The organism is Streptomyces sp. NBC_00287 (assembly GCF_036173105.1).
In the GTDB taxonomy this organism is placed as follows: Bacteria; Actinomycetota; Actinomycetes; order Streptomycetales; family Streptomycetaceae; genus Streptomyces.
On the sequence record NZ_CP108053.1, the window covers coordinates 8499504 to 8959301 of the forward strand.

391 protein-coding genes, 12 pseudogenes and 1 riboswitch (2 of these 404 running past the window's edge) are annotated in these 459798 nt (G+C 71.1%); of the genes and pseudogenes, 222 read left to right on the top strand and 181 right to left on the bottom strand.

Features of this window, described 5'->3' with window-relative positions; translation table 11 throughout:
- Positions 1–179 (top strand): annotated as a pseudogene (locus OHT76_RS38645) (sensor histidine kinase); its annotated part reaches 622 nt to the left of the window's first position; the annotation flags it as partial.
- Positions 167–811 carry a response regulator transcription factor gene (locus OHT76_RS38650; RefSeq protein ID WP_328875531.1) on the top strand — a complete coding sequence of 215 codons (645 nt, stop codon included), beginning with the start codon at positions 167–169 and terminating at the stop codon, positions 809–811. The pseudogene OHT76_RS38645 and the gene OHT76_RS38650, both read left to right, overlap by 13 nt.
- Positions 812–841: 30 nt before the next feature.
- On the opposite strand, the gene OHT76_RS38655 is transcribed toward OHT76_RS38650, so the two are convergent.
- Complete coding sequence (locus tag OHT76_RS38655) at positions 842–1249, bottom strand: MerR family transcriptional regulator (RefSeq protein WP_328875532.1); 408 nt, start codon at positions 1247–1249, stop codon at positions 842–844.
- 50 nt (positions 1250–1299) lie between these two features.
- Between OHT76_RS38655 and OHT76_RS38660 the strand changes: the two genes are divergently transcribed.
- Positions 1300–2187 carry an NAD(P)-dependent oxidoreductase gene (locus OHT76_RS38660; protein ID WP_328875533.1) on the top strand — a complete coding sequence of 296 codons (888 nt, stop codon included), beginning with the start codon at positions 1300–1302 and terminating at the stop codon, positions 2185–2187.
- A 21-nt stretch (positions 2188–2208) separates the two neighbouring features.
- Here OHT76_RS38660 and OHT76_RS38665 read toward each other — a convergent pair whose 3' ends face one another.
- Together OHT76_RS38665 and OHT76_RS38670 are read right to left on the bottom strand one after the other, a co-directional pair.
- The gene (locus OHT76_RS38665) at positions 2209–2685 is read right to left on the bottom strand and encodes a (2Fe-2S)-binding protein (protein ID WP_328875534.1); all 477 of its coding nucleotides are present in this window, start codon (positions 2683–2685) and stop codon (positions 2209–2211) included.
- Between the two features lie 36 nt (positions 2686–2721).
- Positions 2722–5028: a molybdopterin cofactor-binding domain-containing protein gene (locus tag OHT76_RS38670; protein ID WP_328876727.1), complete on the bottom strand. Its 2307-nt coding sequence runs from the start codon at positions 5026–5028 to the stop codon at positions 2722–2724.
- Positions 5029–5240: 212 nt separating this feature from the next.
- Here OHT76_RS38670 and OHT76_RS38675 point away from each other — a divergent pair, with 212 nt between their 5' ends.
- From OHT76_RS38675 to OHT76_RS38685, 3 genes are all read left to right on the top strand, one after another.
- Positions 5241–6311 (top strand): hypothetical protein, encoded by a 1071-nt coding sequence (locus OHT76_RS38675; protein WP_328875535.1) that lies wholly within the window; start codon positions 5241–5243, stop codon positions 6309–6311.
- A 118-nt stretch (positions 6312–6429) separates the two neighbouring features.
- On the top strand, positions 6430–7332 hold the full coding sequence (locus OHT76_RS38680) for a universal stress protein (protein WP_328875536.1): 903 nt from the start codon (positions 6430–6432) through the stop codon (positions 7330–7332).
- A complete protein-coding gene (locus OHT76_RS38685) occupies positions 7329–7976 on the top strand; it encodes an HAD-IA family hydrolase (protein WP_328875537.1) in 648 nt (215 codons plus the stop codon). The genes OHT76_RS38680 and OHT76_RS38685 overlap by 4 nt, the downstream gene beginning before the upstream one ends.
- A 13-nt stretch (positions 7977–7989) precedes the next feature.
- Here OHT76_RS38685 and OHT76_RS38690 read toward each other — a convergent pair whose 3' ends face one another.
- Positions 7990–8355: a hypothetical protein gene (locus tag OHT76_RS38690; protein ID WP_328875538.1), complete on the bottom strand. Its 366-nt coding sequence runs from the start codon at positions 8353–8355 to the stop codon at positions 7990–7992.
- Between the two features lie 330 nt (positions 8356–8685).
- Between OHT76_RS38690 and OHT76_RS38695 the strand changes: the two genes are divergently transcribed.
- The 4 genes from OHT76_RS38695 to OHT76_RS38710 all read left to right on the top strand — a co-directional run bounded on the left by OHT76_RS38695 (position 8686) and on the right by OHT76_RS38710 (position 12017).
- Complete coding sequence (locus OHT76_RS38695; RefSeq protein WP_328875539.1) at positions 8686–9939, top strand: serine/threonine-protein kinase; 1254 nt, start codon at positions 8686–8688, stop codon at positions 9937–9939.
- Complete coding sequence (locus OHT76_RS38700; protein WP_328875540.1) at positions 9939–10496, top strand: RNA polymerase sigma factor; 558 nt, start codon at positions 9939–9941, stop codon at positions 10494–10496. The genes OHT76_RS38695 and OHT76_RS38700 overlap by 1 nt, the downstream gene beginning before the upstream one ends.
- A gap of 146 nt (positions 10497–10642) precedes the next feature.
- Positions 10643–11116 (top strand): Hsp20/alpha crystallin family protein, encoded by a 474-nt coding sequence (locus OHT76_RS38705; RefSeq protein ID WP_328875541.1) that lies wholly within the window; start codon positions 10643–10645, stop codon positions 11114–11116.
- A 34-nt stretch (positions 11117–11150) separates the two neighbouring features.
- Entirely contained in the window at positions 11151–12017 is an 867-nt protein-coding gene (locus OHT76_RS38710; protein WP_328875542.1) for a universal stress protein, read from the top strand.
- A 236-nt stretch (positions 12018–12253) separates the two neighbouring features.
- Here OHT76_RS38710 and nhaA (OHT76_RS38715) read toward each other — a convergent pair whose 3' ends face one another.
- From nhaA (OHT76_RS38715) to OHT76_RS38735, 5 genes are all read right to left on the bottom strand, one after another.
- Positions 12254–13552 carry a Na+/H+ antiporter NhaA gene (nhaA, locus tag OHT76_RS38715; RefSeq protein ID WP_328876728.1) on the bottom strand — a complete coding sequence of 433 codons (1299 nt, stop codon included), beginning with the start codon at positions 13550–13552 and terminating at the stop codon, positions 12254–12256.
- Positions 13553–13809: 257 nt separating this feature from the next.
- Positions 13810–15342, bottom strand: coding sequence for an alanine/glycine:cation symporter family protein (locus OHT76_RS38720; protein WP_328875543.1), 1533 nt, complete (start codon positions 15340–15342; stop codon positions 13810–13812).
- 316 nt (positions 15343–15658) lie between these two features.
- Complete coding sequence (locus OHT76_RS38725; protein ID WP_328875544.1) at positions 15659–15811, bottom strand: hypothetical protein; 153 nt, start codon at positions 15809–15811, stop codon at positions 15659–15661.
- 49 nt (positions 15812–15860) lie between these two features.
- Positions 15861–16580: a potassium channel family protein gene (locus OHT76_RS38730; protein ID WP_328875545.1), complete on the bottom strand. Its 720-nt coding sequence runs from the start codon at positions 16578–16580 to the stop codon at positions 15861–15863.
- Positions 16573–17952 carry a TrkH family potassium uptake protein gene (locus OHT76_RS38735; protein ID WP_328875546.1) on the bottom strand — a complete coding sequence of 460 codons (1380 nt, stop codon included), beginning with the start codon at positions 17950–17952 and terminating at the stop codon, positions 16573–16575. Before OHT76_RS38735 ends, OHT76_RS38730 begins: the two co-directional genes overlap by 8 nt.
- A 194-nt stretch (positions 17953–18146) precedes the next feature.
- Here OHT76_RS38735 and OHT76_RS38740 point away from each other — a divergent pair, with 194 nt between their 5' ends.
- Positions 18147–20087: a potassium channel family protein gene (locus tag OHT76_RS38740; RefSeq protein WP_328875547.1), complete on the top strand. Its 1941-nt coding sequence runs from the start codon at positions 18147–18149 to the stop codon at positions 20085–20087.
- A 17-nt stretch (positions 20088–20104) separates the two neighbouring features.
- On the opposite strand, the gene OHT76_RS38745 is transcribed toward OHT76_RS38740, so the two are convergent.
- From OHT76_RS38745 to OHT76_RS38755, 3 genes are all read right to left on the bottom strand, one after another.
- Positions 20105–24964, bottom strand: coding sequence for a DNA repair ATPase (locus OHT76_RS38745; RefSeq protein WP_328875548.1), 4860 nt, complete (start codon positions 24962–24964; stop codon positions 20105–20107).
- A gap of 8 nt (positions 24965–24972) precedes the next feature.
- On the bottom strand, positions 24973–26991 hold the full coding sequence (locus tag OHT76_RS38750; protein WP_328875549.1) for a flotillin family protein: 2019 nt from the start codon (positions 26989–26991) through the stop codon (positions 24973–24975).
- 77 nt (positions 26992–27068) lie between these two features.
- Positions 27069–27518 (bottom strand): hypothetical protein, encoded by a 450-nt coding sequence (locus OHT76_RS38755; RefSeq protein WP_328875550.1) that lies wholly within the window; start codon positions 27516–27518, stop codon positions 27069–27071.
- A 357-nt stretch (positions 27519–27875) separates the two neighbouring features.
- Here OHT76_RS38755 and OHT76_RS38760 point away from each other — a divergent pair, with 357 nt between their 5' ends.
- Complete coding sequence (locus OHT76_RS38760) at positions 27876–28937, top strand: PucR family transcriptional regulator (RefSeq protein WP_328875551.1); 1062 nt, start codon at positions 27876–27878, stop codon at positions 28935–28937.
- 114 nt (positions 28938–29051) lie between these two features.
- Here OHT76_RS38760 and OHT76_RS38765 read toward each other — a convergent pair whose 3' ends face one another.
- From OHT76_RS38765 to OHT76_RS38785, 5 genes are all read right to left on the bottom strand, one after another.
- Positions 29052–30287, bottom strand: a complete 1236-nt coding sequence (locus OHT76_RS38765; protein ID WP_328875552.1) for a cation:proton antiporter — start codon at positions 30285–30287, stop codon at positions 29052–29054.
- A 168-nt stretch (positions 30288–30455) separates the two neighbouring features.
- Entirely contained in the window at positions 30456–30641 is a 186-nt protein-coding gene (locus OHT76_RS44225) for a hypothetical protein (RefSeq protein WP_443049885.1), read from the bottom strand.
- Positions 30642–31160: 519 nt separating this feature from the next.
- Positions 31161–32459 carry a Na+/H+ antiporter NhaA gene (nhaA, locus tag OHT76_RS38775; protein WP_328875553.1) on the bottom strand — a complete coding sequence of 433 codons (1299 nt, stop codon included), beginning with the start codon at positions 32457–32459 and terminating at the stop codon, positions 31161–31163.
- Between the two features lie 36 nt (positions 32460–32495).
- Entirely contained in the window at positions 32496–32822 is a 327-nt protein-coding gene (locus OHT76_RS38780) for a DUF3040 domain-containing protein (RefSeq protein ID WP_328875554.1), read from the bottom strand.
- Between the two features lie 17 nt (positions 32823–32839).
- Entirely contained in the window at positions 32840–33739 is a 900-nt protein-coding gene (locus OHT76_RS38785) for an SPFH domain-containing protein (RefSeq protein ID WP_328875555.1), read from the bottom strand.
- Positions 33740–34140: 401 nt separating this feature from the next.
- Here OHT76_RS38785 and OHT76_RS38790 point away from each other — a divergent pair, with 401 nt between their 5' ends.
- Complete coding sequence (locus OHT76_RS38790) at positions 34141–35256, top strand: PucR family transcriptional regulator (RefSeq protein ID WP_328875556.1); 1116 nt, start codon at positions 34141–34143, stop codon at positions 35254–35256.
- A gap of 24 nt (positions 35257–35280) precedes the next feature.
- On the opposite strand, the gene OHT76_RS38795 is transcribed toward OHT76_RS38790, so the two are convergent.
- Positions 35281–36804, bottom strand: coding sequence for a metallophosphoesterase family protein (locus OHT76_RS38795; RefSeq protein ID WP_328876729.1), 1524 nt, complete (start codon positions 36802–36804; stop codon positions 35281–35283).
- 172 nt (positions 36805–36976) lie between these two features.
- On the opposite strand from OHT76_RS38795, the gene OHT76_RS38800 reads away from it, so the two are divergent.
- Genes OHT76_RS38800 through OHT76_RS38810 form a run of 3 tightly spaced genes read left to right on the top strand, consistent with a single transcriptional unit; the run spans position 36977 to position 46906 of the window.
- Complete coding sequence (locus tag OHT76_RS38800) at positions 36977–44743, top strand: type I polyketide synthase (protein WP_328875557.1); 7767 nt, start codon at positions 36977–36979, stop codon at positions 44741–44743.
- A complete protein-coding gene (locus OHT76_RS38805; RefSeq protein WP_328875558.1) occupies positions 44707–46212 on the top strand; it encodes a tryptophan 7-halogenase in 1506 nt (501 codons plus the stop codon). Before OHT76_RS38800 ends, OHT76_RS38805 begins: the two co-directional genes overlap by 37 nt.
- Before the next feature lie 10 nt (positions 46213–46222).
- A complete protein-coding gene (locus tag OHT76_RS38810) occupies positions 46223–46906 on the top strand; it encodes a 2-phosphosulfolactate phosphatase (protein ID WP_328875559.1) in 684 nt (227 codons plus the stop codon).
- Between the two features lie 18 nt (positions 46907–46924).
- Here the strand turns inward: OHT76_RS38810 and OHT76_RS38815 are convergent, their stop codons facing one another.
- A complete protein-coding gene (locus OHT76_RS38815; protein ID WP_328875560.1) occupies positions 46925–47845 on the bottom strand; it encodes a LysR family transcriptional regulator in 921 nt (306 codons plus the stop codon).
- Positions 47846–47962: 117 nt separating this feature from the next.
- On the opposite strand from OHT76_RS38815, the gene OHT76_RS38820 reads away from it, so the two are divergent.
- The gene (locus tag OHT76_RS38820; protein WP_328875561.1) at positions 47963–49069 is read left to right on the top strand and encodes a diaminopropionate ammonia-lyase; all 1107 of its coding nucleotides are present in this window, start codon (positions 47963–47965) and stop codon (positions 49067–49069) included.
- Between the two features lie 133 nt (positions 49070–49202).
- Entirely contained in the window at positions 49203–49382 is a 180-nt protein-coding gene (locus OHT76_RS38825) for a hypothetical protein (RefSeq protein WP_328875562.1), read from the top strand.
- Between the two features lie 37 nt (positions 49383–49419).
- On the opposite strand, the gene OHT76_RS38830 is transcribed toward OHT76_RS38825, so the two are convergent.
- The 3 genes from OHT76_RS38830 to OHT76_RS38840 are packed head-to-tail and all read right to left on the bottom strand — an operon-like array spanning position 49420 to position 52339.
- Positions 49420–50526, bottom strand: coding sequence for an endonuclease/exonuclease/phosphatase family protein (locus OHT76_RS38830; protein ID WP_328876730.1), 1107 nt, complete (start codon positions 50524–50526; stop codon positions 49420–49422).
- Between the two features lie 15 nt (positions 50527–50541).
- Entirely contained in the window at positions 50542–51663 is a 1122-nt protein-coding gene (locus OHT76_RS38835) for a sensor histidine kinase (protein WP_328875563.1), read from the bottom strand.
- Positions 51656–52339 (bottom strand): response regulator transcription factor, encoded by a 684-nt coding sequence (locus tag OHT76_RS38840; RefSeq protein ID WP_328875564.1) that lies wholly within the window; start codon positions 52337–52339, stop codon positions 51656–51658. The genes OHT76_RS38835 and OHT76_RS38840 overlap by 8 nt, the downstream gene beginning before the upstream one ends.
- Positions 52340–52425: 86 nt before the next feature.
- Between OHT76_RS38840 and OHT76_RS38845 the strand changes: the two genes are divergently transcribed.
- Positions 52426–53070 (top strand): M15 family metallopeptidase, encoded by a 645-nt coding sequence (locus OHT76_RS38845; protein WP_328875565.1) that lies wholly within the window; start codon positions 52426–52428, stop codon positions 53068–53070.
- Between the two features lie 148 nt (positions 53071–53218).
- Positions 53219–56593, top strand: coding sequence for a pyruvate carboxylase (locus OHT76_RS38850; protein WP_328875566.1), 3375 nt, complete (start codon positions 53219–53221; stop codon positions 56591–56593).
- Positions 56594–56595: 2 nt separating this feature from the next.
- Here OHT76_RS38850 and OHT76_RS38855 read toward each other — a convergent pair whose 3' ends face one another.
- The gene (locus OHT76_RS38855) at positions 56596–57261 is read right to left on the bottom strand and encodes a class I SAM-dependent methyltransferase (RefSeq protein WP_443049886.1); all 666 of its coding nucleotides are present in this window, start codon (positions 57259–57261) and stop codon (positions 56596–56598) included.
- Positions 57262–57374: 113 nt separating this feature from the next.
- Between OHT76_RS38855 and pgm the strand changes: the two genes are divergently transcribed.
- A complete protein-coding gene (gene pgm, locus OHT76_RS38860) occupies positions 57375–59015 on the top strand; it encodes a phosphoglucomutase (alpha-D-glucose-1,6-bisphosphate-dependent) (RefSeq protein ID WP_328875568.1) in 1641 nt (546 codons plus the stop codon).
- Positions 59016–59037: 22 nt separating this feature from the next.
- Positions 59038–59601 (top strand): hypothetical protein, encoded by a 564-nt coding sequence (locus OHT76_RS38865; RefSeq protein WP_328875569.1) that lies wholly within the window; start codon positions 59038–59040, stop codon positions 59599–59601.
- A 9-nt stretch (positions 59602–59610) separates the two neighbouring features.
- On the opposite strand, the gene OHT76_RS38870 is transcribed toward OHT76_RS38865, so the two are convergent.
- Positions 59611–60159, bottom strand: a complete 549-nt coding sequence (locus OHT76_RS38870; protein WP_328875570.1) for a GNAT family N-acetyltransferase — start codon at positions 60157–60159, stop codon at positions 59611–59613.
- Between the two features lie 105 nt (positions 60160–60264).
- Here OHT76_RS38870 and OHT76_RS38875 point away from each other — a divergent pair, with 105 nt between their 5' ends.
- Entirely contained in the window at positions 60265–60762 is a 498-nt protein-coding gene (locus OHT76_RS38875) for an STAS domain-containing protein (protein ID WP_443049887.1), read from the top strand.
- Positions 60755–63241 carry a hypothetical protein gene (locus OHT76_RS38880; RefSeq protein ID WP_328875571.1) on the top strand — a complete coding sequence of 829 codons (2487 nt, stop codon included), beginning with the start codon at positions 60755–60757 and terminating at the stop codon, positions 63239–63241. The genes OHT76_RS38875 and OHT76_RS38880 overlap by 8 nt, the downstream gene beginning before the upstream one ends.
- A gap of 361 nt (positions 63242–63602) precedes the next feature.
- Here the strand turns inward: OHT76_RS38880 and OHT76_RS38885 are convergent, their stop codons facing one another.
- Together OHT76_RS38885 and OHT76_RS38890 are read right to left on the bottom strand one after the other, a co-directional pair.
- The gene (locus OHT76_RS38885; protein ID WP_328875572.1) at positions 63603–64136 is read right to left on the bottom strand and encodes a DoxX family protein; all 534 of its coding nucleotides are present in this window, start codon (positions 64134–64136) and stop codon (positions 63603–63605) included.
- Between the two features lie 78 nt (positions 64137–64214).
- Entirely contained in the window at positions 64215–64742 is a 528-nt protein-coding gene (locus OHT76_RS38890) for a GNAT family N-acetyltransferase (protein WP_328875573.1), read from the bottom strand.
- Between the two features lie 7 nt (positions 64743–64749).
- Between OHT76_RS38890 and OHT76_RS38895 the strand changes: the two genes are divergently transcribed.
- The 6 genes and pseudogenes from OHT76_RS38895 (at position 64750) to OHT76_RS38920 (ending at position 70450) form a co-directional block, all read left to right on the top strand.
- Positions 64750–65325 carry a helix-turn-helix domain-containing protein gene (locus OHT76_RS38895; RefSeq protein WP_328876732.1) on the top strand — a complete coding sequence of 192 codons (576 nt, stop codon included), beginning with the start codon at positions 64750–64752 and terminating at the stop codon, positions 65323–65325.
- Positions 65322–66494 carry an MFS transporter gene (locus tag OHT76_RS38900; protein ID WP_328875574.1) on the top strand — a complete coding sequence of 391 codons (1173 nt, stop codon included), beginning with the start codon at positions 65322–65324 and terminating at the stop codon, positions 66492–66494. The genes OHT76_RS38895 and OHT76_RS38900 overlap by 4 nt, the downstream gene beginning before the upstream one ends.
- Before the next feature lie 85 nt (positions 66495–66579).
- Positions 66580–68253: a tetratricopeptide repeat protein gene (locus OHT76_RS38905; protein ID WP_328875575.1), complete on the top strand. Its 1674-nt coding sequence runs from the start codon at positions 66580–66582 to the stop codon at positions 68251–68253.
- Between the two features lie 16 nt (positions 68254–68269).
- Positions 68270–68611, top strand: a pseudogene (locus OHT76_RS38910) (hypothetical protein); the annotation flags it as partial.
- A 62-nt stretch (positions 68612–68673) separates the two neighbouring features.
- The gene (locus tag OHT76_RS38915; protein WP_328875576.1) at positions 68674–69555 is read left to right on the top strand and encodes a trypsin-like serine protease; all 882 of its coding nucleotides are present in this window, start codon (positions 68674–68676) and stop codon (positions 69553–69555) included.
- Positions 69556–69580: 25 nt separating this feature from the next.
- On the top strand, positions 69581–70450 hold the full coding sequence (locus OHT76_RS38920) for a fructosamine kinase family protein (RefSeq protein WP_328875577.1): 870 nt from the start codon (positions 69581–69583) through the stop codon (positions 70448–70450).
- Positions 70451–70478: 28 nt separating this feature from the next.
- On the opposite strand, the gene OHT76_RS38925 is transcribed toward OHT76_RS38920, so the two are convergent.
- On the bottom strand, positions 70479–70937 hold the full coding sequence (locus OHT76_RS38925) for a MarR family winged helix-turn-helix transcriptional regulator (protein WP_328875578.1): 459 nt from the start codon (positions 70935–70937) through the stop codon (positions 70479–70481).
- 194 nt (positions 70938–71131) lie between these two features.
- Between OHT76_RS38925 and OHT76_RS38930 the strand changes: the two genes are divergently transcribed.
- Entirely contained in the window at positions 71132–71491 is a 360-nt protein-coding gene (locus OHT76_RS38930; protein ID WP_328875579.1) for a hypothetical protein, read from the top strand.
- On the opposite strand, the gene OHT76_RS38935 is transcribed toward OHT76_RS38930, so the two are convergent.
- Both OHT76_RS38935 and OHT76_RS38940 read right to left on the bottom strand, forming a co-directional pair.
- Positions 71488–72477, bottom strand: coding sequence for a helix-turn-helix domain-containing protein (locus tag OHT76_RS38935; RefSeq protein ID WP_328875580.1), 990 nt, complete (start codon positions 72475–72477; stop codon positions 71488–71490). The genes OHT76_RS38930 and OHT76_RS38935 overlap by 4 nt on opposite strands.
- A 44-nt stretch (positions 72478–72521) precedes the next feature.
- Entirely contained in the window at positions 72522–73541 is a 1020-nt protein-coding gene (locus OHT76_RS38940; RefSeq protein ID WP_328875581.1) for a saccharopine dehydrogenase family protein, read from the bottom strand.
- Between the two features lie 100 nt (positions 73542–73641).
- Between OHT76_RS38940 and OHT76_RS38945 the strand changes: the two genes are divergently transcribed.
- Complete coding sequence (locus OHT76_RS38945; RefSeq protein WP_328875582.1) at positions 73642–74589, top strand: helix-turn-helix domain-containing protein; 948 nt, start codon at positions 73642–73644, stop codon at positions 74587–74589.
- Positions 74590–74592: 3 nt separating this feature from the next.
- Here OHT76_RS38945 and OHT76_RS38950 read toward each other — a convergent pair whose 3' ends face one another.
- Positions 74593–75564, bottom strand: a complete 972-nt coding sequence (locus tag OHT76_RS38950; RefSeq protein ID WP_328875583.1) for an alpha/beta hydrolase — start codon at positions 75562–75564, stop codon at positions 74593–74595.
- Positions 75565–75712: 148 nt separating this feature from the next.
- On the opposite strand from OHT76_RS38950, the gene OHT76_RS38955 reads away from it, so the two are divergent.
- The gene (locus tag OHT76_RS38955; protein WP_328875584.1) at positions 75713–76075 is read left to right on the top strand and encodes a hypothetical protein; all 363 of its coding nucleotides are present in this window, start codon (positions 75713–75715) and stop codon (positions 76073–76075) included.
- On the opposite strand, the gene OHT76_RS38960 is transcribed toward OHT76_RS38955, so the two are convergent.
- A complete protein-coding gene (locus OHT76_RS38960; protein WP_328875585.1) occupies positions 76072–77001 on the bottom strand; it encodes an FkbM family methyltransferase in 930 nt (309 codons plus the stop codon). The two genes, OHT76_RS38955 and OHT76_RS38960, sit on opposite strands and share 4 nt — an antisense overlap.
- Positions 77002–77154: 153 nt before the next feature.
- On the opposite strand from OHT76_RS38960, the gene OHT76_RS38965 reads away from it, so the two are divergent.
- Positions 77155–78024, top strand: a complete 870-nt coding sequence (locus OHT76_RS38965; protein WP_328875586.1) for an LLM class F420-dependent oxidoreductase — start codon at positions 77155–77157, stop codon at positions 78022–78024.
- On the opposite strand, the gene OHT76_RS38970 is transcribed toward OHT76_RS38965, so the two are convergent.
- Positions 78000–78221, bottom strand: coding sequence for a hypothetical protein (locus OHT76_RS38970; RefSeq protein WP_328875587.1), 222 nt, complete (start codon positions 78219–78221; stop codon positions 78000–78002). The two genes, OHT76_RS38965 and OHT76_RS38970, sit on opposite strands and share 25 nt — an antisense overlap.
- 103 nt (positions 78222–78324) lie before the next feature.
- Between OHT76_RS38970 and OHT76_RS38975 the strand changes: the two genes are divergently transcribed.
- Positions 78325–79230, top strand: coding sequence for a LysR family transcriptional regulator (locus tag OHT76_RS38975; protein ID WP_328876733.1), 906 nt, complete (start codon positions 78325–78327; stop codon positions 79228–79230).
- Between the two features lie 56 nt (positions 79231–79286).
- On the opposite strand, the gene OHT76_RS38980 is transcribed toward OHT76_RS38975, so the two are convergent.
- Entirely contained in the window at positions 79287–79850 is a 564-nt protein-coding gene (locus OHT76_RS38980; RefSeq protein ID WP_328875588.1) for an NAD(P)H-dependent oxidoreductase, read from the bottom strand.
- A gap of 117 nt (positions 79851–79967) precedes the next feature.
- On the opposite strand from OHT76_RS38980, the gene OHT76_RS38985 reads away from it, so the two are divergent.
- From OHT76_RS38985 to OHT76_RS39000, 4 genes are read left to right on the top strand one after another with little or no spacing between them, the layout of a single operon-like run.
- The gene (locus OHT76_RS38985) at positions 79968–80630 is read left to right on the top strand and encodes a TetR/AcrR family transcriptional regulator (protein WP_328875589.1); all 663 of its coding nucleotides are present in this window, start codon (positions 79968–79970) and stop codon (positions 80628–80630) included.
- Positions 80631–80676: 46 nt separating this feature from the next.
- Positions 80677–81723: a LacI family DNA-binding transcriptional regulator gene (locus OHT76_RS38990; protein ID WP_328875590.1), complete on the top strand. Its 1047-nt coding sequence runs from the start codon at positions 80677–80679 to the stop codon at positions 81721–81723.
- Between the two features lie 17 nt (positions 81724–81740).
- Positions 81741–82919, top strand: coding sequence for a 4-hydroxybenzoate 3-monooxygenase (locus OHT76_RS38995; protein ID WP_328875591.1), 1179 nt, complete (start codon positions 81741–81743; stop codon positions 82917–82919).
- Positions 82920–82948: 29 nt separating this feature from the next.
- Positions 82949–84385: an aldehyde dehydrogenase family protein gene (locus OHT76_RS39000; RefSeq protein ID WP_328875592.1), complete on the top strand. Its 1437-nt coding sequence runs from the start codon at positions 82949–82951 to the stop codon at positions 84383–84385.
- Between the two features lie 3 nt (positions 84386–84388).
- Here OHT76_RS39000 and trxA read toward each other — a convergent pair whose 3' ends face one another.
- A complete protein-coding gene (gene trxA / locus OHT76_RS39005) occupies positions 84389–84775 on the bottom strand; it encodes a thioredoxin (RefSeq protein WP_315885380.1) in 387 nt (128 codons plus the stop codon).
- A gap of 140 nt (positions 84776–84915) precedes the next feature.
- Here trxA and OHT76_RS39010 point away from each other — a divergent pair, with 140 nt between their 5' ends.
- Positions 84916–86346, top strand: a complete 1431-nt coding sequence (locus OHT76_RS39010) for a dihydrolipoyl dehydrogenase family protein (protein WP_328875593.1) — start codon at positions 84916–84918, stop codon at positions 86344–86346.
- Positions 86347–86352: 6 nt separating this feature from the next.
- Here OHT76_RS39010 and OHT76_RS39015 read toward each other — a convergent pair whose 3' ends face one another.
- Positions 86353–90675: a WD40 repeat domain-containing protein gene (locus OHT76_RS39015; RefSeq protein WP_328875594.1), complete on the bottom strand. Its 4323-nt coding sequence runs from the start codon at positions 90673–90675 to the stop codon at positions 86353–86355.
- A gap of 108 nt (positions 90676–90783) precedes the next feature.
- Between OHT76_RS39015 and OHT76_RS39020 the strand changes: the two genes are divergently transcribed.
- Positions 90784–92136, top strand: a complete 1353-nt coding sequence (locus tag OHT76_RS39020; RefSeq protein WP_328875595.1) for a lipase/acyltransferase domain-containing protein — start codon at positions 90784–90786, stop codon at positions 92134–92136.
- A gap of 12 nt (positions 92137–92148) precedes the next feature.
- On the opposite strand, the gene OHT76_RS39025 is transcribed toward OHT76_RS39020, so the two are convergent.
- On the bottom strand, positions 92149–92796 hold the full coding sequence (locus OHT76_RS39025; protein ID WP_328875596.1) for a peptide deformylase: 648 nt from the start codon (positions 92794–92796) through the stop codon (positions 92149–92151).
- 131 nt (positions 92797–92927) lie between these two features.
- Between OHT76_RS39025 and OHT76_RS39030 the strand changes: the two genes are divergently transcribed.
- A complete protein-coding gene (locus OHT76_RS39030) occupies positions 92928–94319 on the top strand; it encodes a PepSY-associated TM helix domain-containing protein (protein ID WP_328875597.1) in 1392 nt (463 codons plus the stop codon).
- A 6-nt stretch (positions 94320–94325) separates the two neighbouring features.
- Here OHT76_RS39030 and OHT76_RS39035 read toward each other — a convergent pair whose 3' ends face one another.
- Both OHT76_RS39035 and OHT76_RS39040 read right to left on the bottom strand, forming a co-directional pair.
- Positions 94326–94748 carry a MarR family transcriptional regulator gene (locus tag OHT76_RS39035; protein ID WP_328875598.1) on the bottom strand — a complete coding sequence of 141 codons (423 nt, stop codon included), beginning with the start codon at positions 94746–94748 and terminating at the stop codon, positions 94326–94328.
- On the bottom strand, positions 94745–95245 hold the full coding sequence (locus OHT76_RS39040) for a MarR family winged helix-turn-helix transcriptional regulator (RefSeq protein WP_328875599.1): 501 nt from the start codon (positions 95243–95245) through the stop codon (positions 94745–94747). The genes OHT76_RS39035 and OHT76_RS39040 overlap by 4 nt, the downstream gene beginning before the upstream one ends.
- A gap of 112 nt (positions 95246–95357) precedes the next feature.
- Here OHT76_RS39040 and OHT76_RS39045 point away from each other — a divergent pair, with 112 nt between their 5' ends.
- A complete protein-coding gene (locus tag OHT76_RS39045; RefSeq protein ID WP_328875600.1) occupies positions 95358–96323 on the top strand; it encodes a pirin family protein in 966 nt (321 codons plus the stop codon).
- 273 nt (positions 96324–96596) lie between these two features.
- On the opposite strand, the gene OHT76_RS39050 is transcribed toward OHT76_RS39045, so the two are convergent.
- Positions 96597–97145 carry a hypothetical protein gene (locus tag OHT76_RS39050; protein WP_328875601.1) on the bottom strand — a complete coding sequence of 183 codons (549 nt, stop codon included), beginning with the start codon at positions 97143–97145 and terminating at the stop codon, positions 96597–96599.
- 145 nt (positions 97146–97290) lie between these two features.
- Here OHT76_RS39050 and OHT76_RS39055 point away from each other — a divergent pair, with 145 nt between their 5' ends.
- From OHT76_RS39055 to OHT76_RS39070, 4 genes are all read left to right on the top strand, one after another.
- A complete protein-coding gene (locus OHT76_RS39055) occupies positions 97291–98733 on the top strand; it encodes an MFS transporter (protein WP_328875602.1) in 1443 nt (480 codons plus the stop codon).
- A gap of 596 nt (positions 98734–99329) precedes the next feature.
- On the top strand, positions 99330–99467 hold the full coding sequence (locus tag OHT76_RS39060; RefSeq protein WP_328875603.1) for a hypothetical protein: 138 nt from the start codon (positions 99330–99332) through the stop codon (positions 99465–99467).
- A gap of 890 nt (positions 99468–100357) precedes the next feature.
- Positions 100358–101488, top strand: a complete 1131-nt coding sequence (locus tag OHT76_RS39065; protein WP_328875604.1) for a PLP-dependent cysteine synthase family protein — start codon at positions 100358–100360, stop codon at positions 101486–101488.
- Complete coding sequence (locus OHT76_RS39070; protein WP_328875605.1) at positions 101485–102786, top strand: MFS transporter; 1302 nt, start codon at positions 101485–101487, stop codon at positions 102784–102786. The genes OHT76_RS39065 and OHT76_RS39070 overlap by 4 nt, the downstream gene beginning before the upstream one ends.
- Before the next feature lie 123 nt (positions 102787–102909).
- Here OHT76_RS39070 and OHT76_RS39075 read toward each other — a convergent pair whose 3' ends face one another.
- Together OHT76_RS39075 and OHT76_RS39080 are read right to left on the bottom strand one after the other, a co-directional pair.
- Positions 102910–103239, bottom strand: a complete 330-nt coding sequence (locus OHT76_RS39075; RefSeq protein WP_328875606.1) for an RICIN domain-containing protein — start codon at positions 103237–103239, stop codon at positions 102910–102912.
- A gap of 8 nt (positions 103240–103247) precedes the next feature.
- Entirely contained in the window at positions 103248–104066 is an 819-nt protein-coding gene (locus tag OHT76_RS39080; protein WP_328875607.1) for an AraC family transcriptional regulator, read from the bottom strand.
- A 73-nt stretch (positions 104067–104139) separates the two neighbouring features.
- Between OHT76_RS39080 and OHT76_RS39085 the strand changes: the two genes are divergently transcribed.
- Positions 104140–104958, top strand: a complete 819-nt coding sequence (locus OHT76_RS39085) for a phytanoyl-CoA dioxygenase family protein (RefSeq protein ID WP_328875608.1) — start codon at positions 104140–104142, stop codon at positions 104956–104958.
- Positions 104955–105218 carry a hypothetical protein gene (locus tag OHT76_RS39090; RefSeq protein WP_328875609.1) on the top strand — a complete coding sequence of 88 codons (264 nt, stop codon included), beginning with the start codon at positions 104955–104957 and terminating at the stop codon, positions 105216–105218. The genes OHT76_RS39085 and OHT76_RS39090 overlap by 4 nt, the downstream gene beginning before the upstream one ends.
- Here the strand turns inward: OHT76_RS39090 and OHT76_RS39095 are convergent.
- Both OHT76_RS39095 and OHT76_RS39100 read right to left on the bottom strand, forming a co-directional pair.
- Positions 105212–105832, bottom strand: a pseudogene (locus tag OHT76_RS39095) (glycoside hydrolase family 6 protein); the annotation flags it as partial. The gene OHT76_RS39090 and the pseudogene OHT76_RS39095 sit on opposite strands and share 7 nt — an antisense overlap.
- A gap of 113 nt (positions 105833–105945) precedes the next feature.
- On the bottom strand, positions 105946–107559 hold the full coding sequence (locus OHT76_RS39100) for a glycoside hydrolase family 43 protein (protein WP_328875610.1): 1614 nt from the start codon (positions 107557–107559) through the stop codon (positions 105946–105948).
- 302 nt (positions 107560–107861) lie between these two features.
- Between OHT76_RS39100 and OHT76_RS39105 the strand changes: the two genes are divergently transcribed.
- The gene (locus OHT76_RS39105) at positions 107862–109505 is read left to right on the top strand and encodes a glycoside hydrolase family 27 protein (RefSeq protein WP_328875611.1); all 1644 of its coding nucleotides are present in this window, start codon (positions 107862–107864) and stop codon (positions 109503–109505) included.
- 27 nt (positions 109506–109532) lie between these two features.
- Positions 109533–110120, top strand: a pseudogene (locus OHT76_RS39110) (carbohydrate ABC transporter permease); the annotation flags it as partial.
- Positions 110121–110205: 85 nt separating this feature from the next.
- Here the strand turns inward: OHT76_RS39110 and OHT76_RS39115 are convergent.
- From OHT76_RS39115 to OHT76_RS39140, 6 genes and pseudogenes are all read right to left on the bottom strand, one after another.
- On the bottom strand, positions 110206–111960 hold the full coding sequence (locus tag OHT76_RS39115) for a cellulase family glycosylhydrolase (protein WP_328875612.1): 1755 nt from the start codon (positions 111958–111960) through the stop codon (positions 110206–110208).
- A gap of 57 nt (positions 111961–112017) precedes the next feature.
- Positions 112018–113529, bottom strand: coding sequence for a glycoside hydrolase family 43 protein (locus OHT76_RS39120; protein WP_328875613.1), 1512 nt, complete (start codon positions 113527–113529; stop codon positions 112018–112020).
- A 172-nt stretch (positions 113530–113701) separates the two neighbouring features.
- On the bottom strand, positions 113702–115399 hold the full coding sequence (locus OHT76_RS39125) for an alpha-galactosidase (RefSeq protein ID WP_328875614.1): 1698 nt from the start codon (positions 115397–115399) through the stop codon (positions 113702–113704).
- A gap of 162 nt (positions 115400–115561) precedes the next feature.
- Complete coding sequence (locus OHT76_RS39130; protein ID WP_328875615.1) at positions 115562–117547, bottom strand: beta-galactosidase; 1986 nt, start codon at positions 117545–117547, stop codon at positions 115562–115564.
- Positions 117548–117777: 230 nt separating this feature from the next.
- A pseudogene (locus OHT76_RS39135) lies at positions 117778–120230 on the bottom strand (SpoIIE family protein phosphatase).
- Between the two features lie 284 nt (positions 120231–120514).
- On the bottom strand, positions 120515–121849 hold the full coding sequence (locus OHT76_RS39140; RefSeq protein ID WP_328875616.1) for an acyltransferase family protein: 1335 nt from the start codon (positions 121847–121849) through the stop codon (positions 120515–120517).
- A 94-nt stretch (positions 121850–121943) separates the two neighbouring features.
- On the opposite strand from OHT76_RS39140, the gene OHT76_RS39145 reads away from it, so the two are divergent.
- Genes OHT76_RS39145 through OHT76_RS39155 form a run of 3 tightly spaced genes read left to right on the top strand, consistent with a single transcriptional unit; the run spans position 121944 to position 125111 of the window.
- Positions 121944–122552 (top strand): DUF998 domain-containing protein, encoded by a 609-nt coding sequence (locus OHT76_RS39145; protein ID WP_328875617.1) that lies wholly within the window; start codon positions 121944–121946, stop codon positions 122550–122552.
- A gap of 58 nt (positions 122553–122610) precedes the next feature.
- The gene (locus OHT76_RS39150) at positions 122611–123840 is read left to right on the top strand and encodes a MalY/PatB family protein (protein ID WP_328875618.1); all 1230 of its coding nucleotides are present in this window, start codon (positions 122611–122613) and stop codon (positions 123838–123840) included.
- A complete protein-coding gene (locus OHT76_RS39155; RefSeq protein ID WP_328875619.1) occupies positions 123837–125111 on the top strand; it encodes an MFS transporter in 1275 nt (424 codons plus the stop codon). The genes OHT76_RS39150 and OHT76_RS39155 overlap by 4 nt, the downstream gene beginning before the upstream one ends.
- An 11-nt stretch (positions 125112–125122) precedes the next feature.
- Here OHT76_RS39155 and OHT76_RS39160 read toward each other — a convergent pair whose 3' ends face one another.
- The 5 genes from OHT76_RS39160 to OHT76_RS39180 all read right to left on the bottom strand — a co-directional run bounded on the left by OHT76_RS39160 (position 125123) and on the right by OHT76_RS39180 (position 132443).
- A complete protein-coding gene (locus tag OHT76_RS39160; RefSeq protein WP_328875620.1) occupies positions 125123–126202 on the bottom strand; it encodes a ComEC/Rec2 family competence protein in 1080 nt (359 codons plus the stop codon).
- 27 nt (positions 126203–126229) lie between these two features.
- Entirely contained in the window at positions 126230–128029 is a 1800-nt protein-coding gene (locus tag OHT76_RS39165; RefSeq protein WP_328875621.1) for a S8 family serine peptidase, read from the bottom strand.
- 7 nt (positions 128030–128036) lie between these two features.
- Positions 128037–129935: a M6 family metalloprotease domain-containing protein gene (locus OHT76_RS39170; protein WP_328875622.1), complete on the bottom strand. Its 1899-nt coding sequence runs from the start codon at positions 129933–129935 to the stop codon at positions 128037–128039.
- Between the two features lie 105 nt (positions 129936–130040).
- A complete protein-coding gene (locus tag OHT76_RS39175; RefSeq protein ID WP_328875623.1) occupies positions 130041–130664 on the bottom strand; it encodes a response regulator transcription factor in 624 nt (207 codons plus the stop codon).
- Positions 130665–130772: 108 nt separating this feature from the next.
- Entirely contained in the window at positions 130773–132443 is a 1671-nt protein-coding gene (locus OHT76_RS39180; RefSeq protein ID WP_328875624.1) for a purine-cytosine permease family protein, read from the bottom strand.
- Between the two features lie 368 nt (positions 132444–132811).
- Between OHT76_RS39180 and OHT76_RS39185 the strand changes: the two genes are divergently transcribed.
- The 4 genes from OHT76_RS39185 to OHT76_RS39200 are packed head-to-tail and all read left to right on the top strand — an operon-like array spanning position 132812 to position 139436.
- Positions 132812–134518 (top strand): pyranose oxidase, encoded by a 1707-nt coding sequence (locus tag OHT76_RS39185; RefSeq protein ID WP_328875625.1) that lies wholly within the window; start codon positions 132812–132814, stop codon positions 134516–134518.
- Positions 134519–134528: 10 nt separating this feature from the next.
- Positions 134529–135470 carry a myo-inosose-2 dehydratase gene (gene iolE, locus OHT76_RS39190; protein ID WP_328875626.1) on the top strand — a complete coding sequence of 314 codons (942 nt, stop codon included), beginning with the start codon at positions 134529–134531 and terminating at the stop codon, positions 135468–135470.
- A gap of 37 nt (positions 135471–135507) precedes the next feature.
- The gene (locus OHT76_RS39195; RefSeq protein WP_328875627.1) at positions 135508–136758 is read left to right on the top strand and encodes an FG-GAP repeat domain-containing protein; all 1251 of its coding nucleotides are present in this window, start codon (positions 135508–135510) and stop codon (positions 136756–136758) included.
- 2 nt (positions 136759–136760) lie between these two features.
- Positions 136761–139436, top strand: a complete 2676-nt coding sequence (locus OHT76_RS39200; RefSeq protein WP_328875628.1) for an NACHT domain-containing protein — start codon at positions 136761–136763, stop codon at positions 139434–139436.
- A gap of 4 nt (positions 139437–139440) precedes the next feature.
- Here the strand turns inward: OHT76_RS39200 and OHT76_RS39205 are convergent, their stop codons facing one another.
- Positions 139441–139737, bottom strand: a complete 297-nt coding sequence (locus tag OHT76_RS39205) for a hypothetical protein (protein ID WP_328875629.1) — start codon at positions 139735–139737, stop codon at positions 139441–139443.
- 102 nt (positions 139738–139839) lie between these two features.
- A complete protein-coding gene (locus OHT76_RS39210) occupies positions 139840–141630 on the bottom strand; it encodes an SIR2 family protein (protein ID WP_328875630.1) in 1791 nt (596 codons plus the stop codon).
- A 121-nt stretch (positions 141631–141751) separates the two neighbouring features.
- Between OHT76_RS39210 and OHT76_RS39215 the strand changes: the two genes are divergently transcribed.
- Positions 141752–142285 (top strand): SRPBCC family protein, encoded by a 534-nt coding sequence (locus OHT76_RS39215; RefSeq protein ID WP_328875631.1) that lies wholly within the window; start codon positions 141752–141754, stop codon positions 142283–142285.
- Positions 142275–143477: an MFS transporter gene (locus OHT76_RS39220; protein WP_328875632.1), complete on the top strand. Its 1203-nt coding sequence runs from the start codon at positions 142275–142277 to the stop codon at positions 143475–143477. The genes OHT76_RS39215 and OHT76_RS39220 overlap by 11 nt, the downstream gene beginning before the upstream one ends.
- A 13-nt stretch (positions 143478–143490) precedes the next feature.
- Here the strand turns inward: OHT76_RS39220 and OHT76_RS44230 are convergent.
- The 7 genes and pseudogenes from OHT76_RS44230 to OHT76_RS39260 all read right to left on the bottom strand — a co-directional run bounded on the left by OHT76_RS44230 (position 143491) and on the right by OHT76_RS39260 (position 152894).
- Positions 143491–143894 (bottom strand): annotated as a pseudogene (locus tag OHT76_RS44230) (DUF5959 family protein).
- 69 nt (positions 143895–143963) lie between these two features.
- Complete coding sequence (locus OHT76_RS39235; RefSeq protein ID WP_328875634.1) at positions 143964–145397, bottom strand: Gfo/Idh/MocA family protein; 1434 nt, start codon at positions 145395–145397, stop codon at positions 143964–143966.
- A gap of 221 nt (positions 145398–145618) precedes the next feature.
- Positions 145619–146332 (bottom strand): FAD binding domain-containing protein, encoded by a 714-nt coding sequence (locus OHT76_RS39240; RefSeq protein WP_328875635.1) that lies wholly within the window; start codon positions 146330–146332, stop codon positions 145619–145621.
- 87 nt (positions 146333–146419) lie between these two features.
- Positions 146420–147496: a LacI family DNA-binding transcriptional regulator gene (locus OHT76_RS39245; RefSeq protein WP_328875636.1), complete on the bottom strand. Its 1077-nt coding sequence runs from the start codon at positions 147494–147496 to the stop codon at positions 146420–146422.
- Between the two features lie 84 nt (positions 147497–147580).
- Positions 147581–149926 (bottom strand): beta-galactosidase, encoded by a 2346-nt coding sequence (locus OHT76_RS39250; protein ID WP_328875637.1) that lies wholly within the window; start codon positions 149924–149926, stop codon positions 147581–147583.
- Positions 149923–151683 (bottom strand): glycoside hydrolase family 35 protein, encoded by a 1761-nt coding sequence (locus tag OHT76_RS39255; protein ID WP_328875638.1) that lies wholly within the window; start codon positions 151681–151683, stop codon positions 149923–149925. The genes OHT76_RS39250 and OHT76_RS39255 overlap by 4 nt, the downstream gene beginning before the upstream one ends.
- 59 nt (positions 151684–151742) lie before the next feature.
- A complete protein-coding gene (locus OHT76_RS39260; protein ID WP_328875639.1) occupies positions 151743–152894 on the bottom strand; it encodes an MFS transporter in 1152 nt (383 codons plus the stop codon).
- Between the two features lie 252 nt (positions 152895–153146).
- Between OHT76_RS39260 and OHT76_RS39265 the strand changes: the two genes are divergently transcribed.
- The 8 genes from OHT76_RS39265 to OHT76_RS39300 all read left to right on the top strand — a co-directional run bounded on the left by OHT76_RS39265 (position 153147) and on the right by OHT76_RS39300 (position 162611).
- The gene (locus OHT76_RS39265) at positions 153147–154724 is read left to right on the top strand and encodes an NAD(P)-binding domain-containing protein (RefSeq protein ID WP_328875640.1); all 1578 of its coding nucleotides are present in this window, start codon (positions 153147–153149) and stop codon (positions 154722–154724) included.
- Positions 154725–154734: 10 nt separating this feature from the next.
- Complete coding sequence (locus OHT76_RS39270; RefSeq protein ID WP_328876734.1) at positions 154735–155835, top strand: alpha-hydroxy acid oxidase; 1101 nt, start codon at positions 154735–154737, stop codon at positions 155833–155835.
- Positions 155832–157220 (top strand): cytochrome P450, encoded by a 1389-nt coding sequence (locus tag OHT76_RS39275; protein ID WP_328875641.1) that lies wholly within the window; start codon positions 155832–155834, stop codon positions 157218–157220. Before OHT76_RS39270 ends, OHT76_RS39275 begins: the two co-directional genes overlap by 4 nt.
- 145 nt (positions 157221–157365) lie before the next feature.
- Positions 157366–158637: a cation:proton antiporter gene (locus tag OHT76_RS39280; RefSeq protein ID WP_328875642.1), complete on the top strand. Its 1272-nt coding sequence runs from the start codon at positions 157366–157368 to the stop codon at positions 158635–158637.
- Positions 158634–160328, top strand: a complete 1695-nt coding sequence (locus OHT76_RS39285; protein WP_328875643.1) for a thiamine pyrophosphate-dependent enzyme — start codon at positions 158634–158636, stop codon at positions 160326–160328. Before OHT76_RS39280 ends, OHT76_RS39285 begins: the two co-directional genes overlap by 4 nt.
- A gap of 102 nt (positions 160329–160430) precedes the next feature.
- A complete protein-coding gene (locus OHT76_RS39290; RefSeq protein WP_328875644.1) occupies positions 160431–161135 on the top strand; it encodes a helix-turn-helix transcriptional regulator in 705 nt (234 codons plus the stop codon).
- Positions 161132–162109, top strand: a complete 978-nt coding sequence (locus OHT76_RS39295) for a threo-3-hydroxy-L-aspartate ammonia-lyase (protein WP_328875645.1) — start codon at positions 161132–161134, stop codon at positions 162107–162109. Before OHT76_RS39290 ends, OHT76_RS39295 begins: the two co-directional genes overlap by 4 nt.
- Before the next feature lie 139 nt (positions 162110–162248).
- A complete protein-coding gene (locus OHT76_RS39300) occupies positions 162249–162611 on the top strand; it encodes a cupin domain-containing protein (RefSeq protein WP_328875646.1) in 363 nt (120 codons plus the stop codon).
- Positions 162612–162635: 24 nt separating this feature from the next.
- Here OHT76_RS39300 and OHT76_RS39305 read toward each other — a convergent pair whose 3' ends face one another.
- Positions 162636–163610 (bottom strand): NAD(P)-dependent alcohol dehydrogenase, encoded by a 975-nt coding sequence (locus OHT76_RS39305; RefSeq protein ID WP_328875647.1) that lies wholly within the window; start codon positions 163608–163610, stop codon positions 162636–162638.
- 191 nt (positions 163611–163801) lie between these two features.
- On the opposite strand from OHT76_RS39305, the gene OHT76_RS39310 reads away from it, so the two are divergent.
- On the top strand, positions 163802–164503 hold the full coding sequence (locus OHT76_RS39310; RefSeq protein ID WP_328875648.1) for an SDR family oxidoreductase: 702 nt from the start codon (positions 163802–163804) through the stop codon (positions 164501–164503).
- Here the strand turns inward: OHT76_RS39310 and OHT76_RS39315 are convergent, their stop codons facing one another.
- Positions 164504–165862, bottom strand: a complete 1359-nt coding sequence (locus OHT76_RS39315; protein WP_328875649.1) for a vWA domain-containing protein — start codon at positions 165860–165862, stop codon at positions 164504–164506. It abuts the gene before it with no gap.
- A complete protein-coding gene (locus tag OHT76_RS39320) occupies positions 165859–166716 on the bottom strand; it encodes an AAA family ATPase (protein ID WP_328875650.1) in 858 nt (285 codons plus the stop codon). The genes OHT76_RS39315 and OHT76_RS39320 overlap by 4 nt, the downstream gene beginning before the upstream one ends.
- A gap of 121 nt (positions 166717–166837) precedes the next feature.
- Here OHT76_RS39320 and OHT76_RS39325 point away from each other — a divergent pair, with 121 nt between their 5' ends.
- Positions 166838–167404, top strand: a complete 567-nt coding sequence (locus OHT76_RS39325; RefSeq protein ID WP_328875651.1) for a TetR/AcrR family transcriptional regulator — start codon at positions 166838–166840, stop codon at positions 167402–167404.
- A gap of 57 nt (positions 167405–167461) precedes the next feature.
- Here the strand turns inward: OHT76_RS39325 and OHT76_RS39330 are convergent, their stop codons facing one another.
- Positions 167462–168772 carry an ABC transporter permease gene (locus OHT76_RS39330; RefSeq protein ID WP_328875652.1) on the bottom strand — a complete coding sequence of 437 codons (1311 nt, stop codon included), beginning with the start codon at positions 168770–168772 and terminating at the stop codon, positions 167462–167464.
- A gap of 3 nt (positions 168773–168775) precedes the next feature.
- Positions 168776–169558, bottom strand: a complete 783-nt coding sequence (locus tag OHT76_RS39335; RefSeq protein ID WP_328875653.1) for an ABC transporter ATP-binding protein — start codon at positions 169556–169558, stop codon at positions 168776–168778.
- Positions 169559–169726: 168 nt separating this feature from the next.
- Between OHT76_RS39335 and OHT76_RS39340 the strand changes: the two genes are divergently transcribed.
- From OHT76_RS39340 to OHT76_RS39355, 4 genes are all read left to right on the top strand, one after another.
- On the top strand, positions 169727–170407 hold the full coding sequence (locus OHT76_RS39340; RefSeq protein WP_328875654.1) for an ABC transporter permease: 681 nt from the start codon (positions 169727–169729) through the stop codon (positions 170405–170407).
- Positions 170404–171075 (top strand): ABC transporter permease, encoded by a 672-nt coding sequence (locus OHT76_RS39345; protein ID WP_328875655.1) that lies wholly within the window; start codon positions 170404–170406, stop codon positions 171073–171075. The genes OHT76_RS39340 and OHT76_RS39345 overlap by 4 nt, the downstream gene beginning before the upstream one ends.
- On the top strand, positions 171072–172007 hold the full coding sequence (locus tag OHT76_RS39350) for an ABC transporter substrate-binding protein (RefSeq protein ID WP_328875656.1): 936 nt from the start codon (positions 171072–171074) through the stop codon (positions 172005–172007). The genes OHT76_RS39345 and OHT76_RS39350 overlap by 4 nt, the downstream gene beginning before the upstream one ends.
- 78 nt (positions 172008–172085) lie before the next feature.
- The gene (locus OHT76_RS39355) at positions 172086–173012 is read left to right on the top strand and encodes a hypothetical protein (RefSeq protein WP_328875657.1); all 927 of its coding nucleotides are present in this window, start codon (positions 172086–172088) and stop codon (positions 173010–173012) included.
- A gap of 3 nt (positions 173013–173015) precedes the next feature.
- Here OHT76_RS39355 and OHT76_RS39360 read toward each other — a convergent pair whose 3' ends face one another.
- On the bottom strand, positions 173016–174170 hold the full coding sequence (locus tag OHT76_RS39360; RefSeq protein WP_328875658.1) for an ABC transporter ATP-binding protein: 1155 nt from the start codon (positions 174168–174170) through the stop codon (positions 173016–173018).
- Positions 174171–174396: 226 nt separating this feature from the next.
- Here OHT76_RS39360 and OHT76_RS39365 point away from each other — a divergent pair, with 226 nt between their 5' ends.
- A complete protein-coding gene (locus OHT76_RS39365; protein ID WP_328875659.1) occupies positions 174397–177480 on the top strand; it encodes a family 78 glycoside hydrolase catalytic domain in 3084 nt (1027 codons plus the stop codon).
- Here the strand turns inward: OHT76_RS39365 and OHT76_RS39370 are convergent.
- The 6 genes from OHT76_RS39370 to rhaI all read right to left on the bottom strand — a co-directional run bounded on the left by OHT76_RS39370 (position 177453) and on the right by rhaI (position 185183).
- Positions 177453–178109 carry a LutC/YkgG family protein gene (locus OHT76_RS39370; protein WP_328875660.1) on the bottom strand — a complete coding sequence of 219 codons (657 nt, stop codon included), beginning with the start codon at positions 178107–178109 and terminating at the stop codon, positions 177453–177455. The two genes, OHT76_RS39365 and OHT76_RS39370, sit on opposite strands and share 28 nt — an antisense overlap.
- Positions 178106–179584 carry a LutB/LldF family L-lactate oxidation iron-sulfur protein gene (locus OHT76_RS39375; protein ID WP_328875661.1) on the bottom strand — a complete coding sequence of 493 codons (1479 nt, stop codon included), beginning with the start codon at positions 179582–179584 and terminating at the stop codon, positions 178106–178108. The genes OHT76_RS39370 and OHT76_RS39375 overlap by 4 nt, the downstream gene beginning before the upstream one ends.
- The gene (locus OHT76_RS39380) at positions 179581–180336 is read right to left on the bottom strand and encodes a (Fe-S)-binding protein (protein WP_328875662.1); all 756 of its coding nucleotides are present in this window, start codon (positions 180334–180336) and stop codon (positions 179581–179583) included. Before OHT76_RS39380 ends, OHT76_RS39375 begins: the two co-directional genes overlap by 4 nt.
- 71 nt (positions 180337–180407) lie before the next feature.
- Entirely contained in the window at positions 180408–181835 is a 1428-nt protein-coding gene (locus tag OHT76_RS39385; RefSeq protein ID WP_328875663.1) for a rhamnulokinase, read from the bottom strand.
- Between the two features lie 8 nt (positions 181836–181843).
- Positions 181844–183883, bottom strand: a complete 2040-nt coding sequence (locus tag OHT76_RS39390) for a bifunctional aldolase/short-chain dehydrogenase (RefSeq protein ID WP_328875664.1) — start codon at positions 183881–183883, stop codon at positions 181844–181846.
- 139 nt (positions 183884–184022) lie between these two features.
- A complete protein-coding gene (gene rhaI, locus OHT76_RS39395; protein ID WP_328875665.1) occupies positions 184023–185183 on the bottom strand; it encodes an L-rhamnose isomerase in 1161 nt (386 codons plus the stop codon).
- A gap of 272 nt (positions 185184–185455) precedes the next feature.
- Here rhaI and OHT76_RS39400 point away from each other — a divergent pair, with 272 nt between their 5' ends.
- The 11 genes and pseudogenes from OHT76_RS39400 to OHT76_RS39450 all read left to right on the top strand — a co-directional run bounded on the left by OHT76_RS39400 (position 185456) and on the right by OHT76_RS39450 (position 197022).
- The gene (locus OHT76_RS39400; RefSeq protein WP_328875666.1) at positions 185456–186973 is read left to right on the top strand and encodes a sugar ABC transporter ATP-binding protein; all 1518 of its coding nucleotides are present in this window, start codon (positions 185456–185458) and stop codon (positions 186971–186973) included.
- Positions 186970–188010: an ABC transporter permease gene (locus OHT76_RS39405; protein ID WP_328875667.1), complete on the top strand. Its 1041-nt coding sequence runs from the start codon at positions 186970–186972 to the stop codon at positions 188008–188010. Before OHT76_RS39400 ends, OHT76_RS39405 begins: the two co-directional genes overlap by 4 nt.
- On the top strand, positions 188003–189016 hold the full coding sequence (locus OHT76_RS39410; protein WP_328875668.1) for an ABC transporter permease: 1014 nt from the start codon (positions 188003–188005) through the stop codon (positions 189014–189016). The genes OHT76_RS39405 and OHT76_RS39410 overlap by 8 nt, the downstream gene beginning before the upstream one ends.
- Positions 189017–189056: 40 nt before the next feature.
- The gene (rhaS, locus tag OHT76_RS39415; RefSeq protein ID WP_328875669.1) at positions 189057–190139 is read left to right on the top strand and encodes a rhamnose ABC transporter substrate-binding protein; all 1083 of its coding nucleotides are present in this window, start codon (positions 189057–189059) and stop codon (positions 190137–190139) included.
- Between the two features lie 17 nt (positions 190140–190156).
- Positions 190157–190477 (top strand): L-rhamnose mutarotase, encoded by a 321-nt coding sequence (locus OHT76_RS39420; RefSeq protein ID WP_235472834.1) that lies wholly within the window; start codon positions 190157–190159, stop codon positions 190475–190477.
- Between the two features lie 49 nt (positions 190478–190526).
- Positions 190527–191957 carry a BNR repeat-containing protein gene (locus OHT76_RS39425; RefSeq protein WP_328875670.1) on the top strand — a complete coding sequence of 477 codons (1431 nt, stop codon included), beginning with the start codon at positions 190527–190529 and terminating at the stop codon, positions 191955–191957.
- A gap of 84 nt (positions 191958–192041) precedes the next feature.
- A complete protein-coding gene (locus OHT76_RS39430; protein ID WP_328875671.1) occupies positions 192042–193067 on the top strand; it encodes a LacI family DNA-binding transcriptional regulator in 1026 nt (341 codons plus the stop codon).
- Positions 193068–193168: 101 nt separating this feature from the next.
- Entirely contained in the window at positions 193169–194470 is a 1302-nt protein-coding gene (locus tag OHT76_RS39435) for an alpha/beta fold hydrolase (protein WP_328875672.1), read from the top strand.
- 21 nt (positions 194471–194491) lie between these two features.
- Positions 194492–195235, top strand: coding sequence for a PIG-L deacetylase family protein (locus OHT76_RS39440; RefSeq protein WP_328875673.1), 744 nt, complete (start codon positions 194492–194494; stop codon positions 195233–195235).
- A pseudogene (locus OHT76_RS39445) lies at positions 195232–196160 on the top strand (sigma-70 family RNA polymerase sigma factor). The gene OHT76_RS39440 and the pseudogene OHT76_RS39445 overlap by 4 nt, the downstream one beginning before the upstream one ends.
- 31 nt (positions 196161–196191) lie before the next feature.
- Positions 196192–197022: a pentapeptide repeat-containing protein gene (locus tag OHT76_RS39450; RefSeq protein ID WP_328875674.1), complete on the top strand. Its 831-nt coding sequence runs from the start codon at positions 196192–196194 to the stop codon at positions 197020–197022.
- Here the strand turns inward: OHT76_RS39450 and OHT76_RS39455 are convergent.
- Positions 196984–198465: a cytochrome P450 gene (locus OHT76_RS39455; protein ID WP_328875675.1), complete on the bottom strand. Its 1482-nt coding sequence runs from the start codon at positions 198463–198465 to the stop codon at positions 196984–196986. The two genes, OHT76_RS39450 and OHT76_RS39455, sit on opposite strands and share 39 nt — an antisense overlap.
- A gap of 108 nt (positions 198466–198573) precedes the next feature.
- On the opposite strand from OHT76_RS39455, the gene OHT76_RS39460 reads away from it, so the two are divergent.
- Positions 198574–199185, top strand: a complete 612-nt coding sequence (locus OHT76_RS39460) for a TetR/AcrR family transcriptional regulator (RefSeq protein WP_328875676.1) — start codon at positions 198574–198576, stop codon at positions 199183–199185.
- Between the two features lie 97 nt (positions 199186–199282).
- Positions 199283–200008: a DUF2470 domain-containing protein gene (locus tag OHT76_RS39465; RefSeq protein WP_328875677.1), complete on the top strand. Its 726-nt coding sequence runs from the start codon at positions 199283–199285 to the stop codon at positions 200006–200008.
- Here the strand turns inward: OHT76_RS39465 and OHT76_RS39470 are convergent.
- The 4 genes from OHT76_RS39470 to OHT76_RS39485 form a co-directional block, all read right to left on the bottom strand.
- Positions 199976–201160 carry a lactonase family protein gene (locus OHT76_RS39470; RefSeq protein ID WP_328875678.1) on the bottom strand — a complete coding sequence of 395 codons (1185 nt, stop codon included), beginning with the start codon at positions 201158–201160 and terminating at the stop codon, positions 199976–199978. The genes OHT76_RS39465 and OHT76_RS39470 overlap by 33 nt on opposite strands.
- Before the next feature lie 74 nt (positions 201161–201234).
- Entirely contained in the window at positions 201235–202269 is a 1035-nt protein-coding gene (locus tag OHT76_RS39475) for a hypothetical protein (RefSeq protein ID WP_328875679.1), read from the bottom strand.
- Between the two features lie 25 nt (positions 202270–202294).
- Positions 202295–203539, bottom strand: coding sequence for an FUSC family protein (locus tag OHT76_RS39480; RefSeq protein WP_328875680.1), 1245 nt, complete (start codon positions 203537–203539; stop codon positions 202295–202297).
- A gap of 60 nt (positions 203540–203599) precedes the next feature.
- On the bottom strand, positions 203600–204094 hold the full coding sequence (locus OHT76_RS39485) for an FBP domain-containing protein (protein ID WP_328875681.1): 495 nt from the start codon (positions 204092–204094) through the stop codon (positions 203600–203602).
- 161 nt (positions 204095–204255) lie between these two features.
- Here OHT76_RS39485 and OHT76_RS39490 point away from each other — a divergent pair, with 161 nt between their 5' ends.
- The 3 genes from OHT76_RS39490 (at position 204256) to OHT76_RS39500 (ending at position 206807) form a co-directional block, all read left to right on the top strand.
- Positions 204256–205221, top strand: coding sequence for a phosphotransferase family protein (locus OHT76_RS39490; RefSeq protein WP_328875682.1), 966 nt, complete (start codon positions 204256–204258; stop codon positions 205219–205221).
- Between the two features lie 44 nt (positions 205222–205265).
- A complete protein-coding gene (locus OHT76_RS39495) occupies positions 205266–206525 on the top strand; it encodes an ROK family protein (RefSeq protein WP_328875683.1) in 1260 nt (419 codons plus the stop codon).
- 66 nt (positions 206526–206591) lie between these two features.
- The gene (locus OHT76_RS39500; protein WP_328875684.1) at positions 206592–206807 is read left to right on the top strand and encodes a hypothetical protein; all 216 of its coding nucleotides are present in this window, start codon (positions 206592–206594) and stop codon (positions 206805–206807) included.
- 32 nt (positions 206808–206839) lie between these two features.
- On the opposite strand, the gene OHT76_RS39505 is transcribed toward OHT76_RS39500, so the two are convergent.
- Together OHT76_RS39505 and OHT76_RS39510 are read right to left on the bottom strand one after the other, a co-directional pair.
- Entirely contained in the window at positions 206840–207868 is a 1029-nt protein-coding gene (locus OHT76_RS39505) for an SDR family oxidoreductase (protein WP_328875685.1), read from the bottom strand.
- A 307-nt stretch (positions 207869–208175) separates the two neighbouring features.
- Complete coding sequence (locus tag OHT76_RS39510) at positions 208176–209216, bottom strand: PHP domain-containing protein (RefSeq protein ID WP_328875686.1); 1041 nt, start codon at positions 209214–209216, stop codon at positions 208176–208178.
- A gap of 102 nt (positions 209217–209318) precedes the next feature.
- On the opposite strand from OHT76_RS39510, the gene OHT76_RS39515 reads away from it, so the two are divergent.
- Positions 209319–209555, top strand: coding sequence for a hypothetical protein (locus OHT76_RS39515; RefSeq protein ID WP_315883063.1), 237 nt, complete (start codon positions 209319–209321; stop codon positions 209553–209555).
- A gap of 3 nt (positions 209556–209558) precedes the next feature.
- Here the strand turns inward: OHT76_RS39515 and OHT76_RS39520 are convergent, their stop codons facing one another.
- On the bottom strand, positions 209559–210791 hold the full coding sequence (locus OHT76_RS39520; RefSeq protein WP_328875687.1) for a ricin-type beta-trefoil lectin domain protein: 1233 nt from the start codon (positions 210789–210791) through the stop codon (positions 209559–209561).
- 127 nt (positions 210792–210918) lie between these two features.
- Positions 210919–211461: a VanZ family protein gene (locus OHT76_RS39525; protein ID WP_328875688.1), complete on the bottom strand. Its 543-nt coding sequence runs from the start codon at positions 211459–211461 to the stop codon at positions 210919–210921.
- A gap of 201 nt (positions 211462–211662) precedes the next feature.
- Between OHT76_RS39525 and OHT76_RS39530 the strand changes: the two genes are divergently transcribed.
- The 6 genes from OHT76_RS39530 to OHT76_RS39555 are packed head-to-tail and all read left to right on the top strand — an operon-like array spanning position 211663 to position 215364.
- On the top strand, positions 211663–211827 hold the full coding sequence (locus tag OHT76_RS39530; RefSeq protein ID WP_328875689.1) for a hypothetical protein: 165 nt from the start codon (positions 211663–211665) through the stop codon (positions 211825–211827).
- On the top strand, positions 211824–212276 hold the full coding sequence (locus tag OHT76_RS39535; protein ID WP_328875690.1) for an MrpF/PhaF family protein: 453 nt from the start codon (positions 211824–211826) through the stop codon (positions 212274–212276). Before OHT76_RS39530 ends, OHT76_RS39535 begins: the two co-directional genes overlap by 4 nt.
- Positions 212269–212517 carry a Na(+)/H(+) antiporter subunit B gene (locus OHT76_RS39540; protein ID WP_328875691.1) on the top strand — a complete coding sequence of 83 codons (249 nt, stop codon included), beginning with the start codon at positions 212269–212271 and terminating at the stop codon, positions 212515–212517. Before OHT76_RS39535 ends, OHT76_RS39540 begins: the two co-directional genes overlap by 8 nt.
- On the top strand, positions 212514–213254 hold the full coding sequence (gene mbhE, locus OHT76_RS39545; protein WP_328875692.1) for a hydrogen gas-evolving membrane-bound hydrogenase subunit E: 741 nt from the start codon (positions 212514–212516) through the stop codon (positions 213252–213254). The genes OHT76_RS39540 and mbhE overlap by 4 nt, the downstream gene beginning before the upstream one ends.
- Entirely contained in the window at positions 213254–213601 is a 348-nt protein-coding gene (locus tag OHT76_RS39550) for a sodium:proton antiporter (RefSeq protein ID WP_328875693.1), read from the top strand. The genes mbhE and OHT76_RS39550 overlap by 1 nt, the downstream gene beginning before the upstream one ends.
- Positions 213601–215364: a complex I subunit 5 family protein gene (locus tag OHT76_RS39555; protein ID WP_328875694.1), complete on the top strand. Its 1764-nt coding sequence runs from the start codon at positions 213601–213603 to the stop codon at positions 215362–215364. Before OHT76_RS39550 ends, OHT76_RS39555 begins: the two co-directional genes overlap by 1 nt.
- Here OHT76_RS39555 and OHT76_RS39560 read toward each other — a convergent pair whose 3' ends face one another.
- Complete coding sequence (locus OHT76_RS39560) at positions 215365–216030, bottom strand: DUF4230 domain-containing protein (RefSeq protein ID WP_328875695.1); 666 nt, start codon at positions 216028–216030, stop codon at positions 215365–215367. It lies immediately after the preceding gene.
- Between the two features lie 167 nt (positions 216031–216197).
- On the opposite strand from OHT76_RS39560, the gene OHT76_RS39565 reads away from it, so the two are divergent.
- The 3 genes from OHT76_RS39565 to tuf are packed head-to-tail and all read left to right on the top strand — an operon-like array spanning position 216198 to position 219616.
- Positions 216198–217352 carry a cytochrome P450 gene (locus OHT76_RS39565; RefSeq protein ID WP_328875696.1) on the top strand — a complete coding sequence of 385 codons (1155 nt, stop codon included), beginning with the start codon at positions 216198–216200 and terminating at the stop codon, positions 217350–217352.
- Between the two features lie 60 nt (positions 217353–217412).
- Positions 217413–218366, top strand: coding sequence for a ribose-phosphate diphosphokinase (locus OHT76_RS39570; protein ID WP_328875697.1), 954 nt, complete (start codon positions 217413–217415; stop codon positions 218364–218366).
- Positions 218367–218422: 56 nt separating this feature from the next.
- Positions 218423–219616 carry an elongation factor Tu gene (tuf, locus tag OHT76_RS39575; protein WP_328875698.1) on the top strand — a complete coding sequence of 398 codons (1194 nt, stop codon included), beginning with the start codon at positions 218423–218425 and terminating at the stop codon, positions 219614–219616.
- Between the two features lie 29 nt (positions 219617–219645).
- Here tuf and OHT76_RS39580 read toward each other — a convergent pair whose 3' ends face one another.
- Both OHT76_RS39580 and OHT76_RS39585 read right to left on the bottom strand, forming a co-directional pair.
- Positions 219646–220026: an anti-sigma factor antagonist gene (locus OHT76_RS39580; protein WP_328875699.1), complete on the bottom strand. Its 381-nt coding sequence runs from the start codon at positions 220024–220026 to the stop codon at positions 219646–219648.
- Between the two features lie 220 nt (positions 220027–220246).
- A complete protein-coding gene (locus OHT76_RS39585) occupies positions 220247–220684 on the bottom strand; it encodes a MarR family winged helix-turn-helix transcriptional regulator (protein WP_328875700.1) in 438 nt (145 codons plus the stop codon).
- A 116-nt stretch (positions 220685–220800) separates the two neighbouring features.
- On the opposite strand from OHT76_RS39585, the gene OHT76_RS39590 reads away from it, so the two are divergent.
- Both OHT76_RS39590 and OHT76_RS39595 read left to right on the top strand, forming a co-directional pair.
- Entirely contained in the window at positions 220801–222255 is a 1455-nt protein-coding gene (locus OHT76_RS39590; RefSeq protein WP_328875701.1) for an aldehyde dehydrogenase family protein, read from the top strand.
- Positions 222256–222268: 13 nt separating this feature from the next.
- Positions 222269–223375: an NAD(P)-dependent alcohol dehydrogenase gene (locus OHT76_RS39595; RefSeq protein ID WP_328875702.1), complete on the top strand. Its 1107-nt coding sequence runs from the start codon at positions 222269–222271 to the stop codon at positions 223373–223375.
- Between the two features lie 7 nt (positions 223376–223382).
- On the opposite strand, the gene OHT76_RS39600 is transcribed toward OHT76_RS39595, so the two are convergent.
- Complete coding sequence (locus OHT76_RS39600; protein ID WP_328875703.1) at positions 223383–224333, bottom strand: NADP-dependent oxidoreductase; 951 nt, start codon at positions 224331–224333, stop codon at positions 223383–223385.
- A 71-nt stretch (positions 224334–224404) separates the two neighbouring features.
- On the opposite strand from OHT76_RS39600, the gene OHT76_RS39605 reads away from it, so the two are divergent.
- Both OHT76_RS39605 and OHT76_RS39610 read left to right on the top strand, forming a co-directional pair.
- Positions 224405–225364 carry a GlxA family transcriptional regulator gene (locus OHT76_RS39605; protein ID WP_328875704.1) on the top strand — a complete coding sequence of 320 codons (960 nt, stop codon included), beginning with the start codon at positions 224405–224407 and terminating at the stop codon, positions 225362–225364.
- 61 nt (positions 225365–225425) lie between these two features.
- Positions 225426–226281, top strand: a pseudogene (locus OHT76_RS39610) (hypothetical protein).
- Positions 226282–226284: 3 nt separating this feature from the next.
- On the opposite strand, the gene OHT76_RS39615 reads toward OHT76_RS39610, so the two are convergent.
- Both OHT76_RS39615 and OHT76_RS39620 read right to left on the bottom strand, forming a co-directional pair.
- Complete coding sequence (locus tag OHT76_RS39615; protein ID WP_328875705.1) at positions 226285–226848, bottom strand: TetR/AcrR family transcriptional regulator; 564 nt, start codon at positions 226846–226848, stop codon at positions 226285–226287.
- On the bottom strand, positions 226845–227207 hold the full coding sequence (locus tag OHT76_RS39620) for a DUF1304 domain-containing protein (RefSeq protein ID WP_328875706.1): 363 nt from the start codon (positions 227205–227207) through the stop codon (positions 226845–226847). Before OHT76_RS39620 ends, OHT76_RS39615 begins: the two co-directional genes overlap by 4 nt.
- 279 nt (positions 227208–227486) lie before the next feature.
- Here OHT76_RS39620 and OHT76_RS39625 point away from each other — a divergent pair, with 279 nt between their 5' ends.
- From OHT76_RS39625 to OHT76_RS39645, 5 genes are read left to right on the top strand one after another with little or no spacing between them, the layout of a single operon-like run.
- Complete coding sequence (locus OHT76_RS39625) at positions 227487–229220, top strand: ATP-binding protein (protein WP_328875707.1); 1734 nt, start codon at positions 227487–227489, stop codon at positions 229218–229220.
- Positions 229217–229627 carry a roadblock/LC7 domain-containing protein gene (locus OHT76_RS39630; protein WP_015655861.1) on the top strand — a complete coding sequence of 137 codons (411 nt, stop codon included), beginning with the start codon at positions 229217–229219 and terminating at the stop codon, positions 229625–229627. Before OHT76_RS39625 ends, OHT76_RS39630 begins: the two co-directional genes overlap by 4 nt.
- Positions 229624–229995: a DUF742 domain-containing protein gene (locus OHT76_RS39635; RefSeq protein WP_328875708.1), complete on the top strand. Its 372-nt coding sequence runs from the start codon at positions 229624–229626 to the stop codon at positions 229993–229995. Before OHT76_RS39630 ends, OHT76_RS39635 begins: the two co-directional genes overlap by 4 nt.
- Positions 229976–230584, top strand: coding sequence for a GTP-binding protein (locus OHT76_RS39640; RefSeq protein WP_328875709.1), 609 nt, complete (start codon positions 229976–229978; stop codon positions 230582–230584). Before OHT76_RS39635 ends, OHT76_RS39640 begins: the two co-directional genes overlap by 20 nt.
- Positions 230581–231828: a cytochrome P450 gene (locus tag OHT76_RS39645; protein ID WP_328875710.1), complete on the top strand. Its 1248-nt coding sequence runs from the start codon at positions 230581–230583 to the stop codon at positions 231826–231828. The genes OHT76_RS39640 and OHT76_RS39645 overlap by 4 nt, the downstream gene beginning before the upstream one ends.
- Before the next feature lie 48 nt (positions 231829–231876).
- Here OHT76_RS39645 and OHT76_RS39650 read toward each other — a convergent pair whose 3' ends face one another.
- The 3 genes from OHT76_RS39650 to OHT76_RS39660 all read right to left on the bottom strand — a co-directional run bounded on the left by OHT76_RS39650 (position 231877) and on the right by OHT76_RS39660 (position 236852).
- Positions 231877–233595, bottom strand: a complete 1719-nt coding sequence (locus tag OHT76_RS39650; RefSeq protein WP_328875711.1) for a hypothetical protein — start codon at positions 233593–233595, stop codon at positions 231877–231879.
- Positions 233596–233716: 121 nt separating this feature from the next.
- Positions 233717–235348 (bottom strand): amidohydrolase, encoded by a 1632-nt coding sequence (locus tag OHT76_RS39655; RefSeq protein ID WP_328875712.1) that lies wholly within the window; start codon positions 235346–235348, stop codon positions 233717–233719.
- Positions 235349–235358: 10 nt separating this feature from the next.
- Positions 235359–236852, bottom strand: coding sequence for an APC family permease (locus OHT76_RS39660; protein ID WP_328875713.1), 1494 nt, complete (start codon positions 236850–236852; stop codon positions 235359–235361).
- Between the two features lie 126 nt (positions 236853–236978).
- Between OHT76_RS39660 and OHT76_RS39665 the strand changes: the two genes are divergently transcribed.
- The 3 genes from OHT76_RS39665 to OHT76_RS39675 all read left to right on the top strand — a co-directional run bounded on the left by OHT76_RS39665 (position 236979) and on the right by OHT76_RS39675 (position 238686).
- The gene (locus OHT76_RS39665) at positions 236979–237692 is read left to right on the top strand and encodes a TetR/AcrR family transcriptional regulator (RefSeq protein ID WP_328875714.1); all 714 of its coding nucleotides are present in this window, start codon (positions 236979–236981) and stop codon (positions 237690–237692) included.
- A gap of 57 nt (positions 237693–237749) precedes the next feature.
- On the top strand, positions 237750–238214 hold the full coding sequence (locus OHT76_RS39670; RefSeq protein WP_328875715.1) for a pyridoxamine 5'-phosphate oxidase family protein: 465 nt from the start codon (positions 237750–237752) through the stop codon (positions 238212–238214).
- A gap of 79 nt (positions 238215–238293) precedes the next feature.
- On the top strand, positions 238294–238686 hold the full coding sequence (locus OHT76_RS39675) for a VOC family protein (RefSeq protein WP_328875716.1): 393 nt from the start codon (positions 238294–238296) through the stop codon (positions 238684–238686).
- A 10-nt stretch (positions 238687–238696) separates the two neighbouring features.
- On the opposite strand, the gene OHT76_RS39680 is transcribed toward OHT76_RS39675, so the two are convergent.
- Both OHT76_RS39680 and OHT76_RS39685 read right to left on the bottom strand, forming a co-directional pair.
- Entirely contained in the window at positions 238697–239026 is a 330-nt protein-coding gene (locus OHT76_RS39680; RefSeq protein ID WP_328875717.1) for a DUF4235 domain-containing protein, read from the bottom strand.
- A gap of 25 nt (positions 239027–239051) precedes the next feature.
- Positions 239052–240047, bottom strand: coding sequence for a glutathione S-transferase family protein (locus tag OHT76_RS39685; RefSeq protein WP_328875718.1), 996 nt, complete (start codon positions 240045–240047; stop codon positions 239052–239054).
- A 146-nt stretch (positions 240048–240193) separates the two neighbouring features.
- Here OHT76_RS39685 and OHT76_RS39690 point away from each other — a divergent pair, with 146 nt between their 5' ends.
- Positions 240194–241117, top strand: a complete 924-nt coding sequence (locus OHT76_RS39690; protein ID WP_443049950.1) for a cation diffusion facilitator family transporter — start codon at positions 240194–240196, stop codon at positions 241115–241117.
- Positions 241118–241181: 64 nt separating this feature from the next.
- On the opposite strand, the gene OHT76_RS39695 is transcribed toward OHT76_RS39690, so the two are convergent.
- On the bottom strand, positions 241182–241631 hold the full coding sequence (locus tag OHT76_RS39695; protein WP_328875720.1) for a nitroreductase family deazaflavin-dependent oxidoreductase: 450 nt from the start codon (positions 241629–241631) through the stop codon (positions 241182–241184).
- A 170-nt stretch (positions 241632–241801) separates the two neighbouring features.
- Here OHT76_RS39695 and OHT76_RS39700 point away from each other — a divergent pair, with 170 nt between their 5' ends.
- Positions 241802–241993, top strand: a complete 192-nt coding sequence (locus OHT76_RS39700; RefSeq protein ID WP_328875721.1) for a ferredoxin — start codon at positions 241802–241804, stop codon at positions 241991–241993.
- On the opposite strand, the gene OHT76_RS39705 is transcribed toward OHT76_RS39700, so the two are convergent.
- The gene (locus OHT76_RS39705) at positions 241990–242541 is read right to left on the bottom strand and encodes a TetR/AcrR family transcriptional regulator (RefSeq protein ID WP_328875722.1); all 552 of its coding nucleotides are present in this window, start codon (positions 242539–242541) and stop codon (positions 241990–241992) included. The two genes, OHT76_RS39700 and OHT76_RS39705, sit on opposite strands and share 4 nt — an antisense overlap.
- A 111-nt stretch (positions 242542–242652) precedes the next feature.
- On the opposite strand from OHT76_RS39705, the gene OHT76_RS39710 reads away from it, so the two are divergent.
- The 20 genes from OHT76_RS39710 to OHT76_RS39805 all read left to right on the top strand — a co-directional run bounded on the left by OHT76_RS39710 (position 242653) and on the right by OHT76_RS39805 (position 264818).
- Positions 242653–243099 (top strand): nuclear transport factor 2 family protein, encoded by a 447-nt coding sequence (locus OHT76_RS39710; RefSeq protein ID WP_328875723.1) that lies wholly within the window; start codon positions 242653–242655, stop codon positions 243097–243099.
- 9 nt (positions 243100–243108) lie between these two features.
- On the top strand, positions 243109–243636 hold the full coding sequence (locus OHT76_RS39715; protein ID WP_328875724.1) for a flavoprotein: 528 nt from the start codon (positions 243109–243111) through the stop codon (positions 243634–243636).
- A gap of 172 nt (positions 243637–243808) precedes the next feature.
- Complete coding sequence (locus OHT76_RS39720; RefSeq protein ID WP_328875725.1) at positions 243809–245035, top strand: sedoheptulose 7-phosphate cyclase; 1227 nt, start codon at positions 243809–243811, stop codon at positions 245033–245035.
- A 213-nt stretch (positions 245036–245248) separates the two neighbouring features.
- Positions 245249–245647 carry a cupin domain-containing protein gene (locus OHT76_RS39725; RefSeq protein WP_328875726.1) on the top strand — a complete coding sequence of 133 codons (399 nt, stop codon included), beginning with the start codon at positions 245249–245251 and terminating at the stop codon, positions 245645–245647.
- A complete protein-coding gene (locus OHT76_RS39730; protein WP_328875727.1) occupies positions 245644–246945 on the top strand; it encodes an aspartate aminotransferase family protein in 1302 nt (433 codons plus the stop codon). Before OHT76_RS39725 ends, OHT76_RS39730 begins: the two co-directional genes overlap by 4 nt.
- Positions 246942–247937 carry an ABC transporter ATP-binding protein gene (locus tag OHT76_RS39735; protein WP_328875728.1) on the top strand — a complete coding sequence of 332 codons (996 nt, stop codon included), beginning with the start codon at positions 246942–246944 and terminating at the stop codon, positions 247935–247937. The genes OHT76_RS39730 and OHT76_RS39735 overlap by 4 nt, the downstream gene beginning before the upstream one ends.
- Positions 247934–248731 (top strand): ABC transporter permease, encoded by a 798-nt coding sequence (locus OHT76_RS39740; RefSeq protein WP_328875729.1) that lies wholly within the window; start codon positions 247934–247936, stop codon positions 248729–248731. Before OHT76_RS39735 ends, OHT76_RS39740 begins: the two co-directional genes overlap by 4 nt.
- Positions 248728–249534, top strand: a complete 807-nt coding sequence (locus OHT76_RS39745) for an ABC transporter permease (protein WP_328875730.1) — start codon at positions 248728–248730, stop codon at positions 249532–249534. Before OHT76_RS39740 ends, OHT76_RS39745 begins: the two co-directional genes overlap by 4 nt.
- Before the next feature lie 4 nt (positions 249535–249538).
- A complete protein-coding gene (locus tag OHT76_RS39750; protein ID WP_328875731.1) occupies positions 249539–250981 on the top strand; it encodes a phosphotransferase in 1443 nt (480 codons plus the stop codon).
- A gap of 14 nt (positions 250982–250995) precedes the next feature.
- Positions 250996–252969 (top strand): glycosyltransferase, encoded by a 1974-nt coding sequence (locus OHT76_RS39755; protein WP_328875732.1) that lies wholly within the window; start codon positions 250996–250998, stop codon positions 252967–252969.
- Positions 252962–254041, top strand: a complete 1080-nt coding sequence (locus tag OHT76_RS39760; RefSeq protein ID WP_328875733.1) for a sugar phosphate nucleotidyltransferase — start codon at positions 252962–252964, stop codon at positions 254039–254041. Before OHT76_RS39755 ends, OHT76_RS39760 begins: the two co-directional genes overlap by 8 nt.
- Positions 254034–255062: an ROK family protein gene (locus OHT76_RS39765; RefSeq protein ID WP_328875734.1), complete on the top strand. Its 1029-nt coding sequence runs from the start codon at positions 254034–254036 to the stop codon at positions 255060–255062. Before OHT76_RS39760 ends, OHT76_RS39765 begins: the two co-directional genes overlap by 8 nt.
- Entirely contained in the window at positions 255059–255946 is an 888-nt protein-coding gene (locus tag OHT76_RS39770; protein ID WP_328875735.1) for an SDR family oxidoreductase, read from the top strand. Before OHT76_RS39765 ends, OHT76_RS39770 begins: the two co-directional genes overlap by 4 nt.
- Complete coding sequence (locus tag OHT76_RS39775; RefSeq protein ID WP_328875736.1) at positions 255943–256488, top strand: NUDIX hydrolase; 546 nt, start codon at positions 255943–255945, stop codon at positions 256486–256488. The genes OHT76_RS39770 and OHT76_RS39775 overlap by 4 nt, the downstream gene beginning before the upstream one ends.
- The gene (locus OHT76_RS39780; RefSeq protein ID WP_328875737.1) at positions 256485–257282 is read left to right on the top strand and encodes an HAD family hydrolase; all 798 of its coding nucleotides are present in this window, start codon (positions 256485–256487) and stop codon (positions 257280–257282) included. Before OHT76_RS39775 ends, OHT76_RS39780 begins: the two co-directional genes overlap by 4 nt.
- A 22-nt stretch (positions 257283–257304) precedes the next feature.
- Positions 257305–259368 carry a 4-alpha-glucanotransferase gene (gene malQ, locus OHT76_RS39785; RefSeq protein WP_328875738.1) on the top strand — a complete coding sequence of 688 codons (2064 nt, stop codon included), beginning with the start codon at positions 257305–257307 and terminating at the stop codon, positions 259366–259368.
- 87 nt (positions 259369–259455) lie between these two features.
- Positions 259456–260373, top strand: a complete 918-nt coding sequence (locus OHT76_RS39790; RefSeq protein ID WP_328875739.1) for an adenosine kinase — start codon at positions 259456–259458, stop codon at positions 260371–260373.
- A complete protein-coding gene (locus OHT76_RS39795) occupies positions 260370–261839 on the top strand; it encodes a GMC family oxidoreductase (RefSeq protein WP_328875740.1) in 1470 nt (489 codons plus the stop codon). Before OHT76_RS39790 ends, OHT76_RS39795 begins: the two co-directional genes overlap by 4 nt.
- The gene (locus tag OHT76_RS39800) at positions 261836–262756 is read left to right on the top strand and encodes an aldo/keto reductase (protein WP_328875741.1); all 921 of its coding nucleotides are present in this window, start codon (positions 261836–261838) and stop codon (positions 262754–262756) included. Before OHT76_RS39795 ends, OHT76_RS39800 begins: the two co-directional genes overlap by 4 nt.
- A gap of 46 nt (positions 262757–262802) precedes the next feature.
- Positions 262803–264818 carry a radical SAM protein gene (locus OHT76_RS39805; protein WP_328875742.1) on the top strand — a complete coding sequence of 672 codons (2016 nt, stop codon included), beginning with the start codon at positions 262803–262805 and terminating at the stop codon, positions 264816–264818.
- Here OHT76_RS39805 and OHT76_RS39810 read toward each other — a convergent pair.
- Positions 264773–265633 (bottom strand): hypothetical protein, encoded by an 861-nt coding sequence (locus OHT76_RS39810; protein ID WP_328875743.1) that lies wholly within the window; start codon positions 265631–265633, stop codon positions 264773–264775. The two genes, OHT76_RS39805 and OHT76_RS39810, sit on opposite strands and share 46 nt — an antisense overlap.
- 178 nt (positions 265634–265811) lie before the next feature.
- On the opposite strand from OHT76_RS39810, the gene OHT76_RS39815 reads away from it, so the two are divergent.
- Positions 265812–266780, top strand: a complete 969-nt coding sequence (locus OHT76_RS39815) for an aldo/keto reductase (RefSeq protein ID WP_328875744.1) — start codon at positions 265812–265814, stop codon at positions 266778–266780.
- 1 nt (position 266781) lies between these two features.
- On the opposite strand, the gene OHT76_RS39820 is transcribed toward OHT76_RS39815, so the two are convergent.
- Complete coding sequence (locus tag OHT76_RS39820) at positions 266782–267579, bottom strand: phytanoyl-CoA dioxygenase family protein (RefSeq protein WP_328875745.1); 798 nt, start codon at positions 267577–267579, stop codon at positions 266782–266784.
- 64 nt (positions 267580–267643) lie between these two features.
- Between OHT76_RS39820 and OHT76_RS39825 the strand changes: the two genes are divergently transcribed.
- Together OHT76_RS39825 and OHT76_RS39830 are read left to right on the top strand one after the other, a co-directional pair.
- Positions 267644–268579: a helix-turn-helix domain-containing protein gene (locus OHT76_RS39825; RefSeq protein WP_328875746.1), complete on the top strand. Its 936-nt coding sequence runs from the start codon at positions 267644–267646 to the stop codon at positions 268577–268579.
- Positions 268580–268870: 291 nt separating this feature from the next.
- Positions 268871–270643, top strand: coding sequence for an RICIN domain-containing protein (locus tag OHT76_RS39830; RefSeq protein WP_328875747.1), 1773 nt, complete (start codon positions 268871–268873; stop codon positions 270641–270643).
- A gap of 3 nt (positions 270644–270646) precedes the next feature.
- On the opposite strand, the gene OHT76_RS39835 is transcribed toward OHT76_RS39830, so the two are convergent.
- Together OHT76_RS39835 and OHT76_RS39840 are read right to left on the bottom strand one after the other, a co-directional pair.
- A complete protein-coding gene (locus OHT76_RS39835) occupies positions 270647–271297 on the bottom strand; it encodes a DUF4232 domain-containing protein (RefSeq protein WP_328875748.1) in 651 nt (216 codons plus the stop codon).
- A 79-nt stretch (positions 271298–271376) separates the two neighbouring features.
- Complete coding sequence (locus OHT76_RS39840) at positions 271377–273752, bottom strand: SpoIIE family protein phosphatase (protein ID WP_328875749.1); 2376 nt, start codon at positions 273750–273752, stop codon at positions 271377–271379.
- A 254-nt stretch (positions 273753–274006) separates the two neighbouring features.
- Between OHT76_RS39840 and OHT76_RS39845 the strand changes: the two genes are divergently transcribed.
- The 5 genes from OHT76_RS39845 (at position 274007) to OHT76_RS39865 (ending at position 282850) form a co-directional block, all read left to right on the top strand.
- Positions 274007–277099: a glycoside hydrolase family 2 TIM barrel-domain containing protein gene (locus OHT76_RS39845; RefSeq protein ID WP_328875750.1), complete on the top strand. Its 3093-nt coding sequence runs from the start codon at positions 274007–274009 to the stop codon at positions 277097–277099.
- Between the two features lie 145 nt (positions 277100–277244).
- A complete protein-coding gene (locus tag OHT76_RS39850; protein ID WP_328875751.1) occupies positions 277245–279488 on the top strand; it encodes a glycoside hydrolase family 9 protein in 2244 nt (747 codons plus the stop codon).
- A gap of 37 nt (positions 279489–279525) precedes the next feature.
- The gene (locus OHT76_RS39855; RefSeq protein WP_328875752.1) at positions 279526–280659 is read left to right on the top strand and encodes an effector-associated domain 2-containing protein; all 1134 of its coding nucleotides are present in this window, start codon (positions 279526–279528) and stop codon (positions 280657–280659) included.
- A 30-nt stretch (positions 280660–280689) separates the two neighbouring features.
- A complete protein-coding gene (locus tag OHT76_RS39860) occupies positions 280690–280872 on the top strand; it encodes a hypothetical protein (RefSeq protein WP_328875753.1) in 183 nt (60 codons plus the stop codon).
- 76 nt (positions 280873–280948) lie between these two features.
- Positions 280949–282850, top strand: coding sequence for an HEXXH motif domain-containing protein (locus OHT76_RS39865; RefSeq protein ID WP_328875754.1), 1902 nt, complete (start codon positions 280949–280951; stop codon positions 282848–282850).
- Here OHT76_RS39865 and fxsT read toward each other — a convergent pair.
- The 6 genes from fxsT to OHT76_RS39895 form a co-directional block, all read right to left on the bottom strand.
- Entirely contained in the window at positions 282793–286590 is a 3798-nt protein-coding gene (fxsT, locus tag OHT76_RS39870) for an FxSxx-COOH system tetratricopeptide repeat protein (protein WP_328875755.1), read from the bottom strand. The genes OHT76_RS39865 and fxsT overlap by 58 nt on opposite strands.
- Positions 286587–287522: a MoxR family ATPase gene (locus OHT76_RS39875; protein WP_328875756.1), complete on the bottom strand. Its 936-nt coding sequence runs from the start codon at positions 287520–287522 to the stop codon at positions 286587–286589. Before OHT76_RS39875 ends, fxsT begins: the two co-directional genes overlap by 4 nt.
- A 26-nt stretch (positions 287523–287548) precedes the next feature.
- A complete protein-coding gene (locus tag OHT76_RS39880) occupies positions 287549–289015 on the bottom strand; it encodes a VMAP-C domain-containing protein (RefSeq protein ID WP_328875757.1) in 1467 nt (488 codons plus the stop codon).
- Between the two features lie 136 nt (positions 289016–289151).
- Positions 289152–290642, bottom strand: a complete 1491-nt coding sequence (gene qcrB, locus OHT76_RS39885) for a cytochrome bc1 complex cytochrome b subunit (protein WP_328875758.1) — start codon at positions 290640–290642, stop codon at positions 289152–289154.
- Positions 290639–291607: an RNA polymerase sigma factor SigJ gene (gene sigJ, locus OHT76_RS39890; RefSeq protein WP_328875759.1), complete on the bottom strand. Its 969-nt coding sequence runs from the start codon at positions 291605–291607 to the stop codon at positions 290639–290641. Before sigJ ends, qcrB begins: the two co-directional genes overlap by 4 nt.
- Before the next feature lie 89 nt (positions 291608–291696).
- Positions 291697–292419 (bottom strand): 2OG-Fe(II) oxygenase, encoded by a 723-nt coding sequence (locus OHT76_RS39895; protein WP_328875760.1) that lies wholly within the window; start codon positions 292417–292419, stop codon positions 291697–291699.
- Between the two features lie 149 nt (positions 292420–292568).
- Between OHT76_RS39895 and OHT76_RS39900 the strand changes: the two genes are divergently transcribed.
- The 3 genes from OHT76_RS39900 to OHT76_RS39910 all read left to right on the top strand — a co-directional run bounded on the left by OHT76_RS39900 (position 292569) and on the right by OHT76_RS39910 (position 295244).
- Positions 292569–292814, top strand: coding sequence for a hypothetical protein (locus OHT76_RS39900; RefSeq protein ID WP_315883113.1), 246 nt, complete (start codon positions 292569–292571; stop codon positions 292812–292814).
- Positions 292815–292817: 3 nt separating this feature from the next.
- A complete protein-coding gene (locus OHT76_RS39905; protein ID WP_328875761.1) occupies positions 292818–293195 on the top strand; it encodes a toxin Doc in 378 nt (125 codons plus the stop codon).
- Between the two features lie 465 nt (positions 293196–293660).
- Positions 293661–295244, top strand: coding sequence for an RICIN domain-containing protein (locus OHT76_RS39910; RefSeq protein WP_328875762.1), 1584 nt, complete (start codon positions 293661–293663; stop codon positions 295242–295244).
- Here the strand turns inward: OHT76_RS39910 and OHT76_RS39915 are convergent.
- The 5 genes from OHT76_RS39915 to OHT76_RS39935 form a co-directional block, all read right to left on the bottom strand.
- Entirely contained in the window at positions 295138–296202 is a 1065-nt protein-coding gene (locus OHT76_RS39915; RefSeq protein ID WP_328875763.1) for a 2-hydroxyacid dehydrogenase, read from the bottom strand. The two genes, OHT76_RS39910 and OHT76_RS39915, sit on opposite strands and share 107 nt — an antisense overlap.
- The gene (locus OHT76_RS39920; RefSeq protein WP_328875764.1) at positions 296199–297368 is read right to left on the bottom strand and encodes a lactate 2-monooxygenase; all 1170 of its coding nucleotides are present in this window, start codon (positions 297366–297368) and stop codon (positions 296199–296201) included. Before OHT76_RS39920 ends, OHT76_RS39915 begins: the two co-directional genes overlap by 4 nt.
- A 71-nt stretch (positions 297369–297439) precedes the next feature.
- The gene (locus tag OHT76_RS39925) at positions 297440–298129 is read right to left on the bottom strand and encodes an alpha/beta fold hydrolase (RefSeq protein ID WP_328875765.1); all 690 of its coding nucleotides are present in this window, start codon (positions 298127–298129) and stop codon (positions 297440–297442) included.
- Positions 298126–299691, bottom strand: a complete 1566-nt coding sequence (locus OHT76_RS39930; RefSeq protein ID WP_328875766.1) for a purine-cytosine permease family protein — start codon at positions 299689–299691, stop codon at positions 298126–298128. Before OHT76_RS39930 ends, OHT76_RS39925 begins: the two co-directional genes overlap by 4 nt.
- A gap of 164 nt (positions 299692–299855) precedes the next feature.
- Positions 299856–300419 carry a hypothetical protein gene (locus tag OHT76_RS39935; protein ID WP_328875767.1) on the bottom strand — a complete coding sequence of 188 codons (564 nt, stop codon included), beginning with the start codon at positions 300417–300419 and terminating at the stop codon, positions 299856–299858.
- Between the two features lie 324 nt (positions 300420–300743).
- Here OHT76_RS39935 and OHT76_RS39940 point away from each other — a divergent pair, with 324 nt between their 5' ends.
- A complete protein-coding gene (locus OHT76_RS39940) occupies positions 300744–301178 on the top strand; it encodes a protease inhibitor (RefSeq protein WP_328875768.1) in 435 nt (144 codons plus the stop codon).
- A gap of 149 nt (positions 301179–301327) precedes the next feature.
- On the opposite strand, the gene OHT76_RS39945 is transcribed toward OHT76_RS39940, so the two are convergent.
- From OHT76_RS39945 to OHT76_RS39955, 3 genes are all read right to left on the bottom strand, one after another.
- A complete protein-coding gene (locus OHT76_RS39945; protein WP_328875769.1) occupies positions 301328–302128 on the bottom strand; it encodes a VOC family protein in 801 nt (266 codons plus the stop codon).
- Positions 302129–302284: 156 nt separating this feature from the next.
- Positions 302285–303292, bottom strand: a complete 1008-nt coding sequence (locus OHT76_RS39950) for a Ppx/GppA phosphatase family protein (protein ID WP_328875770.1) — start codon at positions 303290–303292, stop codon at positions 302285–302287.
- A 93-nt stretch (positions 303293–303385) separates the two neighbouring features.
- The gene (locus OHT76_RS39955; protein ID WP_328875771.1) at positions 303386–304888 is read right to left on the bottom strand and encodes an MFS transporter; all 1503 of its coding nucleotides are present in this window, start codon (positions 304886–304888) and stop codon (positions 303386–303388) included.
- 125 nt (positions 304889–305013) lie between these two features.
- On the opposite strand from OHT76_RS39955, the gene OHT76_RS39960 reads away from it, so the two are divergent.
- Positions 305014–305868, top strand: a complete 855-nt coding sequence (locus OHT76_RS39960; protein ID WP_328875772.1) for an alpha/beta fold hydrolase — start codon at positions 305014–305016, stop codon at positions 305866–305868.
- Here OHT76_RS39960 and OHT76_RS39965 read toward each other — a convergent pair.
- From OHT76_RS39965 to OHT76_RS39985, 5 genes are all read right to left on the bottom strand, one after another.
- Positions 305856–308672: an NHLP bacteriocin export ABC transporter permease/ATPase subunit gene (locus OHT76_RS39965; RefSeq protein WP_328875773.1), complete on the bottom strand. Its 2817-nt coding sequence runs from the start codon at positions 308670–308672 to the stop codon at positions 305856–305858. The genes OHT76_RS39960 and OHT76_RS39965 overlap by 13 nt on opposite strands.
- 1 nt (position 308673) lies before the next feature.
- Positions 308674–310896: an NHLP family bacteriocin export ABC transporter peptidase/permease/ATPase subunit gene (locus OHT76_RS39970; RefSeq protein ID WP_328875774.1), complete on the bottom strand. Its 2223-nt coding sequence runs from the start codon at positions 310894–310896 to the stop codon at positions 308674–308676.
- Complete coding sequence (locus OHT76_RS39975; protein WP_328875775.1) at positions 310893–311699, bottom strand: HlyD family efflux transporter periplasmic adaptor subunit; 807 nt, start codon at positions 311697–311699, stop codon at positions 310893–310895. The genes OHT76_RS39970 and OHT76_RS39975 overlap by 4 nt, the downstream gene beginning before the upstream one ends.
- A gap of 114 nt (positions 311700–311813) precedes the next feature.
- The gene (locus tag OHT76_RS39980) at positions 311814–312029 is read right to left on the bottom strand and encodes a type A2 lantipeptide (RefSeq protein WP_328875776.1); all 216 of its coding nucleotides are present in this window, start codon (positions 312027–312029) and stop codon (positions 311814–311816) included.
- A 478-nt stretch (positions 312030–312507) separates the two neighbouring features.
- Positions 312508–312921 carry a PaaI family thioesterase gene (locus OHT76_RS39985; RefSeq protein ID WP_328875777.1) on the bottom strand — a complete coding sequence of 138 codons (414 nt, stop codon included), beginning with the start codon at positions 312919–312921 and terminating at the stop codon, positions 312508–312510.
- Positions 312922–313125: 204 nt separating this feature from the next.
- On the opposite strand from OHT76_RS39985, the gene OHT76_RS39990 reads away from it, so the two are divergent.
- Both OHT76_RS39990 and OHT76_RS39995 read left to right on the top strand, forming a co-directional pair.
- The gene (locus tag OHT76_RS39990; protein WP_328875778.1) at positions 313126–314454 is read left to right on the top strand and encodes a S1 family peptidase; all 1329 of its coding nucleotides are present in this window, start codon (positions 313126–313128) and stop codon (positions 314452–314454) included.
- 162 nt (positions 314455–314616) lie between these two features.
- Entirely contained in the window at positions 314617–315477 is an 861-nt protein-coding gene (locus tag OHT76_RS39995) for an RICIN domain-containing protein (RefSeq protein WP_328875779.1), read from the top strand.
- A 34-nt stretch (positions 315478–315511) separates the two neighbouring features.
- On the opposite strand, the gene OHT76_RS40000 is transcribed toward OHT76_RS39995, so the two are convergent.
- A complete protein-coding gene (locus OHT76_RS40000) occupies positions 315512–317665 on the bottom strand; it encodes a SpoIIE family protein phosphatase (RefSeq protein ID WP_328875780.1) in 2154 nt (717 codons plus the stop codon).
- 606 nt (positions 317666–318271) lie between these two features.
- Here OHT76_RS40000 and OHT76_RS40005 point away from each other — a divergent pair.
- Positions 318272–318475, top strand: a pseudogene (locus OHT76_RS40005) (helix-turn-helix domain-containing protein); the annotation flags it as partial.
- On the opposite strand, the gene OHT76_RS40010 reads toward OHT76_RS40005, so the two are convergent.
- The 4 genes from OHT76_RS40010 to lanKC all read right to left on the bottom strand — a co-directional run bounded on the left by OHT76_RS40010 (position 318398) and on the right by lanKC (position 324762).
- Positions 318398–320287 (bottom strand): ATP-binding cassette domain-containing protein, encoded by a 1890-nt coding sequence (locus tag OHT76_RS40010; RefSeq protein WP_443049888.1) that lies wholly within the window; start codon positions 320285–320287, stop codon positions 318398–318400. The pseudogene OHT76_RS40005 and the gene OHT76_RS40010 sit on opposite strands and share 78 nt — an antisense overlap.
- Complete coding sequence (locus tag OHT76_RS40015) at positions 320236–321912, bottom strand: ABC transporter ATP-binding protein (RefSeq protein WP_328875782.1); 1677 nt, start codon at positions 321910–321912, stop codon at positions 320236–320238. Before OHT76_RS40015 ends, OHT76_RS40010 begins: the two co-directional genes overlap by 52 nt.
- An 83-nt stretch (positions 321913–321995) precedes the next feature.
- Positions 321996–322112, bottom strand: coding sequence for a SapB/AmfS family lanthipeptide (locus tag OHT76_RS40020; RefSeq protein ID WP_315883136.1), 117 nt, complete (start codon positions 322110–322112; stop codon positions 321996–321998).
- Positions 322113–322170: 58 nt separating this feature from the next.
- Positions 322171–324762: a class III lanthionine synthetase LanKC gene (lanKC, locus tag OHT76_RS40025; protein ID WP_328875783.1), complete on the bottom strand. Its 2592-nt coding sequence runs from the start codon at positions 324760–324762 to the stop codon at positions 322171–322173.
- Between the two features lie 187 nt (positions 324763–324949).
- Between lanKC and OHT76_RS40030 the strand changes: the two genes are divergently transcribed.
- Genes OHT76_RS40030 through OHT76_RS40055 form a run of 6 tightly spaced genes read left to right on the top strand, consistent with a single transcriptional unit; the run spans position 324950 to position 331602 of the window.
- Complete coding sequence (locus OHT76_RS40030; protein ID WP_328875784.1) at positions 324950–327403, top strand: SpoIIE family protein phosphatase; 2454 nt, start codon at positions 324950–324952, stop codon at positions 327401–327403.
- Positions 327404–327448: 45 nt separating this feature from the next.
- Positions 327449–327871 carry a CBS domain-containing protein gene (locus tag OHT76_RS40035; RefSeq protein ID WP_328875785.1) on the top strand — a complete coding sequence of 141 codons (423 nt, stop codon included), beginning with the start codon at positions 327449–327451 and terminating at the stop codon, positions 327869–327871.
- A 38-nt stretch (positions 327872–327909) separates the two neighbouring features.
- Positions 327910–328977 carry a glucose-1-phosphate thymidylyltransferase gene (locus tag OHT76_RS40040; RefSeq protein ID WP_328875786.1) on the top strand — a complete coding sequence of 356 codons (1068 nt, stop codon included), beginning with the start codon at positions 327910–327912 and terminating at the stop codon, positions 328975–328977.
- Positions 328974–329945: a dTDP-glucose 4,6-dehydratase gene (gene rfbB, locus OHT76_RS40045; protein WP_328875787.1), complete on the top strand. Its 972-nt coding sequence runs from the start codon at positions 328974–328976 to the stop codon at positions 329943–329945. The genes OHT76_RS40040 and rfbB overlap by 4 nt, the downstream gene beginning before the upstream one ends.
- Positions 329942–330805, top strand: coding sequence for a dTDP-4-dehydrorhamnose reductase (gene rfbD / locus OHT76_RS40050; protein WP_328875788.1), 864 nt, complete (start codon positions 329942–329944; stop codon positions 330803–330805). Before rfbB ends, rfbD begins: the two co-directional genes overlap by 4 nt.
- On the top strand, positions 330802–331602 hold the full coding sequence (locus tag OHT76_RS40055) for a class I SAM-dependent methyltransferase (RefSeq protein WP_328875789.1): 801 nt from the start codon (positions 330802–330804) through the stop codon (positions 331600–331602). Before rfbD ends, OHT76_RS40055 begins: the two co-directional genes overlap by 4 nt.
- Here the strand turns inward: OHT76_RS40055 and OHT76_RS40060 are convergent, their stop codons facing one another.
- The 4 genes from OHT76_RS40060 to OHT76_RS40075 form a co-directional block, all read right to left on the bottom strand.
- Positions 331603–332679, bottom strand: a complete 1077-nt coding sequence (locus OHT76_RS40060) for a methyltransferase (RefSeq protein ID WP_328875790.1) — start codon at positions 332677–332679, stop codon at positions 331603–331605.
- A 29-nt stretch (positions 332680–332708) separates the two neighbouring features.
- The gene (locus tag OHT76_RS40065; protein ID WP_328875791.1) at positions 332709–333932 is read right to left on the bottom strand and encodes a cytochrome P450; all 1224 of its coding nucleotides are present in this window, start codon (positions 333930–333932) and stop codon (positions 332709–332711) included.
- Positions 333933–334029: 97 nt separating this feature from the next.
- The gene (rfbC, locus tag OHT76_RS40070) at positions 334030–334626 is read right to left on the bottom strand and encodes a dTDP-4-dehydrorhamnose 3,5-epimerase (RefSeq protein ID WP_328875792.1); all 597 of its coding nucleotides are present in this window, start codon (positions 334624–334626) and stop codon (positions 334030–334032) included.
- Positions 334627–334630: 4 nt separating this feature from the next.
- Positions 334631–336553 (bottom strand): glycosyltransferase family 2 protein, encoded by a 1923-nt coding sequence (locus OHT76_RS40075; protein WP_328875793.1) that lies wholly within the window; start codon positions 336551–336553, stop codon positions 334631–334633.
- 113 nt (positions 336554–336666) lie between these two features.
- On the opposite strand from OHT76_RS40075, the gene OHT76_RS40080 reads away from it, so the two are divergent.
- A complete protein-coding gene (locus OHT76_RS40080) occupies positions 336667–337167 on the top strand; it encodes a metallophosphoesterase family protein (protein ID WP_328875794.1) in 501 nt (166 codons plus the stop codon).
- Here OHT76_RS40080 and OHT76_RS40085 read toward each other — a convergent pair.
- The 9 genes from OHT76_RS40085 to OHT76_RS40125 are packed head-to-tail and all read right to left on the bottom strand — an operon-like array spanning position 337164 to position 344826.
- Entirely contained in the window at positions 337164–337772 is a 609-nt protein-coding gene (locus OHT76_RS40085) for an SRPBCC family protein (protein WP_328875795.1), read from the bottom strand. The two genes, OHT76_RS40080 and OHT76_RS40085, sit on opposite strands and share 4 nt — an antisense overlap.
- Positions 337773–337782: 10 nt before the next feature.
- Positions 337783–338886, bottom strand: coding sequence for an XdhC family protein (locus tag OHT76_RS40090; RefSeq protein WP_328875796.1), 1104 nt, complete (start codon positions 338884–338886; stop codon positions 337783–337785).
- On the bottom strand, positions 338879–339025 hold the full coding sequence (locus tag OHT76_RS40095) for a hypothetical protein (RefSeq protein ID WP_328875797.1): 147 nt from the start codon (positions 339023–339025) through the stop codon (positions 338879–338881). Before OHT76_RS40095 ends, OHT76_RS40090 begins: the two co-directional genes overlap by 8 nt.
- Positions 339018–339164 (bottom strand): hypothetical protein, encoded by a 147-nt coding sequence (locus OHT76_RS40100; RefSeq protein ID WP_328875798.1) that lies wholly within the window; start codon positions 339162–339164, stop codon positions 339018–339020. Before OHT76_RS40100 ends, OHT76_RS40095 begins: the two co-directional genes overlap by 8 nt.
- Positions 339157–340254 (bottom strand): vWA domain-containing protein, encoded by a 1098-nt coding sequence (locus OHT76_RS40105; RefSeq protein ID WP_328875799.1) that lies wholly within the window; start codon positions 340252–340254, stop codon positions 339157–339159. Before OHT76_RS40105 ends, OHT76_RS40100 begins: the two co-directional genes overlap by 8 nt.
- A gap of 2 nt (positions 340255–340256) precedes the next feature.
- A complete protein-coding gene (locus OHT76_RS40110; protein WP_328876735.1) occupies positions 340257–341141 on the bottom strand; it encodes an AAA family ATPase in 885 nt (294 codons plus the stop codon).
- A 6-nt stretch (positions 341142–341147) separates the two neighbouring features.
- Positions 341148–342002, bottom strand: a complete 855-nt coding sequence (locus tag OHT76_RS40115; protein WP_328875800.1) for an FAD binding domain-containing protein — start codon at positions 342000–342002, stop codon at positions 341148–341150.
- The gene (locus tag OHT76_RS40120; RefSeq protein ID WP_328875801.1) at positions 341999–344359 is read right to left on the bottom strand and encodes a xanthine dehydrogenase family protein molybdopterin-binding subunit; all 2361 of its coding nucleotides are present in this window, start codon (positions 344357–344359) and stop codon (positions 341999–342001) included. Before OHT76_RS40120 ends, OHT76_RS40115 begins: the two co-directional genes overlap by 4 nt.
- On the bottom strand, positions 344356–344826 hold the full coding sequence (locus tag OHT76_RS40125; RefSeq protein ID WP_328875802.1) for a (2Fe-2S)-binding protein: 471 nt from the start codon (positions 344824–344826) through the stop codon (positions 344356–344358). Before OHT76_RS40125 ends, OHT76_RS40120 begins: the two co-directional genes overlap by 4 nt.
- Positions 344827–345062: 236 nt before the next feature.
- Here OHT76_RS40125 and OHT76_RS40130 point away from each other — a divergent pair, with 236 nt between their 5' ends.
- The 5 genes from OHT76_RS40130 to OHT76_RS40150 are packed head-to-tail and all read left to right on the top strand — an operon-like array spanning position 345063 to position 351167.
- The gene (locus tag OHT76_RS40130) at positions 345063–347033 is read left to right on the top strand and encodes a translation factor GTPase family protein (protein WP_328875803.1); all 1971 of its coding nucleotides are present in this window, start codon (positions 345063–345065) and stop codon (positions 347031–347033) included.
- Positions 347030–347281, top strand: a complete 252-nt coding sequence (locus OHT76_RS40135; protein WP_328875804.1) for a hypothetical protein — start codon at positions 347030–347032, stop codon at positions 347279–347281. The genes OHT76_RS40130 and OHT76_RS40135 overlap by 4 nt, the downstream gene beginning before the upstream one ends.
- A 21-nt stretch (positions 347282–347302) precedes the next feature.
- Complete coding sequence (locus OHT76_RS40140; protein ID WP_328875805.1) at positions 347303–349144, top strand: cellulase family glycosylhydrolase; 1842 nt, start codon at positions 347303–347305, stop codon at positions 349142–349144.
- A gap of 59 nt (positions 349145–349203) precedes the next feature.
- Positions 349204–349983: a MerR family transcriptional regulator gene (locus OHT76_RS40145; RefSeq protein WP_328875806.1), complete on the top strand. Its 780-nt coding sequence runs from the start codon at positions 349204–349206 to the stop codon at positions 349981–349983.
- On the top strand, positions 349980–351167 hold the full coding sequence (locus OHT76_RS40150) for a nucleotide disphospho-sugar-binding domain-containing protein (RefSeq protein WP_328875807.1): 1188 nt from the start codon (positions 349980–349982) through the stop codon (positions 351165–351167). The genes OHT76_RS40145 and OHT76_RS40150 overlap by 4 nt, the downstream gene beginning before the upstream one ends.
- On the opposite strand, the gene OHT76_RS40155 is transcribed toward OHT76_RS40150, so the two are convergent.
- On the bottom strand, positions 351168–352418 hold the full coding sequence (locus OHT76_RS40155; protein WP_328875808.1) for a YncE family protein: 1251 nt from the start codon (positions 352416–352418) through the stop codon (positions 351168–351170).
- Positions 352419–352587: 169 nt separating this feature from the next.
- Between OHT76_RS40155 and OHT76_RS40160 the strand changes: the two genes are divergently transcribed.
- Entirely contained in the window at positions 352588–353250 is a 663-nt protein-coding gene (locus tag OHT76_RS40160) for a TetR/AcrR family transcriptional regulator (RefSeq protein WP_328875809.1), read from the top strand.
- 24 nt (positions 353251–353274) lie between these two features.
- Here OHT76_RS40160 and OHT76_RS40165 read toward each other — a convergent pair whose 3' ends face one another.
- The 4 genes and pseudogenes from OHT76_RS40165 to ctaD form a co-directional block, all read right to left on the bottom strand.
- Entirely contained in the window at positions 353275–353607 is a 333-nt protein-coding gene (locus tag OHT76_RS40165; protein ID WP_328875810.1) for a PepSY domain-containing protein, read from the bottom strand.
- 111 nt (positions 353608–353718) lie between these two features.
- A complete protein-coding gene (locus OHT76_RS40170; RefSeq protein WP_328876736.1) occupies positions 353719–354924 on the bottom strand; it encodes a glycosyltransferase in 1206 nt (401 codons plus the stop codon).
- 46 nt (positions 354925–354970) lie between these two features.
- The gene (locus tag OHT76_RS40175) at positions 354971–355300 is read right to left on the bottom strand and encodes a hypothetical protein (RefSeq protein WP_328876737.1); all 330 of its coding nucleotides are present in this window, start codon (positions 355298–355300) and stop codon (positions 354971–354973) included.
- A 5-nt stretch (positions 355301–355305) separates the two neighbouring features.
- Positions 355306–356904, bottom strand: a pseudogene (gene ctaD / locus OHT76_RS40180) (aa3-type cytochrome oxidase subunit I); the annotation flags it as partial.
- Between the two features lie 130 nt (positions 356905–357034).
- Here ctaD and OHT76_RS40185 point away from each other — a divergent pair.
- Together OHT76_RS40185 and OHT76_RS40190 are read left to right on the top strand one after the other, a co-directional pair.
- Complete coding sequence (locus tag OHT76_RS40185) at positions 357035–357568, top strand: RNA polymerase sigma factor (protein WP_328875811.1); 534 nt, start codon at positions 357035–357037, stop codon at positions 357566–357568.
- Positions 357561–358460 carry a CU044_5270 family protein gene (locus OHT76_RS40190; RefSeq protein WP_328875812.1) on the top strand — a complete coding sequence of 300 codons (900 nt, stop codon included), beginning with the start codon at positions 357561–357563 and terminating at the stop codon, positions 358458–358460. The genes OHT76_RS40185 and OHT76_RS40190 overlap by 8 nt, the downstream gene beginning before the upstream one ends.
- Here OHT76_RS40190 and OHT76_RS40195 read toward each other — a convergent pair whose 3' ends face one another.
- Positions 358461–359309 carry a bifunctional 5,10-methylenetetrahydrofolate dehydrogenase/5,10-methenyltetrahydrofolate cyclohydrolase gene (locus OHT76_RS40195; RefSeq protein ID WP_328875813.1) on the bottom strand — a complete coding sequence of 283 codons (849 nt, stop codon included), beginning with the start codon at positions 359307–359309 and terminating at the stop codon, positions 358461–358463.
- 22 nt (positions 359310–359331) lie between these two features.
- Positions 359332–359416: riboswitch (ZMP/ZTP riboswitch) on the bottom strand.
- A gap of 24 nt (positions 359417–359440) precedes the next feature.
- The gene (locus tag OHT76_RS40200) at positions 359441–359806 is read right to left on the bottom strand and encodes a nuclear transport factor 2 family protein (RefSeq protein WP_328875814.1); all 366 of its coding nucleotides are present in this window, start codon (positions 359804–359806) and stop codon (positions 359441–359443) included.
- 169 nt (positions 359807–359975) lie between these two features.
- On the opposite strand from OHT76_RS40200, the gene OHT76_RS40205 reads away from it, so the two are divergent.
- The 6 genes from OHT76_RS40205 (at position 359976) to OHT76_RS40230 (ending at position 365050) form a co-directional block, all read left to right on the top strand.
- The gene (locus tag OHT76_RS40205; RefSeq protein ID WP_328875815.1) at positions 359976–360269 is read left to right on the top strand and encodes a hypothetical protein; all 294 of its coding nucleotides are present in this window, start codon (positions 359976–359978) and stop codon (positions 360267–360269) included.
- A gap of 73 nt (positions 360270–360342) precedes the next feature.
- Entirely contained in the window at positions 360343–361257 is a 915-nt protein-coding gene (locus tag OHT76_RS40210; protein WP_328875816.1) for a DNA-3-methyladenine glycosylase family protein, read from the top strand.
- A 137-nt stretch (positions 361258–361394) separates the two neighbouring features.
- Positions 361395–362240 carry an SDR family oxidoreductase gene (locus tag OHT76_RS40215; protein WP_328875817.1) on the top strand — a complete coding sequence of 282 codons (846 nt, stop codon included), beginning with the start codon at positions 361395–361397 and terminating at the stop codon, positions 362238–362240.
- Positions 362241–362329: 89 nt separating this feature from the next.
- Positions 362330–363415, top strand: coding sequence for an S-(hydroxymethyl)mycothiol dehydrogenase (locus OHT76_RS40220; protein ID WP_328875818.1), 1086 nt, complete (start codon positions 362330–362332; stop codon positions 363413–363415).
- A complete protein-coding gene (locus tag OHT76_RS40225) occupies positions 363415–364044 on the top strand; it encodes an MBL fold metallo-hydrolase (RefSeq protein ID WP_328875819.1) in 630 nt (209 codons plus the stop codon). The genes OHT76_RS40220 and OHT76_RS40225 overlap by 1 nt, the downstream gene beginning before the upstream one ends.
- 91 nt (positions 364045–364135) lie before the next feature.
- Positions 364136–365050 (top strand): SDR family oxidoreductase, encoded by a 915-nt coding sequence (locus OHT76_RS40230; protein WP_328875820.1) that lies wholly within the window; start codon positions 364136–364138, stop codon positions 365048–365050.
- On the opposite strand, the gene OHT76_RS40235 is transcribed toward OHT76_RS40230, so the two are convergent.
- Positions 365041–365589: a hypothetical protein gene (locus OHT76_RS40235; protein WP_328875821.1), complete on the bottom strand. Its 549-nt coding sequence runs from the start codon at positions 365587–365589 to the stop codon at positions 365041–365043. The genes OHT76_RS40230 and OHT76_RS40235 overlap by 10 nt on opposite strands.
- 51 nt (positions 365590–365640) lie before the next feature.
- Here OHT76_RS40235 and OHT76_RS40240 point away from each other — a divergent pair, with 51 nt between their 5' ends.
- On the top strand, positions 365641–366438 hold the full coding sequence (locus OHT76_RS40240) for an SDR family NAD(P)-dependent oxidoreductase (protein ID WP_328875822.1): 798 nt from the start codon (positions 365641–365643) through the stop codon (positions 366436–366438).
- 123 nt (positions 366439–366561) lie between these two features.
- A pseudogene (locus tag OHT76_RS40245) lies at positions 366562–367256 on the top strand (L,D-transpeptidase).
- A 33-nt stretch (positions 367257–367289) separates the two neighbouring features.
- Here OHT76_RS40245 and OHT76_RS40250 read toward each other — a convergent pair.
- From OHT76_RS40250 to OHT76_RS40265, 4 genes are read right to left on the bottom strand one after another with little or no spacing between them, the layout of a single operon-like run.
- Entirely contained in the window at positions 367290–368492 is a 1203-nt protein-coding gene (locus tag OHT76_RS40250; RefSeq protein WP_328875823.1) for a Gfo/Idh/MocA family protein, read from the bottom strand.
- Between the two features lie 14 nt (positions 368493–368506).
- Positions 368507–369850 (bottom strand): ABC transporter substrate-binding protein, encoded by a 1344-nt coding sequence (locus OHT76_RS40255; protein WP_328875824.1) that lies wholly within the window; start codon positions 369848–369850, stop codon positions 368507–368509.
- Between the two features lie 10 nt (positions 369851–369860).
- The gene (locus tag OHT76_RS40260) at positions 369861–370793 is read right to left on the bottom strand and encodes a carbohydrate ABC transporter permease (protein ID WP_328875825.1); all 933 of its coding nucleotides are present in this window, start codon (positions 370791–370793) and stop codon (positions 369861–369863) included.
- An 18-nt stretch (positions 370794–370811) separates the two neighbouring features.
- The gene (locus OHT76_RS40265; RefSeq protein ID WP_328875826.1) at positions 370812–371780 is read right to left on the bottom strand and encodes a carbohydrate ABC transporter permease; all 969 of its coding nucleotides are present in this window, start codon (positions 371778–371780) and stop codon (positions 370812–370814) included.
- A 175-nt stretch (positions 371781–371955) separates the two neighbouring features.
- Between OHT76_RS40265 and OHT76_RS40270 the strand changes: the two genes are divergently transcribed.
- Positions 371956–373116 carry an ROK family transcriptional regulator gene (locus OHT76_RS40270; protein ID WP_328875827.1) on the top strand — a complete coding sequence of 387 codons (1161 nt, stop codon included), beginning with the start codon at positions 371956–371958 and terminating at the stop codon, positions 373114–373116.
- A 110-nt stretch (positions 373117–373226) separates the two neighbouring features.
- A complete protein-coding gene (locus tag OHT76_RS40275) occupies positions 373227–373412 on the top strand; it encodes a hypothetical protein (RefSeq protein ID WP_328875828.1) in 186 nt (61 codons plus the stop codon).
- Positions 373413–373527: 115 nt separating this feature from the next.
- Here OHT76_RS40275 and OHT76_RS40280 read toward each other — a convergent pair whose 3' ends face one another.
- The 3 genes from OHT76_RS40280 to OHT76_RS40290 form a co-directional block, all read right to left on the bottom strand.
- Positions 373528–374907: a S1 family peptidase gene (locus OHT76_RS40280; RefSeq protein WP_328875829.1), complete on the bottom strand. Its 1380-nt coding sequence runs from the start codon at positions 374905–374907 to the stop codon at positions 373528–373530.
- Positions 374908–375003: 96 nt separating this feature from the next.
- Complete coding sequence (locus OHT76_RS40285) at positions 375004–375819, bottom strand: SAM-dependent methyltransferase (RefSeq protein ID WP_328875830.1); 816 nt, start codon at positions 375817–375819, stop codon at positions 375004–375006.
- A gap of 46 nt (positions 375820–375865) precedes the next feature.
- Positions 375866–376879 (bottom strand): hypothetical protein, encoded by a 1014-nt coding sequence (locus OHT76_RS40290; RefSeq protein WP_328875831.1) that lies wholly within the window; start codon positions 376877–376879, stop codon positions 375866–375868.
- Between the two features lie 78 nt (positions 376880–376957).
- On the opposite strand from OHT76_RS40290, the gene OHT76_RS40295 reads away from it, so the two are divergent.
- Together OHT76_RS40295 and OHT76_RS40300 are read left to right on the top strand one after the other, a co-directional pair.
- Entirely contained in the window at positions 376958–377344 is a 387-nt protein-coding gene (locus tag OHT76_RS40295; protein ID WP_328875832.1) for a PPOX class F420-dependent oxidoreductase, read from the top strand.
- A gap of 93 nt (positions 377345–377437) precedes the next feature.
- A complete protein-coding gene (locus OHT76_RS40300) occupies positions 377438–377842 on the top strand; it encodes a hypothetical protein (protein ID WP_328875833.1) in 405 nt (134 codons plus the stop codon).
- 37 nt (positions 377843–377879) lie between these two features.
- Here the strand turns inward: OHT76_RS40300 and OHT76_RS40305 are convergent, their stop codons facing one another.
- Together OHT76_RS40305 and OHT76_RS40310 are read right to left on the bottom strand one after the other, a co-directional pair.
- Positions 377880–378299, bottom strand: coding sequence for a Zn-ribbon domain-containing OB-fold protein (locus OHT76_RS40305; RefSeq protein WP_328875834.1), 420 nt, complete (start codon positions 378297–378299; stop codon positions 377880–377882).
- A gap of 137 nt (positions 378300–378436) precedes the next feature.
- Complete coding sequence (locus OHT76_RS40310) at positions 378437–379111, bottom strand: TetR family transcriptional regulator (protein WP_328876738.1); 675 nt, start codon at positions 379109–379111, stop codon at positions 378437–378439.
- A 166-nt stretch (positions 379112–379277) separates the two neighbouring features.
- On the opposite strand from OHT76_RS40310, the gene OHT76_RS40315 reads away from it, so the two are divergent.
- Positions 379278–379886, top strand: coding sequence for a DUF6629 family protein (locus tag OHT76_RS40315; RefSeq protein WP_328876739.1), 609 nt, complete (start codon positions 379278–379280; stop codon positions 379884–379886).
- Here the strand turns inward: OHT76_RS40315 and OHT76_RS40320 are convergent.
- Complete coding sequence (locus OHT76_RS40320; RefSeq protein WP_328875835.1) at positions 379876–380754, bottom strand: SDR family NAD(P)-dependent oxidoreductase; 879 nt, start codon at positions 380752–380754, stop codon at positions 379876–379878. The genes OHT76_RS40315 and OHT76_RS40320 overlap by 11 nt on opposite strands.
- A 71-nt stretch (positions 380755–380825) precedes the next feature.
- Between OHT76_RS40320 and OHT76_RS40325 the strand changes: the two genes are divergently transcribed.
- Complete coding sequence (locus OHT76_RS40325) at positions 380826–381737, top strand: LysR family transcriptional regulator (RefSeq protein ID WP_328875836.1); 912 nt, start codon at positions 380826–380828, stop codon at positions 381735–381737.
- Positions 381738–381784: 47 nt separating this feature from the next.
- Here the strand turns inward: OHT76_RS40325 and OHT76_RS40330 are convergent, their stop codons facing one another.
- Positions 381785–382348 (bottom strand): hemerythrin domain-containing protein, encoded by a 564-nt coding sequence (locus tag OHT76_RS40330; protein WP_328875837.1) that lies wholly within the window; start codon positions 382346–382348, stop codon positions 381785–381787.
- Between the two features lie 241 nt (positions 382349–382589).
- On the opposite strand from OHT76_RS40330, the gene OHT76_RS40335 reads away from it, so the two are divergent.
- The 9 genes from OHT76_RS40335 (at position 382590) to OHT76_RS40375 (ending at position 393642) form a co-directional block, all read left to right on the top strand.
- Complete coding sequence (locus tag OHT76_RS40335) at positions 382590–383786, top strand: polysaccharide pyruvyl transferase family protein (RefSeq protein ID WP_328875838.1); 1197 nt, start codon at positions 382590–382592, stop codon at positions 383784–383786.
- 42 nt (positions 383787–383828) lie between these two features.
- Complete coding sequence (locus OHT76_RS40340) at positions 383829–385283, top strand: FAD-dependent oxidoreductase (RefSeq protein ID WP_328875839.1); 1455 nt, start codon at positions 383829–383831, stop codon at positions 385281–385283.
- 101 nt (positions 385284–385384) lie between these two features.
- Positions 385385–386476, top strand: coding sequence for a substrate-binding domain-containing protein (locus tag OHT76_RS40345; RefSeq protein ID WP_328875840.1), 1092 nt, complete (start codon positions 385385–385387; stop codon positions 386474–386476).
- Between the two features lie 124 nt (positions 386477–386600).
- Positions 386601–387908 carry an ABC transporter substrate-binding protein gene (locus OHT76_RS40350; protein ID WP_328875841.1) on the top strand — a complete coding sequence of 436 codons (1308 nt, stop codon included), beginning with the start codon at positions 386601–386603 and terminating at the stop codon, positions 387906–387908.
- 417 nt (positions 387909–388325) lie between these two features.
- On the top strand, positions 388326–389294 hold the full coding sequence (locus OHT76_RS40355) for a carbohydrate ABC transporter permease (protein WP_328875842.1): 969 nt from the start codon (positions 388326–388328) through the stop codon (positions 389292–389294).
- Entirely contained in the window at positions 389291–390211 is a 921-nt protein-coding gene (locus OHT76_RS40360; protein WP_328875843.1) for a carbohydrate ABC transporter permease, read from the top strand. The genes OHT76_RS40355 and OHT76_RS40360 overlap by 4 nt, the downstream gene beginning before the upstream one ends.
- A 2-nt stretch (positions 390212–390213) precedes the next feature.
- Positions 390214–391251, top strand: coding sequence for a hydroxyacid dehydrogenase (locus tag OHT76_RS40365; protein ID WP_328875844.1), 1038 nt, complete (start codon positions 390214–390216; stop codon positions 391249–391251).
- A 25-nt stretch (positions 391252–391276) separates the two neighbouring features.
- Positions 391277–392737, top strand: coding sequence for an HAD-IA family hydrolase (locus OHT76_RS40370; RefSeq protein WP_328875845.1), 1461 nt, complete (start codon positions 391277–391279; stop codon positions 392735–392737).
- A 74-nt stretch (positions 392738–392811) separates the two neighbouring features.
- On the top strand, positions 392812–393642 hold the full coding sequence (locus OHT76_RS40375) for a hypothetical protein (protein WP_328875846.1): 831 nt from the start codon (positions 392812–392814) through the stop codon (positions 393640–393642).
- On the opposite strand, the gene OHT76_RS40380 is transcribed toward OHT76_RS40375, so the two are convergent.
- Positions 393629–396052 carry a polysaccharide lyase 8 family protein gene (locus tag OHT76_RS40380; protein ID WP_328875847.1) on the bottom strand — a complete coding sequence of 808 codons (2424 nt, stop codon included), beginning with the start codon at positions 396050–396052 and terminating at the stop codon, positions 393629–393631. The two genes, OHT76_RS40375 and OHT76_RS40380, sit on opposite strands and share 14 nt — an antisense overlap.
- A gap of 166 nt (positions 396053–396218) precedes the next feature.
- On the opposite strand from OHT76_RS40380, the gene OHT76_RS40385 reads away from it, so the two are divergent.
- On the top strand, positions 396219–396836 hold the full coding sequence (locus OHT76_RS40385; RefSeq protein ID WP_328875848.1) for a peptidoglycan-binding domain-containing protein: 618 nt from the start codon (positions 396219–396221) through the stop codon (positions 396834–396836).
- Positions 396837–397081: 245 nt separating this feature from the next.
- Here the strand turns inward: OHT76_RS40385 and OHT76_RS40390 are convergent, their stop codons facing one another.
- The 5 genes from OHT76_RS40390 to OHT76_RS40410 all read right to left on the bottom strand — a co-directional run bounded on the left by OHT76_RS40390 (position 397082) and on the right by OHT76_RS40410 (position 403683).
- Positions 397082–397447, bottom strand: coding sequence for a hypothetical protein (locus tag OHT76_RS40390; protein WP_328875849.1), 366 nt, complete (start codon positions 397445–397447; stop codon positions 397082–397084).
- A gap of 376 nt (positions 397448–397823) precedes the next feature.
- Entirely contained in the window at positions 397824–398741 is a 918-nt protein-coding gene (locus tag OHT76_RS40395; RefSeq protein WP_328875850.1) for a MurR/RpiR family transcriptional regulator, read from the bottom strand.
- A gap of 142 nt (positions 398742–398883) precedes the next feature.
- The gene (locus OHT76_RS40400; RefSeq protein ID WP_328875851.1) at positions 398884–400548 is read right to left on the bottom strand and encodes a phospholipid carrier-dependent glycosyltransferase; all 1665 of its coding nucleotides are present in this window, start codon (positions 400546–400548) and stop codon (positions 398884–398886) included.
- Positions 400549–400643: 95 nt separating this feature from the next.
- On the bottom strand, positions 400644–402581 hold the full coding sequence (locus OHT76_RS40405; RefSeq protein ID WP_328875852.1) for a phosphatase PAP2 family protein: 1938 nt from the start codon (positions 402579–402581) through the stop codon (positions 400644–400646).
- 193 nt (positions 402582–402774) lie between these two features.
- A complete protein-coding gene (locus OHT76_RS40410) occupies positions 402775–403683 on the bottom strand; it encodes an N-acetylglucosamine kinase (protein WP_328875853.1) in 909 nt (302 codons plus the stop codon).
- Between the two features lie 269 nt (positions 403684–403952).
- Here OHT76_RS40410 and OHT76_RS40415 point away from each other — a divergent pair, with 269 nt between their 5' ends.
- From OHT76_RS40415 to OHT76_RS40435, 5 genes are all read left to right on the top strand, one after another.
- Positions 403953–405074 (top strand): ROK family transcriptional regulator, encoded by a 1122-nt coding sequence (locus OHT76_RS40415; protein ID WP_328875854.1) that lies wholly within the window; start codon positions 403953–403955, stop codon positions 405072–405074.
- A gap of 271 nt (positions 405075–405345) precedes the next feature.
- Complete coding sequence (locus OHT76_RS40420; RefSeq protein WP_328875855.1) at positions 405346–406677, top strand: ABC transporter substrate-binding protein; 1332 nt, start codon at positions 405346–405348, stop codon at positions 406675–406677.
- A gap of 141 nt (positions 406678–406818) precedes the next feature.
- A complete protein-coding gene (locus tag OHT76_RS40425; RefSeq protein ID WP_328875856.1) occupies positions 406819–407796 on the top strand; it encodes a carbohydrate ABC transporter permease in 978 nt (325 codons plus the stop codon).
- A 36-nt stretch (positions 407797–407832) separates the two neighbouring features.
- Positions 407833–408711 (top strand): carbohydrate ABC transporter permease, encoded by an 879-nt coding sequence (locus OHT76_RS40430; protein ID WP_328875857.1) that lies wholly within the window; start codon positions 407833–407835, stop codon positions 408709–408711.
- A 6-nt stretch (positions 408712–408717) separates the two neighbouring features.
- Positions 408718–410547: a hypothetical protein gene (locus OHT76_RS40435; RefSeq protein WP_328875858.1), complete on the top strand. Its 1830-nt coding sequence runs from the start codon at positions 408718–408720 to the stop codon at positions 410545–410547.
- Between the two features lies 1 nt (position 410548).
- Here the strand turns inward: OHT76_RS40435 and OHT76_RS40440 are convergent, their stop codons facing one another.
- The 6 genes from OHT76_RS40440 to OHT76_RS40465 form a co-directional block, all read right to left on the bottom strand.
- Positions 410549–411169, bottom strand: a complete 621-nt coding sequence (locus OHT76_RS40440) for a hypothetical protein (protein ID WP_328875859.1) — start codon at positions 411167–411169, stop codon at positions 410549–410551.
- A 9-nt stretch (positions 411170–411178) separates the two neighbouring features.
- Positions 411179–411403 carry a cold-shock protein gene (locus OHT76_RS40445; RefSeq protein WP_328875860.1) on the bottom strand — a complete coding sequence of 75 codons (225 nt, stop codon included), beginning with the start codon at positions 411401–411403 and terminating at the stop codon, positions 411179–411181.
- 596 nt (positions 411404–411999) lie between these two features.
- Positions 412000–412221, bottom strand: a complete 222-nt coding sequence (locus OHT76_RS40450; RefSeq protein ID WP_315884025.1) for a hypothetical protein — start codon at positions 412219–412221, stop codon at positions 412000–412002.
- A gap of 153 nt (positions 412222–412374) precedes the next feature.
- Positions 412375–412665 carry an SHOCT domain-containing protein gene (locus OHT76_RS40455; protein WP_328875861.1) on the bottom strand — a complete coding sequence of 97 codons (291 nt, stop codon included), beginning with the start codon at positions 412663–412665 and terminating at the stop codon, positions 412375–412377.
- 11 nt (positions 412666–412676) lie between these two features.
- Positions 412677–413120 (bottom strand): DUF6325 family protein, encoded by a 444-nt coding sequence (locus OHT76_RS40460; protein WP_328875862.1) that lies wholly within the window; start codon positions 413118–413120, stop codon positions 412677–412679.
- An 81-nt stretch (positions 413121–413201) separates the two neighbouring features.
- Positions 413202–413864 carry a nucleoside/nucleotide kinase family protein gene (locus tag OHT76_RS40465; protein WP_328875863.1) on the bottom strand — a complete coding sequence of 221 codons (663 nt, stop codon included), beginning with the start codon at positions 413862–413864 and terminating at the stop codon, positions 413202–413204.
- Between the two features lie 100 nt (positions 413865–413964).
- Between OHT76_RS40465 and OHT76_RS40470 the strand changes: the two genes are divergently transcribed.
- The 4 genes from OHT76_RS40470 to prcB all read left to right on the top strand — a co-directional run bounded on the left by OHT76_RS40470 (position 413965) and on the right by prcB (position 418016).
- Complete coding sequence (locus OHT76_RS40470) at positions 413965–414360, top strand: YybH family protein (protein WP_328875864.1); 396 nt, start codon at positions 413965–413967, stop codon at positions 414358–414360.
- A 152-nt stretch (positions 414361–414512) separates the two neighbouring features.
- On the top strand, positions 414513–416147 hold the full coding sequence (locus OHT76_RS40475) for a hypothetical protein (RefSeq protein WP_328875865.1): 1635 nt from the start codon (positions 414513–414515) through the stop codon (positions 416145–416147).
- On the top strand, positions 416144–417088 hold the full coding sequence (locus tag OHT76_RS40480; RefSeq protein WP_328875866.1) for a lysylphosphatidylglycerol synthase domain-containing protein: 945 nt from the start codon (positions 416144–416146) through the stop codon (positions 417086–417088). Before OHT76_RS40475 ends, OHT76_RS40480 begins: the two co-directional genes overlap by 4 nt.
- A gap of 73 nt (positions 417089–417161) precedes the next feature.
- On the top strand, positions 417162–418016 hold the full coding sequence (gene prcB / locus OHT76_RS40485) for a proteasome subunit beta (RefSeq protein ID WP_328875867.1): 855 nt from the start codon (positions 417162–417164) through the stop codon (positions 418014–418016).
- 2 nt (positions 418017–418018) lie between these two features.
- Here the strand turns inward: prcB and OHT76_RS40490 are convergent, their stop codons facing one another.
- The 3 genes from OHT76_RS40490 to sthA form a co-directional block, all read right to left on the bottom strand.
- Positions 418019–418978, bottom strand: coding sequence for a hypothetical protein (locus OHT76_RS40490; protein ID WP_328875868.1), 960 nt, complete (start codon positions 418976–418978; stop codon positions 418019–418021).
- An 11-nt stretch (positions 418979–418989) separates the two neighbouring features.
- On the bottom strand, positions 418990–420462 hold the full coding sequence (locus tag OHT76_RS40495; RefSeq protein ID WP_328875869.1) for an APC family permease: 1473 nt from the start codon (positions 420460–420462) through the stop codon (positions 418990–418992).
- Positions 420463–420749: 287 nt separating this feature from the next.
- Positions 420750–422153, bottom strand: coding sequence for a Si-specific NAD(P)(+) transhydrogenase (gene sthA / locus OHT76_RS40500; RefSeq protein WP_328875870.1), 1404 nt, complete (start codon positions 422151–422153; stop codon positions 420750–420752).
- Positions 422154–422273: 120 nt separating this feature from the next.
- Between sthA and OHT76_RS40505 the strand changes: the two genes are divergently transcribed.
- Positions 422274–423404, top strand: a complete 1131-nt coding sequence (locus tag OHT76_RS40505) for a sulfite oxidase (RefSeq protein ID WP_328875871.1) — start codon at positions 422274–422276, stop codon at positions 423402–423404.
- Positions 423405–423412: 8 nt separating this feature from the next.
- Here the strand turns inward: OHT76_RS40505 and OHT76_RS40510 are convergent, their stop codons facing one another.
- Entirely contained in the window at positions 423413–423616 is a 204-nt protein-coding gene (locus tag OHT76_RS40510; protein ID WP_328875872.1) for a hypothetical protein, read from the bottom strand.
- A 193-nt stretch (positions 423617–423809) separates the two neighbouring features.
- Here OHT76_RS40510 and OHT76_RS40515 point away from each other — a divergent pair, with 193 nt between their 5' ends.
- Entirely contained in the window at positions 423810–426050 is a 2241-nt protein-coding gene (locus OHT76_RS40515; RefSeq protein ID WP_328875873.1) for an MMPL family transporter, read from the top strand.
- Positions 426051–426053: 3 nt separating this feature from the next.
- On the opposite strand, the gene OHT76_RS40520 is transcribed toward OHT76_RS40515, so the two are convergent.
- A complete protein-coding gene (locus OHT76_RS40520) occupies positions 426054–427235 on the bottom strand; it encodes a glycoside hydrolase family 64 protein (RefSeq protein WP_328875874.1) in 1182 nt (393 codons plus the stop codon).
- Positions 427236–427441: 206 nt separating this feature from the next.
- Between OHT76_RS40520 and OHT76_RS40525 the strand changes: the two genes are divergently transcribed.
- Entirely contained in the window at positions 427442–428200 is a 759-nt protein-coding gene (locus OHT76_RS40525) for a hypothetical protein (RefSeq protein WP_328875875.1), read from the top strand.
- A gap of 7 nt (positions 428201–428207) precedes the next feature.
- On the opposite strand, the gene OHT76_RS40530 is transcribed toward OHT76_RS40525, so the two are convergent.
- The gene (locus OHT76_RS40530; RefSeq protein ID WP_328875876.1) at positions 428208–429134 is read right to left on the bottom strand and encodes a GNAT family N-acetyltransferase; all 927 of its coding nucleotides are present in this window, start codon (positions 429132–429134) and stop codon (positions 428208–428210) included.
- Between the two features lie 47 nt (positions 429135–429181).
- The gene (locus OHT76_RS40535; RefSeq protein ID WP_328875877.1) at positions 429182–429607 is read right to left on the bottom strand and encodes an OsmC family protein; all 426 of its coding nucleotides are present in this window, start codon (positions 429605–429607) and stop codon (positions 429182–429184) included.
- Between the two features lie 212 nt (positions 429608–429819).
- Here OHT76_RS40535 and OHT76_RS40540 point away from each other — a divergent pair, with 212 nt between their 5' ends.
- Both OHT76_RS40540 and OHT76_RS40545 read left to right on the top strand, forming a co-directional pair.
- Entirely contained in the window at positions 429820–430719 is a 900-nt protein-coding gene (locus tag OHT76_RS40540; protein WP_328875878.1) for a GNAT family N-acetyltransferase, read from the top strand.
- A 68-nt stretch (positions 430720–430787) separates the two neighbouring features.
- Positions 430788–431111: a hypothetical protein gene (locus tag OHT76_RS40545; RefSeq protein ID WP_328876740.1), complete on the top strand. Its 324-nt coding sequence runs from the start codon at positions 430788–430790 to the stop codon at positions 431109–431111.
- Positions 431112–431121: 10 nt separating this feature from the next.
- On the opposite strand, the gene OHT76_RS40550 is transcribed toward OHT76_RS40545, so the two are convergent.
- Positions 431122–432003, bottom strand: coding sequence for a Gfo/Idh/MocA family protein (locus OHT76_RS40550; RefSeq protein ID WP_328875879.1), 882 nt, complete (start codon positions 432001–432003; stop codon positions 431122–431124).
- 238 nt (positions 432004–432241) lie between these two features.
- On the opposite strand from OHT76_RS40550, the gene bdeA reads away from it, so the two are divergent.
- The 9 genes and pseudogenes from bdeA to OHT76_RS40595 all read left to right on the top strand — a co-directional run bounded on the left by bdeA (position 432242) and on the right by OHT76_RS40595 (position 442318).
- The gene (gene bdeA, locus OHT76_RS40555) at positions 432242–433144 is read left to right on the top strand and encodes a bis(hydroxyethyl) terephthalate hydrolase (protein ID WP_328875880.1); all 903 of its coding nucleotides are present in this window, start codon (positions 432242–432244) and stop codon (positions 433142–433144) included.
- Positions 433145–433285: 141 nt separating this feature from the next.
- A pseudogene (locus OHT76_RS40560) lies at positions 433286–434731 on the top strand (helix-turn-helix transcriptional regulator); the annotation flags it as partial.
- A 202-nt stretch (positions 434732–434933) separates the two neighbouring features.
- Positions 434934–436211: a helix-turn-helix domain-containing protein gene (locus OHT76_RS40565; protein ID WP_328875881.1), complete on the top strand. Its 1278-nt coding sequence runs from the start codon at positions 434934–434936 to the stop codon at positions 436209–436211.
- Positions 436212–436406: 195 nt separating this feature from the next.
- Positions 436407–437189: an ABC transporter ATP-binding protein gene (locus tag OHT76_RS40570; protein ID WP_328875882.1), complete on the top strand. Its 783-nt coding sequence runs from the start codon at positions 436407–436409 to the stop codon at positions 437187–437189.
- A complete protein-coding gene (locus tag OHT76_RS40575; RefSeq protein ID WP_328875883.1) occupies positions 437186–437986 on the top strand; it encodes an ABC transporter ATP-binding protein in 801 nt (266 codons plus the stop codon). Before OHT76_RS40570 ends, OHT76_RS40575 begins: the two co-directional genes overlap by 4 nt.
- Positions 437983–438879: a branched-chain amino acid ABC transporter permease gene (locus OHT76_RS40580; RefSeq protein WP_328875884.1), complete on the top strand. Its 897-nt coding sequence runs from the start codon at positions 437983–437985 to the stop codon at positions 438877–438879. Before OHT76_RS40575 ends, OHT76_RS40580 begins: the two co-directional genes overlap by 4 nt.
- Positions 438872–440002, top strand: coding sequence for a branched-chain amino acid ABC transporter permease (locus tag OHT76_RS40585; RefSeq protein WP_328875885.1), 1131 nt, complete (start codon positions 438872–438874; stop codon positions 440000–440002). Before OHT76_RS40580 ends, OHT76_RS40585 begins: the two co-directional genes overlap by 8 nt.
- Complete coding sequence (locus OHT76_RS40590) at positions 439999–441270, top strand: ABC transporter substrate-binding protein (protein ID WP_328875886.1); 1272 nt, start codon at positions 439999–440001, stop codon at positions 441268–441270. The genes OHT76_RS40585 and OHT76_RS40590 overlap by 4 nt, the downstream gene beginning before the upstream one ends.
- Positions 441271–441457: 187 nt before the next feature.
- The gene (locus OHT76_RS40595; RefSeq protein ID WP_328875887.1) at positions 441458–442318 is read left to right on the top strand and encodes a nuclease; all 861 of its coding nucleotides are present in this window, start codon (positions 441458–441460) and stop codon (positions 442316–442318) included.
- Between the two features lie 65 nt (positions 442319–442383).
- On the opposite strand, the gene OHT76_RS40600 is transcribed toward OHT76_RS40595, so the two are convergent.
- Together OHT76_RS40600 and OHT76_RS40605 are read right to left on the bottom strand one after the other, a co-directional pair.
- Positions 442384–443052: a M23 family metallopeptidase gene (locus OHT76_RS40600; RefSeq protein WP_328875888.1), complete on the bottom strand. Its 669-nt coding sequence runs from the start codon at positions 443050–443052 to the stop codon at positions 442384–442386.
- Between the two features lie 9 nt (positions 443053–443061).
- Positions 443062–443796: a peptidoglycan-binding protein gene (locus OHT76_RS40605; protein WP_328875889.1), complete on the bottom strand. Its 735-nt coding sequence runs from the start codon at positions 443794–443796 to the stop codon at positions 443062–443064.
- A 280-nt stretch (positions 443797–444076) separates the two neighbouring features.
- On the opposite strand from OHT76_RS40605, the gene OHT76_RS40610 reads away from it, so the two are divergent.
- The 3 genes from OHT76_RS40610 to OHT76_RS40620 are packed head-to-tail and all read left to right on the top strand — an operon-like array spanning position 444077 to position 446444.
- Positions 444077–444853: an AfsR/SARP family transcriptional regulator gene (locus OHT76_RS40610; protein WP_328875890.1), complete on the top strand. Its 777-nt coding sequence runs from the start codon at positions 444077–444079 to the stop codon at positions 444851–444853.
- The gene (locus OHT76_RS40615) at positions 444772–445650 is read left to right on the top strand and encodes a peptidoglycan-binding domain-containing protein (RefSeq protein ID WP_328875891.1); all 879 of its coding nucleotides are present in this window, start codon (positions 444772–444774) and stop codon (positions 445648–445650) included. The genes OHT76_RS40610 and OHT76_RS40615 overlap by 82 nt, the downstream gene beginning before the upstream one ends.
- Before the next feature lie 29 nt (positions 445651–445679).
- Entirely contained in the window at positions 445680–446444 is a 765-nt protein-coding gene (locus OHT76_RS40620) for a peptidoglycan-binding protein (protein WP_328875892.1), read from the top strand.
- Here the strand turns inward: OHT76_RS40620 and OHT76_RS40625 are convergent, their stop codons facing one another.
- Both OHT76_RS40625 and OHT76_RS40630 read right to left on the bottom strand, forming a co-directional pair.
- Complete coding sequence (locus tag OHT76_RS40625; RefSeq protein WP_328875893.1) at positions 446445–448391, bottom strand: phospholipase D family protein; 1947 nt, start codon at positions 448389–448391, stop codon at positions 446445–446447. It lies immediately after the preceding gene.
- A 34-nt stretch (positions 448392–448425) separates the two neighbouring features.
- Positions 448426–449637: a DUF2235 domain-containing protein gene (locus OHT76_RS40630; protein ID WP_328875894.1), complete on the bottom strand. Its 1212-nt coding sequence runs from the start codon at positions 449635–449637 to the stop codon at positions 448426–448428.
- A gap of 186 nt (positions 449638–449823) precedes the next feature.
- Here OHT76_RS40630 and OHT76_RS40635 point away from each other — a divergent pair, with 186 nt between their 5' ends.
- The 6 genes in view from OHT76_RS40635 to OHT76_RS40660 are tightly spaced (at most 40 nt apart) and all read left to right on the top strand, a layout consistent with a single transcriptional unit that may run on beyond the window.
- Positions 449824–451047 carry a hemopexin repeat-containing protein gene (locus OHT76_RS40635; RefSeq protein ID WP_328875895.1) on the top strand — a complete coding sequence of 408 codons (1224 nt, stop codon included), beginning with the start codon at positions 449824–449826 and terminating at the stop codon, positions 451045–451047.
- 8 nt (positions 451048–451055) lie between these two features.
- Positions 451056–451394 (top strand): hypothetical protein, encoded by a 339-nt coding sequence (locus tag OHT76_RS40640; RefSeq protein WP_328875896.1) that lies wholly within the window; start codon positions 451056–451058, stop codon positions 451392–451394.
- Between the two features lie 29 nt (positions 451395–451423).
- Positions 451424–452491: an outer membrane protein assembly factor BamB family protein gene (locus OHT76_RS40645; RefSeq protein WP_328875897.1), complete on the top strand. Its 1068-nt coding sequence runs from the start codon at positions 451424–451426 to the stop codon at positions 452489–452491.
- A 5-nt stretch (positions 452492–452496) separates the two neighbouring features.
- Positions 452497–455394 (top strand): DUF6603 domain-containing protein, encoded by a 2898-nt coding sequence (locus tag OHT76_RS40650; protein ID WP_328875898.1) that lies wholly within the window; start codon positions 452497–452499, stop codon positions 455392–455394.
- Between the two features lie 40 nt (positions 455395–455434).
- Positions 455435–457957: a hypothetical protein gene (locus OHT76_RS40655; RefSeq protein ID WP_328875899.1), complete on the top strand. Its 2523-nt coding sequence runs from the start codon at positions 455435–455437 to the stop codon at positions 457955–457957.
- 31 nt (positions 457958–457988) lie between these two features.
- Positions 457989–459798, top strand: partial view of a hypothetical protein gene (locus OHT76_RS40660; RefSeq protein WP_328875900.1) — the 5' portion only. It continues 4160 nt past the right edge of the window; the window shows 1810 of its 5970 coding nt (coding positions 1–1810); the start codon lies at positions 457989–457991; its stop codon lies beyond the right edge, outside the window.

A 459798-nucleotide genomic window follows, 5' to 3' on the forward strand; every position in this document is an offset into this window, starting at 1 on the left:
TGCGCACCGGGCTGCGGACCGTCGTCCGGGACTACGGCGCGGGCGGCGCCGACGAGAGCGTCGGCTCGGGTCTGATGGGCATCCGCCGCCGTGTCGCCGCGCTGGACGGGACGGTGACCGTGACCAGTCCCGTCGGGGGACCGACCGTGATCGAAGTGGAGCTGCCGTGCGTGTGGTGATCGCCGAGGACAACGCCCTGCTGCGGGAGGGCCTCGTCCTCCTGCTCACTTCGGCCGGGCACGAGGTCGCAGCCGTCGCAGGCACCGGCCCCGAGATCCTGCCCGCGCTCCTCGAACACCGCCCGGACGCTGCCGTGTTGGACGTACGGATGCCCCCGCACTTCCGTGACGAGGGCTTGCGTGCGGCACTTGAGGCCCGGAAGGAGATTCCCGGCCTGCCCGTCCTCGTCCTCTCGCAGTACGTGGAGGAGTCGTACGCCGCCGAGCTGCTGGGCGGCGGTGCGAGCGGGGTCGGCTATCTGCTCAAGGACCGGGTGGGCAGGGTGGACGAGTTCCTCGACGCCCTGGAACGGGTCGCCGGCGGCGGCACCGCCCTCGACCCCGAGGTCGTCGGCGAACTCCTCACCCGCCGCCGCGACTCACCCCTCGACTCCCTCACTCCACGCGAACGCGAGGTGTTGAAACTGATGGCCGAGGGCCACGACAACACCACCATCGCCCAGACCCTCGTCGTCACCGAGCGCGCCGTCAGCAAGCACATCGGCAACGTGTTTCGCAAACTCGGTCTCCCACCGAGCGACAGCGGCCATCGCCGGGTCCTGGCCGTGCTCGCCTATCTGAACAACCAGTAGGAGCGGCAGCCCGGCTTCTTCGTCGGCTGCTCAGGCGGGGACGGGCTCCAACTCGGCGTCGTCAAAGGGTGGATAGCTCTCGCTGCCCATGCGCTCGGCCGCGTCGATGTAGTCGGCGAGAGCGTCACGGGACTGAGCGAGTCTGGCCATCCGGTCGTCCAGTCGTCGCAGCCGTGACCGCATCGCCGCCAACAGCTCGGGACATCCGGGGAGTTCCGGGGCCTCACCGACCGCGCAGGGCAGCAGGTACGCGATGTCCTCCGACGATAAACCGGCGCCCAACAGGTGCCGGATCTGCTTCACCCGCAGCACGGCGCTCTCGTCGTACTCGCGGTAGCCGTTCGCGCCGCGGTCCGCCTCCAGCAGGCCCTGGGCCTCGTAGTAACGCAACTGATGGGCGTTGACGCCCGTACGACGACTCAGTTCGCCGATCCGCATCGAAAACCTCACTTGACCTTCAGACCGGTATCAACGTTGACGATGCTGCCATGAACAACAAATCCGAAACACCCGTGACTGTCATCGGACTTGGACTGATGGGTCAGGCGCTCGCCGGCGCCTTCTTGAACGCCGGGCATCCCACCACCGTGTGGAACCGTACGGCTTCCAAGGCCGACCCGTTGGTGGCCAAGGGGGCGCGGCTGGCGCCCACGGTGGGCGACGCGCTCAAGGCAGGTTCCCTGACGATCATCTGCGTCACCGACTACCCGGCCATGCACAAGCTGCTCGGCGACGCGAGCGATGTCGAGCTGGACGGCACGACGTTGATCAACCTGACCTCGGGCGACTCGGCCCAGGCCCGGGAGGCCGCCCGATGGGCCGACCAGCGGGGCGCCCGCTACCTGGACGGCGCCATCATGGCCGTCCCGCCGGCGATCGGGACCGCCGAGGCCGTGATCCTGCACAGCGGGCAGCAGTCGGACTTCGAGGCGCACAAGTCCACGCTCGACGCGCTCGGCACCGTCACCTACCTCGGTGCGGACCATGGGCTGGCGTCCCTCTACGACGTGGCAGGCCTCGCCATGATGTGGAGCATCCTCAACGCCTGGCTCCAGGGCACCGCCCTGCTCAGGACCGCCGGTGTCGACGCCGCCACGTATGCGCCGTTCGCGCGGCAGATCGCTGTCGGTGTGGCCGAGTGGCTGCCCGGCTACGCCCAGCAGATCGACAGCGGCTCCTTCCCGGCCGAGGTATCGGCCCTGGAGACCGACGCGCGGGCGATGACACACCTGATCGAGGAGAGCGAGGCGGCGGGCGTCAACGCCGAACTGCCCAGGCTGCTCAAGGCGATGGCCGACCGCTCGATCGCCGCTGGACACGGGGGAGAGCAGTATCCCGTGCTGATCGAAGAGTTCAGCAAGCCCAGCGACGCGTGACCGACGGCGGTCTGTTCGTGATCACATCCTCTCGGCCCCCGCCCTGATCGCCTCCCGGATGCGGAAGTACGTCCCGCACCGGCACACGTTGCGGATCCCGTCGAGGTCCGCGTCGGTGATCTCGCGGCCCTCCTCCGCGGCTCGGCGCACCAGCGCTACGGCGGCCATGATCTGGCCCGGTTGGCAGTAGCCGCACTGGGCCACGTCCTGGTCGAGCCACGCCTGTTGCATGGGGTGGAGGTCCGCGCCGACCGTGGCAGGGAGGCCCTCGATGGTGGTGACCTCGTCCGTCGGATCCAGGTCCCCCACCGGGATCGCGCACGGGTTCACGGCCTTGCCGTTGAGGTGACTGGTGCAGGCCTTGCAGACGTTGATGCCGCAGCCGTACTTGGGCCCTGTGACGCCCAGGATGTCGCGCAGGACCCACAACAGCCGTACGTCGTCGGCGACTTCGACGGTGACCTGCTCGCCGTTGAGGCGGAAAGTGTGCTCGGGCACGGGGCTCCTCGGAAGTCAGCGGTCAGCAGTCAGCGTTCACCGGGCGTGGTCAAGGCCGTCGGTGGGGGAGGGCGGGATCGGCGGGACGGTCGGTTTGGGAGTGAAGGACAGGGTGCCGTGGTTGATCGGGAAGCGGGTGGGCATCGTGCCGGTGGCACGGCCGTACGCGCAGGCGACCGCGGCCATGGAGGCCGCCACGCCCAACTCGCCTGCCCCGCCGGGCTCCCCGGTGGTCGTCGGCATGACGATGATCTCCAGCTCGGGCGGCGTGTTCCACTGCCGGGTGTAGAAGTAGTTGTCCCAACTGGCTTCCAGGAAGTGGCCGTCACGCAGGTGCAGGCTGGACGTCAGGGCCAGCGCGATGCCGTCCATGACGCAGCCCATCATCTGCGCTTCCAGACCACGCGGGTTGACGGCGAGACCGACGTCCACGGCGAACACGGCTTTGGTGACACGAGGCCCGGCAACCCCGTCCCGGATGGGACGGTCGACGGTCTCCGGGCGGCAGTCGAGCTCTACCAGTGCGGCGCTGACGGAGTGGTACTCGGAGTGGAAGGCGATGCCCTGCGCCGTCCCGCCCGGCATGGTCCGGCCCCAGTTCCCGACCTCGGCGACCTTCTCCAGAACGGCCCGGGCGCGGTCGTCGCGCAGGAAATCGCGCCGGAACCGGAACGGGTCCTTGCCCATCTTCGCCGCGAGCTGATCGACGATGAGCTCGCGGGCGCAGGTGGCGTCGGGGGAGTAGACGTTGCGCATGCTGCCCGTGTTGAAGCTCTTGTTCGTCTCGTTCAGCAGCCGGGTGCCGGCGCCGAAGTCGTAAGGCATCGACTGGGAGAGCTGGAAGAACGTCTCGGAGAATCCGATGTCGCCCACAGGCAGCCTCGCCGCCAGCGCGGTGAAGACCTCGCCGAGCCCATGGCCGAAGTCGGTGGAGACACCGGTGTGCCGCTGCTGGTAACTGAGCACGGTGCCGCCGAGGTAGGCGACTCGCACCCGCGAGGTGGCCATGGGGTGGGTGCGCCCCTGGCGGCAGTCGTCGGCGCGATGCCACATGAGCTTGACCGGTTTGTGGAGCTTCTGGGAGATCTCCGCGGCTTCCAGCGCGGCGTCGAAGAAGAGCTTGCGCCCGAAGGAGCCGCCGCCCTGGGTGACATGCACCTTGACCGCGTGGGGCGGTAGCCCGAGCTTGGCGGCGATCGTCTGCTGGGCGACGATCGGTGACTTCAGGGACGCCCAGATCTCCGCACGGTCGGAACGCACGTCGGCTATCGCGCAGTTGGGCTCCAGCGCGCTGTTGCCACGGAAGTGGAAAGTGAACTTCCCTTCCACGCTCGGCGTCAACGGCGGTAGGCCCAGCGGCAGTTCGGCGCGTCTCAGGTCCTCCAGCACCGACTCATCGGACTGCCCCTCCGCGGTACCGGCCCGCCACGCCACACGCAGGGCACGCACGGCGTCGATGCACTGACCGAAGGTCTCCGCCCGTACGGCCACCCCGGTGGAGATCGCGACGGCATCGGTGACGCCGGGCATCGCGCGGACCTCATCGAGGTTGGAGACAGACCCGACCCTGCCGTTGATGGTCGGGGGACGGCACACCATGGTCGGCTTGGCGTCCGGGACATCGAGGTCCATCGTGAACTGCTTGCGCCCGGTCACCGCGGCGAGCGCGTCGATACGGCCGCGCGGGGTGCCGATGACGGTGAACTCCTCGCGCGGCTTGAGCTCCACGGACACCCGCTCGGTCCGTACGCTCGCGGCCTTCTCGGCGAGTTCACCGATCCCGATACTCCGGCCCACGAGATCGGTGACGACCCCGGCCTTGAGGGTCAGATCGGTGACCACCGCGCCGAGTTCGAGCGCCGCGGCCTGAAGCAGCCGGCCCCGGGCGACCGCGGCGGCGACCCGGATCGGCACGTAGGTCGAGACGGTCGTGTTCGAGGCGCCGGTGAGCTGGTTGAACAGCAACTCGGGGCGGGCATCGGCCAGCGTGACCCGCACCCGGTCCAGCGGTACGTCCATCTCCTCGGCGATCAGCATGGCCGTGGACGTGGTGATGCCCTGCCCGACCTCGGCCCGCGGCAAGGCGAATGAGACGGTTCCGTCCGGGTGGACCTCGACCGTGATGAGGTTCGCGGTCGGTAGTGCTGCCGCGGTCAACACGTCGTTGAGGTCGAGCAGTTCCGTGATGTCGGGCGAGGGGACGGCGGCTTCGGCCTCCGGTACGGGACCACCGAGCTCGGCGGCGGCGACGAGGGTCGGCGCCGCGAGCACGTATCCGAGGAACCGCCGCCGCCCGACGGCCTGGGCGTCTGATCCCTGGGGAGTCGTTCGGTCGCTGCGCAATGTGGTCACCAGCCAACTCGGTGCTCTGGTCACGGACTCGGGAAGATCAGGGGCGAACATAGGGGGTGCTTCCCGGGACGTCCAGACCGCCGCAGCGAGCCGCCCAACGGAGAGTGCGAGGATCAGCAGGCGCGTCGGGAACCGCCAAGGCGCCAGTCACACTCTGTGTGTGCGGGGATGCCCCGTCGAACCGCGTAAGCATGGGGGTTGTGGTGAGCCAGTTGCTCTATGGCGAGCGGTCGTGGAACCCGCTGGCGCGTACCGTCGAGCTGACCGAGTACGGGCTGCGCAGGGGCGGCAGGACCACGCCGCTCAGCGAGCTGAACCTCGGTGCCATGGCCGACGCGTTCCTGCGCGGGTACTGGCTCGGAGGCGGCGGCGCGGAACGTCCGCTCGGGCGGCTGACGGACGGGCCCGGGGCCGTCCCGGTGACCCGCGCCACCGGCACCACCAAGCCCGTGAAGGTGCGACAGGTCGCCGAATTCGCCCGCACCCTGGGGGAGTTGGCGGTCCGGCACTGCGGCGGGCCGGAGCAGGTGACCGCGCTGGCGGCGAGGGCCCACGCCGAGGGCGTACCGCTGTGGATCGCGCGCCGGTTCGCGCCGGGACCGGTCGGGCCGATCGCCGTCGCCGTGGACCGGAGCCTGGTGCGGGTGGACGTATGGGGGCCGCACGCTCCCGTCGTACGGATTCGGGCGCCGTACGGCTTCCAGGGCGAGGCCGGCACCGATCCGTCCCAGGGGCTGCACCTGACCATCGGCAACGATCCGGCGCAGCTCCTCATCAAGCGGAAGGTGCGCAAGTCCAAGAGCCGCGTGGAGGTTCGACTGCGCGGACAGCACTGGGAGTTGCGGCGCGAGAACGCGAAGAGTTCGTGGCTGCTGCGCAACGAAGCGCGGGTCGCCCTGCTCACCCGCCCCCGAGGCCGACCGGAACCCGAGCCCGGCACGATCCTGCTGCCCCTGACCCCCATACACCACGAGAGCCCCGACCCCCTGGACGCGGTCATGGCACACCTCTTCGCGGTCGCCTTCGGATTCGGCGACACGACGGGCGCTGCGCGATTTCGCCGAGAGCGCCGCCGCCGGCACGGCATCGAGCCGATTGCCCTGGACGAGTGGTGGGACCGGGCCTGGTACAGCAACCTCGGGCAGGGGCGGGACGACAACGAACCCGGTGGCTCCGACGGCTGGGGCGCGGACGGCGGCGACGGCGGGGACTCCGGTGGGAGCGACGGCGGAGGCGGGGGCGGGGACGGCGGTGGTGGTGGGGGCGGCGACTAGGCCGCTTTCGCCGCCGGCCCGCCACCTTCACGGTGACCCGACCCACGGATCGCGAGTGCTCGGAGAGCCTCTGTAGGACAATGAAAGAAGTGTCCCGGCGCTGAAGGCGGTGGGAAGCATGGTGTTGCCCTTGGTCGTGGGAGTCGACGGCTCGGAGCCCAGCCTCCATGCCGTCGATTGGGCCGTGGACGCGGCGGTGCGTCACGGACTGCCGCTGCGGATCGTCCACGCCTCGCTGTGGGAGCGGTACGAGGGGGCGGCCCTGGAAGACACCCCGGGTGCCGTCTCGGACGTAGTGACCGAGCACGATCTCGCCGAGAGTGTCGTGGGGCTCGCCGACCAGCGTGCCCGGCAGCGCGCGTCGACGCTGGAGATCAGCACCGGCGTACTGCCGGAGGATCCCGTGTCGGCGCTGCTGCGCGAGGCGCGCCTCGCCAGTGGCGTCGTGACCGGGGTACGGGGCAGGGGCCCGATCAGGGACCTCCTGCTGGGCTCGGTCGGCCTCTCGCTCGCGGCCCGGGCCCCCTGCCCGGTCGCCGTCGTACGCGGCAGGGCGGAGAACCGGCAGACGGCCAACGGTCGCGTCGTCCTGGGCGTCGGCGAAGCCACGGCCGCCGCCGCGGTCCGGTACGCCTTCCGGGAGGCCGCGGTGCGTGGGTGCGAGATCGAGGCCGTACGGGCCTGGCGGCGCCCGGCACACCGGACGGCACCGCATCCGCTGCTGACCGGGGAGCCCGCCCACGCCGAGGAGGAGCATGCCGCGGAGCTGCTCGACAAGGCGTTGGACAGCGTTGCCGAGGAGTACTCCGACGTGATCGTGCACCGCGCGCTGGTCGAGGGCTCCACACGCCATGCGCTGGTGGCCCGGTCGTCGGCGGCCGACCTCCTGGTCATCGGGGCCCATCGGCGCCATGGCCACCTCGGACTGCAGCTCGGCCTGGTGGGACACACGGTGCTGCACCATGCCGCGTGTCCGGTGGCGGTGGTTCCGTGCGGGCCTCCTGGCATGATCACGACGTGACGAGTGAGCTTGTGCAGCCCAGCCCCAGGAAGTACGTCCTCTTCGATGTCGACGGTACGTTGATCGACGCCGTGGCCAATCAACGGCGGGTCTGGGAGACGTGGGCGGGGCGATACCGGCTGGACGCGGACGAGGTGTACCGGGTGGCGCTGCGGACGCGGCCGATGGAGACCTTCGCGCAGGTAGCTCCGGACCAGGATCCGGTGGAGTGCCTGGCCGCGCTGCACGAACTGGAGGACGACGACGTCCGGTCCGGCGTCTACGCGGCCTTCGACGGTGCGTCGGAGCTGCTGGCCACCCTTCCGACCGCGTCCTGGGCGCTGGTGACCTCGAACTACGAGCACCGGGTACGTGGGCGTTTTGCCCGGACGGGCCTGCCCCTCCCGCGCGTCATCGTCGACGCCGCCACTGTGGAGGAGGGCAAGCCGTCTCCCGTGCCCTACCTGCTGGCCGCCGAGCAGCTCGGTGCCGAACCCGAGGACTGCTTGGTCATCGAGGACGCGCCGTCCGGCATCGAGGCAGGGCTGCGGGCCGGTATGACGGTGTGGGGGGTCAACACCGCCGCTGCGGTGGCCGGTGTGCACCGTCACTTCGGAAGCCTGCGTGAAGCGGTCCCTGGCATCCTCGCTTTCGCCCGGGCGTGAGGCGGGCCGGTGATCAGGCGTCGTCGGCCCAGCGGGCGTAACTGCGTTGGTCGGGCAGGGCGATGAGCGACAGGTCCATTCCGTCGCGCTGCTTGCCGGGCTGCAGCAGCGGCTCGATCACATACCGGGTGGGCCAGCCCGGCCGGCGTTCGATCGCCAGGAGCCGGCCGACGCTGTCAGGGTCGAAGTCGCCGGTGGTGAACGGCGCGAACTCCATGACAAGGTCGCCGGGTTGGGGGTGGTCCATGCGGTCACGGAGCTGGGCCACCACCGGGGCCGGGCTGCCGAGATGGGTGGCTGCCCATAACGCGCGGCCCACCTGGGCGATGTGTTCCACCAGCTGCTGCGTGGTGGGCCTGTTCGGCGGCGTCGTGCTCACGCCCCTCCTCCTGTACGGGTTTATCCCGACGACGCGGACAGCCGGGCTGGGCAGACCGGCTGGTGGGGGAGGGCGGCGGGTCGCTCGCAGCCTATACAGCCCGTGCGCGGTTGTGTGCGGGGTGTCCACGTGATGTGATCTTCCCGCAACTCTGGGCGCGGCCGGTGGCCCGGCGGCCGGGTGTGACATCTGCACCGGCCGGTGCGCTGTAGTGGATGGGTGCACCCGAGGCCTTCGGCATGCTTCTGTACGCTGGGCACACATCGGCGTGAGTGTGTTCAAAGCGCATGATTTTCGGCCGCGTTGAGCCATGCTGTTCTCGGGGGAAAAGTGAGTGTGCACGTGCTCGTGGCGGATCGGTACCGGCTCGACGAACCGTTGGGCCGCGGTGCGATGGGCGAGGTATGGCGTGCCGCCGACGAGGTCCTCGGTCGGCCGGTCGCGGTGAAGCTTCTGCACACGGACGGACTGGAGCAGGTCTCGGCCACCGATGCCGAGCGCTTCCGCTTGGAGGCCCAGACCGCCGCCCGCCTCAACCACCCCCACGTGGTGGGTGTTTACGACTTCGGCTCTCAAGACGGCCGGCTCTACCTCGTCATGGAACTCGTCGACGGCTGGACCCTGGCCCAGGAGAAATCCCTGCGCGGCACCCTGCCCCCGCAAGAGGCGGCGGGGATGGTGGCGCAGATGGCGGCCGGCCTGGGCGCCGCCCACCGCCAGGGCGTGATCCACCGGGACATCAAGCCCGCCAACGTGATGCTGGCCGCCGACCGTTCGGTGAAGATCACCGACTTCGGGATCGCCCGCTTCGCCGACGAGGCCGCCGGCACGCTCACCGCCACCGGCCAGATCGTCGGCTCCGCCGCCTATCTGGCCCCCGAGCGGGCCCTGGGCCGCCCCGCCCAACCCGCATCGGACGTGTACTCCCTCGGCTGCGTACTGTACGAACTGCTCACCGGCCGACCGCCGTTCACCGGGGCGACCTCTCTGGCCGTGGTCCATCAGCACGTCGACGCCACCCCGGTTCCGCCCACCCGGCTGCGCCCGGAAGTACCCGGCCCGCTCGCCGACTACGCCATACGTCTGCTGGCCAAGGACCCCACCCAGCGCCCCACCGCCGACGAGGCCGCCGCCTGGCTGTCCAGCCTGCCGGTACCGCCCGGCCCGCAGCAGCAAGCGTCGTCCCCGGCTGGGCCGCCGCCGGCTGCGCCGCTACCCCGGACGGAAGGTCTCGCGGCGGTACGTCGGTCACGTGCCGCCCGGCGGTCCGGCCCGTCTCCGAGGGCCCTGCTCGCTGTCGGTGGGGTCATCGTGTTCGCGGTCTCGGCGGCCGTTGGCGCGGCGCTCACATCGGACGACGGCGACGGCGCCGCACCGAATCCCGTGAACACGCCCCCGGCCGCCACCTCCTCGCCGGAGGTGGAGAGTCCCACGACCGCGCCGCCGACGTCGGCGTCCTCCGGACCAGTGATCGACGACGACTACGACCAGGAAGAGCGCAAGGAGGAACGGGAGGAACAGAAGCGGCAGGAAGAGGAACAGAGGGAAGCCGCTGAGGAAGCGCGCGAGGACGAAGACGACTGATGTCGAGTGGCAGCGACGTGGGAGAGCGGCACGGCGTGCCGTACGACACAGGCGGTCTCGCTGCCGCCGTGGCGGACGCGCGTCGCGGGAGCGAGGATGCCTTCAGGACCCTCTATCGCGCCCTGTATTCCCCGCTGTTGGGCTACCTGACCGCCCGGCTGGGACGTGACGAAGCGACAGCGGCGGCTACGGCCGTGTGGCAAGAGATCGCCCAAGGCGTGTTCTCCTTTCATGGCGACGGCACCGACTTCCGCGTCTGGGTCATGTCCCTCGCCCGACGTCAGGTCGAGGACCATCCGCAGCAGGTCCGCCCGGCCGGGACCGACACCGATGACCTCCGGCGCGCCCTGACGGCGCTGCCGTCCGATCTATCGGAGGCCCTGCTGCTGCGCGAAGTCGTCCGGCTCGACGACGCGGCAGCCGCCCGCGTGCTCGGCACCACCGCCGTGTCCGCGCGGGCCGCGGCAGACCGCGCAGCATGGCTGGTCGCCGACTGCCTCGCCTCCCGGCCGGAGCCCGGCGGGCCACGTACGGAGCTGGCCTGCGCCTGGTGCTGAGGCGGCAGGTGGGCGCACGGCACGATGTGGCGCATTACTCCGGGTAACGTCCCCTGGCCTGTTCTTCACCCGCCGGAGAAGGTGTGGCACGGCCCGCTGCGGATACTCGTAGCAGGTTGGGACGAGAGCGAGCATGGAGGTGCGTCGTGAATCAGCCGATGCGCCGAGGCGGCGGTCCTCCGGAGCAGCGTCGCCGCCCGCCCTGGGGGCTGGGGGAGTGGAATCCGTTCACTGAGTTCGAGAACCTGTGGCGGGACATGACGCACGCCTTCGAAGGCGGGGCGGCCCCGGTATGGGGGAGCGGGTGGGTGCCCGCGGTCGAGGAGGACGAGACCGACGACGCCTACGTCGTCCGGGCGGAACTGCCCGGCATACCGCGCGAGAACATCTCCGTGGACGTAGACGATCACGAACTGCAGATCTCCGGCGAACTGACCGAGGAGCAGCAGGGCCGGGTGCTCTCGCGGCGGGCCGGACGGTTCTTCTACCGCACGAGTCTGCCCAGCGGGGTGGACGCGGAGAAGGTCGAGGCCGAGCTCACCGACGGCATCCTGACGGTCCGGCTGCCGAAGTCCGGCGCGCCCAAGCGGCGCAGGATCTCCATCGGAGGCAAGGGGTAACGCGAGACCCTGGAGAAGGACGGAGCGAAGACTCATGGTGACTGGAGGCGATCCGGCCGAGGCCGTCCTCGTCGGGATCGACGACACGTCGTACTCGTGGCTCGCCGCGGACTGGGCGGCCGAGGAAGCGGAGCTGCGCGGCTGCGCGTTGAAGGTCGTCCACGCGGTCGGCCGGGGTGTGGATGGGGAGGGCCCGACGGAGCGAGTGCTGGAGGCCGCCGCCGGTGTGCTGGACGATGCCCGGGCCAGGCTCGGTGACGCCCGTCCCGGGGTGCCGATCGAGACCGAGCTCGTCCGGGACGATCCCGCGGAGGCACTGCTGAACGCGTCCGGGGGTGCCGGCATGGTGGTCGTCGGCACGCGTGGGCGCGGTGGTTTCGCCGGACTGCTGCTGGGCTCGGTGAGCCGGAAAGTCGCCGCCCATGCCGACCGGCCGGTCGTGGTGGTGCGCGGGGACACGGGGAAGGCCGACGGCATCGTGGTCGGCGTACGCGATTACCGGGACGAGGAAGCCGTACGATTCGCGCTCGCCGAGGCGGAGCTGCGCGCTGGGGGTCCCCCCTCTGGGGGAGTGCGTCTGGTCCATGCCTGGACGCCACTCGTCCATGCCGGCCTCGCGGTACCGCAGGTCACCAATCTGGACGAGGAGCGGCAGGCCCACGCGCAGTTGCTGAACCATGCCGCACGCCCTGTCGCCGAGTATCCGAAGGTGCAAGTGGACACCGAGCTGATCGCCGACTCGCCCGCCGCCGCCCTGGTGGACGCATCGACCCGGGCCGGCCTCGTGGTGCTGCCACGTCACCCCGCCGAGGGCCGGCTCGGTCTGCATCTGGGCAGCGTGGTCCACGCCGTACTGCACCACGCGAGCTGCCCCGTGGCCGTCGTGCCCGTGGGCCGGTGAACGGCGTCCGGCGGGGCCGTGCCCGTCGACGTGGGCGTGGGTCGGCGCACCCGCCCACTCGGCTCGGCTCGTGGTGCAGGACTTCCATACACCCTCAACGTCAAACAGTCGATGAAGTGCTGCGTGGAGTCGGCTACCGCGAGCAGGTCTGCGCACACATTTCACCGCGCACGGCTCCAAGACCCTCCGCACGAGGCCTGTCGACGAGGGCGGCACGTCGCCCGCCTCCGTCCGTCTCAGCCTTCGGTGGCGGTGGTTCGCTGGTAGATGTCGGGGATGCCGTCGTGGTCCTCGTCGCGGGTCTCCTCCTCGTACAGGCGGCGGTAGATCCCGTTGCGGCGCTTGATCAATATCGCGGCGAGCCCTGCCGCGGTCAGCGAACCGACAAGGACCGCGGCCTTGACGGGCTGGGCGGCGGCCGGGTCGGGGAAGGCGAGTTCGCCGATCAGCAGGGCGACGGTGAAGCCGATGCCGGCCAGCGCCGACAGGGCGAAGACGTCCGCCCAAGCCAGCTCGGGGTTGAGCCGGGCGCGGGTGAAGCGTGCGGCCAGGTAGGTTCCGACGAAGATGCCGAGGGCTTTGCCGACGACGAGGCCCAGGACCACGCCGAGCGGTTCCGGCCGGGTGAACACGTCGCCCAGTGAGGCCGCCGAGACGCCGACACCGGCGGCGAACAGGGCGAAGAGGGGTACGGCGACGCCTGCCGAGACCGGGTGCAGGAGGTGCGAGGTGCGTTCGCCGGGGGAGAGGTCCTCGTCCTTGTCGCGGACGGTGCGCAGGATGAGACCCATCGCCACACCGGCGACGGTGGCGTGGATGCCGCCGTTGTACATCAGCGCCCAGATCGCGATCCCGAGCGGGGCGTACCACCACCAGCCGCGGACGCGGAGCCGCTGGAGCAGGTAGAAGACGACAAGGCCCGCGAACGCTCCCGCGAGAGCTGCGAGGTTCAGGTCGCTGGTGAAGAAGACGGCGATGACGAGGATGCCGCCGAGGTCGTCGACGACGGCGAGGGTGAGCAGGAAGGCGCGGAGCGCTGCGGGCAGGTGGGTGCTGAGTACCGCGAGCACGGCCAGGGCGAAGGCGATGTCAGTGGCCATGGGAACGGCCCAGCCGTCGAGGCTGCCGCCTCCTGCCGAGGCGGTGACGGCGTAGCACACGGCGGGGACGATCATGCCCGAGAAGGCGGCGATGACCGGCAGGGCAGCGGTGGCGGGGGTACGGAGTTCGCCGACGGTCAGTTCACGCTTGAGCTCGATGCCGGCGATCAGGAAGAAGAGGGTGAGCAGGCCGTCGGCGGTCCAGTGCCCGAGGGAGAGGTCAAGACCGAGCGCCGGTATGCCGAAGTGGACATCGCGTATGCGCTCGTAGGTGCCGGACCAGGGACTGTTCGCCCACACCAGCGCGACCACGGTTGCCGCCAGCAGAACCAGCCCGCCGACCGTTTCCGTCCTCAACGCCTGGGCCACGGCCGTGCGTTCGGGCAGCGGCAGTAGACCGAGGAAGGGGGAACGCTCGCGCGGGGCGGCAGCCATCGGGAAGACCTCCGGGATCGGGATGAGGGCATACGGGCCCCTGACGCCGACCAGACTTCCCGGCACACCGCGCGTCCGCCGCAGCCCCTCAAGGGCTGACCCTGACGCGTTCCTAACACCCTAACTGGCCACCTCTGTATACCGCCAGATGCCCTTTCACCTGCTGAAATGCGAGGAGAAGGTACGACGAGCGGGCCCGTGCACACCAAGGCGCGAGGTGTGCACGGGCCCGCTCAGAAGCCGGGCCGCGGGGGCGGTCAGACGGTGGTCTTCACCGGCTCCTGGTCATCGTCCTCCTCGATCTCGCCGGCCTTGCGGGCGCGGACGAACTCCAGGAAGGAGTTGAGTTCGCGCTTGACGACCGGGGCGAGCAGGTACAGGCCGATGATGTTGAAGACGGACAGCAGGAAGAGCGCCGAGTCCGCGAGGCTGATCAGCGAGTCGAGGGACATCAGGGCGCCCACGACCACGAACAGGCTCCAGACGACCTTGAAGACGGTCTCGCTGGTCCTGCTCTTGCCGAACAGGTACGACCAGGCCTTGAGGCCGTAGTAGCCCCAGGTCAGGATCGTGGAGAAGGCGAACAGCAGCACCGCGACGGTGAGCACGGTCGGGAACCAGGGCAGCACGGTCTCGAAGGCGTCGGAGGTGATGGTGACGCCGCCGATGCTCTCGCCGGCGCGGGCCTCGCCCCAGCTGGCCGGGTTGGCGATGACGATGGTCAGCGCGGTCATGGTGCAGATGACGACCGTGTCGATGAACGGCTCCAGCAGGGCGACCAGACCCTCGCTCGCGGGGTGGTTGGTCTTGACCGCGGAGTGGGCGATCGGGGCGGAGCCCAGACCGGCCTCGTTGGAGAACGCGGCGCGCTGGAAACCGATGATCAGGGCACCGATCACACCGCCCGCGACGCCGTCGGCCTCGAAGGCGCCCTGCAGGATGGTCTGGAAGGCGTCCGGCACGTGGGTGACGTTGACCAGAATGACGACCAGGCAGGCCACGATGTAGATACCGGCCATCGCGGGGACCAGCCGGCTGGTGACCGAGGCGATGGAGCGGATGCCGCCGAGCAGCACGACACCGACCAGCGCGGCGACGACCAGGCCGAAGAGGACGGCACCTGCGGAGGAGGCCAGGAAGCCGTCCTCGCCGCCGAAGGTCGAGGCGACCTGCGCGTAGCTCTGGTTGGTCTGGAACAGGTTGCCGCCGAACAGGCCGAAGAAGAGGACCATGATCGAGGCGAGGACGGCGAGCACCTTGCCGAGCTTGGCGCCGTTCTTGCCGAAACGCTCGGCGAGGCCCTTGGGCAGGTAGTGCATCGGCCCGCCGGAGACCGTGCCGTCGGCGTGCACCTCGCGGTACTTCACGCCGAGGGTGACCTCGACGAACTTGGTGGCCATGCCGAGCAGGCCGCACAGGATCATCCAGAACGTGGCACCCGGGCCACCGATGGAGACGGCGACGGCCACACCGGCGATGTTGCCGAGCCCGACCGTGCCGGAGACAGCGGCGGTCAGCGCCTGGAAGTGGTTGACCTCGCCGGCCGACCCCTTCTCGTCGTACTTCCCGCGCACTACGTCGAAGGCGAGTCTGAACTTGCGGACCTGCACGAATCCGAACCAGCCGGTGAAGACCAGACCGGCGACGACGAGCCAGGCGACGATGAGGGGAAGGTCCGTGCCTCCGACAGGGACGGAGTAGAAGACGACTTCCCCGAGCCAGGTGGCGATGGGCTCGAAGAATCCGCTGACTGCTTCGTCGACGGATGTGGTGATGGAGTCGAGTGACACTGTGGCTACCTCGGTGGCGCGGGACCGGCGCATGGGCCTGCGCCGGTAAGAAGTGCGGTGTGTGAGCGAACGCCGTTGTCCGATCGGCGACCCGGGTGTGACGTGTCCGCGGATTTCGGAACGTGATCACCCTGGTCGTGCAGCCGGCTTGTGCGCCGACGCTCCACGCGGCGGCGAGGGGTGGGGCCACCTGCGGAGTTGGGTTGTTCTACCACGCCTTTACGGATCCTTTAGTGATCTGTTTCACATTGCTCTCAGTAATCTCTGAAAGTGCCAGCAAGCGAGATCGGACCGTTATCCAGGAACGGGAGTCCGTTCATCGGACACCTATCTCGGCTGTTGCGGGGGGCGGGGGCACGGTGATGGTCGTGAAGCGGGCGGGCAGGCCCAGCAGTACTGCGAACACGCACAGGGCCGTCAGGGCGACGGTCGGCCCCGACCGTCCGTCGGCATCGCTCAGTGCGGCCATGAGAAGGAACGCACCGGCGAAACAACGGCCCACGCAACGTCCCGCAGGCTCAGCTGAGCTCGGCGAAGGCCTCCACCGCGTGGGTCTTGCCGGTGACGACGATGACGTCGCCCTTGCGGACGACGGTTTCGGCGGTGGCGTAGGTGAAGTCCTCGCCGGGGCGTTTGATGCCGACGACCGTGATCCCGTACTTGCTGCGGACCCGGCTCTGGCCGAGTGGGATGCCGGTGGCGATGTCCGGGGCGACGGTCTTCACCAGGGCGTAGTCGTCGTCGAACTCGATGAAGTCGAGCATGCGGCCGGTGACGAGGTGGGCGACGCGTTCGCCCATCTCGTGCTCGGGAAGGACGACGTGCGTAACGCCGAGGCGTTCGAGGATCTGGCCGTGCTGGCGGCTGATGGCCTTGGCCCAGATGTTGGGCACCTTGGCGTCCAGCAGGTTGGTGCTGACCAGGATGCTGGCCTCGACGTCCGTGCCGATGGCGACGACGGTGCTGGTGAACTCGTGGACGCCGAGTTGGCGCAGGGCTTCGGGGTCGGTGCAGTCGGCGACGGCGGCGTGGGTGAGGTCGTCGCTGTACTTCTGCACCAGGCGGGGATCGGTGTCGATGCCCAGGACGTCCCAGCCGCGCCGCATCAGCTCGTTGGCGAGGGAGTAGCCGAAACGGCCGAGGCCGATGACGGCGACCCGCTGGTCCCCGCCGGGGGCATGGGACTCCGTGCCGCGCTTGCGGCGCCGTTGGCGCAGGGAGTGCAGATAGTCAACCAATGACGGGTCGCTCCTCGGGCAGTTCGTAGCGGCGGGTGCGCTCGCGCAGAGCGAGGGCCGAGACCAGTGTGATGGGGCCGAGGCGGCCGACGAACATCAGCCCGATCAGCAGCAGTTGGCCGGCTGCCGGAACATCCGCGGTGATGCCGGTGGACAGGCCCACTGTGGCGAACGCGGACACCACCTCGAACAGCACCGCCTCCAACCGCTCCTCCATGAGCGTGAGCAGGAGGAGCGTCGAGGCGATGACCAGGCCGATGGCGAGCAGGGCCACGGTCAGCGCCTGGCGCAGCACATGCGGGGCGAGGCGGCGGCCCAGGATCGCGGAGTTGGGCTCGCCGCGCACCTCGGCGATGATCGCGGCGAGCAGGACCGCGAAGGTGGTCACCTTGATGCCGCCCGCGGTTCCGGCGCTCCCGCCGCCGATGAACATCAGCACGCAGGTCATCAGCAGCGTGGAGGCGTGCATCGCACCGACGTCGACGGCATTGAAGCCGGCCGTGCGTGACATCGCGGAGTGGAAGAAGCCATTGAGGATCTTGCCCGCCGTCGAGTGCGGGCCGAGGGTGCCGGCGTTGTTCCACTCCAGCAGGCAGGTCAGCAGGGTGCCGGTGACCAGCAGTACGGCGGTGGTGATCAGGGTGAGCTTGCTGTGCAGGGTCCAGTTGCGCCGTCCGGTCGTGCGCCGCCGGTTGCGGTGGCGCAACAGCTCCAGCAGGACGGGGAAGCCGATACCGCCCAGGATCACGGCGACGGCGACCGGCAGTATGACCCATGCGTCCGAGGCGTAGCGGGTGACGTTGTCGGCGCGCAGCCCGAATCCGGCGTTGTTGAAGGCCGACACGGCGTGGAAGTAGCCCAGGTACGCCGAGTCTCCGATGCTCTCGCCGTACCCGTACCGAAAGCGCAGGGCGAGCATCGCGCTCACCCCGAGCTCGACGATCAGCGTGGTGCCCGCGACCCCGAGCAGCACCCGGCGCACGTCCCCGATGCCGAGGCTCTTCGTCTCCGCCTGCGCCGTCAGCTGCATCCGCAGCCGCAGGCGCCCTGACACCAGCAGCGCCAGCAGCGACGCCATCGTCATGATGCCGAAGCCGCCGACCTGGATCAGGGCGAGAATGACGCCCTCACCGAAGCCGCTCCAGTACGTCCCCGTGTCCACGACGGCCAGACCGGTGACACACACAGCGGAGGTTGACGTGAACAGCGCGGTCAGGAATCCGGACGCCGCCCGTTCCTCGGATGCGAGCGGGAGTGCCAGCAACACCGCACCGGCGAGAACGACGGCGGCGAAGGCGACGACGACCGCGCGAGCGGGATGCGTCGCCAATTTCGACGGCATCGACCGCGCCCGCGTCATCAGTCCCGCCACCCGCTGCTCCCTTCCCCGTCTGCCCTGACGGCCGTAGTCCTCGTCCGTTTACGTCAAGATCCCGGCCGCACCATACCTGCGAGCACGGCGAGACAGCCCCCAAGACCGTCCCGGCACACCGGCCGGATACCGGTTCCAGCGCCGGGGGCACCGAAAGATGGAATCAACCGCCGGTCTACGGCAGGGTGATCTTCATGTCTTCCCTGCCGCGCCAGCTGCCGCCCGACTTCCGCAACGGGCACATGATCGTCTGTGGTGATGACGGCCTGGGCCATCGGCTGGCCGACGAGTTGCGCGAGGTCTACCGCGAGCGGGTGACACTCGTCGCCCCCAGCCGGGCCGGGGCGACGCCGACGCCGACCGGGCGGGCGCGGGCATCGGCGCTGCTCGACCGGGTGTCATCGGCGATGACGCGTACCGCGGACACCGCCCCGGATGTCGTCGACAACTGGCACGTGGTGGAGGCGCAGGAGGTTACCGGCGAGGTGCTGGCCGCCGCCGGGGTGGCGCGGGCCGCAGCGGTCGCGCTCGTGCACGGGGACGACGAGGTGAACATCCGTACGGCGTTGACCGCCCGGCGTCTCAATCCGCAGGTGCGGCTGGTCATCCGGCTGTACAACCGCAAGCTCGGCCAGCACCTGGAGGAACTCCTGGACCAGGCCGCAGCCGTGGCAGGGCTGGACCCCGTGGCCCTGGACACCTCCACGACCGTCCTCTCCGATGCGGACACGGCCGCCCCGGCGCTGGCCGCCACCGCGGTCGCGGGTACCAGCAAGGTCGTCCAGGCGGACGGGCTGCTGCTGCGGGCCGTGGAGCGCACCCCGCCCGGACGTGGCGGCGTCACCGACCCAGGCCTGTGCACACTGGCTCTGCTGTCGGCCACCGACAACGACCCTGCGGGGACGGAGGGTTCGGACCGCAGTGGCGCCGAAGGGCCCCAACTGCTACCGGACGGGGACGCGGTGACTGCCGCCGCCGGGCGCGGGACGGTGGTGCTGGAAGCCGTCTCCTACACCGGGCCCGTACTGCCGCCGGGACGGCTGGCCAACCGGGGTGCCTCTCTCGGTCAGTTGTTCTCACGGCGGCTGCGCTGGTCGCTGTTCGGCCTGATCGCCTGCGTCCTGGGCCTTGCTGTCGCTTCCTGGCTGACCACAGGGGAAGACCCCGTGCCCGCCGCATACCTCACGCTGCTCGACCTGTTCGCCATCGACGATCCGGCGATCGGTGAACCCCTCAGCCGTCAGATCATCCAACTCCTCTCCGGTTTGGCCGGGTTGTTGCTGCTGCCGGTGATGACCGCTGCCGTACTGGAGGGGCTGGGCACCTTCCGTAGCGCCTCCGCCCTGCGCCGCCCACCGCGTGGCCTGTCCGGCCACGTCGTCCTGCTCGGCCTCGGCAAGGTCGGGACGCGCGTGCTGGGCCGGTTGAAGGAGCTCGACATCCCGGTCGTCTGTGTGGAGCTGGATCCCGAGGCGCGCGGTGTTCCGGTCGCCCGACGCCTCGGTATCCCTACCGTCATCGGAGACGTCACCGAGGAGGGCGTCCTGGAGTCCGCGAAGATCCATCGCGCGCATGCCCTGCTCGCCCTCACCAGCAACGACACCATCAATCTCGAAGCCGCCCTGTACGCCCGCTCGGTCGAGCCGGATCTGCGTGTCGCCCTGCGCCTGTACGACGACGACTTCGCCACCGCGGTCTACCGCACCCTGCGTGCCGCCCACCCGCACGCTCTCACCCGCAGCCGCAGCGTCTCCAGCCTCGCGGCCCCCGCATTCGCCGGCGCGATGATGGGCCGTCAGATCCTCGGCGCCATCCCCGTCGAGCGCAAGGTTCTCCTTTTCGCCGCTGTTGTGGTCGCGGGGCACCCACAGCTGGAGGGCCGTACCGTGGCCGAAGCCTTCCGTCCCGGGGCCTGGCGCATCCTGGCCCTGGACGCCGCAGCCCCCGCCGACCGCCGCCCCGACCTCGCGGCGGCCCATCCGGCCGACGGTGACGAACAGCCTCCTGCTCTGGTCTGGGAGCTGCATCCCGGATACGTCCTGCGGCCCGAGGACCGGGTCGTGTTGGCCGCCACCCGTCAGGGCCTCGCCGAACTCCTCGGCCGCCATCCACGTCCGCACCATGCCGCGCCGTAGGGCTGCTGGGGGATGATTCATGGCGCTCGGTGGCGAGCGGCGGGGTTGGCCATCAGGTGGCGCGGATCGGCGGCCCGGGTGATCGCCGACTCGACGGCGGAGACCCGGTCCGCGAGGAGACCGAGGGCGGCGACGGCGCGGGTGAGGGGGTCACTCTCTGGGCCGCCGAGGGTTTGCGTGCGCACGTAGGCCGCTTTCAACTCGGACCAGCGCGCCGCCTGTTCCGTGGTGAGCGTGCCGCACAGTTCGGCCAGTTTCAGGAGGTTGGCTTCGGCACCGGTGGTGAGGGTCTGGGCCTCGGCCGAGTAGTGGTCGTCGATCAGGGCCGCCAGCTCGGCGTCGTTCATGACCGGCTGGACGCGCTGGACGATCTTGTTCATGTTGCGGTAGGAGCCCTGGAGTTGGAAGGGCGGTTCCGTCCGAGCGGCGTCGGACTGGGCTGCCGAGGCGATGTACGCGGCGTTCACCGCCAGGACCGTCTCGCGGGTCGTCAGCAGGTGGCGCAGGACGGCAAGGATCCGCTCCAGTTCAGCGGTGGAAAAGGGGTGGCTCAGCCGGTCACCGCGGGCCGTCGAGTCGCCCTGTGCGAGACGGATCAGCAGGTCCAGGTCGGCGCGGTCGCGGCCGGCGAGCGGCGCGAGGACCGGGCTTGCCGTGAGGGCGTTCTCGATGAAGCTGAGGGCGAAGGAGTCCTCCTTGCCGGTCAGGACGTCGCCGAGGTTCCACACGTCGGCGCGGTTGGCGAGCATGTCGGGTACGCGGAAGCGGGTGCCGGACTCGGTGTAGGGGTTGCCGGCCATGCAGACCGCGAACCGTTTGCCGCGCAGGTCGTAGGTGCGCGGTTCGCCGTTCCACACGCCTTCGATACGGCGGGTGGCGTCGCACAGCGGGATGAACTTCTGCAGCAGCTCGGGGGAGGTGTGCTGAATGTCGTCCAGGTGGAGGAGGGTGTTGTTGCCTGCCTCCAGCGCGAAATTGATCTTCTCGATCTCCCGGCGGGCAGTGGCGTTCGGAGCCTCGGCCGGGTCGAGCGAGGTGACGGTGTGACCCAGCGCCGGGCCGTTGACCTTGACCAGGAGCAGGCCGAGTCGGTCGGCGACGTACTCCATGAGCGTCGTCTTGCCGTAGCCCGGCGGTGAGATGAGCAGGAGCAGGCCGCCGGTGTCGGTGCGCTTCGACTCGCCGGTGGTGCCGAGCTGCTTGGCGAGGCTGTCACCGACCAGCGGGAGGTACACCTCGTCGATGAGCCTGCTGCGCACGAACGCGGACATCACCCGCGGCCGGTACTCGTCCAGGCGGATCCGGGCGCGCTCGGCGGCCACCAGCGCGGTGCGGCGGCGCTGATAGGCGCGGTGCTCGGGCACGTGGTGGGCACGGAAGGCCCGTGTTCGTTCGAGGAGTTCATCGATGCGGATCGTGAGCGTACTGTCGTTGATGCGCGGGTGGGTGCCGAGCAGTCCCTGCACGGTTTGGGTGAGCGGTGCCTCGGACTCGTAGCGGGCCAGGTCCGGGCAGAGCTCGGCGGCCACCGCCTCGGCCAGGTCGCCGGGGGCGATGTCCAGGCCGGTGGCGGAGGTGTACGAGGACAGCCACGCTTCGACGAGCTGCTTGCGGGCGGGCAGGCCACTGAGGGCGGCGAGATCGTCGTCGTAGGCCGAAGTTCCGACGGTACGCCGGAACTTGTCGAGCAGTGTGCGCGCGTGGGTGCTGATGAGGAAGCCCTCTGGGCCGCTGGTCAGCTCCTCGAAGAGGTAGGCGGGGGCGCGCGCTTCGGCCTGGTCGCCCATCGCCTCCGCCAGTTCCCTCTGGAAGTCGGTGATCGCCGGGGCGAGCCCGAACGTCTCCCGGGCGCGGGCGAGAGACACCGCACGGCGGGTCCACGAGGCGCGCTCGTCGGCGGTCGTTCCGTGCGCCCAGAAGAGCTGAGCCATGGCCCGGGCCGCCGGCTCGTGGCGCAGGAGGGCCGCGCCCTCGTGCAGGCGCAGGAGAGCCGTGAGGATCAGTACCGCGTCGTGGTCGTGGACCCCGCGCTCGTATCCCTCGTCATGCGCCGCCTCCGCTGCCTGGCGGACCAGGGCGGGCAGGTCGGCCTCGGCCAGTGGCGCCGGGCCGTGCTCGTCCAGGAGGCGGGCCGCGAGGTGCTCGGCGCGGTAGACCTCGGGCGACTCCGACGGCAGGGGGCGATCCCAGTACGGGCGGGTGGCGGCGAAGTCGGGATCGGCGACGGGTGAACGGTAGTCCGTGCCGGTCAGCGCGAAGGCGAGGCCGTCGCCGTGCGGGACCAGGGTGAGGTCGAGGGGCTGGGAATTGACGGCGAAACGATGGTTGCCGAGGCGGATCGTGCGGCCGTCGTCGGTGTACAGGTCATTACGGTCGCGCAGGGAGCGAAGAGCCTCTTGACGGGCGGACTTCAGCCGGCCCTCCAGCTCCTCCGCCCTCACCTGGTCACCGAGCTCACGGAGCTCGTCCGCGACACGGCGGACCTTGGAGGTCATCGGGTCGGAGGTGAAGTACGTGGCAACGGCGTCCGCGTCGGCGAGCGTGGCCGCACGCCGGGCCACTGTCCGAAGGACACGGGCTGCCGAATCAGCGAGTCGTTCGGCCCGCCGGGCGCGGGTGTCGGCGAGGGTCTGCTTGCGAGCGGAGAACGCCTCGTGGACCTCGTCACGCTTGTCCGCGAGTCCGTCGAGGAAGTCGTCGAACTCGGCGAACCGGGACTCCAGATTCTCCAACTGCAGGAGTACGCGGGCGAGTTGTTCGTCGCATGTCTCCGGAGTGTCGGCGGCTGCGAGCGCGCCGGTCACCGCCTGGCCGAGCAGCGTGAACTCGGCGGCGAACTCGGCGCGTCCCTCGCGGTCGAGCAGGGCGCGGCTGCGACTGTCGAGCGTGGCGCGAGCGCGGTTGACGCCGCCCAGGACCTCTGCAATCCGCTCCAGGATGGACGTACGGACGGTGGCATCGCCGATGTCGAGTCCGGCGACGACCTCGGTGACGGTGTGCAGTCCGCCGGCGAGTTCGTCGAGACGAGCGGCGACGGGCGCGGCCTCGGCGACCGTGGAGATCGCTTCGGCGTCGCCGACGAGCCGCTCGACATCGGCCTGATGGTCGGCGAAGGCGTCCTCACGGGCGAGGTGGGTGACGGCCCGCTGCCCGAGGGTGGCGAGGTCGGCATCGACGCCTGTGGCGAGTTCGTCGACACGGTCGGTGTCCGCATACCGCAGGTCCTTGAGAGTCAGCAAGTGTCCCTGGGCGTGGCGGAGTTCGGTCAGCCCGGCGACCCAGGCCGCGGCGTCCCGAGGGGCCTCGCCGCGCAACCGTCGTACGATCGTCGCGACGCGCGCGGCGGCCTCGGCGAGCGCGTCGGCGGCTTGCCGGGTGAGGGCCTGGACGGTCTCGAACTCGGCCAGCACCTGCTCGGCCGTGGCCCGGACCTGCTCCAACGGCGTGTGCAGATCACCGAGTTCGGACTCGGCCAGCCAGTGATAGGAGTCCGCCGTCCGGACGCATGCGGCGACCAGTGCCGCGTACACCTCGGTCGTCGGGGTCGTCTCGGCAACAGCCCGGGTGAGGGACAGGCAGTCGGAGATGCCGCGGACGAGGTCGGCGTTGCCGACACGGGCGAGCGGGCCGCTGCCGACGGGCTGGGCGGCGGCCTGGGTGTCGGAGACGTACGGGGATTTCCACCGCTGCACGGGATGCACACGCTGCGGCTCGTCGCTGTCGGCGCGGAGCACGACGAGCGAGCCGTCGCCGAAGAGCGCCCAGCCGTGGCAGGACAGCGGGGTGCTGACCTCTTTGCGGATCATGTTGTACGGCAGCAGCAGGCTGCGGCCTTCCGCACGCGCGTGGAAGGCGAACAGCACGTCCTCGCCGTTCGGGGAGCGGACCACGCGCTCGAACTCCAGGTCCCCGGTGTCGACGGCATCGAAGGTCTTGTGCGTCCCCGTGGCCAGGCAGTAGCCACCGGGAAACACGATGCCCTGGTCTTCGGGCAGGCGTCGGCACGCTTGCCCGATGCCGTCGAGGCGGACGACGGTCCTGGTGAGGGTGTTGAAGACCAGGTAGCGGTGAGCGTCCTCCTTGTAGGGGCGGATCCGCATCAGGATCAGGGCGCCCACGCGCGCGTGCGCGATATCGGCGTCGGCGAGGGACTGCAGCGGCTCGTCCACCGGCTCGGCGTAGATGCCCTCGCCCGTCTCGGTGTTGTCCTCCACCTTGACGGTGAGCGTGCCACCCACCGTTTCGACGAAGATCTCGCCCTCGACGGACACGTGCGGGTACCGGCCGAGGACGTGGTCCTCGCGGGTCGTCGCACGCCACTCGAAATCGTGGGAGGGCGGGAAGACGTGGTCGCGTTCGCCGCGGGCGTCGAGGAAGCGGGCTTGCCCGTCGTCGGACAGGGTCCAGCGCAGGACGCGGATGTCCTCGGCCTTCTCGCCGATCTGGAAGACGGCCAACAGCTTTCCGTCGACGCGGCGGAGTTGCAGCAGGTGGGCCTGGCGGTAATAGCGGTAGAGCGCGGTGAACTCCCGCCGAAAGGCCGGGTCGTCGAGCAGCCCGGGTACAGCGTCGTCGGGCAGTCGGTTCAGGTCGCGGTCGTGCAGTGCGAAGACGTCGCCGATGGTCGTCTCCGGCTTCAGACCGAGGAAGACGTTGTGGCCGAAGAGCAGCACGTCACCGACGGCGACGATATCGCGGGGCACGCAGTTGTGCTCGGTGCGCAGCCGCTCGGTGCCGGCGAGTTCGAGCCGCGTCGAGCCGAACTCCTCGGTGCGGCGGACGTTGAGCGCCTCGGCACGGCGGGCGAGTTCGGCGCCCTGCGCGGTGAGCCGGTCGCGCAGCACCTCGTACGTGCTTGTGTCCAGGCCGGTGGTCATGGGTCCTCTCACGAGGTCGGAGTGAGGGAGGTGTCGGCGAGACCCAGCTCGCCCGCCTTGTCCAGCAGTTGCTGGAGCTGTCCGGAGTTCGCGCCGCCCGTCTTCATGAGCTTCATCAGCAGCGCGGAGGCGGTCAGGTTCTGCACGTCGGTGGTCGACACCGAGCCGAGGATGCGGCTCAGATCGTCGGTGAAGTTCGAAGTGCCGTCCAGCCACGGCCCCGCGAGTGCCTGGGCGGTCTCGGAGTGCTGGACGAAGGCGTCGACACTCTTGCCCAGCGCGATCGAGGAGACGAGGCGGTCGAAGAAGACCGACTCGCCGCCGACGATGTTGATGTCGGCGTTCTCCAGCCCCGTCGCGAGCACCGTGGCTTGGGCCTCGGCGACCTGCCGCTGTACCTCAAGACCCGCAAGCCGGATGTCCTTCTCGGCCTCCAACCGCAGCCGGTACTCCTCGTGACCGCGGGACGCCTCGTCGAGCGCGGCCATCGCCGCCGCCTTCTCCGTGAGACCGGCGGCCTCCGCCTTGAGCTTCTCGCCGATGGCGTCGGCCTCGGCCAGCGCCTTCGCCTTCGCGCCCTCGGCCTCCGCCAGCATGCGCGCCTGCGTCGCCTCGGCCTCCGCGCGGCCGGCCTTCTCGATGACCTCGGCCTCCTTGTCGCGTACCTGGACGGCGGCCAGGCCCTCGGCGGCCGCCTCCGCCTGAATGCCCTCGGCGAGCCGCAGCTTGGCCTGCGCGTCCAGGTCGGCGCTCTTCAACCGGGCCTCGGCCAAGGTGAGTTCCTCGGCGGCGCGGTGTACAGCGGCCTGTTCGGCGGCCTCCGCGGCCTTGATGTCCTTGACCAGTTGCTCCTGCGCCTCGGCCTCGGCGGCGATGATCACGGCCTGCCGCTTCCGCTCCGCCTCCTCCACGGCGCGCAGCTTCTTGATGGACTCCTCCTGTTCGGCGACCGTACGGTCCACCGCGACCCGTTCCCGGATGACCTCGGCGATTTCCCGCTTCTCCGCCTCGACCTCCTTCGAGGCGGCGATCCGGGTCAGTTCCGTCTCCCGGTCCCGGGCGATGACTTCGAGAAGACGGTCCTTCTCGATGCGCTCGTTCTCGACGGCGATGACCCGCTCGCGGTTCTTCGCCGCGACGGCCACCTCGCGGGCCTGATTCTCGCGCTGGATACCGAGCTGCTCCTCGGTCCTCAGGAACGCGCCCTGAGCCCGCAGCCGCTCCTCCTCCACGACGCGTGCGGTCTCGGCCTCCTCGCGGGCCCGTACGGTCTCGATCTCCCGCCGCTGCTTGATCTCGGCATCCGTCTGGCGTCGCTCCAGCTCCAGGATGGCCTCACGGGCGTCGACGTTCTGCCGGGTGATCTCCTTCTCCTCGGTGCGCTGGGCCTCGTTGGTGCGCACGTGTTCCACGGCCGTCAACTCGGTGATCTTGCGGATGCCCTGGGCGTCCAGAACGTTGGCCGGGTCGAGCTGGGTCAGCGGCGTCTGCTCCAGGTAGTCGATCGCCGCGTCCTCCAGGTGGTAGCCGTTGAGGTCGACGCCGATGACCTCGATGATCCGGTACCTCAGCTCCTCGCGCTTGGTGTACAGGTCGGTGAAGTCCAGCTGCTTGCCGACGGTCTTCAGCGCCTCGGAGAACTTCGCGTGGAACAGTTCCTGCAGGGTGTTCCGGTCACTGGCCCGCGCGGTGCCGACGGCCTGGGCGACCTTGATGACGTCCTCGACGGTCTTGTTGACCTTGACGAAGAACGTGATCCGGATGTCGGCGCGAATATTGTCCCGGCAGATCAGCCCCTCTTTGCCGGCACGGGTGATCTCGATGGTCTTCACCGAGATGTCCATCACCTCGGCCCTGTGCAGCACAGGCAGAACGACCTGCCCGGTGAAGGTCACATCGACCTTCCGCATCTTGGACACGATCAGCGCCTTGCCCTGCTCCACCTTGCGGAACAACCGGGCGACGACGAGTACGAGGAGCAGGCAGACGGCGACGAGCACACCGACGCCCAGAATCATGGCAGTCATGGGTACGTCCTTGAGGCGTAAAGGAGTTGAGGCGTAAGGGAGGAAGGCCGCAGGTGGGATCGGGGAGCGTTTGCGGCTCAGGCCGCGTGATGCCACGAAGGGAGCATGGTGTCGTGCGAGGCGCTCCAGCGAGGATCGTTGCCCTCGATATCCAGCGGCCCGGGTTCGTCCGGGAAGGGGCGGTGCAACGGCCGTACGATCAGGCTTGTCGTGGGCCAGGCCACGAACAGTGCACCCACTGGAACGGCCAAGCGCAGCAGCCCGGTGGCCGGCCCCGGTGGCGCGACCGTGGTCAGCGCGACAGTCGCCCCGACGCTCAAGGCCCAGCCGATCACCGTCAACAGTGAGAACGCGACCGCGACAGGCACCCCGCCCATGCGCCACGCCTGAAGATCCACGTCCGTGTCGAAGCTGTCGGGGGCGGCGACGCGCACGGCGACCAACAACCAGAACACGGCGACCACGACGAGTGCCGCGGTCAGCAGGATCGTGGGCAGTCCCGTGGCGGCAACAAGAAGGGTCCGCATGTCCCCGATCCCCCTCTCCGCCCGCCCCGCGCATGAGTCTTGTGCGGTGGTGCACAGCTCTTCCGGGTTCCGGTGCCGAACACAGACGGGTGGTGGGTGTCCGGCACCGGGGCTCCCCTCGACCCATGCTGTACGACCGGCCCACGGCCATGCATTGCCGGTTTCCGGCAGTGTTCATCAGGCTTTGCATGCCGGTGCCTGTTAAGAGCGCGTCAACGCCCCATCAGGCGGCGAAGGCAGCGGATCGCACCAGGGGTTGTACGGTCGTGCAGCTCTCCCATCAGCCGATGGTCTGCCACTCTTGTCCATCGTGCGTGAGCAATACGCCACGAGTACGTCAAGATCAGAGGAGGACGGGTGACCGGGCGCGAGATACCCGACGAATATCTGGAGGGGTATGCCCGGATACTGGCCGAGGCGAGCGGGACGGGCCGCCGACTCACCCGGGACGAACTGGAGTCCCTGCGGTCCAGGGGAGAACGCGCCGCCGAGGCCGGCCTTGGGCTACGGGCCCTCGTCCGCCGCTATCTGACCGCGACACGCCAGAGCTGGCCCACCCTCTCCGCCACGCAGGCCGACCGCGCGCTCGCCGTCGTCGAGCAGGCGATCGACGCGTTCGCCGAAGGCCACGAGCGGGCGCAGAGGCTCGCCGTACGGCAGGAGGAAGCCATGCGCCGGGAGTTCATCGACGACCTCCTCTACGGCCGCAGCGACCTGGGCCGCCTCGCCGAACGTGCGGAGCGCTTCGGGCTGCTTCTCTCCCGGGCGCACGCGGTCGCCGTCGCCCAGGGCAGCAAACCGGTGGAGGACACGCATCAGGCGACCCGGCAGGTGGAGAGCGCCCTGGTCAGCAGGTTCGGCGAGCGGCGCATCCTGCTCACCACCAAGGACGGACGGCTGATCTGCGTAGCCCCCGGAGAACAGGACGAGGTTCTGGCGTTCTTCGCCAAGCAGGCGCACGCGGCCACAGACGGCGGGCAGGTCGCCATCGGGCGCGCCCACCCCGGTGCCGGCGGTGTCGTCCACTCCTACGAAGAAGCCCTCAACGCCCTGGATCTGGCCGATCGGCTGCACCTCCACGACCCGGTGCTCCACACTGCCGATCTCCTCGTTTATCCCGTCCTGACCCGTGACCGGCAGGCCATGGCCGACCTCGTACGCAACACTCTGGGTCCGCTGCAAAGCGCCCGCGGCGGAGCACAGCTGTTCGTCGACACGCTGACCACGTACTTCGACTCCGGCTGCATCGCGGCCGAAGCGGCCCGACGGCTGAACCTGAGCGTGCGCGCCTTCACCTATCGCTTGGAGCGTATCCACAAACTCACCGGCGCCGACCCTGCGGATTCAGTCCACCGTTACACCCTGCAGACAGCGGTGATCGGTGCCCGGTTCCTGGGATGGCCGGGCAACGAGATCTGACGGTGAGCCCGGCGAGCTTCTCCGGTACCTCTGCGAGGTCCCGGTCATCGATCACTGCCGCGCGAAGCGGGTCTTCCGTCGTCGGTGCACACGGGCGGGTAGGGCTCGGCGAGTTCACGCGCCGACATGGCTGTTCTCCTTGGTGGTGCGGGGCGCCGGGGTACCGCCGTCCACGCCGGCGAGGTCGTCGACGTGGAAGAGCCGGGCGATCGGTACGTCGGTGGAGCTGTGCGCGATGATCGAGAAGGCGATGCACACGGCGATCAGCGTGAACGCCTCCTCGCCCTGCGGGATCCCCGCCTGGAGCACCAGCAGCCCGTAGACCACGGACGCGAAGCCCTTCGGGCCGAACCAGGCCGCGACCAACTTCTCCTGACGGGTGAACCGGGTCCCGATCAGGGACATCAGCAGCGAGGCCGGACGGATCAGCACGATGGCCAGGACCACCGCGACATACCCGCCGAAGGACAGGTCCCCGAACAGCGACGGCGTCAGCAGCGCGCCGAACACCAGCAGGGCCGCGAACTTCGCCAGCTCGGCCAACGCCTCCCCGAGCGGCTCGAACGCCTCTTTGGACTCCAGCGAGCGCGCGGTGAGCACCGCGCCCGCGGAGAATGCGGCGAGATAGGGGTTGGCGTGGGTGAGGTGGCAGAGCGCGTAAAGGATCACGCCGATCGCCAGCGGCAGCAGCGGCTGGAGTTTGGGCTCGGCGCCCAGCAGCCGGAACCGTACGAGCTCGATCACGACAAAGGGGAGTACGACGCCGAAGGCCAGTCCGAGGACCAGCTCCAGCGCGATCTTCCCGAGGCCGGCCTCGGCGTGCCCGGAGGTCGGTCCGGCCGCGGCGATCAGGATGAGCACGACCGGCAGGGCGAGCCCGTCGTTGATGCCGCTCTCCACGTTCAGCAACTGCCCCAGTTTCGCCGGTACTTCCTTGCGGCCGACGATCGCCGAGGCGAACACCGGGTCGGTGGGCGCGAGTACGGCGCCGACCAGGAAGGACGTCGTCCAGTCCAGGCCCACCAGGAAGTGCGTGATAAGCGCCATGCCGACGAACGCGAGAGGCATGCCAAGCCCGAGCGCGCGGGCCGGGTTCTTCCAGTTCTCGCGCAGCTTGGGGAAGGAGACGTGCATGCCGTCGGTGAACAGCACCGCGAACAGCGCCAGATCGGCCGTCACGGACACCATCTCGCTGTCCGGCGTGATGTGGATCAGCCCGAGGAAGCCGTCACTGACAAGTGCGCCACCGATGAGGAAGAGAAAGGACGTGGACAGTACGGTCCGGGCGGCAAGCCCCGACAACAGTACGGCGACGAGCAGCGCCACCCCGAAAACCACGACAAGTACCATGACCCGGACCCCCGATCGGCAAAGACACCTCTGTCAAAGACCGCCGACCAGACTTCCCGGCACACCGAAGGGAACCCTACACGTTCTTTACGCGGCTTTGACAGATCCATGATCTGCAGCCTGGAGGCGTGCACACTGCCGGGTCCCGGCAGTTGGACTGGGCTCGGTTCAAGGCAGGCGTTGCCCGACGGCGGCGCCCAGCCGCACGAGCGGAACGGCTCGTCCCACCTCGCGGTACGACCTCTCGGCGCCTTCGTCGGGTGTGAGGAAGTGGGCGGTGACGGCGTACGGGCGATTGCCGGACTGGATGAGGGTCTTCGACCGGGTCCAGCTCCCGACTTCGAGTACCACCATGCGGTCGAGGCCGCTCACTCGGCCGGTGAGGCGCAGCAGAAGCAGCCGTTTGCAGAAGAGGGGGGCCGAGCCCCGCGCGGAAGAGCAGGATCGGCAGCCGCATGGCCAGGCGTCGCCAGCCGATGGGGAGTTGCGGCCTCGATTGGGTAAAGGACCGGGGCCGCGAGCGGCCTCGCGGATGCCACCTTTGCATAGTCTAAAGATGAAGGAGGGGCGCCTGCGGGGACGAAAGACGGCTCTCATCGAGGCCGCCTCACCGGCGTATCCGGGCAGTCCGGTCCCCGGAGAAAATATGGGGGTTACACCGTGCACGGACCTCGCGGATCGTGCGGGCTCAGCGGCTCGTCGCAGCCGAAGAGCCTCGCGCCAGATCATGAAGCGTGGTTGGGCGGACTCGTGTGGGTCGGGACCGGCTGTGAGCGCAGAGCAGAGGGACCGAGCGGGCTGCCGGTGGCGGCCTTACGGTTCGGTGACGTCAGCCCGCGGTGACCTTGAGACGTTCGGCGTCGAGGACGGCGGTCACTCCTCGGGTCGGCGCCGTTGGCCGGGGCCGGGGGTGCCGTCGGCGTCTTCGTCGGCCGTCTCCGCCTCGTGCAGCCGCCGGTACCTGTTGTTCCGCAGCCTCAGCAGGACACATGCCACAAGCGCGGCGGTGAGGGAGCCCAGCAGAACGGCGGCCTTGATGCGCTCCTGCTCCGCCGGGTCCGAGTAGGCCAGTTCGCCGATCAGCAGCGAGATGGTGAAGCCGATACCGGCGAGCACGGCCAGCGCGAACACGTCGGCCAGAGCGATGCCTGGACCGAGCCGGGCGCGGGTGAACCGGATGGCCAGGTACGTGCCGCCGAAGACACCCAGGACCTTGCCCGCCGAAAGTCCCAGTGCGACGCCCAGTGGTTCCGCACTGGTGACCACGCTCCCCAGCGTGTCGCCGGACACGCTCACCCCGGCCGCGAACAGGGCGAAGAGCGGAACGGCGACTCCCGCGGAGAACGGTCGGGCGAGGTGGGCGATGTGCTCGGCCGGACGGTGACCCGTCTCTTCGTCCCTGGCCACGCGCAGCAGCATCCCCATGGCGACTCCGGCCACGGTGGCGTGGACACCGCTGGCCTGCGTCAGGCCCCAGATCAGCACGGCCAGAGGGACGTACCAGTACCAGCCATGCGCCTGTTTGCGCGCATGCAGGTAGAAGAAGAGGCCGAGCGCGAGGACGGCGCCGATCAAGGCCGGAAAGTGAAGGGTGGACGTGTAGAACAGGGCGATCACGATGATCGCGCCGACGTCGTCGACGATGGCCAGGGTGAGCAGGAAGGCACGCAGCGCGGACGGCAGGTGGGTGTCGATCACGGCGAGCACGCCGAGGGCGAAGGCGATGTCGGTGGCCATGGGGACCGCCCAGCCGTTCCAGGTTCCTCCTCGGGACGTGGCGACTATTCCGTAGAGGAGGGCGGGTACGGCCATGCCGCTGAGTGCCGCGGCCACCGGCAGGGTCGCGGTCCTGGCCTCGCGCAGTTCGCCGACGACGAGTTCGCGTTTGAGTTCGGCGCCGGCGACGAAGAAGAAGACGGTCAGCAGCCCGTTCGCCGTCCAGTGGGCCACGGAGAGGTCCAGGCCCAGCGCCCCGATACCGAAGTGGAAGTCCCGCACCGCCTCGTAGGTGTGAACCAACGGCGTGTTCACCCACAGCAGCGCCGCCGCTGCCGCGGTGAGCAGCACGACGCCACCGACGGTCTCCGTGCGCAGGGCGTCTGCCACGAAGGCGCGCTCCGGCAGCGGGAGTCGGCCGAGGACAGTGCGTGGCGTGCGGTTGCGGCGGGGCATGCGGCCCAGTTGCCTTTCGCGGGGAGAGTGTGCAGGTCAACGGGGCGCGGACACGGCCGGAGCAAAGCCCTTGTGAGGTACCGGATCCTTGTCGGCCGGCTCCGGGTTGCTGTTGAGTATCGCGGTGATGAAGAGGCCCAGGAAGGCGATGACGACGAACACCGTGGTAGCGATCAGCCATCGGTTCCGCTGCTTCTCCTCTTCCGCAGCCACCTCCTCGTCGCCGTCGCCCGACTGTGCCTTCGGCTCGTCGGGGAACTGCTGGTTGAGCGCGGTCATGGTCGCGGCCAGGGCGGGATCGTCCTCGGCAAGGCGTCGTTCGAGCTGTGCGAGGATGCGTCGCTCGTCCATCTCGGGGTTCATGCCAACCACCTCGGGCGCTAGGTCTTCTCCGCAGTGATGGGGGACCGGGGCTGTCGGAGCATGTCGACGAGGCGGAAGATCTCCATCGGCAACGGGACGATGAGGGTGGAGTTCCGTTCGGCGGAGATCTCGGCCATGGTGGACAGGATCCGCAGGTGAAGGGCGGCGGGATGTCCTTCGAGGCGGTCCGCGGCGTCGGCCGGCGTCTCGGCGGCCTCGTACTCGCCCTTGGCGTGGATGACCTTCGCGCGCCGGTCGCGTTCGGCCTCGGCCTGGCGGGCCATGGCGCGCCGCATGGGCTCCGGCAACTCGACGTCCTTGACCTCGACGAGGGTGACCTTGACACCCCAGGGGTTGGTGACGTCGACCCCGCGCTCCGAGTCCTGCGGTCCTACGGCGACCCGGCGGCCGTCCAGTTCGGTGAGCAGGGCTTCGCGTGACGGCGCCACCGGGTCGACGACGTCGGTGCGTACCGCCTCCCGGTCGGACACCGACGTACCTTCACGAACCATGTCCCGGGCGAAGTCCGTGTTGCGGCCCCGCTGTTCGGCGATGGACACGGCGAATGCCGCAGCATCAGCGACCACCGTGTCACCGGCTTCCTCGCCCTGGCCGGTCACCGGCGTGCCGGCCCCGATGTGTGTGCCGGGAGCCATGGCGGCGACATGCGCGGACATCGCGATGTAAGCGCTTGCCGACACCGCGCGAGCACGGGAGGGGGTGACGTACAGGATGACCGGAGCATCGGATTCGAGAAATTCCTGCACGATCTCCCGGGTCGACTGCAGCAGCCCTCCGGGGGTGTCCATCTCGATCAGACAGGCCGCGTGGTGTTCGCGCTCGGCCGTGCGCAGGCCGTCTTCGAGATGCTCGGCGATGACGGGGGTGACGGTGCCGTCGAGCCGTGTGACGAGCACGCTCGGCGTCCGGGCTCTCACGGCAGGGGCGGCGAGCAGACAGGCGAGCATCCCCAGGAGGACTGGGGTGAGCCTTCGGATGACAGCTGGGCGGTGGCTTCGGGGCACGGCACGCCACCCCCTGGTCCCTGCCGCGATCTCAAGTGGTCGTGTGATCCACGGGGTACCCCTGCCGTTCGGCACAACCCTTGCCCTGGACGCTCGGAGGCGGCCGTCTCAGCGGGTGAAATGTTGCCGAGCACCGGCAATGTGGCGGCTTACGAGCTCAGAACCCACGTGTCCGCACGGATACGGGTCGTCGAGGTCCGTCACGCAGGAGCGAGCGTGCGCCATCTTGCCGAGCGACGGCAAAATGTAGGTGTACTCGCAGCTCGCTCAGCGGACAAAAGGGGTGCCGCGCGATGGCCGGCAGCAGCGATCTTCCAAGGGACGGGGCGCGCATCGGACAGCCCCATGAGGAGATGCTGGCCCGGTCCCTTGCGCAGACCGGTGACCTCGGTGCCGATGACCGCGCCCGTCTGCGCGAGGAGGCAGCTCATGCCGCGGCCCACGGCACCCCCCTGCGCGAACTGATCGACAGGTATCTGGGTGCTCTGTGCGGTACCTGCCCCTCGTCGGCGGCCGAGGCTGCACGACGTCCCCTGTCGCCGGTCGTCGCGGCGGATGCGTTGCATGCGATACGAGATATCGCGGTCACACTCACCGAGGGGTACGAGGCCGCTCACCGTGCGGCGATCCGGCGGGAGGAGGAGATCCGCCACTCCTTCGTCGACGAGCTGCTGCACGGCGCAGGCGATCTCGGCCGGATGGCGGCGCAGGCGCACCGCATCGGCTTCCGGCTCGCCGGACCTCACCGCGTGGCCGTGGCACGGTCCGAGGCCGCCTTCACGGCCGCTGACCCGGCCACCCGGTATGTCGAGGAGGCCATGTCCACGGGGCATGACGCCTGGGAGAGCCTGGTCGTGGCGAAGGACGGACAGTTGATCTGCATCTGTGCCGGAAGCGTCACGACCGCCCCCGAACGCTTTGCCGACCACGTCGAGCGTTCAGTGGCCCGACACCCCCAGACTGCTGTCAGCCGTCCCCGGCCAGGGGCTAACGGTGTCGTCCGCTCCTACCGTGAAGCACGCGAGACATTCGACCTCGCCGACCGTCTGGGCGACTCCCGACCCGTGATCCACGCCTCCGACCTGTTGGTGTTTCAGGTGCTGGGGCGGGACAGAGCGGCGATCACCGACCTCGTGGCCACGGTGCTGGGCGGCCTGGAGCAGGCCCGCGGCGGGCCGGGGCCCCTGCTTGAGACTCTGACCATGTACTTCGACAGCGGCTGCGCCAAAACAGTCACCGCCCGACGACTCGGTCTCAGCGTCCGTGCGGTGACCTACCGAATGGCCCGCGTCCGCATCCTGACCGGCTACGACCCCACCATTCCCGACCAGCGTTACGCTCTCCAGACCGCCACCCTCGGAGCGCGCCTGCTCAACTGGCCCACGATCCCTTTGCAGCCTTCCGATTGAGTGGTGAAGGTCAGGGCAGTGGGCTCAGGCGTAGAGGTGTCGTCCGGGTTTCTCGTGCACCGCGCGGGCGACGCCGCACAGGTCATGGGTCCGTACGCTGTTGCGGTCGGTGACCGAGCGGCCGAGGGCGTGGTGTGGCCACAGACCGCCGGCCACCCGGCGGCTGCGCTCGCTCCACTCGCGGGCCGCGGCGCCGCCCGCCTTGTAGTGGTTGAGGGCGTAGCCGCCGGAGTGGATACGCAGCAGGCAGAAGCCGCCGGGATAGTCCTTGACCGCGCTGACCTCCTGCATCGTGACGTGCGGGGCCCGCGGCAGGACCGTGCGTTTGTTGCGGTGGGTGTGGCCGGCGTGGTGGAGGAAGACGCCCGGCGCCCCGGCGTACGCGTCGAGCACGGCACGCGCCTCCCGCCGCTCGATGCGCTGCCCGCCCGTCACCGGGAAGACCGAGCCCCGCACGGTCAGCGGATGATGTCCGAACACCACCGTGGGCTGCTCCCGCTCCTCCCTCAACCGCGCCCGGAACCACGCCAGTTGCTCAGCACCGAGCCCACCGGAGTCGGCCCCGCCGCCGTCCTTCGCATACGTGTCGAGCCCGATGATCCGCAGCCCGCCCAGATCCCGGGCGAAATACGAGGGTTGTCCGGAGGCGGCAGCGAACCGGGCTCGGAAGCCGTCCTCGCAGCCTCCCGAGCAGGCATCGCCCGCCCGCGACCGGCAGTCCGCGTGCCGGGCCCGGTCGTGGTTTCCGCGTACGACGAAGTAGTCCCGCCCATGGGTGCCGAAACCGTCCAGGATCCGCCCCGCCTCGGCCAGCTGCCACGGATGGCCCTCGGCCGAAATGTCACCCGCGGCCAGCAGCACGTCCGCCCCGCGCCGCCGGGCCTCCTCCACCACCGCCCGGCTCATGATCTCCGGGTACGGGGCGCGTCCGCGCTCCTGCGACACGCCGCGCAGCAGCGGCAGGCCGGCTATCAGGCCGGCGGTGGTCTCTCCGAGGTGCAGGTCGTTGCAGAGCGCGATCGACAACAGGTGCCGGCCCGACGGTGGCTGCGGGGTGGTGAAGGAGTACGGGCCGTCCGAGCCGAGCCCAAAGGCGTTGGTCCCGACGGCGTTGCCGCGCACCAGGTGCAGCGGTGTGGGCGTGGCGGCCACGCCTCGTGAACGGGCCTGGTAGTAGTACGTCTGCCCGGGCTCCAGGTCGGTGAGTTCCACGAGGTGGTGGGCGGTGGGGGCGTCCTCGGACGCGGTGCGGAGCAGGCGTGACGGGTGGGTGCCGTAGACGACCTCGCCCTCGGTGACCGCGGGAAGTAGGTGGCCCAGACCGTCGTCGGTGCCGGGAACTCCGGTGTACCAGGTGATGATCGCGCGGTCCTCGGTCAGCGTGACCAGCTCCAGATGGACCGCGGCCACGAGGCCGGTGTGACGGTGCTCGCTCCGGCGTGCCGCTCGCAGCAGGGCCGGGGCCAGGAGCGCGCCGGAGCGCACGACTTCGCAGGGGGAGGGAAGAGCGGACAAGGCTCTGAGCGGAGCGGAGAGACAGCAGCGCATGACCCATACGTGCCCGACGGACATGAACGGGTGCGGTGGCGCCGACGGCCGCACCGGGTACGGAGCGCGACGACTCCCTCGGCAATGGAAACGGAGGGTTACCAGGCGGGTCGGCCGTCCCGCCACGTACGCTCAACATCGTTGCACCGCGAGGGACTTGGAAGGCGGGACCATGAGGCGTGACGAGCTGATCCGGCCGGTGCCGGAGCTGTTGAGGGAGCACGCCGGGTCGGCGCCGGAACGGGTCGCCTACTCCGACTCCTCCCGCGCCGTCACCTACGGCGAGCTGGAACAGCGCACCCGCGCGCTGGCCGCGTACCTCGTCCGCACCGGAATCAGCCGCGGTGACCGTGTCGCCATCTGCCTCGGCAACTGCGTGGAAATGGTGGAGAGTTGCCTCGCCGTCCTGCGAGCCGGTGCGGTCGGCGTCCCGGTCAATCCGCGGTCCTCCGACGCCGAGCTGGCCCACTTCCTCACGGACAGCGGCGCCGCCTTCGTCATCACCGACGCCGCGCACCTGGCGCGACTGCGGCACCTGGGACGGCCGTACGACCGCCTGGGCGCGATGGTCACCGGACCGGGCCCGGCCCCGGACGGCGCCGAGCTGTTCGAGCGGGCGGCGGCCGGGAGCGAGCAGGCCGCGGAGATCGATCTGCTCGGGCTCGACGATCCCGCCTGGATGCTCTACACCTCCGGCACCACCCACCGCCCCAAGGGCGTGCTCTCCACGCAGCGGGCCGCGCTATGGTCGGTGGCCGCCTGCTACGCCCCGATCTTCGGCCTGTCGTCCGACGACCGGCTGCTGTGGCCGCTTCCGCTGTTCCACAGCTTCAGCCACTCTCTCGCCCTGCTGGGAGTCACGGCGGTCGGCGCGAGCGCGCGGATCGCCGGTGACCTGTTGCCGCCGGGCGGTCTGCGACAGGAACTGCTCACGGGGTACGAGGGGCTCGGCGGGCCGTTCACCATGCTGGCCGGCGTGCCCACGACGTATCACCGGCTGGTCGACTCGGCCGGTGCGGCCCCGCCCGCGCTGCGGATGTGTGTCGTGGCCGGTGCGCCGAGCGGTCCCGCGCTGCGCGCGGCCGTGGAGGAGACGCTGGGGGCGCCGCTGCTCGACGCCTACGGCAGTACCGAGACCTGCGGCATGATCGCGGTGAACCGTCCGGACGGGCCCAGGGTCGACGGTTCCTGCGGGCCGCCCGTGCCCGGCATGGACGTACGCGTCGTCGATCCGGGCAGCGGCGCGGACCTCCCGGACGGGGCCGAGGGCGAGGTGTGGGTGCGCGGGCCGAGCCTGATGACCGGGTACCACGACCAGCCCGAGGCAACGGAAGCCGCGCTGCGGGACGGCTGGTACCGCACCGGTGACCTCGGCCGGCGCGTCGAACACGGGTATCTCGAACTCACAGGCCGGGTCAGCGAGTTGATCATTCGCGGCGGCGAGAACATCCACCCGACGGAGATCGAGCAGGTCCTGTCGCAGTGTCCGGGCGTGGCCGACGCCGTGGTCGTGGGCGTGCCGCACGACGTACTCGGCGAGGTGCCGGTCGCCTGCGTCGTAGCGGGTCCGGACGGTATCGACGCGCGGCGGGTGCTCGCCGAGTGCCGTGGTCGGCTGGCCGACTACAAGGTGCCCGTCGAGATCCGCGAGATCGCCGCCGTGCCGCGTACGGCATCCGGCAAGATCGCCCGGCACACGCTGGTCGTGCCCGCTCGGTCGACGGATACCGCGCTGCGCGAGCGGCTCGGGCCGCTCTCGAGAGAAGAGCAGGAGCGCGCTCTGCGCGAGACGGTGCTCACCGAGACGGCCGGGCTGTGCGGGCGCACGTCGGGTGATCTGGCCGACACTCCCTTTGCCGACCTCGGTATGACGTCCGTGGGCGCGGTCGAGCTGGTCGACCGGCTGGGTGCGCTGACCGGCGTGAGCCTGCCGACGACGCTGGTCTTTGACCATCCGACGCCGGCCGGCGTGGCCAGGTATCTGCGGACGGCGATGTTCGAGGCCGAGCCCGAAGGCCGCCCGCGGTCGCACAGCGGTCGGTCCCAGGAGGACGATCCCGTCGTCATCGTTGCCATGGGCTGCCGGTATCCGGGTGACGTCAACTCACCAGAAGAACTGTGGGAGTTGGTGTCGCAAGGCCGGGACGCCATCACGGAGTTCCCGGCCGACCGCGGCTGGGACCTGGACGCCCTGTACGACCCCGATCCCGACCGCATCGGCACGTCGTACACGTGCCACGGCGGATTCCTGCACCGGGCCGCGGAGTTCGACGCCGGAATGTTCGGGATCTCGCCGCGCGAGGCGCTCGCGACGGATCCGCAGCAGCGCCTGCTCCTGGAGACGTCCTGGGAGGTGTGGGAGCGGGCCGGGATCGACCCGGCGTCGCTGCGCGAGAGCGACACCGGCGTGTTCGTCGGCGTGATGCACGGCGACTACGCCGCCCGCTTCACCCGCTACCACGAGCTGGAGGCCCATCTGGGCCTGGGCTCCGCGGGCAGCCTCGCCTCCGGGCGGATCTCGTACGTGTACGGACTGCGCGGTCCCGCCATCACGGTCGACACCGCCTGCTCGTCCTCGCTGGTGGCGCTGCACTGGGCGGCGCGGGCGCTGCGCTCGGGCGAGTGCTCGCTGGCGCTGGCAGGCGGTGTCACGGTGATGTCGACGCCCAAGCCCTTCCTCGCCTTCAGCCGGCAGCGCGGTCTTTCGCCGGACGGGCGCTGCAAGTCGTTCTCGGCGGCGGCCGACGGCACGGCCTGGGGCGAGGGCGTAGGACTCGTGCTGCTGGAGCGGCTGTCCGACGCGCGCCGCAACGGGCATCCGGTGCTGGCCGTGCTCCGTGGCTCCGCCGTCAACTCCGACGGCCCGTCCAACGGGCTCACCGCGCCCCATGGCCCGGCCCAGCAACTGCTGATCACCCAGGCGCTGGCGGACGCGGGACTGCGCCCCGGCGACGTGGACGCGGTGGAGGCCCACGGCACCGGCACCAAGCTCGGCGACCCCATCGAGGCGCAGGCTCTGCTGGCCACATACGGCCAAGGCCGCGAACGGCCGCTGTGGTTGGGGTCCGTCAAGTCCAACCTGGGACACACGCAGGCCGCCGCCGGAGTCGCCGGAGTCATCAAAATGGTGCAGGCCATGCACCACGGCGAACTGCCCAGAACCCTGCACGCCGAGCCACCCACACCGCATGTGGACTGGTCCTCGAGCCGGGTGGAACTGCTGACCGCCGCGCGGCCGTGGCCGGGCTCGGACCGGCCGCGCCGTGCCGGGGTCTCGGCCTTCGGCATCGGCGGGACCAACGCGCATGTGATCCTGGAGGAGGCCGCCCCGGAAGCCCCCTCCCGGGAGTCGGCGACTACGTTGCCCGTGCCGTGGCTGCTCTCCGCCGCCGATGAAACCGCCCTGCGCGCCCAGGCCCGACGACTCCTGTCCGCGGTGGCGGACCGCTCGCCCGTGGACGTCGGCTACTCCCTGGCCGTCTCGCGCGCCGCGCTCACGCACCGGGCGATGGTGCCCCCCGGGGAGCGGACCCGGATGCTGGACACGCTCAGCGCCGTCGCGGAGGGCCGGGGCCACCGGCAGCTGGCGGACCCGGAGATCCGCACGGCGTTCCTGTTCACCGGACAAGGAGCCCAGCGCCCCGGGATGGGCGGCGAACTCCGCGCCGCCTTCCCCGTCTTCGCCGCAGCCCTGGACGAGGTCTGCCGCCACCTGGACGACCGCCTTCCGCTGAGCGCGGTGCTGTCCGCCGGGCCCGGCTCACCGGAAGCGGCGCTCCTGGACCGTACGGACGTCACGCAGGCCGCCCTGTTCGCCTTCGAAGTGGCGCTGTTCCGGTTGCTGGAGTCGTGGGGTGTGCGGGCCGACCACCTGGTGGGCCACTCCGTCGGCGAACTGGCCGCGGCCCATGTCGCCGGCGTACTCGATCTGCCCGACGCGGCGACGCTCGTCGCCGCTCGCGGCCGGTTGATGCAGGCGTTGCCCGAAGGCGGCGCGATGATGGCGCTGGACGCGACCGAGGACGAACTCCTCCCGGCCCTGGCGGAGTTCGGGGAGCGGCTGGCCATCGCCTCCGTCAATGGGCCGCGTTCCGTGGTGATCTCGGGTGACCGGGACGCCGTCCTCGCGGTGGCCGCCGACTTCCAGGTGCGCGGCCGCATAACCGTACGGCTGCGGGTGAGCCATGCCTTCCACTCACCCCTGGTCGAGCCGGTGCTCGCCGAATTCCAGGACATCGCCGGGGAGTTGACCTTCCGTCCGCCGCGCATCCCGATCGTCTCCACCGTCACCGGTCGACCCGCCGAGGCTGCCGAACTGTGCTCGCCCGAGTACTGGGTGCGGCACGCCCGGCAGACCGTGCGCTTCGCCGATGCCGTACGCCATCTCGCGGACGACGGGGTCTCGGCGTACCTCGAACTCGGTCCCGGGCCCGCGCTCACCGCGGCCGCCGCCGACTGTCTGACCGACGGCCCTGTGCTCGCGGTGGCGACACGAGGCGGTGAGCCGGAACCGTCGACGCTCCTGACGGCGGTGGCCCAACTGCATGTGGCGGGGGCCTCCGTCGACTGGTCCGCGGTGTACGCGGGTTCCGGCGCGCGACGCGTGGACCTGCCGACGTACGCCTTCCAGCGGCAGCGCTACTGGCTGGACGCGCCACCCACGGCTCCCGCCGATGCTCCGGCGCTGCTGGGCCCGGCCTTCCCGGTGCCGGACACCGAACGGGCCGTGTTGAGCGGGCTGTTGTCGACCGCGACCCAGCCGTGGCTGGCGGACCATGTCGTCGCCGGGAACGTGGTCGTGCCGGGCACGGTGTTCGTGGAGATGGCCGTGCAGGCGGGCGACGAGACCGGCTGCGGCACGGTCGACGAACTCGTGATGCGGGCGCCGCTGGTCCTGTCCGGCTCCGCCGGAGCACGCGTCCAGGTCGTGGTGGGCGCACCGGACGACTCCGGGCGGCGCCCGCTCGACATCTACTCCCGGCCCGAGGAATCCGTCGACGACACACCGTGGACCCGGAACGTCTCCGGGCAACTGGGCCGGGGACGCGCGGCGGAGGGCGAGCCGACCCCGTGGCCGCCCGAGGATGCCGAGGCGCTGGACCTCACCGGCGCCTACGACACCCTCGCCGACGTCGGGCTTGCGTACGGGCCCGCCTTCCAGGGGGTCGGCGCGGTGTGGCGGCGCGGTGACGACATCTTCGCGGAGGTCCGGCTGCCGGAGGCCTCGGACGCCGGGCGCTATGGACTGCACCCGGCGCTGTTCGACGCGGCACTGCACGCCCCGCTGCTGGCCGGGCCCGCCGCATCGGGTGCTGTCCGGGTGCCGTTCGCGTGGAGCGGGGTGAGCCTGCATGCCTCGGGCGCAACGGAGTTGCGGGTCCGGGTGACCCGTACGGCCGCGGACACGGTCTCGCTCACCCTCACCGACCCGACCGGCCGACTCGTGGCGCGCGTGGACTCCCTGACCACCAGGGAACTCCCGGCCGACCGGACCGGCACCACCGACGACCTCGTACGAAGGGCTCTGCTGCGCCCCGAATGGTCCGCGCTCGAACCGCCCGCCGACACCGGAGCGTGTGCCTGGGCGGTGCACGGGCCGGACGAGCTGAACCTCGCCGAGTTCCTGAACGGCGGTACCAACCCCGAGTTCGTCGCGGTCACCGCCGTCTCCCGGGAGACCGACCCGCTCGCCGCCGTGCATGAGACGACCGGCCGCGTACTGAAGACATTGCAGGACTGGCAGGACGATCCGGGGACCGTCGGTGCGCGGCTGGTGGTGGTGACCCGGGACGCCACCGCGCCCGTCCCGGACCTGGCAGGTGCGGCCGTGTGGGGACTCGTGCGTACGGCGCAGTCGGAGCTGCCCGGTCGGGTCGTGCTGGTGGATGTGGACGGGCGGCCCGAGTCGCTGCGGCTGCTGCCCGCGGCCGTCGCCACGGGCGAGCCGCAACTCCGCGTGCACAGCGGGAAGTTGACGGTCCCACGACTGGCCCCGGCCACCTACCTCTCGGACGCGTCCTTCGATGCGGAAGGCACGGTGCTCATCACGGGAGGCACCGGCGCACTCGGCGCGGAACTGGCCCGGCACCTGGTCACCGCCCACGGCGTACGGCATCTGCTGCTGACCGGACGCCGGGGACCGCAGGCGCCCGGAGCCGGGGAACTGCTCCGGGAGTTGGAGGAGTGGGGAGCCGAGGTCCGTATCGTCGCCTGCGACGCGGCCGATCGGGGTGCGCTGGCCGAGGTGATCAAGGGCTGTGAACCGCCCCTGGCCGCCGTAGTGCATGCCGCCGGGGTCCTCGACGACGGCGTGCTGGACGCCCTGACTCCGGAGCGGATGGCGGCCGTGCTGCGGCCCAAGGCCGACGCGGCCTGGCATCTGCACGAACTGACCCGGGACTTGGGGCTGTCGGCGTTCGTCATGTTCTCCTCCGCCTCCGGACTGCTGGGCCGGGCGGGTCAGGGCAACTACGCGGCCGCGAACGCGTTCCTCGACGCCCTCGCCCACCGCCGCGCCGCAGAAGGACTGCCGGCGCTCTCCCTGGCGTGGGGCCCGTGGGAGCACACCGGCGGCATGGCGGCGCCGCCGTCCCGGTCCCGGGAAGTCCTCGTGCCGGTCTCCACACAGCAGGGTCTGGCCCTGTTCGACGCCGCGCTGCGCTCCACCGAGCCGGTGCTGGCGCCGATCCCGCTGGACCGGGCCGCGCTGCGGGACGGCGCACGGCAGCTGCCGGCGCCGCTGCGCGGACTGGTCCGTGAGGACCGGCCGACAGCCGCGGCCTCCGGCGCCGAGCAGATGCTGGAGCCGGGGGCCTGGCAGAAGCGGCTGGTCTCGCTGCCTGTCGGCGAACGGGAGGCGGCGCTCATCGAGTTGTTGCGGGCCGATGTGGCCGCGGTGCTCGGATATCCGCACGCCGACGCGCTCCCGGCCGGAAAGTCCCTCGCCGACCTGGGCTTCGACTCCCTCACCGCCGTCCAGATCCGCAACCGGCTGAGCATGGCGCTGAGGCTACGGGTGTCGGCGGCGGTGGTGTTCGAGCACCGTACGGCCGAGGAACTGGCCCGGCATCTGCTCGGCCTGCTGGACGGCGAACCGGCCGAGGCCACGCCTGCGGCCGAGCCGCCCGCGTACACCCTCTCCGCACTCTTCCGGAAGGTCAGCGCCTGCGGACAACCGGCGGCGGCCATGCACCTCCTGGTCACCGCGTCCTGGGCGCTGCCCACCTTCACCGAGTCCCAGGGCCGCGAGCACGCGCTGCCCCCGATCCGCCGCTCCACCGGCCTCCGTGGCTCCGGACGGCCGACGCTCGTCCACTTCCCGGCCTACCATCCGTCGCTCCCGTCGGATGCCTTGAACGCCTTCGACGTGCTGGAGTTCCCGCACCCGGGCATCGGCGCCGGTGCCGCCGTACCGCAGGACCGTGCCGCGCTCGCGCGGACGCACGCCGAGAGCGTGCTGCGGCATGTCGGGGACGGGCCCTTCGTCGTCGTAGGACAGTCGGCGGGCGGCAATGTGGCGCACCTGGTGACCCAGCGGCTGGAGAGCATGGGCCGGGCACCGAGCGGCCTGGTGCTGCTGGACACCTACCACATCACCGAGGACAACAGCGGCAAGGACTGGCTGCTGTCCCTGGGCGCGCCCGCCTTCTCCGCGGATCACGACGGCGCGCTGGCCGCGATCGGGGCCTACAACCGGATCTTCCTCGGCTGGGATCCCGAACCGGTCGACACACCCACGCTCCTGGTGCGGGCGCAGCGTCCGACGCCCGGCATGGCGGCGATGGCGGACCCGGACGAGTGGCGCACCTCGTGGCCGTTGCCGCACGACGTCGTGGACGTCCCCGGCGACCATCTGACGATGATGCAGGAACACGCGGAGACAACCGCGTCGGCGATCCGCACATGGATCGACGCGCGAACGGCGAAGGGAGAACGGTGAGTTCGGTGGGGACCCAGCAGGATTTCGATGTCGTCGTGGTCGGCGGCGGCCCGGCCGGGGCGACCGTCGCGGCCGCCGTCGCCCTGCGCGGCCACCGCGTCCTCCTCGTCGAGAAGGAGACCTTCCCCCGGTACCAGATCGGCGAGTCGCTGCTGCCGTCCACCGTGCACGGCGTGTGCCGGATCCTCGGCGTCGAGGGCGAGTTGGCCAAGGCGGGCTTCAAGACCAAGCGCGGCGGTACGTTCCGCTGGGGCCGCAACCGGGACCCCTGGCAGTTCTCCTTCGCGCTGTCGCCTCGGCTGGCCGACCCGACCTCGTTCGCCTACCAGGTCGAGCGGTCCCGGTTCGACGCGATCCTGCTGGACAACGCCCGCCGGGTCGGCGTCGATGTACGGGAGGGCTGCCGGGTGACCGACGTGATCGCCGACGAGGAACGGGTCCGCGGGGTGCGCTGGGCCGGGCCCGACGGCGAGATTCAAGAGGCCCGCGCCCGGTACGTCGTTGACGCCTCCGGCAATGGCAGCCGCATCCACCCGCACGTCGGCGGGAAGCGGACGTACTCCGCCTTCTTCCGCAATATCGCGGTGTTCGGCTACTTCGCCGGCGGCGCACGGCTCCCGGCGCCGAACGACGGCAACATCTTCTGTGCCGCCTTCGACGAGGGCTGGATCTGGTACATCCCGCTCCGGGACGACCTGACGAGCGTGGGAGCCGTGGTCGCCCGCGAGCACGCCGAGAAGATCCAGGGCGACCCGGCAACCGCCTGGCGCCGTCTGATCGACGCCTGCCCCGAGATACGCGGCCTCCTCGACGGCGTCCCCCAGGCCACCGAGCCGCCGTACGACCAAGTCCGCGTCCGCAAGGACTGGTCGTACGGCAAGGCACGGCTGTGGCGGCCCGGCATGGCGCTCGTCGGCGACGCGGCGTGCTTCGTCGACCCGGTGCTCTCCAGCGGAGTCCACCTCGCGACCTACGGTGCGCTGCTCGCCGCCCGCTCCATCAACAGCGGCCTCGCCGGGACCCTGGACGAGGACCGCCTCTTCGCCGAGTTCGAGACCCGCTACCGGCACGAGTACGGCCTGTTCCACGACTTCCTGGTCTCCTTCTACGACCTCCACCAGGACGAACGGTCGTACTTCTGGAAGGCGCGCAACGTCACCAACGTCGGTACGACGGACCGCGAGGCCTTCGTCGACCTGGTCGGCGGTCTGGCCTCCGGCGACGCCTCGCTCACCGCCGTCGCCGACGACTTCGAGCGCGCCGTACGCCGCCTCCCCGACGCCGACGACCTCCGCAATCCGCTCTACGAGTCCCAGAGCTTCCGGCAGGTCTTCCAGGAGGGAGCCGTCCTGCAGGAACGCGGGCTGTTCGGCGGGCCGTTGGAGGAGGAGGCACCGCTGCGTCCCGGGGGTCTGGTGGCGTCGGAGGACGGGTTGGGGTGGGTGGAGGCCGCAGGGCGGCATGCGTGATCATGACCGGATGGACACTCCTTTCCTTGGTATCGCCGAGTTGGTCGAAGTCCCCTCCGTGGCGGTGGTAGTTGACGTCATGCGTGCTTTTACGGTGGCTGCCTGGGCCTTTGGTCAGGGGGCGGAAAAGATCGTTCTCGCTGAGTCGCTGGACGAAGCCCTGGCGCTCAAGGCTCGCCACCCGGATTGGGTGGCGCTCAAGGACGGTCCGCCGGCGCCCGGGTTCGACATGGTCAACTCGCCGGGCCTGCTGCGGTCAATTGACCTTGCCGGACGGACCGTTGTGCAGAAGACCACGGCAGGGACGGTCGGCGCCCTCGCGGTCAAGGAGGCGTCGCTGGTGCTGTGCGCCGGATTCGTGGTGGCGGAGGCAACGGCTCGGGTCTTGCGGACGCGCGAGTGCGACAGCGTCACGTTCGTGGTCACTGGCGAGGATGGACAGGCCGATGAAGATCTGGCGTGTGCTCAGTACATCGCTCGGAGGGTCAGCGAGGCTGAGACGGATGCCGCTGAGTTCCTCCGGCGCGCCGCCGAGTCGCGCGCCGCTGTCGAGCTGACGGAGGGTGTGCGTCTAGGAGTCCATCCTGATGACGTCGCACTCTGTGTCGAGCTCGACCGGTTCCCCTTTGCCATGGTGGCGACCTTGGAGGACTCGCTCATGGTCCTCCGTCCGTGTGCCGTGCCTTCGCTCTGATCGCCTGGTCAGCCGGGCTTATGCCTGGCGGGAGTTGAGGGTGACCGCGTGCAGGAGGGCGTCTCGGCAGGCCTGGACGGCGGGGTGCCGGCTGCGGCCGCGGCGGGCGACGGTGAAGATGCGGCGGGTGCGCTGGCCGCGGGGGAGCCGGTGCAGGGTGATGGTCGGGGGCTGTCCGCTCCAGACAAGGCCGGGCAAGAAGGCCGCGGCGTGCTTCTGCTCCACGAGGCGCTGGTGGAGCAGGAGGTCGGTGGTCTCGAACCGTACGTCGGGTTCGAAGCCGACGCTGCGGCACAGGGTCATGGCCCAGTGCCGGGCGGCCGTGTCCTCGGGTTCCATCACCCAGGGGTGATCGGCGAGTGAGCGCAGCGCCGCCGTCGGGCCGTCGGCGTCCCCTGTGTCGGTCGGCTGAGGCAGGGCGAGGTACAGGGGGTCGTCGAGCAGGTCCTTCTGTTCGAGTTCGGCGGGCCGCGGATTGGGGTTGCCCGGGTATTCCTCGGCGAGGACGAGGTCGAAGTCGCGGGCCTGGAGCGCGGGCAGGGCCTTTTCCGGTTCCATGTGCGTGACGTGGACGCGCAGTTGGGGGTGCTGGTCACGCAGCAGGCCGAGCGCGGTCGGGACGAGGGCCAGGGCGGCCGTCTGGAACGAGGCGATGCGCAGGGTGCCGGTGAGGTCGGTCAGGGACGCGGCGATGTCCGCCTCCGCGCGCTCCAGACGCTCGAGGACCGCTTCGGTGTGGGCGACGAGGATCTCGGCCTGCGCGGTCAGCCTCACCCGCCGTCCGACCGGCTCCAGGAGCGGGACGCCGACCTCGGCTTCGAGTTGGGAGAGCTGCTGGGAGACGGAGGAGGGGGCGTAGGAGAGGGCGGTGGCGACGGCCGCCAGGGTGCCGCGGTGCTTGAGTTCACGGAGCAGACGCAGCCGATGCAGATCGAACATGGGCAGCCCGCTCTCCTCGCCCTCGCGGACGGAGAGCTCAATGGTCGGTTTTTCCGACGAGTATAGATAGGAAAGATTCGCTGGACCGATCGTAGGTGCGCATCGGACGCTGATCGTGTGTCCGACAACGCTTCCTCGCTGCCCTGGTTCGCGCGACCCGATGCCCGTGCCTGGCGGTGTGAATCCGCGCCCGCAGAGGTGCGGGTCTTCCACTCCTCGCTGCCCGACTACGCGCCCACGCCGCTGACCGAACTGCCGGTGCTGTCCGCCGAGTTGGGGGTCGGCCGGGTCTTCGTCAAGGACGAGTCATGCCGTCTGGGGCTGCCCGCGTTCAAGGCGCTGGGCGCGTCCTGGGCGGTCCACCGCACTCTTGCGGAGCGGGCGGCGAGCGGCGCAGAACACGGCCCGGTCACCCTGGTGACCGCGACCGACGGCAACCACGGACGTGCGGTGGCCCGTATGGCACACCGCCTTGGTCAGCGCGCCCACGTGTTCGTTCCCCAGGGCGTACATCCGCAGGCCGTGGCGGCCATCGTCGCCGAACGGGCGAAGGTGACCGAGGTCTTGGGGCCGTACGACGAGGCCGTACGTCTGGCTGCCGAGGCGGCTGCCGCGCCGGACGCGGTCCTGGTCCAGGACACCGCATGGCCGGGCTATGAGCGGATCCCGGGGTGGATCGTCGAGGGTTACTCCACGCTCTGCGCCGAGATCGATGAGCAGTTGGAGGCGGCGGGGGTTCTTGAAGGCCCCGATCTCGTCTCCGTACCTGTGGGCGTGGGGTCGTTGGCCCAGGCCGTGGTCACCCACTACCGCAGCCGACCCCTCGGGCATGCTCCGGCGCTGCTGTCGGTGGAGCCGGAGGCCGCGGCCTGCGTCCTGGAAAGCCTCACCCTCGGCGCACCCGTCAGTGTCACCACGACGGAGACCACCATGGCCGGGCTGAACTGCGGCACCCCGTCCAGCATCGCCTGGCCCCACCTGCGCGGCGGTCTTGACGCCGCGGTCGCCGTCGCGGACGCCGACAGTGCCCGCGCGGCCGGTGATCTGGCCGCTGCCGGTGTCTCTTCGGGTCCCTGCGGCGCCGCGGCGCTGGCCGGTCTGCGCGCGGCGCTCACCGGCGCGGGAGCCGAGGAACGCCGTACGGCCCTGGGGCTGGGGCCGACTTCGGTGGTCGTGCTGCTGAGCACCGAGGGCACGGCTGCCAATCCGCACTCCAGTCACTGAACGCGCAACCTCGAAAGGAGGTCGGCAGCATGGTGACCCACTTCGTGGCCGCGATCGGTGTCCTTGGGCTGCTGACCCTCGCACCGGGCTGCTGCCCACGCTGGCACCGCCCGGGCTACCGACCGCCTGGGCCATGACGCTCCTCGTCCTCCTCCATACCGCCCTCACCCTCGCCTGGCTGGGCGGCTACGCGCTCCTGCTGTCCAAGGCCGGGCCGGTTCTCCACAAGCCGCGGATCCACCGTGCGCTCGGGCGGACCACGGGCGTCGCGCTGATCGCCTTCGGCCTCGTGGTCGCCACCGGTGCGGGCTGACCAGTACCCACAAGGAATCGAAGCCCCTTCGCGGTGTTCACCAGCTGATCCCGGCCGCCACCGGCAGATGATCGCTCCCGGTTGCCGGCAGCACCCACGAACTCCGCGGCTCCACGCCGCGGACGAGGATCTGGTCGATCCGCGCCACGGGGAAGGACGCCGGCCAGCTGAAGCCGAAGCCGTCCCCGGCCTCCTCCTGGACCGAGCGCAGCTGCGAGGTGATGCCGTCGAGTGCGCGGTCGTCCATGGTGCCGTTCAGGTCGCCGAGCAGCACCACCCGCTCGTTCCGCTCGGCGGCGACGGCCTCGGCGAGCGCCTGTGCGTTACGGTCCCGGCTGTCCGTCCAGAAGCCGGTCCTGGGCATCAGGCGTACGGACCCCAGGTGGGCCACATACACCGCCAGCGGACCCTGGTCCGAGGCCACCGTGGTGCGCAGCGCCCGGTTGTAGGTCATCTTGACGTCGGCCGGCTTGGTGTCCCCCAGCCGCCCGACGTCCTGCTGGATGTCGACCGGCCGGATGTCCGACAGCGGCAGCCTGCTCCACAGCCCGACCGTGCCCTGCACCGTGTGGTGCGGGTACGCCTCCGCCAGCGCCTTCTCGTACGTGCCCCGGGCCTGCGGGGTCAGCTCCACCAGCGCCAGCAGGTCTGCACCGGAGGCGGTCAGGTCGCGGGCGGTGCCGACCGGGTCCGAATTGTCGGCGCCGACGTTGTGGCTCACCAAGGTGAGGTCGCTGCCCGCATGGGACTTGTCGCCGAGCAGCCCGCCGAAGAGGCTCACCCACGCCACGACCGGCAGCAGCAGGGCGACCACCGCGGAGGCGGAACGGCGCCAGAGCGCCCCGGCGAGCAGCACCGGGATGAACACGCCGAACCACGGCAGGGAGGTCTCCACCAGGCTGCCGAGCCCTCCGTTCCCGTTCGGGATGTGCGCGTGCAGCAGCATGAGCAGGCCAAGGAGCAGCGCCAGCGCCGCGAGTACCAGGCCGCGCTTCCATGGCCCCGGCCGGGAGAGGAGGCGGATCGCCCGGTGGATGATCGCGCGCCCCCTACCGGAGCCGCCCTCTCCGGTCTCCGCCTTCTTCGCCGTCTCGGCGCGCTCCTCTGCGTCGACCTGCTGGCGCGCATCAGCCACGTCCGACATTGCTTCACTCACTGATCAAATCCCTGAACTCTTGGCTGAATGCGATGGTGGGGCGGGCAGTTGAACGACGATGCGGAGTCCGCCCGCAGGTCGCGGGCTGATGGTGAGGGATCCGTCGTGCACCTGGACGATCCTCTTGACGATGGCCAGGCCGAGGCCGACCCCCGCATGGTCGTCGTGGATGCGTTCGGTGCCGCGCTGAAAGGGCTCGGTGAAAGTCGAGACCAAATCTGGGGAGAGCTTCTCGCCGCTGTTGTCGACGGTGAGCACCGCGCTCCCGGGGCGGACGCCGGTATGCACCGACACGGAGCCCTGTGCGGGCAGGTTGTGCACGATCGCGTTGTGCACAAGGTTCGTCGTCATCTGCAGCAGGAGCGCCGGCGACCCGAATGCCGGGGCGATGTCACCGGAGGCGTCGATGGTGACACCGCGCTTCTCGGCGAGCGGGAGGAGTGTCTCGGTGGCCTCTTCCATGAGCAGGGACAGGTCGACGGGCTCGCGGGTGAGGGACCGCTGGTCGGCGCGGCTGAGCACGAGCAGTGCCTCGGTGAGGTCGATCGCTCGGGCGTTGACGGCGTGCAGGCGGTCGAAGAGTGCGCGGGGGTCCCGTGTCGGATCGCTTCGGGCCACGTCGAGAAGGGCCTGCATGGTCGCCAGCGGGGTGCGCAGTTCGTGCGAGGCGTTGGCGGCGAATCTCTGCTGTTCGGCGACGTGTGCTTCGAGCTGCGTGAGCATGGTGTCGAAGGCGTCGGCGAGCTCGCGGAACTCGTCCCTGCGGCCCGGCAGCCGGATGCGATGGGAGAGCGATCCGTTCGTGGCCATGCGGGTGGCGTGGGTGATGCGGGTCAGTGGGGCGAGCATGCGGCCGGCGAGGATCCACCCGCCCACGAGGCCGAAAACCAGCAGGAACGCCATGACCGCGGCTGCCCTCGGAGCGAAGACGCGCAGGAGCTCGGACCGGACGGGAAAAACACCCTCGGGGTTGTCATCGGGGTTGATGAGCATCGCGCGGTCGGGGACGTAACGCAGGAGGAACACCCACACCGCCGCCATCAGCAGCGCGCCGGCCAGCATCAGGAACCCGGCGTAGCTGAGGGTGAGTTTGACGCGGACGCTCACACCGGGCTGTCTATCCACGCTCGCGCCTCTCACGTCCGGTGTCGATGCGGTAGCCGACGCCCGGCACGGTGGCGATGATCCCGGGTTCGCCGAGGCGCTTGCGCAGGGCCGAGACGGTGATCCGCACGGCGTTGGTGAAGGGATCGGCGTTCTCGTCCCACGCGCGCTCCAGGAGTTCCTCGGCGCTGACGACACCGCCTTCGGCGGCGACGAGGACTTCGAGCACGGCGAACTGTTTCCTGGTCAGGGCGACATAGCGGCCGTCGCGGTGGACCTCCCGGCGGAACGGATCAAGGCGCAGACCCGCGATCTCCCGCACGGGAGGCCTACTTTGCGCACGCCTGCGGTCGAGGGCTCTGAGCCTGAGCACGAGCTCTTGCAGTTCGAACGGCTTCGTGAGGTAGTCGTCGGCGCCGAGCTCGAACCCGGTGGCCTTGTCGTCGAGCCGGTCGGCAGCGGTGAGCATGAGGATCGGCATACCGCTGCCGGAGGCGACGATGCTCTTGGCCACCTCGTCACCGCTGGGCCCGGGAATGTCCCGGTCCAGGACGGCGATGTCGTAGGCGTTGACGCTCAGCAGCTCCAGAGCGGTGTCGCCGTCACCCGCGATGTCCGCCGCGATCGCTTCCAGGCGCAGGCCATCGCGAATGGCCTCTGCCATATAGGGCTCGTCCTCGACGATCAACACACGCATGATTCGAGGCTACGAGTCGCTACATATCGTCGGCATATCGAAAACCACATACGTGCCGGCAACACCGCACTGCCTTGACTGCGGGCATGTCCTACCGCGAACCAGCACGAACAGCAGCCCGCCGTACCCGATGGACAGTCCTCGCGGCCCTGGTGATCGTCAGCGCGACAATCACCGGCGTCCTGATGTGGCCGCGCGCGTCCTCCCCGACCGCATCACTTGCCCCGGCCGCATCACCACCCGTCGAGACGCCCCAGCGAGACCACAAACGTGATTTCGGCGAAGCCGACGGCGCCCTCCCCGACGGCGTGACCGTGTTCGATGACGGGTATCCCGGCATAACCAACCTTGACCCCGATCTGCTCGAGGCCCTGCGCGAAGCGGCGAAGGATGCCGCTGCCAACGGCGTCAAGCTCTACGTCAACAGCGGCTGGCGTTCCCCGGAGCGCCAGGAGCAGCTTCTTCGTGAGGCGATCTCGAAGTACGGCTCGGAGGAGGAAGCCGCCCGATGGGTGGCCACGGCGGACACGTCCCCTCATGTGTCGGGGGACGCGGTCGACATCGGCCAGTCCAATGCCACCACGTGGCTGTCCGAGCACGGCGCGGAGTACGGACTGTGCCAGATCTACGGCAACGAGCCCTGGCACTACGAACTGCGCCCCGAAGCGATCGATGACGGCTGCCCGCGCATGTATGCCGACCCGTCCCAGGACCCGAAGATGCGCCAGTGACCGGCACGCCCGGCGACAGACCCGCCGGATCCCGGCCCGGGAGAGTGAAGCGAGGTGTGTTAGGCCTGTCCGTGGCCAGGTTCACATGGCGTACGCGAGGTGTGGCCGACACCATGGTGGCTCTCACCGGCAGGCGAAGGGATCACGAATGTTCCGCAAGGTGCTGGTCGCCAACCGTGGCGAGATCGCGATTCGGGCCTTTCGTGCGGGCTACGAGTTGGGCGCGCGGACCGTCGCCGTCTTCCCGCACGAGGATCGCAACTCGCTGCACCGCCTGAAGGCCGACGAGGCCTACGAGATCGGCGAGCAGGGACACCCGGTGCGCGCCTATCTCTCCGTCGACGAGATCGTCGGTGCCGCGCAGCGCGCGGGCGCGGACGCCGTCTACCCCGGCTATGGATTCCTCTCGGAGAACCCCGAGTTGGCCCGCGCGTGCGAGGCGGCGGGCATCACGTTCGTCGGACCGGGCGCCGACATCCTGGAGCTGACCGGCAACAAGGCCCGCGCGGTGGCCGCGGCCCGCGAGGCCGGTGTGCCGGTGCTCGGCTCCTCCGCGCCCTCCAACGACATCGACGAACTCGTCCGCGCCGCCGAGGACATCGGCTTCCCGGTGTTCGTCAAGGCCGTCGCGGGCGGCGGCGGGCGCGGAATGCGCCGCGTCGAGGACCCCGCCCAGCTCAGGGAGTCCATCGAGGCGGCCTCCCGCGAGGCGGCGTCCGCGTTCGGCGACCCCACGGTCTTCCTGGAGAAGGCCGTCGTCGAACCCCGCCACATCGAGGTGCAGATCCTCGCCGACGGGCAGGGCAACGTCATCCACCTCTTCGAGCGGGACTGCTCGGTGCAGCGCCGCCACCAGAAGGTCATCGAGCTCGCGCCCGCCCCCAACCTCGACCCGGCCCTGCGCGACCGCATCTGCGCCGACGCCGTCCGGTTCGCCCGGCAGATCGGCTACCGCAACGCGGGCACCGTGGAGTTCCTCCTCGACCGCGAGGGCAACCACGTCTTCATCGAGATGAACCCGCGCATCCAGGTCGAGCACACGGTGACCGAGGAGGTCACCGACGTCGACCTGGTCCAGTCCCAGCTCCGCATCGCCGCCGGGGAGACCCTCGCCGACCTCGGCCTCGCCCAGGAGACCATCACCCTGCGCGGCGCGGCCCTGCAGTGCCGTATCACCACCGAGGACCCCGCCAACGGCTTCCGCCCCGACACCGGCCGGATCAGCGCCTACCGCTCACCGGGCGGCTCCGGCATCCGGCTCGACGGCGGCACCACCCACGCCGGCACCGAGATCAGCGCCCACTTCGACTCCATGCTGGTCAAACTGACCTGCCGGGGACGGGACTTCGCCGCCGCGGTGGGCCGCGCCCGGCGTGCCGTGGCCGAGTTCCGCATCCGCGGCGTGGCCACCAACATCCCCTTCCTCCAGGCGGTGCTGGACGACCCGGACTTCCAGGCGGGCCGGGTCACCACCTCGTTCATCGAGCAGCGCCCGCATCTGCTCACCGCCCGCCACTCCGCCGACCGCGGCACCAAGCTGCTGACCTACCTGGCCGACGTCACCGTGAACCGGCCGCACGGCGAACGGCCCGACCTCGCCGACCCGATGGCCAAGCTGCCCCCGGTGCCGGAGGGCCGGCCGCCCGCGGGCTCCCGGCAGCGGCTCATCGAGCTCGGCCCCGAGGGCTTCGCCCGGAGCCTGCGCGAGGCACCCACCCTCGGCGTCACCGACACCACGTTCCGCGACGCCCACCAGTCGCTGCTCGCCACCCGGGTCCGTACGAAGGACATGCTCGCCGTCGCCCCGGTCGTCGCCCGCACCCTGCCCGAACTGCTCTCCCTGGAGTGCTGGGGCGGCGCCACCTACGACGTCGCCCTGCGCTTCCTCGCCGAGGACCCCTGGGAACGGCTCGCCGCCCTGCGCGACGCCGTGCCCAACATCTGCCTCCAGATGCTGCTGCGCGGCCGCAACACCGTGGGCTACACCCCGTACCCGACCGAGGTCACCGACGCCTTCGTGCAGGAGGCCGCCGCCACCGGCATCGACATCTTCCGCATCTTCGACGCCCTCAACGACGTCGACCAGATGCGCCCCGCCATCGACGCCGTACGCCAGACCGGGACCGCCGTCGCCGAGGTGGCCCTGTGCTACACCGCCGACCTGTCCGACCCGTCCGAGCGGCTCTACACCCTCGACTATTACCTGCGCCTCGCCGAGAGGATCGTCGACGCGGGCGCCCATGTGCTGGCCGTCAAGGACATGGCGGGGCTGCTGCGGGCCCCGGCCGCCGCCACCCTCGTATCGGCGCTGCGCCGCGAGTTCGACCTGCCGGTGCACCTGCACACCCACGACACGGCAGGCGGCCAGCTCGCCACCTACCTCGCCGCCATCCAGGCAGGCGCGGACGCCGTGGACGGGGCGGTGGCGTCGATGGCGGGCAGCACCTCGCAGCCGTCCCTGTCGGCGATCGTGGCCGCGACCGACCACTCCGGGCGCCCGACCGGCCTCGACATCCAGGCCATCGGCGACCTGGAGCCGTACTGGGAGAGCGTCCGCAAGGTCTACGCCCCCTTCGAGGCGGGCCTGCCCGCGCCGACCGGACGGGTCTACCACCACGAGATCCCAGGCGGGCAGCTCTCCAACCTGCGCACCCAGGCCATCGCGCTCGGCCTCGGTGACCGCTTCGAGGACATCGAGGCCATGTACGCCGCCGCCGACCGGATGCTGGGCCGGCTGGTGAAGGTCACCCCGTCGTCGAAGGTCGTCGGGGACCTGGCGCTGCACCTGGTGGGCGCGGGCGTCGACCCCAAGGACTTCGAGACGGAGCCCGACCGGTACGACATCCCCGACTCCGTCATCGGCTTCCTCCGCGGTGAACTGGGCACCCCGCCCGGCGGCTGGCCCGAGCCCTTCCGCAGCAAGGCGCTGCGCGGCCGCGCCGAGGCCAAGCCGCCCGCGGAACTCACCGCCGATGACCGCGCGGCCCTGGTCAAGGACCGCGGCGCGACCCTCAACCGGCTGCTGTTCCCCGGCCCCACCCGCGAGTTCGAGACCCAGCGCCACACCTACGGCGACACCAGCGTGCTGGACAGCAAGACCTTCTTCTACGGGCTGCGCCCCGCCAAGGAGTACGCCATCGATCTCGAGCCCGGGGTGCGGCTGCTGATCGAGCTGCAGGCGGTCGGCGAGGCCGATGAGCGCGGTATGCGTACGGTGATGTCCTCCCTGAACGGGCAGTTGCGGCCCATCCAGGTCCGTGACCGGGCGGTGGCCTCGGACGTCCCGGTCACCGAGAAGGCCGACCGCTCCAACTCCGGCCATGTCGCGGCGCCGTTCGCGGGCGTGGTGACCCTCGCCGTCGCCGAGGGCGACCAGGTGACGGCCGGGGCGACGGTCGCCACCATCGAGGCGATGAAGATGGAGGCCTCCATCACCGCCGGCAAGGACGGTACGGTCTCCCGGCTCGCCGTGGGCCGGATCCAGCAGGTCGAGGGCGGTGACCTGCTGGTCGAGATCGCCTGAGGTCAGCGGCGGCAGTGCAGGTACAGGTGGGGCTCGGGACCCGCTCCGGGGTGGTCCGGGGTGAAGACGGTGCTGTTGTGCGACAGCACCGTCAGCCCCGCCGCCTCCACCATGGCGGTGAGGTCCTCCTCGGCGAAGCTCGTCGCCCGGACCGGGCGGCCCATGAACACCACCTCGATGTCCTCCACGTCCGCGGGCACGGTGGCCAGCACCAGATGGCCGCCGGGCTTCAGGGCCAGGGCGAGTTTGTTCAGCACTGCTGTCTGCTCCGCACGGGTCATCTGGAGCAGCGAGAAGAACACGCACACTCCGTCGAACGACTCCTCTTCGAGGGGAAGATCGCGGATGTCGGCGCGGCGGAACTCGGCCTCGGGGACCTGTCGGGCGGCGAGTTCGACCATGACGGGAGAGACGTCGACGCCCAGCACCGAGTGGCCCGCCGCGGTGAGTGAGGCAGCCGTGGGTCGTCCGGTGCCGCTGCCCACGTCCAGCGTCCGGGCGCCGGGCGGGAGTCGTTCGAGGAGCCACTCCAGTGCGTACAGATGCGCGGGGGCGTGGGCGAAGGCCTTCTCGTAGTCGGCGCCCAGCGCGTCGAACAGTACGGCGGCGGGCGGTAGTTGGTCCTCGTGCGGCACGTCGGTTCCCCTTCGCTCGTCGGCCGCCCGCATCGTCGCACTCGGCCAAGGCGTGCCACAACCGCGGCCCGGTGCGCGTCCCCGCGCGTCGAGCAGGGGAGAATGAGGCCCGTACACGACGGTCGACCGTGTGGAGGAGCGGGGAGATGCAGGACGAGCGAGCGGGGCAGGTCGCCGGGCCCGAGGACCTCATCGATGTGGCCCGTCTGGTCACGGCGTACTACGCGCTGCACCCCGACCCGGCCGAACCGGGCCAGCGGGTGGCGTTCGGTACCTCCGGACACCGCGGCTCGGCCCTCGCGGCGGCGTTCAACGAGGACCACATCGCCGCCACCAGCCAGGCCATCTGCGAGTACCGCAGCGCCCAGGGCACCGACGGCCCCCTCTTCCTCGGCGCCGACACCCACGCCCTGTCCGAGCCCGCCCGGATCACGGCGCTGGAGGTGTTCGCCGCCAACGACGTCACGGTCCTCATCGACCAGACCGACGGCTACACGCCCACCCCGGCGGTCTCCCTCGCCATCCTCACCCACAACCGCAACCGCACCTCCGGCCTCGCCGACGGCGTGGTCGTCACCCCCTCGCACAACCCGCCCGCCGACGGCGGCTTCAAGTACAACCCGCCGAGCGGCGGCCCCGCCGGCTCCGAGGCGACCTCCTGGATCCAGGACCGCGCCAACGAGATCATCACCGGCGGCCTGAAGGACGTACGGCGCACCCCCTACGCCCGCGCCCTGGCCGCACCCGGCACCGGCCGCTACGACTTCCTCGGCACGTACGTCGACGACCTCCCGAACGTGCTCGACCTGGACGCGATCCGGACCGCCGGAGTGCGCATCGGCGCCGATCCGCTGGGCGGTGCCTCGGTCGCCTACTGGGGCCGTATCGCCGAACAGCACCGGCTCGATCTGACCGTGGTCAATCCGCTCACCGATCCCACCTGGCGCTTCATGACGCTGGACTGGGACGGCAAGATCCGCATGGACTGCTCCTCGCCGTACGCCATGGCCTCGCTCATCGCACAGCGCGACCGGTACGACATCGCCACCGGCAACGACGCCGACGCCGACCGGCACGGCATCGTCACCCCGGACGGCGGCCTGATGAACCCCAACCACTATCTGGCCGTGGCGATCTCGTACCTCTTCTCCCACCGGGAGCAGTGGCCCGCGGGCGCCGGGATCGGCAAGACCCTTGTGTCGTCCAGCATGATCGACCGGGTCGCGGCGGACGTCGGCCGGCCGTTGGTCGAAGTCCCCGTCGGATTCAAGTGGTTCGTGGACGGCCTGTCCGACGGCAGCCTCGGCTTCGGCGGCGAGGAGTCGGCGGGCGCGTCCTTCCTGCGCCGCGACGGCTCGGTGTGGACCACCGACAAGGACGGCATCATCCTGGCGCTGCTCGCCTCGGAGATCGCGGCGGTGACGGGCAAGACCCCCTCGGAGCACTACGCCGGACTCACCGACCGCTTCGGCGCCCCCGCCTACGCGCGTGTCGACGCCCCGGCCTCCCGCGAGGAGAAGGCCCTGCTCGCCAAGCTGTCCCCGCAGCAGGTCACCGCCGACACCCTCGCCGGGGACCCGGTCACCACGGTCCTCACCGAGGCCCCCGGAAACGGCGCCGCCCTCGGCGGCATCAAGGTCGCCACCGCCAACGCCTGGTTCGCGGCGCGGCCTTCGGGTACGGAGGATGTCTACAAGATCTACGGCGAGTCCTTCCTGGGGCAGGATCATCTGCGGCAGGTCCAGGAGGAGGCCCGGTCGGTGGTGCTGGCGGCGCTGGGCGCCTGACGTGTCTTGAAGGGGGGCTGGGGTGGACGAGGCCGTGCTGACGGCGCTGATCGCCGCCGGTGCCGCGCTCGCCGGCGGCGCGCTGACGGGCGTGTTCACCTTCACCGCCGCCAAGCGCCAGGCGGCGGCCGCCTGGGCGGCGGGGGAGCGGCAGGCCGCGGCCGCCTGGGAAGCCGGACGGCAACAGGCGGCCGCCGCCTGGGACGCGGGTCAACTCCAGGCGACGGCCCAGCTCGACGTCGCCCGCCGCACCCTCACCGAACAGACGCTGGCGAACCAGCGGGCCGTGCGGCGAGCGGCGTACGTCACGTACCTGAGCCGGACCGACAGCGCCCAACAGGCGCTCGTGGCCTGGCAGAACGCCATCGGCACGGTGGACGAGGCGCCGCGGCGCAGGGAGTACGACGCCGCGATGGGGGCGGTCGGGGAGGCGCTGAATATCGTACGGCTGGAAGGGCCGGACCCGGTGACGGCGGCGGCCGAGACCCTGCGCGGTTCCCTCGCCGCCACAGCTCCCGGAAGCCAACACTCCGTCGCGCAGGGGGAGTTCCTGGACGCGGCCCGTGCGGCACTCACGCTTGCTTAGCGGTTCATCTCAGTCGGTGACCTGCGAATCCTGCTTCCAGTCCTGGGCGAGGAGGCCGAGCAGCACCTCGTCCAGGAACTCGCCCATCACCCAGGCCGAGGAGCGCAGCACGCCCTCGCGGACGAAGCCGTTGCGCTCGGCGGAGCGCAGCATCGCGGTGTTGTCCGCGAGCGTCTCGATCTGCAGCCGGTGCAGGCCGCGCACGACGAAGCCGTAGTGGCACAGCACCGCGACCACGTCGGTGCCGTAGCCCTTGCCGCGGGAGGACGGCAGCAGTCCAAGGCCTATGTGCGCGTACCGGTTGTGGGTGTCGATGCCCCACAGGTTCGCGCTGCCGACCAGGGTGCCGCCCTCCAGCTCCACCACGGAGAATGGGACGTGGCCCTGCTCCTTGTCGTCCACCACGAGCCTCGGATCCTTCGATCCGGGCCCGACCGGCCGCCACGGCCCGGCTTCGGCCCGCGAGGCGTTGACCACGTCGTTGAAGAGCTCGGCCCGCAGGATCGGGATGTCGTCCTCGTGCCGGGCCCTGAGCCCGACCTTGCTGCCTGTAAGCATGCAAGCTTCCTATCCGGCCGGACCGGGCGGCGGCAAACCAATAAGTGGTCGGGCCGATAAGATCCCGTGAGCCCGAGGTTGAGGGGGGCTGGTGCAACTGAAGGCGTGCTGGTCGTCACGAGCGAGTGGGTGAGCGGCGTTTTGTCCGAGAACCGACTGACGAATGACTTCCGTATCCACGACACCGTGCCGAGCGCGGTCGCGAATGCTGGCGGCGCGGAGACCCGCGTTGTCGTGTCGGACGGTTGCTCGTACGAGCACCTGACGGACAGCATCAGTGTGGCGAAGGTGACGGTCGAACTGGACGTCTCTACCGCGGGGGCCATGCGCAAGATGCTGGTCGACCTGGTGAAGCAGGGCAGGTTCTTTCTCGTCGTCGATCTGACCGGTGTCGACCACGTCGATTCGACCGGCGTGGGTGTGTTCATCGGTGTGCTGAAGCGGATCCGTGCCCACGACGGGGCGCTGGCGCTGGTCCTGACGTCCGACGGAGTGCTGAGGTACTTCCGGTGGGCCGGGCTGACCAAGGTGTTTCCGATCTTCGGCACAGTGGACACCGCAGTCGAGTTTCTTGGCCGAGAGGTGCCCAACGCGCATGCCTGACGGCGAGGCCCGCCTGCGCACCGCCACCCAATGGGACCCCGTACGCCTGGGAGTTCACCCCGCCCCCGGCCCGGACGGCACCGTCGACCTGCCGCTGCCGGAGTACCTCCCCCGCCCCCACGACGAGACGCTGCGCCGGCGGCTGGCCCGTACGGCGGCCACGAATGACGCCGTGTTCGTCCTGCTCGTGGGCCGGTCCGCGAGCGGCAAGACCCGTGCCGTCTACGAAGCTGTGGCGGCCGTCCTGCCCGACTGGCCCGTGGTGAACCCGGCGGACACGGACGAACTGATCGCGACGGACATCGGCCCCCGCACCGTGCTCTGGCTCGACGAGACGCAGCGCTATCTGAGCGGCGCTTCCGGCGAGCGGGCAGCCCGGGCGCTGGGCCGTCTGCTCGACCAGGTGGCGCCGCTCGCCATCGTGGGCACCATGTGGCCGGAGCACCTGAGGCGACTGACGGAGAACAGCCGGGGCAGCGAGGACGAAACCCCGCACACCCGCGCCTTGTTGACGGGCCGTCATGCAAGGATCACGGTGCCGGACACGCTGTCCGCAGACGCCCCCGACGTAGCCGCGGCGGCGGCCCGTGACCCGCGTCTGGCCGCCGCCGTACGCGCCGCCGGACCCGGCAGCCGCGTGCTGCAACACCTCACCGGCGGACCGGAGTTGGTCCGCCTCTGGGAGATGGGCCCCGATCAGTGGTTCACCGCACCCGAGCACGCCGTGCTCACGGCGGCCGTCGAGGCACGCAGGCTCGGCCACGCCAGCGCCGTACCCGCGCGTCTCCTGATGGAGGCCGCAGCCGGGTTCATGGACGCCAACTCCCGTGCCACCGCGGGCAAGGAGTGGTTCCCGGCGGCCATCAGCGCCCTGACGGCCGTGGGGCGCGGCCCGGCGCCGCTGATCGCGGAACGGTACGCACGGGATGTCGGCGACCCCGACAGCTACCGTCCGGACGACTACCTGGAGCAGCACATCCGCCGGGTCAGGGCGCATCGGGCGCCACCGGCCGTGTTCTGGACCGCGGCGGCCTACGCCAGGACCCCCGACGACCTCTATGCCTTCGGACGGGCCGCCGAGCAGCGGCGCCGCTACGGCTGTGCCGCCGACCTGTACAGAAAGGTCGTCGAACAGGGCCACAGCCGGGCCCGGGCTGCCTGGGCGGTATTGCGGGAGACCACCGACGGCCGGGCCGCCGCCGAGGAGGCAGCCGCGACCGACCCGGCTGCCTGGGCGGCCCTTGCCGTGTCGAGGGAGACCGGCGGAGACAGGTCTGCTGCGTACGACGCCTACCGCTGTGCCGCCGAGGCGGGTGACGCATGGGCCTGGTCGGCCATGGCCCGGATCCGTGAGGAGGAGGGTGACCCGGCGGCCGCGGACGCCGTCGCGGCCCTGGCAGCGGCGGCGGGGCAGCCGCTCGCCTGGCGGACGCTCGGCCGGATGCGGTCGGCCCACGGCCCGTCGGCGGCGAAGGCGTTCGAGCAGGCGGTGTGCGCCGGCGACGGGTGGGGGCACGTCGGGCTCGCGCAGGTCGCCGAACGCGCCGGTGCCCTGCCCGAGGCGGTGGAACACGCCACCCGGGCGGCCGAGGCGGGGGTCACCGCGGCCTGGGCACGACTGGTACGGCTGCACTGGGCGCTCGGCGACCACACAGCAGCCGTGGCAGCGGCCACCCGCGGCGCGGACGCCGGAAACCCCGAAGGCTGGACCCTGCTGGCCCAACTGCGCAATCAGGCAGGCGACTTGACGGGAGCGGCCGCCGCCCATCGCGAGGCGGTCGCCCTGGGGGTCGGCGCGGCCTGGCGCGAACTCGCCCTGCTCGCCGAGTCGGAGGGTGACAGCGTCACCGCAGAGGAGGCCGCCGCGCAGGCGGTTCGCACCGGTGACCCGGAGGCCTGGACCGCTCTGGCCGAGGTCCGCGCGGAAGAGGGCGACGACACAGGCGCCGCTCACGCCGCGGCTGAGGCGGCACGTGCCGGTGACGTGGAGGCATGGATCACGCTGACGCGCGGCCGGGAACGCGCCGGGGACACGGACGGCGCCGAGCTCGCCGCCGACCTGGCCGCCGACCGAGGGTCCCCGGCGGCGTGGGCCGCGTTGTCCCGGATGCGGGAGCGGGCGGGTGACCGGGACGGATCCCGGCGAGCGGTGGAGACAGCGGCGGCTCTCGGCGCGTCCGACGCCTGGACCGCACTGGGCCGCGTACGGGAGGAGCGGGGCGACAACGCCGCCGCCGAACGCGCCTACCTCCGCGGCTGCGAAGCCGGCGACACCGAGGCGTACGCCGCGCTCGGCGCCCTGCACCTGGAACAGGGACGAACGACCGAGTCCTGCGCCGCCTACCGCTCGGCCGTGGACGCGGGCCTCCCCGACGCCTGGGAGGGACTGCTGGCGGCGCTGGCGACACAGACGCCACGCGCGACGTGGGCGCAGGCGGTGCGGAGGCTACGGACGACGGGACTGCCGGGCGAGGGTTGAGCACGGCGCCGACTGGGCGGGCGCGTGGTCAACGGGGCAGCCGCGCCCGGCCGCCGCTGCCCGCGTGCGGTCAGTCGGGCCCCGGAGGCCGCTGGATGGGCTTGCCGTCAAAGGGATGGCTTCGCCCGGCTGCCGGGCGTGCGGATCCCCGGATCCCCGGATCCCCGGATCCCCGGATCCCCGGATCCCCGGAGGTCAGTGGGCGGGCGTGCCGTCCCCAAGACAGCCAGGCCGGACCCCGCCGGCCGTAGCGCCGGGCGTGCGATCACTGGGCGAGCCTGGCCCGGGCCCCCGCCGACCGTCGCGCCGGGCCGCGGTCAGCCGGACAGTCCAGCCCGGCCCCCGTCGCGCGCCCGTGCCGTCACCGTGACAGCTTCGCCCGGACCTCGCCCGCCGTCGCCGCCGGGCGAGCAGTCGCGCGTACCGAGCGGCTCACCAGGTGGGCGTCCCGGCGCAAGTCCTTCGCGGCGTGTCGGCTGCGCCAGGACAGGGACGGGGATGCGCCGGTGTCGTCGGCGGTGATCAGTAGGCCGCCGAGCATGGAGAGGTTCTTGAGGAAGTGGATGCGCTGCTGGGTGCGCTGATCCGGGTCGTCCTCCTCCCAGAAGCGGTGTGCGGCCAGAGTGGTGGGTACGAGGGTCGCCGCTATGGCGAGTGCGGCGATGCGGGGCATCCGGCCGATGCCGAGCAGGACGCCCGCGGCGACCTGGACGGCGCCGTTGAGCCGGACCGCCTGCTCCGTGCGGTCCGGGAGGATCTCCACCCGTTCGGTGATCGGCTGGACGACGGGCTCCGCGATCGGGGTCACGTCCTTGGGGCTGCTCAGGGAGTCCAGACCCCCGGCGACGAACATCGAGGCGAGCATCGGACGTCCGGCTACACGCAGCAGACTCATGGCACTCTCCGGGATTCGTGGCGGAATGCGGCGATCACCGGGTTCCCGGCCGGAGCGGGCCCATGCGAGGGCGGGCTGTCACACCGGCGTGACGAGGCGCAGTTGCATCAGGGTCAGGTCGTACCAGCGGCCGAACTTCGTCCCGGCCTCCCGGACCGTGCCGACGTGCTCGAAGCCCCGGCGCTCGTGCAGCCGTATCGACGCGGTGTTCCCCGACTCGATACCGGCGATCATGCTGTGCCGGCCGGTGGCACGGGCCGTCTCGATGAGCGCCGTGAGCAGGGCGCCGCCGATGCCCAGACCGTGGTGGTCGTCGCGGACGTAGACGGAGTCCTCCACCGTGTGGCGGTAGCCCTCGAGGGCCCGCCAAGGGGCGTAGGCCGCGAACCCGGCGATCTCGCCGGCCACCTCCGCCACCAGGGCCGAGCGGCGGTCGAGGTGGTCGGCGAACCACGCCTGCCCCTCGGCGGGGGAGTGCGGTACCTGCGTCCACAGGGCCGTCGAGTGCTCGACGGCGTGGTTGCGGATCGCGACGACGGCCTCGGTGTCCTCCGGCCGGGCCGCGCGGACCGTCACGCCCCCTCGCTTCTCGTATATTGGAATCATGTCCAATATGATAGATCCTCTGGTGGAGCGGATCGCCACCCGGATTCGGGCCGAGCGGGAGCGCCGCCGGTGGACGCTGGCGCAGCTCGCGGACGCCTCCGGGGTCTCCCGGGCGATGATCAACCGGATCGAGCGCGGCGAGAGCAACCCCACGGCCGTCGTCCTCGGCAAGCTCTCCGCCGCCTTCCAGCTCAGCGTGGCCTCGCTGCTCGCGCAGGCAGAGGAGACCCCGGCCGAGGCGCCTGCGGGCGTGCGGCGGCGCGCCGACGACGTCGAGTGGGCAGACCCGGACACCGGGTACCGGCGCCGCCAGATCACCTCTCCCCGCTTCCCCGCCGAGATCGCGGAGATCCATCTGCCGCCCGGCGCCCGCGTCCCCTATCCGGCCGCCGCCTTCGCCTTCCTCCACCAGCTCGTCTGGGTCCTGGAGGGGCACCTCACCTTCCACGACGGCGACACGGTCCATGAACTCGGCGCGGGGGACATCATCGAACTCGGTGATCCCGCACCCCGCGTCTTCGCCAACACCGGTACCGACGAGTGCCGTTACGCCGTCGTCCTCAGCCGCACCGACCGGCCGTGACCCGCCCCTCGCGCCGGGGCGGCACCGCCCTGCTCGCCGCCATGGCCGGCACGGCGATAGCCGACAACTACACCCTCCAGCCCGCACTCACCGTCGTCGCCGCCGACCTGGACGTCCCGCTCTCCGCGATCAGCCTCGTCCCCTCCGCCGCCCTCGCCGGCTCGATGACCGGCTTCGCCCTGCTGCTGCCCCTCGCCGACCGCATCGCCCCGAGCCGGCTGGTCGCCGCCCACTTCACCGCCCTCACCGTGGGCCTGGTCCTGGCCGCCACCGCCTCCGACGCCGCCGTGCTCGTGGCCGCCCACCTGATCATCGGCGCCGCCGCCTCGGTCGCCGCCCAGGCGAGCGTCATCGCCGGACGCCTGGCAGCACCGGGCCGCCGCGGAGCCGCCGTCGCACTCGTGGCGACCGGCCTGTCCGCCGGAATCCTGCTCAGCCGGCTCATCGGAGGCGCCCTCACCGACCTGATCGGCTGGCGCGCGATGCTCCTGGTCTGCGCCGCCCTCGCCCTGCTCTGCGCCGGTACTGCCGCAGCCCTCCTGCCCGCAGAACGACCCCGGGCCCGCGACTCCTACCGCACCGCGCTGGCCACACTGCCCCGGCTCCCGCTGCGCGAGGCGCGGCTGCGACGCGCGGTCGCCACCGGAGGGCTCTGGTACTTCGCCTTCACCCTGCTGTGGGTCGGCCTCGCGCTCTCCCTGGCCCGGCCACCGCACTCCCTGGACCCCACCGCCATCGGCCTGTTCGGCCTGGCCGGACTGCTCGGCTTCGCCGTACTGCCGTTCACCGGGCGGCTCGTCGACCGCCGTACACCCCACACCGTGATGACCGCCGCCGTGGCGGTCGCGGCGAGCGGCACCCTGCTCATCGCCCTCGCGCCGGACTCCGTCCCGGCCATCGCCATCGGCCTCGCGGTGTTCGACGCGGGCTGCTTCGTCGCCCAGGCCGCCAACCAGAGCCTCGTCATCGGCATCGACCCCACAAACTCCGGCAGCCTCAGCGGCGCCTACCTGATGCTGTACTTCGCCGTCGGCGCCCTCGGCACCGCCCTCGCCGGACCGCTGCTGGACGCCATCGGCATGCAGGGCACGACGCTCGTCGCGCTGAGCGCGTTGGCCGGAGCGGGCCTGCTCGCACGGGTACGGGCGCCCAGCCCCTCGTACGAGTGAGACAAACTGGTGAGAGCCGGGGCAGACCAGTTGCCCTCCGGAAGAATTGCTGTCTCCGATTCGGCGGCACCGTCAGGAGAGACACGTGGAGTACTACGACCTCGGCCCGCACGGCCGGACCGTCACCACCGCATCGCCCGAGGCCCAGCTCTGGTTCGACCGCGGGCTGACCTGGACGTACGCCTTCCACCACGAGGAGGCCGCCGAGTGCTTCCAGAAGGCGGCCGAGGCCGACCCCGACTGCGCCATGGCCCACTGGGGCCTCGCCTACGCCCTCGGACCGAACTACAACAAGCCCTGGGAGTTCTTCGACGAGCGTGACCTGATGCGGACCGTCGAACGCACCCACAGCGCCGTCGAGTTGGCCCACGCCAAGGCGGCCGGCTGCACCCCCGTCGAACAGGCCCTGATCAGCGCCCTGCGCGCCCGCTACCCGCAGGCGAAGGCCGTCGAGGACTGCTCGGTGTGGAACGCGCCCTACGCCGACGCCATGCGCGCCGTCCACCAACTCGCCCCGGACGACCCGGACATCGCCACGCTGTACGCGGACGCGCTGATGAACCTCACGCCGTGGCAACTGTGGGACCTGCACACCGGACAGCCCGCCGAAGGCGCCCGCACCACCGAGGCCAGGGAGGTGCTGGAGCGGGTCGTGGAGTCCCCCGGCGGGCGACTCCACCCGGGCGTGCTGCATCTGTACATCCACCTGATGGAGATGTCCCCCACCCCCGAAGTCGCCCTGACGGCCGCCGACCGGCTGCGCGGACTCGTGCCCGACGCCGGACACCTCCACCACATGCCCTCCCACCTGGAGGTGCTCTGCGGGGACTACCGGCGGGTCGTCTCGGACAACACCACCGCGATCCTCGCGGACGAGAAGGTCCTGCGGCGCTCCGGGGCGATGAACTTCTACACCCTGTACCGCGCGCACAACTACCACTTCAGGATCTACGGCGCGATGTTCCTCGGCCAGTCGCAGATCGCGCTGGAGACCGCCGACCAGCTGGAGGCGGCCGTACCGGAGGATCTGCTGCGGGTGCAGAGCCCGCCCATGGCCGACTGGCTGGAGGCCTTCCTCGCCATGCGGGTGCACGTCCTGATCCGCTTCGGCAAGTGGTCCGAGATCCTGGAGCTGCCGCCGCCCGCCGATCCCGAGCTGTACTCCATGACGACGGCGATGCTCCACTACGCCCGCGGTGTCGCCCTCTCCGCCACCGGCCACGTCCCCGCGGCCGAGACGGAACAGCGCCTGTTCCAGGAGGCGGCTGCCAAGGTCCCCGAGACCCGCATGCTGTTCAACAACACCTGCGCCGACATCCTCGCCATCGCCGAAGCGATGCTGGAGGGCGAACTGGAGTACCGCAAGGGCCGGTTCGAAGCCGCCTTCGCCGCCCTGGAACGCTCGATCGAGCTCGACGACAACCTCCCCTACGACGAACCCTGGGGCTGGATGCAGCCCACCCGGCACGCCTACGGCGCCCTGCTCCTGGAACAGGGCCGGATCGCCGAGGCCGAGGCGGTCTACCGGGCCGACCTGGGCCTGGACGGCACCCTGCCGCGCGCCTGCCAGCACCCCGGCAACGTCTGGTCCCTGCACGGACTCCACGAATGCCTGATGCGCCAGGGCAAGGACGGCGAGGCCCGCATCATCGCCCAACAGCTGCGTATCGCCGCCGCGCTGGCGGACGTACCGATCGAGTCGTCCTGCTTCTGCCGCCTCGACACGGGCGCCGGTACGGGGGAGTGCTGCGGTTCGTAGATGGGTGCTGTCCCCGATGGTCGCGGCCCCCTCGGTAGTGGTGACGTCGTACCGGCGAAACCGCCGCCACCCCGGACGAAGGAGGGCCGCTCATCCACCCCCGCACGGTCGCCCGCATCCCGAAGGTCCACCGGTCCGAGGGGGTGAAGCATGGGACACGCGCTCGTCCGTTCCCCAGCAGCAGATCATCCGGGACTTCGGCCGCGCCCGCGCCAAGGCGCACAAGGACATCACAGGGCGCCTGCCTACGGCACGCCGGGCCGGGATGCCGAAGTGGAAGACCAAGCGTGAGGCGCTACCGACTCTCAACTACACCCGGCGCGGATTCCGGTTGAAGGACGATCGGCTCCATCGCGCGCACTGCGATGCGAGAGCCAAGCATCGCCTGCCGCTGGGTGAGCGCACCTACACCTGTACCGCATGCGGAACGGTGACCCCACGGGACAAGAACTCCGCAGGCGTGATGCTCGTCCGGGCTGGTCTCAACCCGGCTGGTACCGATGGCGCAAGACCTCCTGGAGCGCCTACAACGCGACGCCCGCACCCGAACGCACCGAGGTCGGCGCGCTCGTCGCGACCTGGGACCACGACGACGACCCCGCCACCCCCGACCGGGTCGACTGGGTCTGCTCCGGAACCATGATCGACACGAACACCTTCCTGACGGCCGCCCACTGCACCACGGACTGGCCGGACAACGTGCGCTTCTACGTGTCCCTGGACCAGGACGTGCAGTCCGGACTCGACGCCGCCGCCGTGAAGTACCCGGGCAACCCGTCCGCGCAGGCGAACGCCGTCGCCGTCGAGGGCGCCGCCCACAGCCACCCCGGCTACCCGGGCCCCGCGTCCGACACCCACGACATCTCCGTGATCGAGCTGCCCGCGGCGAAGGTGGCGGCCCGGTGGAGCTTCACCCCCGCCACCCTGCCCACCGCGAACCAACTCGGCACGCGGCAGCTGAACTCGACCGACTGGTTCGTCGCCGGATACGGCACCCAGGAGGCCGTACGCGGACCCGGCGGCCACACCCACCCCGGCGGTGGCGTCCGTATGAAGGCACCCGTCACCTTCAACGCGCTCAACAACTCCTGGGTCCGCCTCGCCATGACCGCGCCCCAGGGCAACGGCGGTGCCTGTTACGGCGATTCGGGCGGCCCCAACTTCGCGGTGCTCGGCGGGAAGACCGTGCTGGCGGCCACCACGATCACCGGGGACTCCCCGTGCTACGCGACGAACGTGACCTACCGCCTGGACACCCCCGGCGCCCGGGCCTTCCTGTCCCCGTTCGTGAAACTGCCCTAGACGGACACGGCTCTACGCTGCCGTCATGACGGAAACAGAGGAGGGGCCGGCGGCAGCGGCGGCCCGCTTCACGGGCAGCGCCGTGCTCGACGCGCGGCGCCTGTCCGGCACACTGACCGAAGTCACCCTCGACGGGGGGAGGGTGGTGATGGTCAAGCGAGGGGACGGCGGGCCCGGGGCGACCTGGGCCGAGGCGGCCGGACTGCGGTGGCTGGGGGCCGCCGGGACGGTCCGCGTGCCCGCCGTGCACGGGCACGACGAGGAGTGGCTGGTCACCGACCGCGTCCCGGCCGGCCGCCCGAGCCCCGAGGCGGCGGAGCGACTCGGCCGGGAGCTGGCAGCGCTGCACGCGGCGGGCGCCCCGGCGTTCGGCGCGCCACCGCCCGACGGCCCGCGGGAGGCGTACATCGGACTGGCACCCATGCGGAACGTCGACGGCCACGACTGGCCGCGCTGGTACGCCGAGCACCGGGTGCTGCCGTACGTGCGCCGGGCGGTCGACGGCGGCACGCTCGGCGCCGCCGAGGCCGCGGACTTCGAGCGCGTCTGCGACCGGCTGCCCGAACTGGCGGGCCCCGCCGAGCCTCCGGCCCGACTGCACGGCGACCTGTGGAACGGGAACGTCCTGTGGGCCGCGGACGGGCACGCCTGGCTGATCGACCCGGCCGCGCACGGCGGCCACCGCGAGACGGACCTGGCGATGCTCCACCTCTTCGGCTGCCCTCACCTGGACCGCCTGCTGGACGGCTACCAGCACACGGCCCCGCTGGCCGACGGCTGGCCCGCTCGCATCGCCCTCCACCAGCTCTTCCCGCTCCTCGTCCACGCGGTCCTCTTCGGCCGGGGGTACGCGGAACAGGCACTGGCGGCGGCGAGGTCGGCCTTGGCGCGCTGACGCGGCCAAAGGCGGCCTCTGCACGCGGTCAGACGGGAACCCGGAGCGTCTCCACGGCCCGTACCAGCGGGGCGAGTTCGGGGTTCAGGGCCGCCTCGTCGAGGGCCTCGCGCAGGGCGGACTCGTTGGTGGGGCGGGCCTCTTCGAGGAGCTTCAGGCCGGCTTCCGTCACGTCCGTGTAGATGCCGCGGCGGTCGGTGGGGCAGAGGTAGCGGGAGAGCAGGCCTCGGTCCTCCAGGCGGGTCACCAGGCGGGTGGTGGCGCTCTGGCTCAGGACCACGGCGTCGGCGACCTGCTTCATCTGGAGGTGGCCGCCCTCGCCGCTGTGCTGTCGGCTCAACACGTCGAGCAGCGAGTACTCCCGCACGCTGAGGTCGTGTCCGGACTGCAGCGCGCGCTCGATATGGGCCTCGATCCGCCCGTGCAGCAGGGAGAGCGCGCACCAGCCCTGGGCGAGGGCGGTGAGTGCGGGATCTGTGGCGGTCATGGGCCTGTCTCCTCCGTCCCGGTGTGACTCCCACCAGGATATGCCATCCGCGAAATTGTCGTCGTACGCAATTATTGATCGCTTGCAAGTGTTTGGTGCAACTCGCTGGCGCCGCCCCTTGTTCCCCCGCTAGCGTCAAGATCCCTGCCCGGCCGACACCGACGACCGGCGACCCGTACGGAGTGCGACCCGCGATGACCAGCCGCCCGCCCGCCACGACAACCCTCTGGCGCCCCACCGGCCCCGAGGAGCTGGCCCTGGTCCGTGAGCTGGAGTGGCGGGCCTGGCCGCCGCGTCTGTCGGAGCAGCCGATTTTCTACCCGGTCCTCAACGAGGACTACGCGGTGCGGATCGCCCGGGACTGGAACGTCAAGCACAGCGGCGCCGGCTTCGTGACCCGCTTCGAGGTCGAGTCCGACTTCCTGCGCCGCTACCCGGTCCAGCAGGCGGGCGGCGAGACGATCCTGGAGCTGTGGGTGCCGGCCGAGGAGCTCGACGAGTTCAACGCGCACATCGTCGGAACGATCGAGGTCGTGCACGAGTTCCGGGCTTAACTCCGGGCCAAGTGGCGCATCGCCAGCGCCAGTTGGAGCCGGAAGCGGCCCTGTGGTGTGCGTACCGGCCAGCCCAGCAGGTGCTCGGCGTGGGTCAGGCGGTCCTGGAGCGTGGAGTGGTGGACGCTGATGTCTACGGCCGCCGCCCGCAGGCTCGTCGTGGAGGCGACCGCGTGCAGTGTGGTGAGCAGCCAGGGGGTGGTCGATGCCGCGCGCTCCAGGGCCTGGACATCCGCCGGCGGCTCGGCGCCCAGCACCACCAGCTCGGCGATCCGGGCGACGTCCCCGAGATCGTCGGCGTACACCACCCGTGATCCGGGGTCCCGGGCCGTGCCCTCCGCGGTGAAGCGCAGCGCGGTACGGGCGTCGGCCCACGACCGTGGCAGGTCGAGCACGGGTACGGCGGGGCCGACCCCGACCCGGCCGACGGGCAGATCGCCCTCCGTCTCCGCCGCGACGATCAGGGGCGGCCCCCCGGACACGGCCAGCGCACGCGCCCGGCCCGCGGGATCCAGGCCGAGGCGGCGGGCCGCGTGCAGTCGGGTCGGCTGCGGTGCCGTGGCGTCGAGGAGCGTCTCCATCAGGGCCGGATCGTCGGCCGGGGCCCTGCCGCGGGTGCGGTCCAGCACCAGCCGTACGGCACCGGCGGCCCGCTCCAGGATCACCGCGTCGACCACGCTGGGCGCCGCCCCGGACCGCTCCAGCCACAGCGCCGCCGAGCCGCCCGGCGTCAGAGCGGCGGACGGCCAGGCCGGGTCCGGCGGCAGCTCGGTGTCGCTGCGGGTGCCGTCGGCCTCGACCCGTACCCGCACCCGCCGCTCCGCGTCGACCAGCCGCGCCGGCACCCCGGCCAGCACGGCGGCTCCCCTTACCAGCGCCTCCACACCGGCCCGTGACTCGGCCAGTCGATCGAAGTAGGCGATGACCCGCACGGCGGCGCCGGCGTCCGGGTCCAGCGCGGTGAGGCGCCCGGCCAGCTCTTTCATACGTTCATAGTGCGTCGGCCGGGCACCTTTCGAGGAGCCCCTGGCTAGCGGCGGATGTCGACCGTTACATGCGCCGACAGCGCGCCGAGGAAGTCGGCCGCGTCGAAGGCCGCCCCTGCGGACGCGACACCCACCGTCCTGGTTCGCCCGGTGAGGACACGGGCCACCGCCTCCACCGCGAGGGGCGCGCTGACCGCGTAGATGTCCCGGCCCCGCGCCACCGCACGGCGTTCCCGGCCGGCCGAGCGTACGACGACGTCGACGAGGAAGGTCTGATCGGAGCGTCCGCGCTCGTCGGCCGCCGTCGGCTCCGGTGTGTCCGGGGTCGCGATGTCCCTGGCCGCCTCGGTCGTCATGTACGTACGCACGTCGGGCACGGTCAGATGGCTGGGTACGGTGACGACGTCGGCCATCGTGAACTCGGCGACGACCGGCCGGGTGCCCAGCGGCTCGGGGAACGGCCAGTCCACGACGGCCGGCGCGTCGTCGTGGTACTCCAGGCGGCCCTTGGCATAGCGGACCCGTCGGCCCCCGCGCCGCTCCCGGGAGACGTCGCCCGCGATCCGCGTCCCGGCGGTGGGGTGCCAGCCGTTCAGGCCGTAGGCGATGTGCACCTCGTCCGCGCTCGTCCAGTCGCCCATCGCGGACGTGACGAGCAGATCGCCGAGTCCGCCGTAGAAGGCCATCGCGGGCACGATCAGCGTGCCCGCCGCCCGGGCGCGGTCGGTGAACTGCGTGAACGTGTCGTCGTTCGCCTCGATCTCGGCCGCCACGTCCACGTACGGGATCCCGGCGCGCAGCGCCGCCTCGATCACCGGCGCGGCGGTCGTCGCGAACGGCCCGGCAGTGTTGATCACGGCCGCCGTACCCGCCAGCGCGCGGTCCAGCGAGGCCGGGTCATCGACGGACGCCGGACGGACGTCGAGGCCCGGTGCGGCCGCCGCCCGCAGCTTCTCGGCGTCACGGCCGGACAGCACCGGGACGAACCCCCGCGCCAGCAGTTCCGCCACCACGAACCGCCCGGTGTGCCCGTACGCGCCGAACACCGCCACCTGCTGCCCCATGACTTCTCCCCGTTCTCGTGCGTTCCGTTGTGATCATCCTGGCAAGGACGGGCACCCCACCGTGAGTGTCTGGAACGACACTGCCCATACAATTCCGGACATGGCCTCAGTCGCGTTCGCCGTCACCAACGGGATGCTGCACTTCGAACTGTCCATCGCCCAGGAGGTGTTCGGCGCCGCCCCGGACGGGGTGCCCGGGCCCTGGTACGACATGGCCCTGTGCGGAACGGGCGCGGTGCGGGTCGGCGGGTTCCGGGTGGAGCCCGACCACGGGCTCGACCATCTGCCGCGCGCCGACACCGTGATCGTCCCCGGCTGGGCGGACATCGACGTCGACCCGCCCGCCGAGCTGGTCGACGCGGTGCGGGCGGCGCACGAGGCGGGCAGCCGGGTGGCCTCGCTGTGCACGGGCGCGTTCGTGCTGGCCGCCGCGGGCCTGCTGGACAGCAGACGCGCGACCACGCACTGGGCGCACACCGAGACGCTGGCCGCCCGCCATCCCCGGGTCGAGGTCGACCCGGACGTGCTCTACGTCGACAACGGCACCGTGCTCACCTCGGCGGGCAAGGCCGCCGCCATGGACCTGTGCCTGCACCTGGTCCGCCTGGACCGCGGCTCGTCCGTCGCCAACGCCGTCGCCCGGCGACTGGTCGTACCCCCGCACCGGCCCGGCGGCCAGGCCCAGTTCGTCACCACGCCGGTGCCCGCCCGGGACGACCACCCGCTCGCCGCGCTGCTGCCCTGGGTGATGGAACGCCTCGACCAGCCGCTGACCGTGGAGGACCTGGCACGCCGCACCCGGACCAGCTCGCGCACCCTCGGCCGCCACTTCCGCGCGGCGACCGGCACCACCCCGCTGCAGTGGCTGCTCACCCAGCGCATCCGCCGCGCCCAGGAGCTGCTGGAGACCACCGACGACAGCGTGGACACCATCGCGACCACCACCGGCATGGGCACCGCCACGACGCTGCGCCGCCACTTCAACCGCACGCTGGGGGTGCCGCCGGACACCTACCGGCGGACCTTCCGCGCGTCCCGGGACAGCTGAGCCTCAGCCCGCCAACAGCCGCCGCAGCCACTCCAGTTGTGCCGCCCGCGCCGTCTGTGACAGCGCCGCCTGCGGGGCGAAGCCGTCGAAGCCGTGGAAGCCGCCCGGCCAGACGTGGAGTTCGGCGATTCCGCCCGCCTGCCAGATCCGGGACGCGTACGTGACGACCTCGTCCCGGAAGGTCTCCGCGGAACCCACGTCCAGGAAGGCCGGGGGCAGTCCGGTCAGGTCCGTGGCGCGGGCCGGGGCCGCGTACTCGGGGACGTCCGGGCCGCCGCGCCGGGCGCCGAGCAGCGCGGTCCAGCCGGTCTCGTTGGCCGTACGGTCCCAAACACCGACCCCGGCCATCTGGTGCGCGGACGGGGTGTCGTTACGGTCGTCCAGCATCGGGCACATCAGCAGCTGGCCCAGCGGTCGGGGGCCCTTGCGGTCCCGGGTCAGCAAGGTCAGCGCCGCGCACAGGCCGCCGCCCGCGCTGGCCCCGGCGAGGACGATCCGCTCCGGGTCGGCACCCAGCTCCCGCGCATGCTCAGCCGTCCACACCAGACCGGCGTACACGTCCTCGATCTGCGCCGGGTAGGGGTCCTCCGGCGCCAGCCGGTACTCCACCGACACCACCACCGCGTCCAGCTCCCGCGCCCAGGCGAGCGGCGCGTCCACCCCGGCCCGGTTGTTCCCGAGGACCAGGCCGCCGCCGTGGACGTGGTAGACGACGGGCCGCGGACCGGCCGCCGCCGCGCGGGGCCGGCAGATCAGCAACGACACCTCCGGCGCGCCCTCGGGACCCGGCACCGTCCGTTCCTCGGCCTCGAAGAAGCCGTCCATGGTGACATCCAGCTCGGACAGCAGCTGGATCGCCGGGCCCTGGCGCACCTCGTCGAGCTGGTCCAGCGTCAGGCTCGGCGACAGCACGTCTTTGATGAGCTCCAGCGCGGCGGCGAGCTCGGGGTCGAACGGGGGCGGGACCTGGGACATGGCGGCTCCTCACGACGGCGTCTGATGCGGCCATGTTCCGCGCACCGGACCCCGCCCGGGGGCCGCCGTACGGCGGAACCTGCCCGCCGGACGGCGGGTGGCACCCAGGTGACGTCGCCCGGGCAGGACGCCGACTGGTCTCCGGGCCATGCACAGCACCCTGACGGAGCACGCCCGGTGCCTCTACGGAGACGAGTACCGACCCACGCCGGAGTGCGGGCTCGAACACCGGGAGCACCACTTCGTCGAGGAGCTGACCTTCGCCGACGCGGACGCCATCCTCGCCATGCTGCGTGAACTGTGCCCGCACGTGGTCGACGGCCACCTTCCGGTCTGGATCCGGAACCTGGCCTATCGACTGGTGCTCCTGCAGCGGCCGGACGAGCCGGCACTGATGCGAGAGGCGGCCGAGAACCTCTGGCTGCACGGGCCCGACTGGGACGGCATCGCGGCTGACCTGGTGCGGCGAGCCGACGTCCTCGAAGCAGGCGCGGTGGGCCAGGGAAGCTAAGCCGCGTCCGGTGCCGCCTTCGCGCGCATCATTACGCAGTCGAACTCCACCACCCGACCGGTGGCCCGTTCCCGTGTCACCGGGTACATGCCGGTGATCTCGAAGCCGCCGTCCTCGTACGCGGCGACGGCCTCGTTCATCGGTGGGCTGCCCTCGTACAGGCGCAGCACGGCGACCTCCGACTGCAGGCCCACGAAGTCGGCGATGCGTTCCCCGGCGCCGGCGTACACCTCCAGGTCGTAGCCCTGGGTGTCCATCTTCAGGAAGGGGCGCGGGTCGTCGATGCCGTCGAGGGCTTCGTCCAGTACGGCGTCCAGGCGGCGGATGCGGATCTGCTCGGTGCGGGTGGTGTGGAAGCGTTTGTAGCGGTCGCGGCCGTAGTCGCTGGCCGGGAGCAGGGAGTTCATGGTGTTCCAGCCGACGTGGATCTCGGCCGTGGTGTTCTCGCGGCCCAGGCCGCAGTGGTGCACCTGCCAGTTCGGATCGCCTTCGGCGGCCTTGCTGAGGCGGGCGAAGGCCTCCTCGGTCGGTTCGAAGGAGACGATCCGGCCCCGGTAGCCGTGCTTGCGCAGCCTCTTGGCGTACTGGCCGTTGTTCGCGCCCACGTCCAGCACGCAGTTCACGCCGTACAGCTCGAGCATCGCGGTGACGTGCTGCATGCACAGGTACTCGGCCGCCGCCATCTGCAGCTTGCGCTCGTCCGCCGCCGACGTCTCACCGAGGACCAGCCGGGCCCCGCTCTCGCCCAGCGGGACGGTCGTCCAGGCGCTCGGGGCGCCGCGGAGGACCATCCAGGCGTCCTTGCCTGCGGCTTTCACCGTGTACCGGCCACGACGGGAGACCAGCGAGGTTCCCGGGGCCAGGTCCGTCACCCGCACGCCGAAACGGGGCATCAGCTGGAGCAGTCTGCGGTAAAGGGTCTGCATCCGCCCACCCTGGCAGAGTTGACCGGAATCGGTCCCCTGTTTGAATGCATTTCAACGAGCGGATGACGTACCGGAGTTACCGCTTGACTTCGAGAGCGCTCGAAGAACTAGCGTCACCGGCGACGGTGGCAGGTGGGGTGGACGGAGACGGACATGCAGGTGGGCGTGCACATCAACCGGTTCGAGCACTCCGGGGGCGGCCCCGCGCTGGGCGCCGAGCTCGCGGCGGCGGGCCGGGCCGCCGAGGCGGCCGGGGTGAGCTGGCTGTCGGTGATGGACCACTATTTCCAGATGGAGTTCAACGGCGGCGCCGAGGCTCCCATGCTGGAGGCGTACACGACCCTCGGTTTTCTCGCGGGCCACACCTCCACGGTCCGGCTCGGCGCGCTGGTCACCGGCGTGACGTACCGCCATCCCGGACTGCTCGCCAAGATCGCGACCTCGCTCGACGTGCTCTCCGGCGGCCGGGCCACCCTCGGGATCGGGGCGGCCTGGTACGACCGTGAACACCGGGGCCTGGGCGTCGAGTTCCCGCCCGTCGCCGAGCGCTTCGAGCGGCTCGACGAGACCCTGCGGATCTGCCGCCAGATGTGGGACCCGGCGAACAACGGCCCCTTCGAGGGCCGCCACTACCGGCTCGCCGAGACCCTGTGCGTCCCGGCCCCGGTCAGCAGCCCGCACCCGGAGATCATGATCGGCGGCGGGGGAGAGAAGAAGACCCTCCGTCTGGTCGCCCGCCACGCCGATGCGTGCAATCTGTTCGCGAGCAGCCCGGAGGAGGTCGCGCACAAGCTGGACGTGCTGCGCGGTCACTGCGACACCGAGGGCCGGGACTACGACGAGATCCGCCGGACCGTCCTCTACGCGGGCGAGGGCGACCTCGACGCCTTCACCCGCGACATCACCGGCTACGCCAAGCTCGGCATCGACACGGTGATCCTCGCCCCGCGCACCGGCGAGGCGGCCGCGTTCATCGAGGACTTCGCGGCCCCGGCCGTTCAGCGGCTGGCCGGGCTGGACTGAGCGGTCACCGGCGGCCTGCTGCGGGAGACGACGCGCACGCCGTTCGCGTCCACGACCCGGACCTGGAGCGAACCGCAGCCGCACCGGGTCCACACCGTGCGGCCCGCGGCGGTTTCGTGCCGGGACACCACCTGGAAGGGCTCGGTGCCGTCGGGCCAGCCGCAGTGCGGGCAGACGGTACCGGTGGTGCTGGTCATGGCAACTCCTCCTGTGCGGTGATCGGTTCACTGTCCAGGGTGCGGCCGGTGTTCATGTACGTCCAGGTTGACTTTCTGCATCCCACCTTGAAGCGTGGACTTCATGATTGACCTGCGCCGACTGCACGTCCTGAGGGCCGTCGCCCACTACGGCACGGTCACCGCGGCCGCCCACGCCCTGCACTTCACTCCGTCCGCGGCCTCCCAGCAGATCCGCCAGCTCGCCCGCGATCTGGGCGTCGACCTGCTGGAACCGCAGGGGCGCGGGGTACGGCTCACCCCCGCCGCACAGAGCCTGCTCGCCCACGCCGACGCCATCCAGGCCCGCTGGGAGGAGGCCGAGCTCGATCTGCGCGCCGAGCACGGGGCTCCCGCCGGACAGCTGCGTGTCTGCGGCTTCACCACGGCCGTGTCCGTGCTGCTGGCGCCGATGGCGGTACGGCTGCGGGAGCGGTATCCGCGGATGACCGTACGGATCCAGGAGACGGCGGTGCCGGAGAGCTTCGACCTGCTCTTCGAGGGTGAGACGGATCTGGCCGTGGTGGATGTGACCCCGCGCAACCCGCCGCTGAGCGACGCGCGCTTCGATCAGCAGCCGCTGCTGGACGATCCGTACGACCTCGTGGTCCCCGAGGACCATCCGCTGGCCGGACGCGGGTACGTTGATCTCGCGGAGGCGGCCCACGAGGACTGGATCGCTCCGGTGCCGGAGAGTCCCTGCCGCCCGCATGTGATGTCGGCGTGCGGGGCGGCGGGGTTCACGCCCGGAGTGGTCCATCACGCGCTGGACTGGAACGTCACCGCGCATCTGGTCGCCCACCGGCTCGGCGTGGCGCTGATCCCACGCCTGGCCCAGCTGACTCCGCACCTGCCGATCACGCGGGTGCCCTGCGCCGGGAACCCGCACCGCAAGCTGCTGAGCTGTACCCGCCGGGGTTGCCGAACCCGCCCGGCGGTGGCCGCGGCGCTGACGGAGCTACGGGAGCTGGCGCCGACGGCGGTGGCCTGACACGACGAAACGGGGCGGGAACCGTATGGTCCCCGCCCCGTTCACGAACAGCTGCCTCAGGCGGCGGCCGTCTCGCCGGCGTAGCCGTGCACCCGGGCGATGACCTCGGTCAGCTGGGCGGCGACCTCGGCGTCGTCGGCCGGGTGGGTCTCGGCGAAGCGGGTCACCGAGCCGGGGATGGAGAGCTTGACGTCCTCCAGCACCTTGCCGCCGGCGATGCCTACGGCCTTGCGGGCCTCGTCCTGCGCCCACACGCCGCCGTACTGGCCGAAGGCGGTGCCGACCACGGCGACCGGCTTGCCGCCGAAGGCGCCGGCGCCGTACGGGCGGGACAGCCAGTCGATGGCGTTCTTCAGCACGGCCGGGATGGTGCCGTTGTACTCGGGCGAGAACAGCAGGAACGCGTCGGCGGACTGGGCGGCCTCGCGGAGCTTGGCGGCCGGGGCGGGGACGCTGCCCTCGACGTCGATGTCCTCGTTGTAGAAGGGGATCTCCGCGAGGCCCTCGAAGAGCTCGACCTCGGCGCCCTCGGGTGCGAGCTTCACGGCCGTCTCGGCGAGCTGGCGGTTGTGCGAACCGGTGCGAAGGCTGCCGACGAGCGCGAGGATGCGAACAGACATACGGACTCCAGATGTGAAACAAGCGGGCGGGGAGCAACCGGACCGAGGTCCGTTTAGTTTCTAGCACTCTAAGCGGACCGCGGTCCAGTTTCATTCCCGATGCTTTACGCTGGCTTCATGTCCGCGTCCCTGCCGCCCTTTCCGCTGCCCCAGGAGCCCGTCGACGAGCCCGAACTGCTCCAGCTGGGTTCCCCGGAGGACGATCCCTGCCTGCGTGCCGACGCCGCCCGCAACCGGGCCCGGCTGCTGGAGGCCGCCGGGCAACTGGTGGCGGAGCGCGGCGCGGCCGGGGTCACGATGGAGGCGGTGGCCGTGGCGGCCCAGGTCGGCAAGGGCACGGTCTTCCGCCGCTTCGGCGATCGCACAGGGCTGCTCACGGCCCTGCTCGACCATGCTGAGAAGAACTTCCAGTCCGCGATCATCACCGGGCCCCCGCCGCTGGGCCCCGGGGCGCCGCCACTGGAACGGCTGAAAGCGTTCGGCTGCGCCCTGCTGCGCCGCTCGGCCGACGAACTGGAGCTCCAACTCGCCGCCGAGCCCGTCGCCGAGCGCCGCCACTCCAACGCGCCCCGCCGCTTCCTGCGCGGCCACGTGCTGATCCTGCTGCGTGAGATCGTCCCGGACGCGGACTGTGAACTGCTCTCCCTGACGCTGATGGCGTACCTCGACCCGCCGATGATCCACTACCGCAGCAAGGTCTGCGGGATGTCGCAGCAGCGGGTGGAGGCGGGCTGGCTGGATCTCGTCGACCGCATCACCAGGACCGCACCGCCCTGTTAGCGGCGTAACAGCCCCGCCCGGACGGCCGTTCACAGGCTCTGCAAAGATGCCGTACGTCATGGTGCAGATACCGAAAACGCCCGCGTCCGCGTCTCCCGCACCGCGCTCCGTGCCGACGAGCGCCGATGTGGCCCGCCTGGCCGGCGTCTCGCGCGCGACCGTCTCCTACGTCCTCAACAACACCAGCGCCGTACGGATCAGCGAGCCCACCCGCCGCCGGGTGCACGAGGCCGCGAAGGAGCTGGGGTACGTCCCGCACGCGGCCGCCCGCAGCCTGCGCGCCGGGCACAGCCGGATGGTCCTGATGCCCGCCCCGGCCTTCCCGGTCGGTCCCCTCTACAGCCAGTTCATCAGCGACCTCCAGTCCGCCCTCGGCCGCCTCGACTACACGGTCGTGCAGTACGGCAGCGTCGGCCTGCACGGCGACGAGGCCGCCCGCGCCTGGGCGGAGCTGCGGCCGGTCGCCGTCCTGGTGCCGGGCTCCGGACTCGGCCCGCAGGGCGTGACGGTCCTCAAGCGCTCCGGCGCCCGGGCCGTGGTCACCGTCGGCCCCGAGTGCGTCGAGGGCGCCCATGCCCTCCAGATGGACCACTCGGCGGTCGGCCACAGCGCGGGGCGCCACCTCTACGAGCGCGGCAGGCGCCGTATCGGCGTCGTGGTCCCCGCGGAGCCCGGCCTCGAGGCCTTCTCCGGGCCCCGCCTCGACGGCGTGCGCCGGGCCCTGACCGGCACCGACGCCACGGTGACGGAGCTGCCCCTCGGCTACGACGAGGAGGCCGCCGCCCGGCTCGCCGCGCGCTGGCGCGAGCTGGATCTGGACGCCGTGTTCGCCTACAACGACGAGTACGCGATGCTGCTGATGAGGGCCCTGCAGGACGAGGGCGTCGCCGTACCCGAGGACACGGCCGTCATCGGCGCCGACGACCTGATGCTCGGCAGGCTGCTGCGGCCGAGACTGAGTACCGTCCATATCGAGCTGCCGTCCGGCCGTGACCTCGCCGAACTGGTCGACCGAGCGGTGCGCGACCCCGCCGCCGCGCCCGAGACGCACAAGGTACTGGGAGCATCGGTGGTGCACCGCGACTCCAGCTGACGTACGGGAGGCACTCCATGCGTACGACCGTCGGCATCATCGGTGGCGGCCCCGCCGGGCTCCTCCTCGCCCGTCTGCTGCACCGCGCCGGGGTCGACTGCGTCGTCCTGGAGAGCTACACCCGCCAGTACGTCGAGCACCGTCAGCGCGCGGGCATGCTGGAGCAGGGCACCGTCGACACGCTGCGGGAGGCCGGTGCCGCCGACCGTCTGCGGGCCGAGGGCATGGTCCACAACGGCATCGAGTTGCGCTTCGAGGGGGAACGGCATCACATCGACTTCCCGGCCCTCACCGGCGGCCGTACCGTAACCATCTACGCCCAGACCGAGATCGTGCGGGATCTCATCGCCCTCCAACTGGCCGACGGGCCACCGCTGTTGTTCGAGGCCCAGGCCCTGGCCGTCGAGGGCGTGGAGGGCGAGCGGCCGGTCGTGCGGTACCTGCACCAGGGCCGGGAGGCGACGCTGACCTGCGACTGGGTCGTGGGCTGCGACGGTTTCCACGGCGTGGCGCGCGAGGCGGTTCCGGCGGCGGTCGGCAGGGTGTACGCCCACGACCACCCGTATGCCTGGCTCGGGATCCTCGCCGAAGTGCCGCCGTCCTGCGAGGAGTTGGTCTACGCCCGCGGTGAGCGCGGCTTCGCCCTGCACAGCATGCGCTCGCCCTTCGTGTCCCGGCTGTATCTCCAAGTCCCGGTCGGCACCGTTCCGGAGGACTGGCCCGACGACCGGATCTGGGACGAACTCACCGCCCGCTTCGCCATCGACGCCGACTGGACCCTGGAGCGCGGGCCCATCACCGCCAAGTCCGTGACGCCGATGCGCAGTTACGTCCATGAGCCGATGCGCCACGGCCGGCTCCTGCTCGCCGGGGACGCCGCCCACATCGTCCCGCCGACCGGCGCCAAGGGCCTCAACCTCGCCGTGTCCGACGTCCGCTTCTTAAGCCGTGCGCTCGCCGCATGGCGTTCCACAGGCGAGACACAACTGATCGACAGATACTCGGAAGTGTGTCTCGCACGCGTGTGGCAGGCCACGCGTTTCTCCTACGACATGACTAAGATGTTGCACGCTCAACCAGACGGGGATGCGTTCGATCAGCGGATGCAGCTCGCACGTCTGCGCCGGATCACCGCATCCCGCCACGCGGCCGCCGAACTGGCGGCGAACTACACGGGACTTCCGCTCCCCGAGTGAGTCCCGCGGTGACCGAACGGAGAGCCGTCATGTCGTTGCTCGACCCCAAGTCCTGGCAGCCCCGCCCCCTCGCGGGCCCCGAGCACACCGTCACCGAGCCCGCCACCGGCGACGCGCTCGGCACGGTCACCCTCGCCGCCGCCGAGGACGTCGCACCGGCCGCCGAGGCCGCCCGCGCGGCACAGGCCGAATGGGCGCGGCTGCCGCACTTCGTGCGCGCCGGGGTCCTGCGCAAGGCCGGGGACCTGTTCACCGCGCACGCCGACGAGCTGCGCGAATGGCTGGTGCGCGAGTCGGGCTCCATCCCGGGCAAGGCCGACTTCGAACTGCACGTCGCCGCCCAGGAGTGCTACGAGGCCGCCGCCCTCGCCTCCCGCCCCGCCGGACAGGTCCTGCCCACCGAGGCGCCCCGCCTTTCCTACACCCGCCGGGTCCCGGTCGGGGTGGTCGGCGTGATCGCCCCCTTCAACGCCCCGCTGATCCTCTCCATCCGCTCCGTGGCCCCCGCCCTCGCCCTCGGCAACGCGGTCGTCCTCAAGCCCGACCCGCGCACCGCGGTCTGCGGCGGCCTGGCCCTCGCCGCGGTCTTCGCCGAGGCGGGCCTGCCCGAGGGCCTGCTGCACATCCTGCCCGGCGGCGCGGAGACCGGAGCGGCCCTGGTCGCCGACCCGAGGGTGCCGGTGATCTCCTTCACCGGCTCCACCGCGGCCGGCCGCGCCGTCGGCGAGTCCGCCGGACGCCATCTCAAGCGCGCACACCTGGAGCTGGGCGGCAACTCCGCCCTGATCGTCATGGAGGACGCAGACATCGACGCGGTGATCTCCACCGCCGCCTGGGGCTCCTTCTTCCACCAGGGCCAGATCTGCATGACGACCGGCCGCCACCTCGTCCACCGCTCGCTGTACGCGGAGTACGTCGAGCGGCTGGCCGCCAAGGCCGACTCGCTCGCCGTCGGCGACCCGCACCGCGACCAGGTCCACCTCGGTCCGCTCATCGACGGCACCCAGCTCGCCAAGGTGCACGGCCTGGTCGAGGCCAGCGCCGCGCGCGGCGCCAAGCTGGCCGCGGGCGGCACCCACGAGCTGCTGTTCTACCGGCCCACGGTCCTCGCCGACGTCGCCGACGACACCCCCGCCTACGCGGAGGAGGTCTTCGGCCCGGTCGCGCCCGTACGGTCCTTCACCACCGCCGACGAGGCCGCCGCCCTCGCGGCCGACGGGCCCTACGGACTCTCCCTGGGCATCGTCACCCGCGACGCCGCCCGCGGCCTCGACCTCGCCGAGCGCATCCCCACCGGCATCGTGCACATCAACGACCAGACCGTGAACGACGAGGCAGTCGCGCCCTTCGGCGGTACGGCGGCCTCCGGCACCGGCGCCCGGTTCGGCGGCGAGGCCAATCTGGAGGCCTTCACCGACGTGCGCTGGACGACGGTGCGCGGGGACGTGGCGCCGTACCCCTTCTAGGGGTTACTGGCCGTTCGCCTCGGCCTGGGCCTGCTGCTCGGCCACGGCCTTGCGGACCTCGTCCATGTCGAGCTTGCGGGCCTGCCCGATGACGTCCGTGAGGGCGGCCTCGGGCAGGGCGCCCGGCTGCGCGAACACGGCGACCTGGTCACGGACGATCATCAGCGTCGGGATGGACTGGATACCGAAGGCCGCGGCCAGCTCCGGCTGCGCCTCGGTGTCCACCTTGCCGAACACGAGGTCGGGGTTCTCCTCCGCCGCCTTCTCGTAGACCGGGGCGAACTGCCGGCAGGGGCCGCACCAGGCCGCCCAGAAGTCGATCAGGACGAACTCGTTGTCCGTGACCGTCTGGTCGAAGTTCTCCTTGGTGAGCTCCACGGTGCTGCTCATGGCGTGTTCCCTCTTCCTGTGTCGGGGCGAAGCCGTCGGCACAACACGGCCGGACGGGCAGGTATTCCGTGCGCGGACAGTCACGCATCGGCGCACGTACCCGTGTGGCCACGGCGCACACCACCCACCAGACTGACCCCATGACGGAATCGGAATCCATCGCTTACGACGTCGTGGTGCTCGGAGCCGGACCCGTGGGGGAGAACGTGGCCGACCGCACCCGCGCGGCCGGTCTGTCCACCGCGGTCGTGGAGAGCGAACTGATCGGCGGCGAGTGCTCGTACTGGGCCTGTATGCCCAGCAAGGCCTTGCTGCGCCCGGTCATCGCCCAGGCGGACGCCCGCCGCCTGCCCGGCCTGAGCGCCTCGGTACAGGGCCCGCTCGACACGGCGAAGGTGCTCGCCCGCCGGGACGAATTCACCTCCCACTGGAAGGACGACGGACAGGTCGGCTGGCTGGAGGGCATCGGCGCCGACATCTACCGCGGCCACGGCCGCCTCACCGGCGCCCGCACGGTCACCGTGACCGGCCCCGACGGCGCCGAGCACGTCCTGACCGCCCGGCACGCCGTCGCCGTCTGCACCGGCACCCGCGCCGTCCTGCCCGACCTGCCCGGCCTCGACCACGTGAAGCCCTGGACCAGCCGGGAGGCCACCAGCGCCAAGGAGGCGCCCGGACGCCTGGTCGTGGTGGGCGGCGGAGTGGTCGCCACGGAGATGGCCTGCGCCTGGCAGGCCCTCGGCTCGCAGGTCACGCTGCTGGTCCGGGGCAAGGGCCTGCTGTCCCGGATGGAACCCTTCGCCGGCGAACTGGTCGCCGAGGCGCTCACCGAGGCGGGCGCCGACGTCCGCACCGGCACCTCGGTGGAGTCGGTGACCCGCGAGAACGCCACGGTCGTCGTCACCACCAACACCGGTGACCGGATCGAGGCCGACGAGATCCTCTTCGCCACCGGCCGCGCCCCGCACACCGACGACATCGGCCTGGAGACGATCGGCCTGGACCCCGGCTCCTGGCTCCCGGTCGACGACAGCCTGCGCGTCACCGGCAGCACCTGGCTCTACGCCGTCGGCGACGTCAACCACCGCGCCCTCCTCACCCACCAGGGCAAGTACCAGGCCCGCATCGCGGGCGCCGCGATCGCCGCCCGCGCCTCGGGCGTGCCGCTGCTGGAGTCGGACCCGTGGGGCGCCCACGCCGCCACCGCCGACCACGCCGCCGTCCCCCAGGTCGTCTTCACCGACCCCGAGGCAGCGGCGGTGGGCCTGTCCCTGGCGGAGGCCGAACAGGCGGGCCACCGAGTCCGCGCGGTGGACTACGACATGGCCAACGTCTCCGGCGCCTCCCTCTACGGCGACGGCTACCGAGGCCGCGCCCGCATGATCGTCGACCTGGAACGCGAAATCCTCCTCGGCGCCACCTTCGTCGGCCCCGGCGTCGGCGAACTCATCCACTCGGCGACGATCGCGGTCGCGGGGGAGGTCCCGATCAGCAGGCTGTGGCACGCGGTTCCGTCGTATCCGACGGTCAGTGAGGTGTGGCTCAGGTTGCTGGAGACGTACCGGGGCTGACCCGTCTCAGGCGGAGAGCAGGGGCCCGAGGGCCCTCAACCGCAAGGCCAGCCAGTGCTCGTCGACGAGGACGTACACGAGGTCGGGCGCGACCGCGGAGACATCGGTGGCCGCGCCCGGCAGCGGGACGGTCAGGGGTTCGCGGTCGGGGCGCGTGGGGTTCCAGACGCGGAGGGTGTCGTCTTCGCAAGCGGCCACGATCAGGTCCTGGTCGGGGCGCTCCAGCCGGGTCCAGTGCGTGATCGGGACGCCGGAATGACGCAGGGAACGCGGGTCCGTGGTGACGCCGACGGGTCCCAGATCCATGATCTTGATTGCGTCCTGCTGCTTGGTGCGGACGAGGAACGCGAACTGCCCGTCACCGGTCGGCGTGCGCACGGTCACCGGTGGCAATGGGCTGCGCTTCCGGCGGCTTTGGGCCACGACGCGGACGTCGTCGACGGAGTCGCCGTGCACCTCGATCAGCCCTTCGCTGTTCATCACGACCGTCTGCCCCTCGAACGGCACGGCGATGCGCGCCGAGTCGTCGTGCCTCCTGACCCGCGGCCTGCTGCCCGGCAGCCACACCACGCTACGAGGCCCGGCGACCTCGTAATGCACCACCAGAGCCGCGACCCGGCCGGCAGCACTGTAGACGTGCAGGGAACTCACACGGTCCACGGACAGCACGGGCGGGATCAGCCCCTCGGGCGCCCCGAACTCCCGTCCCGTCCCCACGTCGACGAAACGGACCTGTTTGTGCTCCTCCTCGACCAGGGCCACGATCGGATGCCCGTCCGGCGGCGTCACCGCGGTAAGCATCCGGACTTTGCGGTGTGCGGGCCACAGCTCGGTCCGCCTCTCTCCCCGCGCGTCGGTCAGCCACACACCACCGTCGCGCCCCGCCACGGCCAGCGCCCAGGGCACCCCGTCCGCGGGATGCGGCAGCGCCGCGATACAACGCGCGCGCAGGCCGTCGTAGTCGGGCTGGTCGGGACGTCCACCGAGTTGCGCGTCCCACAGCCGTACGGTCCCGTCCCAGCCCGCCGAGGCGAACAGCCCGGCACGGCTGCCCGTCGCGAGCGGGGCGAGCGCGTACGACCCGCCCTCCGCGAGCGGCTGCGTGTCTCTGGGCAGGGACGAGGCGACGACTTGACGGCTTGTGACCCCTCGGGAAACGAACTGGTCGGCCGTGGCGGCGACGCGGTTCTTGAGCGAGTGCTTCAGGGAACCGGTCGACGGCTCGACGACGGTGATGCGGGAGCCCGTTCCGGCAGCCGCGACGAAGGTGCGGCCGACCGCCCGGAAAGGCGCCAGCGAGCGAACTCCCCGTACCCTCCCGGGAATTACCCGCACGAGAGCCGACCGCCCCACGTCCCAGACCCGTACAGTCCCGTCGTCCCCGCCCGACACGGCGAGGGTCTGGTCGTCCGCCGGCTCGAGACAGGCGAGGGCGTAGACCGTTCCGGTGTGCCCGTGCATTACTCCGGCCGCCTCGGGACCGTCCACGTGCCAGCGGCGTACGGTGCAGTCCGCACCCGTGGACAGCAGGACGTGCCGCCCGTCGGGCAGCCGTCCCGAGGTCACCGCGGTCACCGGACTCAGGTGGCCCGTCAGCACCGTCACGCTCCAGTCGTGCGGACGCCAGAGCCGCAGCGTGCGGTCCTCACCCGCGGAGACGAGCAGAGGTGACGTCGCGTCATGGACCGCGGTCAGGCTCAGCACCGTGTCCGTGTGCCCGCGCAGCACGCGGACCTGGGCGCCGGTGCCGAGGTCCCACACGTACAGGTCACGTCCGGCGGCGGCGACCAGCAGCCGGTGGCCCTCGGCGTCGGTGAGCCGTGTCAGCGCCGTAACCGTCGTGTCGGGGCCGGTCAGCACCATCCGCGTCTCACCGGTGTCGGGCTCCCACAGCCGTACCGTCGCATCCCCACCGGCCGAGGCCAGCAACTCCCGTCCGTCACCGGTGTCCACGGCCTCCAGGGCCACCACCGGACCCGCGTGCCCGCGCAGTACGACGCTGAAGTCGTCCGAAGGGGCGGAAGCTGCCTCCAGTGTCGCGGGTACGACGGCATGGCCCCGGAACAGCGCGGACAGGGAGGGTTCCTCGAAGGTGGCGGTCATTTGTAGCGTGCGCAGTCGCTCATGAGGGGTGAGCGGCGGCAACCGGTGCGCGGTGCGGAGGTACAGACGGGCCACCGGCAGGGCGAACCGATCGGGCAGGGAGCGCACCGCGGCGGCCGTACGAGCGGGGTCGGCGCAGGTGAGGAAGCCGAGGTCACGCATCATCTCGGGCAGCAGACCCGCCGCCAGCGCGTGCGCCGCGAGATGGCGCCGTAAGTACGGGTGGGCGGTCTCCCAGGCGGCCGGGCCGCGGCCGGGGAGGGTGGCGCGCAGGGCGCGGGTGATCCGGGCGTGCGCGTCCTGCGGCGAGGTGTCGCGGAAGTGGTCGATGAGCGCCTGGTGGTAGAGCCGGTACACGGTCTGGCCGGACTCGCCCGACTCGACGACGTGGAATCCGGCGTGCTCCAGCACCCAGGCCACATCCTCGTCGCGGTAACGGCGCCCGTCGGCGGAGAGCGCGCCTGCCAGCACCGGCCACAGGTCGCGGCGCGGCAGCCCCGCCCCCTCGGCCCAGGCCAGCGGCCGCAGCAGATCGCGCAGGCGCTCGGGGTCGGGGGAGCGGCCGAACTCCTCGTCCAGTACGGCGGGAAGACCGCTGGACAGCAGCCGCTCCAGCTGGAGGTCCCGGCCCATGACACCGGAGCGGGCGAATTCGTCCAGGACGGCACGGGTGGCGATCCGGGCATACAGGAAGATCCCGCCGCTCGCGTCGGCGACCCGCTCGGCCCACCGGCGGGCGAGCGTCTCCCGGCCCCGCAGCGGCGAGTGCTCGGCACCGAGCAGGCGGCGCAGCGCGTACGCGGTGAGGTCGGCCTCGGTCTCCGGCTCCTCGTCGAGTACGGCCGTCTCGTCGGCGGCCAGGGCTTGGAGCAGCGGGCCCGCGTCGGGGCTCACCGAGGTGCCTCCGGCCCGGTGCGGGCGCGTCCCGACCAGGACCCGTACCCCGGGCAACTCGGCGAGCGGGCGCAGCAGATCGGCGGCGATGGGCACGGCCTCGGCGGGTTTGGCCTCGTCCAGACCGTCGATCACGACGGTGACCCGACGGCCCAGTTCCCCGACCTGCCGCACTACCTCTGCCGCGCGGAGCCAGCCGGTTCCGCCGGGCAGGCCGAGGGCGACGGCGACCGCGCGCAGACAGTCGTCCAGCGTCTTGTTCCGGCAGGACAGGGCGAGATCGACCGAACCCAGCGGCGGCAGCTCGGAGTTGGGCGTGTCGTTCAACGCCCCCTCCGCCTCCGCCACGGCCCGCAGACCGGGCACCGAGAGGGTGGCGATCCGGCCGAGCAGGGCGGACTTCCCCGTGCCCGGCGACCCGGTGACCACGAACAGCCCGCGATCCGCCTCCGCCAGCCACCCGATGAGGCGCCGCATCAGCCGCTGGCGACCGCAGAAGTACCAGCCGGTCTCGCCGACCTCGATCCCACGGGCGGAGAGCACCAGATGCTGGTCCACCTCCGCCGCCCGCAGCCGGCGCAGCCGCTTGGTCTCCACGTCCTCGTCCGGCACGGTGGCCGAGGGATGCAGGGGATTGCGCAGCGCGGGAACGGGCGCGCCGAGCGCGACGTAGGCGGTTGCGCCGTCGCGGTCCGCCATGATCCGGCCCATCACGTCGGCCAGTTCGTCGGAGCGGATCGTCTCGTCGTGCTCCGTCCACCGGCGGTCCTCGGGGCCATGCCGTACGACCTGCTCCAGGGCCTCGGCGAACACGCCCTCCTCCGCGCTGTCATAGCCGCGGGTCGAGGCGATCACCGCGTACCGCCGCTCCGGCCCCGCGGTGCTGGTGTGGTTCAGGACCTGGCAGATCTGGGTGGCGACACGGGAGGCCGCGACCCCGCTCGCACAGCAGTCGAGGAGGACCAGGACCTCGCTGAACTCCCGGTGGGCGAGGAAGCGGGCGAGATTCCTGGCGGTGATCGCGCGCAGGTCGTCCAGGCGGGTGCCGGGGGAGTCGGACGCGATCAGGAAGTGTTCGCCCGCGTCGACACAGCCGTGGCCGGTCCAGTACAGCACCAGCCGTGAGCCGTCGCCCTGCCAGGCCCGCAGCCGCTCCGTGATCCAGGCCCAGTCGCCGCCCGCGGCCAGCTCCGGCAGGTCGTGGCCGAGCCCCAGGGAACGGAACAGCTTGTACAACCGGTCCACGCTGGCCGGAACGTGGCGCAGCCGCGGCCAGCTCGCGTCCTGGTAGTCGCCGACCCCGACCAGGACGAAGCGACCGTCATCCGTCATTCGCGCCACCGCACTGTGGTGTGCTCCCCGTTGTTGTAGGCGGCCGTAGCATGAGGCCGACCGTCAACCAGGCGCATAATACGGCGAATTGAACAACAGGGGGGACTCGTGCGCGGCACTCCCGTGACGGATCTGGTCGTCGTGCTGCCTGGCATCATGGGCAGCGTCCTGGCGCGTGACGGACACGAGGTGTGGAACCACACCCTCGCCGTCGCCGGACGGCACGCGCTCGGAGGTCTCGACGGGGTACGGCGGCTCGCGCTGCCGCCGGACGTCGGAGATGCCGACCCGGGCGACGGCGTCGAGGCGGTGGGTCTGATCAAGGGCCTGCACATCCTGCCCGGGGTCTCGGCGATCGACGGCTACGAGACTCTGCTGACGTTCCTGGAACGGCGGTTGGGCCTGTCCGCGCGGTCCGGCAACCTCCTGCCGTTCCCGTACGACTGGCGGCTCTCGGTGCGGCTGACGGCCCGTCGGCTGGCCGCCCGGGTGGAACCGGCGCTCGCCGCCTGGCGCCTGCGGAGCGGTAACCCGGAGGCGAGGGTCGTGTTCGTGGCCCACTCCATGGGAGGACTCGTGGCCCGCTACTACCTGGACGTCCTGGGCGGAAGCGCGTACGCCCGGAGCCTGGTCACGATCGGGACGCCCTATCGGGGATCGGTCAACGCCCTCGTCTCGCTGCACGCGGGGGTGGCGCCGCGCCTGGGGCGTATGTCCGAGCCGTTCACCCAGCTGGCCCGGTCGATGCCCTCGCTGTACCAACTCCTGCCGACGTGGCGCTGTGTCGTCGACGGGGGCGGTGCCCGGTCGGATCTGGGCCGTACCCGGGTGCCGGGTGTGGACGCGGGGCCGGCGGCCGACGCCCTTGGCTTCCACGAGGAACTGGACCGCGCCGACGGCGACGGATACGCCTTGCACGTCTTCGGCGGCTGCCGACAGCCCACCCGCCAGTCCGCCCTACTCGCGGCCGACGGCCTCGGCAGCCGCCGGGATCTCGACGGCACGGATCACCTCGGGGACGGCACGGTGCCCCGGTTCTCCTGTTTTCCGGCTCAGTTGACGGACGACTCGACCGTGCGCTTCTTCGCCCAGAAGCACGGAGCGCTCCAGAACGAGCGGACTTTGCTCAACCAGCTGGAAGCCCTGCTGACCGCCCGTGATCCGCGGCAGTTCCTCGACGGCGGACAGGAGCTGGGCGTCGACCTGCCCGAGGTCGCCGACGGCGGTGACTGCCCCGTGGAAGTCGTGGCCGACGACGACCGGCTGACCTTGTCCGCCACCGCCGTGGACGTCGAGACGGGCCACGTGGGCGCAAGCCGATCCCTGCGTAACCGCGGCGAGGGCATCTACAGCACCCGGCTCACCCTCCCCGGCCCGGGCGCCTGGCGCGTCACGGTAGGGGACCCGGTGAACCCCGGAAGGGTGCATGAGGTGAGCGGCATCGTGCTGGTGGGGGAGTAGGCCGTACCGGGTTCAGCGGGGAAGGTCGAACCCGAGCGCCGCCGCCGCCTCCTGCGGGGTCGCCTGTGTCCAGCGCTCGGCCATCGCCTGGTTCGACGACAGCGAGCGCAGCTCTGCCCGGTCGAGATAGAGCATCCCGTTCAAGTGGTCCGTCTCGTGCTGCACGATGCGGGCGGGCCAGCCGGTGAACACCTCGTCGATCGCACGGCCTTGCTCGTCCTCGCCCGTCAGGCGTACCTCGGCGGGTCGGGTCACCACCGCCTGCCAGCCCGGCACGCTCAGGCAGCCCTCGAAGAAGGTGGCTCGGGCGGGTCCGACGGGTTTGTACGACGGGTTCACCAGCACCCGGAACGGTTGGGGGACCCGGCCACGGGCCCGGCGTACTTCCTCCGTCACCGGTGCCGGGTCCTCGAGCACGGCGATCCGCAGCGGGACGCCCACCTGCGGTGCCGCCAGGCCCACGCCCGGGGCCGTGTGCATGGTGAGGCGCAGGGCCTCGATGAAGCGGGAGAGCAGGGCTGGGGGCAACTGGCCGTCGTAGCGCTCGGATTCGCGTCGCAGTACCGGCTCGCCTGCGGCGACGATCGGCAACGGGCCGTCCGTGGCGAGGAGTTGTTCGACCAGTTCGGCCAGTGGCGCGTGATCACTCGGGGATGCCATCGCGTCAGGATGCCATGAGCCCGCCGCCTGTGACGCAGGTCACTTCAAATGCCGGGAACTCCAGGGCGCCTCGGTCCGACTACTGGACCGCTACAGCAGAACCAGCGTCCCCAGCCCGGAGAGGCCCGCCGATGTCCACCGCTCCCTCGACCACCAAGGACGAGGCCCAACAGCCCGACGCCGCCCCAGCGCCGGCCCGCCGCACCTGGGCGCCCCTGCGCCCGCTGATCCTGCGGCTGCACTTCTACGCCGGAGTGCTCGTCGCCCCGTTCCTGCTCGTCGCCGCCGCGACCGGCTTTCTGTACGCCGCCTCGTTCCAGGCCGAGAAGATCGTGTACGCGCACGAGCTGACCGTCCCCGTCGGCGACGAGAAGCTGCCGATCTCCGAGCAGGTCGCCGCCGCCCGCAAGGCCCACCCCGAGGGCGCGGTCACGGCCGTACGGCCCTCGCCCGAGGACGACGCGACCACCAGGGTGCTGCTGTCCGGGGTCAAGGGCGTCGACGAGACCCACTCCCTCGCCGTCTTCGTCGACCCGTACACCGCCGAGGTGCGCGGCTCTCTCGAACAGTACGGCTCCACCGGCGCCCTTCCGCTGCGCACGTGGATCGACGAGTTCCACCGCGATCTGCGCCTCGGTGAGAGCGGCCGGCTGTACAGCGAACTCGCCGCCAGCTGGTTGTGGGTGATCGCCCTCGGCGGTCTGGTGCTGTGGTTCTCGCGTCGGCGGGCCCTGCGCAAGGTGCGCGGCACCAACGGGCGCCGCCGCACCTTGGGCCTGCACGGCACGGTCGGCGCCTGGGCCGCCGCCGGGTTCCTCTTCCTGTCGGCGACCGGTCTGACCTGGTCGCAGTACTCCGGCGCCAACATCGACGAACTGCGCACCTCGCTCGGCGGGGCGACCCCGTCGATCTCGGCGAGCGCGGGCGGCGAGCACTCCGGTCACGGCTCCTCTGCCGCCGCCGGGGACGCGGCGCACGGCGTCGGCCTCGACAAGGTGCTCGCGGCGGCCCGCGCCAAGGGGCTCGGCGACCCGGTCGAGATCGTGCCGCCCGCGGACGCGGAGTCGGCGTACGTGGTGAAGCAGGTCCAGCGCAGCTGGCCGACGAAGCAGGACTCCGTCGCCGTCGACCCCGCTACCGGCCAGGTCACCGACGAACTGCGGTTCGCCGACTACCCGGTGCTCGCCAAGCTGACCCGCTGGGGCATCGATCTGCACACCGGCGTGCTGTTCGGTCTGGTCAGCCAGATCGCCCTGATGCTGCTCGCGCTCTCGCTGATCGTGCTGATCGTCTGGGGCTACCGCATGTGGTGGCAGCGCGGACGGGGCTCCGCATTCGGTCGGCCGATCCCGCGCGGCGCCTGGCAGCAGGTGCCGCCGCAGATCCTGGTGCCGCTGGCGGTCGTGGTCGCGGTCATCGGCTACTTCGTCCCGCTGCTCGGGATCACCCTGGTGGCCTTCCTCGCCGTCGACATCGTGCTCGGCGAGATCGCCCACAGGCGGGGGACGGTGAGCACCGAGTAGGCGTGACTACTTGAGCTCGGCGTTCGCCCGCTCGGTGATGAGCGTCAGCACCCGTCCGGCGACTGCGAGGTCCTCCTTGGGGATGTCGGCGTAGATCCGGGCGCTGATGGGGGCCGTCTCGGCCGACGTCGTCCCGAACAGGTCGCGTCCGGCGTCCGTGATCCCCACCTGAGGGGTCAGCAGCTCCTTCGCGATCAGCTCATCGACCACGGAGTGGGCCTCCGCTGTGTCGATCTTCAGCGCGCCGACGACACCGTCGACGAGCCGGTCCCGCTCGACCGGTCCGTCGGCCGTGGCGACGAGGCGGAGGGTGACGGACTGCTGGAACGTCACCCCGTGGCGGGCCAGCACGCTCTCCAGAACCGCGCGGCCCGCGTAATGGGCCAGGGCGATGACACGGGGGTCGAGCAGGGGAGTGGTGGTGGTCATGACTGCTCCTCAGTGTTCGCTGCGTTCTCGGTGTTCTCGCTGAACGGATCGAGCGGTGCGTCGAGCAGGGTGGCCAGGTCGGCGGTGAACTCCCGGGCCCGGCGGCTGTCGAGCCCCCCGAGCGGCTCCAGCAGTTGCTGGAGAAGACCCTGGACGACCTTGATGGCCTGGCCCGTCACCTCGCGGCCCCGCTCGGTGAGCGCCAGTTGGACAGCGCGTGGGTCCTTGGGGTCACGGGTGCGCTCCAGGAGCCCGGCGGACTCCAGGGCGCGGGCCAGCTTGGAGACGTAGAGCGGTTCGAGTCCGGTGTGGTCGGCCAGGCGCCGCTGGCTGGGGCGCAGTCCGGAGCGGTACATGCCGTACAGCGACGCCACCAGGGCGTACTGCGCGTGCGTCAGCCCCAGCGGGGCCACCGCGCGGTCGACCGCGACCCGCCACTTCATCGACAGACGCCAGACCAGGAAGCCGGGCGTCGCGCCCTCGGATGCCGTACTCATGACCAATAGAGTACATAGCTACTATGTACATGGCTACTATTTTGGGGTGAGGGCGTGAAGTCCGCCGGAGTTGGCCTGACGGAAAGGCCCCGACGGGGCTACTTTGGGCGGCATGAGCAATCTTGATCGCGAGCCCGTGCCCGCGGTGTGCGGCGGCCGTGGCTTCGTCGTGGCGGAGCCCGTACGGGAACTCCTCAGCCCGCGCCGGGTCAAGCTCGGCGAGTCCTCCGAAGTGCGCCGACTCCTGCCCAACCTGGGCCGCCGCATGGTGGGCGCCTGGTGCTTCGTCGATCACTACGGTCCCGACGACATCGCCGACGAGCCCGGTATGCAGGTGCCCCCGCACCCGCACATGGGTCTGCAGACGGTGAGCTGGCTGCACGAGGGCGAGGTGCTGCACCGGGACTCCACCGGCAGCCTGCAGACGATCCGCCCGCGTGAGCTGGGCCTGATGACCTCGGGTCGGGCGATCAGCCACTCCGAGGAGAGCCCGAAGCCGCACGCCCGCTTCCTGCACGGCGCGCAGCTCTGGGTCGCCCTGCCCGACAGCGACCGCCACACCGAGCCGCACTTCGAGCACCACTCCGAGCTGCCCGTCGTCACGGCGCCCGGCCTCACCGCCACGCTGATCCTCGGCGCCCTCGACGGCGCCCGCTCACCCGGAACGACGTACACGCCCCTCGTCGGCGCCGACCTGGCGCTCGCCCGCGGCGCGGACGTACGCCTGCCACTGGAGCCGGACTTCGAGTACGCCGTGCTGTCCATGTCCGGCGAGGCCCACGTGGACGGCGTACCTGTCCTCCCCGGTTCGATGCTCTACCTCGGCTGCGGCCGCACCGAACTCCCGCTGCGCGCCGAGTCGGAGGCGGGCCTGATGCTCCTGGGCGGCGAGCCGTTCGAGGAGGAGCTGATCATGTTCTGGAACTGGATCGGACGGTCCCAGCAAGAGATCGAACAGGCGCGTCAGGACTGGATGTCCGGCACCCGCTTCGGCGAGGTGAAGGGGTACGACGGTGCTCCGCTGCCCGCCCCCGAGTTGCCGGCGGGGCAGTTGAAACCCCGGGGGCGGGTGCGTTGACCTGCAGGAATGCCTGAGCTCCTGTGGTTGACGGGTGGGAAGTGGCCGGGTGCTGCCTCTCGCCACTCGGTCGCTCATGGAAGGCTGGCAGATCTCTTGCTGACCTAATGCAGACTCTGCTGATGCCTTGCCAGGTGGGGTTGAGCTGCTCTTTACGCAGCTCCGTGGTGCATGGCGGTCTTGCAGATTCGGTGGCGGCCAGACAAGTGCACGGCGGCGAAAGGCCCGGAGCATGCGGGCGAGGGCAGCCACTGCATGTCACAGCGCCCACCGCTACCTGCCCGTCGAGGCGTTATCGACGCGGACGAGTCGATAGCTGTGTTCGTACGTCGATTCGCCGCGGCCGCGTGCCGCGAGGATGAGTGCGTTCACTCGGGGGTGATGTCGGCGCAGCCTGTTCAGGGCGTCTATGGGGACTCCTGGAAGTGCAGCCGCCGGCTGGATGCGGGCGCCCGCGCGAAGCTCTTTGAGTAGTACCCGCAATGCGATGGGCGTCATCGGGGCAGGCGTGCCGTTGGTGGCGAGCGCGTGCGACTGCGCGAGCGTGCTCGCACTCGCCATGGCTGCGGCGAACGCGGGTTCCTGGATCTGCCAGGTCCAGAGCTGGCGCTGCGGCACCCCCGCGGCCGCGGCGCAGCCGGCCGGCCCCAGACCGGGCGTCGCCGCCCAAAGGGCCTTCGCCATGTGGGCCGGTGTCTCCTCGCGAAGGCTGGGACTTCTTCCCAAGGCTGCGAGGAACTCGTTATCGAGCTCGTCTTGTGCGGCGACGCGTGCCACGACGCCGTCAGCCCAGGCCGCCAGGCGGCGGTCGGAATCATCCATTGCATCCACCAGGGCCCTCAGCCAGAAAGTGCACGGGCCCCCGGCTGCAGTCGGGCGGCTCCACCTCACCTGTATACCCCCTAGGGGTATGTTACGTTTGCGGCCGCCAGGTACCCCCCAGGGGTATATAGAGAAAGGTGGAGCCATGTCAGCCGTCAATCCCCGGCGCTGGTGGGCGCTCGTCGTGCTCGCCGCTGCCCAGTTCATGGTGATCATGGACACGTCCATAATCGGGGTGGCGCTCCCCGAGATGCAGAAGGACCTCGGCTTCTCGCAGGGCGAGTTGCAATGGGTCTTCAACGCCTACGTCATCGCCTTCGGCGGGCTGCTACTGCTCGGCGGCCGTCTCTCCGACCTACTCGGCGCACGCAAGATCTTCAGCACCGGTTGGGTCGTGCTGATCGCCGGTTCGATCGTCGCGGCCGCCGCGCAGACGGCCTGGGTGGAAGTCATCGGCCGCGCTGTGCAGGGCGTTGGCGGTGCGCTCATCGCGCCTTCGGCCATGACCCTGCTGATGATGCTCTTCGCGCACGACCCGAAGGAGCTCGGCAAGGCCATGGCGCTCTACGGCGCCGCCGCCCCCGCGGGCGGTACAGCCGGTGTCTTCCTCGGTGGCGTGTTCACCGAGTGGCTCAGCTGGCCGTGGATCTTCATCATCTACGTCCCGATCGGCGTCGCCACCCTCGCGGCCACCAAGCTGCTGCCCGCCGTCGGCAGCCGACGCGGCGCCGTCGACGTGCTCGGAGCAGCCGCGGTCACCGCCGGCCTGGCGCTCGCCGTCTTTGCCATCGTCCGTGCGCCCGAAGTCGGGTGGGTTTCGGGTGGCACGGTGCTTCAACTGGTCGGTGCCGCCGCCCTGCTCGTGCTCTTCTTCGTGATCCAGAAGACGGTGCGCGAGCCGCTGATGCCGCTCGGCATCTGGCGTGTCCTGCGGCTCGGCTCGGCCAACCTGGCGATGACCCTGCTCGGTGCCGCGTGGATCCCGATGTGGTACTTCCTCAACCTGTACCTCCAACAGGTGCTCGGCTATGGGGCCTTCGCGTCCGGTGCCGCGCTGCTGCCGATGACCGGCCTGTTGATGATCTTCATGACGGCCATCACGGCGAGGCTGATGGCCAGGTTCGGTGCCAAGCCGCTGATTGGCGGGGGCCTGCTTGTCCTCGCGGCTGGACTGCTGTGGCTGTCCGCCGTCGAGCCCACCGGAACCTTCGTGGTCGACGTCCTGCCCGCCTCGCTGGTTGCGGCTCTGGGTATGTCGCTCGCCTACATCCCGGCGATGATGGCCGCCATGTCCGCCGCGCCGCAGGAGCAGGCGGGCCTGGCTTCCGGCATCGTCAACACCACGTACCAGGTGGGCTCGGCGCTCGGTCTCGCGGCGCTGACCGCGGTGGCAACCTCGCAGGGCGCCGGCCAGTTGGGCAACTTGCCCGCACTGACGGACGGCTTCAGCGCGGCGTTCATCTGGGCCGCCGCGATCGCCGCGGCCGGTGGACTGATCACCCTGCTGGTGATGCGAAGCGACAAGGCGACTGCCACGCAGGCCGACGCCGCTCCGACGGCACAGGAGGAGCGGGTCGGCGTCCGGTAGCACTGTCAACGCCCGGTGGGCCGGTGGAGCCAGTCGGCACCTGGCCCCTCGCTCACCGGACGAGGGCTTTCTTGTTGCTGGTGGTCTGCTGCTCCGGCTCGTCGCCCACTGCCAAGCTGAGCTCGGCACTCAGCTGGAAGACCTGGTCCAGTACAGCCAGCGGGCGGCGTAGTGGACGAGCTCTCGAAGACTGAGCCGGCTGAGGAAAAGCCAGGGCGCGCACACTGAGGCGAGTGGCTCCCGCCGGACGCCGGCGGGGGCCGCGTCCGAACGTGGCGCTCAAACGAGGCGGCGCAGGCGTCAGGGGGAGGCGCGTGCACACTCGCCGCAGCAAACCGGCCATTTGCCTGGCGAGTTAACCCGACGTTTCCGGGATGGTGGTCGATCAACGCCGGCAAGCCGCTAGGATCACGGCATGATTACGGCTTGGTCGACCTGGCGCACAGCAAGGACCCGCTCCGGTGCGGGTCCGTTGTTGCGCGTGCTGGCCCTGGCCGTGCTCCTGTTCGGTGTCCTCGTGACACACGGCGTGCACGTCGAGAGTGTCCAGGGGCATCTCTCCACCAGCGCAATGACCTCTGCCGCAGCGCCGTTCGATGGCATTCACCTCGCTGTCGTCGAGCCTGCACCGCAACTCGCCGCAGGAGCGGACGATCACCATGGTGGTCACGAGTCGTCGCATCCTGGCGAGCAGTGCGCATCCGGGCAGCCTCAGCAGGGTCCTGTCCTGGTAACACCCTGCTTTGCAGCGTCGGTTCGCGAATCAGCCAGTGCCGAAGATGCCTCGGCCGTGCGATTGCCTGCTGCTCGTGACTCAATGAGCGGGGCGTCATCCGGGACGCTGAGAGCAGCATCCGTGGTGCAGCAGGTCTAGAAGTACGGAGTCCTCCAACTGGCCTGCCGGTTGTCACCGGTTCGGCTGATCACGCGCGACGAGCTCCCGATTCCATGCCCATGATGGGCCGATCACGTTCGTCGATGCCGTCCTGCCCCCCACCCATGTCTGCGCCTCCCTCCGTCCTCGTCGGAGTGGCGGCAGCAGCGCGGAGGACCTGTGCCGACACATTTCCGTACGCCCGCGCGGGGCCCATGGGGCCCATGCGGCTCACCCCGATGGCGCCGACTCGTCTCGGCGATCCGCGGCACTCTGGTGATGGCGCTCATGCTGTGCGCCGTCATCCATGGAGTGCCTGAGGACACACACGGGTCGGTACCCGTCCCCACCGCTTCCTCGGCGACGACTGCGGACGGAGAGCCTCACGGGCCCCACGCTCCCCACGGGGCCGAGGACTGCGTGATGGACGTGGCCATCCGTACCGTGGCCCAGTCGACCGAGGATCTTCCCCTCGCAGCGCTGGCTGTCGTCGTACTCGTCGGCGTGTCCTTGTCGGTGGGAAGACCCCTCGTACGGCATGAATCCCGCAGACGTCGCAGCGCACGCACTGGCCGCGTGGCGCTCGTGCGCACGTCGCGGTGGCGGATCTAGACCACTCGCTCGCAGCCCGACTTCACCGGCTGCCGCGCACCCATGGCCTGAACGTGGACCCACGGTCTGCGCTTGTCGCCCTGGGCCGCGAGATGAACCCGCATCGTGCCTTCATCGAGCGAGAGCGAACACACAGACATGCCTTCATTGACCAAGACCACGGCCGTCTCCGGCCAGTCGGCCCTTTCCCGGCTGGTGGGCAACACCCCGCTGCTGCGGGTATCGGAGCCGCTGACCCCGGCCGGGCGCGGCTTCTGGGCGAAGCTTGAGGGGTTCAACCCCGGCGGCATCAAGGACCGTCCGGGTCTGCACATGGTGGAGCGGGCCCGAGCCCGTGGCGACCTGCGGCCCGGCGGGCGGATCATCGAGTCCACGAGCGGCACCCTGGGCCTGGGGCTGGCCCTGGCCGGGATGGTGTACGGCCACCCGGTCACCCTGGTTACCGACCCGGGACTGGAGTTGTCCATGACCCGGCTGCTGACCGCGTACGGCGCCCAGGTCAACGTCGTCTCCGAGCCGCATCCGACGGGCGGCTGGCAGCAGGCCCGCCGCGAACGCGTACAGCGGCTGCTGGAGCAGCACCCCGACTCGTGGTGCCCGGACCAGTACAACAACCCCGACAACGTCGCCGCATACACTCCGTTGGCTCTTGAACTCGCCTCCGAAATGGGCCACATCGATGTGCTGGTGTGCAGCGTGGGTACCGGAGGCCACTCGGCCGGCATCTCACGGGTGCTGCGCCAGCTCTACCCGGATCTGACCGTTGTCGGTGTGGACACCACCGGCTCGACGATCTTCGGCCAGCCCGCCCGGCCCCGACTGATGCGCGGGCTCGGCTCCAGCATCTATCCCCGCAACGTCGCCTACGAGAATTTCTCCGAGGTGCACTGGGTCTCTCCGGCCGAGGCGGTGTGGACGTGCCGCCAACTGGCCGCCTCCCACTACGCCACCGGCGGCTGGAGCGTGGGCGCGGTCGCACTGGTCGCAGGTTGGCTGGCCCGGACGAAGCCCGCGGACGCGCGGATCGTCGCGATCTTCCCCGATGGTCCGCAGCGGTACCTGGGGACGGTCTACGACGACGACTACTGCGCCGCCCACGGTCTTCTGGACTCGCCACCGGCGCCCGAGCCGGAGTTGATCGGCCGCCTGGACGAGAAGGAGGTCGCTCGCTGGACCCGGTGCACCACCGTCGTCGATCCCCTCACCCTCGCCGAGGACGCCGCCGACAGCCTGGACGCCGTTTCGGACGTGCCGGAGGAGGGCCGGTGAAGGGGCTGTTCACTCAGGTTCGGTCGTACGAACGCAGCGTCCAACTGTTGATGGTGAACCAGTTCACCATCAACCTCGGCTTCTACATGCTGATGCCCTACCTGGCCGCCCACCTCTCCGGCACCCTCGGGCTGGCAGGTTGGATCGTCGGACTCGTCCTCGGTGTACGCAACTTCAGCCAGCAGGGCATGTTCCTGGTCGGCGGCACCCTCGCCGACCGGCTCGGCTACAAGCCGATGATCGTCGCGGGGTGCGTGCTGCGGACCCTCGGTTTCGCGACGCTCGGGCTGGTGGACTCGCTGCCCGCGCTGCTGGCCGCGTCCGCGGCCACCGGGCTGGCCGGGGCGCTGTTCAACCCGGCCGTGCGGGCGTACCTCGCGGCCGACGCGGGGGAGCGCAGGGTGGAGGCGTTCGCCTTGTTCAACGTGTTCTACCAGGCCGGCATCCTGCTGGGTCCGCTGGTCGGCATGGTGTTGACCGGCGTGGACTTCCGCATCACCTGCTTGGTCGCGGCCGGAATCTTCGCGCTGCTGAGCGTCGTACAGATCCGCGCGCTGCCCGCCCGGCGGGCCAAGGACACCAAGCGGCAGACGAGCGACGACGGTCAGGGTGTGCTCGCCCAGTGGCGCGGCATCCTCGCCAACCGGCCGTTCCTGCTCTTCTCCGTCGCCATGATCGGCTCGTACGTGCTGTCCTTCCAGGTCTATCTGGCGCTGCCGCTGGAGGTGCGTCGGCTCGGCGGCGAAGGGGAGTTCGGCACGGCGGCTGTGGCGATGCTCTTCGCTGTGTCCGGGCTGAGTACGATCCTCGGCCAGACGCGAGTGACGGCGTGGTGCAAAGCGCGGTACGAGCCAGGGCAGGCGCTCGTGCGAGGGCTGGCGGCGATGGGGCTGGCCTTCGTTCCCTTGCTGCTGGCCACCGCCGTGCCCGTACCGGATTCCGGTGTCGGACTGTGGCTGCTCGCGGCGGTTCCGCCGACGCTCGCCGCGCTGCTGCTGGCCGTGGGCACGATGATCGCCTACCCGTTCGAGATGGACACCATCGTCCGCCTCAGCGGTGACCGCCTCGTCGCCACCCACTACGGGCTCTACAACACCATCTGCGGCATCGGCATCACCGTCGGAAACCTGGGCACGGGCGCCGCACTCGACGCCGCCCGCGCGGCCGGGATGCCCGCGTTGCCGTGGATCACGCTGTGCGCGCTCGGCCTGGCGTGCGCGGCTGCCTTGCACGGCCTGCACCGCACCGGCCGACTGGCGGCGCCGCCAGTCGCCCAGCCGCTGCCCGCCACCGTCTGACCCACGGCCCTCTGGTCAAGGGGCGGGGCACCGCGTGGTGCCCCGCCCCTGCGGCCCGCGCCCCGCAGCCCGCACGCCTCGACATCCCTGGCGCGCTGCTGGTCACCGCGGGCACCGCAGCCCTCACGGCCACCACCCGCCCGGCATCGAGGTCGCTCCACTGCACGATGGCCGCCCCGTCGGCGGTGGCGTAGTTGTAGAAACCAGCGCCTTGCCCGAGTGCTGTGCCTTGAGCCGGTAGTAGCCGCCGCCCGAATCGATGAACTGGAACCGCTGGTTGGCGCTGTCGATGCGGGTCCACTGCTGTAGGGACGCGCCGTTGCCGGTGTCCGCGCCGGAGACGTCGAGTGCCTTGCCGCTGCACCGGTGGACCAGCACGTACCAGGCGTTCGGGTCCACGGTGGCCGCTTGCGTCGGCCCGGCGGCGCCCATCGCGGACAAGAATGCTGCCATGAGGGCGATCACCGCGGTGAGCACCGCTGGTCGTCGGCCGCGCCTCCACCCGGAAGTGGCTTCTCAGCCCCACGCACGTCACGCGGACTCGCGCCGAGCTCGCGGCGGCAGGCCTTGTTGAAGGCCTGGAGATCGGCGATGCCCACGGCCGCGGCGATGGCGGTGATGGACAGGGTGGACGACAACAGGAGGTGGCGGGCGCGCTGCAGCCGTCGGTGCCGGATGTACGACACCACCGTGAAGCCGGTCTCGGCACGGAACACGCGCGTCAGGTGCGTATGGGAGATGCCCACCGCGCGAGCGATGTCCGGTACGGACAGCGGGTCGGCCAGATGCTCCTCGACATAGGCCTGTGCGGCGGCCACGAAGGGGTGGCGGCGCCCGGCACCGTCGTCCCTCGGCAACTCGGCGATGCGCCACAGAGCGGCCCAGACCTCGGCGGTGGCTCGTGAGGGCGAGGTCGGCATGGCCGTCACGGCGTGCCGGAGCAGCTCGGCGAGGCGTGTGCTCTCGGCCGCGGCGTCCTGCATCACCGGGACCACACGCGCGGTGCCGCCGTCGTACAGCCGCAGATGGACGTAGAAATGTTCCGACCTGCCCCGGTAGTGAAAGTGCACCTCCGTGTTCGGCGGCACGAGGCTGACGTGGCCGGGGCGGATGGGGTGGACCGCCTGTCCGAGGGACAGGGTGCCCTCGTAGTTGTAGAGATGCAGCTGCCACAAGTCGGGCAGCCGGAAGACGTCGTGGGTGGTGGAGACGCCATGTATCCCGATGCCGGCATTGACCACGGTGGGCGGCTCGTCGAGCCAGAGAGTCGCGTGCTTCACGAGGACGGAAAATTACCAGCAGTGGGCGATTTCAGCCCACGACTCAGTGGGATGGGCCACGTACGTTCGTCGCATGCCAACCAGCAAACGACTCCTGACATCGGTTCAGGTGGCGCGCTTCGTGGCGCAGGGATTTCTGCGCCTGGACGGGGTGGCGCCGCACGAGATCAACGAACGGGCCATCGCGACCCTGACCGAGGGCATACCGGACGTGCCCTACGGCACTCCGCTGGGCAAGGCGTTCGCCCAGGACACCTTCGTCCACGAGTTGCTTGCCCTGCCGGTCGTCGCAGGCGCCGTCGAGAGCCTGGTCGGCCCCGAGCCGACCGTCGACCACCATGCGGTGCATGTGCGCGAGCCGCAGGAGGGACAGGCGCAGCCCCTCCACGGGGACGCGATCATTGATGTACGGCCGGACGCGTTCGACATTCAGCTCATGTACTACCCGCACGAGGTGACCGCCGAGATGGGCGGCACGCTCAGTGTGCCGGGAAGCCATCTGCGCAGGATCAACGAGACGGACATCGGCCGCGTCCAGAACCTCAGGGGACAGACACGGCTGACCTGTCCGGCGGGCACGGTCGTCCTCGTGCACCACGGCATCTGGCACGGCGGCCGCCGCAACGACACCGAGCGCCGCCGCTACATGTACAAACTCCGCCTCAACCCGACCGTGCCGCAGGTGCGCCTGTGGGACACCTCCGACCTGCACGACCCGGCCGTGACCACGGAACTCAACACCTACTTCCCCTGGTACGAGCAGGCCACCGCCCGACTGGAGATCTACAACCGGGTCCTGTTGTGGCGGGCCCTGACCGGCGACGACTCGTTCGACGTCGAGTACTGGGTCACTCGCGTCAGCAACCGGCCGGCCCTGAGGAGTCACGTATGAGACAGCAGGTTCTCGTCCTCTACCTCTCGACGTCGGCGCTCGACTCCGACGTCGTGGGCTGGTCCCGATACGACGGAACCGGCCGGACCCGCCCGACGACCGGTGACAGCGACGAGCCGCCCTACCCGACCGGGCTTGCCGCGCTGCACGACGGGTGGCGCCTGTTCCAGGCCTCCCAACTGCTGCCGCCGCAGCCCGGCCACGAGTACGACGTCTCCTTCCTCAAGCACGAGTTCTTCTTCGAGAAGCTGGATCAGTAGCCGTAGATCATCTTGTAGGCGACTTCGGGGAGGAAATCTCCGGCCGAGGAGCCGGAGCCGACGCCGCAGTTGCCGTCGGACTCACCCGGGACCTTGATCCACAGGAGCATCTCGGCGCCTCCGCCCAGCCGGGTGGGGGTGCCGATACGGCGGCCCGAGGGGTTGCACCACTGGCCGTTGGAGCCGTTGCCGTTGCGGCTGGTGTCCACGACGAACGGCTTGGTGTAGCCGTACCGGGCGGCCAGTTCACTGTTGACGGCGTTGCCGTACGCGGTGTTCTCGGCCGTGGTCAGGTAGTTGGAGACGTTGAGCGAGAAGCCGTGGGCCTGTCCGAGGCCGGCTTCGTGGAGGCGCCGGGCCATGGTCGCCGCGCTCACCCAGGCCGGATTGCCGGCGTCGAGATAGACCCAGGTGTTGGGAGCCTGGCGGTTGAACTCGGCGAGCGCGCCGGTGAGCATGCCCTCGCGTTCGTCGATCTGGGCCTGGGTCATGCAGCCGTAGTCGCCGAGGGAGTCCGGTTCGAGGACGACGACGGCCGGGCGGCCCGCGATCCCGCCCGCGAACTGGGCGATCCAGTTCCGGTAGGCGGACGGGGAGGAGGCTCCGCCCGCAGCGGCCACGAGTGCGAGCAGTCTGCGGCGCATGACGGTACCTCGGTTTTCTGACAGGGATGAGTCCGACGGTCGGCGGTGAGCGTGGGGGAAGGGTGGTGCGCTCCTCCCTTCGTTCAGGGCGTCGACAGCTCGAACCGCGTGACGTGGACCGCGCCGCCGAGTGCCTGCGTGGCGTGGTTGAAGAGGGCGAACCGGTAGCCCATGAAGAACCGCCAGTCGTTGCCCATGGAGAAGGCGGGCCCGAGGCGGGTGAAGGTGATGCCGTCGGTGCTGTAGGAGAAAGTTCCGGGGCGTGGCGCACCGGGGCGGATGTCCGCGCTCGCGCGCAGCCAGACACGGCCGCCCGATGCGGCCACGCTCGCGACCTCGGTGCCGGTGCCTGTGGTGTTCCAGTTGCTGTCCATGGTCAGCCCGTTGACCATCACCACCCGCGTCATGCCGCCGTCGCGCTTGACGCCGATCCAGGCGGATGAGTCACGCAGCAGAGCGAGTCCGGCGCGGTCGCCGTCCCGCATCGCGGAGTGATCCAGGTGGACGGTGGCGGCGGAGGTGGGCCCCTGGATGCGGTGTGTGAGGGTGTTGCGGGCCCAGTACAGGTCGTTGGTGACGGTCGCGGTCCGCAGGGTCAGGCCGTTGTTGACCGACCACTTGGAGTTGTCCGGGTTGTGGTTCCACTCCCACCTCGGTTTGAGGGTGGTGCCGTCGAAGGTGTCGACGCCGGTCATGGGGGTGACCTGGCGGGGTGGGGTGGGCACGGCCGGGCTGGGATATGTGGTGCCCCATGCGCCGTTGACGAGTTGCACGACGGGCCAGCCGTCCGAGGTCCAGGTGACCGGCGCCAGGGCGGGCATCCGGCCGCCGGGGTACGCGTCGACAAAGGCCAGGTAGTACCAGGCACCGCTCTGCGTCCGCACCAGCCCGCCCTGGTGCGGGACACCGCCGCCGGGGATCGGCCCGCGCAGATCGAGGAGGACCTGGCGCATCGTGTACGGACCGAAGGGGCCGCTCGACGACTTCAGGATGTACTGGCCGTTCGCGGGGCGGGTCAAAAAGATGTAGTACTGCCCGTTGATCTTGTAGAAGCGGGCGCCCTCAAGGGTGCCTACGCTCGACGGAGTCGTGAACACCTGCTGCGTGCGGACCTCGCTGCGGCCGTCGGGCGAGAGCTGGGCCACGCTGATCGTGGTGTTGCCGTACGCCACGTACACGGTGTCGTCGCTGTCGACGAGCAGCCCCGCGTCGTAGTACGGCGTGCTGATCGTCGTCAGCCTGCTCCACGGCCCCTCGACGGTGGTGGCGGTGTAGATGTACGTCCGGGCGAAGTCGATCTGGCCCAGCCAGTAGAACGTCCTATTGCTCGGACGGTAGGCCAGTGACGACGCCCAGATGCCTCTGACATAGCCGCGGGCACCGTTCAGGTCGTACTTGGCGCCGAAGTCGAGGACGGGCACCGAGTGACCGGCGATCTCCCAGTTCACCAAGTCGTACGAGCGCAGGACGGGCGCACCCGGGGAGTAGTGCATCGTCGAGGCCGAGGCGTAGTAGGTGTCGCCGACGCGGATGACGTCGATGTCCGCGAAGTCCTGCCAGATCACCGGGTTCGTGTACTGCGCGGCGGCTGCGTCGGAGGGGCCGGCCGCGGGAAGGACCGCGCCGGCGGCCAGACCAGTGGCGGCAGTCAGGGCGCGACGACGGGACAGGTAATGATGAGGGCATGACAGATCCATGTGGGGGTACTTCGGTGGGGAGGCCAGTGCGTTCGGGGTATCGAACGTGGATCGATTTGCCGAGCAATCTGGATGATAGGGAGGCGCGGAACCGCGTCAATACTTCTCGCAGGATTCGCCAGCTGCTTCGAAAGTTTCGACACCTGGAGGCGCGAATCGCCGCATTTCAAGGGGGTGTTCGGCGATCGGTGTTGACATGTCCATCCGCCTCCCTAGTATCCGTGGGCACCTGAGTTTCCGAATGGCATCCGAAATTTCGGACCCCTCTTTCATGTGGCGCCCTCCCAGAAAAGGAGCCCCTGGTGCCCAGACGATCAGGCGGACTGCTCCGCCTCCTTGCCGCCGCCGCGCTGACGGCCACCGCGTGCGTGACGGCCCCCGTCCACTCCACCGCCTCGGCCGCCCCGGGCAGCCCGGCGCTCACCCCACCGCTCGGGTGGAACAGCTGGAACAGCTTCGGGTGCGGGATCACCGAGGCCCAGGTGCGCCAGGCCGCAGACGCGATGGTGTCCTCGGGCATGCGGGACGCCGGCTACCGCTATGTCGTGGTCGACGACTGCTGGTTCGACCCGCAGCGCGATGCGGCAGGCAACCTGCGGGCCAATCCGGCCAAGTTCCCGAGCGGGATGAAGGCCCTCGGGGACTACATCCACAGCAAGGGCCTGAAGTTCGGCATCTACCAGGTGCCGGGCGAACGCACCTGCGCGCAGACGACCGGCGCCTATCCCGGGTCGACGGGCAGCAGGGGGCACGAGGTCCAGGATGCCAACATGTTCGCCTCGTGGGGCGTCGACTACCTCAAGTACGACTGGTGTTCCTCCGAGGGCACCCGTGACGAGCAGGTCGCGCGGTTCTCGCTCATGCGTGACGCCCTGCGGGCCACCGGGCGGCCGATCGTCTACAGCATCAACCCCAACAGCTTCCACGCCATCACCGGCGCCACGTACAACTGGGGCGAAGTCGCCGACCTTTGGCGGACGACCGAGGACCTGCTCGACATCTGGCAGAACGGCAACACCAACAGCTATCCGATGGGCGTCGGCAACGTCCTGGACGTCACCGCGCCGCTGGCGGCACAGTCGGGCCCGGGCCACTGGAACGACCCCGACATGCTCGTTGTCGGCCGTCCAGGCCTGTCCCTGACCGAGTCCCGCTCCCACTTCGCCCTGTGGGCTCTGATGGGCGCCCCGCTCATGGCCGGCAACGACATCCGCACCATGTCCGCCGATGTGAGCGCCATCCTGCGCAACCCGCGTCTGCTGGCGGTGAACCAGGACTCGCTCGGCGCGGGCGGGCGCCGGGTGCGCGACGACGGCGCCACCGAGGTGTTCGCCAAGCCCCTGTCCGACGGCTCGGTGGCTGTAGGCCTGTTCAACCGGTCGGGCGGCACCGCGACGGTCACCACCACGGCCGCACAAGTCGGTCTGTCCGGCGGGCAGTTCACACTCACAGATATGTGGACCGGTGGCACGTCGAGCACGTCCGGGCAGATCTCGGCGAGCGTCCCCGCGCATGGCGTGGCCGTGTTCCGGGTGACCGGTGGCAGCCCGCTGGCCGCCACCACCTCGCGGCTGCGCGGCACCGCATCCGGCCGCTGCCTGGACGTGGACAACGCCTCCACCGCCGCCGGGGCCACGGTCCTGCTCTGGGACTGCCACACGGCCGCCAACCAGCTGTGGACCACGTGGACGGGCGGCGAGATCCGCGTGTACGGCGACAAGTGCCTGGACGCCCACAACCAGGGCACCACCAACGGCACCCGGGTCGTCACCTGGCCCTGCAACGGCCAGAACAACCAGAAGTGGACCGTCGGCGCCGACGGCTCGATCCGCAACGTCCACGCCGGGCTGTGCCTCGACGCCAACGGGGCCGGCACCGCCAACGGCACCCCGCTGGTCCTGTGGACCTGCAACGGGCAGGCCAACCAGAAGTGGACCCGCGCGTGAGCAACCGCTGCGTCAGAAGGGGAGTTTCACGACCTTTCCCGGCCGGGGAGCCTCGGGCACCGGTACTTCCTGATGACCATCATGGCCACCATGTTCTTCGGGGCCGGTCTCATCCCGACGTACCTCCTCGTGCAGGCGCTCGGCCTCACCGACACCTATCTTTCGCTGATCCTTCCCAGCGCCGTCAGTGTCTTCAACGTTCTCGTCCTGCGGGCCTTCTTCATGGGGATCTCCCCCGAACTCACCGAGTCTGCCCGCATCGACGGGGCCGGCGAGCTGCGGATCCTGCTGACCATCGTCATGCCGCTGTCGCGGGCGGTGATCGCGGTCATCTCCCTGTTCTACGCGGTCGGTTACTGGAGCGCCTGGTTCAATGCCTCCATCTACCTCACCGATCAGGAGATGCTGCCGCTGCAGAACGTGCTCATCCAGCTGGTACAGAAGAACACCGAGGCGCCGACCGGTCTCCAGCAGGCGGTCCGCACCGGCGAACTCTCGTCGCTGGGGCTGCAGATGGCCGTCATGGTCCTCGCGCTGATCCCCGTCGCGGTTGCCTCCCCCTTCGTCCAACGGCACTTCAAGAAGGGCATGCTCACGGGAGCCATCAAGGGCTGACCGATCGCCTATTGAGTGGCGCCGACGGCGGGACCTGTGCCCTGGCCGCACGAGGGAGCGGGCGGCCAGGGCGAGGGGACGGTCGTCAGGAGACCGTGCCGGTGACCGAGCTTCCGGACCTGGTGACGTGGTAGGTAACGGTAGTGCCGCTGTAGAAGTGGAAGACCAGCGTCGCCGGTTCCCCGTCGCGGAGCGTGTTGAGGAACTCGGGGGTCAGGATGATCGTGCTGTTCGGGTAGTCCGGCGAGAACGCCTTGTTGAACTCCTGGTACGGGGTCCAGCTGGTCTGGCCGGCGTTGCTGCCGTCGGCGTATGTGGCGTGCATGGTCGCCAGGCCGTTACCCCGGTACTGGGTGGGAACGGTGAATGAGCTGGTGGTGCCGGTGGCGTCCGTCAAGACCGGGACGTCGTCGGTGACGATGTCGATGTTCCAGGGCAGCCCACTGGTGAACCGGGCCTGGAGCGTCGAGTTGACGCCGTAGTCGCGGTCGCCGACCAGGCGGGTCAGCGCCTTGGCGGTGAAGGTCAGCTGGTTGCCGGACACGGTGTAGTCCCGTCCCGCGACCAGCTTGGTGTTGCCCTGCCACACCCCGCGGAACTTGGTGCCGTTGAGGTTCAGGGTGAGCGACTTGGCGGTGACCGGGCTGGACTTCGGCACGAAGACCTTGTCGAAGGAGGCCGTGCCCGAGCGGGTGGTCCAGCTCGACTTGATCCAGTCGAACAGGGCCTGGTCACGCCACTGGAGGGTGTCGCGGTTCAGGTACGAGAACGGGTCCCACAGGGCGGTGGTGATGCCGTACCTGCGCGCCGTGTAGCCGACATGCTCGTAGTACTTCAGCGCCTCGCCCCGCTCGACGCGCGAGGGGTGGAAGTGATTGGGGTACTCGAGCAGACCGTACTCGCCGATGTAGAGCGGGATGCCCCTGGCGACGAAGGTCTTGTGCATGTTGGCGAAGGTGTCGTCCAGGTGCTTCTGCGCGGTGGCGTCGTAGTGGGTGCCGCCCGCGACGTTCACGCTGAACGGATACCAGCTGTAGAAGTGCACCTGCGCCACGAGCTGACTGTCGTTCAGCGTGGTGATCGTGGTGTACAGGTTGTCCATGAAAGCCTGGTCGGGGCTGCCGCCGGGCGTGGTCAGACTCAGCAGGCGGCTCACGTTCGTGCCGCCCGAGGCGCGGACCACGGAGTGGAACGAGGTCTGCAGCTCCCGCAGGTACTGGAACTTCTGCGCATCCGTCGCGCCGGCGAAACTCGGCTCGTTGATGCCCTCGAAGATCAGACTGCGCGGCGCGTCACGGAAGGTCGTGGAGATCTGGGACCAGGTGGAGTTGAACCGGGCCATCACGTTGTCGTGGTCGCTCGTGATCTTCTCGACCCACTGCCACGAGTCGTGGTGGACGTTGAGCATGACGTACAGGCCGCTGTCCTGCGCCCAGTCGACGAGCTGCTTGACGCGGGCCATGTACGTGGCCTCGATGGTGTACGGCGCGGTGGCGGACTGGTGGTCGCTCCAGGTCACCGGGATGCGGACGCTGCGGAACCCCTCCGCGGCGATCTTCTCGAACGTCGCCTTGGTGGTCTGCCCGTTGCCCCAGGAATCCTCATTGGGAATGGCGTCCAGGGTGTTGCCCAGGTTCCAACTGGGCTGCATCGCCGCGACGGCGTCCATGGCGGATGCCGGAACACTGACCGCCGACGGTGACGCCTTCCTGGTGCCGTCGGGCGCGGCCAGCGCGGTGCCGCCGGTCAGCCCCAGCATGACGACCAGTGTCAGCAGCAGGGTGGCCAGGCGGCCTGGGCCCCGGCTGCGATGGTGCGCGGGTTGCCGTATGTCCTTCATATGCCATGCCTTTCGGTCGGTCGTACGGGTGGTCCGATCCGTGGGCGGGGTTCCGGTTCAGTCGTCGAGGGGCTCGTAGTCGAACCAGTCGAAGTGGACGGTGCCTTCCGCGGCGTACATGCCGATGACCCGGCCCGTGAAGCCGCCGGCGACCTCGGTCGACAGGTAGCGGCCGTCGAGGGTCGCGAGCTCGGTGAACGTGCCGTCGGGCTCCTCGATGCCCAGGGAGACGACGTCGGGTCCGGTGCACGGTCCGTGCGGAGACGGCGGCTGCGTGATCGTGACGGCGAGGACCACCGGCCCGGCGGGCACGGACCGCGTGGCTACGGCCGTCCGCAACGAACCGATGCGCGCGGTCACTTGGACCTCTGTGCCGGACGCCTCGATCGCGTAGTGGTGCCGCTCGTCCAGCCGCACGGCGAGGCCACCGCTTCCCTCCGCGGCATCGACCAGAGTGCGCGCCCGGCATGACAGATGCTGCTGGCGCCGGCCCGCGAACACCACGTCGGGCTCGTCCAGGGAGCCGCCCCGCGCGCGGAGCGTCAGCCATCCGGGGCGCTCCTTGGTGGTGCAGTGCTCGGCGAGCCGGTCGCGCAGGGAGATCCAGTACGGCCGAAGTTCGGCGAGCTCGAAGTCGTCCCGGTGCTCCTCGACAGGGCCGGGGGAGAGCGGCCACGGGAGTTCGGGCAGGTCCAGAGCGACCTCGCCGACGACCGGCCAGTCGTCCACCCAGGTCACGGGGGCCAGGAAGGTCTCCCGGCCGAGCACGTGCCAGCCCGGCGTGCCGCCGCCCGGTCGGACGCCGAGCAGCACCATCCACCAGGAGCCGTCGGGGCCTTGGACCAGGTCGGCGTGCCCGGTGTTCTGGACGGGGTGGTCGGTGCCGCGGTGGGTGAGGATCGGGTTGGCCGGGCACGGCTCGAACGGGCCGCTGGGCGTAAGGCCGCGGGCGATCGAGACACCATGGCCGCGCTCGGTGCCGCCCTCCGCGATGAGCAGGTACCAGTAGTCGCCGATCCGGTACAGGTGAGGCGCCTCCGGGGCCTTGGCGCCGGGCCCGCCGGCCCAGAGCTGGTGCGGTGTGCCGTAGGTCTGCCCGGTGGACGGGTCGAAGCGGACCTGTCGGCCCCCGGCGACCGTGCACCAGCAGGTGCCGTCCTCGTCCCAGACCAGGTCGGGATCGATGCCGGGGACCCCCGGCGCCCAGATGGGGTCCGACCACGGTCCTGCGGGGTCGGTGGCCGTGACGATCAGATTGCCGCCGCCCTCGCTGCAGTTGGTGACGATCAGCCAGAACCGGCCGTCGTGGTGGCGCAGCGTGGGTGCGTAGATCCCGCCGGAGGACCCCGCGTCCGACAGCCGCAACTGCTCCGGCCGGTCCAGGGCGTTGCCGATCTGCGTCCAGTGCACCAGGTCACGGCTGTGGAAGAGGGGAACCCCGGGGAAGTACTCGAAGCTGGAGCAGGCCAGGTAGTAGTCGTCGCCGACACGGCAGACGCTGGGGTCGGGGTGGAAGCCGGGGATCACGGGGTTGGCGAAGCGTCCGTCCGGCCGGCGCAGAGGGGGCACCCGATAGGTCCTCTCGTCGATTTTGTGATGCGGGCGTGGGGTGGTTCAGGCAGCGCCGAGTTCCGTCGCGGTGATGCGGAGCAGGACGGCGGACGGCGCGGTGGGCAGGGTCAGGTTCAGCTCGGCCGTGTCGGGCACCCAGGCGGAATCGGCCCGACTGACCGAGGGGTCGTCAGCTGCTTGCCGGGGAGCGTGCACGAGGCGGTTTAACTCGATCGTGTGATGGTTGGCTTCCGGGCTTTGGGAACCGACCTCCCGGGCCCGGACCACGCACAGGATGCGTGTCGCCGCCCCGGGGTTGAGTACGCCGGGGACCAGTGCGCCCAAGACCGTTCGGGGCGTGCGGCTGAGCGGATTCACTCCTGCTCAGTCCAGAGGAACGGTAGAGCAGGTCGGCACGGGCGGCGGTGTCCCGCAGGTGGGGCAGCTGAAGCGTCGCCGTGGTGTCGTTTCCGGGGCGGCGCCAGGCGGTGAGGTAGGTGGTGGCGGGAGTACGCAGGGCCAGGGCGACCCAGGGGTGGTCCCAGGCAGGAAGGCCGAGCGGCCAGGACGGCACGGCTTGCGGCACCGGCCGAGGAGCGCGTTGGCCATGGAGAAGGCCGGGGTGGGCGCTGGTGCCGGAGCCGGGGTCGATGTTGTGGTCGAGCTTGAGGTAGCCGACACCCCACTCACCCACCAGGCGGTCCACGACCTGGTCCAGGTGGGCAGGGGCAGCCGGGTGGCGCAGGTCCAGGTGGTGCCGGCCGGCCTCCGTGACACGGACGCCGTCGCGGCGGAAGAACGCCTCGTCGGGCAGGGACTTGGCCATGGGGCTGCGCACGCCGATCACCTCCGGCTCCAGCCACAGGCCGGGAACCATGCCGCGCTCCCGGATGCGGTCCAGCACCTCGTGGATCCCGCGCGACCCGGGGAACCGGGAGGCGGCAGGTTCCCAGGCGCCGACGCTGTCCCACCAGCCGCCGTTGTCGCCGTCGTACCAGCCGGCGTCGATCACGAAGTACTCCGCGCCCGTGTCGGCCGCCGCGTCGATGAGCGGCAGCAGCTTCTCGGTCGTGGGGTCGCCCATGAGGCAGTTCATGTAGTCGTTGAAAATGACGGGCAGGCGCTGGTGGTCGGCGTGCGGTCGGCGCTGGGCACGGCGGTAGCGGGTCAGCGCGGCGAACGCGGCGTCGGGGCCGCCGTCGGCGCTGAAGGACAAGGCGGCGGGTACGGTGCGGAAGACGGCGCCGGGTTCAAGGGAGTGCCGCCAGCCGTGGTGGGTGTCGGTGGGTCCGAACAGCGCCGCGTAGGCCGCCTTGTCCCGCTCTTCGCACTCCCAGCGCCAGTCCCCGCCGTTGTGCTCGATCTGCCACACCCAGGTGCGGCCGGTACGCCGGTCCGTCAGGCCGCCCATGGGGAGGTGTCCGCAACTGGACCAGGCGCCCTGTCCGTTGAGGGCGAAGCCCGCTCTGCCGTGCCCGTAGCTCACGCGTCCGCTGAGGGACGGTGTGGTCAGGCGCATCGGCTGTAGCTGCCAGCGGCATTCGGCGAGCCAGTCGTTCTCCGCCCACAGCAGGTCCGCGGCGTCGAGGGCCGCCGGATCCTGAGGGGTGAGGCAACCCACCGCGAGCGAGCTGACCGACTCCAGGTGCAGCGTGGTCTGCCCTGCGTTGCGCAGGGTCACCTCGCTGCGGAGCACGGGGATGCCGTTCGGTGATCGGTAGGTCACCTCCGCGACCAGCCCGGTTTCCGGATCGTGGAGGTGCACGGTCAGTGTGTGCCAGTCGCCGTCGCGGGTCGCGCGGTGGCTCCGGTGGCGCAGCCGCCCGCCGAGATCGGTGCCCACGAGGCGGTTGCCCGACCAGCCACAGCCGTGACCCGCGGCCGTCACCTCCACCAGGGGCAGGGATGTAGCCGGGACTCTCTGCGCTTCGCCGGGCCGAGGTACGTGAGGCGCGGGCTGCCGTCGTCATCGAGGACGATCTCGAGGTGAAGGGCCTCGTGCCCCCAGCGGAAGGTCCCTTGTTCCTTGGTCATGGCGGCCCTTTCGAGGTCAGCGCCCGCGCAGAACCGCACAACCGCCGGGCGGCAGTTCGTGCGCGAGGCCATCGGAGAGCAGGTCGTGGGCGGGGTCCGGCAAGGGCACGGCCACGGGGTTGTGATTCAGCAGGACCTGCCAGCGGCGTCCGTCGGGTGCGTTTCGCGTGACGGCTTCGACACCGGCCGGCAGGCCAGGTACGTCCGGTTCGACGCCGGCCTCCTTCAGCAGTCGGCCGACCAGGGCGGCGTAGTCGGCGTCGTCCAGGCGCGTGGACAGATACCAGCCCTGCCCGGTGCCGAAGCGGTGCCGGGTGAGGGCGGGGCTGCCCGTGAGCATGCCGTGGGTATAGGTGGCGAGCGTCTGAGCGCCCTCGGTGCGCAGGCACTCGCTCCAGACCGTGCCGTACGCCCCGTCCGACAGGGTGATCCGCTCGTCCTGCCGCAGCGGGCGGTACTCCTCGACGCGGATGCCCAGCGCCTCGCGCAGTGGTCCGGCAGGGTATCCGCCGAGCCGGGCGTGCATACGGTCGTCGACGTATCCGGTCGCGTGCTGGACGAGGAGCGTGCCGCCGCCCTCGACGTAACGGCGCAGGTGCTCGGCGCCCTTGTCGGACAGCAGGAACAGAGCTGGGGCGATGACGAGCCGGTAGCGGCTCAACTCGTGCTCCGGCCGGGCGAAGTCGACGGTGGCCCCCGCGTCCCACAGTGCGCGATGCGCCCGGACGAGTGCCGCGTGGTAGTCAAGGCGGGAAGAGGGCAGCCCGTCCACGCCGAGCGTCCACCAGGCGTCCGGGTCGTCCAGCACGGCCACCGACGCGGTGACCGTCGACCCCGCCAACTCGCCCAGCCGGGCGACCGCCTCGCCCACCTGCGTGACCTCGCGGAAGATACGGCTGTCCGGACCCGCGTGCGGGACCATCGCCGAGTGCCAGGTCTCGGCGCCGGCCCGGGACTGCCGCCACTGGAAGAACAGGGCGCCCTCCGAACCGCGGGCGATGTGGCCGAGGGTGTGGCGCAGAATCTCGCCGGGCTCCTTGCCGAGTATCCGGCCGCTGTCGTAGACGGTATTGGTGCCCTGTTCCATCAGCAGCCAGGGGCGTCCGCCGCCCAGGGAGCGGGTGCGGTCGGCGTGGCAGGCGGCGCTGGCTGCGGCGTCCAGGCCGGGTGCGGTCGGATACTGGTCGGAGGTGACGACGTCGAGTTCGCGGGCGAAGGCCCACAGGTCCACGTTCTGGTAGGCGGGGAGCATCAGGTTGGTCGTCACCGGCCGGTCGCTGTGCGCGCGGATCGCGTCGCGCTGCTCGCCGTAGGCGGTGATGATCTCGTCGGACCAGAAGCGGCGGAAGTCCAGTGCCTGGCCGGGGTTCTTGTGCCACTGCGTCGCGCGCGGCGGCAGCACCTGCTCCCAGGAGGTGTAGTGCTGACTCCAGAACGCCGTTCCCCAGGCCTCGTTGAGGGCGTCCAGTGAGCCGTGGCGGGCACGCAGCCACACCCGGAAGGCTGCGGCCGTGTGATCGCACCAGCAGAGCGTGCCGTACTCGTTGTGCACGTGCCACAGCGCGAGGGCGGGGTGGTCGCCGTACCGTTCGGCGAGCGCGGAGGCGATCCGGCGGGCCGCGTTGCGGTAGGCGGGGGCGGCGAGGCAGTACGTGTCGCGGCTGCCGTGGACGAGGCGGGTGCCGTCGGGGGCGACCGGCAGCGCGTCGGGGTGGGCCAGGGTGAACCAGGGCGGTGGGGAGGCGGTCGGGGTGGCGAGGTCGACGGCCACACCGTTCGCGTGGAGGCGGTCGATGTGGGCGTCGAGCCGGGCGAAGTCGTAGCGCCCCTCCTCCGGTTCGAGCAGGGCCCACGAGAAGACGCCCAACGTGGCCAGGTTGACCCTGGCCCGGCGCATGAGCTCGTCGTCCTCCTTCCAGACCGGCTCGTCCCACTGCTCGGGGTTGTAGTCCCCGCCGAAGGCCAGGCCGCCCAGGCGGTCGGTGATGCTGCGAGTCGTCATGACGGTTCCTCGGGTTCGGAGAGTCGAGTCGGAGCCGTTGGCAGCAGTACGGCCGTTGTCGAAGCGCTTCACTTCCTGGCGCAAGGTAACGGACAAGTTTCAGGTGAAACAAGGGCCTCTACCGCCAGAGACTTTCTATTGCTGGCCCATTGACCAGTCGCTCGGGGGAGTGGCATCGTCGAAGCGCTTCGACATTTGCTCAGTCAAACGGGTGCTGTCCGAACAGGACCTCACCGCGGCCCGGGCTCGGGGAGGGTTTGCGCGCACCAGATCGTCTTGCCGTTGGTGGTGTGCCGGGTGCCCCACCCCTGGGTGAGTTGGGCGACGAGCAGCAGGCCACGGCCGCCCTCGTCGAAGGCGCGCGCACGGCGCAGGTGCGGTGCGGTGTTGCTGGCGTCGGAGACCTCGCAGATGAGGGAGGTGTCGCGAATCAGCCGCAGCCTGATCGGGGGCTCGCCGTATCTGATGGCGTTGGTGACCAGCTCGCTGACGACCAGTTCGGTGACGAATGAGGCCTCCTCCAGGCCCCAGGCGTCCACCTGTTCGACGGCGAACTTCCTGGCGCGCGGCACCTGCGCGGGGTCGGGCTCTACGTCCCAGTCGGCGACGTGGTGGGGATCCAGCGCGTGAGTACGAGCGAGCAGCAGGGCGGCGTCGTCGGTGCGGCGTTCGGGGAGCATGGCGTCCATCACCGTGTCGCACAGGGCGTCCAGCGAGGTGGCCGAGTGGTTCAGGACCTGCTGCAGTTCGGCGATCCCCTGGTCGACATCGCGCTCGCGGCTCTGCACCAGTCCGTCGGTGTAGAGGGCGAGCAGGCTGCCCTCGGGCAGTTCGAGCTCGGTGGCCTCGAAAGGCAGCCCGCCGATGCCGAGCGGCGGTCCCGGCTGTGCGGGCACCGGTGTCATGGTGCCGTCCGGGGAGATGACCAGCGGCAGGGGATGGCCGGCGCTCGCCAGAGTGAAGCGCCGGGAGACAGGGTCGTAGACGGTGTACAGGCAGGTGGCCCCGGACTCGCCGGTCGGCTGGAACTGGCCGGCGGACTGGAGGTCGCTGGCGAGGTGGAGGACCAGGTCGTCCAGGTGGGTCAGCAGCTCGTCCGGGGGCAGGTCGACGTCGGCGAGGGTGCGGACTGCTGTGCGCAGCCGGCCCATGCCGGCCGAGGCGTGCAGGCCGTGGCCGACGACATCGCCGACGACCAGGGCGACCCGGGCGCCGGACAGCGGAATGACGTCGAACCAGTCACCGCCCACTTCCGCGCCGGTCCCGCCGGGCAGGTAGCGGGATGCCACGTCGACCGCCTCCTGGTTCGGCAGCCCCTGCGGCAGCAGGCTGCGTTGCAGGGTCAGCGCGGTCGTGTGCTCGCGCGAGTACCGGCGGGCGTTGTCGATCGCGACGGCTGCCTTGGCGGTCAGCTCTTCGGCGAGGATCAGGTCGTCGGCGGTGAAGGCCTCGGGCCGGTCGCGGCGGGAGAAGGCGACGACGCCGAGCAGCGCGCCGCGCGCCCGGAGCGGCACCGTGATCCGGCCGGTCAGCCCGTCCGCGGCGACGGACCCGTCGATCAACGGGTTGCCCGGTGGCCAGTGCGCCGGGTCGGCGGCGAGCCCGGGCCCGAAGGCCCATTCGCCGCCCTCGCCGGGCTCAGCGGCGAGCTCGACCGTGGACCTGCCGGTGGCCAAGCAGCGGGCGGCGACGGAACCGGGAGTGTGGCTGACCGGCGTCGTGGGCCCGGGAGGTCGGTCGGTTTCCTCCCTCGCGCTGTGCTGGGCGGCACGGCTGAGCGCGAGGGGCTCGCCGGGGGTGAACGCGGACGCGGAGGGCGGTTCCTCTCCGCGCAGCACCTCGTCGAAGAGATCTACGGTGACGAGGTCGACGAATCCCGGCACGGGGGTCCTGGCCAGTTCCTGGGCGGTGCCGATCACGTCGAGTGTCCGGCCGATGCCACGGGTGGCCTCGTTGAGCAGGAGCAGGCGCTGCCGAGCCCAGTACTCGGCGCTCATGTCGAATCCCCAGTTGGCGACCGCGCGGACCCTGCCCTCGCCATCCCGGACGGGCCAGATGCTGGTGGCCCAGGCGTGGCGTAGTTACTGCCGCGCGGGCGGAAGACGGTGATGAGCCGCGCGGGCTCGCCCGTCCTCGCCACTTCGGCGAGCTTGTCGGTGTAGGGCTTGTCGTCCCTTTCGGGAAACAGCGTGCGGTCGAATTCGGGCAACACCTCGCGGTACTTCTTACCGAGCACTTGCTCCTCGGAGTGCGCGATCACCCGGCATGAGGAGGCGTTGATCCACAGGAACCGCAGCTCAGGGTCGTAGATGCCCAGGGCGAAGGGGGACTGCTCGAAGGCCCGGTCGGCGATCACCGGGCGGCGTCCCCAGCGCTGGACGGTCACCACGTGACCCAGTGCCCGCCCGTCGGGGCCGAACAGTGGGTGAGCCGTCACCACGGCGTCCACCGTGGAACCGTCCCGGTGCCGCAGCGGGATGAACCCCGTGGGGTCGGGGCCGGCGCCGTAGCCCTCGGGGAAGCCGGGTGGCGGGGGATCGACCAGCAGGTCGGTCACGGGGCGGCCGACGGTGTCCTGCGCCGTCCAGCCCAACAGCAGCCGCCCCCCGTCGCTCCAGCCGCTCACCAGGCCGTCCGGGTCCACTACGACAGCGGCAGTGGGGGCATCCTGCTTGTCGGCCATGTCCACGCGCCACGCCTCCGTCCGGACAGCCGTACCGGTCAGGGCTGGTTTCCAGCGGCTGCTTCCAGCCTAGATCCGCCCCCGCGCCATGGCGCTCCGGCCGATGCGTCCGGGATCGCCGGGGTGCCGGAGCGAGGCCGGCCGGGGGCCTCGGCACACTCACATTGACACCGAAGGCGCCGTGCGGGCCGAGGCCGAGCCGGGCCTCGCGCCCTGCTGGTCGCGTTGATCACCTTGCGGGTGGAGGCCGGCCCTTCCCGTACGGCGAGGGAATGGTCCCCCGTTCATCCCCTTCCTCGCACACCGCGTGCCGCGCGCAGCACGGCGCCGCCGAACAGGAAGACCGCCAGCCCCGCGGCCGGGAGCCCCACGGCGCCGCGCTCGACCGGGCCGGCGGCGAGACCCAGCAGACCCAGCACGCAGGCCGCGTAGCCGACGGAGGTCGCGAGGGCGCGCGGTCCGGGGCGGCCGAGCGCCCGGGGTGTCCAACGGCTGTGCGAGGGCACCGCGCCGCGCCGTTCGACCCGGCCGGCGAGGGCCACCAACGCGCCGAGCACCAGGAGGAGCAGGACCAGCCACGGCAGTTTCCACAGCAGCCAGGCGCCGGTCCGGCCAGGGGGTTCAGGCAGCGGGAACAGACCGAAGCCGTAAACGGCACCGGCGACGAGCACGAACGCGCTCATGTGCCACAGCAACACCGTCAGGATCACCGAGTTCACCGCGATCACGGCCATCCACGGCCCGAGCTGTCGCAGCCACCGGCTCGCCGGGTCGCGCAGCAGCAGCACCAGCCCGAGCTGAGCCGTTGCCAACGCGAGCAGCGCGAGGGTCGGCGGTGAGAGGTTGCGGAACGACGTGCCGGGAACGTCGACCATGCTGACCGGGTAGGGGCCGCCCACCGTCAGCAGTACGGCCACCCCGGCTCCGCCCACCAGCAGCGGCACGGCCACCGTGGGCCGGACCGGCAGCGTCCCGTCCTGCCAGGCGAAGCCGATCTGGTGCACCGCCAGCCAGGCGAACAGGTAATTGCCCCATTGCGGCGCCGACGCGTCGAACACCAGCCGCGCCATGTCACCCGCGGCGACCAGCCCCACCAGCACCAGCGGCACGACCAGCCCCCACCTGCGGTGCAGGCCGTGCATCAGCGGTGTCAGGAAGACCACCACGAGATAGACCAGCACAAACCACAGCGGGATCGAGGCCAGCCACACCGCCCGGCCGACCTGAGCCGGGTCGACGCCCGCCAGCCGGGCGATCAACGCGGCGGCGGCAAGTGTTGCCAGCAGCACGGTCGTAGGCCGTACGAGCCGGGCGCTGCGGTCCAGCAACCAGTCCCCGGCGTCGCCGCCCCGACGGGTGCGTGACATCAGCGAGGCGGCATTGGCATACCCGCCCACAAGGAAGAACACCGGCATCACCTGGAGCAGCCAGGTGATCGGGCGGCCCCACGGCAGCACTTCGAGGGCACTGAAGCCGTCCAGGCCGCCGGACCCGCCCGTGACCACGATGACCGTCCAGTGGCCGAGCACCACAACGACGATGGCCAGCGCCCGCAGCAGGTCGATATAGCGTTCCCGCTCCGGCGGTGTGCCCTCCGCGAGCTCGCGCAGGCCGCTCATGCGGCCATCATAGGAACGGCGACCGACGGCGATCGGCAACCCGCCCAGGCGGTGTCTGCGCTGCGGAGGACTATCGGCGATCTACGGTGGTCTGATGCGACTTGTCCCTGTATGGACATTGCTCTCGTCCGGATGCGCGCCGGTGCTTCTGGTGGCCGGGTGGGCCATCGCGGCGCTGCTGGAGGGATCCGCCTATGACTCGGCCACGCAGACGATCAGCGTCCTGGGGGCCTACGGAGCCGCGGGTTTCTGGGTGATGACCGTTGCGCTGCTCGCCGTCGGCGTCTGTCACCTGCTCACCGCCTGGGGACTGCGTGCGGCCACGCGCGCCGGTCGCATGGCGCTGGCGGGCGGCGGCGTTTCGGCCCTGGCCGTGGTGGTGGTGCCGGCGCCGAACAGCGGGGGCGACCTGCGCCATGGTTCCGTTGCCGTGGTCGGCTTCACCCTCCTCGCGGTGTGGCCGGTACTTGCAGCGCATCGCGGCCGAGCCGCCCCATGGGGTCTCAGGCCCACGCCCTCACTGTTCGCGACCGCTCTGATGGGCCTGGGCGCCGCCTGGTTTCTGCTCGAGGTGCGTTATCAGGGTGCCATCGGTGTCGCGGAACGCCTGGTGACGTTCATGCAGTCGCTCTGGCCATTCGTGGTCGTCGTCTCCTGTCTTCGCTATTCGACAGCGACAGCGACAGCGACGGCTGACGGCTGACGGGTTTCAGCCGTTGCCGGCTCGGTGAGCGTGATCCGTCCGTGGCTAGCATCCAGTCATGGCCACTGACATCACGGGAACCTCGGGCTCGGTTTTCGACGCCGTAGTCGACCGCCGTAACTCCAACTCCATGAAGTGGGGCACCGCCCACCAGCTGCTGTCGGCCGACGAAGCCGCGGCCGACCCCCTGCCGATGTGGGTCGCGGACACCGACTTCAAGGCTCCGCAGGCAGTGATCGACGCGCTCCACGAGGCCGTCGACTACGGCGTCTTCGGCTATCCCGGCGGAGCGAGCGACAGCTACCTCGACGCCGTGACCGGGTGGCAGGCCAAACGATTCGGCTGGGAGGTGCCGCGGGAGTGGGTGCTGCAGACCGCAGGCATCATCACCACGCTCAAGACAGCGGTGCAGGCGTTCTCCGCCCCGGGCGACTCGGTCCTGATCCAGCCGCCGGTCTACGCCCACTTCCGCGACGACGTCCTGCTCAACGGCCGACACCTCGCGCTCGCCCCGCTGGAGCGGACCGACGACGGCTACCGGTTCGACCCCCGGACGTTCGAGGCGGCCATCCGGCCGGACACCAAGCTGTTCATCCTCAGCCACCCCCACAACCCCACCGGGAACGTCTGGACCGAGGACGAGCTGAGGACCATGGGAGAGATATGCGCCAGGCGCGGCGTCCTGGTCATAGCCGACGAGATCCACCAGGACCTCATCATCAACCCGGACAAGAAGCACATCCCGTTCGCCTCGCTCGGCCCGGAGTTCGCGCGGAACAGCATCACCTGCACCGCCCCCAGCAAGACGTTCAACCTCCCCGGCCTGCAGAGCGCCAACGTCTTCGTCCCCGACCCGCGGCTGCGCGAGGAACTGGCCCGCCAGTACGAGCGCAACCTGTTCCCGCTGGTCAACGTGCTCGGCATGGCCGCCGCCGAAGCCGCCTACGCACACGGCGAGCCATGGCTGGAGGAACTGCTCACCTACCTGCGCGGCAACCACGCGCACTTCGCGCAGTCGGTCCACGGAGCCACCCCGAAGGTACGGGTGCTGCCGGCCGACTCCCTCTACCTGGCGTGGATGGACTGCCGGGGCCTCGGGATGTCGGCCGAGTCCCTGGACACCTTCATGCTCACGAAGGCGCGCCTGTGGCTGGACAAGGGGCAGAAGTTCGGGATCGAGGGCCACGGCTACATGCGCGTGAACCTGGGCTGCCCGCGCTCCACGGTCGATGAAGCCGTACGGCGACTGATCGCGGCGGTCGAAACTCTCGGAAAGAACTGCCCGTGACGAGCACCGCTCCGGACACCAGCGCCGGTATATCCCCCCGGCCCGAGACCCAGCGCCGCATCCTGGCCGTACTGATCACCTCCCAGATCCTCAGCGGTGCCGGGCTCGCGGCGGGCATCACCGTCGGAGCGCTGCTCGCGCAGGACATGCTCGGCGCCACCGACCTCGCGGGACTGCCCAGCGCCTTGTTCACCGCCGGATCCGCACTCGCCGCGGTCGCCGTCGGCCGGATCTCCCAGGCGAAGGGCCGCCGCCCCGGCCTGGCTGTCGGTTACCTCACCGGAGCCATCGGCAGCGCGGGAGTTCTCGCGGCCGCCGTCGCCGACAACCCCGTCCTGCTGTTCATCGCGCTGTTCGTGTACGGCGCCGGCACCGCAACCAATCTCCAGGCCCGCTACGCCGGGGCCGACCTCGCCGCCCCCGCCCACCGCGCCCGCTCCGTCTCCACCGTCCTGGTCGCCACCACCCTCGGTGGTGTCGTCGGCCCCAACCTCGCCGCCCCTACTGGCGACTTGGCCGAGTCCCTGAACATCCCCGCACTCGCAGGTCCGTTTCTCCTCGCCGGTGTCGCGTATGCCCTCGCCGCGCTGGTCCTGGCCATCTGGCTGCGCCCGGACCCGCTGCTGCTCGCCCGCAGCCTCCACGCGCGCCAACTGGCCGCCGCCGAAAGCGCCGGTGACACCGGGCCGGCGCCGGTCCAGACGGAGACACTCAGTCCGACCCTGATGCTGGGCGCGCTGACCATGATTCTCACCCAGCTCGTCATGACCGCTGTCATGACGATGACCCCGGTCCATATGCACGACCACGGTCACGGCACCGCGGCCTCCGGCCTCGTCATCGCCATCCACGTCGGCGCGATGTACCTGCCCTCACCGCTGACCGGCTGGCTCGTCGACCGCTACAGTCGCACCGCCGTCGCGGCCGCCGCCGGCCTCACCCTTCTTACCGCCGGCATCGCCGCGGCCGCGGCGCCCGGGGACTCCGTCGCGCTTCTGGCTCTCGCACTCGCCCTGCTCGGAATCGGCTGGAACTTCGGTCTCGTCTCCGGCACCGCGATGATCACCGACGCCGTGCCGCTGGCGACCCGCGCCAAGACCCAGGGCCTGGTGGACGTCTCCATCGCCATCGCCGGCGCCACCGGCGGACTCGCCTCGGGCCTCGTCGTGTCCACCACGAGCTACCCCATCCTCGCCATCAGCGGCGGCATCCTCTCCCTGGCCGTACTCCCCGCCATCGCCGCGACCGCCAACGCCCGTCCAGCTCGGTGATCCACCACCGTTTACGCCTCGTCACCGACCTTTATGACCAGCGCCAGGTCCGCGGCTGCCCGGACATCCACCGTGAAGTTCCGGTTGTTCCGCAGTTCGTCGAGGGTGTCATCGGCGAAGCCGATCCGGTTGGTCAGATGGATGGTGTACTCGTCGTCGCGGTCCCTCGAATCGACCAGCATGCGCAGGGTGTCTTCGCTGGGGTGATGGTGTTTCACCCCGTCTGCCGAGATCACGTAGTGATCGGCGTGGATATTTTCGAAGAAGTCGCTCTCCACATTGCGATCACTGCCGTGGTGGGGAAGTTTCAGCAGGTCGACGTGGAGCGGTCCCGTGTCGTCGAGCAGCCCGGTGGCGCGCAGCCCGGCGAGGATGCGGTCGCCTCGGGCGTCTCCGGTGAGCAGTGCGGTGCGTCCGCGGTGCGTCAGCATCAGGACGATGCTGGAGAGATTCGGTATCGAGTCGTCCGCGTAGGCGGATGTGATGACGCTCGGGTCGCGCAGCTGCCGCGCCTTGCGCCAGCGCTCGGTCAGCTTCTGCAGGGCGGTGTTGTCCGGGGCCACCACCGTGATGTGCAGCTGGGCGAGTGTCGTCTCCTCGCCTTCGATGAGCGGCCCGTCGAAGAGCGGGTTGCCGTCCAGACCCAGTGCGGCTGCCGCGTCCCGGATGGCACGTCCCTGGTTGTAACTGGCCCTCACCGCACGGCTCTCCTCGCTCGCGCGGTCGATGATCTCCTGGGTCGAGGCGCTCAGCCCGGGCGAAACACGGTCCACCAGTTCGTCCACGGAGTTGAACCAGACCCGCTTCACGGCGAAGGGATCGGGTTCCTGGTCGTCCCTGGCGTGCTCTATCTGCCTGAGCAGCTTGAGCAGTCCGACGGCGTGGTCGTCGTCGACGTGGGACAGGCAGACGATGTCGATCCTCGGGATGCCCTGGGCGTCCGCAGGGAGTTGTGACAAGCGCTCGCGCAGCGACTTCTCGAAGACCTGGCTCGGCCCGCCGTCGACGAGCATGACCTTCGCCTTGGGCGATCCCCACCGAACCAGGAAGGAATCCCCGTGCCGGGCGTTGAGGAAGTCAAAAGTGAACATGGCGCGCTCCTTCCGAGCGGGGCCACCTCAGATGGACTGCATCGCACGCAGGACATCGACCAGGCCGAATCCCTGGAAGTGCCGCTCCCGGCCCAGATCTGTCGCCGTCCCGCACAGGATCTCCTTCACGCGTTCCGGCCGCCCGATCAGTTCCCGGTTGCGCGCCAAGAGCATCGCCGCGGCTCCGCTCACATGGGCCGCGGCCTGACTGGTGCCGTGCAACGCGGCGATCCCCTCCTCGGGAACGGGTCCGTCGATGTCCTCACCCGGTGCCAGAAGGTCGGGCTTCGGCCTGCCGTCGCCGGTGGGGCCGCGGCTGGAGAAGTAACTGACGCCATGGCGGTACGGATTGCTGCGATGCGTGGAACCCACCGTGATGACGGCCTCCGCGTTCCCGGGATCGGAGATGCTCGTACCGCGGTAGTCCTTGCCCAACGTACGTACGGCGCCCGCGTATCCGGAGTTCCCGGCCGCCGCGACGACCACCACACCCGAGCGGACCAGACGGTCGCATTCGACGCACACCGGCGTCCACCCGGTCGAATGGCTCGCCACGTCATGCGGCACGGAGAGGCTGATATTGACCCCGGCGATGACGAACCGTCCCGCCTGTTCATTGATGTACCGGATGGCCTGCAGGGCCGTGACGATGGAGAACTCGTCCCCCGTCCCGTGCTCGTCGAGGACCCGGAAGTCGTACAGCCGGATCCGAGGACAGATGCCGCGGAACTCCTCCTCGGGACGCGGCCACCAGCCCCCGAGGATCCCGGCGATATGGGTGCCGTGCGGGTCGAGCGGCGGGGTGTATCGCTCGCGGCGCGGGATCTCGGAGGGCTGAGCCGCGGCCGGCGCCATGGGCAGATCGATCTCGATGAACGGCAGGGCCCGGGACCAGTCGATACGCCCGTCGTCCAGCGCGTCGAGGGACAGCGTGTCCCGTACGCCGACGAAGTTGAAGGCACGAGGAATGCGTGACTGGAGCCGGACCGGCTCCGGTTTCGCCGTGGTGTCCCAGTCGTGGAAGGCGGGGTGCTCCGCGTCGATGCCGCTGTCGACCACGGCCCAGCCGATCGCGCTGCAGTTCACGGAGAAGACCTGTTCAGCCGCGTCGGCCTTGATGGTTTCCCGAGAGCGCACGACCGCGGAGACCGCCGGCCGGTTGGCCGTCACGGAAGTGATCGGATACCGCTGTCTCCGGTCGAGGACGCCTTGCGCCGCGGTATCCGACCGATCGGTTTCCGACGGCTCCAGATGTACGCCGAGCAGCATCTCGGCCACCCGTGCGCTGACCGTCGGATCCGACACCGGTCGGCCCCGCAGCGACCGATCCGACTCCGCGACGATGGCGGCCAGCAGTTTGAGGAACCATCTCAAGTGCCGGTTGCGCTCCTGGCGCCGCGCGGAGTGGTCGGGGATGTCGCTGGCCCGGGCTTCCGTCGGCGGGTCGTTGCGGAGCGCGTCCGCGATGCCGGCGACCTTCTGCCGGCGCACCAGGTCGTGTGCGTCCCGCAGGACACGGTTGAGGTTGGTCCTGGGCAGCACGCTCTGGACGAGTTCGCGGAGCGTCAACTGCACCGCGATGAAGCTGCCGGAGGCGATGGGCCGGCACTCGTCCAGCATGTCCAGGGTCCTGAACCGCTGGAGGATCTGCAGGACGCCGTGTTCTTCGTTGATGGCGAGGATCAGGTCCTCCCGCGGTTCCGTTCCGTCCTCGGAAGACTGGGCGAGAGCCAGCAGGGCATCGAACCGTACCGGGCAGTCCGTCGCCCATGGAACGGGCCTGGGACCTTTCCCGTAGAACAGTCCCTCGAGCGTCTTCCGGTCCATCTGGTCCTCAACTGCCGGTGCGGATGGTGAGCTCCCAGCTGCGCAGGGTCCCGGCGGAGCCCTGCACCGCATCGGTGATCTTGAGCTTCCAGCTGCCCGCCACCGCGTCGCCGACCAGCGGCGCCAGGAGCGACGGAGGCTGTGAAGTCAGGGTCAGACGAAGGTTCTTGGTGTCGCCGCCCGTGCGGTTGTGGATCAGGGCCCGGCGGCCCGACGGAGCCATCAGCACCACGCGCAGATCGCCGATGCGGCGGTGCTCGATGTCGATGGTCACCGTCAGATCCCTGACCGTGCCCGTGCCCTCCAGCGGGATCTCATCGGTGAGACCGCCGGCGTTCTTGTCGGGGATCGCGGCGTTGGGTTCCCGACTGCCCGCGATCTCGGTGCCCGCGACGCCGTGCTCGCCGGTGCGGAAGGCGATGACCTCCCCCGGGGGACCGATCTGCGAGATCGTGAGTCCGGACTCACTGCCGTCCCACCACAGGGACGCGGGGCGGCTGCTGTGCGAGACCGCGGTGCCGGCCGTCGGTCCGAAGAGGTCCGCGCCGTCGCCGAAGTTCCGGCCGGTCTCCAGATCCAGGTGGCCGTCCGCCTGCAGTAGCGCGCACTGGTAGTGCTGTACCTGATTGCCCTGCTGGAACTCGTTCGACCCCTTGGTGTCGCAGTGGTAGACCGCGATTCCGCTGGAGGTCAGATCGGAGTCGAAGCCGAGCCTGCTGCGGTTCTCGATCATGTAGTACTCGACGTCCTTGCGCCTCGGGTTGTGGTAGATCAGCGCCGTGTCGTACTCGCCCTGCCTGGCCTCGTAGGTACCGGGCTCGGAGATGTCGACGTCCCGGGTCCAGCCCACGAGCCGGCGCAGATAGGCGCAGACCGCGGACGGGAGGAATCCGTCACCCAGGTGGTCCCCGGCCGCCATGGCGCAGTAGGTGCCCATGCCCGCGCTGGTGAAGTCGTCACCCTCGCGTTCGACGGTTCCGTAGTCGTAGAGGTCGGGCCAGCGGCACAGCAGATGCCCGCTCTCGTGGCAGAAGGTGCCGATGCTCAGGTCGGCCGCCGTGTCGCCGATGCTCGTGATGGTGTAGAAGTCCGACTGCACATCGCCGATCTGGGCGGGGAAACGGGAGTTGTGCGGCCACAGGTCCTCCCGGAACTCCGTCTGGCCCGCGTACATGATGCAGATGGAGTCGACGATGCCGCGCTCGAGGGAGTCGAAGCGACTGAAGTCCACACCGGCGTCGAGGGCCGCCTGAAGCGCCTCCGGGATCAGCTTGCCCCGGTGCTTTCTGAGTCCGTACGCCAGCCTGGGCCGGCTCATGCGGAACGGGCCGACGACGGTGTTGGTGAAACGGAGCTTGTCCGTCGACATGGTGCGGAAGTACTCCTTGACGGAGCAACGGTTGCCGTTCGCCGTGAAGTTGGGGCTGTTCAGCAGGGCGGAGACGTCGTCGACCGTCACATCCGTCGGTGTGTCGGGGAAGTCGACGAGGATCGTCAGGCCCTGGATCTCGCCCTTCGTCAGGGCGAATCCGGGGAGCAGGCCCTTGACCGGACCGAAGGTGAGCAGAGTATCGGGGTCGGTGTCGGCCCGCTCCTCCTCCGGAATCATCTGCAGCATCCGGTCCTTGAACACCTCTCTCCGATAGAGCTGGCCCTCCCTCAGATGCCGGGGGAGCCCCTCGGGCGGCGGCTCGGTGATGAGGACGCCGCTGGAGACGAACCGGCGTTCGGCGCCGGCGCTGTCGGTCTCCGCATAGCAGTAGGCGCCGCGGTCGGCGTCGTAGACGGCCGAGTAGCCGTCGAGGGTTTCGTAGCGCGCGTACTTGTCGTCCCCGAAGGCGACGAGCTGAACATCGCCGCCCTCCTCCTGGCTGAGGGTGAGCGTGTCGCCGAAGATGCCACTCATCGCTGAACCTCCCGGAATCGGGCGCAAGAGGGCTCTGGCCTTCAGTGTCGTGCGGGGGAGGGGGAACGCACAGGGCAGAAAGGCCCACAGTCGGCAGGGGTAGCGCTACCCCTGCCAGGAGGCCGCCGGGATGATGTCGTGCGTGATGGCGAAGCGCGTCAGGTCGGCCCGTCTGCGGGAGCCGATCTTGTCGCGGAGCCGGTCCAGGTGGGAGTGCACGGTGTGCTCGCTGATGCCCAGCCGGACGGCGATGTCGTGATCGGTCTCCCCGTGCGCGATCAGCTCCAGGATCTGGCGCTCGCGATCCGTGACCCGGCAGGACGGCTCGGTGACCGGACGTACGGCGAGATCCGCGGAGACGTAGGAGCAGCCCTCGGCGACGAGACGGATCGCGGCCAGCAGCTCGCGCTCGTCGGCGTGTCGGCTGACGCAGCCCCGGGCGCCGGCCCGCATGGCGGGCACGGCGTGGTGGTCCAGGCCCGAGGCGAAGACCAGGACCGAGACGCCTCGGGCGGTGAGCCGTCGCACCGATTCCGCCAGACACGCGGCCGGCACCTGCAAGTCCACGAGCGCGATGTCACCCGGTCCGAGCGCGCCCGCGGCCTCGTCGGCCGACCGGGTGGTGAGGGCGAGCGCGAGGCCCTCGGCGTCCTCGACGACGTGGGCCACGCCCTTGCGCAGTAACGGGCAGTCACCGACGACGGCGACACGTCTTACGTCCGCACTCATGGGCGCCTCACTCCGACCGGGCCAGGGCGCCCGCATGCGGGCATGGCCTCACAGCCCCAGTCTTGTTCCTCCGGGGCGGTCCGGCATGCCGAGGGGGCCCTTCGTGCCTCAAGAACTCGGAGTGGCCGAAGCAACCGCGGACGCGGCCGGCAGCACATGGTCGCCGATCTTGTCCGTGCTCAGGCACAGCGAGCAGACCACCGCGTCATGGGTGGCGCAGGCCGTCACATCGGGGCGCTCGTAGGGCTGGTGGCAGACATGGCAGTCCAGGGTGACCGCGCTCGGGTTGCCGTCCGCGTCCAGCAGCGGCTCGTCGATGCCGTCGTCGGTGCGCCGTACGTAGTACTTGCCCCTGGTGACGATCGCCATGAGCGGGGTGACGACGAAGGCGATCAGGGCCGCGGCCACGGGGGAGTACGGCTGGAGGGTGTCGCCGAGTGCGTGGAAGTACAGGGCGATCGACAGACCGGAGGCGGCGAGGAAGGCCACGACCCCGACCGGGTTGACGGCGTAGAGCATGCCGCGGCGGAACTCGGGCTGGAGCGGGGAGAGTTTGAGTACGTACTTGTTGATGCCGATGTCGGTGGCCACGGTCACGACCCAGGCGATGGCGCAGTTGGAGTAGAAGCCCAGGATGTCGTTGAGGAAGCTGAACATGTCGGCCTCCATCAGGGCGAGCGCGAAGCCGAGGTTGACCAGGACGAAGACCAGGCGTCCCGGGTAGTGCTTGGTGACGCGGGTGAAGGAGTTCGTCCAGGCGAGCGAACCGGAGTAGGCGTTCGTCACGTTGATCTTGATCTGGCTGATGACGACGAGGGCGACGGCGAGCGGGAGAACCAGCCAGGACGGCATCATCGTGTCGAAGGCGCTGCGGAACTGCTGGATCGGCTCGGGCGCGGCGGCCGGGCCGACCTCGGCGAGGATGTAGACGGCGAGAAAGACGCCGATGGCCTGCTTGAGCGCGCCGAGCACGACCCAGCCGGGCCCCGCCATCACCACGGCCGTCCACCAACTGCGCTTGTTGGCCTCGGTCTTGGGCGGCATGAAGCGCAGATAGTCGATCTGCTCGCCGATCTGTGCGATGAGGGAGAGACACACGCCCGCGCCGAGCAGTACCGAGGCGGTGTTGACGCCGCCCTCGCCGTCGGTGCCGGCGTAGGCGAGGAACCGGTCGACCGTGCTGGGGTCGGTGGCGACCAGATAGACCAGCGGGGCGACCATCAGCACCAGCCAGATCGGGGTGGTCCACACCTGGAGCGTGCTCAGGGCCTTCATGCCGTAGATCACCAGCGGGATGACCAGCAGCGTCGAGACCAAGTAGCCCAGCCACAAGGGCAGTCCGAAGCCGAGCTTCAGGCCCTGGGCCATGATCGAGCCTTCGAGGGCGAAGAAGATGAAGGTGAAGCTGGCGAAGATGACGCTGGTCAGCACCGAGCCGTAGTAGCCGAAGCCGGAGCCGCGGGTGATCAGGTCGAGGTCGATGTTGTAGCGGGCGCCGTAATAGGCGAGGGGGAAACCGGTGATGAAGATGACGACGGCCGCCACGGCGATCGCCACCAGCGCATTGCCGGTGCCGTGGGCCAGGCCGATGCCGGCGCCGATGGAGAAGTCGGCCATGTAGGCGATACCGCCGAGGGCCGTGGTCGCCACGACCATAGGGGTCCAGCGGCGGTAACTGCGGGGTGCGAAGCGGAGGGTGTAGTCCTCCAGCGTCTCTTTGACGGCCTGGTCGGCGGCGGTCTGCCCGTCTGTCGTCGTCCGCGACTCGGTGGTGCTCATGCCACGCCCTTCCCGGTGGGCTCGTTCGCGACTGCGATCTCTCGGCCGGTCACGCTAGGCAGCGCTTGTTACCGCCGATTTCGGTTGTCGTGAACGCGACGTTTCCGCAAGTCGGGCCGGCGTGGCGCCCTGACCTGCCCATCACGCCCCTGGCATATGACAAGTCGCAGGGGCGTCCACTCTGTGCCACCGTGAATGAGGCATCCGCGGACACGCTCAGGCGGTTTCCCCCGTCAGGGGTGCCCGGCGTACGGGCACCGCGGCCCCGGGTGACTCATCGGTCAACCGTCCCATCCAGGCCCTCGCCGTCACCGGCGGACCTGGTGCTGCCGACTGTGCGCTGACGCGGCCGGGTCGAAAGGACGTCCATGAATGACATTGCCGTCCCTCATGAGGCAGACGTACTGATCATCGGCAGCGGCCCCGTCGGCTGCACCTTCGCCCGGAGACTCGTGGAGGCCGGCAAGAACGTCCTGATGATCGACGCCGGGGCCCAACTCTCCCGCCGCTACGGCGAACACCTCAAGAACAGCTATCTGTTCCAGAAGAACATCGACCTGTTCGTCTCCGTCATCAAGGGCCATCTGCTCCCGCTGTCGACCGCCACCAACAGGGAACCGGTGCTCACACTCGACCCCTCGGCGTTCTCCTACGACCCCGACAAGTACGCCGGTTTCTCCCTGCGCAACCAGAACCCGGAGCAACGCAAACACCTCAACCTGCCTGCGGCGGCGGCCACTTACGCGGTGGGCGGCATGGCCACCCACTGGACCTGCGCGATACCCCGCTTCCACCCCGAGGTGGAACGCCGGCACGCCGGCCAGAACTACCCCATCGACGAGAAGGACATGAACCGCCTCTACGACGAGGCCGAGTCCCTGCTCGCCCGCAGTACCTCCGTCTTCTCCGCCTCCGCCCGCCACTTGCTGGTCAAGCGGGTGCTCCGGCGGGCGGGCGAGGAGTTCGCCGACGTCACCGAACTGCCCCTCGCCGTCAGCGATCGCGCCGACTCCGCGCAGACCTCCGCGGTGACCTGGTCGGCCGCCGACACCGTCCTCGGCGAGCTGGCCGACCCCGCCCACACCCCGCCGCAGGGCTCGTTCACCCTGCTGCCCGAGCATCAGTGCGTCCGGCTGGAGATCACCGGTTCGGGCAAGCGCCAGAAGGTCCAGTACGCGGTGGTGCGCAACCTGCGTGACGTACGCGAGGAGATCCGGCTGCGGGCCGACACCTACGTCGTGGCCTGTGGCGCCGTACCGACACCGCAGTTGCTGTTCAACTCCGGCGTCACCCTGCCCGCGCTCGGCCGCTATCTGACCGAACAGCCCATGTCCTTCTGCCAGGTGGTCCTGGAGCAGCAGCACATGGACCACGTCGAGGAGATCCTGCGCACCGAGTCCGGCGGCTCAGCGGATCCTGCGTCGGCCGCCGCCGACCGGGTCGCCGACCACCGCGCCGCCCAGCTGAAGCAGTTGCACGCCGGGGACAAGACCGCCGACCCTGTGCCCTTCCCGCCCTGCGAACGGGACCCGAACCTGGCCCTGTTGGTGTCCGAGGGCCGCCCCTGGCACTGCCAGATCCACCGGGACGCCTTCACCTACGGCGCCGTACCGCCCAATGTCGACCCCCGGCTCATCGTGGACCTGCGCTGGTTCGGCATCTCCCGGCCCCGCCCGGAGAACAAGGTCACCTTCTCCCGCAGACTCCGCGACACCTTCGACATGCCGCAGCCCACCTTCTCCTTCCGTCTCGACGAGGCAGAGCGCAAGGAGACCGAGCGCATGAGCCGGCACATGATGCGCACCGCCGCCGCGCTGGGGGGCTTCATGCCCGGCTCCGAGCCCGTCTTCCTCACCCCGGGCCTGCCGCTGCACATCGCGGGCACCACCCGGATGGGCAGAAGCGCGCTGGACAGCGTCGTCGACGAGTACTCCAAGGTGTGGCACATCGACAACCTCTACCTCGGCGGCAACGGCCTGCACCCCTTCGGCAACGCCTCCAACCCCACCCTCACCAGCGTCGCCATGGCGCTGCACGCGGTCGACACCATCGTCAAGGGCCACCCCGGACACTGAGGACCCCACCATGCCGGCACCCACCACCCCGCGCCCCGACGGCATCCACCTGGGCATCACCCCCACCTGCTGGACCAACGACGACTTCCCGCTCATCGGCAATGAGATCCCCATGGAGCAGTGCCTGAGCGAGATCGCGCTCGCCGGATTCGAGGGGTGCAGCATCGGCCACACCTTCACCACCGACGTCGACGCGCTGACCGCCGCGATGCATCTGCGCGGGCTCAGCGTCAGCGAGCCATGGGTGAGCACGTACTTCACCGTGCCCGACGGCTCCGCGCGCACCGCCCGCGAACTGCTCAAGGTGCTGGAGTTCCTCAAGCAGTTCAACGCCGACGGCCCGCCGGTGCGGACCACCACGATCGGTGTCGCCGAGTTCGGCAGGTCCGTCCATCTGCAGTCGCTCAGCCTGCGCAGCAACAAACCGGAGTTCACCGACGAGGAGTGGGCCGACCTCTGCGACGGGCTGAACAAGATCGGGGAGATCGTCGCGGGCCAGGGCTTCACCCTCGCCTACCACCCCCATATGGGCACCGGCGTCCAGACCGAGCAGGACGTCGACCGGCTGATGCGGGACACCGACCCGCGGTATGTCGGACTGCTGCTGGACACCGGCCATCTCACCTGGGCGGGCGCCGACTTGACCGAGCTGATGGAGCGGCATCGCGACCGCATCGCGCACGTCCACCTCAAGAACGTCCGCGGCAGCGTCCGCGCCGACCGCACGCTGGCCGACGGCAGCTTCCGCGAGTACATCGAGGCGGGCATCTTCACCGTCCCCGGGGACAGCGACGGCGACATCGACTTCGACGCCGTCCTCAAGGTCCTCCGCCCGGGCGAGAGTTACCGCGGCTGGCTGGTGGTGGAGGCCGAGCAGGACCCGCAGAACGGACACCCGCCGCTCTACTACGCCCAGACCGCCCACGCCTACCTCGCCCGGACCCTCGGCTGACCCCCTCACCTCTCTCCGCACTCGGAAGGCACCCACCATGGCCCCCCTGAACATCCGCGTCCCCCGGTTCACCCGCGAAGTCCTGGAGGACAACCTCATCGAGGGCTACTGGCTGGAGGCCCCCGACATCGACGGCGACACCCGGCCCGACCTGGTCGGCCACGGCCTGTACCTGGGCGAGCTGTACTGGTACCAGAACCCCGACTGGCAGAAGCGACTGGTCGCCGACGGCTTCCACATGCCCATCGGCGCCCACCACGGCGACATCTCCGGCAACGGCTACCCCGACATCGTGGTCTGCTACGAGCTGTACGGCGCCCGAGGCCGTATCGACGACCCCGACCCCGAGGGCGGGAAGATCGACTGGATCGAGAACACCGGCAAGTTCGACTCCGAGACCCGCTGGAAGCGCCACTACATCGGCCGCCACACCGCCATGCACCGGCTGCGCCTGGGCCACTTCACCCAGACCCGCAAACCCGAGCTGATGGCCCTGCCGACCGTAGGTGCCCACCACGTCCACGCCCTCGTCCCCGTCGTACTGTTCAGCCCGAACAACGACGTGCGCCAGCCCTGGGACAAGCGCATCGTCGACGACGCCCACTACCGCATGATCCACGGAGTGGAGATCCAGAAGAACCCGCTGCCCGGCAGCGAGCACCTCGACTCGATCCTGCTCGCCACCGAAGAGGGCGTCACCTGGCTCCACTACGACGAGCGCGAGCACCGCTTCACCACCACGCACATCGGCGACGGCGAACACGAACGGTTCGACGCGACCGGGTTCAAGGGCAGCGGCGACGTCGGCGCCGGACGGATCGGCGACGACCCGCACGCCTACGTCGTGGCCACCGAGCCCTTCCACGGCAACACCGTGGCCGCGTACATCAAGGAGCGGCCCGGCACCCCGGTGGCCGAGGCGAGCTGGCGCCGGATCGTGCTCGATGTCTTCGGCGACCCCAATGAACTCGGCGAGGGCCCCAGTCACCAGATCGTCTGCGCGGACTTCGACAACGACGGCGACGACGAGTTCCTGGTCGCCCTGCGCGGGCCGCACCCCTGGCAGGGCGTCTTCTACTACAAGTGCCTGGACATCGCCGCCGGTGTGTTCACCAAGTGGCGGGTGTCCTCGGACAGTGCCGCACGGATCGCCATCGGCGACTTCAACGGCGACGGCCGGCTCGACTTCGCCACCATCGCCTACAAGGTCGACAAGTACTTCCTCGCCGACGACGCGAAGCTGTGCCTGTTCCGCAATGACATCGAGGACGCGGCCGTCCGGCCGTAGCGATGAGTCGCAACACAGTGCGCTGGCCCTGGCTCATCGGGGCCGTCGGCGCCGCGGCGCTCGTCACGGTGGTGGCGCTCGTGATCGGCTCGGGCGCCCAGGCGGCCGCGACCTCCCTGAGCGTCCTGATCTCGGCCACGGCCGGCCTGTTCAGCTGGTCCTGGCACCGGTCACGCCCCGCCGCCCCGGCCACCCGAACCGAGCTGGAACAGGCGGCGGAGGCGCTCGCCGCCATGGTGCGCCGCCAATGGACCGAGGAGGCGGCGGCCCAAGGCCTGCTGGATCCCCATCCGTTGGCGGTGCGCTGGCGCAGTGGCCAGACGGAGGCGGGCGATCACGTCCGCATGGTCGGCCGCACCGTGTCCGGCCGCAGCGACGACATCGCGGCCTTCGCCGCGGCGTACCGCGCCCTGCCCCGCAGGCGGTTGGTGGTCCTGGGCGAACCAGGCGCGGGCAAGACAGCGCTGGCGATCCTTCTCGTACGAGAACTGCTGCGCGACCCGCAACCGGGGGAACCAGTCCCCGTCCTCCTCGATCTCGCGCCGTGGAACCCGCGCAAGGAACCGCTGCTGGACTGGATGGCCCGGCGTATCCACGAGGACTATCCGGCGCTGCGCAATCACGAGACGTACGGCCGGGACGCGGCGCGCAAGTTGGTGGCCGAGGGGCGGGTACTGCCGGTCCTGGACGGGCTCGACGAACTCCCGGCCGAGCTGCGGCTCAGGGCGCTGGCCGCCGTCAACCACGCCATCGCCGTGCACGGTCCGCTGATCCTGACCTCGCGTCAGTCCGAGTACCACCGGATGGTGACGGACACCGACGTGGTCACCGCGGCGGCCGTGGTGGTCGCGGATCCGGTCGGGGCGGCGGACGTGGCGGAGTATCTGCGCAGTGTGGTCCCGCCCCGGCGCAGCGCGGCCTGGCAGCCGGTGCTCGACGAACTCACCCGCCGTCCCGAAGGTCCCGTCGCCCAGGCGCTGTCGGTACCGCTGAACGTCTGGCTGGCCCGCACGGTGTACGCCTTACCGGCCAGCGACCCCGGCGAACTGATCCGCTTCACCGACGCGAGCAGCCTCCAGCACCATCTGCTGGACGCACTGGTCCCGGCGGTGTTCTCGCCGGAACCGACGGCCGTGGACCCTTCGGTCCCGGACGTCCGCCGCACCGCCGCCACCCGCTGGCATCCCGACGACGCCCGGTCGTCACTGAGCTTCCTCGCCTCGCACATCAAACGGCAGGGCACGGACGACATCGCCTGGTGGGAACTCCACCGCGCGCTACGGCCGGATCCGGCGGGGCCGTTGTCGGGGCCGGTGGCGGGGGCGGTGGTGGGCCTCGGCGCGGGATGTATGGCGGGGGACTACTTCCACTGGGCGTTGTCGCCGCTCGCGCGGTTCGCCTGCTTCGTGGTCATCACGCTCGCCACGGCCGTGGGCGCCACCGTGGTGATCCGACTCGCCTATGACAGCGGCGACGGAAGGCGGCACACCCTCGGGGAGTTCGCGTCCAGGGCGGTCGTCGGGGGCATCGCTCTGCTTCCGGTGGCGGTGGTGGTGGGCGCGGCCGTGGAGCACTGGGCGAGCGCGGCGACACGGGCGACCCTGACCTTCGAGGTGGGCGTGGCGCCGTACACCTGGGCCAGAGCGGGCGTCGCATGGCTGCTGTTCATGGCGGTGCTGAGCCTCGGTGCGCTGTGCGCCGCGATGCTACGGCGGCGCTCGGCGGCGAGTCCGCGCAGTGCGGGAAGCCGCCGCGCCCAGGTACGGCGGATCCTGCTGCTGGCGGTGCTGTTCTGGCTGGGTGCGGAACTCGGCGGCTTCCTGGCCTACGGGTCCATCCGTCAGGTGACCGGAGGTCAGGTCACCGACCTCTCGTTCCTCGACCCGAGCGAGGCGCTGACCTTCGTCAACCGGCGCGCGGTCTTCCGTACCTGTGTCTTCCTGCTGATCGTGACCGTCATCGCGGGACTCGACCTGCCGGGCGCTTCCTCCCGCCCCACCCGCCTGGACCTTCGTGCCTCGGGCCGCGTACTGGTGGGAATGCTGCCGGCCTGCCTCGCACGGGGGTTGCTGCTCGGTACGACCTTGGGCGTGGCGCTGGCCTTCGTCTCGCCGTGGGGGTGGATGGTTCCCTGGTCGGAACGCATCCTCGCGGCCGGGGCCTTCGGCGCCTTCTTCGGGGCGCTGCTCGGCTTGGGGCTCGCCGTGCTCAGATGGGCTCGCGTCCCGGCCGACCTCGAACAGGAGACACCCCGGTCGACCCTGCGCGGTGAGCGGACGGTCGCCATCGCACTGATGCTGTTCGCGGTGGTGCCGCCGCTGGGCAAGTGGATCATTACGTCCCTGGGGCACTTGACCAGCAGCGACACCGTGGCAGTGCTCGTCGTCGGCGCCTGGCTGGAGACCCTGGAGGCCAATCTGGGGCTCGGACTCGCCGCCGGACTCGCCGGCGTTTCCAGTACCGCCTACTTCAAGTACCGGGAAGTGTGCCTGCGGTTGGCCTCGGCCAAGCGACTACCGCGGCACCCGCTGTCCTTCATGGAGGACGCGAGGCTCCTCAGTGTGCTGAGACGGGTCGGACCGGTCTACCAGTTCTGTCACGACGAGTTCAAAGACCGCATCGTCGACGGCGGCGACGTGGCAGCCGACTTGATACGGCCCGGCCCCGAGCGGGTGTGACAGTTCACGGGGCGTCGATCCACAGGCGGTTCTCGGCGATCCGCCGTTTGACCTCCGACGGCGCCACGAATCTGATGTCCATCGGATCGGCCCCGTCGGGCACTTCGACCAGCGTGCCCTCGGCCACGACGAAGCATCCCTTGCACGTGGCGCACTTCTTCTTCTCGTGCCAGGCGGTGTTGGCGGCGGCCCAGTCGACGATGTCCCGCGCGGTCCACTCACCGTCGTCCCGGTGCGGAAGGTCGACCTGGATACCCCAGGCCTCGATCGAAAAGGCGTTGTCAGCGACCATGCCCGTCATGGGTCCATCCTCCTGTCGTGGGATATTCCGCACGCATATGCGGAACTTCGGCCCACGCTAGAGCCACCCCTGAACCGCCGCCACCGGAAGTCACCACCCCCCTCACCGAAGCGGCGCCGCCCCCATGGCCTCCCGGTGCCGCTCGGCGCACAGCACATCCACCACGGCCGCCGCGGTGTGGGCCCGCTGGATCCGGCCGCCGAACGCACCACTGCGGAGCAGGGGCCAGGTTTCGGAGAACCGAGCCTGCACGCGCTCGGCCACGCGGAGGCGTCGGTCCCCGTCCCAGCGGTCCGGAAGGGTGAACTCGCCCAGCGCCACAGGGGTTTCCGAGAGGTCCGCCTGGACGAGCGCCGTCAGGTACTCGTACGCGTCGAAGGCGTCCGAGATCGCCCGGTCGCTGTCCGCGCCCGGCTCGGCCAGTACATCGCGGAGCCGTTCCCGCAGCCACGTGCTGTGCGAGGTCAGGACGAGGGAGGGCGGATACGGCTCCGCCAAGAGCGCGTTGAGGAAGTCGCCGTCGCCGAGCACGTCCTCCGTGCGCAGCGCCAGTACCGCCGGTCTGGGCTCCGAGGGGCCGGCCAGGGACGGTTCCAGCAGCAGCCGGCCGAACAGCTCGTCCCGGCCCGCCAGTACGGCCGCACTGCCGGCGGCGGACAGGGCGAGGAGCGCGGGGTACAGACTCCCGGGGGCGCTCAGCAGCCGTTGCACCGCCCGCACCCACACCGCCGTATGCACCCCGCCCTCGTCATGGAACGCGCCCACCGCCAGCAGATGCAGCAGCGTGTCGCAGTCGCTCTGGTACCGCAGCAGGAGGTCTCGGTACGTCCGAGGGTCCGAAGGGTGCTCATCGAGCGGATACCGGTCGCTGTCCGAGAGGCGCTCCACCACCCGCGTCGCCTCGGCGTCCACCAGTTCGTGCAGTTCGATGCGGCGCACGGGGTCGGGGAGTGCGCGCTTGAGGCGGGCCACGGACAGTTCGCGGGTCGGCGCGGGTTCCGTCAGCCGGTCCAGGGCCTCGACCCGGTCCAGCAGGCCGGGGAAGAACTCCTTCGCTGTCACACCCCGCACCACCACGGCGCCGTGCCGGGCGACGAGTTCGGCGGCCTTGCCGTGCGGGCCGTGCGGGGCGGCCCAGAAGAAGGGGTAACGGCGGGTGGCGCGGCGCTCGAAGCAGGCGGACAGGGCGTGGTCCCACTGGGCGGACCAGCCGCAGACGATCAGCCCGTACTCGTCCAGCACCTGGTCCACCAGACCGGCCCACGCGGCCGGATACGCGCTCAGCTCGTGCTCGGTGTTGCGGGCCTCCAGGTCGGTGAGATCGCCGTGCAGTTTGACGACCGTGGCCCGGGCGTGCGCGAGCGGAGTCATCCCGCGCAGACTGTCGGGGCTGTGGATGACCTGCGGCTGCACGCCCGCGGCGGCCAGCGCCTGTTCCGTGAGCCGGTCGAAGTTGGTGGTCAGCACCACCCGCACCGAGCCCCGCGCCATCAGCCGGGCCACCGCGTGATGCGCCACGCCGGGCCGCCTGAGCCCCTCCTCTCCGGGCTCGAAGTACCCGCGCAGCAGCTTGTGCCGGGCGGCGGGCGTATCGCCGAGCGCCTCCAGCAGGCCGGAGTAGCCGAGCGGCCCGCCGTCCCCGTGGCGGGCCCACCAGGCCTCAGGGTCGGCGGCGGCGAGGTCCTGGTCGGCGCCCTTGGCGACGGCGGCCCGGCGCACCAGATCCGTGACGATCTCCCACCCCGTGGGCACACCGGCGTCCCGCGACATGCCCGCGCCGAGCAGCAGCGCGTACACACCGGGCCCGGCGTGCACGCACATGGCGAGCGAGATCAGGGGGTCGAGACCGCGCACCGCCGCTGCCGCCGGGGGCCTGTCGTGGTGGTCCGTCATGCTCTCAATGTGCGTCGAAGGCCTCCGGGCCGCCTCCCGACGGCACCCCCTCGCCGATTGCGTCCGATATGACCATCTTCATTCGGGTATGGGTCATCGGAGACGGAAGGACTACCCGCACATGACCACGCAGAACGCGATCAACTGGCCCGAGAAGTACCTGCCCGGCACCGGCGACAACTTCGTCTCCAACGAGGTCGTCGTCCCGGGTGTCACCGCGGCCCAGGTCTGGCGTGCCCTGACCGACACCGCCACCTGGGAGTCGTACTTGGACCACATCACCGCGATCGCCTTCCCGGAGGGCGGCGGCCCCGTGCTGAAGGACGGCGTCCACTTCACCTTCGACCCCGTCGGCGTCGCGTCCGTGCGCACTCAGCACGCCCATGTCGTCGAGTGCCAGGCCCCCGCCGAGGGCGCCCCGGGCCGACTCTCCTGGACCGCGGAGCAGGACGGCACGCCCGAGGAGCGGCTCCAAGTCCTGCACGGCTGGCTGGTCGAGGACCTGCCCGGCGGCCGGGTCCGCGTCCTCACCCAGGAGACGCAGATCGGCCGTATCGCCGCCGAACTGGCCCGTCAGCTCCCCAACCCGATGCTCAACGCCCACCAGACCTGGCTGAACCGCCTGATCGACTTCAGCTCCGGCAATGGACGGTGATCTTCGAGGCTGGCGCCCGTGCCTGCTCGCCGGAGCGGTGTTCGCGGTGTGCATGGCCGGTACGACGCTCCCGACCCCCCTCTACGGCCTGTACCAGGAGAAGTTCGACTTCTCCGAGCTCACCGTCACGGTCGTCTACGCCGTGTACGCCTTCGGAGTCATCGGCGTGCTGCTGGCGGCGGGCAACGCCTCGGACGCCGTGGGCAGACGGCCGGTGTTGTGGTGGGGCCTGGGCTTCGCGGCCGCGAGCGCCGTCTGCTTCCTGTGTGCCACCTCGCTGGGCTGGCTGTACGTGGGACGGCTGCTGTCGGGCCTGTCCGCGGGCCTGTTCACCGGGGCCGCCTCGGCGTACGTCCTCGAACTGGCACCGCCAGGCTCCCCACGGGCCACGTTCGTGGCGACCGCCGCGAACATGGGCGGCCTGGGCTGCGGTCCCCTGCTCGCCGGGGTGCTCGCGCAGTACGCCGACTGGCCGCTGTACCTGCCGTTCGTCGTCCATCTCGCCCTGGTGGCCTGCTCGGCCGCCGTCCTGCTGTGGCTTCCGGAGACGGTGCGGGAGCGCCGACCGCTGAACACCGTACGGCCGCAGAAGCCCGGGCTGCCCCCGAGGGTGCGGGCGGTCTTCGGACCGGCGGCGGCCGCGTCCTTCGTGGGGTTCGCCCTGTTCGGGGTGTTCACCTCGGTCAGCCCGTCCTTCCTCGCCCACTCCCTGGACGTGCACAACCGCGCGGTGAGCGGACTGGTCGTGGCACTGGCCTTCTTCGCCTCCACGGGCGGACAGTTGGCCGTCGGCCGGGTCGGCGTCGCCAGATCCCTCCCGCTCGGCTGCACCGCGCTCCTGGCCGGCCTGGCGCTGCTGGCAGGCGCGCTGCGCTGGGATCTGCTGCCGCTGGTGGTGCTGAGCGCGCTCGTCGGCGGCGCCGGCCAGGGCCTGTCGTTCCGCGGTGCGCTCTCCGCGGTGGCCCAGGTGTCCGAGGAGGACAAACGCGCGGCCGTGATCTCGGCCCTGTTCGTCGTGGCCTACGCGGGTATCTCGGTACCGGTCATCGGTGTGGGCCTGCTGGTGGGGCCGATCGGCCTGGAAGGCGCGGGTCTGGTGTTCATCGCATGTATGGCGCTGCTGGTGACGACGGCCGGCGTGTACTTGCTGCGCCGCCCGGTACCGGTGACGGAGGCGGGCAGCGTGCGCTAGCGCCCTGGCCGCGTCAGGCCTCGGCCGAAGGCCAGGTCTTCCGGACCAGCTCCAGGCGCTCATAAGCGTCGTCGAACCAGGAGTCGTCCATCGGCACGGTCACCGTGACCGACGTAAGGGACCCTGCGCTGTCCTTGACCGTGACCCGCGCCCGCTCCTCCTCCACGTCACGCTCGACGAACATCGAGGGCCCCCGCGAGAACTCACGCCACGCCACATCCCGCCGGCGTCGAGCCAGTCCAGCACTTCCTGCCACTCGCGCAGGTCCTGGGGGAAGACCCAGAGGTCGAGAGAGCCCTTCACAAAGGGCGTGTCGACGACGAAGGCACCGGTCAGGACCTCACCACCGGCGGAGCCCTGGCCTTCCGTCCCGGTCATCCGCAGGACGACGCTGTTGCCGTCGCCCACCAGGCGCATCAGATCGATCGGTCCGTCAGTCACCGGTGCCCTCCCCGTCCGCTTGTCCGGTCGAAGAATAGCCGCCGGTCAGACGACCGGTGGCATGTCGCTCGGGCGGGAGTCCAGGCCCGTGCGGTGGTTGACCCAGGAGCCCCGGGTGAAGTCCGGGACCTGGACCGGACGGCCGCCCGCCGCGAGGGACTTGACGCTCAGGGGGATGGGCGAGCACCAGACCGCGCCGTCATAGACGTCCATGTCGGGGACGAGACCGGCGCGCATCTGCTGGACCGTACGCCACTGCAGGACGTAGTCCATGCCGCCGTGTCCGCCGTTGTTCTCCGCGTCGTCGCCGATCTTCAGCCACAGCCAGTGGTCGAACTCCTTGCGGTAGGCGTCGAACGCCCGCCAGCTGTGGCCGCTGTGGTCCGGTTCGAGGTAGATACGGCCACCGCTCGCGGACGTCACGCCCGCGTAGTCCTCGAAGATGCCGCGACTGCCGGCGAGTGAGTTGATACGGCTGTACGGGCGCGGCGAGCTGACCTCGTGCTCGGCGCGGATCACCCGGCCCTGCGCGGTGTCGATCAGGCAGGTGACGAGGTCACCGTTGATGTACGTCTCCTGCCAACTCGGGTGGGACTTGGGGATGAAGCGCTCGCGGTAGTCGGCGAGGCCCCGGGGCTCGGTGGCCGTCGCCCGCAGCGTCGTCATCCGGTCGCCGCGGTTGACGTCCATGGCCGCCGCGATCGGGGCCAGACCGTGCATGGGGTAGAAGGACGCGGTGCTGCGGGTGTGCCACAACCTCCGCCAGGAGTCGGTGTAGTACGTGTCCGAGAAGAGCAGGGCTCTCAGGTCGTGCAGATAGCCGCCGTGGCCGTTGGTGACCTCGCCGAACAGGCCGTCGTGGGCCATCTTCAGCATCGCCAGCTCGTTGCGGCCGTAGGAGCAGTTCTCGGACAGGATCAGATGCCGACGGGTGCGCTCGCTGGTGTCGACCAGGTCCCACAGCTCGTCCAGCTCGGTGGCGATGGGGAGTTCGACGAGGACGTGCTTGCCGGCGAGCAGGGCGGCGCGGCCCTGCTCGTAGTGGAACTCCCAGGGCGTGGCGATGTAGACGAGGTCGATGTCGTCGCGGCGGAGCATGCGTGCGTAGGCGTCGGCGGAGCCGCCGTACTCGGCAGGCCGGGGGCGGCCCTCGGCGACGAGCCGGTCGGCGGTGCGTCTGGCACGGTCGGCGCGGATGTCGCACACGGCGGTCACGGTGCATCCCGGGACGGCGCCCCAGCCCGAGGACATACCGTGGCCCCGGTTCCCGAGCCCGATCATGCCGACGCGGACCGTCGGATACTCACCGAACGGCACCCCGATCATCGACTTCTGGCCCGGACGCCGGGCCGGTGTGCCCTCGGCGTCCGGGGCGTCCTGGGCTGCGGAGGCCCTGGTGCCGAGTCCGGCGACCACGGCACCGGAGGCCAGGGCGCCGCCCATGACGGTACGGCGTGAGACAGCAGGGGTTTCATGCATGGCGCGGATCGCTCCCTAATGCGTGGCGGCCGGCTGCTCTTGCTGCCGCATGACTTTGTCCGCGCGAGCCTCATGTGTCAATAGGTGCTTGAAAAGATGCTGTTGCGAGCAGAAACGAGCAACCGGACCCGTGTCCGGGCGGCGCGGCGCGTGTACGCGGGCATGCTCGACAGCCGTCCTGGATGACCCAGGACGGCTGACCCACGCTCAGCGACTTCGCGTCAGACGGCGGACAGCACCTCGGTCACCTGACGGCGGACCAGATCCCTGGCGGCCGCGGGAAGCCCCCCGATGTCCGTGGTCTCCACGGCGTGCAGGACCGCGTCGACGTCGGTGTCGTAGGCCGCCGTCGCGGTCAGGAACTCGTAGCCGTCGCGGACTGCCAGGCGTAGCCGCTTCGTGCCGTCGGGCTCGGCGTGTACGGCGGTGGCGACCACGAAAGGTGGCGGGCCGCCCGGGTCGCTGTCCTGCTTGTGGTAGCCGCTGGTCAGCGGGGTGCGCCAGTTGAGGCTGAGGAGGACCGGGCGCTTCGCGAGGAGTTCCGTCAGGTCGGTCTCGTAGACGCCGGCCGCGTCCAGGACCGTTGCGCGTGTGTCGAGGACCAGGGCGGCGGGGAGGAGACAGCGCAGGGTGCTGCCCACGATGTTGCCGCCGACCGTGGCGGCGCGGCGTACGGCGCCGGTGCCGATGGTGCCGGCCGCCCTGCGCAGGACCTCCGGTACCCGGTCGTCTATCCGGTGCAGGACCACCGCCGAGCCCAGGGTCTCGGGCCCGAGGACATTCGCTTCCGGAAGGTTGCGCAGGGACATGGCCCGGTCGGGGAAGCCGTCGCGTTGGAAGGTCGCCCAGACGAGGGTCGCCCCGCCTATCGGCAGCGCCCCCTCGGCTATGTGCTGCTGGACCTCGGACACGGACGTGGGCAGATGCAACAACACGGAACGGCCTGCTTTCCCGATGGGACACGATCAAACGCGTATCGCATTCTCCCCACGGGACAGGGGGCGCATGCAGGGTTCACGGGCTCACTCCGCGCGCCCCCTGCGGCACTGCCCAGTGCTCCGGCGCACCACCAGCTCCACGGGCACCAGCGACTCGACCCGCGGCGGCCCCTCGTGGCCGTCGATACGGTCGAGCAGCAGCCGCAGCGACCGCGTGCCGATCTCGGCGAAGTCGGTCCGGACCGTCGTCAGCGGCGGGAGCAGATGCGCGGCCTCCGGGATGTCGTCGTAGCCGACCACGCTGACCTCGCCGGGGACCGAGCGCCCCGACTCGTGCAGGGCGTGCAGCAGGCCGAGCGCCATCTGGTCGTTGGAGGCGAACACCGCCGTGACGTCGGGGCGTCCGGCGAGCGCGCGGCCCAGGTCGTAGCCCGAGTCCGCGCTCCAGTCACCGACCAGCGGTTCGGGGATCTCGGCGCCGTGCTCGCGCAGACACGCCTGCCAGCTGTCGCGCCTCTGGTCCGCGGAGCTCCAGCCGGTCGGGCCCGCGATATGCCAGACGGTGGCGTGTCCGAGCCCCAGCAGATGCTCGGTGGCGAGGCGGGCGCCGGTCCGGGAGTCGCCGGTGACCATCAGGGTGTCGGCCTCGGGGCCGGTCTCCAGCACCACCAACGGTGTGTCCAGGCGGGTGTCCGCCAGTGCCCTGCCCACCCAGGCCTGGGGGGCGATGGCGATCACGCCGTCCGCGCCCTCCGCCGACAGCCGGTCGACCGCCTCGGCCACCGTATCGTGGTCGGCCGTGTCCAGGGCGATGGAGCTCACCAGGTAACCGGCTTCCTGCGCCGCGGTGTTGATCGCGGTGAGAATGGAAGCGGGGCCGTAGCGGGCGGCGTCGAAGGAGATCACGCCGAGCATCCGGGTCCGTCCGCTGGCCAGCGACCGGGCGCTGCGGCTGGGCCGGTAGCCGAGCGTGCGCATCGCCGCGGTGACCGCCTCCCGCGTCTCCGGCCGCACGGACGGATGCTCGTTGAGCACTCGGGAGACGGTCTGCTTGGAGACACCCGCCAGCCGGGCCACATCGCCCATCACCGGACGCGAACCGGCGAAGTTCCGCCTGGCACGCCCCTTGGGAACGGAGGAACCGGCGGGGCTTGGGCTCATGATCGCAGTTTCCTCGGCGTCGGCACGGCGGTCCGGTCCCGCCCGGTCGGGACCACAGCATAGGCACGACCGCCCAGGGGCTCCTCAGTCCACCCGCGCCGTCCAGGAGCGCGTGGTCACCCACTCCGCCCCGGTGACGGCGGCCGTCCGCGCGTCCACCGCCGCGCGCCCCGGCAGATACACCGGAGCGTCCGGGTGCAACGGCAGCACCCGCAGCCGTAGCGCCCCGGCCGGCAGCCGGTCCACGCCGATGTCCCAGACCCGCCCCGAGAAGAACTGGTCCGCGACGAGCCGGTCGCCCACGTACGCCCGCCCCACGTCTCCCGTCCAGGTCAGCCGCAGCACGGTCCCGGTCGGCAGATCGTCCGGCACCTCGACGCGGTATTCGGCGGCCACGCTCTCGAAGTACTTGTCCGCGGGCGCACTGGCCCGGCCGAGGACACCTGCCACCGGTTCAGGCGCGGGCCCGGCGGGACGCACCTGCGTCAGGTGTACGTCCCCCAAGGCGTCGGGCACGTCGAGCGCGTACCGGGTGAACACCCCGTACGCCGTCCCCGTCACCGCCGTACCCTCCACCACCGGATCCCGTTCCGGCGCGGCCAGTACGGCGAACGACGGCCGGGCCGCCGGGCTGTGCACGCGGACGTCACCCCGGTCGAAGACGACCCCGTCCGCACACAGCACCAGCCGCTCGACACCCCAGGCCTCGCCCCGGTAGACGCAACGGGCCGTCGCCGCGTCGAGGACCAGCACACCGACCCGCCCGCCGTCCGCCGTGCCGACCTCGACCAAGGCGTCGGTGCCCGGGCGTAGACCGGTCACCAGAACCCGTCCGTCGACGTGGGCGACCTCGCCGGACGGCGTGTCGACGGACGTCACCGTGCCCGCGTCCAGGGCGAGTTCGGGGGCGATGCCGTCCGTGGCGGCCAGCACCAGCACCGTACGGCCTTCGTCCTGGACCGTGCACACCGGCTGCGCGGTGGCCCACTCCAGCCGCAGACCCGCCACCTCCAGACGCAGCGGCCAGCAGAAGTAGGCGCCGGTAGGGATGGTCACCGGAACGCTCGGCAGACTCAACTCACCCTCAGCATCGGGTAGTTCAACGCAGAACGTCGTCTCCGGGTGATCCGGCAGCGGCTCGTGCGGCTGGTGGTTGTTGACGAACAGGAAGCCCGAGTCGCCGTCGCTGCGGACCGCCCAGCGCAGGGTGTCCCGGTCGTCCTGACCGGTCGGCTGCCGCTCGGGCAGCACCGCCTCCATCGGCGCGATGAGCTGCCCGAAGTCGGCCAGCATCAGGTGCTGGAGGCGCAGTTCGTGGTACGAGGGCCGGTACTGGCCGTACTCGCCGAGCGGCGCCTGGAAGTCGTACGTCAGCACCGGCAGGTCGTTGGGGTAGTCGCTGGCGTGGGACTCCTGGAGGGCGCCGGGTGGGTTCGTGCCGCCGTGGAACATGTAGTAGCCCTGCCAGACCGAGCCGCAGCCGATCTTCGTCAGGCCCAGTGCGCCGATGTCGGCGGCTTCCACGCGCGGCCGCCGGTGATACGCCACCGCCATCCCGCCGCCCAACTCGCAGGTGGCCCACGGGAATCGGTCCGTCGGGGCCGGTTCGCCGCCGCGGACGGTGGCGGGCCGCAGGTCGGCGCCGATGCCCTCGTCGTCGCGCTGGTCGGTGAAGAAGAAGTGCTTGCGGCAGGTGTCGGGCCAGCCGCCGTCCCACTCCGTCCAGAACGTCTCCGGATAGCCGCCGTACAGCGGAAGCAGCTCGTCGGGCGGGAGTTGGACACCGCCCCAGGCGGTCGACGTCCACAGGGGTGCGCTGAGGCCGGCCTCCTGGGCCATGCGCTTGAGGGTGAGGAGGTGGCCGGGCTGGTCGTAGAGCTCGTTCTCGATCTGGATCGCGACGATCGGGCCGCCGTGCGCCCGGTCCAGGCCGCGCAGTTGCTCCGCGACGGCCGTGAACCAGGCGCGTACGGGCCCCAGATAGCCGGGGTCGTCGGTGCGGGGTGTGCAGTCGCGGGCCAGGAGCCAGTCGGGCAGCCCTCCGTTGCGTACCTCGGCGTGGCACCAGGGGCCGATCCGGGGGATGAAGTCCAGGCCGTGCCGGGCGCAGAGCTCGGCGAAGCGGCGCAGATCGCGGTCGCCGTCGAAGCGGACCCGGCCCTCGATCTCCTCGTGGTGGATCCAGATGACGTAACTGGCGACGGCACTCACCCCGCCCGCCTTCATCTTCAGCAGCTCCTCCTCCCAACTCCCCAACGGATACCGGGAGTAGTGGAACTCGCCGGAGACCGGGAACCAGGGGCGGCCGCCGCGGGTGAACCAGCGGCTGGTGACCTCGATCGGGTCGGACACGCCGGGCGCGTCGGTGAAGGGCAGATGGCCGGTCAGCGGGGGAGCGGTGGGCGCGGGGACGCGCAGGCGGTGCGTCATGAGTGGTTCTCCGTGCCGAGGTCGGCGGTGTCGGTGAGCTGGGCGCGGGTGCTGGTGGTGGCGTGGAGTTCCAGCAGGACGAGGTCGTTGGCGCCGGGGCGCAGGATCGGGGCGGGGACGTACAGGGTGCGCTGGGGGCCGCGGTTCCAGTAGCGGCCGAGGTGGAAGCCGTTGACCCAGGCCTGGCCCTTGGTCCAGCCGGGGAGGGAGAGGAAGGCGTCGGCGGGGGTGTCCACCTCGAAGGTGCCGTGGTGGAAGGCGGGTTCGGTGCAGGCTCCCGGTGTGAAGGGCACCTTGTCCAGGTCGGTCAGCGGCAGGGGGTGGCAGTCCCAGCCGCGCAGCGCGGTGCCGTCGAGGGTGACGGGGCCCAGCAGGCCCTTCGGGGCGCCGATGCGCGGGCCGTAGTTGACCCCGCCCTGGTTCTCGACCAGGACGTCGAGCGTGGCGCCGGGGTACGGGACTCGCAGGCGCAGTGTCTCGTCGTACCGCTCGCGTTCGAGTACGCCGACGGGGGCGCCGGCGACGAAGACCTGGGCGCGGTCACCGACTCCGCCCGTGAAGTGCAGCAGACGGTCGCCCGCTGTGGGGAGGGTCGTGCGGTAGAGCACGTAACCCGCGTGCAGGCCGAGGGCGTCCATGGTGAGCGGGTCGCCGTCGGTGTGGACGGGCTTGGAGAGGTCGGTCAGGTGCGGCAGCAGCGGGGCCCGCTGGGTCAACTCGACTGGTGTGGGCGGGAGTTTGGGTGCCGGGGCCGGGACGGGTTCGTCGGGTACCGGGGCGTGGCGGGCGATGACCTCGCGGAAGGCCTGGTACTTGGGGCTCGGGTCGCCGTGCTCGGTGAGCGGGGCGTCGTAGTCGTACGACGTGACGGTCGGGGCGTAGGTGTGGTGGTGGTTGGCGCCGTTGCTGAAGCCGAAGTTGGTGCCGCCGTGGAACATGTAGATGTTGACGGACGCCCCGGCCGACAGCAGCCGGTCCAGGTCCGCGGCGGCGTCGGCCGCGTCCCGGCCGTGGTGCGGCCCGCCCCAGTGGTCGAACCAGCCGATCCAGAACTCCATGCACATCAGCGGCCCTTGGGGCTGGAAGGCGCGCAGCTCGGCCAGATTCCGGTCGATCCGGCTGCCGAAGGTGGCCGTAGTCAGGACGCCGGGCAGGCTCCCCGCGGCCAGATGCTCGGGGTTGGCCTGGTCGCAGGTGAACAGCAGCTCCTCGACACCGCGGGTGCGGAATGCCTGCTCCAGGTGCTTGAGATAGGCACTGTCGTCGCCGTAGGCCCCGTACTCGTTCTCCACCTGCACGGCGATGGCCGGGCCACCGGACGCGGCCATGTGCGGCAGCAGGGGTGGGATCAGCAGGTCGAGGTAGCGGTCGACCGCCCCGGTGAAGCGGGGGTCGGAGCTGCGCAGGCGGATGCCGGGGTCGGAGGTGAGCCAGGAGGGCAGGCCGCCGCCGTCCCACTCGGCGCAGATGAACGGGCCGGGGCGCAGCAGGACGTGCAGGCCCTCGGCCTGGGCGAGGCTCAGATAGCGGGGCAGGTCGCGGAAGCCGTCGAGGACGAGGGGGCCCTCGGGGTCCGGCTGGTGCAGGTTCCAAGGGACGTACGTCTCCACCGTGTTGAGGCCCATCAGACGTGCCTTGCGCAGGCGGTCGGCCCATTGGTCCGGGTGGACGCGGAAGTAGTGCAGGGCGCCGGAGATGATGCGCAGCGGCTCGCCGTGCAGCAGGAAACCGTCGGACGTGGTCGTCAGGGCGGGCATGCGGGGCTTCCCTTCGCTTCGGGTTCAGGGGTGGGTTTCAGTGCGACCGGGCGGGGGCTTCAGCGCGACCGGGTGGCGCGCACCAGCCAGAGCGTCGCCGTCAGGCAGAGTGCCGAGACGGCGCCGAGGAGCAGGGGGACCGTGCGGACGCCGGCCCCCTCGATGGCCTTGCCGAGGGCTGGGCCCGCCACCACGCCGCCGGCCATCGAGGCGGCGATGACCACGGCTGACGCCCGGCGGGCGCGCGGGACCGAACGGTTCAGCCAGGGCAGGCCGGTGGGGAAGATCGGCGCGATGAACAGACCGACACCGGCGTAGGCGTACGGGGCCAGCGCGGGGATCGTGGCGAGCAGCAGGCACACCGTCATTCCCGCGCAGGACACGGTGATGATGGTCTGGGGTGAGTAGCGCAGGGCGAGCGGGGCGACCAGGAAGCGACCGACCGTCATCATCAGCCAGTAGACGGAGGTGGCGGTCGCGGCCAGTCCGGCGCCGTAGCCGACGGTCTCCAGGTGGGTGGGCTCCCAGCCGCCCACGCCCGCCTCGATACCGACGTGCAGCACATACAGGGCGATGAACACGGCGAGTACGGATCCCAGGCTGCGAGCCAGGGCCTGGCTCCGGGGCTCCGCCTCGGTCGGCGGCGGCACCTGGTCGCGTACGCCTCTCAGGCACAGCAGGAGGGGCAGGTTGGCCAGGGCGAAGGCCAGGAAGACCGCCGGGTAGTGCTCGGCGCCGATCAGGCCGATCAGCGCCGGGCCGAGGATCGCGCCGATGCCGAAGTGGGCGTTGAGGATGTTGAGCATGGCCGTCGAGCGGTGGCCGAAGCCGACGGCGAAGAGCTGGTTGAGGCCGTAGTCGACGCCGCCGAACCCCAGACCGGCCAGCAGCGCCATGACGAGGGCCACCGGCCAGTTCGGCGCCAGTGCGAACCCTGCCGCGCCGACGGCCATGAGCAGATACGAGGCGCCGAGGATCCGCCGGTTGCCGATCCGCCCGAAGAAGCGGTCGAAGAGCAGTACTCCGGCCACTCCGCCGACGAAGTGGGCGCTCAGTCCAAGTCCCGCGGCCGACGGGCTGAGCCCGAACTCCTCGCGGAAGGCGGGGATGGCCGGTCCGTACAGGGCCTGAAGGGCGCCGAGAAGCACGAATCCCACGCAGGAGGCGACCACCGCGGTCGGGCTGAAGACCTGTCTGTCCCGCAGCAGCACGGCACACACCTCTCGTTCACGGCCAGCGACGACTGTTGATGTTACCGGTAACATCGCCGCCGTCAAGGGTCTCCTGCAAGCGCTTTCGGTGGCGAGATCTGGGCGTTGTCGCGAGGGAAGAGTCGTCACTAGGGTGCGATTGACGTTTCAAAGGAATCCGTCAACTTCTCGTCAATAAAGGGGAGTTGGCGTGAGCAAGCGCTTACTCCGCATGGCCTTCGTTCCTCCTCGTCCCCACGGAAGGCAGCCACAGTGCGCAAGGAAACGCTCGACTGTCTCATCATCGGCGCTGGTCCCGCGGGCCTCCAGCTCGGCCAACTGCTGCAGTCGGCCGGACACGACTACCGGATCCTGGAGAGCGGCCCCACCCCGGGCACCTTCTTCCGGACCTTCCCCCGTCACCGCCAGTTGATCTCGATCAACAAGGTCCACACCGGCACCACCGACCCCGAGCTCAACCTCCGGATGGACTGGAACTCACTGCTCTCCCCGGACCCCGAGCTGCTCTTCACCCGCTACAGCAAGCGCTACTTCCCGCACGCCGACGACCTCGTGCGCTACCTCGCCGACTACGCCGAGACCTTCAAGCTCGACATCGCCTACGACACCCGCGCGCAGCGCATCGGGCGCGGCCCCGACGGCTTCACCGTCACCGACCAGCACGGCCAGGACCACCATGCCCGGCGCCTGGTCATGGCCACCGGACTGACCCGGGCCCATATCCCCGACATCCCCGGCATCGACACGGTCGAGGACTACGCCGACGTCACCGTCGACCCCGAGGACTTCACCGGGCAGCGGGTCCTCATCCTCGGCAAGGGCAACTCCGCGCTGGAGACCGCCGACAACCTCGTCGAGACGGCCGCCGTCATTCACGTCGCCGGACCCCACTCGATCCGCCTGGCGTGGAACACCCACTACGTCGGCCATCTGCGCGCCGTCAACAACAACTTTCTGGACACTTATCAACTCAAGTCGCAGAACGCCCTGTTGGACGGCGACGTCCTCTCGATCGACAAGGGCGAGGACGGCTACCGCGTCCGCTTCAGCTTCGCCCGCGCCGACGAGGTCGTGAAGGAGCTGCGCTACGACCGGGTCATCGGCTGCACCGGATTCCGCTTCGACGCCTCGGCGTTCGACCCCGACTGCCGTCCCGAACTCGTCATCAACGACCGCTTCGCCGCGCTCAGCCCCGCCTACGAGTCCGTGAACATACCCGGCCTGTACTTCGCCGGCACCCTCATGCAGCAGCGCGACTTCAAGAAGTCCACCGGCGGCTTCATCCACGGCTTCCGCTACGCCGTACGCGCCCTCGCCCGCATCCTCGACGAGCGGTACCACGACACCCCATGGCCCGGCCGGGACCTCGACGCCTCTCCCGCGGCCCTCGCCGACGCCGTGGTGGACCGCGTCAACCGGAGCTCGGCGCTGTGGCAGCAGTTCGGCGTGCTCGGCGATGTGGTCGTCGTCAGGACCGGCGAAGCGGCCCGCCACTACGAGGAGATGCCGGTCGCCTACGCCCACGAGTGCGAACTCACCCAGGGCGCCGACTATTTCACCATCACCCTGGAGTACGGGCCCGACCACGACAAGGTCGACCCCTTCGACATCACCGTCCGCCGCCCCGCCCAGAACTCCGTGGCGCAGGCCTTCGACGCGGCCTATCTCCACCCCGTGATCCGCCACTTCCGAGCCGGTGAGCTCCTCGGCACCCACCACATGGCGGAGAACCTGGAGAACGAGTGGAACGACCCTGACGTGCACACGGCTCCGCTCACCGACTTCCTCGCCCGCGAACTCGATCCGCAGACCGCGGGGACGGGGCGGTGACGCGGCCGTGATGCTGTCCGCGAAGGACTTCGAAACCGCCGCCCGCGAAAAACTCGACCCCGTGTACGCCGACTTCATCGCCGGCGGCGCACGGGACGAGATCACCGTACGGGCCAACGAGGAGGCGTTCGGCCGGCTGCGGCTGCTGCCCCGCGTTCTGCGCGGCAGCGCGGTGCGCGACCTGGACGTCACCCTGTTCGGCGAGCGCGCGAGCATGCCGGTGCTGCTCTCGCCGACCGCCTTCCACAAACTCGTCGACCCGGAAGGGGAGTCGGCCACCGCACGGGCCGCCGCGGCCGCCGGGGTGATCATGATCGTGAGCATGGCGTCGACCGTCGCCGTGGGCGAGATCGCCGACGCGGCCCGCGGCGCCGCGGGAGCGGTCCCCGTACCGCTGTGGTTCCAGCTCTACATCCAGCCGGACCCTGAGATCACCGAGGCCCTTGTACGCCGGGCCACCGACGCCGGCTGCACCGCGCTCGTGGTCACCGTCGACTCCCCGGTGCTGGGCGCGAGCGAACGCAACCGGCGCAACGGCTTCCACGACCTGCCGCCCGGATTGCGCTGCGAGAACCTGGTCGACCTGCGCGACGGCGAGCGCGGTCATGTGCGTCAGATCGCCATGTCGGCGGAGCTGTCCTGGGAGCACATCGACCGGCTGCGCGCCATGACCACCCTGCCGATCCTGCTCAAGGGCGCGCTCCACCCGGAGGATGCCCGCCTCGCCGTCCGCCACGGCGTGGACGGGCTGCTGCTGTCGAACCACGGAGGACGCCAACTGGACGGTGTTCCGGCCACGTTGGAGCTGCTCCCCGAGATGGTCGCCGCGGTCGCCGGACGCATCCCCGTCCTGCTGGACGGCGGCGTGCGCCGGGGCACCGACGTGGTCAAGGCCCTCGCGCTCGGCGCCCGCGCGGTCGGCATCGGCCGCCCGGTGATGTGGGCACTGGCCGAGGGCGGCGAGAAGGGCGTACGGCGGCTGCTGGAGCTGTTGCGCGAGGAGATCGAGGAGACGCTGGCGCTGTGCGGGGCGGCCGGTCTCGATGAACTGACGCCCGGGCTCGTGCGCCCCGCCTGGTCGGGGCCGCTGTTCGACGGGGCGCTGTCATGACCGCCGTAACGTGGGCGGCCGTCGCCGCCGGGGCGGGCCTGGTCCTCAGCCTGCCGTACTGGCTGCCCCGAGTCGTCGTCGCGCTGCGTGTGGCGATCTTCGCCCGCGTCAACGGTGACGAGGGCATCACCGCGCCCGGCCGGGAGGTGCCCGTGGCGGAGTTCCGCCAGGTGTACGGGCACCCCGCCGCGAACGGCCGGAGCCGGGGCGCCGCGCTGTCCGACCTGTTCTGGTACTGGCTGGCACCCGGACCGGAAGTCCACCAGGAGCACCTGGAGCCCGGGCCCCGCTATGACGACGTGGCTCGTACCACGCGGCAGATCCTGGCCGGACCGTCCCGGGCGGAGTGGACTGAGCTCGTCAACCGGTGCACGCGCCGTGTCCTCGACGAACTGGGTGAGGCGAGCGTGCACCAGGTCCGGCTGCGCGACCTGATGATGCCCGTGTGGGCCGAGGTCTACCACGAGGTCGTCTTCCGCGAACCCTGCCCACGCCCCGTCCGCGACCTGATCACCGGCAACGCCGACGACGTCGTCAGCGCACTCAAGTGCACGGGCCTACGGCACATGGACCGCCGCGCCCGCCTCACCGCCCACCTGAGCGAGCGGCTGGCGAACGATCCGCCGCCCGTGCCGCTGCCGTCGACGCTCACCGAGCGGGAACGGGCGTACTACCTCCAAGGGACCTTCTTCAACACGGCCGTGGTGCAGATGTCGGAGGCGATGGCCCACCTGCTGCTGGCCCTCGCCACCCACGGCGACGTACAGGACCGGCTGCGGGCGGGCGCGGAGGACTCCGACTATCTCGACCGGGTCATCGACGAGACCCTGCGGCACTTCCCGCTGTTCGGCGTGGCGCATCGCATCACCACAGGGGAGATCCCGCGCTCCGGACGGCCCGCCATCCCGGCGGGATCGGTCCTGCTGTTCAACTACCCGGAGTATCAGCGGTCCGGTATGTCCGCGGCGGAGCGATTCGATCCGGACCGGTGGCTGGCGAAGGACACCCGGCCCTCGGCGTACATCCCGTTCGGGGTGAGTGCCAACCGGCCCTGCCCGGCCCGCGGCTTCGCCGTACTGACCATGCGGGTGGCCGCCGAGGAGGTGCTCCGGCGGTTCCGTCTGGAGTCGTCCGCCGAGCACACTCGCTCCCTGCCCAATCGCGGGCCGTGTCTGCTGGTGCCGCACTCCGCCGCCCCGGGCGGCATGAGGCTGCGGCTGGCGGCGATGCGGCTGGGCGACCGCTGGGCCGCGGTGCCCCGCAGCCTTACCCAACTGGTCCTCGGCACCTACATGGTGTGGGACGCCCGCCGCCAGGGACTGTGCCGCACCTACTTCGCCGACCGGCCGGGCGGGTCTGCCCCGACCGCCGTCGGCAGCCGATGAGGGGGTGCGGACATGACTCGTGTGCAGCTCGCGCCCGCCCGTGAGGGGGGCGCGGACATGACTTCCGTGAAGCTCGCCTCCGCTGTGAAGGGGGCGCGGACATGACGCCTGTCGAACTCGCCCCCGCCGTGAGGGGAGCGCGGACATGACCCCTGTCGAACTCGCCCCCGCCTTCTTCGCGGCCGCCGTCGTGATCCTGCTGACGTGCCGTCTGGTCGTCGCGGTCGCCGCCCGTTTCGGCCAGCCGCCGGTCGTCGGCGAGATGATCGCCGGTGTGCTGCTCGGCCCCTCCCTGTTCGGGCTGCTCGCCCCCGACGTCTCCGCCGCCGTCTTCCCCGACGACCTCAAACCGGTGCTGTACGTCGCGGGCCAGATCGGCCTCGTCGCCCTGATGTTCAACGCCGGCTACGAGTTCCGGGCCCACGCGGGCCGTGGCCTGGTGAAATCGGCGGTGGCCGTCTCCTCGGCCGGAGTGCTCGTCCCGCTGCTGTTCGGGGCGGGGCTGGCCTTCGTGGCCCACGGCCGGGTGGACATCTTCGTCGACGGGGTCTCGGTGTGGGTGACCGCGGCGTTCGTCGGGGTGGCCCTGGCGATCACCGCCTTCCCGATGCTGGCCCGCATCATCACCGAACGCGGCCTCGCCGGCACCCGCTACGGCTCGCTCGCCCTGGCCTCGGGCGCCACCGACGACGCCGTCGCCTGGATCCTGCTCGCCGGTGTGCTGAGCGCGGCCTCGGGCGAGCCGAGCCACATCCTGACCGCCGTCGGCGGCTCCCTGCTGTTCGTGGCCCTGCTGCTGACGGTCGGCCGACGGCTGCTGGTGTGGATCGTGGCGCATCGGACCATGAGCGACGAGACCCGGCTCCTCGGCACCGTCGCCGCGCTGTTCTGCTGCGCCTGGTTCACCGACATCATCGATCTGTACGCCGTGTTCGGGGCGTTCTGCATCGGTATGGCCATGCCGCGCGGAGAGACGTCGGAACACCTGGTGCGGACCGTCCAATCGGTGACCCAGGTGCTGTTCGTCCCGATGTTCTTCACCTACTCCGGCCTCAACACGCGCTTCGACGTGTTCGCCGACCCCGCCGTGATGCTCTTCGGCGCCGCGGCCGTCGTCCTGGCGGTGATCGGCAAGTTCGGCGGCTGCTGGGCGGCGGCCCGGCTGCGGGGCGAGCCACAGGCGGTGGCGGTACGGGTCGGGACGCTGATGAACGCCCGGGGCCTGATGCAGCTGATCGCCCTGAACATCGGGCTGGCCGCCGGGATCGTCACCTCCGCGATGTTCTCCGCCCTGGTGCTGGTCGCCCTGGTGACCACGGTGATGACCGCGCCCCTGCTCAGCTGGCTCGACCGCAGGGACGCGAAGTCACGTGAGGCCGATAAGCCCCAAGAGCCGACGCCGGCGGTGCTGACGTGACACACACCGGCGCGGAACTGCTCGTCCGGCAGCTCGAACAGGAGGGCGTGCGCCATGTCTTCGGCGTGCCGGGCGTCCAGCTCGACCATGTCCTCGACGCCCTCGCCCGCGCCAGGGCCGCCGGTGGCCCGATCGAGTATGTCTCCGCCCGCCATGAACAGGGCGCCGCCCATATGGCCGAGGCCTACGCCCGGACTACGGACCGCCCGGGCGTCTGTCTCGTCGTCCCCGGCCCGGGCGTGCTGAACGCGCTGCCCGCCCTGGCCACCGGGTACGCGTGCTCGTCACCGCTGCTGTGCCTGGCGGCGGACATCCCGTCGGCGCTGTCCGGCCGAGGCCTCGGCATGCTGCACGAACTCCCCGACCAGGAGGGCATGCTGGCGTCCGTCACCACCTGGTCGGCGCGGGCCCGTGGCCCGGACGCGATCCCACGGCTGTTACGGGAGGCGGTACGGCGGTCACGGACGGGACGTCCACGACCGGTGGCCGTTACCCTTCCGGCGGACGTCCTTGCCGCGTCGGCGGCACCGGGGACCGACGGACAACTCGACGGCGCCGCACCGGAGACCGACGTACAACTGGACGGCCTCGCACCGGAGCCGGCCGTACCGGAGCCCGACGCCGGCACCGTCGCCGACATCGCCTCCGCCCTGCGGGACGCCCGGCGACCGCTGCTCTACGTGGGCGGAGGCGTGCTCGCCGCGCGGGCCGGGGACGCCCTGACCGCACTGGCCGAGGAGTTGGACGCTCCGGTGGTGACCAGCCGCAATGCGGGCGGCGCGATCCCGGCCCACCACCGGCTCGCGCTGCCCGCACTGGCCGGTCCGAGCGTCCTGCCCACGGCGGACGTGGTGCTGGTGGTCGGCAGCCGCTTCGTCTCCCCGCGGGGTACGGCGCTGCCCACGGCCCCCGGCGCGACCGTGATCCTCGTCAACGCGGACCCCGCCGACCTGGGCCCGCCCCGGCGGGCGGGCCTCACCCTGTGCGCGGACGCCGGGACGGCCCTGGAGGCGGTCCGCGCCGCGCTCCCGCCCCGGGCCCGGCGCGGGGAGTGGAGCGCGGAGGAACTGTCCGAGGTCCGGGCGGGGTGCGCGCGGCGGGTGGCGGCGGTCGAGCCGCAGTGGTCGTACGTGCGGGCCCTGCGGGAGGCGATCCCCGACGACGGGTTCCTCGTCAACGAGCTGACCCAGGTGGGTTATCTGGCCGCCGTCGGCTACCCCGTCCACCATCCGGGCACCTTCCTCACCCCCGGCTACCAGGGGACGCTCGGCTATGGCTATCCGTCGGCGCTCGGAGTGAAGACCGCTCACCCGGACCGCGCGGTGGTCTCCGTCAACGGCGACGGCGGCTTCTGCTTCAACCTCCAGGAGCTGGCGACCGCGCGGCGGTACGGCATCGGGGTCGTCGCGGTGGTGTTCAACGACAACGCCTATGGAAACGTCCGGCGCATCCAGTCGGACGAGTTCGCCGGGCGGTTCATCGGCAGCGACCTCACCAGCCCCGACTTCGTACGCCTCGCGGAGTCCTTCGGCGTCCCCGGCGTGCGGGCCGACTCACCCGGCGCCCTCGCCGGCGCGCTGAAGGAGGCGCTCGGCGAGCCAGGACCCTCGGTGATCGAGGTGCCGGTGGGCGAGATGCCCAGCGTCTGGCCGCTGCTGCTGGGGGGTGCGCCGGGGTCGGTCCGCGACTGACCGAGCTTGGACTGTTTGTACGGGACCTGGACGTATGGTCTGGACAGGGCTCGGCGGGGAGGCCCCGTCGAGCCCTGGGTCAGGTACGGACAGGAGCGAGCGATGGCGGCCGAACAGGCCCTGGACGCCGAGCGGGACGCGATCATCACGGCGCTGACGCCCGTCGCGGACGGGCTCGTGGCGACCGTCGGGCCGCTGTGCGAGGTGGTCCTGCACGACTACCGCCGGCCGGAGGAGTCCGTGGTCGCGGTCGCCGGTTCGGTCACCGAGCGGTCCGTCGGCGGTGCCATGAGCGAGACCGCCATGCGGATCGTCGCCCGCGGCGCCGAGGCGGACGACGATCTGAACTACGTCACCCGGACCCGGACCGGAACGCTCGTCAAGGCGTCCACCATGGTGCTGCGGGACTCCACCGGCGAGGTCTTCGGCGCCCTCTGCGTCAACCTGGACGTCACCGCGGTCAATGAGGCCCACGCCCTGCTCGGCGCCCTCGCAGGCATCGGCCGCGACAGTGCCGAGGCGCCGGTCACCACCTTCGGCAACGACATCGATTCCGTCGTCGGCGCCATCCTTGACGCCCACCGGCTCCGGCAGAACCGCGGCTGGGCGGAGCTCGACCGTGCTCAGCGCCTGGAGCTGTTCCGCGGTCTGGACGGGCGGGGTGTGTTCGCCGTGCGGCGCTCGGTCGAACAGGTCGCCGGCCGGCTCGGCATCTCCCGCGCCTCCGCCTACAACTACCTCGCCCAGGCACGCGCCACGACCGGCCCGACCGCCGACTCCGACGGATCCGATGGAGGACAAGCGTGACCACCAGCACCCCGCCCCTCACCCTCGACGACATCCGGGACGCTGCCGTACGCCTCAAGGGCGTCGCCCACCGCACGCCGGTCCTGCGCTCCCGCACCCTCGATGCCCTCGTCGGCGCCGAGGTCTTCCTCAAGTGCGAGAACTTCCAACGCGTGGGCGCCTTCAAATTCCGCGGCGCCTACAACGCCGCCTCCCGGCTGTCGTCGGAGCAGCTCGCCCGGGGCATCGCCGCCTACTCGTCCGGCAACCACGCCCAGGCCGTCGCCCTCGCCGCCCGGGAGCTCGGCACCACCGCCGTGATCGTGATGCCCGAGGACGCCCCGCCCTCCAAGCGGCAGGCGACCGAGGGCTACGGCGCCGAGATCGTCACCTACGACCGCTACACCGGCGACCGTGTCGCCATCGCCGAGGCCCTGGCCGCCGAGCGGGGCCTGACCGTCATCCCGCCCTACGATCACCCCCACGTCATGGCGGGGCAGGGTACGGCCGCCCTCGAACTCCTCGAAGAAGTCGGCGAGTTGGACGCGCTGCTGACTCCGGTCGGCGGTGGCGGGCTCATCGCCGGGTGCGGCACCGCCGCCAAGGGGCTGTACCCGGATCTCCGGCTGATCGGCGTCGAGCCCGAGGCCGGGGACGACACCAAGCAGTCTCTCGAAGCCGGGCAGCGCATCGAGATCCCGGTGCCGAAGACCATCGCCGACGGCCAGGCCCTGCACACGCCCGGCGAACTCACCTTCTCCGTCAACCGACGTCTCGTCGACGACATCGCCCTGGTCAGCGACGACGAGATCCGGGAGGCGATGCGGTTCGCCTTCGAGCGCCTGAAGATCGTCGTCGAGCCGAGCGGCGCCACCCCGCTGGCAGCCCTGCTCTCCGGCCGGGCGGGTGCGCTGCCCCGCCGGGTCGGAGTAATCGTCTCCGGTGGCAACGTCAGCGCCGACCGGTTCGCCCGGCTCTGCGGCGGCACGATTTGAGCGAGTGCTCCCGAATGGCGGCTCCGGATGGACGGGCGGACGATGGAGTGGTAGGGGGCCGGCTGCCGACGACGGTGCTCGGATCCGCCGGGAAGACTGGCCCCGGTCGCGGTGAACCGCGGCCGGAAGGGAGTTCGTCATGTTGGAAGTGAAGACACTCGAAAAGCCGGACGAGCGGCGTGATTTCCCCCACGGCCACATGGAAGCCGTCCACATGGCGGAGCTCGACTTCGCCTTGGCGACCTTCGAGCCAGGCTGGCGCTGGACCCAGGACGTGGCCCCGATCGCGGGCACGGACACCTGTCAGATGCACCACAACGGCTACGTCCTCCGAGGCCGCATGCGCATCCGCATGGACGACGGCGGTGAGAAAGAGGTCGGCCCCGGCGACGTCTTTGTCGTTTCGCCCGGACACGACGCCTGGGTTCTGGGCGACGAGCCGTGCGTGGTCTGCGACTTCCAGGGGCAGACGGCGAGGGAGTTCGCGAAGAAGCAGGAGTAGCGCAGGCCGGCCCGCGCCGACCCGTCACACGGTGATGACGACCTTCGCGCGCGCGTGCTCCACCTCCAGATACCGAATGGCCTCGGCCGCCTCACTCAGGGGATACGTCCGCTCGACAACCGGCGCTATCCGCCCGGACTCGGCCAGCTCCTTCAGAGTCGCGAGGTTCTTCTTGCTCTGGTGAGCCGGGAGTTCGAGCAGCCGTTGACGCGTGAAGGGCGCCATCAGACGCCGTTTGAAGAACAGCCCCATGGGTCCCGTGAGGCTGCCGCCCTCGTACACCCCGCCGCCCGACAGCACCAGGGCGCCGGACGGGGTCACCGCGCGCCGGAACGCCGTCAGTGAGTGGTTGCCGACCAGGTCCAGCACCACGTCGTAGCGCCGGCCCGCTCGGGTGAAGTCCTCGCGCGCGTAGTCGATGACATGGTCCGCGCCGAGCGAGCGGACCATGTCCGCGTTGCGCGCGCTGCACACCGCGGTCACCTCCGCGCCGTACTCCTTGCCGAGCTGCACGGCGAACGTGCCGACGCCCCCCGACGCGCCGTTGATCAGCAGCGTCTGCCCCGGCTGCACCGCGGCCACGTCCCGCACGCCGATCAGGGCCGTGTTCCCCGCGAGGGGTATCGCCGCGGCCTGCTCGAAGGTGAGGTTGGACGGCTTCGGGCCCACCGAGTCGTCCGGCGCGCACACATACTCCGCGAAGGCACCGTCGGCCTCGCCGAACACCTCGTCACCGGGCTGAAGATCCGTGACCCCGCTGCCCACCGCCTCCACCCGGCCTGCGAAGTCCCGCCCTCGGACCCGCGCCTTCGGCCCGCGCCAGCCCATCATCCCGCGCGCCAGCTTCGGATCGCCGTGCATGAAATGCCAGTCGTAGGCATTGACCGACGCCGCGTGCACCCGCACCAGCACCTCACCGGGCCCCGGCACCGGCCGCTCGATGTCACTGAACTCCAGCACGTCCGCCGAGCCGTACCGGTCCTGCGTCACTGCCTTCATGTCCTCCCCCTTCGCCACTTTCGAGAGTAGGGATCCGGCCAGGCCCGGGCATCAGGGGCGAACCCTGATTCTTTCCCAGGGGCGACCCCCGCTTGCCCTGAGGAAACCGATCGGTTTACATTGGGATCCAGGAAGGGAAACCGATCGGTTTCCGCCTTGTGAGATCGCCGTGCGCGAGTCGGGAGAGTTCCATGACCACCATCGAAGGTTCCGTCGCCCTGGTCACCGGCGGCAGCCGCGGGATCGGCCGGGCGCTGGTCGCCGCCCTGTACGAGCGGGGCGCGAAGAAGGTGTACGCCACCGCCCGCGACCCGCGCACTGTCACCCACCCCGATGCCGTGCCCCTGGCCCTGGAGGTCGGCGACCCGGCGTCCGTCGCGGCCGCCGCCGAGCAGGCCCAGGACGTCACCCTGCTGATCAACAACGCCGGTGCCAGCGTGAACGCCAACTTCCTCGACGCCCCGGTCGAAGACGTCCGCCGCGAATTCGAGACCAACTTCTACGGACCGCTCCTGGTCACCCGCGCTTTCGTCCCGGTCATCGAACGCAACGGCGGTGGCCATATCCTCAACGTCCACTCCGTGCTGTCCTGGATCGGGCTCGCCGGCTCCTACAGCGCCTCCAAGGCCGCCCTGTGGTCGCAGACCAACTCCCTGCGCCTGGACCTCAAGCCGCGCGGCATCGAGGTCACCGGCCTCCACGTCGGCTACGTCGACACCGACCTGACGGCGAACATCGACGCGCCGAAGTCCACCCCCGAGGGCGTCGCCGCCCAGGCCCTGGACGGCATCGAGGCCGGAGCCTACGAGGTGCTGGCCGACGACATCAGCCGGCAGGTCAAGGCCGGTCTGTCGGCGGACGTCTCGGCGCTCTACCCGCAGCTCGCGGCCTGATCACACCGGCAGCAGCCGGGACACGAGATCGCTGAGCTGGCGGGCGTTGCGGCACTCGTGCATCTCGACCAGCTCGGCGTAGGCGGGCGCGGCCGAGTCGCCCGTGCCCCAGCTCGCGGTCTGCTCGGGGTTCAACCAGTAGAAGCGGCGCGCCCGTTCGGCGATATGGCGGACGGCCGCGAGGTTCGGGTCGCTCATGTTGGTGCGTGCGTCGCCGAGCACGAACACCGTGGTGCGCGGGCCGACCGCGTCGCCGTACCGCTCGGCGAACTCGCCCAGCGCCATGCCGTAGTCGCTGCTGCCGTGCCAGCCCGTGAGCGTGCCCTCGGCCTGTATGCGGGCGCCGAGCCCCTCCGGGTCGGCCCTGCCGTGCACGAGGAGGCCGGTCACCTCGTCGATACGGTTGACGAAGGCGAACACCCGCACCTTGCTGAACTGGTCGTGCAGCGCCTGCACCAGCAGCATCGTGAAGTCCGAGAAGCCGGACACCGAACCCGACACATCGCACAGCAGCACCAGTTCGGGCCGCGCGGGCCGCCGTCTGCGCAGCACCGGCTTCATCGGCACGCCGCCCGTCGACAACGAACCGCGCAGGGTCCGCCGTAGATCGATCGAGCCGCGCGCGGCCCGCCGCCGACGTGCCGCCAGCCGGGTCGCGAGCTTGCGGGCGAGCGGCTGAACGGCCCTGCGCAGCTCGGCCAGTTGGGCCTTTCCGGCGAACAGGAAGTCCACTCGGTCGGCGCTCGGCGCCACGGCCCGCCGGGCAATCTCGTCCCGGCCCCGCCGCTCCGCCACCCGGCGCCGCGCCTCCGCGGTCACCAAGGCCCGGAAGGCCTCGATGCGCCGCCGGATCTCGTCCTCCAACAGCCGGTCGGTGAACCCCGGACTCCCGCCCCGCGCACGGACGTCGTCGCGGACCCGGGCGAGCAGGGTCTGGGGACGCAGACGGTCGAGTGTCTGGTACGACGACCAGCCGTCCGACGCGGGGGAGGAGCCGTAGCCGCCGAAGCCGTCGACCGCCTCCGCCGCCAACTCACCCATCGCCGCCCGGTCGTTCGCGGCGAGCGCCGCCGCCAACCGGTCGCGCAGGTCGTCCCGCCCCGCCACCTCTCGCTCCGGCGCGCCGACACCGCGCGGGAAGTACAGGTCGAAGACCGGGTCGAACACCGGCCGTTGGGCCGTACCGTGCAGCAGCGTCGCCGCCAGGCCCTCGCGCAGTCGCTCCCGGTCCGTGAGCCCGAGCGCCGCCACCGCCTGCGCCGCGTCCACGGTCTCGCCGGTGCCGATCCGGATGCCGTGCGCCCGCAGCGCCGCGACGAGCGACGTCAGCCGCTCGGCGACCCCCGCGGGCGTGGTCACAGGGCGTCCAGGTCGAGCTTGGCGGTGGCCTTGAGGACGTCGTCCTGGTGCTTGAGGAGTACGCCGAGACTGTCCCGTACGACCGTCTCGTCCAGGGTGTCGGCGCCGAGCGCGAGCAGGGTGCGCGCCCAGTCGATGGTCTCGGCCACCGACGGCAGCTTCCGCAGGTCCATGGCGCGCAGCGCGCCCACCACCCGCACCACCGAACGGGCCAGCGCCTCGTCCAGGCCCGGCACCTTCAGCCGGACGATCTTCCGCTCCAACTCCTCGTCGGGGAAGCCGATATGGAGGAAGAGACAGCGGCGGCGCAGCGCCTCGGACAGTTCGCGGCTGGCGTTGGAGGTGAGGACGACGAAGGGGCGGCGGGTGGCCGTGACCGTGCCGAGTTCGGGGACCGTCACCTGGAAGTCGCTCAGCACCTCCAGCAGCAGGCCCTCCACCTCGACGTCCGCCTTGTCCGTCTCGTCGATCAGCAGCACCTTGGGGTCGTCGCCGCGGATCGCCGTGAGCAGGGGGCGCGGGAGCAGGAACTCCTCACTGAAGATGTCCGTGCGCGTCTCGTCCCATGTCTCGTCGCGGCCCGCGCTGATGCGCAGCAGTTGCTTGGCGTGGTTCCACTCGTACAGCGCGCGGGACTCGTCGACGCCCTCGTAGCACTGCAGGCGGATCAGCTGAGCTTCGGCGACCTGGGCGACTGCCTTGGCGAGTTCCGTCTTGCCGACCCCGGCGGGGCCCTCGACCAGGAGCGGCTTGCCGAGCCGGTCGGCGAGGAAGACGGTCGTGGCGACCGCGGGCGAGGCGAGGTAGCCGGTCTCGGCCAGTCGCGTGGCGACGTCGTCGACGGATGTGAACAACGGGGCCTCCAGGTCAGATGCTGCTCCTATCTAAGCGCTTGTTCAGGGCTCGTGTCACGTAGAACGCCAGCCGGATACCGATCGGTTTCCGAACGGCTCCGGCGCGCGGTAACCTCGCCGTATGGCCACAGACAAGGCGTCCACCAAGGACCGGCTCCTCGACGCGGCCGGCGAGCTCTTCTACCGCGAAGGGGTCTCCATCGGCGTGGAGGCGCTGTGCCGGACCGCCGGTGTCTCGAAGCGCTCGATGTACCAGCTCTTCACGAGCAAGGACGAGGTCCTGGCGGCGAGCCTGGAGCGGCGGATCCCGGCGTACGAGGCCCTGCTGGTCGGCGATCCGGACGACGCCGCAACCCCACGCGAGTGGATCCTGCACCTCTTCGAGCATCTGGAGGACGCGTCCACGCGGCCCGACTACTGCGGCTGCCCCTTCCTGGCCGCGCTGGTCGAGCTGAAGGACCCCGAGCACCCGGCGAGCGTGGTCGCCCGCACGGTGAAGGAGCGCCTCCAGGGCACCTTCCGCGACCGGGCCGAACAAGGTGGCGCAAGGGACCCGGAGCTGCTCGCCCGCCAGCTGATGCTCGTCTTCGACGGGGCAAGCGCCCGCTCCGGGGCTCGCGTCGAGACGCTGGACGGACTGACGACCGCCACGGTCAGCGCCCTCATGGACGCGGCCGGAATGCAATGAGAAGGGCGGCCGCCGTAGCGACCGCCCCACCTTCGTTTCCCCAACGCGACCGCGACTCTACGAAGCCACCGCCACCGCCCCCACCGCCGGACTCCGCAGCACCCGGCGCGCCGTCACCAGGCTCGTGCCCAGCGTCGCCGCCGCCGCGATGGCGACCATCCCGGCGCCGATGCCGAACATCTCGCCCGGCAGCACCTGGTCGGTGCGGACCACGGTGAACGGGACGATCCCCGCCAGTGCCGCCACCGCCCCGAAGGCCACTCCGGTCAGCGTGAGGATCAGCCCCTCGGCACCCACCACACCCAGCACCTGACCGGGCGTCGCCCCCACCAGCCGCTGCTGGCCGAACTCCCGGCCCCGGTAAGTGGTGGCCGCGTACAGCGAGTTGACCAGCATCACACAGACGAAGACCACGATGATGCCGACGACCGTGAAGTTCAGCGTCTCCAGGTTCTTGGCGTCGACCGACTTCACCGCACCCGAGGCAGCGAGGGCGTCGCTCTCCACCGCCTGCATGGTGAGCGTGGCCGTGGACACCGCCGTGAACAGGATCAGCGACATCAGGGTCCCGGCCAGGTCACCGGCCCGCTGCCGCAGGTTCCGCACGGCCAGCCAGCCGCTCGCCCCGCTGAGCGCCAGCCGGTCCAGCACGCCCCCGAGCAGCCGGGGCGCCATCAGCGCGAAGCCCACCGACAGCAGGATCGCCCCGTACGCGGCCGGCGCCATCAGCGCCTCGTCCGTCGCCGAGAAGGCGAAGGTGGAGCACACCGACAGGGCACCGGCGGCCAGCGCCGCGTAGGTGAGGTACGTACGAGCCCTGCCGTGCCGCCGGGTACCGCGCGTCGCCCGCCGTACGGCGAGAAACGCGGCGCCCGCCGACGCGAGCAGCGTGATGTCGACGCCCGTCATGAGCGCGACCGTGCCGAAGGAGTGGTCGACGGAGTCGGCGACCTGACCGCTGTCCTGGAAGACGTCCAGCAGGGCCTGCCCGCCGAGCATCGCCGGGCCGATCGCCAGCGCCGCGCCCACCAGGGCCACGGCCACCGCCTCACCCACGACCATCCGCTTGAGCTGCCCCGGGGTCGCCCCCGAGCAGCGCAGCAGCTCCAGTTCGGCCGTCCGCTGACGGACGTTCACCGTCAGAGTCGAGGCCACCGCGAAGAACACCAGCAAGGTGCCGTAGCCGCCGACGACGCTCGCCGCCGTGGTCAGCGTCTCCGCGCTTGTCGAGTCGACGCCGTCCTGTGCCGCCGTGTCGTGCAGCGAGTTGAACGTCATGATGATCGCCGCGCCCAGGAAGGCGGCGAGCAGAGTTGCCAGGAACCGTCCGGGCCGCTGCCGGATCGACCGCATCGCCAGCATGAACATCGCTCACACCTCCGTCGCCACGGCGTCGCCCAGGTGCGCGAGGCGCTCGGCCACCGCGTCCGGGGTCGGCCCATCGATCCGGCCCGCGAGCCGGCCGTCCGCCAGGAACAGCACCGAGTCGGCGTAGGAGGCGGCGACCGGGTCGTGCGTCACCATCACCACGGTCCGCCCGTGCACCCGCACCGCCTGCTGGAGCAGCGTGAGCACCTCCCGGGCGCTGCGCGTGTCCAGGGCGCCCGTCGGCTCGTCCGCGAAGATCACCCGAGGTTCGGTGACCAGCGCCCGGGCGATGGCGACGCGCTGACGCTGGCCGCCGGAGAGCTGGTCGGGACGGTGACCGAGTCGGTCGCCGAGACCGACGGAGGCCAGCACCTCCCGGGCCCGCCGCTTGTCCACGCGGCGCCCGGCGAGCTTGAGCGGCAGCACCGTGTTCTGCGCGACGGTCAGCGTCTCCAACAGGTTGTACTGCTGGAACACAAACCCGATCCGGCCGCGCCGGAACTTTGTCAGCGCTGTCTCGTCGCCGCCCGTCAGCTCGGTGCCGTCCACCCGCACGATCCCGCTGTCGGGCCGGTCAAGACCCGCCGCGCAGTGCAGCAGCGTGCTCTTGCCCGAACCCGACGGGCCCATCACCGCGGTGAAGGTGCCGCTCCCCAGACCCAGCGTGACCTCGCGCAGGGCGGTCACCGCACTGTCGTCCGTCCCGTAGGTCTTGGTGACCTTGACCAGCCGCAGCGCCTCGGCGGCGGGTCCCGTGTCGTGCGTGCCTGAGCCTGTGCGAAACATCGTCATCACTCCCCGGTCGGGCACTCCCTGTGCCCTGACCACGAAGCTACGGAGACGGCGGGCCCGGCACATTGGGCGCAGAACCCGTATCGGCGGGTGTACTCAGCGACACCCCGGACGGGTCACCACAACGGGCAGACCCTGTGGCCCACCCGATGCAATGGAGCCGTGACCGCGCCCCCCGACGACTGCCTCGCGCGCAACGAGTGGATCTGCGGCGAGTATCTGAGCACCCGCAGCGAGATCCTCTGGGACGCGGTGGTCCAGCATCTTCAACTGACGGCGGTCTCCGTCCTGCTCGGCCTCGTGCTCGCCCTGCCGCTGGCTGTGCTGGCGCGTCGCTGGGGCTGGGCCGCCGGGCCCGTGCTCGGCGTCACCACGATCCTCTACACGATTCCGTCCCTGGCGATGTTCTCGCTGCTGCTGCCCGTGTACGGCCTCTCGGAGAGCCTGGTCGTCGCCGGGCTCGTCCTGTACTCGCTCACCCTGCTGGTGCGCAACATCCTGGCCGGACTGCGCGCGGTCCCCGAGGAGACCCGGCAGGCCGCGCGCGGCATGGGCTACGGCCCCGTCCGCCTCCTCCTCACCGTTGAACTGCCCCTCGCCCTGCCCGCGGCCATGGCCGGACTGCGCATCGCCACGGTCTCTGCGGTCTCGCTGGTCACGGTCGGCGCGATCGTCGGCTTCGGCGGGCTCGGCAACCTCATCTACGCGGGCATGAACACCTACTTCAAGGCACAGGTGCTCACCGCGTCCGTGCTGTGCGTGGTGATCGCGATCGTCGCCGACGTCCTGCTCCTCGGCGTGCAGCGGCTGATGACACCCTGGACCAGGGCGGTGCGCGTATGAACACCCTCGCCGACGCCTGGGACTGGCTCACCGACTCGGCGCACTGGGCCGGAGAGGACGGAATTTGGCAGCGGCTGCTGGAGCATCTCGTGCTCACCGTCGTATGCCTGCTGATCAGCTGCCTGATCGCGCTGCCGGTCGCGGTCGTGCTGGGCCACCTCGGCAAGGGTGGGGCGCTCGCCGTCAACATCTCCAACATCGGCCGCGCGGTTCCCACCTTCGCCGTGCTGGTCCTGTTGCTGCTGACTCCGGTCGGGCGGTGGGGCGAGGGGCCGACCGTCGTCGCCCTGGTGCTGTTCGCCGTACCGCCGCTGCTCACCAATGCCTACGTCGGGATGCGCGAGGTCGATCGCAGTGTGGTGCGGGCGGCGCGGGGCATGGGGATGACGGGGCGACAGGTGATGTTTCACGTGGAGCTGCCTCTGTCGCTCCCGCTGCTGCTCACCGGCGTCCGGATCGCAGCCGTCCAGCTCGTCGCGACGGCCACCATCGCCGCTCTGGCGGGTGGGGGAGGGCTCGGTCGGATCATCACGGCAGGGTTCAATCTGGCCAGTACGCCGCAGGTGGTGGCGGGGGCGGTGCTGGTGGCCGCCTTCGCGCTGGTCGTCGAGGGCGTGTTCGAGGTCGCCGAGCGGCTGTCGCCGCGGTGGGCCAAGGGGGCCTCGTGAGGCGGCACTGGTGCTGGGTGGCCGCACTGCTCCTCACCGGCTGCTCCACCGGCCCCTCCTTGGAGACCCAAGGCGAGGTCACGGCCCCGCCCGGCGACAGCCGCAGCCTGACCATCGGATCCGCCGGATTCACCGAGAGCGATCTGCTCGCCCAGATGTACGCGCTGCTTCTGAACCAGGCCGGCTACCAGACCTCGATGCTCACCGTCGCCAACCGCGAACTGTACGAACCCGCCCTGGAATCCGGGCAGATCGACGTCGTGCCCGAGTACGCGGCCACCTTCGCGGACTGGCTCAACGCCAAGTCCAACGGCGCCGACGCCGCACCGGTCGGCTCACCCGACCTCGACACGACCATGACGGCACTGCGCCGACTGGCCACCCCCCGCGGCCTCACCGTCCTGGACCCCGGGCGGGCGGTCGACCAGAACGCGTTCGCGGTGACCGCCGCCTATGCCCGCCAGAACGACCTGAAGACCCTCAGTGACCTCGGTGCCTCCGGCCTGGAGGTGCGGCTCGCGGCGGGCGACGAGTGCGTCCAACGCCCCTACTGTGCCCCCGGGTTGAAGGAGACCTACGGCATCGACGTCACCGGCGTCGACCCGAAGGGCGTCGGCACCACCCAGGCGAAACAGGCCGTTCAGAGCGGCCAGGACCAGATGGTGCTGACCACCACGACCGACGCCACGCTGGACGAGTTCGGCCTGGTCCTCCTCGCCGACGACAAGCACCTCCAGAACGCCGACTACGTCGTCCCCGTCGTCAACCGCGCCCGCGCGGGCAGCGAGCGGGTCGGCAAAGCCCTCGGCCGCCTCAACGACGTCCTCACCACCGCCGATCTCGCCTCGATGAACGAACAGGTCGACAGCTGGCGGCGGTTGGCGACCGATGTGGCCCGGACCTATCTCCAGGGCAAGGGCCTGCTGAAGTGACGCGCCCGTGACAACCGTCACCGTACTGGTGCGGCGCGCCGCCTTCCGGGCCGTCCCGCGCGGGGGTACAGGTACCTCATGACGGTCGACGGGGGACGCCGCCACCTGTGGTGGCAGGGACTACGCGAGTCGGTCGAGGGGGCGGACACTGATCTGCGCCCCGAGGGACTGACCCACATCGTGCCGGCCGGACTCGGCCCGGCCTACGTGAAGTTCGGGGACGTGTACCCCGAACAGCAGCTTCAACTGCAGCTCTTGTACGGCGCCTCGCAGCGCGCCTTCGAGCGCAACACCCGAGTCGCGGCGCGCGTCACCGTGCAGCGCGTCCTCGGTAACGCGCTGAGCGATCCACGGCTGGAGGACGCCAAGCCGAACGACCACCTGGTCGAGTACCTCGACGAGGAGATAGCCGACCTGCGGGGACGGCTCGCGCAGGACAGCGCGACCGCCGTCAGCCGTGGCCTCAACGTCGGTCTGACGCTGGGCTCCGCCGCCAGCCTGGTGCTGCTCGGCGTACCGCTGCTGTGGGGCGTCGGCATGCTCCAGGCGCTGGGCGTGACGCTCAACTGCACCAACCGCTGGCATTTACTGGGCGCGTTCGTGTGCGGCGGAGTCGGCGCGTTCGGCGCGGTGCTCAGTGTGCTGGTCCGACTGCGCGGAAACGCCGAGCAGTTGACGAAGCGTCAGAACAGCGCCCGGGACGGACTGATCGTGCCCGGCCAGATGGCCCGCAGCATGCGCCACGAGGGCGTGTACCGGGTGTTCGTCGGGTGGATCCTCGCGCTCGCGGTGTACTTCCTGCTCAGCGGCGGTCTCGTGCCCGTCTTCGAGGTACCGGCCACCGCGGCCGAGATCTGCCCGTCCGGCGGGAACCCCGGATCGGCCGCCAAGGGCACGGACTTCTGGGGGTTCTGGTGCGCCATAGGGTTCATCGCCGGGTTCAACGAGCGGTGGGCGTTCGGCATCCTGGGGCGCGAGGCGACACGTAAGCCGAAGGGCTCCTGACGGTCACGCGTCCGCGACGGAGTCGAACCGCACCTGATCCCGCGGCACACCGAGCGCGTCCGCGTCCACCGAGCGGCGCAGCGCCTCGTGCAGCTTCGCCGGGGTCAGTACGCCCAGGAAGCGTGCCCCCTCCAGCACAGCGACCCAACCGGCGTCGTGCTGGAGCATCACCCCGAACGCCTGCTTCAGGGGCGCCCCCACCGGCACCCACGCGTTCATCCGGTGCGCGTGATCGCCGACGACCCCGCCCGCCTCGAGATCGTCCACCCCGGCCCAGCCGTGCAGCTCGCCCGCGTCGTCGAGCACGACGACCCACCGCCCACCCTCCGCCCGCAGCCGCTCGGCCACAGCGGGCCCCGCTTCCTCCGGCCGGGCGACCGGCGGCTGCTCCAGATCGTCCGCCTCGATCTCGGTCACCGACAGCCGCTTCAGCCCCCGGTCCGCGCCCACGAACTCCGCGACATACGGCGTCGCCGGCGTCCCGAGCACCGCCCCGGGCGTGTCGTACTGCTCGATGCGCCCCTGTCCGTACACCGCGATCCGGTCGCCAAGACGTACGGCCTCCTCGATGTCGTGCGTGACCATCAGCACCGTCTTGCGCACAGCGGCCTGCATCCGCAGGAACTCGTCCTGCAACTGCTCGCGCACCACCGGGTCCACCGCCCCGAACGGCTCGTCCATCAGCAGCACCGGCGGATCGGCGGCCAGCGCCCGTGCCACGCCCACGCGCTGCCGCTGCCCGCCCGAGAGCTGATCCGGATAGCGCGGCCCGTACGTCTTCGGATCGAGCCCCACGAGATCGAGCAGCTCCGCCGCCCGGGCCCGCGCCTTGGCCCGCTTCCAGCCGACCAGCGTCGGTACGGTCGCCGTGTTGTCGAGGATCGTGCGGTGCGGAAAGAGCCCGACCTGCTGGATGACGTACCCGATTCGCCGGCGCAGCCGCACCGGGTCGACCGTCATGACGTCCTCGCCGTTGACGAAGATCTGCCCGGAGGTCGGCTCGATCAGCCGGTTGACCATCATCATGGTCGTCGTCTTGCCGCAGCCGGACGGTCCCACGAGGGTCACGAGCTCACCCTCGTTCACCTCGAAGCTGAGCCCGTCCACGGCCGTCGTGCCGTCCGGATACCGCTTGCTGACCTGCTCGAACCGGATCATGTCCGCACACTAACGGCCTGGCCGGAACCCGACCCTCCAGCGCTGCCGAATGGCGGACTCCGTTTTTGAACGGTTTCAATCAAGCCTCGCTTGCCGATTGGTTCTGTCTGAATCTGTCGAACTATTTCGCTGCTCAAGCTGTGGACACGCGCCACAACTGCCACTAGCTTCAACCGCCGACCGAGCTGAATCGATACAACTCCGAGCGAGCCGAAGGGACAACGGCATGACCGACGGAGTCGACAGCACGAACGGCGGCAACGGCAGGACCGTGCGCCGCAGAACCGTCCTCACCACCGCCCTGGGCGCTGTACCGGTCGCCCTCGCGGGCGGCATCGGCGGCGCGGCGCCCGCGTCGGCGGCACCCACCGCTCAGCGCAACGCGGTCACCGGACTGACCGTCGAGCACCGGACCGACCCACTCGGCGTGGACGCGCAGCGCCCGAGGTTCGGCTGGCGCACGGAATCGCCGGTGCGGGGCCGACGGCAGACGGCGTACCGGATTCTGGTGGCGTCCACTCCGGAGCGGCTGGCGAACGGCCGCGCCGACGTATGGGACAGCGGGCGCGTCACCGCCGCGGACTCGGTGGCCGTGCGCTACGGGGGCAAGCCGCTGCGCCCCGCCACCCGCTACCACTGGACGGTCCGCGTCTGGGACGAGAACGGCCGCGCGATCGGCGGCGCCCCCACCGCCCACTTCGAGACGGGCCTGCTCAGCACCGACGGCGTGCAGGGCTGGGACGGCGCCCGCTGGATCACCATGGCCGGCAAGGCACCGAACAGCCCCGGCGCCCCTCTGCTACGGCGCCAAGCAGCCCTGAAGGACCGGCCCGTCCGTGCGGCCCGCCTCTACATCTCCGCCCTCGGCGTGTACGACGCCCACGTCAACGGCCACCGCGTGACCGTGCCCCACGGCAACGGAACCACCCAGGAACTGCTCACCCCGGGCTGGACCAACTACGACACGACCATCAGCTACCTGGCCTACGACGTGACCGAACTGCTCGCCGGGGAGCGGCAGGTCACCCTCGCCGCGGTGCTGGGCAACGGCTGGTACAACGGCCGGATCTCCGACAACAGCGCCTACTACTCCGCCGACGGCAACCGCCTCGTCCTCAAGGCCAAGCTCCTGATCCGCTACACCGACGGCTCCACCCAGACCGTCGTCACCGCACCCGGCACCGACTGGCGGGCGACGGACACCGGCCCCTACCGCGCCGACGACATCTACGACGGGCAGACCTACGACGCCCGCAAGGAGCTGGCGGGCTGGACGGCGAACGGCTTCGACGCCTCCGCCTGGTCGGCCGTCGAGGAACACGACTTCGCGACCCGGTTCCCAGACTCCCGGCTGCTCGCCTACCCCGGCGAGAGCGCCCGCCTGGTGCCCGAGTGGGACCGGCCCCCGCAGTCGGTCAGCGTGTACACGGGGGTGAGCGGGGAGGGCAAGGGCCGTATCGTCGTCGACCCCGACCGCACGACCGCCACCGATGTCACCCTGCGCCCGGGAGAGACCGCGGTCTTCGACCTCGGCCAGAACATGGTCGGCGTCCCGCGCTACACCTTGCGCGGACCCGAGGGCGCCGAAGTCACCTTCAGATTCGGCGAGATGCTCAACGACGACAGCGCGGGCGCCGACGGCCCCGTGGGCTCCGTCTACCGCGCCAACCTGCGCAGCGCCAAAGCCACCAGCACATACACCCTCAAGGGCGACCCCGACGGCGAGACCCACCAGGACTCGCTGACCTTCTACGGCTTCCGCTACGCCTCCGTCACCACGACCGCCACCGTCACCCTCACCGAACTGACCGGCCGGGTCGCCACCTCGGCGCTGAAGGACATCGGCACGATCACCACCGACGACTCCGACATCAACCAGCTGATCAGCAACGTCCGTTGGGGCCAGCGCGGCAACTACCTGTGGGTACCCACCGACTGCCCCCAGCGCGACGAACGCTGCGGCTGGACCGGCGACACCCAACTCTTCTCCAAGACAGGCCTGTTCAACGCCGACGCGGTCAACTTCCTCAGCCACTTCCAGGACATGCTGATCGACTCGCAGCGCACCTACGGCCAGGACCAGGCCCAGTTCACCTGGATTGCCCCGGGTGCCCGCTACAACCAGCCCGTCCCCGCGAGCGGTTGGGCGGACTGCGGTGTGGTCGTCCCCTGGTCGGTGTGGCAGATGTCCGGCGACACCACGGTCATCGACCGGAGTTGGCCGGCGATGAAGGCGTACCTGGACTGGATCCGTGAGCGCACCGGCGACACCTACGCCGGACAGGGCGCGATCTTCGGCGACTGGCTGGCGTTCCAGCAGACCAGCACCCAGCTCATCAGCGATGTCTACTACGGCTACAGCGCCCGCCTCATGGCCGACATGGCCCGCGCCACCGGCCGCACCGCCGAGAGCGAGGCGTACGAGGACCTCTTCGCGCGGATCAAGCGGACGTTCGTCGCCAAGTATCTGAGCACCGACGGCGGCACCCTCACCGTGCGCTCCAGCCTCGGCAACCCGCCGCCGTGGACGGGCGGCAAGACCGAGGACGACAGCCAGACGGCCCTGCTCTGGGTCCTCAAACTCGGCTTCTACGACACCGAGGCCCAGCGCCGCGCACTTGTCACCCTGCTCGCCGAGAACATCGGCAACGACGAGGCGTACAAGGCCGCCCACCCCGACAGCACCCGGGTGGACTACGCCGAGAACACCCTCGCCGTGGGCTTCCTCGGCGTGAACGTCCTCGCCCCGGTGCTGACCGACGAGGGCCGCGCCGACCTCGCGTACAAGCTGCTCCACCAGGACGCGATGCCGTCCTGGCTGTACTCCGTGCAGAACGGCGCCACCACCATCTGGGAGCGCTGGAACTCGTACTCGAAGGAGGACGGCTTCGGCCCGGTCGACATGAACTCGTTCAACCACTACTCCTACGGCGCGATCATGGAGTGGATGTACGAGAGCATGGCCGGCATCGCGAGCGACCCCGCCCACCCCGGCTTCAAGCACTTCCACCTGCGCCCGCACCTCGACCCGACCGGGAAAATCACGCAGGTCAGGGGCTCACACCGGTCACCGTACGGCGAGATCGTCAGCGAATGGACGGTCGCGGACGGCAGGCTCACCTACCGGGCCACGGTGCCCGCGAACAGCACCGCGACCCTGCGTCTGCCCACCGCCGACCCGGACACCGTCCGCGAGGGCCGGACACCTCTGTCGCGCGCGGAGGGCGTGAAGTACCTCGGGGTTGCCGACGGGATCGCCTCCTACCGACTCCCCTCCGGCCGCTACGCGCTCTCGTCCGCGCTCGCCTGACCGCTCACCAGCACCACCTCCAGGGTGCGCGGACCGTGCACCCCCTCGACCCGGTCCAGCTCGATGTCACTGGTCGCCGAAGGACCGGAGATCCAGGTCAACGGCCGGGCCGGGTCGAGGAGTTCGAGCGCTTGCGGCACGGAGGAGACGACCTGCTCCGGCACCCGTACGACGCAGATGTGGTGGTCGGGGACGAGGGTGATCCGGCGACGGCCCTGGTCGGGGCTGCCGTCGAGGACGAGGGTGCCGGTCTCGGCGATGGCGAGGGCGCAGCCGGTGACCACGCTCTCCACCTTGTCCAGCTCGTGCGGTGTGCTGACCGCGCGATCGTGCACCCGCGTGGGGTCGGCCGCCGACATCCACTCCGGCGGCAGGCCCGGGGGCACGAGCACATATTGCGGTCCGCGCTCCGCGAGCAACCGCATGATGAGGTACGGCAGCTCCTCGTCCGAGCACCGGTGTACGACGGCCCGATAGTCCGCGAGATTCTCGGCGAGCAGATCCACCGTCTCCTCGACACTCCGCTCCCCGTGCTCCCTCAGATAGGCGCGTTCGATCGGGGCGTCCTCGCCCTGCACGTCGGCCAACGCGCGCCGCACCCGGCCCAGGATCCGTTCCCTGCTGCTCACTTGGCGCCGTCCTTTCCACCCTGCGTCCGCTTCCACCAGTCCCGGAACGGCTCGGGCGGCACCGCGGGCAGGTCCCGTGTGTCGCTCCACGCCTTGCCGGGACCGGGCAGGCTGCGCGGATGCAGGCGCCGGGTGCGAGAGGCGAGCCGTTGGCCGGTGCGCAGGGCCGCCGGGCGGGCGAAGGCCCAGCCCGCCGCCCGCATGGCGGCCCGCTCTGCGGCGTGCCCCTTCGCCGGCTTCAGCACGACCTTGTTGCCGCGCTGTATGACCTGCCCGCCCTGCACGACCCGCTCCCGCAAATGCACCAGCACTTCGGGGATGTCGATGGCGACCGGGCACACCTCGTAGCAGGCGCCGCACAGTGATGAGGCGTACGGCAGGGAGGCGTCGATCTCGCTTGCGGTGCCCCGGAGTTGGGGGCTGAGGATGGCGCCGATCGGGCCGGGATAGACCGAGCCGTACGCATGGCCGCCCGCCCGCTCGTACACCGGGCAGACGTTGAGACACGCGGAGCAGCGGATGCAGCGCAGGGCCTGGCGGCCGACCTCGTCGGCGAGGGTGTCGGTGCGGCCGTTGTCGAGGAGGACGAGGTGGAAGTTCTGCGGCCCGTCCTCATCCGTGGTCCCCGTCCATGTGCTCGTGTACGGGTTCATGCGCTCTGCGGTGGAGGAGCGGGGGAGGGTCTGGAGGAAGACCTCCAGGTCCTGCCAGGTCGGCACGATCTTCTCGATGCCGACGACGGAGATCAGCGTCTCGGGGAGGGTCAGGCACATGCGGCCGTTGCCCTCGGACTCCACGACGACGAGGGTGCCGGTGTCGGCGACCATGAAGTTGGCGCCGGAGATGCCGACTTTGGCGCGCAGGAACTTCTCGCGGAGGTGGAGGCGGGCGGCTTCGGCGAGTTCGGCGGGGGTGTCGGTGAGGCCCTCGGGGGCGGGACGGCCCCACTCGCTCATCTCGCGGGCGAAGATGTCCCGGATCTCGCCCCGGTTGCGATGGATCGCGGGGACCAGGATGTGCGAGGGCCGGTCCTTGCCCAACTGGACGATCAGCTCGGCGAGATCGGTCTCGTAGGCGCGGATGCCCTCCGCCTCCAGGGCTTCGTTGAGCCCGATCTCCTGTGTGGCCATCGACTTGACCTTGACGACCTCCGACTCCCCGGTCGCCTTCACCAGGTCCGCGACGATCCGGTTGGCCTCGTCGGCGTCGGTGGCCCAGTGGACGGTGCCGCCCGCCGCGGTGACCGACTCCTCCAACTGCACGAGGTAGCGGTCGAGATGACGCAGCGTATGGTCCTTGATCCGCGCGCCGGCGTCCCGCAGCTCCGCCCAGTCGTCGAGTTCCGCCGCGGCCTTCGCCCGCTTGCCGCGGATGGTGTGGGTGGCGTGGCGCAGATTGCCGCGCAGGGTCTGGTTGTGCACGGCCTCGTGCGCCGCCTTCGGAAAGGCCGGCATGCCTACGAATGTCCCGCTCATACGGCCGGTTCCTCCTCCGTGCTGGCCAGGATCTCGGCGATGTGGACGGGCCGCATCCCGGTCCTGAGCCGGGCCATGGTCCCGCCGATGTGCATCAGACAGGAGTTGTCGGCCGAGCACAGCACCTCCGCGCCCGTCGACTCGGCGTTGCGCACCTTGTCGGCTCCCATCGCCGCGGAGACATCGGAGTTCTTCACGGCGAAGGTGCCGCCGAAGCCGCAGCACTCGTCGGCGCCCGGCAGCTCGACCAGCTCAAGACCCTTGACGGCCTGGAGGAGCCGCTGGGGCTTGTCGGCGAGACCGAGTCCGCGCAGGCCGTGACAGGCCGGGTGGTAGGTCACCTTGTGCGGGTAGTACGCCCCGACGTCCGTCACCCCCAGCACATCCACCAGGAACTCCGTCAGCTCGTAGGTCTTCGGCACCACGGGCGCGAGGGTGGCCGCGAGGGTGTCCCCGCGCCCTTCCGCCCGCGCCCGCTCGCCCATCCGCGGGTACAGCTCCCGCACCATCGCCCCGCACGACCCGGATGGGGTGACGATCGCCTCGTACTCTCCGAAGACATCGGAGAAATGCCGGGCCAGTGGCTCCGCGCCATGCCGGTAGCCGGTGTTGTAGTGCGCCTGCCCGCAGCAGGTCTGGGCCATCGGGAAGTCGACCTCGACACCGAGCCTGGTCAGCAGCTTCACCACGGCGCGCCCGGTGTCCGGATAGAGCGTGTCGTTGACACAGGTCAGGAACAGAGCGACACGCATCGCGGCTCCTTGTCGTCGATCATCGGATGAGTGCAGGGTAATGCGGGGTCGCGGCCCGGGGGAGACCCCGCTCACCCGTGGGCGAGCCGGGCCGCCGCCTCCCGCCACCGGGCGGCGTCGCCCCGTGGCTCGTACCGGGTCAACGGCTGGGTACGGGTGAGCAGTTGCCGCCCGTCCGCGAGGTCACGGACGAGGCCGTGCGGGCGCGCCTGGACCAGGACATTGCCGAGGGCCGCCGCCTCCGTCGGACCCGCCACCACCGGCAGCCCGCAGGCGTCGGCGGTGAGCTGGCAGAGCAGGGCGTTACGGGTGCCGCCCCCGACGATGTACACGACATCCACCGGCCGGTCGGCCAGCCGCTGGGCGTCCGCGACGGCCCTGCGATGGGCCAGCGCGAGCGAGTCGAGGATGCAGCGCGTGATCTCGGCGGGCGACTCGGGCACCGGCTGCCCGGAGTTCCGGCAGGCCTCGGCGATCCGCTCCGGCATCCGGCCCGGCGCGAGGAACGCCGCGTCGCCCGCGTCCACGACCGACCGCAGCGCCGGCGCCTTGGCCGCCTGGAGCAGCAGCCCGCCCAGATCCGGCTCGCCCCAGGCGCGCAGGCACTCCTGGAGCAGCCACAGGCCCATGATGTTCCGCAGGTAGCGGACCGTGCCGTCGAGCCCCAGCTCATTGGTGAAGTTGGCGGCCCGGCTCTCCTCGGTGAGGACGGGCGCGTCCAGCTCCATGCCGGCCAGCGACCAGGTCCCCGTACAGATGTACGCGAACCGCTCACCGGCGGCGGCCGGGACGGCGGCCACGGCGGACGCGGTGTCATGCGAACCGACCGCTGTCACCGGCACCGGCCCGGCGAGCCCTGTCTCCTCCAGCACCTCGGGCCGCAGCACGCCGGCCGGGTCGCCGGGCTGCCGCAGCGGTGCGAAGAGGTCCAGGTCGATGCCGACCCTGGCGGCGATGTCGTACGACCAGTCGCGGGTCCGGGGATCGATCAGCTGGGTGGTGGAGGCGTTGGTCAGCTCGGTGCCCTGCTCGCCGGTGAGCCAGTACGTCAGCAGATCGGGGATGAGCAACAGGCGCTGCGCACCGGCGAGATGATCGGCCACCAGCTGGTACAGGGTGTTGAAGGGCGCGTACTGCAGTCCCGTCGCGGCGTACAGCTCGGGGGCGGGCACGGTCGCCCACACCTTCTCCGCGACGCCCTCGGTCCTGGCGTCCCGGTAGTGCACGGGATTGCCGAGCAGCGCCCCGTCCGCGTCCAGCAGCCCGTAGTCCACGGCCCAGCTGTCGATGCCGACCGAGTCCACCTGGCCCGCCGCCCGGAGTCCGTCCAAGACGCCGCCGTAGAGCGAGAGAATGTCCCACCGCAGCCCTTCCGGCACCCGCACCGGCCGGTTCACGAACCGGTGCGCCTCGCTCAGCTCCAGGCTGTCGGGCCCGACGCGGCCGACCATGACACGTCCGCTGGACGCGCCGAGGTCGACCGCGGCGTACGACTTCATGGACCCGCTCACCGCAGGAAGGCGGCCGCGACGCCGGCGTCGACCGGGACGTGCAGCCCCGTGGTGTGCGTCAAGTCGCCGCCGGTGAGGGCGAAGACGGCATTGGCGACATGCTCCGGGAGGACCTCCCGCTTGAGGATGGTGCGCTGGGCGTAGAACTCACCCAGCTTCTCCTCCTCGACCCCGTACACGGCGGCCCGCTGGGCACCCCAACCAGCGGCGAAGATCCCCGAGCCGCGTACGACGCCGTCCGGGTTGACGCCGTTGACACGGATGCCGTGCTCGCCCAACTCGGCGGCCAGCAGCCGGACTTGATGAGCCTGGTCGGCCTTGGTGGCGGAGTAGGCGATGTTGTTCGGACCGGCGAAGACGGCGTTCTTGGAGGCGATGTACACGAGGTCGCCGCCCAGCTCCTGCGCGATCATCACGCGGGCGGCCTCCCTCGACACCAGGAAGGACCCGCGGGCCATGATGTCGTGCTGCAGGTCCCAGTCCTTGGCCGAAGTTTCCAGCAGTGGCTTGGAGATGGAGATCCCGGCGTTGTTCACGACGAGGTCGACCCCGCCGAAGGCGAGCACGGCGGCCTTGAAGGCGTCGGCGATCTGCTGCTCGTCCGTCACATCCACGGTGACGGCGACGGCCTTGTCGGAACCGCCCAACTCCTCGGCGACGGCGGCGGCGTTCTCGGCATTGAGATCGGCGACGACGACACACGCACCTTCGGCGACCAGCCGATGCGCGATGGCCTTCCCGATCCCACTGCCGGCCCCGGTCACCAGCGCGACCCGAGTCGCGAGCGGCTTGGGCTTCGGCATCCGCTGAAGCTTGGCCTCCTCAAGGGCCCAGTACTCGATACGGAACTTCTCGGACTCCTCGATCGGCGCGTACGACGACACCGCCTCGGCGCCCCGCATCACATTGATGGCGTTGACGTAGAACTCACCCGCCACCCGGGCCGTCTGCTTGTCCTTGCCGAAGGAGAACATGCCGACACCGGGGATGAGCACGATCGCCGGGTCCGCGCCGCGCATCGCGGGGGAGTCGGGCAGGGTGTGCCGCTGGTAGTAGGCGGCGTACTCCTCCCGATACTCGGCGTGCAGCTCCTTGAGCCGGGCGATGGCCTCGTCGAGCGGCGCGGTCGGCGGCAGGTCGAGAACGAGCGGCCGCACCTTGGTCCGCAGGAAGTGGTCGGGGCAGGAGGTGCCGAGCGCGGCGAGCCGGGGGTGCTCGGCGCGGGCGAGGAAGTCGAGGACGGCGTCGGAGTCGGTGAAGTGTCCGACCTGGGGCTTGTCCTGAGAGGCGACGGCACGGAGGTAGGGCGCGAGTGCCGCGGCCCGCTCCTTGCGCGCGCCGTCGCCGAGAGCCTCGTACTCCTCGATGACGGGCCCGAAGGGCTCCGCCTTCCCCTTCTCCTCCAGGAACGCCTCGGCGGTCCGGATGATGTGCAGCGAGTTCCGCTCGCACTCCTCGGAGGTATCACCCCAGGCGGTGATGCCGTGGCCGCCGAGGACGCACCCGATGGCCTGCGGGTTGGCGGCCTTCACGGCGGCGATGTCGAGCCCGAGCTGGAACCCGGGACGACGCCACGGGACCCACACCACGGTGTCCCCGAAGCACTCGGCGGTCAGTTTCTCCCCGTCAGCGGCACAAGCGAGCGCGATCCCGGAGTCAGGGTGCAGATGATCGACATGAGCGGCCTCGACCAGCCCGTGCATGGCGGTGTCGATGGACGGAGCGGCGCCCCCCTTGCCGTGCAGGCAGTAATCAAAGGCGGCGACCATTTCGTCCTCACGCTCGACGCCCGGATACACATCGACGAGCGCCCGCATCCGATCCAGCCGCAACACGGCCAGCCCGCTCTCGGTAAGCGTCCCGAGATCCCCACCGGACCCCTTGACCCACATCAGCTCCACATCACCCCCCGTGACGGGGTCGGTGTCGGTGCCCTTGGCGGAGGCATTGCCGCCGGCGTAGTTGGTGTTACGGGGGTCGGAGCCGAGCCGATGGGACCGGGCGAGGAGGGCGGCGGCTTCGGGATGGATAGCCATGGAAAATTCCTTACTTCTTGAAAAAGGGCGAGTGCACTTCCCTAGGGGCGCGGGGCAGTGTCGATATGCGGCTCCGCCGCGTGGGCGCGACCAGCCACATACAGCCCGCACCCCGCAACGAACAGAACCGGGCAGACGCTCACGCGCCCCAACCGGCCTGTTCCCCTCCAACCCGCTCAGCAACGATCTTCTCGGCCCACCCGGACCGCGCATACGCAGCAAGAGGCTCGGGGTCCAACCCCATCTCCTCCCGCACCTCACGAAGAAGCGGCCGCACATCGGTGTTGTACGCGTCCATCACCACCGCATTGGCCCCGAGAACATCACCGGAAGCCTGCGCCTCGGCAAGAGAGACGCGGTCCACCAGGAGCGCCTTGGCCGTCGCTTCCTGCACATTCATCACCGACCGAATGATCGCCGGGATCTTCGCCTCGATGTTGTGGCACTGGTCGAGCATGAACGCGACGTCGGAGGTGAACCCGCCCCCACGCACCACCTCGTACATGATCCGGAACAGCTGGAAGGGATCCGCGGCCCCGACCATCAGGTCATCGTCGGCGTAGAACCGCGAGTTGAAGTCGAACCCGCCGAGCTTCCCCTCCCGCAGCAGCGTGGCGACGATGAACTCGATGTTGGTCCCCGGCGCATGGTGTCCGGTGTCGACGACGACCTGCGCCTGCGGACCCAGCTTCAGACAGTGGGCATAAGCGGTACCCCAGTCCGGCACATCCGTCGTGTAGAACGCCGGCTCGAAGAACTTGTACTCCAGCAGCATCCGCTGCCCGTCGCCCAGCCGTGCGTACACCTCGGAGAGGCCGTCGGCGAGCCGGTCCTGCCGCGCACGGATGTCGTCCTGCCCCGGATAGTTCGTCCCGTCGGCGAACCACAGCTTCAGATCGGTGGAGCCCGTCGCGTCCATGATGTCGACGCACTCCAGCAGATGATCGACGGCCTTACGGCGCACCGCCGCCTCGGGATGGCAGATGCTGCCGAGCTTGTAGTCGTCGTCCTGGAAGGTGTTGGAGTTGATCGCACCCAGCTTCACCCCCCGCTCCTCGGCGAACTTGGCGAGAGCCGTGTAGTCCTCGACCCTGTCCCAGGGGATGTGCAGAGCCACCGTCGGCGCCACACCCGTGAGCGCGTGCACCTGGGCCGCGTCCTCCAGTTTCTCCTGCGGTGTCCGCGGCACGCCCTGCTGGGCGAACACCTTGAACCGGGTCCCCGAGTTCCCGTACGCCCACGACGGCGTCTCGACGGCCTGGGTCTTGAGCGCGGCCTTCACCGCTGCGAGGTCGGTCACTTAGGGCTCCTGTGACGTCGGGACGGAAAGTCTTCAGAAACGCATCACTGTGAAACGATTCAAGACGGGAAGCTATGAGCCACCCGGAGGGGTGTCAAGCCCCAAGCCCAAGGCTGTTGCTCGTGACTCCGCCGTGACCTTCATTCATCGAAACTTTTTCGATACGAACCCATTGACGTGACATGGGCGGCGTGTCTAACGTCCCGGCAACCAAGTTGAAACCTTTCACGACGTCGCGAGGGCCGTCCCGCCGACGTCGTCGAGGAGCCCCCATGACCCACCCGTCCACCACGGGTCCGGCCCCGGTTCTTGCGCTGAGGGACGTTTCGAAGTCCTTCGGCGCGGTCCGCGCCCTGCGGGACGTCTCCCTGGAGCTGTTTCCCGGGGAGGTGCATGCCCTCGCCGGAGAGAACGGCGCGGGCAAGTCGACCCTCATCAAGACACTCGCCGGAGTGCACCGACCGGACGCCGGCCAGGTGCTGCTCGATGGCGCACCCGTCGTCTTCCACGGCCCCGGCGATGCCCGGGATGCCGGCATCGCCGTGATCTACCAGGAGCCGACCCTCTTCCCGGACCTGTCGATCGCCGAGAACATCTTCATGGGCCGCCGGCCCCGCCGCGCCCTCGGCCGGATCGACCACAAGGCCACCCACGCGGCCACCCTGGCGCTCATGCAGCGCCTCGGCGTCGAGCTCGACCCCGACCGCCCGGCGCGCGGTCTGTCCATCGCCGATCAGCAGATCGTGGAGATCGCCAAGGCGCTCTCCTTCGACGCCCGGGTCCTGATCATGGACGAGCCGACCGCCGCCCTCACCGGCAGCGAGGTCGCCCGTCTCTTCGGCGTCGTACGCACCCTGCGTGGACAGGGCGCCGCGGTGCTCTTCATCTCCCACCGGCTGGAGGAGATCTTCCAGATCTGCCGACGGGTGACCACCCTGCGCGACGGCGCCTGGATCGCCAGCGAGCCGCTGGACGGCATGACCGAGGACGACCTGGTCCGCCGGATGGTCGGCCGCGACCTCGACGAGCTCTACCCCAAGCAGGACGTCGAGCCGGGCGAGGTCGCCCTCAGCGTCCGCCGCCTGACCCGCGAGGGCGTCTTCACCGACGTCTCCTTCGACGTCCGGCGCGGCGAGATCGTCGGCCTCGCCGGACTCGTCGGAGCCGGCCGTACGGAGGTCGCCCGGGCCGTGTTCGGCATCGACCGCTGGGACGCCGGCGAGGTCTCCGTCGACGGCAGGGCCCTGACCAACGGCGCCCCCTCCACCGCCATGGCCTCCGGGCTGGCCCTCGTCCCCGAGGACCGGCGTGCCCAGGGCCTGGTGATGGACATGTCCATCGAGCGCAACATCGGCCTGACCGGACTGCGTACGACCGTGAAGGCCGGACTCATGGACCGCGGCGCCGAACGCAGCCGTTCCCTCGACTGGGCCGTCAAGCTCCAGGTGAAGTACGCCCGGATCGCCGACACCGTGAACACGCTCTCCGGCGGCAACCAGCAGAAGGTCGTCCTGGCCAAGTGGCTGGCCACCGGCCCCAAGGTGCTGATCGTCGACGAGCCGACCCGTGGCATCGACGTCGGCACGAAGGCCGAGGTCCACCGGCTGCTCTCGCAGCTCGCCGCCGACGGGGTCGCCGTCCTGATGATCTCCTCCGACCTGCCCGAGATCCTCGGCATGGCCGACCGCGTGCTGGTGATGCACGAGGGCCGGCTGACCGCCGAGATCGCACGCTCCGAAGCCACCGAGGAAACCGTGATGGCCGCAGCCACGGGGAGGGCCGCCGCATGACGGTGACCACCCCTCAGCAAGCCCCCGTCGCCGAGGTGCCCAAGTCCAGTGGCACCCGGCTGGTCGACCGCGTCTTCAAGATGCGCGAACTGGCCATCCTGGTCGTCTTCCTGGTGATGATCGCCGTGACCCAGGCGGGCAACAGCGAGTTCCTCACCGAGCAGGGCATCAAGGATCTGCTCCTCAACGCGACGATCCTGGTGCTGGTCGCCGTCGGCCAGTCCCTGGTCGTCATCACCCGCAATGTCGACCTTTCGGTCGGCTCGACGCTCGGCATCAGCGCCTTCGCCGCCGGTACCTATCTCCAGGGCGGCGGAAACTCCGTCGTGGCCGTACTGCTCGCGGTCCTGATGGGCATGGGCTTCGGCCTGCTCAACGGCCTCCTCGTCAGCCTCGGCCAGGTGCCCGCCCTCGTGGTCACCCTCGGCACGCTGTACATCATCCGCGGTATCGACTCGATCTGGGTCGGCTCCCGGCAGATCACGGCGGCCGACCTGCCGGACGGCTTCGTCGACTTCGGCTCCGGCGGTCTCTCCGCGGTGCCGTGGCTGGCGCTGATCGCGCTGGCGGTGCTGGTGGCCACCGCGTACTACCTCAAGCACTACGGCAGCGGGCGTGAGCTGTACGCGCTCGGCTCCAATCCGGAGGCCGCCCGCCTGGCCGGTATCCCGGTCAGAAAGCGGATCCTCGCCGCGTACACCTTCTGCGGCGCCCTCGCGGGCCTCGCGGGGGCGATGTACCTGGCCCGGTTCGGCAACGTCGACTCCGGTACCGGCAACGGCTACGAGCTCACCGTCGTCAGCGCGGTCGTGGTCGGCGGTGTCGTCTTCACCGGCGGCTCCGGCAGCGTCTACGGCGCCGCCCTCGGCGCGATGCTGCTGACCTCCATCAACAGCGTGCTGCCCGCCCTCGGCGTCAGCTCGGTGTGGGTGCTCGCCATCAACGGCATCCTGCTCATCCTCGCCATCGCGGTCGACCGGATCGTCGCGCTGCGCGTGGCCTCGGCCCTGAAGAAGAGGAACGCCCGCCATGCCTGACTCCCTGACGCGCGCGATCCGCTGGGACACGGTGGTAGGCGCCCTCCTGATCGTCGTGCTCCTGCTGTCCTTCGGATTGGTCGACGGTTTCGGAAACTCGTTCAACCTGTCGTTCCTGATCGGGAGCACTCTTCCGATCGCGTTGATCGCCCTGCCGATGACGTTGTTGGTCGTCTCGGGCGAGATCGATCTTTCGGTCGCCTCCACCGCCGGTCTGTCGGGCGCCGTGATGGGCGCCCTGTGGAACCAGGGCATGACGATCGAAGCGATCATTCCGATCTGTCTGCTGCTCGGTGTGGTGTGCGGACTGATCAACGGTCTGCTGGTGACCAAGCTGGGGCTCCCGTCCCTCGCCGTCACCATCGGCACCCTCGCCGCCTACCGGGGCATCGCACAGATCGTGCTCGGCTCCGACGCGGTCACCGACTTCCCCACCCAGTACCTGGACTTCGCGGCCGGACGGATCGGCGACACCTTCATCCCGTACGCCTTCCTGCCCTTCCTGGTGCTGCTCGCCATCGCTGTGGTCGCTCTGCACGCCACGCCGTTCGGGCGGTCGTTGTTCGCGATCGGCGCCAACGAGGAGGCCGCGCGGTTCGCCGGCATCCGCGTCAAGCGCCAGAAGCTGATCCTGTTCACGCTGACCGGCCTGATGGCCTCCCTCACCGGTATCTTCTGGGCCCTGCACTACGCCAGCGCCCGCTATGACAACGCCACGGGGCTTGAGCTCTCCGTTGTCGCGGCGGTGTTGCTCGGCGGCATCGACTTCGACGGCGGCAAGGGGACGCTCGGCGGCGCGATCGCCGGTGTGTTCCTGCTCGGCGCGCTCCAGAACGTGATGAGCCTTCAGGACGTGTCCGCCCAGTCGCAGATCCTCGTCACCGGTGTGCTGCTCGTGCTCTCCGTGCTCGGCCCCCGCGTCGCACGGCAGGTCGCCGTCGCACGGGCCGGACGCAGAGCAGCCGCCCCCGCACCGGTGCCCAAGGCCCCCACCCCAACCCCGTAAACCCTCCGCTCACCCCAGCCTCCCGTAAGGAAGAGCCGTCATGCGCAAGTCATCCCTCCGTCGTTCCTGCGCGGCCCTCGCCGCCGCCACCTCCCTCGCCCTCGCCCTCACCGCTTGTGGCGGCACCACCAAGGAAGACGTCGCCAACGAGGACGCCTCCGCCGCCACCGCCGGCAAGGCCGACCCGAATGCCGAACTCAAGAAGGGGCTGACCGTCGGCTTCCTGCCCAAGCAGGTCAACAACCCCTACTTCACCTCCGCCGACAAGGGCGGCGAGGCGGCCGTGAAGGAGCTGGGCTCCAGCTACAAGGAGGTCGGTCCCTCCAGCGCCACCGACACCGCCGGGCAGGTGAGTTACGTCAACACGCTCACCCAGCAGCAGGTCGACGCCATGGCCGTCTCGGCGCAGGACCCCGGCGCCCTGTGCACCGCGCTCAAGCAGGCCATGAAGAACGACATCAAGGTCGTCACCTACGACTCCGACACCAAGGCCGACTGCCGCAACGCCTTCGTCTCGCAGGCCTCCGCCGAGGACCTGGGCCGCACCGAGGTGCAGCTGCTCGCCGAACAGCTCGGCTACAAGGGCGAGATCGCGATCCTGTCCGCCGCGCAGACCGCGACCAACCAGAACACCTGGATCGAGTTCATGAAGGACGAGCTCAAGGATCCCAAGTACAAGGACATGAAGCTGGTCAAGGTCGCCTACGGCAATGACGACGCGCAGGCGTCCTTCCAGCAGACCCAGGGCCTGCTCCAGGAGTACCCGAACCTGAAGGGGATCATCTCCCCGACCACCGTCGGCATCAAGGCCGCCGCCCAGTACCTGTCCGGCTCCAAGTACAAGGGCAAGGTCAAGCTGACCGGCCTCGGCACCCCGAACGACATGCGCAAGTACGTCAAGAACGGCACCGTCGACGCGTTCGAGCTGTGGGACCCGGCGAAGCTGGGCGAGCTGGCCGCCCGTACCGCCGTCGCGCTGGTGTCCGGGCAGATCACCGGCAAGGAGGGCGAGACCTTCACCGCCGGTGACATGGGCGAGTACACGATCGGCAAGGACGGCGTGATCAGCCTCGGCAAGCCGACCGTGTTCAACAAGGACAACATCGACCAGTTCAACTTCTGATCGACAGGGGGCTGTTGATGCAACGTGTGTGCTTTCTGCTGAAGGTCCGGGCGGACCGCCTCGACGAGTACCGCGAGCGGCACGCCGCCGTATGGCCGGAGATGCTGGACGCGCTCTCGGCCACCGGCTGGCACAACTACTCGCTCTTCCTGCGTGAAGACGGCCTGCTGGTCGGCTACTTGGAGACCGAGGACTTTGCCGCCGCCCAGGCCGGCATGGAAGCCGCCGAGGTCAACGCCCGCTGGCAGGCGGAGATGGCGCCGTTCTTCGAGTCGCTGGACGGCGCCCGGCCCGACGAGGCCATGAAACCGCTCACGGAAGTGTTCCACCTCGCCTGACCCCGCTCTTCCCGCTTCCCGCACCTCGCCGACAATGGAGTCCCCCGAGATGAAGAGACGTACTCTGCTGGGCGCCGCCCTCGCTGGAGCCGTGATTACCCCCGCCCTCACGTCCGGCACCGCCCGGGCCGCCGACCCCGGGCCCTCGGTCACCCTGACCGGCACGACCACGCTCGACACGCAGGCGCTCTTCTTCGTGTCGTACGACGGCCTGGTCAACAACAACGCCTTCCAGAAGAACGGCCTGCTGACCTACAAGGGCTACCAGTACGCCGTTTGGTACACCGCCGACCGCAACGCCGTCGTCGGCCGCCGCGTCCTCGGCTCCAGCACCTGGTCCACGGTCAAGGTCGGCCACACGCTCCGCTACAACGACTCCCACAACGTCATCTCGATGGGGATCTCGAAGGTGGACGGCCGCCTCCACCTCAATATGGACTCGCACAGCGATGGCTTCACCTACGTCAAGTCGGTCGCCGGTCTCATGGACAACCCGGCCGGTCTGAGCTGGACCACGAGCCGCTTCGGCGCACCGCAGTCCACGCTGGACGGGCTCGCCCTCACCTCACAGTTCACCTACCCGCAGTTCGTCTCGACCCCCGAGGGCCGGCTGCAACTCAGCTACCGCGTCGCCATCTCCGGCAACGGCCGCAACGCGCTCGCCGAGTACGACGGCACGAGCTGGACCAACCTCGGCGAGTGGACCAGCTCAACCGGCACGTACACCAGCGAGCACGGCTCCTCCACGGCCCGCAACATGTACCTGCACGGCATCGACTACGACAGGAACGGGCGCCTGCACTCCTTCTTCACCTGGCGCGAGCAGAACGGCGCCGTGATGTGCAACGGCGGCGGCATCACCAACCACGACACCGGCTACGTCTACTCCGACGACCGCGGCCGCACCTGGCGCAACAACGCCGGCACCGTCGTCGGCACCACGGGCGGCTCCGACAAGGTCGCCGTCACCGACGCCGGGCTCGTCGTGGACCCGCTGAACCCGGACCACTCCCTGATGAACCAGGAGAGCCAATTCACGGACTCCGCCGGCCTGCCGCACGCGATCATCAGTTACGTCCCCGGCCGCTTCGGCCAGTGCACCACGAACTACGTCACCGACCGCACCGCCAACGGACGCGCCTTCCACGTCCGCAAGAACGCCTCGGGCACCTGGCAGAAGACCGAGATCCCGGTCCCGCTGAACTCCAGCCAGCGCACCAAGCTGATCCTGGACAAGTACGACAACGCGTACGCGATCTTCCCCTTCTGCCGGATAGCCGGAGCCTCAAAGGCCTCCGGGTACACGGACTGGACGATGCTGTACGACGGCGTCACCGCCGGGCTGAACGCATTCGGCGAGGTCGTCATCGACGAGACGCGGATCGGCCAGGACAACTTCCTGTCGATCATGTACCAGGAGAAGTCCAGCGGTACGACGCCCTCGGCGCTGCGCAACCTCAACTTCCGTCTGCCTGCCTGATCGGGGCCGGTGTGGGCGGCTTGACGGTAATGTGCCTTCCCGCCGCCCCACGTCCGATCGCGTCTTACTGGAGGTCCCTGCCCGATGTCCCAGTCGGTGGGTATCAAGGACGTTGCCCGCGCCGCCGGAGTCTCCGTCGGCACGGTCTCGAACGTCATCAACCGTCCGGACACGGTCGCGACCGAGACCCGGGCGCGGGTGCAGTCCGCGATAGACCGGCTGGGCTATGTCCGCAGCGAGTCCGCGCGCCAGCTGCGCGCCGGCCGCAGCCGGATCATGGGGCTGCTCGTCCTCGACATGGGCAACCCCTTCTTCGTCGACGTGGCGCGGGGCGCCGAGCGGGCGGCGCGTGAGGCCGGGCTCGGCGTGATGGTCTGCAACAGCGCGCAGAGCGCGAGCGAGGAGGCCGAGTACCTGTCGCTCTTCGCCGAGCAGCGGGTGCGCGGGGTGCTGCTGACCCCGGCCGACGCCACCGGGCGGAACATCGAGACATTCCGGCGGCACGGCATCCCCTTCGTCCTCGTCGACCGGGTCGCCGAGGGCACCACCGAGTGCTCGGTCTCCGTCGACGACGTCGCGGGCGGCGCGCTGGCCGTCCGTCACCTCGTCGACGCCGGACACCGCTCCATCGCCTACGTCAGCGGCCCGCCCAGCCTCAACCAGGTCCGCGACCGCCGCACCGGCGCGCTGTCCGCGCTCGCCGAGGCCGGCCTCGGCCCCGAAGTGCTGCGCGAACTGCCCACCGAGCGCCTCGACGTCGCCGCGGGCCGGGACGCCGGCGCCCGCCTCCTGGGCCTCGCCGACCGCCCGACCGCCGTCTTCTGCGCCAACGACCTGCTCGCACTCGGCGTCCTGCAGGCCATGTACGCGGCCGGCGTCAGCGTCCCCGACGACCTCGCCATCGTCGGCTACGACGACATCGAGTTCGCCGCCGCCGCGGCCGTCCCCCTCACCTCGGTCCGCCAGCCCGCTGTCACCATGGGCGCCCTCGCCGCCGACCTGCTGCTGGAGGAGACGGAGAGCGAGGGCGGCGCGCGCCGCCACGAGCACCGGAGGGTGGTGCTCCAGCCCGAGCTGGTGGTGCGGCGCTCCAGTCTGTCCGCCCGCTGATCCGGCGTTCAGTACGATTTCATGATCCCGGGGATCGGATATCGGACGCCCATGTGCTGAACTGGGACGCGCCTGCACATCCGTCCGTCCCGGGAGCCCTGTTGACCGCGACCTACCGCCAGCCCGGCGTCGTCCTCACCGACCGCCACTTCACCGTGCCCCTCGACCACGACGACCCGGCGGGGGAGACCATCGAGCTCTACGCCCGTGAGGTGGTCGCCGGTGACCGGGTGCACCAGAACCTGCCGTGGCTGGTCTACCTCCAGGGCGGCCCCGGCTTCGGGGCGAACCGGTTCGTCGGCAAGCAGGCCTGGCTCGGCCGCGCCCTCAAGGAGTACCGCGTCCTTCTGCTCGACCAGCGCGGCACCGGCCACTCCACGCCCGCCAACCGCCAGACGCTCCCGCTGCGCGGCGGCCCGGCCGAGCAGGCCGACTACCTCACGCACTTCCGCGCCGACTCGATCGTCCGGGACTGCGAGGCGATCCGCCCGGCCGTCACCGGTGGCGCCCCCTGGACCGTCCTCGGCCAGAGCTTCGGCGGCTTCTGCACGGTCAATTACCTGTCCACCGCCCCCGAAGGCCTCAGCACCGCGATCATCACCGGCGGCCTGCCCTCCCTCGACGGCCACGCCGACGACGTCTACCGCGCCGCCTACCCCCGCATCGAGCGCAAGGTCACCGCCCACTACGCCCGCTACCCGCAGGACGTCGAGCGGGCCCGCCGTATCGCCGACCACCTGCTCCACCACGAGGTGGTGCTCCCGAACGGCTACCGGTTCACTGCCGAGGCCTTCCAGTCCCTCGGCATCGTCCTCGGCGGCGGCGAGGGCAGCCACCGCCTGCACTACCTCCTGGAGCACGCCTTCGTCCGCACCCCGCAGGGCATGGTCCTCTCGGACGCCTTCCAGGAGGAGGCCCAGGGCCTGCTGTCGTACGCGAGCCACCCCCTGTACGCCCTCGTCCACGAGGCGATCTACGGCCAGGACGCCCGCCCCACCGCCTGGTCCGCCGAGCGTGTGCGCGCCGAGTTCCCGCAGTTCGACGCGGCGAAGACCCTCGCGGGCGACGAGCCGCTGCTGTTCACCGGCGAGACCGTCCACCCCTGGATGTTCGACTGCGACCCGGCCCTGCGCCCGCTGCGCGAGACCGCCGGTCTCCTGGCCGCCCGCACCGACTGGACACCCCTGTACGACCCGGCCCGCCTCGCCGCCAACGAGATCCCGGTCGCGGCGGCCGTCTACCACGACGACATGTACGTCGACACGGCCCACTCCCTCGCCACCGCCCGCACCATCCGCGGCCTGCGCACCTGGGTCACCGACGAGTTCGACCACGACGGAGTGCGCGCCGGCGGCCCCCGCGTCCTCGACCGGCTGCTGGCGCTGACCCGCGACGAGGTGTGACAGCGGGGTTAATCTGCGGGCATGACCGATCAGTTGATCACGCAACTCCGGCCCATGCCCGACGACTGGCAGCGCGCACTCGCGGTAGTGGCGCACCCGGACGATCTGGAGTACGGCTGCTCGGCGGCCGTCGCCGCGTGGACCGACCAGGGCAGGGAGATCGCCTATGTCCTGGCGTCCCGGGGCGAGGCCGGCATCGACACCCTGGAACCCGCGCAGTGCGGCCCGGTGCGGGAGCGTGAGCAGCGGGCCAGTGCGGCGGTGGTCGGGGTGTCGGTGGTGGAGTTCCTCGACCACCGGGACGGGGTGATCGAGTACGGCACCGCCCTGCGCCGGGACATCGCGGCGGCGATCCGGCGTCATCGTCCCGAGCTGGTGATCACCCTCAATCACCGGGACACTTGGGGCGGCGTCGCCTGGAACACCCCCGACCATGTGGCGGTGGGACACGCCACCCTGGACGCGGCCGGCGACGCCGGGAACCGGTGGATCTTCCCCGAACTCGTCGAGCAGGGCCTGGAGCCCTGGGCCGGAGTCCGCTGGGTCGCCGTCGCCGGGTCGAGCACGCCCACCCACGCCGTGGACGCCACGCCCGGTCTGGAGCGGGCGGTGCGCTCGCTGCTCGAACACCGCACCTACATCGAGGCGTTGACGGACGAGGACCCGGAGACGTACGCGCGCGGCTTCCTGACCAAGTACGCCGAGGCGACGGGGGAGCGGTTCGGCGGGAGGCCGGCGGTGGCGTTCGAGGTGTTCGGCCGATGACGACCGAGGAATCGATACTGGCCGAGCGCCTCGAGGAGCACCGCGACCGGCTGAACGCGGTGGCCTACCGCATGCTCGGCTCGCTCGCCGAGGCGGAGGACGCCGTCCAGGAGGCCTGGCTGAAACTGAGCCGCAGCGACACCGACGACATCCGCAACCTCGGCGGCTGGCTGACCACGGTGGTCGGCCGGGTCTGCCTGGACATGCTCCGCTCGCGCACGACACGCCGCGAGGACCCCCTGGACGACACCTTCGTCCCGGATCCCGTGATCCGGCCGCTGTCGCAGATCGACCCGGAGCAGGAGGTGCTCCAGGCCGACTCGGTCGGCCTCGCTCTGCTGGTGGTGCTGGAGACGCTGGAGCCCGCCGAGCGGCTGGCGTTCGTGCTGCACGACATGTTCGCGGTGCCGTTCGACGACATCGCGCTGATCGTGGAGCGCAGCCCGGCCGCGACCCTCCCCCAGTGCCTGAACGGCCTGGGGGGACCCCCATGCTGGCCAGCCGGGCCCGGCGCCGGGTCAAGGGCGCCGCCCCGTCGACCGAGCCCGACCTCGGGCGGCGGCGCCAGGTCCTCGACGCGTTCATGGCGGCCTGCCGGGCCGGGGACTTCGACGCCCTGCTCGAACTCCTCGACCCCGAGATCGTGCTCAGGGCCGACTCCGGGCCGCTGGTCGGCGGCGCGGCGGCGTCGAAGCTGGTGCGCGGAGCGCGTCCGGTGGCCGAACAGGCCATGCTGTTCCGGCAGTTCGCGCAGTACGCCCAGTTCGTGGTGGTCAACGGCGAGATCGGCATGCTCAACGCGCCCGAGGGACAGCTGCTGTCGGTCACCGGCCTCACCATCGCCGACGGCCGCATCACCGGCATGTACATCCTGGCCGACCCCGAGCGGCTGGCCCGGCTGGACCTGCCTGACCTGGGGGACTGAGCCGCGGACGGTCGCCCGTAGGCTGGTCGGTATGCGAGACCTCACCCTCGACCCGGCCGGCCTGCACGGCGACTGCGCGAACTGCTTCGGGCTGTGCTGCGTCGCCCTGCCCTTCACCGCCTCCGCCGACTTCGCGGTCGACAAGAAGGCCGGCACGCCCTGCCGCAACCTCCAGGACGACCACCGCTGCGGCATCCACGCCCGGCTGCGGCAGCAGGGCTTCAACGGCTGCACTGTCTACGACTGCTTCGGCGCCGGACAGCGGGTCTCGCAGGTCACCTTCGGCGGCCAGGACTGGCGCACCGTGCCCGCCGAGCAGGCCCGGCGGATGTTCGACGTGTTCCCGGTGGTGCGTCAGCTGCACGAACTGCTCTGGTACCTCACCGAGGCCCTCACCCTGCCCGCGGCCCGCCCGATCCACGCGGACCTGCGCCGACTCCTGAAGAAGACCGAGGAGCTCGCCGAGGGCACCCCCGAGGAACTGGCCCGGCTGGACGTGGGCGCACACCGCCAGGAGGTGGGCGCGCTCCTGACGCAGGTCAGCGAACTGACGCGGGCGGGCCTGCGCGGCCGTAGGAAGGACAGAAGGGGCGCCGACCTGATGGGTGCCCGGCTCAAGGGCGCGGACCTGCGCGGCGTCAGTCTCCGTGGCGCGTACCTCATCGCCGCGGATCTGACAGGCGCGGACCTCAGGGGGGCGGAGTTCTTGGGCGCGGACCTGCGAGACGCCGATCTGACGGATGCCGACCTGACCGGGGCCTTCTTCCTCACGCAGCCGCAGCTGAACGCGGCGCGGGGGAGTGAGGGGACCAAACTGCCGGGGTCACTCGCCCGCCCTGCGCACTGGACAGCGCAGCTCTGAGCCGACGTCCACCGCAGCCCGGCGCTCAAGGCCCATCCGCAGTCCCTCCGGCATCAGCGTCAGCCGCTCGGTCACGCGCAGTCGGTAGGCAGGGTCCGAGAGGAACTCGTAGCGGCGCAGCAGCAGGCCCAGGATCAGTGTCGCCTCGTGCAGCGCGAACTGGCGGCCGATGCAGGCCCGTGCCCCGGTGCCCCAGGGCTTGAAGGTGTGCGGCGGACGGGACCGTACCGCCTTCGGCTCGAAGCGGTCCGGGTCGAAGTGTTCGGCGTCGGCGCCCCAGACCTCGGGGTCGCGGTGGAGCATCGGGGTCAGGACCAGCGCCCAGGCGCCTCGCCGCATCGGATGCTCCCCGGCCAGCACCGTGTCCTCGCGGGCCTCCCGGGCGAAGGCGGGCGCGGTCGGCCATAGGCGCAGGGACTCGTCCAGGACCCGGCGTACGTACCGCAGCTTGGCGACTTGGTCGTATTCGGGCAGGTCCGCGTCGCCCCAGACGCGGTCCACCTCGGCGCGGGCGCGGGCGGCGACATCCGGGTGCCGGGCGAGGTAGTACAGGGCGAAGGACAGCGCGCCCGAAGTGGTCTCATGGCCGGCCACCAGGAACGTGATGACCTGACGGCGGACGTTCTCGGCCGACAGCCGCTCCCCGGTCCGAGGGTGGGCCGTCTCCAGCATCCGGTCGAGCAGATCGCCGTCCCCGCTCGTCGTACGGCGGGCCCGGACCAGATCGTCGACCGTGCGGTTGAGATAGGCGATGTCCGCTTCGTTGCGCCGGGCGGACCTGCGGAGCAGGAACGGCGCGGGCACGGTGTTCATCCGCTGCGCGTGGGCGAGCGTGCCGATCATCGCCGTGACGAAGGGATGCGGCCGGGACCGTTCGAACGAGCCGAAGTCGTGCCCGAACCCGGTGCGCGCGATGGTCTCCAGGGTCAGCTTGGTCATGTCGCCGGGCACGTCCACCGTCCGGCCGGCCAGGGCCGCGCGGTCCCAGTGGTCGGTCAGCCGCCCGGCCACGTCCAGCATCATCGAGTGATAGCCCTCCATGGCCTCCCGGCTGAACCCCGGGGCCAGGACGTCGTGCGCGAGCTGCCAGTTGGGCTCGTGGTTGTACGCCGTGAACAGCGCGTCCCCGACGACCGGCCGCAGATTGGCGATACCGAGGCCCACGTGCTTGGCGAACCGCGACTCGTCCGCGAAGTCGGCGGTGAGGGCCGCGCCCCACACGAACACGAACTCCCGGCCGAACGCCTTGCGCCGGAAGATCGGCCCCAGCCTTCGCGCATGCCGCACGGAGTCCTGCAGGGGTGTGGTCCGGCTCGCGCCCAGGACGTCGCCGAGCAGCGGCAGCCGATGGGGCGGGTGCGGGATGCGGTGCAACTCGGGCCAGCCCTGCTCGGCACTGCGGAACCCCTTGGGCAGCGCGGACCTGGTCGTCGTCTCCGCCATGACGCGAACTCCCTTGACCTTGCGGCAGGTTGAGCGTGTTGTACGTGGGTTCAATAACGCCCTTCAGTCTGGTCCGGTTGTTGAACCGGCGTCAAGTAAGGTGCGGACATGAGTGCGAACCAGGGCGAGCGCACGCGCCGTCGGCTCAGCACCGAGGAGCGCCGGGAGCAGCTCCTCGCCGTCGGGGCGCGGCTGTTCTCGGAGAGCCCGTACGACGAGGTGTGGATCGAGCAGGTCGCCGAGATCGCCGGGGTCTCGCGCGGGCTGCTGTACCACTACTTCCCGACCAAGCGGGACTTCTTCGCCGCCGTGGTGGACCGCGAGAGCGCGCGCATGCTGCGGATGACGGCCGCCGTGCCCGGCATCCCGGTGCGCGACCAGCTCACCGCGAACCTCGACACCTACCTGGTGTACGTCGAGGAGCACGCGCACGGCTTTCGAGCCTTCCATCGCGCCGAGGCATCCGGCGACCACGCCGTGCGCAAGGTCTACCGGCGAGCCCTGGCCGCACAGGAGAAGCAGATCCTCGAGGCGATGGCGGCGGACCCCGAGTTCGGCCCGGTCTTCGAGCGGCGTCCCGACGTCCGGTTCGCGGTGCGGGGCTGGCTGGCGTTCACCACCGCCGTCTGTCTGGAGTGGCTGCGGGGCTCGGAGGAGCTGACCCGGGATGAGGTGCGCGACCTGTGCGCCCGCGCCCTGTTGGGCGTCATCGCCCCCTGAATGCGTACCGTGACGCCGCGCACGATCGCGGCTGGTGGTTGGCGTGCGCCCCGATCTTCGATAGGTTAGGCAAGGCTTACCTAAGGAGGTCCGAGGAATGGGTGACAGCCAGAGCTGGACTGCCACGCCTGCCGCGGCGGAACGCGCCCGGTCGGTGCTCGCCACGGCGTGGTCCTGCGCGGTGACCGCGGAGGGCAGCAAGGAGGAGTTCGTCGGCGCGCACACCGTGACCGAGGACGGCCGGGTGCTCCTGCAGGTGCCCGAGGACAGCGCCCTGGTCACGGCCGCGATCTGCGCGCCGCGCGGAGAGCCGTCCGCGGTACTGGAGTTCGCCGACGTCGCGCCCGTCCCCGTACGCAACCGTATCCGGGCCCGGCTGTGGATCGCCGGCTGGTTCGGCGCCGCGGAGGGCCACCTCGCCTTCCGGGCGACGCGCGTGGTGCTGCGGGAGCCGAGCGGCGCCGTCGTCGTCGACCTCGACGAGTTCGCCGCCGCCGCACCCGACCCGCTGGCCACGGCCGAGGCCCGGCTGCTGACCCACCTCGCCGACTGCCACTCCGACGCGGTCGAGCGGCTCACCCGGCTCGTCGAGCCCGAGAGCCTGCACGGCGCGGTCCGCGTCCAGCCCCTCGCCGTCGACCGGCACGGACTGACGCTGCGCATCGAGCGCACCCGCGCCCACGGGGACGTACGACTGCCCTTCCACCGGCCCGCCGACGACGTCGCCCAGCTCACCGAGCGGATGCATGTGCTGCTCGGTCAGGCGAGCGCCGCCTCCTGCCCGCGGACGCTACAGCGGCAGCGCACAGACGGCGACGGGTGACGCGAACGGCTCGCCCGCGAGCCGCAGTTCACCACTCGCGTCGTCGACCCGGAAGACACTGACGGTGCTGGATCGCTGATTGGCCGCGAAGAGCAGCCCGCCGTCCGGCGAGAGGGCGATCTGGCGCGGGAAGTCACCGGCCACCGGCACCGTGCCCAGCAGCCTGAGCCGGGCCCCGTCCGCCTCCACCGCATACCGGGACAGGCTGTTGTGGCCCCGGTTGGCGAGATACGCGTACCGGCCGTTCGGCGTCACCACGAGCTGCGCCGGGTAGTTGGTGCCCGCGCCGGTGCCCGTCGACTGCGCCTCGCCGACGCTGATCCGGCCGGTTGCGGGGTCGTAGGCGCAGACGGCGACGGTGTTGTCGACCTCGTTGGCGAGATAGGCGTACCGGCCGTCGGGATGGAAGGTCAGCTGGCGCGGCCCCGCACCCGCGCGGGTCCGCGCCCGGGAGACCTCGGCGAGCGTGCCCTTCGACGCGTCGAGCCGGTAGGTGTACACCGTGTCCGTACCCAGGTCGACGGCGAGGACGTGGCCGCCGTCGGGGCTCGTGACGATCTGGTGGGCGTGCGGTCCGTCCTGGCCCGGACCCGGCGCCGGACGGGAGTGCGTGACCAGGTCGGTGCGCTCCCCGAGCGCGCCCGAGGTCTCGACGGGGTGCACGGCCACACTGCCGGTGCCGTAGTTCGCGCTGAACAGCCAGCGCCCGCCCGGATGCACCGACAGATGGCACGGGGCCGCCCCGCCGGTGCTCCGGCTGCCCAGCACCTTGCGGTCGGACAGCCGGACCGCGGTCACGGCACCGTCCTCCCGCTCGTTCACGGCGTACAGCGTGCGGCCGTTCGGATGGACGGCGAGATACGACGGGTCGGCGATGCCCTCGATGGTGCCCGCGCCGGTGACACGGCCCGTTTCCGTGTCGTACGACGCGACACCGACGCCCTTGCCGCCGCCCTCGGCCGAGGTGTACGTGCCGAGGTACAGCGGGTGGGGACCGGAGGGCCTGGCGGCCTCGCGTGAGGGACTCGGGGCCGCCTCTGTCGTCTCCTTCGCAGGTGCCGACGCCTCGTCGCAGGCCGGGAGTGCCACCGCGGCGGCGGTTCCCGCGAGGACGCCGACGAACCGGCGCCTGCTCACGCCACCACTGCGCATGTCCACACCTTCAGGTCGTCCGTCGTCGCGACAGCCACCCTTGCGTGGATCACCCGGCCGGTGCAACCGAAGGGCTACCAGTCCCCGTCCTCCACCGGCTTGCCCGGCGCGTCCTTCAGGGGCTTGACCTGGCCCGGCGACGGCTGCTGCCAGGGCTCGTAGTCGTCGCCGATCCAGTCGCCGACCGGCTTCACGGCCCCCAGCGTGTCGGTGGGCGCCAGATCCTGCGCCTGGTCGTCGTAGTAGTCGAACCAGGGCAGTCCCGCGCGCGTGTAGGCCGCGCGGTCCACGGGGGACGGGGGCGGCTCCTCGCCGGTGATACGGCGCCACTCCGGGGGCGTCACCAGGTGGACGAAGACCCGTCCGGCCGGCTCCTCGGACCAGTCCGTCGCCGGGCGGTCGTCCTTGTAGACCTCCTGACGCATGGAGCCGCCGACGCCCAGGCCCATCGCCGGGGCGGATCTGGGCGCCGCACCCGGGGCGGGCGGCGCCGCCATCGCCATCGGCATCGCGGCGCCGTAGCCCCCGCCCGCCGCGAACCCCCGAGTCCGCTCGGCGGCCCGCAGCCGCTCCTGTTCGCGCCAGTGGGCCAGCGCCTCGGCGCCGAGCGGGAACGACTGGAGCTGTACGCCGCCCCAGACCTCCTCGCCGGTCACCTGGCCCTCCACTGTCGCCCCGAGGCCCAGCGGTACGGCCACGAACTGGCGGACCGTGCCCTTGCCGGAGTTGATTCCGTCCAGCCAGGGCTGGCGGGGGAGGACGAGGTAGTTCTGCGGGTCCCGGGTCAGTCGCTCGCTCCACGGCTTGCCGGAGACCGCGCACACCTTGCCGACGCCGACCTGGAGCGCCGCGGGTTCGGCGGTGCCGGCGAAACTCAGCCACATCGCCTCGCGCAGATACATCGGCAGCATCACACCGCCGCGCGCCCGCCATGCCTCGGGAACCGTGTCCGCGAAGTCCGCCACCCGCCGCAGCGGGAACTCGCCGAGCCCCGGCGGCAGCGGATGCGTCCCCGTCTCGGGCAGGCGCAGCGTGCGAATGAACCGCACCGCCACCCCGCCCGGCAGCTGCAGGGTGTTCCCGTCGATCCGTACGCCGTCGCCGCTCATGCACACGCCCCCTCTGGTGACTTCGTCACCTAGAACGACGGACGGAGGCCAGACGGTTCCTGCCCCCTTGCAGGCTCTCCCTGAACCGGGTCAGCCGCGGCATGCGTTCGCGCTGCTCCTGCGAGACCCGGTCGAGCTCCTCCAGCAGCCGGCGCGAGCGGTGCTCGGTGTCCAGCTCGTCGAGGATGCGGTTCACCTCGGTCAGCACCGCGCCGTGCAGCTGCCACTGACGGGCGTCGCGCTGGACCTCCTCCAGCAGCAGCTGGGCGAGCTTGTCACGGGTCGCCGCGGCATGGCGCAGCTCGGAGGTGAGCCGCTCCTCCGCGGACTCGGCGTTCTCGCTGACATGGGCGGTGACCAGCACCGCGAAGCTCACCATGGCGTCGGCGATCTCGGACAGCAGCTGTTCCACCGCGGCACCGATCTCCGGTGCGAACAGGGGTTCGGGATCGCGTTCCTTGGCCAGGTCTGTGAGGGTGCGGGCGATCACCCGCAGGACGACGGTGCAGATCTCCAGGGTGTCCAGGCCGGTGCGCAGCACCACCCGGTGCAGTACACCCTCGCGGACGCGCGGATTGAGCCGCAGGCTGTCCTCGGCCTGCCGGAGCGCCGCGTCCACCCCGACGATGTCGTGGTCGAGGCGGCGGGCCTCGTGCAGCCGGGCGGCCGCGCGCTCCACGGGCGTACGGCCCGCGGCCTCCTCGCCCATGCTCAGCATCAACTGCCGCACCCGTCGGGCCAGGTCCTCGATGGACTCGCCCGCCTCGCCGACCCACACCGGCGGCGGCAGCAGCACATTGATGGAGAGGCCCACGACCGCCCCGATCAGCGTCTCCACCACGCGCGCCCAGGCGTAGTCGCCGACGGCGGTCACGCCGAGCACCAGCATGGCGCTGATCGCCACCTCGGGGACGTACTCGTCGACCCGGACCAGATGGCCCACGGCCAGCGAGGCCACGATCAGCAGGGCCAGGCTCCACCAGGTCAGACCCACCAGCAGACTGAACGCGATGGCCACCAGGACGCCCGCGACCACCGAGTTCACCCGGCGGATGCCGTTGGTGAGGGTGGCGTAGAGGGTGACCTGGACGACCAGGAGCGCGGTCAGGGGGGCGGTGAGCGGCGGCGCGTCGTCGGGGCTCAGGCGCAGGGCGAGGACGTACGCGATCGTCGCCGCGGCCGACGACCGCAGTGCCTGTACGACCACGGGGTCCCGGCCCCACTTCATCAGCCGCTGCCGCGACACCCGCCACTCCTGTACGTCTTGCATCCTTGGGGTTGTTCCCCTCTCGCGGAGCAACGAACACGATCCCGGCCGCGGCCCCGCCGCTCAGGCGTACAGCTTGTCCAGGAACGCCTTCAGATTGCCCTCGGCCCGCGCGATCTGCTCGTCCAGCGTGAGGCTCTCCTCGAAGCGGGCCCCAGAGTCGGGGAGCTTCTTGCCGCGGACGTAGAGGGAGCAGGCGAGGTCGGTGCACATGTACAGGCCGACCGAGTTGCCCTCGCGGCCGGCCGTACCAGCCTTGCGTGCGGTCATCAGGGAGACCCCGCCGCCCCGATGGGTCGTCAGACACAGCGAGCACATGCTGCGGTGCAGGAACCCGCGCTGAGAGGAGGGGAACCGGAGAGTGATCCCGACGAGCCGCCCGTCCCGCTCGGTGACGAGATAGCTGCGGTCGGGCGCCCCGGGATCTCGCCAGCCCAGAAAGTCCAGGTCGCCCCACGGAAGTTGATCGAGATCCCGGGGTACGGCCAGCCGCTTGGCCTCACCCTTCGAGCAATTGACGAAGGAGTTGCGGATCTCGGGCTCGGTGAGCGCTTTCATCGGGGCCTCCTGGGATGTGCTGTAAACCTAGGATGCCTAGGTTTCTGGCTAAGGCTAAGCATCCTTCTCCAGAAGGGGCCAGTGAATTTCGAATGCAGTGTGCGGAGGCGTTTCGTACCCTGTATCGCAAGCACAGGCCGCGGGGGAGAGGTGGGGGCACAGTGGCGGACTCCTGGGAACGGGCCCGGCGGATCCTGGGGGCGGTGGGCCTTCCCCCCGACGACCTGACCCGCGTCCGCCCGCTGACCGGCGGCACCTACAACACCGTAGAGGAGCTCCTGCTCACCGACGGCAGCCGTTATGTGCTGAAGGTGCCGCCCGCGCAGACCGTGCCGGGGCTGCGGCATGAGCGGGAACTGCTGGTTTCCGAGGCCGAGTTCTATCGCGCGGCCGCCACCGTCGGCGTAGCGGGTCCGCGGGTCGTCGCCGCCACCTCGGGTGAGCTGCTGATGACGGCCTGCCCCGGAGATCCGTGGGACGGCTCGCTCACGGATGCCGAACAGCAGGAACTGCGTGCCGAGTTGGGACGACAGGTGGCTCGGCTGCACCGGGTGAGCGGGTCGGCGTTCGGTTACCCGTCCGGCGCCCTCGGCCCGCTCGCCGCCGACTGGCGGACCGCCTTCACCGTCATGCTCGACGCCGTCCTCGACGATGCCCGCCGCTACCGGCCCTGGCTGCCCCGCTCTGTCGAGGAGGTGGCCCACACGCTCCGGGCCGCCGCCCCCGCGCTCGACGAGGTCACCGTCGCCCGCCTGGTCCACTTCGACCTGTGGCAGGGCAACATCCTGGTGGACCGTTCGACCGGCGTGCCCCGCATCGGCGGGCTCATCGACGGGGAGCGGATGTTCTGGGGGGACCCGGTCGCCGACTTCGTCTCCCTGGCGCTGCTGGGGGACATCGAGAAGGACGCGGCGTTCCTCGCCGGATACCGGGAGGCCGGTGGCCTGGTCGAGTTCGACACCCCCACCCGGCTCCGGCTCGCCCTGTACCGCGCCTACCTGGACCTGATCATGCTCACGGAGACCGTGCCGCGCGCCGTCGACGAGGGGCGTCTGCGCTGGGCGCGCGAGACCGTCGGCCCCGACCTCGTCGCCGCGCTGGACGAGATCGCGGAACTGAGTCGCTGAGCAGGTATCTTCCAGGTCGGACGGCGTGTCGAAGGGGGAGCCACATGGTGGGGCGGAACAGGCGAACGGTACGTGACCTCAGGCGGGCCAACCGCTCGGTAGTCCTCCAGCGCCTCTACTTCGACGGCCCTCTCAGTCGCTTCGAACTCGGCCCGGCCACGGGCCTCAGCTCCGGCTCGGTCAGCAATGTCGTCGCCGACCTGCTCGCGGACGGCGTGCTGGAGGAGGCCGGCAACGTCGACTCCGACGGCGGACGGCCCCGCACCCTGCTGAGGGTGGCGCCGGGCAGCGGCCACATGATCGGCGTCGATGTAGGTGAGACCCGGGTGCGGGTCGAGCTGTTCGACCTCGCCCTGACCGAACTCGCCCGTTCGGAGCGGTTGTTGGGGCCCGAGGGGTACGAGGTCGATGTCGTCGTCGGACACATCCGCGACGCCGTCACCGAGGTGCTCGCCGCCGCCGACATCGTCCCGGAACGGCTGCTCGGCGTGGGCATCGGCGTCCCCGGCATCGTCGAGCACACGCCCGACCGCGGGGCCGTGGTGCACGGGCAGACGGTCGGCTGGGACGCGGTGGCGCTGGAGTCGCTGCTCCGGGAGCGCTGCGCGCTGCCCCCGACGGTCCCGTACTTCATCGACAACGGCGCCCGGACCCTCGGTCAGGCGGAGATGTGGTTCGGCGCGGCACGCGGTGCCCGCAGTGCGATCGTTGTGCTCTTCGGCTCCGGCGTCGGCGCCTGTGTCGTCACCCCGGAGGCCGAGGACGGGCGCGCGGTCGAAGGCGGGCATCTGACCGTACGGGTGGGAGGGCGCCGCTGCCGGTGCGGCGCGCTCGGCTGCCTGGAGGCCTACGCCGGTGCCGAAGCGCTTCTCGACCGCTGGCGCGAGAGCGGCGGGCGCCCGCCGGAAGGGGCCGACCAGGAGAGCGCCCTGGCCGCCCTGGCCGCCGACCCCGAGGCCCGGGTCCTGCTGGCGGAGACCGCGGAGTACATCGGCGCGGGCCTGTCCGACCTGATCAACCTCTTCCAGCCCGAGCGCATCCTCATCGGCGGCTGGGCCGGCCTCAGGCTCGGTCCCGCGCTGCTGCCCGACGTACGCCGGCACGCGGCCGCGTACGCGCTGCGCCACCCCGCCGAGCGGGTCACGATCGACCTCGGCGGTCTTGGCCCCGACGCGGTCACCGTAGGGGCCGCCATCCTGCCGCTCGCGGACTTCTTCACCCACGGCGGCCGCCGCGCCGACCCGGCCCCCGAGAGCCCGCAGCCCGCGTGGCGGGCGGCGCTGGAGGAACGCGCGCCGCGCTGACGTTTCGCCACACGGCACCGGAGGTACTCGGCTGGGCCTCTGGCGACGCGAGGGAAGGAGGACGCCGTGACGGACGAGAACGGCGAGCCCGTCCCGCGGGACCTGCCGGACCAGCAGGCGGGAGAGGGCCAGGATCCCTGGGACGTGGACCCCGCCCCCGAGGACGAGGAACAGGACGACGACGTCCCCGACTCCGACGAGGCCGGGTCGGCCCGCAAGGGAGCCCCACGGGACGCGAACGTGCACCCCGAGCACCCGGCGCCGGACGAGTCACCGGCCTGACCGGCGGGGACGGCAAAGCTGTCGCCCCGCTCTCAGCTCGCCTTGCGGCCCTGCAGCGGCGCCGTGGCCATGCCGGCGCCCTGCCGGAGGCCGTGCAGGAACTCCTCCAGGACCTCGGAGGCCGTGTGCCGGGGCTGCCAGCGCAGTTCCGTGCGGGCACGGGTGCAGTCCATCAGGGGCAGGCGCAGGACCGCGTCGAAGAGATGCGGCGAGGCCGGCAGCAGATGCAGCCCCCACGCGGCGGCGATGGCCGAGCGGGCCGCCGTAGGCGGCAGCCGTACCGGACGGGCGTCGAACATCTCGCCCAGCAGCTCCGCGTCCACCGGCGGCTCGGCCGCCAGATTGAAGGCGCCGCGCACATCCGAACCGATCGCGAGCCGGTACGCCTCGGCCGCGTCGTCGGTGTGCAGCGCCTGCACCCTGAGCCCCGGGATGTCGGGCAGGAACGGCAGCAGCTCCGGTCGCGCCAGCGGTCCCGGCACGAAGCGTCCGCCGAAGATCCTGCGCTGCTCGCTCGCCGACTCCCGCTTGAACAGGAACGCGGGCCGCATCCGCACCACCCGTACCCGGGGGTGGGCCCGGTCGAAGGCGTCCAGCGTCCGCTCCAGATAGGCCTTCTCCCGGCAGTACGCGGCGCCCGGCCAGCCGTGCGTGGGCCACGACTCGTCGACGGCGTGGTCCTTCGACCCCGGCGAGTACGCGCCGACCGACGAGGCGTGCACCAGCGTCGGCACCTTCGCCGCGGCCACCGCCTCGAATACGCGGATGCCGCCCAGCACGTTCGTCCGCCAGGTCACCGCCGGATCGTGCGTGGGCTGGAACGCCCAGGCCAGATGGACGACGGCGGTGGCGCCCTCGAACAGCTTCGTCAGCTCGGCCTGCGCGGACGCCAGGTCGACCGCCGCCCACTCCGTCTTCCGCGGCGACCACTCCGGGATCCTGCGGGCCAGACCCAGCACCGAGCCGACCTCGGGGTCCTCCGAGAGAAGCCGCACCACACTCGTACCGACGTTCCCCGTGGCGCCGGTGACAACGATCCTGCTGTCCTGTGCGCTGGTCACCTTCGGCTCCTCTCGGCCGCTGCGGGGGAGTAGCCGAGTACCCCCGGGAGGGGCACGGCATCCGAGAAGGCCGGGCACAGGAAAAAGCCCCGACCGCGACGGGGGAATCACGATCGGGGCGATCAGGGGCGGGTACGGATGGCGGTCGCCTCTCGGCGAAAGGCTCCACAGGGCTTCAGCCGAACGATCGTCCCTGTGGGCAAAAGGTGAGGCCCGGGGACACTGTCCCATCCGTACCCACGCCTTGTTCAACGGGCAACCACCCGGGGCTGTTCCACGGCCGTCGGTGATCCGTGTCACCTCCGCGTCAGCCCGCCACGCGCGACGGCACCTGCCCTTCCCGGGTCCACGCCAGCAGCTCCTCCAGCGTCCAGGTGGTGACCACGCGGTCCGCGGGCACCCCGCACTCCTCGGCCCGGGCACAGCCGAGGACCTGCCAGTCCAGCTGGCCGGGCGCGTGCGCGTCGGTGTCGATCGAGAACAGCACCCCCGCCTCCACCGCCCGCCGTAGCAGCCGTCGCGGTGGGTCGAGCCGCTCGGGCCGGCTGTTGATCTCCACGGCCGTGCCGGTCTCCGCGCAGGCGGCGAACACCTCGTCCGCGTCGAATTGCGACTCCGGCCGTGGCTTGCCCCCGTCCCGCCCGGTGATCAGCCGCCCGGTGCAGTGCCCGAGCACGTCGGAGTGCGGATTGCGTACGGCGCTCACCATGCGCCGGGTCATCGAGCGGGCGTCCATCCGCAGCTTGGAGTGGACCGAGACCACCACCACGTCCAGCCGCTCCAGCAGCTCCGGCTCCTGGTCCAGCGAGCCGTCCTCCAGGATGTCGCACTCGATACCGGTCAGCAGCCGGAACGGCGCCCAGGTCTCGTTCAGCGCCGCCACCACGTCCAGTTGCTCCCGCAGCCGCTCCGCCGACAGCCCGCGGGCTACGGTCAGCCGGGGGGAGTGATCGGTCAGCGCCGCCCACTCGTGCCCGAGCGCGGCCGCGGTCCGGCCCATCTCCTCGATCGGGCTGCCGCCGTCCGACCAGTCGGAGTGCAGATGGCAGTCCCCGCGCAGCAGCGCCCGCAGTTCGGCGCCGTCGGCCTCGGCCGGCGTCTCGGCCTGGAGCTTCTCCAGATAGCCGGGCACCTGCCCGGCCAGCGCCTCCCGCGCCACCTGCGCCGTCTTCGGACCGACACCGGTGAGCGACTCCAGCGTCCCGGCGGCGGCCCGCTCGCGCAGCTCCGCCTCCGGCAGCGCCGCCAGCGCCCGGGCCGCGGTGCGAAAGGCCCGTACCCGATAGGTGGGCGCGAGGGACCGCTCCAGCAGGAAGGCGATCCGCTCCAGTGCCTCTACGGGATCCATCGCCACCTCCGCCTCCAGGGTTCCGCAGGGGTGCGGGGTCCGCACGACGGACCGGCCGTCCGCAGGGTTCGGAACGGCCGGATCCGCTTTAGGCTCTATTGCATGACCGAAATCGCGAGCCCGTACATCTCCCACCCACGGATCATGGTGCTCGGGGTCCAGCCGGGCACGCCCCCGTTCCGCATCGTGGAGATCGACGGCATTGTGGTGGGTGAGGCGAAAGCCGTCACCGATGTCCTGTCCGCCGCCGCAGCGTTCGGCATCACGGTCCATGATCTGGACGACCCGGATGTGGTGCGCTGGGTCGGCGGCGACAAGTTCACCTGGACCCGGCACTAGGAATCAGCCGACGGTCCACTTCTGGTTGGCGCCGCCCGTGCAGGACCAGATCTGCAGCCGGGTGCCGTTGGCCGAGTTGTTGCCGGTCACGTCCAGGCACTTGTTGGCCTGCGGATTGACGATGTCTTGTGCCGCGGTGACGGTCCAGCGTTGGTTGGGGCCGCCGGTGCAGTCCCACAGCTGGACGGTGCTGCCGTCCGCAGTGCCGTTGCCGGTGACGTCCAGACACTTGCCGAGCGCCCGGAGCGTGCCGTCCGTGCCGACGGTCCACTGTTGCGCGGCGGTGCCGTTGCAGTCGTAGAGCTGGACGGGGGTGCCGTTGGCGGGGTTCGCCCCGGCGGCGTCGACGCACTTGCCGGCCAGGCCTCTGATCGCGCCGCCCGCGGGGGTGTCGCCCGTGGTCACGGTCACGTGGTCGACCACCAGTTGCTGCGGGAAGACCGTGGAGCCGTCCGGGTCTCCGGGCCAGTAGCCGCCGACCGCCAGGTTGAGGATCAGGAAGAACGGCTTGTTGAACACCCAGCTCCGGCCGCCCAGGTCGGCCGGTGTGCGCCGCTGGTAGACGTTGCCGTCCACGGACCAGGTGATCGAGTCGGGCGCCCAGTCGATGGCGAAGGTGTGGAAGGCGTCGGCGAAGGCCTGTCCGTTCGGGAGCGAGTAGGCGGCGCCGATGCCGCCCGCGCCGGAGTAGCCGGGGCCGTGGATCGTACCGTGGACCGTGGAGGGCTCGTAGCCGACGTTCTCCATGATGTCGATCTCGCCCGAGTCGGGCCAGTTGACCGGCGTGCCGAGCATCCAGAACGCGGGCCACATGCCCTGCCCGCGCGGCACCTTGATGCGCGCCTCGATATGCCCGTACTGCGCGGTGAACTTGCCCGCGGTGTTCAGCCGGGCCGAGGTGTACTGGCAGGTCCCGTACCAGCACTGATAGTTGGCGGGGTTCTCGCGCCGGGCCGTGATGACCAGATGGCCCTGGCCGTCGAGGGCGGCGTTGCGGTTGCCGGCCGTGTAGTACTGCCGCTCGTGGTTGTTGACGTTGTCGCCGGTCTCGATCTGCCACTTCGAGGAGTCGACCGCGGATCCGGCGGGCCCGTCGAAGGTGTCGGAGAACGTCACCGCGGCGACGCCGACGTCCGCTTCGTCCTCCGCTCGGGCGGGTCCGGTGGCGGCGGTCGCGACCAGGGCGGCCGACAGCGCCGCCAGTAGCCAGGTGCGGAGTCTGCGGGAAGAGGGCACGACTCTCCCTTCCGTCGGCGTCGCGTGAGGTGCGGGTGCCGACCGAGGTGGGGGGTGAAGGTGTCGCCCTTGATTTAAGGAGTGAGATAAGGCCCCGTCAATACCTTGGTGCAGACCAGTAGTTGGCTCAGTCGTGCACCACCCGGCCCAGTCGCCGCCCCAGCAGCAGATAGCCGATCAGCGCCCCCGAGGTGTTCAGGATGACGTCGTCGATGTCGAAGGCGCGGCCGGTGATCAGGGCGCCCTGGGCGAACTCGACCAGAAGCATCACCGTCGCCGTCAGCAGCAGCACCCGCAGCACGCCGCGTGCCTGCGGCGCGAGGACCGGGGCGAGCACCCCGAAGGGGATGCCCAGCAGCAGGTTCCCGCCGATCTGCTTGACGGCGTCACGCAGCTCGGGCTGGTCCAGATAGGCCCTGAGGGACCGGCCCGGACGCAGGTTGGTGTGCGTCAGGGACTCCGAGGCGGGGGAGGGCTCCAGGGTCAGCTTGGCGAGCACCACCGCGAACGCCACCAGCAGCGTGAACGCGCAGAGCATCGCCACGAGCTGGGCCAGGAAGCGGAGCGGGCGGGCCGAGCGGGACGCCTTCTCGGGTTCGGCCGCCGGTACGGACTTGCGGGTGCGCGGACGGCGCACCCCGGTGCGGGAACGTGAGGCTGCACGGGCCATTCGGTCCTCCAGTCTTCAACTTCCCTATGTGCTAAGGCGGTTACCCGCAGAGCGGCCGAGGATGCCGCCGAGTCGTTTCTCCGGGCGCTGCCGGGGCACTCCGGGCGGAGACCCGCGCGCCGTCACGCCCCTCGCCGGGCACGGTGTTTGGATGGCGCGCAAAGCGACGTAAACGGACATCGTAGGCAAGGGAGGCGGCATATGAGGCGCACGGCCGAGTTCCTGATCTGGTGGGCCGCGCTTCTCGTCCTCTGGCTGGTTCTCGTCACCACGGTGGACACCCTGGAACTCGCCGTCGGCGCGGGCGCCTCCGCCCTCGGCGCCCTCGCCGCGACCGCCGCACGCCGGGCGGTGACCCCCTCATGAACGGCTGGCTGCTCACCGCGGGCGCGGTCCTCGCGGGCGGCGGGGCGGCTGCCCTGTTCGGCGTGGCCACCGGACCGTTGCGGCGCCGCGTCGTCGCCCAGAACCTGTCGACGGCCTTCGCCTGCCCCGGCCTGCTGCTCCTCGCCCAGGCCTACGACCGCCCGTCCTACGTCGATGTCGCCCTCGTCCTCGCCCTGCTCGGCCCCGTCGGCACCCTCGTCTTCGCCCGCCTGCTCGCCGAGGACCTGGCCGCGGACCCACCGCGCGCCTGGGCCGTCACCTGGGCCGCGGCGGGCCTCGGCGCCGCGGTCGTCCTGGTGCTGTGCGCCGCCACCGGCCCGAGCCGCGCCCTGGTCAAGCTCCTCGTCATCGGCGCGCTGCTGATCGGCGGCAACGTCATCGCGTCCCGCGCCCTGGCCGGTGGTTTCGCGGGGGTGCGTGGTGGCTGACGCGGTGATCCTTGTGGCCCTGCTGCTGGTCGCCGGGTGCGCGACCATGGCCGTACTGGTCCGCGACCCCGTCCACCAGGCCCTCGTCCTCGCCGTCCTCGGCACCGTGCTCGCCGTGCTGTTCACCGTCCTCCAGGCGCCCGACGTCGCGCTCTCGCAGCTCGCGGTGGGATCCGCCCTGACGCCGCTGCTGATGCTCCTCGCGGTGCGCAAGGTCCGGCGCAAGGGACGCGAGCGATGAACCGGCGCACCCGCCTGTGGCTCGTCGCCGTCGGCGGCGCCGGACTCGCCGCTCTCCTCGCCGCCGCCTGCCTGGAACTCCCCGCCTTCGGCGGCACCCGGCACCCCTACGGCGACCGTGCCGTGCACGAGTCCCTCGCCCGGCACACCGCCAACACGGTCGCCTCCGTCAACTTCGACCAGCGCGCCTTCGACACCCTCGGCGAGATCAGCATCCTGTTCGCCGCCGTCCTCGGCTGTGTCGTCCTGCTCCGCCAGACCCGCGACGAACACCGCGCCAGGCCCCAACCCGCCGACGTGGCCCGCCCGGTCCGCCGCTACGCCCTCGCCGTCCTGCCCATCGCCCTGCTCACCGGCCTCTACGTCATCGCACACGGCCAGCTCAGCCCCGGCGGCGGCTTCCAGGGCGGCGTCGTCGCCGCGACCGCCCTGCACCTGCTCTACCTGGGCGCCGACTACCGCGCCCTGGAACGCATCCGCCCGGTCGGCCTGTACGAGGTCGGCGACGCCCTCGCCGTCTCCGCCTACCTCGTCAGCGGCCTCGCCTGTCTGATCGGCGCCGGCTCGTTCCTCGCCAACACCCTGTTGCTCTACGGCACGTTCAACACGCTGTCCTCCGGCGGCACCGTGCCCCTGCTGAACGCGGCCGTCGGCATGGAGGTCGCCTGCGCGGTCGTCGTCCTGCTCGCCCGCTTCCTGGACCAGGCCGTCGAGATCGAGGAGGAGAACGGCACGTGATGGACGTGTTCCCCTACCTGGTCGCCGCGTGGATCTTCCTGGCCGGCTGCTACGGCCTTGCCACCAGCCGCAATCTGATCCATGCGGTCGGCTGTCTGAGCGTGTGCCAGTCCGCCACCTATGTGCTGCTGCTGGCCGTCGGCTACCGCGACGACGCCACCGCCCCCGTCTTCTCCGACCTCGAGCCCGGCTCCCGGCCGGTCGTCGACCCGGTCGTCCAGGCCCTCGCCCTCACCGATGTCGTCGTCGGCGCCACCGTCACCGCCCTGCTCCTCGCGCTCGTGGTGCAGATCGCCAAACGGCACGGCACCCTCGACCCCGACGAGCTCTCCGAGCTGCGCGGCTGATGGACGACCTGCTGCCGTTGCTGGTCGCGGTCCCGCTGCTGGGCGCCGCCCTGCTCGTCGCCGGGGGCCGCCGTCTGCACCGGGTCGCCGCCGAGTCCATGGGCTGCGCCGTCTCCGCCGGTACGGCCGCCCTCGCGCTGGTGCTGCTGCTGAACTCCTCGCCGCCGTACGTCGAATGGGTCGGCGGCTGGACCCCCGTGGACGGCCGCAGCGTCGGCATCGTCCTGGTCGGCGACGGTCCAGGGCTCGGCATGGCCGCGCTCGCCTCGCTGCTGACGCTCGCGGCCCTGGCGTACTCCTGGCACTACTTCGACGAACCGCCGCGCCGGCACGCCGGGTCCTTCCCCGCGCTGATGCTGTTGTTCCAGGCGGGCATGTGCGGATTCGCGGTCGCGGGCGACCTGTTCAACGCCTTCGTCTGGTTCGAGCTGATGAGCGTCGTCGCCTACGCCCTGACCGGCCACCGGGTCGAGGAGGCCAGGGCCGTGCAGGGCGCCCTGACGTTCGCCGTCGTCACCTCGCTCGGCGCGTACGCCATGCTGATGGGCATCGCGCTGCTGTACGCCCGTACCGGCGAACTCGCCATGAGCCAGATCGGCCGGGGCCTGGACGCACACGGCCCGCCCGACGCACTGGTCCTCGCCGCCTTCGTCCTCGTCCTGACCGGAATACTGGTCAAAGCGGCGGCCGTGCCCTTTCACTTCTGGCTCCCCGACGCCCACGCCGTCGCCCCCACCCCCGTGTGCATGCTTCTCTCGGGCGTCATGGTCGAACTCGGCGTGTACGGCGTCTGGCGGGTGTACGGCACCGTCTTCGCCGGACCCGGCGGCGTCCCGCCCGCCGACCTGGAGCGGGTGCTCGTGACGCTCGGCGCGCTCACCGCGGCCATCGGCGCCGTCATGTGCTGGTACCAGCGGCACATCAAACGGCTGCTCGCCTACTCCACCGTCGCCCACACCGGACTCTTCCTGACCGGCGTCGGCGTCCTGACCCCCGAGGCCGACGACGGGGTCGCGCTGTACATCCTCGGCCACGCCGGAGTGAAGGCCGCCCTGTTTGCCTGCGCGGGCATCCTGCTGGACCGCTACGGCAGCGTCGACGAGCACGCGCTGCACGGACAGGCACGCGAACTGCGCGGAGTCGCCGTGCTGTTCACCATCGGGGCGCTCGCCCTCGCCGGACTGCCACCCTTCGGCACCGCGCTCGGCAAGGCCCTCACCGAGGAGGCCGTCGGCGGCCCGCTCACCGTCCTGTACGTGGCGGCGACCGCGCTGACCGCCGGGGCGGTTTTGCGGGTCGCCGCACGCGTCTTCCTCGGCCTCGGCCCCGCCCCGGGGGACGCGACCGACTACGAGACCACCGGTTCCGGCGAGCGGCCCGAGACCCGGCACCGGCTCAGCCGGGTCCCGGACACCATGACCGCGGTGCCCGCGCTGCTGCTCGCCGCCGCGCTCACCGTGGGCGTGGCGCCCGGCTTCGCCGACGTCGTCGCGCACTCCGTCAACGAGGCCGGATCGGCGGGCGCCGTGGTCGCCTCCGTGCACTGGACCCCGGTCGGCGTACTGCTGGGCCTGCTGTCGACCCTGCTGGCCGCCGCTCTGGCCGCCGTCGCGGTGGCCCGCCCGAGGTGGCTCGCCGCACCCGGCTGGGCGGACCCGCTCAGGCGCCTGCAGTCCGGCCACGTCGGGGACTACGTGGCCTGGCTGCTGGTGGGCGCCGTAGTGCTCGGCGCGCTCGCCCTGCCCGGTGTCCTGACCGCCTGATCACGCGGCCTGATAGGTGACCTTCACCTCCTTGAAGCCGAGCGAGCCGAGCAGGCCCTTGAGCATGTCGGTGGTGTTGCCCTCGGCGCGCTCGGTCAGCGCGCTCTCCTTCGCGGCCGCGCCGATGTGCTTCGCCGCGAGCTTCTGCACCGCCTGCTCACTGTTGGGGTTGTCCGAGAAGAGGTCGCCGATCCGGTCGAGCAGCCCGCGCTGCTTGGAGACGGCGTAGGAGCGGTCGGGGTCGAGCGCGGGCTCCCCGAGTGCCGCGTGCGGCAGCCGGAGCGTGGCCGACGTGCGGTCGTCGTTGACCTTGACGTCGTTCTCGCCGACCTTGCCGAGGTCGACGTAGGCGTCCACGGTGCCCGCGCCGACGTACAGCGTGCGGGAGCCGCGGATCGCGTCGGGCAGGTACTTGGCGTCCTTCTCCAGATCGACCACGACCTGGAAGTTGCCCGAGGCCGCGTCGTAGCGGCTGATGTCCTGGATGGACTGGAGCAGAGCGGGGCCCGAGCGGTCGTGGGTCTCCGTGCCGAACAGGTCCTTCAGGCCCGGGATCACGCTCAGCCCGATCCCGGCGAACAGTACGGCGAGCACCAGTACGACGGCGCTCACGGCCTTCGCCCAGCCGGGTATGCGCCTGGGGAGGCGCCTGATGGGAGTCGTCATGGCGACGGCCCTCCTTCCTACCCTTCGGATGCCCCCCAAAAGCCTTGCGAGACCCGGTGGTTGGCCGAATGGCGCCCCTGACGTAGGCATATGGGGCGCATTAGCGTGAGAGGCCGTCCTCACCCCTTTTCGGCCAGGAGACGTGGATGAGTCGGTCCCTTTGCCCCATGCACCGCGTCACGTTCCCCAAGCCGGGCCCGCCCCGGCTCGCCACTCTCGCCACCGGCACCCCGGTGTGGATCGTGACCCGGCACGCCGAGGTGCGGCAGGTGCTCATGGACCCCCGGTTCGACCGCAGCTCCCTGCACGCGCCGGACGCCCCTCCGCTGCTCGCCGTACCGAATCTGCTCGACGACCCCGACGGGCTGCTCAATCAGGACGGACCCGCACACCAGCGGCTGCGCGGGACGGTGCAGCGGGCGTTCACCCCGCGTGCCGTCGCCCGCTGGCGGCCCTGGGTGGCGTCGGTCGTCGAGGAACTGCTGGACGCCTTCGCCGAGCGGTCCAGGCCGGCCGACATCGTCGACGGGTTCGCGCTCGCGCTGCCCGTGTCGGTGATCTCCCGGCTGATGGGCCTGGAGCACGTCGAACGCGACCGGATCCGCTCCTGGGCCGACCACGCCCTGTCCGGAGGGGCGCACACCGTCGATCAAGTGATCGCCGCCATGGGGGAGTTCGGCGCCTTCGCGGCGGAACTGGTCGCCGAGCGGCGGCACAAGCCGGGGGAGGACCTGGTCAGCGCGCTGGTGGCGGCGGGGGACGGACTCGGCATCGACGACCGGCAGTTGGTGTCCCTGGTGTGCGGTCTGGTCGTGGCGGGACACGAGACCACCATGACCGCCCTCGGCAACATCCTCGTCTACCTCCTCACCGACCGGCGGGACGCCTGGCCGCGGCTCGGCCAGGACCAGGAGGCCGCCTCGACGGCGGTGGAGCAGCTGCTGCGCGCCGTCCCGCTCAGCGAGGGACGGCTGCTGCCCGGACTGATCCGCCGGGCCGTCGAGGACGCCGAGATCGGCGGGGTGAAGATCCCCGCGGGCAGTGTCGTCGCCGTCCAGACGAACTCCGCGAGCCGCGACCCCGAGGTCTTCCCGCCCGGCCGGCCCGACCTGTTCACGCCCCTGACCTCGCCCAGCGTCGTCTTCGGCGCCGGACCCCACCACTGCCTGGGCGCCTGGCTCGCCCGCCTGGAACTCGGCATCGCGCTGCACCGCCTCGCCGCCCGCTTCCCGGGGCTGCGCGCCGAGTTCGGCACCGACACCATCGACTGGCGGGAGGGACAGATCACGCGCAGCCCACGGCGGCTGCCCGTGTCATGGTGAGACCGATCCGCTCAGTAGCATGAGGCCGGCAGCCGGAATGATCATGCGAGGAGCGGATTCGTGCGAGACATCGCCGTGTTCAGCGGTAGCGCCCACCCCGAACTGGCGGCGGAGGTCTGCGCGCATCTGGGCGTGCCGCTCAGCCCCACCCGGGTCAGCCGCTTCGCCAACGACTGTCTGGAGGTGCAGCTCCAGGCCAACTGCCGGGAGCGGGACGTCTTCCTCATCCAGCCGCTGGTCGCCCCGGTCCAGGAGAACCTCGTCGAGCTGCTGCTGATGTGCGACGCGGCACGCGGGGCCTCCGCGGGCCGGATCACCGTGGTCATGCCGCACTACTCCTACGCCCGCTCCGACAAGAAGGACCAGCCCCGCATCTCCCTCGGCGGACGCCTGGTCGCCGATCTGATGGTCGCGGCCGGCGCGAGCCGGGTCCTCGCCATGACCCTGCACTCGCCCCAGGTGCACGGCTTCTTCTCGGTCCCGGTCGACCATCTGCACGCCCTGCGCGAACTGGCCACCCACTTCCGCCACTACGACCTGTCCCGCACGACCGTCGTCTCGCCCGACCTCGGCAACGCCAAGGAGGCCGCCGCGTTCGCCCGGATGCTCGGCGCCCAGGTGGCCGCGGGCGCCAAGCAGCGGTTCGCGGACGACCGGGTCAGTATCAACTCCGTCATCGGTGAGGTCGCAGGCCGCGATGTCATCGTGCTGGACGACGAGATCGCCAAGGGCAGCACCGTCCTCGAACTCCTCGACCGGCTGCGGGAGTTGGGGCCGCGCTCGATCCGGGTCGCCTGCACCCACGGACTGTTCACCTCCGGCGCGCTCAAGCGGATCGGTGAGCAGCCCGACGTACTGGAGATCGTGTGCACCAACACCGTGCCGGTCCCGGCAGAGGAGCGCACCGACAAGCTGCGGGTGCTCACCGTCGCTCCCCAGCTCGCCGAGGCCGTACGCCGTATTCACAACGGTGAGTCCGTCAGCGCCCTGTTCGACGCGCCGCGAAACGAATAGACATGAGGTAGAGCAGGGCGACCCCGGCCTCATCCAGGTGACCAGGAGGGCCAGCTGTGGCGAAGGCGAAGTTCCAGCGGACCAAGCCGCACGTGAACATCGGCACCATCGGTCATATCGACCATGGCAAGACGACGCTCACGGCGGCCATCACCAAGGTGCTGCACGACAAGTTCCCCGACCTCAATCCGTACACGCCGTTCGACCAGATCGACAAGGCGCCCGAGGAGCGGCAGCGCGGGATCACCATCTCGATCGCCCATGTCGAATACCAGACGGAGCGGCGGCACTACGCGCACGTCGACTGTCCGGGGCACGCGGACTACATCAAGAACATGATCACGGGCGCCGCCCAGATGGACGGCGCGATCCTGGTCGTCGCCGCGACCGACGGGCCGATGCCGCAGACCAAGGAACATGTGCTGCTGGCCCGGCAGGTCGGTGTGCCGTATGTCGTCGTCGCGCTCAACAAGACCGACATGGTCGACGACGAGGAGATCCTGGAACTGGTCGAGCTGGAGGTGCGGGAGCTGCTCAGTGAGTACGAGTTCCCGGGCGACGATGTGCCGGTGGTCAGGGTCTCCGCGCTCAGGGCTCTGGAGGGCGACGAGCAGTGGACCCAGTCCGTGCTCGATCTCCTCGACGCGGTCGACTCGGCGGTGCCGGAGCCGCAGCGTGACGTGGACAAGCCGTTTCTGATGCCGATCGAGGACGTGTTCACCATCACCGGCCGAGGCACCGTCGTCACCGGCCGGATCGAGCGCGGCACGCTGCACGTCCACAGCGAGGTCGAGATCATCGGCATCCACGAACAGAAGACGAAGACCACCGTCACCGGCATCGAGATGTTCCGCAAGCTCCTCGACGAGGGCCGCGCCGGGGAGAACGTCGGACTGCTGCTGCGCGGGGTCAAGCGGGAGGACGTCGAGCGCGGGCAGGTCGTCATCAAGCCCGGATCGGTCACCCCGCACAAGGAGTTCGAGGCGCGGGCGTACATCCTGTCCAAGGACGAGGGCGGCAGGCACACGCCCTTCTTCCACAACTACCGCCCGCAGTTCTACTTCCGCACCACCGACGTCACGGGCGTGGTGACCCTGCCGGTTGGCACCGAGATGGTGATGCCGGGCGACAACACCACCATGTACGTGCAGCTGATTCAGCCGGTTGCCATGGAGGAGGGGCTGAAGTTCGCGATCCGCGAGGGCGGGCGGACGGTGGGCGCCGGACAGGTCACCAAGATCGTGAAGTAGCCGCGGTATTGATCCTCACGCCTCACACTTCATACCGACCCGGACGTGGCCTCGGGCTGGCCCAGGGCCGCGTCCAGCGTCGGATGCGGAGGCAGCAGCTTGGCCAGGCCGGTCAGCCGCAGCACGCGCAGGGTGAGCGGATGGACGCAGACCAGATGGAGCTGTCCGCCGTGGTCGAGGACCCTGGTGCGCGCCCGGTACAGCAGCCGCAGTCCCGAGCAGTCGAAGAACTCCACGGGCCTGAGGTCGATCACGATCCGCGCGTGCGGACGGGACGTCATCCGGTCCAGGTAGGGGAGGAGTTCGACCGCCGCGGCGATGTCGATCTCGCCGTGGAACTCCAGCACCGTATGTTCCCGGTGCCGGCGGACGCGCAAGTGGCGGGTGAGCGGCGCAGGCTCCTGCTGCACGACGACATCGCCTCCAACCTGCTCCTTCGGCTGCGGGGTTGCAGGTCACCGGGGGCCGGGGTGACATCGTGCAGCGAGCGTACGAGCGCTGGGCCGTCACCGGGCACCGAGTGAGAGCAAAACCGTTCCCCGCACTGCAAGTTACCCCTGATGGAGTGAATCTGAGCATGTTCGATTGACATATGTCTGTGAATTGCGCGCCGGCGTGTTCGGGGCGCGGTCACGACAGTGCGTGCCAGGCCTTCGACAGAGCCTGGCGGAACTGCTCGGCCTGGTGTGCCGTGAGATCCCGCACCATCCGCTCCTCCAGCTCCCGCACCGGTTCCTCGTGCCGGGCCAGCAGCTCGCGCCCCTCTTCGGTCAGCAGGATCAGCAGCTCCCGCCGGCTCTGCGGATTGCGCTCCCGCCGGACCAGACCGCGGGTCTCCAGTGACCGTACGAGATCGGCGATGGACTGGGCGGTGACGAACGAGTCGCGGGCCAGCTGGGCCGCCGAGAGTCCGTCGTGCCGCTGCAGCACGGTCAGCGCCGTGTACTGGAGCGCGGTGATTCCCGAGGCTCTGACCAGCTCGTCCAGGTGGGAGCGCACCACGAGCTCCACCTGTTTCACCATGTAGAGAAGCGAGGGAGGTGCCTTGGTCGTCTGGGTGCCGGTCATGGGACCGAGCCTAGGGCATTGACAGGAAACCTGTCTGTAATGAGACTGCGACCCAGACGGTGAATCAACAGGAATCCTGTTGGTTGAAATCTTGGCGATGAAGCTGAGGAGTGGCGATGACCACCTTCGAGATCGAACCCGGCCGACTGTTCATCGGGGGCCGGTGGCGCGAGGCCGCCGACGGGGCGCGCACCGAGGTGGTCGACCCGTCCCGGGGCGCGGTCCTCACCACGGTCGCTCAGGCGGGCCCCGCCGACGTGGACGCGGCCGTCCGGGCCGCCCGGGAGGCCTTCGACAGCGGGACCTGGTCCGGGCTGAGCGGACGCGAGCGCGGCCGGGTGCTGCACCGCGTCGCCGAGCTGATCCGCGAGAACGCCGACGAGATCGCCCGGCTGGAGAGCCTCGACGTGGGCAAGCCCATCACCCTGTGCCAGGCCGTCGATGTCACCAACGCCGCCAACGACTACGAGCACTTCGCCGCGCTCGCCCACTCCCTGCACGGCGCCAACCGCGACACGCCCCTGAACGCCCTCGCCTACACCCGGCGCGAGCCGCTCGGCGTGGTCGCCGCGATCACCCCCTTCAACTTCCCGCTGATCCTGGCCGGTTCCAAGCTCGGCCCGGCGCTCGCGGCCGGTAACACGGTCGTCCACAAGCCCGCCGACGAGACCCCGCTCAGCGCCCTGTACATGGCCGAACTGCTGCAGAAGGCAGGCGTCCCGGACGGCGTGGTCAACGTCGTCACCGGCACGGGCCCCGGGGCGGGCGAGGCCCTTCTGCGCCACCCGGGCGTGGACAAGGTCGCGTTCACCGGCTCCACCGCCGTCGGCCGGCATGTGGCGAGCGCCGCCGGGGAGGCCCTCAAGCCCGTCACCATGGAACTCGGCGGCAACGCCGCCCACATCGTCTTCGAGGACGCCGATCTGGAGAAGGCGGTCGGCGCCGTCATCAAGGCCTTCGTCTTCAACACCGGCCAGTTCTGCATGGGCGGCCCCCGCCTGCTGGCGGCCCGACCCGTCTACGACACCCTGCTGGGCATCCTCGCCGAGGCCGTCCCCGGCGTCCCGGTCGGCGACCCGCGCAGGCCCGAGACGGTCGTGGGCCCGATGGCGGGGGAGAAGCACCTGAGGAAGGTCGAGGAGTACGTCGACCTGGCCCGCAAGGAGGGCGGCAGCATCGTCTGCGGCGGTGAACGGCTCGACCTGGACGGCGGCTACTACTACCGGCCCACTGTGATCGCCGACCTGCCCAACGACTCCCGGGTCGTGCAGGAGGAGGTCTTCGGGCCGGTTCTCACCGTGCAGCCCTTCGACTCCGAGGACGAGGCGGTCGCCCTCGCCAACTCCACGCCGTACGGCCTCGCTTCGGGCATCCAGACCGGCAGCCTCGCCCGCGCCCACCGTGTCGCCGAGCGGCTCCAGGCGGGCATCGTCTGGATCAACGACTGGGCGATGCTCGACCCCGCCGTCCCCTTCGGCGGGGTGAAGGACTCCGGGTTCGGCCGTGAGTACGGCCCCGAGGCGCTCGCCGCCTACACCAAGGTCAAGTCCGTCGTCGTCTCGCTCGCCTGAGGAGTTCCCTGCGATGCCCATCCCCACCCGCGCCGCCGTCGTCGAGTCCGGCGGCGCCCCTTTCACCCTCGCCGACGTCGTCCTGGACGACCCCGGTCCGCACGAGGCGGTCGTCCGTATGGTCGCGGCCGGCCTGTGCCACACCGACCTTTCCGTCGCGAGCGGCGGACTGCCCTTCCCGCTGCCCGGAGTTCTGGGGCATGAGGGCGCGGGCGTGGTGGAGGCGGTCGGATCCGCCGTCACCGCGGTCGCGCCCGGCGACCATGTCGCCCTGTCCTTCACCTCCTGCGGCGACTGCCGCAACTGCCGGGGAGGACACCCGGCGTACTGCGCCACCTGGCTGCCGCTGAACCTCATCGGCGGTCACCGGGCCGACGGCACCAGCACCATCGGCCGGGCCGGCGAGCCGCTGGGCGGCCACTTCTTCGGCCAGTCCTCGTTCGCCGAGCGGGCGTTGGTGGACGAGCGCAGCCTCGTCAAGGTCGACGCCGACGTGCCGCTGGAGTCTCTCGCCCCGCTGGGGTGCGGCGTACAGACCGGTGTCGGCGCCGTGTGGAACGTACTGAAGCCGGACACCGGCGACTCCGTCGTCGTCCTCGGCGCGGGAGCGGTCGGCCTCTCGGCGGTCATGGCCGCCGCCCTCACTCCCGCCACCACGATCGTCGCCGTCGACCGGGTTGGCGAACGCCTGGCGCTGGCCCGCGAGTTGGGCGCCACCCACATCATCGACGCGGCTGAGCACGACCTCGGGGAAGCCCTCGCGGAGATCACCGGCGGCCGGGGCGCCGACGGTGTCGTCGAGACGACCGGCAACGTCGGCGTGCTGCGCCAGGGCACCGACGCGCTCGCCGCCCGCGGCACCCTCGTCGTGGTGGGCGCCCCGCCGTTCGGGACCGAAGTCGCCCTGGACGTCAACGGATTGCTGGGCGGCAAGCGCATCGTCGGCCTCACCCTCGGTGACGCCGAGACGCAGACCTTCGTACCCGCCCTGGTCCGTCTGGTGAAGGAGGGGCGGCTGCCGCTGCACCGCCTGATCAGCACGTATCCGTTCGCGGACATCGATCAGGCGGTGCGGGACATGCGCGCGGGCAAGGCCATCAAGCCCGTGCTGGTGTTCTAAAGCCCGGTCACTCGCCCAGCAGGACCAGCTTCCCGGTGGTCCGGCCGGTGTCGCCGAGGCGGTGTGCCTCGGCGGCGTCGGCCAGCGGGAAGGTCCCGGCGATGGTGGCGCGCAACTCGCCGCGCTCGACGAGGTCGGCGACGGCCTTCATCCCGGAGTGCGAGGCGTCGACGAGCATCCGCAGCGCGCGCACACCGAGCCGCTCGGCCTCCGTGTACAGCTCGTCCGAGCCGACCGGCAGGATCGACACCAGCAGCCCGCCCGGCCGCAGCACCCGCAGCGAGCGCAGGCTGTAGTCGTCGCCGATCGTGTCCAGGACGACATCGACGTCCCGCACGGCCTCGGCGAAGTCGGTCGACCGGTAGTCGATCAGCTCGTCCGCGCCCAGCTTCCGCAGAAAGTCGTGCTTGCCCTCGCTCGCCGTGCCGATGACGTATGCGCCGCGCGCCTTGGCGATCTGCACGGCCACATGGCCGACCCCGCCGGCCGCCGCGTGGATCAGCACCCGCTGCCCCGGCCGGACGTCGGCCGTCTCGACCAGCGCCTGCCACGCGGTGAGGGAGACCAGCGGCAGCGCGCCGCCCTGGACGTGGTCGATCACGGCGGGCTTCAGGGCGAAGGCGCGGGCCGGGCCGGTGACGAACTCGGCGTGCGAGCCATGGCCGAAGGGGTACGGCAGCATGCCGAAGACCTCGTCGCCGGGCTGGAAGCGGGCGACACCGATACCCACCTGCTCGACCACGCCGGAGACGTCCCAGCCGAGGACGAAGGGCGGCTGCCCCAGGAAGCCGCCGTGTTCGCGGTGCTTCCAGTCGGTCGGGTTGAGCCCGGCGGCCCGCATCCGGACCAGAATCTCGTTCGGGCGCGGCGACGGCCGCTCCAGCTCCACTTCCTTGAGGACCTCGGGACCGCCGAGGACGTCCTGACCGATGGCGCGCATGGTGTTCACAGTGCTCATGGTCATTCAGCCTGCCCTGGGCGGCGAGCCCGGGAAATGGCACGATTGCCAACCTTCGATAGGATCGTGCCATGCATGAGCAGCACAGAGAACGCGTGGTCGTCCTGGCACTCGACGGGGTCTACCCCTTCGAGCTGGGCATCCCCGCCCGGATCCTCGGCGCAGCGAACGGCCGGTACGAGGTCCTGACCTGCAGCGTCGACGGCCGCCCGGTGCGCACCAATGCCGACTTCACCATCGGCGTCGCACACGGCCCCGAGATCCTCGCCACCGCCGACACGGTGGTGATCGCGGCGATCGACGCGTCATGCATCACCGAGGAACTCCCCGACGAGGTGAGCGCCGCCCTCGCGCTGATCCGCCCCGAGGCGCGCATCGTCTCCATCTGCACCGCCGCCTTCGTGCTCGCCGCGGCCGGACTGCTCGACGGACGCAAGGCCACTACCCACTGGCACCTGGTCGACCATTTCCGGCGGATGTACCCCCACATCGACCTCGACCCGGATGTGCTCTTCGTCGACGACGGCCGCATCCTGGCCTCGGCCGGCGCCGCCTCCGGCATCGACGTCTGCCTCCATCTGGTCCGCAAGGACCACGGCAGCCGGATCGCCAACTTCGTCGCCCGCGCCTGCGTCGTCCCGCCCTTCCGCGACGGCGGCCAGGCCCAGTACATCGAGCAGCCGGTCCCCGACGAGGCCGCCACGAGCACCGCGGCCACCCGCGCCTGGGCCCTGGAGCGCCTGGGCGAACCACTGACGCTCGCCGATCTCGCCGCCCATGCCCGGATGAGCGGGCGCACCTTCGCCCGCCGCTTCAACGACGAGGTGGGCCTGAGCCCCGGCCGCTGGATCGTCCAGCAACGCGTCGCCCGCGCCCGCCACTTGCTGGAGGCCAGCGATCTGCCGGTGGACCACATCGCCGGCGAGGTCGGCTTCGCCACCGGCGCCTCCCTGCGCCAGCATCTGCACGCGGCGATCGGCGTCTCGCCGCAGGCCTATCGGCGCACGTTCCAGGAATCCCGCCGCGCCTGAACGTTCTTGCCCGTTTCCGCGTCGGAGGAGCGAAGAACGGCACGGAAAACAGGGGGTGGGAATGCGCACAAGGCTGATGGCGGTGGTGTTCGCGGTGGCCGTGACCGCGGTGGGATGCGGTGACGACGGCGAGGGTGTGGTCGTCGAGGGGCGCGGCCCCGGCCAGGCCGTACAGCGGGCCGCTGCACGTACCCGCGCAGAACCTCGACGAGGACAGCCCCCGGGCGACGCGCATCGAGTCCGGGGCCGCGGGCCGCGCCCTCGAGTGCGACGGGGAGATCTACTCGGGCGGCGGCAGCGAGCCGTGGAGCGAGGGGGACGGGGGCTCCACCCCTGCGGAGGGCCTTGAGGCGTACTTCGAGATCGAGCAGGCGGACGTGCCACGCAGCGGCTACCGCGAGGAGCGCCGGGAGGGCGACCGGGTGCTGTACTCCTTCGACGTGGAGGGCCGTACCAAGGTCGCGGTGATCGTCGCCAAGGACCGGAAGAACCGGCCCGGTTGGGGACCGGAGACCAGCGCCTCCTGCGACCCGGCCGAACTCCTCGAGAGCTTCACGGACGCCCAGGGGTACGAGATCTGGACCGACCGGGACGAGCGGCGGGTGCCGATCACCAAGGTGAACAGCAACGTCGGCCCCGAGCACTGCGAGTGGCAGTCGGCCCACTTCCTGTCGACGGGCCAGGGGAAGGACGGCAGGCTCTACGCCCGCGACCCCGAAAAGGTGCTGCCCCCGGACTCGCTCACCTCCCCGTACGACGGCGACGTCCGTCTGCCCGCCGACGCCCGCGACACCGGATACCGGTACCAGGACCGCCAGTTGTGGCTGACGGACGACGACCCGACCAAGGCGTACATCCGCACGCCCGACGGAGTCGAGCTGTGGCCCCAGGTGAAGGACGGCGTCGGCTGCGCCTGAGGCTCAGCGGCTGGCGTGCAGCGCGACCAGCAACTGCCAGACCTGATGGGCCACCTCCTCGGACGTGGCCTCGATCAGGCCGTGCAGCCAGTCGCCCAGCACCCCGGCGAACGTGGCGGCGACGGCGGACGCTACGAGGGGGGCGTCCGCCGCGCCGGCCAGTTCCCGCTCCCGCAGGCTGTACGCCCTGAGGTCCCGGTGCAGCACCCGGCCCAGCGGGCCGCCGCCGCCCGGGCTCAGCAGCTCCCGGTACAGCCCGGCGTGCGGGGTGAGCGATGCGAAGAACTCCACCAGCGCGGGCGGCGCGTGCACCGGGTCCGGGCGGCCCCGCCAGGCGTGCAGCGCCTGAACGGCCTCCCGCACCACGTCCGCGCAGGCATCGACGGCCAGCGCCTCCAGACCGTCGTAGTGCAAATAGAACGTGGCCCGGCCGACCTCGGCCCGGCGCACCACCGCGGCCACCGAGACCCGGGCGAGCGGCCGTTCGGCGCACTCGTCGAGCAGGGCCCGGCGCAGCCGCTCCCGGGTGCGGGCGGCCCGTGGGTCCTCGGGCGGGGGCGTGCTCATCCGGCGACCAGGACGGCGGCCAGGGCGAGGGCTCCGGGCAGCGCCTGGGCGATCAGGATGCGGGGGTTCGCGGTGGCCGCGCCGAACACGCCCGCGATCACGACACAGACCAGGGAGAAGATCTGGACGCGGTAGCCCGTGGGATCGGCCGCGATCAGCCCCCAGATCAGACCGGCCGCCAGAAAGCCGTTGTACAGGCCCTGGTTGGCGGCCATCGGCGCGGTCGCGCGGGCCATTTCCGGATCGAAGCCGTGCAGCCCTCGCCCGGGCTTCTTCTGCCACAGAAATATCTCCATCACCAGGATGTAGACGTGCAGCGCGGCCACCAGGCCCACCAGCACGTTCGCGACCGTTTCCATGGCGGCTCCACTCTCTAGATCATGGACAGATCCTGGACAGGTGTCCACTGTACATGGACACCTGTCCAGGATCGATTCGGACCGATTCCTGGCGGAGAGTGACGGAACCCTCACCTCCATGGACCGGGCGTGGTTGATCCTTAAGCCCTGGAACCCGATAAGCTCCCGTACGGCGCTGTGAGTTGACCCGGTCGCGATCGGTTCTCTCGCGGTGCGTACTCATGAGTGCGGTCCCTTGCACACCCCCCTTGTTCGATCGTGTTGGTTCGAAGGATGCAGATGGAACTCGCCACTCCGCCCCCGGCGGCGCGGGCCCCTGTCGCCTGGTACAGCTGGTGGCTGATGCCGCTGGCTTTAGGAGGCGGGACGGTTGCCGCTACGTTCATGAGCTCCGAGCAGATAACCGCCGCCGTCGCCGGTGCCGCGGCGACCGCGGCCAGTACCGTGTGCGTACGGCTCCTGATCCGCACCCGGACACAACTGCGCCGCGCCGAGAGCGAGTTCCGTGCCTCGCAGGCCGAGCACTCGCAGCAGTGGCAGCAGCATGTGTCGGGCCTGGAACGGAAGTTCGCGGCCGAGCGCGTGGCCCACGACGGCGAGCGCGCCGCCGTGGAGGGCCGGCTCTCCGAGCAGGCCGGAGCCTACGAGGCACAACTGGCCGAACAGGCCCGGGCGTTCGAGGAGCGACTGGCCGGACAGGCCCAGTCCTACGAGGCCCAGCTCGCCGACCAGGCCGAGGTCTTCAAGGAACAGCTGACGCACCAGTACGACGCGGTCGCGCGGCTCGCCGATGAGCAGCTGCCCGAGGCGCTGGAGCGCCTGCGCGCCGGAGAGGCGGTCGACGATCTGCTGCCGGCCGTCAACCAGTGCGCCAAGGTCAGTTCCGAACTCCAGGCCGAACTGCGCAAGGTCCTGCGGACCTCCCTGATCGGTGTCGAGGCGGAGTTCAACCGCTCGACCTCCGCCGAACAGGCCGTGATCAGTATCGGCAACCGTATCCACGTCCTGACCAGCAAGCTGCGCGGACGCCTGCACGAGATGCAGGGCGAGCACGGACGGCTGCCCTCCGTGGCGCGCGGTCTGATGGAGCTGGACCAGGCGATCGGCCCCGCCGACTGTCTCGCCGCGAGCGTCGGCGTGCTCGGCGGCTCGGACCGGCCCGGCCGGCAGTGGCAGGAGCCGCAGCGGCTGCTCAGCGTGGTCCGCGGCGGCATCGGCCGGATCAAGGACTTCCACCGGATCGAGGTACGGCATCTGCCCGAACTCGGCGTCGACGGCGGCCTGGTGGACCACCTCACGCTGATCTTCGCCCACATCCTGGACAACGCGGCCCGCTACTCGCCGCCCACCGAGCCGGTGGTCGTCTCCGGCAAGGAGGTGCCGAACGGCGTCGGCATCGAGATCCAGGACTCCGGCAAGGGTCTGAGCGAGGAGAAGAAGCGCGACGCCGAGCACGCCCTGGCCGGCACCGCGCCCGGCGCGGGACTCGGCGGTATCTCGGAGGACGCCAGCATCGGCCTGCGGGTCGTCGGCGCGCTGGCCCGCCGCTACGGCATCCGGGTCACCTACGCCGACTCGCCGTGGCTCGGCACCTCGGTGGTGATCGTGGTCCCGCACAAGTACTTCAGCCCGCTGGCCGCGTCCGCCACCGCGGCGGCCGCACCGGCGGCCCGGACCGCGGCGACCGCCACGGGTCTGCCGACCCGTACCCCGGCCACCGCCACCGAGCCGGCCGAGGCGGAAGTGGCGGAGGTGGGCGACGACGTGGAGACCACGCCCGGAGGTCTGCCCCGGCGCCGCAGCAAGCGCAGCGAGGCGGCCCGCCACGAGCCGGCCGAGCGCGCCGAACGCAGCGAGGGGGCCGCGGTCGCGGCCGTCCCGCCGGACGCGTCCTTCACCGGTCTGGCGGCCTTCGCCACGGCCGGCCGGGACTCCGGCGAAGACGGCTTCGACGCCACTGCCGGACGCGCGTCCACCGAGCACCAGACTGAAGAGAGCGACAAGTCCGTATGACGCAGCAGGGAACCGACGTGAGCTGGGCGCTCCGCGATCTGGTGGAGTCCATCCCGGAGATCCGCTTCGCCCTGGTGGCCTCCAGTGACGGCAAGGCCATCACTTCCTACGGCGCCGAAGACCCCGACGACGTGGACCGCTTCGCCGCCGTCGTGGCCGGCCTGCAGGCGCTGGCGCAGCCGGTCGCCGAGCAGTTCCCCAAGTACGCGGGGCAGCTCAGGCTGGCGATGATCGAGGTCGACGGCGGCCACCTGTTCGTCGTACGCGCGGGGGTGGAGACGTATCTCGGCGTCCTCGCCCGGGAGGGCCTCGACCAGGGGCTCCTCGGACATCAGATGAGGGACCTGGCGCGCAGGATGGGCGAACTGCTCGGCACCACTCCGCGCCTGGAGGAGCACTCTGGATGAGTGCTCCCCGCCGGCCCACGGACCCGTCCGGTCTCGAGCGCTACTACGTCCTCACCAAGGGGCGCAGCGGACCGGGCGGTTCGGCGTCGAGCCTTGACGTGGCGACCCTCATCGTCTCCCGCGCGACCTCCGTACCGGGGATGCAGCACGAGCACGAGGAGATCCTCCGGCGCTGCCGCGATCCGCTGTCGGTGGCCGAACTCGGCGCCCACCTCGGATTGCCCTTCAACATTCTCGCGGTGCTGCTGGCGGATCTGCTCGAGGCAGGCCGCGTCGAAGCCCGTGACCCCATCCCGGTGCACGGCGCCGGCCGCGGGCCCGACCTCGCGCTCCTTGAGGAGGTACTCAGTGGACTTGAAAGGCTTTGACCACCCCGGCGGGCCGGCCGGGGGCGGCGGCACCCGCTCGGTCAAGGTGATGATCGCCGGCGGTTTCGGCACCGGGAAGACCACCATGGTCCGTTCGGTGAGCGACATCAAGCCGCTCACCACCGAGGAGACGCTCACCCAGGCGAGCGCCGACGTCGACCACCTGATCGGCGTCGCCGACAAGACCGAGACCACGGTCAGCCTCGACTTCGGCAAGATCAGCATCAACGACAGCCTGATGCTGTACCTGTTCGGCACCCCGGGCCAGGAGCGCTTCTGGTTCCTGTGGAACGGCCTGTTCAAGGGCGCGCTCGGCGCGGTCGTCCTGGTGGACACCCGCCGACTCGCCTCCAGCTTCCGGGCGATCGAGGAGATGGAGCGGCAGGAGGTCCCCTTCGTCATCGCCCTCAATGTCTTCCCCGACTCCAAGGACCATCCCATCGAGGAGATACGGGATGCCCTGGACATCTCCCCCCACACTCCGGTCGTGGTCTGCGACGCCCGCGACCGGGCCTCCAGCCGAGATGTGCTGATCACCCTGATGCGTCATCTGAAGGAACGCTCTGCCGTCGCACTGGAGCCCCGATGAACGACCAGAACCTCGACAGTCCCGACGCCCCCCGCGGCTGCCCGGTCGCGCACGGTTCGGCAGAACCGGCCCGGCTGTACGGGCCCGAGGCGGCGACCGACCCGCGCGGCATCTACGAGCGGCTGCGCAAGGAGCACGGCTCCGTCGCGCCGGTGCTGCTGGAGGGTGACATCCCCGCCTGGCTGGTACTGGGCTACCGGGACAGCCGGCGAGTGCTCGACAATCCCCGCCAGTTCGCCCGGGACGCGCGGAACTGGCGGGACATGCGGGAGGGCCGGGTCGCGGACAACTCTCCGCTGGTTCCGATGCTCGCCTGGCGCCCCGACTGTGTGTCCCAGGACGGCGAGGCTCACCGCCGACTGCGCGGTGCCGTCAGCGACGGGCTGCAGTCCGCCGCCGACCGAGGTATCCGGCGCCACGCCACGCACTTCGCCAACAAGCAGATCGACGCGTTCGCGGACTCCGGCCGCGCCGATCTGGTGGCGGACTACGCCGACTTACTGCCGATGCTCGTGGTGGCCCGCATTCTGGGGCTTGCCGAAGCGGAGGGGCGTCGCCTGGTCGCGTCCTGCGCCCAGGTGATGAAGGGCGGCGAGGATGCCGTCATGCACGACGGCGTGATCAGGGAGATCTTCGGTGAACTCGCCGAGCGCAGGCGGTCCGAACCCGGCTCCGACCTCGCCACCGGCCTGCTGGAGCATCACGCGGGTCTCGACCACGACGAGGTCGTGGCCCACCTGCGCGCGGTGCTGATCGCCGCGCACGTCACGACCAACCTGCTGGCCCGGGTGCTGGAGCTGGTCCTGACCGACGCCTCCCGGCTCTCCGGGCTGATCAGCGGTCAGCTGACCATCTCGGCGGTGGTGGAGGAGGCCATGTGGAACTCTCCGCCGCTGGCCGTCCTGCCGGGGCGCTTCGCCGCCAGCGATGTCGAACTGGGCGGGCACCGCATCGAGGAGGGCGACCTGCTCGTTCTCGGTCTCGCCCCGGGCAACGTCGACCCCGAGGTCCGGCCCGACCCGGGTGTCTCGGTGCACGGCAACCAGGCGCACCTGGCGTTCGGCGCGGGCCCGCACGAGTGCCCCGGGCAGAACATCGGGATGTCCATCATTGAGATCGCGGTGGACGTCCTGCTGCACCGACTGCCGGGCCTGCGTCTGGCCGTGCCGCCGGAGGACCTCACCTCGACCGCGTCCACATGGATGTCCCAACTGGACAGCCTGCCGGTCGAGTTCGAGGTATAGACCCTCAGACGCCGCTGCCCGGCCGGGTCACCCGGCCGGGCAGCGGCGTTATCCGTCGAGCCAGTCGCCCGCGAGGTCCGAGGGACGGTACCCCGTGGCGTTCCAGAGGAAATGCGGGTGGGCGCAGCCGAACATGTAGGCGAGCAGTGCGGTGTCCTCCCTCCCGGTTTCAGGGTCGTACAGGGCGTAGAAGAATTCGGATCCGACTGCGCCGGAGTCTTCTTGGACCTGACGAGCGCGGGCGGTGGACGGTGCGGCCCTGGATGCCTCCACTGCGGCGATGTACGTGCGGCGCAGGGTCTCCCAGGTGCTGTCGGTGTTCCCGTGCCAGGGGCCGTGCAGCGCTTCGAAGGCATGGAGCTCGGCGTCGAAGAGGGGCCATGTCTCGGGGTATTGGGCTCGGCAGCGCGCGGACAGCTCGGCGGTCCGGCTGCTCAGCGTTGGTGCGGTGGGCCGCGGGCTGATGGTGAGGGTGGTGCCGTGGGTGAGGATGCCGGTGCAGGTGTTGGGCTGAAGGTCGCACAGCGGGCACTCCTCGGCCGGAGGGAGGCCCTGGGTGATGCCGTCGAACCACAGGGCGTGGCGGCCAGTGAGCCCCATCCAGACGATGGTGCTGGGCATCAGCCAGGTGTTCCACATCGAGGAATGCGCCTCGGGCATGCAGCCGTACTTGATCAGGGCGATGGCGCAGGCAGCGTAGAGGGCCTTGGTGTGGGTGGGCATGTCGGCGAGCCAGAAGTTGCTGATCTCGCCGGTGAGCGCGTCGACTCGTACGTCGGTCATGTCGTCGACGACGCGGCACAGCAGCAGGGAGGCGAGGTGTTCTTCCTGCCAGAGTTCGGTGTCGGGTGAGACGTGCCAGAACAGGCAGTCCATCATCTGGAGGACTGAGTAGGTGCTCTGGCCGAGCGGGTTGGTCTGGGGGAGTGCGACGCTGCCCGCCTGGTGCTGTTGGAGCCAGTACTCGTCGACGGACCGCTTGTGGGCTGCGTAGAGTCCGCAGACCAGGGCCCGTGCGCTGTTGGTGCTGAAACTCTCGGCCAAGCGGCCTTCGATGAGTTGGGTGAGCTGCGTGGTGTCTATGGTGTCGATCACGCGTTTGTATTCGTGGAAGAGCAGGATGTCGTCCTCGAAGCGGTGGCGGTAGCCGAGGTCTCGCTCGAGATCGTTCATCTGCCGGACCACGGACCATCCACCGGTGAGGACGCTGTCGAGTTCCGGGCGGTACGGCCAGGTCTTGACGGTGAGGGGACGACCGGCGCTCTGCCGCCAGTTGTAGTCAGCCGTCGTGCGTTCGGGGGGCGTGGGCAGCCGACGGCACAGAGGGCAGGCGCAGACGGTTGTCTGCTCGTCCTCGCGCGGCGGGGTGAGTGCCCGGCTTCTCCAGGCCCCTTCCAGCATCGTGCAGGTCAGTCGGCAGACCTCGACATCGGTACCGACTTCGGGGAAGGCCTCTTCGATCATGCGCAGGCTTGCATCGAGTCGCCTCAGCCTGGCGTAGCCCTCCTCGTCGGGCGGGAGGAACGCGCGCGGCGCCGGCCGGAGGGCTCCCTCCACCTGCAGCGTGGTGCTGGAGTGGGGGGAGCCGAATGCGTCCAGCCGCTGCTGAGCTGCGTCCTGGCAATCCCGGTGCTGCTCCGTGCGCCCGTTGATGTGTCTCACGAAGAGGCCGGCCAGGGTGTCCCCCGCCGCCGGGGACGTCTCCGGAGCACCGCCTACGACTTCAGATTTCACTTCGGGGAGATCGAACCGGACGTCCTGAGGCATGGGGGTTTGGGTTCCTTTCGAACTCACTTTCTCGATACGGAAGTTGAATCGAGAAGCGGAACGAGACTGCCCAGAGCGTAAATGATCTACACCGTGACCCCGCCGTGATATCCGTTACTGCTCAAGCCACTTGAGCTGCGTATACTCGCTCGCCCCCCACATAGGTCAGCGCCACCCGTGTCTCCGCGATCTCCTCCGGCGGCCCGGCGAACGGATCGCGGTCCAGGACCACGAGATCCGCCAGCGCCCCCGGCCGCACCACTCCGGTGTCGTCGAGATGGTTCACATACGCCGATCCGGCCGTGTAGGCGGTCAACGCCTCGGTCAGGCCGATGCGTTCGGCGGGCAGGAACACCGGCCCCGGGTTCTCGGGCGTCACCCGGTTCACCGCCACATGGATGCCCTCCAGCGGGTCGGGGCTGCTGACCGGCCAGTCGCTGCCCGCCGCGAGCCGGGCACCGGAGCGCAGCAGCGCGCCGAACGGGTACTGCCACCCGGCCCGTTCGGTTCCGAGGAAGGGGATCGTCAGCTCGTCCATCTGCGGTTCGTGCGCGGCCCACAGCGGCTGGATGTTCGCCGTGGCCCCGAGCGCCGCGAACCGCGGTACGTCAGCGGGGTGCACGACCTGGAGATGGGCCAGGTGAGGCCGCGTGTCGCTCGGTCCGTTCGCCGCGCGCGCCGCCTCGATCGCGTCCAATGCGTCGCGTACGGCCCGGTCGCCCAGCGCGTGGAAGTGGCACTGGAAGCCGAGCGCGTCCAACTCGGTGACATACTTGGGGAGTTGATCCGGGTCGACAAAGCTCGTACCCCGGTTGGCGGTGGCGCAGCCGCACTTGTCCAGGTAGGGGTCGAGCAGCGCGGCGGTGCCGTTCTCGGCGACCCCGTCCAGCATCAGCTTCACGGTGCCGGCCCGGAACCGGCCGTACCGCAACGCCTCCCGGCGCTCCACGAGTTCGGGGATCTGCTCGGCCCCGCGCCCGCGGTCCCACCACAGGGCGCCGACGACACGCGCGGTCAGCGAGCCGTCGCGGGCGGCCGCGAGGTAGGCCTCGGCCGGGTCGTCCATGCCGAGGAAGTCCCCGACGAGCGCGTCCTGCCAGGCGGTGATGCCGAGGGAGTGCAGATGGCGCTGGGCGTGCAGCAGCGCGGCGAGCCGGTCCTCGGGCGTGGCGGGCGGGGTGAGCCGGCCGACGAGCTGCATCGCCCCCTCCTGGAGCGTGCCGCTCGGCTCACCGGCCGCGTCGCGCTCGATCCGCCCGTCGGCCGGGTCGGGCGTGTCGCGGGTGACCCCGGCGAGCTCCAGGGCCCGGCTGTTGACCCAGGCGCCGTGGTGATCGCGGTTGGGCAGATACACCGGCCGGTCGGGTACGACCGCGTCGAGCAGCTCCTTGGTCGGCGTACCGCCCTCGAACGCCTCCATGGACCAGCCGCCGCCGGTGATCCACTCCCGTTCGGGATGCGCCTCGGCATACGCGCGCACGGCGGCGACGGACTCGGCGGCCGTCTTCGCCCCGGTCAGATCGCACTGGGTGAGCTCGAGCCCCGCCGGCACCGGGTGCACATGCGCGTCCTGGAACCCGGGCAGCAGCAACCGCCCTGCCAGCTCGACCACTTCGGTACGCGGCCCGGCGAGTTCCCGCACCTCCTCCCGTCCTACGGCGGTGATGCGGCCACCGGTGACGGCCACGGCGGTGGCGGTACGGCCCTCGGGGGTGAGGACGGGGCCGCCGGTGAAGAGCAGATCTGCGTGCATGTTCCGTTTCCTAGTGGGGTGTCGGGATCAGTTGCGGAGCTTCGGCGTCGGTGCCCTCGCCGGTGCGGAAGTACGGCGACTTGCGCACGAAGCGGGCCCACGCGGCGGCCAGGAAGCCGGACGCGATCATCGCCAGGGGAGTGGCGAGCAGGAACCAGCCGTTGTCGGCGCTGACTTCGAAGTGGTCGGCGGAGGTGTAGAAGGACCAGCCGAGGTATCCACCGAGCCCGAGCAGGGCCAGGGCGCTCAGCGTGGGCAGCACCACCGCCCGTACCCCCTGCCACAGGTCCTCGCGCAGCAGGGAACGGAAGCGGACGGCGGCGGCGAGAGCGGTGAGTGCGTAGGACAGGGCGACCACGATGCCCACGGCGCTCACCGTCGCCATGATCATGTCCGCGAGGCGGGGGATGATCAGGGCGAGGGTCGCGACCGCCGCCGCGAGCGCGCCGATCAGCAGCGTCCCGGCGGCCGGAGTCCCGTACCGGGGGCTGACCTTGGACCACACCGGCCCGAGCGTACGGTCCCGGCTCATCGCGAACATTCCCCGGGCCGCCGGGATCACCCCGGCCTGGAGCGAGGCGACCGCCGAGAACATCAGCGCCACCAGAGGGAGCGCCGCCAGCGGCTGCGAGGCCAGGCGGTCGCCGAAGAACGCCAGCCCCTCGGCGCCATGACCGGCCAACTCCTCCTCGGACAGGACGCGTTGGAAGGCGACCGAGCCGAGCAGGAACAGTGCCAGCATGGTGAACAGGGTGGTGAAGCCGGCCCGCGAGGCGTCCTTGGGGTCGCGGACCTCCTCGTTGACGGTGAACGCCGCCTCGAAACCCCAGTAGCAGAACACCGACAGCAACAGGCCCTGGGCGAGTGCCGTCGCCGAGGGGATCGCGAACGGGTCGAACCAGCTCAGGCTGAAGGCGTGCGGCCCGGTGACGATGCCGTATCCGCAAAAGCCCAGCAGGACGGCGTACTCGAAGACCAGGAGCCAGCCCTGGAGGCGGGCCGCTTTGCGGACGCCGGTCACGGCCGTCAGGGTGACCGCGGCCAGGACCACGATGCCCACCGCGGTTGTCTGCGCGGTCGAGCCCGGGTCCAGGTCCAGGCCGGCCACCCGGTGCACGCCCGCGTCCCCGGCGAGCTGGATGAGGGCCGAGCCGGTGACCGCCGTGGTGTACGCGAGGAACGCCACCACGGCCACGATGCTCACCCAGCCGACCAGGAAACCGAGCCAGGGATTGAGTGAACGGCCCACCCACACATAGCCGTTGCCCGCGTTCGGCTCGACCCGGTTGAGCCGGGAGTAGGCGCCCGCGATGCCGAGCACCGGCAGGAACGCCAGCAGCATGATCGCCGGCAGATGCAGGCCAACCACCCCGGCGGTGACGCCGAGGCCGATCCCGATGCTGGTGGTGGCCGCCGTACTGGACGCGGCGATGGCGACGCCGTCGAGGACGCCGAGGGACTTGCGCAGCGCGGGTGGGTCCACGGCTGGGGGAGTGTCGGTCATGGCGGGCTCCGCTCGCACCAGGGGGCCTGGTCGGCCCCGGTGACCGCACATGAAACTGGTCGTGCACTTCACAGGTCAACGGTGTTGTCATAAAGTGCGCCCACCGGGCCCCAGCGAGGAGCAGCCATGACCGACCGTGTCGTCCCGGCCGCCGACCGGCGGCGCAGGCGCCCCACCAAACAGGGCGTGGTGCTGTCGGAGGAGCTGATCGTCGCCACCGCGCTGCGGCTCATCGAGGAGCACGGCGCGGAGGCCCTCTCCGTGCGCCGCCTGGGCCGGGCCCTGGGCGCCGACCCCAGCTCCCTGTACCGCTACTTCCGGCACACCGACGACCTCATGCTGGCCATCGCCGACGAACTCATCGGCCGTACGCTGCGGATCTGGCGGCCGACCGGCGACTGGCGTGCCGACCTGCGCGACCTGGGCCTGCGCATCCACGCCGGGGCGCTCGCCCACCCCCGGGCGGCCGTGCTCAGCTCCTACCGGGTGACCGGGCGGGTGCACGAGATCCAGGCCGTGGAGAGGGGCCTCGGCGTGCTGCGCGGAGCCGGATTCCCCGACGCCGAGGCGGTGCGCATCTACCACGCCTTCGTCGACCAGGGCCTCGCCTTCGCCGCGCTGGACTCGGCGAGCCTCGCCCTCCCGAAGGCCGCCCGGGACGCCGAGAACGCCGTATGGGAAGCGACGTATGCCCGGCTGCCCCCCGACACCCACCCGCACATCGCCGCGACCGCCCGCCATCTCGTCGCCGACATGCGGCGCAGCTCCTATCCGGCCGCGCTGGACCTGCTGCTCGGTGCGGCGGCCGCTCGGCTCGCGGAAATCCAGGGACGTACGTGATCATCCGCTGCCAGACTGGTCCGCACCGACCGACGTCCCGCCAGGAGGCTGTCCCCGATGACCCCGCCGCCCGCACGTCCCGAGAAGCAGCGCAAGCTCGACACCCTGCACCGTCTTGAGCACGACGAGGATGTGTGGGTTGCCACCGCCGGGCCGGACGGGGGAACGCCGTACCTCGTGCCGCTGTCCTTCCTCTGGGACGGCGAGACGCTGCTCCTCGCGACCCCGGCCGCCAGCCCCACCGGCCGGAACCTCCAGGCGACCGGCGCCGTGCGGATAGGCCTCGGGCCGACCCGTGACGTTGTGATGATCGAGGGCTCCGTCGACGCGCTCACCGTGGCGGAGCTGCGCGCGGGGGAGGGCGACCGGTTCGCCGCCAAGACCGGCTTCGATCCGCGCGAACTCACCACCGACTACCGGTACTTCCGGGTGCGGCCGCTGCGCGTCCAGGCCTGGCGCGAGGCGAACGAGCTGGCCGGGCGCGAGCTGATGCGCGACGGAGCGTGGCTGGTCGCGGACTGATTCCGGCGGGCCGGGATATCCGAACGGTGGAGGGTGGCGGGGCAGTTCGGCCCCGCGCCCGCAACCGTACGGAGGAGACATGGCACTGGTGAAAGCGGGCGTCGTGGTGCTCGACTGTGCCGAGCCCGAGAAGCTCGCCGTGTTCTACAAGGAGTTGCTGGAGGCCGAGCAGACCGACGCGACCGCCAACCGCGTGGAGATCAGGGGCGCCGGTGGCACCCGGCTGGCGTTCCGCCGCGATGTGAACGCCACGCCGCCGAGCTGGCCACGCCCGGAAAACTCCCTCCAGGCGCATCTGGACTTCGTGGTGGAGGACATGGACGAGGCCGAGCGCAGGGTGGTCGGCCTGGGCGGTCGCCCGCTGGAGACCAAGGACGCCTCGGGCCCCTTCGAGGAACGCGGGTACGCCGACCCGGCCGGCCACTCCTTCACCCTGCGCCGGGTGACGCCGACAGCGCCGAAGCAGGGCTAGCTGCGGGCGGTCAGGCGCTCACCTCGGTCTTCTTCTTGTCGGCCTTCTGCTCGCCGCTGGGCCACACGCCCGTGGACCGTTCGATGGCCTTCGCGCCCGTGCGGTTCACGGCGCTGCGCACCACCGCGAAGATGGCGCCCTGGATCGCGGCGGCCAGCAGGATTTCGCCCCAGCCGCGCTCCCGGTCCAGGGGATCGGGGGCGTCGTCCTCGTGCCGGATCGCCTTCCACGTCGCCTGGAAGGCGAGGCCCGCGAGCGTGCCGCCCGCCCAGCCGATCACGAACCCGAGGGGTTTGTAGGCGAGGGGGAGTTTGAGCTTCTGCTGCTTCTTCTTGGCCACGTCTGCCTCCTGTGCGGTCAGGGCCTCAAACCTCCTCGGCCGCGGGCACCGGACCGGGCGGCGTGCCGGTGCCGAAGGGCCGACCGCCCAGCCTCTCGCGATCATGCGGGCTCCGCCAGCCGGACAGGTCCGGTCCGAGGGGCACGATGCCGGTCGGATTGATACCGGTGTGCACCTGGTGGTAGTGCCGTTTGATGTGGTCGAAGTCGACGGTGTCACCGAAGCCGGGCGTCTGGTAGAGGTCGCGGGCGTACGCCCACAGCACCGGATTCTCCGCCAGCTTCCACAGATTGCACTTGAAGTGACCGTGATACACGGCGTCGAAACGCACCAGCGTGGTGAACAGGCGGATGTCCGCCTCGGTGATCGTGTCGCCGACCAGATATCGCTGCCCCTCGAGCCGACCGGCCAGCAGCTCCAGCCTTCGGAACACGCCCGTGCAGGCCGCCTCGTACTCCTCCTGGTCCACGGCGAACCCGGCCGCGTACACCCCGTTGTTGACGTCCTTGTAGACCTCCGCCATGACCGTGTCGATCTCGCTCCGCAGCTCCCGCGGATACAGATCCGGCGCCCCGTCCCGGTGCAGGGCCGTCCACTCCGTGGCCAGGTCCAGGGTGATCCGCTGAAAGTCGTTGGTGACCAGCTGTCCGCTCGGCACGTCCACGATCGCGGGCACGCTCACCCCGCCCGGGGCGTCCTTCTCGCGCGCGTCGTAGGCCTCGGCGAGGAAGCGGATGCCGAGGACGGGGTCGCGGCCGTCCGGGTCGAGGGTGAAGCGCCAGCTGCGGTCGTCCTGGATCGGGTCGGCGACGGCCATCGACAGGGTGTCCTCCAGGCCGAGGAGGCGCCGGGAGATCACCGCCCGGCTCGCCCACGGACAGGCACGGCTGACGACCAGCCGGTAGCGGCCCGCCTCCACCGGCCAGCCGTCCCGGCCATCGGCGGTGATCCGGTCGGCGAAATGGCTCTTGGACCGCTTGAACGACTTGTGGCCGTAGGCGGCGTTGCCGTCGTCGGGCATCACGCCCTCCTTCCTGCACGACATCCACCGGGTCCCCCGATTTCGCCGGTCGGCACGGTGTGATCCGGTGTGATCCGCCCCTTCCTGGGCATTCGGCGAAGGTGAGCGGCAAGGCGACAAAGGCGGACCGCAGGACGCGGGTCACCGTGCTGGTGGCGCTCGCGGCCAACCTGGTCATCGCCGTGGCCAAGACCGTCGGCGGCCTGCTCGCCCAGTCACCGGCGCTGCTGTCGGAGGCGGCGCACTCGGTGGCGGACAGCATGAACGAGGTCTTCCTGCTGGCCGCGCTGCGCCGCAGCCGCCGTCCCGCCGACCGCCGGCACCCCTTCGGCTACGGCAAGGAACGCTTCTTCTGGTCGCTGCTGGCCGCCGTCGGGATCTTCGTCATGGGCGGCTGCTTCTCCTTCTTCCAGGGCTTCGAGGCCCTCAGGACCGGCGGCGAGGAGAAGCTGGAGGGCTATGTGGCCGGCCTGATCGTGCTCGGCGTCGCCCTCCTCGCCGAGGGCGCCTCGCTGGCCCGGGCCCTGCACCAGGCGCACCGGCAGGGCGGCGTCGGCAAGGGCGGACTGCGCGACCCGGCCCTGCGCACGGTCGTCGCCGAGGACGGCACCGCGGTCCTCGGCGTGAGCCTCGCCCTCGCGGGCATGGCCCTGCACATGGCCACCGGCCAGGTGGTCTACGAGGCGGTCGCCTCCCTCGCCATCGGCGCCCTGCTCGTCTACGTCGCCTACCGCCTCGGCCGCGACGCCCGCGACCTGCTGATCGGCGAGGCCGCCGACCCCGAGGCGGCGGACCGGATCCGGTCGCTGCTGCGGGAACAGCCCGAGATCGACAGCGTGGAGGCGCTGTTCACCATGAAGACAGGGCTGGAGACGGCTCTGATCGCCGCCCGGGTCGACCTGGTACCGGGCCTGGACAGCGAAGAGGTCGAGGAGGTCGCCGTACGGATCAAGCGAGCCGTCGCCGACGCCGTGCCCGAGGCGGAACAGATCTTCCTGGACATCACCGACCGCGCCGCCCAGGAGGCACGGCAAAGCCCCGCCGCGACGGGGGAACGCGGCGGGGCCTGACGCTCGGGTGCCCGGCGAGGGCAGGTTCATGCGTCCCGGAAACAAGAATCTTTACGAGGGCCCGTCAGTCACCGTCGACCGGCTCCAACACGAACACCGGAATCTCGCGTTCGGTCTTCTCCTGGTAGTCGGCGTACGGCGGATACGCCGCCACGGCACGCTCCCACCACTCGGCCTTCTCCGCGCCGGTGACCTCACGGGCCGTCATGTCCCGCTTGTCCGGGCCGTCCTGGAGCTCCACCAGAGGATCGGCCTTGACGTTGTGGTACCAGACCGGGTGCTTGGGCGACCCACCCAGGGAGGCGACGGCGGCGTAGCGGCCCTCGTGCTCCACCCGCATCAACGGCGTCTTGCGGATCTTGCCGCTCCTGGCGCCCCGGGTGGTCAGCAAAATCACCGGCCGGCCGGTGTCCATCAGGGTCGTCCCCTTGGTGCCGCCGGAGCTCTCGTACAGCTCCACCTGCTCGCGCACCCACTGGGTCGGGCTGGGTTCGTACTCGCCCTCAAGAGGCATGGCATCGGTCCCATCGTCGTGTTCCGCGGCTGACTCTCTCCTCCAACACTGATGCATGCGCGTTTCATCCGCCCGGGATGCTGCGGGGCCGCGCGCCCGTCCCGTGGAAACCCGGCGACACGATCCAGGGGTGCTGGAACTCCCCGTGGCCTGGTAAGAGGCTGACGGTCATGCACATCGACATCGACAAGGACGTCTGCATCGGCGCCGGGCAGTGCGCCCTGGCCGCGCCAGGCGTCTTCACCCAGGACGACGACGGCTTCAGCACCCTGCTCCCCGGCCGGGAGGACGGCACCGGGGATCCGATGGCCCGAGAAGCGGCGAGGGCCTGCCCGGTCGGCGCTATCAAGGTCTCGGCCTAGCGGGGCGCCAGCAGCCGCCGCGCCGCCTCGCGGGCCTCCACCGCCGGGCGGGTGCTGCCCGTGATGCCCGCCGTCACCATGGCGCCCTCGGCCAGCAGGAACAGGGGACCGGTCAGGTCGGTCGGGAGGCCCGCGTCGGCCACCAGGCTGCCTAGGTAGTCGCGGAACGCCTGCTTGTGTGCCCGGACCTGGTCCGCCACCCGGGCCGAGGTGGCGCCGAGTTCGCCGTAGGAGTTGATCCAGGCGCAGCCGCGGAAGCCGGGCTCGGCGAACCACAGTTCCAGCCAGTCGAAGACGGCCGAGATTCGCCGGGCGGGGTCCGGCTCGCGCTCCACATGGGCGGCGAGGCGTCCGCGCCAGCGTTCGTCACGGCGCTCCAGATAGGCCTCGACCAGCTGTTCCTTGGCGGGGAAGAGCTGGTAGAGCCGCTTGAGGGAGACCCCCGAGGCGCCGCGGAGCTCGTCCATGCCGACCGACTGGATGCCCCGGCCGTAGAACAGCTCCTCCGCGGCGTCCAGGGCCCGCTCCCGGGCGGTTGCGCTGTCCATTTCCGGCCACTCCCTGTCCGACGGCTCCTTGACGCGAGAACGCACGTTCTCCTACCGTGTCGATCGTAGCGGAGAACGCTCGTTCTCTCGTACCGGACCCAGGAGGACGCCATGACCGACCGCCCGCCCCTGCCCCCCTTCACCCGCGAGACCGCCGCGCAGAAGGTGCGGGCCGCCGAGGACGCCTGGAACGCCCGCGATCCGCACAAGGTGGCGCTCGCCTATTCCGAGGACTCCGTCTGGCGCAACCGCGACACCTTCCTCACCGGCCGCGCCGAGATCGTCGAGTTCCTCACCGCGAAGTGGGCGCGCGAGCGCGAGTACGCGCTGCGCAAGGACCTGTGGGCCTTCGACGGCAACCGCATCGCGGTCCGCTTCCAGTACGAGTGCCGCGCCGCCGACGGCCAGTGGTGGCGGTCGTACGGCAATGAGCTGTGGGAGTTCGACGAGCACGGGCTGATGACCCGGCGCGAGGCCAGCATCAACGACGTCCGCATCGAGGAGAGCGAGCGCCGGATCCTCGGCTCGCGAAGGGAGCAGCCGCTGCCTGTTCAGTAGGGTTCCGGGATGAGCGAACAGGCCGGGAAACCCTTCCTCTACGTCGTTGTCTGCGCCGCCGGGATCGCCTCCGGCGTCAGCAAACTCGTCGCCGCCGCGCAGGAGCGGGGCTGGGAGGTCGGTGTCATCGCGACGCCCGTCGCGATGAACGGCTTCTTCGACACCGCCGCCGTGGAGGCGCTGACCGGCCGCCCGATCCGCTCCGCCTGGCGTACCCCCGCCGATCCGCGCCCCTTCCCGCCGCCGGACGCGGTCGTGGTCGCGCCCGCCACCTTCAACACCGTCAACAAGTGGGCGCAGGGCCTCGCCGACACCCTCGCCGTGGCGACCCTGTGCGAGGCGTACGGCCTTGGTGTCCCCGTCGCCGCCCTGCCCTGCGTGGCCGACGCGCTCGCCGCCCATCCCGCCTACCGGGAGAGCCTGGTGCGTCTGCGTGGGATGGGTGTCCGCTTCGGTGAGCCGTACACCGGCGACCCCCAGGAGGACGGCAGGCGGCCGGAGTTCGGCTGGGAGCGGGCGCTGGACCTGCTGGGCTGACCTATTTGCACCCCTGAGGTCAGGCCGGGGAGGCGTCTGCCGTCCGGCTGCAAGAACCGTCAGAAAGTTTCGTCAACTTCTTGCAGTCGAAGTCGATCACTGTTTAACTCAGGCGCTGTTGATCGCAGTTGACGGCCAGCCGGTGTTCTCGCCGGCCGATCCAAGGAGTGTCGTGACGGCGCAGACTCCTGTTGCCGAGCCCGGAGTCCGGGGCGACGACGGTGGTTTCACCCTCAGTGCCCCGGAGGGAACCGCGTACCGCGTGGACCTGACCAGCGATGTGCTCTCCCCGCGGAACCCGCTGCTCGCGGAGTACTGCGAGGGCCGTCGGGTCGTCGCCTTCGTCGGTCCGACCGTGGAGCGGCTCTACGGCCGCAGCCTGCGCGCCTATCTGGCCGCGCGGCTCGCGCCGGACAGCTGGAGTGTCGTCGTGCTGTCGGGCGGCGAGGATGCCAAGACCATGGACACGGTCGAGGAGATCTGCGCCCGGGCCAAGCTGGCCGGTCTCGACCGGCGCGGGGTGATGCTGGCCGTAGGCGGCGGCGTCACCTGCGATCTCGTGGGCTTCGCGGCGGCGATCTACGCCCGGGGCGTGCGCTACATCAAGGTCAACACCACGCTGGTCGGCCAGGTCGACGTGGGCGTCGGAGTGAAGACCGGCGTCAACGCCCTCGGCACGAAGAACATGCTCGGCGCGTATCACCCCGCGCATGCGTCGATCAACGACCCTGGGTTTCTGGGTAGCTTGACGCCTCGTCATATACGGTGCGGGCTCGGTGAGATAGCCAAGATGGCGATCATCAAGGACGCCCGTCTCTTCCGGGTTCTGGAGGAGTGCCCGACCGTCTTCCAGGAACCCTGTCCGACGCCGGACTGGCTCCTCGACGCGGGACTCGGACGGCGTGGCGTCGAGGACTACGTCCTGCGCACCTCCATGGCGTCGATGATGGAGGAGCTGTGCCCCAACCTCCGTGAGCACGATCTGGCCCGGCTGGTCGACTTCGGGCACACCTTCGGGCCGGTCATCGAGACGGCCAGCGACTACCGCGTCGCACACGGCGAGTCGGTCGCCGTCGACATGGCCCTGTCCGCTCAACTCGCCCGGATCCTGGGCATCTTGGGTGCCGATGACTGCGAGCGGATCATGCGGCTGATCGCCGGGCTCGGCCTGCCCCTGTACGACCCGCTGACCTGCACCCCCGAGCTGATGGACCGCGCCCTGAGGGCGTCCTGGGAACGGCGTGGTCGCCGCCTGCACCTCGTGGTGCCCGACGGCATCGGCTCGGCGGTCTTCGTCGACGACCTCGACGACATCCCGCCCGAGGGGCTTGAGGAGGCGCTCCGGGCCCTCTCCGCCCGGGCGGCGGCGCTGCCGGAGGCGCTGGTGGACTCGCACTGAGCCGGTCCCCGCGCCGTTGCCGAGCCGCCGGTGGCTCGTGCTGAAACCCGCCGCGTCCTTGCCCGAGCCGCCGGTGGCTCGTGCTGAAACCCGCTGCCGTCCCTGCCCGAGCGGCAGGCCTCTCGCCACCGTCGTGAATCGCGGCGCCCCCCGAGCCCCTCGCCCCGAGCCGCCGACGCCCCCTTCCCCCCTGCCCTTTGGAGCCGCGCCGACATGACCCAAGCCCAGCCGCCCGAGCCCACGCGGACCCGCGTCAGCAACCTCCACGACGGGCTCCTGCGCGAGGTGACCGGCGATCACGGCGGCAACGGCACGATCCTCGCCCACCGCGCCTACCTCAAGGAGGGCGCCCGCGCCCCCGTCGCCTTCATCGACCTCGTCGTCCTGCCCCCGCACACCTCCATCGGCCTGCACCGCCACGCCGACGACGAGGAGACCTACGTCATCCTGTCCGGCCGGGGCCGAATGACCCTGGACGGCGAGGAGTTCACCGTCCGGTCGGGGGACGTCGTACCCAACCGCCCCTACGGAGAACACGGGTTGGCCAACGACTCGGACGCCGACCTCACCCTGCTCGTCTTCGAGATCGGCCCCCTGGACGGCGCCCGATGACCGGCCCGCTCCAACAGGAGCTGCTGAACCGGGAGGCGGAGCATCTCGCCCCTGGCGCCTCGGAGGAGTCCGCCCTCGGCCGCCGTGTCTTCGTGGAGGGCCGCGGCGCTGTCCTCACCGACCTGGACGGCAACCAGTACATCGACCTCGCCGCCGGCACCCTCACCCAGTCCCTCGGCCACTGCCATCCGGAAGTCGTCGCCGCGCTGACCGAGCAGGCGTCCCGGCTCTGGAACGTCCACGACTTCGCCACCGCCGACCGCGCCGCCCTGTGCGATCTGCTCGCCGAGCTGCTCCCGGACCAGCTCGACACCTACAGCTTCTTCTCCACCGGCGCCGAGGTCGTCGAGGCCGCCCTGCGCACCGTCCAGGCCGTCGCCGAGCCCGGCCGCAACCGGATCGGGGCGCTCAGATACGGCTTCCACGGCAAGACCCAGGGGGCGAGGATGCTCGTGCACTGGGACATCGGCAACCAGGCGTTCGCGGGCAACAGCGTCCTCGGCTACTCCCCGTACTGCTACCGCTGCCCGCTCGAACTTCAGTACCCCTCCTGTGGGGTGCGCTGTGCCACGCTGGTGCGCCGCCACATCGCCGAGAAGTCCAATGTCTCCGCGCTGTTCTTCGAACCGGTGCTGGGCGCGGCCGGCGTCATCGTGCCGCCGCCCGGCTACTGGGAGCAGATCGCCGACAGCTGCCGCGAGCACGGTGTGCTGCTCGTCGCCGACGAGGTCCTCACCGGCGGCGGACGCACCGGAACCTTCCTGGCCAGTGAGCGGTTCGGCGTCGAACCGGACCTGGTGACCCTCTCCAAGGGCATGGCCTCGGGCTTCCCCTTTGCGGTGCTCGCCGGGCGCTCCGAGGTGCTGCGCCACCCGCAGGCCGGGCGGGCCGGCTCCACCGCGTCCACTTACGCCGGCAACCCCCTCGGCATCGCCGCGGCCAAGGCCACCCTGGAGGTCGTACGCCGGGACACGCTCATCGAGCAGGTGGACGTCCTGGGCGCGCTGGTGGACGAGCGACTCGCCGAACTGCACGCCAAATACGAGGTGTTGGGGGATGTGCGCGGCCTCGGGCTGCTGCACGGCCTGGAGTTCGTGCGGGACCGCGCCACCCGTGAGCCCGCGCCGGAGATCGCGCAAGCGGTGTACCGGGCGGCGCTCGATCTGGGGCTGCGCACGGCGATCGGTGGTCACATCATCCGGCTCGCCCCGCCGTTCACCATCGACCGCGCCCTGCTGGAGGAAGGCCTCGCCCTCCTCGGCCGGGCGCTGGAGCGGGCCACGGGGGAGCAGCGGTGATCGTCGCGGAGAACCTGGTCAAGGAGTTCCGGGTCGCCGAGCGCAAGCCGGGGCTGCTGGGCAGCCTCAGCACCCTCTTCAGCCGCGAGTACCGGCTGGTGCGGGCGGTCAGCGGGGTGTCCTTCGAGATACCGGCCGGAGTGAAGGCCGCCTACATCGGCGCGAATGGCGCGGGCAAGTCCACCACCGTCAAGATGCTCACCGGCATCATGAGCCCCACCTCGGGCCGTGCCCTGGTCGGGGGCCTGGAGCCGTATCGGGAGCGGCGGCGCAACGCTGCCAACATCGGGGTGGTGTTCGGGCAGCGCAGCCAGTTGTGGTGGGACCTGCCCGTGCCGGACTCCTTCCGGATCCTGCGCCGTATCCATGACATCCCCGACGCCGTCTACGAGCGCAATATGGGCCTGTTCCGCGATCTGCTCGACCTCGACGCCCTGGGCAACACCCCGGTACGCCAGTTGAGCCTAGGCCAGCGGATGCGCGCCGAGGTCGCGGCCAGCCTCGTGCACGACCCGAAGGTCGTCTTCCTCGACGAGCCCACGGTCGGCCTCGACCTGGTGCTCAAGGAAGCCGTACGGAAGCTGGTCAACCATGTCAACGCCGAGCTCGGCACCACGGTCCTGCTCACCAGCCACGACATGGGCGACATCACCGCCATCTGCGACCGGGTGCTGGTCGTCAACCACGGCGAGGTGGTGCACCGGGGCACCATGCACGAGCTGCTGCGCACTGCCGACACCCGGGCGGTCGTCTTCGAGCACCAAGGCGGGCAGGAGCACGCAACCGAGCTGATTGAGAAGGGACTTGACGGGGCGTCGGCTCATCCGCTCGACGGCGGCCGGATCAAGGTCGAGTACCCGGTCGCCCGGTGGTCCGCCCGTCAGGTGATGAGCTTTCTCCTCGACCACTTCGAGGTCACCGACTGCGTCGCCCCCGAACCCGACCTGGAGATGGTGCTGCGCCGCATCTACGCCGGCCAGGTGGTGGCATGAACCGGTACACCCCGTTCGCCACGGCCGGGCTCCAGAGCCTGCTCCAGTACCGTTCCACCTTCCTGATCAGTGCCGTCACCGCGACCACCGCGGTCGGTGTGCAGGTCTTCCTGTGGCGCGCGGTGTACGCGGGCCGTGAGTCGGGTCTGCTCGGCGGCTACGACCTGCCCACTCTGACGACGTACGTCCTGCTCGCCCAGATCCTCGGCCTGGTGCAGGCCAACCGGGTCGACGAGGAGGTCTCCGGCGAGGTCCAGCGCGGTGACATCGCCGTGTCCCTGCTGCGCCCGGTGAGCTACCCCCTCTCCCGGTTCGCCGCGGGCCTCCCGGTCTCCCTGACCAACGCCGCCCTGGTCGCCGTACCCGTGCTGCTGCTGTACGCCTTCCTGCTGCCGCTCACCGCACCCACCTGGACGGGAGTGCTGCTGTTCGCGTGCTCGGCGGCGCTGTCGCTGGTCATCGGCTTCGGGGTGAACCTCCTCGTCGGGCTCGCCGGGTTCGTCACCACCAACATCTGGGGCGTCCGGGTCGTCAAGGACAGCGTCGTCGCCTTCTTCGCCGGGCAGGTCGTCCCGCTGGCGCTGATGCCCGGACCGCTGGCCGCCGTAGCCCACGCGCTGCCCTTCCAGGGCATGATCGACGGCCCGCTGCGGCTGCTGCTCGGCCGCTACGACGGCCTGCTCGGCGCCGCCGGGATCCTCGCCGTCCAACTCGGCTGGGCGCTGGCCCTGACCGCGCTGGCCGCGTACGCCTGGCGTGGCGCCGTACGCCGAGTGGAGGTGCTCGGCGGATGACACCGCTCACCACCGCGTCCCGCTACGCCCGGCTCACCTGGCATCTGAGCGCCGTCAGCGTGCACCGGCTGACCGAGTACCGCATGGACTTCCTGCTCGGCGCCGGCGGACTGCTGCTGCGGGTGATCTGCCAGATCGCCGTGATCGACATGGTCTTCCGGCAGGTCCCGCAGATCGCGGGCTGGCGCTACCACGAGGTGCTGTTCCTGCTCGGCTTCTCGCTGCTGCCGCGCGGCCTGGACCGCATGTTCACCGACCAACTGTGGATCCTCGCCCGCAAGCTGGTGCAGAACGGCGAGTTCTTCCGCTACCTCATCCGGCCGGTCCACCCATTGTTCTCCCTGCTCTCCGAACGGTTCCTCTACCCGGACGGCTTCGGGGAACTCCTCACCGGTATCGCCCTGACCTGGTACGCCGCCGAGCACCTGGATCTCTCCCTGAGCGCGGTGCAGTGGCTGCTCGCCCCGCTGCTGGTGCTGTGCGGCACGCTGATCCTCGCCGCGCTGAAGACGCTGTTCGCCTCACTGGCCTTCTGGACCACCAGCAGCTTCCCCGCCCTGTACGCGGCCAACCAGCTCGGTGACTTCTCCGGCTACCCCCTCGACCTCTACCACCCCTCCCTGCGGTGGCTGCTGACCTGGCTGCTGCCCTACGCCTTCACCGCCTACGTCCCCGCGTCCTACCTGCTCTTCGGGCATGCCGCCATGCTGCCCTGGCTGTTCGTGGTGACCGCGGGCCTGGTGACGCTCGCCCTGGTCGTCTGGCACCGGGGCGTCGACCGTTACGAGATGACCGGGAGCTGACACCTTGGACACCCTGCTGCTCGGCAGCCCGCCGCCCGCCACGGTCGACATGCTGCGCGCCGCCCCCTGGATGGACGACAGCGCCCGCCGCACCGGACGCGTCGAACTCCTCGACGAAGCCCCGCTCGGCGAGCTGCGGCTCCTGATCGTCGGCGCGGGCGAGGCCCGCTGGTTCGTCCCCGTCCACGCAGCCGACCCCGGCCGCGGCGCCGAGGGCACCCCCGCCTTCGACCGGCTCGTCGTGGACGCCCTGCGCGAGGGACTGCGGCTGTCCACCCGGGCCGGCAACCTGATCGAGTTCCGCGGTGAACCGGCCGCCTACCGGGGCCCGTTGCCTTTCGACCCCGGCTGGTGCTCCAACGCGCTCTCGCTGCTCGACCTGGGCGGCACGGCCCACGCCCACAAGACCTACCGCCGTATCGACACGGGCACCCGCGAGCCCGAACTGCTGCGGCTGATGGCCGACAGCGGCCGCACCCAGCGGCCCGTCGGCACCTACACCTACGTCGACACCGGCACCGGGCGCCGCGAACCCCTCGGCGTGCTCTACCGGTACGCCGAGGGGGACGGCCTGAACGTGCCGCTGCGCGGCGGCATCCGGGCCCTGTGGCCGCTGCTCGCGGCGGGCGCCGACGCCCGGGCCGCCGTGGCCGAGTCGCAGCGCGGCCTCACGGAAGCGCTGCGCGCCACCGGCCGTTTCCTCGGCGGCTTCCACCGGGAGCTCGCCGAACGCCTCGGCCCGCACCCCGAGTTCCCCACCGAGAGTTTCCTCGCCGAAGCCGCCGAGAAGCTGACCGCGCTCACCCCGCACCTGCGCGCCGACGGCCGTATCCCGGCCGAGGTGAGGGAGGCCGCCGCCGCGGGCCTCGCGCGGGAACTGGCCCGGATCGCCGAACTGCCGCCCCAGCCCTGGCCCGCGGGCCCCTGCCACGGCGACCTGCACCTCTCCCACGTGCTGCGCCGCGAACTCCCCGACGAAGATTGGGAGTTGTGTGTAATAGACCTCTCCACCCCGGTCTCGGACCCGGCGGACCCGGCCACCGCCCAGTCGCCCTGGCAGGACCTCGCCGCCCTCCGACGCGGCCTGGAGATCTTCACCGCCGACGAGTTCTCCGACCATGCCGCGGACACCCTCGGCATGGACCCCGAGGACACGGCCCGCACGGCGCTTCTCCAGGCCACCGGAGTCCGCCCCGACACTCCGGGCTGGACACCGAAGAAGCTGGCCGAACTGGACCGGCTGAGAGCGGCCGCGGGCCTGTGGGCCGCCCGCGCCGGAGACCTGCTCGCCCCCGCACCCCCGGGCGACCACCCCGCCTGGCGGCTGTTCCGGCTGCGCCGCCTCATCCACGAACTCGACTACGCCTACGCCCATGACCGCGCCTACCACGCGGCGATCAACCTGCGGCACGCCGTGGAGGCCGGCAGCCTCCCGGCCGCCGGGTGAGGACGACGACACCCGTGCACATCATCGAGACCTACTTCGAGTGCGGAGGCTTCGACCACCGCTTCCTCCAGGGCGGAATCTCCGTCTACCTCTGGAATCTCTCCAAGGCACTCGCCGACGAGGGCCACCGCGTCTCCGTCGTCACCCCCGCCCACGGCCGCCTGGACGACCTGCGCGCCTCCTACGACGTAGAGCGCCTCGACTACGAGGACACCTATGAACTGCCGCTGGTCCTCGACCCCGACACCTGGGGCGAGCGCTTCCCCGCCGAGGTGCGCATCCCGCTCACCACGACCGCACACCGCGTCCGACTCGACGGCGTCGACCTGTACTTCCTCTCCAACGACCTGCTCGACCGACTGCCCGACCGCTTCTACCCGCCGTACGACAGCAAGGGCAGTGACCTCGTCTTCTTCAAGCCACTCGCCTATCAGGTGGACACGATCCGCTTCATCCGCAGCCGATTCGGCGGCGAGAAGGCTCTCGTCCACGCCCACGAGCCGTACTACCACTACCTGTTGCCCGCGGCCTTCCGCGACGACCCGGACAAGTTCGTGGTCGGGACCGTGCAGAGCAACATGCCCATCACCAAGAAGGTCTACCGGCCCAAGGTCGAACGGCTGCTGGAATTCCTGGACGCCCAGGTCGAGCCGGCGGCCGAGGACCCGCGCGAGGCAGAGATCTCGGTGCTGAGTGCCTACCAGCAACGCACCCATCTGCACTACGACTACGGGCCCGGCCACATCCGCGTCTACGACCTGGTCGCCGACCACGCGGACCTGGTCGACTTTCTCTCGCCGGGCCACCTGGAGTTCTACACCGCCTTCGCCGACACCCCCTTCGAGGAGCTGTTCAACCGGCTGCCGGTGCGGGACACCGTGCGGCGCAACGCGCACAAGAGTTTCGTCGGCGGCTGCGCCATCGGCGACCGCTGGCGCGCCGAGGACCGGCCCGCGGTCGACCGGACGGCCGTCCTGGAGGGCATCGGCCTCGACCCCGCCCTGCCGACGTTCTTCCACAACGCCCGCTACGCCGTCCATCACAAGGGCCAGGTGGAGCTCTTCCGCGCCGTCGACCGGGTCCTCGACGAAGGCCTCAAGGCCAACTTCGTGCTGCGCTGCCTCAGCGACGGCGGCATCGACGATCCGTACGTCCGCGAGGTCGTCGAACGCCACAAGGACCGCGTCCACTTGGAGTGCGAGCGCGTCGACGAACGGCGGGTCGTCGAATACGCCGCCGCCAGTGACTACTGCCTCTTCCCGTCCAAGTTCGAGATGGACACCTTCCTGATCGCCCAGGGCGAGGCGATGGCCGTCGGTGCCGTCCCGATCGCCACGGCCCAACTGGGCATGGCCCACTTCGGACATGTCGCCGATCCGCTGAACACCCCTGAGGCCACCGGCTTCGCCGTCAACCGCTCCTTCGCCGAGGACGACACCCTGCTCGTCAACGCCCTCGTCGAGCGCATCCACACGGCCGCCGCTCTGCTGCGGGAGCGCCCCGAGGAGTACCAGCGGCTGCGCGCCAACGCCATCGCCAAGGCGCGTGAGTTCACCTGGCAGCAGGTCGCGGCACAGCACTTGGCGGCCTTCACCCCGCTCTGGGAGGGACAGCGGCCCGTCCCGAGCATCGAACTCCTCCTGAAGTACGGCTGGTTCGACCTCCTCCCCGACGAGGCTCATGACGCCCACCGCGACGCCATCGCCGAAGCGACCGCTCGATTCGCCGACCGCGACCTGCGCGCCCGCCACTCCGTCGCCGACGGCCGCATCACCTACCGCCTGCCGCACGCCGACCGAGTCGAAGCGGTCGCCCTCGCGGAACCCGACCCCGAGCACCCCTGGCGCCGGGACGTCACCGTTCGCCCCCTGGAGCGCACCGGGCCCGGCGAGTTCACCGGACTCCTCGATGAAACTGGAGGGGAAGTGCATCTGCTCCTCACCCTGTCCTCCGGCCGCTCCGCCTGGGACGTGGTGCGCCATGGCTGACGGAGTGCGCGCAGCGCTGCTCGCGGGCGGAGAGGGCCGCCGGATGGGCCCGCTCGGCCACGGCCGGCTCAAACCGCTGGTGCCCTTCGGCGGCTCCTGCCGCCTGATCGACTTCTCGCTCGCCAACGCGGAGGCCTCCGGCCTGGGTGAGGTCCTGCTGCTCTCCCAGTACGAGGAGCGGCAGCTGATGGACGACCTGCACCGCACCTGGTGGCGGCCCGGCTTCCGGGTCCACTTCGGGCCGTACGACCGGGCCTACCGCGAAGGCGCCGGATACCGTCCGCCGGAGCAGTCCTGCCCGCCGGAGCGGGGGACCGCCGACGCCCTGATCCGCAAGGCGCCGTACCTCTTCGGGCCCGGCACCTCCGAGGTGCTGGTGCTGCACGCCGACCACGTCTACCGCTTCGACTACGGCCCGCTGATCGCCGCGCACCGCCGCTCCGGCGCCGCGCTCACCCTGGCGTACCAGCGCATCGAGCGGCGCTACGTCCACCTCTTCGGCATGGTCGAGTTCGACGGCGCCGGGCAACTCACCGCCTTCGTGGAGAAGCCCGCCGAGCCCACCAGCGATCTGGTCTTCGCCGCGTTCTGCGTCTTCGACGCCGCCAGGCTGCACCACTATCTGGAGCTGCTGGACGGCACCGACTGGCAGCACGACATCAGCCGGGACGTCATCCCCGCCATGCTCGCCGGCGGAGAGCGCATCCTCGGCCATGAGGTGCCGGGACACTGGGAGGACATCGGCACGGTCGACCGCTATCACCGGGCCCATCTGGCGCTGCTGGACGAGAATGCCGGGCTGACGCCCGATCAACTCCCCCACACGGTACGGCCAGAGGTGCCCCGCGAGGTCGTGACGGCGCCCGGCGTCGAGCGCAGCCTGATCCCCGCCGACCTGGTCAACGACGGCCGTGTCGAGCACAGCGTCGTCTTCCCCGGTGTGCGCATCGGCAGCGGTGCGCGGGTCCGCCGCAGTGTGCTGCTGCCGGGCGCGCAGGTGCCCGCCGGAGCTGATATCGACTCGGCGATCGTGCTGGAGGACGGCACAGTGCAGGGAGACATCCATGTCTGAGCCCGCCTTCACCGTCGTCGACCTGGGCGGCACCACCCTGCGGATCGCGCGGTACGACGTCGCCACGGCCACCGTGGACGACGTACGCCGTGTCCCCACCGACGGCCTGGCCCGCCACCCCGGCGACCCGGTGCCCCTCCTCCAGTCCAAGGTGGCCGAGCAGTTGGCCGCGCTCGCCGAGCAGGCCGTCGCACGCCACGGCAGCCGCGCCCTGGCCGTCGCCTTCGCCGGGCCGGTCACCGCCGACGGCCACGCGCTGACCGCCCCCACCGTCTGGGGCGAGCGCGGCGCACCCCTGCCGTTGCGCCCGCTGCTGGAGGAGCGCCTCGGCATTCCCGTGGTCGTCGTCAACGATCTGACGGCCGCCGTCTGGCGCTATGTCGACGGCCCCGACCAGCCGCCGTTCTGCCTGATCACGGTCAGTTCCGGGATCGGCAGCAAGGTGTACCGGGCGGGGGAGGTGCTGCTGGATGCCGAGGGGCACGGCGGGGAGCTGGGCCACTGGCGTTGTGACCTCACGCCGGACGCGCCGCCGTGCGACTGCGGCGGACGCGGTCACCTCGGCGGGATCGCCTCCGGGCGAGGTGTGCTGGCCGCCACGCGACGCGCCGCCCTCGCCGACCCCGGCGGCTACGCCCGCTCGGCCCTCGCCCGAACAGCCCCCGATCCACAGCTGTTGGACAACCCGACGCTGGTCGCCGCCGTACGCGCCGAGGACGCCTTCGCCACGACCGTCCTGCGCGGCACGCTCACCCACCTCGCCTCCGCCATCACCTCCGTGTTCACGTCGATCGGCGTCCGCCGCTACCTCCTCATGGGGGGCTTCGCGCTGGCCGTCGGACCCCGCTATGTCCGCCTGCTCACCGAGGAGTTGGAGCTCCTCGGCTGCTTCGGCCTGACCCCGGCGGAGATTCGCCGCATGGTCGAACTCGGCGCCCCGGACGACGATCACGGCCTCCTCGGCGCGGGCCGTCTGCTCGCCGCGCGTGGAGCGGGGCATCCGGCGGTGACGGCGCCATGACGGTCACCCTCATCGTCGGCAGCGGCTTCGTCGGACGCGCCGTGGCCGCCCGGCTGGCCGCCGAGGGCGGCAACCCCGTCCTCGCCTCCCGCCGGATGCCCGCCGGCTCCGACGCCCCCTGGGTCCGCCTGGACGCGGCGGACGCCGAGGCCTGCGAGCGCGTCGTCGAAGCCGTGCGGCCCGACCGACTCGTCCTGGTCCACGGCCCGTCCGACGTCACCTGGTGCGAGGCCGACCCCGAGCGCGCCCTTGCGCTGCACAGTTCGGCGGCGGCGCATCTCACCAAGGCCGCGCAAGGCCGCCGTACCGTATTGATCTCCACCGACAACGTCTTCGACGGCAGCCGCCCCGACAACGACGAGAACACCCCCACGGCCCCCGCCAACGCCTACGGCAGGGCCAAGCTGGCCGCCGAGCGGATCCTGCGGGAGGGTGCGGACGCGACGGTCCTGCGGGTCAGCCTCGTCTACGGCTGGGAGCCCGCCGCCTCGGCCAAGTGGCTCAACTTCTTTGCCGGATGCGCTCATCGGCTCAGGAACGGCGAGCGGGTGGAGGCCCCGGACGACCAGTGGACCACCCCGGTCCACGTGGCCGACGTCGCCGCCGTGACCGCCGCCGCCCTCGCCCCCGGCACCCCCGGCCTGCTCCACCTCGGTGGCCCCGACCGGGTCTCCCGGGCCGAGTGGGCGGAGGCGATCGCCGAGGGGCTCGGCGTGCCGCGCTCCCGGGTCGTGCGGGTCCCCAAGGCACAGGGCCGGTATGCCAGCCGCCCCACCCACACCTGTCTGACCAGCACCCTCCTGGACAACGTCCTGCGCCGGCACGGCCTGCGCGTGCGCGGCGTCGACGAGGGGATCCGCGACCTGCTGGAGGCCGCCCCGTGATCCGCACCGTGCGCTCCCGCGAGGTCTACCGCAACCCCTGGATGACCGTCCGCGAGGACGACATACGACGCCCCGACGGCAGCCCGGGCCAGTACGGCGTCGTCGACAAGCCGGACTACGCCCTGGTGATCCCACGGGACGACGACGGCCGGCTCCACCTCGTCGAGCAGTACCGCTACCCCGTGCGCGGCCGCTACTGGGAGTTCCCGCAGGGCTCCTGGCCCGCCGGGCACGAGGGCGAGGCCCCGCTGGACCTCGCCCGCGCCGAACTGCGCGAGGAGACAGGCCTGCGGGCCGCCCGGATGACCTACCTCGGCCGCTTGCACGTCGCCTACGGCTACGCCAGCCAGGGCTGCCATGTCTACCTCGCCGAGGAGCTGACCGAGGGCGAGCCCGAACGGGAGGCCGGCGAGGCCGACATGCGTCAGCGCTGGGCCGACCCGAACGAGTGGCGGGCCCTCGTCGGTGCCGGCCGGGTCACGGACGCGGCGACGCTCGCCGCGTACACCCTGCTGGACCTGCACAGGGGAGAGAGCGCATGACCTACGCCGTCGTCGCCACCGACCTGGACGGCACCCTGCTGCGCGGCGACCTCACCGTCTCCCCGCGCACCCGCGCCGCGCTCGCCCGGGCCACGGCGAGCGGCGCCCGCCACCTGGTGGTGACCGGCCGCCCGGCCGCGGGCTGCCGCAGCCTGCTGGAACCGCTCGGCTACCGGGGACTCGCCATCTGCGGCCAGGGCGCCCAGCTCTACGACGTCGGCGCGGACCGCCTGCTGGCCTCGGCGACCCTGGACCGCGCCACCGTACGGGCGCTGGTGGACCGTATCGCCGAGGCGGCCGGGCCGCTGGAACTCGGCGTGGTCACCGCAGGACTGGACGGGGAGTTCCTGGTCACCGCGGGCTTCGGGGAGCGCGTCCGGCACGGCTGGCGGCTGGTCGAGGACCGCGCCGCGCTGTGGACCGGACCGGTGGAGAAGGTGCTGATCCGCAGCCGCCGCCCGGACCTCGACGACGACCGGCTCGCCGCCCTCGCCCGGCGCGTGTGCGCCGACCGGATCGCGGTCACGCACTCCGGGGAGGGCATGGTCGAGCTGCTGCCCGCCGGTGTCAGCAAGGCGAGCGGAATGGCCGCCGCTGCCCGGCGCCTCGGCTTCGGCGCGGCCGGGACCATCGCCTTCGGCGACATGCCCAACGACATCCCGATGCTCGAATGGGCCGCCCACGGCGTCGCCATGGGCAACGCCCACGCCGAGCTGCGCGGTTGCGCCGACGAGATCGCGCCCACCAACGAGGAGGACGGCGTAGCGGCCGTTCTGGAACGCCTGTTTCCCTGACCTGGAGAGCTGAGCCGCACCCATGTCCCCAGTCACCACCGACACCTGTGAACTGACCGAACTGGCCCGTCAGTACGGCGTCGCCACGCACTACACCACCGACCTCGGCCACCGTGTCGACACCTCGCCCGACACCCTGCGCGCCGTGCTCGCCGCCCTCGGCGCCGACACGTCCACGCCCGGCGGCATCCGGGACGCGCTCGCGGAGCGCAGACAGCAGGCGGCCGAGCGTCTGCTGCCGCCGAGCGTCGTCCTGCGTGCCGGGCGCCCCTCGGCGCCGCTTGCCGTGCCGCCCGGCACCGAGCTGTGGGTCGAGACGGAGGACGGCCGCCGGGTGTCGGAGCTCGCCGCACTCCCGGTCGGCCGCCACACCCTGCACGCCCTGCGCGGCGCCCGCACCGAGGCCGTACCGCTCCTCGTCGCCCCCGAGCGGCTGACCGGCCCCGCCGGACGCCACTGGGGCTTCCTGGTCCAGCTGTACTCGGTGCTCTCCCGCCGCTCCTGGGGCATGGGCGACCTCGGTGACCTCGCCGAACTCGGCCGCTGGGCAGGCGGTTTGGGCGCCGACTTCGTGCTCCTGAACCCGCTGCACGCCTATGTGCCGGGACCGCTGTCCGACCCGTCCCCGTACCGGCCGAGCAGCCGCCGCTACCCCGACCCGATGAACCTCCGGATCGAGGACATCCCCGAGTTCGCGGCCCTGCCGGCAGAAGCCGCCCGACTCGCCGCACGCGCCCGGGAGTTGACCTCGGGTGTCCTGTCGGGCGGGCTCATCGACCGGTCGGTCGTACGAGCGCTGAAAGTGGCGGCCCTGGAGCTGGTGCACCGCGTCCCGCTGACCGGGGAACGCCAGGACGCCTACCGCCGCTACACCGAGGCCGAGGGCAGCGGGCTCGACGACTACGCCCTGTGGTGCGCACTCGCCGAAGTGCACGGCCCGAACTGGCGCTCCTGGCCGTCCGGACTGCGCAGCCCGGACGGGCCCGACATCCCCGCCGCCCGGGTCGCGTTCGCCGACCGCGCCGAGTTCCACCGCAAACTCGCCTGGCTGGTCGACGAACAACTCGGCGCGGCGCAACGGGCGGCGACCGGTGCCGGTATGGCCGTCGGGCTGATGCTCGACCTCGCCGTCGGCGTCGACCCCGACGGGGCGGACGCCTGGCACTTCCAGCGGTATCTGGCCCAGGGCGTCACCGTGGGCTGCCCGCCCGACGACTTCAACCGCAGCGGCCAGGACTGGGGCCAGCCGCCCTGGCGCCCCGACACCCTCGCCGAGGCGGGATACGCGCCGTTCGCCGAGGCCCTGCGCGGCACCCTGCGCCGCTGCGGCGCGCTGCGCCTCGACCACATCATGGGCCTGTTCCGGCTGTGGTGGATCCCCGAGGGAGCCCGGGCGAGCGAAGGCACTTACGTCCGCTACGACCACGAGGCACTGCTCGGTGTGCTAGCCCTGGAGGCGCACCGGGCCGGCGCCATGGTGATCGGCGAGGACCTCGGCACCGTCGAGACGGGGGTGCGCGAGGATCTGGCCGACCGGGGGATCCTGGGCACCTCGGTGCTGCGGTTCGAGTACCAGGGCGGCTCGGCGCAGCGCTCGGGCCCGCTGCCGCCCGAGCAGTGGCGCGCCGACTGCCTGGCCACGCTCACCACGCACGACCTGCCGAGCACGGCCGCCTGGCTGGACGGCGAGCAGGTGCGGCTGCACGACAGCCTCGGACTGCTCACCCAGCCCGCGGAACAGGCGCAGGCGGCGGCCGCGGCGGAACGGGACGGCTGGCTGGGCGAGCTGAGACGTGTCGGGGCCTTCGCGGCCGACGACGACGAAAAGGCCCTCGCCCAAGAGACCCTGGCCCTGCACCGCTTCCTCGCCCACACCCCCGCCAAGCTGCTCGGCGTCTGGCTCCCCGACACCGTCGGCGACCGCAGACCGCAGAACCTCCCCGGCACCCTCGACGAATACCCCAACTGGCGCCTTCCCGTGGCCGATCCGGACGGCCGCCCGCTGCCCCTGGAGGAGCTGACCGCCCACCCCGGACCCGGCGAGGTCGCCGAGATATACAAGGCGCTGCCCACCAGCGGAAACTAACTTGCCGAAATTTGCTGCAAGTTCTTGCAGTCCCCGTAGTGGGCTGTTTGACTCACCTCCCCGAGCCGAGAGGAACGACGTAACCCCATGAGCATTGAGACCGACGTCCTCGTCCTGGGCGGCGCGGGCGTGGACACCATCGTCCACGTCCCCGAACTGCCCGTCCCGTACGCCGACAGCTACATGATCCGACCCGGCATCAAGACCCGCGCGGGACAGAGCGGGGACTTCGTCGCGCTCGGCCTGAGCGCCCTGGGCCTGCGCACCCACCACCTCGACATGATCGGCGACGACGTGGAGGGCGATCTGGTCCGCGCCCTCCACCGCGACCACGGCATCCCGCTGACCGCCGTACCGCAGCCCGCGGGCACCAAGCGCGCGGTCAACCTGGTCGGCCCCGACGGGCGACGGCTGTCCCTGTACGACGACACACGCTCCCGGGAGGCCGACCGCTTCCCGGAGGAGACGGTGCGCACCCTGGCCGCCGCCGCCCGTCACGCGCACGTGGTCATCACCCACCCCTGCTCCCAAGCCCTGCCGCTGCTGCGGGAGTCCGGGCTGACCGTCTCGACGGACCTGCACAACTGGGACGGCGAAAACCCCTACCACGAGCCCTTCGCCCTCGCCTCGGACCTCGTCTTCCTGTCGACCACCGCCCTCGCCGACCACGAGCGCACCATGCGGGACATCGCCGCCCGCGGCCGGGCGCGTATCGTCGTCGCCACCGCCGGAGCGGACGGCGCCTACCTGCTGGCCGACGGCGCGCTCACCCACATCCCCGCCGTCACCCCGCCCGCACCGGTGGTCGACTCCAACGGCGCGGGTGACGCCTTCGCCTCCGCCTTCCTGCTCGGCTGGCTGAACGGCGAGGACCCCGCACAGTGCGCCCTGTACGGCGCCGTCGCCGGGGCCTACGCCTGCACCGTCCCCTCCACCCGCACCGACGCCATCGGCCGCGACGGACTCCTCGACCGCGTCGCGGAGTTGGCGGGAGACCCCGTATGACGGGTGGCTACGACGTCGTCGTCCTCGGCGGGGGAGTGGCCGGCTGTGTGCTGGCCTCCCGGCTGAGCGAGGACCCCGGGCGCACGGTGTGCCTGGTGGAGGCGGGTCCGGACTACGGCCCCGACCACGGCGCCTGGCCGCACAGTCTGCGCGATGCCCACGCCCTGCCACGGGACGACGTCTGGGAACGCCGCACCGAGGTCCACCGCATCCGCGCCCGCGTCCTGGGCGGCTCCTCCTGCGTCAACGGGTGCTGGCACACCTGGGGTTCGGCACATGACCACCAGGAGTGGGAGAGCGCGGGCGGACCCTCCTGGTCGGCGGCGGCCATGGCGCCGTACCGGCACAAGGCCGTGGAGCGGATGCGGCTGCGGCAGGTGCCGGACCGGGAGTTCTCCGTCTGGGCCCGCGCCGCCCTGGCCGGAGCGCGCGAACTCGGCTACGAGGACGTGGACATGGGCGCGCCGGGCGGGCCCGGTTGCGGCACTCCGCTGATCAACGCGCTGGACGGTCTGCGCTGGAACGCCGCCTTCGCCTATCTCGACCGCAATCGTCCGAACCTGACGATTCTCAGCGGCGCCACCGCCGACCGGCTGACCGTGCGGGACGGGCGGATCACGGGCGCCGAGGTCGTCGTCGACGGGCGGCGCGAGACTCTGGCGGCGGATACCTACGTGGTCGCCTGCGGTGCCTTCGGCTCGCCCGCGCTGCTGATGCGCAGCGGTATCGGCCCTGCGGACCATCTGCGGGCGGTCGGCATCCGTCCCGAGGTCGACCTGCCCGGGGTCGGCGCCAACCTCACCGATCAGCCAGGGGTGTTCGTCCCGCTGACTCCGACGCCCCATCTGAACGACGCGCTCGCCGCGAAGGAGCGCGAGGGCGAACTGTATGTCAGCCGCATGCTGATCAGAGCGGCGAGCCCCAACTGCCCTGACGGGGCCTGGGACTTGCACATCCTGCCCTCCGCCGGCGACCCGCTGTTCGGCTCGCTGCCGCCCGGCCAGTACGAGGCGGGCATCTCCGCCTTCGTGATGAAACCCGCCTCCCGTGGCACGGTCCGCCTGCGCTCGGCCGACCCCGACACGCCCCTGGACATCGACCCGGCGTTCCTCAGCGATCCGGAGGGCCGCGACCTCGTCACGCTCCGCCACGGCCTGGAGATCGTCGAGCGGCTCGCCGCGACGACGGCGCTCAAACCCCTGGCAACCGGGCACCCGTCGCGCGACCTGTCCGACGACGACCTGCGCACCCGGCTCGGCACCTACTGGCACCCCGTGGGCACCTGCGCCATGGGCCGCCCGGACGATCCATCGGCCGTCGTCGACGGCGAGGGCCGGGTCCGGGGCATCGCCGACCTGCGCGTCGCCGACGCCTCCGTCCTGCCCACCGTCCCCGCCGCGAACACCCAACTACCGGTGCTCGCCCTCGCCGAACTGCTCGCCGACAAGATGAAGGAGGCACGATGACCCGGCTGATCCAAGGCTGCATGGGCCTGGGCGGCGCCTGGGACCGCACCCCCTATACGGCAGGCGACATCGAGCATGCCGAAGCCGCTGTGGCAGCGGCCCTGGACGCGGGCATCACCCGCTTCGACCACGCTGACATCTACCGCTTCGGCAAGTCCGAGGCGGTCTTCGGTGAGGTGCTGGCCCGCGCCTCCGGACTGCGCGAGCGGATCGAGATCCAGACAAAGTGCGGTATCCGCCTCGCCGAGGGCGACCGGCCAGGCCTGTACGACCTGCGCGCCGAGACCATCCTGGCCCGCGTACGGGAGAGCCTCGACCGGCTGTGCACCGACGTCATCGACACCCTCCTGCTGCACCGCCCCGACCCCCTCGCCGACCCCGACGAGATCGCGAAGGCCCTGCACACGCTCCACGACCAGGGCCTGGTACGGCGGTTCGGCGTGTCCAACATGAGTGCCGCCCAGATCACCCGCCTCCAGGCCTGTCTCGACGTACCGCTGACGGTCGATCAGCTGGAGATGAGCCTGGCCCGGCGCGACTGGGTCGAGGCCGGGGTGCTGGTCAACACCCCCGCGGCGGCCGGAATCGGCTTCCCGGAGGGCACCCTCGAGCACTGCGCCGCCCACGGCATCGAGCTCCAGGCCTGGGGCCCGCTGGCCCGCGGCCGCTACAGCGGAGGCGAGCCCTCCCCGGCGGCGGACCTTGTCGCGGAACTCGCCCGACGCCACGACACCACCCCGGAAACGGTCCTGCTCTGGTGGCTCCAGCGCCACCCCGCCGGGATCGTCCCGGTCGTCGGCACCAGCAGGCCCGAGCGGATCCGCGCCTGCCGGGACGCAGCCGTACGCACCCCCGAACTCGCCCACGAGGAGTGGTACGAGCTGTGGATCGCCGCCCGCGGCGCCCCGCTGCCGTAACCCGCCCGCCTGCCCTCGCCCACCTACGGACGGAGAACCCACCACCGTGACCGCCAGCCCCGGACTCCTGCAGTCCGCCCGCTTCTACATCACCTTCCGCTGCAACTCGCTGTGCGGCTACTGCAACGTCTGGCAGGACGACAAGTTCAAGGGCTACGAGGAGCTCACCCTGGAGCGGGCCCGGCAGATCCTCGACGAGCTGTACGAACTCGGCGTGCGCTACGTCGACTTCACCGGCGGTGAGCCGGTGCTGCACCCGCACATCGACGGCATCGTGCAGTACGCCAAGTCCCTCGGCATGACCGTGGAGATCACCAGCAACGGCATCCGGTTCGCCAAGCACATCGACGCCATCGTGCCCTACGTCGACACCATGAACGTCTCCCTGGACACGCTCCGGGCCGACCGCTACCGGCAGATCCGCGGAGTGCCCACCCTGGACCGCGCACTCGACGTCATCCAGCGCGTCATCGCCACCGGCTCCGGCAACCTCAAGCTGATCTGCGTGGTCACCCGGGAGAACGTGGACGAGGTGCCGGAGCTGCTGCGCTTCGCCCACGAGAACCGGATCACCATCTACTTCTCCGGCATGTTCGAGTACTTCGACGAGCAGGACACCGTCCGCGACATGAACCGGACGGCCCGCAAGCTGAAGCTGATCGAGCAGAACGGCAAGCCGCTCGCCGACGCCGACCGCGCCGGGCGCCTGGAGGAGTCGGAGGCGACCGGCACCACCATCGCGGACGAGCTGATACGGCTGCTCTACCAGCCGTTCGCCCTGATCAACCTGCACTTCCGCAAGTACATGGAGACCCTGGACCCCACGGCGCCGACCGACTGCTTCGCCAACAAGCGCATCCTCACCGTCGGCCCGGACGGGCGACTGGTGCTGCCCTGCTACCACGCCTTCGACAACTCGGTGCAGTGGGACCGGCCGCTCAGAGAGCTGGTGCAGGACCCGGAGTTCCTGCGGGTGCGGGACGAGGAGGTCGGCCATCGCTCGGAGTGCCGCAGCTGCACCGTCTTCCCGTACATCGGTCTCTCGTTCAGCTACCGCTTCGACAAGATCTTCCTCTACCAGGCCCTCTCCGAGGAGATCGCCAAGATCAAGACCCGTTTCGCCGACCCCCTCCACCCCCGTCTCAGCCTGCCCCATGACGAACTCCACGAGCGCTACACGGAGTTGGAGCGCCTGATCGACCGAGCTCTGCCCACCCCGCGCCCGCCCCAGAACTCCGACCACTTCTACCGCTTCGAGACCACCGGCACCGGCATCCGCACAGAACTCCTCGCCGGCGAGATCAGCCTCGCCGAGCTGCTCGGCGACCACGCGCAGAGCGAGTGCTGGGGCATCCAGCGCTCACCGCACACCTGGATGCGACTCGTCTACCGCGACCTCGTACCCGCACTGCAGGACCTCGTGGACGAGAGCACCTACGAGTCCTTGGTCGGCGAGCTGTACGCCGTCCAACTCGCTTGGTGGCAGGGTTACTTGGCGCGCTACTACCGGGGCGGCGACCAGGCCGACACGGCCGGTCCCGAGAAGGTGCTGACCGGCTTCCTGGAGCGTACGGCGGCCGCACTGCCCGACACTTCGCGCGCCGCACGCGTCCGCGAGGTGCTGCTGCACGCCGGGTGCGTCCTCGGCCTGCCGCCCGAAACCCTCGTACCGCTGGCCGTGCGCACCCCCTTCCCCGAAGCCGCGCTGATCGCCAAGCACCTGCTGCTCATCGCCGACGACACCGACCTGCCGCGGTACGCGGACCTGCTCCCCGAACAGGCCGCCGAACCGCTGCGTCGCGTCGCCGGCGCCCGCCTCCCGGACGCCGACAACGCCCCGCTGGACCCGGAGACCGCCGCCCTGCTCGGCCTTGCGCCACAGGCGAGCGTCGACCAGGCCACGGCCGAACGCCTGGTGGCCGCAGTGGCCGCCCTCGCCCCCGAAGAGCGCACCACGCTCGCCGAACGCCTGCTCACCCACGAACTGGGTAATCCCCGGGCCCTGCGCGAGAGGAGTCAGACGCACTCGACCGTGGGCCCCGCCAGCATGCCCCCCGTGTAGAGAGCCTGCCCCTGGGGCATCCAGTAGCCCAGCTTGGAGACCACCGTGGAGCAGGTGTCCCGCTGGGCGACCCGGACGACCACGGTGGCGGGGCGGCCCGGCTGGAGGTCGGTCAGGGCGCAGTCGAGGGCGTACAGGTTCCGGGTCGTGGAGGGGTGGCGGCCGACCAGCGGATTGACGCAGCGGGCGTCGTCGGTGGCCAGCTCCACCCCTGAGGCCTCCTCCCCGATCAGCCCGAACCGCGCGCTGCCGTCGCCCCGTTCACTGTCGCGGTACACGGTGTACGTCAGGGTCGTCGCCGTACCGCGCCGCAGCGTGCCCCGGTCGACCTCGACGCGATGCGTGGGTGCCGCCTTCGGCGCGCTGAGCGTGAGGCCGGCCCGGACCGTCCCGGTCAGGTCCACGCCCGCGGGATCGGAGCGGACCCGGACCTCGGCCTCGACGTCGTAGGTTCCGGGACCGGGGTACTCCCGCGAGCCGGGCAGCGTTCCGGAGGCGACCGTCACGCCGTCGCGCCGCGCGGTCCAGGTGCCCGAGGTCAGACACGCCGCCCGGGCGGGCGACCCGGCCCGGCGGCAGGTCGCGGGCGCCGAGACCGCCATCATCGCCGTACCGCTGCCCAGGCACAGCGAGACCGAGGCCCGTTGCCCGCCCGGGCCCTGCAGGACGCCGGCCGGCGCGCACAGCGTCGCCGGACCCGCCACGGCCGGTGCCGGCGGCGGGTCCGGCAGGCCCCACGCGGGTGCCGCGACGGCGAGCGGCAGCACCGCGGCCGCCCCGAGCAGATTCCTCAGACTGGTCAGACGTGTCCGCACCGCGTTCCTCCGTACGGCCGCGACCGGCCGTCCGCCGGTCCTCTGCGCCGAGGATGAGGGAGCGATCCGGCCACCGAGCCGCTCCCACGCCGCACGGTCACCTGCGGGCAGCAATGCGCCGCGCACTCCACGTCGTACGCTCGCCCTGGTACCGACCCCGAAGGCAGGAGCAGCAACGATGCAGTACGTGAAGCTCGGTTCGACGGGCCTGGACGTGTCGCGGATCTGTCTGGGCTGCATGACCTACGGGCTGCCCGACCGAGGTGTGCACGACTGGACGCTCGACGAGGAGGCCTCCCGCCCGCTGATCCGGCAGGCGCTCGAAGCGGGCATCAACTTCTTCGACACCGCGAACGTCTACTCCGACGGCACCAGCGAGGAGATCGTAGGCCGGGCGCTCGCCGACTTCGCCCGGCGCGACGAGTATGTGCTGGCCACCAAGGTGAACGGCCGGATGCGGCCCGGGCCCAACGGGGCAGGGCTCTCCCGCAAGGCGATCCTGGCGGAGATCGACCACAGCCTCAGCCGCCTCGGCACCGACTACGTCGACCTGTACCAGATCCACCGCTTCGACCCGCACACCCCGGTCGAGGAGACGATGGAGGCGCTGAACGACCTGGTGAAGGCCGGCAAGGTGCGCTATCTCGGCGCGAGTTCGATGTACGCCTGGCAGTTCTCCAAGATGCAGTACACCGCCGAGCGGTACGGCTGGACCAAGTTCATCTCCATGCAGAACCACTACAACCTCCTCTACCGCGAGGAGGAGCGCGAGATGCTGCCCCTGTGCGCGGACCAGGGCGTCGGCGTACTGCCCTGGAGTCCGCTGGCCCGGGGCCGCCTCACCCGCGACTGGGGCACCGTCACCGAACGCAGCGCGGGCGACAACTTCGGCAGCCGTCTCTACCAGGAGAGCGACCGCACGATCGTGGAGGCGGTCACCCGAGTGGCGAACGACCGGGGAGTCCCCCGCGCCCAGGTGGCCCTCGCCTGGCTCCTGCACCGCGACACGGTGGCGGCCCCGATCGTCGGCGCCGCCAAGCCTCAGCACATCGAGGACGCGGCGGCGGCGGTCGAACTGACGCTGAGCGAGAAGGAGATCGAGGAGTTGGAGCAGCCCTACACGGCTCGGGCCATCGTCGGGCACTGACCTAGTGCGGTCCGTGCGGCACCCCGAACTCGGTTCCGCACGGACCCGCGCCCGCGCTCTCCGGCAACGGAACCCGCTCACCGTGCATCGACAGGGTCCGGTAGTACCCACCGATCCGCTCGGCCGACCGCCCGGCATAGTGGCCGATGAACGAACGCCGGAACCGATCGGCGCTGCGATTCGGCTGAGAACCGTGCACCAGGCTGCCGTTGAAGAACAGCACATCCCCCGGCGCCATATCGACGGGCACGGATGCGAGTCCCGGCGGCGGCGGAACGTACTCCCGGGCGAACGACACCCCCGCGTCCGCCTCCTCCGGACAGAACACCTCCATACGATGCGTGCCGGGTACGACCTCGAGCCCGCCGTTGTCCCGGTCGATCACGTCACACGCGATCCAGGCCGCCACACAGGTGCCCGGCTCGACCCGCAGATAGAAGTTGTCCTGGTGCAGCGCCTGCCCCCGAGCCCCGGGCGGCTTGAAATAGAACATGCTCTGCGCCGCGAGCACCTCCTCGCCGAGCAGCAGCTCCAGCACTTCCCGCAGCCGGGGATCGAGCAGCACCCTGAGCGACAACTCGTCGATCTCGTGCGGCTGCATCACGCGCGGATACTCCCGCAACGGATCGCCGTCCGCCGCCCGCGGCTCGAAATGCCCCGGTACCGGCCCGCCCGCATGCAGCGCCGCGAACCGCTCGCACAACCGGTCGATCTCGTCGTAGCCGAACAGCCCGCGCGCGATCATGAACCCGTCCTCGCGGAACTGCCGGAGCCCGGCGTCGATGTCCGTGGCTGTCATGCGTCCACTCCTTCGGTCAGGGGGTGTCTGTACGTCACGCTAGGGCGATGCCCGCCCGAGGAGGATGCCCGTGGGTGCTGACGGATTGCCCGAGACTGCCGACCCGGCCCCACCGCCCGGCCTGGTGGTCGTCGGCCGCTTCGACCAGCCGCCGGGATACCACGTCAACCGGCCGGAAGGCGCCGACAGCTGGCTGTTCACCTGGACCACCGGCGGCCACGGCCGGCTGCGCCAGGGCGCGGCGGAGACCCGGGCATCACCCGGCGACCTCGTGGTGCTGGCGCCCGGCGTCCGGCACCGCTACGGAGTCGAACCCGGCGCCTCCCACTGGCAGTTCTGGTGGGCGCACTGCCAGGCCCGGCCGACCTGGCAGGCCTGGCTGCGTCCGTACGACGCCGGGGACGGTCTGTACGTCGTCTCACCGACCCCGGACGCCCTGCGCGACCGCGTCGACGCGGCATTCGGGCGGATGCTCGCCGACGCCCGCTGGACCGGCAGCGGCGCGCCGCCCGACACCGGCGCCGAGGCCGACCGGGTAGCCGTGGCCCACGGTTCGGCGGCTCGCGAACTCGCCCTGTGCGCCCTGGAGGAGGCCGTTCTGCTTACCGCCGCCACCGCGCGCCCGAGCTCGCCCCTGCCCGGAGTCGATGCGCGGGTGCGCCGCGCGGAGGCGCTGATCGCCGCTGATCCGGGCGCCCCGCACACCGTTCGCTCGCTCGCCGGGCACGTCGCCCTGTCACCGTCCCGTTTCGCCCATCTCTTCACCCGGCAAGTCGGCGTGTCGCCGATGCGCGCGCTGCGCGAGGCGCGACTGCGCCATGCCGCACGGCTGCTGGAGGGCAGCGACCTGTCCGTGGAACGGATCGCGACGGCTTCCGGATTCGCCAGTCCTTTTCACTTCAACCGGGTCTTCCGAGAACGCTACGGCACACCCCCCGGCGCCTTCCGGGCGAAGGGTCCAATGGTTGAAGGCGTGGACCAGGGCGCGGGCGGCCGGTGATTTCCGGCCAGCCTGACGCGTCGCTTCAATGGTTGTGGAGACATCCGTCCGCGCTTGATGAATACGGTTGTCCCGCCCGACAGCGATACGCACCGAGTCTTTACTGACGCATGTTCAATTACTGGCATCGCGCACACTGTGCTCAAAACCGAGGGAACTCTTGTTCCCTGTTGCTGACCTGTGCAAAGGTGTGCCTCGCTCCCATACGCCTGATGCTTCAAAAGAGCCGCGCCCGGAGCATACCCATTGGTATGGACCATTAATGCCGCATGCCCTCCGGAGGAATGCCGCGTGCACGACGCAGGCTTGCCGAATTTCCCAGGAAACGCCCACCCCCTGGAATTGACGGACGCGCAACTGAGCGCCGAACTCAAGAAGTGGACGGGGGCGTCGCCCGCGCTGCAGCCCGTGGGTGAACTCCTCGACCGGCACTGGGCGGCGGGCTTCGCGTATGCGCGGCTGTGCACCAGTACCGCCCGTGCCGCCGGCATGCTCACCACCGCGGCGTTCACGAGGCTCTTCGGACAGACCCTGCGGCAGACCGGACCGACCTCCGCGTGGCGCCCCCAACTCCTGGTCACCGTACGGCGTGTCGCCGGGGAGTGGGACACCGACCAGCGGCGTGAGCTGCTCCACCCCGAGCTGCGGACCGAGGCTGCCGGGGGTGAGCGCGCCGCCGCCCGTCTGCTGCCGCCGGCCCACCGCCGTCTGCTGTCCGGCGCCTTCCAGCGGCTGCCCCAGTCGTCCCGCTGTCTCCTGTGGCACACCGAGGTCGAGGCCGAACCGCTGAAGACACCGGCCGGGTTGCTGGGCCTGGACGAGGAGGGCGCCCGCGTCGAACTCGGCCGCGCCCGCGACCGGTTGCGCGAGGAATGCCTCCAGGTCCACCGCGAACTCGCCCCCGACCAGGAGTGCCGCCAGTACCTGCGCCTCCTCGACGTCACCTACCGGCGCGGCGGCGTCGACATCGACCCCGATCTGCGCGGGCACCTGGACGGGTGCAAGCACTGCCGGGACACCGCCGACCAGTTGGACTGCTTCAACCACGGACTCGGCGTGGCTCTGGCGGAGGCGGTGCTCGGCTGGGGCGCGCAGGAGTACGTGGAGTCCAGGGCGCGCAGCGCGGACGACGAGAGCGTGCCGGTGGCGGAGGCGGCGACCGTGGTGGGGGAGGACTTCGGCGAAGGCCAAGCGCCTGACATGACCCCGCTGCCCTCTTCCAGCCGTACCGCTCGCAAGGCCGCCCGCCGTGCCGTGCGGCGGCGCAATCTCACCGTGGCCCTCGTGACCGTCGGCGCGCTGGTCGTGATCCCGTTGGTGCTGTGGTCCGCCCTGGGCTCGGAGGAGGGCACCGCAGGATCCGGACAGGCCACCGAGGCCGCCGGCTCCGAGGGCCGTACCCCGACGACCGGCCCCTCGTGGGCCGGGGCCAAGGAGGCGGCGCAGGGCACGCTGACCGGGCGGCTGCACAACATCGCCTCCGGGCTGTGCGTCGGCATCGTCGGAGGCAAGGCGGTCAAGGGCGCCGAGACCGAACTCGCGGAGTGCTCCGCGCAGGCGGGCCAGCAGTGGGTGTACGAGACCGACGGCCGCCTGCGCAGCGCCGCCGAGCCCGACCTGTGTCTGGACTCCCACCTCGGCTACTCGGTACGGCTCACGCCCTGCACGGACACCAGAAAGGTCCGCTACGACTTCACGCTCCAGGGCACCCTGGTCCCGCGCTGGGACCAGGAGCTGGCCCTGACCCCCGCCGCCACCGACGGTTCCGGCGCGCTGGTCCTCAAGACCCGCAAGGACGACTCGGCCCAGCGCTGGGTGATCGACACCTCCAAGCCCGAACTCCAGCTGGAGGCGGTCAACTGGGCCGAACCCGCGACCCCAGTACCGCCACCCGCGCCGACGCCGAAGCCCACCCCCACGCCGTCGAAGACCCCGAAGGCCACCGCGACGCCGTCGCCCACACCGACGCCCTCGGCCACCGGCGACTGCTACACGGACCCGTACTCCTGCTCCTGGGACGGCGACAACGGCTGGGGCGGCGGTTACGGCGGCGGACGCCGCTGACGGTCAGGGCTGTCCGGGCCCCGAGCCGGGGGCGAACACCGTCAAGGACACCGAGGAGGCGTTGCCGGACACCGGCACCGCACCCGCCGTCCAGGGCACCTCGATCGGCTCCCGCTCGTCCGGCGGGGTCACCAGCAGCGCCGCCGGCCGGGCGGTGCGCGCCCCGCTGATTTCCGGGCTGGAGTACGAAAGACCCGCCCACGCGCTGTCCCCCGGCGCCAGCGTCACCCGCGCCGGCGAGCCGGGAGCGCGCTCGGGGTCCGGGCCGAGCTGCTCGCCGGACGCATCGACGAAGGCGGCGCCCGGATAGCCGTACACCGTGCAGGTGCGCGCGGAGGCGTTGGTCAGGACGATCGGGAAGTTCCGCTGACCGGCACCGGGATCCATGCGGCCGACCTCGGCGCGCAACTCGCCCGTGTGGCAGCGGGTCGACTGCTTCGTGCCGCCGGCCGCCGAGGGCGAGGGTGCCGGTTCAGTGGCGGCGGCTTGTTCGCTCGGGGAGCTGCTGGTGGCCGTGCGGTCCGGCGAGGTGGGCGGCTGCCGGGGAGCGGTCGTCGTACCGTCGGCGCCGCCGCAGGCGGTCAGTGCGCCGAGCGTCGCGACCGCACTCGCGAGCAGGGCGGCCCGGCGCACGGACGAGGACGTGTTCGCCATGTTCTCCACGCTCCTGAGGGTTCGTCATGTTCCCGAGTGTCCGCCGTACGCAAGGAGAAACGCGGAAAGCGTACGCCGCTCAGTCCTCGTCGAGGAGGGTGAGTTCCGCCCAGATCGTCTTGCCCTGGGCGGTGTGCCGGCTGCCCCAGCGCTGGGTGAGCTGGGCGACCAGCAGCAGCCCTCGGCCGCCCTCGTCCCAGGTCTTGGCCCGGCGCAGATGCGGTGCCGTGTGGCTGGCGTCGGACACCTCGCAGATCAGCGTGGCCGCGTCATGGATCAGCCGGAGCCGGATCGGCTGCGAGCCGTACCGGATGGCGTTGGTGACCAGCTCGCTCACCACCAGTTCGGCCGTGAACGACGCCTCGCTCAGCTCCCAGGAGTCGAGCTGCTCGACGACCTGCTTGCGGATCGGCGAGACCAGCGCCGGGTCGGCGGGGATGTCCCAGGTGGCGACCTGGGAGGCGGGCAGGCCCCGGGTGCGGGCCAGCAACAGGGCCACGTCGTCGGGGACGCCGCCGGGTGGGAGCAGGGCGTGCAGGATCCGGTCGCAGGTCTCCTCCAGCGATTCCGTGGAGATCGCCAGGGCGTCCAGGAGCAGCGCCTGGCCGGCGTCGACGTCCCGTTCGCGGTGCTCGAGCAGACCGTCGGTGAAGAACCCCAGCACACTGCCCTCGCGCACATCCAGCTCGGCCGACTCGAACGGCAGCCCGCCGAAACCCAGCGGCGGCCCGGCGGGCATGTCGATCTGCCGGGGCGCACCCTTCGGCGGGACCAGCACGGGCGGCGGATGTCCGGCCCGGGCCAGCGCACAGCGCCGTGACACCGGGTCGTACATGGCGTACAGACAGGTGGCGCCGACCTCGCCCGGGCTGCCCTCCCCACCGGCCTCTTCGGACAGCCGAACGACGAGATCGTCGAGGTGGGTGAGCAGCTCGTCCGGGGCCAGGTCGATGTCGGCCAGGGTGCGGACGGCGGTGCGCAGCCTACCCATGGTCGCCGAGGCCTGGATGCCGTGCCCGACGACGTCCCCGACGCACAGCGCGACCCGCATCCCGGACAGCGGGATCACATCGAACCAGTCGCCGCCGACGCCGGAGCGGGCGGCGGGGAGGTAGCGGGAGGCCGCGTCGACTGCGGGCGTGCGGGGGAGTCCCCGGGGGAGCAGGCTGCGCTGGAGGGCGAGCGCGGTCTCGCGTTCGCGGGAGTAGCGGCGGGCGTTGTCGACGCAGACGGCCGCGCGGGCCGTGATCTCCTCGGCGAGCAGCACATCGTCGGGGGTGAAGGGGTCGGGGCGGCGGAACCGGGTGAGCACCGCGACGCCCAGGGTCAGGCCCCGGGCCCGGATCGGCACGGACATCGTGGAGTGGATGCCGTGCTCCCTGACCCGGGCGCTGCGTTTCGTGTCCCGGCTCAGCCACTGGTCGAGGTCGCCGGAGGGTACCGAGGCGACGACGGTGCGGCCAGCCGTCAGCGAGGCGGCCTGCGGGGACTCGGCCGGGTAGAGCTCCAGGTGCCCGGGTTTGACCACGGCCTCAGGGTCGCCCGGGGTGATCGACCGGTGCGCGGCGCGGCGCAGTCCGACCGGCGCGGTGATCGGCGCCGGCGGGCCCCCGCCCTCCTCGTCGGGGTCGAGCAGGTCGACGCTGACGAAGTCGCCGAGCGCGGGGACGCACACATCGGCGAGCTCCTGTGCCGTCCGGGTGACGTCGAGGGTGCTGCCGATGCGCACGCTGGCCTCGTTGACCAGGTGGAGCCGCTCGCGGGAGAGGTAGTTCTCGGTGAAGTCATGGGCGGCCAGGCACACGCCCCGCACCCGTCCATGGCCGTCCGTGACGGGCGCCATCCGGGCCAGCCAGGCGTGTGCGCCGGCCTCGCCGCCGGTGCGCATGTACGTCTGCACATCCCGGGCCCGGCCGGTGGCCAGCACGTCGGCCATGTGCTCCTCCAGCTCCTCGCTCTGCGCCTTGCCGCCGATCTCGGACAGCCTCAGCCCCTGGATGCGGTCCTCGGGCAGCCCGATCACCTCGGCCATGGCGTCGTTGATCCGGTTCAGCCGCAGCCGCTCGTCGTAGACGGCGACGGCGCACGGCGACTGGGTGAGCGCGGCCGTGGCCAGCGGGTCGTCGGGGGAGCGGGGGCCGCCCGGCTCCAGCGGGGTGACCACGAGCCAGTGGGCCGGGCGGTCCTCGCTCGGTGGGCGGTGGTGGGCCAGCAGCCACACCCGGACCCGGTGGCCGTCCTGATGGCGCAAGGGGACAGTGCCGTCCCAGCGGGGGCCCGCCGGGACGGGCAGCGAGCCGTCGGCCAGCAGCTCGTCTGCGGGGCGGCCCACGACGTCGGCGGCCGGCCAGCCCAGCAGCCGCCGGGCACCGGCGTTCCACTCCACCAGGGTGCCGTGTTCGTCGATGACAGCACGAGCCGTCGCGGCGTCGTCGATCGGTTCGTGCGGGCTCATCGTCGCCACTCCCACGCGGACACTCACAGTGACTAGTGGTCACTTGAGTTCCAGCGTAGTGGGTCCCGGCCCCGGACGGACGGGGAACTCCTGTGCGGGCGGCCGAACGGTCAAGGTCGATTTCCGGCCGTTGTGACAGCTGGGTGCAAGCGCTTGCTCCCGACCCTTGACGCTGCTGTGTGCCTGCCGGTCAGAATCTGCGTGTTCGCGATCAGTTGTGAGTATTTCTGTTGCACCTGATGAGGGAGACCCGTATGACGGTCACTCGCAGATCGGTTCTGATCGCCTCTACGGCCGCGCCGGCCGCAGGAGCGCTGACAGGCACCCCGGCGCAGGCCGCCGGGACCGCCGGGGACCGCTCCGGCCGCCGTACCGTCCCGCTGCGCGACGGCTGGCGGTTCGCCCTGGTCAACCCGGGCGGGATCACCGATCCGACCGGCGCCTACGACGGCGCCGCGGAGCCCGCGTACGACGACTCGGCATGGCGGGAGGTGGCCGTCCCGCACGACTGGAGCATCGAGCTCGCCCCGACCACCGAGCACGGCACCACCAGCGGCACCGGCTTCTTCCCGGGCGGCCTCGGCTGGTACCGCCTGGCCTTCACCCTGCCGCCCGCCCTGGCCGGGAAGCGGATCTCGGTGGAGTTCGACGGCGTCTACATGGACTGCGTCGTGCACTGCAACGGCCGGGAGATCGGCCGCCACCCCTACGGCTACACCGGCTTCGCCCTCGACCTCACCGAGCTGCTGCACACCGACGGCACCACCGAGAACGTCCTCGCCGTCATGGTCCGCAACCAGCTCCCCAGTAGCCGCTGGTACTCCGGCAGCGGTATCTACCGCGAGGCCCGGCTCGTGGTGACCGAGCCGGTGCATGTGGCGCGCTGGGGCACGTACGTCACGACACCCGAGGTCACGGCGGAACGCGCCCTCGTGCGGGTGCAGACCACCGTGGCCAATGACTCCGGCAGCGGCGCGGACGTCGAGGTCGTCTCGCGGATCGCGGGCCCCGGCGGCCGGACCGTGGCCCGTACGTCCTCCACGGTCGCCGTCACCGACCGGGCGACGGAGACCCATGAACTCGCCCTCACCGACCCGAAGTTGTGGGACTTCGAGTCCCCGCACCGCTACACCCTCCACACCGAACTCCGCGTCGGCGGAAGGACCGTGGACACCTACCGCACGCCCTTCGGTATCCGCACCTTCCGCTTCGACCCGGAGGAGGGCTTCTTCCTCAACGGCGCCCACACCAAGATCCGGGGCGTCGACCTCCACCACGATCTGGGCGCCCTCGGCGCCGCCGTGAGCATCGACGCGATCCGCAGACAGCTGACCATCATGAAGTCGATGGGCGTCAATGCCCTGCGCACCTCCCACAACCCGCCCGCGCCCGAAGTCCTCCAGGTCTGCGAGGAGATGGGCGTGGTGATGATGGTGGAGGCGTTCGACTGCTGGCGCACCGGCAAGAACCGCTACGACTACGGACGGTTCTTCGACGAGTGGGGCGACAAGGACGCCACCGAGATGGTGCTCGCCGCCCGCAACTGTCCGGCCGTGGTCCTGTGGTCCATCGGTAACGAGGTACCCGACTCCACCTCCACCGCCGGGCTCGCCATGGCCGACCGTGTCATCGACGCCATCCGGGCCGCCGACGACACCCGCCCGCTGGTCATCGGCTCCGACAAATACCGCCGACTTCCGGCCAAGGGCTCGGCGGCCGACCGGATGCTCGCCAAGCTGGACGGCCTCGGCCTCAACTACAACACCGCGAAATCCGTGGACGCCCTGCACACGACCTACCCGCACCTGTTCCTCTTCGAGTCCGAGTCCTCCTCGGAGACCTCCAGCCGCGGCACCTACCAGGAGCCTGAGCGCCTCAACACGGGCGAGAACTACACCCCGGGCAGACGGGCGACCTCGTCGTACGACAACAACCTCGCCTCCTGGACGATGAGCGGCGAGTACGGGCACAAGAAGGACCGGGACCGGAAGTGGTTCACGGGACAGTTCCTGTGGTCCGGTATCGACTACCTCGGGGAGCCCACGCCGTACGACGTCTTCCCCGTGAAGGCGTCCTTCTTCGGCGCGGTCGACACGGCCGGATTCCCCAAGGACATGTACTACCTGTTCCAGAGCCAGTGGACGAGCGAGCCCATGGTCCATCTGTTGCCGACGACCTGGAACCACGCCAAGGGCGACACGGTCGAGGTGTGGGCGTACGCCAACGTCGACACGGTCGAGCTCTTCCTCAACGGACGCTCCCTCGGCACCCGGACCTTCGACACCAAGAAGACCACCGACGGACGGGTCTACCTGGAGACCACCGAGGCCACCGGCGACGACAAGACCTTCACCGAGGCCCCCTATCCCGGCAGTTACACCAGCCCGAACGGGAGCGCGGGCAAGCTGCATCTGACCTGGAAAGTGGCGTACGAGCCGGGCGAGTTGAAGGCGGTCGCGCGCAGCGAGGGGACGGTCGTGGCGACGGATGTGCTGCGGACCGCGGGCAAGCCGCACGCCGTACGGCTCACCACCGACCGTGACTCCCTTGCCGCCGACGGCCGTTCGCTGCTGTTCGTGACCGCCGAGGTCGTCGACGCGCGCGGAGTGGTCGTGCCCGACGCCGAGGACCTGATCGCCTTCGACGTGGCCGGCGGCTCGGTCGCCGGGCTCGACAACGGCCGTCAGGAGAGCGCCGAGCGTTACCGGGCGAGCACCCGGACCGCCTTCCACGGCAAGGCACTTGCGATGGTGCGGTCCGGCACGAAGGCGGGCGTGCTGAAGGTGACCGCACGGGCGGAGGGGCTGCGGTCCGGCACGCTGACCGTGCGCACCACCCGAGCCGACTCGGTCGCGCTCACCCCGGCCGCGGCCTTCGAGCCGGACCTTCCGGCGCCGACGAACTACCCTCATGCGGACGCCAGTTACTCCGGCCGCCCGGACACCCTCCCGGCCGCGATGCTCGACGGTGCCCCGGCCACCGGCTGGTCCAACGGCTTCCACAAGGCGGCCACGGCCCTGCTGCCCGCCTTCGACGGCGCGCGGGCGGAGGACTGGGTGAGCGTCGACTTCGGGCGGTCCCGGACCCTCGACCGGGCCGAGGTCTCCTTCACCGCCGACGCGACGCACACCCTGCCCGCCGCCATCGAGGTCGCCGTCTGGGACGGCCGCCGATGGGTCGCAGCCACCGGGATCTCGGTCGACTGGGCCCCCGCCTCCGACGCGCCGACGGCGATCACCTTCGACCCGGTGCGCGGCTCCCGGCTGCGCCTCACCCTGACCAGCGCCCACCCAGGTCAGGCGCGCGGCGCGGTCCGCATCAGCAAGCTGGAGGCGCCGGGCGCCTGAAGTCGCCTTCTCGGTCCGGGCGGAAAGCATTCCCGTCCGGACCGTTGACGGGGTGTCACACCTGCAACAAGCATGTCCTGCGTCCGCATCTGGGAGCGCTCCCATCGGGGGGCGTCACCCGTACCTCCCGCCGAGGAGCCCAGACGTGAAACGACGCAGAACCGCCGTACTGTCCCTGACGACCCTGCTCGGAGCGGCCCTGGTCGCCCTGCCCGCCCCCGTGGCCGGTGCCGACGAGGTCGAACAGGTCAGGAACGGCACCTTCGACACCACCACCGAACCGTGGTGGACGAGCAGCAACGTCACCGCGGGCCTGTCCGACGGACAGCTCTGCGCGGACGTGCCCGGCGGCACCACCAACCGCTGGGACGCGGCCGTCGGCCAGAACGACATCACCCTCGTCGAGGGAGAGTCGTACCGCTTCTCCTTCACCGCCTCCGGAGTGCCCGACGCACACGTCGTGCGCGCGATCGTCGGCCTCCAAGTTGCTCCGTACGACACCTACTTCGAGGTGTCACCGCAGCTCAGCGTCTCCGGGAACCGCTACTCGTACACCTTCACCGCGCCTGTCGACACCGCCCAGGGCCAGGTCGGCCTCCAGGTCGGTGGCAGCGCGGACGCCTGGCGGTTCTGCATGGACGACGTCTCGCTGGTGGGCGGGGTGGAGCCGGAGCCCTATGAGCCGGACACCGGGCCGCGGGTGCGGGTGAATCAGGTCGCCTATCTGCCCGCGGGACCCAAGAACGCCACCCTCGTCACCGACGCGACCGAGCGGCTGCCGTGGCAGCTTCGCGGCGCCGGCGGAACCGTGGTCGCCCGTGGTTGGACCGTGCCACGCGGCACCGACGCCTCCTCCGGGCAGAACGTCCACTCCATCGACTTCGGCTCCTACCGCGCCCGCGGCACGGGCCTCACCCTGATCGCCGACGGCGAGACCAGCCGCCCCTTCGACATCGACGCGAGCGTCTACGAGCGGCTGCGCCTGGACGCCGCGAAGTACTACTACACGCAGCGCAGCGGCATCGCGATACGCGACGATCTACGACCCGGTTACGCCCGCCCCGCGGGCCATGTCGACGTCGCGCCCAACCAGGGCGACGGCGCCGTGCCCTGCCAGCCCGGCGTATGTGACTACACCCTCGATGTCACGGGTGGCTGGTACGACGCCGGGGACCACGGCAAGTACGTCGTCAACGGCGGCATTTCGGTCTGGGAGCTGCTCAGCACCTACGAGCGCGCGCTGCACGCCCGCACCGGAGACCCGGGGAAGCTGGGCGACCGTACCCTCGCCATCCCCGAGAGCGGCAACAAGGTGCCGGACCTTCTCGACGAGGTCCGCTGGGAGCTGGAGTTCCTGCTGAAGATGCAGGTGCCCGCGGGGCAGCCGTTGGCCGGCATGGCCCATCACAAGATCCATGACGAGCAGTGGACGGGCCTGCCGCTGCTGCCGAGCGACGATCCGCAGAAGCGGGAACTGCATCCGCCGTCGACCGCGGCGACCCTGAACCTGGCGGCGACGGCCGCCCAGGCGGCGCGTCTGTACAAGCCGTACGACCGGGAGTTCGCCGCGAAGGCGCTGGCCGCCGCGCGCCAGGCATGGTCGGCGGCGCTCGCGCATCCCGACGTCTACGCCTCCGACAGCGACGGCATCGGCGGCGGCGCCTACGGCGACAACAACGTCACCGACGAGTTCTACTGGGCCGCCGCCGAGCTGTATCTCACCACCGGTGAGAAGCAGTTCGCGGACCGCGTCCTGAACTCCCCGGCCCATACCGCCGACATCTTCGGCGCCAACGGCTACGACTGGGCCAGGACAGCGGCAGCGGCCCGCCTCGACCTGGCGACCGTGCCGAGCAAGCTGCCCGGCAAGGACAAGGTGCGCCAGTCCGTGATCAAGGGAGCGGACCGCTACCTGGCCACGCTCAAGTCACACGCGTACGGCATGCCCTACGCCCCCGACGGCAACCTCTACGACTGGGGCTCCAACCACCAGATCCTGCACAACGCCGTGGTCATCGCGACCGCGTACGACATCTCGGGAGCCTCGAAGTACCGGGACGGCGCGCTGCAAAGCATGGACTACCTCTTCGGTCGCAACGCGCTGAACATCTCCTACGTGACCGGCTACGGAGAGGTCAACTCCCAGAACCAGCACGCCCGTTGGTACGCCCACCAACTCGACCCGAACCAGCCGAACCCACCGGCCGGCACCCTGGCCGGAGGCCCGAACTCAAGCATCCAGGACCCCTTTGCACAGAGCAAACTCCAGGGCTGCGTCGGCCAGTTCTGCTACATCGACGACATCCAGTCCTGGTCGACCAACGAGCACACCATCAACTGGAACTCGGCACTGACCCGGATGGCGTCCTTCGTGGCGGACCAAGGATGACGACCCGCTGAGCCCGCTCGGGCGGCACACTGGGCGCATGAACTCACCGGTTCCGCACGCAGATCCCCGTCGCACGACCGTCGTCGTGGTGGGCGTCGACGCCTACGAGGCGGGGGCGCACTGGGCACTCGACGGCCCCGTGTCCGACGCGCTGCGGTTCGCGGACTGGTTCCTCGCCCGGGGTGTGCCGCCCGAGCGGATCACCGCGCTGCTGTCCGCACCGCCCGAGCGGGCGGATATCGCGGGGAAGGTGCCGTACACCGTCCTCGGCGCGGACCGGGCCACCGTGCACAGCACGCTGCTGCGGACCGTCGCTGCGGAGCAGAGCGAGCTGCTGTGGGTGGTGTGGGGCGGGCACGGCGTGGTGGACGCGGAAGGCAGACGGCGGCTCTTCTACGCGGACGCCACCTCCGACGACCCGCTCAACCTGGACTTCGACGCGCTCCTGACGTACTACCGCGCCGCGCTCCGCCACCCCCGCCAGATCTGGCTGGTCGACGCCTGCCAGCTCCTGCACAACCCGTGGCGCGCCCGACGCCAACTGCCGCGCGAGGACTACGGCACCCCGATGCCGCGGACCGCCCGCGACCAGGCGGTGCTGTTCGCGGCCCGGCCGGGAGAGGCCGCGACGAACCTCTCCGTCCCCGGGACGGGCCTGTTCAGCCGTGAGGCGCTGGCGGTCCTCACCGACGACGAGACCATCGGCACCGGCTGGCCACCGGACCCGGGCGCGCTGATGGACCGCCTGCGCGAGCGCTTCACCGGCCTGCGCGCGGAAGGCAGCGCCTCCCAGACCCCCACATACTTGTGGTCCCGCACCTGGGACGGCGACGAAGGTCAGCTCCTCTCCCGCGGTGCCCCCGACCCTGTGAGCCCCATGCACACCGACCTGCCCCCCGACCGGCTCCGCGCCTTGACGGACGCTCTCCTGGCGGTGGAGGAGTTCGTCGAACCGCAGGGGCGGGAGGAGATCCTCGGCCTGCTGCGAATCGGCGTACGCGCCGCCATTCCCCGGCACAGCCGCCCCCGCATGGACACCATCAGCATCCTGCGCACCTGTGCCCGCAGACCGGGCGCGCTCAGGGAGTTGGCGGAGGCGGTGCTGCTGTGTGCGGGGGGCAGTCCGGAGGCGGAGAGCGCGCACCGGCTGATCGTCGAGGCGTCTGCGTGAGGTGTCCCGAGTCCCTTACGATCGGGCCCCATGTACGAGTCCTGTGATGCGGCACAGCCCGCGAGCGTCGAGTCCTGGCTGCCCCGCCTGTCCCACCTTTCGTTGGACGAGCTTCCCCAGGTAGGGCAGGACGCGCTGCGGCCGGCGGTGGACATGCTGCTCACGAGCGTGGACCGGCCGTTCAGCACACGGGGTGGCAGCGAGCCCAGTTGACCGAGAACCGACTCACCGTAGGCCCCGGCCGGTAGGGTGCGCTGCAACCGTGGACACCGTGGGTGAGGAAGCGTTCGTGGGCACGTCGTCTGAAGCCGCTGAGGAATCCGAGAACTCCCCGCATGCCTTGCGGCCCCATCGCCTCGATGACGTCTCCTTCGGGATGCTCTGCTCCACCGGCGAACGGCTCCGCGCGACGCACGCACTCCTCGACGCCGAGTACAGCAGGCGCCTTCTGCTGCTGCGCGTCCTGGTGGACGAGGTCACCGCCCGCCCGGCGGCGGTCGGCGACCTCGCTCCGGCGCGTGAGGCATGGGATCTGCTCGCGCGGGCCCAGCGGCAGCGCCCGGAGGCCGTGCACCGGCTGCTGATGGACCCGCAGACCGGGCTGTGGGCCGCCCATGTGCTGCGCCGGCTGCGCGGCTCGCAGGACGCCGACGCGCCGCTCTGGTCCGACGTGGGTCAGCTGCACGCCCTGGCCGCCGCCGGTGCCGTCCTCGCCGGTGTCGACTTCCGGATCCAGGTCCCGTCCCGGGACGGTGCCGTCCTCCTCCCGTGCCTGGGCCGGGCGCAGTCGGTCGCTCGCGAGCCGTGGGGAGTGGCCGAAGTCGGCGCGCAGAACGGGACGGCGCGCGTCCGCCCGCAGGGCGACGGACCCGTCGTGACGGTGCCGAAGGACGCCACCCAGGACGGGCCCGGCTGGACCGGCATGCGTCGGCTGTCCGTCAGCCACCACGAACTGACCCTCACCCTCACCATCGACGACCTGGCCCGCTACCCCGTCATCGCCGGTACCAGCGGGCCCGACCGGCTCGACGCGACCGCGCTACGGCACTGGCGGCGCGTCCTCGACCGGGCGTGGGCGCTGCTCGTCGAGGACCACCGTGAGAGCGCCGAGGCCCTCGCGGCCGGACTCTTCTCGCTGGTTCCGCTGCCGCCCGCGGAGCGCTTCCGGCCGCGCAGCGCCTCCGCCTCGGAGGCCTTCGGCTGCGTGATGCTCTCCGCGCCGCACGCCCAAGTGACCGACGACGAGGCCGCCGTGGAACTCGCGGTGACCTTGGTCCACGAGTTCCGCCACACCCTGCTCAACGGCCTCATGCACCTCACCCCGCTGGCCGACGACTGCCCCGACCTCTTCCACGCGCCCTGGCGGGACGACCCCAGGCCGCTGAGCGGTGTGCTGCACGGCGCCTTCGCGTTCTCCGGCGTCGCCCGCTTCTGGCGGGACCGCTGTGCGCGTGACAGCGGCAGCGCCCGCGAGCGCGCCCGCTTCGAGTTCGCCCTGTGGCGACGGGAGTCCCGCGCCACCCTGGAGACCCTGCACGCCCATCCCGCGCTGACCGAGACCGGCCGCAGACTGGTGCGCGCCCTGCTCGCGGACATCCGTTCCTGGGACGCCGAACCGGTGCCCGAGACGACGCTGCTGCTGGCCGAGCGGGCCGCCACCCACCAGCGCGCCGCCTGGCGCGCCCACCATCTGGTACCCGACGAGGCGGCGGTGCGGTCGGTTGCGGACTCCTGGCTGCGCGGCACACCGCCGCCGCTCGCGGTGACCGAGGAGACCGGCGGGGACGTCGTCACGGATCCCGCGGGCTGCCGTCTGGACGCCTACGCGCATCTGGTCCGCCTGCGGATCACCGACCCGCACGCCTTCGCCGAGGCCCGCGAAGGCGGACCCCGGCCGAAGGACGTCATCTCCGCGGACCTGGCCTACGTGGCGGGCGACTCGGACGCGGCCGCCGCGCTGTACGCCGAGGAGACGTCACGGCCCGCCGCCTGGGGCGGACTCGGGCTGCTGTTCGGCCAACCGCCGGAACTGCTGCGTGCCGTCTCCCAGGAGATCACCCGGACTTCGGGGCAGACCCCGCCGCCGTCCGAGCTCGCCCGCTGGCTGGTCCACACGTGGGACGACGACGGCGCTCACAGGGGAAGCGGATCGATGTCGCAGTCCGCCCGGTGTTCCCAGTCCACGGCCTGACGCACGGCAGGATGATCCGCCCCGAGCACACGGTTGAGCCGCTCCGCCGTCGCGCTGTGCAGGCGCTCGGCCTCCTCGTGCTCGCCCAACGCCCGTAGATCCAGCGGGAGGTTGGCGGCGCAGGCCAGGGTGGAGGGGTGCTCCGCGCCGAGCACCTCGGTGGAGAGCGCCAACGTCTGCTCGTCCAGCTCCCGGGCCGGCTCGTACTCGCCGAGCGCGTACAGGTCGCTGGCCAGGTTCGTCGCGCACGCCAGGGACGAGGGGTGGCGCTCCCCGAGGACCCGGCGGAAGTCCGCCAGCGCCCGCTCGTCCACCGTACGCGCGGCCTCCGCGTCGCCCAGGAGCCGGTGCGTGACGGCGAGATCGACCTCGGCCGACAGGGTGTGCGGATGCGTGCCGCCGTACGTCTCGGCGTACTGGGCATGGATGCGCGCGCCGAGGTCCCGCGCGGTGGTGAGGTCGCCCGCGTGCCTCAGATCGATCGACAGTTCCAACGTCGACGCCATGGAACCCGGGTTGTTCTCGCCGTACCGGCTGACGAGAGCGGTCTGGGACTGCTCGGCCATGGCCTGCGCCTCCTGGTGCCGGCCGGCCTTGCGCAACGCCACGGCCAGATGCCGGTCGTTGGACAGCGTGAAGGGGTTGTTGTGCCCGAGCAGCCGGGTGGTCCGCTCGGTCAGCTCGCGCTGGTAGGTCAGGGCCGCGTGGTAGTCGCCCAGTTCACGGATGTCGAGGATCAGACTGAGCCAGGTCACCAGACTCAGCACATGGTCCTGGCCGTAGAGCTGTTGCTTGCTGTGCCAGGTGTGCGCGTCCAGCTCCCGGGCCCGTGCGAACCGTCCCGCGAGCCGCAGGCTGACGCCCAGATTGTGGGCAGCGCGCAGGGTCTCGGGGTCCTCCTCGCCGAGCAGCCGTCCATAGCGTTCGTGCACCGACTCTGACAGCTCCAGCGCCGCCGTGAAGTCGCCCTTGACGCGCCGGTCGATCGCCACATTGCCGAGCGCGTCCAGGGTGTCCTCGTGGTCCTCGCCGACGGTGCGTCGGTAGGCCTCCAGGACCCGGTCGTTGACGGCCGCCGCCTCGGTGTTGCGGCCCATCGTGTACAGCACGGCCCCCATCCACTTGGAGACCTCCAGGGTCTTCGGGTCGTCCTCCCCGCTGTCCTGCCGCCAGGACTCGTAGGCGGAGCGGGCCAGTTGCAGGGCCGCCTCGTAGTTGCCCCAACGCAACAGGTAGAGGACCTCGTTGATGATCAGCTGGCGCACGTAGGGGTCGGCGGACCCGACGGCCTCGGAGACGATCAGGTGGGCGTACAGATCGCCGTAGCGCGGCCAGTGGTGCGCGTCGTGCGGGTCGTTGGGGTCGTGGGCCGCCAGCAGCAGATGGATGCCGTGTCGCATGCGCTGCTGTTCGGCCTCCGTCATACGGGAGATCAGGGCCGTCTGGACGAGCCGGTGCATCTGGAGGGAGTTGGCGCGCGGGTCGAACCGGGCCAGTGAGTACCGGCCGATCTCCCGAATGGCCTGGCCGAGACGGATCGGATCGCGCAGGACCGCGTCGAGTTCGGCGGTGATCGAGGCGCCCGGACGTCCCGCGAACAGGCTGCGCGAGATCGACTCGGGCGCGCAGAAGGCGCACAGCTGCAGCAACTGCATGGCGGCGGGGTTCTTCGTCTCCAGCTGGTCCAGCGAGACGTTCCAGGCGGCGATGACCGGCAGCTGGTAGTCGAGCGGTGCGGCCAGGCCCAGGAGATCGACCTGCTTTTCGTCCAGCAATCGCAGATACTCGTCCGCGGGCATCCCGGTCTCGGCCCGCCAGGCGGCCGCCTGCTCGATGGCCAGCGGCAGATCGCCCAGGGCGTCCGCGAGCCGGTCGGCCTCGTCGTCGGTGATGTCCGGGCCGCGCCGGCGCAGCAGGTCCACGCTCTCCTCGCGCCGGAAGACATTCACCTCCAGCGGTTTGGCGACGCTCGCCCACTGCGGATTGCGCGAGGTGACAAGGATGTTGCCCGGCCCGCCGGACGGGAAGTAGGGGCGCACCGCCTCGGGGCTGTCGGCGTTGTCGAAGACCAGCAGCCAGTTGTCGTACGGCTCACCGCGGCGCAGCGCCTCCAGCACCGCCGTCACCGACCAGGTCGCCTCGCTGCCGGCCTCGAGACCGAGCCGCGGCGCCAGCTCCACCAGGGACAGCGCGATCTGGGCGGTGCGTTCGGCGGAGATCCACCAGACGAGGTCGTAGTCCCCGAGATGCCGGTAGAGGTACTCCACGGCCAGCAGTGTCTTGCCGACGCCGCCCATCCCGTGCAGCGCGTTGGGCAGCACCGCCGTCGCCTTCTCCTTGCGGAGCCTGCGGCGCAGGGCGTCCAACAGCTCCTCGCGACCGGTGAAGTTGGGATTGCGCGGCGGTACGTGGCCCCACACGGCCGGGGTGCCGCGGCCGCCGCCACGGCGGTCGGCCGGACCCGGGGGCGTGCCCGGCGGGACGTCGGTGCGCGGCTGCGGTGCGTTGCTCGGCTCGTTCACCAGGTCCTCCTGCTTCCGCAGGTGCGAAGGGGGTGGGGCGGGGGCAGCCCGGGTGGCGCTGCGCGCTCCGGACGCGGCGGTCATGCGCTCCAGCGCCCGTGCCTGGGCGGCGTGCGGGCCCGACAGGGCGTGCAGTACGGCGATCTGCGGCTCGGCCCAGGCGCGGGTCTGCGGGTCCGGGCCGAGCGGCAGCGGGAGTCGGCGGCCGGCCAGGAGCTCGGGGACCTGCCACAGCCGGTGGGCCGACGGGCCGAGCGCCTCACCGACGACGTCGACGACCCGCCGCAGCTCCTCGGTCCGTCCGGCGGCCAGGAGTTCGCCGCGGACGTCCGGGGCGAAGTCGTAGGCGATCCGTGCTCCTGTGACCGGGTGGATCAGCCCGTGGGTGAGCAGTTGCGTGAAGTCGGAGATCCGGGCGCCGGGACGCAACCGGGAGAGCACGCGCCGGATCACGGGGACCCCCAGGGGCGTGGCAGCGAGCAGGGTCGCGAGGCCCGACACCTCGGGCGACACCGAGCGGCGGAAGGCGGCGACGCGGTCGGCGGCGGACCCGGGGCCGGTGTGCGCGGGGCGGGGGCCTTCCGGTCGCGGGGCGGTGAACGTCAGCGGGAGCCGGGTCCAGGTGCCCCGGGCGCCGTTGATCAGCCCTACCCACGACTCCAGGCTCCGCGGGGCCAACTCCAGGACGGGAACCGGCAGATACGGGCCGCTCTCCTCGGGCGCGCCGAGGCCGAGCTGCCGTGGCCGGGTGCCGTGTCTGCGGTTCGGCGCACCGGGTCCCGCCGAACGCAGCGACAGCGGCCAGGTCGGGACGCCGGACTCGGGCCAGGCCTGATGGGGCAGCAGATGGACGACCGCCAGGGTGCCGGCTGCCGCCCAGCGGTGCAGGACCTGTCCGAGGGCTCCGGTGCGCCAGCCGGGCGCGTTGCCGTCGGTGACCGCCAGCGTCAGCCGCCCGGGAGAGGGGTGGCCGGGCGGCAGTGCGCGCAGAGCGCACCGGTCCACGCGGCGAAAGACGCGCGAGCGGCGCAGCAGATCGGTGAACTCCACCGCCGTGTCGTGCCAGACCGTCATCCCGGGGTCCGGGTCGACCGCCACGACCACGTCCCAGGCCTGCTGCCCGCGCAGTCCGCGCAGCGCGCGCAGGATGCCCTGCGGGTCGGTGATGTCCGTCCAGCGCGAAGACGCGGTGTCCCGGCGGTCGACGGACGTCATCATGGCCCCTCCAAGGCGGCCCGGCGCCACAGGGTGTCGAGGGCCGCGCTCCCTCCCCCTTCACCTTCCCGGATCGCGTCCAGGGCACCCGTGTTCACGAGGTGCAGCGCGTCGAGGAACGGCCCCGCCCCGGCGGGTTCCCGCTCGGCCCGGTCGAGGAGGGCGTCGAGCACCTCCGCCGGGACGTCCGGGAACCGGGCCCGGGCCAGCTCGGCCAGCCGCTCCCGCGTCATCGGGGAGAGCTCAAGACGCACGCAGTGCCGTACGAAGGCGGGCGGAAGGTCGCGCTCACCGCCGGTCGTGACGACGACCAGCGGCGGCTCATGACACCGTACGAGCCCGCCGCGGACCGTTGCCGTGCCGCCCGGCTCCCAGGTGTGGACGAGGGCGCTGTCGGAGCCGAGGAGTCCGGGGATCGTGAACTCCCCGTCGTGCAGGACGGCCAGCAGCTCGTCGGGGAGGTCGAAGCCGCCCCGGTCCAGGTCGTCGACCAGGACGACGCGCGGTAATCGGCGCGGGAGCAGGGCGGTGCCCAGCGGCCCCAGCCGGACCGTGCCGGGGCCGGCCGGGCCGTACAGGGCCTCGGCGAGGGTACTGGCGCCCGTGAGGGGCCAGCGCAGCACCGGACCCAGGCCCAGTTCCCGGGCGATCCGGTGGGCGAGGGCGGACTTGCCCGTGCCCGGCTCGCCGCCGACCAGCAGCGGACGGCGCAGCTGGAGTGCCGTGTTGACCCCCGCCACCTCGTCGGGATCCGGGACCCAGGGGGTGCCCGTGGCTCCGAGGACTCGGGTGGCCGTCTCGTCCCGCGGTGGCGCCGGTGGTTCGTCGGGGCCGCCGCAGTAGATGCGCCAGGGCGGTGGGGCCGGCCACCGGCGGTCCCGCTCGGCCGGGTCGAGCGGGATGCCTGTGCCCCGGTAGAGCCACCAGGAGTCCATGGACGTTTCCTCTCTGCGCAGCGGCGTCACAGCGGTTTGCGGTCGGGGTCGTCCCACAGCACCGCGAGGTGCCGGCCGATGTGGTGCTCGGGCGCACCCGAGCCGAGCGCGGCGGCCTGCCGGCGGAAGCGGGTGATGCGCGGCAGCAGATCGGCGAAGCCACCGGCGAACAGTTCGCCGAGCACCTGCCGGAACTCCGTCGTCGACTCGCTGGTGCGATGCCATACGACGACCGGATAGCCCGTGCGCAGCGCCGTCCTGAACTCCAGGCAGCCGTGCGTCCGGCCCTCCTCGGGGGGTTCGCTCAGCACGGCCGCGACATGCTCCTCGTCCAGCAGCCCGGCCACGACCCGGCGCGGGTGCTGAGGGCTGTTGTTCGGGATGCTCATGTACACGGAACCGGCGGTCGGCTCCTGCCGCAGCTTCTGCCAGCGCAGCCGCCACCAGCCGTGCCAGCGCTGGTCGAGCAGCCGGTCCAGACTGCGGATCACCACCGCCGGATAGCTCATGCCGAGCGGCAGATGCGGGTCCTCGGCGGCGTCCAGGGGCCAGGACTCGACGGGCAGATTGATCAGCTCCAGCGGCAGCACGAACTCCAGCCTCAGCTGCCCCGGACGGTCGCCCTCGGCCCGCTCCACCTCGGAGATCACCTCGCTGACCGTGCGCTGGAGTTCGGCGAAGGGGATCACCGCGCTGTCCCGGCGCCCCTCGAAGTCCGGCCCCCGGGCATCGGAGTGGAACCAGTACGACACCGTGTAGTGGCCCTCGTCGAAGGGCGCCGGCATGATCCGGATGGCCAGGTGCTCGTCATGGATGGCCGGCTGCAGCTCCGCCTGCCGGACGTACCGTCTGCGGTCCAGCGTGTCCCCGAACTCCCAGCGCACTGCCCGCTGTCGGTTGATCGCCCGGATCTCCTGGCGGTGCGGCGCGTCCATCCAGGCCGAGGCCTCGTCCAGGTACGCCATCCACGGCGGCACCTGTCCGGGTGCCGTGTTCTGGCCCACCAGGTAGAGGAAGTCCGACCAGGGCGTGGTGGAGTGGTCGGGCGGGGTGCGTAATCGGGACAGTGTCGCCCGGGCCAGCAGGCGGCGCCGCTCGTCGTCGGGGAGCCGCAGCGCCTTCAGGCAGTCACCCAACAGGCCCCAGGACTCGGCGAATTCGGCGGGCAGCGTGCGCGCGGCCCGCCACTCGTCGCAGAGCCGGAACATCAGCAGGGACTCCGCGGAGCCGGGATCCAGCAGGTCCAGGGCGGCGGCGAGACACGCCAGGCCGTCCGGACCGTGGCCGCCCGGCGCGTCCTTCATGCAGAACAGCAGCAGTGCGACGTACTGCTTGCGCGGGATGGCGTGGCGGGGGAGCCGGCCGTTTTGCCCGAGCCGGTCGAGCACCAGGTCCAGGAACTGCTCCCGGTCCTCGGGCGACCGCAGACCGTCGCAGCCCACCAGGACGTCCACGGCGGCGCGCCGTATCCGGTCCTCGATCTCCTCGCGCAAGGAGGCCCCCCTCCGACGCCCCGCCCGGGGGCGTGCTTCCTCGCCCTGTCCGACGACTCGCTCGTACCGTCAGTGACACAAGATTAGGGGTCACGGTCGCTGACGGAAGAGGATCGGCGAACAGGGCGGGACAGCGCTAGGGGATCTCCGCCCGGGATTCCTGTTCGACGAATTCCCGGGGCCGTTCGTGGGCGGTCAGGGTGTGCAGGCGGGCCTGGTCGAGGGGTTCGTGGAGTTCGATGTACTCGCCGTGCGGGAGGCGCTTGATGATGCCCGTCTCGCGGCCGTGCGCCACCAGCTCCTTGTCGCGGAGTTGGAGGCCCAGGCAGATACGGCGGGTGAGGACGAAGACCGCCACCGGGAGTACGAAGACCGCGATGCGGATCGTCCAGGTCACCGTGTTGATGGACAGGTGCAGTTGGGTCGCCACGATGTCGTTGCCGCCGCCCGCCAGGAGGACCAGATAGAGGCTGATCCAGGCCGCGCCGAGGCCCGTGCGTACCGGGTGGTTGCGGGGGCGGTCCAGGAGGTGGTGTTCGCGCTTGTCGCCCGTGATCCAGGACTCCAGGAACGGGTAGATGCCGATCAGGACCAGGAGCAGAGGGAACACGACGATCGGGATCAGGACACCGAGGACCAGCGTGTGGCCCCACAGGTTGATCTCCCAGCCCGGCATCACCCGCACCAGGCCCTCCGCGAAGCCCAGGTACCAGTCGGGCTGGGCGCCCGTGGAGACCTGGTCGGCGCGGAACGGGCCGTACGCCCAGACCGGGTTGATCGTGGCGACCGCGGCCAGGAGGGTGAGGGTGCCGAAGACCAGGAAGAAGAAGCCGCCCGCCTTGGCCAGGTACACCGGCATGAACGGGGCGCCGACGACGTTGCGTTCGGTGCGGCCGGGGCCCGCGAACTGGGTGTGCTTGTGGTAGACGACCAGCAGGACATGGGCGACCACCAGGGCCGCCATGATGCCCGGCAGGATCAGGATGTGCAGCGAGTAGAAGCGCGCCACGATGTCGTCACCGGGGAACTCGCCGCCGAACACGAACATGGAGAGGTACGTCCCCACGATCGGGACGGCCAGCAGCGCGCCGTTGACGAACCTGAGCCCGGTGCCGGACAGCAGATCGTCCGGGAGCGAGTAGCCGAACAGTCCCTCGAAAAGTCCGAGGAACAGCAGCAGCCAGCCGAACAGCCAGTTGACCTCACGGGGTTTGCGGTACGACCCGGTGAAGAAGTGCCGCATCATGTGCGTGAGCATCCCGGCGATGAACACCAGCGCCGCCCAGTGATGCAGCTGCCGGATGAGCAGTCCGCCGCGCACGTCGAAGCTGATGTCGAGGGTGGAGGCGTACGCCTCCGACATGCGCACCCCGTTGAGCGGGACATAACTGCCCTGGTACGTCACCTCGTTCATCGACGGATGGAAGAACAGGGTCAGCCAGACCCCGGTCAGGATCAGCACCACGAAGCTGTACAGGCAGATCTCGCCGAGCAGGAACGACCAGTGGTCCGGGAACACCTTGCGCAGGTACTTGCGGCCCAGCGTATGGATGCCGAGGCGGCCGTCGAACCAGTCGGCGGTGCGCTCGCCCTTCGAGGGGCCGGGAGTCCTGGAGGCCTGCGTCACGCCTCCTCCTCTTCCTCGCCCCGTTCGACATGCGTGAGCTTGTCGGGGTTGCTGACGATGTAGACGCCCGAGATCCGGTCGCCCTCCGGGGTGAGGTCCATGACCATCACCGCGAACGGTGAGTCGCCCTGGAACAGCACCGCCGCGTCGTCGCCGTTGACGCGCCGGTAGCGCAGCTCCAGTTCGCCCACGCCCTGCCGGGCGGCGTGCCCGGTGAGCAGCCGGACCACCTTGTCCCGGCCGTGCACCGGGCGCAGCCCCGACGGCTTGCGGTTGCCGCCGCCGTCCGACCACACCGTGACGTCCGGCGCGAGGATCTCCATCAGCGCGGCGATGTCCCCGCCGAGCGCGGCCCTGACGAACCGCTCCGTCGCCTCCCGCCGTACCCGTGGATGCGCCTGGTACAGCGGCCGCCGCGCATGCACATGGGCGCGGGCGCGCCGGGCCAACTGCCGTACCGCCGCCGGGGTGCGGTCCAGGATGTCCGCGATCTCGGTGTGCGGATAGCCGAACACCTCGTTCAGGACGAACACCGCGCGCTCCAGCGGAGTCAGCGACTCCAGTACCACCAGCAGCGCCAGTGACACGGACTCGGTGCGCAGGGCCGGGTCGTCCGCGCCGTCGTCGGACGCGACCAGTGGCTCGGGCAGCCACGGTCCGACGTATGTCTCCTGGCGGCGGCTGATCGCGGCGCGTCGGCGCAGGGCGTGGTTGACGGCGACGCGGACGAGATACGCCCGGGGGTTCTCCACCCCGTCGAGCGGGGCGCCGCCGCCCCGGGCGGTCCAGGACAGCCAGGTCTCCTGGAGGACGTCCTCGGTGTCGGCGACGCTGCCCAGCACGTTGTAGACGACGCCGAACAGTAGCTCGCGATGGGCGACGAAGACGCCGGTCGCCTGGTCCAGCCGGTCGGCGGTCTCGGGATCAAGCCGGTCTTCGGTCTCGGGAAGTGATATCTCGGACATACGGGGGCCTCCGCAGCGGTGCGCTCACCACTGGGAGGCCTCGAGGGGGCCGGTTTGTGACATCGACGGGGGGTAATGTGACCCAGATCTCACGCGGCGTCGTGAAAGACGATCCCCAGCGCGTGCCGGCGGCCCGAGCGGACCGTGCTCACCCCGTGCCGCATCGCCCCCGCCGACCAGCCGCGCTTGGTGCGCACCGGGCGCTCACGGGTCGTGAAGACCAGCCCGTGGCCCTGTCGCAGCACGGTCGAGGTGCCCCGGGACTGGGCGCGCGGCCGCTGCTCCACCATCAGGAACTCGCCGCCGGTGTAGTCGGTGCCGTACTCGTCGAGGCCCACGACGACCTGGAGCGGGAAGACCAGGTCGCCGAAGACGTCCCGGTGAAGGGCGTTCCAGTCGCCCTCCGTGTAGCGCAGCAGGATCTGTGCCGAGCGGTCCTGGCCCGCCGTACGGCAGCGCTCCAGCCACTCGGACAGGGAGTCCGGCCAGGGTGCCGGGCGGCCGAGGCGGGCGGCCCAGTCGCGGGCGATCGGCAGCAGACGCGGGTAGAGCGCGGCGCGCAGGGCGGCGACCGGGGCCGGCAGTTCGTGGGTGAAGTAGCGGTACTCGCCCGAGCCGAAGCGGTGGCGTGCCATGTCGACGGTGGTCCGGAAGAGCTCCGGCTTCTCGTAGAGCGCGGCCAGGTCCCGGCACTCCGCGGGCGTCAGTAGCGGTGCCGTGAGCGCGCTGCCGTGCACGTCCAGCTCGGCGGCGAGCGCGTCCCAGTCGGTGGCGGCGATCCGGCAGCGGGCGGTGTCGGCGGTGAGGGGCATGAGTCTGTCGTCCTTCCTTCTCCCTCCGAGTTTGTGTCCCTGCTCGCCCGCCGACCGGCGGTATTCGGACGGCGTCCCCAGGTACCGTTACAGACCCCATCTGACCTGGCCGTATTTACGGGTAAGTACCCGCGCGGTACCGTGAGGTCATGCCAGCTCTCAACGTGGAGTTCAGCGACCGCGAACTTGAGGATCTGCGGCAGATCGCCAAGGAGCGCGGTACGTCGATGAAGGCGCTCGTACGGGAGGCGGCGGCGGCCGACATCGCCCGGCACCGGGCGCTCCAGGAGGGCGCGGAGGCCTTCCGCCGGTTCTTCGCCTCGCACGCCGACGAGTTCGCGGAAGCGTTCCCGGACGACGAACCACCCGCCAAGGGCGAGGGGCGGGCGGCCTGAGTGATGGCCCCCGTCATCCACATCGACGTGCCCTGGCTGCTCCAGCGGCACGAGGAGGTCCTGCCGGACCAGCCCACGATCAACGACTTCTCGGCGCTCGTGGCCGCCGTAGCCCGGCACCGCGTCGACCCGCCGCGCCTCGGCGTGAACTCCGACCCGGCCTGGCGGGCCGCCGCGCTGCTGCACACCATCGCCCTGCTCAAGCCGCTGCCCGCGGCCAACGCCCGGTTCGCCTGCGCCTCGGCCGTGGCGTACATGTTCGTCAGCGGTGTCGGCATCGATCCGCCGTACGGCGCCCTCGTCGACCTCGCCCGGGATCTGATCGACGGCAAGACCGATGTGTTCGGCGCCGCGGACCGGCTGCGGTCCTGGCAGATCTGAGGCTCTTGAGGCCGCGCGGATCCCGGGCTTTGGGGCCGCCGGCCGGGCCCGCCCCCCTCGGGGCCGCCGACCGAGGGCGGGAGGAACGGGGTCGGCGGCCCTTTCGCACAGGAGAGCCGTCCTGCGCGGGGCCTTCCGAGGGGCCGGTTCCAGTGCACCGCTCGCGCGTCCGCGCCGGGAGCGTGCGTGGCGCTCCGGCGCGGGTGCGTGATTCACACGGGGCGCGGGGCAAAGCCGAAAGTCGGTGCGGGTGACGGGAGTTGCCGTCGTTTCTGACTTTCTTTCAAAGGTGCGGATGTTGCCCGAGTGCCTTGTTGGTCGTGAGTGTTTTGTGCGAGGGTTAAGTGCCCGTGCGGGGGGTAAAAGCCGGGTCGCATTCGTACCGATGGGGGATCGGGCTCGGATGAGGTTTGGTGAATTCACGCTCCCCGCGCTCTTCTCTGCGCGTGGGAAGGAATCCGCTCAGTGCCCACCCCCCACCCCCCTCGCCCCCCTTACCCGCCGCCCGTCGGCGTCCCCGAGGAATCGGACGACGGCCTCGCCGCCCGCCTCAGAGGCAGACCGGACGGCGAGACAACCCATACGGTCGCCCTGTTGATGGCGCGACACTGGCAACCCGCCCAGGAATACGCGGTGATCTGCCTCGCCTCCCGCGCGGAGATCGCCGCCATGGTCACCTCCGCCGCCTTCCATCAGGTCCTCGACCGGCTGGCGCTGGGCGAACCTGCCACGGCGCTGCGCCCCCGACTGCTGGTCGCCGTACGGGACACGGTCCGGGTGTGGGCGGCCGAGGAGCGAATATCGGCCGTCCTGCCGGATCTCCGGAAACCGGCCGGCGGTCGCGGTATGCGTGCCGCGAAGTCCATGACTGCGGAAAATCGCAAGTTGGCCGGACGTTCATTCAACGCCCTTCCCGGACTTGCCCGGTGTCTGCTGTGGCACACCGAGGTGGAGGCGGAAGCGATAACCGTGCCCGCCTCACTGCTGGGCATGGATACCGACACCGCGTCGGTCGCAATCGAACAGGCGCGTGAAAAATTCCGCGAAGGCTGTGTACTCGCCCATCGAGAACTCGCCCCGACGAAGGATTGCCGCTTCTACAACCGCCTCCTCGACGTCCCCATTCGCCGCGGTGGAGCCCTGCTGCCGGACGTCCAGCAGCATCTGTCGGAGTGCCGTTACTGTCGTTCGGCCGCCGAACAACTGAGCCATTTCGAGGGCGCTTTGGGCACCCTGCTCGCCGAATCCGTCCTCGGCTGGGGCGCCCGCCGCTATCTGGAGTCCCGCCCGGGCCGTACCCAGCAGAGCCCGCACCCCCGCGGTTCGGCCCGGCACGGCCGCGGACGCCGACGCCTCCTGCCCCGTATCCCCGCGCAAGTGCGCCGGGTGACGGAGGGGCCTCGTCCGTCCCGGGTGCTGTTCACCGGGGTGGGCATCGCCTCGGCGGGGCTGCTCGCGTCGGTCCTCGCGGCCGGTGTCTGGTCCGACGACGACGGCTCCAGCCCGGCCGCCTCCGCGACGAACGGCGGCACCGGCGCCGAGGCCCCGCCCACGGTGTCCACCGCACCCCCGGGCACTGCCCAACTCCCCGTCCCGCCACGGCAGACCCGGCTGCGCAACGCCGAAGCCGACCTGTGCCTGGACATCCGCGACGAGCCCGAGGCCGGCGCCGGAACCGAGCTCGCGGCCTGCTCGGCGGCGGACACCCAGCAGTGGTCGTACGAGGAGGACGGGCTGTTGCGCAGTGCCGCGGAGCCCGAGCTCTGCCTGGACTCGCATGTGGACGCGGGGGTCGTCGTCCTCGGGCGGTGCGCCGACGAGGACGACGACCGGGCCGACGATGTGCGTTACGACCTCACCGTGCAGGGCGAGTTGCTGCCCCGCTGGGACGAGCAGCTCGCCCTCACCTCGACCAACGGCGAAGCGGGCGCTGACATCGTAGTCAAGGTCCGTAACGGCTCCGACGACCAGCGCTGGCTGGCGGATCCGGGGGAGTCGGCGAACCCGGGTTCGCTGTCGGTGGCCGCGCCGTCGGCCCGCGCTGACTGACCACGTCGCGCGGCTCCTTGCCCGACAGGAACCCGGTCACGTTCTCCACCGCGGCCAGCGCGATACGGACCAGGGTCTCGCGGGTGACGCCGCCGGCGTGCGGGGAGAGCACCACATTCGGGGCCCGCAGCAACCGCAGGGCCGGGGTGGGAGGTTCGGGATCGAAGACGTCGATGCCCGCCCCGGCCAGGGCGCGCTTCTCCAGGGCGTCCGCGAGGGCGTCCTGGTCGATCAGGGCGCCCCGCGCGGTGTTCACCACGAACGCCGTCGGCTTCAGCAGCGCCAGCCGGCCGGCATCGAGGAGGTGCCGGGTGTCGTCGGTGAGCGGGGCGTGCAGGGAGACGTAGTCCGCGGTGCGCAGCAGGTCGTCGAGCGGGACATGGCGGGCGCCGCCGAGTCGCTCCTCCACCTCGGGGGAGACCCGGTTGCGTCCGGCGTAGACGACGGTCATGTCGAAGGCGACCGCGCGGCGGGCGACTTCGCGGCCGATCTGGCCGAGGCCCACGATGCCGAGTGTCTTGCCGGACAGTTCGGTGAGGGAGCTCTGCAGACGGGGCAGCGCCCAGTCGCCCTCGACGAGCGCGGTGTGGGCGGGGATCAGCTGCTTGGCGAGGGCGAGCATGAGGGCGAAGGTCTGCTCGGCGACGTTCTGCGCCTCCGCGCCGCTGGAGCCGATGTTGCACACCTGCACGCCCCGGTCGCGGGCGGCCGTCAGATCGACGTAGTCGAAGCCGTGGCTCGCGCACTGCACCAGCTTCAACTCCGGTGCCGCGGCGAGGTGTTCGGCGGTCACGGGGCCGAGCCCCGTGATGATCACATGCGCGGCGCGCAGGGCGGCCGGGTCCTCGTCCGCCGTCTCGACGACGGTGACGTTCGCCTCGGCGGGGAAGAGGGTGGCGAGTCCCGCTCCCACGTTGCGGCCGCCGACATGCGGGGCGATGACGGCGAGGACGTTCATGCGGACTCCTCCACGAGGTCGGCCGGGCTCAGGGTGGCGGGGCCCGCGTGCCCGGACAGGGCGAGGGTGAGGTCGAGTTCGGCGAGCAGACACCGGATGACGTGCTCGACACCCGCCTGTCCGTCGAGCCCGAGCCCGTACACGTACGGCCGTCCGACCAGCACCGCCCGCGCGCCGAGAGCGAGCGCCTTGAAGATGTCGTCGCCGGTGCGGATCCCGCTGTCGAAGAGGACGGTGAGCCGGTCGCCGACCGCCTCCACGACCCGGGGCAGCGCGTCGGCCGCGGCGAGCGAACCGGCCACTTGGCGCCCGCCGTGGTTGGAGACGACGACCCCGTCCATGCCCGCGTCGGCCGCCGCACGCGCGTCGTCCGGATGCAGGATGCCCTTCAGTACGATCGGGCCGTCCCAGTTCTCCCGCAGGAACGCCAGGTCCGGCCAGGTCTTGCCGGGGTCGGCGAACATCCCCACGAAATGCATCACGGCGGCGTTCGGGTCCTCGTGCACCGGCTTGGCGAGGCCCGCCTGGAAGGCCGGGTCGGTGAAGTAGTTGGCGGTGCCCACACCGTGCAGGAACGGCAGATACGCCTGGTCCAGATCGCGGGGCCGCCACGCCAGCAACGGGGTGTCCAGAGTGACCACCAGGGCGGTGTACCCCGCCGCCTTCGCCCGGTTCAGGAAACTCCGGGCCACCTCCGGGTCCCTCGGCCAGTACAGCTGGAACCAGCGCTCGGCGTCCCCCATCGCCTCGGCGACCTGCTCCAGGGGGGTGCTGGACGCCGAGGACATGATGAACGGCACGCCCTGGGCGGCGGCGGCGCGGGCGGCGGCCGATTCGGCATCCGGATGCATGATCGACAGCACGCCGACCGGGGCCAGCGCCAGCGGCGCGGGCAGGGCGCGGCCCAACACCTCGACGGACAGATCCCGTTCGTGTACGTCCCGCAGCATGCGCGGCACGATCCGGTGCCGCTTCAGGGCGGTCCGGTTGGCGCGGGCGGTGCTGCCGTCCCCGGCGCTCCCGGCGACATAACCGACCGGACCCGGGCCGAGGCGCTGCTCGGTCAGCTCCTCCAGCCGGGTCAGATCGGTGGGCAGCCGGGGTACAGCACCCGTCATGCCGTTCAGGTAGATCTCGTACTGGAAATCCGCCCAGTGCTTGGCCATGTCGTACATCCCGCCTCTCGTCGCTGAGAACGCGCAGTACGCAGACCATACCGACCAGTAGGGAGGGGTGGTCAGGTGGCCGACGCCTCCAGGATCGCGGCGAGTTCGCGCGGGCGCGAGAACATCGGCCAGTGCCCGGTGTCGAGGTTCACCAGGTTCCAGCGCTCGCTCTTGAGCAGCTCGGCCGCCGCGCCCCAGGGCTCCTCGCCGTCCAGGAGGCACTTGACGTAGGTGCCGGCCAGTTCGCCGAACGGCCGGGACAGGACGGCCGGTTCGGTGAGCGTGGCGCCGGGGTGCGAGGTGGCACCGGCGACGAACTTCGCCACCTGGTCGTCCGTCAGCCCCTGGCCGGTGAACTCGGCCGGGTCCGGGCACGGCCAGAAGCCGTCGTGCGCGGCGATGGCCTCCCGCACGGGGTCGCTCGGCCAACCGGACAGGAACGACTCGCCGTCGACCGGGACGTTGGCGTCGACGAGCACCACCCGCCCCAGCCGCTCACCGACCCGCTCCGCCGCCTGCCCCACCGGCACCCCCGCGTAGCTGTGCCCCACGAGGACGACATCCCGCAGATCCAGCCGCTCGACCTCGACGACGATGTCCTGGACATGAGTCTGCTGCCCGGCGGGCTCGCCCTGTTTCTCGGCGAGGCCCGACAGCGAAAGCGGATGGACGTCATGCCCGGCGGCCCGCAGCTCCGCCGCCACCTCGTCCCACGCCCACGCCCCGAGCCACGCACCTGCCACCAGTACGAAATGAGTCATGCCCGCAACGTAACCGACGGGTCCGACAACGGCCCCTCGGTGCCGGGCCCGGTGATCGGCGGCACCGGGGCCTCGACCGTACGGGCCAGCCGCGCGCCCTCCGGCCCGTAGACCGCCCGGGGTTCGGGGAACAGCCGCAGCAGGGTCAGGAACAGGACGGCTGCCACGGCCATGGACAGCGGCAGGCTGATGTCGACGCCGTTCGCGAGGTCGCCGAGCGGGCCGACGAACTGGCCGGGGATGTTGGTGAAGAGCACGCCGAGCAGCGCGGAGACCCACCAGGCGGTCATGCCGCGCCAGTTCCAGCCGTGCGCGAACCAGTAACGGCCGCCGCGCTGACGGCGGTTGAAGACCTGGAGGGCGTCCGGGTCGTACCAGCCGCGCCGGGTCCAGAAGCCCAGCATCATCACGACCATCCATGGAGTGGTGCAGGTGATGATCATCGTGGCGAAGGTGGAGATCGACTGCACCAGGTTCAGGCCGAACCGCCCGATGAAGATGAACGCGATGGCCAACACGCCGACCAGTACCGTCGCCTGCACCCGGGACAGCCGCGGGAAGACCGAGGAGAAGTCGAGCCCGGTGCCGTACAGCGCGGTCGTCCCCGTCGACATGCCGCCGATCAGCGCGATCAGGCACACCGGCAGGAAGAACCAGCCCGGCGAGATGGCGAGCAGTCCGCCGACGAAGTCGGGGGCGGCCGGATCGACGTACTCGGGCGCCTTGTTGGCGATGATGCTCGCGGTCCCCAGACCGAACACGAAGGGCAGCAGGGTCGCGATCTGCGACAGGAACGCGGCGCCGACCACCTTGCGGCGCGGGGTGCTCGCCGGGATGTAGCGCGACCAGTCGCCGAGGAACGCCCCGAACGACACCGGGTTGGACAGCACGATCAGGGCGGCGCCGATGAAGGACGGCCAGAACAGCGACTGCGTCTCGGCGTCGGCGGAGTCGGTGAACACGCCCGCGTACGAGGGGTCGAAGTCGCCGGCGAAGGCCACCGCGCCGAGCACGAACAGCACGCTCGCCGAGATCACCGCGACCTTGTTGACGAACAGCATGAACCGGAAGCCGTACACGCACACCGCGAGGACGAGACCGGCGAACAGCGCGTAGGCGACGACGTACGACAGATTGCCGCGACTGAGGCCGAAGAGCCGGTGCGCGCCGCCGACCAGGGCGTCGCCGGAGCTCCACACCGAGATCGAGAAGAAGGCGACCGCGGTCAGCAGGGAGAGGAACGAGCCGACCACGCGGCCGTGCACACCGAGGTGCGCGGAGGAGGAGACGGCGTTGTTGGTGCCGTTGACCGGGCCGAACACGGCCATCGGGCACAGGATCAGCGCGCCCGCGACGACCCCGAGGAGGGTGGCGGCCAGGCCCTGCCAGAAGGAGAGCCCGAACAGGATCGGGAAGGCGCCGAGGACGCAGGTGGAGAAGGTGTTGGCGCCACCGAAGGCGAGCCGGAACAGGTCCAGCGGGCCGGCGGTGCGGTCGGCGTCGGGGATGCGGTCGACGCCGTGGGTCTCGACCTCGGTGAGGGACGGGGGAGTCGGGGACAAAGGGGGCTCCAGCGGCGGGGGCGGGCGGTGGAGCGCGGGGTGACGCGGCGGCGGGGGAAGGGACGGCCGTTCGCCGGCGCGGGGGTGTGCGCGGCGGAGGGAGGCCGTCCCTCAGGGGTCTGCCGACCGTACGGCCATGGTCAAGAGCCGGGCCAGGTGACGGTTCATCCATCTTTCGCTTCGCCAGTGGATGAATCCTCCACCGTCGACGAGTCGGGACCCTGTGCCCGCACCCGCTGGACATGTTCCAGGGACTCGCGCAGTTCGGTGAGCCAGTCGTCGGTGTGCTGCTGGACCAGCCGTACGCACCAGGCCAGGGCCTCGCTGCGGCTGCGCGCCACCCCGCCGGCGATCAGGGTGTCGAGCACCTGGCGCTCGGGCTGGCGCAGCCGGGTCATCACGGGCGCGGCGACATGCGTGAACAGGGCGCGCTCGGCGCCGCACTCCACACCCCAGGAGACCTTGCGGGCGAACTTGTGCTCGGCCTCGCGGGCCACTGCCATCCGGGCCTCCCGGGTGCGCTCGCGGAACTCCTGGACGCGTCCTTGCACGGCCGCGTCCCGCTCGGCGTCCGAGGCGTCCTCGGCGAGCCGGGGTTCGGGGATGCGGCCGATCACCGTGATCTCCTCGCGGTCGACCGTGACCTCGGTCAGCTGCTCGAAGAGATCGTCGGGCAGGCGGCCGGCGAACCAGCCGCGCAGCTTCTCTCGCTGCTCTGTCGTAATCATGTAATGACGATTACTCCGCTCGAACATGAACACAAGGGGTCGCGGAGAGATCGGCCGAGAGCGGAATCGGAATGTTTCAGGCCTATTAAGGAGCACATGTAATTCGGCCACTTGGCTGCTTCGGGCGATCAAGATCCGCCCGCCCAGGGGGTTGGAACGTTCGAATTCCGTTACTTCACGCCACTGATTCAACACGCAAGGTTACTGAAACTCGTGGGGTCGATGTGTGTTCCGGCGGCGGACTCGGCAGACTCGCGCTCGCTGGTTCCGGCCCGATCGGGCGGGAGCCGGCACACCCCCGTTTCGAGCGGAAGGATGCACACAATGCGGAACACCGCGCGCTGGGCAGCGACCATCGGTCTGACGGCAGCCGCCGTCTGCGGCCCCCTCGCCGGAGCCGCCCCCGCGGCCCCCGGCAACGCGCCCGCCTCGCTCTACGCCCCCTCCGCGCTCGTGCTCACCGTGGCGCACGGTGAGAGCGCGGCGCTCGCCGCACCGGAGCGCGCCGTCACCCTCGTCTGCGCCCCCGCGCCCTCCGGCACGCACCCGGCGGCCGGCCCGGCCTGCGCCGAACTGCGTGCCGCTCAAGGGGACTTCGACGCCCTCGCGAGCGACGACGACATGCTGTGCACCAGGGAGTACGACCCCGTCGTCGTCACGGTCGACGGCGTCTGGCGGGGCGAGCGCGTCTCCTATGAGCGGACCTACTCCAACGAGTGCGTGAAGAGCTCCCTCGGAGCGAGCGTCTTCGCGTTCTGAGGGCCGGGATCGCACGGCTCCCGTGCACATGTGCAGCGGCTCGTAGCTGGGGAGTGCGAGTCCTGTCTCGGGACCTTGTGATCTCGTACCGAGGGCCGGCCGGGCGGAGTGGGGCCGCCCGGCCGGCACCTCGGATTCAGAGCCTTGTGTCAGCTCTTGGCGACCGGCTTGAGCACCACGAAGTCCGCGCCCGCCGGGTCCACGCACACGGCGAGGCGGCCGACGTCCTCGGCGTCCATCGGGCCCATCTGCACACTGCCGCCGTTCTCGGTGACCTTGGCGACCGCGGCGTCGCAGTCCTCGACGTCGAAGACCGGGTGCCAGTACGGCTTGCCCCCCGTCAGGGCGAGGTCCTCCTTGGACAGGGGCATGATGCCGCCCTGCATCCGCTCCTCGGGCAGCCCCGCCGGGGTGATCAGGGTGTACGCGCCACCGCCGCCCGGCAGTTCCATGTCGCTGTACGACCAGCCGAAGACATCGCCGTAGAACTTCTTCGCGCCCTCGGCGTCGGTCGTGTAAAGCTCGGTCCACGACAGCGAACCCGGCGCGTCCACCAGCTCCACGCCGCCGTTGGTGCCGGGCTGCCAGACGGCGAACTGGCCGCCCAGCGGATCGCTGAACTGGGCCATGCGGCCCCACTCGTCGAGGTCCATGGGGGCGACGCGCACGGTGCCGCCCGCCTTTTCGACCGCTTGGGTCGTGGCGTCCGCGTCGGCGACGTTGTAGTAGATCATCCAGGCCGAGCGCGCACCCTCCTCGGTGAGCTTGCCGAGCCCGGCGACGATCTTGCCGTCCCTGCGGAACATCCCGCCTTCCATGTCCTCGCCGCCCTCCATGGCCTCGTACTGCCAGCCGAGCACGGCGCCGTAGAACGCCGCGGCGGCCGGGAGGTCGGGGGCGCCGAGGTCGAGCCAACAGGGGACGCCGGGGACGGGGTCGGTGGTGATCATGTGCTTTCCCTTCGAAGGTCCGTGCATGTCAGCCTGGCACCGGCCCGTCCGTCGCGCAGGGCGACGCTTGGCCCGTACGGCCGACTCCTGACCCCTTAGACCGGACCCGCCCCCGAAACTCATCGCTGTTCGGCTCGGCATCCCCAACTGCGCTGTTCAGCTTGGCGCCCCCGCGACCCGCAACGGCACCGGATCGCGCGCGGGCTGCTCGTCGGCGACGCGAGCCACCTGCGCCCACCAGGACGCACCGTCCTCGATGTGCCGCAGCAGGACTCCCTCGCGGATCGCCCACGGGCAGACGGTGACCGTCCGCAGCCCGGTCAGCTTCATCACCGTGTGCCCCACCACCGCACCGGCCAGACTCTGCGCGGCCCGGGGCGCGGAGATACCGGGCAGCCGGGCGCGCTCGGCGGCGGTCAGCGCGGCCAGCCGGTCCGCGGCCTCGCGCAGGTCACGGCGGTGCAGCAGCCGCTCCACGAACGGGCCGTCGCGCCCCGGCGCCGCCCCGCACAAGCGGCCCAGCTGCTGGAAGGTCCGCGAGGTCGCCACCGCCGTACGCGGACCCTCCCAGCGGATCCGCGCCGCCACGTCCCGCAGTTGATGGCGCACCTTGCGGCGCAGCGCCCGCACCTGCTCGGCGGACGGCGGATCGTCGCCGTCGAAGAACTCATGGGTCAGCCGTCCCGCGCCGAGGGGTAACGAGGCCGCGAAGTCCGGCAGCCGGCCCCGGCCGAACGCCACCTCCAGTGATCCGCCGCCGATATCCAGCAGCGCGAGCGGCCCCGACCGCCAGCCCATCCACCGCCGCGCCCCGAGAAACGTCAACTCGGCCTCCAACTCACCCGGCAGGGTGCACAGATCCACCCCCGTCCGCGCCCGGATCGCGCACAGCACCTCGCGCCGGTTCGGGGCGGCCCGCACCACGGCCGTGGCGAAGGCCAGGGGTTCGGTCGCCCGCCACCGCGTCGCGGTCCTGCTCGCCTCGGTGACCGCCTCCACGAGCCGTTCGACGGCCTCTTCCGGAATCGCGTCCCCCGGTCTGACGTACTCGGACAGCCGCAGCCGCCACTTGGCGGTGTGCACCGGCAGCGGCACGCCGTCCTGGGCGTCCGCCACCACCAGCCGGACCGTGTTCGAGCCCACATCCACCACGCTGATTCGCATGGCGCCGTGAGTACCCCGTTTTTCGGAGTATCGAACGAGGGGCCGCCGTCTCCCTGCGGACGGCGGCCCCTCTTCGGCCAGGTGACAGGACGGTCACATGTGTACGACCGGTGCGGCGGAGGAGTCCTGCTCCGGCACCCCGCGCCGGAAGAGGAGGAACGCGATCACGGAACCGGCGGCGAACAGGCCCGCCGACCACCAGAAGGCGGTGGTGTAGCTCTCGATCGTGGCCTGCGCCTGCACCAGCTCGCTGGTGGCGTCCCGTCCGGTGAGGTAGTCCGTCGCGGCGCTCGCGGCAAGGGTGCTGAGCAGCGCCGTACCGATCGAACCGCCCACCTGCTGCATGGCGTTGACCGTCGCGGAGGCCACACCGGCGTCCTCGGCGGCCACCCCGCCGGTGGCCAGCTGCATGGCGGGCGGCATCACAAGGCCCAGGCCGAGGCCGATGACGATCAGCTGGGGCAGCACGGCCGTCGAATAGTCCGAGCCGACACCGATCCCGGTCAGCCAGGCCATGCCCCCGGCGGCGATCGCGAAGCCCAGCGGCAGCACGGCCTTCGGCCCGATCCGCGGCACCAGGACCGTGGTGCCGACCTGCGCCGTCACCATGAGCGCGGCGACCATCGGCAGGAAGGCGACACCGGTCTTCGTCGGGCTGAAGCCGAGGTTGAGCTGGAGGTAGTAGGTCAGGAAGAGGAACACGCCGAACATGCCCGCGCCGGAGATGAGCACCGCGAGGAAGGAGGCCGCGCGGTCGCGGTCGAGCAGGATCCGCAGCGGCAGCAGCGGGTGCGCGGCCCGGGTCTGCCACCAGGCGAAGGCGGCCAGCAGCACTCCGCCCGCGAGCAGGAAGCCCCAGGTCAGGGGGGAGCCCCAGTCGTGGCTCTCGGCGTTGGAGAAGCCGTAGACCACGGCGAACAGACCGGCGGCGACCAGGATCGTGCCCGGCACGTCGAGCTTGGAGTTGGTGGCGTCGCGGTGGTTGGACAGCAGCAGCCAGCCACCGGCCAGGGCGACCAGGGCGATCGGCACATTGACGTACAGCGTCCAGCGCCAGTCCAGCGCGTCGGTCAGCACCCCGCCGAGCAGCAGGCCCACCGCGCCGCCGGCCCCGGCGATGGCGCCGTACACGCTGAACGCCTTGGCGCGCTCCCGGGCGTCGGTGAACGTGGTGTTGAGCAGCGAGAGTGCGGCCGGTGCGAGCAGCGCGCCGAAGACACCCTGCAGGGCGCGCGCGACGACCAGCATCTCGAAGCTGGTGGCGGCGCCGCCGAGCGCGGAGGCGGCGGCAAAGCCGAGGACCCCGATCAGGAAGGCGGGCTTACGGCCGAACAGATCGGCTATCCGGCCGCCGAGCAGCAACAGGGAGGCGAACGCCAGCGCGTACGCGGTGACGATCCACTGCCGGCTGCCGTCGGAGAAGCCGAGGTCGGCCTGGGCCGACGGCAGGGCGATGTTCACGATGGTGGCGTCCAGCACCACCATGAGCTGCGCCAGGGCGACGATCGCGAGGATCCACCAACGCTTCGCCGAGGCGGCGGCCGGCTGTTCGGCCGCACGCACCGGTGCGCTGTCGGTCACAGTCTTCTGGGACATGGGGAAACCACTCCAGGGAAAGTCGTTCGGACGATACCCGGTCCTGAACGAAACGGTTTCGTACACATCGAGACTAGAACAGTTTCATCGAAACGGCAACGTTTCGCTTGGGAAGGAGAGCGCAGGTGCGCACCGAGGTGTTCGAGGTGGATGGGGCAGGGCTCTACTGCGAGCTGCGGGGGAGTGGCCCGGCGCTGCTGATGATCAGCGGTGCGCGCGGGGACGCCGGGTACTACACGGGGGTCGCGGAGGAGCTGGCGGACGCCTTCACGGTCATCACCTACGACCGGCGCGGGAACTCGCGCAGCACGGGCCGGTCCGGTGCGCCGATGGACCTCGCCGAGCAGGCGGCCGACGCTCGCGCGCTGATCGAGGGCCTGGCGGGCGGACGGGCGCTGGTCTTCGGCAACAGCGGCGGCGCGATCATCGGCCTCACGCTGGCCGCGCGGCACCCGGAGGTGATGGCGGGCCTGATCGCCCATGAGCCACCCGCCGTGAACGTCCTGCCCGACGGCGACCCCGAGCGGGGCTTCTTCGCCGAACTGGCCTCCCGCTACGCCGAGGGCGGAGCACCGGCGGCCGGCCGCCGCTTCGGCGAGACGGTACGCGGCGAGGGCAGCTACCGCTGGCCGGACGACCTGTGGCGCCGCTTCCTCGGCAACCAGGACCACCTGTTCGGCACCGAATGGCCCGGCTTCGCCGCGTTCCTGCCCGACGAGACCGCCCTGAAGTCGACCCCGTTCCCGATCGTCCTCGGCGCCGGCGCGGAGGACCGGGGCACGTACTACGCCCGCCCGTCGATCGAGATCGCCCACCGCATCGGTGCGCCCTGGGCGGAGTTCCCGGGCATCCACCTGGAGTTCCTGCGTGACGCGTCCCGCTTCGCGGCGGCCGTGCGCGCGCTGGCGACCCAGATGCACAGCGGGGGCGGGCAGGTGCCCCCGCAGTGGTCGGCGGGGACCGACGGTCAGGCCATCTGACGCCGTACCAGCTCGTGCAGCCGTCCGCCGGTGTCCGCCAGGAGCTGGGCGGGCGGCCCCTGCTGCGCCACCTTCCCGTCCTCCATCACGATCACCCGATCCGCGTCCAGGACGGTCGACAGCCGATGCGCGATCACGATCCGCGTGGCGTTCAGGGCCTTCGTGCTCTCGATCACCGTCCGCTGTGTCTCGTTGTCCAGCGCGCTCGTCGCCTCGTCGAAGAAGAGGATCCGAGGCCGCCGGATCAACGCCTGGGCGATCATCAGGCGTTGGCGCTGGCCACCGGAGATCGCGCCGCTGCCCGAGACGATCGTGTGCAGGCCCATCGGCATCCGCTTGATGTCCTCGGCGAGGCCCGCCATCTCCGCCGCCGCCATCGCCTCTTCCGGCGTGTACGGCTCCGTGCCGCAGATGACGTCCAGGATGGAGCCGGTGAACGGCTGCGCGTGCTGGAGGACGACCCCGCACTGGCGGCGTACGGCGGACTGGTCGAGGGCGGCCAGGTCCTGGCCGTCGTACAGGACACTGCCCGAGACCGGTTTGTCGAAGCCGATCAGCAGGCGCAGCAGTGTCGACTTGCCGCAGCCGCTCGGGCCGACGATCGCCACGAACTCGCCCGGGCGGACGGAGAAGGAGACGTCGTCCAGGACCAGGGGACCGTCGTCGGAGTAGCGGAAGGACAGCCGGCGGGCCTCGATCGCGCCCGTGAGCGGGCCCGGGCGGGTGCTCGCCGTGCGGACCTCCGGGGTCGCGTCCAGTACCGGCTTGATCTCCTCGAACAGCGGCAGCGCGGCCACCGCCGAGACGAACGCGCCGGTGATCTGGGTGACGGAGGTCAGCAGCATCGTCACCGAGGTGTTGAAGGTCAGGAACGCCGCCGCCGACATCGAGCCGCGCGCCGGGCCCGCCAGCAGCATGAACATCAGCAGGGTGCACAGCGGCAGATACACCGCGCCCAGCACCGTGGTGAGGTTCTTGATCCGGCCGACCTTCTGCTGGAGCTCCCGGCTGCGGGCGAACTGCGCGGCCCAGGCGGCGTACGCGTAGTTCTCGGCCGCCGCCACCCGTAGCTTGGGCAGTCCGCGCAGGGTCTGGAAGGCCTGGTTGTTCAGCTTGTTGCCCAGCACGACGAGACGCCGCTGCCAGCGCACCTGCCACAGACCAAGTCCCAGGAACACCGCGGCGATGACCACCAGCATGCCGATCGCCGCGAGCGCCATCGGGACGCTGTACCAGAGCAGCAGGCCCAGGTTCATCGCGCCGACCGTGACCGACTGGGCGACCGTGGGGCCGACTCCGGCCAGCAGTCGGCGGATCGCGCTGATGCCCATCGCCGCGCTCGCCAGCTCGCCGGTCGAGCGCTCGGTGAAGAACTTCGTCGGCAGCCTGAGCAGCCGGTCCCAGACGGCCGGTTGGAGGGTCGACTCGATACGGCCCTCAAGGCGCAGGATGGTCAGGTTCTGCAGCAGCATGAAGGCCGCCGCCACCACACCGCTGACCATCACCGCCAGACACACCTGGACGATCAGGCCGGTCTGCGCCTTCGGTACGAACTGGCCGAGCACCTTGCCCGTCGCGATCGGCACCAGTGCTCCGATCGCGACCGTCACCAGACCGCTCAGCAGCAGGTTCGTCAGATCGCCGCCGGTGCCGCGCATGGTGAACCGCAGCAGCCGCAGCGGGCTGAGCGCACGGTCGGGCAGTGGCCGGTAGAACATCACCGCGCGCGGCTCGAACTCCTCCGCGTTGGCCTTCTCGATCGGCGTCTCCCGGCCCGTCGCGGGGTGTACGGCGACATATCCGCCGCGCCGCCACAGCAGGGCGACCGGTGCCCCGGACAGGGCCCGATGGCCCACCAGCGGGCCGACGTTGTCCCGCCACCAGCGGCCGTCGAGCCGCACGGCCCGGGTGCGGACGCGGGAGGCGATGGCCACCCGTTCGACCGGGTCGAGACGGTCGCTCTCGGTGCCGCTCTGCGCGGGCTCGGCCAGGGCGATCCCGGCTGCCTCGGCGACGAGCTTGCAGGCCGCGTAGCTGGCGTCCGCGTCGGCGGCCGTCGTGCGCTGGTCGCTCCGCTTGCCGATGGACGCCAGCAGCGTCCGGTCGGCCTGGGCGCGCACCGCCTCACCGGCCCTGATGCCCTCCGCGGTGCGCGTCTCGTGGGTGCGCTCCAACTGCTCGATCCAGCGGTCCAGGGTGGTCAGCAGGCGGTACTGCTGGTCCACCATGGACTGCCAGACCGCCGGGTCCATCAGCAGGTCGGCGGCGGCTTCCTGGCCGTACAGGGAGCCGTACTGGACGCTGCCCGGCGGGACCTGCATCCAGAAGACGTCGTCGTCGGTGATCTCGGCGGCCCGTTCGGTGGCCATCGGTGCCTGGAAGAGGATGGACAGGCTGCGGCCGACGCCGAGGGCGAGGGCGTACTCCAGCGGGCTCGTCGTCGGCGGGACGTACTGCGGGTTGCCGTACTCGTCGTAGGACCAGGTCTGGGTGTTGGCGGGCTGGTACAGCTCGCGCAGCCCGATGCGGTGCACGACGCAGTCGCGCAACGGGCGTGCCACCAGGGTGTGTTGCGGTCCCGCGACCGGGCCGAGCAGGAGTGAGCCCGCCTCCAGGCGGCCCAAGTGGTGCCAGTGGCCCTGCTGTTCGGCGTCGACCGCGAACAGGTCCACGGCCCCGGACGCGACCAGCCACAGCACCTGCGGGCCTTCGAGGTCGAGGCGGTTGAACCCGGCGCAGTCGATCCGGCTGCCCATCGAACCGAGCGCGTTCAGGACGAGATCGCCCTCGTGTACGGAGGTCATCTCACCGCTCCCTGACCAGCGTCGCGTACGCGCCGCCGCGCGCGACGAGGTCCTCGTGCCGGCCGCGCTCCACGATCGTTCCGTGTTCGAGTACGACGATCTCGTCGCTGTCGCGCACGGTGCTCAGCCGGTGCGCGATGACCACACAGGCGCAGCCGCGCTTGCGCAGGTTGTCCATCACGACCAGTTCCGTCTCGGCGTCCAGCGCGCTCGTCACCTCGTCGAGGACGAGGATGCTGGGCCGCCGCACCAACGCCCTCGCGATCTCCAGGCGTTGGCGCTGACCGCCGGAGAAGTTACGGCCGTCCTGCTCGACCCGGCTGTGGATGCCACCTGGGCGGCGCGTCACCATGTCGTACAGGGCCGCGTCCCGCAGCGCCTCGATCACTGCCTCGTCCGGGATGGACGGGTCCCACAGCGCCACGTTGTCGCGGACGGTGCCCTCGAAGAGGAACACCTCCTGGTCGACGAAGGAGACGGAGGCCGCGAGGGCGCCGCGCGGGATGTCGTCCAGACGCTGCCCGTCGATACGGATCACGCCCTCCCAGGGCGTGTACAGACCCGAGATCATCCGGGACACGGTGGACTTCCCGCTGCCCGAGCCGCCGACCAGGGCGACCTGCTGACCCGGGCCGACGGTGAGGTCGAAGCCGGTCAACAGGGGCTTGTCCAGCGGGTTGTAGCCGAAGGTGATGTTCTGCAGCTCCACATGCCCATGCAGCCGGCGCGTGGAGTCGGCGCCGCCCGGGCGGTCGTAGAGCGGGTCCGCCTGGAAGTTCTCCACGTCCTTCAGCCGGGCCACGTCGGCCGCGAAGTCCTGGATGCGGCCCGCGACGCCGTTGAGGCGGGTCAGCGGGGCGGTGAAACGGGTGACCAGGGCCTGGAAGGCGACCAGCAGGCCCACGGATATATGGCCCTCGACCGCGCGCATACCGCCGATCCACAGGATCAGCGCGCTGTTCAGCGTCGCCAGCGTCGGCGCGACCACGCCCAGCCATGCACTCGGCACCCCGAGGCGCTGCTGCTCCTCCAGGGTGGTGGCGTGCTGTCCGGCCCACTTGCGGAAGTAGCCGTCCTCGCCGCCGGTCGCCTTCATCGTCTCGATCAACTGAAGGCCGGTGTAGGCGGTGTTGGTGAGCCGGGCGCTGTCCGCGCGCAGCTTCGCCGTACGGGTGGCGCGCAGCCGGATCACCACCCGCATCGCCACGATGTTCAACAGGGCGACCCCGATGCCCACGGCGGTGAGCTGCGGGTCGTAGGTGTACAGCAGGAGGGCGTACAGGATGACGACCACCGCGTCCACGCCCGCCGCCGCGAGATCGCGGGCCAGGGTTTCGGCCACCGCGTCGTTGGACTGCAGGCGCTGCACCAGGTCGGCCGGACTGCGCTGGGAGAAGAAGGTCACCGGCAGCCGCAGCAGATGGCGCAGGAAGCGGGCGCTGGAGAGGGTGGAGGAGATGATCCGGCCGCGCAGCAGGTTCGCCTGCTGCAGCCAGGTCAGCACCACCGTGAGCAGGACGGACGCCCCCATCGACGCGAACAGCACGCCGAGCAGGGAGGTCTGGCCGCCGATGAGGAACATGTCGATGTAGGTGCGGCTGAGCGCGGGCACCGCCGCACCGACCACGACCAGCAGCAGGCTCGCCAGGACCGCGGCGGGCATCGTGCCCGCGGTGCCGCGCAGCCGGGCCGGCATGGCGCCGAGGACACCCGGCTTGCGGCCGCCCTTGCTGAAGCCCTCGCCGGGCTCCATCACCAGCACGACACCGGTGAAGCTGCCGTCGAAGTCCTCCATCGGTACAAAACGGCGGCCCTTGCCGGGGTCGTTGATGTACACCCCGCGGCGGCCGAAGCGGCGCCCCATGCCGTCGTAGACGACGTAGTGGTTGAACTCCCAGAAGAGCACGGCCGGGGTCTTCACTCCGGCGAGGGCGGCCGTGTCCATCTGCATGCCCTTGGCCGTGAGGCCGTAGCTGCGGGCGGCCTTGAGGAGGTTGCTGGCGCGCGAGCCGTCCCGGGAGACGCCGCAGGCGATGCGCAGCTCTTCCAGCGGCACGTGCTTGCCGTAGTGGCCGAGCACCATCGCGAGGGAGGCGGCGCCGCACTCCACGGCCTCCATCTGGAGCACGGTGGGCGTACGGACCGTCTTCGCCCTGCCCTTGGGTACGGGTCTCTTCGGCGGGGCGGCGCGACGGCGGCCCCGCGTGTCCTGGGCGGCGCTCACGGCAGCAGCCAATCGACGGGACGCTCATCGGCCAGCCGGACCGAGGCGTCGGCCATGGTCATCGAGGTGAGCGAGAACGGCGGCCCGTCGGCGGAGGACCACTTGTAACCGCTCTTCGTGCCTGCGGACTTGTCCAGCTTCACCAGTACGGCCACCGGCCTGCCGTCCTTCGTGAACTGCTCGCCGAGCTGGCTGTCGCCGAGGAAGGAGGTGATGGACTGCGCGGACTGGGCGCTGCGATCCACCGACTTCACATGACCGCGCAGTACGCCGTACTCCTGGGTGGGCACCGACTGGACGGTGAGGTCCACGGCGGCGTCGTCGGGGATGGAGGCCGCGTTCTCGGCGGGCACGTACACCGTCGCGTACAGCGGGTCCTTGGCGTGCGCCACCTTCTCCACGGCGGCCACGTTCGCGCCCGTGGAGATGATCTGCCCGATGGTGGCGGCGAGCGCGGTGACCCGGCCCGCGGCGACCGTGCGCACGACTGTGTCGCCCTCGGCCGTACGGACCTTCAGGACGGGGGAGTCGGCGGGCAGCCGCTCGCCCTGCTCGGCGAGGACCGCGGTGACCTGCCCGGCGACCGGGCTCTGCAGGATGTAACTGCCCTGCCCGTGCGTGAGGATCGCCGGTGCGCTGACCGTGGAGGTCACCGAACCGGTCACCGCCCACACGGAGGCCGCCGCCATGACGACGACCGTCACGGACAGCGTGAGCCAGCCCTGAGGACGGGCGAAACGCACCGGAAGATCGAGCTCCTCCGGCGACTGGAGCTTGGCGAGGGCCTGTTGGCGGAACTGCAAGGAACTTCCCTCACCTGTGCGGGAGAGCTGTTACGGCATACGGGAGCTCTATGGCACCCGAAGAGCCCCGGAGCCGGGGTACGGCTCCGGGACTCGACGTCACAAAAGGCGCGATCAGAGACCGGCGACCAGGCTCGTGACCGGCGCGGTGTTCAGGCCGGTGACACCCTCGACGGTGCCGACGGCCGTGTTGAGCAGGCCGGAAACCGGGGCGATGCCGTCCACCAGGCCGGTGACGGTGCCGAGGGCGTTCACGGAAAGGCCGCCGGAGACGTTGTCCAGCTCGGCGTCGGAGATCTCGACGGTCTCAACCTGGGGGGTGGAGTTCATGATGGAACTTCCCTTCGTATGGGTATTTCACAAGGGGGGGAGCGGCCCCCTCTGGGGACAGATGGACGGCCGCCAACCGCAGGCGCCCGGCGCCCGTTTCCGGGTGCCGTTGCGGCCCCCGCGGTGCGATGGATCAAAGCACGCTGCGGGTGCGCGCTTCCAATCAACCAACTGCCTCACCTGGGCACTTGAGCCTCAGAAGCGGTCATCCGTGCAGGCGTACGCACGGCTTGTCGGCGACTTCTTCACATGCGTCACGGCTTCGGCTCGTGCGCGCTCTTGCGGGGCGGAAGGCGAAAGCGACACTCCCGCCCCAATGGTGTAACTGGCGGTAGCGGGTTGTGTGGGGATGCGGTCGCCGGTGACTTGGTTGGGCATTCGATGTGCAGATTCGCTGAAGCCGGGATTCCGCTCGACGCCCGCAACTGACCGTTGTCGACCGGATGCGGTGCGTGTCGGCCCGGAATCAGCGCGTACTTCAGCCCAGAATCGCGTACACCGTGCTCGCCCGGGCCGCGATCTCGCCCGTCCCGCCGTCGGTCAGCGTGATGTCGGCGAACGCCATTCGGCGGCCCAGCTTGGTGACCACCGCCTCGATCAGGACATCCGAACCGGACACCGCGCGCTGGAAAGTGGTGGACTGCTGCACCGTCGTCATCGGCCCGTACGCCCCGCGCGCCGCCGACACGGCGATCACCGTCGCGGTGTCGGCCGCCGCCATCAGGGCCTGGCCCGACAGCGCCCCGCCCTCCCGTGCCAGCCGGTCCGACCAGGGCAGACGCAGAATCGCACGATGGTCGTCCAACCCCTCCACAGTGAGACCGAGTTCAAGGACCCAGGGGGCGAAATTGTCGGCGAGGATCTTGTCGGCTTCGGCGGTGGTCATCGTCATATGGGGGATTGTTCCCGGCCCCGGCCACCGGGACGTGGCCCTTGGCCGAATCGGCGTTTCGAGTGGGGCGCGCGCAAACGGAATTGAACGCCCCGAGTGACCCGTGCGTACCACTGGCCATCCAGGCGCCCTGAACAGCCGCCGCAGATACGGCGGCACGGACCCCGTCCCCCCAGGAGGTCGAGAAGGTTGAGTCACAAGCGAATGCCGAAGCGCAAGGCCGCGATAGCGGTGGGTGGCGTCGCGGCGCTCGGAGCGGCCGCGATTCTGCTGCCCAACGCCAACGCGTCCCAGGACGGCGCCTCGGACGACTCCGCAGCGCCCAGGACTCTGAAGGCGGCGGACGCCTCGGATCTCGCCTCACAGCTCGCCGGACTGCTCGGCGACGCCTTCGCCGGCTCGTACTACGACGCCGACAGCCAGCAGTTGGTCGTCAATGTCGTCCCCGGCGACAACAACAACATCATTGTCCAGGCCAAGAAGGCCGGCGCGACCGTCCGCGAGGTCGACAACAGCCTGGCCGAACTGGACTCCGGCGCGCAGACCCTGAAGTCCGAGGCGACCATCCCGGGCACCGCCTGGGCCGTCGACCCCCGGACGAACAAGATCCTGGTCACCGCCGACAGCACCGTCACCGGCGCCAAGTGGGACCAGCTGGAGTCGACCGTGGAGAGCCTCGGCTCCGGCATGGCGACCATCAAGAAGTCCGAGGGCACCTTCAAGACCTTCCTCTCCGGCGGCGACGCGATCTTCGCCGGTGGCGCCCGCTGCTCGGCCGGCTTCAACGTCACCGCGGGCGACGGCACCCCGGCCTTCCTGACGGCGGGTCACTGCGGGGTGGCCGCCGAGGCGTGGGCGGACGCCGAGGGCGGCGAGCCGATCGCCACCGTCGACCAGGCCACCTTCCCCGGTGAGGGCGACTTCGCGCTGGTCAAGTACGACGACCCGGCCACCGAGGCGCCGAGCGACGTCAACGTCGGCGGCGGCCAGACCGTGCAGATCAGCCAGGCCGCGGACGCCGAGGTGGGCCTTCAGGTCTTCCGGATGGGCAGCACGACCGGGTTGAGCGACGGCCAGGTCCTCGGTCTCGACGCCACGGTCAATTACCCCGAGGGCACCGTCACCGGGCTCATCCAGACCGACGTCTGCGCCGAGCCCGGCGACAGCGGCGGCGCGCTGTTCACCCAGGACGGCCTCGCGATCGGCCTGACCTCGGGCGGCAGCGGCGACTGCACGGTGGGCGGCGAGACCTTCTTCCAGCCGGTCACGACCGCGCTTGAAGCGGTCGGCGCGACCCTCGGCGCGGGTGACGCGGCGGGCGGCGCGGGTGCGGGCGAGGAGGCCGGCGCCGGCGAGGAGGCGGGCGCGGGCGAGGAAGCCGGTGTCGGCGAGGAAGTGGGCGCGGGCGAGGAGGCCGGTGTCGGCGAGGAGGCGGGCGCGGGCGAGGAGGCCGGTGTCGGCGAAGAGGCGGGTGTCGGCGAGGACGCCGGTGCCGGTGGAGCTGACGACTCCGGGCTGACCGAGACGCACTGACCCCCGTCACCGTACGAGCCCGGGTGGCCGGCCCTTCGGCGGGAGGGCCGGCCACCCGGATGTGACGTAATCCTTACGCCCACCCCCAAGGGACTGACGTGGACGTATCCGGCGGTGTGAACTCCTGATCGAGACGATCGTCGATCTTGCGATGGAGCACTCATGAGATGGATGCGTTACGTGATCGCCGTGGCCGCGGGCCTGGCCATCGCCTTACTCGGTGTTCCGGGCGCCGCGTGGGCCGCCACCCCCGAGGTCCCCGAGGCGCTGCGGATCTCCAACGGGCCCTACGAGGGCTTCCAGCAGTGCGGCGCGCAGACCCCGCCGACCTTCAGCACCACCAACAGTTTCGGCCCGCAGTTCGCGGCCTCGGTCCGGGGCGTGGAGCCCCAGCCCAACCTGGCCGGGACGCTGGAGCTCGCGCGTGCGGGCGGGCAGCCGCTGCACACCTACTCGGTCAACACGGGGCCGGTCGGGCACGTGTGGGCCATCCAGATTCCGACCAGCACCTTCAGTCCGGGTGACTACCAGTGGCGGATCCGCGCCGAGAACGGCGACGGCACCTCTGCCTGGTCCGCCTGGTGCGCGTTTACCGTGACCGGCCCGGCGGCCACGCCCACGGAGTTGACCTACAGCCCCGACGGCGGCGCGCACTGCCTCGATGTCAGCGGCGCGAGCAAGGAGAACGCCGCCAGGGTGCAACTGTGGGACTGCAACGGTTCCCTGGGGCAGACCTGGAGGATCACACCCGAGGGGACCCTGGTGAACCCGAACTCGGGCAAGTGCCTGGACGTGGCCAACGGGGCCACCGCCAACGGCACCAAAGTCCAGATCTACACGTGCAACGGCACCGACGCCCAGCAGTGGCGCTACGACACCCCCGGCCCGGCCGCCTTCACCAACCCCCGGTCCGGCAAGTGCTTGGACGTTCCCTACGCGAACTTCAGCAACGGCGTCCAGCTCCAGATCCACGAGTGCAACGGCACCAACGCCCAGCTCTGGAAGCAGCTCACCCCGGCCTGATCACGCGCGAACCCGGGTCCGCACGTCGTCCGCTTCATCCCCGGGCCCGGGCCCGCAACAACAGCACCGCCACATCGTCGATCCGCCCCCGAGGCATCGCCCGGGACTCCAGGAGCCGGTCGGCCAGCTCGTCCAGCGGCAGGTCCCCCGTCTCCGCGAGCACCCGCCCGAGATCGGCGAGCGCGTCCTCGATATCGGTGCCCGGCGACTCGATCAGCCCGTCGGTATAGAGGGCGAGCACGGATCCGGGCGCCAGATCGACCTGCGTCGTCTGATAGGTGGCCGAGCCGTCGATGCCCAGCAGTGGACCCCCGGCCAGGTCCAGCACCCGCACCCGCCCGTCCGGCCGTCTCAGCAGCGGCGGGGGATGACCCGCCCGGGCCATCACGGCCCGCCCGTGCTCCGCATCGAGCCGCAGATACAGACAGCTCGCGAACAGATCGGCGCCCAGGTCGATCAGCAGCCGGTTGGTACTGCGCATGACCTCCGCGGGCGGCTGCCCCACGGTCGTGTACGCCCGTACGGCCGTACGGATCTGTCCCATCAGACCGGCCGCCGTCACATTGTGGCCCTGCACATCCCCGATCACCGCCGCGGCCTGTCCCTGCGCGGGCACCAGGTCGTAGAAGTCGCCGCCGATGTCCATGCCCTGAGTGGCCGGCAGATAGCGGGCGGCCGCGTCGATGCCGGGCAGCGGCGGCAGGGAGTGCGGCAGCAGCGCTGCCTGGAGGCCGTGGGCCAGTTGGTGCTTGGCGTCGTAGAGCACCGCCCGCTCCAGGGCCTGCGCGATCAGCCCGCCCAGGCTCGTCAGCACCGCACGCTCGTCGGCGGGGAAGCCGTGCGGCTCGGTGTAGGCGAGCACGAGGGTGCCGACCGGGCGGCCGGAGGCGATCAGCGGCAGATAGGCCCAGGCGGCGAACCCGTCGGGCGTGGCCTCTCGGGCCGGGTACAGCCGCTCCAACTGCTGCTGGTCCTCGAAGAACGCGGGCACACCCGTGGTCAGGACATGCGTGCCCGGTGTCCGCTCCAGCAGCGGCAGCCCGTCGAACCGCTCCACGACGTGCGAGTCCGGGTAGCCGTGATGGCCCAGCACATGGAGTCGGCCCGCCCGGGAGCCGAGCACCACCAGGGCCTGGCTGCCCACCGCCGGGGCGATCTCGTCCGCGGCCAGTTGCACCACGTCCTGCACGCCCACCGCCTCGGTGAGCGCTCCGGCCAGGCTCAGCACCTGGGAGATCGTGACCAGGCGTGACGGGGCGTCATCGGCCGGGCGGTGCCCCCGGTTCATCTCGGCCACCGCTCGCGCCCGCGTAATGCGGACGCTCAGCCCCGAGGTGCTCGGATACAGGCGGAACGACAGCCAGTCGCCCGGCGGTCGCAGCGCCACGAAGGAGGTGCTCTGCTGGCTCATCAGCGCGGCCCGGTAGCGGTCCTCGTAGACCGGGTCGTTGAGCCACGGCACCGACGCCCACAGCTGGGTGCCGAGCAGCCGGCTCACCGGGACGCCGATCAGCTCGGCCGCCGCCGCGTTGGCGAAGGAGATCCGGCCGTGCAGATCGAGCGAGCAGAGCCCGTAGGGCAGCCGGGCCACCATCCGCGCCGACTCGACCGAGCCGAGCGTGCCGGCGGCGCCGGCCAGGCCGGGGCCGCCGAGCAGATCGGGCTCGGGCAGCAGCGGGACGCTGTCCTCCAGGGCGCGCGCCAGCCGGGCGGCGAGCCGGTCGCAGGCGGCGCTCAGATGGGTGCGCTCCCGGTCGGACAGGTCAGGCGGATGCGATCCCGGCCAGGTCACGAAGACCGCGCCGTAGGCCGTGGACTCGGTGGCCACCGGCAGCGCCGCGAGCGCGAAGGGATAGGGCAGGACGACGGAGATCCGCGGATACAGGCGGGCCATCTCCTCCTCGCCGCCGACCCACACCAGCCGCCGTTCGCGCACCGCGTCGGCCACCGGGATCGGCGCGCTCAGCCCCACCCGCTCCCAGGGCGCCGCGAACGCTCGGGGGAGTCCAGCCATCACCGCCATCTCCAGTACCGGCTCCTTGCTGGCCAGCAGATAGACCGCGCCGGAGTGCGCGTGGACCTCGTCCATCATCGAGGCCAGCGCGAGCGACAGCAGCGGCCGGCCGATCCGCGTCCGGGCGGTCGCCGGTGCCTGGGCGGACGGTTGACCGTCGGACACGCCGACCACCTCCTCGCACGGCCGGGTGACGGGTCCCAGGGAACAAATCTCCCTCCTGGCGGCCCGGCGCGCACGGCGAGCGGGACCGGCCGCGAGGGTGCGGGCCGTACCCCCTCGGTCCCGGCCCACGCCCGGCAGTAGAAGCGCTTGCCGGGGTACGGGATCCGCGTGTGCGCCCCCGCGCCCCGTGATGGCTGGTTCTACGCGCGCAGGAAGGGAGGACGGAGCGAAAAATGGGGCACGCGCTCCTCACCTATGGGACCGGCGAACGGTGACGCGAAGGGACGACCAGTGATCCGGGTTCTTCTGGTGCACGACGAGTGTCTGGTCCGATCGGTCCTGGCGGACTGGCTGCGCCGCGAATCGGACCTCGGGGTGTTCCACTCCCCGTGGCGCAGCGCCTCGGGGAGTGTGCGCAGCGTGCGGCCGGACGTCTGCGCGGCCGACCTGGAATGCGCGGACACCTACGGCATACCCCCGCTGGGTGAGCTCGGCGAGCGGGTGCACGGCGTGGCGCCGCCTCGGCTTCTCGTCCTGGCGAGCGCGAACCGGCCGGGTCTGCTGAAGGGCGCGGCGGAGGCGGGGGCGCTCGGCTATGTGGACAAGGAGGGTGGCATGCCGGAGCGCCTGGTGGAGGGGATCCGGCTGGTTGCCGAAGGAAAACGTTTCGTTGATGACTCGCTGGGCTTCGGATTTCTCCGGGCCGCCGAAATGCCGCTGACCAGACGGGAGCTGAGTGTCTTAGTCCTCGCCGCCGAGGGGGCCTCCGTCGCGGAGATCGCCGGGAGCCTGCACCTGTCCAACGGGACCGTGCGCAATTACATGGCGGCCATCACCCGCAAGACCGGGGCCCGCAACCGCATCGACGCGATCCGTATCTCGCAGGGCGAGGGCTGGCTGTGACGGTACGGGCGTCCAGCCCCCGACGAGGTCCCGGTACAGCGCCGAGCGGCCCAGCAGCTCGCCGTGCGTGCCGTACGCCGTCGTACGGCCGTCCATGACCAGGACCCGGTCGGCGCGGCGCGCCGAGCTGATGCGGTGCGCGACTACCACCAGGGTGCCCCCGGGCCGCGCGGCGAAGGCCCGCTCCGCGCGCTCCTCGGCCCGCGGGTCCAGATGACAGGTCGCCTCGTCGAGCAGGACGAGCGGGGCGTACGACAGATAGGCCCGGGTCAGCGCGACGAGCTGCCGCTCTCCCCCGGACAGCGCCGCCGGTTCGACCGTGGCGTCGGGCCCGCCGAGCGCCTCCAGCAGCGGCAGCAGTCCCACCGCCTCGGCCGCGGCGAGCAGCTCCTCCTCGGGTACGGGATCCGGCCGCAGCTGCCCGAGATTCTCGGCGAGAGTGCCGGTGTGGACGTACGCCTGCTGCGGGATGAGCACCCGACACGCCGAGGCCTCGGGCCCCGGTACGGGGTGCCCGCAGACCTTTATGGCCCCCCGTTGTGGTTCCAGCAGTCCGGCGACCAGCGCGGTGAGCGTCGACTTGCCGATCCCGCTCGGACCTACGACGGCCAGGTGGGCCCCCGGCGGGAGCACGAGGTCGAGGTCCTTGACGACGGGGGCTGCGGTGGGGCCGTAGGCGAAGGTGACCGAGGTGAGGGAGAGGGCGGGGGTGCCGGGCGGCGTTGGGGAGGGGCGGGGGAGTCGCCGGGGTGGCTCCGGAAGTGTGCCGCGCATCAGCCGCCGTAGCACCACCGCCAGCCGCGATCCGCTCGTGCCCACGCCGTGGACGAGATTGCGCAGGGCCGGCAGCAGGGACTGGGTGACGTAGGCGAGCGCGCCTACCAGGGCGCCCGGGGTGACTCCGTGGCCGAGGAGCCAGGGTGCGGTGGCGAGGAGGAGGACAATCGGGAGTTCGCCGCCGATGGTCAGGGAGGCCACGCGCAGGACGCCCCAGCGGGCCAGGGACGTCGCGGCCCGCTGTTCCGCGTCGATCCGGTCCTCCGTGCCGGTCGCGACCCTCGCCTCCGCTCCGGCCGCCGTGATGTCCCGCAACCCGGGGCAGACCGCGCCGAACCGCTCGGCGAGCGCCTCGTCGGCGACGAGGAACGTCTCCTGCCGATGGGCCAGCGGCCGCAGCGTCACCGCGAAGAGAGCCACCCCGGCGAGCAGCGGCAGCCCGACGACCAGCAGAAGCGGCGGGGCGAGCGAGAACAGGCCGATGAGGGCGCCGACAGCGGTGAACACGAACGAACGCGACACCAGCACAAGACCGGCGAAGGTGTCCCGTGCGATCTCGGCCTGCTGGGTGAGCCCGGACAGCGCCGCGGAGTCACCCTCCCGGACTCCGCGGGCCACGACCCGGGTCACCAGACCGTCCCTGAGGGGTTCGACCAGCTCGGCCACCGCGGCGTACACCCGTGCCGTCCCGTACGCCCCGACGAGTACCCCGAGCCCGGCCACCGCGAGCCACGCGAGGCCCGTGCCGGTCCGGCCCGCCAGGAACCCCTCGTCCAGGGCGCGCGCGGGCGCGTACCCGGTGAGGAAGGTCTGTCCGGTCTCCAGCACCGACCAGCCCGCGAGCCGCGCCACGACCCGCCATCGCTCCCGCAGGAACCGCAGCCCCAGACGCGGCAGATTCATGGCCGCTCCCCGTCCGCGAACGCCGCCCGGTAGCCGGGGAGTTCCCACAGCTGCTCGTGCGGTCCGACCGCCTGTATCCGCCCCTCGTCCAGCCAGGCCACGGCGTCCGCACGGGCCGCCGTGGCGGGCCGGTGGGCGATCAGCAGCCGGGTGCCGTCGCCCATCAGGGAGTCGGTGATCTGCGCCTCCGTCACCGTGTCGAGGCTGGACAGGGCGTCGTCGAGGATGAGGAGCCGTCCGCCGTGGGCGAATGCCCGGGCCAGGCCGAGGCGTTGGGACTCCCCGCCGGAGTGCGGCGCGTCGGCGCAGAGGGTGGCGTAACCGGCGGGCAGGCGGCGCACGAACTCGTCCGCGTGGGCCCTGCGGGCCGCTTCCCGGATCCGATCGGGGGAGCGGGGTAGCGGGCCGAGGCTGATCTCCTCCTCGAGGGTGCCGCCCAGCAGCGCGGGCCGTTCGAAGGCGTGGCCGATCGCCCCGCGCAGCTCGTCGTGGGACAGCTCGTGCAGCGGCACCCCGTCGAGCAGGACCTCCCCGGCGTCGGGCTCGGTGAGGCGCCCGGCGACCGAGGCGAGCAGGGTCTTCCCGGCGCCCGAGCGGCCCACCACGGCGAGCGTGGTCCCGCCGGGCACGACGAGATCGACGCCGTCGAGGACGGTCCGTCGGCCGCGCCGGGCGGTCACCCCGCGCAGCTCGAGACGGCCGGGGCCGGGTGGCAGCCGGCGGTCCCCGTAGGCCGGGGGCGGTTCGGTGAGCACCTCCGTGAGGCGTCCGGTGGCGGCCCGGGCGCGGGCGAGGCTCGCGAGCTGTCCCACCAGTACGCCGATGCCCGTGGCCAGCACCGCGTACCGCGACGCGGCGAGCAGCTCACCGACCGTCAGCCGGTCCCGGGTGAGCAGGAACCCCGCGACGGCGACGACCCCGAGCTGGAGCAGTGGAGCCACGGCGGCGGACTGTCCGGCGGCCCGCCCCTGCACTCGCCACATGCGACGTCCTGCCCGGGACAGCTCGGGCAGCGGCCGCAGGATCCGCGCGGTCTCCCGTTCTGTCGTACCCGCCGCCTGGATGGTGCGGTGTCCGCCGATGGCTTCCGAGAGCGCGCCCGCGATCCGTCCCTGCACTTCCTGGTAGCGGGCCACGCAGTCCCGGGTGTCGCGGGTGAAGGCGCGCAGCAGCAGCGCGAGCACCGGTGCTCCGGCCAGCAGTACGGCCGCGAGCCACGGGTCGATCAGCGCCAGGGCCACGAGTCCGCCGACCGGTCCGGCGAGCGCGGCGACCAGGGCCGCGCGTGCCGAAGGTGCCGTGCCGGCCTGCGCGGCGTTGCCGACGAGGCGGGCGACGAGGTCTCCGGAGCCGAAGCGATCGGCGGCGCGCGGGCCCACGGCCAGGACATGACGGTTCAGGCGCCGACGCAGCCAGCCGGTGGTGCGGGCGTCCACCGTGCCGCCGAGCACGGTCTCGCCCGCGTCGAGCAGGGCGAGCAGCAGGACCAGCGCGGCGCAGTACAGCACCCAGCGGGTCGCCGGGGCGTCGGCCAGCAGCAGGTCCAGGGTGCGGCCCAGCGCGGCGGGCAGCAGCAGCCCTGCCCCGGTGGCGGCGGTGCTCGCCAGGCACAGGGCGAGCCAGCGGGCGGGGACCGGACCGAGCAGGCCGGGCTCCCTCGTGCGCGTGGTCATGCGGCGCCCTCTCGGTGTGCGGGACCCCGGGGGCCCCTCCCTCACGGGAGCGGACCGCCCGGGGCCGTGGTCGCGCGGTGCCGTCAGAGACAGAGGGTGATGCTCGCCGCGCTCACGCAGGACAGCAGGCTCAGCGTGCTCACGCCGCCGGTGCTGGTCTGCTCGTCGGACTCCATCGTCTGCAGGTCGAGAAGTGCCATGTCGATTCCTTCCGTTGGATGTCGTCACCCGTGGGGACGGGGTTGGATCACGGCTCCGTCAGAGAGCGGAACCGCGCTGTGGGGGCCGCCCGAGCGGCGGCAGGAACGGCAGATGAGCGTCTGCCCCGCTGCCGAGGGCCGCGCCGAGCGCGAGCAGGCACCCTGCCGTTCCGGTGCCCAGGTCCATCGACAGCCGCATCATCTGGTGTCCGGGGAAGGCCAGTTGGCCCTGGTAGGACATGGCGAGCCAGCCGAGCCCGGCGATCTGGTCGGTGAGCCGCTCCCGGCTCGCACCCGGCGTGGTGGTACGGGCGAGGTGCAGGATCATTCCGGCCCGGCCCTGCAGGAGACCCGGCTGCACATAGAAGCGGCAGGTGGCGGCGGCGAGGATGCCCGCGCGGGCCCGCTCGAACTCCCCGTCGGCGTCGGCGGCACGGGCGAGGAAGTCGTCCAGGACCATGCCGATCCCGGCGCTCCCCTCCCCGAGGTACGGCAGCGTCCGCCAGCCCTCGTCGACCTCCAGCGAGCCGTTCTCGTGCGTGACACAGCACTCCAGGTCCCGCCGCAGCGCCACCCCGGCCGCCGCCAACAGCCGTGCCTCGCCGGTGCGTTCGTACTCTCGGAGCAGGAACAGCGCGGGCCCGCTCGCCCCGCGCAGCAGCCCGGCCCGGCGCCGCCGCGGGGTGTCCGGAAGGGGTTCCGCGAGACGTCGTACGAGGATGTCGGCGGCCTCGGCGGCACGGTCCCGCAGCTCCGACTCGCCCGTCCTGTGCGCGAGTTCGCCGAGGACCAGGCCGAGCCCCGCCAGTCCGCCATGCAGGTCGGAGGCGAGGTTCTGCCAGCGCTCGGCGAGGATCGACTCGACCAGGTCGAGGGCGCGCTGCCGGTGCCCCAGCCGGTCCAGCACATGGGCGACGCCCGCGAGACCGTCGTACAGCCCGAGCGGGGTGCCCGTCGGCGGCGGTGCGGTTCGGGCGAGGAGCCAGCGCTCGCCCTCCTCGTAGCGCTCGGCGCCGACCGCGTCCAGCGCGTACAGCACCCCGGCGGCGCCGTGCGCGAGACCGAGGCCGCCGCCGTCGGAGAACTGGGTGATGTCGCCGGGGAAGAGCCGGTCGTCGCGCTCCGGGGTGGCCGAGGCGAGAATCGCCTTGACCATGGAGTCGCGGCTGTAGGGCCAGTCGCCGGGCTCCACGAAGGACTGCCTCGGCGCATCCCGGGTGATCTCCGAAACCGCCTGTTCCAGGAACTCCGGTGGCACGTCCGGGAACTGACGGCCGATCACCTCGGCGAGATGCGCCGCCTTCCCCCGGTCCACCACGAACAGCGTCGTGACCGGTAGGAACAGGGCGATCCGCAGACAGGCCAGCGCGTAGCGGTCGACGTCGATGCCCGTGCGGTCCGGCGGGGCGAAGAAGCCGGGGTGGGCGACCACCTGGCGGCCCTGTTCGGTGACCGGGGCGGCGGCCTCGAAGTCGAGCAGGGACACCGACTCCTCGTCGGGCGCGACCATGATGTTGAAGACATGCAGATCGTTGAAGACGATCCCGCGCGCGTGGACAGCCTCCACCGCCCGCTCCACGGCGCCGTAGATCTTCAGCGCCCAGGCCGTGAAGTCGGCCACGTCCTTGGGGTCGGGGTCGGGCGTGAGCAGCGGATGCCGTTCGGCGAGGTAGGAGTTGAGCGGCCGCCCCTCCAGGAAGTCCATCACCAGGAACCGGTGGTCGCCGAGCGTGAACCAGTCGCGGACCTCCGGCACCACACCCGTCCCGGCCGCCTGCTCCAGGGCCTGCTTCTCCCGCTCCAGCCGCGCGATGGCGTCCGCCCCGTCGGAGGCGAGCCCCGCGTGCGGCCGCCCCTCCTTGAGCACGACCCGGCTTCCGTCCCGGCTGTCGGTGCCCGCGTACACCCCGCCGCCGTTGGAGAAGTGCAGCGCCTTCTCGATCCGGTACGGCAGCTCGCCCACCGTCGTGGTGTTGCGCGCCGCCAGATGCGGTGCGAGGAAGGCCGGCAGCGTCACCCACTCCGGGACCTGGAAGGACGGCGCCCGCCGGTCCGGCACCAGCCGCCCCGCGCCGTCCCGCACCGCCGGCACCAGCGAGCCCCGCTCGTCGACGACGAAGGTGCGCGCGAAGGCGCCGTAGCGCACATAGAGCGGACCGTCGCCCCAGCGCAGATCGGTCAGGATGTACGGCCCTTCGAAGCCCTCCAGCAGTTTGCCCAACTCGCGCAGTACGACATGCAGTTGCTCCTCGTCGGCCGGATACACCGTGACGAACTTGCCGCTGCTGTCGCGGGCCGCGTACTTGGTGTTGCGCAAGTGCAGCAGATGCGGGCCCGGCACGAACTTGAACGGGATGCGTCGCGGCACGCAGTAGTCCCACACGATCGCCGCGATCCGCTCCGCGTTCGCCCGGGTGGCCGAGGCATGGATCTTCCAGCCCTGGGCAGGGCCGGCCACCGGGGCGCCGTCCGGGCCGAGCGGGGTCAGGTTCAGCCAGTCGCCGATGCGCGCCGCGTCCCAGCCGTCCGGCACCTCGCGCCGCGCCGCCTCGTACAGGGGCGCCGCCTGCCGAGCACCCGCGGACAGCCGGTCCGGCGTCTCGTAGAAGTGCCGGTCGGCGAGCGCGTACACCTCGTACCGCTTGTCCATGCCTCCCCCTTCGTGGCCCGGCAACGAGCTTCCAGGCAGCCACCGGGGCGCGGACAGTCGCCTCTGTCACGAGACCACCGTGCGGAACGCATGCGTCAAGACCTGTTCGGTGGGTTTCGAGCGTGGCCTTCGCAGGCACTCCATCGAACGCGCACAGGGGCTGCGCACGTGTCTCATAAGCGCTGTAATGGCCAACGTGGGCGGTGAGGGCGCTGCGAGAAGCAGATCGAGAAGACAGCGTGCCGAAGATGCCCTCAGCACGGTCGCCGACGACCCCGAGACGCCCGACCGGCTGCGCCGCATCCTCGAACAAGCGCTCGTATTCGCCCATGCGGCCTTCGCCGCCGTGTACACGCTGACCGAGGACGGCGAGCTGTTGTGCCTGGTCGAGTGGGCCGGGGCGCCGCGCACCCAGTACGGGCTGCGCGAGAGCTATGCCGTCACCGGCGGCTCCGCGGTGGCCGACGCGCACCACACGGGGCGGCCGGTGTGGCTCGGTCCGAAGGAGCTCGCCGACCGCGCCCAGTCCCGGCGGGTTTCGGCGGGCGACTTCCATCTGGCGGTTCTGCCCGCGCGCGGGCAGGACGGCGACGGCTGTCTGGTGGCCGTGAGCGAACACGCCAAGGGCTTCGACACCGAGGACCGCGACTGTCTGGAGCTGATCGCCCGCACCTTCGCCTGGCCCACGCCCGTGGGGCGCGCCGAGGGCGGCGAACTTCCCGCCAATGCCTTCAGCCTCGCCATGGACACCGGCCGCGTCGAGGTCGGCGACGACATCCTGGACCTGTTCGGGATCGGCCCGGACGAGTTCGACGGCAAGGTGGAGACCCTGCTGGGGCTGACCGTGCCGGAGGACCTGCCCTCACTGATGTCCGTCGTCGAGGCCGACCACATGTCCATCGGCGACCGCGAGCTGGAGTTCCGCGTGCTCCAGCCGACGGGCCCGCCCAAGTGGCTCAGGCTGCGCGGGCGGCTGCTGCCCGGCGGCGAGGGGCAGCAGGCCCGGCTCGCGGGCACCGTCGCCGACGCCTCCAAGCTGCGCTCCGACGTCACCGACGTGGCCCGCGTCCAGCGCCTCGCCGCCGCCCTCGCCACCGCCGGCACCGTCCGCGACGTCAGCCAGGCCGTCGTCGCCGCCCTGCGCACCCCCCTGCGCGCCGACCGGATCGCCCTCGCCGAGCTGGAGAGCGACCGGCTCGTCGTCACCGTCCTCGACCCGCCCGATCCCGAGTCCTGGCCCGAGCTGTGGCGCCTGGAATGGCGCACCGAGTGGCCCGACGCGCCGGTGCGCGCGATGCCCACCCTCGCCGCGGCCCTGCGCGAGGGCCGCGCCCAGATCTGGCCGGCCGGCACCCCGCTGGAACCCGCCCTCGCCGAGGTCGGCCCCGGCGGCCTGGCCGTCCTGCCGCTGCCCGCCGCCGGCCGGATGGCGGGCGTCTGCCTGATCGGCTGGGACGCCCCGCACCACTTCGGAGCCGATGAACGCGCCCTGCTCACCGCCTCCGCCGGACTCACCGGGCAAGCCCTGATGCGCGCCCGCGCCTTCGACGCCGAACACGAACTCGTCGGCATGCTCCAGCGCCAGCTGCTGCCCCGCCGCCTGCCCCGGCTGCCCGGCGCGGAAGCCGTCGCCCGCTATCTGCCGAGTACGGCCGGTCTGGAACTCGGCGGCGACTGGTACGACGTGATCCCACTGCCCGACAACCACGTCGCCCTAGTCATCGGCGACGTCCAGGGCCACAGCGCGGCCGCCGCCACCCTGATGGGCCAGATGCGCACCGCCCTGCGCGCCTACGCCGCCGAGGGCCACCCGCCCGACGTGGTCGTCTCGCACGCCAACCGGCTGCTGATGGAGCTGGAGACCGACCTCTTCGCCACCTGCGCCTATGTCGACGTCGACCTGGAGGAGGGCACCGCCTGGTGCGTGCGCGCCGGACACCTCCCGCCGGTGCTGCGCCACCCGGACGGCACAACGGACATCGCCGAGGCCGAGGGCGGCCCGCCGCTCGGCGTCATGACACAGGCCGATTTCCCGATGAGCCCCCTGCGGATCCAGCCCGGCACCCTGATCGCGCTGACCACCGACGGCCTGGTGGAGTCCGTCGAGGCGGACATCGACGCCGGGATGGACGGCTTCGCCCGCGGCCTGGCCGGCTCCGACCCGGCCCACCTCGGCCTGGTCGCCGACGCCCTGCTCGGCAACGCCCGCCGCAGCGACGACGTCGCCCTGCTGCTGATGCGCTACGACGGCATGGCACTGCGCCCACTGCGCGAGAGCTGGACGGTGTGGCGGGTGCCCGAGGCGGTCGGCCACGCCCGCCGCTTCACCCGCCGCACCCTGCGCACCTGGGGCCTGGCGGGCGAGCGGGACGCGGTGCTGCTGGTCGTCTCCGAGCTGGTCACCAACGCCCTCGTGCACACCGAAGGACAGGTCCGCCTCGACCTCACCCTGATCAACAGCCGGCTGCGGGTCTCCGTCGCCGACACCTCGCCCCGCAGCCCCGTCAAACCCACCAGCATCGGCTGGGAGGCCACCGGAGGCCGCGGCATCCTCCTGGTCGAGGCCATGTCGGCGTCCTGGGGGACGGTCCCGGTCAGCGGCGGCAAACAGGTCTGGAGCGAGATCGAGCTGAACCGCTGAGCCGCGGGTACCCGGGGGCCAGGGAGCTGAGCGAAGGAGTACGTCATGGCCCAGCACGTCCGCGACATCATGACCGGCGTCCTGCTCACCGTGGAGCCGCAGGCCTCCGTGGCGGCGGTGGCCCGCATCATGCGCGACCAGGATCTCGGCGCGGTCCTGGTGACCGACGGGGACCGGCTGCGGGGGCTGGTCACCGACCGTGACCTCGTGGTCCGTTCGCTTGCTCAGGGCGAGGATCCGGAGCAGACCACCGTGGCCGGAGCGTGCAGCGACGACGCTCTGGTCACCGTCGGGCCCGACGACGAGGTGGGCACGGCGGTACGGCTGATGCGCGAGCACGCCGTACGGCGGATTCCGGTCATCGAGGAGGGCCGCCCCGTGGGCATCCTCTCCCTCGGCGACCTGGCGATGGAGCGCGATCCGGACTCCGCGCTCGGTGGCATCAGCGCCGCCCGCTCCAACATCTGACCAGTCGGTTACGCGGGAACGACGCTATGGTGAACCAGATGAAGGCTCTCGTGCTGTCCGGCGGAGCCGGCACACGGCTGCGGCCGATCACGCACACTTCGGCCAAACAGCTGGTGCCGGTTGCCAACAAGGCTGTGCTGTTCTACGGGCTGGAATCCATCGCCGAAGCCGGCGTCACCGATGTCGGCGTCATCGTCGGCGACACCGCCGCCGAAATCCAGGACGCGGTGGGCGACGGCTCGAAGTTCGGTCTCCAGATCACCTACATCCCCCAGGAACGCCCGCTCGGTCTGGCCCATGCGGTGCAGATCGCGCGGGACTATCTCGGCGACGACGACTTCGTGATGTACCTCGGCGACAACTTCATCGTCGGCGGCATCAGCGCCCTGGTCGAGGAGTTCCGCCACCATCGCCCCGACGCCCAGATCCTCCTCACCCACGTCCCCGACCCACGCGCCTTCGGCGTGGCCGAACTCGACGGCTCGGGACAGGTGGTGGGCCTGGAGGAGAAACCCGAGCACCCCAAGAGCGACCTCGCACTGGTCGGCGTCTACCTCTTCACGCCCGCCATCCACGCGGCGGTGCGCGCCATCAAGCCGTCCTGGCGCGGCGAGTTGGAGATCACCCACGCCATCCAGCACCTGATCGACGCCCGCGCCGACGTCCGGTGCACGGTCATCAAGGGCTACTGGAAGGACACCGGGAACGTCGACGACATGCTGGAGGTCAACCGGACGGTCCTGGAGGGGCTCGACCGGCGGATCGACGGCGAGGTCGACGAACTGTCCGAGACGGTCGGCCGGGTGGTCGTCGAGGAGGGCGCCCGGATCATCAACTCCCGGATCGTCGGCCCCGCCGTCATCGGCGCCGGATCGGTCGTCGACAACTCCTACGTCGGCCCATTCACCTCCATCGCCGAGAACTGCCACATCACCGACAGCGAGCTGGAGTTCTCCATCGTGCTGCGGGACTCCTCGATCGCCGGCGTCGGCCGCATCGAGTCCTCCCTGATCGGCCGGCACGCCGAGGTGACTCCGGCGCACCACGTCCCCAGCGCCCACCGATTCGTCCTCGGCGACCACAGCAAGGTGCAGATCCACACATGAACGTCCTCGTCACCGGCGCCGCCGGGTTCATCGGCTCGGCCTACGTCCGCATGCTGCTGCGGTCCGACGGCCCGACGATCACCGTGCTCGACAAGCTGACCTACGCCGGATCCCTCGACAACCTCCCCCTCGACCACCCCCGCCTGGAGTTCGTGCAGGGCGACATCCGCGACGCCGAACTCGTCGCCAAGCTCACCTCCCAGGCCGACCACGTCGTGCACTTCGCCGCCGAGTCCCATGTGGACCGCTCGATCAGCGGGGCGTCCGACTTCGTGCTCACCAATGTCGTCGGCACCCAGACCCTGCTGGAGGGCGCCCTGCGCGGCGGCGTGTCGACCTTCGTGCACATCTCCACCGACGAGGTGTACGGCTCGGTCGACTCCGGCTCCTCCGACGAGGAGTACCTGCTGCGGCCCAGCTCCCCGTACTCCGCCTCCAAGGCCTCCTCCGACCTGCTCGCCCTGGCCTACCACCACACCCACGGCCTGGATGTGCGGGTCACCCGCTGCTCCAACAACTACGGCCCGCACCAGTTCCCCGAGAAGGTCATCCCGCTCTTCGTCACCAACCTCCTCGACGGCCATCAGGTCCCGCTCTACGGCGAGGGCCTCAACGTCCGCGACTGGCTGCACGTCGACGACCACTGCCGCGGCGTCGAACTCGTCCGCACCCAGGGCCGCCCCGGCGAGGTCTACAACATCGGCGGCGGCACCGAACTGAGCAACAAGGAGCTCACCGGACTGCTCCTTGAGGCGTGCGGGGCGGACTGGGACCGGGTGACCCATGTGGCGGACCGCAAGGGCCACGATCTGCGCTACTCCGTCGACTGGAGCAAGGCCCGCGAGGAACTCGGCTACCGGCCCCGGCACGACTTCCGCTCCGGGCTCGCCGAGACCGTCGACTGGTACCGCGCCCACCGCGCCTGGTGGGAACCGCTGAAGCGGCGGGTGGCCGAGGAGCACGCATGAGGTGGCTGGTCACCGGCGCGGGCGGCATGCTCGGCCACGACGTCGTCGCCGAACTCCGCGCGCGCGGCGCCGAGGTGACCGGCCTCGGCCACCACGCCCTGGACATCACCGAACCCGCCTCCCTGGAGCGGGCGTTCACCGCGCACCGGCCCGAGACCGTCGTCAACTGCGCCGCCTACACGGCCGTGGACGACGCCGAGCAGGACGAGGCCACCGCCCTGCGCATCAACGGCGAAGGCCCCCGCCTGCTGGCCCGCGCCTGCGCCGCCCACGGCGCCCGGCTGATCCATGTCTCCACCGATTACGTCTTCTCCGGCCAAGCCCGTACCACCCCCTACCCCGAGGACCATCCGCCCGCCCCGCGCACCGCCTACGGCCGCACCAAACTCGCCGGGGAGCAGGCCGTACGCGAGGAACTCCCCGAGGCGAGCACCGTGGTGCGCACCGCCTGGCTCTACGGCGTCCACGGCCCGAACTTCGTCCGCACGATGATCGGCCTGGAGGCGAGCCGCCCCACCGTAGACGTGGTCGACGACCAGCGCGGACAGCCCACCTGGAGCGCCGACGTCGCGGCCCGTATCGCCGACCTCGCCCCGGACACCAACGGGGTTCTGCACGCCACAAATTCGGGCGAGGCCAGCTGGTACGAGCTGGCCCGCGAGGTCTTCCGGCTGCTCGGCGCCGACCCCGAGCGGGTACGCCCCACCGACAGCGCGGCCTTCCCCCGGCCCGCACCCCGCCCCCAGTACAGCGCCCTCGCACACGGCCGCTGGCAGACGCTCGGCCTGCCGCCGCTGCGCGACTGGCGCACCGCCCTGCACGAGGCACTTCCCCGCATCCGCAAGGAGTCCCCTTCGTGAAACGCCACGAGTTCCTGAAGGAACTGCACAAGGTCACCGCCAACCGCAACTACCTGGAGATCGGCGTCAACGACGGCCGCAGCCTCAGACTGTCCCGGGTCCCCAGCATCGCGATCGACCCCGCGTTCAAGGTGGTCACGGAGATCCGCTGCGACGTCCACCTGGTGAAGGCCACCAGCGACGACTTCTTCGCCCGCGACAACCCCCTCGCCCACCTCAAGGGCGGCCGCCATCCCGTGCGCAACCTGCGCCGCGGCCGCAGCCCGCTCGGCCACTGGCGGCGCACCACCCTCGACCTGTCGTTCATCGACGGCATGCACCTGTTCGAGTACGCGCTGCGGGACTTCATCAACGTCGAGCGGCACTCCGACTGGGCCAGTGTGATCGTCTTCGACGACATGCTGCCGCGCAACATCGACGAGGCGGCCCGCGACCGCCACACCGGCGCCTGGACCGGAGACGTCTACAAGCTCACCGAGATCCTCGCCCGGCACCGCCCCGACCTGGTCACCGTCCTCGTCGACACCCAACCCACCGGACAGCTCGTCGTGTTCGGCGCCGACCCGCACAACACCGTGCTGCGGGACAAGTACGACGAGATCGTCGCCGAGTACGACGTGCCCGACCCGCAGAAGGTGCCCGAGACGATCCTGGAACGGACCGGAGCCGTCCACCCCGAGACCCTGCTGGAAGCGGGCCTGTGGCGCCCGCTGGCCCGGGCCAGGAATCTCGGCGTACGGCGCTCCCGGGGCTGGCCAGCGCTGCGGCGCCTCCTGGAAGAGCTCACCATCCGCTGATCAGCGGGGAACCGCTTCCAGCACCTGGAAGTGCGTGGGCGCCAGCGGATCGCCCACACCGGTCAGTTCGAGTCCGGCCGAGTCGAGCAGGGCGGCGTACTCCGCCGCGGTGCGTTCCCGGCCTCCGGCCATGACCAGCATGTTCAGATCGCTCAGGACGACGCTGAGCTCGGCCGCGGGTCCGTTCTCGTCCGGCAGGACCGGCTCGACGAGGAGCAGCTTCGCCTGCTCGGGCATGGCCTCACGACAGCGCCGCAGCACAGTGCGCGCCAGCTCGTCGTCCCAGTCGTGGATGACGCTCTTGAGGACATACGCGTCGCCCCCGGCCGGTACGGCGGTGAAGAAGTCGCCCGTGGTGATCTCGCAGCGGTCGGCGACACCGGCCTCCGCGAGCACCTTGGCGGCCTCCCGCACACCGGTCTGGGTGTCGAAGAGGACGCCCCGGCTGTCGGGGTGCGCGCTCAACAGGGCGGCGAGCAGGGTGCCGTTGCCGCCGCCGACGTCCACGACGGTGGGGAAGCCGGAGAAGTCGTAGCCGGCCGCCACCACATCGGCCGCGCCCTGCGCGGTCTCCGCCATCGCAGCGTTGAACAGGGCGGACAGCTCCGGCTGTCGGCCGATGTAGGCGAAGGCCGGCATGCCGAAGACCGTCTCGAACGCCGTCCGGCCGGTGCGCACGCTCTGGTGCAGCTCGCCCCAGGGCCGCCACACCGCCGCAGAGGTGAACAGATCGGCGAGCGCGTGGGCCGGGGCGTCGGCGTCGGACCGCAGAACCTGGCCGAAGGAAGTGAGCGCGAACCGGTCGGTGCGGCCGGGGCGTTCCACCAGACCCAGGGCTTCCAGGGCCCGCAGCAGACGGCGCAGCGCGTCCTGGTCGGTGTCGGTGGCCGCGGCCAGCTCGGCGCAGCTCTTCGGGCTCTCGGCCAGCCTTTCGGGGATGCTCAGGCGGACGGCGGCGCCGAGCGCCTGGGAGGCCATGTAGCCGTGCACCAGGCGCAGGGCCCGGGCCTGGTCCTCGGCGCCGGCCGCCGCGGTGGCCGGGCGGTGCTCCGTCGGGTGCGATGCGCTGTCGGTCACTGCCGTGTGTCCCTTCGGGCCGGGCGTCGTCACCAGGCGACGTGCAGGGCGACGGGGGCGTGGTCGACGAACTGCCGGGCCATGCGGACCGGGCTGTCCGGTACCAGGTGCAGCCCCGGGAGCCGGGTGGTCAGGGCCTCCAGCGTCACCGCGAGCTGGAGCCTGGCCAGCCGGGCGCCCACACAGGCGTGCACGCCGTGGCCGAAGGTCAGGTGCCGGGTCATCTGCCGGGTGATGTCGAACGTCTCGGGCTGGTCGAACTCCTCGGGGTCCCGGTTGGCCGCGCTGTAGAGCGCCACCACGTCGGCCCCCGCCGGCAGGGTCCGTCCGCCCAGGCTCACTTCGCGCGTGGTCATCCGGAAGAAGGCGTGCACGGGGGTGTCGTAGCGGGAGATCTCCTCCACGGCGCCCGGGATCAGCTCAGGCTGCCGGCACAGCAGTTCCCACTGCTCGGGGTGGGAGAGCAGATGCCACAGTCCGTTGCCCAGCAGGGCGGTGGTGGTCGAGTGCCCGGCGGTGATCAGCCCGATGAACGTCCATACGAGTTCGGCGAGTTGCTCGTCGTCGATGGGTCCCGGGGGCGCGAGCACCTCGGCGATCTCACTGAAGGCGTCCGTGCCCGGCCGGTCCCTGCGCTCGCGCACATAGCGCGCCATGACCTGCTGGAACTCCAGGAACAGCTCGGCCGCCCCGACCTCTTCCTCGCGGGAGGCGCCGCCGGTGATGACCGCGACGCAGGCATAGGCGCCGTCCCGGATGATCGCCCGGTCCTGCGCGTCGATGCCGCACATGTCGCTGATGGTCTCAACGGGCAGCACGCGCGCGTACTGGCTCATCAACTCGGCCGAGCCGTCCGCCGCCATGGCGTCCACGAGCGCCGTCGCCCGCTTGCGGATCTCCGGCTCCATCACGGCCACCGCGTCCGTGCCGAGCCGCTTGGCGAGCGGGGCCCGCACCTTCAGGTGCCGGTCGCCGTTGACGTTGATGATGGCGGAGGAGGGCGGGAAGCCGCGCTCCAGCACGGCGAGGGCGTCCGGATGCAGCGGAAGCGGGGAGCGCAGGGCGTTCGCCGTGGAGAACGTCTCGTGCCGCTGCAGCACCGTGCGCACATCGTCGAACCGGGTCACCACCCAGGCCCGCAGCACCTCGGAGTAGAAGACCGGCTCCTGCTCCCGCGCCAGCGCGAAGAAGGGATACGGGTCTTGAAGATGCGCGCCGAGGGGGTCGTACGACTCGCCGATGGAGCTTGTCATCGCGCCCGTCTCCTCACTGAGAAAGGGCCATCACACCGCCACCGACGATGCCGCGCACGGCTCGCTGGAGGCTTGAACTCCGGTCAGGGGCCGGTACTCAGCCGCCGCGCAGCCACCGGTAGCGGGCGACACAGTCCTCGTACGACGGCAGGAGCCCGGTGCGCAGCGCCTGGGCCAGGGGCGGTGCCTCGGCGTCCTTGGGGGACAGCACGGGCTCCATGCCCTCGGGCCAGGGCAGCCCCAGGTCCGGGTCGAGCGGGTGCACGCCGTGCTCGCGGTCCGGGGCGTAGCCGGTGGAGCACAGGTAGATGACGGTGGCGTCGTCGGTGAGCGCCATGAAGGCGTGCCCGAGGCCCTCGGCGAGGAACACCGCGTGCCGGGTGTCGTCGTCGAGCCGTACCGCCTCCCACTGCCCGAACGCCGGGGATCCGGTGCGCAGATCGACCACCACGTCCAGGACGGCGCCGCGCACACAGGTCACGTACTTGGCCTGACCGGGCGGAACGTCGGAGAAGTGCACGCCGCGCACCACGCCCCGCCGGGAGACGGAGCAGTTGGCCTGCGCGAGCGTCAGGTCGTGTCCGGTGGCCTCGCGGAACTCCTCGCCCCGGTACCACTCGTGGAAGCTGCCCCGGTCGTCCGGAAAGACCTTGGGCTCCAGCACCCAGGCACCGTCGATCCCCAGTGCGCGCACTCCATCACCTCCGTGGAGCCCTGAGCAGGGCCTTCGCCTTGCGTACCAGTCGGCGCAGCACGCTGGGGCGGGGCGTGCGGCGCACCTGCACGCCGTGCGCCCCGGCGCGCAGCGCGAACGGCAGTGCCAGCAGCCGCGGTTCGGCGGCGTCCGGGACCGGGACCAGGGAGGTCCGCCAGGTCGTCCCGCCCATCACCAGGGCGGGCAGCGCGGCCGTCAGCAGGGCCCCGGATCCGTCGGGCACGGGGGAGAGCGTGGCGGCGGCGTCCAGTTCCTTGCCCCGCGCGGTCAGCCGCAGCAGCACGTCCGTGTCGCCCGGCACGTACAACGGCATCGGGGCGCTGAGCCGGTCGTGCGCGACGGTGACCTCCTCCAGGGCGACCCGCCCGAGCCCGAGGTTCCGGCTCGCGCGGTCGACGTCCAGGGCGAGCGTGAGGTGCCGGGCGGTCCAGTACGGCAGCACCACACGCCCGGCGACGACACCGGCGTACGCCATCGGGCGCTCGGTGCGCGGCACAAGCGCGAGCCGGCACTCCTTGGTCCAGCCGCCCAGCTTCACCCGGACCACGGCGTCCCACAGCCCGGCCAGGGGAGCGTCGCCGGCCGCCTGCGCCGGGTCCACGGTGGCCGTGGCCCGCAGCACCAGCCGGAACCGCCCCCTGTCCTCGGTCGGCACGGTCTCCCGGGTGAACTGCACCGGCTGGAAGTACTGGGCGGCATTGGAGCGTTGGCGCAGCAGCAGGTCCGCGGTCGCGGAGCCGAACCGGGCAACGGTGTCGGCGCCCACCCAGGCGATGGCCTCGGTGACGTCCTTCGGCGGGGCCTGCAGTGGATCGCCGCCGCCGGTGGCGCCGAACGTCAGCGGCGCCCCGCCGGAGTGGTACTCCGCGGCGAAGGACACCCGCAGCGTGCCGTCCTCCCACTCCAGGCCCTCCGGAACGGCCTTGAGGACGACGCCCGCCTCCCACTCGGCGAACGCCTCCACATCGCCGTACCGGTCCGCGGCGATCAGCGCCGCCACCACCTGCTGGGTGGGCTGAAGACCGGCCGCCACACCGGGCCCGAACCGCTCGACGACGACGGAGTGGATCTCCCGGAACATCTCCTTGCGGTAGTCGGCGGGCATGGCCAGCAGCCGCTTGCCGCGCATCCGTTCGACCATCTCCACCCGCAGCCAGCGGCGGAACAGCCGGTCGCGCACCGCCCCCGGCTCGGTGTACCGCTCGACGACGTCCAGGGCCTCGCGCAGGTTCTTGAAGTAGCCGACGGGGTCGAAGCGCTGGAAGCCCGCGTTGGCGGCGTCGTCCCGGCGGACGTGGTAGTAGCAGACGTAGTCGCTGAGCACCGAGACGTTGTCCGCCCGCAGAAACGCCTCGGTGACGAAGACATGGTCCTCAAGGCGCCGCTTGCCCTCGGGGAAGCGCAGGCCGATACGGTCCAGGAAGGCGCGCCGGAACATCTTGTGCGGGGTGAGGCTGTCGATCAGCGGCGCGCTCTCCACCGTGGCCCGCGGATGGTTGCGACGGAACAGCTCCACCGGCACCCCGCGGCCCTGACCTGCCATTTTTCCTACGACGACATCGGCGCCGTTGGCCACGCCGTAGTCGTACATCCGCTCGAGCGCCTCGTCACCGAGGTGATCGTCGTTGTCCACGAACATCACGTACTCGCCGCGGGAGGCGGCGACGCCGACGTTGCGGGGCTTGCCCGACCAGCCCGAGTTCTCCTGGTGCACGACGGTCACCCGGGGGTCCTCGGCGGCGAGCTCGTCCAGCCGGCCCGGCGTGTCGTCGGTGGAGCCGTCGTCGACGAAGATCACTTCGTACTCGTCCGGGGGCAGGGACTGCCGCAGCAGCGAGGAGATGCAGTCCTCGATGTACGCCCCCGGGTTGTACACGGGAACGATGACGCTGACCTTGACCGGCATCGCGCTCGAAGTCCCCTCGGGTCGTCGCCTGCCTTGTATGGGTCTCGCCCGATGCTAACCCGCTCCCCGTCGCTTGCCACCTCCGCCCAGGCCGGTGCCCGTAGCCTGGCGGAGTGCGTCTGCTGCTGATGTCCGACACCCACCTCCCCGTGCGCGCCCGCGCACTTCCCGACCAGCTCCTCGCCGAACTCCCGCACGCCGACGTGGTGATCCACGCCGGTGACTGGGTCGACACGGCCACCCTCGATCTGCTGGAGAGCCGCAGCCGCCGGCTGATCGCCGTGTACGGCAACAACGACGGCCCCGAGCTGCGGGCCCGCCTCCCCGAAGTGGCCCGTGCGGAGCTAGGCGGCCTGCGTTTCGGCGTGGTCCACGAGACGGGCCCGGCGGCCGGCCGCGAGGTGCGGTGTGCCGCGCGCTTCCCCGACCTGGACGTCCTGGTGTTCGGGCACAGCCACATCCCGTGGGACACCTCCGCCCCGTCCGGTCTGCGCCTGCTCAACCCGGGCTCCCCGACCGACCGGCGCCGCCAGCCGCACTGCACGTACCTCACCGCCTCGGTCGCCGACGGCGGCCTCACGGACGTGGAACTGCACCGCCTGCCACTCCGCTAGCGCCTCCTGTGCCGCCACCGCCAGGCGACCAGAACCAGCAGGGCGGCCGCCAGCGGTGGGCCCACCCGTCGGGCGACGGGGAGGGCGGCCGTGCGGGCGAGATCGAGGGGCGCGGTCTCCTCGGGTGCCGAGGTCGCCGGTGCCGTCTCAGGCTCCGGCTCCGGCCCGGTGAGGCGTTCGGCCAGGCACTCGGCGAACTGCGAGACCAGCCGGTCGCCCACCTCCGACAGCAGCCCCCGCCCGAACTGCGCCGGACGCCCGGTCACCGACAGATCGGTGAGCACGGTGACCGCCGTACCGTCGTCGCCTTCGGTGAGTGTGCCGGTCACGGTGGCCCGCGCGGTGCCCTGCCCGCGGGCCTCCCGACCGCTCGCGCTCAGCACCATCCGGTGCTCCTGCTCGTCCCGCTCCTCGAACACCCCGGTGCCCTTGTACGTCAGGGTCACCGGGCCCACCTTGACCTTCACCGATCCGGTCACCGTCTTGCCGTCGTAGTCCGTCACGCTCGCTCCTGGCAGACAGGGCGCGACCCGCTCGATGTCGAGGAGCGCCCGCCAGGCGTCGTCGACCGGTACGGGCACGGTGAACTCGTGGCGCAGTTCCATGACTTTCTCCTCACGCTCCCCGTGGATGGATGGCGCCGGCGGTCGCCGTCAGCGGGGCGCCGGTGCCGCCCCAGCGCAGGGCGACGATCTCGGCGGCGACCGACACGGCGACCTCCTCGGGCGTACGGGCCCCGAGGTCGAGCCCGACCGGCGAGCGCAGCCGGGACAGTTCGGCCCCGGTGAGCCCGGCCGCGGCCAGTCGTCGCATCCGGTCGTCATGGGTACGGCGGCTGCCCATCGCCCCGATGTACGCGGCCGGCCTGCGCAGGGCCTCCTCCAGCAGCGGCACGTCGAACTTCGGGTCGTGGGTGAGGACGCAGATCACCGTGCGGTTGTCGGTGTCGGTGCCGTTCAGGTAGCGGTGCGGCCAGTCGACGACCACCTCGACGCCCTCCGGGAAGCGTTTGGGCGTGGCGAAGACCGGGCGGGCGTCGCAGACGGTGACCCGGTAGCCGAGGAAGTCGCCGATCCGGGCGACGGCGGCCGCGTAGTCGATCGCGCCGAAGACCAGCATCCGCGGCGGCGGCGCGAAGGAGTGCAGGAAGACGGCGACGGCGTCCTCACGGCGCTCGCCGTGCGGCCCGTAGTGGCGCAGTTCCGTGACGCCGAGGGCGAGTTCGCCGCGCGCGTCGGCGGTGACCGCCGCGTCCAGGCCCGCCGCGCCCAGCGTGCCGAGGACCCGGTCGGGCCAGACCGCGAGGGTCGCGCCGCGTGGCGCGGGTCCGTCGGCCACCGACGCCACGGTGACCGGCTCACCGGCGGCGACGGACTCGGCGACCGCGCCGAAGGCAGGGTCGGAGGCGGCCGTCACCGGACGTACGAGGAGGGTGATCTCGCCGCCGCAGGTGAGCCCCACCGCGAACGCGTCCTCGTCGCTGTACCCGAAGGTCTCCACGCGCGCCTCGCCGCTCGCCACCACCTCCTGGGCCAGCTCGAACACCGCCCCCTCGACACAGCCGCCCGACACACTGCCCACGACCTCGTCACCCGGCCCCACGGCCATCGCGGCCCCCGGATCACGCGGCGCGCTGCGGCTCGTCGCAACGACGGTGGCAAGCCCGAACGGCGACCCGGCCGCGTACCAGCCACGCAGCACCGGCAGTACGTCACGCATCGTCGGCTCCTCTCACCGCCGCGGCCAAGTGCTTCAGGGCCGTGAGGCTGTGGCTTGGGGCGGGCGCGTCGACACTCGGCGGCGCCGCGGCCATCGAGGCCGCGTACTCGTTCCCCTGCACCGGCAGTACGTCACGCATCGTCGGCTCCTCTCACCGCCGCGGCCAAGTGCTTCAGGGCCGCGAGGCTGTGGCTTGGGGCGGGCGCGTCGACACTCGGCGGCGCCGCGGCCATCGAGGCCGCGTACCCGTTCCCCTGCACCGGCAGTACGTCACGCATCCTCGGCTCCTCTCACCACGGCCGCCAGGCGTTCCAGCGCCGCGAGGCTGTGGCCCTCGACGAACGCGTCCACGCTCGGCAGGGCCGCCGCCATCCCGGCCGCCAAGGGGGCGTAACCGGGGCGGGCCTTGAGCGGGTTGGCCCAGATCACCCGGTGGGCCAGGCGGTGCAGGCGGCGCATTCGTTCCGCGAGCAGCTCCGGGTCGCCGCGCTCCCAGCCGTCGGACAGCACCACCACGATCGCACCGCGCGCCATACCGCGCTGTCCCCAGCGCTCCAGGAACACGCCCAGCAGCTCACCCAGCCGGGTACCCCCACGCCAGTCCGGCACCGCCGACGCGACCGCGGCCATCGCGAGGTCAGGGTCCCGATGCGACAGCTCCCGCGTGACCCGGGTCAGCCGTGTCCCGATCGTGAACACCTCCGTACGGGCCCCGCGCACGGCCGCGTGCGCGAAGCGCAGCAGCGCGTCCGCGTACGGCGCCATGGAGCCGCTGACGTCCACGAGCAGCACCACCCGGCGCGGATGCTCCGTCCGGGCGTACCGGAGCAGCCGCGCGGGCTCCCCGCCGCGCCGCAGCAGCTCCCGGACCGTGCGATGCGGATCGACCTCCCCGCGCCGAGCAGGACGCCGCCGCGCGGACCGCCGTACCTCGCCCCGCAGCGCCAGCGTGGCCAGCAGCCGGCGCACCTGCTCGCGCTCGGCGCCGCTCAGGCGGGCGAAGTCGCGGTGGCGCAGCACCTCGGAGGTACTGGCGAGGGCGGCCACGGGTGGTGCGTCCGGCGCCTGCGCCGTACGGGCCTCCCCTTCCGCATCCCGTACGACGAGCCGCAGCCGGGGCGCGCGGGGGACCGTGACCGGGCGCCGAGCGGCTTGCCCGGTGCCGCCGAAGAAGGCCGCGAACACCCGGTCGTACCGCTCCAGATCGTCCCGTTCCCCGCACAGCGTCAGCCGCCCCGCCCAGTAGACGTCCGCCGGCAGGACATCCACCGCGGAGAGGAACGCGTGCACCCGCTCCGTACTCGCCTCGACGCCCGCCGCGCGCAGGGCGCGGGCGAAGCCGAGGAGCGCGGCGTCGACGCCGGGCATCGTCACGCACCCCGCCCCGCGAGCACCGCAGCCAAGTCCAGCCCCCGGGCCCGCTCCGCGTCCTCCCGGTACTTCAGCACCGAACCCAGCGTGGTCACCGCCAGCTCGGCGTCCACCTCGTTCGCGCCGAGCGCGTCCAGGGCCTCGGCCCAGTCGATCGTCTCGGCGACGCCCGGCGGTTTGAGGAGGTCATGCGTGCGCAGGGCCTGGACCAGCGCGGTGACCTGTTCCGCGAGGCGCGCCGACACCCCGGGCAACCGTCTGCGCACGATGGCCAGTTCGCGGGCGAAGTCCGGATGGTCGAACCAGTGGTACAGGCAGCGCCGCTTCAGCGCGTCGTGCACCTCACGGGTGCGATTGGAGGTCAGCACGACCACCGGAGGCACCTCCGCGCGCAGGGTGCCGAGCTCCGGGATCGTCACCGAGAACTCCGACAGCAGCTCCAACAGGAACGCCTCGAACTCGTCGTCCGCCCGGTCGATCTCGTCGACCAGCAGCACCGACGGCTGCGTCTCCAGCGCCTTGAGCAGCGGCCGGGCGACGAGGAAGCGCCGGTCGTACAGCTCGCCCTCGAGCCGGGCCGCGTCGGTGACCCCGGCCGCCTCGGCGGCCCGCAGATGCAGCAGCTGGCGCGGGAAGTCCCAGTCGTACAGGGCCTGCGAGGCGTCGATGCCCTCGTGGCACTGGAGGCGGATCAGCGGGGCGTCGAGGGCCTCGGCGAAGGCGGACGCGAGCGCCGTCTTGCCGACGCCCGCGTCGCCCTCGCAGAACAGCGGCCGGTGCAGCCTCAGGGCCAGGAAACAGGCCACGGCCAGCCCTTCGTCGACGAGGTACCCCGTCTCCTCCAGGCGGGCCCGCACCTGTTCCGGCCCTTCGAAGTCCGTGATCGCCCCTCACCCCATTCCGGCGGCGGTCAGCACCGCCCGCCTGGTGAGCACCCGGGCCAGATGCGCCCGGTACTCGGGCGAGGCGTTGGTGTCCTGGGCGGGCCGTGTGCCGTCGGCCGCCTCCTCGGCCGCCCGCGCCACCGCATCGGCGTCCCCGGCGCCGGCCAGGGCCTCCTCGGAGGCATAGGCACGCAGTGGCGTGGAGCCCATATTGGTCAGCCCGACCCGCGCCTCGGCGATGCGCCCGTCGTCCCGCCGCACCAGCGCGGCCACGCCGACGATCGCCCAGGACTGCGCGACCCGGTGGAACTTCTCGTAGTGGAAGCCCCAGCCGTCCGCCTTCGGCACCCGCACCTCGGTGAGCAACTCGTCGGGCGCCAAAGAGGACTGCAGGTAGTCGACGAAGAACTCCCGCGCCGGGATGGTGCGCTTGCCGCCGGGCCCCTGGGCCACCAGCTCCGCGTCCATCGCAAGCACCACGGCGGGCAGGTCCCCGGCCGGATCGGCGTGCGCGAGCGAGCCGCCGAGGGTGCCGCGATGCCGCACGGCGGGATCGGCGACCGTCGCCGTGGCGGCGGCCAGCAGACCGGCGTGCCGACGGACCAGCGGATCCCCGATCACCTCGTGATGGGTGGTCATGGCGCCGATGACCAGGGCGTCGCCGTCCTCGCGCACCCCGCTCAGACCGGGGACGCGACCGACGTCCACGACCAGTTCGGGAAAGGCGAGGCGCATCCGCAGCAGCGGCAGCAGGCTCTGCCCGCCGGCCAGCACCTTGGCGTCCTCGCCGCCGTCGGCGAGCGCGCGCACCGCCTCGTCGACGCTCGTCGGACGGGCGTAGTCGAATGCCGGAGGAATCATGACCGAGCCTCCTCGATGGCCTTCCAGACCCGCTCGGGGGTACAGGGCATACGGACGTCCTCGACGCCCAGCGGCCGTAGCGCGTCGATGACCGCGTTGACGACGGCGGGTGTGGAGGCGATGGTCCCGGCCTCGCCGACTCCCTTGACGCCCAGGGCGTTCGAGGTCGCCGGTGTCTCCGTGCGGTCCGTGACGAATTCGGGCAGGTCCGGTGCCGACGGGACGAGGTAGTCGGCCATCGTGCCGGAGATCAGGTTGCCGTCCTCGTCGTACACGGCCTCCTCGTACAGCGCCTGCGCGATGCCCTGCGCGAGCCCGCCGTGCACCTGGCCCTCGACGATCATCGGGTTGATCACCTTGCCGATGTCGTCGACGCAGACGTACGAACGGATCCTGCTCTGCCCGGTCTCGGTGTCGACCTCGACCGCGCACAGATGGGTGCCGTGCGGGTAGGAGAAGGTGTCCGGGTCGAGCAGGTGCTCGGCGTTGATGGTGGGTTCCATGCCGTCGGGCAGATCGTGCGAGGAGAAGGTCTCGAAGGCGACCTCCTGGATGGTCCTGCGCGCCTCGGGGGAGCCCTTCACGGAGAAGACGCCGTCGGTGAACTCCAGGTCGTTCTCGCTCGCTTCGAGCAGATGGGCGGCCACCTTCCGGGCCTTGTCCACCACCTTGCGCGCCGCGTGGTGCACGGCCAGACCGCCGACCACCAGCGACCGCGAGCCGTAGGTGTCCATGCCCTGCGGGGCCGCCTTGGTGTCGCCGTGCACCACCTCGACGTCGTCGAAGGGCACGCCCAGCACATCGGCCGCGATCTGGCTCCAGCAGGTCGCGTGTCCCTGGCCGTGCGGGCTGGTGCCGGTGACCACCTCGACCTTGCCGGTGGGCAGCATCCGGACGCTCGCCGCCTCCCAGCCGCCGGCCACATACCGCAGATCCCTGAGGATCCGGCTCGGCGCGAGGCCGCACATCTCGGTGTACGTCGACACACCGATGCCGAGGCGTACGGTGTCCGCGCGGTCGTTGCGGTCGGACTGCTCGGCACGGAGCTTGTCGTAGTCGAACAGCTCCAGTGCTTTCGCCGTCGCCGCCTCGTAGTTGCCGCTGTCGTAGGTCAGGCCCGCGATGGCGGTGTACGGGAACTCCTCGTGCCGGATCCAGTTCCGGCGCCGCAACTCCACCGGATCCAGGCCGAGTTCGGCCGCCAGCTCGTCCATGGTCCGCTCGATGGCGAAGGTCGCCTCGGGGCGTCCGGCGCCGCGGTAGGCATCGGTCGGGGTCCGGGTGGTGAAGACGCCGGTGCAGGTGAAGTCGTAGGCGTCCATCTTGTAGATCCCCGGGTACATGAAGGCCCCGAGGAGTGGGGTGCCCGGTGTGATCAGCATCAGGTAGGCGCCCATGTCGACGAGCAGGTCGACCTTGAGCCCGAGGAGCTTGCCGTCGCGGTTCGCGGCGATCTCGATGTCCTGGATCATGCCGCGGCCGTGGTGGGTGGCCAGGTAGCCCTCGGAGCGGGACTCGGTCCACTTCACCGGCCGGCCGAGGCGCCGCGCGACGGCGAGGGCGATGGCCTCCTCGCCGTACACCTGGAGCTTGGAGCCGAAGCCGCCGCCGACGTCCGGGGCGATCACCCGCAGCTTGTTCTCGGGGATTCCGGTGACCATGGCCATCAGAATGCGCAGGATGTGCGGGATCTGGGTCGAGGAGTACAGCGTGTACTCGCCGGAGGCGGCGATCGGGGTGACCACGACCGCGCGCGGCTCCATGGCGTTGGGGATGAGCCGCTGCTGGTGGTAGCGGCGCTTGAGGGTCACCTCGGCGCGCTGTCGTACGGCGTCGAAGTCCTCGCCCGTCTTCAGCGGCCAGGTGTAGCAGCGGTTGGTGCCCTTGTCGGAGTGGACCAGCGGGGCGTCCTCGGCGAGGGCTTCCTCCAGGTCGAGTACCGGGGGCAGGGGGTCGTAGTCGACCTCGATGGCCTCCAGGGCGTCGGCGGCCGTGTACCGGTCGCGGGCCACGACGACGGCGACCGGGTCGCCCGCGTGGCGGACCTCGTCGACGGCGATGGGCGGGTGGTCGGGCATCACGATGTCCTCGGTCACCGGCCAGACGCAGGGCATGGAGGCCAGGCCCTCGGCGAGGTCCCGGCCGCTGAACGCGGCGACGACGCCGGGGCGTTCGAGGGCGGGGGAGACGTCGAGGCGCTCGATGCGGGCGTGCGCCATCGGGCTGCGCAGCAGCGCGAAGTGCAGCAGTCCGTTCACGTCGATGTTGTCGGTCCAGGTGGTCTGCCCGGTGATCAGATGGGCGTCCTCCTTGCGGGGCCGGGCGCGGCCGACCTCGCGCTCCACCGTCTCGGTCATGCCGTGACCTCCTCTTCGGAGGCGGCCAGGACGGCCCGCACGATGTTCTGGTAGCCGGTGCACCGGCAGAGGTTCCCTTCCAGGCCCTGCCGTACCTCGTCGGCGGTGGGATGCGGGTTCTCGCGCAGCAGATCGCGCGCCGCCATGATCATGCCCGGGGTGCAGTAACCGCACTGCAGGGCGTGCCGCTCGTGGAAGGCGCGCTGCAGCCCGGTCCACTCCCCGTCCTGGGCGAGCCCCTGCACCGTGGTGACCTCACCCCCGTCCGCCTGGACGGCGAGCACCGAGCAGCTCTTGACGCTCTCGCCGTCGAGGTCGAGCGTGCAGGCCCCGCAGTTCGAGGTGTCGCAGCCGATCGGGGTGCCGGTGAGTCCGAGCCGGTCGCGCAGGTAGTGGATCAGAAGGAGACGGGGCTCCACCTCGTCCTCGTACGTCGTGCCGTCCACCTTCACCGTGATGTGGGTCATGGGCCCTCCAGAGAGGGGAATCGTCGGCCGAACGTGATGTACGTCACTCTATGGCGGCGCCGGGGAGGCGGCGAGTGCTGCGGCGGGGTTCGTTGAGCGTTAATCCATTGCGCGTGCGTGGCCCGTCCTGCTGCACTCCTCGGGACCCGTTGTCACCCGCCGAGGAGCAGCTATGCGAACTGCGTTCATGTCCCCCCAGGAAGGAATGACCCCCTCAATGAAGGACATGACGCTTCGTGCCGTTGCTCAACCTCGGAATTCTCGCCCATGTCGACGCCGGTAAGACCAGCCTGACCGAGCGGCTGCTGCACTCGGTCGGCGTCATCGACGAGATCGGCAGCGTCGACGCCGGGACCACCCGGACCGACACCCTCGCGCTGGAGCGCCGGCGCGGGATCACCATCAAGTCCGCCGTGGTCTCCTTCCCGGTCGACGATGTGACGGTCAACCTCATCGACACCCCCGGTCACCCGGACTTCATCGCCGAGGTGGAGCGGGTGCTCGGCGTCCTGGACGGGGCCGTCCTCGTCGTCTCCGCCGTCGAGGGGGTCCAGGCGCAGACCCGGGTCCTGATGCGGACGCTGCGCCGGCTGCGCATCCCCACCCTGATCTTCGTCAACAAGATCGACCGGCGCGGGGCACGGGAGCAGGACCTCCTCGGGGCGCTCACCCGGCGCCTCGGCATCGCCGTCGCGCCGATGGGCCGCACCACCGGGCTCGGCACCCGCGAGGCCGCGTTCACCCCCGGACTCGGCCCGTCCGCGCTCGATGTGCTCGCCGACCACGACGACGACCTGCTCACCGCGTACGTCGAGAACACGGTCTCCTACGACCGCCTGCGCACCGCCCTCGTCGAGCAGACCCGGCAGTGCCTCGTCCACCCGGTGTACTTCGGCTCGGCCGTCACCGGAGCGGGCGTGGACACGCTGATCAGCGGCATCAAGGAGCTACTGCCCGCCGCCGACGGAGACCCCGGGGGGCCGGTCTCGGGCACCGTCTTCAAGGTCGAGCGGGGTCCGGCGGGGGAGAAGATCGCCTACGCGCGGATGTTCTCGGGAGCTCTCGGCGTCCGTGTCCCCGTGGTGTTCGGTGACGCCCGTCAGGAAGGCAAGGTCACCGCGGTCAGCGTCTTCGAGCACGGCACCGACGTCCGCCGCGACACGGTCCCGGCGGGCCGGATCGCCAAGCTGTGGGGCCTGGCCGACATCAGGATCGGCGACGCGCTCGGCGTACCCCGCAAGCCGGACGGCCACTTCTTCGCCCCGCCGACCCTGGAGACGGTCGTCGTCCCCGGCCCCGGCACGGCTCCGGGGGCCCTCCACGTCGCGCTCACCCAACTTGCCGAACAGGACCCGCTGATCGGTCTGCGCCACGACGAGGTGCGCCGGGAGACCTCCGTCTCCCTCTACGGCGAAGTGCAGAAGGAGGTCGTCCAGGCCACGCTCGCCGACGAGTTCGGGCTGGACGTCTCCTTCCGCGCGACCACACCGCTGTGCATCGAACGGCCGGTCGGGACGGGCGCGTCGGCCGAGTTCATCAAGAAGGACCCGAACCCCTTCCTGGCGACGGTCGGCCTGCGCGTCGACCCGGCGCCCGTCGGATCCGGCGTGGAGTTCCGTCTGGAGGTCGAACTCGGCTCGATGCCGTACGCCTTCTTCAAAGCCGTCGAGGACACCGTGCGCGAGACTCTCGGCCAGGGCCTGCACGGCTGGCGGGTCACCGACTGCGCGGTCACCATGACCCACAGCGGCTACTGGCCGCGGCAGAGCCACGCCCACCAGGGCTTCGACAAGAGCATGTCCAGCACCGGCTACGACTTCCGCGGTCTGACCCCGCTGGTCCTCATCGAGGCGCTGCGCCGGGCGGGCACCCAGGTGTACGAGCCGATGCACCGCTTCCGCATCGAGGCACCGGCCGACACCCTCGGCGCCCTGCTGCCGGTGCTGGCCGGGCTCGGAGCGGTACCGGGGGCCACCGAGACCCGGGGTACGACCTGTGTCCTGGACGGCGCCGTACCCGCGGCCCGGGTGCACGCCCTGGAGCAGAAGCTGCCCGGCCTCACCCGCGGCGAGGGCGAGCTGGAGAGCGCCTTCGACCACTACGCGCCGGTCACCCGCGGCACGGTCCCCGAGCGATCGCGCACCGACCACAACCCGCTCAACCGCAAGGAGTACCTGCTGAACGTGACGCGCAGAGTGGGGAGTTGACCGCCGACCCGGCGCTCGACGAGGTCGAGGCGGATCTCGCGCTGACCCGTGGCCGGGTCGTGCATGCCCGCCTCCTGGAGGAGCGCGTCGAGGACGTGCGGGAACTGGAGCTCTTCGAGCGCGCCGCACGGCTCTACGCGCAGCTCGGCGACGCGCGCGGCGAGGGGGAGGCGCTGCGAAGGAGTGAGTTCGACGTGGTGGCCGAGAATGAACTTACTTGTGAGTCAGGAGTGTTGACGGTGTCCTGAAATCACCGGACTGTAGTGGACATGCCGAATATTCGGGCACGTCTGCTCGCTGTTCTGGTTGTCCTTCTCGGATCCCTGACGGTGGCGGGAACCCCACCCGCCACCGCCGCGACCCTCCCCTTCGACGGCACGGCGCTCACCGTGTCCGACGGCCGCTTCATCGACGGCCACGGCCGCGAGGTCGTCCTGCGCGGCTACAACGTCTCCGGCGAGACCAAGCTCGCCGAGAACAACGGCCTGCCCTTCGCCTCGGTCGCCGACGCGAGGAAGTCCGCGACCGCGCTGCGCGCCCTAGGTGGCGGCAACTCCGTCCGCTTCCTGCTCTCCTGGGCCTACGCCGAACCCGTCCGCGGCCAGGTGAACACCGCCTACCTGTCCGCCGCCACCGCCCAGATCGGCGCCTTCCTCGACGCCGGCATCCGCGTCTACCCCGACTTCCACCAGGACCTCTACTCCCGCTGGCTCTTCGACGCGGACAGCTGGTACACCGGCGACGGCGCCCCCAAGTGGGCGGTGGACCTCGGTGACTACCCGGACGAGTACTGCGGGATCTGCCCCTTCTGGGGCCAGAACATCACCTCGAACGCGGCCGTGACGCAGGCGTCGTACGACTTCTGGCACAACACCTACGGTCTGCAGGACTCGTTCCTCGACACCGCCCAGAAGACGATGATGTACCTCAAACAGAACCTCACCGCCGACCGGTTCGCGGGCATCGTCGGCTTCGACCCGTACAACGAACCCCACGCGGGCGTCTACGACTCCGGCCAGACCAGCCGGGCCTGGGAGAAGGACGTCCTGTGGCCCTTCTATGTGAAGTTCCGGGCGCGCATGGACGCGGCAGGCTGGCAGGACAAGCCCGCCTTTGTGGAGCCGAACCTCTTCTGGAACGCCAACCTCGACTTCCAGAAGCAGGAGGGCGGCCTGCTCGACGCCGGTCAGCTCGGACCGCGCTATGTCTTCAACACCCACTTCTACGACCAGAAGGCCATCTCCGGGATCTTCATGTGGGGCAAGGCCGAGGACGGGCAGTACGCCGGTGACTTCGGCACGGTCCGCGACCGGGCGGCGGCGACCCGGACCCCGGCGATCGTCAGCGAGTTCGGGCATCCGCTGGCCGGCTCGGTCTCCGACAAGGCCCCGACCGTCCTGAAGGCGATGTACCAGGCCCTCGACTCCCGGGTGAAGGGGGCGAGTTGGTGGTCGAACCCGTCGGGCTCGGGGCCGGTGCTGTCCGGCAGTCAGTGGCAGTGGGACATCTACAACGGCCGCCATCACGAGCTGATGAACGGCAACCCCGACAAGGTGCTCACCGCCGGGGACGCATGGAACGACGAGGACCTCTCCGCCGTACGCCTCGACGACTCGGGCACCCCCGCCCTGCGCCAGGACGCCCGCCTCCTGGACCGCGTCTACCCGAGCGCGACCTCGGGCACGAACCTCGCCTTCACCTACGAGGACCGCTCCCGCGACGGCTCCACGACCCTGACCTGGAACCCGGTGCCCAGCTCCCTGCCCAATGTGTCCCGCCTGGTCGGCACCGGCCAGTACGGCCTACTGATGTGGCGCTCGAACAGCGCCTCGGCGCCGACCGAACTCCACCTCCCCGCGTCCTTCCCGACCGGTTCCACGACGGTCGTTTCCGACCTGGGCACGGCGTACTCCCCGCCGTCGTACACCTCGACGACCCCCGTCGCCGTGGCCCCCGAACCCGGCGGCACCGGCAGTCGCCGACTGCTGCTCACCGACACGGACTCCGGCGCGCTGCATTATGCGCTGGTGACCAACGGGGCCTCGTCCCCGTCGGCCGAGTTGCTGGCCGCGGCCCGCTCCGAGCTGACGGCATGGGCCGCCGGACAGTGACCGTTTGACCCTCCCCTTACGTCAGGCTGCACGCTGTATCCCGACGAAAGGGCAGGTGAATGAGTTACTCCGTGGGGCAGGTCTCGTCCTTCGCCGGGGTCACCGTGCGCACGCTGCACCACTACGACCGGGCGGGACTGCTCTCGCCCAGTGGCCGCAGCGGCGCCGGTTACCGGCTGTACAGCGACAGCGACCTGGCCCGGCTCCAACAGATCCTCTTCTATCGCGAACTCGGCTTCTCCCTCGACGAGATCGCCGAGATCCTCAAGGACCCGCAGGCCAACGCCGTAGTGTATCTGCGGTCCCGGCTACGGCAGTTGAGCGAGGAGATCGGCCGTCTCCAGCGGCTGACCGAGGTTGCCGAGCAGGCCATCGAGGTCCAGCAGACGGGGGTGTCCCTCACCCCCGAGGAGCGCTTCGAGGTCTTCGGCGAGATCAGCTTCGACCTCAGCTATGCCACCGAGGCGCAGCTCAAGTGGCAGGACTCCGGCGGGCAGCGGGAGTCGATGGCCCGCGCCGCCGCCCACAGCAAGGAGGACTGGCGGCAGCTCATGGGCCAGGCCGCGGCCTGGCGCGGGGAACTCCTCGCCGCCTTCGACGAGGGGGAACCGGCGGACGGGGAGCGGGCCATGGACCTCGCCGAGGAGCACCGGCTGCACATCGCCCGTTGGTTCACCACCTGCCCGCCGGACATGCATGGCCGTATCGCGGACGACTTCGCCGCCGATCCGCGGGCCTTCGCGCTGGTCGTCCCGCCGTCCCAGCAGCGGCCGGGGCTGGCGGCCTATCTGTGCAAGGCCGTTCACGCGAACGCGGCACGCCGGGCGGTGACCGAATGAGGATCCTGATCGCCGCTGCCGGATCACGCGGCGACGTCGCGCCCTACACCGGACTCGGCGCCGCCCTGCGACAGGCCGGGCACGAGGTCGCCCTCGCCACGACGGACGCCTTCGCACCCCTGGCCCGGGCGGCGGGACTGGGGTTCCGTAGCCTGCCCAGTCGCCCCGAACCCCACGGCGACGTCTCGGACAAGCGGGAACTGATGCGCGCCGCGTCCGCCTTCGTCACCGAGCTGGGGCAGGGTTTCGCCGAGGTGCTGGCCCCGGACACGGACCTGCTCCTGCTGTCGGCCACCACCGCCCCGCTCGGCTGGCAGCTGGCCGAGGCCACGGGCGTGCGGACCGCCGGGGCCTATGTCGTACCGGCCCACCCGACCGGCGACTTCCCACCCGTCGTCATGGGCGAGCGCTCGCTGGGCCGCCTCGGCAACCGTACGGCGGGACGCTTCGCGCTGCGCATGGCCGACCGCGTCTACCGGCAGGGCGTCACCGACCTCCGTGACCGCCTGGGCCTGCCGCCTCTCGCGCCCGCCGCGATGCGCAGGCGGCAGGAACAGGCGAACTGGCCCGTCCTGTACGGCTTCAGCACGGCTCTCGTGCCCCGCCCGGCCGACTGGCGGCCCGGCCTCGACGTCGTCGGCACCTGGGAGCCGTACGTCGCTGCCGGCGCCGCGCTGCCCACCGAGCTGGAGGACTTCCTGGCCGCCGGGCCCCGGCCGGTGTTCATCGGGTTCGGGAGCATGGCGGGCGGCGTTGGGGAGCGGCTGAGCGAGATCGCGGTGGGGGCGCTCAGGCGTGCCGGGTTGCGTGGGGTCCTGCAGATGGACGGCCCCGCGGGCGACGACATCCTCACCATCGGCGACGTACCGCACGCGCTGCTGTTCCCGCGCCTGGCCGCCGTCGTCCACCACGCGGGCGCGGGCACCACCGCCGCCGCGCTGCGCGCCGCAGTCCCCGCCGTCCCGGTCCCGGTGGCGGCCGACCAGCCCTTCTGGGCCGGTCGGCTCGCCGCGCTCGGCGCCGCCGCCGCGCCGATCCCCTTCGCGGCCCTCACCGAAGAGCGGCTGGCGGAGGCGCTGCGCGAGGTCGTGCGCCGGCAGGCCTACGCCCGCGCCGTCACGGAAGCCGCACAGCACATGGCGACCGAGGACGGCGTGGGCGCGGCGGTGAAGGCCCTGACCTGATCAGCCGCCCGCGGGGGAGGTCCAGTCGGACTCGACATGGCCGAGCCGGACGCGCTGGGGATGGTCGCCGACCGGGACCGACACCTGCTTCTGCCCGGTGGCGAAGTCGATGGCCGTGACCTGGTCGGTGCCGCTCTCGGAGACCACGCAGGACTTGCCGTCGCCGCTGACCGTCGCCCAGTACGGCTTGGCGGCGGTGACCAGGGGGCCCTCCTGGAGGGTGGCGCGGTCGACCACGGTCGCGTAGTCGTCCATCGTGCCCGCGACACACAGCTTGCGGCCGTCGGGGCTCATCGAAATGCCGTGGTGGCGCGAGTCGTTGACGAACGTGGTGCGGTCGTCGCTGGTCGCCGGGTTCTTCGGCAGGGTCTTGGTGCGGACGATCTTGTCGGTGGCGAGGTCGTACTCGAAGAGGCCGTTGAAGAACGAGACTTGGAAGTACAGCTTGGACTCGTCCGGCGAGAACACGGCGGGGCGGACCGCGTCGGAGTAGTCGGTGAGGCCGATCGCGTCGAGTCGCTGCCGCATGTCGATGACCTTGACCCGCTGATACGTGGTCGCGTCGACGACCGTGATGTACCGGTTGCCCTTCGTCCAGTCCAGCCAGGGGGCGTCGGTCTGTGTGTTCACATCGCCGATGCCCATGTTGTAGATGTACTTGCCGTCCTGCGTGAAGATGTTCTCGTGCGGCTTGTCGCCGGTGGCGAACTTGCCGAGCTCCTTCCCGGACACGATGTCCAGCACATGCACGGTGTTGGAGGTCGAGGCCGATACCGCGACCCGCTTGCCGTCGGGGGAGACGGCCATGTGGTCGGAGCGGTAACCCGACACGGGGAAGCGCCAGTTGATGGCCCCGGTGGCCAGGTCGATGGAGACGACGTCGGCGAAGCTCGGCCGGGAGACGACCACCGAAGAGCCGTCCGGCGTGGAGTACATGTCGTCGACGAACTGGTCGTGGCCCTCGCCGACGCTGTTGCGGATCGCCATGAAGTAGATCCACTTGATCGGATCGGCGTTGATCTCCGCCATCCGCTGGTCCTTGTCGGGGATGACGTTGATCCGCCCGATCTTCGCGAAGTCACCGCTGGAGCGGATGACATCGGCGGTCCCGTCCCAGTTGTTGCCGACGAACAGCACCTCGCGCAGGGCGGCGGCGTCGGGGGCCGCCGAGGCGGCGGTCGCGGGAGCGGTGACGGTCAGGGCGAGGGCGGCGGCGACGGCACAGAGGTGCCTGGTTCTGATGACAGGCATGAGTGCGCTCTCCTAGGGCGGCGAGGGGTGTATGGCGTGTGCATGCCAAGCTGGAATCTGAATACGGGGTCGTTCAGAGTTTGACTTACTGGAAAGTAAGGAGCGATGGCCCTTCTCCACAAGACTGCGTACACGACAAAATGGCGAACAGCTGAGGAGAGGAGGGACGTTGGCGGGCAGGCTCAGGGCGCCGACCGGCCGCTACGGCGGCAAGTCGGCGGAGGAACGCAAGGCCGATCGCCATCGCCGCTTCCTGGACGCCGCGCTCCAGCTCTTCGGGGACACCCCCGGCTACCGCGCCACCACCGTCGCGGCGCTCAGCGAGGCGGCCGGCCTTTCGACGCGCCAGTTCTACGAGGAGTTCCGCACCCTGGAGGACGTCCTCGCGGCCCTCCACCTCCAGGTCAACGGGTGGGCGGAGGAGGCCGTCCTGGCTGCGGCGGCCGACGCGGAGGGCCTGCCGCTCGCCGAGCGCGCCGCCGTGATCTTCCGCGCGTACGCCGCGAACGTCACCTCCGACCCGCGCCGCGTCCGCATCACCTTCGTCGAGATCATCGGCGTCAGCCCCCGCCTGGAGGAGCAGCGCCTCGCCCGCCGCGCCCGCTGGGTCGACCTCGTCTGCAGCGAGGTGGCGTCCGCGGTCGCCCGTGGGGAGGCGGCGCCGCACGACTACCGTCTCAGCGCGACCGCGTTCATCGGCAGCGTCAACGGGCTGCTGCACGACTGGAGCGCCGGCTGGGTGGACGCGACCCTCGATGAGGTCGTCGACGAACTCGTCCGCCTCCTCCTGGGCATCCTCCATCCGGCGGGGCCGCGGCTCACCGCCCCCTGACGACGGTTCCGGGCCCCGCCGGGGTCAGTCGTTGTCGTTCTTCTCGCTCTCGTCGTCCGCCACGCTGCTGAGGACCTTGAAGTCCTTGTCGAGGTGGACGTCGGTCTGCTTGCCACTGCCGAGGGTGACCTCGACCTCGTAATAGCCCTCTTCGTCGCCGACCTCGGTGTCGGTGACCTTGCCGCCACCGGTGTGCTCCAGCGCGGCGGCGCTCGCCCGCTCCAGCGCGCTGCCCGTGATGGGCTTCTCCGTCTCGGAGTCGTCCCCGCCGACCGTGGCCAGGGCGATTCCGGTGCCGCCGCCGATGAGTGCGGCCGAGGCCACGCCCGCGACGATCCACTTGCCCTTGCGCTTCATGTCCACTCCCTGTGCCGCGCGGTGCGGTGCCGCCCTGTCGTACGGTCCGACCTGCGCTTCCAGGATGCGCTCCGCTCGCTGAACGCACGCTGAACGAAGCTGAACAGCGATTCAGCCGAGCCGGTTCACCGCATCGAGCACGGGAGCCACGCCGTCCTCGGCGCGCAGCCCCTCGGCCAGGGCCCGGGCGCGGCGGCCGTACGACGGGTCGCCGGCCGCCTGCCCTACGGCCGCCGTCAGCGCCTGAGCGGTGAGCTTCCGCAACGGCACAGCGCGCGGCGCCACACCGAGCTTGACCAGCCGCTCCGCCCAGAACCCCTCGTCGAACTGGATCGGCACCGGTACGGCCGGCACCCCGGCCCGCAGTCCCGCCGCGGTCGTGCCCGCGCCCGCGTGATGGACCACGGCGGCCATCCGTGGGAACAGCGCGGAGTGCGGCACCTCGTCGACGGACAGCATGTCGGCGCCGTCGGCCTCAAGACCGCCCCACCCCCGCTGGATCACCCCGCGCAGCCCGGCCCGCCGCAGCGCCCGCACGATCTGGGCACTGAGCCCACGAGGATCGGGCACGGTCGCGCTGCCCAGGCCCACGAAGACCGGCGGATCGCCCGCGTCGAGGAAGTCCTCGAGCTCGGCGGACAGTTGGGGGGCGCGGTCGTACGGCCACCAGTACCCGCTCACGTCGAGACCGCGGGGCCAGTCCCTCGGGCGCGGCACGACCAGCGGGCTGAAGCCGTGGAGTACGGGCAGCTCCTCGCGGGCGCCGGAGGTGCGGGACAGTCCGAGCCGGGTCCGCACCGACGGCAGCGTCGACGCGAAGATGCGGTCCATCACGAGGTTCACGCCGTGTCCGGCGACGCGGTTTGCGACGGGGCCCAGGGAACCGCCGCCGAGCACGGCGGGCGCGAACTCCCGGGTGGGGGCGACGGGCTGGAGGTAGACGCCCAGGGCGGGCAGCCGCAGCCCCTCGGCGATGGTCCGCCCGAGCGGTGCCAGCGAGCTGGACAGCAGCAGTACGTCACTTTCGCGTGCCGCCGCCACCAGATCGTCCGTCATCTTCCCCACCACCGCCCGCGCCAGCGCCGAGACCCGCATCAGCTTCCCGACGCCGGTCGCACTGCGATGCAGCCCGCGCCCGCGGGAGGACTCCAGCTCGGCCCGCGGATCGACGGGCAGGGGATGGAACCGCAGCTCCGAGCCCGCCACCAGTCGCTCGAAGCAGCCATGGGTGACCAGGGTGACCTGATGTCCCGCCCGGGCCAGTGCATGCCCCAGACCGGTGTAGGGGGCCACATCGCCCCGGGAGCCCGCCGTCATGATCGCTACGCGCACGACGGCCAGTATGGCCCCCGGAGCCGCCTCCTCAACGCAGCGCGACGACGATTCCCGCCACCGCCATGACCGCGGCGCACAGCAACAGGCCTCTCCCGAGCAGCCGACGCCGCATGGCCCGGTACCGCTCCTCGTACTCGGCCCGCAACTCCTCGGCCCGCTCCGCCGTACGCTGCCACGACAGCCGCGCGAGTGCCATGTACTCCGACTCGAACCGCCGCTCCACCTCCACCCGCTGAGCCTCCGTCAGCCAGGGGGCCAGTGGAACGCAGAAGCGTTCGGCGGCGGTGCGGCCCTCCTCGCGGGTGGCGGCGACGAGCAGATAGCCCTCGATCTGGCCGACGAGCCCACGGCCCTCCATGGCCGTCACCGTGCGCTCAACTCCCGTTCGGGGACGTCCGTTTGCGGGTGATGGAGGTCGAAGGCCGGCGATTCGCTGCGGATGCGGGGCAGGACGGCGAAGTTGTGCCGCGGCGGCGGGCAGGATGTCGCCCATTCCAGTGAACGGCCATAGCCCCACGGGTCGTCGACCTCGATCTTCTTGCCGTACTTGGCGGTCTTCCACACGTTGTAGAAGAACGGCAGGAACGACAGGCCGAGGACGAACGTGAAGACGGTCGACACGGTGTTGAGCGTGGTCAGTCCCTCCACCGCCAGATAGTCCGGAATTCGGCGCTGCATCCCGTTCGTGCCCAGCCAGTGCTGGACCAGGAAGGTGCCGTGGAAGCCGATGAACAGCGTCCAGAAGGTGATCTTGCCGAGCCGCTCATCGAGCATCTTCCCGGTGAACTTCGGCCACCAGAAGTGGAAGCCGGAGAACATCGCGAAGACGACGGTGCCGAACACCACGTAGTGGAAGTGCGCCACCACGAAGTACGAGTCGGAGACGTGGAAGTCCATCGGCGGCGAGGCCAGGATGACACCGGTCAGACCACCGAACGTGAAGGTGATCAGGAAGCCGGTGGCCCAGAGCATCGGGGTCTCGAAACTCAATGACCCCTTCCACATGGTGCCGATCCAGTTGAAGAACTTCACGCCGGTTGGTACGGCGATCAGGAACGTCATGAAGGAGAAGAACGGCAGCAACACTCCGCCGGTGACGTACATGTGGTGCGCCCACACCGTCACGGACAGACCCGCGATCGAGATGGTCGCCGCGATCAGGCCCATGTAGCCGAACATCGGCTTGCGGGAGAAGACCGGGATGACCTCGGAGATGATCCCGAAGAACGGCAGGGCGATGATGTACACCTCTGGATGGCCGAAGAACCAGAAGAGGTGCTGCCACAACAGCGCGCCGCCGTTGGCGGAGTCGAAGATGTGGGCGCCGAACTTGCGGTCCGCCTCCAGCGCGAACAGCGCGGCGGCCAGCACCGGGAAGGCGAGCAGGACCAGCACACCGGTCAGCAGCACGTTCCACGTGAAGATCGGCATACGGAACATCGTCATGCCGGGTGCGCGCATGCAGATGATCGTGGTGATGAAGTTGACCGAGCCGAGGATGGTGCCGAAGCCGGAGAAGGCCAGACCCATGATCCACATGTCGGCGCCGATGCCCGGCGAGCGGACCGCGTCCGAGAGCGGGCTGTAGGCGAACCAGCCGAAGTCGGCGGCGCCGTCGGGGGTGAGGAAGCCGCCCACCGCGATCAGCGAGCCGAACAGGTACAGCCAGTAGGCGAACATGTTCAGCCGCGGGAAGGCGACGTCGGGGGCACCGATCTGCAGCGGCATGATCCAGTTCGCGAAGCCGGCGAACAGCGGCGTCGCGAACATCAGCAGCATGATCGTGCCGTGCATCGTGAACGCCTGGTTGAACTGCTCGTTCGACATGATCTGCAGACCCGGACGGGCCAGCTCGGCGCGCATGAACAGCGCCATCACGCCACCGATGCAGAAGAACGCGAACGACGTGATCAGATAGAGCGTTCCGATCGTCTTGTGGTCGGTGGTGGTCAGCCACTTGATACTGGTGACGGTTTGGTCTCTCACGACCCGCCTGTGTCCGCGCCCGATCGGAACGTCACACTCGAACGACGCGACAAGAATCACCGAACCCGGGTGTGACCATCCCGGGGATGCCGGACACGAACGGAACATGAGCAACGACGAGATCTTCGCCGCTGCCTATCGCGAGCACTACTGGGCGGTCAGCCGCTATGTCGCGCGACGCCTTGACGGGCGGACGGACGAGGTCGAGGAAGTGGTGGCGGAGGTGTTCACGGTGGCCTGGCGGCGCCGCGGCGACCTGCCGGCGACCCCACTGCCCTGGCTGTACGGCGTGGCACGCAACTGCCTGGCGAACGCGGTACGCGGCTACGGACGGCGCCGCCGACTGGTGGACCGACTGGGCAACGACGAGACCGCACACGGCCGGCAGATCGTGGACAGCCCCGACGCGGAGGCCCCGGGCGGCTGGGTGCACGAGGCGCTGGCCCGGCTCTCCGCCAAGGACCAGGAGGTACTGCGACTGACGGCCTGGGAGGAACTCGGCATCGACGACCTCGCCGTCGCCCTCGGCTGCGGCACCCGCGCCGCGTCGATGCGCCTGCACCGGGCCCGCCGCCGGCTGAGAGCCGAGATCGACCGCATGAGCCTCACGACACCCTCCAAGGAATACGGCCGTGACTGACGAACTCGATCTCCTGCGCCGCGCCAACCCGGTCCCCGTCGACGGCCCCCACTTCGGCGACGGCCCCCTCGACCACCGAGCCGAGCGACGGCTCAACCAGCTGCTGCAGCAACGGAACTCCCGCCGCCGCCCCCGCCTGGTCTGGGCCCTGACGGCCACCGCGATCGTCGCCGCCCTGGTGTCGGCACTGCTGTTCACCGGCCAGACGACCGCCCCCGCGGTCGCCGCACCCCGCCCCCTCGTCGTGCAGGCCGACTCCACCCCCGTACCCCTGAAAACCCTGGCCGAACGCGCGCGGTCGGCAGCGGCGGACGGGTCGCCGAAGCTCCGCAAGGGCACGCATGTGCAGACCTGGAGCCTGGCCATGAGCGACGACAAGCCGCCGGTCACGCTCCCCGAGGAACGCATCGTGCGCTGGAGGGCGGACGGCAGCCACACCGAGCTCGTCGCCGAGGACGGGGACGTCGTCTCCCGGCAGACCTATCCGCCGAGTTGGAGCGACGCCCCGCCGCAGTCCCCGCCCCCGCACAACGCCGAGCGGCTGCGCGCCTACCTGCAGGAGGCCACCTACAGCGAGTCGCTGAGCACGCCCCAACTCCTGGATGCCGTAGGCGTCCTGCTCGACACTTGGACCCTCGGCGCCCGCGAGTCGGCGGCCCTCGCACGGCTGCTGGCGCAGGCCGAGGGGCTCAGGCCCGTCGGACAGGTGACGGACCGGCTCGGGCGGCCCGGACAGGCGTATGTGTACGACGGTTCGGGCGCCCGCCGGATGCTGATCCTGGACCCGGCCACCGGCACCGTCCTCGGCCTGGAGACCACCTTCACCAAGGACCAGCCCGAGTACGGCGTCAAGTCCGGCGACGTCATGCAGTACAGCGCCTGGACGCGCTGATCACACCCCGAGCTGGCGGGCGGCGGCAGTGACGGTCTGCTCCAGCAGCGTGGCGATCGTCATCGGCCCGACCCCGCCCGGCACCGGCGTGATCAGCGAGGCCCGCTCGACGGCGGAGTCGAAATCGACGTCGCCGATGTTGCCCGCGTTGTAGCCGGCGTCGATCACGACAGCGCCGGGCTTGATGTCCTGACCTCGGATCAGCCGGGGCCGCCCCACGGCGGCGACCACGATGTCCGCCTCCCGGACCGCGGCCGACAGATCCGCCGTACGGGAGTGGCAGTACGTCACCGTCGCGTCCCGGGCGAGCAGCAGCATGCCGGCCGGCTTGCCGAGGATCGCGCTGCGGCCGACGACCACCGCCCGCTTGCCGGACGGGTCGACGTCGTAGGCGTCGAGCAGCCGCATGATGCCGCCGGGCGTGCAGGACACGAAGCCCGGCAGCCCGAAGCTCATCGTGGCGAAGGAGGCGAAGGTGACGCCGTCGACGTCCTTCTCCGGCGCTATCGCCTCGAAGGCGGCCCGCTCGTCGATGTGCGCGCCCATCGGGTGCTGGAGCAGGATGCCGTGGACGCCGGGGTCGAGCGACAGCTTCTCGAGCGTGGCGACCAGTTCCTCGGTCGTGGTGGCCGCGGGCAGTTCCACATGCCGCGACTCGATGCCGGCCTTGCGGCAGCGGTTCTGCTTCATCCGGACGTAGGTGACGGACGCCGGGTCCTCGCCGACCAGCACCGTCGCCAGACAGGGCGCCGTGCCGGTGCGCTCGGTGATGCGGGCCGCCCGCTCGGCGGTCTCCGCCACGATCGTCCGGGCGAGGGAGGTGCCGTCCATGAGCCGTGCCTGAGACATGATCCACTCCTGGGCTGGTGTTCCGGTTCGCCCAGGCGCACGGCATCGACTCTGCGTAGGCCGCTCCCCGGTGGTACTCCACCTCAGCGCCAGTCACGGCCCGCCCCCACCCTAACGGAGGCTCCCTTCGGCTATTCGTCCCAGGCCTGGATCATCGTCTGCTCGACGATCTTGCCGTCCCGCAGGGACGCCATCGACTCGGCGAGCACGCGGACGCCGTCGGCGTACTGACAGGACTCGCTGAAGGCGACGGTGTCGCCCTCGACGACGCAGCGTTCCAGCTTGTGGCTCATGTCGCGGCTGTAGACGTCGTCCAGCAACTCGCTGATCTCGTCACGGCCGTGCAGGACCCGGGGACTGCTGGGCTGGGTGTTGCGGTCCACGACGCGCAGTTCGGCGTCGTCCGCGTAGAGCGACAGGAGCGTCGTCGCCGTGTCTCCCTCGATGCCCCGGCGCAGGGCTTCGGTGTCGAAGCCGGGGCGTGCCGCACTGCCCATGGTGACCTCCTCGAAGGCCCGCGGCCTCGGGGGAGCGGGCCGCGACGGCCTCTCCTTAGAGGCTCCTCCGCCCCGGCGGGCTCGGCAAGCGCAGCCGCGCGGTCCGCCTGTCGGGTGAGCTGCGCGGTGCGGCCGTGTCCGGCGGGGGGCCGTCGGCGTTGCTCCGAACATGATCTCAACACGACGTATCGTCGCCGCCGTCGGTCTGGCCGTCTCGGTCACCGGCCTCGCCGCGCCGCTGGCGAGCGCGGCCGAGGCGGAGGCCCCGGGCGCCGGTCTCAGCCCGATCCGGATGCTCGACTCGCTCACCGTGAGCGACATCCCCGAGGAGCACAAGGCGGAGATCCCGCGGCCCTCCGCACAGCTGAACCAGCTCAACCGGGTCCACGAGCTGAACCAGCTGCACCAGGTCACCGACATGGTCGCCCCGGTCACCAATCTGGTCCCCGGCATCGAGTACTGACCAGCCGCACCCCCGAGGGCCGTCCGCACCAGCCGGGCGGCCCTCGGCATGTCCTCCCGGGAGATCGTGAGCGATGCCGCAGCCACCGGACCGGTCGGTGCACTGGCAGCCCGGCTTCCCCGTGGACGCCCGCCTGACCCTGCAGAGCCTGCGCCGCGGCTTCCACGACCCCACGCACCGGGTCGAACCCGACGGCACCGTGTGGCGCACCGCGCGCACCGCCTCGGGACCGGTCACCTACCGCATCCGCCAACAGCGCCTGGACGACGTCCACATCGACGTCTGGGGACCGGGCGCGACCGAACTCGCCGACTCCGTACGCCGCGAACTCGGCGCGGACGACCGACCCGAGCTGTTCCGGCCCCGGCACCCGGTCCTCCGCAGCGCAGTGCACCGGCTGCGCGGCCTGCGGATCCCGTGCACCGGACGCCTCTTCGAGGCCCTCGTCCCCGCCGTACTGGAACAGCGCGTCGTGGGCCTGGACGCCGCCGCGTCCTTCACCCGCCTGACCCTCCTGTACGGCGATCCACCACCCGGACCTGCCCCCGACGGCATGCGCCTGCCGCTCCCTCCCGAGACCTGGCGAACCATCCCGAGCTGGGAATGGCGCCGCGCCGGCGTGGACCTGCACCGTTCCGCCACCATCATCGAGGCCTCCCGCCACGCGGCCCGCCTCGACCACGCGGCCGGTGATCCGGCATACGCCTACGCCCTGATGGCGAAGCTGCCCGGCGTCGGCGTCTGGACCGCCGCCCAGGTCGGCCACCGCGCCCTGGGCGACGCGGACGCCCTGCCACTGGGCGACTACCACCTCGGCACCATGACGGGCCTGGCCCTCCTGGGCCGCCCCTTGGCGGACGACGAGATCGAGCCCTTCTACGAACCCTTCCGCCCCCACCGCTACCGGGTCGTCCGCCTGCTCGAACTCACCCCCGGCGCGGCCCCGCGCCACGGCCCCCGCGCACCCCACGCGGGACCGCTCGGCTAGTCGCTCCGCCGGTTGGGAGGCAGCTGCGCCAAGGCGTCGCGCAGAGCGGGCCGCTGGCGTGTCATCCACAGGTGACCGCACACACGTCTGATACGGATCGAGCCCTGGCCCCCTCGCCCCCCGCAAGGAGATCCCCCATGGCTCCCACCGAGCCCACCTACGCCGTCACCGGTGCCTCCGGCCGTCTCGGCGGACGTATCGCCCGTCGGCTGGCCGCCGCCGGCATCCCCCAGACCCTCCTGGCCCGCACCCCCGCCCGCGCCCCCGAACTGCCCCGCGCCACCGCGGTGTCCGGCGCGTACGACGACCACGACGCCGTCGTACGCGCCCTGCGCCCCACCGACCGGGTCCTGATGGTGTCCGCCTCGGAGACCCCCGAGCGGGTCCAGCAGCACCGCACCTTCATCGACGCGGCCGCCGCGGCCGGGGTCGCGCACCTGGTGTACATCTCCTTCTACGGCGCCGCCCCCGACGCGACCTTCACCCTGGCCCGCGACCACTGGCACACCGAACAGCACCTGCGCGCCAGCGGGGTGCCGTTCACCTTCCTGCGGGACAACCTGTACGCCGACTTCATGCCCGCCCTGGCCGGAGAGGACGGCGTCATCCGCGGCCCCGCGGGCGCCGGGCAGGCCGCCGTGGTCGCCCAGGACGACATCGCCGACGCCGCCGTAGCGGTCCTGCGCGACCCGACCGAGCACGCCGGACGTACCTACGAACTGACCGGCCCCGAGGCGCTCGGCCTCATCGACATCGCGGCCACCATCGCCGCCGTCACCGGGCGCCCCGTCTCCTACGTCCCGGAGACGGTCGAGGAGGCCTACGCCTCCCGCAAGGGCTACGGCGCCCCCGACTGGCAGCTCGACGCCTGGGTCTCCACCTACACCGCGATCGCCGACGGCTCCCTGTCCGGGGTGACCACCGCGGTCGAAGACCTGACCGGCCACCCCGCCACCTCGCTCGAGCAGGTGCTGAGGGCCTGAGCGGCTTCTCGCCAGTAGATGCCGTTTCCGATCAGTCACGCGTAGGGTCGAGGAGACGCACACCGCCCTACGGAAGAGGGGTCAGCACCATGGCGCAGCAGGTACGCGGCGTGATCGCACCGGGCAAGGACGAACCGGTACGGGTGGAGACGATCGTCGTACCCGACCCGGGTCCCGGCGAGGCCGTCGTACAGATCCAGGCCTGCGGTGTCTGCCACACCGATCTGCACTACAAACAGGGCGGAATCTCCGACGAGTTCCCCTTCCTGCTGGGCCATGAGGCGGCGGGCGTGGTCGAGTCGGTCGGCGACGGCGTCACCGATGTCGCACCCGGCGACTTCGTCGTCCTCAACTGGCGTGCGGTGTGCGGGCGTTGCCGGGCCTGTCTGCGCGGGCGGCCCTGGTACTGCTTCGACACCCACAACGCCACGCAGCGGATGACCCTCACCGACGGCACCGAACTCTCCCCGGCCCTCGGTATCGGCGCCTTCGCCGAGAAGACGCTGGTGGCGGCCGGGCAGTGCACCAAGGTGGACCCGGCGGTGTCCGCGCAGGTCGCGGGGCTGCTCGGCTGCGGTGTGATGGCCGGTATCGGTGCCGCGATCAACACCGGGCAGGTGGGCCGGGGCGACACCGTCGCGGTCATCGGCTGCGGGGGCGTCGGGGACGCCGCCATCGCCGGGGCCAACCTGGCCGGCGCCGCGAAGATCATCGCCGTCGACATCGACGACCGCAAGCTCGAAAAGGCCCGCACCATGGGCGCCACCGACCTCGTGAACTCCCGAGTGGCCGACCCGGTCGAGACGATCCGCGAACTCACCGGCGGCTTCGGCGCCGACGTCGTCATCGAGGCCGTGGGGCGCCCCGAGACGTACAAACAGGCCTTCTACGCCCGCGACCTGGCCGGAACCGTCGTCCTGGTCGGCGTCCCCACACCCGAGATGAAGCTCGAACTCCCGCTCCTCGACGTCTTCGGCCGCGGCGGCGCCCTCAAGTCCTCCTGGTACGGCGACTGTCTGCCCTCCCGGGACTTCCCCATGCTGATCGACCTGCATCTGCGGGGCCGCCTGGACCTGGAGGCGTTCGTGACGGAGACCATCGAACTCACCGATGTGGAAAAGGCCTTCGAGCGGATGCACGAAGGCGACGTCCTGCGCTCGGTGGTGGTGCTGTGATGGCCGCGCGCATCGAACGCCTGGTCACCTCCGGGCAGTTCAGCCTCGACGGCGGCACCTGGGACGTCGACAACAACGTCTGGCTCGTCGGGGACGACGACGAGGTCGTCGTCATCGATGCCGCCCATGACGCCGACGCCATCGCCGAGGCCGTCGGCGACCGCAGGCTGACCGCCATCGTGTGCACCCACGCCCACAACGACCACATCGACGCCGCCCCCGCCCTCGCCGACCGCACCGGCGCCACCATCTGGCTGCACCCCGACGACCTGGCGCTGTGGAAGCAGACTCACCCCGACCGCGACCCGGACGCCCACCTGTTGGACGGGCAGGTCATCGAGGCCGCGGGCGCCGACCTCCGGGTCCTGCACACCCCCGGGCACGCCCCCGGCGCGGTCTGCCTGTACGACCCCGGACTCGGCACCGTCTTCACCGGCGACACCCTCTTCAAGGGCGGCCCCGGCGCCACCGGCCGCTCCTACTCCCACTTCCCGACGATCATCGACTCGATCCGCGACCGCCTGCTCACACTCCCGCCCGAGACGAAGGTCCTCACCGGGCACGGCGACGCCACCACGATCGGCGCCGAGGCCCCGCAGCTGGAGGAGTGGATCGCCCGGGGCCATTGACGGCTCGGCCGTGACCCGCCGTAAAAGATGACAGAAGATGTCCGGCTTACCGGGGACCGTGGAACCAAAGCCGTCACACGGAAGGCCGGACATGTCACAGCCACTGAAGGGCAGGGTCGCACTCGTCGCCGGAGCGAGCCGGGGAGCCGGACGAGGGATCGCCGTGGAACTCGGCGCGGTCGGCGCCACCGTCTACGTCACCGGCCGCACCACCCGCGAGCAACGCTCCGAGTACGACCGCCCGGAGACCATCGAGGACACCGCCGACCTCGTCACCGAGGCCGGCGGCCACGGCATCGCCGTACCCACCGACCATCTCGAACCCGACCAGGTCCGCGTGCTCGTCGACCGCATCGCCGACGAACAGGGCCGCCTCGACGTCCTCGTCAACGACGTCTGGGGCGGCGAGAAGCTCTTCGGCTGGGACACCCCGATCTGGGAACACGACCTCGACAAGGGCCTACGACTGCTCCGGCTCGCCGTCGAGACACACGCCATCACCAGCCACCACGCCCTGCCCCTGCTGCTGCGCCACCCCGGCGGCCTGGTCGTCGAGATGACCGACGGCACCGCCGACTACAACCGCGACCACTACCGCAACTCCTTCTTCTACGACCTCGCCAAGGCGTCCGTCCTGCGCATGGCCTTCGCCCTCGGCCATGAACTCGGCCCACGCGGCGCGACCGCCCTCGCGCTCACCCCGGGCTGGCTGCGCTCGGAGATGATGCTCGACGGCTTCGGGGTGCGCGAGGACAACTGGCGCGACGCCCTCACCCAGGTTCCGCACTTCGCGATCTCGGAGACCCCGCGCTACGTCGGCCGCGCCGTCGCCGCCCTCGCCGCCGACCCCGACGTCGCCCGCTTCAACGGCGCGTCCCTGTCCAGCGGAGGCCTAGCCCAGGAGTACGGCTTCACCGACCTCGACGGCAGCCGCCCCGACGCCTGGCGCTACCTGGTCGAGGTCCAGGACGCGGGCAAACCGGCCGACACGACCGGCTACCGCTGATCCGGCACCGGTTCCGACACCGGGAGCCGCCACCGTGCCGCATGGCCCGGCGGCAGGCCCAGGTCCTCCCGCACGGCCGTGTAGTAGCCCTCGCGCCCGGCACGCTGCCGCGCCAGCAGCGCCTGCCAGGCATCCGGATCCCGGCGGCCCTCGCGCACATACCGCTCCATCTCCATCACCGTGACGACCCAGGCCCGCGCCGTGTCCACCACCTCGACGCTGCCCAGCATGAGCAGCGCCTCGCCCGAGGGATCCCGTCCGTTGTTCGCCTCGGCCAGCAGCGGCTTGGCCTCGTCGAGGGAGAGCGGGTCCGGGTGCGTGCCGCAGCCCAGCGCGGCGGCGACCCGGTACGTCACCGTGACGGTCTTCTTCACCGACCGCGCGTAATCCCCGTACACCGCGAGCCGCCGTTCCTCCCACCGCGCCGCCTGCTCCCGCCCGAACCGGGCCTGGTCGCTGCGTACGAGTGCCAGATACGAGCCGAGCGCGCCGACCACGACGCCTATCAGAGCGGGCAGTTGTTGGAGGAAGACAGACATGGGTGCACGGTATCTGCCGAGTTGATCTCGACGGCACTACCGTGCTGGAGCATGACGGACACAACACGCTTCGAGGGGTACGGGGTTCTCGTCACCGGCGCGGCCCGCGGCATCGGCGCGGCCACCGCCCGCAGGTTCGCGGCGGAGGGCGCGCGGGTGCTGGTGACGGACGTGGACGAGACGGAGGCCGAGAAGACGGCGGCCTCTGTGCGTGAACAGGGCCTCGCGGCCGAGGCGTTCGGCTGCGACGTGGGGGACCGCGCGTCCGTCGAGGCGGCGGTGGCCCGCGCCGTGACCTCCTTCGGCTCACTCGACGTCCTGGTCAACAACGCCTACGGCTGCACCCCCGACGCGCCCCTCTTCGAGGACGAGCCCGACGAGGTATGGGCCCGCGACCTCGACCTCACCCTGACCGGCGCCTACCGCTGCTGCCGCGCCGCCCTGCCCCACCTGGTCGCCTCCGGCCGGGGCGCGATCGTCTCCATCGGCTCCGTCAACGGCATCCAGAGCTTCGGCAACCACGCCTACAGCGCCGCAAAGGCGGGCCTCGCCTCCCTGACCCGCACCCTCGCCGGACACGCGGCCCCTCGAGGAGTCCGCGTGAACCTGGTGGCCCCCGGCACGGTACGCACCACGGCGTGGGCGGGCCGCGAGGGCGAACTCGACGCGGTCAGGCAGGCGTACCCCCTGGGCCGCGTCGGCGAACCGGAGGACATCGCCGCCGCTGTCACCTTCCTCGCCTCCCGCGACGCGTCCTGGATCACGGGGACGACGCTGGTGGTCGACGGCGGTCTCACGGCGGTGAACTCGGGTTTCCGGCTCGCCCTGCCGTCGGACGATCCGAGCTGACGCGTCCGAAGTTCTTCATTTCGTCACAGCCCGAGCGCGCCTACAACCTCCCCGTCCGCGCACCGGTCTAGCACGCAGAGGTCGCGGGACATCGCGACGCACAGGCGAAAGGGAATGTCCGACATGGGGGACATACGCAGACGAGGAGCCGTCATCCTCGGCATCACCGCACTGACGGCACCGCTCACCCTCGCGCTCGGCACCGCGCCGGCGCAGGCCGCGAGCTGTACCGCGCAGACCGGGCCGTACCAGAAGCAGGTGGAGAAGTTCCTCGGGCTGCCGGTCGACGGCAAGCAGTCCAGCTCCGACTGCAAGGTCATCCAGGCCTTCCAGACCAAGCACGGCATCACCCCGAACGCCGGTTACGCGGGTCCCGTCACCTGGGGCGTGATGGACCTCATGAACAAGCAGAAGGCCGTCGGTAACAAGCCCAACAAGGACGGCAAGTGCCCGGTCAACAAGGGCCGTATTGCCTGTGTGAACCTCACCCTCCAGCTGAGCTGGATCCAGGACGGCGAGAGGCTCGTCTATGGTCCGGTGCCGGTGCGCACCGGTCGTAACGGCTACGAGACCCGCACCGGCCTGAAGAAGATCTACTGGCGCAACATCGACCACGTCTCGTCCATCTACGACGTGCCCATGCCCTACGCCCAGTTCTTCGACGGCGGGCAGGCCTTCCACTCGGTCGGGTTAGCATGTGGAACCCGCCCGGCTCCCACGGGTGCGTCAACATGACCAAGACCACCGCCAAGAAGTACTGGTCGCTGCTGAAGAAGGGCGACGACGTCTTTGTGTACGGCCGTAAGCCGGGCACCTGAGTCGGCCCCAGGTACCCGGCTCGCTCGGGCGCGTCACGCGTCGGGAGCGTCCCCGAAGTCCGGGATCGTAAGCCTTGCCCCGCCCTGCCGCGCGGACTCGTGCGCGATGATGCCCGGCAGGGTGTAGCGGGCCGCGACCCACGCGTTCACGGACGGCAGGGTGCGGGTGTTGACCGCGGTCACGAAGTCGTCCACCAGGAAGTGGTGGCTGCCCTCATGGCCGTTGGGCATGTTGTCGAAGGACCGCGGGAGGCCCGAGCGGTCGTGCACCGGGGCCGAACCCGAGGTGAAGGCGGCCCGCAGTTCCGGTGCGATGTGCTGGAGTGACGGGTCGTCGGGGGACATCGTGGGCTTGGGCTCCAGCAGTTCGCTGATGTCCTTCACCCCGTTCTTGTCCTGCCAGAAGGCGACCGTGGCGAGCTGTTCCATGCTCGCCTCCGTCCCGAAGAAGCGGAAACGCGATTCCCGTATGTGGGAGGGGTATCCGACCCGCCGGAACTCGTTCGTACGGAACGATCCGCCGCCCGCGACCTCGAACAGCGCGGTGGCGTTGGAGATGTCGTTGCCGAACTGGCTGACGCTCTTGTCGAAGACGCCGTCGCCGCGCTCGTCGACCACTCCGATCGCGGAGACGCTGACCGCGTGCGTCTGCCAGGCCCCCAGCACCCCGCCCACCGCGTGCGTCGGGTACAGCAGCGGCGGATAGGACGCGGTGGCCTTCCAGTTCTCGCCGCCGCTGTACTGGTACGCCTCGTAGAACCCCAGATCCATGTCGTGGACGTAGTCGCCCTCGGCGTAGAAGATCCGCCCGAAGGCGCCCTCGGCGATCTGGTTGCGGGCGTGCACGGTTGCCGGGTTGTACTGGCTGGTCTCGCCCATCATGTAGGTGAGTCCGGTTGCCTTGACCGCCTCGGTGATCGCGGCGATCTCGTCCGTGGTGATCGCCATGGGGACGGCGGAGTAGACGTGCTTGCCGGCGTTGAGGCCCTGGAGGACGAGCGGGCCGTGGGTCCAGCGCTGGGTGAAGATCGCGACCGCGTCGATCTCCTTGGACTCCAGCATCGCTTCGTACGAGGGGAACGTGCCCGACAGCCCTTCGACGGCCGCCAGTTGCTCGGCACGCTCCGGCAGCAGGTCGGTGACGTAGACGTCGCTGACGCCGGGGTGGGCCAGGAACAGCTTGGCGAAGCTGCCGGAGAACTGCCCGGCGCCGACGATGCCGAGGGAGAACGTCATGGGGTGAGTGCCTTTCACTGGCCGAGGATGAAGTTGATCTGGTCGTTGGTCTTGGTCAGTCCGCTCACTGGGGCGTCGTTGGCGTAGACGTCCTGCATCGCGGGGCGCATCAGGGCGTACACGTCGGCCGCGTAGTCGGTGATGGGGAAGGAGAAGGTGGTGGAGTCCTGCTGGTCGGTGACCGGTTCGGTGAACGCGGACACATCGATGCCCTTCTTTTCGTACGCGGCCACGGCGGCCTGGGTGCCGTCAGGTGTCGCCGGGAAGACGATGCCGTAGCCGCCGACGGTCTTCTGGCACTCGTTCGAGCCCAGGTACTGGACCCACTTCTTCGCGCCCGCCTTGTTGTCGGCGTTCTTGGTGATGGAGTCGGCGAGGCCGTTCATCATCGTGGCCCGCTTGCCGGTCGGTCCGGTGGGGGTGACGGCGGTGCCGACGTCGAGGCCCTTGGTGCCGAAGTATGTGGAGATCATCCACGCGCCGTCGAAGGAGGTCGCCGCCTTGCCCGAGGCGAGCTGGGCGTTGGCCGGGTTGGCGCCGTCGGTGTAGTCGGTGAAGGGCGCGAGATAGCCCTTCTTCGCCAGGCCGAAGTACCAGTCGATCACCGACTGGAAGGTCTTGCTGCCGTACTGGTACTCGCTGCCCCAGCGGGCCTTGTCGGTGTAGTGCCAGCCGGCCGAGGCGGCGAACGGGCTCCAGGTGGTCTGTCCGTCGCTGTCGCCGGCGCCGCCGGTGGCGAGGCCGTACACCTTGACGTTGTTCTTGTCGAAGCCCGGTTCGTCGCCGCGTTTGCCCTTGTTGTCGACGGTGAGGTGGGCGATGGCCTTCTCGAAGGTGCCGCCGTCCTCGGGGTTCCAGGCCAGGGTGTTGAGCTGCTCGGCGGTGAGGCCGGCCTCCTTGGCCATCTTCTGGTTGTAGAAGAGGGCGACGGTGTCCCAGTCCTTGGGGGCGCCGTAGCGATGGCCGTCCTGGCCGGTCCAGTTGGCGGCCAGGCCCTCCTGGTAGGCGGAGTCGTCGATGCCGAGGTCGTCCAGCGGTTCGAGGACCTTGAGGTCGGCGAACTGGCCGAACTTCTGGATGTGGTCGGTGAAGACGTCGGGTTCGGTGCCCGCGATGAAGCTCGCGGTGAGCTTGGTCCAGTAGTCGGCCCAGCCCATCTGGGTGATCTTCACCTTCAGGCCCGGGTTCTGTTTCTCGAAGCCCTTGGCGCAGGCCTGGTACGCGGGCAGTTGGTTGGCGTCCCACAGCCAGTACGTCACCGTGTTCGCCCCCGATCCGGCCGCGCCGCCCTGCGCGCATCCGGACACCAGGGACAACGCGAGCGCTCCGGTCAGCGCCACGACGGTACGAATTCGCATCCCAGTCCCCTTACTTGATGCCCGTGAAGCTGATGGTGCTGACGATGCGGCGCGCGAAGAACCCGAAGAGCAGCAGCATGGGGAGCGCGGCGATGAGCGTGGCCGCCATCAGGCCGGACCAGTCGTAGCCGGTCTGCGGGGTCTGCGCCCGGAACATCGCCAGCGCCACGGTGAGCACGCGCGAGCTGTCGCTGTAGGACACCATCAGCGGCCAGAAGTAGTCGTTCCAGGCGGTGATGTACGTCAGCACGCCCAGCGTGAGGATCGGCGTGGACGCCATCGGCAGCATGACCCGGAAGAAGATCCGGATCTTCCCGGCCCCGTCGAGCAGGGCCGCCTCCTCGACCTCGCGGGGCACGTTCATGAAGAACTGGCGCAGGAAGAACACCGCGAACGGGGTCATGAACATCGTCGGCAGGGCGACGCCCAACAGGTTGTCGACCAGGCCGAGTTCCTTGATGAGTACGAAGTTCGGCAGCAGTGTGAAGATGGTCGGCACCATCAGCCCGGCGAGGAACAGGGCGAACACCTTGTCCCGGCCGCGCCAGCGCAGCCGTGCGAAGGCGTAGGCGGCCATCGCGGAGAAGAAGATCTGGCAGACGGTGATCAGGGTGGACACGATGACCGAATTGATCAGATAGCGCCAGAACTTCAGCCCGCCGCCGGCGCCGCCCTGGGCGATGGCCTCTTCGGTGGACTGAAGACCCAGGGCCCGTTCGAAGCCGCCGGTCGTCAGGTCGACGGGGAGGAGATCGCCGGGGTGGGCTGCAAGGGCGGTGTTGGAGGAGAGCGCGGTGCGCAGGATCCAGTAGAACGGCAGCAGGGTGATCAGCGTGATCGCGGCCATCGCCGTCCAGGCCACTATCCGGCCGGGGGAGAGCCCGCGGCGCCGGGCGGGCCGTACCTTCGTCACCTTTGTCGGTGTAGCCGTCACGGCAGTCATATCGGTCGCTCCCTTCCGTCAGCCGAGGTCGGTCTGGCCGGCCCTGGTGAGCCGGTACTGGAGGAATGTGATCGCGCTCAGCACGACGAGCAGGGCGACCGACATCGCGGACGCGTAGCCGAACTGGAAACGGCCGAAGGCGGCGCCGTAGATGTAGTACTGGAGCACGTTGGTGGCGTTGGCGGGTCCGCCCGCGGTCGTCACTGCGACCGTGTCGAACACCTGGAAGGAACCGATCACCGTCATGATCAAGACGACCGCGAGGACCGGCCTGAGCAGTGGCATGGTGATCCGCCAGAACATCCGCCACTCGCTCGCGCCGTCCACCTTGGCCGCTTCGTACATGTCGTTCGGGATCGCCTGGAGCCCGGCGAACAACAGCAGCGCGGTGTAGCCGACATGGCGCCACACATTGATCAGAGCGATCGTCGGGATCGCCCAGGTCTCGTCGGCGAGGAAGGGGATCCGGTCGGCGCCGACCGCGGCGATGATCTCGTTGCCGATGCCGAGCTGGGTGTCGAGCATCCACAGCCAGACGATGCCCGCGACGACGTTGGACATCAGATAGGGCGTCAGCACGATGCCGCGCAGCACCGCCGACTGCGTCAGCCGCTGGAGCAGGACGGCGATGGCGAGCGCCGCCACCGTCTGGACGCCGATGTTGATGACGACGTACTCGACGGTGACCCACAACGAGTCCCAGAAGATGGGGTCGTTGACCATCCGGACGTAGTTGTCCAGGCCCACCCACTCGGCGGGCGTGAGCAGGTTGAAGCGGGTGAAGCTCAGATAGATGCCTCGCAGCGTCGGCCAGAGCAGAAAGACCACGAAGCCCAGCAGGGCGGGTGCGAGGAAGACGGCCGCAAGCCGCCCGTCACCCCCCGCTTCCCGGGCTTTCGCCGCCCGGTCGGTTTTCGGCCTGGTCCGTGCCCCCTCGGCGCCGCCCAAAGGCAGGCGCGACGGTGGGCTGCTGGAGGCGATGGTCATCGGGAACTCCCTCGTCCGCGCGGCTCGTCCTCGGTCACTTACTTTTGAGGCGAAAGAATCTGGACGTCAAGAGGCGTGCAGACATCTTTTCCCGGCCAGGTATCCGGCCGTACAGTGACCTTGTTGTTTCCGTAGCGAAAAAATATGTACTGAGAAGACGAGAGGGCCGAACGTCATGACCGCAGCCGTCGCCGACTGGCTTCCGCTGAGCGCTGGGGAGCGCTCGGTGGCGATCGAGGTGCTCGTCGGCGGACCGCTGTCGCGCACCGAGCTCGCCCGGCGCCTGAACCTCTCACCCGGCAGCCTCACCCGGCTGACCAAGCCGCTGATCGAGTCCGGACTGCTGGTCGAGGTCCCCGAGGCGGGCGCCCCCGCCGAGGTCCGCCAGGGCCGCCCCTCCCAGCCCCTCGACGTCGTCGCCGAGTCCCGCTCCTTCGTCGGCTACAAGATCACCGGGGATATGGTCTACGGCGTCGTCACCACCCTCCGGAGCGACATCGTCGCCCGCCTCGACCGCCCGCTCACCACGCACGACCCCGCCGAAGTCGCCGACCTGCTGGCGGAGATGACCGCCGAGCTCGCCCAGGACTTCCCCCGGCTCGCCGGAATCGGCATCGGCGTCGGCGGCCTCGTCCAGGGCCGGACGACGGTCGCCGAGTCCCCGTTCCTGAACTGGCGCGACGTCCCGCTGGCCGCGCTCGTCGAGGAGCGCGCCGGGCTGCCCGTCGTGGTCGAGAACGACGTCGCCGCCCTCACCGAGGCCGAGACCTGGTTCGGCTCGGGGCGCGGTCTCGACCGGTTCGTCGTGCTCACCATCGGCGCGGGGCTCGGCTACTCACTGGTCCTCGGCGGACGGCGGGTGCCCTGCGACGAGGAGGACCGTGGCTTCGGACGGCACTGGATCATCGATCCGCACGGCCCGCTCACCCCGGACGGCGCCCGCGGCAGCGCTGTGTCGATGCTCACCATCCCCAACATCCGCTACCAGGTGCAGGCAGGTACCGGCCGCAACTGGACGTACGAGGAGATCCTCAGGCTCGCCGCCGCAGGCGACCCGCTGCCCGCCCGGGTCGTCGACGAGGCGGCCCGCGCCCTCGGCATCCTGGTCGCGCAGATCGCCAACTTCGCCATGCCGCAGCGGATCCTGCTGGCCGGCGAAGGGGTCGGCCTGATGGACGTCGCCGGGGACAAAGTGACGCAGACCATCTGTGACCACCGCCACCCGCTCGCCGCCCCCGTCGACCTGGAGACCCGGATGTCCGACTTCCACGACTGGGCGCGCGGCGCCGCCGTCCTCGCCATCCAAGTGCTGGTCCTGGGCGCGGCCGAAGCCTGAACGGGGGCGCGGGCCTTGACGTATGGCCATGATCGGACGTGATCAGCAACACGGTCCGGTATGTCCGTATTGGGCATGCTTACTCACGCCGCCTTCACCTCCATGGCCGTATGCTTCACAGCATGTCCACCAGTGTTGAACCCGTTTCCGATCGATCGGCTGACGAGGTCAACGAGGAGATCCGGGCCCTGTGGCGCCGGGCGGGCGGGACACTGAGCGTCGAGGAGCGCGAGGAGTACCAGCGACTCGTCATGGAGTGGGCCGCAGCGGCCCCGCAGCCGGCGAACGCGGCCTGACGCTCCCCGAGGACCGCCGAGCCTCGAAGACCCCAGCGGGCACCCTGACTTGACGGGTGCCCCTCTTACTTCCCCTACGAAAGTGGCGGCGCCGCATCCATCAAGGCGCCGCGCCTCACCCCCAAGTCGCCGAGTAGTACCGCTGATACGCCTTGCGGTCCTGCTCCGCCCGGATGAACCGCGTCGCCACCAGGGCGACCAGCGACCCCGCGATGATCAGCAGCCCCGGCCCGACATTGCGCGGATCGGCCAGCCGCGCCAGCAGCTGAGACCCCTCGACCCCACCGCCGACCGGCGCCGACGACCCCGGCGAGGCCGCCCCCGGCGCGATCGCGCTCTGCGTGCCCGACGCCGACGGCTGAGGCGAGGGCGCCGCACTCTGCTGCCCCGCGCCCGCGCCCTGCGGAGCCGCGGTGATCAGCTGGACGCCCACCTCGGCCATCGCCTTGGTCACCGGCTGGAAGAATGTCGTGCCGCCCGAAGCGCAGTCCCCGCTGCCGCCCGAGGTCAGACCGAGCGCGACGCCCTCGGAGAACATCGGCCCGCCGCTGTCCCCGGGTTCCGCGCACACATTCGTCTCGATCAGCCCGGTCACCGTGCCCTCGGGATAGTTCACCGTTGCGTTCAGCGCGGTCACCGTGCCGTCCCGCAGCCCGCTGGTGCTGCCGCTGCGGAACACCCGCTGCCCGACGGACGGTTCGCCCGCCCCGGTGATCCGCACGCCCTGTCCGTCGCCGATGGCCACCACGTCGGCGCCGTTGCCCGCGTCCCCGCTCGCGTACTGCACCAGCGAGAAGTCGCCGCCGGGGAAGCTCGTCCGGACCGTGCGGCCGACCTGTTCCCGGCCGCGGCTGTCGGTGAACCAGACCGAGCCGTTGGGCCCGCAGTGCCCGGCCGTGAGGATGAAGTCCCGCTGCCCGTCGGTCACATTGAAGCCGGCCGAGCAGCGCCCGGCGGTCGACAGCAGGGGCAGCGCGCCGTTCAGCCGGGTGGTGAAGGTGCCCTCGGTGCGCTCCATACGGACGAAGGTGCCGATACCGCCCGCGACTTGCGTCAGCTCCGACCAGTCGTCCGACGAAACGGTGCTGTCTCCCCGTACCACCACTTGGTTGGACCGGTAGTCCATCGCCCAGGCCGTGCCGGGCACCCGGGGCGCCGAACCGAGTGTCGAGGTCGCCGACTTCAGCTCGTTCATGCTGTGGGACACCATCTTCGGCCGGCCGCCCGCCCGGCGTACCTGGTCGGCGGCCTTCTCGTCGGTCACGGCGACGACGGGCCGTCCGTCGGCGTCGAGCCAGCTGCCCGCCGTACGGGAGGTGCCGAGTTGTGCGACGAGGTCGGAGCCCGTGTCCACGGCCGACCGGACGGTCGCGTCCTGCGCGGCGGGCGGCTCGCTGGCGACGGCGCGTGTCACCATCGCCGAGCCCAGCAGCAGTCCGCCGACGGCCGCCAGCCGTGTCACTCGCCGGACGATCCGTCGTCGTGCGTGCCTCATGCCTGGCTCCCGAACCCGAGCAGCGCGGTGACAACACCGCGGGGCGCTCTCGGAGTTGAGCGCCCGCACTCCATACGTGGCCGGGCGCCGCAGCGTTCACCGCTTGCGGGCGACCCCGCCGTACAGCGCCACCTCCGCCGGTTCGACGCCCTCCGGGCGCCACCGCGAGCACGACACCACACCCGGTTCCAGGAGTTCGAGCCCGTCGAAGAAGCGGGCGACGGCTTCGGGGGAGCGCTGGGTCAGCCGGGGAGTGCCGGTCTCGTTCCAGAACCGCACGGCCCGGTCCACGTCCGGCATCGACGGGCTGCTCACCGTGTGCGACAGCACGAGATGGCTGCCCGGCGGCAGCGCGTCCAGCAACCGCCGCACGATCCCGTACGGATCCTCGTCGTCGCGCAGGAAGATGAGCACCGAGAGCAGCAGCAGGCCGACCGGGCGGCTGAAGTCCAAGGTGGCGGCGGCGCGTTCGAGGATCGCCTCCGGGTTGCGCAGGTCCTCGTCGAGATGGTCGGTACGGCCCTCGGGGGAGCTGGTGAGCAGGGCCCGGGCGTGGACCAGCACCAGCGGGTCGTTGTCGACGTAGACGATCCGGGCGTCCGGGGCGAGACGCTGGGCGACCTCGTGGGTGTTGTCCGCGGTGGGCAGCCCGGTCCCGATGTCGAGGAACTGGCGGATTCCGGCCTCCACGACGAGGTGCCTCACCGCGCGGCCCAGGAAGAGCCGGTCGGCACGGGCGTAGTCGCCGATGGCCGGATGCAGTTCCCGGATCCGGTCACCGGCGACGCGGTCCACCTCGTAGTAGTCCCCGCCGCCCAGCCAGTAGTTCCAGATCCGGGCCGTGTGCGGCTGGAGGGTGTTGATGCGAGTACGCAGCGACGCGGCGCGGTCGTCGGCGGCCGGCGAGTTCACGGGACGGCTCCTGCGATGGCTGGATCGGTATGTGTCAACCGGCAATCTAGACGGCTGAGTTGATGTTTGCCGAGGGGGCTGCACAACCCGGTCCGAGCAGGATCCAACTGGCTTCGTCGCCCCACACGGACGCCGGATCCACATACGGGCGCAGCAGCTGCGTCAGCGCGGGGTCGCCGCGGCCGTTGAGCTCGTCGGAGGCGATCTTGCGGGCGATCCCGGCGAGGAAGTCGGCGAGCTGCACCCGCGGGTCCTCCCGTGAGACCACCAGATGAACCCCGGCGAGACGGATCCCGGACCGGCGGGCCCGCTCCTCGATCCAGGCGATCCGCTCCGGCGTCAGCATGTTCTGCCGGTCGTGCACGATCCGTACGGCCGCCCCGCCCGCGCTCCAGTACGCGGCCGTGGCGACGATGGCGGGCAGCAGGGGGTTGAGCACCGGAATCAGGGTCGGCAGCGCCGCCCGGTAGGAGTCCGCGCGGGACCGGGCCGCCGCGATCCGCCCCAGCGTCTCGGCCACCTCACCAGCGGCGGCCATCGGCCGCAGCGCGCCGACGGTATGGAAGAAGGCGTCGACCGGCGCCTCGGGCTCGCCGTAGTTGCGCACCCGCAGCAGTTGGTTGGCGGCCTGGAGAAACTCCCGCCAGCGCTCGTCGCCGAACAGGTCCCGACCCTGGCGGAACAGGGGCAACGCCCGGGTGGCGTCATCGAGCAGCAGATCCACCGCCCGGTCCACCACGAAGTACGCCTTCTCCGTCAGATGCACCTGGGCGGTGCCATGGATCGGCCCCGAGGGGGCGAGCAGCCACTCCAGAACCGCCCGGTGCTTCTCCCGGAGCAGATGGTTCGCCTTGTACTCCGAGGCGGGGGAGCGGATCCGGTCCCGGATCTCCTGCACATACGCGGCGGCCACGGGCACCGGTAGCCGCACACTGGCATGCGCGAACACGTCCGTGTTGCCGCCGGTGAGGTTCTCCCCGTCCGAGCCCGACTCGTCGCAGCACACCTCGACCAGCCGGCGGCTTGCCGCCGGTAGCCGATCCCCGCCGTTTCCCGTCACGCGCAGCCCCCTGTCGTGTGCCCCAGACCCAGCATCCCCCACGACAGGTCCGAGAAGCTCCTGCATAAACTGCCGTCCATGGACGACACGCCGCTGGAGCGGCTCGCCACCGGCCAGTACCTGCTGATCACCAGCTACCGCAAGAACGGCACGCCGGTCCCCACCCCGGTGTGGGTGGTGCGCGACGGCGACGCCCTCGGCGCGTGGACCGTCGCCGACTCCTGGAAGGTCAAGCGGATCCGGGCCCGCTCCGATGTCCTCGTCGGGCCCTGCGACCTGCGCGGCAGGCCCACCGGCGACCAGATCCCGGCGACCGCGGAGATCACCGACCGGGAGACCGTGGCCCGCTATCGCAAGCTCCTCGCCCGCAAGTACGGCATCGTCGGCCGCCTCACCCTGCTCGGCAGCCGGATCCGCAGGGGCGCGGACGGCACGGTCGGCATCCGCGTGACGCTCACGCCGTAGGACCGCCCCGGCCGCCCCGGCCGCTCAGGGCGCGCCCTGGCCCCCGGCCCCGGCTACCAGGTCACCGCGCTGTGCGCCCCGAGTCCCACCCGGATGGCCTTCCACAACCGTCTGCTGACGGCGAGCGAGGGCTGTCGCGTCATGGTCAACGGCAGCGGCGGACGGCTGGAGCTGGAGGTCGAGGAGAGCCGCTGGCAGCCGCGCCGGATCCGGGTCACCGCCGCCGAGCACGCGGGCGGCGCGCGCCTCACGCTGCGCCCGCTGTGGCAGCCGCCACGGGACATCCCCCTGGTCACCGCGCACGAGGCGCACGGCGGGGGAGACCCACGCATGCTGGACGCCCTCTTCGGCCCGGTCGAGCCCGGGCAGCCGACCTCCCGTGTCCGGGCGGCCACCGAACGGGACGGTGCGCTCGCCCTGACGGTCGGGCTCGCCGCCAACCGCTGCTTCGAGACGGGCCGCCCGGTGGCGGTGGATGAGGTCGTACGGCTGCCCTGACGGGTGGGCGAGGTCGTACGGCTGCCTCGAGCGCCGCTCAGGTCCAGGCGCGGTAGGGCTCGTCGACCAGTTGGAAGACGGGCTCGCCGCGGACCGGGTCCTTGGCCTGCGAGAGCCGGACCCGGTCCCCGCTGTGGATGCCGATCGGCGGGCCCATGACCCGGCCGCGCACCACGAAGCCCTCGGCCATCTCGACGAGCGACACATTGCGCGCGGCCGGGGTGTTGCGGTGCACCACTGTGGAGTGCCGCACCGTCCCGGTGCCCTCGCTGCGCTCCGTGCGCAGGTCGCTGCCCTGGCAGACCGGACACAGCAGCCGGTGGTACATCGCGGTGCCGCACCAGGTGCAGCGCTGGAAGTGCATGGCGTCCGAGTCCGGGGCCGCGCTGGTGGTGTCGAGCACGCCGACCGCGGAGCCGGCGGTCGGACGAGCAACGCTGCCTGAGTGGTGGTACACGCTGGTCAACTCCCTGCGCTCGGCCGGAAATCCGACGCGCGCGGGACGGCCGCGCACGCCTGTGCCCGGTCGCTGTGCCACCGTGCACACGGCCAGCGTATGGCACTCAGTGCCACAGGTAAAGGCACTGCGTACCCTCAATCTGAGTCGCGGCCCAGGGTGGTCTCGATCTCCTGGACGACCCGCCACAGGGGCGCACCCCGGCGCGACACCACGACCACCACATCGTCGGGCTGCTCGTCGGCCCGGGGCGCGGGAGCGGCGCCGAAGGCGGACTGCACATAGCCGAGCGCGTGGTCCACGGTGGCGCTCGCATCGCTGCGGCCGTCCGAACGCAGCCAGGAGCGCAGCGCGTTGTTGTGCGCCGCGACCACGGCCGCCGCGATCACATCGGCCTGGAGCGTGCCGTCGCGCCGGGCCGCGAAGCGCGCCCGCAGATACTCCGCGAGCGCCCGCTCGTAGCGCCACACCACCGACAACTCGTAGGCGCGCAGCCCCGGCACCTGCTTGGTCAGGCGGTAGCGCTGCACCGAGAAGGTCGGGTTCTCCGCGTACATGCGCAGCACCAGACGGGCCGCGTCGCACACCCGGCGCACCGGCTCCGCGTCCTGCTCACCGGCGGACAGGAAGGCCGTCATATCGGCCAGGCACCGTTCGTGATCCGGGAAGACGACGTCCTCCTTGGACGGGAAGTAGCGGAAGAACGACCGCCGCCCCACTCCGGCCAGCGCCACGATGTCGTCCACCGTGGTCTGCTCGTACCCCCGCTCCAGGAACAACTGGAAGGCAGCCGCGACCAGCGCCTCCCGCATCGGCGGCTTCGCGGGTGCGGCCTGCGCCTTCTCGCCTGCGCTCATGGTCGGGAACGTAGCACCTGATCACCCCCGATGGCACTCAGTGCTGCACTTGAAGGGAACTGAGTGCCCTTCGTGTGGGCAGGAGAAAATGGAGCCCCTGCCGTCCGACCCCGGGGGAGCGATGTGCTGGAGTGCGGAGGCCGACCTCATAGCGGGCGTCGGCATAGCCGCCGTGGGCGTGGCCTGTGTGGCGCGGGCCCGCCGCGTCCGTGATCTGCCGCTGGCGGCACTGCCGTTGCTGCTGGGCGCCCATCAGATGGTGGAGGCGGCGGTCTGGGCGGGGGACGGCGGCACCGGCCCGGCCACGGTCGTCTGGGCGGTCATCGCCCTCCCCCTGCTGCCCCTGTGGGTACCGGCGGCAGTCCTGGCCGCCGCACCCCGGCCCGGACTCCTCGTCCCCCTGGCCGCCGGAGTCGCCACCGCGGCGGCGCTCACCTACGCCCTCGCCACGCGCCCGGTCAGAGCCGAGATCCGCGGCCACACCGTCGGCTACGTCCTGGACCTGCACCACGCCGAGCTGCTGATCGCCGGATACCTGATCGCCACCATCGGCTCGCTCCTGCTCTCCGGCGACCGAGGGCTGGTCGGCCTCGGGGTGCTGGTGGCGGTGGGCGCGCTGATCTGCGCGGCGCTGTGGCGGATGGAGTTCGTCTCGACGTGGTGCGCCTTCGCGGCCGTGTGCTCGGTGGTCCTGCTGGGCTGGGTGCGCAAGGCGCCGGCTAGGGCGTGAGCAGCCGCTCCTGCTCCACCGGGGGTGTGCCGTCGTACCAGGGCACGACCTTGCCGAAGCGGAACAGCTCGCCGTACAGGCGCGGGTCGACGTGCTCGGCGAGGATCACGTCGAGTACGGCCGCGGCGGCGTCGGCCGGTGACTGGGCGTGGCGGTAGTCGCTGAACCAGGGGCGCGAGGTGGCGGTGTCCACCATGCCGGGGCACACGGCCGCGATGAGGGTGCCGGTGGCGAGGTCGCGCTCGCGGCGCTCGGCGGCCATCGCGCGGACGGCGGCGACCTGGGCCACCTTGGAGGGCACGTTCAGCCACAGCGGCCAGCCCGCCTCCCGCGCGATCCCGGCGTGCACGGCGCTCCGCCAGGACTCGACGGCCCGCTCGACCTGATCGAGGCTCACCCCGTCGAACAGAGGGTGCAGCCGTGGGTCGAGATGGCCGAGCGTGCCCAGGCTGCTGGCCACCACGAGGAGGCGCCCGCCCGGGCGCAGGACCGGGCCGAAGGAACGCAGGATCGCGTGGGTGGCGGTGTTGGAGACATCGATGAACTCGTCGGCGCGCGCGGCCTGGGAATCCTCGGGCAGTACCCGGGCTATGGCGTTGGACAGGACGATGTCGACCCCACCGTGCAGGTCCTCGGCGAGACGGGCGATGGCGTCGGTGTCGGTGACGTCCAGGACCCGGCCCTCGACACGCGCGCGCGTGCCGGGCAGTACGGCGACCGCGCGGGCGGCGTCCGTCACGCGCCGGTGGTCGCGCCCCGTGAGCAGGACCAGGTCGTCCGGGTCCATCCGGGCCGCCAGTCCCTCGACGAAGGCACGGCCGAGACCTTGATTGGCGCCCGTGACAAGGGCGATGCGTGAAGTGGTCATGCACGCCACGCTAGAAACGCCCCGTCCATGCGTCCAACGAAACTTCGGCACATCTAGTATGCGTAAACGTCATGGACTTCACGGATGTCTCGCTGACCGCGCTGCGCGTCCTGCGCGCCGTCGCCGAACAGGGCACCTTCACTGCGGCCGCCGCGACGCTGGGCTACACCCAGTCGGCGGTGTCCCGGCAGATCGCCGCGATCGAACGGGCCGCGGGCGCCGAGCTGTTGGAGCGGCGGCGCGAGGGAGTACGGCTCACCGCGGCCGGACGCATCGTCCTGCGCCGCGCGAGGGTCGTGCTCGACGAGATCGACGCCACGGCACGGGAGCTGTCCGGCCTGCCGGGGCAGGCGGGAACGGTCCGCCTGGGCTGGTTCCCCAGCGCCGGGTCCTTCCTGCTGCCCCGAGCCCTGACCGCGCTGCGCGACACACACCCCGGTCTGCACGTCGTCAGCCGCGAGGGCACGACCCCGGCGCTGGTACGCGCCCTGCGGGCCGGCAGCCTCGACCTGGCGCTGCTCGCGTCGGCGCCGCCCTTCCGTGCCCCGGACACCGAGTCGCCCCCGCTGGTCCTGGAGACGCTCACCGAGCGGGCGCTCCGCCTGGCGCTGCCCGCGACCCACCCGCTGGCCCGCGGCGACTACATCGACGTCGCCGATCTGCGCGGGCAGCGCTGGATCGCGGGCTCCCGCTCGGGAGAGGACGGGCTGATGGGCGTATGGCCGGGCCTGGACGAGCGGCCCGAGATCGCCCACACCGCCCGTGACTGGCTCGCCAAGCTCCATCTCGTCGCCGCGGGCTGCGGGCTGACCACCGTGCCCGCCGCCTTCGCCACCGCCGCGCCGCCCGGCGTCCGGGTCCTGCCCGTCCGGGGCGGGCCCCGGGAACAGCGGCGCCTGCTGCTGGCCCGGCTGCCCGGCCCGCCGGCCGAACCGGTGACCCAGGTGGCGGCAGCGCTGCGGGCCGCGGCGATCGACGGCTGAGTGAGTCTTTCCCTGTTCTCCGCCGAGGTCAGTGCACTCCGCCGAGGTCAGTCCCGCTTTCCGCGCCCGCTCAGCGCGTCCCTCAGCCGGTCGACCATGCCGACGCCGGGGGCCAGCAGCTTGTTGGCGGGCGGGGTGTCCGGGGCCGAGGGATGCGGGCGGGTCGGCGCCGTCTTCTTCGCCATCCGGACCTTGTCACCGAGATCGTCGAGAGCGGCGGCGGGACAGGCCGCGCGCAGCTTCGGGAAGAGGTTCGCCTCCTCGTCGGTGATGTGCGAGCGGACCTCGATCATCAACATGCCGATGAGCCGGTCGAATTCAGGATCGCCGACATCGCAGCCCTCCAGGTCCTTCATGGTCCGCTCGGCCCTGGAGTGATCGTCGATCTCCCGGTCCGCCAGCACATCCCCACCGGGCAAGTGCTCGCGCACCGCCGGGTACAGGTAGGCCTCCTCGGCGACGGAGTGCCGCACCAGCTCCATCGTGGCCTGGTCGGCGTACAACTTGCGGTCCTTGTGCCCGGGCGGCAGCGCCTCGATCCTGCCGAAGAGCTCCTCCACCTCGCGATGGTCGGTCACCAGTTCCTCGATCACGTTCCCACCGTGACCCATGGTCTTCACCTCCAGTCCCTGACGGCGGCCCGGGCGGACGCGCCGCGGCCACCCGAGTGCCCGCCCGACGCGCACCCACACAGGCCACCACCGTCATCCGGACATCGTCTCCACGACACGGGTACTCGTCGCGGAACGGTGGCCTCCGCCGCGGAAAGGACGGGCGGCGCGGCGGCGCCCATACTGTCCCTACGGGCGACTCCGCCCCCGGTCCCGCACCTCCTTCGCAAAGGAGTTCCGGATGACCCTCGACCAGTTCCCGCCATCTCCTGCGCCGGACCTGCGGATCGGCCTGCTCGGCTCCTACGGCGGGTGCAACACCGGCGACGAGGCGATCCTGAAGTGTGTGCTGAGCTGCCTGCGCGCCCACCGCCCGCAGGCCCGGCTCGTCGTCTTCAGCCGGAACGCCGACCACACCCGCACCCATCACCCGGCAGCCGACGAGGTCGTGGACTGGGAGGGCGTCCCGCAAAAACCCATGCTCGACACCCTGGCCGGCCTGGACCTGCTGGTCCTCGGCGGCGGCGGGATCCTGTACGACGGAGAAGCGCGCCGCTATCTGCGGCTGGTGCGGGCGGCACACGAACGCGGCGTGCCCACCTTCGCCTACGCCATCGGCGCGGGCCCGCTGCGCGAGAGCGACGACCGCGAGGCCGTACGCACCGTCCTGCCCGCGATGACCGAGGTCGTCGTACGCGACGAGGAGTCCCGACTGGTCCTGGAGGAGGTCGGAGTCGACCGCGACCTCACCGTCACCGCCGACCCCGCGCTGCTGCTCCCGCCCGAGCCCTTCACCGAGCAGATGATGCGACAGGAAGGCCTCCCCCTGGACTCCCGGCTGGTCGGGATGTCCGTACGGGAGCCCGGCCGGGCGGCCGAGAAACTGGACGAGGACGACTACCACGCCCTCCTCGCCGACGTCGCCGACTTCCTGGCCCGCCGCCTGGACGCGCACGTCGTCTTCGTCCCGATGGAACGCCAGGACGTCCGGCACGCCCACGGCGTGCTCTCCCGGATGAGCGCCCCGGACCTCGGACGCATCCTCCACAACTCCTACAGCCCCGGCGAGATCCTCGGCTTCATGAGCCACCTCGACATCGTCGTGGGCATGCGCCTGCACGTCGTGATCTTCGCCGCGCTCAACGGACTGCCCGTGCTGCCGCTGCCGTACTCCGGCAAGGTCTTCGACTTCGCACGCCGTACCGGAGCGCCCGCACTGGTCGGCGTGGCCAGGGAACAGGCCGGACTGCTGCTCGCGGAGGTGGACCGGCTCTGGGACGAGTTCCCGCTGCGCCAGGAGGACCTCAAGGCCCGAGTGCGCGGTCTGCAGGAGCGGGCCCGGGAGACCTGTGTGCGCCTGGGGGACCTGCTGGACTCCCTCGACGGCGGCGCGCGGGCGGAACACGCCGACCTGAGCCTGTTCACGCCGGGCTCGTGAGCGGTCCGACGGGGGCACAACACGCAGCCGACGGGAGAAGCGATGCCGATCCTGCAAGCACCTGACCCCGACCGCACCGTCACCCTGCCCCCGCGTGCGGCCCGCCACGGCGGGCGCACGGACGTGCTGGTCGTCGGCGGCGGCCCGGCCGGCACCGCCGCGGCCTACGCGGCGGCCGACGCCGGTGCCGACGTCGTGCTCGTGGAGCGCTACGGCTTCCTCGGCGGCAACGCCACCGTGGCCCTGGTCATGCCGCTGATGTCGTTCCACAACGAGCGCAAACAGGCCGTGTTCGACGGCGCGGGCCACAGCGGTCGGCTGCTGCCCACCGACCACGGCGAGGGCGACCCCGTGGTGGCGGGATTCCTCTGGCTGCTCCTGGACCGGCTCACCGAGCGAGGCGGCTGCGTTCCGCCGTCCCCCGAGACCGGCTACACCGTCCCCTTCGACCCGGAGATCTACAAACTCGTCCTCCTCGATCTGCTCGACGAGGTAGGCGTCCGCATGCTGTTCCACTCCTTCGCCTCCACCGCGCTGCCCCTCGACGACGGCTGGCGCGTGGTCTTCGAGACCAAGTCGGGCCCCGTGGTGATCGACGCGGGCGTCGTCGTCGACGGCACGGGGGACGGCGACATCGCCGCCGCCTGCGGGGCGCCGTACGAGATCGGCCGGCCGGAGGACGGTCTGGTGCAGCCGATGACGCTCATGTTCCGCATCGTCGACTTCCTCCAGCCGCGGTTCACCGAGTACGTCAGCGAACATCCCGACCAGTGGCGGGGCGTGCACGGGCTGTGGGACCTCGTCCGGGCGGCCACCGAGACAGGCGAACTGCGGCTGCCGCGCGAGGACATCCTGTTCTTCGGCACCCCGCACCCCCGGGAGGTCAGCGTCAACAGCACCCGGGTCACCCGGGCGCTCGGCACCGATGTGTGGGACCTCAGCCGCGCCGAGTTCACCGCCCGCCGCCAGATGGCCCAGATCGACCGCTTCCTGCGCCGCCACGTACCCGGCTTCGACGACGCCTACGTGGTGCAGAGCGGCGTCCAGATCGGGGTACGGGAGACCCGCCGCATCCTCGGCGACTACCACCTGACCGGCCACGACATCCTCGCGGCGCGCTCCTTCCCCGACGCCGTCGCGCACGGCGCCTACCCCGTCGACATCCACAACCCCCGGGGCAGCGGCACCGTCCTCAAACGCGTCCCGCGCGGCAGCTTCTACGACATTCCGCTGCGCTGTCTGCTGCCCCGGGACACGGAGCGGCTGCTGGTGGCCGGGCGGTGCATCTCGGGATCGCACGTGGCCCACTCCTCGTACCGCGTGATGCCCATCGCGATGGCGACCGGGCAGGCGGCCGGAGTCTGCGCCGCCCTGTCGGTCCGGCTCGACCGCAGTCCACGTCAGGTGCCCCACCACCTGGTCCAGCGCACACTGCGCCGCCAGGGCGCGCACCTGCGCCTGGAACCGAGGGAACCGGTGCGGACGGGGTCGGACTAGGAGTCGTTACTGACCCTGGCGATCGTATTGAGCGCAAACGATCGATACGATTGGGGGCGTAGAGTAAGCGCTCCTGATCACGCCACTGTCCTGGGGGAATCATGCGACTCCATGTCGACCAGCGCCATGAGCGCGTGCTCGAACTCGTCCGCGAACGGCGCAGTATCCGGGTCGCCGAACTCGCCGCCGAACTCGGCGTGTCCGCGGTGACGTTGAGGCGGGACGTGGAGGCGCTGGCCGCTCAGGGGCGGGTGCACCGGCTGCACGGCGCCGTGGTGTGGCCGGAGGAGACGGCGGTCGAGCCGCGTGAGCGGCCGCAGGGCGCCGGGGGCGCGGTGATCGGAATGATCGTGCCGACCACGAACTACATCTTCGCCGACATCGTGCGCGGTGCCCGGGAGGCCGTCGCGGCCCAGGGCGGACGGCTGGTCCTCGGTGTGTCCGGGTACGTCGACGCGGAGGACTCCGTCCAGGCCGAGCACCTCATCGCCGGCGGCGCGCAGGGACTGCTCGTCGCGCCCAGCTGGTTCGGGGGCGTACCGGAGGGCGGCCAGGAGAAGTGGCTGCTGGAGCACGATGTGCCGGCCCTGCTGGTGGAACGCTCGGCGCCGCCCGGCAACCCCGCCGCCGTCCTGGACCGGGTCCGCACCGACCGCGCCCACGGCGCCGCCGTCGCCGTCGGCCACTTCGCCTCCCTCGGCCACCGCAAGATCACCGCCGTGCTCCAGGAGGGCCCGCACGCCGTCCAGATCTCCGCCGGATTCCGGGCCGCGGTGCAGGCGCTCGGGCTCGACGTCGACATCGACGCCCCCGCGGTGCGCGAACACGGCGACTACGAGGCGAGCGTCGACCATCTCGTCGACGCCGTGCAGAAACGGGGCGTGACAGCGGCGCTGGTGCACAGCGACGAGGACGCGATCGTGCTGGTGCCACGGCTCCAGGCCGCCGGTGTCCGGGTGCCGGACGACCTGGCGCTCATCGCCTACGACGACGAGGTCGCCGGAATGTCCGACGTCCCGCTCACCGCGATCGCCCCGCCCAAGCGCTCGGTGGGGGAACTGGCCGCCAAGCTGCTGCTCCAGCGGCTCGCCGAGCGCCGCGGCGGACAGCAGCCCGGCCCTGGTCAACACCTCGATCTGCTGCCCGTATTGAGGATCCGCTCGTCCTGCGGCGGTGCGGCGATCACTCTGTGAGCGTTACGTTCGTTGCGCGATCGTTTTGATTGTCTTGGTCGAACGCTCTTGACGTCGATCGTCCGGGCACAAAAGATGTCCTGCGACCGCCTCTTCCCGTACGAGGTCTCGTAGGAGACGTGCAATGACGCGCACTACACGTTCGTTCCGCAGCACCGCCACCCTTGCCGCTGTCGCCGCCCTCGGCCTGCTCGCCACCGCCTGCGGCGGCGGCGACTCGACCGACACCGCCGACGGCGGCAAGCCGGTCACCCTCACCTACTGGACCTGGACACTCGGGGCCAAGTCGACCGTGGAGGCGTTCAACAAGACGCACAAGGACATCAAGGTCGAGCTCACCGAGATACCGAGCGGCACCGAGGGCTACAGCAAGCTCGCCAACGCCGTGAAGGCGGGCAACGCGCCCGATGTGGCCACGATCGAGTACCAGATGGTCCCCGAGTTCGCCAGCCAGGGCAATTTGATCGATCTGACCGAGTACGCAGGCGAAACGGTCAAGACGAAGTTCCCGCAGGCCGTCCAGGACCTGGTGACCTTCGGCGGCAAGACCTGGACCGTTCCCTACGACGCGGCCCCGCAGCTCTACTACTACCGCACTGACCTGTTCAAGAAGTTCGGCATCGAAGTCCCCACCACCTGGGACGAGTTCAAGACGGCCGCCGAGAAGGTCAAGAAGCAGGACAAGAGTGTCCGCCTCGCCTCCATGCCGAAGAACGACCCCGCCCTGCTGGCCGCCCTGTCGTGGCAGGCGGGCGCGAAGTGGTTCTCCGTCGAGGGCGACGCCTGGAAGCCCGCCGTGGACGACGCCGCGACCAACAAGGTCACCGGCTACTGGGACGGCCTGATCGAGGACGACCTCGTGCAGTCGTACACCGGCTACAGCCCCGAGGAGACCAAGGCCCGCACCTCCGGCAAGACCCTCTCCTTCCTCGGCGCCTCCTGGTCCGCGGGCGGCATGAAGACCGCCATGCCCGACCTCGCCGGCAAGTGGGCCGTCGCCCCCATGCCGAACTGGGGCACCGCCGCCACCGGCAACTACGGCGGCACCTCCTACGGCGTCCTCAAGGGCAGCGACAACGCCGAGGCGGCCGCCGAGTTCATCACCTGGCTCACCACGAACAAGGCCGGTGTCCAGGCCCGCCTCGCCGACCTGGAGTCGCCGAGCAGTGCCCTGCCGGCCAACCCCGAGATGCGTGAGGTGGCCGCGGCGAAGTTCGACACCGCGTACCTGAACGGCCAGGACCTCTACGGGCTCGCCTCCGAGCAGGCCGAGGCCATCGTGCCCGGCTGGACCTGGGGCCCGAACCAGATGGACGTCTACACCGCCGTCCAGGACCAGACCGCCAAGTCCGACTTCACCGCGGGCGTCAAGGCCGGGCAGCAGAAGGCCGAGTCGGGCATCACGGAGCGCGGCCTGAAGCTCGCGAAGTAGTCGCGGGGCGACAGATCAGCGGCCGGACCGCCGGGACGCCTCAACGGCCCCGGCGGACCCGCGCCCGCTGTCGCTCGGGGCGATCTGCTCGCCGCACCGAAGGCGCCGTGCGCTCGTCCCGCCTGGCGGCCCGGTGCCCGCCTCGCCTGAGGGCCTTGTGCTCGACATCCCCGGCGAACCGGGGCGGGCTCGTCGGAGCCGGCGTTCAGCGGCCCCGATCTCGCCCCACCCGCCGCACCACACCGCCCGCCCACCCCGCCACCTGCGGCCGACCCGCATACGCCTCCACGGCTCGCCACTATCCAGCGCCAGCCGCCCGTGGCCGCCCCGCATCAGCCGTCCACACCTCGCCCACACCTCGCCCGCACCCTCGCCCGCCTCCCCCCGCCGCCCAACCCCCCCCGCCAAGGAGCCCCTGTGGCAGCACCCTCCGCCCCAGCCGTGCGCCCCGTGGCCGAACGCGCACCCGCGCCCCGGCCGCCCGCCGCCTCGAAGCTGCGGCGCAGCCAGCGTCGCGCCGCCGCCCTGTTCATCGTTCCGTTCTTCGTGCTGTTCGCCGTGGTGATGGCGGCGCCCATCGCCTACGCGGTGTGGATGAGCCTGTTCCAGGAGCGTTCCTCCGGGCTCGGATTCGGCGGCACCGAGCGGGTGTTCGCGGGCCTGGGCAACTACACCAAGGCCCTGTCCGACTCCGGCTTCCGGGCCTCCTTCGGACACATCGCGCTCTACTGCGCCCTGTACATCCCGGTGATGATCGGCGGCTCGCTCGCCCTGGCCCTGCTGGTGGACTCCGCGCTGGCCCGCGCCAAGCGGTTCTTCCAACTCGCGCTGTTCCTGCCGCATGCGATCCCCGGACTGATCGCTTCGATCATCTGGATCTACCTGTACACACCCGGTCTGAGCCCGGTGCTCGACTGGATCGGCGCGTTCGGCGGCTCATGGGACTTCTACCGCAACGACCATGTGCTCACGTCCCTGGTCAATCTGACCGCCTGGCAGTGGACCGGCTACAACATGGTCATCTTCTACGCCGCCCTGCAGGCCGTTCCGCGCGAAGTGATCGAAGCGGCCGTCGTGGACGGAGCCGGCGCCCTGCGCACCGCCCTCCAGATCAAGGTGCCGATGATCGCTTCCGCGGTCGTCATGACCGTTCTGTTCACCTGCGTCGGCGCGATCCAGATCTTCACCGAACCCAAGCTCCTCAACCAGCGCGGAGCCCCCTCCATCGACACCGAGTGGTCCCCGACCCTCTACATCTGGAAGGCCGGGTTCGTGCAGCACGACTACGGCCTGGCCGCCGCCGCGTCCCTGCTCCTCGCCGCCCTCGGCGTCGCCCTCTCCTACCTCGTCACCCGGATCGGCAACCGGTGGAAGGCCGCGCAATGAGCACTCTCACCCAGGACACCGCACCCACCGCCAAGACCCCGGCCGCCACCGAACGCCCCACGGCCGCCCGCAGACGCCCCGCCGGCGCCCTGCTCTCCAAGGGCGTCGTCAACGGACTGCTGATCGTCGCCGCGTTCTACACCCTGATGCCCATCAGCTGGCTGCTCTTCGCCGCCACCAAGAACCACCGCGACCTGTTCGCCACCTCCGGCTTCGCCTTCGGCGACTTCAACCTGTTCACCAACCTCGAACGCGTCTTCACCTTCAACGACGGCATCTATCTGCGCTGGTTCGGCAACAGCATCCTCTACTCCGTCGTCGGCTCCGCCGTCTCCACCTTCATCTGCGTCGCCACCGGCTACGCCTTCGACAAATACGAATTCCGCGGCAAGGAGAAGCTGTTCGGCCTGGTCCTGGCCGGCGTCCTCGTCCCCACCACGGTCATCCAGCTGCCGATGTACCTGCTGGCCACCAAGGCCGGCGTGGTCAACACCTACTGGGCGCTGCTGCTGCCCGCCCTGGTCAACCCCTTCGGCGTCTACCTCGCCCGCGTCTTCTCCGAGGGCTATGTCCCCGGCGAGGTCCTGGAGGCCGCCCGCGTCGACGGCGCCGGCGAACTGCGCACCTTCGCCCGCATCGGACTGCCCATGCTCGCGCCGGGCTTCATGACCATCTTCCTGTTCTCGTTCACCGCCAGCTGGAACAACTTCTTCGGCGCCCTGGTGATGCTCAACGACGAACAGCTCTACCCGGTCAACCTCGGCCTGTTCATGTGGAACAGCGTCACCCAGCAGCAGCCCGAGTTCTATTCGCTCGTCATCACCGGCTCTCTCGTCGCCGTCGTCCCGCTGATCGTCGCCTTCGTCTGCCTCCAGCGCTTCTGGCGCTCCGGGCTGACCGCCGGCGCGGTGAAGTGACGATGCCCGCACCGGAAGGCACCCCCCTGAACAGCACGCCCCGCCCGCACACCGTTCTGGCCATGGGCGCCGAGATCCACCGCCAACTCCTGGCCGAACCCGCCCTGCACCGCCTGCACACCGTCGCCCAGGTCGACACGACCACCACGGTCACCGACCTCACCACCGCCGACCCACGTCAACTCGCCGCCGCCGAAGTCCTGTTCACCCACTGGGGCGCCCCCCTGCTCACCGAGGACACGCTGCGCCTGATGCCCCGGCTGCGCGCGGTCGTGCACGCCGCGGGCTCCGTCAAGCACCATGTCACCGACGCCGTATGGCACCGCGGCATCACCGTCTCCTCCGCCGCCGCCGCCAACGCCCTGCCCGTCGCCGAGTTCACCCTCGCCGCCATCCTCTTCGCCGGCAAACGCGTCCTCGACATCGCCCGCGTCTACGCCGACACCCGCACCCACCCCGACCTGCTGCCGTACTACCGCGGCCACGGCAACTACCACCGCACCGTCGGCATCGTCGGCGCCTCCCGCATCGGCCGCCGCGTCATCGACCTGCTGCGCCCCTTCGACCTCGACGTCCTGCTCTACGACCCCTACATCGACGCCCACGAGGCCCGCGCCCTCGGCGTCGAACCCGTCGGCCTGGACGAACTGGCCCGGCGCGGCGACGTGGTGTCGATCCACGCACCCCAACTCCCCGAGACCCACCACATGTTCGACGCCCGCCGCCTCGCCCTCCTCAAGGACGGCGCCACCCTCGTCAACACCGCCCGCGGCAACCTCGTCGACACCGACGCGCTCACCGCACACCTGGTCACCGGCCGCCTGCACGCCGTCCTCGACGTCACCGAACCGGACGTACCCCCGGCCGACTCACCGCTGTACACGCTGCCCAACGTGCTGCTCACCCCGCACATCGCCGGCTCCCTCGGCAATGAACTCGGCCGGATGACCGACTGGGCCGTCGACGAGGTCGCCCGCTACGCCCAGGGCCTGCCGCTGGCGTACGAGGTAGCCCCGGACGAGCTGATCCGTTCGGCCTGAACACCCGTCGCAGGAAAGGATCTTCATGCCCGACGCCGCCCACCGCGTCCTGGTCGTAGGCATCGACGGCGTACGCCTCGACACCCTGAACCGGCTGTCCACCCCGCACCTCGACGCGCTGGCCGCAGAGGGCTTCCTCACCGAGATCGAGGTGGACGCGGACACGCCCACCATGTCGGGCCCGTGCTGGGCGACCGTCGTCACCGGCGTCACGATCGCCCAGCACGGCGTGTGGAGCAACGACTTCACCGGCCACCGCCTCGACGTCTTCCCCGACTTCACGACCCGGCTCGCCGTCCAGGACGGACTGCGCACCTTCGTCGCCGCCGGCTGGCAGCCCCTGCTGCAATCCCGCGCCGGCGGCCCCCTGTTCGCCGCCCCCTCCCGGTCCGTCCACATTGCACCGACCGCCGACACCCCCGAGGCCTGGGAGCACTGCGACGAACAGATCACCGACGCGGCGGTACGCGTCCTCGCCGACGCCCGCGACGACACGGCCGCCTCCTTCGTCTACCTCGGGGCACCCGACGAGACCGCGCACATCCTGGGCTGCGGCGAGGCCTACGAGGCCGCGATCCGCCAAGCCGACACCCGCCTCGGCCGCCTGTTGTACGCGGTCCGCTCCAGGCCGTCGTACGCCGACGAACGCTGGACCGTCCTGGTCGTCACCGACCACGGCCATGTCGACGCGGGCGGCCACGGCGGCCGTACGACCGTGGAGCGCACGGCGTGGCTCGCCGCCGCGGGCCCCGGCATCGGCGCGCCGACCCGCACCCTGCGCCATGCCGACGTCGCCGCCCAGGTGTTCGCCGCGCTCGGCCGCCACCCCGACCGGCACTGGACGCTCGACGGGGTGCCCTTCGCGGCCGCCCCGCACGCCGTGCTCCTGGACATGGACGGCACGCTCGTCGACACCGAGTCGCTGTGGCTGCGCACGGTCCGCGAGGCCGCGCCGGGCATCGAGCCGGACGACCTGTTCCAGGCCCTCGGCCGCACGGCCGCCGACACCGCGGCCCTCCTGCACGCCGAGGACCCGCGGACCCTGGCGGCGGACCTGGAAGCCCGCTTCCTCGCAGCCGTCCAGCGCGAGGCCACCCCCCTTCCCGGCGCTCTCGAACTCCTTAACCTGCTCCAGGAGTTGGGCATCCCCGCAGCCCTGGTCTCGGCGTCCTCACGCCCGGTCGTGGACGCGGTCCTCAAGACGCTCGGCGCCGACCGGTTCCGCACCACGGTCGCCGAGGGCGAGACACCCCGCACCAAGCCCGCCGCCGACCCCTACCTCGCCGCCGCCCGCACCCTCGGCGTCGACCCCGCCGCCTGCCTCGCCGTGGAGGACTCGCCCACGGGCCTCACCGCCGCCGAGGCCGCCGGCTGCCGCGTCCTCGCCGTCCCCTCGTTCACGCCGATCGAGCCGGGACCCCGGCGCACGGTCCGCCGAGGCCTCGCGGGAATCGGCAGGCGGGAGCTGTGGGCGGCAGGACTGTGACGCCGTAACCCGACATTTGTTCGGTGCACGTGGGCGTGCATACGATCGCCTCCCGTACGCCCCGAGGAGCCCGTATGCCGTCCGCCCGCCGCCGTCTGCTGTACATCACCGACCTGGCCTATCCGGCCCGCGGGCGCCGGTACTGCGACGAGGACATCTTCCTCACCTCCCGGCTGCGCGAGGACTTCGACCTCGCGCTGTGCCATCCGCGGGAGGCGGCCCAGCTGATGGACGGCTTCGACGCCGTCGTCGTGCGCAACAGCGGCCCGGTGCTGGAGTACCCGGCGGCCTACGAGGCGTTTCGCGGGCGCGCGGCCGACACCGGGGCCCTCGTCTACAACGAGCTTTCCGGGCGCGGCGACATGGCGGGCAAGCAGTACCTGCTCGACCTGACCGCCGAGGGCTTCCCGGTCATCCCGACCGTCGACCGCCCCGAGGACCTGCACCGACTGCCGGTGAGCGAGCGGTACGTCGTCAAGCCCAAGCGCGGCGCGGACTCGATAGGCCTGGAGATCGTCTCCGCCGAGCGGGCCCGGGAGCTGGCCGACGTTGGCGTCCTCGTCCAGCCGTGCGTGGACTTCTCCTACGAGGTCTCCTTCTACTTCGTCGACCGCGACTTCCAGTACGCCCTGTACGCGCCGGACCCGGAGCGGCGCTGGCAGCTCCAGCCGTACGACGCCACCGGCGCCGACCTGGAGTTCGCGCGGCGCTTCATCGACTGGAACTCCATCGGCCACGGCATCCAGCGCGTCGACGCCTGCCGTGCCCCGGGCGGGGAGCTGCTGCTGGTGGAGTTGGAGGACCTCAACCCGTATCTGTCGCTGGACGCGCTGAGCGAAGAGTCGAGGGACGCCTTCGTCGTGGCGGTGAAGGCGTCCCTGCACGGGATGTTCAGCCGAGCCTGACCGTGATCCGCTGACTGGCGCCCGCGGTCCCGCTCAGGTCGCCGAAGGTGAGCTGGAGAGAGGCCCCGGTCGTCGCCGAGGTCACGGTGGTCGGCTTGGACGTCACCGAGGCGACCGCGCGGTTCCAGGTGAGCGTCAGGCTGGTCTGCATCCGCATCGGATCGCTGACGCAGATCACCGCGGTGCCGTCACTCCGCTCGTTGATCATCACGCAGCACGGGTTGCTCGCGACGAGATTCCCGACGGTGCCGCCGAACCAGAAGTTGACGCCGGTGAAGCCGAGCGAGGGAACTGCCACGCCCTGCTGGTCGTTGGTGTTGGCGAGGACGGTCAGCCAGCCGGTGGCGGCGGCCCGCGCCTGGGTCTGTGCCGCCGTGGCGCCCGGCATCAGCAGATAGGCGTAGCCGGCGGCGGTCGGGTTCGTGCCGTGGTCGACGTACATCGTCAGGTACTTGCGGTTCAGTACGGCCGTGGAGCCGCCCTTGTTGATATCGCTCCAGCGTCCGTCGCGCGCCTCGCGCAGCGCCTTGACGGTGGCCCCGCCGGGGAACACATAGCCGCCGTGGCCGCCGATGTGCGCCCACTGGGCGCCGGTGAGCGTCTCCGACCAGGGATAGGCGAGCGGCTTGGTGGTGCCGTCCACCGTGAAGGACGTGTTGCCGGTGGGGCCGAGATTGCGGTTCTCGACGGTGGTCTCCACGGCCGTCCCGTCGGTGCAGCGGATACCGGCGCCGAGGCAGACCACTGTGTCGTCGAGGAAGAACCATGACTTCTTTGCCAGCAGCGTGGACTGAAGCCCCTTGAGGTACTGGCCGATCGCCGCCCGTTGCCCGTCCGTGGTGCCGCCCACCCAGTTCACATCGGGCAGGGAGGCGCCCCAGTCGCCGCCGGCCCCGTCCGCGAGCACCTTGCGTGATGCGGTGGTGCCGGGCAGCCGGTAGGGGTCGACGGTGGGCCAGAAGGCGTCGCTGTACTGACCGTTGCCGAAGGTGTCGCCCCACCAGTAGAGCATTCCGGAACCGGTGTGCCAGCCGCGCAGGTTCTCGCCGTTGCCGGTCTCGTAGTACGTGATCCTGCGGTCCGCCATGCTGAGCGAGGCCGCCCAGCCGGGTCTGCGGTGGGTGGCCCGGGCCATGTTGGTGAACAGCCGATGCCCGGTCGGCTCGGCGATCGAAGTGATCGTCGTGTCGTCCAGGACCGATTTGAGACGGGCCAGCTGCGGCAGTCCGATCGACGGGTTGTTCATCGGCGGGCTGTAGTAGTCGCGCTGGAGCCAGCCCTTCACCAGGCCGCGCCAGCGAGCGTTCTCGGTCGTGCTCGCGCCCTGTCCGAGCAGAACGACCGACGCGAGGATCGGATGACCGCGCAGGTGATCGTTCTGCTGGATCTGCTTGCTGTCGGAGGCGGACACACCCCGGCTGATCGCCCGGCCGGAGACGCCGTCCATCACGAGTCCGTTGTAGAGGAAGGGCGCCCACGCGTTCTCCACGGCGTCGAACACGATCTGCCGCTTGGTGTCGGTGACAGCCCAGGTCGATCCGTTGAGCAGTGCGAACAGCATCCCGAGTCCGCCGAGCAGCACCGAGCCGTAGGAGCCCGTGTAGGGCACGGTGGTGTGCTGGATGAACGATCCGTCGGTGTACAGCCCGTCCCCGCCGGTGACATACGGGAAGACGGGGGAGAGGGCGTCCCGGGCGAGCGCCACCTTGGCGGAGCTGCCCCCGACGATGCCGCGCAGCGCCAGCACCCGGCACAGGTCGACGCGGTTGGCCCCGGTGCTGGTCCCGGTGTAGTTGGTGACCGCGGAGTCGGGCACGAAATGGTCCACCGCCGCGCAGTAGTCGGCGAGCTGCGCGGCGGGGAGCGAGTCGTACATCAGCACGCACACGTCCAACAGCGCCTGCGGGGCGCCGATCTGCCAGCTGTACCAGTTGCCGTAGCGGGTCTGGTTCTCGTTGTACACCTCGGAGTAGAGGTGATCGAGCCCGGTCAGAATGGTGGTCTTGAGCGATGCGTCGCCGGTCAGGCCGGTGCCGGGCTGGCAGTACGCCTGGGCGAGCGTGTTGAGCCGGTTGTAACTGGTGTTCAGGTTGCCCGAGTAGCCGTACGACTCCTGATCGGTGTCGGGTTCGGGGTCCGCGTACACCAGGTCCGGCCACAGTGAACCGGAGGCCGGGGCCATGGCGGCCTGCAACTGGCTCGCGGTGCTGCCCAGTTCCGCGAGCCGGCTCTTGAAGGGCTCGGCGGTGGGGGTGAACCCCTCGCCGAGCAGCAGCGTGCGCCACTTGGCCCGCAGCGTCGCGAACTCGTCGGCCTCCTCGGCTGCGCCGGCCGAAGTGGAGAGGGTGAACGCGAGAGCGGTAGTGGTGCTCGCGGCCAGAAAGCCGCGACGTGACCAACGAGTCGTCATGACGGCGCTTTCTAGCATGCCGTCGATCAAACGCTCAATAACCTTGGCTGAATTGAGCGTATCGATCGTTATGCGGTAGGGCGGCGGCTGAACCCCGGGGGTGGCGGTCCCGTATCACTCGTCGGAGTGATTTCGCCCCCGCGCACGGGACGGAAGGAAACGAACCGTGGAGAACAACGGCCCACCCCTGGAACCGGCCCGAGTCCTGCGCCCCCGCCGCACCGACGCCCTCGCCGAGCTGTTCCGCGAGCCGGGCCAGGAGGACTCCGGCGGCTACGAGCCCGTCTCCCTGCCTGCCGCGCCCCACGGCTCCGAGGAGGACACCCAGGAGCTGCCACCCGTCCCCGCCGACTCCGGCGGTCGGCAACGGTCCGGCCGCCCGCTGCCCCGAGTCACCCTGGCGGCCGCCGTGACCGCCGCGGCCCTGATCGGCTTCGGCGGCGCCCTCGTTCTGCCGCACGATGAGGACGACAGCACCGCGCCCGCCCCTCCAACGGCGGTAACGCAAACCCCCACCGTCTCGGCCGCCGCCCCCGACCCCGACGGCCCCGGGACCCTCCGCGAAGGCGACAGCGGCCCCGAGGTCACCGAGCTCCAGCAACGCCTGCTGAGCGTCCCGAACGTCTACAACCCCGGCTCCACCAGCGGCAGCTACGACGCCACCCTCACGGAAGCCGTGGCCCGCTTCCAGCTCTGGTACGGCATCCGCGGCGACGAGACCGGCGTCTACGGCGACGACACCCGCCTCGCACTGGAGTCCCGGACCGCGACGTCCGGCGGCTGAGCAGACCCGGCCGGGCTTCTCGAACGCCGGGCAAGGGGTACGGAAAAGGGCGCGGACGGACCGTCACCGGGCATCAGCATGGGCAGAGGGGCCCGCGCACCCGGCGCCCGCCCCGATCCGACCCGAAGGCCCACCCGATGAACCGCATCCCGGGCCTGGTGCTGCCCGTCGTCTTCCTGCTGGCCCTCGTCGTGGGCGCCGTCTGGTACTGGCGACACCGTCACGACGACTGACCGCGACAGGTGTCAGCGTCGGTCGGCCAGGGCCTGGGAGACCGCCCGTACGCTGCGCGCGATGTGCTGCAGCTGCATGACCTCGGCCGCGTACAGCTTGATCGTGTGCTCGATGACCGACTCGGGCATGCCGAGCGCGGGGAGATCGGCCCGCGCGGTCTGCAGCGCGGTGCGGGCGACCCGGATCTCCTGCTGGACCTGGAGCTGCGCATGACGGGCCAGCAGCACGGGGTGGCGGATCAGTGCCGGGTAGCTGGCGTAGCGCGCCGGCACCAGTTCGCGCAGCCACTTGGCAGCCGAGCGCTCCCAGTCGTAGGTGCCGGGCGTCTTGACCTGGCAGGGCCAGTCCGACGTGATCCGCGTGGTCATCAGGGTCATGGTGATCGCTTCCGGTGTGCGGCGTCGTGAGGGTGGTCCGACGAGGTCGGGGCGGCCCCGGCCTAGGGGATGACCGGGGCCGCCCGGCCGAGCACCCTGGGCGCCGACGCGGGTAGGAGACGGCGGCTGAGGGTGCCCGTCGCGGAGCCCGCGGGGCTGACGGCCTGCGCACGGCGGATGGGGTGACGTGCGCGGAGCGGACCGTCGGCCTGCTGCGGGCGGGTGCGGCGTGGAGAAGTATTTATATATGCCGTCCGCTTTGCAAGACGTATGAAAACATTCATGCTCGAAAAGGGGTGGAAGGTGCCCCTGTGCTCCGTTTTGGCGACGGTGGCGGGGGAGGCTCCTGGTCCCGGCTCGCGTCAGTGCCTCTGCGTCAGTCCCTGAGGAAGAACTGGTGTTGGTCGGAGATCTGCTCGTACTCCTCGAGACGGGCCTGGGTGCGCTCGGGGTCGGCGTCGGTCATGGCCTGGAGCAGCGCCGCGGCCATCACGCCGGGCGCGGCGTAGGAGTCGAAGACCAACCGGGATCCGGTGCCGGTGGCGAAGACGACGTCCGCCGAGTCGGCCACCGGGCCGAGCGCCAGGTCGGTGACGAGCGCGACCTTGAGCCCGGCGCTGCGCGCCACCCGCACGGCCGTGAGCGTCTCCTGCGCATGCCGCGGCATCGAGAACGCCAACACCCACGTGCCGCCCGCCTCGCGGGACTGGAGCAGCGCGTCGTAGGCGACGCTGCCGCCCCGAGTCACCAGCCGGACATCGGGGTGGATACGGCGCGCCGCATAGGCGACGTACTCGGCCAAAGACGCCGAGATGCGCAGGCCCAGGATGGTCAGCGGGGTCGAGCGGGACAGCTCGAGGCCGACCTCGATCACCTGGTCGGGGTTGCCGAAGTCGCGCCGCAGGTTCTCCAGGTTGTCGATCTCGGCGTCGACGGCCGCCTGGAGTTCGTTGCTGCTGTTCTCCTCCGGCGCGCCCCCGGCCAGGGCGCCGAGTGCGATCGACTGGAGCTTCTCCCGTAGCGCCGGGTAACCGCTGAAGCCGACCGCGCCGGCGAAGCGGGTGACCGAGGGCTGGCTGACCCCGACCCGCTCGGCGAGATCGGTGATCGACAGGAACGCGGCCTCGGTGATGTTCTCGATCAGGTACTGGGCGATGCGCCGCTGCCCCGGGGACAGATGGGGTCCGTCGAAGAGCGCTCTGAGCTGGGAAGTCGGGGAGGCCTCCGCCTCTGAAGCGGTCTTCCCCGAGGTGATCGCGGATGCCTGTGCGCGTGCCTGCTGCGGCGATGGCACCGGTGCGCCTCCTTTGTCTTCCACAGTGCCTCAACATAGCTCACACACCGTGCTGACCAGGAGGTTGAAAGTGGGCATCACGGACCAGCGGAGCGCCTGCGGAGCGATGAGCCGCTCGGGATCTGAGGGATGACCACAACGCTCACCTGCGATAAATGCTGATCGAATGCCCGACCGTATCGATCGGACGACTACTGTCGATCAACTCGGCCAGCCGCCCGGTTGCCTTGGCGACCGAGGTGTCCGACACGACCAGCAGTCCGCGCACCTCCCGAGCCGGCACCGTACGCGGGTCGGTGGCCTCGATGCCGTAGAAGGACGGCACACCGCTGCCCTTGTAGACGAGCCAGATCCGTTCGCCCTCGTACTGCTCCCGCAGCCGGTCCGCCAGTCGGCCCAGATCCTGCCCCCAGTCCACCGCAGCGTCGTGCAGCCGCAGATGGGTCTTCGCCGGACCGCCGAACGCCTCATTGGAGTACGGCAGATAGTAGGGAAACGTCCGCAGCGAGCTGACCGCCACGAATGCCACCAGCGCCGCCGTCACCAACGCGGCGCGCACCCGCGTACGGCAGCTTCCGACCGCCGCCACACAGCCCGCCGCCACCGCGAGGAACATCGGCACGAACACCGCGTACCGCGTCCCGAAGTCCCGCGAGCCCTGCATGGCCGCGGCCAGCAGCACCGCCGTGGGCACGAGCAGATACGGCGCCGCGGGCCGCAACCGCCGTACCGCCAAGACCGCCACGGCACCCGCGATCCACAGGGCCAGCATCCCGAGCGGGGTCTTCACCAGCAGCGCGGCGGGGAGGTAGTACCAGAGCGAGCCGGTGTAAAGCCGCCCGAACAGGAATCCCTGCCACGGCTGGTCCTCGAAGGCGAACTGGATCCGCATCCCGTCCCGATACGCCTCCGGGAACGGCAACAGCTCGACGGCCAGGCCCCGCAGCCCGTGCACCGAAGGGACTTCCTGCTCCGGCACCCAGCGCAGCCGCGAATCGACCACCAGATAGGTGGCCCATACGACGGCCACCGCGACCAGCGCCACGACGGCGGCGCCCGCCGCGGCTCGCCGGAACGCCACACGCCGACCCAGCCCCGACGCCCCCCACCACACCGACACCGCGGCAAGACCCATCAGCACCGGCACCGCGGGCAGCGCGCTCATCTTCGTGGCCAGCGCCCCCCCGAGCGCCGCCCCGGCGAGCGGCAGGTACAGCCGTGGCCGCAGGCGCGCCCGCCACAGCAGCCACACCGAGGTCAGCAGGAAGCCCGCCGCGGGTACGTCCAGCGTGGCCAGCGAGCCGTGCGCGACGAGGTCGGGGGAGAAGCAGTACAGGGCCATGGCGGTCAACGCGGCGGCCGGACCGGCCAGTTCGCGCGCGAAGGCGAAGACCACCAGCCCGAACAGCAGCGTCAGCACGATCACCGGAAGGCGTGCGAACAGCATCAGCCGCCAGGGATCGTTGCCCGACGCGTACAGCAGATGCCGCCCCACCTGGCCCTGGTCGCCCTCGAAGGAGGCGTCGTAACGCGGATCGGCGAGCGCCACCCCGGCGCCCACGACCAGCTTGCCCAGCGGGGGATGCTCCGGGTTGAGGCGCAGGCTGTGCTCGTGGAGGTAGACGGCGGCCGTACCCACGTATACGGGCTCGTCGATGGTCGGCGTCTGCTGTACGGCAGTTGTCACCATGGCCACCGCCATCTGGGCGAGCAGCACGACCACCAGGAGCGGCACGAGCCAGGGCCGACGAAGCGGTTGCGGCGACTCGACGGCCACGGGGCGGGTGTCCAGGAGTTCGCGTGCCATCATCCGCCCCGCGGTGCGACCGGCCGCTCGGTGGCGGGAGGGGTGTTGCGGCGCCTCATGCGCCTACTGTGCACCAGCTCCCGCCACCGGGGGCGTCACCGCTTCAGGAGTCGTACCGACAGACCTTCCGCCGTGTAGACGGGTACGGCGCGCAGGCGGTCGGAGTTCAGCTCGATCCGGTCGAACTGGCCGCGCAGCGCCGCGGCATGCAGCACCGGCACCGTGCTGCCCACGGTCGGCGGACGCTCGGTGTCCAGGTGCAGCGAGAGCGTGGCGCCCTCCTCCAGCCGGGCGCGCCGCTTCACCCACAGGGCAGGCGTACGACCCGCGCGCAGCGTCACCGCGAGCGTGCCGGAGTCCTGGACGTAACCGCCCTCGACCCGCGTCGTCGTGGCCACCCGCAGCGTGCCGGCGCCCGTCACCCGCACATCGCCGCGGCCCAGGGCCCGCGACGAACCGGCGATCAGCGCACCGCCCTCCACCACGGTCCCGCCGTCGTAGCGGTTGTTGCCGGTCAGCGTGAGCGTTCCGGTACCCCGCTTGGTCAGACCGCCCTCGCCCACGATGTCGTTGCGCCAGCTGTCGGCCGCGTGGAAGCCGCCCGCCGCCGCGTCCAGCGTGACCGTCACATCGGTGTCGAAGGCGCCGTATCCGTCCGCCGCGGCGAACAGGTTCAGCCGCCCCCACTGCTCGAAGCCGTCCAGCAGGACGTACCCGGAGGGCAGCGCGGTGCCGGCCAGCACCGCGCGCCGCTGCTCCGCGTCCAGGTAGGGCAGCCGCGTCTCCAGCAGCACCTCCGCGCCCTTCGGCACGGTCAGCGGCAGGTCGCGGCCGCGTCGGTCGAGGATGTACGTCAGACGGGGGCGCACGGAGCGGGCGTTGGCGTCCCGGTCGGCGTACGGGTCGGTGTCGGGCTCGGCCGTGTGCGCGTAGGCGTACAGCTCGTCGGCCGAAGCGCCGGTGTGCGCCTGGAAGTACGCCAGGGCCTGGGCGCGGGCCGCGGACTTCAGTTCGGCGTTCGCGGGGTCGGCCAGGGCGGCCGCCGCCAGCGCCGTGGCCATCACCCGGCCGCCGATGACGTCGACGGGGGAGTGCATACCGGCCACGATGCGGGTGTCGGCGAGGGCGAAGGCGTGCGTGACGAGCTCCTGGAAGCGCTCGGGTATCGCGTACGCGAAGGCCAGCGAGGCCAGGTGCAGGGCGTTGGTGTGGCCGCTGGGGAAGCCGCCGTCCTCGGCCGGGTTGGTGCTGCGCTGGCGCAGCAGCTGCGGGGCGACGACGACCTCGGAGTCGTACACCGGGTAGCCGAGCGCGTCCTTCTGTCCGGTGTCGACGACCTCGCTGTCCTCGTTCATGCGCCACGGACGCGGGTACTGGTAGGCGAACTTGGCCGGGTTCCCGGAGGCGAACGGGCCGCGCACGGTGTCGACCAGCTGGGCCACCTTGCCGAGCTCCGAGCTCTGCGAGCCCGCGCCGAGCGCCGATCCGGCCGGGGCGCCGGCGGGCACCGCGTCGCTGATGGTGGTGGCCGGCGTGCCGTCGGGAGCGCTGGTGATCGAGGTGACCGCCTTGGCGCCCGCCCGGTACAGGTCGGCGAGCGGTCCGAGGCCCGCGATCATCGCGTAGCTCTGGTGCTGGCGGTCGACGATGAAAGCCTGCTTCGCCTGCTCCGCCGTCCGCGTGGTCGTGACGCGCACGCAGTGACGCACATTGGCGCGCAGCACCTCGGCCATGAGCGGGGTGCCGGTGTTCCAGGCGTCGCCGGTCTTCCACACCTCGGCGAAGCCGCCGAGGATCCGGACCACCGCGTTGGTCTCGGGCGTGAGGTTCGCGACGATGTTCGTGCGGTAGTCGTCGACGAACGCGGCGGCACCGGCGGCGGCCTTGGCGTCCGCGGCGGCCAGCCAGGTCACGAACGTGGGCGCGGCCAGCACGCCCGCCGAGGCACCCAGGGACGTCCTGAGGAAACCCCTTCTGTTCAGGGCGGTTTCACTGACCGGTGCGGGGGATCGGTGCCCGGCGGTAGACGGCATGCGACTGCCTCTCTGGTGCTCTTCGGCCCTGCGGCCGGGAGGGGATCGAAGTGAGCGACTCGACTGTTGTGCGCGCCTGATGACCGTCTGTACGGAAGGCGGACGGTCCGTGCGCAGAGAGGATCGAGTCGTACGAGCGAAGATCTACGGGCGAGTTGTGTCGGTCGCGGGAGCACTCGGCGACCGGCGCATGTCAGAGAAGTGAACTAGAAAGCGCTATCGCCCCTGTGACCGGCGGTACTGCGAGCGGCTTGGGCCGGGCGTGCGGCGCGCTTTCTGCGAGCGCGGACACGAAGGCGTCGTACAGCGCGGGCTGGGCGAGGATCGTGCCGCCCGCGACGACCACGTCGTCCACTTCGACTCCGCGCGAGGCGAGCCGCCCGACGAGTCCGGCCAGCGACCGGCCGCCCTCGGCGACCACGGCACGGGCGAGCGAGGAACCCGCCTCGGCCGCCGCGAACACCACGGAAGCGTGACTGCCCCACTCGGCGGAGACGTCCTTGGCGGACTCCAAAGCGGCCCCCAGCGCGGGCACTTCGGCGACCTCGAACGCGGCGACGAGCCCCTCGGCCAGCGCATCGGGCGTATCGCCCCGGTCGTGCGCCGCCCACACGGCCCGTACGGCCTCACGGACCAGACCGGCCGAGCCGCCCTCGTCGCCGAGGACCGCGCCCCAGCCGCCGACCTGGAGCGGCGTGCCGTCGGCAAGTCGCCCGGCCGCGACGGAACCGGTGCCGGCCACGAGACCGACGCCCTTGTCCAGGCCCGCGGCGGGGACGAGCAGTTCGGCGTCGCCCACGACCAGCGCGGGCGCGTCGAAGTGGAGTTGCAGAGCGGTACGGATCTGGGCGCACTGGCGCGGGGTCTCGCAGGCGTGTCCGCCGACCGCCACGGCGGCCGGGCGTCTGCCGCTCGGCAGTGCCTCGGCGACCAGTGCGGCGAGCCAGCCGGCGGCGGCCACGGGATCGTGCGGCCGCCAGCCGCTGCTGCTGCGGACGCGGTCGGCGACCGGCTCCGCGCCCGCGACGGCGCGCAGATGCGTCTTGGTGCCGCCCACGTCGATGCCGACCACGAGCGGGGACAGAGGAGAAGCGTCCTGCACGGATTCTCTTTCGTCGTTGCAGTCATCTGCGACGGCGGGCGAACCGCGCCTGGACAGGAAGGGGATGTCGGTCGGGAAGCCTCGGGACAGGCTTCTGAGGAGTGCGGCAGGCGAGTACCGCCGGAGTTCGTTAGGAAGTTAACTAACGAAGTAGGGTGCGTCAAGAGGCGCGGAAATCCCGGCGCTGATTGCCCGATCACCCGACGCCGAACGATCCTTGCGGCCGGACGGATCCACACCGGACGGCCACCGCACGACCTGGGGAGACCATGGACCTGAGCGAGAGCGCGCGTGCGGTGTTCGCCGTGCTGGCCGGGGCGAGCGCCGCCACCCGGCCCCGGCTCGCGGCGGACGCGGGCCTGTCGAAACCGACCGTGTCCTCCGCCGTCGCCGAGTTGGAGGCCGTCGGCCTCGCGGCCCACTCCGGCACCGCGTCCGGCGCCACCGGCCGCTCCGCCGCCGTCTACCGGCTCGGCCCGGCCGCCGGCGCCGTCCTCGCCGTGGACCTCGGCCCCGACCGGACCCGGGTCCGCGGCTGCGCCCTCGACGGCACCCCGCTCGCCGAGGGCGACGGCCCCCGCGCCGAGGCCGCCGACACCGTCCGTACGGCCCTTGCCGCGCTGCCCGCCGACGCCCCGCTGCGCGCCGTCGTCGTCGCCGTCGGCGATGTCACCACCCGCGACCGGGACGGCACCGGCATGCGGCCCGCGACCGCCAAGGCGGGCCCCGTCTACGACGCCATGGCCGTCGCCCTGCCCCAGGGCGTCCCCGTGCACCTGGAGAACAACGTCAACTGCGCGGCGCTCGCCGAACTGCACGAGGGCGCCGCGCTCGGCCGCGACACCTTCGGCTATCTGCGGATCGGCGTCGGTATCGGCCTCGGCATCGTCATCGGCGGCCGGGTGCTGCGCGGCGCCAGCGGCGCGGCCGGCGAGGTGGCCCGTCTGCCCTACCCCTGGGACCAGGGCCGCGAACCGCGCCGCGAAGCCCTGGAGGAACACATCGGCGTGCGGTCCCTGATGCGTCGTACGGCGGCAGCCTGGCGGGACGACGACGGGCCCTGCCCCCGGACCGCCGAGCGCCTCTTCGCCCTCGCCGACCAGGGCCACGGCACGGCACAGGCCGTGGTCGCCGGGCACGCCGCCGACATCGGCAGGCTCGCCGCCGCCGTGGCCGCCGTGCTGGATCCGGGCCTGATCGTGCTCGGCGGTGCGGTCGGCGCGCACCCCCAGCTGCTGTCCGGGGTGCGGGCCGAGCTCGCCGCGCTGAGCTGGCCGACCGACGTCGTGAGCAGCGCCCTCGGCGACAGCGGAACCGTCGTCGGGGCCACCCGGCTCGCGGTGGCCCGCGGAATCCAAACCGTGACCGGCGGGGGCCCGGGCAGGCATTGACGGACTCCTGCCGCTTCTGCCAATGTCCGGACAAGCGCTTTCTGAATCGGCGGGACCCGGTTCAGGGCGGGGCACCGAGCCGTACGGAACGTACGGCGAGCCGGACGAGGGCGTGCTCGTCCGGACACGGCAGGGACGACGGCCGTGGACCCCCGCCCGCCAGGGCCGCGCGACCGGGCGAGGTCGCGGCAGCCGGAAGGTGCCATCCACAAGGGATCCCGAGCCGCATCGGCCGGCGGGCGATCCGTCACGCACATCCAGGGAGGACCCGGTGGGTCACCAGATCTCGCGCAGAACCCTCTTCCGCACCGCGAGCGGCCTCGCTGTCGCCGGCACCCTCGGCAGCGCGCTGAGCGCCTGCGGCGGCGGCACCGGCGCCGGCAGCACCAGCAGCGACCTGACCATGATTTGGTGGGGCAGCGACGACCGGCACGCGGCCTACAAGAAGGCGCTGGCCTCCTTCCAGAAGGACAACCCCAAGATCAAGATCCGGGAGACCTACTCCGGATACGACGGGTACTTCGACAAGTTCAACACCAACATCGCCGGCGGCAGCGCCCCCGACCTGCTCCAGATGGACACCGCGCTGGTCGCCCAGTACGCCCGCAAGGGCGTCCTCGCCCCGCTCGACTCCTACGTCGGCAAGACCCTCGACCTCACCGGCTTCTCCAAGACCCTCCTCGCCGCCGGCACCGTCGACGGCAAGCTCTACGGCGTGCCCTCCGGCATCGGCGTCAACCAGCTCACCGTCAACCGCAGCGGCCTGGAGGAGCTGGGCCTGACGCTCCCCGACCGCGAGTGGACCTGGGCCGACCTCAAGAAGATCGCCACCGACGTCTACAAGAAGAGCGGCGGCAAGACCTACGGTGTCGACGACGGCGGTGGTGGCACCCTGCAGGCCTTCGAGGTCTTCGCCCGCGAGCACGGGGAGACGTTCTTCACCGACGACGGCAAGAAGCTCGGCTTCACCTCCGACACCCTCCAGGAGTGGTGGGAGTACTGGGCCGACATGCGCAAGGCCAACGCCTCGCCGCCGCCCGCCATCACCTCCGCCGCGCACAACGACCTCACCAAGAACGCGGTTGTCATCGGCAAGGCCCTGTTCACCTTCGACTCCGGCGTCTACGGCGCGGGCGGCTCGATCACCGACGCGCAGCTGGACTTCCTGCCCACCCCGCAGGGCGACTTCTCCGGCGCCCGCGAGGGCAACTTCGTCAACGGCGGTGTGCTGCTCAGCGCGACCAAGGCGAGCAAGAAGGTCGCCGACTCGGTGAAGATCATGGCCTTCTTCGCGCAGTCCGAGACGGCGATCAAGGACATGCAGTTGCTGCGTGGTATTCCGCCGACGGAGAAGGCGCGGAATCTGATCGCCTCGGGGCTGACCGAGACGGACAAGCTGAACATGGAGAACGCGGACTACATCTCCCAGCGGGTCTCCAAGGCCACCAACGCCCTGCCCGCCCCGGTGCCCCCGCCGCAGGGCGCCGACCAGATCTGGGACCTGCTGTTCCAGTCGAATCTCGCGGTGGCCTTCGGCAAGAAGTCGATCAAGGGGCAGTTGGGGGAGTTCTTCGATCAGGCGGAGGGCATCTTGGGCGGCTAGGCGTTACAGGAGCTGCCGCGACAGGTCGTCTTTCGGGTGCTGGTCTCGTCGTGGCTTGTCGCGCAGTTCCCCGCGCCCCTGTCGGGGCGCTTCAGCGCCCTGCGTTCGAGAGATACCGGGAGAGGTCCCAGGGAGATGAGTATGACCACCGCGAAGACCGACGAGGTCGTGAAGGAGTCGCCCGCCCCGGCGACCCCCTCCGACCAGCGGGAGCGCGACCGCATGCGGCGCCGCCTCGCCAGACGGCGGGGCGGGGGATGGTGGCCCTACCTCTTCCTGGCCCCCTGGTTCGTGGGGCTGTTCGGGCTGACGATCTATCCGATGCTCGACTCGCTGTATCTGTCCTTCACCAACTTCGACCTGCTCACCCCGGCGCAGTGGGTCGGGACCGACAACTATGAGCGGATGTTCACCGAGGACCCGGTCTTCTGGGACTCGGTGCACGCCACGCTCGTGTACGTCGTGGTGTCCGTGCCGCTGAAGCTGGCGCTCGCGCTGGGCGTGGCGATGCTGCTCAACCGGGATCTGAAGGGCATCGGCCTGTACCGGGCCGCCTTCTATCTGCCGTCGCTGCTGGGCGGGGCCGTGGCTATCGCCATCGTGTGGCGGCAGGTCTTCGGCGGGGACGGTCTGTTCAACGACTTCCTCGGCTGGTTCGGCATCAAGGGCCAGGACTGGATCTCCAGTCCCGACACCGCGCTCTACACGCTCGTCCTGCTGGCCGTGTGGCAGTTCGGCACCCCGATGGTCATCTTCCTGGCCGGTCTCAAGCAGTTGCCGAAGGATGTCTACGAGGCGGCGGCGATCGACGGCGCAAGTCCGGTCACCCGGTTCTTCCGTATCACCCTCCCGCTGCTCACTCCGATCGTCTTTTTCAATGTGGTCCTGCAGATCATCGACGCGTTCAAGACGTTCACCCCCGCGTTCGTGATCAGCAACGGCTCCGGCGGACCGCTCAACTCGACCATGTTGTACTCCCTGTACCTGTACAAGAAGGGCTTCACCGACCTCCAGATGGGATACGCCTCGGCACTGGCCTGGGTGCTGTTCCTGGTCATCGCAGGCTTCACGGCGGTCAACTTCATCGCCAGCCGCTACTGGGTCCATTACGACGACTGACGCCGCCCGACGTCTGAGCGAGGAGTCCTTCACCCCATGCCCGCCATCACCCCGAACGCCTCGCCGCTGGCGAAGCTCCGCTCGGCCACCGGCAGCCGCCGTATCTTCATCCACACCGTGCTGATCGGCGTCGCGGTCGTCATGCTCTACCCGCTGCTGTGGATGTTCAGCAGCTCCCTCAAGCCCGACACCGAGATCTTCACCCACCCAGGGCTCATCCCGAACGCGCTGCGCCCCGAGAACTACTCCGAGGGCTGGAGCGGCTCCGGCAACTCCTTCTCCCTCTACATCACCAACTCGCTGATCGTCACGATCGGCGCGGTGATCGGAAACGTCATCTCCTGCTCGCTGGCCGCCTACGCCTTCGCCCGCTTCGAGTTCCGCGGCAAGAAGATCTGGTTCGGCCTGATGCTCGGCACGCTGATGCTGCCCACGCAGGCGGTCCTGATCCCGCAGTACACGATCTTCTACAACCTGACCTGGATCAACACGTTCCTGCCGCTGATCGTGCCGAAGTTCCTCGCGGTGGACGCCTTCTTCATCTTCCTGATGGTCCAGTTCATCCGCTCCATCCCGCGCGAGCTGGACCATGCCGCGATGATGGACGGCGCCAACCCCCTCCAGATCTACTGGAAGATCATCCTGCCGCTGATGAAGCCGGCCCTGATCACCACGACCATCTTCACCTTCATCTGGACCTACGACGACTTCCTCCACCAACTCGTCTACCTCCAGCAGAACGACAAGTTCACCGTCCCCCTGGGCCTGACCCTGTTCATGGACCAGACGAGCGGCTCCTCGTACGGCGCGATGTTCGCGATGTCGACACTCGCTCTCCTGCCCACGCTCATCTGCTTCCTCATCTTCCAGAAGAGGCTGGTCGAAGGCATGGCGACGTCGGGAATGAAGGGCTGAGAACAGATGCATCTCCCGCACCAGCGCGGCCCGTTGCACCACCTGCCGGCCACACCGGAGGCCTACGACGCGGTCCTCGCCGACGTCACGGAGCAGGCCCTGGCGCGCCTCACACCTGAGGGCAACCTGGAGCACCCCCACTGCGTCGACGACATCGGCGACACCTCGCTCGGGGTGACATCGCTGCTGGCCCTCGCCCACCGGCGCACCAAGGACCCCCGCCTGCCGGAGGCGGTACTGCGCAGCCTCCGCTTCCATCTGCGCGAGCGGGTGTACACGCAGGACAACCCGGGCTACCCGAACCTGAAGGTACACAACTCCGGCTTCCCGTACGCCCGTTACGTCCTTCAGCCCGGGGCGCACCCGATCGGCGACTGGCCGAGCACGGTGTGGGCGCTGCTCCAGCTGGTGAACGTACTGGACACGACGGACGACCTGATCGACGACGAACTCCGCGCGGAGCTGGTCGAGTTGGGACGTGGCTACTGGCGCTGGCTGACGGAGGCGACGTTCTTCAACCCGCAGGAAGCGGGGAACCAGGCGATCGGGTGTGTGGTCGGTGGTCTGATGCTGGCCGGGCACCTGCCGTCGACGGAGGCCGAGGCGGTCCGCACCCGCGCGCTGCGCCTGTACTCCGACGAGATCCGCGCCCACCGGGTACCCGACCGAGGCGCACTGCTGCCCCCCGAGCACGGCGGCGCGTACGACAACAACTACGGCCCGATCTCCCTGTCCTTCCTGGCCCAGGCCCACCGGGTGAGCGGCGAGGACGTGTTCGCGGAGGACGGCGACGCCCTTGCCCGGTACATCGACGCCCGGCTGACGACCGGCGGCTTCGACATCGGCGGCCCGCGCTACAGCGAGCAGCACTCCGGCTTCGAGTCGGTCCTGGGCCTGCGCTACTTCGGCCGCCGTATCGGCGCGGACATCGGCCGGTACCGAGGAGACACCCGCTGGGGCCGCCACGCGGTGAAGGCGGACGGCGGCCTCGACGGTCACTTCGCCTTCATGCTGGTGTGGCAGATCCAGGACACGACACCGTGGCACCGCACGCCGTCCACGACTCCGTCTCGCCACCAACTCCGCGCGGGAGGCGTGTCGGTGGCCTTCGACACCCGTCTGACCCCGTCGCTGATCGAGGCGGCGAACACGTACTGCCTCCCGGCCGCGGTGAACCGACAGCACGGCTTCGGCCCGGTGGTGGACGGCTTCCTGCTGTGCCGCCCGATGGGCGAGGTCCGCGTCCGGGAGGTACTTGCGGAGGGGCTGACGGCGAAACTGGTCACCAAGCCGGTCGTGGGCCGTGACCATGTCCTGCGCCATGTGCGGTCCTTGTACGTCACGGACGGCACGAGCCTGTGGATGACGGTGGCCGTGGAGAAGCTCCCCGGGGCGCCGTACCTGCTCGCGGGCCTGCCGTACGCCGAGGACGACGGCGACCGGGTGCGCCGGACGGCGACCGCGCAGGTGACGGCGGCAGGCGAACTCCGCCTGACCCACCCGGAGTCAAACCGCCCGGACCACTTCGACGCCCGCACGGAGACAACCCAGGAACAGGCGGCCTTCGCACTCGCCGCCGACCCGCGAGGCTACGGCAACCCTGACGAAGGCTGGCGTCACCTGGTCGCGTCGACGGCACTGGAGGCGGGACCGGCTCCTGGGGCGCCTGCGGACCTGCACGTGTTCGCGGTGCGGTACGGCGGAGTGGGCCCCTTCGCGCCGGAGTTCGAGCAGACGCGGGACGGTTTGATGGTCCGGACGGAGAGCTTCACGGCGACGATCGGCGGCCCGGCGGGCGACGCCACGGGTGAACCGTCACTGACCCTGCGGGCGTGAGTCAAACGGGGAGGCCGAGCAGCCCCCACCCCCGCTGCTCGGCTTCGCCCACGACAAAGGCCCACTGGCGCATGAGGTCGGCGAACTCGTCGAAGCCGGCGATCCACCGCCCCGGGCGGGCCGCACGCGAGTCGTAGATCTCGCGAAGCTCCCCCAGCAGCGGCTCGGCCAGGGCCCAGTGGACGGTCAGGGCCGGCAGCGAGGCCGGGGGACAGACGAGCGTGGAGGTGGGCGGCCGCCAGGGCTCGGGGTCGGCAGGGAAGAGCCCCGGCTCCAGGTCGTCGTCCGCCGCCTCCGGGTCCGCTCCCCACCGGATCAGACCGGCGAGAAAGCCGTCCAGAGGCTCGCGCAGCGCGGGATCGGCGTACTGCCGCACGGTGTCCCAGCTCTCGGCCGCCCAGAAGTGCGGCTTGTAGGAGCCGAGGGTGTCCTGGAACTCGTACCGCCCGCACCACGGCACCTGCGGCGAGGCGGGAAATACCCACCCGACGTCGGGCTGCGCGGCCTGGACGGCGTGGTCGTCGGGACAGGCCGCCTCGTAGAGCAGTTCCGCCCGCTCATCCGGGGGCGTCCGCTCCAACTGCCCCCAGTCCACCGCCAGCACGGTGAGGTCCCTGCCCATCCGGCTGCCTCAAGCAGGCCGCGGCACGATGCTCACGGCGCGGTAGTCGTACCCGTCCTGTTGGAATCCGGGGGCTTCCCAGGTGAGTTCGACCTGTTGCCCTGGCGACAGGGTGCGGAAGCCGGTCGCCTGGATGTCGGAGTAGTGGCCGAAGCACCCGCCGGGCGTCTCGGGCGAGTCGAGCACGCCCCACCCTTCCTCGTCGCTCCACTCACGGACAGTCGCGATCACCATGAGGGGAACCTTAAGGCCCGCCTTGGGGGGACCGGAGCGTCGGGGGAGGAAAACCCTCGCCAACGTCATCGGTGCCGATCGGCTCCTTCGTCGGCCAGTAGCGCGCCGAGGTGTCCATCCGGTCCGAGATCGGCGCGCTGCGCCAAGGCCGACTGTGGCTGGTGCTCGGCGCCGCGAGGTTGATCATGGGGAGGGGTGCTGGCGACGTACACCTACATCACGCCGCTGCCCTGCTGCCGCTGATCGCGGGCCTGAAGGGGACGGAAACTGAGACGGCTGCGTTCCTCGTCGCAGCGAGGGAGACGCAGCCGGCCAGCTGTCGAAAGCACCGTCACTCGTGGGAGCTAGGCGGCCTCGGGCCGCTCCGCACGCATGCCCGAGGGAGGACCCTGTACATCGTCGGGCCCGAAGGTCTCGTCGTCTTCCCCGAAGTCCGGGGTCTGGAAGGGGTTGGTGGTCGGAGGCGGCGATGCTGCGGTGGAGCAGCGGGGCTGCCCTTCCAGAGCGGAGAACAGCGACGTCAGATCGATGAGAGGTCCCTCTTTCGGTACAGGTCCCCGAAGGGCCCTGGCGTGCCGTGACCGGGCACGGCGGTCCTACAGCTTGGTCATCTTGGCGTATGGGCTCAAGATCCGCATTTGCGCCGATCCGAAATCCACGAGTGCCGCGATGCCGTCCTCGATGCCGATGACCCGGCCGAGGCCGTACACATCGTGGGTGACCTGGTCGCCCACCGCGAAGTGCTTGGGAGCCGGGGCGACCGGGGCCTTGAAGGGGCTGGTAGGCAGATGACGCTTAGGTGCAGCATGCTTTGTCATTGCTCCCCAGTATGCACCCAGGGCGGCCGTCGGAAGTGCTCCAGGTTGGCTGACGTGAGCATGCGCGGGCGGACTTATCGGTATGTGGGACCGATCGACCTGAAAACTGCGGTCAGCCCCGGCAGCGGCGAAGCCTGCCGAGGGGCCATCTGATCACGCTTCCAGGACCCGGCGCTTCTGCTCCTCGAACTCGGTCTCCGTGAGCACGCCTTGTGCCTTGAGTTCGCCGAGTTGCTTCAGTTGTTCGATCTTGTCCGTCATGTCGGGGGCCGGCGCCGCCGGTGGCGGCTCGGTGGATGAGGTCGGCCGAGGCGGGGGTGCTTCCTGGTACGGCTCCTGTGCCGCCCATCGGCCCTGCTGGCGGCGGGACACACGGTTCGACACGGCGGTCGCCGTTCCGGACACGATGGCGGTGCGTGCGACTCCGCGGAGGAGGCCTGGCATGACGGATCCCTTCAGTGAGCGGTGTCGGTCGCGTCGAGGGCGGCGAGAAGTGCGGGCACCGGGATCCGCCCGGAGGCGACCAGCTGGGCGCCGCCACGGCGCAGGGCGGCGGCGAAAGGCGCGGCCCACCGGTTCTCGTAGACCAGGATTCCGGCGGAGCTGCCCGGCTCCAGGGCGTTGGCCGCCTCGTCGAGGTCGTCCTGGCCCAGCAGCCCCGACGACGCGCCCTCGAAGACGGACAGGTCGAGTTTGCCGTCGCCGGTGAGGTCGGCGATCTCCATGCCGCTCACGGATCCGTCCTCGTCCTTCCTCACGAACATCAAGTCCAGGATCCGGATGATGCCGCGGTCCACGAGGTCGACCAGGAGAGGGAAGCCCTCGCCCGTCATGCGGTTGCCGGGAAACTCGACGACCAGGTAGTCGATCGGGCCCACTTCTTCGAGTTCGTCGCTCACGGTGTCACTCCTGGTCCTCGCGGCTACCCCCAGTGACGCCCCCTCGCCTCAATTCCAGCACCGGGTCGCGGCCCTCGCACCTCAGGCCCCCACATCCACCCCCGGCACCGCCCCCACCGGCACCACAAGATCCGCCCGCTTCCGGGTCCCCGCCACCAGCTCGGCGTTGCGCTGGTCCGTCCGCAGCACCCACGCCACCGCCTCCTCGTGGCTCTTGCCGAATTCCTCGTGGCGGGCGATCAGGCGGCGGAGCCGTTCGTCCTCGTTCAGCTCGCAGAACCACACCTCGTCCAGCTGATCGCGTACGCGGACCCAGGCGCCGGTGTCCAGCAGGAGGTAGTTGCCCTCGGTCACCACCAGGCGGGCCGTCGGCGGTACCGGGATCGCGCCCGCGATCGGCTGTTCCAGGACCCGTTCGAAGCCCGGTGCGTACACCACGTCCTCGTCCGCCTCCACGCGCAGCCGTCGCAGCAGCGCCGCGTATCCCGCCGCGTCGAAGGTGTCCGGCGCGCCCTTGCGGTCGCGGCGGCCCAGCCGGTCCAGCTCGGCGTCGGCGAGGTGGAAGCCGTCCATGGGGACGTGGGCGACCCATGGAGCCCCGGACTGGTTCAGCTCCCGCACCAGATGTTCGGCGAGCGTCGTCTTGCCCGCGCCCGGGCTGCCCGCGATGCCGAGGATCGCGCGGTGCCCGGAGGCCGTGAGGGAGCGGGCCCGGGCGAGAAGGTCGTCGAAGGTCTGCGGCACGGACAGAGTCTGTCATCCGCGATGCGCCGCACAGCAGGCCGTTGCGATGACTTCCGGCCGTCCGGGCAGTCGTCATGGTGAAGGAGGAAGGGGGTGCGCCATGGCCGACGACGAAGCACGGATCCGCGCACTGATCACGAAGTGGGCCGACGCCGTCCACCGGGGCGACCTGGACGGTGTGCTGGCAGATCATGCCGAGGACATCGTCATGTTCGACGTGCCGCCGCCGCACGAGGGCCTGCACGGCCTCGACGCCTACCGCGCCACCTGGCCGCCGTTCTTCACCTGGCAGGCCCAGGGCGCCAACTTCGAGATCGAGTCCCTCGAGGTCACCGCAGGCACCGATGTCGCCTACGCGTACGCCCTGCTGCGCTGCGGCACCCCCGAGGAGCTCACCGAGCGCCCCACCCTGCGCCTGCGCCTGACCCTAGGCCTGCGCAAGGAGGGCGACCGCTGGCTTGTCGCCCACGAGCACCACTCGTTCCCGCACGACTGACCCGTCAGGCACGTGGCCGAACTCAACGCTGCGCACCCGCCCCAGCCGAGTTAGTTTGTCCCTGTTTTCTCCGTTTCCCTGGCTGCTGGCTCCGGCCCGCCGGGCTGTCGGGTCGTAGCGGCCCTACGACATGTAGCGGTAAGGGGTGGACGATGGCCCACGGCACGAACGCCATGCTCGTCGGTATGCGGCGACGCGAAGAGGCGGCCGTGTCCGGCAGGTCCCGGCGGATGCGCGGCAACGCCCTGCTCGCGGCCGTGGCCGGAGCCTTCACCGCCGCACAGCTCGTCCTCGTGTCCCCGTCCATGGGCCTCGGCTGGGACGAGATCGTCTACGTCAGCCAGGTCGGCGACCAAGCCCCGGCCGCCTTCTTCAGCGCCCCGCGCGCCCGAGGCGTCTCCCTCCTCGTGGCGCCGATCGCCTCCTGGTCGTCGTCCACCAGCTTGCTGCGGATCTATCTCGCCGTCCTTTCCGGCATCGCCCTCTACCTCGCCCTGCGCGCCTGGCACGGCCTCTTCCCGGCCCGAGTCCTGGCGGCCGGCGGTGCCCTGTTCGCCTCCCTGTGGGTGACCCTCTTCTACGCCCTCCAGGCCATGCCCAACCTCTGGGTCGCCATTGGCGCGCTGCTCGCCGTCGGCTGCTTCCTGCGCGCCCGCGCCGCGGACGGCCCCGACCGGCGGGCCCTGTGGGGCGTGGCCCTCGGCGCTGCCCTCATGGCGGTGATGCGCCCGACCGACGCCGTCTGGGTCGCCCTTCCTCTGCTCGCCACAGCCTTGGTCGTACGGCATTGGCGGCTCGGTCTGGTCACGACGGCGGGCCTCGTGGCCGGTGCCGTCCCCTGGGTGGTCGAGGCTTACACCTCTTACGGCGGCCTGCGCGAGCGGCTCTCCGAGGCCTCCCGTGTCCAGGGCGGCCTGGGCTGGCACTTCGCCGTCGACGACCAGATGCGCGGTCTGATCGGACGTACCCTGTGCCGGCCGTGCACCGGCTCCATGCCCAACCCGGTCGTCACCGTGTGGTGGGTGCTGCTGCCGCTGCTCGCCGTCCTCGGGCTCGTGATCGCCGTACGGGCCCGTCGCACCGCGCGCACCCTGATCCCGCTCGCCTGCGCCGCCACTGCCGCCGTCCCGTATCTGTTCCTGATCGGCTACGCGGCTCCCCGCTTCCTGCTGCCTGCCTACGCCCTCTTGGCGATCCCCGTCGCAGACGCCCTGCTGCACGTGGTCACCACCCCGAGCGGGCGGTGGCGGCCGTTGGCCGCGTCCCTCCTCGCCGTGGGCCTCGTCGGGCATCTCGCTGTGCAGTACGTCGTCCTGGACCGCACCGCCGACCGCACCGCCGCGGACCGTCGCGCCTGGGCCCGTACCGCCGACGCGCTGCACGGCCTGGGCGTCCGCCCGCCTTGTCTGCTCACCGGGCACGAGGCCATCCCGCTGGCCTACTACGCCGGCTGTTCCTCGGGGCAGATCCGCGGCAACAACGCCAACACCACGACGGCGGAAATCCTGCGCACCGCACACCACGAACCGGTCGCTGTCCTCAGCGTGCCCGGCGGGCGACCGCCCTCCTACGCCCGTGGCTGGGAGCTGCACCGGCTCGACGGGCTGGACGTGCGCATCGCGCCGCCGGTCCGCGCATCGGGATCCGTGGGCCGGGACCTGACTGCTCCACCGGCTCGCCCAGCGGGTTCCGCCGCCCGGGATATGGTCGCCACACCGGCCCTCCCGGCCGGACCCCGTGCCCACGTCCCGGTCACCCCACCACCCCCCGATGGCGGCCCCGTATGACCCCCGAGCCCCTCGCCGCCGCCCCCACCCGCAGACGGGCCGCCTACTGGCACACCGCGCTCACTCTCACCGTTCTCGTCGCCGCGGTCTGGCTGGCGCGGCGGCACTGGCCGGTGGTGGAGACCGGGGCGGTGCGGCTGGCCGTGGCCGATCAGGGGTGGTTGCTGGTGGCCGGGACCGCCGCGATCGGTACCTGGTTGTGTGCCGCGCTCGCGCAGCAGGGTGCGGTGCCCGAGCGGCTGCCCCAAGGGCGGCTCGTCGCCGCGCAGTTCGCCGCCTCCGCCGCCAACCATGTGCTGCCCGCCGGTCTCGGCGCGGGCGCCGTGAATCTGCGTTTCCTCATGCGCTGCGGACTGTCGGCCCCGCGAGCGGCCACCGGCGTGGCCGTCAAGGGCACGGCCGGTGTGCTCGTCCGGGCCGTCCTGATCGCCTCGCTCGCCGTCGCCTGCCCGGGGGTGCTGCGCGTTCCGGACGTCTCGCCGGTCGTCCTCATCGCCGTAGCCCTCGCCGTCGGCGTCGTCGCGCTGCTGGCCGGACCGTTGCGGCAGCGCTGCCGACGGCTGCTCGGCATTGCCCTCGCCGATATCAGGGCCGTTCACGCCCGGCCGCAGCGGGCGGCTGCGCTGTGGGGCGGCTCGCTCGCCTTCGCCGTACTGCATTGTGTGGTGCTGATCGCCGTCACGCAGGCCGTCGCCCTGCCGCTGCCGCCGCTGCGCGTGGCGCTGCTCTACCTCGCCGCCAGCAGCGCGGCCGCCCTGCTGCCCACACCCGGCGGCTTCGGTTCCCTCGACGCGGCCCTCGCCTTCGCGCTCACCGCGGCCGGGGCGCCCGCTGCCGGGGCCGCCTCCGCCGTACTCGGATACCGGCTGCTGACCGTGTGGCTGCCGCTGCTGCCGGGCCTGTTGGTGCTCGGGGTGCTGATCCGGCGCAAGGCCCTGTGACCCGGGCGGAGTTTCCGGCTCACGCCGATCAGGTAGGACTCCCGTTGTCGGCCCGCACACGAGGGGGAGTGCCATGACGCAGGGCGAGTACGGCGGGGGACTGGACGAGGAGTTCTTCGTCCCGGGGTCGTCCTCCTTCACGGAGTTCCTCGCGGCTCACCGCCCGGAACTGCTCAGCACGCGCCGCGTGTTACCGGACGGCGTCCGGGCCGCCCCCGACCAGGTGCCGCACGGCACCACCGTGCTCGCCCTCGCCTACCGCGACGGTGTACTGATCGCGGGGGACCGGCGGGCCACCATGGGCAACCTCATCGCGCAGCGCGACCTGGAGAAGGTGCATCCGGCGGACGACCTCAGCGCCGTCGCCTTCGCCGGTACCGTCGGTCTCGCGCTCGACATGGTGAAGCTCTACCAGGTGGAGCTCACCCACTTCGAGAAGATCGAGGGCACGCCGATGACCCTCAACGCCAAGGCGCGCCGCCTGGCGGGCATGATCCGCGACAACCTCGGCCAGGCCATGCAGGGACTCGCCGTCGTCCCGCTCCTCACCGGATACGACCCGTCGAAGCCCGAGGGGGAGCGCGGCCGCATCTTCAGCTTCGACGTCGCCGGGGGACTGTACGAGAAGCGGGACTTCCATGCCGAGGGGTCCGGATCCCCTTACGCGCGGGGCGCGTTGAAGAAGCTGTTCCACCGGGGCATGTCCCGCCGTGAGGCGGCCCTGACGGCGCTCCAGGCGCTCTACGACGCGGCCGACGACGACTCCGCGACCGGCGGCCCGGACATCAACCGCCGGATCTTTCCCATCGTTTCGGTCATCACGGAGGACGGCTTCGAGCGGCTGCCCGAATCCGAGACGGAGGAGCTGAGCCGGGAGATGGTCGAGCAGCGCAGCGGCAGTCCGGACGGGCCGACCGCGACCCCGTGAGGTCAGACCTGCGGAGCCAACTCCTTGTGCCACTTGGTCAGTTGTTTGACCGGATCGCCGGTGTACGACCACGGTGTGCGGGTTGCCCGTCGGCCCGTCATCCGCAGCAGGGCGGCGCCGATGTCGGGGAGCCCGGCGAGGCAGGCGGCGTGTGTCAGGTAGTGCAGGTCGCGCAGTTCGCCGGGGTTGACCGCGTGCGCGGTGCGGCCCGTGATCCAGCGCTGCCAGGTCCGCCGTACGTCCGCGATCGCGCCGTCGTGGTCCCAGTGCTGGCCGAGCCGCACGGCCCCCGACTGGCCGTGGGCCGCGTCCAGGGCGTAGCGGTACTCCTCGACACGGGCGTACTGGACTAGGACCGGCAGCGGGACGCCCGGCGGTGCGGCGCCGGCCGCGTCGCGGGCGAAGTCGTACATCAGGCCGTGCGTGCCGTGCCAGCGCGCGGAGTAGTAGTGCAGCACCTGGAGGTGCCCCTCCACGCTGAACGGGTCCCGCCGGTGCAGCTCGTCCCACCAGCGCGCCAGCTCCTGCCGCCGTACCCCCTTCGGGTACAGGCGGGCCACCGAGATCAGCGAGATCCACGGTGTGGGGTCGTCGACGTACGCCTCGGCGGCCGTCAGGCATGCCAGTACGGCGGTGTCGATGCGCTGTTGGTCGATGGGGACGCCCCGGCCCGCGGCGATGGCCAGGTTGAAGGCCCGGGCCGTCTCGGTGGCTGCCCGCAGTACCAGCGCGTCGCCACTGTTCGGTTCGGCGGCCAGCCAGGACTCCGTCGTCGAACTGCTCGCGCAGGCCTGGGCCAGCATCCGCACCCGGTGGCCCCGGGAGAGCCAGTCGGGTCCGGTGATCCGCAGCAGGTCGCGCAGTCCCTGCCAGCGTCCGATGACGATGTCCTGGCGGGCGGAGGTCAGGGGCGCGTCCCCGCAGTCGGGGTCGAAGTCGGGAGTGAATCGGTCTCGCGCCATCGCGGGCCCCCTCAGAAGTCGGTGGGGAGGCCCTCATGGACGCCGACGTGCTCGGGCGGGCGGCCCGCGGGGACGTAGTCGGTCTCGATGGTGTGGGTGGCGTCGAGTTTCGCGGGCCGGTAGTAGTCGCTGCCCTGGCGCCAGTACCAGAGCATCGGGACGAGGCCCGCGGCCAGTCCGCCGACGCCGATCGCGATCGCGGCGGGCGCCAGTTCGCCGAGGGACTCCACGAACACCCAGAACATGAACAGGGCGCCGAACAGCGGCCACACTCCGCCGAAGAGGAAGTTGGCCGGGGACTTCAGCAGCATCTTGCGGTACGCGACCACCGCCGCGAGGCCCGTCAGGCCGTAGTAGACGGCGATCTGCAGGCCGATCGCCGAGATGGCGTCGGAGAGGATCTCGCCCACCGAGCCGAGCGCGTTGGAGGCGACGAACATCGCCAGCGCCACCGCGCCCACCACGGCGATGGCCACCCACGGCGTGTTCCAGGTGCGGTGGACCTTGCCCAGCGCGGCGGGCATCGTGCGGTCGCGGCCCATCGCGAACAGGGAACGGGTGACCTGGATGAGCGTCGTCTCCAGGGTGGCGACGGTGGACAGCATCACCGCGACGATCAGCAGCTTGCCGCCCCAGCCCGGCCAGATCTCCTCGCCGAGGACGGCCAGCGCATTGGCCTCGTTGGCGTGGATCTGGTCCGAGGAGAGGATGACGTTCACCGCGATGGTGAACACCTCGAACAGCAGGAAGACGACACCGACCCCGATCAGGCCCGCGAGCCCGGCCGTTCGGCGGCTGTTGCGGGTCTCCTCGCTGAGGTTGCCGGTGACGTCCCAGCCCCAGTAGTAGAAGGCGGCGATCAGCGCGCCCGAGGCGAAGCCCGACACGCCGTCGAACTGACCTAGGCCGAGCCAGGACCAGTCGAAGGCGCGGGCGTTGTCCGTGTGGAAGACGGCGAGCACCGCGAACAGGGCGAGCAGGGTGAGCTCGACCCCGGACATGATGAGCTGCGCGCGGACGGTGAGCCGGGCGCCGCCCAGCACCACCAGCAGCATGAGCAGGAACCAGGCCGCGCCCACCACCGTGGACAGGGCGGTGTTCTCGGCGAGTTGCTCGTCGAACAGGGCGAGCGTCATCGAGCCGGCGGGCAACGACCCGGCCACCATGAAGATGGTCGCCGACACCACCAGCGCCCAGCCGCTGAGAAAGCCCAGGAAGGGATGGAGAGTTCGGCCGACCCAGGAGTAACTGGCGCCCGCGTTCACATCGATGCGGCCGAGATAGCTGTACGCCAGGGCGATGCCGAGCATCGGTATCGCGCAGTACAGCAGCGCGGCCGGACTGGCCGTCCCCACCGCGCCGACCAGGACCGCGGTGGTCGCGGCGAGCGAGTACGCAGGAGCGCTGCCCGCGACCGCCATCACCACCGTGTCGAACGTACCGAGGGCTCCTGCCTGAAGTCCTCTGCCCCTGTTGTTGCTCATTGGCCTGTGCTGCTTTCCGTCGTGCACGTCGTCAGGGAACGGACGGGCCCGGACGACGCTGGGGGGTGGGGGGTGCACCCGCCCCGGACCGTGGAGGGTTGGCCTCGGGCCAGGGGCGCGGCGAAAAGTGTGGGAGCGGTCGGGGTCGTGCAGCCGCAGAGTCGGCATACGATCACACCGCGTGTGCACGTGATGAGTGATGATAGCCCCACCCGGCCACCTCCCCGGACGGGGCGGTGGATTGGCGGCCGGGCAGGGCGAAGTGCGGTGCGGACCAGGCGTGTTGGCTAGTCGTCCATGTGGTCGACCTGCCGGAGCCGGTTGGTCGCGTCCAGGGCGGCGACCTTGTAGGACTCCGCGAGCGTGGGGTAGTTGAACACCGCGTCGACCAGATAGTCGACGGTGCCGCCGCAGCCCATCACCGTCTGCCCGATATGGATCAGCTCGGTCGCTCCGGAGCCGAAGCAGTGCACGCCGAGCAGCGTGCGGTCCTCGGGCGAGACCAGCAGCTTCAGCATGCCGTGCGAGTCGCCGATGATCTGCCCGCGGGCCAGCTCGCGATAGCGGGAGATCCCGACCTCGAACGGCACCCGGTCATCGGTGAGCTGATCCTCGGTGCGACCGACGAAGCTGATCTCCGGGATGGTGTAGATGCCGATCGGCTGGAGCAGATGCATCCGGCGGACGGGCTCCCCGAAGGCGTGGTACGCGGCCGTACGGCCCTGTTCCATGGAGGTCGCGGCCAGTGCCGGATAGCCGATGACGTCGCCGACGGCGTAGATGTGCGGTACCTCGGTGCGGTAGTTCTCGTCGACCGCGATCCGGCCGCGCGGGTCCGCGGAGAGACCGGCCTTGTCGAGGTCGAGTTCGTCGGTGAGCCCCTGCCGGCCCGCCGAGTACATCACCGCGTCGGCGGGGATCTTCTTGCCGCTCTCCAGCACGGTGAGCGTGCCCCGGGGGTGCCGCTCCACCGCGGCGACCGTCTCCCCGAAGCGGAACGTCACCGCCAGGTCCCGCAGCTGGTACTTGAGCGACTCCACCACCTCGACGTCGCACATGTCGAGCATCTGGCCGCGCTTCTCCACCACCGTGATCTTGCTGCCGAGGGCGGCGAACATGGAGGCGTACTCCATGCCGATGACCCCCGCGCCGACGATGACCATCGAGCGCGGCACCCGCTCCAGGGCGAGGACATTGTCCGAGTCCATGATCGTCCGGCCGTCGAACTCGACGCTGGCCGGCCGCGCGGGCCGGGTACCGGTGGCGATGACGATGTGCTCGGCGCTCAGCAGCCGTTCATGTCCGGTGACCTCGCGCAGGGCGACGGTGTGGTCGTCGACGAAGTGGCCGGTTCCGGCGAACAGGGCGACGTGGTTGCGGGAGAGCTGATTGCGGATGACGTCCACCTCGCGGCCCACCACGTGCTGGGTGCGCGAGATGAGGTCGGCGACGGTGATGTCCTCCTTCAGGCGGTAACTCTGGCCGTACAGATCGCGCTGGGTGAGACCGGTGAGGTACAGCACCGCCTCGCGCAGTGTCTTGGAGGGGATGGTGCCGGTGTGGATGGAGACCCCGCCGACCATGTCGGGGCGGTCGATGACGGCCACCCGGCGGCCCAGCTTGGCCGCGGCGATGGCGGCCTTCTGGCCGCCCGGACCGGATCCGAGGACGAGCATGTCGAAGTCGGGCACCCTCAGGAGTGTGGCAGCCGGAAGACCGTTTCCGAAAGGGCGGACCGCGAACGCGCCACGGGAGCAGGGCAGTTACCGGCCCGACGAGCCACGGCAGTGCGACGGCGCGACAATGGCGGCATGGGTGCTCGACTCGATGACGCGAGCGCACCCGCCCGGCTCGCCGCGCCCGACGAGGCGATCGGCCCGGACGAACTCGCGCTCGCCACCAGAAACCACGGCCTGCCGCTCGAAGCCCTGCGCTACGACCTCACCCCGCCGGGCCTGCACTACGTCCTGACGCACTACGACATCCCGTACGTGCCGGACCACACCCCCTGGCCCCTCACGCTCGCCGGCCGAGTCCGCCGACCGCTCCGCCTGGAGCTCGCCGACCTTCGGGCGTTTCCCCAGGTCACCACGCGTGTCACGCTGGAGTGCGCGGGCAACGGCCGGGCCCTGCTCACACCCCGCCCGGTCAGTCAGCCCTGGCTCGTCGAGGCCGTCGGCACCGCCGAGTGGACCGGCGTACCGCTGCGGCTGCTGCTCGCCGAGGCTGGGGTCCGGGGCGATGCCGTCGAGGTGGTCTTCACCGGCGCCGACCACGGCGTGGAGCGCGGTGTCGAACAGGACTACCAGCGCGCCCTGCCCCTGGATGTGGCCCTGGGCACCGAGCCCGAGGTCCTGGTCGCACACGCGATGAACGGCGCCCCGCTGCCCCCGCAGCACGGCCGCCCCCTGCGCCTGGTCGTCCCCGGCTGGTACGGCATGGCGCAGGTGAAGTGGCTGCGGGAGGTCCGCGTCGTCGACGAGCCGTTCACGGGGTTCCAGCAGCGCGTCGCCTACCGGATCCGGGAGCGGCCCGACGACGAGGGCGTGCCCGTCACCCGGATCGCTCCGCGGGCCCTGCTCGTCCCGCCGGGCTTCCCGGACTTCATGTCCCGTACCCGGGTGGTCCCGCCGGGACCGCTGACGCTGGACGGCCGTGCCTGGTCCGGCTGGGCGCCCGTGACACGCGTCGAGGTCAGCGCGGACGGCGGGCACAGCTGGCAGCCGGCCGAGTTGGAGGCCGAGGGCGGGCATCGGTGGGCGTGGCGGCGCTGGCGGTTCGCCTGGACGGCGACGCCGGGCGAGCATGTGCTGAGCGCGCGGGCCACCGACGCCGATGGGCACACCCAGCCGCTGGAACAGCCGTGGAACCGCGGCGGGTTCGCCAACAACCTCGTCCAGCGGGTCCGGGCCGTGTGCCCGGACCCGGCAGGTCTTCGGTGAGCGGCTGCTCAGGGGAGCATCTTGTCGAGGGCCGCGGGTCCCTCCGCCTCCAGCTTCCGCTTGGCCCATTCCAGATTGCGCGGGGTGATGTCCTTGCCCGAGGCAAGGACCAGGTCCTCCGGCGAGACTTCGGTGCCGGTGCGGGTGTGGAGCAGGTCGTCCGGGGTGGCGCGGTCCTCGGACGGCCCGGACGCGGGCTGTGACGTCGGCATGATTTCTGCTCCTCGGGTCCGGATCGCTGGGTGCGGTCCCGGCGCTCTCGCGCAAGGGGTCCGCTATCACCATTCAACGCCTTGGCGCGCCGTGCATCCGGAGGGGCCCGCGGCCTGGAAATGACGCGGTGATCGAATCGGCGTCTAATGGGCACAAGGCATGTCTCGGCGGCCTACGGAGGACACCAAGGTCATGTCACCGACCAGCGAGGACGCGGGGGAGGACAGCGGGGCACGACCCGTACGGGGGCTGCGGCGGCTCGGGGAAGCATGCGCCCGGCATTGCGTGATCGTCATCGTCGCCTGGCTGGTGGCGCTGGCCGCCCTCCAGGTCCTGAACCACACCCATGGCGGCGAGTACTCCGACGACTTCTCGTTGCCCCAGTCACAGTCCGAGCAAGGCCTGGACGTGCTGGAACAGCACGATCCCGCGGCCGGCGGCTACAGCAGCCAGATCGTCGTGCACGACGCGCAGAAGTCCCTGACCTCGCTGGACTCACAGATGTCCACCACGGTCGGCGACCTGCAGAAGCTCGACCACGTCCTGGCCGTCCAGAACCCTCTCACCAGCGCGTCCTCCAGCAGCCAGCAGCCGAACATCGGGCCGCTGTCCACCGACGGCAAGACCGCCTACATCACCGTCCGCTTCGACGTCCAGCCCTCCACCCTCGAAGACAGCTACCTCGACGGCGTGGACGACTCGGTGAAGCCGCTGCGCGGGGCCGGGGCGCAGGTCGAGTACGGCGGGCCGCTCGGCGAACTGGCCCGGCCCGCCGCCGATGACCGGGTGAGCGAATTGATCGGTTTCGCGGTGGCCATCGTCGTGCTGCTCGTCGGCTTCGGCAGTGTGATCGCGGCCGGAATCCCCCTGGTGACCGCTTTGATCAGTGTGGTCGGCGGACTCGCCTGCCTCGGTCTGCTCGCCGCCGCGTTCACCTTCGCCACCGTCTCACCCACTCTGGCCACGATGATCGGGCTCGGCGTGGGCATCGACTACGCCCTGTTCCTGATCACGCGTCATCGCCAGAACCTGATGGACGGCGCCGACCCGGTCCGCGCCGCCGGCCGTGCCGCCGCCACCAGCGGCCGTGCTGTGCTGGTCTCCGGCTGCACGGTGATCGTCGCCCTCGCGGGCCTGTACGCGTCCGGGGTGTCCTTCATCGGCAAACTCGGGCTCGCCGCGGCCGTGACAGTGGTGTCCGCGGTCGCGGGCGCCCTGACGCTCGTACCGGCCCTGCTGGGGCTGATCGGCACCCGCATCGACCGCTACCGGGTACGGCGCCCGGTCGCCGAGACGGACGCCGAACCGGGGGCCACGCCGCACGGCACCTGGCACCGGTACGCGCAGCGCGTGGCGCGTCGGCCGGTGCGCTATCTGGCGGCCGGGGTCGCGACCGTCGCGGTCCTCGCCATCCCCGTCTTCTCCATCCAGCTCGGACACATCGGCGACGGCGCCGACCCCACCTCCTTCACCGACCGGCGCGCCTACGACCTGATGACCGACTCCTTCGGCCCCGGCTCCAACGGCCCGCTGACGGTCGTGGTGGACCAGACCAAGGTGCCCGACTCCCAGCGCTCCGATCTGTCCTCGAAGGTGCAGAAGAGCCTCGACGGTGTCTCCGGGGCCGCCGCGGTCACCCCGCTCACCGCGACGAAGGACGGGGACGTCCTGCTGTCCACCGTGTACTCCAAGACGTCTCCGCAGGACGCCGGCACCACCGACCTGACCAACCGTTTGGTCGACGACACGCTGCCCGACGCGCTCTCCAGCACCGACGCCGAGGGCTATGTCACCGGCACGACCGCCGCCCAGGTCGACTTCCGTGACATCGTGTCCAGTCGGCTGCCGCTCATCATCGGCGTGGTGGTCGCGCTGGCCTTCCTGATCATCCTGGCCGTCTTCCGCGGACTCCTGGTCGCCGTGAAGGCGGCCGTCCTCAACGTCCTGTCGATCGCCGCCTCCTACGGCGTCGTCGTCGCCGTCTTCCAGTGGGGCTGGGGCGGCCCGGCGCTCGGCGTCAACGGCAAAGTGCCCATCGAGAGCTATGTGCCCATGATGATGTTCGCGATCATCTTCGGGCTGAGCATGGACTACGAGATCTTCCTCCTCTCCCGGGTGCACGAGGCCTGGCTGCGCACCCAGGACGCCAAGGCCTCGGTCGCCCACGCGCTGGAGATCACCGCCCGGGTCATCACCTGCGCCGCGCTGATCATGGTGAGCGTCTTCGCCGCTTTCATCGTCAGCGACAACATCGTGGTCAAAATGCTCGGACTGGGGCTCGCCGTGAGCGTGTTGATCGACGCGACCGTCGTGCGGCTGCTGATGGTGCCCGCGGTGATGACCCTGCTCGGGCGGCACGCCTGGTGGACACCCCGCTGGCTGGACCGGATCCTCCCGCACATCGACGCCGAGGGAGAACACCAGCGGGGGTGAGCCCTAGAACGGTGTGAGCGTCAGGCGGATCCCCGTCGGGGCCGTGTCCTGGATGTACGAGGCGAAATCGGCGACGTCGTCGAAGGCGAAGCCGTACGCCCGCCCGTCCTCGGTGGCCGCGTGCAGGGCTGCCGAGTAGTGGTTGGTGAGCGAGCCCCGGTAGAAGGTGGCGGGGTCGGTCGTCGGCTGGGACGGGTGCGAGATGAGCGTCGAGCGGTTGAATCCGGCGCCCAGCACTGCCGCGACCGGCCCGGTCGTACCGTCGTTGGGCGCGGCGAGGGCACCGTCGCAGAAGAGCACGTCCCGGGTCGAGGGCCGGGCGAAGGAGACCGCGGCGGGCCCGGCGAAGGTCAGTCGGTCACCGCGCACCCGCCCCGTGAACGCCCCGGCATTGGTCGTGACGACGAGATCCCGCCCGGTGTACGAGCTCCACACCTCGTCGATGTACGGCGCGAAGTAGTCCTTCGGAAACAGCCCGGCGTCCAGCCCGTGCCCGGGCGCCAGAACCCGCGTGTCATCCACCACCAGCCGCGCGAAATCCGCGTTCTGCCGTACGGCCGCGAAGACGGACGCCCGCCCGCCGGCGCGCAGCGTGCCCGTCGTCTGGTCCTTCGCGCCGGTCAGCCGGATGCTCAGCGGCACGCTGAACATGTCGACCATCGTGGTGTTGCAGAACATGCCCGAGGAGTTGTAGGTGAACTCGGCGCAGTCGTGCAGCACCGGGTAGTTGGGATCCGAGGTCACCCAGCCCGCCGGGTACTGGAGCGCCGCGTTGCCGTTGCCGTCCGTCACGGCCTTGAACTTGAGCTTCTGGCCGAGCGCCACATAGATCCGCCCGGACAGGTACGGCAGCGACAGCCGTGTCTCACCGCTGCCCGCGAGGCTGATCGCGTAGTCGGTGAAGCCGTCGGGGCCGTTGTCCGACAGGGAGATCGGCGCGAGCGTGCCGTCGGGAGTGACGCGGACCTGGCGGCCGTCCTGGTTGCCGACGATGTAGAGGTGGACGTTCGCGTTGTCGAAGGAGCCGCTGTCGTTGACGATCGTCAGCGGCAGGCCGGCGGCCGCGGTGGGGCCCGCGAGTGCGTGCGGCGCGACGGCGGCGACGGCGGGCACCGCCACGGCGGCACCTCCGAGGGCGAAGAGAACCTTGCGACGGCCGAGTTGGCGCTGGTGCCGGGGCGTCATGTGGGGGCTCCTGACGTACTTGTGGGGGTCTGCCGGCGGTGCGCCGGCAGCCTGAGAGCGCTCTCAGAATGCTCACTGTCCCCGGGGAAATCGAGGGTCCGTCAGAAACCGGCGGCCATTTAACGGTGTGCTAAGCGTCTCTTAAAGGAGGTAGGGTCGCGATCTTCGGCTGGCGGAAGCCACCCGGAGTCCCCCTGAGGCTGCCGATGAACCTCGACGACACTCCCGCACGGCTCCGACTCGACCGTGCCCTGGACGGCCTGTCCGTCACCTTCCGCGGTATGACCGCCCGGAGCGACGAGGCTCAGTGCACCTGCCACTGGGGCAGCGAGGACGAGCTCGCGCTGTTGAAGATCCCCGACGTGGAGCTGGACCCGGACCTGCTGCGCCGCACTTGGGACGCCCCCGACTGGAGTGACCACGGCGCGGTGTTGCGCCGGATCCTGCCGCAGTTCGCCAGGGAGCTGGTCGGCGGCCGGGTGGAACCCATCTTCGGCATGCACACGGTCGGCCGGTCGTTCGGGCGCGGACACTGGCGCCAGTGGCCCACGCAACAGAGCGCCGCCGTCTGGGAGTTCCTGCACGCATGGTGGGGCCAGAGCCTCACGGACCCGGAGCCCGTCGTGCCGGTGCACGAGCTCCTCGCCCTGTGCGCCGAGGCATCCGGCACGCTCACGCCGTGGCTCGATACCTGGGAGGCGCTCGATCACCCCGTCGCCGACCGGCACTTGGCGGTGGCCGCCGACGAGTGGGAGTACGAGCTGCTGGGGGACTTGCTGCCCTGGGACGCCTGGGACGACGAGGATGCGCTGCGCACCGAACTCGCGGCCTGGCTGGTGCGGTACGCCCCCGGCAGGCTGCGCGACCTGGACGTACCCGAGGAACTCCTGCACCGCATACGGCTGATCGGACTTACGGGCCCCGCTCGCTGGGAGGACCCGCACTATCCCTTCCGCACGTACTGAGCGGGCGTCAGCCCAGGACCGTCTCCCAGGTGTCGACGGCGTAGTGCACCGTCATGCCGTGGCGGGCGTACAGGCCAGGCGCGCCGGTGGTGTTGCCGGTGTCCACGCCCAGGCCCACCGTGTCCCGTCCCCGGGCGGCGAAGGCGGCGAACGCGTGGCGAAGCAGCAGGCCGCCGAGGCCCAGGGCGCGGGCCTCGCGCAGTACTCCGATGCCGCGGACCCAGCCCATGGCCTCGCGGTCGTCGCGGGCTAGGAGGAAGCCCACGTCTCCCTGGTCCTCGGTGCTCACGATCCACACCAGCGACCAGTCGATCCTCTCGGCGCCGATGTCGTGCAGCCACTGCTCGTAGGTGCGCGGCTGGAAGTCGAAGTGCTCGGCGAAGGTGGCCTGGTTCAGCGCGTGGGCGCGCCTGCGGTCCGCCTCATCGGCGCACGCCCGCAGCCGTACCCCGGGCGGCACCTGCGGGGCCCGGTCCTCGGCGGGATCCACCGGTCGGTGCAGCACGTGGTAGCGCCGTACGACGGACCAGCCGCGCGCCTGGATCAGCGAAGTGTCCAGTGTGGGCGCGACGTTGAGGTGCAGATGGACCACGGCCCTGGCGGCGCCGTTCTCGCGGGCCTTGGCCAGGGCCCTGGCCTCCATCGCCGCGAACAGCTGCTGCCCGGCCTCCTGGTGGTCGGGCAGCACATAGTGGTCGGCGTCGACGCGCTCGCCGCCCGACTCTTCCCACACCAGCCCGTACGCCACCAACCGGCCCTCGTGGAAGGCCAGCCAGGAGTCCTGGGACAGGTCGATCTCGGGGTGCTTGAGTTCGGCCTCGACGGTGTGCAGATCGGTCTCGGGCCGGCCGATCTCGATCAGATCGACCGCGTTCAGCAGCTCGGTGATGGCGGGCGCGTCGGCGAGATCGGCGGGGCGTACGACGTAGGGCATGCGGCAAGGGTCCGGGGGCGGGTGGGGCGACCGCAACGGGATTTCGGTCAGGTGCCTTCGACGGCGGCCGTGACCGGCGTGCCGGTCTCGATCGTGCGGCTGACCGTGCAGAGCCGGTCGTGGGAGGTCTTCACCGCCCGGGGAAGAATCGCGCGGGCGCGGTCGCCGCCCTCGCCCTCCGGGAAGGAGACGGAGAAGGTGACCTCCAGGTCGGTCATCCGGTTGCCCTGCTCGTCGCTGACCTTGTGGCCGGTCACGGTGACGGTGAAGCGGTCGGGTTCCGCGTGGCGGCTGGTGGCGACGTCGACGTCGGCCATGGTGCAGCCGCCGATCGCGGCGAGCAGCAGCTCGACCGGGGTGAAGTCGGCGCCCTCGGTGCCGAACTCGATCGTGCCGCCACGGGCGTTGGCGGCGGTGAAGTGGCCGGGGCCGGTCCGCTCGACGGCGACGGAGCGCAGGGAGTTGTCGGTCATGCCGCAGACCCTAATCGTGCACCGCCCCCGAAAATGTGTGGACGCACCCGAGGAAGAGCCCCTACGGTGTGATCACCACGCCTTGAGACGACGGAAGGAGGCGAGTGCCATGCAGTTCACCTTCTCCAGCGCTCCCTTCACCGCAGTCCCGGCGTGCTTTGTGTGATCCGACCGGGAGCGCTGTTCGCAGCTTGTATCCCGGAGGAATCCCCATGACCGATCTGGTCATCCGTACGCTCGACGAGAGCGACGCCCATCTGTTCGACGCCCTGCCCGACCCGCTGGGCGCGAGCGAGGCACACCGCACCACCCGTCACCGCCCCGACTGGAAGCGCGTGGCCCTGCGCGACGGCAAGGTCGTGGCGCGCGGCGCCTGGTGGGGCGGCCCCGACGACTCGGAGCCGCTGAACATCAACTGGTTCGACGTGGCCGAAGGGGAGGAAGAGGCAGGGGCCGAACTCCTGCGCTCCGTCCCGTGGCAGGTCGACCTGGAGTTCAATCTGCCCGCCGGCTGGCGCGAGATCCCGGCCGTGCGCGCCGCGGCGGACACCGCCTTCGCGGCTGCTCGCGCGGTGGGTTATGAACTTCTTGTCGAGCGCTACCTGTACCGGTGGACGCCGGAGTGCGGGCTGCCCGAGCGGCCCGGACGGCTCGTCTTCGAGGCCGAGCCCGACGACGCCGTGTTCTTCGACGCGCTGCGCCGCATCCACTCCGTCACGCTGGACGCCCATGCCCTCAAGGCCATCAAGGAGGGCGGCCTCGACCAAGCGGCCCAGGAGGAGATGGACTTCTTCCGCTGGTGCCCCTCGCCGCGCGAGTGGTGGCAGATCGCCCGCACCCCGGAAGGCGAGCCGGTGGGCATCCACATCCCGGGGCGCAACCTGACCTCGCCGATCATCGGCTTCATCGGCGTCCTGCCGGAACAGCGCGGCCGCGGCTACGCCTACGACCTCCTCGTGGAGTGCACTCACTTCCTGGTCGAGCAGGGCGCCGAGTTCATCAGCGGGGCCACCGACCAGGGGAACTTCCCGATGGCCGCGAACTTCGCCAAGGCCGGCCACCCGGTGGTCCGGGAGCGGATCGACTTCCATGTCCCGGGCGGGACGCGGTAGTCGGGCTGACTGTCAGTGCCGGATGACATGCTGATCCGGTACTGACAGTGACGGCGTACGGAGGCACGGTGGGATTCGACGGCACGGTGTGGCACATCCGCAGCGGGGACGAGTCGGTCGGGGAGATCGCGATCGACGAGGCCGACTTCCCCTGGCTGTCGGGCCACTTCACCCCGGGTCCCGCCTATGCCTGTGTGCGTGACCTCTTCGCCCGCGAACTCGCCCTGGTGGCGCGGGTCGACGAGGACGTGGAGGAGTGGGAGGCGGCCTACGACGAGATCCGCAGACGCGTCTCCCTCTCCTCCCCGGACGGACCCGTGGCCGAGTTCCTGCTGCACATCGAGGGAGACCGGGCCTGGTTCCGGTGGAGCGACGAGCCGTTCGAGGAGTGAGGGCGCTGTCTCAGCCGTTCAGCAGGGCGTCGGCCTCGGTGAGGATCTCGGTGACACGCAGGCCGAACGCCGCGTCGCACGGGTGCGGCTGTCCGGTGCGGGCGGCGGCCAGCAGCGCGTCCGTCGCCCGCATGAACGCCGGCACCACACCCTGCGTGCTCGCCGGAAGGTGCGTCACCCCCGCCTCACCGCGCAGCTCCACGGCGGCCCCGGCCGCCGCCGACGGGGCGGTCAGGCTCAGCGCCAGCGCGCTCGACGCGCCACCGGCGTGGCCGAGGACCAGGTGCACGGTGTCCCCGGGCCCGTGCGCGGCCGCCGCGACCTCGCGCACCTCGCCCAGGACCGGCAGCAGCACGGACAGGGCATGCGGTCCTACGTCCCACAGGGCGCCCTTCTCCCGTCGCCACGGCGAGTTCGCGAACGGGCTGTCGCCGCCGTTGAACACGGCGCCCAGCCACTGCGCGTGCGCGGTGAACCAGCCCTGCGCGGCGGCCTGTTCGGTGATCCACTCCTCGGTCTCCGGCTGGAACCGGGTGGTGAAGAAGACCACCGAAGCGACCCCGGCCTCCTCGGCCGCCTCGACCACCGCCCGTCCCTGCTCGACCGTCGTCGCCAGCGGCTTGTCCAGCAGCAGATGACAGCCCGCCCGCGCGGCCCGCACCGCAAGCTCGGCCTGGACGGACGGCGGCAGCGCCACGGCGACGGCGTCCACATCGGCGAGCAGGGCGTCGACATCGTCGTAGGCCCGGATGTCATGGCGGGCGGCGAGGTCCTTCGCCGCGTCCGCGCGGCGGCCCCACACCCCGACGAAGTCGACCCCCGGGTGTTCGCTGAGGGCCGGGGCGTGGGCCAGCTGCGCCCACGGGCCGGTGCCGAGCAGTCCGATGCGCATACCGTCGCCTCTCCATGCTGCCGTAACGGATGACGATCGAGCGTTTCACACCGACCCGGGCCCGGGGCAAGCCGGGTCGGGAACGGCAGGGCCGAACGCGGGCGCACGAGACCGGTGACTTTGCCGGTCCCCGGCGCCGGACCGGACACCCACAGTGGCACCGCCAGTCCAACGGCGGTGCCCGCCGGTGCGGTGCTCCCGTGCCGACCGTCCGCCACGACAGAGAGGACGACTCGTCGTGCAGGTCCACCCCCACATCAGGCCCCGCAGGGCCGGAAGACTCGCCGCAGCCGCGGCGGCGCTCGCCGCGGTCCTCGGGCTCGGCACCCTCGCCGGGCCCGGCGCCCACGCGGCGGACAACCCCTACGAGCGCGGCCCCGCGCCGACCACGGCCAGTATCGAGGCGGCCCGCGGCCCGTACGCCGTCTCCCAGACGTCCGTCTCCTCCCTCGGTGTCACCGGGTTCGGCGGCGGCACGATCTACTACCCGACCAGCACCAGCGACGGCACCTTCGGCGCGGTGGCGATCTCGCCCGGCTACACCGCCTACCAGTCGTCGATCGCCTGGCTGGGCCCGCGCCTGGCCTCCCAGGGCTTCGTGGTGTTCACCATCGACACGAACTCCACCCTCGACCAGCCCGACTCCCGTGGCCGCCAACTCCTCGCCGCACTGGACTACTTGACGCAGCGCAGCTCGGTGCGCGCACGCGTCGACAGCACGAGGCTCGGCGTCATGGGCCACTCCATGGGCGGCGGGGGCAGCCTGGAAGCCGCGAAGTCCCGCCCCTCCCTCCAGGCGGCGATCCCGCTCACGCCCTGGAATACCGACAAGACCTGGCCCGAGCTCAGCACACCCACGCTGATCGTCGGCGCCGACGGCGACACGATCGCCCCGGTCGCCAGCCACTCCGAGCCGTTCTACACGAGCCTGCCGTCCAGCCTGGACCGCGCCTATCTGGAGCTGAACGGCGCCACCCACTTCACGCCCAACTCGTCGGACACGACGATCGCGAAGTACAGCGTCTCCTGGCTCAAGCGGTTCATCGACAACGACACCCGCTATGAGCAGTTCCTGTGTCCGCTGCCCCGCCCGAGCCTGACCATCGAGGAGTACCGGGGCAACTGCCCCCACACCGGATGACGTTGTGCCCCCGCACGGCCGCCGCCCGGAAACTCTGGGCGGCGGCACAGTCCGTTTCCCGCCCACAACGTGCACAACCGCAGCTCACAGGCCCAATTCGCGGCCCCTGGGGCCTGGGTGAGTGGCTTCCGCACGGCGTTACGCGTAAGTAACCTCGCGGGAATGATCGGTGACACGAGCGTGCGGGCGGCGGAGCGCGGGCGGGCCGAACTCGCCCGTGGGCGGGTGCAGTTAGGGGACGGGCCCGTCGACGACGCCCGGGAGACCCTGCTGCTGGCCGCGTCGCTGTTGGCGGCAGAGGAACCGGAGCAGGCGGAGGCCGCACGGCTCGCCGCCGTGGACGCGGCCTGGGCGGCCGGTGATGTGACGGGGTGCCTCAAGGCGCTGGGGGAACCCGTCGGCGACGATGTCGTGGGGGACTACCGAGCGGGCATGAAGGCCCTGTTGGAGAGGCGCCCCGACCGGGCGGCGGTCCCCCTGCGGCGCGTGATCGACCACCAGGACGACCGGCCCGAACACCTGCTGCGCTGCGCGACGGCCGCCCTGCTGCTCGGCGATGTCGTCGTCGCCCGCCGGGCCGGCGCCCGCGCCCTCGCCGCGGCCCGGAACTCCGCGTCCCTTCAGGCCCGGGCCCTGGAATACCTGGCCTACGCCGAGCTGCGCGCCGGACGGCACGCCCAGGCGCGCACCCACGCGGAAGAAGGGGTACGGACCGCACTGCGGGCCGGCCGACGGAACACGGCGGCACACCACCAGGCCATGCTGGCGCTGGCCGCCTCGATCGTCGGTGAGACGAGCACCGTCGCGGGGCACGCGACGGCCGCCCTGACCACGGCCCGACGGCACGGCCTGGCGCAGGCGGCGACGCTGGCGCAGTGGGCGGTGGCCCGGACCGACCTGGGCTGCGGCCGTCCCCTCGACGCCGCCGACCGGCTCGGCCCGCTGGTACTGCCGGGCGTGCGGCGCGGTCACTTCGCCGTCTGGATGCTCGCCGTGCCCTGCTTCGTGGAGGCGGCGGTGTTCGCCGGGCGGCCCGAGGACGCGCGGGCCGTCGTAGAAGACTTCGCCGGGTGGGCCGCGCTCGGTGCCGATCCGCATGCGCCCGCTCAACTCGCCCGCTGCCGTGCGCTGCTCGCGCCCGCCGAATGTGCCGACGAGCTGTATCTGCGGGCGCTGGCTCTGCACGACGAGACCGGCGGGGACTTCGAGCGGGCCCGCACCGAGCTGCTGCACGGCAGATGGCTGCGGCGCCGAAGGCGGCTGCGGGAGGCGCGGGTGCGGCTCGGGGCCGCGCTGGTGGGGTTCGAGCGGTGCGGGGCCCGGGCGTGGGCGGAGCAGACGCGGGGGGAGCTGCGGGCCAATGGGGCCGCCGGGCACGAGGGGGCGGGCGGTGAGCTGGCGCGGCTGACGCCGCAGCAACTGCGGATCGCCCGCCATGTCGCCGAGGGCGCCACCAACCGGGAGGTCGCGCTGCGGCTCGCCGTCAGCACCCGCACGGTCGACTACCACCTGCGCAACGTCTTCGCCACGCTCGGCGTGAGGTCCCGGATGGAGCTCGCGCGCCTGGTCGATCAGCACGGCCGGTGACCGCCGACGTGCGGATCTGTGGGAGGCGGGAGGAAAAAGAGCGGTGCACAACCCTAGGGACCGACCGGACGGTATGTCATCCTTCGGGGCAGGACGAGTCGGGCGGCCGCCGCCGCCGTACGGGCGACGCGGGTGACCGGACACCGCAGAGTCTCCCGGCACGAGCGCACCGCCGGGAGTCCGAGCTTGTGGGAGGACCGCGATGCATCCTGCCGTACGGACACGCGCGATGATCCGCACCGGACCGGTGCCCGTTCCGCAGCCGCGGAACGCGCGGCGCGGGCGGTCGCTGATCGACGCCGACGCATTGCGTGTCCTGCACCGGGCCGCGCGCGTCCTGATCGACGACCTGCCGGACCTCACCGACCGGCTGGTGGCCCTCGTCCAGGAGCAGGAGACCGCCTACCGGACCGCGCTGGAGACCGACTACGCGGGCACCTGGCAGGAGGTGCACCGCTCACTGCGGCACAGTGTGATGTCGCTGCTCGACCCGCGCGGCAACCGGGACGCGGCCCGCCGCTGCTCTTGGAAGATCGGCGTGCGCCGTGCCGAGCAGGGCGTGCCGCTCGACGCCTTGCTGCACGCGTTCCGGCTCGGCGGGTCCCTGGTGTGGCAGCGGCTGGTGGAGGAGACCTCCCGGACGGCACCCGAGGACGTACGGCTGCTCGTCCATGTGGCGACCGACGTGTGGAACTTCGTCGACGAGCACTGCACCCTCGTCGCGGACGCCTACCGGCAGGCCGAGCGACAGCTGGCCTGGCGGCGCGAGAACCGGGTACGGCTGCTCGCGGCCGCCCTCCTCGACGGCACCAGCCGTATCGCCGACCTGCCCGAGACCGCCGAGGGCCTGGACCTGCCGGAACACGGCCGGTACGTCGTCGTCGCGGTCGCCGGCGGACGGCCCCCGGGCCCCTCGGGCGCCCGCGCCTCCGCCGTACCGCCCGGCACGCGCGTGCACTGGCACACAGGAGTGGAAGTGGACTACGGCATCGTCCTGGTCGGCGACGAGGATCCGGAGGGCGACGACGACCCGCTGGAGGGCCTGGACCTGGCCCCGGGCAGCAAGGCCGGCGTCGGCAGCGTGGTCACGGGCCTGGCCGCGGTGGGCGACGCCCGGCAGCTCGCGGATCTCGCGCTGAGCATCTGCCCGCAAGCGGGCGGCACGATCCGGCTGACGGAACACCTCCCCGAGGCCCTGGTCGTCTCGTGCCCCGAACTCGGCACGACCCTCGCCGACCAGGTCCTTGGGCCGCTGCTCCGGCTGGAGCCCGCGGACCGGGACGTCCTCCTGGACACCCTGTCCGCCTGGCTGTCCTGCGACGGCTCCGCCCAGCGCGCGGGCGAGCGCCTGTACTGCCACCGCAACACCGTCCTTAACCGCCTGCGCCGCTGCGAACAGCTCACTGGGCGCTCCCTGGCCCGCCCCCTGGACGTGGTGGAGATCAGCTTGGCGCTGACGGCGCGGCGACTCCTGCGCTGAGCCACTGCCCGGGCCGCCCCTTCGGCAACCCCGCTCCACCCCCACCCTGGGCACCCGCACAACCCCCACCCTCCCCGGTTGGGACCACGCAGCGACCCCGCCCCCAGCCCTGTTCCACGCGCCCGCGCCCGTGCTGTCGTGAGCTCCCCTTCCCCCGAAGCCCGTGCCCCTGCGGCACGGATCCGAGGAGCCGTGATGCCCGAAGCACCACCGGACGAGGAACCGGCCCTGCACGTCGAAGGCCTCGACGTGACCTACGGCCGTGCCCTGTCCGCCCTTCGTTCCGTGTCGCTGACCGTCCCGCACGGCGGCGTCGTCGCCCTGCTCGGCGCCAACGGCGCGGGCAAGACGACCCTGCTGCGGGCCGTCTCGGGCACCCTGCGCCTGCACCGCGGCGCGGTCACCGCCGGCCGCATCCGCTACGGCGCCACGGAACTCGACGGCCGCGACCCGGTCGCCGCGGTGCGCGCCGGCGTCGTCCAGGTCCCGGAGGGCAGGCGCGTGTTCGCCGGGCTCACGGTCGACGAGAACCTCCGCACCGGCGGCCTCGGCCTCGGCCGCCGCAGTCCCGCCCTGGTACGCGAATCCCGCGACCGCGTGTTCACCCTGTTCCCGCGGCTCGCGGAACGCACTCACCAGGCCGCGGGGCTCCTGTCCGGCGGAGAGCAGCAGATGCTCGCCATCGGCCGCGCCCTGATGGCGGCCCCCCGGCTGCTCCTGCTGGACGAGCCGTCCCTGGGCCTCGCCCCGCAGATGGTGGCCCGGATCGCCGAGGTCGTCCGGGAGATCCACACCCAGGGCACCGCCGTGCTCCTGGTCGAACAGAACGCCGGCATGGCGCTCTCCCTCGCGGACAGCGCCTATGTCCTGGAGGTCGGCGAGATCCGGCTGTCCGGGGCGGCCGACGAACTCGCCCGCACGGACGCCGTACGGCGGCTGTACCTGGGCGAGACCGCCGACGGTCAGGGGGCCGCGTGAACGACCGCACCACCGCACCGCCCGTGCTCGACGTACGGGACGTCACCGTCCGGTTCGCCGGGCTCACCGCCCTGGACTCCGTGTCCTTCACGGTCGTCCCGGGCACCGTGCACGCCATCATCGGGCCCAACGGCGCCGGCAAGTCCACCTGCTTCAACGTGCTGTCCGGGCTGTACCGCCCCGCCTCCGGAACCGTCCGCCTCGGCGACACCGACCTGACCCGCCTCGCCCCGCACCGCATCGCCGCCCTGGGAGTGGCCCGCACCTTCCAGAACATCGTCACCACCGAAGGAACGGTCGCCGACAACCTGATGCTCGGCCGGCACATCCTGTCCCGCGCGGGCTTCGCCGCCAGCGCGCTGCGCCTGCCGAGCGCCGTGCGCGAACAGCGCGAGCACCTCGCCCGGGCCCGCGAGATCGCCGAGCTCACCGGCCTCGGCCAGCACTTCGACTCCCCGGTCGCGCTGCTGTCCTACGGCGACCGCAAACGCGTGGAGTTCGCCCGCGCCCTCTGTCTGGAGCCCAGTGTGCTGCTGCTCGACGAACCCGTGGCCGGTATGAACGCCGCCGAACGGGCCCGCACCGCCGAGACGATCCGCGCCGTGCGCGCCGAACTCGGCCTGTCCGTCGTGCTGGTGGAGCACGACATGGGCCTGGTGATGCGGCTCGCCGACGAGGTCACCGTCCTCGACTTCGGCCGCGTCATCGCCCACGGCACCCCCGACGAGGTCCGCCGCGACCCCGAGGTGCTGCGCGCCTACCTCGGCACCGAGGCCACCGGGGAGGACGCGGCATGACCGGCTTCCTCGACAACGTCCTCAACGGCCTCGCCCTGGGCTCGGTCTACGCCCTGGTCGCCCTCGGCTTCGTCATCATCTTCAAGGCCTCGGGCGTCATCAACTTCGCCCACGGCTCCCTGCTCCTGCTCGGCGGCTACCTCACCGCCGTACTCCACGAAGACCTCGGCTTCGCGGGCGCCCTCGCGGTGTCCGTGCTGGTCACGGCGGCCGTGGCCGGGCTCATGGACCGGTTCCTGCTCCAGGTCGGCGGACAGGATCCGCAGGCCGCCCATGTGCAGACGATCGTGACGATCGGCGTCGACATCGTCATCCTCACCGACCTGTCCCGTCGCATCGGCGGCGACCTGCTCACCCTCGGCGACCCCTGGGGCGACTCGGTGAGCGGCCTCGGCCCCATCACGGTGGCCGACAGCCGCCTCGCCGCGATCGTGGTCTCCACCGTCGTCATCGCCGGCGTGTTCGCCCTCTTCCGGTACACCAACTGGGGCCTGGCGCTCAGGGCTTCGGCGGAGGACATGGAGGCCGCCGCGCTGATGGGCGTACGGCTGGTGCGGATGCGCACCCTCGCCTGGTGCCTGGCGGGCGGACTCGCCGCGCTGGCCGCGGTGTTCCTCGCCGCCTTCCCGGCCCCGGGCCTTGAGCGTACGACCGGACAGATCGCCCTGAAGGCCTTCCCGGCCGCCATCCTCGGCGGCATGGCCTCCCCGCCCGGCGCCCTCGCCGGCAGCCTCCTGATCGGCCTGACCGAGGCGCTCGTCGCCGGATACCAGACCGAACTGCACGTCCTCGGCGAAGGGTTCGGCGATGTGGCGCCCTATGCGGTGATGGTCCTCGTCCTCCTGGTACGGCCCAACGGGCTGTTCGGCGCGAAGGGAGCGGCCCGTGTCTGACTTCCTGCGCCGCTACCGCGCCTGGACCGTCCTGCTGGTCGTCCTGCTGTGCGCCCTGCCCTTCTACCTGGACGCATTCTGGCTGCGCATCGGCCTGTTCTCCATGGCCGCCGCCGTCGGCGCCGTGGGCCTCGGACTGCTGGCCGGCACCGCGGGCCAGCTCTCCCTCGGCCACGCCTTCTTCCTCGCCGTCGGCGCCTACGGCTATGTCTGGCTCGCCGGAGAGCCCGGCCCGGGCCTGCCACCCGCCGTCGCCGTCGTCCTCGCGGTGCTGCTCGCCGGGGCCGCGGGCGGTCTGTTCAGTCCGGTCGCGGGCCGGGTGCGCGGGATCTACCTCGGCGTCGCCACCCTCGCCCTGGTCTTCCTCGGCCACCATGTCCTGCTCACCGCGGACTCGATCACCGGCGGCTTCAACGGCCGCTCGGTGCCGCCCCTGGAGCTCGGCGGCTTCTCCTTCACCGCCTCCGACCCCGAGATGACGCTGCTGGGCGTGCCGTTCGGCGCCGAGGAACGGCTGTGGTACCTGGGCCTCGCGCTGTTCGCGCTCACCTGGTTCACCGCCCGCGGCCTGCGGCTCGGACGCCCCGGCAGGGCACTGGTGGCGCTGCGCGACAGCGAGACCGCGGCCGCGGTGATGGGCGTGCACGTCGCCCGCTACCGCTCGGCGGCCTTCGTGGTCTCCTCCATGTACGCGGGCCTGGCCGGGGTGATGCTCGCCCTCGCCTTCCGCCGGGTCGTGCCGGACTACTTCTCCCTGGCCCTCTCGGTCGACTACCTCGCCATGATCGTCATCGGCGGTCTCGGCTCGGTCGCCGGAGCCACCGCGGGAGCCGTCTTCGTCACCGCGCTGCCCCTGCTGATGACCCGCTACGCCGACCAGCTGCCCCTGGTGGCGGCCCCCGGCACCACCGACGGAGCGGTCGGCCCCACCGAGGCGGCCCGCTACCTCTACGGAGCGGCGATCGTCCTGATCCTGCTCTTCGCCCCCGACGGACTGCACGGCATGGTCCGGCGCGCCCGCGCCCGGATCCAGCGCCGACGGGCCGTACCCAAGGACGCGGACCCCGCGACCGAGACCCCATCACCCGCCTCAGCTGTACGAGCCAAGGAGCCGACACCGTGAATCACCCTACGCACCGCACCAGGACGGTTCTGGCCGCCGCCCTGACGGCCCTGCTCCTCGCGGGCACCGGCTGTAGCTCCAAGGCGGACGGCGACAGCGCCGCGGACGGCGCCGACGGCGTCAAGGCCGGGCCCGGGGTCACCGACAAGACCATCAAGCTGGGCGCCCTGACGGATCTGACCGGCCCCTACGCCACCCTCGGCAAGTCCATCGTGCAGGCCCAGCAGATGTGGGCCGACGAGACCAACGCCAAGGGCGGCATCTGCGGCCGCAAGGTCGAGATCGTCGTCAAGGACCACGGCTACGACGTGCAGAAGGCGGTCACCGCCTACGCCGACATAGCCCCGGACGTGGTGGCGCTGCCCCAGGTCATCGGATCGCCGGTGGTCGCGGCCCTGCTCGACGACATCGAACGGGACGAGGTGCTCACCTTCCCGCAGGCCTGGGCTGCCTCCCTGCTCGGCAAGGACTCCGTGCAGGTGCTCGGCACCACCTACGACGTCGACATGATCGCCGCCGTCGACTTCCTCACCCGCACCAAGGGCCTGGCCAAGGGCGACACCATCGGCCATGTCTACTTCGAGGGCGACTACGGGGCGAACGCCCTCGAAGGCTCCGAATGGGCCGCGAAGAAGGCCGGGTTGAAGGTCGTGGGCCAGAAGATCAAGGCCACCGACACCGACCTGTCCGCCCAGGTCTCGGCGCTGCGCAAGGCGGGCGTCAAGGCGATCCTGATCAGCGCCGGACCCGCCCAGACCGCCTCGCTGGTCGGCGTCGCCGCCTCCCGCGGGCTGCAGGTCCCCGTCGTCAGCAGCGCCCCCGGCTACGCCCCGCAGCTGATGAAGACGCCCGCGGCGGCCGCCCTGGAGGCCATGCTGCACGTGGTGAGCGCGGCCCCGGCCGTCAGTGCTGACGTGCCCGGCGTGAAGAAGATGGTCGCCTCCTACCAGAAGAAGTACCCGGGCGCGCTGGTCGACTCCGGGGTGCTCTCCGGCTACAACGCCGCCCAACTGATGGGCGCCGACCTGAAGAAGGCCTGCGAGGGGGGCAGCCTCGCCCGGGCGGACGTGGTCGCCGCGCACCGCTCGCAGAAGAACGCCGACGCCGGACTCGGCACCGCGCAGGACTTCTCCGACGTGGCGCAGCCGGCGAGCCGCTCCACCTATGTGCTCAAGCCCGACGCCAAGGCGGTCGGCGCCATGGTGAACGTCGAGGAGGCGCACGAGGCGCCCGGAGTGGAGGAGTACCTGGCCTCGAAGGGTTCCTGACGGTACGTCACCCGGTCTGCGGTGCCGTGGTGGCACCGTGGACCGGGATACGGCGGTACGGCCGAGGAACGCCGCCGGTGCTGGACGTATCCCCTGAAAGGTGCGGAACCCCCGATTCGGGTGCACCATCGGAATCGGGGGAGTTTTCGGCTGGCATCGAGCACCGTTCCACGGTTGAGGAGTCGCCATGCCCATGCTTCTGATCCAGGGGTTCTACGACATCAAGGGCTCGCAGCCGGACGGGGACACGGTGCATTTCACGGCCGCCGACCCGACGCAGTGGAGCCTTGTCGGCGGTGGGCTCGGGCGCGCCGTCGAGCACAGCGCGGTGGGCCGCGCGAAGCTGCGGCTGGACGCGGTCGACACACTGGAGACGCACTACGGCCCGAGCCGGGTCCACCAGCCGCTCCAGTTCGCCCATGCCGCGCGTGACGAGCTGTTGCGCTGGCTGGGCTTCACCGACGTCCAGCGCCGCCCCGACGAGACCGTGACCGCGACCACCCCGGAGACGGTCCCCGGCTTTGTGCTCACCCGTGGTGCCGATGTCCACGGCCGCTGCATCGCCCTCGCGGGACGCGGAACGGCCCCCGGCACGAGCGGCCTGGAGATCGACGTCGACGAAGCCGTACTGCGTACGACCGTCAACCACCATCTGCTCACCCAGGGCCTGGCGTACCCGACCTTCTACCGCACCCTGTTCACCAGCCTGCGGGTCGAGCTGGCCACGGTGTCGAAGCAGGCCCGGGACGAGGGCCGGGGCCTGTGGCCGAGCGACGCCACTCTGAGCGGCGCGAAAATCACCGGACTGGCCTCCCTGACGGACGACGTCGTGATCGTGCCGAAGCTGTTCCGCCGGCTGGTCGACTACCTCCGCCTCGGTATGCCGATGTCCTGCTCTCCGGCCTTCCTGGCCGGCGTCGGGGACCGGTACTCGGTCCTGTCCACCGGTGAGCGGTGCGTGGGCCTGCATCGTGTCGTGGAGCTCACCAACGGCCAGACCATCCGCATGACGCATCCCCCCGAGGACCTGCTCTTCGAGGACGCCTGACACGAGGGTGCGGGCGGGCCACTGGCACGGAACCGTGCCAGTGGCCTGTCATGCCGGCGCCCGGTTCACCAAGTGGGCTTCGCGACACTGCCGTAGGACCAGGAGCCGCCCTTCGACATCTCGAAGTGCAGGTGCGGCCCGCTGGAATTGCCCGTGCTGCCGACCCTGCCGAGCTGCTGACCGGCGGAGACTCGCTGACCAGCCCTCACCTGGCGTTGCGAGAGGTGACTGTAGGTGTAGACATGGCCGTTGTCCGCGGCGAGGCCGATCCACTGGCCGTACGCGCCGCCCTGGCCGTTCGACCAGGCGACCTTCCCGCCGCGTACGGCGACCACGGGGGCACCGGAGGGGGCGGCGAAGTCTTGGCCGGTGTGCCGGCCGAAGCCGTCGGGCTTCCAGGCGTAGGGGCCGCGTTGGAAGAACCCGAAGGTGACCTTGCGGCCCGGCACAGGTGAGGCGACCTTGCCCTTGCCGCGACGCGTCGGCTCGCCGTCGACGCGGAACAGGCCGGTGATACGGCCGAGGTTGGCCAGGGAAGTGGGACCCGGTATGCCGTCGGCGTCGGTTCCTTTGAAGCCCTGCTTGCGTTGCTCCGCCTCGTACGCCTCCTTGGTCTGGCGGCCGAAGTAGCCGGTCACCTCGTCGATCCGGTGGCCCCGCTTGATGAGGGCCTGCTGCACGATGCGCACGTCGTCGTTCTTCTTGCCGAACCGGACGTTGGACACAGCGACCATGGGGGACTCCTAATACCAGTGGGGCGCCCGGCGCGGATCGGCCTGCTGGACGCGGGCGGCGAAGTTCGAGCCGGACTCGTTCACGCGATAGCGGTGGCGCACGTAGTTGACCGTGGCGCACATACAGGCGACCACGTCGTACGGTGTGGTGGCGGTGCCCGCCTGGTGGTAGGTGGCGAACGTGGCCGGAATGCACTGCGTGGCACCCCGGGAGCAGTTGAGAGGGTGCCCGTCGGCGGCCTTCCGGCCAGTCGCGTTCATGTCCGTCGTGTTCACCCGGAATCTGGGGTGGTTCGAGGCGGACTCGCGCTTGGCGATGGTGGACAGCGCCGGGACGCCGAACTCCGGTTCCATGCCGGTCAGTTCGCACGCCTTGCGGGCATAGGCCCGCATGGCCGCCTCACCGGAATCGTCGTCGGGATCACGGAAGGTGACCTGTGCGAGGGTGAGCTTTCCCGCGCCGCCCGACGGCACGGACCCGTCGTCGAGGCGGAACAGGCCGCTGCGGCGGCCGAGTTCGGCCAGGGAGGTGGGGCCCGGTATGCCGTCGGCGTCGGTTCCCTGGAAACCCTGGGCAAGTTGCTCGGCCTGGTAGGCGTTCTTGGTCTGCTCACCGAACAGGCCGGTGGCGCCGTCGGGGATCTCACGGCCCCGCTTGATGAGCGCCTGCTGCACGATGCGTACGTCCTCGTTCCGTTTACCGAACCGGACGTTGGACAACTGGACGTTGGACAAAGCGACCATCACCGCTCGCTCCCGGTCTTCCCCTGCTACCGGCCGATCGGATCGTCAGTCGACGTGGTAGTTGACGTAGTAGAAGGCGATCTCCTTGTTCGAAGGTACGCAAACGGTGTCAGCGCGGCGTCACCGTGCCATCATCGACGCGGTCGCGGGCAGGTGTTCGAGTTGCACGGTGTGCACGCGGAGCTGAAACTGGTGACGACACGCCCTGTCGGAGGGCGCGCCCGGGCGGCACACTGCTCGTGAGGCGGTCACGTTGGTCTCTGCTCATCCCCAGCTGCGTTTGCTCGGCCAGTTCCGTCTGGAGCTGGGCGCCGAGCCCGTGGAACTGTGCCGTAACGGCCAGCGGTTGCTGGCCTTCATGGCGCTGCGGGGGCGGGTGTCCCGAACGGTTCTCGCCGGCACCCTGTGGCCCGAGGTCACCGAGGGGCACGCCAGGGGCAGCCTGCGCACCACCCTGTGGAAGCTCCCGCGCGCCGAGCCGCCCCTCGTCGGCTGCTGCGGGGACGCTCTGCTGTTCGCCCCGGCCCTGCGGGTGGACGTGCACGCCCTCACCCGGACCGCCCTCGGGTTTGTGGAAGGCTGCGGCCTGCCGCTCGACGTCCGCCCGCCGCTCGGCCTGCTGACGGGAGACCTGCTGCCCGGCTGGGACGAGGACTGGGTCGTGATGGAGCGTGAGCGGCTGCGGCAACTGCGTCTGCACGCCCTCGACGCGCTCGCCGAGGCTCTCGTACGACAGGGCAGACCGGCCCTCGCGATGGAGGCGGCGTGGGCGAGCGTCCGCGCGGAACCGCTGCGGGAGAGCGCGCACCGGGCCGTCGTGGCGGCGCATCTCGCCGAAGGCAACATCGGTGAGGCGGTGCGCCACTACAGGGCGTTCAGCCGTCTGCTGGAGGAGGAGCTGGGCGTCGAGCCCTCACCCCGGTTCGCCCGGATGCTGCCCGTGCGGCCAGGAAACCCGGACAGGAAGGCGGCATCATGCATCAGAGCGTCCGCGACTACTGGATCAGCTTCAACGACCCGCTCGAAGGGCGCGTCAACTTCATGTACCTGGATGTGAAGGGGTACGTGAGCACCGGCATCGGCAACAAGATCGACCAGACGGCACGGGACAACTCCGCACCGACCGCGCAGGAACGCGCCGACTCGCTGGCCGCCGCGGGCAGGCTTCGCTGGCTGGTCAACGACACGGGCACGGACGCGACGTCCGAGGAGATCGCCGCCGAGTGGGACACGGTGAAGTCCCATATGGACCTCGCGCCTCTCGGGCACGGCCGGTTCGCGCCGCCGCTGACGCGTCTGCACGTCGACAATGACGAGATCGACCGGCACGTCTTCGAGAAGCTCGACGAGATGGAGTCGGTCCTCCTCGGCCGCACCGGCTTCGGGGAGTTCGCCTCCTGGCCGGCCAACGCCCAGCTGGCCACGCTCAGCATGGCCTGGGCCATGGGCCCGAAGTTCCGCTTCCCCAAGTTCCAGGGCCATGTGGGCGGCCGGAACTGGGTCGGCGCCGCCGACGAATGCCACTTCACCCCGGACGTCGGCACCATCATCATCCGCAACAAGCTCGACCGGGCCCACTTCCTGATGTCCCGTGACGTGGAGGACCAGGGCCTGCCCCTCGAGCAGATCGCGCTGGACCTCTCGGACGTGTTCGGCGTCCAGGGGGCACTGCTCGCCCTGGGCTTCACCCCGCTGTCGCAGGACGGCGTCGACGGCCCCCGCACGCAGGGCAAGGTCAAGGAGTTCCAGTCCGCAAGCGGCCTCGGCGAGAACGGCGCCTTCGACGACCCGGACACCGTGGCCGCCCTCGCCGCCCAGCTCTCGGGCCTCGGTTTCACCGTGTTCGGAGCCTGACCGACGACAAGGCACCAAGGGAGCGCGCCATGTCCGCCTTCACCATCGACATCTCCGGGCCCTTCCCGCCCGGCACCGGCGCCACCGACCTCGGCGGCCCCAACATCGGCGGCCACCAGCCGCCGCACTGGTACGAGCAGTACGGCATGGACTTCGGCGCGCCTGAGGGAACCGTGGTCCGCGCGGCCTTCGACGCGCACATCACCCGTCACAACCCGCATGTGCCGGCCGAGGACACACCCAAGGTGTACGGGGCCCAGCTGTTCATGCGGGCGCACAACGACATGATGGGCGGCTACTTCACCCACATCACCGGAGTGCCGCCCGGGCTGACCGTCGGCTCCTCGGTCAGCAGAGGCGACGCGCTGGGCACCGTCTGCCGCAGCGGCGCGACCGCCACCCATCTCCACTGGGCCCTGGTCGAGATCATCGGCGGCGCGCCGGGCGGCCAGTACCGGGGCGTCGACCTCAACGAGTTCCTGCTGGGCATCACCGGAACCGACACCGTCACCCCGGTGACCTTCGCGCAGGACGGCACACCGCCGGTGCCCGGAGGGGATGTCGGTCCCAGGGTGTACCACCTGGGCTCCCTGCGGGGCATCCAGGAGGGCCTGGCCGTGCTCGGCTACGACCCCGGCCGCATCGACGGACTCGACGGCCCGCGCACCCAGGCCGCGGTGAGCGCGTTTCAGGGGGACCAGGGTCTGCCGCAGGACGGAGTGTGCGGCGGCGACACCCTGCTCGCGCTGGCAGCCGCCCTGCAGGCGAAGGGTTTTCAGGTGGACGGAGTGTAATCAGCAGACGGTATGCGGGTTGAGCAGGTTGCGCAGGAAGGACTCCGGGTTGGGGATGGCGTCGGCGAGAACGCCGAGGTCCATGTCCGGCACCAGGGTGAGGGGAAGAGACAGGGGTCCCAGCACCACCGGTGCCAGGAGTTGCCAGTTCTCCATGTGCTGGATCGTGCGCAGCAGTTCCCGTACCGTCTCGCGCCAGTCCACGGCGGGCACCTGCGCGGGCACGGGGAAGCTGACCAGGTGGCCGGTCTTGCCGCCCGCGGTGGGCATGCGCGCGAGGCCCGCCAGCGGGTCCTGGTGCAGGGCCGGGTCCTCGTTGAGGTGCTCGCCCCAGATCTGCGCGCGCAGGTCACGGACGGACACACCCACCCGGTGCGGCGCGCCCCCCATGGTGCTGTCCGCCAGGTCCGTGTCGAAGACCCCGAGATGCAGTTCCGAATCCGTGGTGTGGGAGCGGAAGTTCAGATTGGCGCTGCCCGCGGCGACGTACTGGTCGTCGGCGATCATCAGCTTCGCGTGGACGTAGATCTGCGCCGAGCTCGCCGCCTGCTCCAGGTGGAAGCAGTGGACATTCGCCGGGGCGGTCGAGGCGATGCGCTGGAGCGCCTCCGTGCGCAGTGCCTCGTGGGCGTCCTTGAGCCCCGGTGCGTCGAAGTCGCGGGCGGTGACCAGGATGAGCTGGACGCCCCGGCCTGCGGCGTCCCGCAGATCGTCGACGAGGGGAGAGGGCCACAGGTACTGGTCCTCGATGTAGAGGTAGTGCCGCGCCCGCTGTATGGCCTTGCGGTAGGCGGCCGTGACGGTGAACTCGCCGCCCGGCAGGAAGGAGTAGACGCCCTTGCAGGTGAGGGTGCGCAGGACCTGCACCGCCTGCGTGCCGGACCGGGTCGGCGGCCCGGGTGCTTCGGACTGCGGGATCGGGGCGGGCGTGGCGTCGATACGGCTGGGCCGGGTCGGGTCGTTCCAGCGCTGGACGAGGCTCTGCCAGATCTGGCCGACGGCCGGCCCGAACACCGCGCACTGCACATCGTGCCAGCCCGGCAGGGAGATCTTCGTTCCCAGGAAGTCCGGCTCCCGCTGCCGTACGGGCGGATCGACGTGGGCGCCGTTGTCCCACCGGTCGAGGCACACGTCGATCCCACCGAGGAACGCGCCCGGCCCCTCGGCGGCGCCCTGCACCACCGCGCACTTCTGGTGGTGGGAGCCGAAGTCGCCCACCCTGGCGTCGAGGATCGCCTCGGCGCCCGCGTCGACCAGGCCGGTGCGGAAGTCGAAGTTGTCCTTGGACGGCAGCGTCGGCACCCGGGGCCTGCGCACGGGAAGCGTGGAGAAGTGCGAGCCGTACAGCAGGGCCCGTACGACGATGCCGTCGGCGCGGAGCTTGCGGAGCCGGTCGAGGATCCCCGGGGAGCCGGCGATCGTCGGGCGCAGCAACTGCTCGGGCGAGAACCGCCAGCCGGCGAACAGCACCCGGTCCCCGGCGAGCAGGGCGTCCAGGCGGTCGGCCAGCAGGTTGTAGTACCCCTCGGCATCGACGAAGAAGTCGACCACGTTGTCGCGGGTGAAGGCGGGGGAGCGGAAGGGTCCGAGTTCGGCGTCGGTCAGCAGCCATTCCTCGGGTGTGACGCTCGGCGCGGGCGGGCGTTCGGCGGCGGCCTGCAGTTCGTCCAGTTTGCGGACCGTCAACGGGCCGACGTCGTCGATCACCTCGGCCGGCGGGACGCCCAGCACCTCGATCTTGAAGCGGGCCACCGCGCCGGCCGTCTCGTCGCCGTAGTCGCCGTCCGCCCCGAATTGGGGCAGACAGTTCGGGTCCCGGTCCAGTAGCGCGATCTGCACCTTGCGCACGGCCGGATCCCTCCGGTGCCGGGTCCGCGAGATCCGGTCCTGGTCGTCGGCGATCGACTCCAGCAGCGCGTCGCCGGCGAAGAGCGTGCAGGTGAGCATCCCGGATCTCCTTACCTCTTGCCGGACCGGGGTGTCACGGGGTCCGGGGCAGCTCTTCGGGCGGCTGCGGCGCCGCGGCCTGCGGCCCGGAGGGCACGGGGGGTATGGGCGGCAGCCCGGCGGCGAGGTCCGGCAACAGCACCGGCTCCAGCCGTACCCGCTCCTGGGCCGTGAGATACCGCTCCAACTGCGGCGGCCGGTATCCCGTATCGCGGTCGTAGCGCTCCTTGGTCGGCACTGCCAGGAACTCGTTGCCGTCGAGTTCGCCCTTGTCGTTCGCCGCCTGTCCGATCGGCCGGTGCAGCGGCTTGGCCAGGCGGTACATGCCGGTCCGGGAAGAATGCAGCATCCCCGAACTGTTCGGCCGTACGCGGAAGTCGGTGCTCTCCTCGGGCCGCATCACCTTGGGCCCGGCCTCGCTGAGGGCGTCGAGGTCGAATTCCAGGCCGTACCTGCGGGCCTGATCGACCATCCACAGCAGGGCGATGTCGGACAGCCCGGTCTCCTTGTAGCTGCCACCGACATCGCAGTGCACGCCGGCGAACCACACCTGCTTCAGCTCCTGGCCCTGCTGGTCGGCTCCGGGCTGCTGGTGCCACAGGGCCGGCCGGAACGCCGAGCGCTGCTCGTCGACGGCCAGCGCGTGGAAGGCCGCGCGGACCCAACTGCTCAACTCCGTGTTGTGGAAGGCCCAGCGGCTGTTGAACCGCGTTGCGTACGGCTGGAGCCACGGCGCGCTCGGCATCGGGATGCCCAGCGAACCGACGGTGTCCCACACCCCGATGAAGCGGACCTCCGTCTCGCGCGCGTAGGAGCGGCGGAACAACGTGGCGGCGGCGCCGTTGGGTTGCTCGATCCGGTCCCGGTACAGGGCCCAGGCCTCAGGGATCCGGTCGGCGTGGTCGCGGCGCAGGATGCCGCCGTTGCGGATCAGCCCGGCCAGGCTGCGGGCGGTGAACGCGCCCCGGCTGAAGCCGAAGAGGAACAGCTCGTCGTCGGGCTCGTAGGTCTCGACGAGGAAGCGGTAGGCGTCGACGACGTTCCGGGACAGGCCCACGCCGAACGCGCCGCCCCGCACCCGCTCGCGCCGCTGGGTGCCGACGCCGCTGTGGTAGTAGACGCGCTGCTCTTTCCCGGCGACGGTCCCGGGGCGCAGCGACAGGGCGACCTTGGCGACGTTGGTCTTGCTCGGCTGATCGGCGAAGTTCCATGTGCCGTCGCAGCAGACGACCAGACGCTTGGCCATGAGCATCCCCTCTCACGAGAGCGGAGCGGCCGGCACCACTTCCATGCTGGCACCACCGGGAAAGCCACGCCATGCGACCGCCACGGACCGGATGCTCGTCGCGACGCCGCCCTTCCCCTACTCTCATGACGGTGCGTTACACGACGGTCGCCGACTGCCACACGAACGCCCGGGGAAGGAACCAGCATGGCGCAGGTGCGAACGGCGTTCTTCTTCCGCGGCGGCAAGTACGTCCGCTATGAGATCGACCCGGTGACCGGCGCGGAGACGGTCAACCACGACTTCTACCCGCGCGGCGTCGCCGAGGCCTGGACCGCGATGCCCGCCTCCTTCACCCAGGGCATCGACGCGGTGGTGAACTGGCCCGACGGCTTCGTGTACTTCTTCAAGGGCTCGCAGTACGTCCGCTGGGACGCCACGAACGACACGGTCGACGCGAGTTTCTATCCCCATGACACGGCCTCGCAGTGGCCCGCGCTGCCCGCGTCCTTCGCCGCCGGAATGAATGCGGCGATCAATTGGGGAGACGGCCGGGTGTTCTTCTTCAAGGGCCCGAAATACGTCCGCTACGACCTCCGGACCGACTCCGTCGACCACACCGTCTACCCCCGCGACATTTCCGAGGGCTGGCCGGACTTCCCGGCCGCTTTCAAGTCCGGCGTGGACGCGGCCGTCAACTGGGGAAACGGAACGGCGTATTTCTTCAAGGGCGGCCAGTACCTGAACTACGACATCCAGAACGAGAAGGTGCGCCCGGGTTATCCCCTGCCGATCACCGAGCCGGGAAAGTGGCCGGAGCTGGTCCGGGCGGGATTCACCGGCCCGATCGACGACGTGATCGAGTGGCCGCAGGCCGATGTGGCGAGCGTGGATATTCCGGCTAGGCTGGTGAGTTGCAGCAAGCGCACGCAGCCTGACGTGCGCTGCGGCGGCGAATTCGAGATGCACGCGGTGTTCGCCGACGCCGATCCGTCGATTCCCGCATGCGGCGAATACCGGCAGTACATCCGTGGTGAGCTCGAGGTGAACGGTCAGCCCGTGCGCTTCATCACCAAGGAGCACGGGGTTCCGACGCCTCGTCTGATGCGCTCCCGGCCGGCGCCGGGCTCCGCCGACGACCACTTCATCGAGGACGGCCAGGCCGCGTCCAGCCCGGCCAACCCCTTCCACGTCGACCTGGACTACGGACACCGCGACGCCGCGGTCGGCAACGCCAACCTCAACGACATGTATCTCGTCAAACGACGCTCCGGAGAGCAGTACGCCGGCCGGGACACACCCGGGGGCGTCGGAGCGCCCGGCACCTTCTTCAAGATCGATGTCGACTTCCGCGGACAGCTGATCGACGTGTGCAACGGCGGAAGAGTTCTGTTCACCCGCGAGTGGACCGTCAACTGTCAGGTGCCGTGAGGAGCCCCATGAACGACGAAACCCCCCGACTCGCCGGCGACTTCTGGGTCTACCCGTCTCTCCACGAGGTGACCGGCACATCGGTGCGCGTCAACGTGGCCATCGCGGTGGAACAGCCCTTCGACCTCCAGGACACCGACGTCGCCGTCGAACTCGTCGCCGGCGGACAGTCCCTGAGCGTCGCGGAAGCGCCGGTCCCCGGCCCGCTGCCCGCCATCGAGATGACCGGCGCCAACGCATACGCCCTGTACCGCTTCGACAACCCGGACGGTCTCGCCCCTGAGTCGGTCACGGTCACCGTGCGCGGCGGCAGCGCGACGTTCGACGTCTCACTGCCCGTCGGCTAGGCACATTCCGGCATGAGGAGGAACCGGTCATGAGCGAGCCCGGTACCGTCGCACTGCGGGCCTCGGAGGACGGCACGGTCCAGGCCGTCGCCTTCAGCCCGGACAACAAGCGCTTCGCGACCGGCGGCAGCGACACCCGGCTGCGGGTGCGCTCGATCGGCATCGGGGCACCGCCGCTGGAGGTGACCACCGACGGATCCGTGACCGGGATCGCCTTCAGCCCGGACGGCACCAGGATCGCCGTGGCCGACTTCGAACAGGTGTTCCTGCGGGACAGCGTCACCGGCACGGCCCTGTGGCAGGGACCGCTCGCCCCGGGAAACTCCATCAACTCCGTGCGGTTCGGCCCGGACGGGCGGCTGATCGCGGCCACCGACACCCTGGTCGCCGTACTCGACCAGGCCTCCGGGGAGATCAAGCAGCGCATCACCGTCGACCCGCCGCTCATCGCCGATGTGGACCTGAGCCGGGACGGCACCCGGATCGCGCTGGCCGTCGACGAACGCCACGGCGGGAACCACCGGCACGCCGGATCCGCTCGGGTGCACGACCTGGCCACCGGCAAGGAGGTCTCGCGGCTCACCCCGAAGGATGCCGTCTTCGCCGTCGCGTTCAGCCCGGACGGGCAGCACGTGCTGTGCTGCGCCGCGGACGACACCACCCGGATGTTCGAGGCGCAGACCGGGAAACAGACCTGGCCCACGGAGCCCGAGGACCAGGTCACCGCTCCGAACTGCCTGGCCTTCGACCCCAAGGGCAAATGGACCGTGGTCGGCGGCGCCGACGGCTTCGCCCGGGTCCTGGACGCCGACACCGGCGACGAGAGGGGCCGGGCACCCAGGCTGAAACCCGGCGTCCCGGAGGAGGAGAGCTTCGGAGCCGTCACGCACGTCGCGTTCAGCCCCAACGGCAAGCATGCCGCCAGCGCCTCCATCGACAACGTCGTACGGCTGTTCAACGTCGCAGGCGATCCCCTGTACACCGTGTCCACCGACGAGGTGCTGGCGCTGCGGTTCAGCCCGAACGGCCGCTGGCTGGGCGTCGGCACCATGAACGGCGCGCTGGTGATCGACAACGGCGAAGCCAACCAGGGGTGAGCCGCATGGACCCGCACGCACTCCTCCAGCAGGTCGCCGGCCAACTGCGCGCGCTGGCCAAGGACGCCGTCGACGGCCTGGTCCGCTCCCTGCCCGAGCTCGGCGAGGACCCCTCGGCCGCCGGGACCGTGCTCGCCGGGCGGCTGCTCGCCGTGCACGACAAGCTGCCGCCCGGCAACTCGCTGGTGGAGCTGGTACGGGAGACGCTCGGCGACCTCGACGCCGCCTCGCCCGTACGGCTGCACGGCTGGCGGCGGGCCCCCGGCGCGCCCCTCGGCGTGGCCCTGGTGCTCGACGACCCGGCCGGAGCCGCGGGCGGACGCGCCGTGCTCGGAGTGACCCCGGACGGACCGGTGTTCGACGTGGTGGTCACCCCAGGGGCGGCCCTGACCCTGCCCCAGACCGTCCACGGGCCCTGGAGCGCCGAGGCGACCGTCACCGCCGCCCAGGGCTGGGACGCCGCCTTCGGGCCGGGCCTGCCGCCCGCGCCGCCCGGTGGCAGCGCCGCGATCCGGCTGCGCCGCACCGGCAGGCTCACCGCCGGAATGACCGACGGCCCGGGCGTGAGCGTCGACGGCATCGGTCTGGCCGTGACCTCGGAGCCGGGCACCCCCGCGGCCGTCGAGCTGGAGTTGCAGGGGTTCACCGCCGCCGTGCTGCCGGCCGCGCTCGCCCGCCTGCTCGGCATCGGCGGCGCGAGCCCGATGTCGGGTCCGCCCGCGCCCGTCGTCCTGCGCGCAGACCGGGCCGAAGGCCTGCGGTTCGCCGGCACCGGCGGCCTCAACGTCCCCCTCCCGCTCCGGCTGAACGCCCCGGGGGTGTCCAGCCGGGGCGCCGCCCTGGAGCTGACCTCCGACGGGGGCGAGCCACGGCTGGCCGTGTCGGTGTCGGCCAGCGCCGGGCTTCCGGGCCTGCCCCTGAGCGTCCACCTGGAGCGCGCCGGGATCGAGCTGCCCGTCACGTTCGCCCCGGCGAACCGCCCGGGCCTCGACCCGAGCCGACTGCGCGAGCTGTTCCCGGACGGCATCGGCACCGAGTTGAAGGTGCCGCCCATCTCCGGCGGCGGCGTGGTCCGGCGTACCCCCGACCAGGGCTACGGCGGTCTGATCTCCGTCGACCTCGGGGTGCTGCGGGTCCAGGCGGTTGCCCTGTTCCGGCCGCCCGACGGCAAGGCCCCCACCAGCTTTCTGGTGCTGCTCGCCGCCCAGTTCCCGACCCCCGGCATCCAACTCGGCCTGGGCTTCGCCCTGGACGCGGTCGGCGGTCTGGTCGGGCTGAACCGGCGCGCCGATGTCACCGCCCTGCAGCAGCTCGTCGGTGACGGCAACGCCGACCATGTGCTGTTCCCCGACCGCGCGGTGGAACGCGCCCAGGAGATCATCGGCTCGCTCGGCTCGGCGTTCCCGGTCGCTGCCGGGCGCATCCTGGTCGGGCCGATGATCCGCCTCAACTGGGGCGGCCGGATGGTGTCCCTGTCCGGGGCGCTCATCCTCGAACTGCCCGCGCCGGCACGCGCTCTGCTGCTGGGACGGCTGCTGGTCGGGCTGCCCGACCCGGCCGTGCCGCTCATCCGCCTCCAGGCCAGTGTGCTCGGGCGGCTCGAACCGGCCGTCCCGCTGGTCGAACTGCTGGTGTCGCTGTCCGGTTCGTGGATCGTCGGGCTCGCAGTGCGCGGCGACCTGTATCTGCTCGTACGCGGCGGCCGGCAGCCGGAGTTCGTCCTGTCCGCCGGCGGCTTCCACCCCCGCTACACCCGCCCCGCCCGGGTACCCGCGCTGAACCGGCTCCAGGTGGACCTGGCCCCCGGCCAGGGCTGGGGACTTCGCATGGAGGCCTATTTCGCGGTCACCTCCAACGCGGTGATGTTCGGCGGCCAGGTCCAGCTGGACGCCACGATCGCCGGCTGCGGGGTGACGGGCTGGCTGGGTCTGGACGCGCTGTTCGTCTTCGACCCGGTGTTCGCGTTCTCCGTGCACGTACGCGCCGGAGTGGCGGTACGCGCCTTCGGGCGCCGGCTGGCCGGGATCGCCCTGGACTTCACGCTGGAGGGGCCCGCCCCCTGGCATGCCTTCGGCACCGGCAGCATCTCGGTGCTGTTCTGGGACGTCGAGCTGGACTTCGACGTCCGCTGGGGCTCGCCGCCCGCCGTCCCGCCGAAGGCCGGACGCGATCCGATCGAGGCGCTGACCCCCGAACTGGCGCAGTCCAAGGCCTGGGCGGCGGAGCGGCCGGCCGCCGAACGCACCGCGCTGGTGTTCACCAGGGAAGCGAACGAGAAGCTGAACCAGGGCACCCTCGTGCACCCCGACGCCACCCTGCGCGTCTCCCAGCGCGTGGTCCCGCTGGGCGTGCCGATCTCCCGGTTCGAGCGGCGGCCGGTGCCGGCGCAGACCTGGACGATCAAGGAGATCACCCTCGGCACCACCCAGCCCGCCGCCGGACTCCCCTCGCTGTCCGAGCGGTTCGTGCCCGGAGAGTACTTCGAGCTCACCGAGGACGCCCAACTCAGCGAGCCCGCCTTCGTCAGCCGCGCGAGCGGACTGCGGGCACGCAGCGACGGCATCGTCCTCGGCGCCGGCCACCGCGTGGACGACGGCTACGAGACCGGCTACGAACCCCCGCTGCCCGAGCGGGAGTTCTCCTTCTGGCCCGGGCTGTTCCGCCTCGAGTCCGTCTTCGCCATCAGCGCCGCCGAACGGCTCGAGCGGTGGCGTACACCGGAAGCGGCCATCAAGGTGCGCACCGCCAAGCTGAGCGTGGCCGCCACCGATTCGCTTCAGCCGCTGCTGGACGACGTCACCCTGGTCGACGCCACCGCCGACGCCTGGGAGGCGATGAGCGGCCAACTCGACCAGCCGCAGGAGGCGTTGCGGCTCGTCGAGAGCTGGGAGGTGCGCCGATGACCGCGCCCCGCGCCTCGCACCGACCCGTCGGGAGCGTCGTATGAGCACGCGTTGGTTCTTCTCCTCCGCGCGGGTCGGCGCCGCCGCCTCCGCCGACGGCCAGGAGCTGCGCACCGCGGTGCGGTTCTTCCGGGACATCGACGGCCGCCGCGAGGAGCCGGAAGTGGCGGGACCGACCCTGTCGCTCGTGGGACCGGGCGAGGTGCTCGGCTTCGACCGCTCGATGGTGCTGCGCGAGGAACCGCCGCCCGGCACACCCGACGCGGCGGAGAACGTGCTGGCGAGCGTGGAGCTGGCCCACGCCGACCTGCCCTGGCTGCTGTCCCCGGCGGCGGTGGCCACCGCGGGCGGACCCACCCCGCAACCCTGGATCGCGCTGATCGTGCTGGCCGAGGACGAGGCCGCCCCGCCCCGCCCCGGGCACCCGCTGCCCGTCCTCACCGCCCCGGTCGCCGCGCTGCCCCCCTTGGCCGAACGGTGGGCCTGGACCCACGTGGAGGCACGGCTGTCCGACGACGTCACCGACCTCGACAGCGCCCGGCGCCTCGTCGAACAGGGCGTGCGCAACCACTCGGCAGGTGTCGTCGGACGGCTGCTGTGCCCGCGCCGGCTGGCCCCGGGCCGCGGCTGGATCGCCGCGGTCGTGCCCGCCACCGCGGCGGGCCGGGACGCGGGCCTGAATGTGACGCCCCGGGCGGCGGCCACCGCGGATGCCTGGCCCGTCCCCGGCCGGGACACCGTCGACCTGCCCGTCTACCACTGGTGGACCTTCCGTACGGGGAAGGCGGGCACCTTCGAGGAACTCGCCCGCCGGCTGCGCTTCCGGCCCGCCGCCGAGTCCGGACTCGGCACCCGGACCATCGACGTCGGCCGGCCCTGGCCCGCCGAGGAGGCCGTCGGCCCGGCCACCGTCGCCATGGACGGCGCCCTGCGGCCGCCCGGCACGGCGACACCCGAAACGTGGTCCGACCCCGCGGCCCAGGACCGGTTCCGCGCCCTGATCCGCGAGCGGGTGGACGCACCGGCCCTGCTCCGCGACGGGCCCGTGCCGCAGGGGGACGGGGAACCCGCCGAGGACCGGGACGTCGTCGCCGTGGCCCCGCCGCTCTACGGCAGCCACCACACCGGCGAGCAGACCGTGCCGGCCGAGCCCGACGTCTGGATGAGCACGCTCAACGTGGAGGTCCGCCGCCGGGTCGCCGCCGCACTCGGCTGCCGCTATGTGCAGTTGGAGCAGGAGTTCTTGATGGCCCGGGCCTGGGAACAGGTCGGCGAGATCCGGCAGGCCAACCGGCTGCTGGCGGCGGGCGAGCTGGCGGCCGTCGCCGCCGAGCGGGCCCAGCGCAAGCACCTCGACCCGCTGGACGCGGCCGACCTCGTCACCGTCATGGCGCCGGTGAGCGGGCGGGTGCCCGTGTCCGCGACGGGACCGGACGCGGAGCCGACCACCCTGGCCGCCAAGCTGGCCTCGGCCAGGCAGGACCTGCCGGTCGGCATGGCCAGTACCTCGTTCGTCCGGCTGACCCGCGCCAACGGCGCGCTGGCCCGACGGGCCGGCCTCGGCACGGACGGCGAGGTCACCGAGTCGTTCCTGGCCGGAAAGCTGAAATTGATGGGGATGGTCAGCGACGACGCGCCGGAGGGCGGCCTGCCGGGCGAACTGCGTGCCGGGCTCAGCCCCATGCGGCTGCAACTGCTGCGTCTTGCCGACCGCATCCCCGCCGACTTCTGGGCGCAGCGCACAGAGGGCGACGACCGCCCGCTGCGGCCGATCATGGCCCACCCGAGGTTCACCGTGCCGATCGCCGAGGAACTGCTGGCCCGCTGGCCGGAATGGGCGCTGCCCGGCATCGGCGCGCTGCCGCAGGACTCGGTGACCCTGCTGGAGACCAACCCCGAGTTCATCGCCGCGCTGCTGGTCGGGCTGAACCACGAGTTCAACCGGGAGCTGCTGTGGCGGGAGTTCCCCACCGACCAGCGCGGCACCCCGTTCGCCCGGTTCTGGCCCGGCGACAGCGCGGACGTCGAGGAGATCGCGTTGTGGCCGCCGGACGCCCCGCTGGGCAGTCAGTTGCGCACCGGCGGCGAGGGCGACCTGGCGCTGCTCGTACGCGGCGATCTGCTGCGCCGCTTCCCCGGCACCGCCCTGCTCGCCGTACGCGCAGTGGACGGCAAGCTGCCGCCCGCCTTCGACGGCGTACCGGCCACCGCGCTGGCGCTGGACGAGTCCACCGTCCTGTACCTGTTCCCCGACCTGGACGCGGAGCGCGCCCGAGCCGAGGACTGGTTCTTCGTGTTCCGCGAACCCATGCGGGGCACCCAGTTCGGCTTCGACACCGGCGACCAGCCCGCCGAGATGAAGACATGGGCCGACCTCACCTGGCAGGGCGTCCGCGTGGAGCCCACCCGATGCGTCCAGCTCGGCCAGGTGCCCGCCACGCCGACCCGGCTCACCCAGCCCGACCCGCCGGCGTGGGCCCGCGACGCGGCCGACATGGCCCGCATCGCCTTCCAGCAGCCGTTCCAACTGGCCTTCCGGGCCACCACGTTGCTGGGCGGCTGACCACCGTGCCGAGGACAGGAGCAGTGGGGACATGACCGACGCCTTCGCCGCCCGCGCGCAACTGGACCGGGCACGCACCGAAGCGGACACCGCGCAGGCCCTCGCCGACGAGCAGGAGGCCGTGGTACGGCGGGTACGGGCGCACATCCAGGCCGGCCTGCCCGATCCCCCCTTCCCGCCCACCGCCGCCGAGGCGCTCGCTGCGGCCGAGGCGGCCCTGCCGGAACTCCAGAGCAGGGCCGAGGAGCTGAACCGCCTGGCCGCCGGGGCCCAGGAGGAGCTGACCCGGGCGCTGGCCGAGGGCGAGGCACTGTTCCCCGAGAACAACACCGCGCCCATCGCGCTGCTGCCGGTGCGGGTCGAGACCATCTGGTGGGAGCCGAGGACCCTGCGGGTGCGGATCTACCCGGACGACATCCTGCTGTCCCACTTCGAGCCCGCGCTCACCCCCGCCGAGGTCGCCGCCGGTACCGCGTACTGGCAGAACCCCGGCCCCGAGGCCTGGCAGGACGTGCTCACGAAGCTGCGCCCGGCCCGCGCCTCCTGGGCGGTCCGCGCCTGCCGTCCCGGCGCCCCCGCGCCCACCCTGCGGACCGACGATCCCCAGGAGCAGCGTCCGCACGCGGTGGCGATGCCGAAGCGCTGGCGCTTCCTCGGTCTGTTCGAGGGCCAGGTGGTGATCGACAAGCTGGGCCGCCCGGTGCCCGACCCGCTGCCGATCGGCCTGCTGCGCGCCGAGGAGGAGGGCTGGGAGACCGACTGGTTCGAGGCGGTCAAGGCCGGCATGGGCATCGAGCTGATCGTCCCGCCCGAGAACACCGAGAACCTGGACCAGTTGCTGGTGGTCGGCGTACGCGACGATGCGCCCGTGGACGGCGCCGCCCGGCTGCGCGACCTGCTGCACGGCCACCGCTACGGCGGCGGCCTCGGCCTGCTGCGCTCCGGCACCGCCACCAACAACACCCCACGCTCCCGCTCGGGTTGGTCCTCGGCCCCCGCCTACCCCGGCCCGGACCCCGACCCGGAGGCGGGGGAGCGGCCGGTCGCCGACACCCTCGCGACCGCGCTGGGCCTGCCGGACGCCGGGTTCCTGCGTGGCTGCCCCGGCGCCGACGACGCCGCGCCGTCGGCCGTCGCCGCCCTGACCCTGCTCACCTGGCCCACGCTCGGCAAGGGCTTCGCCGAGGCCGCGCTGACCACGATCGACCTGGGCACCAGAGCGCCCAGCGGTGTCTCCCCCGAGGGGCCTTGGCGGGCCGTCCGTGAGCACATCGCCGAACACGTGCGCGGCCGCGGACCGCTGCCGATGCTGCGCGTCGGCCGTCAGCCGTACGGCGTGCTGCCCGTGACCGCGCTGGACGACTGGCGCGCCGAACGCGCCGACGACGTCGACGGAGTGATCGCGCCCTGGCTGATGCGGCTGCGGGAACGCTGGCGGGCTGTGGTGGCCCATCGGGTGCTGCACGACAACGGCGAGGAGGAGGTGACCATCCCGCGCGTCGAACCGGGCAAGCCCGTGGACCGGGTCGCGGTGGAGGCGTTGCAGCGGATGCCCGTGGCCACCGGCCTGGCCATGATCCGGATGAGCGGGCCGGGCCGCGCCGTGCCGTTCACCCCGCTCGACGCACCCCCCGCGGCACTCGGCCTGCCCGGTCTGCCGCCCGACGGCCTCGCCCGCTGGACGACGACCAGCAACGGCTGGACCTCACTCGGCTGGAGCCTGGACGAGGCGACCGGCGTCCCCGAGTTCGTCACCCGGCTGTCCCCGGACGCCGAGGCCTTTCCGGCACGTGCGGCGGCCACGGCGGACTACCTGGGTGCCGTACGGGCCTTCCTGGCGG

Excerpts from the sequence above, each read along its gene's own strand:
- OHT76_RS38655 (WP_328875532.1), bottom strand. The coding sequence starts at position 1,249 with ATGCGGATCGGCGAACTGAGTCGTCGTACGGGCGTCAACGCCCATCAG.
- OHT76_RS38660 (WP_328875533.1), top strand. The coding sequence starts at position 1,300 with ATGAACAACAAATCCGAAACACCCGTGACTGTCATCGGACTTGGACTG.
- OHT76_RS38680 (WP_328875536.1), top strand. The coding sequence starts at position 6,430 with ATGGTGTTGCCCTTGGTCGTGGGAGTCGACGGCTCGGAGCCCAGCCTC.
- OHT76_RS38700 (WP_328875540.1), top strand. The coding sequence starts at position 9,939 with ATGTCGAGTGGCAGCGACGTGGGAGAGCGGCACGGCGTGCCGTACGAC.
- OHT76_RS38710 (WP_328875542.1), top strand. The coding sequence starts at position 11,151 with ATGGTGACTGGAGGCGATCCGGCCGAGGCCGTCCTCGTCGGGATCGAC.
- nhaA (WP_328876728.1), bottom strand. The coding sequence starts at position 13,552 with ATGGCTGCCGCCCCGCGCGAGCGTTCCCCCTTCCTCGGTCTACTGCCG.
- OHT76_RS38725 (WP_328875544.1), bottom strand. The coding sequence starts at position 15,811 with ATGGCCGCACTGAGCGATGCCGACGGACGGTCGGGGCCGACCGTCGCC.
- OHT76_RS38740 (WP_328875547.1), top strand. The coding sequence starts at position 18,147 with ATGTCTTCCCTGCCGCGCCAGCTGCCGCCCGACTTCCGCAACGGGCAC.
- OHT76_RS38745 (WP_328875548.1), bottom strand. The coding sequence starts at position 24,964 with ATGACCACCGGCCTGGACACAAGCACGTACGAGGTGCTGCGCGACCGG.
- OHT76_RS38750 (WP_328875549.1), bottom strand. The coding sequence starts at position 26,991 with ATGACTGCCATGATTCTGGGCGTCGGTGTGCTCGTCGCCGTCTGCCTG.
- OHT76_RS38755 (WP_328875550.1), bottom strand. The coding sequence starts at position 27,518 with ATGCGGACCCTTCTTGTTGCCGCCACGGGACTGCCCACGATCCTGCTG.
- OHT76_RS38765 (WP_328875552.1), bottom strand. The coding sequence starts at position 30,287 with ATGGTACTTGTCGTGGTTTTCGGGGTGGCGCTGCTCGTCGCCGTACTG.
- OHT76_RS44225 (WP_443049885.1), bottom strand. The coding sequence starts at position 30,641 with ATGGTGGTACTCGAAGTCGGGAGCTGGACCCGGTCGAAGACCCTCATC.
- nhaA (WP_328875553.1), bottom strand. The coding sequence starts at position 32,459 with ATGCCCCGCCGCAACCGCACGCCACGCACTGTCCTCGGCCGACTCCCG.
- OHT76_RS38780 (WP_328875554.1), bottom strand. The coding sequence starts at position 32,822 with ATGAACCCCGAGATGGACGAGCGACGCATCCTCGCACAGCTCGAACGA.
- OHT76_RS38790 (WP_328875556.1), top strand. The coding sequence starts at position 34,141 with ATGGCCGGCAGCAGCGATCTTCCAAGGGACGGGGCGCGCATCGGACAG.
- OHT76_RS38795 (WP_328876729.1), bottom strand. The coding sequence starts at position 36,804 with ATGCGCTGCTGTCTCTCCGCTCCGCTCAGAGCCTTGTCCGCTCTTCCC.
- OHT76_RS38800 (WP_328875557.1), top strand. The coding sequence starts at position 36,977 with ATGAGGCGTGACGAGCTGATCCGGCCGGTGCCGGAGCTGTTGAGGGAG.
- OHT76_RS38805 (WP_328875558.1), top strand. The coding sequence starts at position 44,707 with ATGGATCGACGCGCGAACGGCGAAGGGAGAACGGTGAGTTCGGTGGGG.
- OHT76_RS38810 (WP_328875559.1), top strand. The coding sequence starts at position 46,223 with ATGGACACTCCTTTCCTTGGTATCGCCGAGTTGGTCGAAGTCCCCTCC.
- OHT76_RS38815 (WP_328875560.1), bottom strand. The coding sequence starts at position 47,845 with ATGTTCGATCTGCATCGGCTGCGTCTGCTCCGTGAACTCAAGCACCGC.
- OHT76_RS38825 (WP_328875562.1), top strand. The coding sequence starts at position 49,203 with ATGACGCTCCTCGTCCTCCTCCATACCGCCCTCACCCTCGCCTGGCTG.
- OHT76_RS38830 (WP_328876730.1), bottom strand. The coding sequence starts at position 50,526 with ATGTCGGACGTGGCTGATGCGCGCCAGCAGGTCGACGCAGAGGAGCGC.
- OHT76_RS38840 (WP_328875564.1), bottom strand. The coding sequence starts at position 52,339 with ATGCGTGTGTTGATCGTCGAGGACGAGCCCTATATGGCAGAGGCCATT.
- OHT76_RS38845 (WP_328875565.1), top strand. The coding sequence starts at position 52,426 with ATGTCCTACCGCGAACCAGCACGAACAGCAGCCCGCCGTACCCGATGG.
- OHT76_RS38850 (WP_328875566.1), top strand. The coding sequence starts at position 53,219 with ATGTTCCGCAAGGTGCTGGTCGCCAACCGTGGCGAGATCGCGATTCGG.
- OHT76_RS38855 (WP_443049886.1), bottom strand. The coding sequence starts at position 57,261 with ATGCGGGCGGCCGACGAGCGAAGGGGAACCGACGTGCCGCACGAGGAC.
- pgm (WP_328875568.1), top strand. The coding sequence starts at position 57,375 with ATGCAGGACGAGCGAGCGGGGCAGGTCGCCGGGCCCGAGGACCTCATC.
- OHT76_RS38870 (WP_328875570.1), bottom strand. The coding sequence starts at position 60,159 with ATGCTTACAGGCAGCAAGGTCGGGCTCAGGGCCCGGCACGAGGACGAC.
- OHT76_RS38880 (WP_328875571.1), top strand. The coding sequence starts at position 60,755 with ATGCCTGACGGCGAGGCCCGCCTGCGCACCGCCACCCAATGGGACCCC.
- OHT76_RS38885 (WP_328875572.1), bottom strand. The coding sequence starts at position 64,136 with ATGAGTCTGCTGCGTGTAGCCGGACGTCCGATGCTCGCCTCGATGTTC.
- OHT76_RS38890 (WP_328875573.1), bottom strand. The coding sequence starts at position 64,742 with ATGATTCCAATATACGAGAAGCGAGGGGGCGTGACGGTCCGCGCGGCC.
- OHT76_RS38895 (WP_328876732.1), top strand. The coding sequence starts at position 64,750 with ATGATAGATCCTCTGGTGGAGCGGATCGCCACCCGGATTCGGGCCGAG.
- OHT76_RS38915 (WP_328875576.1), top strand. The coding sequence starts at position 68,674 with ATGCGGAACGGTGACCCCACGGGACAAGAACTCCGCAGGCGTGATGCT.
- OHT76_RS38920 (WP_328875577.1), top strand. The coding sequence starts at position 69,581 with ATGACGGAAACAGAGGAGGGGCCGGCGGCAGCGGCGGCCCGCTTCACG.
- OHT76_RS38925 (WP_328875578.1), bottom strand. The coding sequence starts at position 70,937 with ATGACCGCCACAGATCCCGCACTCACCGCCCTCGCCCAGGGCTGGTGC.
- OHT76_RS38930 (WP_328875579.1), top strand. The coding sequence starts at position 71,132 with ATGACCAGCCGCCCGCCCGCCACGACAACCCTCTGGCGCCCCACCGGC.
- OHT76_RS38935 (WP_328875580.1), bottom strand. The coding sequence starts at position 72,477 with ATGAAAGAGCTGGCCGGGCGCCTCACCGCGCTGGACCCGGACGCCGGC.
- OHT76_RS38940 (WP_328875581.1), bottom strand. The coding sequence starts at position 73,541 with ATGGGGCAGCAGGTGGCGGTGTTCGGCGCGTACGGGCACACCGGGCGG.
- OHT76_RS38945 (WP_328875582.1), top strand. The coding sequence starts at position 73,642 with ATGGCCTCAGTCGCGTTCGCCGTCACCAACGGGATGCTGCACTTCGAA.
- OHT76_RS38950 (WP_328875583.1), bottom strand. The coding sequence starts at position 75,564 with ATGTCCCAGGTCCCGCCCCCGTTCGACCCCGAGCTCGCCGCCGCGCTG.
- OHT76_RS38955 (WP_328875584.1), top strand. The coding sequence starts at position 75,713 with ATGCACAGCACCCTGACGGAGCACGCCCGGTGCCTCTACGGAGACGAG.
- OHT76_RS38960 (WP_328875585.1), bottom strand. The coding sequence starts at position 77,001 with ATGCAGACCCTTTACCGCAGACTGCTCCAGCTGATGCCCCGTTTCGGC.
- OHT76_RS38965 (WP_328875586.1), top strand. The coding sequence starts at position 77,155 with ATGCAGGTGGGCGTGCACATCAACCGGTTCGAGCACTCCGGGGGCGGC.
- OHT76_RS38970 (WP_328875587.1), bottom strand. The coding sequence starts at position 78,221 with ATGACCAGCACCACCGGTACCGTCTGCCCGCACTGCGGCTGGCCCGAC.
- OHT76_RS38975 (WP_328876733.1), top strand. The coding sequence starts at position 78,325 with ATGATTGACCTGCGCCGACTGCACGTCCTGAGGGCCGTCGCCCACTAC.
- OHT76_RS38980 (WP_328875588.1), bottom strand. The coding sequence starts at position 79,850 with ATGTCTGTTCGCATCCTCGCGCTCGTCGGCAGCCTTCGCACCGGTTCG.
- OHT76_RS38985 (WP_328875589.1), top strand. The coding sequence starts at position 79,968 with ATGTCCGCGTCCCTGCCGCCCTTTCCGCTGCCCCAGGAGCCCGTCGAC.
- OHT76_RS38990 (WP_328875590.1), top strand. The coding sequence starts at position 80,677 with ATGCCGTACGTCATGGTGCAGATACCGAAAACGCCCGCGTCCGCGTCT.
- OHT76_RS38995 (WP_328875591.1), top strand. The coding sequence starts at position 81,741 with ATGCGTACGACCGTCGGCATCATCGGTGGCGGCCCCGCCGGGCTCCTC.
- OHT76_RS39000 (WP_328875592.1), top strand. The coding sequence starts at position 82,949 with ATGTCGTTGCTCGACCCCAAGTCCTGGCAGCCCCGCCCCCTCGCGGGC.
- trxA (WP_315885380.1), bottom strand. The coding sequence starts at position 84,775 with ATGAGCAGCACCGTGGAGCTCACCAAGGAGAACTTCGACCAGACGGTC.
- OHT76_RS39010 (WP_328875593.1), top strand. The coding sequence starts at position 84,916 with ATGACGGAATCGGAATCCATCGCTTACGACGTCGTGGTGCTCGGAGCC.
- OHT76_RS39015 (WP_328875594.1), bottom strand. The coding sequence starts at position 90,675 with ATGACGGATGACGGTCGCTTCGTCCTGGTCGGGGTCGGCGACTACCAG.
- OHT76_RS39025 (WP_328875596.1), bottom strand. The coding sequence starts at position 92,796 with ATGGCATCCCCGAGTGATCACGCGCCACTGGCCGAACTGGTCGAACAA.
- OHT76_RS39030 (WP_328875597.1), top strand. The coding sequence starts at position 92,928 with ATGTCCACCGCTCCCTCGACCACCAAGGACGAGGCCCAACAGCCCGAC.
- OHT76_RS39035 (WP_328875598.1), bottom strand. The coding sequence starts at position 94,748 with ATGACCACCACCACTCCCCTGCTCGACCCCCGTGTCATCGCCCTGGCC.
- OHT76_RS39040 (WP_328875599.1), bottom strand. The coding sequence starts at position 95,245 with ATGAGTACGGCATCCGAGGGCGCGACGCCCGGCTTCCTGGTCTGGCGT.
- OHT76_RS39045 (WP_328875600.1), top strand. The coding sequence starts at position 95,358 with ATGAGCAATCTTGATCGCGAGCCCGTGCCCGCGGTGTGCGGCGGCCGT.
- OHT76_RS39050 (WP_328875601.1), bottom strand. The coding sequence starts at position 97,145 with ATGGATGATTCCGACCGCCGCCTGGCGGCCTGGGCTGACGGCGTCGTG.
- OHT76_RS39055 (WP_328875602.1), top strand. The coding sequence starts at position 97,291 with ATGTCAGCCGTCAATCCCCGGCGCTGGTGGGCGCTCGTCGTGCTCGCC.
- OHT76_RS39060 (WP_328875603.1), top strand. The coding sequence starts at position 99,330 with ATGGCATTCACCTCGCTGTCGTCGAGCCTGCACCGCAACTCGCCGCAG.
- OHT76_RS39065 (WP_328875604.1), top strand. The coding sequence starts at position 100,358 with ATGCCTTCATTGACCAAGACCACGGCCGTCTCCGGCCAGTCGGCCCTT.
- OHT76_RS39075 (WP_328875606.1), bottom strand. The coding sequence starts at position 103,239 with ATGGCAGCATTCTTGTCCGCGATGGGCGCCGCCGGGCCGACGCAAGCG.
- OHT76_RS39085 (WP_328875608.1), top strand. The coding sequence starts at position 104,140 with ATGCCAACCAGCAAACGACTCCTGACATCGGTTCAGGTGGCGCGCTTC.
- OHT76_RS39090 (WP_328875609.1), top strand. The coding sequence starts at position 104,955 with ATGAGACAGCAGGTTCTCGTCCTCTACCTCTCGACGTCGGCGCTCGAC.
- OHT76_RS39100 (WP_328875610.1), bottom strand. The coding sequence starts at position 107,559 with ATGGATCTGTCATGCCCTCATCATTACCTGTCCCGTCGTCGCGCCCTG.
- OHT76_RS39115 (WP_328875612.1), bottom strand. The coding sequence starts at position 111,960 with ATGAAGGACATACGGCAACCCGCGCACCATCGCAGCCGGGGCCCAGGC.
- OHT76_RS39130 (WP_328875615.1), bottom strand. The coding sequence starts at position 117,547 with ATGACGACTCGCAGCATCACCGACCGCCTGGGCGGCCTGGCCTTCGGC.
- OHT76_RS39140 (WP_328875616.1), bottom strand. The coding sequence starts at position 121,849 with ATGAGCGGCCTGCGCGAGCTCGCGGAGGGCACACCGCCGGAGCGGGAA.
- OHT76_RS39145 (WP_328875617.1), top strand. The coding sequence starts at position 121,944 with ATGCGACTTGTCCCTGTATGGACATTGCTCTCGTCCGGATGCGCGCCG.
- OHT76_RS39150 (WP_328875618.1), top strand. The coding sequence starts at position 122,611 with ATGGCCACTGACATCACGGGAACCTCGGGCTCGGTTTTCGACGCCGTA.
- OHT76_RS39160 (WP_328875620.1), bottom strand. The coding sequence starts at position 126,202 with ATGTTCACTTTTGACTTCCTCAACGCCCGGCACGGGGATTCCTTCCTG.
- OHT76_RS39165 (WP_328875621.1), bottom strand. The coding sequence starts at position 128,029 with ATGGACCGGAAGACGCTCGAGGGACTGTTCTACGGGAAAGGTCCCAGG.
- OHT76_RS39170 (WP_328875622.1), bottom strand. The coding sequence starts at position 129,935 with ATGAGTGGCATCTTCGGCGACACGCTCACCCTCAGCCAGGAGGAGGGC.
- OHT76_RS39175 (WP_328875623.1), bottom strand. The coding sequence starts at position 130,664 with ATGAGTGCGGACGTAAGACGTGTCGCCGTCGTCGGTGACTGCCCGTTA.
- OHT76_RS39180 (WP_328875624.1), bottom strand. The coding sequence starts at position 132,443 with ATGAGCACCACCGAGTCGCGGACGACGACAGACGGGCAGACCGCCGCC.
- OHT76_RS39185 (WP_328875625.1), top strand. The coding sequence starts at position 132,812 with ATGAATGACATTGCCGTCCCTCATGAGGCAGACGTACTGATCATCGGC.
- iolE (WP_328875626.1), top strand. The coding sequence starts at position 134,529 with ATGCCGGCACCCACCACCCCGCGCCCCGACGGCATCCACCTGGGCATC.
- OHT76_RS39195 (WP_328875627.1), top strand. The coding sequence starts at position 135,508 with ATGGCCCCCCTGAACATCCGCGTCCCCCGGTTCACCCGCGAAGTCCTG.
- OHT76_RS39200 (WP_328875628.1), top strand. The coding sequence starts at position 136,761 with ATGAGTCGCAACACAGTGCGCTGGCCCTGGCTCATCGGGGCCGTCGGC.
- OHT76_RS39205 (WP_328875629.1), bottom strand. The coding sequence starts at position 139,737 with ATGACGGGCATGGTCGCTGACAACGCCTTTTCGATCGAGGCCTGGGGT.
- OHT76_RS39210 (WP_328875630.1), bottom strand. The coding sequence starts at position 141,630 with ATGACGGACCACCACGACAGGCCCCCGGCGGCAGCGGCGGTGCGCGGT.
- OHT76_RS39215 (WP_328875631.1), top strand. The coding sequence starts at position 141,752 with ATGACCACGCAGAACGCGATCAACTGGCCCGAGAAGTACCTGCCCGGC.
- OHT76_RS39220 (WP_328875632.1), top strand. The coding sequence starts at position 142,275 with ATGGACGGTGATCTTCGAGGCTGGCGCCCGTGCCTGCTCGCCGGAGCG.
- OHT76_RS39235 (WP_328875634.1), bottom strand. The coding sequence starts at position 145,397 with ATGCATGAAACCCCTGCTGTCTCACGCCGTACCGTCATGGGCGGCGCC.
- OHT76_RS39245 (WP_328875636.1), bottom strand. The coding sequence starts at position 147,496 with ATGAGCCCAAGCCCCGCCGGTTCCTCCGTTCCCAAGGGGCGTGCCAGG.
- OHT76_RS39250 (WP_328875637.1), bottom strand. The coding sequence starts at position 149,926 with ATGACGCACCGCCTGCGCGTCCCCGCGCCCACCGCTCCCCCGCTGACC.
- OHT76_RS39255 (WP_328875638.1), bottom strand. The coding sequence starts at position 151,683 with ATGCCCGCCCTGACGACCACGTCCGACGGTTTCCTGCTGCACGGCGAG.
- OHT76_RS39270 (WP_328876734.1), top strand. The coding sequence starts at position 154,735 with ATGCTGTCCGCGAAGGACTTCGAAACCGCCGCCCGCGAAAAACTCGAC.
- OHT76_RS39275 (WP_328875641.1), top strand. The coding sequence starts at position 155,832 with ATGACCGCCGTAACGTGGGCGGCCGTCGCCGCCGGGGCGGGCCTGGTC.
- OHT76_RS39280 (WP_328875642.1), top strand. The coding sequence starts at position 157,366 with ATGACCCCTGTCGAACTCGCCCCCGCCTTCTTCGCGGCCGCCGTCGTG.
- OHT76_RS39290 (WP_328875644.1), top strand. The coding sequence starts at position 160,431 with ATGGCGGCCGAACAGGCCCTGGACGCCGAGCGGGACGCGATCATCACG.
- OHT76_RS39300 (WP_328875646.1), top strand. The coding sequence starts at position 162,249 with ATGTTGGAAGTGAAGACACTCGAAAAGCCGGACGAGCGGCGTGATTTC.
- OHT76_RS39305 (WP_328875647.1), bottom strand. The coding sequence starts at position 163,610 with ATGAAGGCAGTGACGCAGGACCGGTACGGCTCGGCGGACGTGCTGGAG.
- OHT76_RS39310 (WP_328875648.1), top strand. The coding sequence starts at position 163,802 with ATGACCACCATCGAAGGTTCCGTCGCCCTGGTCACCGGCGGCAGCCGC.
- OHT76_RS39325 (WP_328875651.1), top strand. The coding sequence starts at position 166,838 with ATGGCCACAGACAAGGCGTCCACCAAGGACCGGCTCCTCGACGCGGCC.
- OHT76_RS39330 (WP_328875652.1), bottom strand. The coding sequence starts at position 168,772 with ATGTTCATGCTGGCGATGCGGTCGATCCGGCAGCGGCCCGGACGGTTC.
- OHT76_RS39335 (WP_328875653.1), bottom strand. The coding sequence starts at position 169,558 with ATGTTTCGCACAGGCTCAGGCACGCACGACACGGGACCCGCCGCCGAG.
- OHT76_RS39345 (WP_328875655.1), top strand. The coding sequence starts at position 170,404 with ATGAACACCCTCGCCGACGCCTGGGACTGGCTCACCGACTCGGCGCAC.
- OHT76_RS39355 (WP_328875657.1), top strand. The coding sequence starts at position 172,086 with ATGACGGTCGACGGGGGACGCCGCCACCTGTGGTGGCAGGGACTACGC.
- OHT76_RS39360 (WP_328875658.1), bottom strand. The coding sequence starts at position 174,170 with ATGATCCGGTTCGAGCAGGTCAGCAAGCGGTATCCGGACGGCACGACG.
- OHT76_RS39365 (WP_328875659.1), top strand. The coding sequence starts at position 174,397 with ATGACCGACGGAGTCGACAGCACGAACGGCGGCAACGGCAGGACCGTG.
- OHT76_RS39375 (WP_328875661.1), bottom strand. The coding sequence starts at position 179,584 with ATGAGCGGGACATTCGTAGGCATGCCGGCCTTTCCGAAGGCGGCGCAC.
- OHT76_RS39380 (WP_328875662.1), bottom strand. The coding sequence starts at position 180,336 with ATGCGTGTCGCTCTGTTCCTGACCTGTGTCAACGACACGCTCTATCCG.
- OHT76_RS39385 (WP_328875663.1), bottom strand. The coding sequence starts at position 181,835 with ATGAAGTCGTACGCCGCGGTCGACCTCGGCGCGTCCAGCGGACGTGTC.
- OHT76_RS39390 (WP_328875664.1), bottom strand. The coding sequence starts at position 183,883 with ATGGCTATCCATCCCGAAGCCGCCGCCCTCCTCGCCCGGTCCCATCGG.
- OHT76_RS39400 (WP_328875666.1), top strand. The coding sequence starts at position 185,456 with ATGACCCACCCGTCCACCACGGGTCCGGCCCCGGTTCTTGCGCTGAGG.
- OHT76_RS39405 (WP_328875667.1), top strand. The coding sequence starts at position 186,970 with ATGACGGTGACCACCCCTCAGCAAGCCCCCGTCGCCGAGGTGCCCAAG.
- OHT76_RS39410 (WP_328875668.1), top strand. The coding sequence starts at position 188,003 with ATGCCTGACTCCCTGACGCGCGCGATCCGCTGGGACACGGTGGTAGGC.
- rhaS (WP_328875669.1), top strand. The coding sequence starts at position 189,057 with ATGCGCAAGTCATCCCTCCGTCGTTCCTGCGCGGCCCTCGCCGCCGCC.
- OHT76_RS39420 (WP_235472834.1), top strand. The coding sequence starts at position 190,157 with ATGCAACGTGTGTGCTTTCTGCTGAAGGTCCGGGCGGACCGCCTCGAC.
- OHT76_RS39425 (WP_328875670.1), top strand. The coding sequence starts at position 190,527 with ATGAAGAGACGTACTCTGCTGGGCGCCGCCCTCGCTGGAGCCGTGATT.
- OHT76_RS39430 (WP_328875671.1), top strand. The coding sequence starts at position 192,042 with ATGTCCCAGTCGGTGGGTATCAAGGACGTTGCCCGCGCCGCCGGAGTC.
- OHT76_RS39440 (WP_328875673.1), top strand. The coding sequence starts at position 194,492 with ATGACCGATCAGTTGATCACGCAACTCCGGCCCATGCCCGACGACTGG.
- OHT76_RS39450 (WP_328875674.1), top strand. The coding sequence starts at position 196,192 with ATGCGAGACCTCACCCTCGACCCGGCCGGCCTGCACGGCGACTGCGCG.
- OHT76_RS39455 (WP_328875675.1), bottom strand. The coding sequence starts at position 198,465 with ATGGCGGAGACGACGACCAGGTCCGCGCTGCCCAAGGGGTTCCGCAGT.
- OHT76_RS39460 (WP_328875676.1), top strand. The coding sequence starts at position 198,574 with ATGAGTGCGAACCAGGGCGAGCGCACGCGCCGTCGGCTCAGCACCGAG.
- OHT76_RS39465 (WP_328875677.1), top strand. The coding sequence starts at position 199,283 with ATGGGTGACAGCCAGAGCTGGACTGCCACGCCTGCCGCGGCGGAACGC.
- OHT76_RS39470 (WP_328875678.1), bottom strand. The coding sequence starts at position 201,160 with ATGCGCAGTGGTGGCGTGAGCAGGCGCCGGTTCGTCGGCGTCCTCGCG.
- OHT76_RS39475 (WP_328875679.1), bottom strand. The coding sequence starts at position 202,269 with ATGAGCGGCGACGGCGTACGGATCGACGGGAACACCCTGCAGCTGCCG.
- OHT76_RS39480 (WP_328875680.1), bottom strand. The coding sequence starts at position 203,539 with ATGCAAGACGTACAGGAGTGGCGGGTGTCGCGGCAGCGGCTGATGAAG.
- OHT76_RS39485 (WP_328875681.1), bottom strand. The coding sequence starts at position 204,094 with ATGAAAGCGCTCACCGAGCCCGAGATCCGCAACTCCTTCGTCAATTGC.
- OHT76_RS39495 (WP_328875683.1), top strand. The coding sequence starts at position 205,266 with ATGGTGGGGCGGAACAGGCGAACGGTACGTGACCTCAGGCGGGCCAAC.
- OHT76_RS39510 (WP_328875686.1), bottom strand. The coding sequence starts at position 209,216 with ATGGATCCCGTAGAGGCACTGGAGCGGATCGCCTTCCTGCTGGAGCGG.
- OHT76_RS39515 (WP_315883063.1), top strand. The coding sequence starts at position 209,319 with ATGACCGAAATCGCGAGCCCGTACATCTCCCACCCACGGATCATGGTG.
- OHT76_RS39525 (WP_328875688.1), bottom strand. The coding sequence starts at position 211,461 with ATGGCCCGTGCAGCCTCACGTTCCCGCACCGGGGTGCGCCGTCCGCGC.
- OHT76_RS39530 (WP_328875689.1), top strand. The coding sequence starts at position 211,663 with ATGAGGCGCACGGCCGAGTTCCTGATCTGGTGGGCCGCGCTTCTCGTC.
- OHT76_RS39535 (WP_328875690.1), top strand. The coding sequence starts at position 211,824 with ATGAACGGCTGGCTGCTCACCGCGGGCGCGGTCCTCGCGGGCGGCGGG.
- mbhE (WP_328875692.1), top strand. The coding sequence starts at position 212,514 with ATGAACCGGCGCACCCGCCTGTGGCTCGTCGCCGTCGGCGGCGCCGGA.
- OHT76_RS39550 (WP_328875693.1), top strand. The coding sequence starts at position 213,254 with ATGGACGTGTTCCCCTACCTGGTCGCCGCGTGGATCTTCCTGGCCGGC.
- OHT76_RS39555 (WP_328875694.1), top strand. The coding sequence starts at position 213,601 with ATGGACGACCTGCTGCCGTTGCTGGTCGCGGTCCCGCTGCTGGGCGCC.
- OHT76_RS39560 (WP_328875695.1), bottom strand. The coding sequence starts at position 216,030 with ATGACGACTCCCATCAGGCGCCTCCCCAGGCGCATACCCGGCTGGGCG.
- OHT76_RS39565 (WP_328875696.1), top strand. The coding sequence starts at position 216,198 with ATGCACCGCGTCACGTTCCCCAAGCCGGGCCCGCCCCGGCTCGCCACT.
- OHT76_RS39585 (WP_328875700.1), bottom strand. The coding sequence starts at position 220,684 with ATGACCGGCACCCAGACGACCAAGGCACCTCCCTCGCTTCTCTACATG.
- OHT76_RS39590 (WP_328875701.1), top strand. The coding sequence starts at position 220,801 with ATGACCACCTTCGAGATCGAACCCGGCCGACTGTTCATCGGGGGCCGG.
- OHT76_RS39595 (WP_328875702.1), top strand. The coding sequence starts at position 222,269 with ATGCCCATCCCCACCCGCGCCGCCGTCGTCGAGTCCGGCGGCGCCCCT.
- OHT76_RS39600 (WP_328875703.1), bottom strand. The coding sequence starts at position 224,333 with ATGAGCACTGTGAACACCATGCGCGCCATCGGTCAGGACGTCCTCGGC.
- OHT76_RS39605 (WP_328875704.1), top strand. The coding sequence starts at position 224,405 with ATGCATGAGCAGCACAGAGAACGCGTGGTCGTCCTGGCACTCGACGGG.
- OHT76_RS39615 (WP_328875705.1), bottom strand. The coding sequence starts at position 226,848 with ATGAGCACGCCCCCGCCCGAGGACCCACGGGCCGCCCGCACCCGGGAG.
- OHT76_RS39620 (WP_328875706.1), bottom strand. The coding sequence starts at position 227,207 with ATGGAAACGGTCGCGAACGTGCTGGTGGGCCTGGTGGCCGCGCTGCAC.
- OHT76_RS39625 (WP_328875707.1), top strand. The coding sequence starts at position 227,487 with ATGGAACTCGCCACTCCGCCCCCGGCGGCGCGGGCCCCTGTCGCCTGG.
- OHT76_RS39630 (WP_015655861.1), top strand. The coding sequence starts at position 229,217 with ATGACGCAGCAGGGAACCGACGTGAGCTGGGCGCTCCGCGATCTGGTG.
- OHT76_RS39635 (WP_328875708.1), top strand. The coding sequence starts at position 229,624 with ATGAGTGCTCCCCGCCGGCCCACGGACCCGTCCGGTCTCGAGCGCTAC.
- OHT76_RS39645 (WP_328875710.1), top strand. The coding sequence starts at position 230,581 with ATGAACGACCAGAACCTCGACAGTCCCGACGCCCCCCGCGGCTGCCCG.
- OHT76_RS39650 (WP_328875711.1), bottom strand. The coding sequence starts at position 233,595 with ATGCCTCAGGACGTCCGGTTCGATCTCCCCGAAGTGAAATCTGAAGTC.
- OHT76_RS39655 (WP_328875712.1), bottom strand. The coding sequence starts at position 235,348 with ATGCACGCAGATCTGCTCTTCACCGGCGGCCCCGTCCTCACCCCCGAG.
- OHT76_RS39660 (WP_328875713.1), bottom strand. The coding sequence starts at position 236,852 with ATGACCGACACTCCCCCAGCCGTGGACCCACCCGCGCTGCGCAAGTCC.
- OHT76_RS39665 (WP_328875714.1), top strand. The coding sequence starts at position 236,979 with ATGACCGACCGTGTCGTCCCGGCCGCCGACCGGCGGCGCAGGCGCCCC.
- OHT76_RS39670 (WP_328875715.1), top strand. The coding sequence starts at position 237,750 with ATGACCCCGCCGCCCGCACGTCCCGAGAAGCAGCGCAAGCTCGACACC.
- OHT76_RS39675 (WP_328875716.1), top strand. The coding sequence starts at position 238,294 with ATGGCACTGGTGAAAGCGGGCGTCGTGGTGCTCGACTGTGCCGAGCCC.
- OHT76_RS39685 (WP_328875718.1), bottom strand. The coding sequence starts at position 240,047 with ATGCCCGACGACGGCAACGCCGCCTACGGCCACAAGTCGTTCAAGCGG.
- OHT76_RS39695 (WP_328875720.1), bottom strand. The coding sequence starts at position 241,631 with ATGCCTCTTGAGGGCGAGTACGAACCCAGCCCGACCCAGTGGGTGCGC.
- OHT76_RS39700 (WP_328875721.1), top strand. The coding sequence starts at position 241,802 with ATGCACATCGACATCGACAAGGACGTCTGCATCGGCGCCGGGCAGTGC.
- OHT76_RS39705 (WP_328875722.1), bottom strand. The coding sequence starts at position 242,541 with ATGGACAGCGCAACCGCCCGGGAGCGGGCCCTGGACGCCGCGGAGGAG.
- OHT76_RS39710 (WP_328875723.1), top strand. The coding sequence starts at position 242,653 with ATGACCGACCGCCCGCCCCTGCCCCCCTTCACCCGCGAGACCGCCGCG.
- OHT76_RS39715 (WP_328875724.1), top strand. The coding sequence starts at position 243,109 with ATGAGCGAACAGGCCGGGAAACCCTTCCTCTACGTCGTTGTCTGCGCC.
- OHT76_RS39725 (WP_328875726.1), top strand. The coding sequence starts at position 245,249 with ATGACCCAAGCCCAGCCGCCCGAGCCCACGCGGACCCGCGTCAGCAAC.
- OHT76_RS39730 (WP_328875727.1), top strand. The coding sequence starts at position 245,644 with ATGACCGGCCCGCTCCAACAGGAGCTGCTGAACCGGGAGGCGGAGCAT.
- OHT76_RS39740 (WP_328875729.1), top strand. The coding sequence starts at position 247,934 with ATGAACCGGTACACCCCGTTCGCCACGGCCGGGCTCCAGAGCCTGCTC.
- OHT76_RS39745 (WP_328875730.1), top strand. The coding sequence starts at position 248,728 with ATGACACCGCTCACCACCGCGTCCCGCTACGCCCGGCTCACCTGGCAT.
- OHT76_RS39760 (WP_328875733.1), top strand. The coding sequence starts at position 252,962 with ATGGCTGACGGAGTGCGCGCAGCGCTGCTCGCGGGCGGAGAGGGCCGC.
- OHT76_RS39765 (WP_328875734.1), top strand. The coding sequence starts at position 254,034 with ATGTCTGAGCCCGCCTTCACCGTCGTCGACCTGGGCGGCACCACCCTG.
- OHT76_RS39770 (WP_328875735.1), top strand. The coding sequence starts at position 255,059 with ATGACGGTCACCCTCATCGTCGGCAGCGGCTTCGTCGGACGCGCCGTG.
- OHT76_RS39780 (WP_328875737.1), top strand. The coding sequence starts at position 256,485 with ATGACCTACGCCGTCGTCGCCACCGACCTGGACGGCACCCTGCTGCGC.
- malQ (WP_328875738.1), top strand. The coding sequence starts at position 257,305 with ATGTCCCCAGTCACCACCGACACCTGTGAACTGACCGAACTGGCCCGT.
- OHT76_RS39790 (WP_328875739.1), top strand. The coding sequence starts at position 259,456 with ATGAGCATTGAGACCGACGTCCTCGTCCTGGGCGGCGCGGGCGTGGAC.
- OHT76_RS39795 (WP_328875740.1), top strand. The coding sequence starts at position 260,370 with ATGACGGGTGGCTACGACGTCGTCGTCCTCGGCGGGGGAGTGGCCGGC.
- OHT76_RS39800 (WP_328875741.1), top strand. The coding sequence starts at position 261,836 with ATGACCCGGCTGATCCAAGGCTGCATGGGCCTGGGCGGCGCCTGGGAC.
- OHT76_RS39815 (WP_328875744.1), top strand. The coding sequence starts at position 265,812 with ATGCAGTACGTGAAGCTCGGTTCGACGGGCCTGGACGTGTCGCGGATC.
- OHT76_RS39820 (WP_328875745.1), bottom strand. The coding sequence starts at position 267,579 with ATGACAGCCACGGACATCGACGCCGGGCTCCGGCAGTTCCGCGAGGAC.
- OHT76_RS39825 (WP_328875746.1), top strand. The coding sequence starts at position 267,644 with ATGCCCGTGGGTGCTGACGGATTGCCCGAGACTGCCGACCCGGCCCCA.
- OHT76_RS39835 (WP_328875748.1), bottom strand. The coding sequence starts at position 271,297 with ATGGCGAACACGTCCTCGTCCGTGCGCCGGGCCGCCCTGCTCGCGAGT.
- OHT76_RS39840 (WP_328875749.1), bottom strand. The coding sequence starts at position 273,752 with ATGAGCCCGCACGAACCGATCGACGACGCCGCGACGGCTCGTGCTGTC.
- OHT76_RS39845 (WP_328875750.1), top strand. The coding sequence starts at position 274,007 with ATGACGGTCACTCGCAGATCGGTTCTGATCGCCTCTACGGCCGCGCCG.
- OHT76_RS39855 (WP_328875752.1), top strand. The coding sequence starts at position 279,526 with ATGAACTCACCGGTTCCGCACGCAGATCCCCGTCGCACGACCGTCGTC.
- OHT76_RS39860 (WP_328875753.1), top strand. The coding sequence starts at position 280,690 with ATGTACGAGTCCTGTGATGCGGCACAGCCCGCGAGCGTCGAGTCCTGG.
- fxsT (WP_328875755.1), bottom strand. The coding sequence starts at position 286,590 with ATGATGACGTCCGTCGACCGCCGGGACACCGCGTCTTCGCGCTGGACG.
- OHT76_RS39875 (WP_328875756.1), bottom strand. The coding sequence starts at position 287,522 with ATGGACTCCTGGTGGCTCTACCGGGGCACAGGCATCCCGCTCGACCCG.
- sigJ (WP_328875759.1), bottom strand. The coding sequence starts at position 291,607 with ATGTCCGAGATATCACTTCCCGAGACCGAAGACCGGCTTGATCCCGAG.
- OHT76_RS39895 (WP_328875760.1), bottom strand. The coding sequence starts at position 292,419 with ATGCCCCTCACCGCCGACACCGCCCGCTGCCGGATCGCCGCCACCGAC.
- OHT76_RS39900 (WP_315883113.1), top strand. The coding sequence starts at position 292,569 with ATGCCAGCTCTCAACGTGGAGTTCAGCGACCGCGAACTTGAGGATCTG.
- OHT76_RS39905 (WP_328875761.1), top strand. The coding sequence starts at position 292,818 with ATGGCCCCCGTCATCCACATCGACGTGCCCTGGCTGCTCCAGCGGCAC.
- OHT76_RS39915 (WP_328875763.1), bottom strand. The coding sequence starts at position 296,202 with ATGAACGTCCTCGCCGTCATCGCCCCGCATGTCGGCGGCCGCAACGTG.
- OHT76_RS39920 (WP_328875764.1), bottom strand. The coding sequence starts at position 297,368 with ATGGCCAAGCACTGGGCGGATTTCCAGTACGAGATCTACCTGAACGGC.
- OHT76_RS39925 (WP_328875765.1), bottom strand. The coding sequence starts at position 298,129 with ATGACTCATTTCGTACTGGTGGCAGGTGCGTGGCTCGGGGCGTGGGCG.
- OHT76_RS39935 (WP_328875767.1), bottom strand. The coding sequence starts at position 300,419 with ATGATTACGACAGAGCAGCGAGAGAAGCTGCGCGGCTGGTTCGCCGGC.
- OHT76_RS39940 (WP_328875768.1), top strand. The coding sequence starts at position 300,744 with ATGCGGAACACCGCGCGCTGGGCAGCGACCATCGGTCTGACGGCAGCC.
- OHT76_RS39945 (WP_328875769.1), bottom strand. The coding sequence starts at position 302,128 with ATGATCACCACCGACCCCGTCCCCGGCGTCCCCTGTTGGCTCGACCTC.
- OHT76_RS39950 (WP_328875770.1), bottom strand. The coding sequence starts at position 303,292 with ATGCGAATCAGCGTGGTGGATGTGGGCTCGAACACGGTCCGGCTGGTG.
- OHT76_RS39955 (WP_328875771.1), bottom strand. The coding sequence starts at position 304,888 with ATGTCCCAGAAGACTGTGACCGACAGCGCACCGGTGCGTGCGGCCGAA.
- OHT76_RS39965 (WP_328875773.1), bottom strand. The coding sequence starts at position 308,672 with ATGACCTCCGTACACGAGGGCGATCTCGTCCTGAACGCGCTCGGTTCG.
- OHT76_RS39980 (WP_328875776.1), bottom strand. The coding sequence starts at position 312,029 with ATGAACTCCACCCCCCAGGTTGAGACCGTCGAGATCTCCGACGCCGAG.
- OHT76_RS39985 (WP_328875777.1), bottom strand. The coding sequence starts at position 312,921 with ATGACGATGACCACCGCCGAAGCCGACAAGATCCTCGCCGACAATTTC.
- OHT76_RS39990 (WP_328875778.1), top strand. The coding sequence starts at position 313,126 with ATGCCGAAGCGCAAGGCCGCGATAGCGGTGGGTGGCGTCGCGGCGCTC.
- OHT76_RS39995 (WP_328875779.1), top strand. The coding sequence starts at position 314,617 with ATGAGATGGATGCGTTACGTGATCGCCGTGGCCGCGGGCCTGGCCATC.
- OHT76_RS40015 (WP_328875782.1), bottom strand. The coding sequence starts at position 321,912 with ATGACCACGCGCACGAGGGAGCCCGGCCTGCTCGGTCCGGTCCCCGCC.
- OHT76_RS40020 (WP_315883136.1), bottom strand. The coding sequence starts at position 322,112 with ATGGCACTTCTCGACCTGCAGACGATGGAGTCCGACGAGCAGACCAGC.
- lanKC (WP_328875783.1), bottom strand. The coding sequence starts at position 324,762 with ATGGACAAGCGGTACGAGGTGTACGCGCTCGCCGACCGGCACTTCTAC.
- OHT76_RS40030 (WP_328875784.1), top strand. The coding sequence starts at position 324,950 with ATGGCCAACGTGGGCGGTGAGGGCGCTGCGAGAAGCAGATCGAGAAGA.
- OHT76_RS40035 (WP_328875785.1), top strand. The coding sequence starts at position 327,449 with ATGGCCCAGCACGTCCGCGACATCATGACCGGCGTCCTGCTCACCGTG.
- OHT76_RS40040 (WP_328875786.1), top strand. The coding sequence starts at position 327,910 with ATGAAGGCTCTCGTGCTGTCCGGCGGAGCCGGCACACGGCTGCGGCCG.
- rfbB (WP_328875787.1), top strand. The coding sequence starts at position 328,974 with ATGAACGTCCTCGTCACCGGCGCCGCCGGGTTCATCGGCTCGGCCTAC.
- rfbD (WP_328875788.1), top strand. The coding sequence starts at position 329,942 with ATGAGGTGGCTGGTCACCGGCGCGGGCGGCATGCTCGGCCACGACGTC.
- OHT76_RS40065 (WP_328875791.1), bottom strand. The coding sequence starts at position 333,932 with ATGACAAGCTCCATCGGCGAGTCGTACGACCCCCTCGGCGCGCATCTT.
- OHT76_RS40075 (WP_328875793.1), bottom strand. The coding sequence starts at position 336,553 with ATGCCGGTCAAGGTCAGCGTCATCGTTCCCGTGTACAACCCGGGGGCG.
- OHT76_RS40085 (WP_328875795.1), bottom strand. The coding sequence starts at position 337,772 with ATGGAACTGCGCCACGAGTTCACCGTGCCCGTACCGGTCGACGACGCC.
- OHT76_RS40090 (WP_328875796.1), bottom strand. The coding sequence starts at position 338,886 with ATGCGTGACGTACTGCCGGTGCTGCGTGGCTGGTACGCGGCCGGGTCG.
- OHT76_RS40095 (WP_328875797.1), bottom strand. The coding sequence starts at position 339,025 with ATGCGTGACGTACTGCCGGTGCAGGGGAACGAGTACGCGGCCTCGATG.
- OHT76_RS40100 (WP_328875798.1), bottom strand. The coding sequence starts at position 339,164 with ATGCGTGACGTACTGCCGGTGCAGGGGAACGGGTACGCGGCCTCGATG.
- OHT76_RS40105 (WP_328875799.1), bottom strand. The coding sequence starts at position 340,254 with ATGCCCGGCGTCGACGCCGCGCTCCTCGGCTTCGCCCGCGCCCTGCGC.
- OHT76_RS40115 (WP_328875800.1), bottom strand. The coding sequence starts at position 342,002 with ATGATTCCTCCGGCATTCGACTACGCCCGTCCGACGAGCGTCGACGAG.
- OHT76_RS40120 (WP_328875801.1), bottom strand. The coding sequence starts at position 344,359 with ATGACCGAGACGGTGGAGCGCGAGGTCGGCCGCGCCCGGCCCCGCAAG.
- OHT76_RS40125 (WP_328875802.1), bottom strand. The coding sequence starts at position 344,826 with ATGACCCACATCACGGTGAAGGTGGACGGCACGACGTACGAGGACGAG.
- OHT76_RS40140 (WP_328875805.1), top strand. The coding sequence starts at position 347,303 with ATGCCGAATATTCGGGCACGTCTGCTCGCTGTTCTGGTTGTCCTTCTC.
- OHT76_RS40145 (WP_328875806.1), top strand. The coding sequence starts at position 349,204 with ATGAGTTACTCCGTGGGGCAGGTCTCGTCCTTCGCCGGGGTCACCGTG.
- OHT76_RS40150 (WP_328875807.1), top strand. The coding sequence starts at position 349,980 with ATGAGGATCCTGATCGCCGCTGCCGGATCACGCGGCGACGTCGCGCCC.
- OHT76_RS40155 (WP_328875808.1), bottom strand. The coding sequence starts at position 352,418 with ATGCCTGTCATCAGAACCAGGCACCTCTGTGCCGTCGCCGCCGCCCTC.
- OHT76_RS40165 (WP_328875810.1), bottom strand. The coding sequence starts at position 353,607 with ATGAAGCGCAAGGGCAAGTGGATCGTCGCGGGCGTGGCCTCGGCCGCA.
- OHT76_RS40170 (WP_328876736.1), bottom strand. The coding sequence starts at position 354,924 with ATGACGGCGGGCTCCCGGGGCGATGTGGCCCCCTACACCGGTCTGGGG.
- OHT76_RS40175 (WP_328876737.1), bottom strand. The coding sequence starts at position 355,300 with ATGGAGGGCCGTGGGCTCGTCGGCCAGATCGAGGGCTATCTGCTCGTC.
- OHT76_RS40185 (WP_328875811.1), top strand. The coding sequence starts at position 357,035 with ATGAGCAACGACGAGATCTTCGCCGCTGCCTATCGCGAGCACTACTGG.
- OHT76_RS40195 (WP_328875813.1), bottom strand. The coding sequence starts at position 359,309 with ATGTCTCAGGCACGGCTCATGGACGGCACCTCCCTCGCCCGGACGATC.
- OHT76_RS40200 (WP_328875814.1), bottom strand. The coding sequence starts at position 359,806 with ATGGGCAGTGCGGCACGCCCCGGCTTCGACACCGAAGCCCTGCGCCGG.
- OHT76_RS40205 (WP_328875815.1), top strand. The coding sequence starts at position 359,976 with ATGATCTCAACACGACGTATCGTCGCCGCCGTCGGTCTGGCCGTCTCG.
- OHT76_RS40210 (WP_328875816.1), top strand. The coding sequence starts at position 360,343 with ATGCCGCAGCCACCGGACCGGTCGGTGCACTGGCAGCCCGGCTTCCCC.
- OHT76_RS40215 (WP_328875817.1), top strand. The coding sequence starts at position 361,395 with ATGGCTCCCACCGAGCCCACCTACGCCGTCACCGGTGCCTCCGGCCGT.
- OHT76_RS40220 (WP_328875818.1), top strand. The coding sequence starts at position 362,330 with ATGGCGCAGCAGGTACGCGGCGTGATCGCACCGGGCAAGGACGAACCG.
- OHT76_RS40225 (WP_328875819.1), top strand. The coding sequence starts at position 363,415 with ATGGCCGCGCGCATCGAACGCCTGGTCACCTCCGGGCAGTTCAGCCTC.
- OHT76_RS40230 (WP_328875820.1), top strand. The coding sequence starts at position 364,136 with ATGTCACAGCCACTGAAGGGCAGGGTCGCACTCGTCGCCGGAGCGAGC.
- OHT76_RS40235 (WP_328875821.1), bottom strand. The coding sequence starts at position 365,589 with ATGTCTGTCTTCCTCCAACAACTGCCCGCTCTGATAGGCGTCGTGGTC.
- OHT76_RS40240 (WP_328875822.1), top strand. The coding sequence starts at position 365,641 with ATGACGGACACAACACGCTTCGAGGGGTACGGGGTTCTCGTCACCGGC.
- OHT76_RS40250 (WP_328875823.1), bottom strand. The coding sequence starts at position 368,492 with ATGACGTTCTCCCTCGGCATCGTCGGCGCCGGGCAGTTCTCCGGCAGC.
- OHT76_RS40255 (WP_328875824.1), bottom strand. The coding sequence starts at position 369,850 with ATGCGAATTCGTACCGTCGTGGCGCTGACCGGAGCGCTCGCGTTGTCC.
- OHT76_RS40260 (WP_328875825.1), bottom strand. The coding sequence starts at position 370,793 with ATGACTGCCGTGACGGCTACACCGACAAAGGTGACGAAGGTACGGCCC.
- OHT76_RS40265 (WP_328875826.1), bottom strand. The coding sequence starts at position 371,780 with ATGACCATCGCCTCCAGCAGCCCACCGTCGCGCCTGCCTTTGGGCGGC.
- OHT76_RS40270 (WP_328875827.1), top strand. The coding sequence starts at position 371,956 with ATGACCGCAGCCGTCGCCGACTGGCTTCCGCTGAGCGCTGGGGAGCGC.
- OHT76_RS40275 (WP_328875828.1), top strand. The coding sequence starts at position 373,227 with ATGCTTCACAGCATGTCCACCAGTGTTGAACCCGTTTCCGATCGATCG.
- OHT76_RS40280 (WP_328875829.1), bottom strand. The coding sequence starts at position 374,907 with ATGAGGCACGCACGACGACGGATCGTCCGGCGAGTGACACGGCTGGCG.
- OHT76_RS40295 (WP_328875832.1), top strand. The coding sequence starts at position 376,958 with ATGGACGACACGCCGCTGGAGCGGCTCGCCACCGGCCAGTACCTGCTG.
- OHT76_RS40300 (WP_328875833.1), top strand. The coding sequence starts at position 377,438 with ATGGCCTTCCACAACCGTCTGCTGACGGCGAGCGAGGGCTGTCGCGTC.
- OHT76_RS40310 (WP_328876738.1), bottom strand. The coding sequence starts at position 379,111 with ATGCGGGAGGCGCTGGTCGCGGCTGCCTTCCAGTTGTTCCTGGAGCGG.
- OHT76_RS40315 (WP_328876739.1), top strand. The coding sequence starts at position 379,278 with ATGTGCTGGAGTGCGGAGGCCGACCTCATAGCGGGCGTCGGCATAGCC.
- OHT76_RS40320 (WP_328875835.1), bottom strand. The coding sequence starts at position 380,754 with ATGACCACTTCACGCATCGCCCTTGTCACGGGCGCCAATCAAGGTCTC.
- OHT76_RS40325 (WP_328875836.1), top strand. The coding sequence starts at position 380,826 with ATGGACTTCACGGATGTCTCGCTGACCGCGCTGCGCGTCCTGCGCGCC.
- OHT76_RS40330 (WP_328875837.1), bottom strand. The coding sequence starts at position 382,348 with ATGGGTCACGGTGGGAACGTGATCGAGGAACTGGTGACCGACCATCGC.
- OHT76_RS40335 (WP_328875838.1), top strand. The coding sequence starts at position 382,590 with ATGACCCTCGACCAGTTCCCGCCATCTCCTGCGCCGGACCTGCGGATC.
- OHT76_RS40340 (WP_328875839.1), top strand. The coding sequence starts at position 383,829 with ATGCCGATCCTGCAAGCACCTGACCCCGACCGCACCGTCACCCTGCCC.
- OHT76_RS40345 (WP_328875840.1), top strand. The coding sequence starts at position 385,385 with ATGCGACTCCATGTCGACCAGCGCCATGAGCGCGTGCTCGAACTCGTC.
- OHT76_RS40350 (WP_328875841.1), top strand. The coding sequence starts at position 386,601 with ATGACGCGCACTACACGTTCGTTCCGCAGCACCGCCACCCTTGCCGCT.
- OHT76_RS40360 (WP_328875843.1), top strand. The coding sequence starts at position 389,291 with ATGAGCACTCTCACCCAGGACACCGCACCCACCGCCAAGACCCCGGCC.
- OHT76_RS40365 (WP_328875844.1), top strand. The coding sequence starts at position 390,214 with ATGCCCGCACCGGAAGGCACCCCCCTGAACAGCACGCCCCGCCCGCAC.
- OHT76_RS40370 (WP_328875845.1), top strand. The coding sequence starts at position 391,277 with ATGCCCGACGCCGCCCACCGCGTCCTGGTCGTAGGCATCGACGGCGTA.
- OHT76_RS40375 (WP_328875846.1), top strand. The coding sequence starts at position 392,812 with ATGCCGTCCGCCCGCCGCCGTCTGCTGTACATCACCGACCTGGCCTAT.
- OHT76_RS40380 (WP_328875847.1), bottom strand. The coding sequence starts at position 396,052 with ATGACGACTCGTTGGTCACGTCGCGGCTTTCTGGCCGCGAGCACCACT.
- OHT76_RS40390 (WP_328875849.1), bottom strand. The coding sequence starts at position 397,447 with ATGACCCTGATGACCACGCGGATCACGTCGGACTGGCCCTGCCAGGTC.
- OHT76_RS40400 (WP_328875851.1), bottom strand. The coding sequence starts at position 400,548 with ATGGCACGCGAACTCCTGGACACCCGCCCCGTGGCCGTCGAGTCGCCG.
- OHT76_RS40405 (WP_328875852.1), bottom strand. The coding sequence starts at position 402,581 with ATGCCGTCTACCGCCGGGCACCGATCCCCCGCACCGGTCAGTGAAACC.
- OHT76_RS40415 (WP_328875854.1), top strand. The coding sequence starts at position 403,953 with ATGGACCTGAGCGAGAGCGCGCGTGCGGTGTTCGCCGTGCTGGCCGGG.
- OHT76_RS40425 (WP_328875856.1), top strand. The coding sequence starts at position 406,819 with ATGACCACCGCGAAGACCGACGAGGTCGTGAAGGAGTCGCCCGCCCCG.
- OHT76_RS40430 (WP_328875857.1), top strand. The coding sequence starts at position 407,833 with ATGCCCGCCATCACCCCGAACGCCTCGCCGCTGGCGAAGCTCCGCTCG.
- OHT76_RS40435 (WP_328875858.1), top strand. The coding sequence starts at position 408,718 with ATGCATCTCCCGCACCAGCGCGGCCCGTTGCACCACCTGCCGGCCACA.
- OHT76_RS40440 (WP_328875859.1), bottom strand. The coding sequence starts at position 411,169 with ATGGGCAGGGACCTCACCGTGCTGGCGGTGGACTGGGGGCAGTTGGAG.
- OHT76_RS40445 (WP_328875860.1), bottom strand. The coding sequence starts at position 411,403 with ATGGTGATCGCGACTGTCCGTGAGTGGAGCGACGAGGAAGGGTGGGGC.
- OHT76_RS40450 (WP_315884025.1), bottom strand. The coding sequence starts at position 412,221 with ATGACAAAGCATGCTGCACCTAAGCGTCATCTGCCTACCAGCCCCTTC.
- OHT76_RS40455 (WP_328875861.1), bottom strand. The coding sequence starts at position 412,665 with ATGCCAGGCCTCCTCCGCGGAGTCGCACGCACCGCCATCGTGTCCGGA.
- OHT76_RS40470 (WP_328875864.1), top strand. The coding sequence starts at position 413,965 with ATGGCCGACGACGAAGCACGGATCCGCGCACTGATCACGAAGTGGGCC.
- OHT76_RS40475 (WP_328875865.1), top strand. The coding sequence starts at position 414,513 with ATGGCCCACGGCACGAACGCCATGCTCGTCGGTATGCGGCGACGCGAA.
- OHT76_RS40480 (WP_328875866.1), top strand. The coding sequence starts at position 416,144 with ATGACCCCCGAGCCCCTCGCCGCCGCCCCCACCCGCAGACGGGCCGCC.
- prcB (WP_328875867.1), top strand. The coding sequence starts at position 417,162 with ATGACGCAGGGCGAGTACGGCGGGGGACTGGACGAGGAGTTCTTCGTC.
- OHT76_RS40490 (WP_328875868.1), bottom strand. The coding sequence starts at position 418,978 with ATGGCGCGAGACCGATTCACTCCCGACTTCGACCCCGACTGCGGGGAC.
- OHT76_RS40495 (WP_328875869.1), bottom strand. The coding sequence starts at position 420,462 with ATGAGCAACAACAGGGGCAGAGGACTTCAGGCAGGAGCCCTCGGTACG.
- OHT76_RS40505 (WP_328875871.1), top strand. The coding sequence starts at position 422,274 with ATGGGTGCTCGACTCGATGACGCGAGCGCACCCGCCCGGCTCGCCGCG.
- OHT76_RS40510 (WP_328875872.1), bottom strand. The coding sequence starts at position 423,616 with ATGCCGACGTCACAGCCCGCGTCCGGGCCGTCCGAGGACCGCGCCACC.
- OHT76_RS40515 (WP_328875873.1), top strand. The coding sequence starts at position 423,810 with ATGTCACCGACCAGCGAGGACGCGGGGGAGGACAGCGGGGCACGACCC.
- OHT76_RS40520 (WP_328875874.1), bottom strand. The coding sequence starts at position 427,235 with ATGACGCCCCGGCACCAGCGCCAACTCGGCCGTCGCAAGGTTCTCTTC.
- OHT76_RS40525 (WP_328875875.1), top strand. The coding sequence starts at position 427,442 with ATGAACCTCGACGACACTCCCGCACGGCTCCGACTCGACCGTGCCCTG.
- OHT76_RS40530 (WP_328875876.1), bottom strand. The coding sequence starts at position 429,134 with ATGCCCTACGTCGTACGCCCCGCCGATCTCGCCGACGCGCCCGCCATC.
- OHT76_RS40535 (WP_328875877.1), bottom strand. The coding sequence starts at position 429,607 with ATGACCGACAACTCCCTGCGCTCCGTCGCCGTCGAGCGGACCGGCCCC.
- OHT76_RS40540 (WP_328875878.1), top strand. The coding sequence starts at position 429,820 with ATGACCGATCTGGTCATCCGTACGCTCGACGAGAGCGACGCCCATCTG.
- OHT76_RS40550 (WP_328875879.1), bottom strand. The coding sequence starts at position 432,003 with ATGCGCATCGGACTGCTCGGCACCGGCCCGTGGGCGCAGCTGGCCCAC.
- OHT76_RS40565 (WP_328875881.1), top strand. The coding sequence starts at position 434,934 with ATGCATCCTGCCGTACGGACACGCGCGATGATCCGCACCGGACCGGTG.
- OHT76_RS40570 (WP_328875882.1), top strand. The coding sequence starts at position 436,407 with ATGCCCGAAGCACCACCGGACGAGGAACCGGCCCTGCACGTCGAAGGC.
- OHT76_RS40580 (WP_328875884.1), top strand. The coding sequence starts at position 437,983 with ATGACCGGCTTCCTCGACAACGTCCTCAACGGCCTCGCCCTGGGCTCG.
- OHT76_RS40595 (WP_328875887.1), top strand. The coding sequence starts at position 441,458 with ATGCCCATGCTTCTGATCCAGGGGTTCTACGACATCAAGGGCTCGCAG.
- OHT76_RS40600 (WP_328875888.1), bottom strand. The coding sequence starts at position 443,052 with ATGGTCGCTGTGTCCAACGTCCGGTTCGGCAAGAAGAACGACGACGTG.
- OHT76_RS40605 (WP_328875889.1), bottom strand. The coding sequence starts at position 443,796 with ATGGTCGCTTTGTCCAACGTCCAGTTGTCCAACGTCCGGTTCGGTAAA.
- OHT76_RS40615 (WP_328875891.1), top strand. The coding sequence starts at position 444,772 with ATGCATCAGAGCGTCCGCGACTACTGGATCAGCTTCAACGACCCGCTC.
- OHT76_RS40620 (WP_328875892.1), top strand. The coding sequence starts at position 445,680 with ATGTCCGCCTTCACCATCGACATCTCCGGGCCCTTCCCGCCCGGCACC.
- OHT76_RS40625 (WP_328875893.1), bottom strand. The coding sequence starts at position 448,391 with ATGCTCACCTGCACGCTCTTCGCCGGCGACGCGCTGCTGGAGTCGATC.
- OHT76_RS40630 (WP_328875894.1), bottom strand. The coding sequence starts at position 449,637 with ATGGCCAAGCGTCTGGTCGTCTGCTGCGACGGCACATGGAACTTCGCC.
- OHT76_RS40635 (WP_328875895.1), top strand. The coding sequence starts at position 449,824 with ATGGCGCAGGTGCGAACGGCGTTCTTCTTCCGCGGCGGCAAGTACGTC.
- OHT76_RS40640 (WP_328875896.1), top strand. The coding sequence starts at position 451,056 with ATGAACGACGAAACCCCCCGACTCGCCGGCGACTTCTGGGTCTACCCG.
- OHT76_RS40645 (WP_328875897.1), top strand. The coding sequence starts at position 451,424 with ATGAGCGAGCCCGGTACCGTCGCACTGCGGGCCTCGGAGGACGGCACG.
- OHT76_RS40650 (WP_328875898.1), top strand. The coding sequence starts at position 452,497 with ATGGACCCGCACGCACTCCTCCAGCAGGTCGCCGGCCAACTGCGCGCG.
- OHT76_RS40655 (WP_328875899.1), top strand. The coding sequence starts at position 455,435 with ATGAGCACGCGTTGGTTCTTCTCCTCCGCGCGGGTCGGCGCCGCCGCC.